General features: G+C 61.0%; 384 protein-coding genes, 10 tRNA genes, 6 rRNA genes and 4 pseudogenes (1 of these 404 only partly in view). 136 read left to right on the forward strand and 268 right to left on the reverse strand.

Going from position 1 to position 461373, the window contains the following annotated elements; genetic code table 11:
• Nucleotides 1-2 precede the first annotated feature (2 nt).
• Nucleotides 3-878 (forward strand): 3-methyl-2-oxobutanoate hydroxymethyltransferase, encoded by an 876-nt coding sequence (gene panB / locus CLU91_RS13835; RefSeq protein ID WP_198521330.1) that lies wholly within the window; start codon nt 3-5, stop codon nt 876-878.
• Nucleotides 879-989: 111 nt separating this feature from the next.
• On the opposite strand, the gene CLU91_RS13840 is transcribed toward panB, so the two are convergent.
• The 7 genes from CLU91_RS13840 to CLU91_RS13870 all read right to left on the reverse strand — a co-directional run bounded on the left by CLU91_RS13840 (nt 990) and on the right by CLU91_RS13870 (nt 9315).
• Complete coding sequence (locus tag CLU91_RS13840) at nt 990-2477, reverse strand: aldehyde dehydrogenase (RefSeq protein WP_100874625.1); 1488 nt, start codon at nt 2475-2477, stop codon at nt 990-992.
• Between the two features lie 35 nt (nt 2478-2512).
• Nucleotides 2513-3358: an ABC transporter permease gene (locus CLU91_RS13845; RefSeq protein ID WP_100874626.1), complete on the reverse strand. Its 846-nt coding sequence runs from the start codon at nt 3356-3358 to the stop codon at nt 2513-2515.
• The gene (locus CLU91_RS13850; RefSeq protein ID WP_100874627.1) at nt 3355-4284 is read right to left on the reverse strand and encodes an ABC transporter permease subunit; all 930 of its coding nucleotides are present in this window, start codon (nt 4282-4284) and stop codon (nt 3355-3357) included. Before CLU91_RS13850 ends, CLU91_RS13845 begins: the two co-directional genes overlap by 4 nt.
• 7 nt (nt 4285-4291) lie before the next feature.
• Nucleotides 4292-5440 (reverse strand): ABC transporter ATP-binding protein, encoded by a 1149-nt coding sequence (locus CLU91_RS13855; RefSeq protein WP_198521331.1) that lies wholly within the window; start codon nt 5438-5440, stop codon nt 4292-4294.
• Between the two features lie 196 nt (nt 5441-5636).
• Complete coding sequence (locus CLU91_RS13860) at nt 5637-7097, reverse strand: aspartate aminotransferase family protein (RefSeq protein WP_100874628.1); 1461 nt, start codon at nt 7095-7097, stop codon at nt 5637-5639.
• 12 nt (nt 7098-7109) lie between these two features.
• The gene (locus CLU91_RS13865) at nt 7110-8480 is read right to left on the reverse strand and encodes a glutamine synthetase family protein (protein ID WP_035822563.1); all 1371 of its coding nucleotides are present in this window, start codon (nt 8478-8480) and stop codon (nt 7110-7112) included.
• Nucleotides 8481-8547: 67 nt separating this feature from the next.
• Entirely contained in the window at nt 8548-9315 is a 768-nt protein-coding gene (locus CLU91_RS13870) for a gamma-glutamyl-gamma-aminobutyrate hydrolase family protein (protein WP_100874629.1), read from the reverse strand.
• A gap of 284 nt (nt 9316-9599) precedes the next feature.
• Here CLU91_RS13870 and CLU91_RS13875 point away from each other — a divergent pair, with 284 nt between their 5' ends.
• Nucleotides 9600-10745 carry an MFS transporter gene (locus CLU91_RS13875; protein ID WP_100874630.1) on the forward strand — a complete coding sequence of 382 codons (1146 nt, stop codon included), beginning with the start codon at nt 9600-9602 and terminating at the stop codon, nt 10743-10745.
• Between the two features lie 6 nt (nt 10746-10751).
• Here CLU91_RS13875 and CLU91_RS13880 read toward each other — a convergent pair whose 3' ends face one another.
• The 5 genes from CLU91_RS13880 to CLU91_RS13900 all read right to left on the reverse strand — a co-directional run bounded on the left by CLU91_RS13880 (nt 10752) and on the right by CLU91_RS13900 (nt 17179).
• Nucleotides 10752-11522 carry a hypothetical protein gene (locus CLU91_RS13880; RefSeq protein WP_100874631.1) on the reverse strand — a complete coding sequence of 257 codons (771 nt, stop codon included), beginning with the start codon at nt 11520-11522 and terminating at the stop codon, nt 10752-10754.
• On the reverse strand, nt 11519-12076 hold the full coding sequence (locus tag CLU91_RS13885; protein WP_232730742.1) for a sigma-70 family RNA polymerase sigma factor: 558 nt from the start codon (nt 12074-12076) through the stop codon (nt 11519-11521). Before CLU91_RS13885 ends, CLU91_RS13880 begins: the two co-directional genes overlap by 4 nt.
• A gap of 49 nt (nt 12077-12125) precedes the next feature.
• Nucleotides 12126-14018 carry a beta-propeller domain-containing protein gene (locus CLU91_RS13890; RefSeq protein WP_100874633.1) on the reverse strand — a complete coding sequence of 631 codons (1893 nt, stop codon included), beginning with the start codon at nt 14016-14018 and terminating at the stop codon, nt 12126-12128.
• 97 nt (nt 14019-14115) lie between these two features.
• Nucleotides 14116-14739 (reverse strand): trimeric intracellular cation channel family protein, encoded by a 624-nt coding sequence (locus tag CLU91_RS13895; RefSeq protein WP_035822575.1) that lies wholly within the window; start codon nt 14737-14739, stop codon nt 14116-14118.
• Between the two features lie 4 nt (nt 14740-14743).
• Nucleotides 14744-17179: a penicillin-binding protein 1A gene (locus CLU91_RS13900; protein ID WP_100874634.1), complete on the reverse strand. Its 2436-nt coding sequence runs from the start codon at nt 17177-17179 to the stop codon at nt 14744-14746.
• Between the two features lie 137 nt (nt 17180-17316).
• Between CLU91_RS13900 and CLU91_RS13905 the strand changes: the two genes are divergently transcribed.
• Nucleotides 17317-18210 carry an HTH-type transcriptional regulator ArgP gene (locus CLU91_RS13905; protein WP_198521473.1) on the forward strand — a complete coding sequence of 298 codons (894 nt, stop codon included), beginning with the start codon at nt 17317-17319 and terminating at the stop codon, nt 18208-18210.
• On the opposite strand, the gene CLU91_RS13910 is transcribed toward CLU91_RS13905, so the two are convergent.
• The 4 genes from CLU91_RS13910 to CLU91_RS13925 form a co-directional block, all read right to left on the reverse strand.
• Nucleotides 18211-19083, reverse strand: coding sequence for an ABC transporter permease (locus CLU91_RS13910; RefSeq protein WP_100874636.1), 873 nt, complete (start codon nt 19081-19083; stop codon nt 18211-18213).
• Nucleotides 19080-19925 (reverse strand): ABC transporter ATP-binding protein, encoded by an 846-nt coding sequence (locus CLU91_RS13915; RefSeq protein ID WP_100874637.1) that lies wholly within the window; start codon nt 19923-19925, stop codon nt 19080-19082. The genes CLU91_RS13910 and CLU91_RS13915 overlap by 4 nt, the downstream gene beginning before the upstream one ends.
• 1 nt (nt 19926) lies before the next feature.
• A complete protein-coding gene (locus CLU91_RS13920) occupies nt 19927-20883 on the reverse strand; it encodes an ABC transporter substrate-binding protein (protein WP_232730928.1) in 957 nt (318 codons plus the stop codon).
• 90 nt (nt 20884-20973) lie between these two features.
• On the reverse strand, nt 20974-21858 hold the full coding sequence (locus tag CLU91_RS13925; RefSeq protein ID WP_100874639.1) for a TauD/TfdA dioxygenase family protein: 885 nt from the start codon (nt 21856-21858) through the stop codon (nt 20974-20976).
• Nucleotides 21859-22069: 211 nt separating this feature from the next.
• Between CLU91_RS13925 and CLU91_RS13930 the strand changes: the two genes are divergently transcribed.
• Nucleotides 22070-22555: a tetratricopeptide repeat protein gene (locus CLU91_RS13930; RefSeq protein ID WP_100874640.1), complete on the forward strand. Its 486-nt coding sequence runs from the start codon at nt 22070-22072 to the stop codon at nt 22553-22555.
• A gap of 21 nt (nt 22556-22576) precedes the next feature.
• Here the strand turns inward: CLU91_RS13930 and can are convergent, their stop codons facing one another.
• The 7 genes from can to CLU91_RS13965 form a co-directional block, all read right to left on the reverse strand.
• Nucleotides 22577-23248, reverse strand: coding sequence for a carbonate dehydratase (gene can, locus CLU91_RS13935; RefSeq protein ID WP_100874641.1), 672 nt, complete (start codon nt 23246-23248; stop codon nt 22577-22579).
• Nucleotides 23249-23384: 136 nt separating this feature from the next.
• Nucleotides 23385-24518 carry a molecular chaperone DnaJ gene (gene dnaJ, locus CLU91_RS13940; protein WP_071075292.1) on the reverse strand — a complete coding sequence of 378 codons (1134 nt, stop codon included), beginning with the start codon at nt 24516-24518 and terminating at the stop codon, nt 23385-23387.
• A gap of 160 nt (nt 24519-24678) precedes the next feature.
• Nucleotides 24679-26622 carry a molecular chaperone DnaK gene (gene dnaK / locus CLU91_RS13945; protein WP_100874642.1) on the reverse strand — a complete coding sequence of 648 codons (1944 nt, stop codon included), beginning with the start codon at nt 26620-26622 and terminating at the stop codon, nt 24679-24681.
• Nucleotides 26623-26713: 91 nt separating this feature from the next.
• Nucleotides 26714-27235 carry a nucleotide exchange factor GrpE gene (grpE, locus tag CLU91_RS13950; RefSeq protein ID WP_071075290.1) on the reverse strand — a complete coding sequence of 174 codons (522 nt, stop codon included), beginning with the start codon at nt 27233-27235 and terminating at the stop codon, nt 26714-26716.
• Nucleotides 27236-27579: 344 nt separating this feature from the next.
• A complete protein-coding gene (gene hemH, locus CLU91_RS13955) occupies nt 27580-28689 on the reverse strand; it encodes a ferrochelatase (protein WP_100874643.1) in 1110 nt (369 codons plus the stop codon).
• 142 nt (nt 28690-28831) lie between these two features.
• A complete protein-coding gene (gene recN / locus CLU91_RS13960) occupies nt 28832-30499 on the reverse strand; it encodes a DNA repair protein RecN (RefSeq protein WP_100874644.1) in 1668 nt (555 codons plus the stop codon).
• Nucleotides 30500-30546: 47 nt separating this feature from the next.
• Nucleotides 30547-31518 (reverse strand): NAD kinase, encoded by a 972-nt coding sequence (locus tag CLU91_RS13965; protein ID WP_232730743.1) that lies wholly within the window; start codon nt 31516-31518, stop codon nt 30547-30549.
• Between the two features lie 261 nt (nt 31519-31779).
• Between CLU91_RS13965 and CLU91_RS13970 the strand changes: the two genes are divergently transcribed.
• The 3 genes from CLU91_RS13970 (at nt 31780) to gloA (ending at nt 33135) form a co-directional block, all read left to right on the forward strand.
• Nucleotides 31780-32046: a hypothetical protein gene (locus tag CLU91_RS13970; protein WP_100874645.1), complete on the forward strand. Its 267-nt coding sequence runs from the start codon at nt 31780-31782 to the stop codon at nt 32044-32046.
• A 144-nt stretch (nt 32047-32190) separates the two neighbouring features.
• On the forward strand, nt 32191-32613 hold the full coding sequence (locus tag CLU91_RS13975; protein ID WP_100874646.1) for an OsmC family protein: 423 nt from the start codon (nt 32191-32193) through the stop codon (nt 32611-32613).
• 114 nt (nt 32614-32727) lie between these two features.
• Entirely contained in the window at nt 32728-33135 is a 408-nt protein-coding gene (gene gloA / locus CLU91_RS13980; protein WP_100874647.1) for a lactoylglutathione lyase, read from the forward strand.
• Nucleotides 33136-33139: 4 nt separating this feature from the next.
• Here gloA and CLU91_RS13985 read toward each other — a convergent pair whose 3' ends face one another.
• The gene (locus CLU91_RS13985) at nt 33140-34045 is read right to left on the reverse strand and encodes a LysR substrate-binding domain-containing protein (RefSeq protein ID WP_100874648.1); all 906 of its coding nucleotides are present in this window, start codon (nt 34043-34045) and stop codon (nt 33140-33142) included.
• Between the two features lie 91 nt (nt 34046-34136).
• Here CLU91_RS13985 and CLU91_RS13990 point away from each other — a divergent pair, with 91 nt between their 5' ends.
• Nucleotides 34137-34604 (forward strand): DMT family transporter, encoded by a 468-nt coding sequence (locus tag CLU91_RS13990; protein ID WP_232730745.1) that lies wholly within the window; start codon nt 34137-34139, stop codon nt 34602-34604.
• Nucleotides 34605-34674: 70 nt separating this feature from the next.
• Here CLU91_RS13990 and CLU91_RS13995 read toward each other — a convergent pair whose 3' ends face one another.
• The 7 genes and pseudogenes from CLU91_RS13995 to CLU91_RS14025 all read right to left on the reverse strand — a co-directional run bounded on the left by CLU91_RS13995 (nt 34675) and on the right by CLU91_RS14025 (nt 42138).
• Entirely contained in the window at nt 34675-36015 is a 1341-nt protein-coding gene (locus CLU91_RS13995; protein ID WP_100874650.1) for a TolC family outer membrane protein, read from the reverse strand.
• 140 nt (nt 36016-36155) lie between these two features.
• A complete protein-coding gene (locus CLU91_RS14000; protein ID WP_100874651.1) occupies nt 36156-36479 on the reverse strand; it encodes a rhodanese-like domain-containing protein in 324 nt (107 codons plus the stop codon).
• Between the two features lie 13 nt (nt 36480-36492).
• Nucleotides 36493-37143, reverse strand: a complete 651-nt coding sequence (locus tag CLU91_RS14005) for a protein-L-isoaspartate O-methyltransferase family protein (RefSeq protein ID WP_100874652.1) — start codon at nt 37141-37143, stop codon at nt 36493-36495.
• A gap of 170 nt (nt 37144-37313) precedes the next feature.
• Nucleotides 37314-37964, reverse strand: a complete 651-nt coding sequence (locus CLU91_RS14010; protein ID WP_100874653.1) for a TetR/AcrR family transcriptional regulator — start codon at nt 37962-37964, stop codon at nt 37314-37316.
• 187 nt (nt 37965-38151) lie between these two features.
• Nucleotides 38152-40542 (reverse strand): ABC transporter permease, encoded by a 2391-nt coding sequence (locus tag CLU91_RS14015; protein ID WP_100874654.1) that lies wholly within the window; start codon nt 40540-40542, stop codon nt 38152-38154.
• Nucleotides 40539-40694 (reverse strand): annotated as a pseudogene (locus CLU91_RS28825) (ABC transporter ATP-binding protein); the annotation flags it as partial. The gene CLU91_RS14015 and the pseudogene CLU91_RS28825, both read right to left, overlap by 4 nt.
• Nucleotides 40695-40842: 148 nt before the next feature.
• On the reverse strand, nt 40843-42138 hold the full coding sequence (locus CLU91_RS14025; RefSeq protein WP_232730746.1) for an efflux RND transporter periplasmic adaptor subunit: 1296 nt from the start codon (nt 42136-42138) through the stop codon (nt 40843-40845).
• A 420-nt stretch (nt 42139-42558) separates the two neighbouring features.
• On the opposite strand from CLU91_RS14025, the gene CLU91_RS14030 reads away from it, so the two are divergent.
• Together CLU91_RS14030 and CLU91_RS14035 are read left to right on the forward strand one after the other, a co-directional pair.
• On the forward strand, nt 42559-43422 hold the full coding sequence (locus CLU91_RS14030) for a head GIN domain-containing protein (RefSeq protein ID WP_100874656.1): 864 nt from the start codon (nt 42559-42561) through the stop codon (nt 43420-43422).
• A gap of 69 nt (nt 43423-43491) precedes the next feature.
• Nucleotides 43492-43767, forward strand: a complete 276-nt coding sequence (locus CLU91_RS14035) for a YkgJ family cysteine cluster protein (RefSeq protein WP_100874657.1) — start codon at nt 43492-43494, stop codon at nt 43765-43767.
• A gap of 14 nt (nt 43768-43781) precedes the next feature.
• Here the strand turns inward: CLU91_RS14035 and CLU91_RS14040 are convergent, their stop codons facing one another.
• Entirely contained in the window at nt 43782-44030 is a 249-nt protein-coding gene (locus CLU91_RS14040) for a hypothetical protein (protein WP_157814695.1), read from the reverse strand.
• 146 nt (nt 44031-44176) lie between these two features.
• Here CLU91_RS14040 and CLU91_RS14045 point away from each other — a divergent pair, with 146 nt between their 5' ends.
• The 5 genes from CLU91_RS14045 (at nt 44177) to CLU91_RS14065 (ending at nt 49437) form a co-directional block, all read left to right on the forward strand.
• Entirely contained in the window at nt 44177-44947 is a 771-nt protein-coding gene (locus tag CLU91_RS14045; RefSeq protein ID WP_100874659.1) for a DeoR/GlpR family DNA-binding transcription regulator, read from the forward strand.
• 33 nt (nt 44948-44980) lie between these two features.
• A complete protein-coding gene (locus tag CLU91_RS14050) occupies nt 44981-46129 on the forward strand; it encodes an MFS transporter (RefSeq protein WP_100874660.1) in 1149 nt (382 codons plus the stop codon).
• A gap of 168 nt (nt 46130-46297) precedes the next feature.
• Nucleotides 46298-47143, forward strand: a complete 846-nt coding sequence (locus CLU91_RS14055; RefSeq protein WP_100874661.1) for an undecaprenyl-diphosphate phosphatase — start codon at nt 46298-46300, stop codon at nt 47141-47143.
• Between the two features lie 6 nt (nt 47144-47149).
• Nucleotides 47150-48973 (forward strand): DNA helicase RecQ, encoded by a 1824-nt coding sequence (gene recQ / locus CLU91_RS14060; RefSeq protein ID WP_100874662.1) that lies wholly within the window; start codon nt 47150-47152, stop codon nt 48971-48973.
• The gene (locus CLU91_RS14065; protein ID WP_100874663.1) at nt 48973-49437 is read left to right on the forward strand and encodes a hypothetical protein; all 465 of its coding nucleotides are present in this window, start codon (nt 48973-48975) and stop codon (nt 49435-49437) included. Before recQ ends, CLU91_RS14065 begins: the two co-directional genes overlap by 1 nt.
• A 34-nt stretch (nt 49438-49471) precedes the next feature.
• Here the strand turns inward: CLU91_RS14065 and CLU91_RS14070 are convergent, their stop codons facing one another.
• Complete coding sequence (locus CLU91_RS14070; protein WP_100874664.1) at nt 49472-52249, reverse strand: M16 family metallopeptidase; 2778 nt, start codon at nt 52247-52249, stop codon at nt 49472-49474.
• A 188-nt stretch (nt 52250-52437) separates the two neighbouring features.
• Between CLU91_RS14070 and CLU91_RS14075 the strand changes: the two genes are divergently transcribed.
• A complete protein-coding gene (locus tag CLU91_RS14075; protein ID WP_100874665.1) occupies nt 52438-53415 on the forward strand; it encodes a LysR family transcriptional regulator in 978 nt (325 codons plus the stop codon).
• Between the two features lie 161 nt (nt 53416-53576).
• Nucleotides 53577-54863 (forward strand): Glu/Leu/Phe/Val family dehydrogenase, encoded by a 1287-nt coding sequence (locus tag CLU91_RS14080; RefSeq protein WP_100874666.1) that lies wholly within the window; start codon nt 53577-53579, stop codon nt 54861-54863.
• 178 nt (nt 54864-55041) lie between these two features.
• Here CLU91_RS14080 and galE read toward each other — a convergent pair whose 3' ends face one another.
• From galE to CLU91_RS14110, 6 genes are all read right to left on the reverse strand, one after another.
• Nucleotides 55042-56061, reverse strand: coding sequence for a UDP-glucose 4-epimerase GalE (gene galE / locus CLU91_RS14085; RefSeq protein WP_100874667.1), 1020 nt, complete (start codon nt 56059-56061; stop codon nt 55042-55044).
• 146 nt (nt 56062-56207) lie between these two features.
• Nucleotides 56208-56888, reverse strand: a complete 681-nt coding sequence (gene trmB / locus CLU91_RS14090) for a tRNA (guanosine(46)-N7)-methyltransferase TrmB (RefSeq protein WP_100876736.1) — start codon at nt 56886-56888, stop codon at nt 56208-56210.
• Between the two features lie 247 nt (nt 56889-57135).
• Nucleotides 57136-58293, reverse strand: coding sequence for a Fic family protein (locus tag CLU91_RS14095; protein WP_100874668.1), 1158 nt, complete (start codon nt 58291-58293; stop codon nt 57136-57138).
• Nucleotides 58294-58625: 332 nt separating this feature from the next.
• A protein-coding gene (locus tag CLU91_RS14100) for an IS3 family transposase (RefSeq protein WP_232730747.1) occupies nt 58626-59806 on the reverse strand; the annotation gives its coding sequence in 2 pieces (ribosomal slippage) (nt 58626-59536 and nt 59536-59806; 1182 coding nt in all).
• Nucleotides 59807-60038: 232 nt separating this feature from the next.
• On the reverse strand, nt 60039-61703 hold the full coding sequence (gene ltrA, locus CLU91_RS14105) for a group II intron reverse transcriptase/maturase (protein ID WP_100874669.1): 1665 nt from the start codon (nt 61701-61703) through the stop codon (nt 60039-60041).
• A 17-nt stretch (nt 61704-61720) separates the two neighbouring features.
• Nucleotides 61721-61794: transfer RNA gene (locus CLU91_RS14110), tRNA-Gly, on the reverse strand.
• A 1101-nt stretch (nt 61795-62895) separates the two neighbouring features.
• Here CLU91_RS14110 and CLU91_RS14115 point away from each other — a divergent pair.
• The 10 genes and pseudogenes from CLU91_RS14115 (at nt 62896) to CLU91_RS14160 (ending at nt 71548) form a co-directional block, all read left to right on the forward strand.
• Nucleotides 62896-63162, forward strand: coding sequence for a hypothetical protein (locus CLU91_RS14115; RefSeq protein ID WP_100874670.1), 267 nt, complete (start codon nt 62896-62898; stop codon nt 63160-63162).
• Nucleotides 63163-63380: 218 nt separating this feature from the next.
• Nucleotides 63381-63821, forward strand: coding sequence for a diacylglycerol kinase (locus CLU91_RS14120; RefSeq protein WP_232730929.1), 441 nt, complete (start codon nt 63381-63383; stop codon nt 63819-63821).
• Between the two features lie 272 nt (nt 63822-64093).
• Nucleotides 64094-64462 (forward strand): sugar phosphate nucleotidyltransferase, encoded by a 369-nt coding sequence (locus CLU91_RS14125; RefSeq protein ID WP_100874672.1) that lies wholly within the window; start codon nt 64094-64096, stop codon nt 64460-64462.
• A gap of 99 nt (nt 64463-64561) precedes the next feature.
• On the forward strand, nt 64562-66025 hold the full coding sequence (gene wbaP, locus CLU91_RS14130; protein WP_100874673.1) for an undecaprenyl-phosphate galactose phosphotransferase WbaP: 1464 nt from the start codon (nt 64562-64564) through the stop codon (nt 66023-66025).
• Nucleotides 66026-66078: 53 nt separating this feature from the next.
• Nucleotides 66079-67158, forward strand: coding sequence for a dTDP-glucose 4,6-dehydratase (gene rfbB, locus CLU91_RS14135; protein WP_100874674.1), 1080 nt, complete (start codon nt 66079-66081; stop codon nt 67156-67158).
• Nucleotides 67158-68051 carry a glucose-1-phosphate thymidylyltransferase RfbA gene (rfbA, locus tag CLU91_RS14140; protein WP_100874675.1) on the forward strand — a complete coding sequence of 298 codons (894 nt, stop codon included), beginning with the start codon at nt 67158-67160 and terminating at the stop codon, nt 68049-68051. Before rfbB ends, rfbA begins: the two co-directional genes overlap by 1 nt.
• 23 nt (nt 68052-68074) lie before the next feature.
• Nucleotides 68075-68620 carry a dTDP-4-dehydrorhamnose 3,5-epimerase gene (gene rfbC / locus CLU91_RS14145; protein WP_100874676.1) on the forward strand — a complete coding sequence of 182 codons (546 nt, stop codon included), beginning with the start codon at nt 68075-68077 and terminating at the stop codon, nt 68618-68620.
• A gap of 28 nt (nt 68621-68648) precedes the next feature.
• Complete coding sequence (gene rfbD, locus CLU91_RS14150; RefSeq protein WP_269800637.1) at nt 68649-69533, forward strand: dTDP-4-dehydrorhamnose reductase; 885 nt, start codon at nt 68649-68651, stop codon at nt 69531-69533.
• 119 nt (nt 69534-69652) lie between these two features.
• A pseudogene (locus CLU91_RS14155) lies at nt 69653-69918 on the forward strand (transposase); the annotation flags it as partial.
• Between the two features lie 76 nt (nt 69919-69994).
• Nucleotides 69995-71548: pseudogene (locus CLU91_RS14160) on the forward strand (IS3 family transposase).
• Nucleotides 71549-71769: 221 nt separating this feature from the next.
• Here CLU91_RS14160 and CLU91_RS27880 read toward each other — a convergent pair.
• From CLU91_RS27880 to leuS, 33 genes are all read right to left on the reverse strand, one after another.
• Entirely contained in the window at nt 71770-72537 is a 768-nt protein-coding gene (locus CLU91_RS27880; RefSeq protein WP_157814696.1) for a hypothetical protein, read from the reverse strand.
• The gene (locus CLU91_RS14165; protein ID WP_100874678.1) at nt 72521-73534 is read right to left on the reverse strand and encodes an acyltransferase family protein; all 1014 of its coding nucleotides are present in this window, start codon (nt 73532-73534) and stop codon (nt 72521-72523) included. The genes CLU91_RS27880 and CLU91_RS14165 overlap by 17 nt, the downstream gene beginning before the upstream one ends.
• Before the next feature lie 15 nt (nt 73535-73549).
• A complete protein-coding gene (locus CLU91_RS14170; protein WP_100874679.1) occupies nt 73550-74320 on the reverse strand; it encodes a sialate O-acetylesterase in 771 nt (256 codons plus the stop codon).
• Nucleotides 74321-74702: 382 nt separating this feature from the next.
• Nucleotides 74703-75638 (reverse strand): glycosyltransferase family 2 protein, encoded by a 936-nt coding sequence (locus CLU91_RS14175; RefSeq protein WP_198521332.1) that lies wholly within the window; start codon nt 75636-75638, stop codon nt 74703-74705.
• A 516-nt stretch (nt 75639-76154) separates the two neighbouring features.
• Nucleotides 76155-77189 (reverse strand): EpsG family protein, encoded by a 1035-nt coding sequence (locus tag CLU91_RS14180; RefSeq protein ID WP_100874680.1) that lies wholly within the window; start codon nt 77187-77189, stop codon nt 76155-76157.
• A complete protein-coding gene (locus tag CLU91_RS27885; RefSeq protein WP_157814697.1) occupies nt 77190-78074 on the reverse strand; it encodes a glycosyltransferase family 2 protein in 885 nt (294 codons plus the stop codon).
• Nucleotides 78071-79177: a glycosyltransferase WbsX family protein gene (locus CLU91_RS14190; RefSeq protein ID WP_100874682.1), complete on the reverse strand. Its 1107-nt coding sequence runs from the start codon at nt 79175-79177 to the stop codon at nt 78071-78073. The genes CLU91_RS27885 and CLU91_RS14190 overlap by 4 nt, the downstream gene beginning before the upstream one ends.
• A gap of 342 nt (nt 79178-79519) precedes the next feature.
• Nucleotides 79520-80542, reverse strand: coding sequence for a glycosyltransferase family 2 protein (locus CLU91_RS14195; protein ID WP_157814698.1), 1023 nt, complete (start codon nt 80540-80542; stop codon nt 79520-79522).
• 675 nt (nt 80543-81217) lie between these two features.
• Entirely contained in the window at nt 81218-82579 is a 1362-nt protein-coding gene (locus tag CLU91_RS14200; protein WP_100874684.1) for a lipopolysaccharide biosynthesis protein, read from the reverse strand.
• A gap of 140 nt (nt 82580-82719) precedes the next feature.
• Nucleotides 82720-83769 (reverse strand): NAD-dependent epimerase/dehydratase family protein, encoded by a 1050-nt coding sequence (locus CLU91_RS14205; RefSeq protein ID WP_100874685.1) that lies wholly within the window; start codon nt 83767-83769, stop codon nt 82720-82722.
• On the reverse strand, nt 83766-84788 hold the full coding sequence (gene dmpG, locus CLU91_RS14210; protein WP_100874686.1) for a 4-hydroxy-2-oxovalerate aldolase: 1023 nt from the start codon (nt 84786-84788) through the stop codon (nt 83766-83768). The genes CLU91_RS14205 and dmpG overlap by 4 nt, the downstream gene beginning before the upstream one ends.
• Entirely contained in the window at nt 84781-85683 is a 903-nt protein-coding gene (locus CLU91_RS14215) for an acetaldehyde dehydrogenase (acetylating) (protein WP_100874687.1), read from the reverse strand. The genes dmpG and CLU91_RS14215 overlap by 8 nt, the downstream gene beginning before the upstream one ends.
• A gap of 77 nt (nt 85684-85760) precedes the next feature.
• On the reverse strand, nt 85761-86699 hold the full coding sequence (locus tag CLU91_RS14220; RefSeq protein ID WP_100874688.1) for an NAD-dependent epimerase/dehydratase family protein: 939 nt from the start codon (nt 86697-86699) through the stop codon (nt 85761-85763).
• Nucleotides 86696-88492 carry a thiamine pyrophosphate-binding protein gene (locus tag CLU91_RS14225; RefSeq protein WP_100874689.1) on the reverse strand — a complete coding sequence of 599 codons (1797 nt, stop codon included), beginning with the start codon at nt 88490-88492 and terminating at the stop codon, nt 86696-86698. Before CLU91_RS14225 ends, CLU91_RS14220 begins: the two co-directional genes overlap by 4 nt.
• Nucleotides 88489-89331 (reverse strand): HpcH/HpaI aldolase family protein, encoded by an 843-nt coding sequence (locus tag CLU91_RS14230; protein WP_100874690.1) that lies wholly within the window; start codon nt 89329-89331, stop codon nt 88489-88491. The genes CLU91_RS14225 and CLU91_RS14230 overlap by 4 nt, the downstream gene beginning before the upstream one ends.
• Before the next feature lie 12 nt (nt 89332-89343).
• Entirely contained in the window at nt 89344-90669 is a 1326-nt protein-coding gene (rfbH, locus tag CLU91_RS14235) for a lipopolysaccharide biosynthesis protein RfbH (RefSeq protein WP_100874691.1), read from the reverse strand.
• An 18-nt stretch (nt 90670-90687) separates the two neighbouring features.
• Nucleotides 90688-91755 carry a CDP-glucose 4,6-dehydratase gene (gene rfbG, locus CLU91_RS14240; protein WP_100874692.1) on the reverse strand — a complete coding sequence of 356 codons (1068 nt, stop codon included), beginning with the start codon at nt 91753-91755 and terminating at the stop codon, nt 90688-90690.
• Nucleotides 91755-92525: a glucose-1-phosphate cytidylyltransferase gene (gene rfbF / locus CLU91_RS14245; protein WP_100874693.1), complete on the reverse strand. Its 771-nt coding sequence runs from the start codon at nt 92523-92525 to the stop codon at nt 91755-91757. The genes rfbG and rfbF overlap by 1 nt, the downstream gene beginning before the upstream one ends.
• A 59-nt stretch (nt 92526-92584) precedes the next feature.
• Nucleotides 92585-93805: a Wzz/FepE/Etk N-terminal domain-containing protein gene (locus CLU91_RS14250; protein WP_100874694.1), complete on the reverse strand. Its 1221-nt coding sequence runs from the start codon at nt 93803-93805 to the stop codon at nt 92585-92587.
• Nucleotides 93806-93905: 100 nt separating this feature from the next.
• Nucleotides 93906-95666: an SLBB domain-containing protein gene (locus CLU91_RS14255; protein ID WP_198521333.1), complete on the reverse strand. Its 1761-nt coding sequence runs from the start codon at nt 95664-95666 to the stop codon at nt 93906-93908.
• Between the two features lie 172 nt (nt 95667-95838).
• Nucleotides 95839-98742 (reverse strand): YjbH domain-containing protein, encoded by a 2904-nt coding sequence (locus CLU91_RS14260; RefSeq protein ID WP_100874696.1) that lies wholly within the window; start codon nt 98740-98742, stop codon nt 95839-95841.
• Nucleotides 98743-99120: 378 nt separating this feature from the next.
• Nucleotides 99121-99825, reverse strand: a complete 705-nt coding sequence (locus tag CLU91_RS14265) for a DUF4197 domain-containing protein (protein WP_100874697.1) — start codon at nt 99823-99825, stop codon at nt 99121-99123.
• A 181-nt stretch (nt 99826-100006) separates the two neighbouring features.
• Nucleotides 100007-101530 (reverse strand): SEL1-like repeat protein, encoded by a 1524-nt coding sequence (locus CLU91_RS14270; protein WP_232730749.1) that lies wholly within the window; start codon nt 101528-101530, stop codon nt 100007-100009.
• A gap of 83 nt (nt 101531-101613) precedes the next feature.
• A complete protein-coding gene (locus tag CLU91_RS14275) occupies nt 101614-103818 on the reverse strand; it encodes an EAL domain-containing response regulator (RefSeq protein ID WP_100874698.1) in 2205 nt (734 codons plus the stop codon).
• A gap of 5 nt (nt 103819-103823) precedes the next feature.
• A complete protein-coding gene (locus tag CLU91_RS14280; RefSeq protein ID WP_232730750.1) occupies nt 103824-105977 on the reverse strand; it encodes an HDOD domain-containing protein in 2154 nt (717 codons plus the stop codon).
• A gap of 201 nt (nt 105978-106178) precedes the next feature.
• Nucleotides 106179-107459 (reverse strand): multidrug effflux MFS transporter, encoded by a 1281-nt coding sequence (locus CLU91_RS14285; protein WP_198521334.1) that lies wholly within the window; start codon nt 107457-107459, stop codon nt 106179-106181.
• Nucleotides 107460-107610: 151 nt separating this feature from the next.
• A complete protein-coding gene (locus CLU91_RS14290; protein WP_439098059.1) occupies nt 107611-108813 on the reverse strand; it encodes a THUMP domain-containing class I SAM-dependent RNA methyltransferase in 1203 nt (400 codons plus the stop codon).
• 149 nt (nt 108814-108962) lie between these two features.
• Nucleotides 108963-109580: a 2-hydroxychromene-2-carboxylate isomerase gene (locus tag CLU91_RS14295; protein WP_100874701.1), complete on the reverse strand. Its 618-nt coding sequence runs from the start codon at nt 109578-109580 to the stop codon at nt 108963-108965.
• Nucleotides 109581-109589: 9 nt separating this feature from the next.
• Entirely contained in the window at nt 109590-110027 is a 438-nt protein-coding gene (locus tag CLU91_RS14300) for a CopD family protein (RefSeq protein WP_100874702.1), read from the reverse strand.
• Between the two features lie 69 nt (nt 110028-110096).
• Complete coding sequence (locus tag CLU91_RS14305; protein WP_100874703.1) at nt 110097-111368, reverse strand: glutamate-5-semialdehyde dehydrogenase; 1272 nt, start codon at nt 111366-111368, stop codon at nt 110097-110099.
• 17 nt (nt 111369-111385) lie between these two features.
• A complete protein-coding gene (gene holA / locus CLU91_RS14310) occupies nt 111386-112402 on the reverse strand; it encodes a DNA polymerase III subunit delta (RefSeq protein ID WP_099761929.1) in 1017 nt (338 codons plus the stop codon).
• Between the two features lie 10 nt (nt 112403-112412).
• Nucleotides 112413-112985 (reverse strand): LPS-assembly lipoprotein LptE, encoded by a 573-nt coding sequence (locus CLU91_RS14315; protein WP_100874704.1) that lies wholly within the window; start codon nt 112983-112985, stop codon nt 112413-112415.
• A 2-nt stretch (nt 112986-112987) separates the two neighbouring features.
• Nucleotides 112988-115627 carry a leucine--tRNA ligase gene (gene leuS, locus CLU91_RS14320; protein WP_100876740.1) on the reverse strand — a complete coding sequence of 880 codons (2640 nt, stop codon included), beginning with the start codon at nt 115625-115627 and terminating at the stop codon, nt 112988-112990.
• 149 nt (nt 115628-115776) lie between these two features.
• On the opposite strand from leuS, the gene CLU91_RS14325 reads away from it, so the two are divergent.
• Nucleotides 115777-116565 carry a helix-turn-helix domain-containing protein gene (locus tag CLU91_RS14325; protein ID WP_232730751.1) on the forward strand — a complete coding sequence of 263 codons (789 nt, stop codon included), beginning with the start codon at nt 115777-115779 and terminating at the stop codon, nt 116563-116565.
• A gap of 77 nt (nt 116566-116642) precedes the next feature.
• Nucleotides 116643-117008, forward strand: a complete 366-nt coding sequence (locus tag CLU91_RS14330) for a VOC family protein (protein ID WP_100874705.1) — start codon at nt 116643-116645, stop codon at nt 117006-117008.
• Here the strand turns inward: CLU91_RS14330 and CLU91_RS14335 are convergent.
• Nucleotides 117005-117901: a LysR substrate-binding domain-containing protein gene (locus CLU91_RS14335; protein ID WP_198521335.1), complete on the reverse strand. Its 897-nt coding sequence runs from the start codon at nt 117899-117901 to the stop codon at nt 117005-117007. The two genes, CLU91_RS14330 and CLU91_RS14335, sit on opposite strands and share 4 nt — an antisense overlap.
• A gap of 160 nt (nt 117902-118061) precedes the next feature.
• Between CLU91_RS14335 and CLU91_RS14340 the strand changes: the two genes are divergently transcribed.
• Both CLU91_RS14340 and CLU91_RS14345 read left to right on the forward strand, forming a co-directional pair.
• On the forward strand, nt 118062-119243 hold the full coding sequence (locus CLU91_RS14340; protein WP_100874707.1) for an acyl-CoA dehydrogenase: 1182 nt from the start codon (nt 118062-118064) through the stop codon (nt 119241-119243).
• Nucleotides 119243-120490: a CaiB/BaiF CoA transferase family protein gene (locus tag CLU91_RS14345; protein WP_100874708.1), complete on the forward strand. Its 1248-nt coding sequence runs from the start codon at nt 119243-119245 to the stop codon at nt 120488-120490. Before CLU91_RS14340 ends, CLU91_RS14345 begins: the two co-directional genes overlap by 1 nt.
• Nucleotides 120491-120592: 102 nt before the next feature.
• Here CLU91_RS14345 and CLU91_RS14350 read toward each other — a convergent pair whose 3' ends face one another.
• Genes CLU91_RS14350 through CLU91_RS14360 form a run of 3 tightly spaced genes read right to left on the reverse strand, consistent with a single transcriptional unit; the run spans nt 120593 to nt 122374 of the window.
• Nucleotides 120593-120919, reverse strand: a complete 327-nt coding sequence (locus CLU91_RS14350) for a barstar family protein (RefSeq protein WP_100874709.1) — start codon at nt 120917-120919, stop codon at nt 120593-120595.
• 8 nt (nt 120920-120927) lie between these two features.
• On the reverse strand, nt 120928-121737 hold the full coding sequence (gene dapB, locus CLU91_RS14355) for a 4-hydroxy-tetrahydrodipicolinate reductase (protein WP_035822687.1): 810 nt from the start codon (nt 121735-121737) through the stop codon (nt 120928-120930).
• A 19-nt stretch (nt 121738-121756) separates the two neighbouring features.
• A complete protein-coding gene (locus tag CLU91_RS14360) occupies nt 121757-122374 on the reverse strand; it encodes an outer membrane protein assembly factor BamE (protein ID WP_100874710.1) in 618 nt (205 codons plus the stop codon).
• Between the two features lie 195 nt (nt 122375-122569).
• Here CLU91_RS14360 and fur point away from each other — a divergent pair, with 195 nt between their 5' ends.
• On the forward strand, nt 122570-123001 hold the full coding sequence (gene fur, locus CLU91_RS14365) for a ferric iron uptake transcriptional regulator (protein WP_099761922.1): 432 nt from the start codon (nt 122570-122572) through the stop codon (nt 122999-123001).
• Nucleotides 123002-123049: 48 nt separating this feature from the next.
• Here fur and hrcA read toward each other — a convergent pair whose 3' ends face one another.
• Both hrcA and CLU91_RS14375 read right to left on the reverse strand, forming a co-directional pair.
• Nucleotides 123050-124066, reverse strand: coding sequence for a heat-inducible transcriptional repressor HrcA (gene hrcA, locus CLU91_RS14370; protein WP_034745713.1), 1017 nt, complete (start codon nt 124064-124066; stop codon nt 123050-123052).
• Between the two features lie 114 nt (nt 124067-124180).
• On the reverse strand, nt 124181-124906 hold the full coding sequence (locus tag CLU91_RS14375; protein ID WP_198521336.1) for an HAD family hydrolase: 726 nt from the start codon (nt 124904-124906) through the stop codon (nt 124181-124183).
• 244 nt (nt 124907-125150) lie between these two features.
• Here CLU91_RS14375 and CLU91_RS14380 point away from each other — a divergent pair, with 244 nt between their 5' ends.
• Nucleotides 125151-125750: a hypothetical protein gene (locus tag CLU91_RS14380; RefSeq protein WP_100874711.1), complete on the forward strand. Its 600-nt coding sequence runs from the start codon at nt 125151-125153 to the stop codon at nt 125748-125750.
• 36 nt (nt 125751-125786) lie between these two features.
• Nucleotides 125787-126371, forward strand: a complete 585-nt coding sequence (locus CLU91_RS14385) for a hypothetical protein (protein ID WP_100874712.1) — start codon at nt 125787-125789, stop codon at nt 126369-126371.
• Between the two features lie 186 nt (nt 126372-126557).
• Here the strand turns inward: CLU91_RS14385 and mmsB are convergent, their stop codons facing one another.
• The 5 genes from mmsB to CLU91_RS14410 all read right to left on the reverse strand — a co-directional run bounded on the left by mmsB (nt 126558) and on the right by CLU91_RS14410 (nt 132163).
• Entirely contained in the window at nt 126558-127460 is a 903-nt protein-coding gene (gene mmsB, locus CLU91_RS14390) for a 3-hydroxyisobutyrate dehydrogenase (RefSeq protein ID WP_100874713.1), read from the reverse strand.
• Between the two features lie 119 nt (nt 127461-127579).
• Complete coding sequence (locus CLU91_RS14395; protein ID WP_100874714.1) at nt 127580-128710, reverse strand: enoyl-CoA hydratase/isomerase family protein; 1131 nt, start codon at nt 128708-128710, stop codon at nt 127580-127582.
• Nucleotides 128703-129488 carry an enoyl-CoA hydratase gene (locus CLU91_RS14400; protein WP_100874715.1) on the reverse strand — a complete coding sequence of 262 codons (786 nt, stop codon included), beginning with the start codon at nt 129486-129488 and terminating at the stop codon, nt 128703-128705. Before CLU91_RS14400 ends, CLU91_RS14395 begins: the two co-directional genes overlap by 8 nt.
• Entirely contained in the window at nt 129485-130645 is a 1161-nt protein-coding gene (locus CLU91_RS14405) for an acyl-CoA dehydrogenase family protein (RefSeq protein ID WP_100874716.1), read from the reverse strand. The genes CLU91_RS14400 and CLU91_RS14405 overlap by 4 nt, the downstream gene beginning before the upstream one ends.
• 9 nt (nt 130646-130654) lie before the next feature.
• A complete protein-coding gene (locus tag CLU91_RS14410) occupies nt 130655-132163 on the reverse strand; it encodes a CoA-acylating methylmalonate-semialdehyde dehydrogenase (RefSeq protein ID WP_100874717.1) in 1509 nt (502 codons plus the stop codon).
• Between the two features lie 157 nt (nt 132164-132320).
• Here CLU91_RS14410 and CLU91_RS14415 point away from each other — a divergent pair, with 157 nt between their 5' ends.
• Nucleotides 132321-133703: a short-chain fatty acyl-CoA regulator family protein gene (locus tag CLU91_RS14415; protein WP_100874718.1), complete on the forward strand. Its 1383-nt coding sequence runs from the start codon at nt 132321-132323 to the stop codon at nt 133701-133703.
• On the opposite strand, the gene CLU91_RS14420 is transcribed toward CLU91_RS14415, so the two are convergent.
• The 7 genes from CLU91_RS14420 to CLU91_RS14450 are packed head-to-tail and all read right to left on the reverse strand — an operon-like array spanning nt 133700 to nt 140627.
• Nucleotides 133700-134761, reverse strand: coding sequence for an adenosine deaminase family protein (locus tag CLU91_RS14420; protein WP_100874719.1), 1062 nt, complete (start codon nt 134759-134761; stop codon nt 133700-133702). The genes CLU91_RS14415 and CLU91_RS14420 overlap by 4 nt on opposite strands.
• Before the next feature lie 25 nt (nt 134762-134786).
• A complete protein-coding gene (locus CLU91_RS14425) occupies nt 134787-135731 on the reverse strand; it encodes a nucleoside hydrolase (protein ID WP_232730752.1) in 945 nt (314 codons plus the stop codon).
• An 18-nt stretch (nt 135732-135749) separates the two neighbouring features.
• The gene (locus tag CLU91_RS14430) at nt 135750-136781 is read right to left on the reverse strand and encodes an ABC transporter ATP-binding protein (protein WP_100874720.1); all 1032 of its coding nucleotides are present in this window, start codon (nt 136779-136781) and stop codon (nt 135750-135752) included.
• A 13-nt stretch (nt 136782-136794) separates the two neighbouring features.
• Nucleotides 136795-137574, reverse strand: a complete 780-nt coding sequence (locus tag CLU91_RS14435) for an ABC transporter permease (protein ID WP_035822719.1) — start codon at nt 137572-137574, stop codon at nt 136795-136797.
• Entirely contained in the window at nt 137571-138410 is an 840-nt protein-coding gene (locus CLU91_RS14440) for an ABC transporter permease (protein WP_100874721.1), read from the reverse strand. The genes CLU91_RS14435 and CLU91_RS14440 overlap by 4 nt, the downstream gene beginning before the upstream one ends.
• A 21-nt stretch (nt 138411-138431) precedes the next feature.
• Nucleotides 138432-139454 (reverse strand): ABC transporter substrate-binding protein, encoded by a 1023-nt coding sequence (locus CLU91_RS14445; RefSeq protein WP_232730753.1) that lies wholly within the window; start codon nt 139452-139454, stop codon nt 138432-138434.
• A 57-nt stretch (nt 139455-139511) separates the two neighbouring features.
• The gene (locus CLU91_RS14450; RefSeq protein ID WP_232730754.1) at nt 139512-140627 is read right to left on the reverse strand and encodes a porin; all 1116 of its coding nucleotides are present in this window, start codon (nt 140625-140627) and stop codon (nt 139512-139514) included.
• Between the two features lie 227 nt (nt 140628-140854).
• Between CLU91_RS14450 and CLU91_RS14455 the strand changes: the two genes are divergently transcribed.
• Nucleotides 140855-141772, forward strand: a complete 918-nt coding sequence (locus CLU91_RS14455) for a LysR family transcriptional regulator (protein ID WP_100874724.1) — start codon at nt 140855-140857, stop codon at nt 141770-141772.
• 1 nt (nt 141773) lies between these two features.
• Here the strand turns inward: CLU91_RS14455 and rsmA are convergent, their stop codons facing one another.
• From rsmA to CLU91_RS14475, 4 genes are all read right to left on the reverse strand, one after another.
• Nucleotides 141774-142553, reverse strand: coding sequence for a 16S rRNA (adenine(1518)-N(6)/adenine(1519)-N(6))-dimethyltransferase RsmA (rsmA, locus tag CLU91_RS14460; protein WP_100874725.1), 780 nt, complete (start codon nt 142551-142553; stop codon nt 141774-141776).
• A 51-nt stretch (nt 142554-142604) separates the two neighbouring features.
• Nucleotides 142605-143654 carry a 4-hydroxythreonine-4-phosphate dehydrogenase PdxA gene (gene pdxA / locus CLU91_RS14465; RefSeq protein WP_100874726.1) on the reverse strand — a complete coding sequence of 350 codons (1050 nt, stop codon included), beginning with the start codon at nt 143652-143654 and terminating at the stop codon, nt 142605-142607.
• A gap of 19 nt (nt 143655-143673) precedes the next feature.
• Nucleotides 143674-145083 carry a peptidylprolyl isomerase gene (locus CLU91_RS14470; protein WP_100874727.1) on the reverse strand — a complete coding sequence of 470 codons (1410 nt, stop codon included), beginning with the start codon at nt 145081-145083 and terminating at the stop codon, nt 143674-143676.
• An 88-nt stretch (nt 145084-145171) separates the two neighbouring features.
• A complete protein-coding gene (locus CLU91_RS14475) occupies nt 145172-147421 on the reverse strand; it encodes an LPS-assembly protein LptD (protein WP_100874728.1) in 2250 nt (749 codons plus the stop codon).
• A gap of 99 nt (nt 147422-147520) precedes the next feature.
• Here CLU91_RS14475 and CLU91_RS14480 point away from each other — a divergent pair, with 99 nt between their 5' ends.
• From CLU91_RS14480 to CLU91_RS14500, 5 genes are all read left to right on the forward strand, one after another.
• Entirely contained in the window at nt 147521-148588 is a 1068-nt protein-coding gene (locus CLU91_RS14480) for an aminoglycoside phosphotransferase family protein (RefSeq protein ID WP_100874729.1), read from the forward strand.
• Nucleotides 148589-148649: 61 nt separating this feature from the next.
• The gene (gene murU / locus CLU91_RS14485; RefSeq protein WP_100874730.1) at nt 148650-149369 is read left to right on the forward strand and encodes an N-acetylmuramate alpha-1-phosphate uridylyltransferase MurU; all 720 of its coding nucleotides are present in this window, start codon (nt 148650-148652) and stop codon (nt 149367-149369) included.
• Nucleotides 149369-150691, forward strand: a complete 1323-nt coding sequence (pepP, locus tag CLU91_RS14490; RefSeq protein WP_198521474.1) for a Xaa-Pro aminopeptidase — start codon at nt 149369-149371, stop codon at nt 150689-150691. The genes murU and pepP overlap by 1 nt, the downstream gene beginning before the upstream one ends.
• A 9-nt stretch (nt 150692-150700) precedes the next feature.
• Nucleotides 150701-151843 (forward strand): UbiH/UbiF/VisC/COQ6 family ubiquinone biosynthesis hydroxylase, encoded by a 1143-nt coding sequence (locus CLU91_RS14495; protein WP_100874732.1) that lies wholly within the window; start codon nt 150701-150703, stop codon nt 151841-151843.
• Nucleotides 151844-151958: 115 nt separating this feature from the next.
• Nucleotides 151959-152912, forward strand: coding sequence for a GGDEF domain-containing protein (locus CLU91_RS14500; protein WP_100874733.1), 954 nt, complete (start codon nt 151959-151961; stop codon nt 152910-152912).
• A gap of 48 nt (nt 152913-152960) precedes the next feature.
• Here CLU91_RS14500 and CLU91_RS14505 read toward each other — a convergent pair whose 3' ends face one another.
• The 3 genes from CLU91_RS14505 to CLU91_RS14515 are packed head-to-tail and all read right to left on the reverse strand — an operon-like array spanning nt 152961 to nt 155875.
• Entirely contained in the window at nt 152961-154415 is a 1455-nt protein-coding gene (locus CLU91_RS14505; protein WP_100874734.1) for an NAD(P)(+) transhydrogenase (Re/Si-specific) subunit beta, read from the reverse strand.
• Between the two features lie 8 nt (nt 154416-154423).
• Entirely contained in the window at nt 154424-154738 is a 315-nt protein-coding gene (locus CLU91_RS14510) for an NAD(P) transhydrogenase subunit alpha (protein WP_100874735.1), read from the reverse strand.
• A gap of 24 nt (nt 154739-154762) precedes the next feature.
• The gene (locus CLU91_RS14515; RefSeq protein WP_100874736.1) at nt 154763-155875 is read right to left on the reverse strand and encodes a Re/Si-specific NAD(P)(+) transhydrogenase subunit alpha; all 1113 of its coding nucleotides are present in this window, start codon (nt 155873-155875) and stop codon (nt 154763-154765) included.
• A 412-nt stretch (nt 155876-156287) separates the two neighbouring features.
• On the opposite strand from CLU91_RS14515, the gene CLU91_RS14520 reads away from it, so the two are divergent.
• On the forward strand, nt 156288-156767 hold the full coding sequence (locus tag CLU91_RS14520) for an NUDIX hydrolase (RefSeq protein ID WP_010401817.1): 480 nt from the start codon (nt 156288-156290) through the stop codon (nt 156765-156767).
• A 28-nt stretch (nt 156768-156795) separates the two neighbouring features.
• Nucleotides 156796-157917, forward strand: coding sequence for a tRNA 2-thiouridine(34) synthase MnmA (gene mnmA / locus CLU91_RS14525; protein ID WP_100874737.1), 1122 nt, complete (start codon nt 156796-156798; stop codon nt 157915-157917).
• Here mnmA and CLU91_RS14530 read toward each other — a convergent pair.
• The 3 genes from CLU91_RS14530 to CLU91_RS14540 all read right to left on the reverse strand — a co-directional run bounded on the left by CLU91_RS14530 (nt 157914) and on the right by CLU91_RS14540 (nt 160037).
• Nucleotides 157914-158324, reverse strand: a complete 411-nt coding sequence (locus tag CLU91_RS14530) for a response regulator (RefSeq protein ID WP_100876744.1) — start codon at nt 158322-158324, stop codon at nt 157914-157916. The genes mnmA and CLU91_RS14530 overlap by 4 nt on opposite strands.
• Before the next feature lie 38 nt (nt 158325-158362).
• Nucleotides 158363-159136, reverse strand: a complete 774-nt coding sequence (locus CLU91_RS14535) for a 5'-3' exonuclease (RefSeq protein WP_071075219.1) — start codon at nt 159134-159136, stop codon at nt 158363-158365.
• Between the two features lie 229 nt (nt 159137-159365).
• Nucleotides 159366-160037, reverse strand: a complete 672-nt coding sequence (locus CLU91_RS14540) for a glutathione S-transferase (RefSeq protein WP_100874738.1) — start codon at nt 160035-160037, stop codon at nt 159366-159368.
• A gap of 166 nt (nt 160038-160203) precedes the next feature.
• On the opposite strand from CLU91_RS14540, the gene CLU91_RS14545 reads away from it, so the two are divergent.
• From CLU91_RS14545 to nagZ, 4 genes are all read left to right on the forward strand, one after another.
• The gene (locus tag CLU91_RS14545; protein ID WP_100874739.1) at nt 160204-161256 is read left to right on the forward strand and encodes a YjgN family protein; all 1053 of its coding nucleotides are present in this window, start codon (nt 160204-160206) and stop codon (nt 161254-161256) included.
• 15 nt (nt 161257-161271) lie between these two features.
• A complete protein-coding gene (locus tag CLU91_RS14550) occupies nt 161272-162270 on the forward strand; it encodes a M48 family metallopeptidase (protein WP_232730756.1) in 999 nt (332 codons plus the stop codon).
• A 107-nt stretch (nt 162271-162377) separates the two neighbouring features.
• Nucleotides 162378-163988, forward strand: a complete 1611-nt coding sequence (locus tag CLU91_RS14555; protein ID WP_100874741.1) for an FMN-binding glutamate synthase family protein — start codon at nt 162378-162380, stop codon at nt 163986-163988.
• A gap of 181 nt (nt 163989-164169) precedes the next feature.
• Complete coding sequence (gene nagZ / locus CLU91_RS14560) at nt 164170-165711, forward strand: beta-N-acetylhexosaminidase (protein WP_100874742.1); 1542 nt, start codon at nt 164170-164172, stop codon at nt 165709-165711.
• A gap of 49 nt (nt 165712-165760) precedes the next feature.
• Here nagZ and CLU91_RS27890 read toward each other — a convergent pair whose 3' ends face one another.
• From CLU91_RS27890 to CLU91_RS14575, 4 genes are all read right to left on the reverse strand, one after another.
• Nucleotides 165761-165922: a hypothetical protein gene (locus CLU91_RS27890; RefSeq protein ID WP_157814699.1), complete on the reverse strand. Its 162-nt coding sequence runs from the start codon at nt 165920-165922 to the stop codon at nt 165761-165763.
• Nucleotides 165923-165986: 64 nt separating this feature from the next.
• Entirely contained in the window at nt 165987-166268 is a 282-nt protein-coding gene (locus CLU91_RS14565) for a hypothetical protein (protein ID WP_100874743.1), read from the reverse strand.
• A gap of 9 nt (nt 166269-166277) precedes the next feature.
• Entirely contained in the window at nt 166278-168179 is a 1902-nt protein-coding gene (feoB, locus tag CLU91_RS14570) for a ferrous iron transporter B (protein WP_100874744.1), read from the reverse strand.
• A 2-nt stretch (nt 168180-168181) separates the two neighbouring features.
• Nucleotides 168182-168466: a FeoA family protein gene (locus CLU91_RS14575; RefSeq protein ID WP_077408814.1), complete on the reverse strand. Its 285-nt coding sequence runs from the start codon at nt 168464-168466 to the stop codon at nt 168182-168184.
• Between the two features lie 405 nt (nt 168467-168871).
• On the opposite strand from CLU91_RS14575, the gene CLU91_RS14580 reads away from it, so the two are divergent.
• Nucleotides 168872-169087, forward strand: a complete 216-nt coding sequence (locus CLU91_RS14580; protein ID WP_034745611.1) for a (2Fe-2S)-binding protein — start codon at nt 168872-168874, stop codon at nt 169085-169087.
• 17 nt (nt 169088-169104) lie between these two features.
• Entirely contained in the window at nt 169105-169806 is a 702-nt protein-coding gene (locus tag CLU91_RS14585; RefSeq protein WP_100876745.1) for an energy transducer TonB, read from the forward strand.
• A 222-nt stretch (nt 169807-170028) separates the two neighbouring features.
• Here the strand turns inward: CLU91_RS14585 and CLU91_RS14590 are convergent, their stop codons facing one another.
• Nucleotides 170029-170709, reverse strand: a complete 681-nt coding sequence (locus CLU91_RS14590) for a Fe2+-dependent dioxygenase (protein WP_046684505.1) — start codon at nt 170707-170709, stop codon at nt 170029-170031.
• 399 nt (nt 170710-171108) lie between these two features.
• Between CLU91_RS14590 and bfr the strand changes: the two genes are divergently transcribed.
• Entirely contained in the window at nt 171109-171585 is a 477-nt protein-coding gene (gene bfr, locus CLU91_RS14595) for a bacterioferritin (RefSeq protein ID WP_100874745.1), read from the forward strand.
• 54 nt (nt 171586-171639) lie between these two features.
• Here the strand turns inward: bfr and CLU91_RS14600 are convergent, their stop codons facing one another.
• From CLU91_RS14600 to CLU91_RS14620, 5 genes are all read right to left on the reverse strand, one after another.
• Nucleotides 171640-172968 (reverse strand): MFS transporter, encoded by a 1329-nt coding sequence (locus tag CLU91_RS14600; RefSeq protein WP_100874746.1) that lies wholly within the window; start codon nt 172966-172968, stop codon nt 171640-171642.
• Nucleotides 172965-174827 (reverse strand): alpha-amylase family glycosyl hydrolase, encoded by a 1863-nt coding sequence (locus tag CLU91_RS14605; protein ID WP_232730757.1) that lies wholly within the window; start codon nt 174825-174827, stop codon nt 172965-172967. Before CLU91_RS14605 ends, CLU91_RS14600 begins: the two co-directional genes overlap by 4 nt.
• Before the next feature lie 14 nt (nt 174828-174841).
• Nucleotides 174842-177136, reverse strand: coding sequence for a TonB-dependent receptor (locus CLU91_RS14610; RefSeq protein WP_100874747.1), 2295 nt, complete (start codon nt 177134-177136; stop codon nt 174842-174844).
• Nucleotides 177137-177448: 312 nt separating this feature from the next.
• Entirely contained in the window at nt 177449-178477 is a 1029-nt protein-coding gene (locus CLU91_RS14615; protein WP_232730758.1) for a LacI family DNA-binding transcriptional regulator, read from the reverse strand.
• Between the two features lie 7 nt (nt 178478-178484).
• The gene (locus CLU91_RS14620) at nt 178485-179099 is read right to left on the reverse strand and encodes a glutathione S-transferase N-terminal domain-containing protein (RefSeq protein ID WP_100874748.1); all 615 of its coding nucleotides are present in this window, start codon (nt 179097-179099) and stop codon (nt 178485-178487) included.
• A gap of 277 nt (nt 179100-179376) precedes the next feature.
• Between CLU91_RS14620 and purB the strand changes: the two genes are divergently transcribed.
• From purB to CLU91_RS14650, 6 genes are all read left to right on the forward strand, one after another.
• Nucleotides 179377-180756, forward strand: coding sequence for an adenylosuccinate lyase (gene purB / locus CLU91_RS14625; protein ID WP_100874749.1), 1380 nt, complete (start codon nt 179377-179379; stop codon nt 180754-180756).
• 186 nt (nt 180757-180942) lie between these two features.
• A complete protein-coding gene (locus CLU91_RS14630) occupies nt 180943-181467 on the forward strand; it encodes a cytochrome b (RefSeq protein WP_092712036.1) in 525 nt (174 codons plus the stop codon).
• Between the two features lie 41 nt (nt 181468-181508).
• Entirely contained in the window at nt 181509-182063 is a 555-nt protein-coding gene (locus CLU91_RS14635) for a YceI family protein (protein ID WP_099403977.1), read from the forward strand.
• A gap of 38 nt (nt 182064-182101) precedes the next feature.
• Nucleotides 182102-182677: a YceI family protein gene (locus CLU91_RS14640; RefSeq protein ID WP_100874750.1), complete on the forward strand. Its 576-nt coding sequence runs from the start codon at nt 182102-182104 to the stop codon at nt 182675-182677.
• Nucleotides 182678-182842: 165 nt separating this feature from the next.
• Nucleotides 182843-183112: a GlsB/YeaQ/YmgE family stress response membrane protein gene (locus tag CLU91_RS14645; protein ID WP_076571892.1), complete on the forward strand. Its 270-nt coding sequence runs from the start codon at nt 182843-182845 to the stop codon at nt 183110-183112.
• A 304-nt stretch (nt 183113-183416) separates the two neighbouring features.
• Nucleotides 183417-185570 carry a S46 family peptidase gene (locus CLU91_RS14650; RefSeq protein WP_100874751.1) on the forward strand — a complete coding sequence of 718 codons (2154 nt, stop codon included), beginning with the start codon at nt 183417-183419 and terminating at the stop codon, nt 185568-185570.
• A gap of 29 nt (nt 185571-185599) precedes the next feature.
• On the opposite strand, the gene CLU91_RS14655 is transcribed toward CLU91_RS14650, so the two are convergent.
• Complete coding sequence (locus CLU91_RS14655) at nt 185600-186220, reverse strand: hypothetical protein (RefSeq protein ID WP_100874752.1); 621 nt, start codon at nt 186218-186220, stop codon at nt 185600-185602.
• 149 nt (nt 186221-186369) lie between these two features.
• On the opposite strand from CLU91_RS14655, the gene CLU91_RS14660 reads away from it, so the two are divergent.
• Together CLU91_RS14660 and CLU91_RS14665 are read left to right on the forward strand one after the other, a co-directional pair.
• A complete protein-coding gene (locus tag CLU91_RS14660) occupies nt 186370-188058 on the forward strand; it encodes a M14 family zinc carboxypeptidase (protein ID WP_100874753.1) in 1689 nt (562 codons plus the stop codon).
• 90 nt (nt 188059-188148) lie between these two features.
• The gene (locus tag CLU91_RS14665) at nt 188149-190299 is read left to right on the forward strand and encodes an FUSC family protein (RefSeq protein ID WP_100874754.1); all 2151 of its coding nucleotides are present in this window, start codon (nt 188149-188151) and stop codon (nt 190297-190299) included.
• An 11-nt stretch (nt 190300-190310) separates the two neighbouring features.
• Here the strand turns inward: CLU91_RS14665 and CLU91_RS14670 are convergent, their stop codons facing one another.
• From CLU91_RS14670 to CLU91_RS14695, 6 genes are all read right to left on the reverse strand, one after another.
• Entirely contained in the window at nt 190311-192257 is a 1947-nt protein-coding gene (locus CLU91_RS14670; RefSeq protein ID WP_232730759.1) for a S9 family peptidase, read from the reverse strand.
• 67 nt (nt 192258-192324) lie between these two features.
• Complete coding sequence (locus CLU91_RS14675; RefSeq protein WP_100874755.1) at nt 192325-193797, reverse strand: amino acid permease; 1473 nt, start codon at nt 193795-193797, stop codon at nt 192325-192327.
• Nucleotides 193798-194083: 286 nt separating this feature from the next.
• Nucleotides 194084-195514, reverse strand: a complete 1431-nt coding sequence (locus tag CLU91_RS14680; protein ID WP_100874756.1) for an amino acid permease — start codon at nt 195512-195514, stop codon at nt 194084-194086.
• 129 nt (nt 195515-195643) lie between these two features.
• Nucleotides 195644-196102, reverse strand: coding sequence for a RidA family protein (locus CLU91_RS14685; protein WP_070254760.1), 459 nt, complete (start codon nt 196100-196102; stop codon nt 195644-195646).
• Between the two features lie 254 nt (nt 196103-196356).
• Nucleotides 196357-197940, reverse strand: coding sequence for an ATP-binding cassette domain-containing protein (locus CLU91_RS14690; RefSeq protein WP_100874757.1), 1584 nt, complete (start codon nt 197938-197940; stop codon nt 196357-196359).
• A 153-nt stretch (nt 197941-198093) separates the two neighbouring features.
• Nucleotides 198094-199206, reverse strand: a complete 1113-nt coding sequence (locus tag CLU91_RS14695; RefSeq protein WP_100874758.1) for an NADH:flavin oxidoreductase/NADH oxidase — start codon at nt 199204-199206, stop codon at nt 198094-198096.
• 174 nt (nt 199207-199380) lie between these two features.
• Here CLU91_RS14695 and CLU91_RS14700 point away from each other — a divergent pair, with 174 nt between their 5' ends.
• Nucleotides 199381-199926, forward strand: coding sequence for a glycine zipper 2TM domain-containing protein (locus CLU91_RS14700; protein WP_100874759.1), 546 nt, complete (start codon nt 199381-199383; stop codon nt 199924-199926).
• On the opposite strand, the gene CLU91_RS14705 is transcribed toward CLU91_RS14700, so the two are convergent.
• The 10 genes from CLU91_RS14705 to CLU91_RS14750 form a co-directional block, all read right to left on the reverse strand.
• The gene (locus tag CLU91_RS14705; protein WP_100874760.1) at nt 199923-200432 is read right to left on the reverse strand and encodes a DUF1993 domain-containing protein; all 510 of its coding nucleotides are present in this window, start codon (nt 200430-200432) and stop codon (nt 199923-199925) included. The two genes, CLU91_RS14700 and CLU91_RS14705, sit on opposite strands and share 4 nt — an antisense overlap.
• A gap of 68 nt (nt 200433-200500) precedes the next feature.
• Complete coding sequence (locus tag CLU91_RS14710; protein ID WP_232730760.1) at nt 200501-201463, reverse strand: DUF2167 domain-containing protein; 963 nt, start codon at nt 201461-201463, stop codon at nt 200501-200503.
• 149 nt (nt 201464-201612) lie between these two features.
• Entirely contained in the window at nt 201613-202608 is a 996-nt protein-coding gene (locus CLU91_RS14715) for a succinylglutamate desuccinylase (protein WP_100874761.1), read from the reverse strand.
• Complete coding sequence (locus tag CLU91_RS14720; RefSeq protein ID WP_100874762.1) at nt 202608-207335, reverse strand: NAD-glutamate dehydrogenase domain-containing protein; 4728 nt, start codon at nt 207333-207335, stop codon at nt 202608-202610. The genes CLU91_RS14715 and CLU91_RS14720 overlap by 1 nt, the downstream gene beginning before the upstream one ends.
• Before the next feature lie 152 nt (nt 207336-207487).
• On the reverse strand, nt 207488-208828 hold the full coding sequence (gene astB, locus CLU91_RS14725) for an N-succinylarginine dihydrolase (RefSeq protein WP_100874763.1): 1341 nt from the start codon (nt 208826-208828) through the stop codon (nt 207488-207490).
• A gap of 22 nt (nt 208829-208850) precedes the next feature.
• On the reverse strand, nt 208851-210341 hold the full coding sequence (gene astD, locus CLU91_RS14730) for a succinylglutamate-semialdehyde dehydrogenase (RefSeq protein ID WP_100874764.1): 1491 nt from the start codon (nt 210339-210341) through the stop codon (nt 208851-208853).
• Complete coding sequence (gene astA / locus CLU91_RS14735) at nt 210334-211398, reverse strand: arginine N-succinyltransferase (protein WP_100874765.1); 1065 nt, start codon at nt 211396-211398, stop codon at nt 210334-210336. The genes astD and astA overlap by 8 nt, the downstream gene beginning before the upstream one ends.
• Before the next feature lie 13 nt (nt 211399-211411).
• Nucleotides 211412-212443: an arginine N-succinyltransferase gene (locus CLU91_RS14740; protein WP_100874766.1), complete on the reverse strand. Its 1032-nt coding sequence runs from the start codon at nt 212441-212443 to the stop codon at nt 211412-211414.
• Nucleotides 212444-212537: 94 nt separating this feature from the next.
• The gene (gene astC, locus CLU91_RS14745; protein WP_100874767.1) at nt 212538-213779 is read right to left on the reverse strand and encodes an acetylornithine/succinylornithine family transaminase; all 1242 of its coding nucleotides are present in this window, start codon (nt 213777-213779) and stop codon (nt 212538-212540) included.
• A 140-nt stretch (nt 213780-213919) separates the two neighbouring features.
• The gene (locus tag CLU91_RS14750) at nt 213920-214864 is read right to left on the reverse strand and encodes a GlxA family transcriptional regulator (RefSeq protein ID WP_100874768.1); all 945 of its coding nucleotides are present in this window, start codon (nt 214862-214864) and stop codon (nt 213920-213922) included.
• Between the two features lie 131 nt (nt 214865-214995).
• On the opposite strand from CLU91_RS14750, the gene CLU91_RS14755 reads away from it, so the two are divergent.
• The 3 genes from CLU91_RS14755 to CLU91_RS14765 all read left to right on the forward strand — a co-directional run bounded on the left by CLU91_RS14755 (nt 214996) and on the right by CLU91_RS14765 (nt 216763).
• On the forward strand, nt 214996-215430 hold the full coding sequence (locus CLU91_RS14755; RefSeq protein WP_198521337.1) for a MarR family winged helix-turn-helix transcriptional regulator: 435 nt from the start codon (nt 214996-214998) through the stop codon (nt 215428-215430).
• Nucleotides 215431-215475: 45 nt separating this feature from the next.
• Nucleotides 215476-215760 (forward strand): hypothetical protein, encoded by a 285-nt coding sequence (locus CLU91_RS14760; protein WP_034778933.1) that lies wholly within the window; start codon nt 215476-215478, stop codon nt 215758-215760.
• Nucleotides 215761-215917: 157 nt separating this feature from the next.
• Nucleotides 215918-216763, forward strand: coding sequence for an HDOD domain-containing protein (locus tag CLU91_RS14765; RefSeq protein ID WP_100874769.1), 846 nt, complete (start codon nt 215918-215920; stop codon nt 216761-216763).
• On the opposite strand, the gene CLU91_RS27895 is transcribed toward CLU91_RS14765, so the two are convergent.
• The 9 genes from CLU91_RS27895 to queA all read right to left on the reverse strand — a co-directional run bounded on the left by CLU91_RS27895 (nt 216760) and on the right by queA (nt 225140).
• A complete protein-coding gene (locus CLU91_RS27895; RefSeq protein ID WP_157814700.1) occupies nt 216760-216933 on the reverse strand; it encodes a hypothetical protein in 174 nt (57 codons plus the stop codon). The two genes, CLU91_RS14765 and CLU91_RS27895, sit on opposite strands and share 4 nt — an antisense overlap.
• Before the next feature lie 185 nt (nt 216934-217118).
• The gene (locus tag CLU91_RS14770) at nt 217119-217745 is read right to left on the reverse strand and encodes a glutathione S-transferase family protein (protein ID WP_100874770.1); all 627 of its coding nucleotides are present in this window, start codon (nt 217743-217745) and stop codon (nt 217119-217121) included.
• Between the two features lie 74 nt (nt 217746-217819).
• The gene (locus CLU91_RS14775; RefSeq protein WP_198521338.1) at nt 217820-218521 is read right to left on the reverse strand and encodes a helix-turn-helix transcriptional regulator; all 702 of its coding nucleotides are present in this window, start codon (nt 218519-218521) and stop codon (nt 217820-217822) included.
• Complete coding sequence (locus CLU91_RS14780) at nt 218518-219267, reverse strand: hypothetical protein (RefSeq protein WP_157814701.1); 750 nt, start codon at nt 219265-219267, stop codon at nt 218518-218520. The genes CLU91_RS14775 and CLU91_RS14780 overlap by 4 nt, the downstream gene beginning before the upstream one ends.
• 72 nt (nt 219268-219339) lie before the next feature.
• Nucleotides 219340-220362, reverse strand: a complete 1023-nt coding sequence (secF, locus tag CLU91_RS14785; protein ID WP_100874772.1) for a protein translocase subunit SecF — start codon at nt 220360-220362, stop codon at nt 219340-219342.
• Nucleotides 220363-220452: 90 nt separating this feature from the next.
• Complete coding sequence (gene secD / locus CLU91_RS14790) at nt 220453-222318, reverse strand: protein translocase subunit SecD (RefSeq protein WP_100874773.1); 1866 nt, start codon at nt 222316-222318, stop codon at nt 220453-220455.
• Between the two features lie 95 nt (nt 222319-222413).
• On the reverse strand, nt 222414-222746 hold the full coding sequence (gene yajC / locus CLU91_RS14795; protein ID WP_034745505.1) for a preprotein translocase subunit YajC: 333 nt from the start codon (nt 222744-222746) through the stop codon (nt 222414-222416).
• A 196-nt stretch (nt 222747-222942) separates the two neighbouring features.
• Nucleotides 222943-224082 carry a tRNA guanosine(34) transglycosylase Tgt gene (gene tgt / locus CLU91_RS14800; RefSeq protein ID WP_071075171.1) on the reverse strand — a complete coding sequence of 380 codons (1140 nt, stop codon included), beginning with the start codon at nt 224080-224082 and terminating at the stop codon, nt 222943-222945.
• 2 nt (nt 224083-224084) lie between these two features.
• The gene (queA, locus tag CLU91_RS14805) at nt 224085-225140 is read right to left on the reverse strand and encodes a tRNA preQ1(34) S-adenosylmethionine ribosyltransferase-isomerase QueA (protein WP_100874774.1); all 1056 of its coding nucleotides are present in this window, start codon (nt 225138-225140) and stop codon (nt 224085-224087) included.
• A 178-nt stretch (nt 225141-225318) separates the two neighbouring features.
• Between queA and recG the strand changes: the two genes are divergently transcribed.
• Complete coding sequence (gene recG / locus CLU91_RS14810; RefSeq protein WP_100874775.1) at nt 225319-227421, forward strand: ATP-dependent DNA helicase RecG; 2103 nt, start codon at nt 225319-225321, stop codon at nt 227419-227421.
• 126 nt (nt 227422-227547) lie between these two features.
• On the opposite strand, the gene CLU91_RS14815 is transcribed toward recG, so the two are convergent.
• The 15 genes from CLU91_RS14815 to CLU91_RS14880 form a co-directional block, all read right to left on the reverse strand.
• Complete coding sequence (locus tag CLU91_RS14815) at nt 227548-228039, reverse strand: REP-associated tyrosine transposase (RefSeq protein WP_100874776.1); 492 nt, start codon at nt 228037-228039, stop codon at nt 227548-227550.
• Nucleotides 228040-228252: 213 nt separating this feature from the next.
• Nucleotides 228253-228378: a hypothetical protein gene (locus CLU91_RS28710; RefSeq protein ID WP_255206293.1), complete on the reverse strand. Its 126-nt coding sequence runs from the start codon at nt 228376-228378 to the stop codon at nt 228253-228255.
• Entirely contained in the window at nt 228378-229592 is a 1215-nt protein-coding gene (locus CLU91_RS14820; RefSeq protein WP_100874777.1) for an MFS transporter, read from the reverse strand. Before CLU91_RS14820 ends, CLU91_RS28710 begins: the two co-directional genes overlap by 1 nt.
• A gap of 11 nt (nt 229593-229603) precedes the next feature.
• Complete coding sequence (locus tag CLU91_RS14825; RefSeq protein WP_100874778.1) at nt 229604-230593, reverse strand: Gfo/Idh/MocA family protein; 990 nt, start codon at nt 230591-230593, stop codon at nt 229604-229606.
• 1 nt (nt 230594) lies between these two features.
• Nucleotides 230595-231413 carry a DUF3025 domain-containing protein gene (locus tag CLU91_RS14830; protein ID WP_100874779.1) on the reverse strand — a complete coding sequence of 273 codons (819 nt, stop codon included), beginning with the start codon at nt 231411-231413 and terminating at the stop codon, nt 230595-230597.
• A 6-nt stretch (nt 231414-231419) separates the two neighbouring features.
• Nucleotides 231420-232484 (reverse strand): dihydroorotase, encoded by a 1065-nt coding sequence (gene pyrC / locus CLU91_RS14835; protein WP_100874780.1) that lies wholly within the window; start codon nt 232482-232484, stop codon nt 231420-231422.
• A gap of 119 nt (nt 232485-232603) precedes the next feature.
• Nucleotides 232604-234739 (reverse strand): dynamin family protein, encoded by a 2136-nt coding sequence (locus CLU91_RS14840; RefSeq protein WP_100874781.1) that lies wholly within the window; start codon nt 234737-234739, stop codon nt 232604-232606.
• A gap of 48 nt (nt 234740-234787) precedes the next feature.
• Nucleotides 234788-235603 carry a hypothetical protein gene (locus CLU91_RS14845; RefSeq protein ID WP_100874782.1) on the reverse strand — a complete coding sequence of 272 codons (816 nt, stop codon included), beginning with the start codon at nt 235601-235603 and terminating at the stop codon, nt 234788-234790.
• Nucleotides 235604-235627: 24 nt separating this feature from the next.
• The gene (locus tag CLU91_RS14850) at nt 235628-237124 is read right to left on the reverse strand and encodes a dynamin family protein (protein ID WP_100874783.1); all 1497 of its coding nucleotides are present in this window, start codon (nt 237122-237124) and stop codon (nt 235628-235630) included.
• A complete protein-coding gene (locus CLU91_RS14855; protein WP_157814702.1) occupies nt 237121-238791 on the reverse strand; it encodes a dynamin family protein in 1671 nt (556 codons plus the stop codon). The genes CLU91_RS14850 and CLU91_RS14855 overlap by 4 nt, the downstream gene beginning before the upstream one ends.
• A 186-nt stretch (nt 238792-238977) precedes the next feature.
• Nucleotides 238978-239703 (reverse strand): amino acid ABC transporter ATP-binding protein, encoded by a 726-nt coding sequence (locus CLU91_RS14860; RefSeq protein WP_100874785.1) that lies wholly within the window; start codon nt 239701-239703, stop codon nt 238978-238980.
• 19 nt (nt 239704-239722) lie between these two features.
• The gene (locus CLU91_RS14865; RefSeq protein WP_100874786.1) at nt 239723-240415 is read right to left on the reverse strand and encodes an amino acid ABC transporter permease; all 693 of its coding nucleotides are present in this window, start codon (nt 240413-240415) and stop codon (nt 239723-239725) included.
• A 1-nt stretch (nt 240416) separates the two neighbouring features.
• Nucleotides 240417-241166, reverse strand: a complete 750-nt coding sequence (locus tag CLU91_RS14870) for an amino acid ABC transporter permease (protein WP_100876752.1) — start codon at nt 241164-241166, stop codon at nt 240417-240419.
• A 98-nt stretch (nt 241167-241264) separates the two neighbouring features.
• Entirely contained in the window at nt 241265-242221 is a 957-nt protein-coding gene (locus tag CLU91_RS14875; RefSeq protein WP_100874787.1) for an amino acid ABC transporter substrate-binding protein, read from the reverse strand.
• A 195-nt stretch (nt 242222-242416) separates the two neighbouring features.
• Nucleotides 242417-244270, reverse strand: a complete 1854-nt coding sequence (locus CLU91_RS14880) for an ABCB family ABC transporter ATP-binding protein/permease (RefSeq protein ID WP_100876753.1) — start codon at nt 244268-244270, stop codon at nt 242417-242419.
• 136 nt (nt 244271-244406) lie between these two features.
• On the opposite strand from CLU91_RS14880, the gene CLU91_RS14885 reads away from it, so the two are divergent.
• Nucleotides 244407-244772 carry an acyl-CoA thioesterase gene (locus CLU91_RS14885; RefSeq protein ID WP_232730930.1) on the forward strand — a complete coding sequence of 122 codons (366 nt, stop codon included), beginning with the start codon at nt 244407-244409 and terminating at the stop codon, nt 244770-244772.
• Nucleotides 244773-244793: 21 nt separating this feature from the next.
• Nucleotides 244794-246386, forward strand: a complete 1593-nt coding sequence (locus tag CLU91_RS14890; RefSeq protein ID WP_100874789.1) for an alkaline phosphatase D family protein — start codon at nt 244794-244796, stop codon at nt 246384-246386.
• Here CLU91_RS14890 and CLU91_RS14895 read toward each other — a convergent pair.
• The gene (locus CLU91_RS14895) at nt 246383-247249 is read right to left on the reverse strand and encodes a LytTR family DNA-binding domain-containing protein (protein WP_100874790.1); all 867 of its coding nucleotides are present in this window, start codon (nt 247247-247249) and stop codon (nt 246383-246385) included. The two genes, CLU91_RS14890 and CLU91_RS14895, sit on opposite strands and share 4 nt — an antisense overlap.
• Nucleotides 247250-247407: 158 nt before the next feature.
• Between CLU91_RS14895 and CLU91_RS14900 the strand changes: the two genes are divergently transcribed.
• Nucleotides 247408-248607: an acyltransferase family protein gene (locus tag CLU91_RS14900; RefSeq protein ID WP_100874791.1), complete on the forward strand. Its 1200-nt coding sequence runs from the start codon at nt 247408-247410 to the stop codon at nt 248605-248607.
• Here CLU91_RS14900 and CLU91_RS14905 read toward each other — a convergent pair.
• The 4 genes from CLU91_RS14905 to CLU91_RS14920 all read right to left on the reverse strand — a co-directional run bounded on the left by CLU91_RS14905 (nt 248577) and on the right by CLU91_RS14920 (nt 255399).
• Entirely contained in the window at nt 248577-250259 is a 1683-nt protein-coding gene (locus CLU91_RS14905) for a long-chain-fatty-acid--CoA ligase (RefSeq protein ID WP_100874792.1), read from the reverse strand. The two genes, CLU91_RS14900 and CLU91_RS14905, sit on opposite strands and share 31 nt — an antisense overlap.
• A gap of 54 nt (nt 250260-250313) precedes the next feature.
• Nucleotides 250314-251996, reverse strand: coding sequence for a long-chain fatty acid--CoA ligase (locus CLU91_RS14910; protein ID WP_100874793.1), 1683 nt, complete (start codon nt 251994-251996; stop codon nt 250314-250316).
• Nucleotides 251997-252272: 276 nt separating this feature from the next.
• Nucleotides 252273-253322, reverse strand: a complete 1050-nt coding sequence (locus tag CLU91_RS14915) for an aminopeptidase (RefSeq protein WP_100874794.1) — start codon at nt 253320-253322, stop codon at nt 252273-252275.
• A 1-nt stretch (nt 253323) separates the two neighbouring features.
• Nucleotides 253324-255399: a molybdopterin-containing oxidoreductase family protein gene (locus tag CLU91_RS14920; protein ID WP_100874795.1), complete on the reverse strand. Its 2076-nt coding sequence runs from the start codon at nt 255397-255399 to the stop codon at nt 253324-253326.
• A 206-nt stretch (nt 255400-255605) separates the two neighbouring features.
• Here CLU91_RS14920 and CLU91_RS14925 point away from each other — a divergent pair, with 206 nt between their 5' ends.
• Nucleotides 255606-256799: a M20 aminoacylase family protein gene (locus CLU91_RS14925; protein ID WP_100874796.1), complete on the forward strand. Its 1194-nt coding sequence runs from the start codon at nt 255606-255608 to the stop codon at nt 256797-256799.
• Nucleotide 256800: 1 nt separating this feature from the next.
• Here the strand turns inward: CLU91_RS14925 and CLU91_RS14930 are convergent, their stop codons facing one another.
• Nucleotides 256801-257685, reverse strand: a complete 885-nt coding sequence (locus CLU91_RS14930) for an NAD(P)-dependent oxidoreductase (protein ID WP_269800653.1) — start codon at nt 257683-257685, stop codon at nt 256801-256803.
• A 101-nt stretch (nt 257686-257786) separates the two neighbouring features.
• Between CLU91_RS14930 and CLU91_RS14935 the strand changes: the two genes are divergently transcribed.
• Entirely contained in the window at nt 257787-258359 is a 573-nt protein-coding gene (locus CLU91_RS14935; RefSeq protein WP_232730762.1) for an acyloxyacyl hydrolase, read from the forward strand.
• Nucleotides 258360-258493: 134 nt separating this feature from the next.
• Here the strand turns inward: CLU91_RS14935 and rrf (CLU91_RS14940) are convergent.
• The 20 genes from rrf (CLU91_RS14940) to CLU91_RS15035 all read right to left on the reverse strand — a co-directional run bounded on the left by rrf (CLU91_RS14940) (nt 258494) and on the right by CLU91_RS15035 (nt 286425).
• A 5S ribosomal RNA gene (gene rrf, locus CLU91_RS14940) occupies nt 258494-258606 on the reverse strand.
• Nucleotides 258607-258744: 138 nt separating this feature from the next.
• A 23S ribosomal RNA gene (locus tag CLU91_RS14945) occupies nt 258745-261620 on the reverse strand.
• Nucleotides 261621-261862: 242 nt separating this feature from the next.
• A tRNA-Ala gene (locus CLU91_RS14950) sits at nt 261863-261938 on the reverse strand.
• Nucleotides 261939-261963: 25 nt separating this feature from the next.
• Nucleotides 261964-262040, reverse strand: a tRNA-Ile gene (locus CLU91_RS14955).
• Between the two features lie 79 nt (nt 262041-262119).
• Nucleotides 262120-263650, reverse strand: a 16S ribosomal RNA gene (locus tag CLU91_RS14960).
• Together the 16S, 23S and 5S rRNA genes with 2 tRNA genes alongside form the textbook arrangement of a ribosomal RNA operon.
• Nucleotides 263651-264060: 410 nt before the next feature.
• Nucleotides 264061-265257: a DUF3322 domain-containing protein gene (locus CLU91_RS14965; RefSeq protein ID WP_232730763.1), complete on the reverse strand. Its 1197-nt coding sequence runs from the start codon at nt 265255-265257 to the stop codon at nt 264061-264063.
• 5 nt (nt 265258-265262) lie between these two features.
• Nucleotides 265263-268661 (reverse strand): ATP-binding protein, encoded by a 3399-nt coding sequence (locus CLU91_RS14970; RefSeq protein WP_100874800.1) that lies wholly within the window; start codon nt 268659-268661, stop codon nt 265263-265265.
• On the reverse strand, nt 268658-269254 hold the full coding sequence (locus CLU91_RS14975) for a DUF4194 domain-containing protein (RefSeq protein WP_198521475.1): 597 nt from the start codon (nt 269252-269254) through the stop codon (nt 268658-268660). The genes CLU91_RS14970 and CLU91_RS14975 overlap by 4 nt, the downstream gene beginning before the upstream one ends.
• Nucleotides 269254-270690: a DUF3375 domain-containing protein gene (locus CLU91_RS14980; protein ID WP_100874802.1), complete on the reverse strand. Its 1437-nt coding sequence runs from the start codon at nt 270688-270690 to the stop codon at nt 269254-269256. Before CLU91_RS14980 ends, CLU91_RS14975 begins: the two co-directional genes overlap by 1 nt.
• 123 nt (nt 270691-270813) lie before the next feature.
• Nucleotides 270814-270926 (reverse strand): 5S ribosomal RNA (gene rrf, locus CLU91_RS14985).
• Nucleotides 270927-271064: 138 nt separating this feature from the next.
• Nucleotides 271065-273940 (reverse strand): 23S ribosomal RNA (locus tag CLU91_RS14990).
• Nucleotides 273941-274180: 240 nt separating this feature from the next.
• Nucleotides 274181-274256: transfer RNA gene (locus CLU91_RS14995), tRNA-Ala, on the reverse strand.
• Nucleotides 274257-274281: 25 nt separating this feature from the next.
• Nucleotides 274282-274358 (reverse strand) — tRNA-Ile (locus CLU91_RS15000).
• Between the two features lie 79 nt (nt 274359-274437).
• Nucleotides 274438-275968: ribosomal RNA gene (locus tag CLU91_RS15005) — 16S ribosomal RNA — on the reverse strand.
• 389 nt (nt 275969-276357) lie between these two features.
• The gene (locus tag CLU91_RS15010) at nt 276358-277122 is read right to left on the reverse strand and encodes a YfaP family protein (RefSeq protein ID WP_100874803.1); all 765 of its coding nucleotides are present in this window, start codon (nt 277120-277122) and stop codon (nt 276358-276360) included.
• 4 nt (nt 277123-277126) lie between these two features.
• On the reverse strand, nt 277127-277924 hold the full coding sequence (locus CLU91_RS15015; RefSeq protein ID WP_100874804.1) for a YfaP family protein: 798 nt from the start codon (nt 277922-277924) through the stop codon (nt 277127-277129).
• Nucleotides 277921-279603: a DUF2300 domain-containing protein gene (locus tag CLU91_RS15020; protein ID WP_100874805.1), complete on the reverse strand. Its 1683-nt coding sequence runs from the start codon at nt 279601-279603 to the stop codon at nt 277921-277923. Before CLU91_RS15020 ends, CLU91_RS15015 begins: the two co-directional genes overlap by 4 nt.
• On the reverse strand, nt 279603-284144 hold the full coding sequence (locus tag CLU91_RS15025; RefSeq protein WP_100874806.1) for an alpha-2-macroglobulin family protein: 4542 nt from the start codon (nt 284142-284144) through the stop codon (nt 279603-279605). Before CLU91_RS15025 ends, CLU91_RS15020 begins: the two co-directional genes overlap by 1 nt.
• Nucleotides 284141-284821, reverse strand: a complete 681-nt coding sequence (locus tag CLU91_RS15030) for a DUF1175 family protein (RefSeq protein ID WP_100874807.1) — start codon at nt 284819-284821, stop codon at nt 284141-284143. Before CLU91_RS15030 ends, CLU91_RS15025 begins: the two co-directional genes overlap by 4 nt.
• Nucleotides 284818-286425 (reverse strand): DUF2138 family protein, encoded by a 1608-nt coding sequence (locus CLU91_RS15035; RefSeq protein ID WP_157814703.1) that lies wholly within the window; start codon nt 286423-286425, stop codon nt 284818-284820. Before CLU91_RS15035 ends, CLU91_RS15030 begins: the two co-directional genes overlap by 4 nt.
• Nucleotides 286426-286561: 136 nt before the next feature.
• Between CLU91_RS15035 and CLU91_RS15040 the strand changes: the two genes are divergently transcribed.
• From CLU91_RS15040 to CLU91_RS15085, 10 genes are all read left to right on the forward strand, one after another.
• Nucleotides 286562-288070: a B12-binding domain-containing radical SAM protein gene (locus CLU91_RS15040; RefSeq protein ID WP_100874809.1), complete on the forward strand. Its 1509-nt coding sequence runs from the start codon at nt 286562-286564 to the stop codon at nt 288068-288070.
• Between the two features lie 57 nt (nt 288071-288127).
• A complete protein-coding gene (locus CLU91_RS15045; RefSeq protein WP_100874810.1) occupies nt 288128-289261 on the forward strand; it encodes an MlaE family ABC transporter permease in 1134 nt (377 codons plus the stop codon).
• Nucleotides 289261-290163 (forward strand): ABC transporter ATP-binding protein, encoded by a 903-nt coding sequence (locus CLU91_RS15050; protein ID WP_100874811.1) that lies wholly within the window; start codon nt 289261-289263, stop codon nt 290161-290163. Before CLU91_RS15045 ends, CLU91_RS15050 begins: the two co-directional genes overlap by 1 nt.
• Entirely contained in the window at nt 290163-291122 is a 960-nt protein-coding gene (locus tag CLU91_RS15055) for an MlaD family protein (protein WP_100874812.1), read from the forward strand. Before CLU91_RS15050 ends, CLU91_RS15055 begins: the two co-directional genes overlap by 1 nt.
• Nucleotides 291123-291134: 12 nt before the next feature.
• Nucleotides 291135-291749, forward strand: coding sequence for an ABC-type transport auxiliary lipoprotein family protein (locus CLU91_RS15060; RefSeq protein ID WP_100874813.1), 615 nt, complete (start codon nt 291135-291137; stop codon nt 291747-291749).
• Entirely contained in the window at nt 291746-292933 is a 1188-nt protein-coding gene (locus CLU91_RS15065; RefSeq protein WP_100874814.1) for a VanZ family protein, read from the forward strand. The genes CLU91_RS15060 and CLU91_RS15065 overlap by 4 nt, the downstream gene beginning before the upstream one ends.
• Before the next feature lie 40 nt (nt 292934-292973).
• Entirely contained in the window at nt 292974-293291 is a 318-nt protein-coding gene (locus tag CLU91_RS15070; RefSeq protein ID WP_034781335.1) for a (2Fe-2S) ferredoxin domain-containing protein, read from the forward strand.
• A gap of 35 nt (nt 293292-293326) precedes the next feature.
• Nucleotides 293327-293980 carry an alpha/beta hydrolase gene (locus CLU91_RS15075; RefSeq protein ID WP_100876754.1) on the forward strand — a complete coding sequence of 218 codons (654 nt, stop codon included), beginning with the start codon at nt 293327-293329 and terminating at the stop codon, nt 293978-293980.
• A gap of 112 nt (nt 293981-294092) precedes the next feature.
• The gene (locus CLU91_RS15080) at nt 294093-295238 is read left to right on the forward strand and encodes a D-alanyl-D-alanine carboxypeptidase family protein (protein ID WP_100874815.1); all 1146 of its coding nucleotides are present in this window, start codon (nt 294093-294095) and stop codon (nt 295236-295238) included.
• 148 nt (nt 295239-295386) lie between these two features.
• Nucleotides 295387-296313 (forward strand): aldo/keto reductase, encoded by a 927-nt coding sequence (locus CLU91_RS15085; RefSeq protein WP_100874816.1) that lies wholly within the window; start codon nt 295387-295389, stop codon nt 296311-296313.
• On the opposite strand, the gene pssA is transcribed toward CLU91_RS15085, so the two are convergent.
• A complete protein-coding gene (gene pssA, locus CLU91_RS15090) occupies nt 296310-297080 on the reverse strand; it encodes a CDP-diacylglycerol--serine O-phosphatidyltransferase (RefSeq protein WP_198521476.1) in 771 nt (256 codons plus the stop codon). The genes CLU91_RS15085 and pssA overlap by 4 nt on opposite strands.
• 238 nt (nt 297081-297318) lie before the next feature.
• Here pssA and CLU91_RS15095 point away from each other — a divergent pair, with 238 nt between their 5' ends.
• Both CLU91_RS15095 and CLU91_RS15100 read left to right on the forward strand, forming a co-directional pair.
• The gene (locus CLU91_RS15095; RefSeq protein ID WP_332870893.1) at nt 297319-298275 is read left to right on the forward strand and encodes a CAP domain-containing protein; all 957 of its coding nucleotides are present in this window, start codon (nt 297319-297321) and stop codon (nt 298273-298275) included.
• A 93-nt stretch (nt 298276-298368) separates the two neighbouring features.
• The gene (locus CLU91_RS15100) at nt 298369-299004 is read left to right on the forward strand and encodes an Hpt domain-containing protein (protein ID WP_071075110.1); all 636 of its coding nucleotides are present in this window, start codon (nt 298369-298371) and stop codon (nt 299002-299004) included.
• 18 nt (nt 299005-299022) lie between these two features.
• Here CLU91_RS15100 and CLU91_RS15105 read toward each other — a convergent pair whose 3' ends face one another.
• From CLU91_RS15105 to rpmH, 8 genes are all read right to left on the reverse strand, one after another.
• Entirely contained in the window at nt 299023-299223 is a 201-nt protein-coding gene (locus tag CLU91_RS15105; RefSeq protein WP_100874818.1) for a hypothetical protein, read from the reverse strand.
• 120 nt (nt 299224-299343) lie between these two features.
• Nucleotides 299344-299913 carry a hypothetical protein gene (locus CLU91_RS15110; RefSeq protein WP_100874819.1) on the reverse strand — a complete coding sequence of 190 codons (570 nt, stop codon included), beginning with the start codon at nt 299911-299913 and terminating at the stop codon, nt 299344-299346.
• Between the two features lie 188 nt (nt 299914-300101).
• Nucleotides 300102-300401, reverse strand: coding sequence for a hypothetical protein (locus CLU91_RS15115; RefSeq protein ID WP_100874820.1), 300 nt, complete (start codon nt 300399-300401; stop codon nt 300102-300104).
• Nucleotides 300402-300410: 9 nt separating this feature from the next.
• Nucleotides 300411-301790: a tRNA uridine-5-carboxymethylaminomethyl(34) synthesis GTPase MnmE gene (mnmE, locus tag CLU91_RS15120; protein ID WP_100874821.1), complete on the reverse strand. Its 1380-nt coding sequence runs from the start codon at nt 301788-301790 to the stop codon at nt 300411-300413.
• 62 nt (nt 301791-301852) lie between these two features.
• Nucleotides 301853-303589 carry a membrane protein insertase YidC gene (gene yidC / locus CLU91_RS15125; protein ID WP_100874822.1) on the reverse strand — a complete coding sequence of 579 codons (1737 nt, stop codon included), beginning with the start codon at nt 303587-303589 and terminating at the stop codon, nt 301853-301855.
• An 11-nt stretch (nt 303590-303600) separates the two neighbouring features.
• Nucleotides 303601-303861, reverse strand: coding sequence for a membrane protein insertion efficiency factor YidD (gene yidD / locus CLU91_RS15130; RefSeq protein WP_099380761.1), 261 nt, complete (start codon nt 303859-303861; stop codon nt 303601-303603).
• The gene (rnpA, locus tag CLU91_RS15135; protein WP_071650299.1) at nt 303858-304295 is read right to left on the reverse strand and encodes a ribonuclease P protein component; all 438 of its coding nucleotides are present in this window, start codon (nt 304293-304295) and stop codon (nt 303858-303860) included. The genes yidD and rnpA overlap by 4 nt, the downstream gene beginning before the upstream one ends.
• 23 nt (nt 304296-304318) lie before the next feature.
• Complete coding sequence (gene rpmH, locus CLU91_RS15140; RefSeq protein WP_010401996.1) at nt 304319-304453, reverse strand: 50S ribosomal protein L34; 135 nt, start codon at nt 304451-304453, stop codon at nt 304319-304321.
• Between the two features lie 513 nt (nt 304454-304966).
• Between rpmH and dnaA the strand changes: the two genes are divergently transcribed.
• The 9 genes from dnaA (at nt 304967) to CLU91_RS15180 (ending at nt 314594) form a co-directional block, all read left to right on the forward strand.
• Nucleotides 304967-306361: a chromosomal replication initiator protein DnaA gene (dnaA, locus tag CLU91_RS15145; RefSeq protein ID WP_034781304.1), complete on the forward strand. Its 1395-nt coding sequence runs from the start codon at nt 304967-304969 to the stop codon at nt 306359-306361.
• 149 nt (nt 306362-306510) lie between these two features.
• Nucleotides 306511-307617, forward strand: coding sequence for a DNA polymerase III subunit beta (gene dnaN / locus CLU91_RS15150; protein ID WP_034754341.1), 1107 nt, complete (start codon nt 306511-306513; stop codon nt 307615-307617).
• A gap of 144 nt (nt 307618-307761) precedes the next feature.
• Nucleotides 307762-310260 carry a DNA topoisomerase (ATP-hydrolyzing) subunit B gene (gyrB, locus tag CLU91_RS15155; RefSeq protein WP_100874823.1) on the forward strand — a complete coding sequence of 833 codons (2499 nt, stop codon included), beginning with the start codon at nt 307762-307764 and terminating at the stop codon, nt 310258-310260.
• 122 nt (nt 310261-310382) lie between these two features.
• Nucleotides 310383-310457, forward strand: a tRNA-Phe gene (locus tag CLU91_RS27900).
• 158 nt (nt 310458-310615) lie between these two features.
• The gene (locus CLU91_RS15160; protein ID WP_100874824.1) at nt 310616-310996 is read left to right on the forward strand and encodes a transposase; all 381 of its coding nucleotides are present in this window, start codon (nt 310616-310618) and stop codon (nt 310994-310996) included.
• The gene (tnpB, locus tag CLU91_RS15165) at nt 310993-311340 is read left to right on the forward strand and encodes an IS66 family insertion sequence element accessory protein TnpB (RefSeq protein WP_070346880.1); all 348 of its coding nucleotides are present in this window, start codon (nt 310993-310995) and stop codon (nt 311338-311340) included. Before CLU91_RS15160 ends, tnpB begins: the two co-directional genes overlap by 4 nt.
• A 29-nt stretch (nt 311341-311369) precedes the next feature.
• Complete coding sequence (gene tnpC / locus CLU91_RS15170; protein ID WP_100874825.1) at nt 311370-312914, forward strand: IS66 family transposase; 1545 nt, start codon at nt 311370-311372, stop codon at nt 312912-312914.
• A gap of 404 nt (nt 312915-313318) precedes the next feature.
• Nucleotides 313319-313570 (forward strand): helix-turn-helix domain-containing protein, encoded by a 252-nt coding sequence (locus CLU91_RS15175; protein ID WP_100876756.1) that lies wholly within the window; start codon nt 313319-313321, stop codon nt 313568-313570.
• On the forward strand, nt 313551-314594 hold the full coding sequence (locus CLU91_RS15180; RefSeq protein WP_100874826.1) for a restriction endonuclease: 1044 nt from the start codon (nt 313551-313553) through the stop codon (nt 314592-314594). The genes CLU91_RS15175 and CLU91_RS15180 overlap by 20 nt, the downstream gene beginning before the upstream one ends.
• Here CLU91_RS15180 and CLU91_RS15185 read toward each other — a convergent pair.
• Nucleotides 314568-316337: an Eco57I restriction-modification methylase domain-containing protein gene (locus CLU91_RS15185; RefSeq protein ID WP_100876757.1), complete on the reverse strand. Its 1770-nt coding sequence runs from the start codon at nt 316335-316337 to the stop codon at nt 314568-314570. The two genes, CLU91_RS15180 and CLU91_RS15185, sit on opposite strands and share 27 nt — an antisense overlap.
• 255 nt (nt 316338-316592) lie before the next feature.
• Between CLU91_RS15185 and CLU91_RS15190 the strand changes: the two genes are divergently transcribed.
• The 3 genes from CLU91_RS15190 to CLU91_RS15200 all read left to right on the forward strand — a co-directional run bounded on the left by CLU91_RS15190 (nt 316593) and on the right by CLU91_RS15200 (nt 320159).
• On the forward strand, nt 316593-317654 hold the full coding sequence (locus tag CLU91_RS15190) for a GGDEF domain-containing protein (protein WP_100874827.1): 1062 nt from the start codon (nt 316593-316595) through the stop codon (nt 317652-317654).
• A 283-nt stretch (nt 317655-317937) separates the two neighbouring features.
• Nucleotides 317938-318855, forward strand: a complete 918-nt coding sequence (locus tag CLU91_RS15195; RefSeq protein WP_157814705.1) for a hypothetical protein — start codon at nt 317938-317940, stop codon at nt 318853-318855.
• 161 nt (nt 318856-319016) lie between these two features.
• Nucleotides 319017-320159 (forward strand): AI-2E family transporter, encoded by a 1143-nt coding sequence (locus CLU91_RS15200; protein ID WP_100874829.1) that lies wholly within the window; start codon nt 319017-319019, stop codon nt 320157-320159.
• 22 nt (nt 320160-320181) lie between these two features.
• On the opposite strand, the gene CLU91_RS15205 is transcribed toward CLU91_RS15200, so the two are convergent.
• The 3 genes from CLU91_RS15205 to CLU91_RS15215 all read right to left on the reverse strand — a co-directional run bounded on the left by CLU91_RS15205 (nt 320182) and on the right by CLU91_RS15215 (nt 324187).
• Nucleotides 320182-321900, reverse strand: a complete 1719-nt coding sequence (locus tag CLU91_RS15205; RefSeq protein WP_100874830.1) for a methyl-accepting chemotaxis protein — start codon at nt 321898-321900, stop codon at nt 320182-320184.
• 417 nt (nt 321901-322317) lie between these two features.
• The gene (locus tag CLU91_RS15210; protein ID WP_157814706.1) at nt 322318-323232 is read right to left on the reverse strand and encodes a toxin-antitoxin system YwqK family antitoxin; all 915 of its coding nucleotides are present in this window, start codon (nt 323230-323232) and stop codon (nt 322318-322320) included.
• A gap of 40 nt (nt 323233-323272) precedes the next feature.
• Nucleotides 323273-324187, reverse strand: a complete 915-nt coding sequence (locus CLU91_RS15215) for a DMT family transporter (protein ID WP_100874832.1) — start codon at nt 324185-324187, stop codon at nt 323273-323275.
• Nucleotides 324188-324288: 101 nt separating this feature from the next.
• Between CLU91_RS15215 and CLU91_RS15220 the strand changes: the two genes are divergently transcribed.
• From CLU91_RS15220 to CLU91_RS15230, 3 genes are all read left to right on the forward strand, one after another.
• Nucleotides 324289-325077, forward strand: a complete 789-nt coding sequence (locus CLU91_RS15220) for an AraC family transcriptional regulator (protein ID WP_100874833.1) — start codon at nt 324289-324291, stop codon at nt 325075-325077.
• A 116-nt stretch (nt 325078-325193) separates the two neighbouring features.
• Nucleotides 325194-325793 carry a MarC family protein gene (locus CLU91_RS15225; RefSeq protein ID WP_100874834.1) on the forward strand — a complete coding sequence of 200 codons (600 nt, stop codon included), beginning with the start codon at nt 325194-325196 and terminating at the stop codon, nt 325791-325793.
• 33 nt (nt 325794-325826) lie between these two features.
• On the forward strand, nt 325827-326372 hold the full coding sequence (locus CLU91_RS15230) for a DinB family protein (RefSeq protein ID WP_100874835.1): 546 nt from the start codon (nt 325827-325829) through the stop codon (nt 326370-326372).
• Here the strand turns inward: CLU91_RS15230 and CLU91_RS15235 are convergent.
• Both CLU91_RS15235 and CLU91_RS15240 read right to left on the reverse strand, forming a co-directional pair.
• Entirely contained in the window at nt 326337-327518 is a 1182-nt protein-coding gene (locus CLU91_RS15235; protein WP_100874836.1) for an MFS transporter, read from the reverse strand. The two genes, CLU91_RS15230 and CLU91_RS15235, sit on opposite strands and share 36 nt — an antisense overlap.
• Nucleotides 327515-328702 (reverse strand): serine hydrolase domain-containing protein, encoded by a 1188-nt coding sequence (locus CLU91_RS15240; protein WP_100874837.1) that lies wholly within the window; start codon nt 328700-328702, stop codon nt 327515-327517. Before CLU91_RS15240 ends, CLU91_RS15235 begins: the two co-directional genes overlap by 4 nt.
• A 112-nt stretch (nt 328703-328814) precedes the next feature.
• Here CLU91_RS15240 and CLU91_RS15245 point away from each other — a divergent pair, with 112 nt between their 5' ends.
• Nucleotides 328815-329705, forward strand: a complete 891-nt coding sequence (locus tag CLU91_RS15245) for a LysR family transcriptional regulator (protein WP_100874838.1) — start codon at nt 328815-328817, stop codon at nt 329703-329705.
• A 207-nt stretch (nt 329706-329912) separates the two neighbouring features.
• Nucleotides 329913-331631, forward strand: coding sequence for a methyl-accepting chemotaxis protein (locus CLU91_RS15250; protein WP_100874839.1), 1719 nt, complete (start codon nt 329913-329915; stop codon nt 331629-331631).
• Here CLU91_RS15250 and CLU91_RS15255 read toward each other — a convergent pair.
• Genes CLU91_RS15255 through CLU91_RS15270 form a run of 4 tightly spaced genes read right to left on the reverse strand, consistent with a single transcriptional unit; the run spans nt 331628 to nt 336891 of the window.
• Nucleotides 331628-333709 (reverse strand): S9 family peptidase, encoded by a 2082-nt coding sequence (locus CLU91_RS15255; protein ID WP_157814707.1) that lies wholly within the window; start codon nt 333707-333709, stop codon nt 331628-331630. The two genes, CLU91_RS15250 and CLU91_RS15255, sit on opposite strands and share 4 nt — an antisense overlap.
• Nucleotides 333706-335535 carry a hypothetical protein gene (locus CLU91_RS15260; RefSeq protein ID WP_100874841.1) on the reverse strand — a complete coding sequence of 610 codons (1830 nt, stop codon included), beginning with the start codon at nt 335533-335535 and terminating at the stop codon, nt 333706-333708. Before CLU91_RS15260 ends, CLU91_RS15255 begins: the two co-directional genes overlap by 4 nt.
• Nucleotides 335536-335548: 13 nt before the next feature.
• A complete protein-coding gene (locus tag CLU91_RS15265) occupies nt 335549-336472 on the reverse strand; it encodes an ABC transporter ATP-binding protein (RefSeq protein ID WP_100874842.1) in 924 nt (307 codons plus the stop codon).
• Between the two features lie 8 nt (nt 336473-336480).
• Nucleotides 336481-336891, reverse strand: a complete 411-nt coding sequence (locus tag CLU91_RS15270) for a GntR family transcriptional regulator (protein WP_198521340.1) — start codon at nt 336889-336891, stop codon at nt 336481-336483.
• 214 nt (nt 336892-337105) lie between these two features.
• Between CLU91_RS15270 and CLU91_RS15275 the strand changes: the two genes are divergently transcribed.
• Complete coding sequence (locus tag CLU91_RS15275) at nt 337106-340444, forward strand: DEAD/DEAH box helicase (protein WP_232730764.1); 3339 nt, start codon at nt 337106-337108, stop codon at nt 340442-340444.
• A 115-nt stretch (nt 340445-340559) separates the two neighbouring features.
• Here the strand turns inward: CLU91_RS15275 and CLU91_RS15280 are convergent, their stop codons facing one another.
• Nucleotides 340560-341978, reverse strand: coding sequence for a heavy metal sensor histidine kinase (locus CLU91_RS15280; protein ID WP_100874845.1), 1419 nt, complete (start codon nt 341976-341978; stop codon nt 340560-340562).
• A complete protein-coding gene (locus tag CLU91_RS15285; RefSeq protein ID WP_100874846.1) occupies nt 341975-342685 on the reverse strand; it encodes a heavy metal response regulator transcription factor in 711 nt (236 codons plus the stop codon). Before CLU91_RS15285 ends, CLU91_RS15280 begins: the two co-directional genes overlap by 4 nt.
• A gap of 138 nt (nt 342686-342823) precedes the next feature.
• On the opposite strand from CLU91_RS15285, the gene CLU91_RS15290 reads away from it, so the two are divergent.
• Together CLU91_RS15290 and uraH are read left to right on the forward strand one after the other, a co-directional pair.
• A complete protein-coding gene (locus tag CLU91_RS15290) occupies nt 342824-343318 on the forward strand; it encodes a GlcG/HbpS family heme-binding protein (RefSeq protein ID WP_100874847.1) in 495 nt (164 codons plus the stop codon).
• An 11-nt stretch (nt 343319-343329) separates the two neighbouring features.
• Nucleotides 343330-343740: a hydroxyisourate hydrolase gene (uraH, locus tag CLU91_RS15295; protein ID WP_100874848.1), complete on the forward strand. Its 411-nt coding sequence runs from the start codon at nt 343330-343332 to the stop codon at nt 343738-343740.
• Between the two features lie 7 nt (nt 343741-343747).
• On the opposite strand, the gene CLU91_RS15300 is transcribed toward uraH, so the two are convergent.
• Nucleotides 343748-344446, reverse strand: coding sequence for a glutathione binding-like protein (locus CLU91_RS15300; protein ID WP_100874849.1), 699 nt, complete (start codon nt 344444-344446; stop codon nt 343748-343750).
• A 179-nt stretch (nt 344447-344625) separates the two neighbouring features.
• On the opposite strand from CLU91_RS15300, the gene CLU91_RS15305 reads away from it, so the two are divergent.
• On the forward strand, nt 344626-345051 hold the full coding sequence (locus CLU91_RS15305; protein WP_100874850.1) for a hypothetical protein: 426 nt from the start codon (nt 344626-344628) through the stop codon (nt 345049-345051).
• 1 nt (nt 345052) lies between these two features.
• Here the strand turns inward: CLU91_RS15305 and CLU91_RS15310 are convergent, their stop codons facing one another.
• Nucleotides 345053-346699 carry a methyl-accepting chemotaxis protein gene (locus CLU91_RS15310; RefSeq protein ID WP_100874851.1) on the reverse strand — a complete coding sequence of 549 codons (1647 nt, stop codon included), beginning with the start codon at nt 346697-346699 and terminating at the stop codon, nt 345053-345055.
• 324 nt (nt 346700-347023) lie between these two features.
• Here CLU91_RS15310 and CLU91_RS15315 point away from each other — a divergent pair, with 324 nt between their 5' ends.
• A complete protein-coding gene (locus CLU91_RS15315) occupies nt 347024-347389 on the forward strand; it encodes a hypothetical protein (protein WP_100874852.1) in 366 nt (121 codons plus the stop codon).
• Here CLU91_RS15315 and CLU91_RS15320 read toward each other — a convergent pair.
• A complete protein-coding gene (locus CLU91_RS15320; protein ID WP_100874853.1) occupies nt 347383-347817 on the reverse strand; it encodes a hypothetical protein in 435 nt (144 codons plus the stop codon). The two genes, CLU91_RS15315 and CLU91_RS15320, sit on opposite strands and share 7 nt — an antisense overlap.
• 193 nt (nt 347818-348010) lie before the next feature.
• Here CLU91_RS15320 and CLU91_RS15325 point away from each other — a divergent pair, with 193 nt between their 5' ends.
• Complete coding sequence (locus tag CLU91_RS15325) at nt 348011-348829, forward strand: AraC family transcriptional regulator (protein ID WP_442906605.1); 819 nt, start codon at nt 348011-348013, stop codon at nt 348827-348829.
• A 48-nt stretch (nt 348830-348877) separates the two neighbouring features.
• Here CLU91_RS15325 and folE read toward each other — a convergent pair whose 3' ends face one another.
• Nucleotides 348878-349444 carry a GTP cyclohydrolase I FolE gene (gene folE / locus CLU91_RS15330; RefSeq protein ID WP_035822985.1) on the reverse strand — a complete coding sequence of 189 codons (567 nt, stop codon included), beginning with the start codon at nt 349442-349444 and terminating at the stop codon, nt 348878-348880.
• 74 nt (nt 349445-349518) lie between these two features.
• The gene (nudC, locus tag CLU91_RS15335) at nt 349519-350355 is read right to left on the reverse strand and encodes an NAD(+) diphosphatase (RefSeq protein WP_100876759.1); all 837 of its coding nucleotides are present in this window, start codon (nt 350353-350355) and stop codon (nt 349519-349521) included.
• Between the two features lie 294 nt (nt 350356-350649).
• Between nudC and CLU91_RS15340 the strand changes: the two genes are divergently transcribed.
• The 5 genes from CLU91_RS15340 (at nt 350650) to CLU91_RS15360 (ending at nt 359140) form a co-directional block, all read left to right on the forward strand.
• Nucleotides 350650-352983 carry a catecholate siderophore receptor Fiu gene (locus CLU91_RS15340; protein WP_100874854.1) on the forward strand — a complete coding sequence of 778 codons (2334 nt, stop codon included), beginning with the start codon at nt 350650-350652 and terminating at the stop codon, nt 352981-352983.
• Nucleotides 352984-353357: 374 nt separating this feature from the next.
• Nucleotides 353358-354671: a dicarboxylate/amino acid:cation symporter gene (locus tag CLU91_RS15345; RefSeq protein ID WP_071075063.1), complete on the forward strand. Its 1314-nt coding sequence runs from the start codon at nt 353358-353360 to the stop codon at nt 354669-354671.
• Nucleotides 354672-354779: 108 nt separating this feature from the next.
• Nucleotides 354780-355775 (forward strand): porin, encoded by a 996-nt coding sequence (locus CLU91_RS15350; protein ID WP_100874855.1) that lies wholly within the window; start codon nt 354780-354782, stop codon nt 355773-355775.
• Nucleotides 355776-355896: 121 nt separating this feature from the next.
• A complete protein-coding gene (locus tag CLU91_RS15355; RefSeq protein WP_100874856.1) occupies nt 355897-357804 on the forward strand; it encodes a sensor histidine kinase in 1908 nt (635 codons plus the stop codon).
• The gene (locus CLU91_RS15360) at nt 357797-359140 is read left to right on the forward strand and encodes a sigma-54-dependent transcriptional regulator (protein ID WP_100874857.1); all 1344 of its coding nucleotides are present in this window, start codon (nt 357797-357799) and stop codon (nt 359138-359140) included. Before CLU91_RS15355 ends, CLU91_RS15360 begins: the two co-directional genes overlap by 8 nt.
• Here the strand turns inward: CLU91_RS15360 and CLU91_RS15365 are convergent.
• Nucleotides 359133-359879 carry a metallophosphoesterase family protein gene (locus tag CLU91_RS15365; protein WP_100874858.1) on the reverse strand — a complete coding sequence of 249 codons (747 nt, stop codon included), beginning with the start codon at nt 359877-359879 and terminating at the stop codon, nt 359133-359135. The two genes, CLU91_RS15360 and CLU91_RS15365, sit on opposite strands and share 8 nt — an antisense overlap.
• 227 nt (nt 359880-360106) lie before the next feature.
• On the opposite strand from CLU91_RS15365, the gene CLU91_RS15370 reads away from it, so the two are divergent.
• Nucleotides 360107-360955, forward strand: coding sequence for a hypothetical protein (locus CLU91_RS15370; protein WP_100874859.1), 849 nt, complete (start codon nt 360107-360109; stop codon nt 360953-360955).
• Nucleotides 360956-360961: 6 nt separating this feature from the next.
• On the opposite strand, the gene CLU91_RS15375 is transcribed toward CLU91_RS15370, so the two are convergent.
• The gene (locus CLU91_RS15375) at nt 360962-361471 is read right to left on the reverse strand and encodes a hypothetical protein (protein ID WP_100874860.1); all 510 of its coding nucleotides are present in this window, start codon (nt 361469-361471) and stop codon (nt 360962-360964) included.
• A 256-nt stretch (nt 361472-361727) separates the two neighbouring features.
• Between CLU91_RS15375 and CLU91_RS15380 the strand changes: the two genes are divergently transcribed.
• Together CLU91_RS15380 and CLU91_RS15385 are read left to right on the forward strand one after the other, a co-directional pair.
• A complete protein-coding gene (locus CLU91_RS15380; protein WP_100874861.1) occupies nt 361728-362618 on the forward strand; it encodes an ABC transporter ATP-binding protein in 891 nt (296 codons plus the stop codon).
• A 9-nt stretch (nt 362619-362627) separates the two neighbouring features.
• Nucleotides 362628-366209: an ABC transporter permease/M1 family aminopeptidase gene (locus tag CLU91_RS15385; protein ID WP_100874862.1), complete on the forward strand. Its 3582-nt coding sequence runs from the start codon at nt 362628-362630 to the stop codon at nt 366207-366209.
• 70 nt (nt 366210-366279) lie between these two features.
• On the opposite strand, the gene CLU91_RS15390 is transcribed toward CLU91_RS15385, so the two are convergent.
• The gene (locus tag CLU91_RS15390) at nt 366280-367059 is read right to left on the reverse strand and encodes an acetoin reductase (RefSeq protein WP_100874863.1); all 780 of its coding nucleotides are present in this window, start codon (nt 367057-367059) and stop codon (nt 366280-366282) included.
• A gap of 230 nt (nt 367060-367289) precedes the next feature.
• On the opposite strand from CLU91_RS15390, the gene CLU91_RS15395 reads away from it, so the two are divergent.
• The gene (locus tag CLU91_RS15395) at nt 367290-367706 is read left to right on the forward strand and encodes a DNA breaking-rejoining protein (RefSeq protein WP_100876760.1); all 417 of its coding nucleotides are present in this window, start codon (nt 367290-367292) and stop codon (nt 367704-367706) included.
• Here CLU91_RS15395 and CLU91_RS15400 read toward each other — a convergent pair.
• Both CLU91_RS15400 and ssb read right to left on the reverse strand, forming a co-directional pair.
• Nucleotides 367703-368185, reverse strand: a complete 483-nt coding sequence (locus CLU91_RS15400) for a DUF1203 domain-containing protein (RefSeq protein ID WP_100876761.1) — start codon at nt 368183-368185, stop codon at nt 367703-367705. The two genes, CLU91_RS15395 and CLU91_RS15400, sit on opposite strands and share 4 nt — an antisense overlap.
• A gap of 192 nt (nt 368186-368377) precedes the next feature.
• Complete coding sequence (gene ssb / locus CLU91_RS15405) at nt 368378-368893, reverse strand: single-stranded DNA-binding protein (RefSeq protein WP_034754418.1); 516 nt, start codon at nt 368891-368893, stop codon at nt 368378-368380.
• A gap of 381 nt (nt 368894-369274) precedes the next feature.
• On the opposite strand from ssb, the gene uvrA reads away from it, so the two are divergent.
• Nucleotides 369275-372124, forward strand: coding sequence for an excinuclease ABC subunit UvrA (uvrA, locus tag CLU91_RS15410; protein WP_100874864.1), 2850 nt, complete (start codon nt 369275-369277; stop codon nt 372122-372124).
• A 206-nt stretch (nt 372125-372330) separates the two neighbouring features.
• Here the strand turns inward: uvrA and CLU91_RS15415 are convergent, their stop codons facing one another.
• A complete protein-coding gene (locus CLU91_RS15415) occupies nt 372331-374202 on the reverse strand; it encodes a phosphoenolpyruvate carboxykinase (GTP) (RefSeq protein WP_100874865.1) in 1872 nt (623 codons plus the stop codon).
• Nucleotides 374203-374533: 331 nt separating this feature from the next.
• Here CLU91_RS15415 and CLU91_RS15420 point away from each other — a divergent pair, with 331 nt between their 5' ends.
• Entirely contained in the window at nt 374534-375547 is a 1014-nt protein-coding gene (locus tag CLU91_RS15420; protein WP_100874866.1) for a D-2-hydroxyacid dehydrogenase family protein, read from the forward strand.
• Here CLU91_RS15420 and CLU91_RS15425 read toward each other — a convergent pair.
• Complete coding sequence (locus CLU91_RS15425; protein ID WP_100874867.1) at nt 375535-376308, reverse strand: L-asparaginase; 774 nt, start codon at nt 376306-376308, stop codon at nt 375535-375537. The genes CLU91_RS15420 and CLU91_RS15425 overlap by 13 nt on opposite strands.
• A gap of 151 nt (nt 376309-376459) precedes the next feature.
• On the opposite strand from CLU91_RS15425, the gene CLU91_RS15430 reads away from it, so the two are divergent.
• Nucleotides 376460-376945, forward strand: a complete 486-nt coding sequence (locus CLU91_RS15430; protein ID WP_034754431.1) for an asparaginase domain-containing protein — start codon at nt 376460-376462, stop codon at nt 376943-376945.
• Nucleotides 376946-377023: 78 nt separating this feature from the next.
• On the opposite strand, the gene CLU91_RS15435 is transcribed toward CLU91_RS15430, so the two are convergent.
• Both CLU91_RS15435 and dinB read right to left on the reverse strand, forming a co-directional pair.
• Nucleotides 377024-377920 carry a recombination-associated protein RdgC gene (locus tag CLU91_RS15435; protein ID WP_100874868.1) on the reverse strand — a complete coding sequence of 299 codons (897 nt, stop codon included), beginning with the start codon at nt 377918-377920 and terminating at the stop codon, nt 377024-377026.
• A gap of 116 nt (nt 377921-378036) precedes the next feature.
• A complete protein-coding gene (gene dinB, locus CLU91_RS15440; protein WP_100874869.1) occupies nt 378037-379218 on the reverse strand; it encodes a DNA polymerase IV in 1182 nt (393 codons plus the stop codon).
• Between the two features lie 143 nt (nt 379219-379361).
• Between dinB and CLU91_RS15445 the strand changes: the two genes are divergently transcribed.
• From CLU91_RS15445 to CLU91_RS15495, 11 genes are all read left to right on the forward strand, one after another.
• On the forward strand, nt 379362-381527 hold the full coding sequence (locus tag CLU91_RS15445) for a S9 family peptidase (RefSeq protein ID WP_100876762.1): 2166 nt from the start codon (nt 379362-379364) through the stop codon (nt 381525-381527).
• A 99-nt stretch (nt 381528-381626) separates the two neighbouring features.
• A tRNA-Val gene (locus CLU91_RS15450) sits at nt 381627-381702 on the forward strand.
• Between the two features lie 54 nt (nt 381703-381756).
• Nucleotides 381757-381833, forward strand: a tRNA-Asp gene (locus CLU91_RS15455).
• A 216-nt stretch (nt 381834-382049) separates the two neighbouring features.
• Nucleotides 382050-382125, forward strand: a tRNA-Val gene (locus CLU91_RS15460).
• Between the two features lie 57 nt (nt 382126-382182).
• A tRNA-Asp gene (locus tag CLU91_RS15465) sits at nt 382183-382259 on the forward strand.
• 158 nt (nt 382260-382417) lie between these two features.
• On the forward strand, nt 382418-383521 hold the full coding sequence (locus CLU91_RS15470) for a hypothetical protein (RefSeq protein WP_232730766.1): 1104 nt from the start codon (nt 382418-382420) through the stop codon (nt 383519-383521).
• Complete coding sequence (locus tag CLU91_RS15475; RefSeq protein WP_100874870.1) at nt 383512-384138, forward strand: ATP-binding cassette domain-containing protein; 627 nt, start codon at nt 383512-383514, stop codon at nt 384136-384138. The genes CLU91_RS15470 and CLU91_RS15475 overlap by 10 nt, the downstream gene beginning before the upstream one ends.
• 129 nt (nt 384139-384267) lie before the next feature.
• A complete protein-coding gene (locus tag CLU91_RS15480) occupies nt 384268-384606 on the forward strand; it encodes a CzcE family metal-binding protein (RefSeq protein ID WP_157814708.1) in 339 nt (112 codons plus the stop codon).
• A gap of 130 nt (nt 384607-384736) precedes the next feature.
• Entirely contained in the window at nt 384737-385237 is a 501-nt protein-coding gene (locus CLU91_RS15485; protein ID WP_198521341.1) for a sigma-70 family RNA polymerase sigma factor, read from the forward strand.
• Nucleotides 385234-386259: a FecR family protein gene (locus CLU91_RS15490; protein WP_100874873.1), complete on the forward strand. Its 1026-nt coding sequence runs from the start codon at nt 385234-385236 to the stop codon at nt 386257-386259. The genes CLU91_RS15485 and CLU91_RS15490 overlap by 4 nt, the downstream gene beginning before the upstream one ends.
• A gap of 91 nt (nt 386260-386350) precedes the next feature.
• Entirely contained in the window at nt 386351-388816 is a 2466-nt protein-coding gene (locus tag CLU91_RS15495) for a TonB-dependent siderophore receptor (protein WP_100874874.1), read from the forward strand.
• A 66-nt stretch (nt 388817-388882) separates the two neighbouring features.
• On the opposite strand, the gene ahpF is transcribed toward CLU91_RS15495, so the two are convergent.
• From ahpF to CLU91_RS15600, 22 genes and pseudogenes are all read right to left on the reverse strand, one after another.
• Entirely contained in the window at nt 388883-390478 is a 1596-nt protein-coding gene (gene ahpF, locus CLU91_RS15500; RefSeq protein WP_100874875.1) for an alkyl hydroperoxide reductase subunit F, read from the reverse strand.
• 98 nt (nt 390479-390576) lie between these two features.
• Nucleotides 390577-391140, reverse strand: a complete 564-nt coding sequence (ahpC, locus tag CLU91_RS15505) for an alkyl hydroperoxide reductase subunit C (protein WP_034780873.1) — start codon at nt 391138-391140, stop codon at nt 390577-390579.
• 188 nt (nt 391141-391328) lie between these two features.
• Nucleotides 391329-391727 carry a DUF3597 domain-containing protein gene (locus tag CLU91_RS15510; protein WP_100874876.1) on the reverse strand — a complete coding sequence of 133 codons (399 nt, stop codon included), beginning with the start codon at nt 391725-391727 and terminating at the stop codon, nt 391329-391331.
• A 176-nt stretch (nt 391728-391903) separates the two neighbouring features.
• Entirely contained in the window at nt 391904-394711 is a 2808-nt protein-coding gene (locus CLU91_RS15515) for an EAL domain-containing protein (protein WP_232730767.1), read from the reverse strand.
• A 135-nt stretch (nt 394712-394846) separates the two neighbouring features.
• On the reverse strand, nt 394847-395239 hold the full coding sequence (gene rbsD / locus CLU91_RS15520; protein WP_035823039.1) for a D-ribose pyranase: 393 nt from the start codon (nt 395237-395239) through the stop codon (nt 394847-394849).
• A 4-nt stretch (nt 395240-395243) separates the two neighbouring features.
• A complete protein-coding gene (gene rbsK, locus CLU91_RS15525; protein WP_100874878.1) occupies nt 395244-396152 on the reverse strand; it encodes a ribokinase in 909 nt (302 codons plus the stop codon).
• A gap of 18 nt (nt 396153-396170) precedes the next feature.
• Nucleotides 396171-397211 carry a LacI family DNA-binding transcriptional regulator gene (locus tag CLU91_RS15530; protein WP_100874879.1) on the reverse strand — a complete coding sequence of 347 codons (1041 nt, stop codon included), beginning with the start codon at nt 397209-397211 and terminating at the stop codon, nt 396171-396173.
• Nucleotides 397212-397220: 9 nt separating this feature from the next.
• Nucleotides 397221-398192 (reverse strand): ABC transporter permease, encoded by a 972-nt coding sequence (locus CLU91_RS15535; protein ID WP_100874880.1) that lies wholly within the window; start codon nt 398190-398192, stop codon nt 397221-397223.
• Nucleotides 398193-398210: 18 nt separating this feature from the next.
• On the reverse strand, nt 398211-399761 hold the full coding sequence (locus CLU91_RS15540; protein ID WP_100874881.1) for a sugar ABC transporter ATP-binding protein: 1551 nt from the start codon (nt 399759-399761) through the stop codon (nt 398211-398213).
• 91 nt (nt 399762-399852) lie between these two features.
• Nucleotides 399853-400812, reverse strand: coding sequence for a sugar ABC transporter substrate-binding protein (locus tag CLU91_RS15545; RefSeq protein WP_100874882.1), 960 nt, complete (start codon nt 400810-400812; stop codon nt 399853-399855).
• 207 nt (nt 400813-401019) lie between these two features.
• A complete protein-coding gene (locus tag CLU91_RS15550; protein WP_100874883.1) occupies nt 401020-401901 on the reverse strand; it encodes an EamA family transporter in 882 nt (293 codons plus the stop codon).
• A gap of 161 nt (nt 401902-402062) precedes the next feature.
• Nucleotides 402063-403169 (reverse strand): zinc ribbon domain-containing protein, encoded by a 1107-nt coding sequence (locus tag CLU91_RS15555; RefSeq protein ID WP_100874884.1) that lies wholly within the window; start codon nt 403167-403169, stop codon nt 402063-402065.
• Between the two features lie 8 nt (nt 403170-403177).
• Entirely contained in the window at nt 403178-404305 is a 1128-nt protein-coding gene (locus CLU91_RS15560; RefSeq protein ID WP_100874885.1) for a zinc ribbon domain-containing protein, read from the reverse strand.
• 58 nt (nt 404306-404363) lie between these two features.
• Nucleotides 404364-405086, reverse strand: a complete 723-nt coding sequence (locus tag CLU91_RS15565) for a hypothetical protein (RefSeq protein WP_100874886.1) — start codon at nt 405084-405086, stop codon at nt 404364-404366.
• A gap of 47 nt (nt 405087-405133) precedes the next feature.
• The gene (locus CLU91_RS15570) at nt 405134-405856 is read right to left on the reverse strand and encodes a hypothetical protein (RefSeq protein WP_157814709.1); all 723 of its coding nucleotides are present in this window, start codon (nt 405854-405856) and stop codon (nt 405134-405136) included.
• A gap of 186 nt (nt 405857-406042) precedes the next feature.
• Nucleotides 406043-406150, reverse strand: a pseudogene (locus tag CLU91_RS28830) (zinc-ribbon domain-containing protein); the annotation flags it as partial.
• A 280-nt stretch (nt 406151-406430) separates the two neighbouring features.
• On the reverse strand, nt 406431-408692 hold the full coding sequence (locus CLU91_RS15575) for a YgiQ family radical SAM protein (protein WP_232730933.1): 2262 nt from the start codon (nt 408690-408692) through the stop codon (nt 406431-406433).
• Nucleotides 408693-408929: 237 nt separating this feature from the next.
• The gene (locus tag CLU91_RS15580) at nt 408930-409208 is read right to left on the reverse strand and encodes a DUF4404 family protein (protein ID WP_100874889.1); all 279 of its coding nucleotides are present in this window, start codon (nt 409206-409208) and stop codon (nt 408930-408932) included.
• Between the two features lie 12 nt (nt 409209-409220).
• Nucleotides 409221-409433 (reverse strand): VF530 family DNA-binding protein, encoded by a 213-nt coding sequence (locus CLU91_RS15585; RefSeq protein ID WP_070219603.1) that lies wholly within the window; start codon nt 409431-409433, stop codon nt 409221-409223.
• Between the two features lie 109 nt (nt 409434-409542).
• A complete protein-coding gene (locus tag CLU91_RS15590; protein ID WP_100876764.1) occupies nt 409543-411696 on the reverse strand; it encodes a M3 family metallopeptidase in 2154 nt (717 codons plus the stop codon).
• A 224-nt stretch (nt 411697-411920) separates the two neighbouring features.
• The gene (locus CLU91_RS15595; RefSeq protein ID WP_232730769.1) at nt 411921-414056 is read right to left on the reverse strand and encodes a M3 family metallopeptidase; all 2136 of its coding nucleotides are present in this window, start codon (nt 414054-414056) and stop codon (nt 411921-411923) included.
• A gap of 154 nt (nt 414057-414210) precedes the next feature.
• Nucleotides 414211-414429, reverse strand: coding sequence for a SlyX family protein (locus CLU91_RS15600; RefSeq protein ID WP_034753936.1), 219 nt, complete (start codon nt 414427-414429; stop codon nt 414211-414213).
• 161 nt (nt 414430-414590) lie between these two features.
• Between CLU91_RS15600 and CLU91_RS15605 the strand changes: the two genes are divergently transcribed.
• The gene (locus tag CLU91_RS15605) at nt 414591-414977 is read left to right on the forward strand and encodes a type II toxin-antitoxin system RelE/ParE family toxin (protein ID WP_198521342.1); all 387 of its coding nucleotides are present in this window, start codon (nt 414591-414593) and stop codon (nt 414975-414977) included.
• Entirely contained in the window at nt 414974-415330 is a 357-nt protein-coding gene (locus tag CLU91_RS15610) for an addiction module antidote protein (protein ID WP_100874891.1), read from the forward strand. The genes CLU91_RS15605 and CLU91_RS15610 overlap by 4 nt, the downstream gene beginning before the upstream one ends.
• A gap of 7 nt (nt 415331-415337) precedes the next feature.
• On the opposite strand, the gene CLU91_RS15615 is transcribed toward CLU91_RS15610, so the two are convergent.
• Nucleotides 415338-417398, reverse strand: coding sequence for a UvrD-helicase domain-containing protein (locus CLU91_RS15615; protein WP_100874892.1), 2061 nt, complete (start codon nt 417396-417398; stop codon nt 415338-415340).
• A 207-nt stretch (nt 417399-417605) separates the two neighbouring features.
• Here CLU91_RS15615 and CLU91_RS15620 point away from each other — a divergent pair, with 207 nt between their 5' ends.
• A complete protein-coding gene (locus CLU91_RS15620; RefSeq protein ID WP_100874893.1) occupies nt 417606-418091 on the forward strand; it encodes an SRPBCC family protein in 486 nt (161 codons plus the stop codon).
• A 9-nt stretch (nt 418092-418100) separates the two neighbouring features.
• Here CLU91_RS15620 and CLU91_RS15625 read toward each other — a convergent pair whose 3' ends face one another.
• Nucleotides 418101-419222 carry an HD-GYP domain-containing protein gene (locus CLU91_RS15625; RefSeq protein WP_232730770.1) on the reverse strand — a complete coding sequence of 374 codons (1122 nt, stop codon included), beginning with the start codon at nt 419220-419222 and terminating at the stop codon, nt 418101-418103.
• Between the two features lie 163 nt (nt 419223-419385).
• A complete protein-coding gene (locus CLU91_RS15630; RefSeq protein WP_100874894.1) occupies nt 419386-420834 on the reverse strand; it encodes a dihydrolipoyl dehydrogenase in 1449 nt (482 codons plus the stop codon).
• 128 nt (nt 420835-420962) lie between these two features.
• Between CLU91_RS15630 and CLU91_RS15635 the strand changes: the two genes are divergently transcribed.
• Entirely contained in the window at nt 420963-421853 is an 891-nt protein-coding gene (locus CLU91_RS15635; protein WP_100874895.1) for an ArgP/LysG family DNA-binding transcriptional regulator, read from the forward strand.
• Between the two features lies 1 nt (nt 421854).
• On the opposite strand, the gene CLU91_RS15640 is transcribed toward CLU91_RS15635, so the two are convergent.
• Nucleotides 421855-423915, reverse strand: coding sequence for a primosomal protein N' (locus CLU91_RS15640; protein WP_100874896.1), 2061 nt, complete (start codon nt 423913-423915; stop codon nt 421855-421857).
• 135 nt (nt 423916-424050) lie between these two features.
• Between CLU91_RS15640 and CLU91_RS28715 the strand changes: the two genes are divergently transcribed.
• Nucleotides 424051-424185, forward strand: a complete 135-nt coding sequence (locus tag CLU91_RS28715; RefSeq protein ID WP_269800640.1) for a hypothetical protein — start codon at nt 424051-424053, stop codon at nt 424183-424185.
• Between the two features lie 571 nt (nt 424186-424756).
• Here the strand turns inward: CLU91_RS28715 and hemE are convergent.
• Nucleotides 424757-425842, reverse strand: coding sequence for a uroporphyrinogen decarboxylase (gene hemE, locus CLU91_RS15645; protein ID WP_100874897.1), 1086 nt, complete (start codon nt 425840-425842; stop codon nt 424757-424759).
• A gap of 201 nt (nt 425843-426043) precedes the next feature.
• On the opposite strand from hemE, the gene CLU91_RS15650 reads away from it, so the two are divergent.
• The 5 genes from CLU91_RS15650 to CLU91_RS15670 all read left to right on the forward strand — a co-directional run bounded on the left by CLU91_RS15650 (nt 426044) and on the right by CLU91_RS15670 (nt 435298).
• Nucleotides 426044-427987, forward strand: coding sequence for a dipeptidyl-peptidase 5 (locus CLU91_RS15650; RefSeq protein ID WP_100874898.1), 1944 nt, complete (start codon nt 426044-426046; stop codon nt 427985-427987).
• A complete protein-coding gene (locus CLU91_RS15655; RefSeq protein ID WP_100874899.1) occupies nt 427984-432153 on the forward strand; it encodes a DEAD/DEAH box helicase in 4170 nt (1389 codons plus the stop codon). The genes CLU91_RS15650 and CLU91_RS15655 overlap by 4 nt, the downstream gene beginning before the upstream one ends.
• Before the next feature lie 55 nt (nt 432154-432208).
• Nucleotides 432209-432697 (forward strand): hypothetical protein, encoded by a 489-nt coding sequence (locus CLU91_RS15660; protein WP_100874900.1) that lies wholly within the window; start codon nt 432209-432211, stop codon nt 432695-432697.
• A gap of 140 nt (nt 432698-432837) precedes the next feature.
• On the forward strand, nt 432838-434697 hold the full coding sequence (locus tag CLU91_RS15665; RefSeq protein WP_100876767.1) for a DUF885 domain-containing protein: 1860 nt from the start codon (nt 432838-432840) through the stop codon (nt 434695-434697).
• Nucleotides 434698-434863: 166 nt separating this feature from the next.
• Nucleotides 434864-435298, forward strand: a complete 435-nt coding sequence (locus tag CLU91_RS15670; RefSeq protein WP_100874901.1) for a hypothetical protein — start codon at nt 434864-434866, stop codon at nt 435296-435298.
• An 83-nt stretch (nt 435299-435381) separates the two neighbouring features.
• Here CLU91_RS15670 and tatC read toward each other — a convergent pair whose 3' ends face one another.
• The 29 genes from tatC to CLU91_RS15815 all read right to left on the reverse strand — a co-directional run.
• Nucleotides 435382-436137 (reverse strand): twin-arginine translocase subunit TatC, encoded by a 756-nt coding sequence (tatC, locus tag CLU91_RS15675; protein WP_100874902.1) that lies wholly within the window; start codon nt 436135-436137, stop codon nt 435382-435384.
• Entirely contained in the window at nt 436134-436667 is a 534-nt protein-coding gene (tatB, locus tag CLU91_RS15680; protein ID WP_100874903.1) for a Sec-independent protein translocase protein TatB, read from the reverse strand. Before tatB ends, tatC begins: the two co-directional genes overlap by 4 nt.
• Nucleotides 436668-436715: 48 nt before the next feature.
• On the reverse strand, nt 436716-436952 hold the full coding sequence (tatA, locus tag CLU91_RS15685) for a Sec-independent protein translocase subunit TatA (RefSeq protein ID WP_100874904.1): 237 nt from the start codon (nt 436950-436952) through the stop codon (nt 436716-436718).
• A gap of 80 nt (nt 436953-437032) precedes the next feature.
• Nucleotides 437033-437404, reverse strand: coding sequence for a histidine triad nucleotide-binding protein (locus tag CLU91_RS15690; RefSeq protein ID WP_100874905.1), 372 nt, complete (start codon nt 437402-437404; stop codon nt 437033-437035).
• A gap of 15 nt (nt 437405-437419) precedes the next feature.
• Complete coding sequence (locus tag CLU91_RS15695) at nt 437420-437791, reverse strand: phosphoribosyl-ATP diphosphatase (RefSeq protein WP_034753849.1); 372 nt, start codon at nt 437789-437791, stop codon at nt 437420-437422.
• Nucleotides 437788-438225 carry a phosphoribosyl-AMP cyclohydrolase gene (hisI, locus tag CLU91_RS15700; protein WP_034753847.1) on the reverse strand — a complete coding sequence of 146 codons (438 nt, stop codon included), beginning with the start codon at nt 438223-438225 and terminating at the stop codon, nt 437788-437790. Before hisI ends, CLU91_RS15695 begins: the two co-directional genes overlap by 4 nt.
• Before the next feature lie 26 nt (nt 438226-438251).
• A complete protein-coding gene (hisF, locus tag CLU91_RS15705) occupies nt 438252-439013 on the reverse strand; it encodes an imidazole glycerol phosphate synthase subunit HisF (protein WP_071075125.1) in 762 nt (253 codons plus the stop codon).
• A gap of 59 nt (nt 439014-439072) precedes the next feature.
• On the reverse strand, nt 439073-439846 hold the full coding sequence (gene hisA, locus CLU91_RS15710; RefSeq protein WP_100874906.1) for a 1-(5-phosphoribosyl)-5-[(5-phosphoribosylamino)methylideneamino]imidazole-4-carboxamide isomerase: 774 nt from the start codon (nt 439844-439846) through the stop codon (nt 439073-439075).
• A gap of 55 nt (nt 439847-439901) precedes the next feature.
• Complete coding sequence (gene hisH / locus CLU91_RS15715; RefSeq protein ID WP_100874907.1) at nt 439902-440540, reverse strand: imidazole glycerol phosphate synthase subunit HisH; 639 nt, start codon at nt 440538-440540, stop codon at nt 439902-439904.
• A 38-nt stretch (nt 440541-440578) separates the two neighbouring features.
• Nucleotides 440579-441169, reverse strand: coding sequence for an imidazoleglycerol-phosphate dehydratase HisB (hisB, locus tag CLU91_RS15720; RefSeq protein ID WP_010402123.1), 591 nt, complete (start codon nt 441167-441169; stop codon nt 440579-440581).
• 19 nt (nt 441170-441188) lie between these two features.
• On the reverse strand, nt 441189-442283 hold the full coding sequence (gene hisC / locus CLU91_RS15725; RefSeq protein ID WP_100874908.1) for a histidinol-phosphate transaminase: 1095 nt from the start codon (nt 442281-442283) through the stop codon (nt 441189-441191).
• Between the two features lie 33 nt (nt 442284-442316).
• Nucleotides 442317-443252, reverse strand: coding sequence for a DNA-methyltransferase (locus tag CLU91_RS15730; protein ID WP_100874909.1), 936 nt, complete (start codon nt 443250-443252; stop codon nt 442317-442319).
• Nucleotides 443249-444574, reverse strand: a complete 1326-nt coding sequence (gene hisD, locus CLU91_RS15735) for a histidinol dehydrogenase (protein WP_100874910.1) — start codon at nt 444572-444574, stop codon at nt 443249-443251. The genes CLU91_RS15730 and hisD overlap by 4 nt, the downstream gene beginning before the upstream one ends.
• 24 nt (nt 444575-444598) lie before the next feature.
• Nucleotides 444599-445279, reverse strand: coding sequence for an ATP phosphoribosyltransferase (gene hisG / locus CLU91_RS15740; RefSeq protein WP_100874911.1), 681 nt, complete (start codon nt 445277-445279; stop codon nt 444599-444601).
• 20 nt (nt 445280-445299) lie between these two features.
• A complete protein-coding gene (gene murA, locus CLU91_RS15745; RefSeq protein WP_070257789.1) occupies nt 445300-446550 on the reverse strand; it encodes a UDP-N-acetylglucosamine 1-carboxyvinyltransferase in 1251 nt (416 codons plus the stop codon).
• Nucleotides 446551-446554: 4 nt separating this feature from the next.
• Entirely contained in the window at nt 446555-446791 is a 237-nt protein-coding gene (locus CLU91_RS15750; RefSeq protein WP_010402134.1) for a BolA family protein, read from the reverse strand.
• Between the two features lie 46 nt (nt 446792-446837).
• The gene (locus CLU91_RS15755; RefSeq protein ID WP_076569463.1) at nt 446838-447599 is read right to left on the reverse strand and encodes an ABC transporter permease; all 762 of its coding nucleotides are present in this window, start codon (nt 447597-447599) and stop codon (nt 446838-446840) included.
• Nucleotides 447596-448513 carry an ABC transporter ATP-binding protein gene (locus CLU91_RS15760; RefSeq protein ID WP_100874912.1) on the reverse strand — a complete coding sequence of 306 codons (918 nt, stop codon included), beginning with the start codon at nt 448511-448513 and terminating at the stop codon, nt 447596-447598. The genes CLU91_RS15755 and CLU91_RS15760 overlap by 4 nt, the downstream gene beginning before the upstream one ends.
• Before the next feature lie 211 nt (nt 448514-448724).
• Nucleotides 448725-449072, reverse strand: coding sequence for an STAS domain-containing protein (locus CLU91_RS15765; protein WP_034753819.1), 348 nt, complete (start codon nt 449070-449072; stop codon nt 448725-448727).
• 52 nt (nt 449073-449124) lie between these two features.
• A complete protein-coding gene (locus tag CLU91_RS15770; protein ID WP_100874913.1) occupies nt 449125-449760 on the reverse strand; it encodes an MlaC/ttg2D family ABC transporter substrate-binding protein in 636 nt (211 codons plus the stop codon).
• A 72-nt stretch (nt 449761-449832) separates the two neighbouring features.
• On the reverse strand, nt 449833-450717 hold the full coding sequence (locus CLU91_RS15775) for an MlaA family lipoprotein (protein WP_100874914.1): 885 nt from the start codon (nt 450715-450717) through the stop codon (nt 449833-449835).
• Entirely contained in the window at nt 450714-451184 is a 471-nt protein-coding gene (gene mlaD / locus CLU91_RS15780) for an outer membrane lipid asymmetry maintenance protein MlaD (protein ID WP_100874915.1), read from the reverse strand. The genes CLU91_RS15775 and mlaD overlap by 4 nt, the downstream gene beginning before the upstream one ends.
• A 79-nt stretch (nt 451185-451263) precedes the next feature.
• The gene (gene mlaE, locus CLU91_RS15785) at nt 451264-452049 is read right to left on the reverse strand and encodes a lipid asymmetry maintenance ABC transporter permease subunit MlaE (protein ID WP_100874916.1); all 786 of its coding nucleotides are present in this window, start codon (nt 452047-452049) and stop codon (nt 451264-451266) included.
• Complete coding sequence (locus CLU91_RS15790) at nt 452046-452855, reverse strand: ABC transporter ATP-binding protein (RefSeq protein WP_099764359.1); 810 nt, start codon at nt 452853-452855, stop codon at nt 452046-452048. The genes mlaE and CLU91_RS15790 overlap by 4 nt, the downstream gene beginning before the upstream one ends.
• 240 nt (nt 452856-453095) lie before the next feature.
• Complete coding sequence (locus CLU91_RS15795) at nt 453096-454559, reverse strand: glutamate synthase subunit beta (protein ID WP_100874917.1); 1464 nt, start codon at nt 454557-454559, stop codon at nt 453096-453098.
• 69 nt (nt 454560-454628) lie between these two features.
• Complete coding sequence (locus CLU91_RS15800; RefSeq protein WP_100874918.1) at nt 454629-459329, reverse strand: glutamate synthase-related protein; 4701 nt, start codon at nt 459327-459329, stop codon at nt 454629-454631.
• 194 nt (nt 459330-459523) lie between these two features.
• On the reverse strand, nt 459524-460231 hold the full coding sequence (locus tag CLU91_RS15805) for a transposase (RefSeq protein WP_100874919.1): 708 nt from the start codon (nt 460229-460231) through the stop codon (nt 459524-459526).
• A gap of 156 nt (nt 460232-460387) precedes the next feature.
• The gene (locus tag CLU91_RS15810) at nt 460388-461068 is read right to left on the reverse strand and encodes a response regulator transcription factor (protein WP_099761503.1); all 681 of its coding nucleotides are present in this window, start codon (nt 461066-461068) and stop codon (nt 460388-460390) included.
• A 137-nt stretch (nt 461069-461205) separates the two neighbouring features.
• Nucleotides 461206-461373: the final stretch of a PAS domain-containing sensor histidine kinase gene (locus CLU91_RS15815; protein WP_100874920.1), read on the reverse strand. The gene runs 960 nt beyond the window's last position; the window shows 168 of its 1128 coding nt (coding positions 961-1128); its start codon lies off the right edge, out of view; it ends in the stop codon at nt 461206-461208.

Consider the following 461373-nt stretch of genomic DNA (forward strand, 5'->3'; position numbering starts at 1 on the left):
CTATGTCCGCTTATTTGCAAGGAACAGATCTGGCCGCAAAAGACAAGGCTGCCACACCGGCGCCGGCGCCATCCAAGCCTGTCGCCAACAAGGCCGTGACCATCCATACCCTGGCCACGCTGCGCGCCGCCGGCGAAAAGATCACCATGCTGACCTGCTATGACGCCAGCTTCGCGTCGCTGATGGACCGCTGCGGCGTGGAAATCCTGCTGATCGGCGATTCGCTCGGCATGGTCTGCAATGGCCTCAACTCCACCCTGCCCGTCACCGTGGCCGAACTGGCTTACCACACGGCGTCCGTGGCGCGTGGCAGCAAGTCGGCCATGATCCTGTCCGACCTGCCGTTCGGCGCGTATGGCACGCCCGAGACAGCCTACGCGAATGCCGTGATCCTGATGCAGGCTGGCGCGCACATGATCAAGATCGAAGGCGGTGCCTGGCTGGCCGAGACCGTCCGCTTCCTCACCGAGCGCGGTATCCCCATCTGCGCCCACATCGGCCTGACGCCGCAATTCGTGCACCAGCTGGGCGGCTACAAGGTGCAGGGCAAGAGCACGGAAAGCGCTGCGGAATTGAAGAACGACGCGCTGGTGCTGCAAAACGCGGGCGCCGCCATCGTGCTGATGGAAGCGATGCCGTCGCAGCTGGGCAAGGAAGTGACGGACATGCTGACGATACCGACGATCGGCATCGGCGCCGGTCCCGACTGCTCGGGCCAGGTGCTCGTCATGCACGACATGCTGGGCGTGTTCCCAGGCCGCAAAGCGCGCTTCGTGCGCAACTTCATGGAAGGCGCGACCAGCATCGACGATGCCGTCACCGGCTACGTCAAAGCCGTCAAGGAAGGCAGCTTCCCGGCGCTGGAACACTGCTTCTGATGTAGTTTGTTTTATGTCGGCTTACGCGCTGCGCGCTAAGCCGACCTACGGCGGCAAAATCTGGGGTCAGACCCGGCGGGTCTGACCCCGGCTTCACGCCAACAATTCCCCCTACCCCACCTGTATCCAAGTCGTCTTCAATTCCGTGTACTTGTCCAGCGCATGCAATGACTTGTCGCGCCCGTTGCCTGACTGCTTGTAGCCGCCAAACGGCACGGTGATGTCGTCGCCATCGTATTGATTGACGTGCACGGTGCCGGCGCGCAGCGCGCGCGAGGTCTGGATGGCTTTGGTGATGTCGGACGTCCACACGGCCGCCTGCAAGCCGTACGGCGTGGCGTTGGCCTGTTGGATGGCTTCGGCGAGATCCGTAAAACCCAGCACCGACAGGACAGGCCCGAAAATCTCTTCGCGCGCGATCGTCATGGCAGCGTCCACGCCAAAGATGGTCGGCTGCACGTAATAGCCGCCCGTATCAAGGCGCACGGCCTCGCCGCCGCCCAGCAATTGCGCGCCTTCGTTCTTGCCGGCCGCGATGTAGCCCATCACGGTCTGCATCTGGGCGGCATCGACGATGGCGCCCATGACGGTGGCTTCGTCGAGCGGGTCGCCGGGCTGGAAGCGGGGCAGCATGGCCAGCGCCTTGGCGATAAATGCATCCTTGATCGATTCCTCCACGAACAGGCGCGAGGGCGCGTTGCAGCTTTCGCCCTGGTTGAAGAAGATGGAACCGATGGCGGCCGCCACGGCCTTGTCCAGATCCGGGCAATCGGCGCAGACGATGTTGGCGGACTTGCCGCCCAGCTCCGTCCACGCCCGTTTCAGGTTCGACTGTCCCGCCATCTGCACGATCAATTTTCCCGTGCGCGTGGAACCCGTAAAGCCGATGCAATCAACATCCATGTGCAGCGCCAGCGCGGCGCCGGCCTCCTTGCCGTAGCCGGGCAGCACGTTGAAGACGCCCGCCGGCACGCCCGCTTCGAGCGCGATGTCGGCCAGGCGCAAGGCCGTCAGCGGCGATTTTTCAGACGGTTTCAAGATCACGCTGTTGCCGGCCACGAGGGCGGGCGCGATCTTCCAGGCGGCCATGATCATCGGGTAATTCCACGGCACGATGGCGGCGACGACGCCGACCGGTTCGCGCGTGATCAGGGCCAGGCTGTTGGCGGGGGTCGGCGCGATTTCATCGTAGACCTTGTCGATCGCCTCGCCATACCAGCGCAGGCAATTGGCCGTGGCGCCCACGTCCACGCTCTGGCTGTATTTGATCGGTTTGCCCATGTCCAGGGTTTCCAGCAGGGCCAGTTCGGGACCGTATTGCTGCACCAGGTCGGCGAACTTGATCAATATCCGCTTGCGCTGCGCCGGCGACTTGCCTGCCCAGCGGCGGTCGTCGAAGGCGGCGCGGGCGGCCTGCACGGCCGCATCCACGTCGGCAGTGTCGCAGCGTGCCACCTGCCCCAGCAAGCGCCCGTCGATGGGCGACAGGTTATCGAAAGTCTGGCCAGATACGGCCACTGTCCGCTCGCCATTGATAACTGCGCGTCCATCGATCGCGAGCGCGGCGGCCCGTGCATGCCAGCTGGTGTTTTCCGTCATGGTCGTCTCCTGCAAGGTGAAAACGCCAGCTTACTCTAGTCTTCCAAATAGGCCGCAGACAGTTGCTTGCGACGTCTGCGGTCGGCGCGCGCCAGCATCACGGCATACGCGATCACGGCGATGGTCACCACCAGGATCGTCAGCGCCGCGATGGCATTCACGCGCGGATCGAGCCCCAGGCGCGCACGCGAGAAGATCACCAGCGGCATGGTCGTCGAACCGGGGCCGGACAGGAAAGCCGACAGCACCACGTCGTCCAGCGACAGGGTAAACGTCAGCAGCCAGGCGGACGCCAGCGCCTGCGTGATGTTCGGCAGAGTCACGAGGAAGAACACCTGGTGCGCGCGGCAGCCCAGGTCCATGGCCGCCTCGGCCAGCGATTTGCTCATCTCCTGCAGGCGCGACTGCACCACCACGGCCGCATACGCCATGCCCAGCAGGGTGTGGCCGAGCCAGATGGTCAGCACGCCCCGCTCGGGAAAACCGAAGACCTTTTGCATGGACACCAGCATCAGCAGCAAGGACAGGCCGATGATCACTTCCGGCATGACCAGCGGCGCGCTGACCATGGACGAGAACAAGGTACGGCCGCGGAAGCGCTGGTAATTGGTCAGCGCGAAGGCGGCAAACGTGCCGAGGATGACGGACGAGGTGGCCGACATGAAGGCGATTTTCAGCGACAAACCGAAGCCGGAAATGATCTCCGTATCGCTCATCAACTCGCTGTACCAGCGCAGCGAAAAGCCGCTCCACACCATGTCCTGGCGCGAGCTGTTGAACGAAAAGACGATCAGCACGATGATGGGCAGGTACAGGAACAGATAGCCGAGCGAAAGCCAGCCGCGGCCGAACCAGCGCTGCAGGAAAGTACGTCCGTTCATGTGCGCTCCTCCGCGTCTTGGTCCGTCTTGTATTTGTTAAAAATGGCCATCGGCACGAGGATCAGCAAGACCACCAGCACCGTCACCGACGACGCCATGGCCCAGTCGTTATTGGTGAAGTATTCATCCCACAGCACGCGGCCGATCATCAGGGTTTCCGGGCCACCCAGCAGCTCGGGAATCACGTATTCGCCCACGGACGGAATGAACACCAGCATGGCGCCGGCGATGATGCCCGACTTCGACAGGGGCACGGTGATGCGCCAGAACGCCTGCAAGGGCGTGGCACCCAGGTCGGCCGCCGCTTCCAGGAAACGCATGTCCATTTTGACCAGGTTCGCGTACAGGGGCAAAATCATGAACGGCAGGTAGGCGTACACCATGCCGACCACCAGCGAGAACGAGGTGTTCATCATGTGCAGCGGTTCCTGCACCACGCCCAGCGCGATCAGCAAGTCGTTGAGCAAGCCGTGGTTGGCCAGGATGCCCTTCCACGCATACACGCGCAGCAGGAACGAGGTCCAGAACGGCAGCATCACCAGCATCATCAGCACGGGACGGATCGACGGTTTCGCGCGCGCCATGAAGTAGGCGAACGGGTAGCCGATGAAGAGGCAGATGGCCGTGGTGATGGCCGCGTATTTCAATGAACTGAGGTAGGTGAGCAGATACAGTTCATCGGCGGCGATGAACAGGTAGTTGGCGATTTTCACCTTCAGCACGACGATGCCGTCGACGTACGACAACAAGCCGCCGAACGGGCTGCCCGCCGTATCCATGTCGGACAGGCTGATACGCAGCACGATCAGGAACGGCACCAGAAAGGCGGCCGCCAGGAACAGCGACGGCACGGCGATGACGGCGGTGCGGCCGGTAAGCCAGCGCAGGGTGACGAGCTTGCGCAGCGATTGCAGGAGGGACGTCATGATGGCCTCAGCTGGTCAGCACGACGATGTCGGCGCCATCCCACCACACCCACACGCGCTGTTCGCGCTCCAGGCGCGCAGCGTCGTGGCGGGCCGCGTTGGTGCGCGACACTTTCACCAGCGTGCCGCTGTCGAGGCGTACGTGGTAGCTGGTTTCATTGCCAAAGTATGCCATGGCGACGATCACGCCCTGGGCGCAGTTGTAGCCGTGTTCGGCCGGCGACGCGCGCTCTTCCAGGGTCGGGGACGCGATCTGGATGCCGATTTTTTCGGGGCGCACGGCCACCGAGACATCCATGCCAAGGTTGCCCGTGATGCCATGCGAAACATAGTGCTCGCCATCGGGCGTGGCGATGACCACGTGATCGGCTTCGTCCTGCGTGATGTGGCCGTCGAACAGGTTGACGCTGCCGATGAAGTCGGCCACGAAACGGCAGTTCGGCGTCTCGTAGATTTCACCGGGCGCGCCCACCTGCAGGATGCGCCCTTCGCTCATGACGGCGATGCGCGTGGCCATGCTCATGGCTTCGTCCTGGTCGTGCGTGACCATCACGCAGGTGACGCCCACCTGCTCGATGATGTTCACCAGCTCCATCTGCGTGCGTTCGCGCAGTTTTTTATCGAGCGCGCCCAGCGGCTCGTCAAGCAGCAGCAATTGCGGCCGCTTGGCCAGGCTGCGCGCCAGCGCCACGCGCTGCTGCTGCCCGCCCGACAACTGGTGCGGCTTGCGCTTCGCGTACTGGCCCAGCTGCACCAGCGCCAGCATCTGCTCGACCCGCGCCGCCACTTCCGCTTTCGGCAAGCCGTCGCGGCGCAGGCCGAAGGCGATGTTGTCCCACACGGACAGATGCGGGAACAGCGCGTACGACTGGAACATCATGTTGATGGGACGCTGGTGCGGCGGCACATCAACGATGCTGTTGCCTGCCAGGGCGATCCTGCCCGACGTCGGCGTCTCGAAGCCCGCCAGCATGCGCAGCAGGGTCGACTTGCCGCAACCTGAACTGCCGAGCAAGGCGAAGATCTCGCCCTTGTTGATCGTCACGGAAATATTATTGACGGCGCGCACGCCATCGAATTCCTTGACCAGCTGATCAATCAGCAAGAAAGGCGCTGGGGCGTCGCTGGCCGACGCGGCAGGTGTTGCTATCGTCATGTGTGGGTGGCTTCTGGGTAAGAGGGTGTCAAATGAAAAACTGGCCGCTACAAAGAGCGGCCAGGATGGAAGTTTAGCGGAACTGCCGCTTATCGGGTCTAAAAATTGTACAGATGTCGATAAAAACCCAACAGCTGAGACTGGGGTCGTACCCTCAGGGTACGACCCCGGCCCTTGCGTTTGGGTTCGACGATAGCTAAACCCACCCCTTCGCCTGTACATCCGCATACGTCTTGTCCAGGCACAGCCGTATCAAGCCCACCATTTCATCGATCTGCGCGCGCGTCATCACCAGCGGCGGGGCGACGATCATGCGCTCGCCCACGGCACGCATGATGACGCCATTGTCGAACATGTGGCCGCGGCAGATCATGCCCACGCCCTGGCCTTCGTCAAACAGCTCGTTCTCGTGCACGGTGGCGCCCTTCCTGCGCACCAGGTTCAGGCCAGCGACCAGGCCGCAGCTGTCCGCATAGCCGACCAACGGATGTTCGCCCAGGCTGGCAAAGCACTGCTGCAGGTACGGCCCCGTATCCTCGGCCACCTTGGCCACCAGCTGTTCCTCCTCGATGATGCGGATGTTTTCCAGCGCCGCCGCGCAGGCGACGGGGTGGCCGGAATACGTGAAACCGTGCGTGAATTCACCGCCCTGCTCGATCAATACCTTGGCGACCCTGTCGCCCACCAGCACGCCACCCAGCGGCACGTAGCCAGAAGTGACGCCCTTGGCAAAGGTGATCAGGTCGGGCTTGATGCCGAACAGTTCGGAGCCGAACCAGCGGCCCAGGCGGCCGAAGCCGCAGATGACTTCATCGGCGATCAGCAAGATGCCGTACTTGTCGCAGATGCGCTGGATCTCGGGCCAGTAGGTACTTGGAGGAATGATGACGCCGCCCGCGCCCTGCACCGGTTCGCCGATGAAGGCGGCCACCTTGTCGGCGCCGATTTCCAGGATTTTGTCTTCCAGCCAGCCAGCCGCCTTCAGGCCGAAGGCCTCGGGAGTCAATCCGTGCCCCGACTCCAGGTAATTGGGCTGGCCGATGTGCGCGATGCCCGGTATCGGCATGCAGCCCTGCGCATGCATGCCGTCCATGCCGCCCAGCGACGCTCCCGCCACCGTGCTGCCGTGATAGGCGTTGTGGCGGCTGATGATGGTATGGCGCTCCTTGTAGCCGAGGATATCCCAGTAGCGGCGCACCATGCGCAGATTCGTGTCGTTGCCTTCCGAGCCGGAACTGGTGAAGAACACGTGCTGGAACTGCGGCGGTGATATCTGCGCCAGCTTGGCGGCCAGCTGCGCGGCCGGCACGTTCGTCGTGCCAAAGAAGCTGTTATAGAACGGCAGCGTCTCCATCTGCCGGTACACGGCTTGCGAAATCGACGTGCGGCCGTAGCCCACGTTGACGCACCACAGACCCGACATGCCGTCGACGATTTTCTTGCCCAGGCTATCCCACAGATAGACGCCGTCGCCGCGCACCATCACGCGCGCGCCCTTGCTTGCCAGGTCCTGGAAATCGGTGAACGGATGCAGGTAGTGGGCCGAGTCCATCTGCTGGATGGCGTTTGTATCGTACACCTGCGGCGCCGCGTTTTTCTGCGCCACGGAGGATACAAAAGCGGCGCTGGGCGCCAGCGGATTGTTCGATGTGCTCATTGATATCCTTTCTTAAACGTGGAGCAGAAGATGCTCGCGCTCCCACGGGCTGATCACGGTCATGAATTCCTGGTGTTCCAGGTCCTTGATGGCCGCATACACGTCGATGAAGCGCTCGCCCAGCACCGTGCGCAGCTTGTCTTCCGCGCGCAGCAGTTGCAGGGCTTCGGGCAAGCCTTGCGGCAGTTCGAACTTCATGTCGTAGGCGCTGCCCACCATCATCGGCGTCGCTTCCAGCTGCTCCGTCATGCCAAGGTAGCCGCAGGCCAGGGTGACGGCCAGCGCCAGGTAGGGATTCGCGTCGGCGCCGATGATGCGGTTTTCCACGCGCCGGTCCTGCACGCCCGATTCAGGCACGCGAAAACCCACGGTGCGGTTGTCCAGGCCCCATTGAATATTGATCGGCGCGGCCGTGTGGCGCACGATGCGGCGGTAGGAATTCACGTAGGGCGCGACGATGGCCATGGCCGACGGCATGTAGCGCTGCAGTCCCGCGATGTAATGCTTGAAGATGGGCGCGGCCGAACCGTCCTCGTTGCTGAAGATGTTCAGGCCCGTCTTCGCATCGACGACGCTCTGGTGCACGTGCATGGCGGAACCCGGTTCGCCCGCCATGGGCTTGGCCATGAAGGTGGCGTACATATCGTGTTTCAAGGCCGCTTCGCGCAGAGTGCGCTTGAAGAAAAACACCTTGTCGGCCAGGCCCAGCGGGTCACCGTGCAGGAAGTTGATTTCCATCTGCCCCGCGCCGATTTCGTGGATCAGGGTGTCGACGTCAAGGTTCATCAGTTCGCAGTAATCGTAGATATCCTCGAACAGGGGATCGAACTCGTTGACGGCGTCGATGCTGTAGACCTGGCGGCTCGTCTCGGCCCGGCCGCTGCGCCCGATGGGCGGCTTCAGTGGCAAGTCCGGGTCCGTGTTTTTCGCCGTCAGGTAGAACTCCAGTTCCGGCGCCACCACGGGTTTCCAGCCCTTGTCCGCATACAGTTTCAGCACGCGCCGCAGCACGGAGCGCGGGGCAAAATCGACCAGCGCGCCATCGGCAAAATAGCAGTCGTGGATGACTTGCGCGGTGGGATCCGTGGCCCACGGCACCATGGTGATGGTGGTGGGGTCGGCCTTCAATATCATGTCGCGGTCGGTGCTGGAAATGGCGCGGTCATAGCCGCCATCGTCGACGGGGTAATTGCCCGTCACGGTCATGCCCAGTACCGCTTCCGGGATGCGCATGCCGCGCTCCTGGGTGAATTTCCCGCGCGGCAGGATCTTCCCGCGCGCCACGCCCGTCAAGTCGGGGACCAGGCATTCGATTTCCGTGACGCGCTTTTCATTGAGCCACAAATCCATATCCGTATAAGTGAAATTTTCGCGTATTGCCATGTTTCCCTCTCGTTGGTCTTGCGCTTTTCCTGATCAAGCGCCGCATGGTGGTGCTGCGGCGCACCTGTCATCCTGTTTTTCTGTGCTGCTGTTCCTGGTAGTCGCGGCACGCCTGGCCAAAGGCACCGAACAGCCGCATCGACTGCGGATTGTCTTCCACCTGCCATTCCGGGTGCCATTGCACGGCCAAGGTAAAACCGGCGGCGCTGGCCACCGTGTACGCTTCCACCAGGCCGTCGTCGGCCAGGGCGTCCACCAGCAAGCCATCGGCCAGCCGGGCGATGCCCTGGCCATGCAGGGAATTGACCATCATCTCGCTCTCGCCGCCCAAGAGGCGCGACAGCAGGCCGTCGGGCATCAGCTTGATGCGGTGCGCTGGCGCGTACTGGCGCGCCAGGGGATCGAGCACGTTCTCGCGGTGGTCCTGCATGCCCGGCACGGCATGCACGGCCTGGTGCAGGCTGCCGCCCAGGGCCACGTTGACTTCCTGGAAGCCGCGGCAAATGGCCAGCAAGGGCAGCTGGCGCGCCAGCGCGGCGCGGATCAGGGGCAAGGTGGTGGCGTCGCGCGCAGGGTCTTGCGGCAGGTCGGGGTGGAGAATTGCTTCGCCATACAGGCGGGCGTCGACGTTCGAGGCGGAACCGGTCAGCATGACGCCATCGGCGACGTTCAGCGCCGCTTCCAGGTCCGCGTCCGCGCCCAGGGCCGGCAGCAGCAGCGGCATGCAGCCGGCGCCGCGCAGCACGGCGTGCAGGTATTTTTCCTGCGCCATGTGCCAGGCGTGGCTGCCGAGCTGGCGCTGGCAGGCGGGAACGAGAACGATGGGACTGCGCATAGAGTGCTACCTCGCTGGCATGACGATCCAATGACAGCGCCATGACAGCGCTGCCGCTCGCTTCACTGTACAGCAGAGCCAGCAGAGGCGGCCACACGGATGGGAATGGCCAGCGGCGGCACACATCGCCTACACTACGGCTTTGCAATATTGCTCTTGATAAAATCATCATATGCCCGTCCGGCGCCAAACACCAGCGCCGCAGGCAAAGTCCCTACCTTTCCCATGCATCCACACCGTTTTCCAGCCTTTTCAAGCCCCTTTTTCACCCTGCGAGGGCAGCCATGAAGCACATGCCATGGCGCGACTTCTTCGCCCTCGTCGTCAGCATCGGCGTGGTCGGCCTGGGTCTGGGCGCCACCATGCCGCTCACCGCCTTGACCCTGCACCAGCGCGGCGTGGGCACGGACATCATCGGCATGATCACGGCCGTCAGCGCGCTCGGCATCCTGGCCGCCTCGCCATTCGTCTCGCGCTGGGTGGGGCGCTTCGGCGCGCGCGCCACCATGCTGGGCGCAGTGTGGGTGGCGTCGCTGGCGACGATCGCCATGCAGTGTACCGATCATCTGCTGGCGTGGAGCGTGCTGCGCTTCCTGTTCGGCGGCGCCATGGGCGTGTTGTTTACCATCGGCGAAGCATGGGTGAACCGGCTGGCGCCCGATAATTCGCGCGGCCGCGTGGTGGCCATGTACACCACCAGTTTTACGTTTTTCCAGCTGATCGGCCCTGCCCTCGTGGCGCTGTTCAACGACAAGATCAGCTGGAGCTTCGCCGCCTGCGGCCTGCTGTTTTTACTGGCCGTGCCGGGATTGATGCTGATCTCGAACAGCGGCCCGGAAAAGGAACCGGAAGAGCATGGCGTGAAGTGGACCCTGATCCTGCCGCGCATGCCGATGATCGTGCTCGGCGCCGCCTTCTTCGCCCTGTTCGATACGCTGGCATTGAGCTTGCTGCCCCTGTACGCGATGGAGCACGGCATCGGCACGGACCTGGCCCTGCTGTCGGCCACCGTGGTGCTGGTGGGCGACACGGGCCTGCAATTCGCACTGGGATGGATGGCCGACCGCTACGGCCGCGCCAGGGTGCACGCGGGCTGCGGCGTGGCCGTCTGCCTGCTGCTGCCGCTGCTGCCGTTTGCCGTCGGCACGCCGTGGCTGTGGTGGACCTTGCTGCTGTTGCTGGGCGCGGCGGCGGGCGGCATCTACATGCTGGCGCTGGTGGCCTGCGGCGAACGGTTTACGGGCCTGTCGCTGACCAGCGCCAGCGCCATCGTCAACGCCACCTGGGGCGTCACCAGCGGCGGCGGTCCCCTGTTGACGGGTGTCCTGATGCAATCGGTAGGCGTGAACGCCCTGCCAGCCGTGATGTGGGTGTGCTGCGCCATTTTCGTCGGCAGCGCCGTGTGGGAACGCAGGAAGGGGATCGTCTAGCGTTTTTTACTTACTCTCCAGCCGCTGCCGCAGTTCCTCGGCCACCGGATAATCGGGATACGCCTGCCGGAACGCCGTCCACTCCTCCTGCGCCAGCGTGCCTTCACCTGCCTTGAGCAGGGCGTCGATCTTCACCAGCCACACGCCAGCGTCGAGCCTGGCCGGTGGTGGCAGCGGCGCGGGCATGGCCAGCGCCCGCTGTGCCGGCGCCTGGCGCTGCAGGCTGGACTCGGCCTGTAGCACCGTTTTCTGCTCCATCGCCTCCCGCATTGCCGGGGGCGGTGGCGGGGCCGGTGGCGCCGGCGCGGATACTGACACGGGTGCTGGCGCCGGCTCGGCTTGCGCCGGCGGCCTCGGTGCCGCCTTGGCCATGGCGCGCGGTGCTGGCGCAGCTGCGGTCGATTCGGCAGCCTGCGGCACTGGCGCCGCTGCCGGCATCACCTCCTGCGTAACCGGTTCCCCCACCACAGGAAATTGCGCCGGCTTCGAGCCGAACCAGTCCACGCCGATCAGGTTCACCGTCAGCAGCACGGCGGCGGCCAGCCCCAGCGGAACGCGCCAGCGCTGCAGGTAGTCGGGCGATTTTTTGGCAGGCAGGGTGCGCAGAACGCCATCGGCGCTGTCGTTCGCAGCAATGGGTTTTGCCAATGCTTTTTCCGCGTCCGCCAGAATAGCCGCATCGAGCGCGCTGGAAGGCGCGGGCTGCGGCAGACTGGCCAGCAGTGCCTTCAATTCCTCGTCATGCAATTCGTCGTTATCTTGATCGTGCGTATTCATGCCTGTCCTCCCGCGCTGTCCAAGCCCGCGCGCAATTTCTGCATGGCGTAGCGCAGCCGGCTCTTGACGGTTTCCGCTTCCGCCCCCGTCACCACGGCGATCTCCTGGATGCTCATGCCGCTGAACTGCTGCAGCACCAGCGCTTCCTTCTGCTCCACCGGCAGCGCGGCGATGGCCGCATGCAGCAGCGCATGCTGCTGTTTCTGTTCCAGCGATTGCGGCGGCGATGCGCCCTCGTCCGCCAGTTCGCCCACGTCGTCGTGTTCCTGAACATCGCGCTGGCGCAGCAGGTCGATCAGGCGGTTGCGCGCGATCTGGTACAGATAGGTGCGGAATGCCGCTTGCGGCTGGTAGCCCATGCGCGCCGCGTGCAGGCTGGCCCACGCATCCTGCACGATCTCGTCAACCCACGCGCGGCGCGGCGAACGCCATGCCACGAAGCGGTACAGGCCCTGGCTATGGCGCCGGTACAATTCGCGAAACGACGGCAGGTCGCCGGCGCTGTAGCGCAGCATCAGCTCTTCATCCGTGGCAGTGAGTAATGTGTCGGGCATGCGAAGCAGTGTAGCCGAACTGCGCGGCAGCGACAATTCCCATGCTCCTTCAGCGTACAGTGGACGTAATGGGCGCATAGCTGATGCGGCGCACTTCGCGGATCTGTCCATCCCTGAGCGCCCCTTCCACCACTTCATAGCCGAGCAGGGCGAAGACGCGGCCCAGCAGGAACAATGGCCGCGCATTGCCATACCAGTCCACGCACGATGCGCGGCAGCCATCGTCCGCCGCTGATAATTGGACCGGCCGCGCGGCCAGCGCACCGAGCTCCGTCAATGTCAAACCATTGTTACGCAAGTAGAGCACGGAGGCGGCGGACTTGTTGAGGCCAGGCCGTTCGTCCGCGCCCAGGATGGGCAGGCCGATCACGCCCTCGCTGGCCGTGTGCGGCTTGTAGAAAAAGCCGTGGCTGCGCGACTCGCCCTGCGCCGCATCGGCGCGGATGTAGCGCGTGGCAATCGCCGCCTGCGCCCCCAGGCCGATGGTGCTGAAGTGCAGATCCTTGCCCTGCGCACCGATCACCACGGCGTCATTGCCCAGCGCTTCGATGCGCTCGACGCCATGCGGCAGGGACAAAGCTTGCACGCTGCCCGCATCGGCCCAGCGCACGGCATACAGGGGCTGGCGCGGCCAGGCCTGATCCGCCTGACGGCGTCCTGCATTGCCGGGATGGCCGTACAACAGATACGCGCCCACATAGCGATTCTGCAAGCCGTAGCCGCCGCCACCTGGCAGCGCCTTGTAGCTGCTGGCGGGCGCGCTATCGCGGCCATCGGAAAACGAGGCCAATGGCACGCGCAGCAAGGCCATGTCGCCGCGCCCGCGCGCGCCGTCCCACATGGCGTCGCCCTGGCCTTCGGCGCGCAGCAGCACGTTCAGGTGGCCATCGCCACTTTCCAGGAACGAGAACTGGTCGACGGGTGCGCCCGCCACTTTCAATGCGCTGGGCGCACTGCCATCGAGGGGAATGCGGAACACGCCCGAGTCGCGGCCGCGGCGCGTGGTCCACACGAAAACGGATTCGCCCGACACATAAAACACGCGCCCCTGCGGCCCCATCACGGCCGTCGCTTCGCAGCGCATGTCGCGCTGCGCCAGGTCGCACACGGTGACCGTGTGCAGGGTCAGGCCGAAGCCCGTTTCCGGTTCTTCATCGGTGCGGTAGATGCGCGTGGCCGGAGCGATGCGCTTGAAGTCGGACGGCACGGCGTCGGGGCGCCAGCGGCGCAGCGCGGGAAAGCTGCCGAACGGATCGCCGCGGCGCAGGTTCAGCGACAGGGGCGAGTAGAACACCAGTTTGCTGCCGACCAGGCGGCTCGCGTAATTACGCGAGGAATAATAATCGTTGGAGCGCAAATGATAGGTGGAGCGGTAGGCCAGCTTGCCGTCGGCGTTGATGTCGAACAGGCCGATCTCCGTGCCGCCGCGGCTGTAGCTGTAGCCGATCACCACCACCGTGTCGCCGTCGATCAGCATCTCGTCATACCAGCTGCCCGACGGGTCGCTGCCCGGTGCGAATGCGTCGAGCGAGGACACGGGCTGCAAGGCATTGCCACCCACCTGCACGGTGAACAGCTTGCCGCGCCGGAGCATCACCAGGTGCTTGCCATGCAGCTTGACGATGCCGCCTTCGTCCACGCCCGCCGTCTGCACATTGGTGACGGATTCCGCCGCTTCTGCCGATGCTGCCGGCGCGGATTTCGCCATCATCGGCGCGGGCGGGGCAGGCGGCGCCGACATGGACTGCGCCGTGGCGCGCTGCAGTTTCTGCTGCTCCTTCTGCAGTGCCGCCTGGCGCGCCTGCAACTGCTGCAGGTAGCTGCTCAAGGCTTGCTCGCTGGCGAACGGCGCCAGGGTTTTCCTGGGCGCCGTGTCGGCGGCGTGGCTGCCTGCCGACAGCAGCAGGGACAGTATCAATGTGATCTTGAGGGCGCTGGACATCGCTTCTTCTCCGGTTGGCTGGGGTGTCCAACATGAAACGCGGCAGCGCAGAAAAAGGGGTTAAACGCGCGTAAAAATATTCACGCAGCGTTTTACCTTATTCAAAACCCCGTATGCGGTCGCCATTGAAATTCGGCAGGCGCCATTCAAAATGCAGGGCCAGGAAGCGGAACAGGAAGCCGGCGCCGATGGATGCCAGCTGCGCCACCGAGCTGTCGACCTTGAAGTGCAGCAGGCCCACGTACAGGGCGCCCGTGAACAGGGCCACGGTGGCATACACTTCGCGCTGCAGCACGAGGGGAATCTGGTTGCACAGGATATCGCGCAGCAGGCCGCCGAAGACGCCCGTGATCATCCCTGCCAGCACGACGATGGCCGGATGCATCTTGGCCGACATGGCGATGTCGCAGCCGATCACGCAAAACGCCACCAGGCCCAGGCCGTCGACCAGCAAAAAGATGGCGCGCAAATGGTGCAAATAGCGCGCAACAAAGGCCGTGACGATGGCCGCGCCAATGGTAAACAGCAGGTATTCGGGATGCGCGATCCAGCCCAGCGGATAGTGCCCCAGCAGCACGTCGCGCACGGTGCCGCCGCCGAGCGCCGTGACGGTGCCGATCATGCAGATGCCGAACAAGTCCATGCCGCGCCGCATGCCCATGATGGCGCCGGACATCGCTTCGGCGACGATCGCCACCAGATAAATCGTATATAACAGCATGGTCTTACTCTTCCGAAAATGATTTGAGAATTTGTTCGCGTTCGCGCGCTTCGCTCAGGGTGCGCGCTTCATTCGTGCCCGTGCCGGAGCCGGAGCCGCCATCGCCAGCGTCACCGCGCGCCATGCGCGTATCCGCGCCGACGCTGCCGCAGCCGACGCTGCTGTGGATAAAGGCAAAGTTATCCTTCAGGCAGTCGCCGGCCAGGTATTCGGCATACACGTAATCGCCGTCGAGCAGGGCCAGGCCAGGCGGCTCGGCCAATACCTGTTCGCGGCGGCCCTGCACGGCCACCTGCATGTAGTCGCGCCAGACGGGCAGCGCCAACGTCCCCCCGGTGGCGTTGCCCAGGCTCTTGGGCTGGTCGTAGCCAAGCCACACGACGGAGACGAGCCCCGAGGAATAGCCGGCGAACCAGGCGTCGTAGGCGTTGTTCGACGTGCCCGTCTTGCCGGCCGCGTCGCCGCGTCCCAGCGCCAGCGCGCCGCGGCCCGTGCCGCTCTTGACGACGTCGCGCAGCATGCTGTCCATGACGTAGGCATTGCGCGTGGAGATCACTTGCGTGCCCGGTGCCGGCGCGTCCTTGGCACGTGGCGCCGCATCGCTGAACAGCACTTCTCCGCTGCGGCTGCGCACTTGCTTGATCAGTTTTGGCGGCATCTGCATGCCGCCATTGGCGAACACCGCATACGATTGCGCCAGCTGCAGCGGCGTGGCGCCGCCCGCGCCCAGCGCCAGCGGCAGGGAGACGGGATTGCGCGCGCCCTCGAAACCGAAGCGCGTGGCGTAGTGCTGCACGTAGCCGGGACCGGCCGCCTGCATCAGGCTCACGGCCACGAGGTTTTTCGAGCGCACGAGGCCGCGCCGCACGCTGATGAAGCCTTCATAGTTATTGCCGTAATTGCGCGGACGCCATGGCCGCGCGCCCGTTTCCTGCGGCAGCAGCAAACGCTGCGTGTCATCGACGGCCGTGCCGGGAAAATAGCCCTTTTCCAGCGCCGCCGAATACACGAAGGGCTTGAAGCTGGAGCCGGGCTGGCGGTAGGCCTGCATGGCGTGGTTGTAGTGGTTGCGGTAGAAATCGAAGCCGCCCGCCATGGCGACGATTTCGCCGCTGTGCGCCTCGACGGAAATGAGCGCGCCTTCCATCTCGGGCAGCTGGCTCACCAGCCAGCCCTTCTTGGCCGCGTCGTGCACTACGCGAATGACGCTGCCCGCGACGATGGCGCGTTTGCCATCCCAGGCCAGCTTGCCGCCCAGGCGTGCTTCCGAGGCGGTGACCACGATCTCGTCTCCATTGCGCAGCTGCGCCGTCACCTGGCGCTTGGCCGAAGTCTCGACCTTGCGCACGAGCGCGGCGCGCAAATCTCCGCTGTCCGGATAGGCGGCCAGCTGGCGCGCCACGCTGTCTGCGGAGGGGGCCAGACGCGCTTCCGGGCCACGGTAGCCGCGCCGCGCCTGCGCGTTCAACAGCCCATCGCGCAGCGACTTATCGGCCGCGATTTGCGGCGCCATGCGGATGGTCGTCGTCACGTCCAGGCCCATGCTGTAGGCGCCTTCGGGATAGCTTTGCAAGATCAGCTGGCGCGCTTCCTCGACCGCATACGCAGCCGCGTGCACGGAGCTGTTGCGGTCCTTGTTCAGGGCCAGTTTTTCCGCCACCGCCGCATCGTATTCCACTGGCGTGATGTAGCCCAGTTCGCGCATGCGCTGCAGGATGTAATGCTGGCGCACGGTGGCGCGCTGGGGATTGGCGACGGGGTTGTAGGCCGACGGCGCTTTCGGCAAGCCGGCCAGCATGGCCGCTTCGGCGATGCTGACTTCCGCCAGCGGTTTGTCGAAATAGATGTTCGAGGCGGCGGAAAAGCCGTAGGAGCGCTCGCCCAGGTAAATCTGGTTCATATACAGTTCCAGCAGCTTGTCCTTGCCGTAGTGCTGTTCCAGCTTGTAGGCGAGCAGCATCTCCGTCAGCTTGCGCTGCACGGTCTTTTCGCGCGACAGGAAAAAGTCGCGCGCCACCTGCATGGTGATGGTGCTGGCGCCCTGCGCGTGGTGGCCCGTGACGACGTTGGCCAGGGTAGCGCGCGTCAAGCCATAGAAGTCGACGGCGCCGTGTTCATAAAAGCGCGCATCCTCGATGGCCAGCAAAGCCTGGCGCATGCGCAGCGGGATGTCTTTCAAGGGCAGGAACTCGCGGCGCTCTTCGCCGTATTCGGCCAGCAGTTCGCCTTCGCTGGAAAAAATACGCAGCGGCAGCGCGGGCTTGTACTGGGCCAGGTGTTCGACGGCCGGCAAATCCTGCCATGCCTGGCGCAGCCACCAGCCGCCCGCCAGGGCTGCAGACAAGCCCAGGCCCAGGGTCAATCCCAGGCCGAATTTCAGATTGCGCGCCAGCTTCGACTGGGGCTTGCGGGTGCTGCTGTCGTTCGCTTGTGCTTCCATGGTGGTATTCCTTGCTGCCAGGAGGCCGCGCGCTGGCGCATGGCACTCCATCAAAGAGGCATTGTGCACCGCAACACACCCATCCTTATCAAAAGTAAGTATTATTTAGTATTGATAAATTTTTCTTATGCAAGGCAATCACCATGGATCTCAACCCCAAGCACACGGAAGCGTTTCGCGCCGTCGTCGAAACGGGCAGCTTCGAGCAGGCGGCGCTGCGGCTGCACCTGACGTCGCCGGCCATTTCCCAGCGGGTGCGGGCGCTGGAAAGCCAGCTGGGCAATGCGCTGATCGTGCGCAGCCGTCCCGCGCGCGCCACGCGCATGGGCCAGCGGCTGATGCAGTACCTGAAACGGGCCAAGCTACTGGAAGCGGACTTGCAGGCGGAACTGGCGGTGCAGCAGGATGCCCCGCTGACGCTGGTGCTGGCGCTGAACGCGGACTCGATGGGCACGTGGTTCTTCCCGGCCCTGTCGGAAGTGCTGATACGCGAAAGAGTGCTGCTGGACCTGACCGTGGAAGACCAGGACCACACGTATACCTTGCTGGAGACGGGCATGGCGATCGGCTGCATCAGCACGGAGGCCAAACCCATGCGCGGCTGCACGGCCGAGCCGCTGGGCGTGATGCGCTACTGGCTGGTGGCCACGCCCGCGTTCCGCCAGCAGTGGTTTGCGCACGGGCTGACGCGCAAGGCGGCGCGCACGGCGCCCGTCGTCGCCTACACGCGCAAGGACACCCTGCAATCGTCGTTCCTGCAGGACGCGCTGGGGCTGCCCGAAGGGGCCTACCCCTGCCATTACGTGCCGGGCGCCACCTCGCACTTCAACGCCATCCGCTACGGCCTCGGCTACGGCATGGTGCCCGAGTTGCTGCTGAAGGCGAACACGGATGGCGAGCTGGTGGAAATGCTCACGCCCAAGACCCCGGCCGACGTGGCCCTGTACTGGCACACGTGGAAGGTGCAGTCGCCGCGCATGGAGCAGCTGTCGCGGCAAATCATCGCGGCGGCGCGCAGCATGCTGAAATAGTTATCGTTGCATGCCCCAGCGTTTCAAGGTGACGCGTTCCAGAGTGCGAAAGCCGATGTTTTCCACGATTAAACCGATGACGATGACGGCCGCCAGGCCGGCAAACACCTTGTCCGTGTACAGCTCGTTGCGGTTCTGGAAGATGTACCAGCCCAGGCCGCCCTGCCCCGAGGTGGTGCCGAACACCAGCTCGGCCGCGATCAGGGTGCGCCAGGCGAATGCCCAGCCTATCTTCAAGCCCGAAACGATGGAGGGCAAGGCGCCCGGCACGAGAATGTGCAGCACCAGGCGCAAGCCGTTCAGCCCATAGTTGCGGCCCGCCATGCGCAGGGTCTCGGGCACGCCCTGGAAGCCCGCATACGTGTTCAGGGCCAGCGGCCACATCACGGAATGGACGATGACGAAGATCAGGCTGGCGCGTCCCAGGCCGAACCACAGCAGGGCCAGCGGCAGCAAGGCGATGGCCGGCAAGGGATTCAACATGGCCGTCAGGGTTTCCAGCAGGTCGCGCCCGATGCGGCTCGACACGGCCAGCAAAGTCAGCACGAAGGCGGCCAGCACGCCCACCGCATAGCCCTGCAGCAAGACGACGAGGGAGGCGGCCGTGCGCGTGAGCAATTCACCGCTGGCGATGCCGCCGATAAACGCCTGCGCCGTTTGCAAAAAACTGGGCAAGAGCAAATCGTTGTTTGTCCAGCGCGCCGCGCCTTCCCACAGCAGGGCCAGGCTGAGCAAGATGAAAGCCTTGCGCCACAGCGCGTGCTGGCTCACACGCTGCCAGCGCGACAGCGGCTGCTCGACGGTGACGCCAGCCGGCGGCGGCGCCGCATAGACGAATTCCTGGCGGATCGGCGGCTCCAGCAGCGCGCTCATACGGCCTCCCGGTGGGCACGCTCTGCTTGCGGGACGGGAGCGACTTCCTCATCGAACAGCAGGCCGTGGATGCGGCTGCTGGCAGCCTGGAATTCCGCGCTGCCCGCGCTGTGCAAGCCGAACTGATGGCTGTTGAGTTCGGCTCGCACGCGCCCCGGATGGGGCGACAGCAGCAAGATGCGGTTGCCCACGACCAGCGCTTCCTCGATCGAATGCGTGACGAAGACGAGGGTAAAGCGCAGCTCTTCCCACAATCGGCTCAGTTCTTCCTGCATCTTGCGCCGCGTCAAGGCATCAAGGGCGGCAAACGGCTCGTCCATCAGCAACACTTCCGGCTGCATGGCCAGCGCGCGGGCGATGGCCACCCGCTGCTTCATACCGCCCGACAAGGTATGCGGATGGGCATCTTCAAAGCCAGCCAGGCCCACCTTGGCGATCCAGTGATGGGCGCGCTCGCGGGCCGCCTGCTTGTCCAGGCGCTTGCTGGCAAGTAAAGGGAACATGACGTTTTCCAGCACGGTCTTCCATGGCGGCAACTGGTCGAATTCCTGGAACACGACGACACGGTCCGGCCCCGGTTGATGAATGGGCTGGCCCTGCATGGCGATGCTGCCCGCGCGCGGCGCGATGAAACCGGCCACGGCTTTCAGCAAGGACGACTTGCCGCAGCCCGATGGCCCCAGCAGCACGAAACGGTCGCCGCGAAAGACGTCGAAACTGACATCATGCGTGGCGCGCACGGTGCGCTGCTCGGTGCGGTATTCCAGGCTGACATGTTTGACGCTGAGCAAGGGCTGTAGCGCAACGGGAGGACGGACCAGATGAAAAGCGGGGGCGTTCATGTCAGCCTCCTTGTGTGATGGCAGGGTCGTCAAAGAAATAATCGCGCCAGCTGCCGGGCAAGTTGCGGATGGCGCTTACACGGTGCAGGAATTGCGCCAGGCCATAGGTGTTTTGCGGCGCGATCTTGAATTGCACTTGTGGATTGGCAAAGATTTTCAGCAGCAGATTGCGGTCCACCTTGCTTTTATTCACCTTGATGTAGATGTCGGCCGCACCTTGCGGGTTGCTGCTCGCATACTGCGCCGCTTCGGCCAGCGCGGCGATGAAGGCGCGATACGTCTTGGGATTGTCCTTGCGGTATTTTTCTGTCGCATACAGCAAGGTCGACGAGCTGGGCCCGCCTTGCACGTCATACGAGTTCAGGATGATGTGGGCATTCGGATTTTGCGCCAGTTCCTGCTCCTGGAACGGCGAATTGCCGAAGTGACCTGTCAACTCCGTGCCGCCGGCGATGATGGCGGCGGCCGCGTCCGGATGCGGCAGGGTTTGCGTGATTTTATCGAGCCGGGCAAATTCCTTGTCGCCCCACTGTTTCGCCACGGCCATTTGCAATATCCTTGCCTGGACGGAGACGGAGACGGCAGGCAAGGCGATGCGGTCCTTGTCCGTCAAGTCCGCCAGGGTTTTCACCTTGGGATTGTTGCTGACCAAATAGTAGGGAAAGTTGCCCAGCGACGCCACGCCGCGCACATTCTGCCGGCCTTTGGTGCGGTCCCATATCGTCAGCAGCGGCCCCAGCCCGGCCCCCGCGATATCGATATTGCCCGACAACAAAGCATCATTGATGGCCGGGCCGCCGGACAGGGTGATCCACTCGACTTTCACGTCGACGCCCTGCTGCTTGCCATGCTTTTCGATCAGCTTCTGTTCCTGCGCGATATTGAGCAGCAAGAAGGTGATGCCATGCTGGCCCGCGATGCGGATCTGCCCTTCGGCCCGGGCCATGGGCATGGCCATGCACAACACGGTGATGGTAGCGAGCAGGCGGCGGGTAAAGGTCAGGATCGGCAACATGGACACTCCTTGGGTCAACTACGGTCAAAAAAATCAGTACGGCGCATCGCCTTCAATCGTGGTGCGATACAGTTTGCGGCGCTGCTCGGGCGGGCAACCGGTCGCCAGGTGCATCAGGGAACGGTTGTCCCAGAACACCAGGTCGTGCGGTTGCCAGCGGTGCACGTACAGGTGCTCGGGGCGCACGCTGTGGGCAAACAGTTCCTCGAGCAGGGCGAGGCTTTCATCGTCGGGCAAGCCGACGATGCGCGTGGTGAAGTGTTCGCTGACGAACAGGGCGCGGCGTCCCGTTTCCGGATGCACGCGCACGACGGGATGGGTAACGGGTTGGACTTCATCGATCTGCGCCTGCGTCAGCGCGGGCCGCCATGGGTTGCGGCGGCGCAATTCCTCGTACTGGCTCAGGTAGCTGTGCTCGGCACGGGCGCCGCGCACGGCGTGGCGCAGCGCGGCCGGCAAGCTTTCCCAGGCCAGGTGCATGTTCGCAAACACGGTATCGCCGCCCTCGTCCGGCAACTCTTGCGCGTGCAACATGGAACCGAGGCTGGGCACTTCCTTGTACGACAAATCGGAATGCCAGAAATGGCCCGCGTCACCCAGGCCGATGGGCTGGCCGTTTTCAACGATGTTCGAGATGATCAGCACTTCCGGCTGCGTTGGCAGCTGGAACTGGCGCAGCACGTGGATTTGCAGTGGGCCGAAGCGGCGGCTGAAATCGACCTGCTGCTGCGGCGTGATGCGCTGGTCGCGGAACACCAGCACATGATGGTCGAGGTGGGCGTGGTGCAGGCGCTGGAAGTCGCCCAGCGACAGCGGCTGCGCCAGGTCCAGCCCCAGCACTTGCGCGCCGAGCGGCGCATCGAACGTCTCGATACGGAAATGGCTGGTGGAGTACTTGGGTTTCAGGACGGCCGACATGGGAGTTCGCCAAAAGTCTGGGGAAGTCCACTGTATGCCGGCCAGCCTTGCTTGCAAACGAAGCATTTACTATATGGATATGCGCGGCGCGTTGCGCCACGCTGCAACAGGCACTGTCACGCAATGGTGCAACAGCAGGGACTTTGCCCGGGAATGGGGTGAGCATGCAACTTGCTTACCTACCAATTCTCAACCATAGACCAGGATAGCCATGCCCACCTACGCCCTGCTGCTCGCCTTGCTGTTCCCTGCTTTCGCCCACGCGCAGGATAGCGAGGGTGAAAGCGATCTCAGCTACAAAGCCTATGTGCACAGCGACAAGCGCATCAAGTGTTTGTACGGCTATGCGGCCGACAAGACGGGCGACCATGTGGCCGCCGTCGCCATCTTTGAAGATTGCATCCGGCGCTGGAACGATGTGTATTCGATGATTTGGCTGGCCCAGTTGTATGAAACGGGCATCGGCGTACCGAAGGACTTGCAACAGGCGACGGCGCTGATGCGGCGCGGCGCGCATACGAACGATGAAGCGGCCTATGCGCGGCTGGCGCGCTATCACTATGGCGTGGCGCTGGCCGAAGGCCGGGGTACGCCGCAGGATATTGCCCAGGCCAAGACCTGGCTGCGCCGGGCGGCGCAAGAAGGTGTGCCGGAGGCGGCCGAGTATCTGGGCCGCCTGGAGGGCGCGGCACCTTAGCGCCGCGCCAGCATTGCTTGCTTACGCCGTTGCTTCGTAGCGGGCCAGGCGCGCCGCCATGCGCGGCGCCAGTTCGTGGCCAGCCGTGACGGTCACTTCCAGGTCGTTCAGCAAGCCATCCTTCAAGCCATAGACCCAGCCGTGCACGCTGAGTTCCTGGCCCCGTTCCCACGCATCTTGCACGACGGTGGTCTGGCATACGTTCAAGACTTGTTCCACCACGTTCAGTTCGCACAGGCGGTCGCCGCGCTGGCGGCTCGTCAGCACGTCGCCCAGATAGCGTTCGTGTTTCTGGCCCACGTCCTGCACGTGGCGCAGCCAGTTGTCGACCAGGCCGATGCGCGTGCCCGTCATGGCAGCGTGCACGCCCTTGCAGCCGTAATGGCCGACGATGATGACGTGTTTGACTTTCAGCACGTCCACGGCAAATTGCAGGACGGACAGGCAATTGAGGTCGGAATGCACGACCACATTGGCAATGTTCCGGTGCACAAACACGTCGCCAGGCGCCATGCCCAGCAGTTCGTTGGCGGGCACGCGGCTGTCGGAGCAGCCGATCCACAGGTATTCGGGCGACGTTTGCGCTTCCAGATTCTTGAAGAAGTTCGGGTCTTTCGCCACCATCGAGTCGGCCCAGCGGCGGTTACGCTGCAGCAGTTCCGCCAGGGCCATGCCATTTTTCGGTTCGGTCATATCGCTCCCATTGTGTACGTACGACTGCATTGGCGGCAGATCGCGCCCATAGGCCGGCGATGTGCGCACATTGTTCAGTCGTGATGAAAAAAACGCCGGGATGTTGAAGCATCCCGGCGCATGGTATTACGTGTGCTTATTCAAAAAAGTCCTTGACCTTGTCTTTCCAGGTCTTGCTTTGCGGACTGTGCTTGGCACCGCCCTCGGTGGTCGACTTTTCAAAGTCGCGCAGCAGGTCTTTCTGTTTTTCCGTCAGTTTCACGGGCGTTTCGATCGCCACGTGGCAGAACAGGTCGCCCGCGTAACCGGAGCGCACGCCTTTGATGCCCTTGCCTTTCAGCCGGAAGGTCTTGCCCGACTGGGTGCCTTCCGGGATCGTGAACGACACTTTGCCGTTCAGGGTAGGCACTTCGATTTCGCCGCCCAATGCCGCCTTGGTGAACGAGATCGGCATTTCGCAATGCAGGTCGTCGCCTTCGCGCTGGAATACGGCGTGCGGCTTGATGTGGATTTCCACATACAGGTCGCCCGACGGACCGCCATTCGTGCCCGGTTCGCCGTTGCCGGACGAACGGATACGCATGCCGTTGTCGATGCCGACTGGAATCTTCACTTCCAGCGTCTTGTTGCGCTTGATGCGTCCGGCGCCGCCGCACGGCGTGCAGGGGTCGGTGATGACCTTGCCGCTGCCATGGCATTTCGGGCAGGTTTGCTGGATGCTGAAGAAACCTTGCTGCATGCGCACCTGGCCGTGGCCACCGCAAGTACCGCAGGTGGTCGGCGACGTGCCCGGCTTGGCGCCGCTGCCGTGGCAAGTGTCGCACTTGTCCCAGCTCGGCACGCGGATGGTCGTGTCGAAGCCGTGTGCAGCTTGCTCCAGTGTAATTTCCAGGTTGTAGCGCAAGTCGGCGCCACGGTACACCTGTGGCCCCGCATTGCGGCTGCGTCCACCGCCACCGCCAAAGATGTCGCCGAAGATATCGCCGAAGCTGTCGGCAAAGCCGCCAGCACCGCCGCCGAAGCCGCCACCGCCGCCCATGTTCGGGTCCACGCCAGCGTGACCATAACGGTCATACGCTTCGCGCTTTTCCGGATTGGTCAGCATTTCGTAGGCTTCTTTGACTTCCTTAAACTTTTCTTCCGATTCTTTGCTATCCGGATTGCGGTCCGGATGGTATTTCATCGCCAGTTTACGGTAAGACTTTTTGATCTCTTCTTCCGAAGCATTTTTTGCGACACCGAGTGTCTCGTAAAAATCACGCTTTGCCATGTTGTCGGCACCTTGCAGTCTATCTACTGATGTAAAAATTACACGAAAAAGCCGAGTCGAGTGCTGCGCTAGGCAGCGACTCGGCTCGGCCGGTCTTCGCGGCTAATCCCGCGATGTAGCGTTCAGCCCGGCTGCCCCCAGTGCATGGGAGCGCAAGACATTACTTGCTGTCTTTGACTTCTTTGAAGTCAGCGTCAACAACATCGTCTTGCTTGGCGCCTGCGTCCGATGCGCCAGCGGCTTGCTGTGCACCTTCCGCGCCGCCGGCAGCTTGCTGCGCTTGCATGTCGGCATACATTTTCTCGCCCAGTTTCTGCGATGCGCTCGACAGTGCTTCCACCTTGGCGTCGATCTCAGCCTTGTCGCCCGCCTTGATGCTCGCTTCCAGGTCGGTGATCGCCGCTTCGATCTTCTCTTTCTCGCCCGCGTCCAGCTTGTCGCCGTATTCGGTCAAGGATTTCCGGGTCGAGTGTACCAGAGCATCGGCCTGGTTGCGCGACTCGGCCAATTCTTTGACCTTCTTGTCTTCTTCCGCGTTCAGCTCGGCATCCTTGACCATCTTCTGGATTTCAGCTTCGGTCAAGCCGGAATTGGCCTTGATCGTGATCTTGTTTTCCTTGCCGGTGGCCTTGTCTTTCGCGCCGACATGCAAGATGCCGTTGGCATCGATGTCGAAGGTCACTTCGATCTGCGGCGTGCCACGCGATGCTGGCGGGATGCCTTCCAGATTGAATTCGCCCAGACCCTTGTTGCCGGCGGCGATTTCGCGCTCACCCTGGAAGACCTTGATGGTCACCGCAGGCTGGTTGTCGTCGGCCGTCGAGAACACCTGGCTGAACTTGGTCGGAATCGTCGTGTTTTTGTGGATCATCTTGGTCATCACGCCGCCCAGGGTTTCGATACCCAGGGACAGAGGGGTGACGTCCAGCAACAGCAAATCCTTGCGTTCGCCCGACAGGACCGAACCTTGAATCGCTGCGCCCACGGCGACGGCTTCGTCCGGGTTCACGTCCTTGCGTGGATCCTTGCCGAAGAATTCCTTCACTTTTTCCTGCACCTTCGGCATACGCGTCATACCGCCGACCAGGATGATGTCATCGATGTCCGACACTTTCACGCCTGCATCTTTGATAGCGGTGCGGCATGGTTCCATCGTGGCCGTGATCAGCTCTTCCACCAGGGACTCCAGCTTGGCGCGGGTCATCTTCAGGTTCAAGTGGACCGGTGCGCCGTTCGCCATGGCGATGTACGGCTCGTTGATCTCCGTTTGCTGCGACGACGACAATTCGATCTTCGCGCGCTCGGCCGAAGCCTTGATGCGCTGCAGGGCGATCGGATCTTTTTTCAGGTCGATGCCGTTGATCTTCTTGAACTCGTCGATGATGTAATCGATGATGCGCTGGTCGAAGTCTTCGCCGCCCAGGAAGGTGTCGCCGTTGGTCGACAGCACTTCAAATTGTTTCTCGCCATCAACATCCGCGATTTCGATGATCGACACGTCGAACGTACCGCCACCCAAGTCATACACGGCGATTTTACGGTCGCCTTTTTCGGTCTTGTCCAGGCCGAACGCCAGCGCTGCCGCGGTTGGCTCGTTGATGATGCGCTTGACGTCCAGGCCAGCGATACGGCCGGCATCCTTGGTGGCTTGACGCTGCGAGTCGTTGAAGTACGCAGGCACGGTGATGACGGCTTCGGTAACTTCTTCACCGAGGTAGTCTTCTGCCGTTTTCTTCATCTTGCGCAGCACTTCAGCCGAAATTTGCGGCGGTGCCAGTTTTTTGTCGCGCACGCCGATCCATGCATCGCCGTTGTCGGCTTTCATGATTTGGTACGGCATCAGCGCGATGTCTTTTTGAACTTCTTTTTCGTCGAACTTGCGACCGATCAGACGCTTGACTGCGTACAGCGTGTTTTTCGGATTGGTCACGGCCTGGCGTTTCGCCGGCGCGCCAACGAGAATTTCGCCATCTTCTTGATAAGCAATAATCGACGGCGTCGTGCGTGCGCCTTCAGCGTTTTCGATTACCTTTGGTTGACCGTTTTCCATGATGGAAACGCAGGAATTCGTGGTTCCCAGATCGATACCGATAATTCTACCCATGATTTTTTTCCTTTTATTTGCTAGATTTCAGATGGTTCTTATATGTGGCAAAGCGGCATGGTTTCAAGGCTTGCTTGATGCCGCACTCTGATTATTTTGCTTGCGCGGTCGTGACAATGGCTGGACGCAGCAGGCGGTCCGCAATCATATAGCCCTTTTGCAGGACGGATACGATGGTATTGGCTTCCTGCTCCGCTGGCACCACGGCAACAGCCTGGTGTTTCATCGGATCGAGCTTTTCGCCCTGCACCGGCAATACTTCCACCAGGCGGTTGCGCTCGAACGCGGCGTTCAGTTGCTTCAGGGTCATCTCGACGCCTTCTTTCAGCGATTCGATGGTCGGTGCTTCCACCGTCAGCGCCGTTTCCAGGCTGTCTTTCACCGGCACCATGGCTTCGGCAAAGCTTTCCACTGCGAATTTATGCGCTTTAGCAACATCTTCCTGCGCACGGCGGCGAATATTTTCGCCATCGGCCTTGGCGCGCATGAAGGCATCATGCATCTCTGCAAGACGCGCTTCGGTACTCGCCAGCTGCTCTTCCAAAGTAGGCTCTGCGGGAGCCGCGGCGTCCGCTTGCGGATTAGGTACAGCTTGGTTTTCCTGATCTTGCATCTAGAAAGCTCCTACAATCAATGACTTAAATGAGTTAGTCTAATTATCTTTACAACACTAACGGGCAGATGGGGCTATATCCTATTGTTTCAAGGGGTATGCATGGCAAAACCAGATTTACACCGATCCATGTTACAGCTATTTACAAAACGCTACCCATTTCGGCCAGCGGTCCGTGCGCGCCCCCTTGATTTTCCAGGCTTCCCACCATAAAGCGGGCATTCTACCAGCCGCGCCGCCACCATCGCCACTGGCGACGTTGCTATCTGGATAGTACTTTTGTCGCGCCAGACATGACAAAGCCGCGCAAGCGCGGCTTTTGACTGTCAAAAAATTTACTATTTTTAATTCGCCGCGCCCAGCGCCAGCGCCGCCGTGCGCGCCTGCTCGCCCGCTTTCTTGTCCGCCTCGCGCTGCGCCGCCGTCTTCATCGTCGGCCAGCCGATCATGTGTTGTTCGGCAATTTCCGCCAGGCCAGCGATCCAGGCTGGCGTTTCGTTCAGGCAAGCGATGTAATGAAACTGCTGGCCGCCGGCCGTTTCGAAATCATGCTTCGCTTCCATGGCGATCTCTTCCAGCGTTTCCAGGCAATCACTGGTAAAACCCGGACACAGCAGATCGACGCGCTTGACGCCCTGTTGCGCCAGCGCCACCAGGGTGGGCGCCGTGTATGGCTGCAGCCACTCGGCCTTGCCGAAGCGCGACTGGAAGGTCACCACGTATTGCTCTTTAGTTAATTTCAACTTTTCCGCCAGCAGGCGCGCCGTTTTCAGGCATTGGCAGTGGTAGGGGTCGCCCAGCAGCAAGGTACGCTTGGGCACGCCATGAAAGCTCATCACCAGTTTTTCCGGACGGCCATGCGCTTCCCAATGGTTCAGCACGGAATCGCGCAAGGCGTCGATATACGTGTCGTGCTCATGGTATTGCTTAATAAAACGCAATTCCGGCACATTGCGCACCGTGGCGTAATGGGAAAACACGGCGTCGTAGATGGAACCCGTCGTCGTGCCAGAATATTGCGGATAGGCCGGCAGGATGGCGATGCGCTCGCAGCCTTCGCTTTTCAGCTGGGCCAGCACGTCGGGCAGGGAAGGCGAACCGTAGCGCATGGCCATGGCCACCGTCACGCCGTCATGACCCCGCTCGGCCAGCGCGCCGGCCAGCAATTTCGCCTGCTTTTGCGTATGCACTTTCAGGGGCGAGCCTTCGCGCGTCCAGATCGACGCGTATTTCTTGGCCGACTGGCCCGAGCGGAACGGCAAGATGATCAGATTCAGGATGAACCACCAGACGATGCGGGGAATCTCCACCACGCGCGGGTCCGACAAAAATTGTTTCAGGTAGCGCCGCACGGCCGACGAGGTCGGCGCATCGGGCGTGCCCAGGTTGACCAGCACCACGGCGCTGCGGTCGATATTGCCATGCGTGTACGGCGGTTCTGTTTGAAATGACATGAAAGCTCTTCGAAGGCGTTGGATGGATTAGGCAGTTATTATAGTTGCATTGACTACTGGGGTCAGACCCCCAATGCCGCTAACGTCAAGCTCAGCGCTAACGCATCCGGGGGTCTGACCCCGGTCTGCCCCCAGCCATGAATCAAATCGCGAGCAATTCACGTGCATGCTTGCGCGTGGTGGCCGTGATTTCCAGGCCGCCCAGCATGCGCGCCACTTCTTCCACGCGGGCCTTGGCGTCGAGCATGTCGATGCGCGAGGCCGTCTTGCCATTGTCCAGGGTGCTTTTTGCCACCTGGAAATGCTGATTCGCCTGGCTGGCCACTTGCGGCAAATGGGTCACGCACAGCACTTGCCGTCCCTGCCCCAGACGTTTCAGCAGCCGCCCGACGACTTCCGCGACGGCGCCGCCGATGCCGCTGTCGACTTCGTCAAAAATGAGGGTCGGCGTGGTGGTGGCGTGCGAGGTGATGACGGAAATGGCCAGCGCGATGCGCGCCAGTTCGCCGCCGGAAGCGACTTTCGCCAGGGAGCGCGGCGCCGTGCCCGCATGGCCGGCGACGAGGAATTCCACTTGTTCGAGGCCATGGGCGGCCGGCTCGCAAGGATGGAGGGCAATCTCGAAACTGCCGCCCGTCATGCTCAGTTCCTGCATGGCGCGCGTGACGGCTTGCCCCAGCTCCAGGGCGGCCGCGCGCCGCGTGTCTGATAACCGCTCGGCCACGCTACGGTACTCGGCCTCGACCTTCGCTTCCTGGCGCAGCAAGCCCTCGATGTCGGAAGCGTCCGCCAGATGCTGCAGCTTTTCCGACAGCCTGGCGTGTTCTTCCGGCAATTCTTCGGGTGTGACGCGGAATTTGCGGGCCGTGCTGTGCATGGCTTCCATGCGCGCGTCGAGCTGGTGCAGGCGTTCCGGGTCCAGTTCCACGCGGTCCAGGTAATTGTTCAGCGCGTACACGGATTCCTGCAATTGTATGCGCGACGATTCGATCAAGTCGACGATCGGCTGCAATTCCGCATCGACGGAGACCAGCTTGCCCAGCTTCTGGTTCAGGCCCGACAGTTGCGACACGATCGGATGGTCTTCCGACTCGGAAATCATCGACAACGCTTCCTGCGCCCCTTCCAGCAGGCTGGCAGCGTGCGACAGGCGGCTGTGCTCGTTCGTGATGTCCGTCCATTCACCGGGCTTGGCGGCGAGTTTTTCCAGTTCGCCCACTTGCCATTCCAGGCGTTCACGCTCGTACAGCACATTGGCGGCATTCGTTTCAAATTCTTCGCGCTGGCGCACGAGCGCACGCCAGCGCTTGTGCAGGGCCGCCACTTGCCGCGCATCCTGTTCCGCGCCCGCTTCGCGCGCCGTCGCCTGGCCATCGAGCAAGGCGCGCTGCGCCTCGCTTTTCAGCAGGGACTGGTGCGCGTGCTGGCCGTGGATATCGACCAGCATGTCACCGAGTTCGCGCAGCTGCGCGGCCGTGGCGGGGATGCCGTTGATGTACGCTTTCGAGCGGCCCGCATTGTCGATTACGCGGCGCAGCAGCGCGCCGCCATCGTCGTTGGCGAATTCATTGGCCACCAGCCAGGCTTGCGCCACGTCGCTGACGGAAAAATCGGCCGTGATGTCGGCCTTGGCCGCGCCTTCGCGCACCACGCTGGCGTCGCCGCGCCCGCCCAGCGCCAGGGTCAGCGCATCGATGAGGATGGACTTGCCGGCGCCCGTCTCGCCCGTCAGCACGCTGAAGCCGGCGGAAAATTCCAGTTCAATGGTATCGACAATGACAAAATCGCGAATGGACAGTGTATGGAGCATGGCTTCAGTGGTTAGGCGGCGCACCGCGGGTTAGCGAGGAGAAAAAATTAGCTGAGCTTGCCCTCGCCAGACGGGTACTCATTCCAGTGCAGTTTTTCACGCAGGGTGTTGTAGTAACTCCACCCTTCCGGATGCAGGAAGGTAATCGTGTGCGGCGAACGGCGGATGAGGATGCGGTCTTGCTGCACCAGGCTGGCAAAGGTCTGCATGTCGAAATTGACGCTGATATCGCGCCCGCGCACGATTTCCACGACGATCTGGCTGGAGTCGGGCAGGACGATGGGCCGGTTCGACAGCGCATGCGGGGCAATCGGCACGAGCACGATGCCGCCCAGGGTCGGGTGCAGCAGCGGGCCGCCGGCCGACAGCGAATACGCGGTCGAGCCCGTGGGCGTGGAAATGATCAGGCCATCGGAACGCTGGTTGTACATGAAGTGGCCATCGACCTCGACGCGCAATTCGGCCATGCCGGCACCGCCGCCGCGCGAAACGACGACATCGTTGACGGCCATGCCCACGTGGATCGACTCGCCGTCGCGCAGCACACTGCCTTCGAGCAAGGTGCGGCGTTCGGCCTTGAAGCGGCCGCCAAGAATTTGCGCCAGCACGGGCAGCATGCGCTCAAGCGGAATGTCGGTCATGAAGCCCAGACGCCCCTGATTGATACCGATCAAGGGCACGTCGAATGGCGCCAGCTGGCGCGCAATGCCCAGCATGGTGCCGTCACCGCCCATGACGATGGCGCAATCGGCGGCGGCGCCGATCTCGGCCGGCGACATGGCGCGCACGCCGGGAAACGCCAGGTTCAGGTGCGCGGCCGTTTCCGCCTCGAAGACCACCGTGTGGCCCAGCACTTGCAGGAAATCGACGATGCTTTTCACGGGCTCGGCAATGCCATCCGTATTCTGGCGCACGACGAGGGCGATGGTCTTGGCGCCCAGGTTGAAGCGCTCGCCCGGGGCTGGCAAGGTCGCGGCTGGCTGTTCGGCGCGTTGTTCGGCGTGTGTATCGACGGGCATAAGAGTCTCGGTAGTGAATTCGGTGGCAAACCGCCCCAGGCTGTCGCGTCGCACGCCGGCATCGCATGTACTGTATATATGCACAGTATAGTGCGGCTGCCGTGTACCCGCAAGGGGCGTTCTTGGTGTTGCATGCAGTGTAGCGCAGAAAAAGAATCGTCCATGCGTGCGCCAGCGCTCCCTGCAGGGGCAAATCCGCTTGCGCGCGGCCCAGGGCGGCGGGACACTGGCCTCACATCATTTTTACTGTCAGGAGGCCATATGGTTGCCCAGCATAGCGAACGCAAGATCAATACCGATGAAAAGGTCAAGAATGACGGCGTCGACCGTCTGCCGCACGAGCGCGACGAATCGCCCGATGCGCAAAACGTGCGCCCGCGCAAAATCATGCAGCAGGCGGCCAGCGACCTGGAACAGGGCCTGGTCGACACGGACCGCCACGCCCAGCCCGGCGTGGAAAAGGTCAAGCCGGCCGCGCCGCAACAGGCCCGCCCCGACACGCAACTGGAACCAAAGAAGGCACGCTGAGTCGAACTGTCAGGCCCGCGACTTTGCCGACTCCGCGCCGTGTAGGCATTGGCGCCGCACATGCGCCCCCTGTGTGGCGCAACGAACGGAAGGGCAAAGGAGGCTCGCGCATGATGGACACTCGAACCACGCAAGGAGTACATCATGAAAAAAACAGGATCAGCCGTCTGGAGTGGCGGCCTTAAAGATGGCAAAGGATTTATTTCCACCGAAAGCGGTGCGCTCGACAATGTGGCATACGGCTTCAACACGCGCTTTGAAGACGGTCCCGGCAGCAATCCGGAAGAGCTGATCGGCGCCGCGCATGCGGCCTGCTTCACCATGGCCCTGTCCGGCCAGCTGGGCGAGGCGGGCCTACGCGCCACAGCCCTGAAAACCACGGCCGACGTCAGCCTGGAAAAAATCGATGGCAGCTATGCCATCACGGCCGTCCACCTGACCCTGGTGGCCACCATTCCCGGCGCCACCGAAGAAACGTTCCAGGATGCGGCACTGCGCGCCAAGCTCGGCTGTCCAGTATCGAAGTTGCTGGCCACGGAAATTACCCTGGACGCCCGTCTGGAGTAATGCCGGCATGCCGTCCGCTGCTGCTCCATCACCGGGCGGCAGGGGCGGTCTCGGCAAGAAAGCCATAAACCGCATAAAATCCTGCCATTCCCCTATCACCATCAAGGATTTACGATGCGTATTTTGCACACCATGTTACGGGTCGGCGACCTGCAGCGCTCCATCGATTTTTACACCAGGGTCCTGGGCATGAAGTTGCTGCGCACCAGCGACAATCCTGAATACCAGTACACGCTGGCCTTCGTCGGCTATGGCTCGAACCCCGACCACGCGGAACTGGAACTGACGTATAACTATGGCACCACCAGCTACGAGCTGGGCACGGCCTATGGCCACATCGCCATCTCGGCCGACGACATCGTCGCCGCCTGCGACGCGGCACGCGCGAATGGCGGCAACGTCACGCGCGAACCGGGCCCCGTGAAAGGCGGCAACACGGTCATCGCCTTCATCACCGATCCGGACGGCTACAAGATCGAATTGATCGAGCGCAAGTTCGACGGCCAGGGCGGCGGCTTGTAATAGCTCAGCCTGGCTCGGCGGCCTGGGCAATGGCCGCGCGCAGCCAGGCGATGCCCGCATCGCCGTCCGTACGGCGGTGCCGTATCGCTTCAAACGCAAACGGCGCGATGGCAAACGGCGCAGCATACAGCGCCAGCCCTTGTGCCGCGCTGCCGCGCAAGGCGCGCCGCGCCACCGTCAACATCAAGTCCGTCCCCAGCACGACATCCGCTGCGACCGTCCAGTACGGCACGCGCACGGCGATGCGGCGCGCCTGGCCCAGCTGAGCCAGCGCCGCATCGACTTCGGCCGCCATGCCGCCTTCGCTGGATGCCACCAGCACATGGGGGCGCGCCAGATAGGTTTCCAGGCTCAACGTTTCACCGTCCGCCAGGCTGGCCGGATCGAGCGCGCACACGAACGTTTCCTCGAACAGGGTTTCTCGATGTAACTGCTCGGGCAGTTGCGGGAACACGCCCAGCGCCAGGTCGATCTCGCCATCCTGCACGCCGGCCACCACGGCTTGGCGGCTGGCGTAGCTGATGGCCAGGTCGATGCCGGGCGCTTCCACGCGCAAGCGGCGCAACAAGCGCGGCAAGAGCAAGGCCGCGCCGTAATCCGACATGGCCAGACGAAACATGCGCTGCGCCGTGGCTGCCTCGAAGACGGCGCCGCCGAGCACGGAACGCACGCTTTGCAGTGCTTCGGCCAGCGGCCGCGCCAGTTCCAGTGCGCGCGCCGTTGGCTGGAAGCCGCCCTTGCCGCGCAGCAGCAGCGGGTCGCCGAGCAAGTGGCGCAAGCGGGCCAGCGCATGGCTGACGGCAGGCTGGCTCATGTGCAAGCGTTCGGCCGCGCGCGACAAATGGCGCTCGCTGAGCAGCGCGTCCAGGATCACCAGCAAGTTCAAATCGACGGCGCGCAGATTATTCATTTGGTGCATGATTGACTGACAAAGTACGAATTGGATTTAATCATGACAGCATAATACGATGGTCCCATCAACTCAACTGTGGGAGTCACCGATGCATGCATGGATTACCGTATTTGCCCCGCTGGCCATGCTGGCCGGCGCCGTCGTCCCCTTCCAGGCGGGCGCGAATGCCGCACTGGGCCGCAACCTGGGCCACCCGCTGTGGGCCACCCTCGCCTCGCTGGCCGTCAGCGCCGTGCTCGCCTTGCTGGTGATGCTGCTCTGGCGAGTGCCGGCGCCCGATGTCGGCCTCGCCATGCGCGGACCGGGCTGGTCCTGGCTGGGCGGCGCGGCCGGCGTGTTTTATATTACGGCCGCGCTGATGCTGGCGCCGCGCATGGGCTCCGGTCCCTTCATGGCGGCCGTCATCGGCGGACAAATGCTGGCCGCACTGGCCATCGACCGCTACGGCTTGCTGGGCTTTGCCGTCAAACATATTTCTCCGCTGCATTGGGCCGGCGCGGGCCTGGTGGTGGCCGGCGTGATCCTCACACAAATAGCCAACAGCCGCACCGTGTGAAAACACGTCAAGACGAAAAAAAAACCAGCGCCGTTGCCGGTGCTGGTTTTCATTCAGAGCAAGATCCCGCTTACTTGTCGAGCAAGGCGTTGACGGGCATCAAGTCCGTTTCCTTCAGGGTGCCGGCCGCCGCCTTCAGGCGCAAGCCGTTCATGATGGTGTCGTAGCGCGCCTTCGACAGATCTTTTTGCGTCGAGAACAATTGTTTCTGTGCATTCAATACGTCAATATTGATGCGCACGCCCACTTGATAGCCGAGCTGGTTCGACTCCAGCGCCGACTTGCTCGACACTTCCGCCGCTTCCAGCGCCTTGACTTGCGCCAGGCCGCTGTTGACGCCGAGGAAAGCCTGGCGCGCGCCTTGCGAGGCCGTGCGGCGCGCCGTTTCCAGGTCGTTGCGGGCCTTGTTTTCCAGCGCGATCGATTCGCGCACCTTGCTGGTGACGGCAAAACCGCTGAAAATCGGGATGCTCCACTGCACGCCGATGGCGTTGTTGTTGTTGCCGTTGCCATTGCCGCCACCCGAGGTGTAGCTATGGCCCGTGTTGGCGATCAGGTCCAGGGTTGGATAGTGGCCGGCGCGGTTGCGGCCGATGTCACGCTTGGCCGATTCCACGTTGAACTGGGCCGTGACGACGCCGTAGTTCTGCTCTTCGGCAGACGACACCCATGGCTCGACCGCGGCCGGTTCCGGCGCGCTGATGACCACGCCCGTGCGCATCGGCGCCAGGCTCGTTGGCGCTTCGCCGATGATGGTTTGCAAGGCGCTGCGCTTGTTGGCCAGGTCATTGATGGCGGCAAATTCCTGCGCCACCACCAGGTCGTACGCCGCTTGCGCTTCGTGCGTGTCGGTAATCGTTTGCGTGCCCACTTCGAAGTTGCGCTTGGCCGATGCCAGTTGCTCCGTCGTGGCGACCTTTTGCGCCTGCGTCGCGCCCAGGTTGTCCTGCGCGCTGAGCACGTCGAAATACGCCTGCGCCACGCGCGTGATCAGGTCTTGCTGCACCTGTGCAAATTGCGCTTCCGCAATCGCTTGCGCCAGCTTGCTTTGCTGATAGGTTTCCCAACGGTCCCAGCGGAACAGCGGCTGCGCCAGAGTCAGGTTGTAGCTGTTCGTGCGCACGTTGACGGACGGCGAGGTGATCTTGTTGCCGCCATTGTTCTGGCTGATCTGTTCCTGATTGCCACGCGTATTGCTGCCCGACGCAGAGATTTGCGGCAGCAAGCCTGCCATCCCCTGCGGAACCCGCTCCATCCCGGCCGACAGGGCCGCGCGCGCGCTCGCATACTGCGCGTCATTGGCCAGCGCCTGCTGGTACACCTGGATGAGATCGGCCGCCTGTGCTTGCAACGAGCATGTCATCGAGACAAAGGCGCTGGTCATCAGCACGGCGATAAGGGGTTTCCGCATTGCATTTCTCCGTTGGAGTCGTCAAAAGTTGATGGAATCAAAAATCTGCTACCGCTTGCCTTGCGCCCGCCGGATCAGCGGGTACAGGCCTCCGCAGGCATGCGGGAAAACATGCCTGGGTGCATCTACTGCAAAATAACTTAGTATGTAGGCATCGCGCCGTCGACTTGCTGCGCCCAGGCATGCACGCCGCCCGTCAAATTACTGATCTTGCCAAAACCATTGCGTTCCAGGAAGGCCGCCACCTGCATGCTGCGCATGCCGTGATGGCAGATACAGACGATCTCGGCATCTTCATCGAGGTCATCGATGCGCGCAGGAATCGAATTCATCTGCATCAGCGTGGCACCATCGAGGTGGCACAAGTCGAACTCCCACTGTTCCCGCACGTCCAGCAACAGCGGACGCGGGCGGGAAGGGTCAGCCAGCCAGGCGGCCAGCTGCGGTGCACTCAAATGCTCCATCGAATCGGTCGCCTCAGAACTGGAAATGCGACGGTGCAACGGCTTGCAGCGGCGTGACATTGGTTTCAAACAGCTTGCGCGTGTCATAAGCCTTGTCCGAGCTGCGCGTGATCAGGTGCGCCGACATGATCGGCGCTTCGCCGATGATGGCCAGGATGCGGCCACCGACTTTGACTTGTTGCAACAGCGCTTCCGGCAACACGGCCAGGGCGCCGGACACGACGATCACGTCGTACGGTGCGCCCTTGCTCCAGCCCTGGGCGCCGTCGCCCAGTTCCACGGTGACGTTCGTCACGCCGTTGGCGGCCAGGTTCTGCTCGGCCAGGGTTTTCAATTGGGGAACGATTTCCACGCTCGTCACATGGCGTGCCTTGTGCGCCAGCAAAGCGGCCATGTAGCCGCTGCCGGTGCCGATCTCCAGCACATTTTCATGCTTTTTGACGGCTACGTCTTGCAAAATGCGCGCTTCCAGCTTCGGCGTCAACATGCATTCGCCGCCGCCCAGTGGAATTTCGGTATCGACGAAGGCCAGGTTTTTATAGGCGACCGGCACGAAATCTTCACGCTTGACCACGTTCAACAGCTCCAGCACGTCGATATCCAGTACGTCCCATGGACGGATCTGCTGTTCGATCATATTGAAGCGGGCTTGTTCGATATTCATCTTTGGACTCGGTAAGTGAAGTAATAATCCGCCATTTTATCGTTGAACTGGCTGAAAGCACATGTTAACCATAAAGGCGGGGAATGGAGGAAATTTGCGACGATCTGCAGATTTGGGGGGGCGAACCTTGGAAAAGGGGCAACTGAACGGTTATAGCCAGGCCCGGCGCATCAGCTTTTCCCGGGCGCCTCCACCTGCAGGCTGCGCAAGCTCATGTCGATAAACGCATCCATGTAGGCGAGCGGATCGATATTCTTGACCTCGCATGGCAAAAAGGAGTGCGTCCACATCATCAGCATGGTGACGGGCGCGCTGAGGATGGTGCTGACCAGAACGGGATCAACCTGGCGGAATTCGCCACGCTGCATGCCCCGTTCCAGCAGGCTGACGATCAGCGCATTGCCGCGCGTGACGACTTCTTCGTTGTAAAACTGCGCCAGTTCCGGGAAATTGTTCGCTTCGGCCAGCATCAGCTTGGTCAAGCCGGCCAGTTTCGTGGCGCCGAACTCTTCCCACCACTGCATCATCACCTTGCGCAACAACTCGGCGCTGCTGCTGTCCGAGGCGGCCATGCTGTCTTCCGCCTCGCCGATCGATTGCACGATATTGTCGCGCACCACGGCCTTGAACAGCTCTTGTTTATTCTCAAAGTACAGGTACAAAGTGCCTTTCGACACGCCTGCCCGCTTGGCCACATCCTCCAGACGCGTCGATGCGAAGCCCCGTTCGACAAACAGGTCGAGGGCGGCGGCGAGCAATTCCTGCGGACGGGCATCCTTGCGCCGCTCCCAGCGGGGCTTGGTATCAATCGGGGCTTGCATGTATCTTTCCAAGTAACTTACTTTTGAGTCATTAATAGTAGTCCTGTCTACCGCCGAGGTCAAGCGCGGGCCGCCGCCAGGCCCATCCTGCTGGCTGACGTGCACGCTCGCCATTGTAACGCGTCGCTGTGGCAAGGCGCCCATCGGCCGGGAGCGCCGAAGGCTGACGCCATGCCGCCAGCCCGCCTCAATCGCGCAAGGCTTGCGCCGGCGCCATGCGCATGGCCGACCAGGTGTGCCGCACGGTGGCCAGTAACGCCACCAGCATGGCCAGCAGCAATGCCGCCGCCAGCGGCCAGGCGCCCACCGGCGCGCGTTCGACAAAGCCGGCCAGGTAGCGCGCGATGCCCAGGGCCGCCAGCGGCAGGCCCAGTACGGCACCGGCAGCCAGCAGCAGCATGAACTCGCGCCCCACCAGGCGGGCGATGGCGGCGCGGCCCGCGCCATGCAACTTGCGCAGCACAATTTCGCGGCTGCGGCGCTGCACGCTGTAGGCCGACAGCACGTAGATGCCGAAGGCGGCGAGCAGCAGGGCGATCAGGCTGGCCAGGCCGAGCATGCGCGCCAGACGCAGATCCTCGGCATACATCTGCACCAACAGGCTTTGCGCCGTGCGCAGTTCCAGCATCCGCTGCGGAAAATAGCGCCGCCACAGCGGCTCGATGCGCGCATGGGCCGCTGCCACATCCTCATTGCTGCGCAGGGACAGTGCGCCGCCGTGGCGCAAATCGAACAGCATCGGCTGGGCCGCCTGGCGCATGTCCTGGAAACGGATCGGCGGCGCAATGCCGATAATCACCTGCCCGGCCGGCATCGCCTGTCCCACGGCGGCCTGCGGCGTGGGATAGCCCAGCGCCAGCGCCGCCGCCGCATTGAGTACCACCACCTGGCTGCCGATCCGGTCCTGCGCCGCATCGAACAAGCGCCCGTGCAAGGGCACGATGCGGTGCAGCGCAAACCAGCTTGGCGTCATGGGTTTGTATTCCAGGCGCACGTCGCGCCCGTCGCGCGTCCTGACGCTGCCAACGACCTTGCTGCCATCGCGCCCGACCGCTTCCGCGATGCCCGCCACGCCGTCGATGCCGGGCAGACGCGCCAGCGCCTCTTCGAAGGCGCGCGCCTGCGGGCTGTCTTCGCTCCCGGGCGGCAAATCCAGCACCAGCAAGCCATCCGGCGTGAAACCCGGCGAGGCGTGGCTGCCATACCAGGATTGCCAGCCGACCGCCAGGGTCGCGGCGCACAGCTCCATGGCGGCGCCGAACTGCAATACCGTCAGCACGCGGCGCAGCCACAGGCCAGTCGCTGTTTCGCTGTTGCCGCGGCCCGCCAGCGCGGGACCGGGCCACACGTGCAGCGCGCACCAGGCGGGATAGGCGCCAGCACACAAGCCCGTGAGCACGCCAAACAGCAAGGCGCCGGCGCAGCGCCAGGCGGTGAACATGTCGTCCAGCGGCCGCTGTACCAGCTCGGCGAAGAGCGGCAGCGCCAGCCAGGCCAGCAGCAAGCCCGCGGCGGCGGCCAGCAACGCCGTCAGCACCGACTCGGCCAGGAACTGCTGCACCAGGCGCGCCGCACCGGCGCCGAGCAGCTTGCGCACGCCAATTTCGCGCTGGCGGCGCAAGGTGCGCACGGTGGCCAGATTCACGTAATTGATGACGGCCAGGGCCAGTATCAGCAGCGCCAGCACGGCCAGTCCCGCCACGCTGGCGCGCTGCCCGTGGCGCGCCACAGCGCGGCTGTGGTACAGGTCCGCATCGAAATAAGCCTGCGCCAGCGGCAGCAGCGCGATGTCGGTGACGTTGCGCCCCGCAAGCGCGCGGCCCATGGATGCCCCGCGCACCTGCCGGTCTTGCGGCGAGTCGTTGAGCGCCTGCTGCAGCAGCGCCGCCAGCGCGCCGGGGTCTGCGCCGGGGCGCAGCTGCAGGTAGATGGCGCCGCGCCCCGTGCCGGCAAAAGCAGCCTCGCGCTGCGCCGCCGGCCAGGCACTGCTGAGCGTACCCACCAGTACTTCATACGGCACGCTGGTATTGCGCTGATGGTCCGGCAGGATGGCGCGCACCTTCAGCGTGACGCCGCCGATCTGCAGCAGCTGGCCCAGCGCGGATGCGTCGGTAAACAGCTTGCGCGCCGCCGTCTGCGTCAGCGCCACGGCATCGGGCTGCGCCAGCGCCGACCGCAGATCGCCCTGCAGCGCCGTGACGCCGAACAGACTGGCAAAATCCGCATCGACCGCTTGCACGTTCAGCGCATACGGGCGCTCGCCGCGCTGCACCGGCAAATCCAGTTGCTTGACGATGCTCGCCATGCCGACCGCGCCGCTGCGCTGCGCCACGTCGCGCAGCGACAGATAGGCAAAGTTCTGCCACTCGGGGCGGATGAACAGATTGATGCGCTGCTTGACCAGCAGCACGCGCTCGCGCTGCGGCACCTGGCTATCGTAACCCAGGCTGTAGCCGACAAAGCCCAGTAGCAAGAAGCAGGCAGCGAAACCCACCGCCAGCCCCAGGATGACGGCCGCCGAGGCGCCCCGCTGCTGCGCCAGCAGGCGCCAGCCAATGCGAAAATCGGCCGCCTTCATGCGGCTTGCAAGGCGTCGACCATGACGCGGCCATCCAGCAGATGCAGCGTGCGCGATGCCTGCGCCGCATGGTCGGGCGAGTGCGTCACCATCACCACCATCGTGTGCGCCGTATCGAGGTTGCCCGTCGGTTCATCGGCCAGCAAGACGGCCACGTTCTGGCCCTCGAAGCCGTATTCGCCATGACTGGGAATATCGAGCAATTCCAGGGCCGGGGTCTGGATATCGCCTGACTGATGCAGCTTGCTGACGCCAACTAGTTTGAGCATGGGTGCTACCTTTATGGACAATGAGGGGAATTTACCGGCTGATCTGCAATCTGGGGGAATTTCCATACGCCGCATAGGCCGACAGGATCACGCGCTCACCTGCCTGCAGCCCTTGCAGCACTTCGAGCTGGCTGTTGTTGCGCCGGCCGATGCGCACGGCGCGCCGCTGCGCCTGGCCGCCGGACGCATCGAGCACGTAGACCCAGGCGCCGCCGCTGTCGTTGATGAAGGCGCCGTTCGGCAGCAGCAGCGCGGCGGCCGGCTCGCCCAGGGTAATCTGCGCATCGAGGCTTTGCCCAGGATTGAGCACGGGCGGCTGGCCATGCGTAAACACCAGTTCCACCGTGAAGCGGCCCTCCTTGATCTGCGGATAAATCGTCTGCACGCGCAGCGCGTAATGTTGCCCAGCCTGGACGATGCTGGCTTGCCGCCCGGCCGCCATGCGGTTCAGGTAAAACTCGTCCACCCTGGCCGACAGCTTGTAGCGCACAGGGTCGTCGATGCGGCCCACATTCTTGCCCGTCGCGATAGACTCGCCCACCTGCAGCCGGAAGTCCGTCAGCCGGCCGGCGGACGGCGCGCGCACGGCCAGGGCGTCGACCGTGGCGCCGACCAGCAGCAAGCCGGAACTGAGGCCGGCGATGGACGCGCCAAGCTGGCTGGCCGCATCGCGGCGCACCATCGACTCCGCCTGCGCCGCCTGCTGTTCCTGCGCCAGCGCGCGCTGCTGCTGCAGCAGCGTGTCGGCCGACTCCTCCAGCGCCACGCTGGAAATGAAGCCCCGCGCCGCCAGCCTGACATTGCGCGCATGCTGCTTGCCACCCTGCTGCAGCGCGAACGCCAGGTCATCCAGGCGGCGCTGGTGCTCGCTGGCGCTGGCCTGCTGCGCCACGCGCAAATTGGACAAGTTGAAAATCTGCTGCGCATGTTCGGCCTTGCGGGCCAGCAGTTCCAGGTTACGCTGCGGATTGGAGATGCGGAACAGCAGCTGTCCCTTGCTCACCAGTGCGCCATCACTGGCAAGCACCTCTTCGATGCGGCCCGACTCGACCGAATCGAGGAGCACGGAATGCAGCGGCTCGGCGCTGGCGCGCACCACCACTTCATCGAGAAAAATACCGCGAGTGGCGGTACCGATGCGCAGTTCGGCGACAGGCACCTGCAAGCCGCGCGGCATCGCCCACCAGCCGGCCGCGGCCAGCGCGGCCAGCAACAGCATGCCCGCCAGGCCGGCAACGACAAGTTTGCGCCGGCTGCGCGGCACGCGCGTATCCATGGCGGCGCCGCTGGGCGGCAAATGGGGCATGGCAGATGGGGGAGAACGCATATGTATTTTCACGTCTTTCGCACAGGTATTCGCCACCTATCAGCAAGCAGCGTGCCAGCGGCAAGCGCCTCGCGGACATGCGCCACGCGACCGTTCGCCAAGCCGGGCGGCGCGGCGCCGTGTGCCCCAGTGTCCCGCAGTGTCCATTTCCGGACAGCGGCTGTTCGCAAGCGCACAGCGCCGGCCAACGAGCATGCCCGCGCGGCCGGCGCCGGCGCCTGTTTTCTGCTCAGCTTTTAAGCCGGACGGCACCGCGTCAGGTGCATGCACATGCAGTTCACGCCGCGTTTTACGCAGTTCGTCGCATTTCCCTTCAAGCTAACGTGTCACCTTGCTATCTTCTTATCGACAGCACGGCAACCGCGGCGCGGTAGCCGGCTTTTTCTTGTCCCGAACTAAAACAATGATAAAGGAAACACCATGCGTACCTTGCTGGCCCTGTGCTGTGCCGTTGCCCTTGGCGGTTGCGCCATCGTCATCAACCCCAACGATGGCGAAGTGCGCTATGCCGACGCGGGTGCCATCCAGGGCAACGAGCAAGTGAGCCGCGAGGTGCGCCAGATCAGCAGCTTGAGCGGACTCGATATCGACAACATGATGCGCATCCACATCAAGATCGACGTACGCGTCGGTCCCGCGCCATCGCTGGTGATCGAAACGGACAGCAACCTGCAGCCGCTGATCCACAGCGAGGTCAGCGGCAATACCTTGCGCATCTGGAGCGACGCGAACATTCGCAGCAGCAACGGCATCCACGTCATCTACACGACGCCGCAACTGAGCAAGATCAATATTTCCGGCACCGGCCGCCTGGTGGTCAATGGTTTCAATGGCGAAGACCTGAAGCTGGTGCAGCGCGGCTCAATGCAGAGCGATCTGTCGGGCAAGGCCGGCCACCTCAAAGTGGCCAGCCACGGCTCGGGCAGCATCAACGCGTCAGCGCTGAGCAGCGGCAATAGCGAGGCCGTCCTGAACGGTTCCGGCCGCATCAATATGGGCCCGGTAAACGGCGACACGGTCAAGCTGGCCGTCAACGGCTCGGGCAGCATCAGCGCCAGCGGCCGCGTACGGCGCCTGGACGCCAGCGTCAACGGTTCGGGCGATCTCAACCTGGCGTCGCTGAACAGCGACGTGGCCCAACTGTCCAGCAGTGGCTCCGGCGACATCGACGCCACCGTTCAGAATGACGTCAACGCCCGCGCCAGCGGTTCCGGCCGCATCACCGTGCATGGCGATCCGGCCCGCCGCACCCTGTCCGGCACGAGCGTCAGCGTGGTGCGCTAATCGCGCTCTGGCGAAGCGCGTGGGCCGGCTTGCTATACTGTCGGCCCCTGTCCCTTTTCACTCATCGCCATGCCGTCCCCCGCCGTTTCCCTGGCATGCCGCCCATCCTGCGGCGCCTGCTGCACCGCACCGTCCATCACCAGCCCGATTCCCGGCATGCCGGATGGAAAACCTGCGGGCGTGCGCTGCGTGCAACTGGCCGATGACAACCGCTGCAAGATCTTTGGCCAGCCGCAGCGGCCCGCGTTTTGCGGCGGCTTGCAGCCATCGGCCGACATGTGCGGCGATAGCCGCGAACATGCCATCCACTGGCTGGACGAGCTGGAACGGCTGACGGCACCCTGAACACCAGCAGTGCTTTAGTCCGCGGCGTTTGTCCGCACCAAGGCCCGCTCTTCGTCACGCAGGCGCTTGTATTCCATCAGCAAAAAAACCACCAGATAGGCCAGCAGCGCGAGCAGGGACGCACGCGCATCGCTCCAGTCCAGCGTGCCGTGGCGCTTCCAATGCAGTGCATTAAAAACGATCAGCATGCCCAGGACACCCCACCCACTGCGGCGCATCACGCGGCCCAGCAAGGTTGCCATTAACGATTTACTGGAGAACATGGTTTCCTTTGTTTGTTCCATTTTCCCCAACTGTACGCACTTCATATCCCTACGGCAATACCAGCACGCGCACAAAAGTCACCTTGACTCGGTTTGCACGTTTGCGTATATTTATGCGCATTCCTGCACGTTTTAGAAATAGACCCATGTCCGCCACCCTGCTCCTCAAACAACGCCACGCGCTGATCCAGCAACAATTGCACGCCGACGGCCGCGTGCTGGCGCTGGACCTGGCGCGCCAGCTCGATGTCTCTGAAGATACGATACGGCGCGACCTGCGCGAGATGGCGGCGGCCGGCCTGTGCCAGCGCGTGTATGGCGGTGCCCTGCCGCTGGCGCCCGACGGCGGCACCTTGATGCAGCGCAAGCAGGAAGCGCCCGAGCGCAAGGCGCGCCTGGCGCAGGCGGCCGTGTCGCTCGTGCGCGCCGGCCAGGTGCTGTTTTTTGATGCGGGCTCGACCAACCTGGCCATCGCCAGCGCCTTGCCGGAGTTAACGCTCACTGTCATCACCAACGCGCCAGCCATTGCCATGGCCCTGATGGAACGCCCGGAAATCGAGCTGATCATGGCTGGCGGCAGGGTCGACCGCCGCGCGGGCGCCAGCCTGGGACCGCAGGCGCTGCGCACGGTCGAGCGCATGCATCCCGACCTGTGTTTCCTCGGTGCTTGCGGCGCCGACGCGGACGCGGGCGTGACGGCATTCAACTATGACGAGGCCGAATTCAAGCGCAGCATCGCCGGCGCCAGCAAGGCCGTCGTCGTCGCCGTCACCAGCGACAAGCTGGGCACGGCCGCGCCTTTCGGCGTGCTGGCCACGGGCTTGCTGCAGCACCTGGTGCTGGAAGCCGATGCCGACGCGGCCCATGTGGCCGCCTTTCAACGGCTGGGCGTGCAAGTGTTGCGCGCCCGCGTCTGATTTTATCCACCCCGACTCTGGAAAAGCTCTCCCATGCATCTCACCGGTACCCTGCAACAACGCGCCACGCGCCTGGTCTTTTTTGCCGCCGGCCTCGGCATGGCCGCCTGGGCCCCGCTGGTTCCCTACGCCAAGTCGCGCCTGGGCCTCGATGAAGCCACGCTCGGCATTTTGCTGTTGTGCCTGGGCGCCGGTTCGCTGTGCGCGATGCCGTTTACGGGCATGCTCACGGCACGCTTCGGCTGCCGCAAGGTCATCGTCTGCGCCGGCCTGCTGCTGACCGCCATCCTGCCCGGCCTGGCGCTGGCCGCCACGCCGCTGCAACTGGGCCTGGTGCTGCTGGTGTTCGGCGCGGCCATGGGCACGTTTGACGTGGCCATCAACATCCAGGCCGTGATCATCGAAAAGGCCAACGGCGGCGCCATGATGTCAGGCTTTCATGCCTTGTTCAGCGTGGGCGGCTTTGCCGGTGCAGCCTGCATGGCCCTGCTGCTGTGGCTGGGCCTGACGCCGGCCTGGTCCTGCGTGGTGGTGATGCTGCTGCTGTGCGGCGTGCTGGGCGCGGCGCAAGGCCATCTGCTGCCGACCGCGTCCGCAACCGGCGAAAAGACGCCGCTGTTCGTCATGCCGCATGGCGCCGTCATTTTCATCGGCTTGCTGTGCTTTATCGTCTTCCTGGCCGAAGGCGCCATCCTCGACTGGAGCGCCCTGTTCCTCACCACCACGCGCGGCGTGGCAGAAGCCAAGGGCGGCCTCGGCTATGCCGCCTTCGCCATCGCCATGACGCTGGGCCGCTTCACGGGCGACAAGGTGGTCAGCCGCTTTGGCGGCAAGCGCGTGCTTACTTTCGGAGGCTTGTGCGCGGCCAGCGGCTTTTTCCTGGCCGTATTGGCGCCGCATGCGAGCCTGGCCATGGCAGGCTTCGTGCTGATCGGCCTGGGTGCGGCGAACATCGTGCCCATCCTGTTTACGGCGGCGGGCAACCAGCGCGCCATGCCGGCCAGCCTTGCCGTGGCGGCCATCACCACCATCGGCTATGCAGGCATCCTGGCCGGCCCGGCCGTGATCGGTTTCATCGCCCACGCCACCAGCCTCAATATCGCCTTCGCCATGCTGGGCGCCGCCCTGCTGCTGGTGGCGGCCAGCGCGCGCCTGGTGGCGCCGGCAAAACAGGCTTCCTGATCGTCCCCTCCGCCTGTCGGTCGGCGCTAAAAAAGCACCGTCCGACAGCGCCCAAATAAGGTCGGCAAGGCTCTGTCGTGGTAAGCTTCGACCCCGCGCACCTTGCTGGCGCCACGCGCTCACCCCATCCTGCCACTTATACCCGTACTTATACTCTTTTATACATCTATGGATCTCATTCTTGCGTTAAAAGCCATCATCATGGGGCTGGTCGAAGGTTTTACCGAATTCTTGCCGATTTCGTCCACGGGACATCTGATCCTGGCCGGCAGCCTGCTCGACTTTACCAAGGATGTCTCGAAAGAAGTCATGGATGTCTTCGAAATCGCCATCCAGGCCGGCGCCATCCTGGCCGTGTGCTGGGAATACCGCCAGCGCATCGGCAGTGTGCTGTCCACCTTCAGCACCGAGGTCAAATCGCGCAAGTTCGTGCTGAACGTGGCCATCGCCTTCATCCCGCTTGCCGGGATCGGACTGGCGATTGGCAAGATGATCAAGCATGCACTGTTCAAGCCCGTGCCCGTGGCCATGGCCTTCATCATCGGCGGCATCATCATCCTGCTGGTGGAGCGCCGCGCGCGCATCAATCCCGTCACCGTACGCGTCAACTCGGTCGATGAAATGACGCCGCTCGACGCCTTGAAAGTGGGCTGCGCGCAGGCGTTTGCACTGATTCCCGGCACCAGCCGTTCCGGCTCGACCATCATCGGCGGCATGCTGCTGGGCCTGTCGCGCAAGACGGCTACCGAATTCTCGTTCTTCCTGGCCATCCCGACGTTGCTGGCCGCCACCGCCTATTCTCTGTACAAAGCGCGCGACATCCTGTCGGCCACCGACGTGCCCCTGTTCGGCCTGGGCACCGTGGCCGCCTTCATCTCCGCCTTCCTGTGCGTGCGCTGGCTGCTGCGTTACATCAGCTCGCACGACTTCACGTTTTTTGCCTGGTACCGCATTGTGTTCGGCTTGCTGGTCCTGGCCAGCGCCCACTACGGCTGGGTTGTTTGGGCAGAATAAGGCACTATGAATCAAGATCTTGAGCAGCGCGCGCTGCACCTGCTGCAAACCGTTTTCGGCTATCCGGCCTTCCGCGGCCAGCAAGCCGATATCGTCGACCACGTCAGCCATGGCGGCGATGCGCTGGTGCTGATGCCCACGGGCGGCGGCAAGTCGCTGTGCTACCAGATTCCCGCGCTGCTGCGCGATGGCGTAGGCGTCGTCGTCTCGCCGCTGATCGCGCTGATGCAGGACCAGGTGGACGCTTTGGCCGAAGTCGGCGTGCGCGCCGCCTTCCTCAATTCCACGCAAACCTACGAAGAAGCGAGCCGCATCGAGCGCCTGGTGCGCACGGGCGGCATCGATGTCGTCTACGTGGCGCCCGAGCGCCTGATGACGCAGCGTTGCCTGGACCTGTTCCAGGCATCGAAGATCTCGCTGTTCGCCATCGACGAGGCGCACTGCGTGGCCCAGTGGGGCCATGACTTCCGTCCCGAATACATCAAGCTGTCGGTGCTGCACGAGCAGTTCCCGGACGTGCCGCGCATCGCGCTGACCGCCACGGCCGACCCGCAGACGCGCGCCGAAATCGCCCTGCGTCTGCAGCTGGAAGACGCGCGCCAGTTCGTCTCGTCCTTCGACCGCCCGAACATCCGCTACCAGATCGTGGAAAAGGCGAATGGCCGCAAGCAGCTGCTCGACTTCATCAACACGGAACACGCGGGCGACTGCGGCATCGTTTACTGCCTGTCGCGCAAGAAGGTCGAAGAGACGGCGGAATTTCTGAACCAGAGCGGCATCCGCGCCCTGCCCTATCACGCCGGCATGGAGTACGCCAAGCGCAGCGCCAACCAGGCGCGCTTCCTGCGCGAAGAAAACATCGTCATGGTCGCCACCATCGCCTTCGGCATGGGCATCGACAAGCCCGACGTGCGCTTCGTGGCGCATCTGGATCTGCCGAAAAGCATCGAGGGCTATTACCAGGAAACGGGACGCGCGGGCCGCGACGGCATGGCCGCCAACGCCTGGATGGCGTACGGCTTGCAGGACGTGGTGCTGCAGCGGCGCATGATCGACGAATCGGAAGCGGACGACACCTTCAAGCGCGTGCTGGGCGTGAAACTCGACGCCATGCTGGGCCTGTGTGAAACGCTCAGCTGCCGCCGCATGCGCTTGCTCGAATACTTCGGCGAACCGGCTTCGCCGTGCGGCAATTGCGACACGTGTCTGGTGCCACCCGTATCCTTCGACGGCACGGTGCCCGTGCAAAAACTGCTGTCGGCCATCTACCGCGTCGACCAGCGCTTCGCCGGCGGCCACGTGATCGACGTGCTGCGCGGCGTGGAATCGGAACGCATCAAGACCTGGCACCACGATTCGCTGTCGGTGTTTGGCATCGGCTCGGACCTGGGCGAAGCGGAATGGAAAGCGATCCTGCGCCAGGCCATCGCGCTGGGCCTCGTCTCGGTCGACCATGAACAATACAGTTCGCTGAAACTGACGGACGCCTCGCGCCCCGTGCTCAAGGGCGGCCAGAAGGTGCAGCTGCGCCAGTACCAGAAACCGGTGAAAACCAGCAAGCGCAGCACCAGCGTGGCGAAAGGCTATGTCGAGACGGATCTGTCGACCAGCGAGCAGGCGATCTTCGACAAGCTGCGCTGGTGGCGCGTGGAGACGGCGCGCACGCACAACGTGCCCGCCTACGTCATTTTTGTCGACGCCACCCTGCGCGAAATCGCCAAGGCCAAGCCCACCTCGCTGGAACAGATGCGCGGCGTGAGCGGCGTGGGCGAGAAAAAACTGGCCTCGTACGGCGACGAAATCGTCGCCATGATCCTGGAGATGATGTGATGGAAGCACTCTCGCCCGACCTGATCTATCAGGCCGTGAAAATCCTCGGCGCCCAGCCCGACGCCGACGACGCGGTGGAAGCGCAAGTCCGTGCCCTGGTGCAGGACGAGCTCACCGTGCGCCGCCTGGCTGACGTGGTACCGGAAGCCTTCGGCCTGGTGCTGGCGTCGCACCTTCCCGGCGCCGAAAACATGACCTTGCCCGACACCTTCTGCGCCCAGGACGAGGACGAGGAATGGGTGGAGTTCCCCCTGCGCCGCGAGCCGATCTTTGTCGTCGCCGCGGACATCGCCCAGCATACCTTCCACAACGGCCCGCGCGCGCTGATACAAAACCTGGCCGACCGCAGCTCCCTGCTGGCGGCCATCAACAAGGCCCTGAACGCGGGCGGCTCGCTCGACGGCACGACGCTGGGCCCGCCGTCCTTCTTTGGCCTGCCGGCATCTCTGTACCAGGCGGCATAATAAAAAACGGCGCCCACGGGCGCCGTTTCAACGATTATCGTGCCAGCGGCACGCCGTCGGCATCGAGTACCGTCACCTCGCCCCAGCCCAGTTCGCGCACGCCCGCCTCGATCTTGCGCAGGTCGCCGATGACCAGCCACACCAGCTCGTCGGGCCGCACGAACCTGGCGCCGGCACTTGCCAGCTGCGCTTCGTCGAGCGTCCGCATCCTGGCCGAATAAGCGGACCAGTACGTGTCAGGCAAACCCTGGTTAAGGCTCGTCAATGCCGCCGAATCGAGTGCTGCCAGGGTTTCAAAACGGCCAGCCAGGCGCGAGTTCATATTGCGCATGATGCTGTTGAACTCTTCGCCCTGCACCGGCCGCTCGCCCGCCACGCCGCGGATTTCCTTCGCCACTTCCTGCATCGCCTCGCGCGTCTTGTCCGTCTGGACTGGCGCCAGCACCATGAAGGCGCGCTGGCCGCGTGGACGCGTCAGCACGCCGCTGGTGCCGTAGCTCCAGTGCTTGTCCAGCCGCAGATTGCGGTTCAGGCGCGAGGTGGCCATGCCGCCGAAGTTCTGCATCAAGGGTTCCATCGCCAGGTCTTCCGGCTGTCCCGGCGGCAGCGACAGGTGCGCGGCGACAATGGTCGATTGCGGCGCGTCGGGTTTGTCGATCAGGAAGACGCGCTTGCCCGCCGTGCGGCCCGGTGCGGCCAGCGCCTTGGCCGGCGCGCTACCGCCCTTCCAGCTGCCGAACGACGCTTCCAGTGCCGGCATCAGCTGCGCCAGCGTGGTGTCGCCTGTGACGATAAGGGTGGCGCTGCCCGGCTTGAACCAGGTGGCGTGCCATTGCGCCACGTCGGCGCGCGTCAGGCCTTGCACGCTGTTGACATCGCCAGAAGCGGGCCGGCCATAGGCATTCTCCGTGCCATACAGGATAGCCGGCATGATGCGCATGGCCAGGCCGGTCGGCTGGGCCTTTTCCTGGCCGATCTGCGCCAGCCGGCGCTGCTTCTGCTGCGCGAACAGGTCCTCACCAAAGGCCGGCTGCAGGGCCGCGTCGGCCATCAGCGCCAGCGATGGCGCCAGGTTGCCCGCCGTCGATTGCAGTCGCAGCAGGGAGAGGTCGTCCAGCGAACTGCTGGACAGGCTGGCGCCCAGCGATTCAAGCGCGTCGGATAGCTGGAAGGTATTGCGCGTGCGCGTGCCCTTGTCGAGCAAATCCATGGCCAGCGACGCCGTGCCCGCCTTGGCGGCGCTATCCGAGGCGCTGCCCGCGTCGAGTGCCAGGGTCACGTTGACGATGGGCGCCGCGTGCCGCTGCAGCAGCACGACCTTCACGCCATTTTTCAGCTGCGCGCGCTCGATGGCGGGAAACGCCACGTCGGGCGGCGTGCCGAGGGCCGGCAAAAGCTTGCGGTCCAGCGTGGATTTTTCCACCGCCAGCTGCGCGAACGGTTTGACGGTCATGGTGTGGCTGTAGCCATTGAGCCAGGCCGCGCCGCTGCGCCGGACTTGCTCCGGCGTGGCATTGGCGACCGCTTCCAGCTTGTCCAGATACGCTTCCGGCGTGGCGCCGAACGTCGCGTTCTCCGACAGCAGGTTGGCCCGACGGCCGAGACGTTCGTTGCCACGCGCTACTCCCGCCAGTGCGCTCGTCTTGACGCGCGCCAGCTCCGCTGCCGTCGGTCCCTGCACCAGCAACTGCTGCAGCACGCTCTCCATCTCGCGCTCGGCATCGGCGGGCGAGACGCCCGGCTTGACCGTCACGATGATATTGAAGGTGCTGCCCAGCTCTCCTTCGTTGACGCCCGCCTGGACGGATGTCGCCAGGCTTTTGTCGTACACCAGGCGGCGCATCAGGCGCGAACTCTTCGACCCCGCAAGCACATCGGCCAGCAGCGACAGGCGCGCCACTTCGGGGTCGCTGACCGCCGGCGCATGGTAGCTGCGGTAGATGCGTGCCTGCGGCACGCGGTCTTCCATCTCGCTGCGGATATTGCTGTCCAGGCGCGGAATCCAGCTCTGCGTGCGCGGCAGCGGCGGGCCCGGCGGGATGGCGCCGAAATACTGCGTCACCAGCGCCAGAGCGCGCTCCGGCGTGATGTCGCCGGCCAGCGAAATGACGGCGTTGTTCGGGCCATAATAGGTGCGGTACCACTGCTTGATATCGTCCAGCGAAGCGGCATTCAAATCGTCCATGCTGCCGATCGTCGACCATGAATACGGGTGCGAATACGGATACATCTGCGCACTGATTTCTTGCCACACGCGGCCGTATGGCTGGTTCTCGCCCTGGCGCTTTTCATTCTGCACCACGCCGCGCTCGCGTTCGAGCATCTCCTTCGAGATGTAGTTACCCAGGTAACCCATGCGGTCCGATTCCAGGTACAGCGTACGCTCCAGCGCGGACACCGGCACGTCTTCATAAAAATTGGTGCGGTCGCCATCCGTTGTGCCGTTGCGGTTGCTGGCGCCCAGGTCGTCCATCGCCTCACGGAAGCCGTGCGGGTAATTTTCCGACCCGTTGAAGAAGAAGTGCTCGAACAGGTGGGCAAAGCCCGTCTTGCCGCGCTGTTCGTTGCGCGAACCCACGTGGTACCACAGGTTCACGGCCACCACGGGCACGCTGTGATCCTCATGCACGATCAGGGTCAGGCCGTTCTTGAGCACGAATTTCTGCTGCTTGAGGGCGTAAGTGCTGCGCTGGAACGGCACCTGGGCGGCCGGCGCCGCTGTCGCGGATGCAGCCGGCGTGGCGGCATGCAGGGGAACGACCATTTGCGCGGCGGCGGAAAGGGCCAGGGATATCAATAATTTCTGTTTCATTGCATTCCTGAAAAAAGAAAACTTCGCATGGGAAGATGCGGCGCAGCAGGCACCATGGCTGGCCGCAGCAGTGAAGTATTCTGCCAGATGTTTTAGATAGCAAAGAATTATTTATTGCATTTTAGAAATCTCGCCCGGCGGGCGCCTGCGCCCTTTGCATTTGCCCATAAAGGCGGTACGATCCTGCGATGGAAACCAAATGGCTGGAAGACTTCATCTCGCTCGCTGAAACGCATAATTTCAGCCGTTCCGCGGCCCTGCGCCACGTCACCCAGCCGGCCTTCTCGCGGCGCATCCAGTCGCTGGAAAACTGGCTCGGCATCGACCTGGTCGACCGCACCTCCTACCCCACGCGCTTGACGCCGGCCGGCGCCGTGTTCTACGAACAGGCGCTGGAAATGCTGGGACAAATCAATGGCGTGCGCGCCCTGTTGCGCGGCAAGCGCGCGGCCACGCAAACGAGCGTCGATTTCGCCGTGCCGCATACCCTGTCGCTGACCTTCATGCCGAAGTGGCTGACGGCGCTGGAAGACGGTTTTGCGCCGATCAACAGCCGTTTGATGGCGCTGAACGTGCACGATGCCGTGCTGCAGCTGGTCGACGGCGGCTGCGATCTGCTGCTGTGCTATCACCATCCGCGCCAGCCGGTGCAGCTGGACCCGGGCCGCTACGACATGCTGGTGATGGGCCGCGAAACCGTGCGCGCGTATGCGCGCTGCGGCCAGGACAAGGTGCCGGACTTCGTCCTGCCCGGCAGCGCCAAGGAGCCGCTACCCTTCCTCTCCTACACCAGCAACGCCTACCTGGGCCGCATGGTGGAACTGCTGGTGGCCGACGCCAAGGCACCGCTGTTCCTGGAAACCTGCTACGAAACGGACATGGCCGAAGGCCTCAAAATGATGGCGCTGGAAGGGCGCGGCATCGCCTTCCTGCCCGAATCGGCCGTCATGCGCGACGTCAAATACAAGCACCTTGCACGCGCCGATGGCGGCGCGCCAGGCTGGGAGATCGAGCTGGAAATCCGTTTATACCGCGAACGCCCGTCGGGCCTGCGTCCCGGAAAACCCATCGTCGAAAGCCTGTGGCAGTACCTGGTGCAGGCGCAGGATGGCAAGGCGCGCGGCGGCAAGCGCCGCAAACGCGCCAGCGAGACTGCGACATCCTGACTGGCAATCCTGGCAATACAACTATGCAATAAATGCATAACCGGATGCGCACAAAGCATTGGCCGGGGCATGAGGCTATCGCCTACGATGCGGTTCCGCTGCGCGCAGCTGCATTCGGCTGCGCCTCTAACGTATTCGTATTGTCCAGGAGCTTATCAAGCATGACCAGCAAGCACGCACTTCCTTCCTACCTCAATCCTGAAGACCTGGGCCCATGGGGCGTCTACCTCGAGCAGATCGACCGCGTTACGCCATACCTGGGCAACCTGTCGCGCTGGGTGGAAACGCTGAAGCGTCCTAAGCGCATCCTGACGGTCGACGTGCCTATCGAGCGCGATGACGGCACCATTGCCCACTACGAAGGCTACCGCGTGCAGCACAATCTGTCGCGCGGCCCGGGCAAGGGCGGCGTGCGCTTCCACCAGGACGTGACCCTGTCGGAAGTGATGGCCCTGTCGGCCTGGATGACGGTCAAGAATGCAGCGGTCAACGTGCCATACGGCGGCGCCAAGGGCGGTATCCGCGTCGATCCGAAGACCCTGTCGCGCAATGAACTGCAACGCCTGACCCGCCGCTACACGAGCGAAATCAGCATGATCATCGGACCGAACAAGGATATCCCGGCGCCGGACGTCAACACGAATGAACAAGTCATGGCGTGGATGATGGACAGCTACGCCATGATCGGCGGCAATATGTCGACCGGCGTGGTGACGGGCAAGCCAATCTCGCTGGGCGGCAGCCTGGGTCGCCGCGATGCGACGGGCCGCGGCGTGTTCGTCGTCGGTTGCGATGCGGCCGCCAAGGTCGGCATGTCGCTCGAAGGCGCGAAAGTCATCGTGCAAGGTTTCGGTAACGTGGGCGGCGTCGCTGCCCGCATGTTCGCGGAAGCCGGCTCGAAAATCGTCGCGGTACAAGACCACAAGACCACCGTGGTGCATGCTGGCGGCCTGAACATCCCGCAATTGCTGGCACACGTGGCCGAAGTGGGCAGCGTCGAAGGCTTCCCGGGCGCCGAGGCATTCGTGCCACGCGAAGATTTCTGGGGCATCGATTGCGACATCCTGATCCCGGCCGCGCTGGAACAGCAGATCACGGCTGAGCGCGCACAAGTCATCCGCGCCAAGATCATCCTGGAAGGCGCCAATGGCCCGACCCTGCCGGCAGCGGACGATATCCTGACCGACCGCGGCGTACTGATCGTGCCGGACGTGCTGGCCAACGCGGGCGGCGTGACCGTCAGCTACTTCGAGTGGGCGCAGAACTTCTCGAGCTTCTTCTGGACCGAAGAAGAAATCAACAGCCGCCTGACCCGCATCATGCGCGAAGCGTTCGATTCGGTATGGCAAGTGTCGCAAGAGAAGAAAGTGTCGATGCGTACCGCCACCTTCATCCTGGCGTGCACGCGTGTTCTGCAAGCGCGCGAAGTGCGCGGCCTCTACCCATAATGGCTGCCTGAGAAAAAGCCCAGGGCGTTGTTGCCCGCCCCTCGCCGTACTGGCGTACTGTCTTCGGGGCGGCGCCTAGCCCTGGGCATTTTTCAGGCGCCATTGGGTTGATGGCGCTCTAAAAAAATCCCGCCACACTTGCGTGTGAGCGGGATTTTTTATGGGCGTCGGATTTGCGTCAGGCTGAATAACCTTGCGGGTTCTGGTGCTGCCAGCGCCAGTGGTCGCGGCACATGTCGTCGATGTTTTTCTGCGCTTGCCAGCCCAGCAATTGCTTCGCCTTGTCGGCCGAGGCGTAGCAGCTGGCGATGTCGCCGGGGCGGCGCGGCACGATCTCGTAGGGGACTTTGCGGCCGCTGGCAGCCTCGAAGGCGCGCACGGTGTCGAGCACGCTGTAGCCGTGGCCCGTGCCCAGGTTGACGGTGAAGCCGCCCTCGGTGGAAAACAGGCGGTTCAGCGCGGCCACGTGGCCCAGCGCCAGGTCGACCACGTGGATGTAGTCGCGCACGCCCGTGCCATCGGGGGTATCGTAGTCGTTACCGAAGACGGCCAGGCGCTCGCGGCGGCCCACGGCCACCTGGGCGATGAAGGGCATCAGATTGTTCGGGATGCCGGCCGGATCTTCACCGATCAAGCCGCTGGCATGCGCCCCGACCGGATTAAAGTAGCGCAGCACGCCGACTTGCCACTGGGCGTCGGCATGCACGAGATCGGCCAGGATCTCTTCGACCATCAGCTTCGAGCGGCCGTACGGGTTGGTCACGGACAGGCGCGACGTTTCCAGGATCGGCAAGGCTTCCGGGTCGCCGTACACGGTGGCCGACGAGCTGAACACAAAACGCTTCACATTCGCCGCCGCCAGCACTTCCAGCAGCGCCACGGTGCCCGATACATTGTTATCCATATACATCAGTGGCTGCGCCACGGATTCGCCCACAGCCTTCAAGCCCGCGAAATGGATGACCGCATCGATGGCGTGCTCGCGCAAGATGGCGGCCATGGCGGTGCGGTCGCGCACGTCAGCCTCATAGAAAGGCACGCTTTTGCCGGCAATGCGCTCCACGCGCGCCATCGCTTCGCGCGCGCTATTGCACAGATTATCCACCGCGACCACATCAAAGCCGGCAGCGAGCAATTCGACGCACGTATGCGAGCCGATGAAACCGGATGCGCCGGTGACGAGTATTTTCTTGGACATAATATCAATCAATACAAAAAGATAAGGCTAGCGTAATTCCCCCGCCGTGCCTAGAGCGCACGCTGGCGCGCATGAAAAAAAGCCTGCGGCGTCGCCGCGGCAGGCTTGTTTTCGTGCAAACGGTACCGGCGGGCAAACCGCCAGGTTTAGTTCTTGATGAAGACCAGATCCCACACGCCATGGCCCAGTTTCAAGCCACGGTTTTCAAACTTGGTCAGCGGACGATACGCCGGCTGCGGCGCATAGCCATCGGCGCTATTGTGCAACTGCGGCTCGGCGCCCAGCACCTCGAGCATTTGCACTGCGTAATCTTCCCAATCGGTAGCGCAATGCAGATAGCCGCCCGGCGCCAGGCGATCGGTCAATTGCTTGACGAATGGCGACTGGATCAGGCGGCGCTTGTTGTGGCGCGCCTTGTGCCATGGATCGGGGAAAAACACGTGGATGCCGGCCAGCGAATTGGCAGGAATCATGTGCGTGAGCACTTCGACGGCGTCGTGCTGCAGCAGGCGCAGATTCGTCAGCGACTCTTCGCCGATCAGTTTCAACAGACTGCCGACACCGGGCGTATGCACTTCGACACCGATAAAATCCTTCTCCGGCATGGCCTTGGCGATATGCGCCGTCGTCGCCCCCATGCCAAAACCGATTTCCAGGATGACCGGCGCCTTGCGGCCGAACACCTGTTCGACGTCCAGCGGTTCCTTGGCGAAAGGCAACAGGAACTGCGGCCCCAAGGTCTCAAGCGCGCGCGCCTGCGCGACGGACAGCCGTCCCGCGCGGGTCACGAAGCTGCGGATGCGGTGTTCGGTCGGATCGTACATCATCGGCCGCGCCGGGCCGTTTGCTGGGGTATCAGAAGACATGGGAATGAAGAAATAAGTGGCCGCGCCGTATAAAAACAGGCGCCAGCGAAAAATGGAGCGGGTGAAGGGAATCGAACCCTCGTCGCTGGGAAGCTCGACAAGAAATTCAACAGCCATGCGGGCTTGCGGCCCGTTCTCAATCCGCAAAAGTGGCATTATAGCAGTGGCGTAAATTAGCATCCATGCAGGGATTACCTTACAAGCCTGCTTACGCAGGACCAAGCAAGGACGCGGATATGAACCCTTCGTTGGATAGCGCGTTGATGGCGCCGCGAAGCAGGTAGTTATTAGTAAAGCACATCGTGTACTGGCGTGCGCCAGGCTTGATCGGCTGTAGCATCTTCCCTTCCACCAGGCGTTTGATCTGGTAAGTGCGCTGAGCTGGATTCAGGCCTGGCATCACCTTGGCCAGGTCACCAGATTTTGCGATGCCCAACTTGACCACCTCAAGCAAAATCGCCTGTTCCTCATGCGTGATCAATTGCCGCTGGACAGAGTAAGCAAGCGCGGGGATCAGGATTTTTTCCTTCAAGAAAGTGTAGTCGGTCAGCCGGTCCACTTTTTGCAGTTCATCCAAGATGCCTTGCAAAACGTAGGTGCACCAGCGATCCAGGCTTTCATCCGTCCCCTTGTCGGCGCAAGAAAGCATCTCATAGTAGCGCTCACGGTCATTGCAAAAAACAGCAGTCGGGTTCAACACCCGTCCGCCTGTTTTGACATTGAAGCCATACTTGATCAGAAGTGCATAGGTCATCAAACGCACGACGCGCCCATTACCATTACTAAACGGGTGAATCCAGCCAAAGCGATGATGTGCCAACGCAACCTTGATCAAGGCATACTTGGGAGGATCATCTCGATTGATGAACCCCATCAGCTCTTCCATATAACCAGGTACAAGGACAGGATCTGGCGGAAGGTGGTCTGACTTCGCAATGCGGACCGCTCCCGTTCGATATGTGCCAGGCGTGCGGTCGCCCTCTCTCTCCAGGTCATGCACTGCCAGCGCGTGCAGCTCCCGGATGAAGTGTTCCGAGACCGCAGAATTCGGCGTAACCACATCCTCGATATATTGCATCGCTTTTTCGATGTTGGAGATCTCGCGCACCTGGTCGCTATCGTTCGTGCCCCCTTCCACCGAAGTCTCAACATAGTCTGCAAGAGTCGTATGGTTGCCCTCAATTCGCGCAGACCCGAGGCTTTCCAGCATGTGGAAAATATGCTTGAGCTGGAAGAAGGTGGACGCGGGCGTTGTGCCCCCAAGTTGCAATCGCCGCAAGTGTTCCAGTTCCGTTAGGACATCGACAAGCGGCGAGTCGAACGAGGGATTTAAAAGCTTCAGGTCAAAGTGGTGGAAGTCTGGCATAGCGATCCTGCTTTTCTTAAATAGCGCCGAGGATTAAGTTGAATTTTTAAGATAATACACCTAAAAATCATATACTTACGTGCCATCTCAGATTGTTACATGTGTAATAATCCAAAATCACAAGTCAACACATCTAAACTTTTAGGGGAGGATTGTAGCTTTTCGTGCAAGTTTTTCATGAACGGGCATACAAAAGCGGGGGGCTTTTCCCGGAAAAATTTTCTGATACAACAAATGAAATGAGTAGAATTTATTGCGTAAACGGCAACCTAGCCGTGGCCATGAAAAGCTCGCCTGAACGCCTTTTGTGGAGCAATCTTTGCTTGCGGTGGTCAAGTAATTTCGGACACAACGATAGGTTCACGTTCTGCCATTTTCTGTTCGTAGACAGAGGGTGGCAGATTGCCCAATGCTGAATTGATGCGCTTGCAGTTGTAGAAGCCGACGATGTAGTCGGTGATGTCGGCTTTGGCCTCGGCGTGGTTAGCGTATTGACGCTGCCAGACCCGTTCCATCTTGAGGTTCAAGAAGAAGCGTTCAGCGACGGCGTTGTCCCAGCAGTTACCTTTGCGGCTCATACTGCAGACGAAGCCGTGGCTGGCCAGTAGGTCCTGGTAAAGCTCGCTGGCATATTGACTGCCCCGGTCGGAATGGACGATCAATCCGGCTGCCGGCCGGCGCTGTTGGATGGCCATCGTCAACGCATCGCAGACCAGCTTGGCTGGCATGCTTGGCGCCATGGCCCAGCCCACCACTTTGCGCGCGTACAGATCCAGCACGGTTGCCAGATACAGCCAGCCGGCACCGGTACGGATGTACGTGATGTCGCTGACGTACGCCAGGTTCGGCGCGCTCGGATTGAACTGTCGGTTCAGCACGTTGGCGGCCACTGGCAGGTCGTGCTTACTGTCCGTCGTATGGACGAACTTGCGCTTCCAGACCGGCTTCAAAGCCTGCTGGCGCATCAAACTGCGCACCTTGTAGCGCCCGATGTCGAACCCTGCGCTGGCCATGGCAGTGACCAGTCGGCGGCTTCCGTAGCTCTGATGGCTTGCCATAAACGCGGCCCGCAGATGAACGCTCGCTTTGCACAAAACCGGTTTAGCAGAACGACGCTGCGCCTCGTAAAAGCCAGATCGGCTCACGTCCAGGATGCGACAGCTGTGCTGGACTGGGATGGCCTCCTTTTGCAGCTGGCGAATAAGCGTATGGGTCACTTCATTTCGCGGGCAAAGAAGGCCGAGGCCTTTTTTAAGATGGTGACGTCCTGCCGTAGCTGCTGATTTTCCAGCTCCAGTTGGCGGATTCTTTGCTGCTCGGCAGTGAGCGGCTTGCCGATGCCGGGTTGCCCGTTCTGCTCGGCACTGTACTGCTGCAGCCAGCGACGGATCGCGGTCTGGCCGATGCCCATGCTTTCGCTGACGTTCTGGACGCTCTGGCCCTGCTCATTGATCAGCCGGACCACTTCCAGTTTCAGGCTCGGCTCGAAGGTTCTACGTTTTCTTGTTGTCATGCTTTTTCCTCAGATGGTGGATTTTCCACCTATTGAGGTGTCCGGGCAAATTAAACCACTACAGCTTTGTGAAGCGGCGAAAACAGATTTACGCCGTTTCTCATTGGAGCGGGTGAAGGGAATCGAACCCTCGTCGTAAGGAGGGTAAGGAGCGCGCATCGCTGCGCACCCCTCCCCTAAGAACCGTACGTGCAAGTTCCCCTGCATACGGCTCAAGCAATCACGAAGCACCCTATTTATACATTGAGGTGCCGGCAGGACCGTGTGTTTCTCGTACATGGTGTTGCATATGGCAATTCGGATGAACTAACACCAAATTCGTCAGCTTGTCCGAACCTCGTTCCGATCGCTTGACTATATGGTGCAAGTGCCACCCTGTCTCGCGTGTGATCTTCTGGTCGCAGACGGGGCAGAGTCCTTCCTGCCACCACCACAACCACCGAAGCTTGCGCCGACCTTCGAGCATGCTGTCCATTCGCTTTGCAAGCCGCTTGGAAAAATACTCGTCAGACGCCGGGTCGTAAGGGTTCTCATCGCTTTTGATCTTGGCATGTTTTCGCTGCTTGTACTGTGCCAAAACCGGCAGCAATTTGTCCTTGTCGGCAAACCGCCAATCGCGTCCATGGAGTTGCTTGAAGTAGCGCTGCTTGATCCATCGCCTCCCCTTCTTCGGGTGACGACGAACCGCCCAACTCCACAAAGCCTCCCAGATTCTATGGTCGCATTTTACAAATGTCCGAGTTGCGTTTTGACTTCTGTGATAGTTGGCCCACCCCCGAATCACTGGCGTGAGCTTGTCGATCACTTCGGTTTGCGACGCAGCCTTTCTTGCGCCCAGAATGGCGCGGACTCTCTCCAGAAATGCCTTGCGATTCTTCTTCGAGGGCTGAACGATCACACTCTTGAAGTACCGCACATTCCAGCCAAGGAAATCAAATCCCTCGCTCACCTCGGTGATCTTGGTTTTTGATTCCGATAGAACAAGGCCTCTGACCGCCAGAAACTTCTCGACCAGTGGCTTGACCTTGTCTTGCAACAGCTCTCGCGAGCTGCCGGTAATGACAAAGTCGTCCGCGTAACGCACCAGATTGACTTTCGCCGCCCGAGCTTGCCGCACCGTAGAAAAAAGTGTCGTCAGCTCTTCTTGCAGTCCATCCAGCGCAATATTTGCCAACACCGGGGAAATGATGCCTCCCTGTGGCGTTCCTGTCTGGGTTGGAAAAAGCTTACCCATCTCAATAAACCCTGCTTTCAGCCACTGACCGAGCACGCCTTTGTCCATGCAGACATTGGCGAGCAACCATTCATGACTGATATTGTCGAAACAGCCCTTGATATCCCCTTCCAGCATCCACCGTGCGCAGTCATGGCCACTCAGCACATTTCGTACTTGGGCAATGGCATCTGCGGTAGAGCGCTCACGTCTGAAACCGTATGAATGAGGATCGCCGGTAGTCTCGGCAACAGGATCTAGCGCCAATAAGTGCAGCGCTTGCATAGCCCGGTCACGCATAGTGGGAATGCCCAGAGGACGTTTCTCACCATTCGATTTCGGGATGTAAATGCGACGCAATGGCAAGGGCTTGTATCTCTTGTTGCCGAGACCGACAACCGCCTGCCACTTTTCTTCCGGGGTACTCCAAAGTTGCTGATCCACTCCGGGAGTTCTACGGCCTTGATTCTCCGTTACCCGCCTCACAGCAAGCGCTTTCGCGCCTGAGGATTTGGTCAGAAGTCTCTGCAGGGAGCGCACATTCCGCCATTGCCCTGCTTTTGCTGCCTTCGCAATTCTAGTCTGCAGCCTCGCGACAATTTGATAAGCGCCTATCCACGGTATTTCGTGCCAGGTCTTCCAAACTGTAGAGGCGACATCACAATCGTATTGACTTGCGTCCATATCAACCTCCGGTTGAATGGAGCGGGTGAAGGGAATCGAACCCTCGTCGTCGGCTTGGGAAGCCGTTGCTCTACCATTGAGCTACACCCGCCCTGTTCCCAAAAAGGGATGGACGCACTATTCCCCTCACGGGGACAATGCGTTCCCCCGCTGGGTGCTCACTTACAGACCTGTCGTGCGACAGATCACCAAATGGAAGTCTGCACGCTTTCGCGTCGGGGCGATCTTTTCATCCCCTATTCCCACCATTACAGTGAGACATTCGCTTTTTCCATCATCCTCTACCTGCTGTGCCATCAAGTGACCTTGCGGTCACCCTTGTCTGCCATACAGGCCAGACGACATATCAGGCTTACCTCGTTCCGTACAAGCAACAGGATTGGGAAGGTTCTGCCTTTTCGCCGGTGATACCAATGTCAGCGTGTTTGCACCAAGCAAGCAAACAACCGATCACATCGAGTCTCTTACCGTTGCGTCCGACTCGTCAAGCTTGACGACGTTTAATAGCAGTTCACTTACGTTAACCATCCAACCCAGCCTAGCGCCTCATCTGGCCGCAACTGCCAAAATCATACCTTACCCCTCACGAGATAAAGCACACCCCGTAAGGTGGCTACATTGTCAGAGCGCTTAGCACCCCACCGTTACCAGTGACGCACCGCTCCTTGACTACGAGGGGCTGAACCCTCGGTCTTGCCGGCGATTGATACACCTCAAGACAATTGCTTGTACAGCCTTCGTCGCTACTTTACAACTCATTTTCCACCCCAATTGCCGAGTGGTGCACTGAATTTTCACACTCTTAAACGTGGTGTGAAGGCCTTGGCTAGCCTGTAGCGCGACTCGAGTCGCACGCTTGGGAAGCTTCTGCTCTACCATTGAGCTACACCCGCGAAGCCTGCATTTTACGCGGGATGGCAAGGACTTGGCAAACTTGTGGATCGCTTTCGCATTCACCAGGAATTCTGGCAATATTTCAGAAAAAACATAGGCTGTCGTGTTTGCGCGGAACCGTTTTTATTGATAAATAGCAACATTTCGGGCAACGAGACACCGTGAATGGTCTGGTATGCAGCTAAAATAGAACAAATTATTATCGGTTTGGACTGTGCAGCGCAGACTGGCCAGAGAAATGTTGCTACAATCGCGTGACAGTTTAGCATTCCCGCTGTTCAACCTAAAAGGATATCCCATGAAGAAAATTCTGATCGCTTCGGCAATCCTGTGCTTCGCTTCCGCACAAGCCATGGCTCAAACGACGGCACCAGTTGGTGGCGCACCTGTTCCAGCAGCAGCGGCACCAGCCGCTGGTGCCGCTGGCGCTGGCGCCGCTGCTGCCGGCACCATCGCCGGCCTGAGCACGAGCGCCCTGATCGCCATCGGCGCAGCAGTTGCCGTTGTGGCCGGTGCAGCAAGCTCGGACTCGACCACCACGCACACCACCCCAACCCACCATTAATACCTGGCTGCCCAGGCAGCGACAGGTAGGTCCATCCTGCAGCTTGATGTCGAGCCGAAAGGTGAAGGCCTGGTACCGCAATAGCTGATATACATCAAATATGTCAACTATTGCAATAAAAGCCCTTTTCATTTGAAAATGGGCTTTTTTGCTTTTTAGAAAATAACGAAGAGGCTGACGTCAGCTTTTCTGTGTTGACGGACGATGCAATATTGCGCATGCATAAATGCGGTATTCATTTATCCATTAAGAAATCCAGCTGCCATGTTCGTGAGATACACCATTCAAGCGCCTCGCGCACCATGAAGAACCAGCCCTTTTTCAAGCGCATGGGATTTGCCTTGAGCGGCATTGCCGCCGCCCTGCGTCTGGAATCGAGCTTTCGCTTGCAATGCATTGCCGCCCTCATGGTCGTGATCGTGCTCGCCTGGAGCAAGCCGGCAATGATCTGGTGGGCGCTGCTGCTACTCAACTGTGGCCTGGTGCTGGCAGCTGAACTGTTCAATACGGCGCTTGAACACATGATTGACCACCTGCATCCTGGCCTGCACCCCAGCATCAAGATCGCCAAGGATTGTGCCGCAGGGGCTGTGTTCATCCTCAGCATGAGTGCCGCCTGCATTTTTGTTGCTTTTTTGCTGGAAACGTTTTTCAGTTGAGTAGCCATAGCTGCCAAGCAAATTACAATGCATGGGGCGCCTAGGCACCTCGCTGTCCACGTCAACATTCGAGATGGCGAGAAGAAACACATAGATTCCTATAATTCATTAAAATAATGCCTTTTTAAAATATTTTATCTTTACCAATACTGATTTTCAGCACGCCTTGTGGCTTGCATGACAATTGCGTAAAACAATAATCGCTTTTTGCGAGCGACTAACGACTCAGTTCCCCTTTAGCGAAGCTGTTTTAATTTTGAATTGATGCGTAGATGAATACTCCCCTTGTACCAGTGATTCTTTGCGGTGGTTCCGGCACACGCTTGTGGCCCCTGTCGCGTGAAGGCTACCCCAAACAGTTCTTGCGTTTGTCCGGCGAGACCAGCATGTTGCAGCAGACGCTGCAACGGCTGGCTGGTATTGAGGCCTTGGCGCCGGCTTTGCTGGTATGTAATGAGTCGTCGCGTTTCATTGTCGCGGAACAGTTGCGTGAGATAGGCCTGAACGATGCCCGCATGGTGCTTGAACCGATGCGCCGCAATGCGGCACCGGCCATTGCCACGGCGGCGCTGCAAGCGATACAACAAGGTTACGGCCCAGTCAGGCAGTTATCTTGGAGAAGACGATATCGTCCGCTTTGAAGACCGCTACGGCCGTACCTGATCGAACACATACACAATATCCGCGCACGCGGCGTCGCAAGAATTCACACTGAAGTTTATAAGGTTTAGCCAGTCATCATGAAACCAATCGAAGGCATCTTTGTACAGGAAGTGAAATGGTATTGCAGCAGCAGGGCAGAAAAATACTTTCTCACCTTTGCCGATGCACTTGCCCTGTTCATGGCATTCTGGCTCGCTGGCAAATGGACCCTCGATACCAGCGACTTGAACAGCTTCGGGCTGGATAGCTCGCGCCTGCTCAGCTACAGCCTGCTATCCCTGGTCACTCTGGCGATCTTCAAGTTGAAGGGTCATCATGCCAAACGTCGTCCGTACTCAAATGAAATCAAGGAACTGCTGAAGGTCACCATGGTCATGGGCCTGATCGACGCGGCCCTGGTATTCCTCGACAAGCGCGACTCCTCGCGCGAAGCACTATTGGCCACCTGGCTGCTGGTGCCATGCTTTGTCTTGCTGCTGCGCGGCATCGTCAAGTACCTGCTGATGAAAGCGGGCGGCTGGATACGCCCCATGGTCATCATCGGCTGGGGTGACAATGCCTTGCAGACAGCGCGTGCCTTCGATGAGGAAGCGTTGATGGGCTATCGCTTGATTGCCTTCCTGATCCCCGAAGGCCAGGAGCGCTTCGAACATCACTACCTCAACCGCAACAAACAGTCCGTTCCCTGTATTTCGCTCGGTGATGATCCGGAAAAAACGCTCAAGATGCTGGGCGATCCACATGCGGTCGTCGCGCTGGAGCAAGGTGGCATTGACGCCTATCAGGGCATGATCCAGCAAGTCAGCCGTTGCGTTGCCAATATGCAGGTGGTACCAGCCGTACGCGGCCTGCCCCTGTATGGCATGGAGGTCAACCATTTCTTTACACATGAGGTGCTACTGCTGACAATGCGCAACAACCTGGCGCGACCAGGTTTGCAACTGATCAAGCGCTGCTTTGACCTGACGATGTCGATCGCCGTGATGATCGTCGGCGCTCCCATCCTGCTGTGGATCGCAGCCAAGGTGATGGCCTCTGGCCGCCCCATCTTCTATGGCCACAAACGCGTCGGCCAGAATGGCAAGCATTTCCTCTGCTATAAATTTCGCACCATGGCCGTGAATGCCGATGTGCTGTTGAAAGAGTTACTGGAACGAGACCCGGTCGCCCGTGCCGAATGGGACCGTGATTTCAAACTGAAAAACGACCCGCGCATCACCTCGATCGGCCACTTCTTGCGCAAGACCAGCCTGGATGAACTGCCACAGCTATGGAACGTACTGAAAGGCGAAATGAGCCTGGTAGGCCCACGTCCCGTGGTCGATGCCGAACTGGAACGCTATGGCACACAGCTAGACTATTACCTGGAAGCCAAACCCGGTGTCACGGGTCTATGGCAAGTGAGCGGCAGGAACGATGTCAGCTATGATACGCGCGTCTATCTCGACGCCTGGTATGTCAAGAATTGGTCTCTGTTCAGTGACATCGTCATTTTGCTGAAAACGGTCAAAGTCATCTTCAAGAAAGATGGCGCGTATTAACAAAAATACAGCCAAAAATTAAATAATTTGCAAGGCAAGAAAAGGATAAGAGCATGATTTTAGTTACCGGCGGCGCCGGCTTCATCGGTTCAAATTTTGTACGCGATTGGCTGGCGCTAAATGATGAGCCCATCATCAACCTCGATAAACTGACCTACGCAGGCAATCTCAGCAATCTGGCCAGCCTGGAACAAGACCCGCGGCATATCTTTGTGCGCGGCGATATTTGCGATACCGCGCATATCTCCCGCTTGCTGGCAGAGCACCAGCCGCGCGCCATCCTGCATTTTGCGGCGGAAAGCCATGTCGACCGCTCGATTCATAGCCCAGGTGAATTCATTTCGACCAACGTCAATGGCACTTTCAGCTTGCTCGAAGCCACGCGCGCCTATTGGTCCAGCCTGACGGGCGAGGCCAAGGATGGTTTCCGTTTCCTGCACGTCTCGACCGATGAAGTCTATGGCACACTGGGTCCGCAAGATCCGCCATTCACGGAAACGACGCCGTATGCGCCGAACAGCCCCTATTCGGCATCGAAAGCAGCCTCCGACCATCTGGTACGCGCGTATTTCCATACGTATGGCATGCCGGTGCTCACCACCAACTGCTCAAACAACTATGGTTCTTTCCATTTTCCGGAAAAACTGATTCCCCTCATCATCAGCAACGCCCGTGCCGGCAAGCCTTTACCTATCTATGGCGACGGCATGCAAGTGCGCGACTGGCTGTATGTGGGCGACCATTGCTCGGCGATTCGTCGCGTGCTGGAAGCGGGACGTCCGGGCGAGGTCTACAACGTGGGCGGCTGGAATGAAATGGCCAATCTGGAAGTTGTGCATACCCTGTGCGACATCCTCGATACGCTCGATCCGAAGGCTTCTGGCAGCTATCGCGAACAAATCACGTATGTGCAGGATCGCCCAGGCCATGACCGCCGCTACGCCATCGACGCGCGCAAGATCGAGCGCGAACTGGGCTGGAAGCCGGCAGAGACCTTCGCCACGGGCATACGCAAGACCGTCCAGTGGTACCTGGACAACCAGGCCTGGGTACGCGACGTGCAATCGGGCGACTACTTGAAGTGGGTAGAAAAAAACTATGCGGCACGCGATGCGGCAAAGGAAGCAATCTGATGAGCGCAGCGATCGAACGCAAAGGCATCATCCTGGCCGGTGGTTCAGGCACGCGCCTGTATCCCGTCACCATGGCCGTGTCGAAGCAGCTGCTGCCCGTGTATGACAAGCCGATGATTTACTATCCGCTGACCACCCTGATGCTGGCCGGCATACGCGATATCTTGATCATCTCTACGCCGCAAGACACGCCGCGGTTCCAGGAGTTGCTCGGTGATGGCAGCCAATGGGGCATCAAGCTCAGCTACGCCGTGCAGCCCACGCCTGACGGCCTGGCGCAAGCCTTCATCATTGGCCGTGAATTCGTCGGCGACGCGCCATCTGCGCTTATTTTAGGCGACAACATTTATTACGGTAACGACTTCGAATCGCAATTGCGTGAAGCCTCCGCACGCACCAGCGGCTCCACCGTCTTCGCCTACCATGTCACCGATCCGGAACGCTATGGCGTGGTCGACTTCGACGCACAGCGGCGCGCCGTCAGCATCGAAGAAAAACCGCTCAAGCCAAAATCGAACTACGCTGTCACCGGCCTGTATTTCTACGATAGCCAGGTGTGCGACATCGCCGCCGGCATCGCTCCGTCACCACGTGGCGAGCTGGAAATCACCGATGTCAACCGCATTTATCTGGAACGCGGCCAGCTGAACGTCGAACTGATGGGCCGCGGCATGGCCTGGCTCGATACCGGCACGCATGAATCGTTGCTGGAAGCGGGCCAATTCATCGCCACCATCGAGAACCGCCAAGGCTTAAAAGTTGCCTGCCCAGAAGAAATCGCCTACCGTCGCGGCTACATCGACGCCGCCAAACTCGAAGCATTGGCGCAACCCTTGAAAAAGAACGCCTACGGTCAATACCTGCTGCGCCTGCTCGAAGAAAAAATATACTAAAGCCTGAACGGCTCATCCATACCATGCAAATTCAAACCACAGCAATTCCGGACGTCCTGATCATCGAGCCTACTGTCTTTGGCGATGATCGCGGTTTTTTCTATGAGAGTTTTAACCAGAAACGCTTTACCGAACTGACTGGCATCACGCGCGATTTCGTGCAGGACAACCACTCCAAATCCGCCAAGGGCGTGTTGCGCGGCCTGCACTACCAAATCCAGCAGCCACAAGGCAAGCTGGTGCGCGTCACCGCTGGCGAAGTCTTCGACGTCGTCGTTGACCTGCGTAAAAGTTCGCCAACTTTCGGCAAGTGGACCGGCGTAGTCCTGTCGGCCGCCAACAAACGCCAGTTATGGATACCTGAAGGTTTCGCCCACGGCTTCGTGGTGACCAGCGAAAGCGCAGAGTTCCTGTACAAGACCACCGACTATTGGGCGCCGGAATTCGAACGCAGCATCCTGTGGAATGACCCGGCGATCGGCATCGACTGGCCGCTGGACGGCGAACCGTTACTGTCAGGCAAGGACAAAGTCGGCACATTGCTGGCCAATGCCGACGTCTTCGCCTGAGCACTGCAACACTGCCACTCCCCCCTTCATGGAAACAAATATGAGCCGTATCTTAATTACAGGAAAAAACGGCCAGGTCGGCTACGAACTGGAACGCAGCCTGCAAGGTCTGGGAGAGATCATCGCGCTAGACCGCAGCCAGATAGACCTGGCCGACCTGGACCAGGTGCGCGACGTAATCCGCCGCATCAAGCCGACCCTGATCGTCAATCCGGCCGCCTACACCGCTGTCGACAAGGCCGAGAGCGAGCCTGAACTGGCAATGCGCATCAACGGTGAAGCGCCGGGCGTGATGGCGGAGGAGGCGAAAAAACTGGGTGCCGCGATGATCCATTACAGCACCGACTACGTGTTTGATGGCTCGAAAGATGGGCCCTACGTCGAAACCGATCCGACCTGCCCGATCAATGTCTACGGCAGCAGCAAGCTGGCCGGGGAACAGGCGATCCAGGCCACAGGCATCCCGCACCTGATCTTGCGCACCAGCTGGGTCTATAGCACACATGGCAAGAACTTTCTGTTGACCATGCTGCGCCTGGCAAAGGAGCGCGAAGAACTAAGTATCGTATCCGATCAGTTCGGCGCACCGACGTGGAGTCGTACCATCGCCGATACCACGGCGCATATCGTGGCGCAAAGCCTGACGGCAAGCGACCAGCAAGCATGGTGGCAGGCACGCTCCGGTCTGTATCATTTGACGGCGCAAGGAAGGACCAGCTGGTTCGGTTTTACCGAAGCGATCATGGCCCATGCGTCAGTGGATAAGAAACCACGTTTGAATGCGATAGAGGCCAAAAACTATCCGGTGCCTGCGAAACGTCCCACCAATTCGGTGCTGTCCTCAAAACGCCTGATGGAAACTTTTTGTGGGCTACCACAGTGGCAAAGTACCTTGACATTGTGCCTAGGATAACTGATTAAAGCTGAATTTTTCGTCAAACGCATCTATAACTGTCAAGCCCTCCCCCGGTGTCAGAATGGTTGTCGCTCCGATAGGTTTAGTAAACTTGGGGGCGTTGACTGGAGCATGAATTGGCACGATACGGACAAGAATTTAAAGACAGGGCGGTGGCGAGACTGCTGCCGCCAGAGAGCGCATCGATCAAAGATGTGGCCAACGAAATCGGTGTGGGCGCGTCGACGTTGGAGCGCTGGTGTAGTGAGGCATTGTCCCAGCCAGGCCGCGAGCGAATCTGGACGGGGGCGGCGCGCTTCGATGCCGTGTTGGGCACAGCAGCGATGGACGAGGCAGCAAGAGCGCCTGGTGCCGCGCCAACGGAGTCTATCCACAAGAGCTGGCGGTATCCCCCGGTGTCAGAATGGTTGTCGCTCCGATAGGTTTGGTAAACTTGGGGGCGTTGACTGGAGCATGAATTGGCACGATATGGACAAGAATTTAAAGAGAGGGCGGTGGCGAGACTGCTGCCGCCAGAGAGCGCATCGATCAAAGATGTGGCCAACGAAATCGGTGTGGGCGCGTCGACGTTGGAGCGCTGGCGTAGTGAGGCATTGTCCCAGCCAGGCCGCGAGCGAATCTGGACGGGGGCGGCGCGCTTCGATGCCGTGTTGAGCACAGCAGCGATGGACGAGGCCAGCAAGAGCGCCTGGTGCCGCGCCAACGGCGTCTATCCGCAAGAGCTGGCGGTATGGCGCGAGAATGCGATGTCTGCCTTGTCCGGTGACGCGGTACCACGCACCAGCGCCCAGGAGGCGAAGCAGGACCGGCGCAAGATCAAGGAACTCGAGCGCGAGATCCGTCGCAAAGACAAGGCGCTTGCCGAGACCGCAACGCTGCTGGTGCTGTCAAAAAAAGTCGCGGCGATCTTCAACAGGGACATGGGCGAGGACGAATGATCGGCCTCGAAGATCGCCAACGCATAGCCCAGGATATCGGCAGGAGCAAGGCTGTACAAGGCCTGCGCGGTCGCTGGCATCGATGTGCGGACACTGTAACGCTGGCAGGTGGGTAACGGACTGGTCGCCGGCGACTTGCGGCCATTTGCGGTGCGCCCCACGCCTGCGCACGCGCTCAGCACCGACGAGCGCGCACAGGTGCTGCAGGTGGCCAACGAGGCCCGTTTCGCCGATGTCCCGCCGGCGCGGATCGTGCCCATTCTGGCCGATGAAGGTGTGTATGTTGCGAGCGAATCGACCTTCAGCCGCTTACTGCGCGCTGCTGGTCAAGCGACGTACCGGGGGCCCGCCAAAACGCCACGCAAGACACGCCCGCCCACGACCCATGTCGCCACAGCGCCGCGCCAGGTCTGGTGCTGGGACATGACTTACCTGCCCGCCAATATCGCCTGCCGCTGGTTCTACCTGTACCTGATTCTGGACCTGTACAGTCGTAAAATCGTTGGCTGGGAGGTTCATGGCGAGGACGATGCCGATCATGCCGCGCATCTAGTTCGCCGTACCGCGTTCGCCGAGGGGATTGCTGCCAACGCCAACAAGCCGGTGCTCCATGGCGACAATGGCGCCACGCTCAAGGCGACGACGGTGCTGGCGATGCTGCATTGGCTGGGGGTGAAGCCGTCGTACTCGCGGCCGCGCGTCAGTGACGACAATGCGTTCGCCGAGGCGTTGTTCCGCACTGCGAAGTATCGACCGGAGTTTCCTGCCGACGGCTTCACTGACCTCGACGCCGCACGGGCATGGACCATACGCTTCACCCACTGGTACAACTTTGAACACAAGCATAGCGGTATCCAGTACGTCAGCCCGGCACAGCGCCACGCCGGTGGCGATCATGCAATCTTGGAGGCGAGGCACGCAGTGTATCTGGCCGCTCGGCAGCGCAACCCGGCGCGCTGGTCGGGGAATACTCGCAACTGGACACCTGTAGGCCCGGTGACTCTCAACCCTGAACGAGACAGCGCTGTGGATCTGGCCGCCACCGTGGAAGGAGTAAGTCAAAAAGCTGCATGAGTCGGGCGACAACTACCTTGACATTCACCGGAGTGGTGCGGGCTTGGCTGTGAAGGGCTTGGCTCATGGCGCTGGTAGTTAGGTGCAGGATTCAACAGTGTACTCAAAAGCAACCTAGCTCTGAAAAATGGCAGGCTGCGAGTTGGAATATGATCACCCATATCTAAACAACTAGACCACAGCAATAGAACGACATCACATAATTATCCGGCCGCTTATCACTACTGTTTAAAATAATAAAGTAAAGATTCCTTCTGATATTTCTTGCTTGCACTATCTGCATCAGTCATCGCGCGAAACCAAAGTTGTGCCAACGCTTTCTGTCCAAGTTCATTGAAACTACATTGATCCGAACGATATACTGAACCAAGTGCACCAATCTCCGGCCCAGGAAATCGATTAATCAAAGGAGCCCATAGGGGGAAGGATACCTCCTGCTCTCCGGTTGCCCCTTCACAACTTACACTTAGCCCGATAATCCATTTGTCGATCTTAGTATTTAGACTTATCGACCTTATCACTCCCCGAACATCACTAATGTAGTTCGACTGAGGAAATTTGGCACCGATAAGTCTCCCCTGCCATAATGCATAATCGAATTTTATATTTTTTAAATTTGCAGTATCAAGGGCCAATTTCAACTTCTGATGGGCACGACCTCCCACAAGCCAATCACGTACATTTGTCCCTGCTTTACCGATTGGCATGAAAATCACACGATCTGCCATACGTAATTTGATCATTTCCTGCCCTAACGGAAGTAAAATATTACCTTCCATACAATCGGCCCAAAGAAATGGAGACTGTGCAGAAATTTCTCGTCCATTTAAGCCGATTTGATAAACTCCTTTTATTTCGCTAAATAAATCAACCTTACAGTTTTCTGGTGCACTTTCCTGTATTACCAATATATAAACATCCCGAGCATTTGCTGATCCAACTAGCAATAATAATACTGTTACAATAAAAAATTTAACAACCAATAACATAGCGGCTCCATTTCTTCAATATTCTCTTCGCAAAAAAAACGATAACAATAGAAACAAAAATAACGACGCCGATTTCTGAAAGTGCTTTCACAATTGGATCACAATAATTTATATTTTTTGACATTTTATTAAAAAATGAACTCATAAATCCATGAACAAAGAACAAGCCAAAACTAATTTTCGAAAAATATCCAAACACATTATTTTCACGGTCAAAAAACTGCTCAAATAAGAAAAATATCGCAACAAGTAAAGCTAGTTTGCCCAGCACGATATAATTCAACTTTCCAAAACCATTAAAGAAGCTGTTTGGCATACTTTCAAACCCAGGAAAAAAAATACCAAAGACGAAGAAAGAAAAAAATGCGATAGCGATAATTTTCTTCTTTGTCGATGTTTTTAATTTTTCTAGCAACACAGCATCTTTTGCAGCAACAATACCTAGTAAATAAAAACCAAAAAAATGCAAAAATGACAGCATCGCATTTGTGTTATATATCGGACGTGAAGAAAAAATACTAAAAATCAAACTAAAAACACTAACATAATATAAAAATTTCGACTTTGATAAAATTATAAAAATTGGAGTCAAAAGAAAAAATAATGTAATCATCGGAATAAACCACATAGGGCCGACGATAACGCCCCCAGACATCAATGACCAAAAAACATATTGTGACGGAGTCAAACCATAGAGAATATGCTGCGAAGAATATATTCCATATAATATTACAGGGATAGAAAGAATGATATATGGCAATAGTACATACTTTCCTTTTTTAACGACATAACTCCAATAGTTAAATTTATTTACTTCAAGATAATAAAAAAGGTATCCTGAAATAAATACAAACCAGGTTGTTGCATCTCCAACAATATAGTAAAAATAATCACCACCCATCCCGATTTTTTGAATCGACATAACATGAGATAGCATAACAAAAATTATTGCGACTCCACGAAAATTCTCCAGCGAATATCTAAACTTCGACCTCATATTATCTAATCTATCCTATTTAAGAGCAGCTTTTATTGAATCAAACCACATAGATGCCATTTTTTCTTGACCGAGATAATTTAAATGGCAATCATCAAACCTATATTCATTTCCTAGTAAATTATTATTCGGTCCAATATAGCGTTTTAATTCTGGCATATTCCCCATCATAATCTGTGCCAATTCGATATTACGATCATACGTAGTACCACAACGCGAATGCACAGCGATGATCCAACGATTAATTGAAATTTTACTATTCACATAATCAAGCATAGTTGTCAGTCGATCAGTATATACCATCTTATCCGTCCCGGCATTTGAAGAACCCTGATGCCACAAAGCCAAATCAAAGCTAACTCCCTGCTTCTGGATTAATGCTATTGCATTGTTCAGTTTACCAAATGCCGCCCCACCTCTCTGCCAGTCTTCCACTTTGGTTCCGCCCATACCAATTGGCATAAATATCACCTTGCGTGCAACACCGCTCTCGATTAATTTTTTTCCAAGAGGCATCCACATTGAACCGTTACCGCAATCGGCCCATTCAAATGGATCGCTGGCAGGTTTCACCGAGCCATCTTTAGCTATTTGAAAAACGTTCTCGACAGGACCATAAATATGCCCATTGCAATTCGACGATATCGACTGGCCGATGACAAGAATTCGTAGTTCCAATAATGGGTAAATGTCTACATGGGGCAGAGGAGCGGAAGGAGCATTGGATGTTCCGCCTCCGCATGCTGTAACTAGTAGGCCGGAAAATAACAGAAATAAATAATTCATCAGAAAAAACTTTTCTAAACTAAGGTTAGCTGCTGGTAAAACTCATCGTGTTTACGGATTAAATCGTCTAACTGATAAACTGGAGATATTTTAGTATCAATTTTTAAAATTCATATAGTTTCAAAATCGGCTATTAAAATGGCCGCGCAGTGAATACTTCCGAAAATGATCGTGATTAAATAATCATGGTATATTTTTCAGTACGAATTTATTACAAAGTTTGAGGAGATATCAATCCAACCGAGTTAAAACTTCCCTAAAGGTAAATTAATATCGTATGGACAATAATCCGTCACACCGTCCAATCACATTATTATCCAGAATGAACATCAGAAGTTATGGTCCAAGTAAGTATATAAGAACTAAAAAACAACTGACAAATTTACTTTCCCCAATATCTCCGGTGCATGCTTAAACGTTTTTTGAGGCTACGTGATAGCCTTTTTTCGCATGAGCCGAGTTTATATCCTACATACTTAAAAAAGTTTCTGATAATAGAATCAGGAATCAACCAAGGTGCATTCCTCAGCAGAAACTTAAGTTCAGAAAATACAAATTTCCTGCCTTCCCCCTCCGCGCGACCGAATGCTTTTAAAATCCACGATTCGCGTGAATGAAAGACGCCGATATCAAAACAACGACGAAAATCTTCGCGATAAGAATAATCGTGCGAATGATACACTTGTGCATTAGCGACATATCCGATTTTTTTATTGGCAATCAGTAATTTTGCTGCGACATAAGTATCTTCGCCAAAAATATTATCGTCTGGAAAGCCACCTACCATATTCAACATGATGCGCCGATATGCCGAAAAAGAATTTGATATGAAAGCCACTTTAATACCTAATTCACGAGCATTCGAAATACTACGTAATGTGGATCGATCGGGATAATTAAATATCCGTGCATGTGCACCTATATATCCCGCATTATGATGAGGCAATTGCCGTCCATACGTGGCAGAAACTTCAGGATCATAAAATGGCATAATTAATTCTTCTAATGCATTTGTATTTGACAAAAATGCGTCTTGAGTCATATATACAAGTATATCCATATTAGACAATAAACTCGCACCCATTTTCCTAGTAGTACCGTGATTAAAATCTTCACGTGAAATGACGATGACTTCACACCCTGCCATGCGAGAAAGTTCAGCAGTCGAATCGTCAGAGGAAGAGTCAATGATCAAAATACGTGCGGGCTTCAGAGTCTGTGCGAACATGTTTTTCAGCCATTCGCTCCACTCATGACCAGCATTCAAGGTAGGCACAATTACACCGACAGCCATGGTCGTAGTAATATTAATACTCATATTTTTCCAAACTAGGTGAACTTAATTACAAACTAATGTAATTAAAATAAAAAACTCACGTGAACTTAAGAAAAAGTCTACTCATACGAGCAAAATTTTTAATCAAACCTACTGGTCTCCAGTCACGATCGTTTTCGCAGGAATATTCCCCTTAATGACAGAATTCGAACCATGTAGTAATACATACACATTTTTAATCAAAAAATCTTAGTGAGTATACTTCCAATATTAGGAATCTTCAGAAATACATGTCCTATCTATCTTATTTGAGAAAATGTTAATTATTCAAGAAAAAATAATAAAATGTTATGCTTTTTACATAAAAATTCCCAAGCCCACAGCTATATGTGTATAACTGCACTCTGACATGTACCGATATCAAGATTCCAAGAAAAACGCGAATAAATTTCCCTATGTATTTTTGATAGTATTTGGTGAGAATAAAAAATCCTCAGGTTGAATCGATTAGAAAAATTAACTAGTTTTCCTACCAAAACTTTTTAAAATTATGAAAAATCAAAAAAAATCATATGGCGCAAATAACACATTACCTTCCGGTCCCACTAGAAATATTTGTCTCAAAAAGTTAACCACCCCCAAAATACCAATGAGTAACACTAGATATTTTGCCTTTATTGTTATATTTTCTCTTTCAATGGAACTAGAAACAGAAATTGCCAAAAGAAAAACAGCGATTTGAAGTAAGCGCAATCCTGACATGGAAAAATAAGAAATAACAAGAGACAACAACGCGAGCAATATGGAGATACAATAAAGATTAATGCCCCATCTTAATGGCACCTTTGAAATTCTTGCTATAAATATAATTGCAATGGTTTGCACTATAGGAAATAATCCAGAAAAAACAGATGGTCGTGAAATTTCTGAATAATCACTTGCTTTATATTGGAAATATTGAAATATAGCGATCAAACGGGGATCCATGACCACTATACCGATACCTAGCAATAGCAGCAGGATCCCACAGCCGGTAGATATCATTATAATCAGCATGCTGCTATGAATTAAGCCTGGAATTACCGCCATGAGCATACCTAATGTGGGTCGAACCTTTGGAATCAGCAATATGATTACAGATGTCAATGCGAAAGCCATGCCGTAACGCATACCATTAAACGTCGCGTCGACAAACAGAACTGGTAATAGCCCTACACCGAATAAAGGAATGCTCTTATCGATTTTGGCAGCACCAATAGAAAATAATATCCAACAAAAAAGGGCCTGAAACAATGCAAATGTCTGAAATTTTCCTCCGGAATTTTTAATAATCATCTGGATAAAATAAAAAATTGGATCCGTTGTCGATAATTCAAAAATCGAGGTAATACGAAAGGAATCAAAATTATCCCGATACATTTTTGTATCAGTTCCTGCATATCCTCGCAATGCCGCGAATATAAAAGTTGGAAAGAAAATTAATAAATTGACGAAAATTCGAGATTTTAAATCGAAGCGTTTATTAAAAAAAATGGGGATCAGCGGAAAAAATAGACACATACCATAGACTAATCCAGAAGCAACCGAGTCCATTTACCTCGCCCTCGATTGAATTTCATTGATATTGCGCGGTAGATGTGTAATTACATACCAGCTTATCATGCCAAATACCTTAAAAAAATGCAACGTCTTGATAAAATACTGTGCAGAACGTAGCTGACAACGCCGTACGGCCCCAAATTCCATCATGATCTCGGGAGCCACATATGTTCCCATTTTGCACATGGTCCAAGCCTTGGACCAGTGTTTTTCAACGGAATAACTGTTTTCTCCTGCGCCAGGGTAGAAATCCCAACCCACATGAATTGCCGACAATTTGGCCGAAGTCCGGCAAATATAATAATATGGTTTTTGTAAGGATTGATGACCGATGCGAAACTTGAAGTCAGATACGAAAAAATCGTCACGGTATAGCGCCATAGTAGTATCAACTCCAGCAATTATATTTGTACCGATCCTTTCTCCTTTTAGTAAGCGTAATTCTGCCTCATAGCTTTTCTGCAATTTCGGATTTTTTTTCAAATTTCCCAAATCTAAATTCAGTCCCAGTTTACCAATGCAACGATGCATATTCATCTGTTCAACCATCTTTTCCAACCAACATTCACTCCCCAAATCCGGTACGATGATATCTGCATCAGAGAAAGCGTAATATTTCGATTTTGGCCAAGATGAATGTTTTAATGCTAAATTAAAACCTCTAATCCAATTATTTTTCTTATTAAAAATAATTATCCCATTATACTTCGATTCAATATCAGAAAAAGCTGATATTAGTTCCGGAGATTTTGGCGATAAATTATCAATCACAAACAATACATAGGGATGCTTGGTAAATTTAGCAATACTTTCTACAGTCGCAAGTAGAACTTGAACCTGACTGTGGTGCAATAAAACAATGGGAATTGGAGTTTTCATTTTTCTACGCTCCCGGTCTTCAATGCTACCAAAATTTCCTTCAAATAGTTCCGGCCATTTTTTTGATCAGGCTCAACATAATTTCCTTCAGCCCATTCATTCCAGGATTTTAAAAATAGAAATTGTTCTTCCTTTTCACTTCCATAGCGTCTTACAGTATTATCAATAGCGACCTTTAGTACTTTTCCAAAAAGCACTGGCGTGGCATCGGTGAAGACAAGTCCACGACGCCCAGAGCGCGGTGTGTTATCCCAATTGGGAACCACAGAGTTATATGCTGGGAAAGAAAATCTGTTAAGATCTGGTACCATAGCATCTAGCGCATCAACATAACGAATCCTCTTCGGGCCTACATTCAATCCCGTGAGTTGCATTAATTTATGCTTAACTGCCTCAAACCATTGCATTTTACTAAATGAGTCGCGACCGGTAATATTGGTAATAACCCCCGCATCCACACCGCATTCCTGCACAGTTTTGAACTGGCCATTCGGGTTAGGAGACCAAGTACCAATAATGTACAAATCAGGGAAACCGTCTTCCTTGGCTAACTCGCGCAACCGTTCGATATATGGATTATTTTTTGGAATTAATCTTGGTTTGTACACATAAAATACTGGCCTACCTTTGTTCTTAATGTAGCGCGCATCCATAAAATACCGCCGCAATAACTGGTAATGACGCTCAACATCGCCTTCTGGATAAGTCTGTTCGATTAATACTTTTTTTGGAGAACCATGCCAGATTCCAGTCCAAGTTTCATTTGCCCATGCAAGACAAAATGGAAAATCTGGAGTATTTTCTTCTAGCATTTTTTCGCTTGGCGTTTCCAATAAGCGCTTACCGGCAAACCAATAGTGCCAATAACAGAACCCATATACCCCATGCTCCATAGCAAGCGCGGCTTGATCCTGGCGTGTCTTTTGGAGACGTAAATCGTAAAAACCTAGTTCACCTGGAAGGTTTGGTTGATGATGACCGCGGAACAATGGGCGCGCCTTGGCTACGTTATGCCATTCGGTGAACCCGGGCCCCCACCAATTACTATTTTCCTCAATAGGGTGATACTGTGGGAGATAAAAAGCTATAATTTTTACAGACATTTTTTAATTTTTAAAAAGATATATTCAAAACATTAATATGGAAAGATTTACGTGGCCGTTCAGTTCTGGTGAAGATATAAAAATTTATTTTGACTCAATGAGTTTCAATTCGGCAGAAGTTATATGGAAATGCAGGAAATTCTCATTTAATTAAAAAACATCATAACTTAGTATTTTTAAGCTTAAAATGCACCTAAGTCATTGATTCATGGACTAACTAGTAAAAATCCACTTTTAACAACACATATAAAAATTAACAATTTCTTAATTCTATTCATAGAAGACAATAGCAAGCTTTAAAATACAATCCAACTTATTTAATTAAAAAGATACATTAAATTACTAAATTAATTTACATATATATATGTATGATTTTGATAATATTCGCGTAATTTTTAAATATATTTTTGCAATTAAAATTTGTGAATTTATTATATTATAAATTAATAAAATAAAAAATAAATTGCTGCCATACTCTAACTTCAGCATTTTCGTAACTTTTTTATTATCGAAGACACCAAATTTCCCCATTGTATTTTTTCTCAAACCAAAAATCAGCAACGGAATGAAAGACCACAACATACTTTTTTTAAGAAATTTATTAATCTTTTTATTTTTAGTAATTTTTTCATCAATAATTTTATTATAATTAATTGAAAAAACATCTAATATTTCATAATTTCCACTATTGCCGGCCCTAGCTATCAACCAAATATCGTTCGCAATAAAAAAATTACTTCCGTTATTTAAAATTGTTAATTCCCATTCAAGCTGTGATAAAAATGATCCTAAAAATCTATTGTACTTTACACCACCTTCTTGGCTTCTATAAATGTCCATATTCATAACCCAAGAAGATATGAAAGTCAGAAAAATATTTGACTCTACAGCCAACTTGAAATTATTCACGGCAGTGAAACTTTTATCAAAAATCTTTTCCTCAGAAAAAGAAGTCAAGTCACCATCCACCCATTTTGCTGGCAAATAAATCATATCAGGGCGATTTTCCTTGATGAATTTAATTAATGCGGAAATTGCCCCGTTTTTTGGTAAATCATCGTCACCCATGATCCATGCATATTTACCAGCAGCAGCCTCACAGCAAAAAACAATATTTGCATCACCACCACAGTTAATGTCATTATTAACGACATTCAAGCCGGGAAAATTAGAAAGACTTCTCAAATATTCCATAGTCGTGTCAGTGGATGCATTATTGCAAACTAAAATCTCAATATCTTCTTCAGATATTTCAGCTTCTAATATTTGCTTTAAAATCGATTCGAGCAACAATTGCAAGCATTCAACTCTATTATAAGTCGGTATAGCTATCGTTAATAGTGGCGAATTTTTTTTTGTACTCATTACCATTGTTCCATTCTTTTAAATTTTCGAAAACCTCTTGCAAAAAACCCAGAACGCCAGGCCTTGAACACTAGTGATCGTGGCTGTCGACAATTTTTGTTATTGATGCAACCGAAGTCTCATATCAAGCCAATCTACATCATCGTTTCATTCGGTTCATGCACGTGTTCTGCTAATTTGGCTTGTGAAAATAGACAAATGCACGTAAGAACATCGCTTCGTGTGGAATCTGGCTCTACATCGAGAATCCACATAACCGTCTCAACGCAAGATCTATCGTGAGGCGCTCTATCAAGGCCCCGGACTCGGGCAGCCCCGGCACAATCTCACAACCTGGACGCAGCGCTCAGGCAATTTTCGATCAATTTCCAGCAATTTCCAGCAATTTCTACATTGACCACTCTTCGATCCGTATCTCGTCCAAGATGTCCGCCAGCTTTGCCAGTTTCTGTGCGAGCGCGCCAGATTGCTGTCTCATCAATTCCAACGTCAATTTGTATTGAAGCACTTTCCGAATTCGCATTCTCAATAAACACTACATAGTAGTCATGTGCAAGTCGTTGATACCTATCAGCCAATTTGTATTCGGCTAGCAATGGTCACCCTCTGCCTCATTTTGAATTTATTGCAGTCAAAAATTTTAGTTCGCCTGTCTAGTTTCACCAACTTTAAGAGTCACAAGGTTGCACTGATGCGTTTTATTGCCCATTGCCTTCGTTTTCTAAAAAAAATTGTCGTTCCTCCAATCAATCCAATTCCGAGCGCACTTATAGCATAAGCATATACCGCTCCAGCAACACCGTTATGAGGCACCCAAAGAAGTGCAAACAATGCAGTTGATATGCCTGTTATTATCGAAATCATCATAAATGGTTCCTCTTTATGAGCTCTTAAATATGCACCTTGTACTGAAACAACATGATTACCTAACGAAACGAATGCCAATATTAATAATAATGGCAATGGAAGGACTCGGGAAGAAAATGGTGATTTAATCTCCGAAAGATACAAAAAAATCAATCCAAGGCCGATTATTCCACTCAGCAAAAAACAAAATGACTGTAAAAATCCGCGTGCCACAAGCGCATCCAATTCTTTAGTTTTCCCACTAACAACCATTTTTCCATAAGTTGGTACTTTCGTCGAAATCCATGCCATCGCTGCCGCGTTCATAGCAGCTATAATTTGCAAACTCATTCCCATTTTTCCTGCCGCAATTGGACCATGGGTCGCAAATAGCAAAGGATTAAACAACTGAAAAATTAGATAGCCACTCATCCAACTAAGCGCAATTTTCCATTGAAAAGGCCAAATTTCATTGCGCCAATCCATTCCAGGACTATTTTTTGAATATCTTAAAATATCTATAAAAAATGATCGGTATTTATACCATATCCAAATACCACCAACTATAGTTAGCATTATACAATTCACAACAATAGCATAAATACCACCGCCATTCCACAGAACCAACCATGTAACGGTCACCGATGCTAATGATTGCAATAAACGAAGGACAGCAATATCTGATACTTTTCCACAACCTTCCAATATTGCGGCCGCAGCGGTAATAATTAAATTAATAGCCGTGAAGACAACCAAGATAGACCAAGGAATACTGGAATCGAACGAAGATTCCATTACGGCGGATGAATTAAAAAAATATACTCCAACAGGCAATAATATTAAAATAATCAGTAACGCAGCAATACCAAACCAAGTAATAGAAAAGTTTATTAAGGACTGTAGGCGCCGCTTAGATTGCGCATCACCTAGAACCGTTCCATTTTTTTGCCATATTAAATGCGCCATCTCATGGCTAGAAAATTGAATAATTACATAAGTAAGGCCCAATTCCACGAAAATTTGCAAAGCAATTAAACTATTGAATGTGTAATAGTATCCTTGCAATTCTGGCGAAAGAAAATGTGTCACCATAAATATGGTAACTAAACCAGCTGCCACAGACCAAAAACGCCCAAACAACGTAAAAAAAATTGCCTTATCAATCCCAAGCAATACCTTAATTCTATTCACTTATACTCCCGAAACCCAATGTAATATAATAAAAATAGAAGCCTGATTATTTTCTTGAAACCATCTTTAATTCCTCATATTTGATACAACTTCATTTATTTCCAAATAGAATTAGGCATTTTTGAATAGGATGCCCACTGCTACTTTCTTCCGAAATACCAGCTATATGTCTTATTAATCGAGTGTTCCAATGAGCAGGTTTGCGCAACACCAAGTTTTCTTTTCGTATTGGAAATATCAGGATATAAATCGTCGGAAGCTTGCTTCGTCGCAACGGGTTTTCCGATCACGCTTTTGGCTATCGGCGACATCAGGCCAGAAACCAGCTTGGCCAACTCGACATGTGCTATCGGTTGATCGCTGCCGAGATTATATATCTGCCCATCACCGCCATTTACAAGCGCGACCAGTGTCCACCAAGCTGCATCGCTGCCATACAAGTAGCTACGCCGGGCTGAACCATCACCGAGGATGCGGATGTCGGTGCCGCGTATGGCATCGAGCATAAAATTGTTGATCGCCCAAGGACGATCTAGTTCCTGGTATGGCCCGACAAAGGTAAAGGGACGTAGGGTGCTGACAGGCATGCGGAACTGGCTACGATATACGGAGCAAAGGCTTTCTGCAGCACGTTTGGCTTCACGATATACGGTATGCAGCTCACCAGCCTGCATGGGAAAACAGTCCGATTCCGCTAGAGCGCCAGCGCGATTTGGAGTACCGTTTACCAAGCAGGAGCTGACGTTGATCAGACGCTTCAGGCCTGATAACTTGGATGCCGCCTCTAAGGCATGGTCCATGCCATAGATAATAGTTTGGTGCACACGTAAAGGATCCGAGGCATGCACCCTGTTATCCGGGATACCGGCGGCATGCACCACATAATTGGTCCTGGCATCGAATAAAAAGGGAGAGCGCACATCTTGGGAAATCGTGTGAATATCGTTTCTCAGCGCCAGGTGAGGATATTTTTTTGTCCAGTCAGCGACGTTGCGGGCGTATAGATCTAAGGTAATTTCCAAGCCATACTCATCATTCAACGCAGCAACCGTTTCTGCGATCCAGGAGCCCAGAAAGCCGGTCCCACCGGTAATCGCAATATGCTGGTTTTTTAGTTGGTCACGCAAATCACCGCGCACGGATGCCGCTAAAAGACAATCACCGCGCAACTCTTGAAATTGTTCATTCATTGTCCCACCGCTTTCTTTTGAGTCGCCAGTTCTTGCGCCACTTCAAAAATCAGGCTTTCCTGTCCAGCCACGGCATTGCGCTTGCCCAGCGCAAAGAAGATATCGCGCGGATCGACACCGTATTCCTTGGCGGCCCGGTCAACCGGTTTGGCGAAGCCAGAAAACACACCAGCCAAGCCGCTGACGATACTTAGCGAAGAAATCGTCGGAATCACTTTAATGAATTCATCGGCCGCCAGACCGGCCGCATCGAGGATCTTGTACAGGTCGATACCGGTCGCAATGCCAAGGCGCTGGAATACCGCGATCAAGACTTCCAATTGGGCATTACCGGCGCCGGCGCCAAAGCCATAAATACTAGCGTCAATCATCGAGGCACCAGCATTGACTGCCGTCACCGAATTAATCACGCCCATACCCAGATTGTTATGGGCATGGAAGCCAACCGGGATGGATAGCGCATCGACCAGGCGCGAAATACGCTCGGTCACGTCGGATGGAAAATATGCTCCCGCCGAGTCCATGATAATCAAGCCTTCTGCTCCATATGATTCCATTTTCTTGGCTTCTTCCACCAGTACTTCAGGCGTGGCCATATGACTCATCATCAGTACGCCGAATACTTGCTTGCCGGCTTGGCGAACGTAGCCGATATGACGGTCGGTGGTGTCGGCTTCGGTGCAGTGCGAGGCGATGCGGAACACGTCAACACCAGCATCGATGGCCTTTACCAAATCTTTCTTGATAGTACAAAAACCTGGAATCGAATGGATGCCCAGCTTCGAGTCCTTCAGGTTTTCACGCGCCACCGTCAGCATGTCGATGTCACTCAATTTGGCTTCGCCAATCAGCATCGACGATGCACCAAGACCGTTGCCATGACCGACTTCAACGATAGGGACACCGGCGGCTTCAGCGGCACGGCAGTAATTGGCGACATTCTCTGCCGTCAGTTGGTGACGTACTGCGTGATTACCGTCACGCAAGGTCGGGTCAGTGATGAGAACTTTCTTAGTCATTATTTTGCTCCTTGCGCAATGAAATTTCGGCTACCTGTTCCGCAATGGCAATGGCAGCACAATTAATGATATCCAGATTTCCGGCGTACGGCGGCAGATAATCGCCGGCTCCCACCACCTTGATGGTAACAATGACGCGGTTACCATCAACGGTCGGATTGACGATCATTTTATAGCCGGGTACATAGGCATTGATTTTCTTGACCATCGCTTCGACCGAAATGCGGATTTTTTCGATATTTGGATTTTCGATCTGCGCATAAATCGTGGTTTGCATGTCGATCGGCGGACGCGCGGGGTTCAGGATCAAGATCGCCTTGCAGCGGGTAGCGCCCGAAAACTTTTGCAGCGCCTGCTCGGTCGCATCGATATATTCATCAAGATTATGGCGTGTGGCAGGTCCGGCGCTGCGCGAAGAAATACTGGAGGCAACTTCGATGTAAGCGATGTTCGGATGTACCTGGGCAATCGCGTTAGCGATAGGAATCGACGCCTGGCCGCCACAAGTGATCATGTTGATATTGCGTGCGCCACTGTCGAGGGTTTCTTTGGCATTGATGGCAGGGATACACAAGGCGCCAAGCTTTGCCGGAGTCATGTCGATAACCGTCTTTCCAAGCTTCTCGAGAATTGCCCAATGCTCGTGGTGCGCGTGCGCGGAAGTGGCGTCGAACACGATGTCGCAAATGTCCGGGTTTTGCACGATCGCATCGATACCGCGGTCAGAAATATGCACGCCAAGCTCGTTGGCTTTTTGCATGCCTGCCGAGTTGAAGTTACGGCCGGCAAACAAGGTACATTCGAGCCACTCGGAGCGCATGATCTTGACCATCAGGTCGGTGCCAATATTGCCGGTGCCGATAATACCGACCTTCACTTTGCTTTTCTGTGTCATTTCTTTCCGTTCAATTTGATCATCATGATCTATTTTTTAAATCGCAGGCCCTGTCCCTGTATGAGGGACGTTAGTCTCTAATGTGGATCTCGTCCGAGAATGCTGGCAGTTTCCTTCGTGATACAGTCGAGTGACGAATACGCTGGCAGGTAACCCAACTCGGCGGCTTGCCGGTTCAACGAATAGTAGTACGGCTTGGCGCCTGTGGCATTCACCATGGCGGAGGCGGCGCCGACAAATTCGTATTGCAAACCAAATTGCCGTTTCATCGCTTCAAGCAGAGCTGGCTTGTCGACAGGGGCGCGAGTATAACAGTCGATCGGGCCGTTGCGCCGCGGGCCATCCAGGATGCAGTTCACCAGTTGGTGAAAATCTTCCGGGTGCATGAAGTCGCGCACCATGTAGTCAGGAGATGTCTGCAGCACGGTATTCTCTCGGATCGCACGGACGATGTCCGTGATGAAAAATCGTGCCTCCATGTCCTGCGTGCGGCTGAAGCAGTTGAATACGCGGATATCGGTGATAGCCAGCTCCGGCTGGGCGCGGTGGCGGCATTCGGCATGCAGCTTGGCGACCGAGTAATACTCTTGCGGCGTCAGCGCGTTGATCGATATGACCGCCTGGGTCGCGGGCCCAGCCGGCTCCAGAAAGGTGCTGCCATAGGCCGCGCCGCTGGACAGGAAGATATAGCGTCGCTGCGGATGTTGTGCCAGGCCCGCCATCACCATATCGTCGTACTGCTGAGTAATGCTGAAGATCGATGCCCCCATCTTGGCGGCGCGCTGCGGATCGCCAACGCCGACGAAGTTGATCACGGCGTCATGCTCGTGCTGGCCATACGCCTCATAGAGATACAGCGCGCAGCGCTCGGCCAGGCCGAGCTGATCCAACCACCGTTGGGCCGGAGCCAGGTTACGCACATATAATTGCAAGCAAGTATCCTCCTGCCGACTCATCAAGCGTATCAGGTCTTTGGCAATCTGGCTGCTGGCACCAAGGATGGCTACGTACTTCATAGAGCGGCTGCCTGTTCCATTTCCCGTGCCTGGATTTCGGCCGGCAGGTGGGGAAACATGCTGTCGATGCTGCTCGAACGCATGCGTCCGTCCGGCAGCCTGACCGACACCACGGCCGGGATGATTTTCTGGTCGCGCGGAGCGACGATCTCGCACAGTACCGGACCGTCCATCGCCATCACCTGTAACAGCGTGGCCGCCAGGTCTTCCTCGCGGTCGCAGCGCACGAACGGCAGCGCATAGCTGGCCGCCATCGATTCCATACTCGGTATAAATACACCACTGCGGCTGTCAGCGCCGACATAGTGGGCGCCGAGAAAATCGCGCTGGGTATTGCGCATCGATACATAGCCGTCGTTATTGATGACGAACAGTTTCACGTTCAGCCCGAAATGGCTCATCGTCGACAGTTCGTGTACGTTGGTCATCAGGGAGCCATCGCCGGTGACGCAAACGGTCGGACCGGCGGCGCCCGTGGTGGCGGCGCCATTGGCCACCGGCAATGCGAAGCCCATGGCACCCATCGAGCCGGAAGAGATGAAGCGCTGGCCATTTTTGACGCGCAAGGCCTGGCCCATCACATAGAATGCCGAGCCCGCATCGGCAACTACGCAAGCATCGTCGGCCAGCATGCAGCTCAGTTCTTCGGCGAAATAGTAGAAATTGACGGCATCATTGTGCACATGCGCTTCAGCGCTGACCGGGTAGCGTTCTTTCCATGACTGGGTACAAGCACGCCATGCACTCCAGTCGGGCGCAGTCGTGCCGGCCGAAGCGGCCAGCAAGGCGTCAATGAATTCCAGGCTGCCCGCCTGGATTGCGTGACTGACGCCAACTTGCCCACGGGCGATCACGGCCGCGTCGAGTTCGACCTGGATCTTGACGGCGGACGGTGCAAACAGCTCGCTTTCCCAGCCGGTGGTCTGGCCATGCAGACTGCAGCCTATACTGAGGATGACATCAGCGCTCTGCACTGCGAAATTGCCGGCGCGATCGCCTTTCGGTCCCGGATGGCCGACAAACAGGGGGTGGTCGAAATACATCACATCTTTGCCCAGCTGGCTAGTGGCGACAGGAATGCCGAGTTGACCAGCCAATTGTTGCAATTGTGATACGGCATTGGCACAGCGCACGCCGTAGCCGGCTAGAATCAACGGCCGGCGCGCCCCCTGCAGCAAGGCTAACACTTCCGCCACGTTGGCATTTGATGGCGCCAGAGCCAAGGGCTCAGGCACATAACCTGGCAATTCGTCAGGTTCAATCAACGCACCCTGCACGTCCAGCGGCAAGTCCAGCAAAACAGGTCCAGGACGGCCCGATTGCGCCAGGTACAGCGCTTTTTCCAAGTGGTAGCGGATGGTCAAAGGATCCATGACAATCTGTGCGTACTTGGTCACCGAGGCAACGATAGGGACAATATCGACTTCAAACGTGCCGAACTGGCGCAGGCCGGCGATGCCGGAACCCTGGATGGTCTGGGTGCTTTTGCTTTGGCCGGTCAGGAACAGCAGCGGGGTGCTATCCTGCCACGCGCCAGCCAGACCTGTCAGAATATTTGTCGCGCCAGGGCCGCTGGTCGCATAGCACACGCCCAGTTCGCCGCTTCGGCGCGCGTAGCCGTCGGCCGCCATCGCGCTGGCTTGCTCGTGGTGATGGTGGATATAGCCGAGGCCGCCTTCGCGACCGAGAGTATCGACCAGGTGCATCATCATGCCACCATTGAGCAGGAAAACGTGTTTGACGCCTTGCTCCAGCAGGCGCGAGGCAATATAGTCAGCTACTCGAATTTTCATTTCGGGTCCATCATGTCGGGAGTATTGTTAAGCGCCAGGAATATACTGTGTTCCTGGTCAAAAGAAGTAACCGCACGCACCACGGCATCGCGGATGATCGAGGTATCAACCGCGTAGACCAGGAAGTTCGCGCCCAGCGCCAAAGCGGCGGCAATGTCTTGCTGGCTGCGCACCATCATGCCAGCGGCCTTGCCTGCGGCGCGGATACGCTGGATCGAGCTGTCGACTATGGCGGTAACGCGCGGATGGCGCGTATTGCCATCACAGCCAAGCGCCACCGCCAAGTCGTAAATGCCCATGTAGACCACGTCCAGTCCTGGCGTGGCGCAGATGGCATCGATATCGGCCAGCGCGCTTTCGCTTTCGATAATGACGCAAGTCAGTGAGAAATCATTACTCAACTTCCCAGAGCAGTTGTCCGGCGGATTCGCATACTGCGCCGCGCGGGTAAACGGATTGTAGCCGCGCGTGCCGCGCGGCGCATACTTGGCCATTCTGACGACGGTCTCGGCTTCGCCTGCATTGTTGACCTGCGGCGCGACAATGCCATGTGCGCCCAAGTCCAGCGCCCATTGCGCGGCCGACGGATTAACACCAGGTATGCGAACCAGTGGCACACCACCGGCCGCCTCGACCGCGCGGATGCAACCATCGAGACCGCTCACATCAAAAATCCCGTGCTCCATATCGAGGATGGCGAAGTCCATGCCACCAAGGGCAAAGATTTCCACCACCACCGGCGATGGTATGATGGACCACACACCTAGCACCGCCTGACCGGCAGCCAGCTTGGCTTTAAGCACATTGACGGCGGCGGATGGCTTTGCGGGTGTAGACATGGAGATACTTTCTTAGAAGTTAACGCCAAAAAACTCTTCGATCTTGCTGATCGAGAAGTCCATCATTTCCTTGGTCAAGCCGGGGAACACGCCAATCCACAGGGTATCGTGCATGATGCGGTCGGTGTTGGTCAGCTCGCCCGATACGCGGTAATTGCGACCGATCATGTATGGCTGGCGCGTCAAATTGCCAGCAAATAACAGACGCGTACCAATCTTGTTTTGATCGAGGAACGTCAGCAGGTTGACCCGGTCCACATTGGCCTCTGGGCGCAAGGTGATCGGGAAGCCGAACCAGGATGGATCCGAATTCGGTGTCGCCTCAGGCAAGATCAGGAACTCCTCGCAGCTTTTCAGGCCATCTTTCATATAAGCGAAGTTGTCTTTGCGTGCCTGTACAAAGCCAGCCGCGCGGTCCATCTGCGCCAAACCGCATGCCGCTTGCATGTCGGTGATCTTCAGGTTGTAGCCCAGGTGGCTGTAGGTGTACTTGTGGTCATAGCCTTCCGGCAGCGTACCCAGCTTGCAGCAGAAACGCTGACCGCAAGTATTGTCCTTGCCCGGTGCACAGTAGCAGTCGCGGCCCCAATCGCGGAACGATTCGGCAATCGCTTTCAGTTCCGGATTGTTGGTAAACACCGCGCCGCCCTCACCCATGGTGATGTGATGCGCAGGGTAGAAACTCATGGTGCCGATATCGCCGAAGGTACCGCACATCTGGCCGTTATACGTGGCGCCCAAGGCGTCACAGCAATCCTCCACCAGCCACAGATTGTACTTTTTGCACAGTGCGACGATGACTTCCAGGTTGAATGGATTGCCTAAGGTATGGGCCAGCATGATGGCCTTGGTCTTGTCGGTAATGGCCGCTTCGATTTTCGAAGCATCGATATTGTAGGTTCCCAGTTCGACATCGACGAACACAGGTACCGCACCATATTGCAAAATCGGATTGACGGTGGTTGGGAAGCCGGCTGCCACACCGATGACTTCGTCGCCAGGTTGAATCGCGCGCGCGCCCAGTTTTGGCGACGTCAGGGCGGAAAAAGCGACCAGGTTGGCGGACGAACCGGAATTCACCGTGATCAGGAATTCGACGCCAATGAACTTGGCGAGGCGTTTTTCAAACTCATCATTAAAGCGACCCGTCGTCAACCATGCGTCCAGCGACGCTTCGACCATCAGACCCATCTCAGGGGCGCCGACGACTTTGCCGGCCGGAGGAATCACGGTCACGCCAGGCTCGAATGGTTTCGGCACGCTGGCCAGCGCGCCATATTGGGCCACCAGGGCGGCGATCTGGTCGCGGATTTGTTGTTGGGTCAGTTGTTCGCTCATGATACAGCCTTCAATTTGTTAGGTATTTTGATATGTCGTGATTTGTGCCTGGCTTAGCTCGCGCATATCCAGGCCCTGGTCGAAGGCCTTGTGCCATTCAACGATTTTGGTGATCGTCTGGCCGATATCCCAACGCGGATGCCAGCCCAGTTGGCCACGCGCCTTGGAGCAATCGAGTTTCAGATAAGTCGCCTCATGCGGATGGTTCTGTCCGTCGAGCGACCAGGACGCTCCGGCGCCCCACTCTTGCGTCATGCGTTCGATGATCCATTCGACCGGTTTGGCATCGGTGTCATGTGGACCGAAGTTCCAGCCTTCGGCATGCACAGGACCTTCGGTGTACAGTTTCTCCGCCAGGGTCAAATAGCCGCTCAGCGGTTCGAGCACATGCTGCCATGGTCGGATCGAGTGCGGATTGCGTATCATCACCGGCTGGCCGGCACCAATGGCGCGCAGCATGTCGGGAATCAGTCTATCCATGGCCCAATCGCCGCCACCGATGACATTGCCGGCGCGGCCGCTGCCTAGTGCAATGCCATGTTCCGCATACTTCTCGGCATTAAAAAATGAACTGCGGTAGCCGGCCGTCACCAGTTCGGCGCAGCCCTTGCTGTTGCTATAGGGGTCGTAACCGCCCATCGCTTCGTTTTCGCGGTAGCCCCATGGCCATTCGCGGTTTTCATAGCATTTGTCGCTGGTAACATTGACCACCGAACGCACGCCAGGCGTGGCACGCACGGCTTCCAGCAGATTGACCACGCCCATCACGTTGGTAGCGTACGTCTCCACAGGATTTACATACGAATAGCGCACCAGTGGCTGGGCCGCCATATGGATCACGATTTCAGGCCGCGCTTGTGCCATGGCGCGCTTCAGCGCTTCACCATCGCGCACGTCGCCGATGATGGAAACCATGCCGCGCGCCACGCGCGCCACTTCAAACAGGCTGGGGGTGGTTGGCGCTTCCAGCGCATAACCGGTCACGTCGGCGCCCAACTGCTGCAGCCAAAGACTCAGCCAGCCGCCCTTGAAGCCCGTATGGCCGGTCAGGAAAACCCGTTTGCCTTGCCAGAATGCTGCGTCCATCAGCGCACCTTCCAGGGAGCTTTACCCGATTGCCACAGCTCTTCCAGGTGCACCTTGTCGCGCAAGGTATCCATCGGTTGCCAGAAGCCTCGGTGAAAAAAGGCATCCAGCTGACCTTCGGCGGCCAGGCGTTCCAGCGGCTGCTTTTCCCAGGTGGTGCTGTCGTCCGCGATGTAATCGATGACCTTTGGCGACAACACGAAATAGCCGCCGTTGATCCACGCGCCATCACCTTGCGGCTTTTCCTGGAAACTATTGATTTTCTGGCCGTCCAAGATCAGTGCCCCGAAACGGCCCGGAGGCTGAGTCGCGGTCAGGGTAGCCAGCTTGCCGTGCGCTTTGTGGAAGGCAATCGATTCGGTGATGTTGACATCACTGACGCCGTCGCCGTAGGTGAAACAGAACGCTTCTTCGCCTTCCAGATAGCGTTTGATGCGCTTCAAGCGGCCGCCAGTCATGGTTTCGTCACCGGTATCGACCAGCGTGACTTTCCACGGTTCGGCATTGCGCGCGTGAACTTCCATTTTATTATCCTGCATGTCGAACGTTACGTCCGAGGTATGCAGAAAATAATTAGCGAAGTATTCCTTGATGACATAGCCTTTGTAGCCGCAGCAGATAATGAAATCATTCACGCCATGCGCCGAATAACTTTTCATGATATGCCAAAGGATAGGCTTGCCGCCGATTTCAACCATCGGCTTCGGTTTTGTAGATGTTTCTTCGCTAATACGGGTACCCAGTCCACCCGCCAGGATAACAGCTTTCATTTTTTCTTTCCTTACTCTTCAAAGTGCAGCCTGGAAGCCAATCCAGGTACGGCCGTCAATTAATTATTCTTGCCTCTCCATGTATTCTTCAAAACGTTCCAACGATATTGGCTACCTTCATCTTGAGTAGACCGCAGGTATACGTCACGTGTTAACGCCAGGAACAATGCCAAGAATACACCTCCAATAAATCCAAGAAAAATAATAATAATTTTTTTTGGTTTTGATTTTTTTTCTGCAGGCACTGCATTGTCGAGAATTTGTATATTGGACGATTCTTTAGCCTCATCTATTTTAGCCAATTCATACTGCTTTGACAGCAATTCAAATATAGTTTCCTGATATTTAACATTGCGTAAGCTGCGTATATATTCGATACCCACTTCAGGAATTTTCCCGGTCGGCACCATAAAATCGCCATCCTTGGATAATTTTCCTGTTTTCAGCTTTTCAAGTTGTGCCTGATATCCCTGAATTTCTCCCTGCAAGCGCAGCAGATCCGGATTATTATTCGTTGCAAAACTACGCATCGCATTGAGTTGCACTTCTTTGGCGGCAATCGTCCCTTCCAATTGGGCAACATTACGGATAATCCCCTGGACTTGCCCGTCCAGTTGCAGCATGCCGGTACTCTCTTGAGTTTTACGCAGTGCAATTTCGGCATTCGCCAAGTCGTCCTTAACCGCTACTAACTGCTTCTCAAAAAATAAACGGCGCTGTGCGGCATCGGTGATCGCAAGTCCCTTAGTCAAATTCGACAACTCACTGACAAAGGCATTAGCCAGTTCTGCCGCAAATTTTGGATCTTTATCTTCAACCAGGACGGAAATAGTACCGGCTTTATCACTGGATGCGCTGGCGATTCCGTCCAATTTTTTTCGCGCCTCATCCAGCGTTTCTACCTCGAAGCGCGTTTTCAAATCAAAATGGCTTATCACCTTGTCTGCGATGGTCCGACTTTGCAACATGGCGACATATAAATCATTAGGATTCTTCAATCCTGCAATTCCTCCGGCGGCCCCAGCCAATCCGCCAAGTTGCCCCAGCATGGCAGAGACGCCTGAACTTTGCTGCTGAGGAGGTAGAATCACAGCGGTCGATGAAAACGTCGGTTTAATCAGAAATGCAGCAGCGATTGCCAAGCCCCCCGTAATCAGCGGCACCGTGAACAATATCTTTTTTTGCCGGGCAAGCGCCGTCAATATATCCAATAGATGAATTTCATCATTATTTTTATTCGCCAGCGCACTACGCTCACTATTTTTCAATTGCTCAGACATCTTCTTCTTTCAAGTATTAACCTATCGTATTTGAAATGCCAACAAGGTTTATCTTTCTTGCGTACCCCGTACACGGAACAACCAAGTGGCAGTAATAATTTTAATTTTTCAACACTTTCAAGCCAGCCGCACCCAAACCAAACTGATAAAAGATCGATGTCCATTCCTTCAAACTCTGCATAAACGTGCTGCGATCGATTTTCTCCGGTACCACCACGGTATCGCCAGGATTCAATGCCGTGCCGCCAATGCCGCTGAACCAGCCCATACTTTGTCCACTCTGCGCAGTACCATCGGCGCGTATCACGTACATCTCGGATTTATCCGCAGTGACGGTAATACCGCCAGCTTGCTGGACATAATCGTTGACCGTGCGCTGCGGGCGGTAGACAAAGGCGTTTTGCTGGAATACCGAGCCAAGCACATCCACCGTGCCTGGGCGGCGCGGGATCAGGATGGTATCGCCATCCTGCAAGGGCAGGTCGGGAAAGTTCTTGACTTGCGTCTCCACACCAGGCAGATCGAGCACGATGCGGCCCTCGGCCTTGATGCCGCGCAGTTTTTTCACAATGCTGCGCTGTTGCTCAATTTCTGCAGCCAGTTTAGCCGCGTTAGCCTCATCGGCTGAGGCGCCCATGCGCTGGGTGGCATTCGACTCTAGGTCGCGTTCGAAACGGTCCGCCACTTCATTCAACTTGGCTTGCTGGGCACGCCGTACCGATTCGCGGTTCAACTGGGTGGCGTACAGATAGCCGTTTTCATTTGGGCCTCCCACGCGGGCGATCAACTCGCGCAGGGTTTCGCCTTTCTTCAGCAGAAAGATGCCGCTCTGTTTAGCTTCGCCCGCCACGCGCACGTATTCATTCTGGATCTGGGCCTGCACCGGCACGGCGCCCGGCGCAAATACGCGCAGCACATCGGTCGGTTTCACGGGGATACTCGCCAGCTGGGTGCTGGTGACGGTTTTGTCGGCGATCAGTTCCACCACCGTCTTGTATTGATTGTCGACGTTCTTTTCAACGATCACTTGCTTCGTTTCCGCTGCGGAATCGAAGCCGCCGGCCCAGCTCAATACATCGGCCAGGCTGGCATTGCCTTTCAATTCAAAAATGGCGGGCTGCTTCACATTGCCCGTCAAAGCCACCAGGGGACCGACTTCCGGAATGTAAATCACGTCGCCGTCGCGCAGGGTCATGTCGCTGCTCTTGTCGCCTTTGGCCAGCATGTCGTACAAGTCGAAGGTGCTGACGGTTTGTGCGCCACGCTTCAATTGGATGTTGCGCATGCTACCCGTGGCGTCCGGGCCGCCCGAGGTGAACAGGGCGTTCAACAGCGTGCTCATGGCGCTCAGGGTATAGGTACCGGGACGCACGGCGTGGCCGACCACATACACTTGCACGGCGCGCGTCTGGGCGATGCTGGCCGTCAATTCAAAGTTGGTGTAAATCTTGCCGACGGCTTTCTTCAGGTAGCCCTGCAGATCCTTGTACTGCACGCCGCTGACCTTGACGGAGCCGACGCGCGGAATGAAGATCGCGCCGCTGCGGTCGACCGTGGCGCTGACGTCGATATCGACCATGCCCCAGCCGCGCACCTGCAGCTCGTCGCCCGTGCCGATGACATAATCTTGATTGACCTGCGCTGCATCAAACGGCGCAAAGGTGGATGGCACGTCGCTGAACAGGTCCTTGCCATAAATGGCCAGGTTTTGTCCTGTGACGCCTGCCGCATAGGCTTGAAACGGCCCCACTTCGGCGGCGGCACGCTTGGCCGGACGGCTGGCGGGCGGGTTCTGCGCCTGGCGCATTTCGCCACGGCTGCGAATGGCCGGCAGGCCGCTGCCCGTCTCCATCGATTGCATTTTGGGAGTGTCACTCGCTCCAAGGTCTTGTGCAACGGCAGAACCCATTCCCATCAGGCAAGCCGAGAAAATCAGGTGTTTAACGAACGGCGAGGAAGTACGAAGTTGCTTTTTCATGCTGGTCTTTGTCTGGATGAATGATGTTGTATGAATAAAGGGCCGCCTTGTGCGCTTAATACTTGCCCTGCCAGGTCACGCTGATTTCCTTCGGTCCCGGATTGATCGACAAACCCGATTTGCTCTGGTCGCGCTGCGCGTGCCACAGCCAGCTGCCCATGGCGTAGCCGACGATGCCGCCAGCGACCGTGTCGGACACCCAGTGCTTGCGGCCAAATACGCGGCCGGCTGAACCCACGGCAGCCACGCTGTACAGCCATGGCGCGTCGTATTCCTTGGCAAACGGCGTCACGGCGGCAAAGCCGATGGCGGCATGCGCGGAAGGGAAGGATGAATTCGAACGGGAACTGCCGCTGCCGACGCGGCTCCACGTTCCGAGGTCTTCCTCCGGACGGGCGCGGCCAAACGCATATTTGCCAGCCACCGCCACGCCCGTGGCCGCAGCAACCGATTGCAGGGAAATGAGTCCCGTGTTTTGCATGCGCTCATCGCCCAGGGCGAAGGCGGCCGCCGCCGCTCCCACTGCAGCGTATGGCATGGCCTTGCCCAGCTTGTCCCAGTGGCGGTAAACCTTGGAATCTTGATGTTTCTTCACGAAACGGTCGACGGGTTTGTCGCTGAGGGCTGATGCCAGCACCACGCCACCGACCACCGCCGTCGCCTTGAGCCATTCAGGGGCGCTCGGCGTAGCCGATGCGGATTGCTCCAGGCGCGCGCGCATGGCCGGCCATGGGCTGACAAACGGCCGGTCCGGCGGATTGACGGCAGGCAGATGCTGTTCGTCCGGGCGCTCGGCAAAGTTGCCCAAGCCATCGTAGCTGTGCATGTCGGCGCGCGGGCGCTCGAGCATGTCGTACAGGTCGCCCGGCGAGGCCACCATCTGCCCCACGTCGCGCGTCCATGGCGCGATGGCGAAGCCGGCCGTCGACTGCGTGTCCATCGGCAACATGCTGTTCAAGGGCAGGGACAGGAAGATGCCACGGTCCTGGTATGGCTTCGATGGCGTGCCGGGACTGGTGATATCGTTGCCATTCGTATGCGTGTACCAGGCGCCGACTTCGATGCCGGACTGGAAGCGGCGCTTGAATTCCACGCGCACGCCCGTGTCTTTCGCCAGGAAGCGGCCGGCGCGCGCCGTGACGGTAATGTCGTGCGGCAAGCGGTAATGCAGGGAGCCGATCGCCGTCACCGTCTTGTAGTCGCGCGAGTCGAGCAAGCCCTTGAAACCACGCTGCTGCAAGGCATCGACGGCCACGTCGGCCGCCCAGCGGCTATCCTTCGGCAGGTACAGCACCTGGCCGCCCACACCGCGGAACATGTCTTCATACAGGCCGGCCGACAGGCGGGTATACACGCGCTCGGCGGGATTGTCATATTTGTTCAGCAAGACACGGCTCAACGAAAAACGTCCGCCGCGCAAATATTCCGCCACATCCGTGCGCACATGCGGCAAATTGCTGTTCGATGGCTGCTTGACGCCCGACACCGTTTCCAGCAACTGCAGGCTGGCGGCGCTGTTCAGGTACAGGCCGTCACCGAGGCGGCGATCATAGTTGGCCACGGCCGAAATCGAATAGCGGAAGGCGCCGCTCGGATCATTGAAGAAGAAGCCCACCTTGGGCGCGATTTTGAAACGATTGGCTTCCCGGTCCAGCGATTTGATTTGCACCACGTCGCCATCGACGCCGACACCGACGGCCAGCTTGCCATCGTCCTTGAGGACATCGGCTGCCTTGACGGCTGCGGGCGCGGGCACTGCCGCTGCAACGACAGGCGCAGTGGGCGTAATGGCGAGAGCCGGTGCAGCGGCCACGACGGGCGCAGGCTTGTCGAGGAATTCTTTCAGCCAGCTTTGCTGCTCATCCCGGATGACATCACTTTTCTCCGGATAGCGCAGCAGCACGACGTCGAGGAAAGCCTTGCGGTCGATCTTGCCTGCCAAATAGTCGTTCAGTTTTGGCAAATCAAAGAATTCGTAGGTGGCGACCGGCTGGTCCAGCTTGGTGTACGTTATGCGCAGGGTCGTCACGCCCTTCGGCGTGAAGGCGACGGCCGTGCGCGCGGCACGACCAACGGCGCGGCCCATGTTCGAAATACGGCTGTTGGTCAGGCTCAGGCTGAGGGTATTGCCTTCCTGCTCGACACGGATATTCTTGTAGTCCTGCTTTACCAGCGCCTTCACCAGATCGGCGCCGTACACGGCGTCGCGGTGCCATTCTTCCTTGCTCGGCAGCGGCGGTGGATTCTTGTCGTCGACGAAATACGCTGGTTCGTACACCTTGGGAACGAACTCGCGCTCGCCAAACGGAATGCTGACATAGGCGTTCAGGCTGAACTGGTCGCGGCTGCGTGCCGCTTGCAGGGCAAGCCAGCCCCAGCGGTACTCCAGGCCCACGGAGGCGCCTTTGCGGCGCTTGCCGGCAGTCGTTTCTCTGGAGCGAAAGTCGCGCACGTAATTCGTTGCATCGTATTCGGCCACCACCGACCAGCGGGGCAGCGAGGCCGGGGTCCAGCGCGCGCCGGCAAACACGCCGTCCGGGCGTTTATGCGCATAGCCCAGGCTCGCTTCGATATTCTTGCTGGCGCCAAAAGTCTTGGTGGCAACCACGTATTGCCCCTTGAACAGCTCGGTACCGAACAGATCCGTCATGCCGACGGCGACCGATGGCATCCACTGCGTTTCCGTCCACAGGCGCAATTTGCCGTCGACGACTTTATCCTTGTAGCGGCCGTAGCCACTGCCATACTCACCGGGCACATTGGTAAAACCAGGTATGCCCGTGATCGACACATAACGTCCCGTCATTTGCAGGAACGGCAGGATATCCGACGTGACCCACAACTGACCGTACGGGCTGTCGTAGCTATAGCCGACGCTGAAGGTACCGTCCGTTTCCACCACGGCGCTGGGCATATTGATATACCCGGATTGACCACCGTGATTCGGCGTCGCGGCCATCGCCGAAGGCGCGCCAAGCACCAAGCAGCCACACCAGGTATATTTAATTGATTTTCTGAGTACGCTTAACAAATCCGGCTACCTAAAATATCCTGCACCTGGAATTCCTGACGATGTCTTCAGAAAATCAATGAGCTTGGGGGGCGTGAATAAAACGAAAAAAGGCCAACCGACGGGCATCTCGCAATACCACGTATCAGTTCGCCACTAAACTCGGCACTTCCGGGCAGTTGAGCGTTGCTTAAGCATGCCCCAGGAATGTATGTCGCGGAATTTTAACATTATTTTCTTGTAGCAAATGCTTAACTTGTTTCCCTTGCGCTACACCTGTCGGTGCGGCGCAAACGCCGCCTGCGGCTTCGCAGCACGCTTCTATACTCACTTCAAACTGCCAAATACCTTGCCGATAATCTTGCTGCCATACGCGAGCGGATTACTGCGGATGGCTTTCTCTTCCTCGCCTATCATCAGATACAGGCCGTCAAGCGCCCGGTCCGTGACATAGCCTTCCACCGTCGATTGTTGCTGCGGCACCAGTCCCGTCTTGCCGATCTGGCTCATGGTGCTGTTGTATTTGCCGGCCAGGCCGGAACGGTCGGTCACGGATTTCACGATGGGCAGGAATTTGACGGCCAGCGGCGCCGAGGTCTTCTGACGGAAGAAATCCGTGACAGAAGTATCGCCACCGGACAGGATATTTTTCGCATCGGTCACGCTCATCGACTTCACCGCATCGATCAGCAAGGGCTTGGCCATGGGCACGGCCGATTCGGCGGCACGGTTCATCGCTACCACCAGATCGTCCAGTTGCTGGCCGCGGCCCGTCATTTTCAGCAAAGGCTGGGCTTGCTCCAGGATGCCTGGCAGCTTGATTTTGACCTTGTCATTGTTCAGGAAACCATTCTCGACGCCCAGTTTCGATACGGCGGCAGCGGAACCGGCTTGCAGCGCCGCTTTCAAGCCATTGCTGGCATCCTGGTTGCTGAGGGCATCGAGGGGACTGGCGACGCCTGCGCCGGACGACAGCAGCGCCAGCACGCACAGGATAGCGGCCGGACGGCCAGGGAAAGGGTTCAGGCGCATGGTTTTCCTTTTCTAAAGACTATACAGACCACCTTCTGCTGGAACATTAGCACATCAAAACTGCAAATACTGCAGCAATTTGTTGTGTCCGGGGCAAACAAGGGGGGCCGCAGATGGCGGAGGGAAAGGACTATACAGCACCTGCTGTTGTATCCGCGCACGCTAACGCCGGCGGCGCAGCTCAGCCGGCTATCGCCTCCAGATGTTCGCGCACCCGCGCCAGATCTGTCTCGCGCATGCGCGCCGCTGTCTGGCGCAAGGATTTTTCCGCACCGGCCACGCCGGCCGCCACGGCCATCGACAGCCAGATATACGCCTGCTGCAAATCGAGCGGGCCACCCTGGCCGCTGGCCGCCATCAAGCCCAGGTTCATTTGCGCCCGTGCATGACCCTGGCGCGCGGCCAGCGCGTACCAGTCCCAGGCGGCAGCATAATCCTGCGGCACATCCTGGCCATTGTCGTGCCGCAGGCCCAGCGCAAACTGGGCCAGGCTGTGGCCCTGCGCGGCGGCGCGGCAATAGCAGACACAGGCCTGCTGGCTGTCTGGCGCCGGGCCATCGTCGCGGTCGTGCAAGACGCCCTGCATGTATTGCGCCGGCGCGTAATCCTGCTCGGCAGCGCGGCGATACCACTCCAGCGCCAGCGACAGATCCTGCGGCACGCCCTGGCCATGTTCATAACGCAGGCCCAGGTCGAACTGCGCCCGCACATGTCCCTGGTCGGCCGCCTTGCGGTACCAGAAGATGGCTTCCTGCGCGTCGGCAGGCATGCCCTGTCCATGCTCATGCAGCAGCCCCAGCTGATACTGCGCTGCGGGAAAACCCTGCGCGGCCGCCTGGCGATAGAACACCTGCGCGCGGGTATAGTCCTGCGCGCCATGTTCATGGTGCAGGCCCAGGTTGTGCTGGGCCGCCGCGTGCCCCTGCCCTGCCGCCTTCACGTACCACGCCAGCGCCGCCTGTTTATCGCAGGGCACGCCCTGGCCATTGTCATAGATCAGGCCCAGGTTGAACTGCGAACTGGCGTGGCCCTGCTCCGCCGCGCGCCGGTACCAGCTGATCGCCTGCCCGCTGTCCTGCGGCAGCACGTCGCCGTTTTCATAGCGCAGCGCCAGGTTGAACTGGGCCGGCGCATAGCCCTGCTCGGCCGCCTTGCGCATCCAGGCGCTCGCCTGCTGGCGGTCCTGCCGTACGCCCTGGCCATTGTCGTAGCGCAGGCCCAGGTTGAACTGGGCGCGCGCATAGCCCTGTTCGGCCGCCTTGCGATACCAGGCGACGGCTTGCACGAAATCCTGCGGCACGCCCTTGCCATTGTCATACATCATGCCCAGATTGTTTTGCGCGCCCGCGTCGCCCTGCTCGGCCGCGCGGCTGAACCACAGCATGGCTTGCCCGCTATCTTGCGCCAGCCCCTGCCCCTTGGCATACAGCCAGCCCAGGTTGTACTGCGCCGCCGCGTAACCCTGCTCGGCCGCCTGCCGGTACCAGTGCGCGGCCTGCACAAAATCCTGCGCTACGCCCTGCCCTTTCTGGCACATCACGCCCAGGTTGTATTGCGCCTGTTCGAGCCCCTGCGCGGCAGCCAGGCCATACCAGTGCAGCGCCAGCGCATAGCTTTGTTCGATACCCTGGCCGTTGAAATACATGAAGCCCAGGCCGTGCTGGGCATGCGCATTGCCCTTCTCGGCCAGGCCTTTCAGGCGCAAATAATCAGCTGTGTAATGCGCAGCTGTGTAATGCGCAACCGTGGAATGCGCGGCCGTGGAGCGGGGAGCGGCAGGCGGCACGGTCAAGCCTCGATGGCCAGCGTCTGCGACAGCGCGGGGGCGGCATCGGCGATCAGGCGGTTCTGCTCCTGCAGCACGCCGATGAAGCTGCCCAGCGAAATGGGCCGGTGGTACAGATAGCCCTGCATCGTGGTGCAGCCCTTGTCCTGCAGGTAGCGCGCCTGGCCTTCCGTTTCCACGCCCTCAGCGATCAGGTGCAGGCCCAGGCCGCGCGCAATCGAGATGATGGCGAGGATCACGGGATAGTGTCCGTGCTCGTCGTGGATTTCCTTCACAAACGACTGGTCGATCTTGATCGTGTGGATGGGGAAGCGGTGCAGGTACGACAGCGAGGAGTAGCCGGTGCCGAAATCGTCGATGGCGACCGACACGCCCAGCTGGCACAGCTTGTTCAACTGCTCGATCGCATATTGCGGATTGCGGATGCAGATGTTTTCCGTGATTTCCACTTCGATCTTTTCCGGCGCGATGCCGTAGCGCGTCAGCGCACCGCGCATCTTTTCGAAAAAGTCGCCCCGGTCCAGGTATTGCGGCGACAAATTGAGCGACAGGCGCACGGCTTCGCCGCCGGCCGCGTTCCACTGCACCAGGTCGCGGCACAGGGCGCCCAGCATCCAGTCCGAGATCGGCAGCATCAAGCCGTTTTCCTCGGCGAACGGCAAAAATTCGCCGGCCGTCAGCAAACCGCGCTGCGGGTGGTTCCAGCGCATCAGGCCTTCGGCGCCGACGATGCGGCCCGTCATCACGTCCACCTGCGGCTGGTAATACATCTCCAGCTGGTTCAGCTCCAGGGCCTTGCGCAGGCTTTGCTCGAGCGCGATCTTCTGGTGCGACACGTCAAGCATGGACTCGTGATAAAAACTGTGGCCGTTCTTGCCCAGCGCCTTGACCTGGTACATGGCGATGTCGGCATGGCGCAGCAGCTCGTCGATGGTCTCGCCGTCACCCGGATAGATGGCGATGCCGATCGAGGCCGAAATATGCACCTGGTTGCCATCGAGGTCGAAGGGCTGGTGCAGGCATTCGAGGAATTTGTCGGCGATCAGGCGCGCATCCTGGCGGTCGCGCAGTTCCGGCAGCACGATGGTGAATTCATCGCCGCCCTGGCGCGCCAGGGTATCGCCGCGGCGCAAACAATCCTTCAGGCGCAGCGCCACCTGCTGCAGCAATTCGTCGCCCTTCACGTGGCCCAGGGTATCGTTGACCAGTTTGAAGCGATCGAGGTCGATGAACATCACGGCCAGCTCCGTCAGCTTGCGCCGCGCCTGGATCACGGCCAGGCCCAGGCGATCCTTGAACAGCATGCGGTTCGGCAGGTCCGTCAGGATGTCGTGATAGGCCTGGTAAGAGATCACTTCCTCGGCCCGTTTGCGGTCAGTGATGTCGCGCGCCACGCCATACGTGCCGAAATATTCCTGCTTCCTGGCGTCGTGACCGAGGCCGTGCATGCCGATCGAATTGAGCGGAACCGTCATCAGCGTGTTGTTGAAGGTACGGTCGCTGCCGCTGCCGCTATGGCACTTCAGGCGCAATTCCACATTGCGCGAGGCGCGCTCGTCGAGGCGGCGCTCATTGAAGGCATACCGCGCCCGCTCCTGGTCTTCATCGTGCACGAGGATGGAATAATGGCTGCCGATCAGCTCTTCGCGGCTAAAGCCCAGCAACTGCTGCACCCGGTCGTTGATGAAGGTGATGCGGCCTTCGTGGTTCAGGGTATAGATGATGTCGGGCGAGCTGTCGACCAGGTAGCGGTACATCTTTTCCGAGTTTTCCAGCTGCAGCGCGATGCGCTCGTTTTCCAGCGCCAGCTTGCGCTTTTGCAGCGCGTTCTCCACCGTCTTGAGCAGCTCCTCGCGGCTGTAGGGCTTGCGCAGATAATCGTAGGCGCCGCGCTTCAGGGCGCCGATGGCCGCCTCGATGCCGACGTCGCCGCTCATGACGATGACGTCGCCCTCGATGCCGCGCCGGTTGATGTGGTCCATGATTTCATGGCCGCTCATGTCGGGCAGGCGCAAGTCGAGCAGGATCAGGTCGAAGCGCAGTTTCGACAACTGCGCCAGCGCCTCGCTGCCGCAGGTGGCCGTGTACAGCTGGTAGCCGCGGTCCTTCAGCAATTCGTGGAGGGAAGCGAGCAGGCGGGGCTCATCGTCGACCAGCAGGATGCGCGGGCTGTTTTCCAGGTCAAATGGAATGGCGGAGGAGTTCATGAACGTTACGAAGACAGGGCGGTATTGCCTGGCGCGGGCAGCGCGGCTGCAGCGCTCGCCGGCAAGGGAAGGGGCAGCAGAATTTCAAACGAGGTACCGGACTTGCTGCTGCGGCAGCCGATCACGCCATGCAGGCGCGTGACCAGGTCATGCACGATGGACAAGCCCAGGCCGTGATGCGCCCCTTCCTTGCTGCTGCGCACAGGGGAAAACAGATTGGCCAGCACTTCCGGCGCCAGGCCGGCGCCATTATCGCTGACGCACAGTTCCAGATACAGGCGGCGGTCGCGGTTGACGTGGCCACGGTTCGCCACTTCGATGCGCCCGCCATCGGGCAGGGCTTCGACGGCGTTTTTCAGCAGGTTGAGCAGGATTTGCTTGAGCATGCCGGCATCGGCCTCCACCTCGCATGGCGCCTCCTGCATGCGCGTGACCACTTCGATCTTCGGCGGCAGGAAGTCGGTGGCGCGGAACAATCGCAGCACGTCGTCGACCACGCGCGCGCAATCGGTCACGCCGCTGGCCACCACCGGCTGCAGATCGGCCAGGCCGCCGATCAACTGCCCGACCCTGTCGATCTCTTCGTTCAGGATGGCCATCTCGCTGCTGACCGGCTCCTGTTTCTCCAGCTTGTGATCGAGCACGCTCAGATAGTTCTTGATGATCGACAGCGGGTTATTCACTTCATGCACGACGCGGCGCGAGGCGGCACGGTATTCCTCGGCCACGTGATCGAGCTGGCGCCGCGCCTGGCCGCGCGCGCCGATGGCCGTTTCCAGCGCCGTGGCGGCCTGGTTGGCATACGCGCGCAGGAAACCGTCGCGCTTCTGGCAAGCGGCAATCTGCCACGCCGCCACGCCGCCGATCAGCACCCCAAGGCTGCGCTGGCCCGCCACCAAAGGCACGCAGACCAGGCTATCGGTACCAAGAATGCGGAACAGCTGCTCCTCGACGATGCCCAGCGCCGGCATGTCGCGTTTTAAAAAGGCCAGCTGGCACTCCAGCGCGGCGGCGGCCAGGGGCCCGCCCTTGGCCAGCGGGATCGAGAAGCCGGCCAGGCGCTGCTGATGTTCGCCCGCCGCCACGCCGACGAGCGCATGGCCGGTGGGGTTTTGCAGCAGGATGACGGCGGTGTCGAAATCGAACAGGATGCGCGCCGAGCGCGTGATGGCCTCCAACAGGCTGCTCTCGCCCTGCTGGCGGGCGAAGGTCTGGCCCACTTCGGATACCAGCACCATATTGCGCACTTCGTCGGACAGGCGCTGCTGCACCGGATCGACGGCTGGCGGCGCATACGCGGGCGGGGTGGCGATATCGTCCGCGCCGGCCAGGTCGATGCCCAGGTGCTGAGCCGTCTGCTGCACCTGGCGCGCGACGCTGCCGGCCAGGTTTTCCAGTTCCTCCAGCTCCAGCGCGCAGAATTGCGCCGCCTGCGCAATCGATTCCGCATCGTCGGCATGGCAGCACAGCAGGTGCGCCAGGCGCACGATGCGGATCAAGGGATGACTGGCCTCCAGGCGCGCCAGCGGCTCATGGTGATACAGCACGCTGTCGGCCAGGAAGGAATCGAGCTGCCAGCGCTCGATCAGCCAGGCGCCCGCTTCGGCATGCGTGATCTGCAAGGTGCGCTGCTCCACCGCGCACAGGGCGGCATCGTCGCGCGCCGTGAAATTGAATGCGTATTCCTTCGGCGCCGTGGCCAGCAAGGCCAGGCGGCCCACGTTGTGCAGCAAGCCCGCCAGATACGCTTCCTCGGCGTGCGGATAGGCCATGGCCTTGGCCAGCGCGCGCGCCATGACGGCGGCCGACAGCGAGCTTTTCCAGAAGGCGCGCAAATCCGTGCTGCCGGAATGGGGAAAGCTGTTAAAAGTCTGGAACACGGATTCGCTGATGACCAGGGTCTTGATCATGTCCGTGCCCAGCGACACGAGCGACTGTTCCAGGCTGACGACCTTGCCCTGGCGATGGTAGGCCGAGCTGTTGGCCACGCCCAGGATCTTGCTGCTCATGCCCGCATCCTTGGCGATCAGGGCGGCCAGCTCCGGCATGCCGGCATCGTCGGCCTGCAGGTGGGCGATCAGTTTGATGAGGATCTGCGGCATGGCCGGCAGGCGGGCAATCAGCAGGCGATTGCGAATATCTTGATCAGATTGTTGCATCGTATCAGGCATTGCCGGTTCGAAAAGGATGAGCGCTCAGCAGCAAAGCGCGGCCACGTCCAGAGCAATCCTCCACTCCTGTAGCCCAAAAACAAACTGCCTGAGAGGATGCCGGGGAAAAGTCATCTTATCATAGCATCCCATATTAATTGCAATATAGAAAATTAAGTTGAAATAAATCCAGCGTTCTGTAGTGGAAACTTATGCCTTGAAGGAACCCAGCAAACGGTGGCGGAAGCGCCGCGAAACCAGCCACATGGCCAGCGCCAGCGCTGTAAACGCCAGCTGGCCCGAGGCCAGCCACAGCACGGAACCGGACAGCAGGGGCGAGATCACGCCGGCCACCACGGCACCGAGCAAGGTGCTGGCGAACGACTGGCACGAGGCGACAGTGCCGCGGATATGCGGGAACAGGTCCAGCGCCAGCAGGGTCGCGCCCGGCCCCACCAGCGACATGCCGAAGGTGTAGAAGAACAGGGGCAGCACCGACCAGGGCAAGGATGGCGGCAGGAACAGGTGATACACGACGTTGACGCTGGCGGCGCACAGCAGGAAGGCAAAGCCGATGCCGATCTGGCGCGCGAACGTGACCCTGCCAGCGATGCGGTTGGCCGCCGCGGCACCCATGAAGATGCCGCTCACGCAGGGAATGAACAGCCAGGCGAATTGCGATGGCCCCAGGCCCAGCTGCTTGGGCAGCATTTCCGGCGCGGCCGTGATGAACAGGAACAGGCCCGCGAAATTGAGGGCGACGATGCCGGCCTTGATGTGGAACAGGGGCGAGCGCAGGATCTGGCCATAGCTCGACGCGAGAAAACGGGGATTGAAGGGCTGGCGCTTTTCCATCGGCAGGGTTTCGGGCAGGCGCCAGTAGCAGAACGCCAGCAGCACCACCGTGTACAAGGCGAGGAACAGGAAAATCGAGCGCCAGTCGAACCAGATGACGATCCAGCCGCCAAGAATCGGCGCCACGGCCGGGGCGATGGAAAAGATCATCGTCACCAGCGACAGCAACCGCGCCGCCGCCGCATCGGCATACAGGTCGCGGATGATGGCGCGGCTGATCACCACCCCGGCGCCGGCCGACACGCCCTGCAGGATGCGGAAGAACCACAGGTAGTGCACCGTGTGCGCCGAGGCGCAGCCGAGCGAGCCGATGGCAAACATCAGCAGCGATACCAGCACCACGTTGCGCCGGCCAAAGGTGTCCGAGATCGCGCCATGCCACAGCACCATGCCGGCAAAGGCCAGCATGTAGAACGTCAGCGACTGCTGCACTTCCAGCGGCGAGGCCTGCAGCGAACCCTGGATCGCGCCAAACGCGGGCAGATAGGTGTCGATCGACAAAGGCCCCAGCATCGACAAGCCCGCCAGCAGCATGGCCAGCGCACCGCGGCTCAGCGGCGCCATGTGGCTCGGGGTGGGAGGCGGAACGGGCGTGACCGGGTCGGGCGGCACACTTGCCGGAGGGATGGGAAACATGATGGATCCAGGGTGACACGTTCGGCTTTCTCAGCTGCCAAAATATCTGAGAAAACCGTAGCGAGCGGAAGTGAATTGTGGCCGAGAGCGCAACCGTACTTTAGTACGGTGAGCACCGCAGGCCGCAAGTCACGACGCGCAGTAGGTTTAATCAGATATTTTTGGGTTTGGCTTCTTCGCGGCGGTTGTAACCGGCGACCATGTCAAAGCGGAACAAGCGGCATTCCAGCGCGCCGTTGAAGAATGGCGTCTTGCGCGCTTCTTTCAGGCGCAGCAGCTTGGGCAAGCCCAGGTCGGCCGTGAAGAGGAACACGGTCCAGCCGGCGAAGCGCTGCTTCAGGGTCGTGCCCATGGCCGAATAGAAGGACGTCGACAGTTCATCTTCCGGGATGGTGCTGTCGCCGCGCACGCCGATACGCTCGCCGTACGGCGGGTTGGTCAGCATGATGCCCGGCACGTCGCTTGGCGGCTTGACTTCCTGTGCCTCGATCTGTTTCAGCGGTACGTCAAAACGCACGCCGGCGCAGCGCAGGTTATGGCGCGTCATGGCGACCATGTCGCCCGAGATGTCGCTGCCGAAAATCGTCGGTTCAGCCGGCAGCGGATTGACCTTGATGGCGTTTTTCATGGCATTCCACGGCGCCGGATCGAAGTCGTGGAAGTTTTCAAACGCGAACTGGCGCGAGGCGCCCGGAGGTATCCCCTGCAGCATCTGCGCCGCTTCGGCCAGGATGGTGCCGGAACCGCACATCGGGTCGAACAGCACCATGCCCGGCTTCCAGCCCGACACGCGCAGCAGGCCGGCGGCCAGGTTTTCGCGCAGCGGCGCGTCGCCCGTCTCTTCGCGCCAGCCGCGCTTGAACAGGGCTTCGCCCGAGGTGTCGAGATACACGGTGAACGTGTGCGCGTCGAGGAAGCCGACGATGCGCATGTCCGGCGTCTTGGTGTTGACCGATGGACGCTCGTTGAACTGGTCGCGGAAGCGGTCGCAGATCGCATCCTTGATTTTCAGGGTAGTGAACTCCAGGCTGCGCAGCGGTGATTTCACGGCCGTAACGTCGACGCGAATCGTGTGGTGCACGCCGAACCAGTCTTCCCAGGATTGCGCCAGGGTCAGGTCATAGATATCGTTTTCCGTCTTGTAGCCGGAATGGGCCATGCGCATCAGCACGCGCGAAGCGATGCGCGAATGCAGGTTGATGCGGTAGGAATCGAGCAGGTCGCCCGAGCAGTGTACGCCGCCCGGTACTTGGTTGTGGACCTTCATGGTCGCACTATCCTGGGCGATCTCGCCCAGTTCCTCGGCCAGCGCCGCTTCCATGCCGCGCGGGCATGGGCAAAAATATGAAGCCATGGTGTACCTTTTATCCGTTGAAAAACAATTAACTAAAAATCCTGCATATCACGTAGGTCGGCTTAGCCCGCCAGGGCGTAAGCCGACGTGCGCTGCCGACTGAGCTTGTCGGATTACGCGCGGGGCGCTAATCCGACCTACATCCTTTGTTATTTTGCGTCCAGCGCGCGCTCGACAAAATCGAGGCGGTCCTGGCCCCAGTACCCTTCGCCATCGACGATGTACCACGGCGAACCGAAGACGCTGGCGGCGGTGGCCGCTTCCGTGTTGGCGTCGTATTCGGCCTGCACGCTGGCCGTCTCCGACGTTTTCAGCAACTGGCGGCCATCAAAACCAGCGTCAAGCGCGATCTGCACCAGCGTTTCCTCGTCGCCGATGTTGCGCTCCTCGGCCCACAGGCCGCGCATGATGGCGTGCGCCAGGTTCAGCGACGCTTCCACGCCGTGCGCCAGGCGCGTGGCGATGATCAGCTTGGCCGAGGCTTCCGGCGACACGGGGAAGAACTTCGGCTGCAAGGTCAAGGGCACTTGCAAAAAGGCCGACCAGCGCGCCAGTTCGGCCAGACGATACGCCTGGCGCTGCGGCGCGCGCTTGGCCAGCGGCAAGCCGCCCGAGACGCTGAAAACCTTGCCCAGGTCGAAGGGGCGCACGTCGATCTGTGCACCCGTTTTCGCGGCGATGGCCATCAGGCGCGCGTGACCGAGGTAGGTCCATGGCGAGTGAGGCGCAAAAAAATACTGCACGACTTTGTTCTGGCTTGCACTCATCTCGACTCCTTAGAAAGGCTTGACCACGACCAGCACGACGACCGCCAGCAGCATCACCACCGGCACTTCATTAAACCAGCGGAACCAGGTGTGGCTGCGTTTGTTGACGCCATTTTCAAACTTGCGCAGGATGGCGCCGCACGCGTGGTGATAGCCGAGCAGCAGCACCACGAACGTCAGCTTGGCGTGCATCCAGCCCGGCATCTTCACGCGGCCTTCGCCGCCGCCGTACAGCATCCACATCAAGGCCAGCCCCAGCACCATGGCCGGCAGTGCCAGCAGCGACATGAAACGGTACAGCTTGCGCGCCATCAGCAGCAAACGCTCGGTGGCGACTGTTTCCGTCTCCATCGCCAGATTCACGAAGATGCGCGGCAAATAAAACAGGCCGGCGAACCACGATATGACGAAGATGATGTGGAAGGCTTTGGTCCAGAGAAAGAGCATGGGGTTCCCAGTGTCAGAGGTGGAGAAAAATGCGAGCGCGGGCCGCCTTGTGGGCAGCCCGCGAAGAGACTATTTGCGGACTTCGCCGTGGCCAAAGACCACGTACTTGAGCGAGGTCAGGCCTTCCAGTCCTACCGGGCCGCGCGCATGCAGCTTGTCGTTCGAGATGCCGATTTCGGCGCCCAGGCCATATTCAAAACCGTCGGCAAAACGCGTCGACGCGTTCACCATCACCGAGGCGGAATCGACTTCGCGCAGGAAGCGCAGCGCATCGCTGTAGTCTTCCGTGATGATCGATTCCGTGTGCTTCGATGAATACTGGTTGATGTGATCCATCGCTTCATCGATGCCGTCGACCACCTTCACCGACAGGATCGCCGCCAGGTATTCGGTGGACCAGTCTTCCTCGGTGGCGGGCACCAGGTGCGGGTAAGCAGCGGCGGCCAGGATCGCATGGCTTTCCGGATCGGCGCGCAGTTCCACCTGCTTGGTCAAATACAGTTCGGCCAGCTGCGGCAGCACGGTGGCGGCGACGGCGCGCGACACCAGCAAAGTTTCCATGGTGTTGCAGGTGCCGTAGCGGTGGCACTTCGCGTTGAAGCCGATATCGATCGCCTTTTTGAGATCGGCCTTGGCGTCGATGTAGACGTGGCAAATGCCGTCGAGGTGCTTGATCATCGGCACGGTGGCCTCTGCCATCAGGCGCGCGATCAAGCCCTTGCCGCCGCGCGGCACGATGACGTCCACATACTGCGGCATGGTGATCAGCGCGCCGACGGCGGCGCGGTCGGTGGTGTCGATCACTTGCACGGCATCGGCCGGCAAGCCTGCTCCCAGCAAGCCTTCCGCCACCAGCCTGGCCAGCGCGCGGTTGCAGTGGATCGCTTCCGAGCCGCCGCGCAGAATCGTCGCGTTGCCGCTCTTGATGCACAGGCCGGCCGCGTCCACCGTCACGTTCGGACGCGCTTCATAGATGATGCCGATGACGCCCAGCGGCACGCGCATCTGCCCCACCTGGATGCCCGTCGGGCGGAACTTCATGTTCGAGATTTCGCCGATCGGATCGGCCAGCGAGACGATTTGCGTCAAGCCTTCGACCATGGTGGCAATCGCCGCATCGGACAGGGTCAAACGGTCCAGCATGGCCGGCGCCAGGCCGGCGGCAGCGGCCGCATCGAGGTCGCGCTGGTTGGCCGCGCGCAGCAGGTCTGCATCGCGCACGATGGCGGCGGCGATCAGGCTCAAGGCGCGGTTGCGCGTGGCGCTGTCGGCACGCGCCATGGCGCGCGAAGCGGCGCGCGCGCGCGTGCCCACGTCCTGCATATATTCTGTGATGTCCATGCTCGTATCCATAAAAGTTAACCCTTGGCGATCTTCAGGCCCAGCTGCAGCATGGCGTCCCAGGCGTCGCCCGCGTAGCCCTTGGCGCGCAAGCCCTTGATCATCTTATCCACCTGCGCCGCCTGCTGCAGCGCCGCTTCCAGCACGGGCAGCGAAATGCGCCGCAGGGCCGGTTCCATCATCCGCTCGCGCGGTCCCCAGATGCGGTATTCCTTCAGCAGCGCGCCCAATGGGCGCCCTTGCGCCATGCCGGCCTTCAATTTTAACAGCGTGCGGATTTCCTCGGAAACGGCCCATAACACCAGCGGCAGCGCCTCGCCCTCGCCTTTCAAGCCTTCAAGCATGCGCACCAGGCGCGCCGGGTCGCCAGCCAGCATGGCTTCGGACAGCTTGAAGACATCATAGCGGGCCACGTTCAGCACCGCGTCCTGCACTTGTTCGTACGTCAGCTTGCCCGCGGCATGCAGCAAACCCAGTTTCTGGATCTCCTGGTGCGCCGCCAGCAAATTGCCTTCCACCCGCTCGGCGATGAAGTCGATGCTGGCCCGTTCGGCGCTTTGTCCCTGCGCGGCCAGGCGCTGCGATATCCAGGCCGGCAACTGCGCCCGTTCCACGTTTGGAATCTCGATATACACGGCCGCCTGCTGCAGGCTGGCGACCCAGGCCGCCTTCTGCGTGGCCCAGTCCAGCTTGGGCAGGGTGATGAGGGTCAGGTTGTCGGGACTGAGATTTTTCGCATAGCTTTGCAGCGCCGCGCCGCCATCCTTGCCCGGCTTGCCGGTGGGGATGCGCAGCTCGATCAGTTTTTTATCGCCGAACAGCGACAGCTCCTGGTTCGCCGCCAGCAGTTCGCCCCACTTGAAACTGCGCTCCACCGTCAGTACGTCGCGTTCGGAAAACCCTTGTGCGCGCGCCGCGCGGCGGATCTTGTCGGCCGCTTCCAGCGCCAGCAAGTGCTCGTCGCTGGTGATCACATACAGCTGCGCCAGCGGCTTGGCCACATGCCCGTCGAGCGCGTCTATCCGCAATTGCATGGCGACCCCGTTACTGCTGCGGGGCTGCCGGCGCGACCGACATGGCCGGCAGCACCGGCTTGATGGCGGCCAGGCGGCGCATGATCTGCTGCACCAGGTCGTTGCGCATGTCGCGGTACAGCGCCGCTTCTTCCGTTTCCTTGGCCAGCACCTGCGACTCGTCGAAGGTAATCGGACGCACCAGGATGATGGTGGTCGGTGCCAGCAACTGGTTGCCGGCCTTGTCCAGCACGCGGAAATTGATCGAATAGCCAAGTTGATACTCTTGTACGCGGCCATTTTTGTTCAGCGACAAAATGGTCTTGGTACGATTCCTCTCAGGGTCGTTGAGCACTTCAAGGACGGCGTCGGCGCCATCCTTGGTGCTCACCACCTCCGTGCTGCCGATGGCGCGGATATAGCGCTTCAGGCCGATCGCCAGCGGCGACGTGTCGGGCAAGCCGATGTACATCGTCGCGAACGGCAGCATGAAACTGCCGTTCGAACCGCGCAAATGAAAGCCGCAGGCCGACAGCAAAACAGTCAGGCCCAACGCCAGCACGGCACGGCGGCCCAACAGCGATACGTGAGAGGAAGTCGTCATGATTACACCACGATGCTGATTAACTTGCCTGGCACGACGATGATCTTCTTCGGCGTGGTCTCGACATACTTCTGCACACTTTCGCACGCCAGCGCAGCCGCTTCGATGCTGGCCTTGTCCGCATCCTTGGCCACCGTGATCGAGCCGCGCAGCTTGCCGTTCACCTGGATCATCATCTCGATCTCGGACTGTTCCAATGCGGCCGGGTCGACTTGCGGCCAGGCGACGTTGAGCAGGTCGCCGTGTACGCCAGCGTAACCGAGTTCCTGCCACAGCACGTGGGTGATGTGCGGCGCGACAGGATTGAGCAAACGCAGGAAGATGGAGAAGCCTTCGGCGATCAGCGCCTTCGACTGCGCGCTGTCGTCCAGCTTGGCCGATTCCAGCGTGTTGAGCATCTTCATGCAGGCGGACACGACGGTGTTGTACTGGATGCGCTTCAAGTCGTAATCGGCTTGCTGCAGCAGCTTGTGCAATTCACGGCGCAGGTTTTTCTGCGCGTCGCCCGTGGCAGGAGCGGCGCCGCCAGCCAGCGCAGCCTGGATCGTTGCCGACTGGGCGTAGCCGAAGTTCCACACGCGGCGCAGGAAGCGGTTCGCGCCTTCGACGCCGCTGCCTGACCATTCCAGCGTCTGTTCCGGCGGCGAGGCGAACATGGTAAACAGGCGGGCCGTGTCGGCGCCATATTGTTCGATCTGCGCTTGCGGGTCGATGCCGTTGTTCTTCGACTTCGACATTTTTTCCGTGCCGCCGATTTCCACCGGCTGGCCGTCGGCCACCAGGACGGCGCTTTGCGGACGGCCCTTGTCATCGAGCGACAGGCGCACGTCGTCCGGGTTGAACCAGGTGGTCTTGCCCACCGCGTCCTTGCGATAATATGTTTCGTTCAGCACCATGCCCTGCGTCAGCAGGTTGACGAATGGCTCGTCGAACTTGACCAGGCCGAAATCGCGCATGATCTTGGTCCAGAAGCGCGCGTACAGCAAGTGCATGACGGCGTGTTCGATGCCGCCGATGTACTGGTCCATCGGCATCCAGTAATCGTTGCGCGCGTCGACCATGGCGTCGTTCGAGCCTGGCGAGGTATAGCGCATGTAATACCACGACGAATCGACGAAGGTATCCATGGTGTCCGTCTCGCGGCGCGCCGGCTTGCCGCATTGCGGGCAGTCGCACTGCAAAAAGGCTTCATATTTGTTCAGCGGATTGCCCGTGCCGTCCGGCACGCAGTCTTCCGGCAGCACCACCGGCAAGTCTTTTTCCGGCACCGGCACCACGCCGCAGTCAAGGCAATGGATCATCGGGATAGGCGTGCCCCAGTAGCGCTGGCGCGAAATGCCCCAGTCGCGCAGGCGGAACGTGGTTTTCTTTTCGCCCAGGCCAAGTTCCGCCAGGTCGGCGGCCACCGCATCGACGGCGGACGCGAAATGCAGGCCGTCGTATTTGCCGGAGGCGACGCAGACGCCGTCCTTGCTGCCATACGATTCCTGCCAGGCGTCCGTCGAAAATTCCTGGCCCTTGACTTCGATCACTTGCTTGATCGGCAGATTGTATTTCTTGGCAAAACCGAAATCGCGTTCGTCGTGCGCTGGCACGCCCATCACGGCGCCATCGCCGTAGGTGATCAGGACGTAGTTGCCGACCCACACTTCCACTTGCGCGCCCGTCAACGGATGGGTGACGAACAGGCCGGTCGGCATGCCCTTCTTCTCCATCGTTGCCATGTCCGCTTCGATCACGGAACCGAGCTTGCATTCGGCGTTGAAGGCGGCCAGCGCAGGATTGCTTTGCGCGGCGTGGAGGGCCAGCGGGTGCTCGGCGGCCACGGCGCAGAAGGTCACGCCCATCACCGTGTCAGGACGCGTGGTAAACACATACAGCTTGCCGTCGCCGATCAGGGCGCCTTCGGCATCCGCGATGGTGTGCGGGAACGCGAAGCGCACGCCCGTCGACTTGCCGATCCAGTTGGTCTGCATGGTGCGCACGCGCTCGGGCCAGCCCGGCAGCTTGTCATCGACATACGCCAGCAATTCTTCCGCGTAGTCGGTGATGCGCGCGTAGTACATGGGGATTTCGCGCTTCTCGATCAGCGCGCCCGAACGCCAGCCGCGGCCATCGACGACTTGTTCGTTGGCCAGCACGGTCTGGTCGATCGGGTCCCAGTTCACGGTACCGGTCTTCTTGTAGATGATGCCTTTTTCCAGCATCTTGAGGAACATCCACTGGTTCCATTTGTAGTATTCAGGCTTGCAGGCCGTCATTTCGCGCGACCAGTCGATGGCCAGGCCCATCGATTCCATCTGCTGCTTCATGTGGGCGATGTTCGAATACGTCCATTGCGCGGGCGGCACATTGTTGGCCATGGCCGCGTTTTCCGCCGGCATGCCGAACGCATCCCAGCCCATCGGCATGAGCACGTTGTAGCCGTTCATGCGCAGGTAGCGGTACATCACATCATTGATCGTATAGTTGCGTACGTGACCCATGTGCAGCTTGCCCGAAGGGTAAGGCAGCATCGAGCAGGCAAAATACTTGCCTTTAGGGAAACGTGGGTCGTGTTCGACGGCTTTATAGGCGTCGATCGCCTTCCAGTGCGATTGGGCGGCTTGTTCGACGTCGGCGGGACTATATTTATCTTGCATGATGATGTGCGACCAGCGTGGCCCGGCCAATAGTGGATATGAACCGAGCATTATACTGGTTGTCGCCGCCCGATAGCGCGGCGCGCTGGCGGCCCGGGCCGGCATTTTTTGGCCGGCGCGCAATTCTGCTGTGTAATATATGCACAATCTTGTTTTTTGCCCCAACGCCGGCCATGATCGTCTACCAAGAATATCCGCCCATCCCCGCCCTGCGGCCCTGGCTCGATTGCGTCTGGACCTGCCGCGTGCAGACGGGCGCCACGCCCGTCACGCACCAGGTTTTGCCCGACAATTGCATCGACATCCTGTGCCAGGACCAGCAGGACGCCAGCTTTGCCGTCGGCATGATGACGGCGCCGATTGCCGTCGTCAGCCACGGCCTCGTGCAGACGGTGGCAGCCCGCTTCAAGCCGGGCGCGGCGGCGCGCTTCTTCCAGCTGCCCCTGTGCGAACTGAGCGATGGCCGCACGGGCTTGCAACAGCTGTGGGGCCGCGACTTGGCGGCACGCCTCGGCGACGCGCTATGGAGCGAACCCTTGAGCAATGCGCAAAAAGTTTCTGTTTTGCAAGATTGTCTGCTGCTGCGCCTGCGCACCGCGCCGCCACGGCGCCAGGCCGGTGCGGCCGACCACGCCATCGCGGCCATCGAACGCGCTTGCGGCCAGGTGCGCGTGGAGGGACTGGCCACGCAGCTGGGCGTGTCGCGCCAGCACCTGGCGCAGCAATTTCGCCAGCACGTCGGCATCAGCCCGAAGCTGTTTGCCCGCATCTGCCGCTTTCGCGCCGCCAGCGCCGGCATGCAACGCCTGGCGGGACAGCAGGACTGGGCGCAAGTCGCCTTGCAATATGGCTATTTCGACCAGTCGCACCTGATCCACGACTTCCAGGACTTCGCCCGCAGCTCGCCCGAGGCGTGGCTGGCGGGCCGGCGCACTTGAATACCTTCCATTTTTCCAATCACGCGCCGCGCGCCGGTGGCATGATGACGTGATTCTTCATTCACCAGGAGCAGAACATGATCAAGGGCTTACGCACCGTCACCTATCCCGTCCCCGACCTGGACCAGGGCAAGGCCTGGTACAGCCAGGTATTTAACACGGCGCCGTATTTCGACCAGCCGTTCTATGTCGGTTTTAATATCGGCGGCTTCGAACTTGGGCTGCTGCCGGGCGGCGAGCCAGGCACGCAAGGCAGCGTGACGTACTGGGGCGTGGACGGCATCGAGCAGGAAGTCGAGCGCATCGTGGCGCTGGGCGGCAGCCTGCACCATCCGATCACGGACGTGGGCGACGGCATCCGCACGGTGGAATTGCTCGACCCGTTCGGCAACCAGATCGGCCTGATCGACAATCCCCATTTCGACACCGGCAAAGTCGTCTAAGCGGCTTCACCTTGCAGCCAGACGCGGAACTGCTGCAAGGCCGTTTTTTCATGCGCCGTTTCGGGCGTGATCAGGTAATACGCGCGCTGGCCGCGCAGTGGGCGCTCGCAAACGATACGCAATTCGCCACGCGCCAGTTCCGCTTCGACCAGCATACGCGGCAGCAAGACCACGCCTTGCCCCTGCACGGCCGCCATGGCCAGCATGGAAAACAGTTCATAGCGGGCGCCGTAGCGTGCCTCCTCCCCATCGACCTGCATGGCGTCAAACCACTGGCGCCAGGCGCCGGGGCGCGTACTTTGCTGCAGCAAGGTCAGTTCCAATACATCGTGCGGCTGCCAGTCGCTGCGCGCCGCCAGCAGGCGCGGGCTGGCGACGGGTACGATTTCTTCATGCATGAGCAAGGTGGCGCGCGTGCCGGGCCAGCGCGCCAGCTGCTCGGGCGTGCCCGCGTACAGGGCGCCGTCGTATTCCGTATCGGCAAACATGAACGGTTTTGTATACGCATCGATATGCACGACGATGTCCGGGTGCCGCGCTGCCAGCGAGCCCAGGCGCGGCATCAGCCAGCGCGTGGCAAATGTGGGCACGGACGCGAGCTGCAATGCCCCGCCGCCGCCCTGGCGCGCCATGGTGTCGAGCGTGTCGCGCTCGAGGCCATCGAGGCGGGCTGCGATCTGGCGCGCATACGCGGCGCCGGCGCTGGTCAGCAGCACGCCATGGCGCGTGCGCTGGAACAGTTGCACGCCAAGAAAGTTTTCCAGAGATGATATCTGCCGCGAGACGGCGCTTTGCGTCAGCGACAGTTCGCGCGCCGCATGCGTGTAGCTCTGGTGGCGCGCGGCCGCCTCGAAACAGTTGAGCGCCTGCAGCATGGGGATTTTGCGTGACATGGGAGTATCGGGCCGGTGAAAGACCCTTAGTATGCCGCAAGATATGCGCAGCGCGCATGTCTGGGTGCGAAAAAATCGTTTGCGCAAGGCCAGGCAAAAATCTACCATGAGCCATATTCAATCTTGCGCCGATCACCGGCGCTCACCTGCGAGGCCTGTGATGAGCAAAACCGTATTCGACTGGAATTCCCCCCTGCTGCTGGAAGATCAACTGACGGGCGACGAACGCGCCGTGCTGGAAGCGGCGCGCGACTATTGCCAGGGCAGCCTGGTGCCCAGGGTCCTCGAATCGTTCCGCCATGGCCGCACGGACGCGGCCATCTTCCGCGAAATGGGAGAACTGGGCTTGCTGGGTACGACCATACCCGAAGAATACGGCGGCGCCGGCCTGAACTACGTCTGCTACGGCCTGGCCGCGCGCGAAGTCGAGCGCGTCGATTCGGGCTACCGCTCGATGATGAGCGTGCAATCGTCCTTGGTGATGGTGCCAATTAACGCCTTCGGCAACGAAGAAACGAAACAGAAATACCTGCCGAAACTGGCGACGGGCGAATTCATCGGCTGCTTCGGCCTGACGGAACCGAACCATGGCTCCGACCCTGGCAGCATGGTCACGCGCGCCCGCAAGGTGCCGGGCGGCTACAGCTTGTCGGGCGCGAAGATGTGGATCACCAACAGCCCGATCGCCGATGTGTTCGTCGTCTGGGCCAAGGACGATGAAGGCGCGATCCGCGGCTTCGTGCTGGAAAAAGGCTGGAAAGGCCTGTCGGCGCCGGAAATCCACGGCAAGGTCGGCTTGCGCACCAGCATCACCGGTGAAATCGTCATGGATGAAGTTTTTTGCCCGGAAGAAAACGCTTTCCCCGATGTGCGCGGCCTGAAAGGTCCATTTACCTGCCTGAACAGCGCCCGCTACGGCATCGCCTGGGGCGCGCTAGGCGCGGCGGAAGATTGCTATCTGAAGGCACGCCAGTACACGATGGACCGCCAGCAATTCGGCCGTCCATTGGCCGCGAACCAGCTGGTGCAAAAGAAACTGGCCGACATGCTGACGGAAATCACCATGGGCTTGCAAGGCTGCTTGCGCCTGGGCCGCATGAAGGATGAAGGTTCGCCCGCCGTGGAAATCACGTCCATCATGAAACGCAACAGCTGCGGCAAGGCGCTCGACATCGCCCGCATGGCGCGCGACATGATGGGCGGCAACGGCATTTCCGACGAGTTCGGCGTCATCCGCCACCTGGTCAACCTGGAAGTGGTCAACACCTATGAAGGCACGCACGATGTGCACGCGCTGATCATCGGCCGCGCCATCACCGGCATCGCCGCCTTCAGCAACTGATGGACGCCTTGGCTTCCACCCTGCGGCCCGCGCCTTTGACCGGCTTGCGCGTGCTCGACCTGTCGCGCGTGCTGGCCGGCCCGTGGGCCGGGCAAATGCTGGCCGACCTGGGTGCCGACGTGGTCAAGGTTGAACAGCCGGGCCGCGGCGACGACACGCGCTCCTGGGGTCCGCCGTACCTGAAAGACGAGGACGGCCGCGATACTGCCGAGGCGGCCTATTTCCAGTGCGCCAACCGCAACAAGCGCTCCTTGTGCATCGACCTGGCCGCCCCTGAAGGCCAGGCGCTGGTGCGCAAGCTGGCCGCCGAAGCGGACGTGCTGCTGGAAAATTTCAAGCTCGATGGCTTGAAGCAATATGGTTTAGACGCGGCCAGTTTGCTGGCACTCAACCCGCGCCTCGTGTACTGCTCGATCACGGGCTTCGGCCAGGATGGGCCGTACGCGGCGCGCGCCGGCTATGACTTTTTGATCCAGGGCATGGGCGGCTTGATGAGCATCACGGGCGTGCCCGATGGCCAGCCCGGCGCCGGGCCGCAAAAAGTGGGCGTGGCGCAGACGGACATCCTGACGGGCCTGTACGCCACCATCGCCGTGCAGGCGGCGCTGGCCGAACGCGCGCGCTCGGGCCTGGGCCAGCATATCGACCTGGCCTTGCTCGACGTGCAAGTGGCGGCGCTGGGCAACCAGGCGGCCAATTACCTGTGCGGCGGCAAGGTGCCGCAGCGCATGGGCAATGCGCACCCGAACATCGTGCCGTATCAGGATTTTCCTACGGCCGATGGCGACATGATTCTGGCGATCGGCAATGACGGGCAGTTTTCCCGCTTTTGCGCCGTCGCCGGCCACCCGGAATGGGCGCAGGATGAACGTTTCATGACCAATCCGCAGCGCGTGGCAAACCGGGCAATCCTGATCCCCCTGATGCGCCAGGCCACGGTCATGCGCACGACGGCCGAGTGGATCAGCGCCTTCGAGGCGCAAGCCGTGCCGTGCGGCCCCGTCAACCGCATCGACCAGGTCTTTGCCGACCCGCAAGTGGTGGCGCGTGGCTTGAAAGTGGAGATGCCGCATCCGACGGCGGGGACGGTGGCGCTGGTGGCCAATCCCGTGCGCCTCTCAAGCTCGCCAGTGCAGTACCGGCTGCCGCCGCCGCTGCTGGGCCAGCATACGCAGGAAGTGCTGCAGCAATGGCTGGGGTTGGACAGTGCGGAGATTGACGGCTTGCGCGAGCGCAAGGTGGTGTAAATGTTGGGTAGGTCGGATTAGCGCTTGCGCGTAATCCGACTTGCACAGCCAACAATGTGTCGGATTACGCGGCGCTACCGCTAATCCGACCTACGATTCTATTTACTTGAGTACCAGCTTCAACGCCGGCTTTTCGCCATAATCTTCATAGCGTTCATTGATGCCGGCGATACAGAACGTGATTTCTTCCAGTAAATCAGGCACTTGCGCCTTCATCGCTTCCGCATCCTGCACAACGATCTCGAGCACTTCGTTTGGTTTCAAACGGAACTGCGTCATGTTTTCGTCGTCGCGCAGATAACTGAGGCAATCGACCCAGGCATCCATGCTGTTGCCGTAGAACTCAGGGAAACCGAAGGCTGGCACGCATTGCGCGTGGAAGCTCGCTGCGTCAGTGATGTCTTTTCCATTCAGGATGGCAGTGGCCATGATCTTCCTCAGTTCTTCAGCGACAGCACATCCTGCATGTCGAACAGGCCGGTCGGCTTGTCGGCCAGGAAACGCGCGGCGCGCAGGGCGCCGTGGGCGTAGGTGACGCGGCTGCTCGATTTGTGGCTGATCTCGATGCGCTCGCCGATGCCGGCAAACAGCACCGTATGGTCGCCCACGATATCGCCGCCGCGGATGGTGGCAAAGCCGATGGTCGACGGATCGCGTTCGCCCGTCACGCCTTCGCGGCCGTACACGGCGCATTCCTTCAAGTCGCGGCCCAGGGCGCCGGCCACCACTTCACCCATTTGCAGGGCCGTGCCCGACGGCGCATCGACCTTGTGGCGGTGATGGGCTTCGATGATCTCGATGTCGTAGCCTTCGGACAGGCTTTTCGCGGCCAGTTCCAGCAGTTTCATGGTGACGTTCACGCCCACGCTCATGTTCGGCGCGAACATGATGGCCGTCTTTTCGGCGGCGGCGGCAATGGCGGCCTTGCCAGCGTCATCGAAACCGGTGGTGCCGATGATCATCTTGATGCCGTGCTCGGCGCAATACGCCAGGTGCTGCAAAGTGCCTTCGGGACGCGTGAAGTCGATCAGGTAATCGGCGCCGGCCAGGCCGGTAGCGAGGCTTGACTCGATCAGCACGCCGGCAGGTTTACCGAGAAAGGCGGCCGCATCCTGGCCGACGGATGGCGAACCAGCGCGGTCCAGCGCGCCAGCGAGAACAGCGTCAGGCGCGTTGCTGACGGCTTCGATCAGGATATGGCCCATGCGGCCACTGGCGCCAGCGATGGCGATTTTCAGTTCAGTCATTTTATTCTCTTACAGCAACTTATTTGGTGGGTTCGGCGGCAGGCGCCGTTGCAGGTGCAGGTGCAACGTCAGGCTTGCTCACAGGAATGGCTGGCGCGGCATCGGCTGGCACGGGCACGGCGCTCGGTGCCACGGGCGACGGCACGGCAGCGGCAGGCACGTCGGCCTTGGCGACCTTGGAGAACCGCGACGGACCGGCGATACGGTCGATGTATTCTTTCTCGGTCGGCAAGTTGCCGCCTTCGAAACGTTCAACTTTGCCATCCTTGCCGAAGTACACGACTACGCGGCTGCTGGTGGTTTCGCCACTGCCCCGTGCCAGGCGGAAGGGATAATCCCAGCGGTCGGCATGGAAGATATCGGTCAGCAGCGAGGTGCCGAGGACGAAACGCACCTGGTCGCGCGTCATGCCCACTTTCAACTGGGCCAGCATTTCTTCGGAGACAAAGTTGCCTTGTTGAATGTCAGGACGATACGGCGAGAAAAACCACATGAATTTTTGCAACGGCGTAATGGTCGTCGTTTGTGCGCCCTGCTCAGGGACCACTTCCTTGCCTTCTTTTTGAGCAGCTGCCGGCTTTTCGCCAAGGATGCCACGGCTGGCGCAGCCGGACATGGCCAGCGCGACACAGACCATGCCTGCCACGACTGGTGCTCGAAATGAAATACGGTGCCAGAGAGATGGCAATACAGCCGGTGTTACGCGCATAAATGACCTCAATTGGATGAACAAAACGCCAGGAGTGACCGGCCTGCCAAAAAATGCATATTTTGGCACTCCCCGACAAAACGCTATATGATAAAGCACCTGACCCACATACGAGCAACAAACATGAGTAACAATCCTAGTGATCTCAAGGCAAGCGGCCTGAAAGCCACCTTGCCACGCCTGAAGATACTCGATATCTTCCAGAGTAGCCCGGTACGCCACCTGACAGCGGAAGACGTGTATAAAATTCTGCTCGCCGACAATATGGATGTCGGTTTGGCAACTGTCTACCGTGTCCTGACGCAGTTTGAACAAGCAGGCTTGCTGAACCGCAACCATTTTGAAACCGGCAAGGCAATTTTCGAACTCAACGAAGGTTCGCACCACGACCACCTGGTGTGCCTCGACTGTGGCCGGGTCGAAGAATTCTTCGACGAAGAAATCGAAATCCGCCAGCAAAAAGTGGCCGAAGAGCGCGGCTTCAAGATCGCCGAACACGCGCTGGCCATCTACGGCAACTGCATCAAGACGGCTTGCCCGCATAAAACCGCCTGACCCACGCTTGCCGCTCCCACGGGGCGGCTGGTGCGTCAGGCAGTAAGATCAATGATGGCTGAGTGCGCTTGACAGCAACTTGGCCGTGATATCGACGATCGGGATGACGCGCTCGTAAGCCATGCGCGTCGGTCCGATCACTCCCAGCGTTCCCACAATCTTGCCGTTGACCTCATACGGCGCCGTCACCACGCTCATCTCATCCATCGGCACCAGGTTCGATTCGCCGCCGATGAAAATCTGCACGCCCGTCGCCTTGCTCGACACGTCGAGCAGCTGCATCAAGCCCGTTTTTTGCTCGAACATGTCGAACATCTGGCGCAGCGAATGCATGTTCGAGGACAGATCGCTCACGCTGAGCAAGTTGCGCTCGCCGGAAATCACCATGTCGTCGCTATGGTCGGCCATCGCTTCGCTGCCCGCTTCCACGGCAGCCTGCATCAGGCTGCCCATGTCGTCGCGCAACTGGCGCAGTTCGCCCTGCAGGCGCACGCGCACGGCGTCGAACGACAGGCCGCCATAATTCTGGTTGATGTAGTTGGCCGATTGCACCAGTTGCGCCGGCGTATAGTCGGCCTCCGTCAGCAATAAACGGTTCTGCACGTCGCCGCCGGGGGCAACGATGACGAGCAGGATGCGCTTTTCGGACAGGCGCAGGAATTCGATTTGCTGGAACACGGATTCGCGGCGCGGGCTGAGCACGACGCCGGCAAACTGCGATAGCGACGAGAGCATCTGCGCCGCATTGGCGATGGTTTTTTGCGGCTGCGGCGTCTGCAGGCGCATGCGCGACTCCACCAGGTGCTCGTCCAGATGCCGGACCGTCAGCAAGGTGTCGACAAAAATGCGGTAGCCGCGCGGCGTGGGGATGCGTCCGGCCGAGGTGTGCGGACTGGACACATAACCGAGTTCTTCCAGATCGGCCATGATGTTGCGGATCGTGGCCGGCGACAGGTCGAGGCCGGAAATTTTCGACAGGGCGCGCGAACCGACCGGCAGGCCGTCGGCGATATATCGCTCGACCAGGGCTTTCAGCAGTGTTTGGGCACGTGTATCGAGTTGCATGGTGTCTTATTAAAGCAAGTGTTTTTAGCAAGTATTTTTTAGGCAAGCGGCAATGAAAGCGGCCGAACGTGCAGCAACAGCGCCTATTATGCACGTTCGCCCGTCCGGCGGCGATCAATCTTCCAGTTGCTCCTGCAACCACAACAGCAATTCATCAAAGTTGGCGCAGATGGCGTCGGGCTGCACGCCGGCGGCCAGGTGGGCATCGCTGCCCTTGCGGTTCATCCACACGGCACGCATGCCCGCTCCCTGCGCTCCCGTCACATCGAAATACAGATCATCGCCGACATACACGGCTTCATGCGGCGCCACGTCCAGCGCGGCGCAAGCGGCCAGGAAGATGCTGGCGTCGGGTTTGGCCACGCCGAAATCGCTGGCGGCGATCGATACCTTGAAATGCTGCGCCAGGCCGATAATGTCAAGGTCTGCATTGCCATTCGAGATGGAGCCGAGCAGCATGCGCTGGCGCATCCAGGCCAGGCCAGGCAAGACGTCGTCATATGGCTGGACGCGGTTGCGCGCGGCCAGGAAGTGCACGATGGCCTGCTCGACCAGGGCGGGATCCTCGCCGGCAGCCTCGAAGGCCGACAGCAGGCCGGCGCGGCGCAACTCGATCAAATTGCCATGGAAATGCGGTTGCGCATTGAGCATGGCCAGGCGGTGCTGGCGCAGCACCTCGATGGAAAACTGCTGCGCCACCCTGGGCGCATGCGTGGCCAGCCAGTCGTGCAGCAGGGTTTCGGCGGCGGCAATCACGGGCGCGATGGGCCACAAGGTATCGTCGAGATCGAACAGGATGGCCTTGGGCGGCACGGCGGGTTTGACAGGGGCAAGGGACATGGGATTCACAGTGGGTGCCGCGCCACGATGCGCAGGCTGCATGTATTGTCGCACTGATCGCCGCTGCCGGCATGGCTGCGCCTGCGTGAAATGGGGCCGGGCCAGCGCTTCCCGGCGAAAAATTGTTACAGGGTGATACAAGGCAAGATCATTCGGCTTGCCAGATAGACTAAAATAGGCGCCATTCCAATGCGGCGCCAGCGTCCGCGTTGCGCTACCCAACCTGATTCGTTTTGGAGAATGTATGAAAAATTTGTACCTGCGCTCGATGCTGGCGGCGGCTTGCGCCGTCACACTGGCAGCTTGCGGCGGCAGCGGCGGCAACCTGTACCTGAGTGGCCAAGTGGCCAATCTGGCAAAAGATGGCCTGATTCTGCTGAATAATGGCGAAAGCTTGCCTGTTCCTGCGGGCCAGGCCTCCTTTGTTTTCACCAAGCTGATCAAGACCGATGACCGCTACGACATCACCATCGCGCAGCAGCCAAAAGGCGCCGTTTGCATCATTACCAACGGCAGCGGCAAGGCAACGAGCTATTCCGCGAGCACGGCCGTGGTGAGCTGCCAGACCAATACCTACGCGCTGAGCGGCAAGATTACGGGCCTGACCGCTGGCGGCTTGCGCCTGGTGATGGCCCCCAACGGCATCAGCCCACTGGCTGGTGCCGACTTCTACAAATTCGATTCGGTAGCTGACGGTGCCACATACGGCATTTCCATACTGACTCAGCCAACGGGCCTGACGTGCCGCTTCCAGGGTTCAAAGAGTGCCGACGCCAGCGATACGGTCGGCACGATGGGTTCTGCCGCCACGACCGCGGCCACACTTGACTGCACGCCGCAGTAATCCTTGCGATCCGTCACCTATTTTTTGGAGAAATACATGAAGTTATCCTGCTTGCGCCCACTCGCCGCGCTGCTGCTGACCCTGGGACTGGCCGCTTGCGGCGGCAAGGCCTCGTATGATGTCAGCGGCACCGTCAGCAACTTGAACAACAACGGCCTGATCCTGGCCAGCGGCGGGGAAGAGCTCCCGATTGCAGCCGGCCAGACCTCATTTAGCTTTAAAAAGCGCATCGACTATGGCAGCGACTACAACATCACCGTCAAGCAACAACCGGCCCATATGACTTGCGGCATCAGTGGTGGCTCCGGTTCGGCTGGCCATTACATCAACATCAGCGCCGCTGTTTCTTGTACACAAAACGCGTACAGCGTGGGCGGCACGATTTCCGGCCTGACGGTAGAAGGCTTGGTGCTGATTAACGGCAATGAAACAACCACGGTGGCCAAGGATGCCACGGCCTTTACCATGGCTAGCCCTGTTGCCGATGGCCGCAACTACAACATCACCGTCTCCCCCACCCAGCCGAAAGGCCTGTTGTGCGTCGTACAGCCAGGCACGGGCGTTGGCACCATGGGCGAAGCGAATGTGACGTCGGTGAAGATCGCCTGTAATCCGGTCTGAGTTGCAGGAACGGTAGCCGCCATGCGGCTACCTGAAAGAGATATCACGTAAATATATAATTGATATTCCAAAGATAAATTGGAGTTATATGTGGCGATGCAGCATAATGCATCTGTCTCCTCCAACTCTTCCAAGAATTGGATTTAGCCCGCTTTTACCAGCGGGCTTTTTTTTGCCCAAAATTCCTCAAATGGGTTTGTTCAAGCCCGGCTGCAGCATCTGCACGATGCTGGAGAAATCCTGCTGCGCATAGCCGGCTTGCGCATGCATCTGGTACAGCTGGCGCACCAGGCCGCCCAGTGGCGTAGGCGCGTTCGCCGACAGGGCCGACTGCTGCGCCAGGCCCAGGTCTTTCAGCATCAGCGCCGTGCCGAAGCCACCCGTGTAATTGCGCGACGCGGGCGTGCCGTCCATGACGCCTGGCCACGGGTTGTACACTTCCAGGGTCCAGTTGCGGCCCGAACTCTTGGCCATGATGTCGGACAGCACTTTCGGGTCCAGGCCATGCGCCACGCCCAGGTTCAGCGCTTCGGCCGTCCCCGCCATCAAGATCCCCAGCAGCATGTTGTTGCAAATCTTCGCCACCTGGCCCGCGCCCGCCTCGCCCGCATGGAAGATGTTCTTGCCCATCTTTTCCAGCAATGGACGCGCCTGCTGCAAGGCCGCTACGCTGCCACCGACGATGAAGGTCAGGGTGCCAGCCGCCGCGCCCGCCGTGCCGCCCGAGACGGGCGCATCGAGCATGGCAAAGCCGCGCTCGCTGGCTGCCTGCGCCACTTGCCGCGCCACATCAGCGGCGATGGTGCTGCAATCGATGAACAGGGCGCCGGGCTTGGCCGAATCGAGCACGCCGCCAGCTGCCAGGTACAGCTCCTGCACGTGCTTGTTGGCTGGCAGCATGGTGATGACGGCGTCAGCCGTCTGCACGGCCGCGCTGGCAGACGCGGCCGCCGTGGCGCCTGCTTCGACCAGCGACGCCACTGCCGCCGGCGCCAGGTCGAACACGGACACGTGAAAGCCGGCGGCCACCAGGTTGCGGGCCATCGGCGCGCCCATGTTGCCAAGGCCGATGAAAGCGATATGTTGCATGTATGTCTCCTGTAGCGCCTAAAAAAGCCCATGGCGTTGTTGCCTTGCCTCGTCGTACTAGTCGTACTGCCTTCGGCAAGGCGCCTAGCCCTGAGCATTTTTATGCACTACTTAAATGTTTAAATGGGTAAATCGGCCAGCGGATGCGTGCTCCACGGCGCCGCGAAATATTCATTGAGATACGTCTCGCTGACCTCGGCCAGGCTGGCCGGCTGCCATTGCGGCGCGTTGTCCTTGTCGATCAGCAAGGCGCGCACGCCTTCGCTGAAGTCTGCGTGGGCGCAACATTGCACGGCAACGATGAGTTCCAGCTGGAACACTTGCGCCAAACTCATGTGCCGCGTGCGGTCACGCATGGCCCATACCAGGGCGGCAGAAGTGGGCGCGCCCTTGTCCAGCGAGTGGGCCGCCTTTTGCAGCCAGGCCACGTCGCCGTCATAGGCGGCAATGGCGGCCACCACTTCGGGCAAGGTAGGCGCTTGCGTCAGCACGGCGATGGCGTCGAAGTTGGCGCGCACTTCCGAGACAGGCAGCATGGATGCCGGCGCCGAAAAGCCGCGCAGCAAACGGCCCAGCTGCTGGTGATTCGCCAGCGGACTGGCTTGCCATTGCGCCAGCGCCAGCGAGTCAAGCACCATGGCGCGCTCTTCCTGGTGCAGGAAATAATCACCGAGGCCCGTGAACAGGGCATCGGCCGCGTTCATCGGTGCGCCCGTCAAGCCCAGGAACAGGCCGCTGCGTCCCGGCATGCGGCCCAGGAACCAGCTGCCGCCCACGTCCGGAAACAGGCCGATGGTGATTTCCGGCATGGCGATGCGCGTGCTTTCCGTCACCACCTTGTGGCTGGCGCCCGCCATCAGCCCCAGCCCGCCGCCCATGACGATGCCGCCGCCCCACACCAGCAGCGGTTTTGCATACGTATGGATGCGGTGGTCGAGCCGGTATTCCTCGGCAAAGAAGGCCAACGCCTGCGGATTCGGCACGACGCCGGGCTGCTCGACCACGGCCGAACGCAGGCTGCGCACGTCGCCGCCCGCGCAAAAGGCCTTGTCGGTCGACGATTGCAGCACCACGCAGGCGATGGCAGCGTCACCGGCCCAGCGCACCAGCGCGCCATCGATGGCGCGTATCATGTCCAGCGTCAATGCATGCAAAGACTTCGGCGCGTCGAGGGTGATGACGCCCAGCTTCATGCCGCCGGGACAGTCACGTTCTTCTATCTTGACGGTCTCAACCAAGATTTCAGCCATTCTTCCACTCCGCCGGACGTTTTTCCAGGAACGCTTGCACGCCCTCTTTCTGGTCTTGCGTATCGAACAGGCCCAGGAACAGGGTGCGTTCGTCAGGCAGGGAATTGACCAATGGATGGCTGCGCGCGCCCTGGATCAGGGTCTTGCACGCCGTCACGCTGCTGGGGCTTTGGCGCGCCACCTTGGCGGCCAGGGCCAGCGCCGTGGCGGCAGCCTTGCCAGTTGGCACGACTTCCTCGACGAGGCCGATGGCCAGCGCCTTGGCCGCGTCGACGCGCTCGCCGCACAAAATCATGCGCTTGGCCCAGCCTTCGCCCACCAGCCACGGCAAATGCTGCGTGCCGCCCGCGCACGGCAGCAAGCCGACCGATGCTTCCGGCAAGGCCATCTGCGCGTGTTCTTCGGCGATACGGATGTCGCAGGCGAGCGCGCATTCGAGCCCGCCGCCCATGGCATAGCCATTGATGGCGGCGATGCTGACGCCGCGAAACGCGGACAGCGCTTCGAACGCTTCTCCAAACGCGGCGGCCATGGAAAACGCCGTGTCTTTATTGCCGTCAGCAAACACTTTCAGATCCGCGCCGGCCGAGAAGAACTTGGCGCCGCCGCCCGTGATCACGAGCGCGTAGACGTCCGGATCGGCATTCAGGTCGGCCACCAGCTGCGTCAGCCCGTTCAGGCTGGCCAGGGTCCACGTGTGGGCGGGCGGGTTGTCGAGGGTCACCAGGGCCGTGTGGCCACGGCGTTCCAGCAGTAAATTTGTATACACTTTGCTCATCGTAAGGTCTCCGTGGCGCCGTCTTTCAGAATCGCTCGCGCGACGATCAGGCGCATGATTTCATTCGTCCCTTCCAGGATTTGGTGCACGCGCGTGTCGCGCACGTGGCGCTCAAGCGGGTACTCGCGGATGTAGCCGTAGCCACCGTGCAATTGCAGCGCATCGTTGGCCACATTGAAACCCACATCCGTGGCGAAACGTTTGGCCATGGCGCAATACGCCGTGGCGTCCGGGCTTTCCTGGTCCAGTTTCCAGGCCGCCAGGCGCACCATCTGGCGCGCCGCCACCAGTTCCGTCAGCATGTCGGCCAGCTTGAATTGCAAGGCCTGGAATTGCGCCAGTTCGCGGCCGAACTGCGTGCGCTCCTTCATGTACGCTTGCGCCCGCGTCAGGGCCGCCTGCGCCGTGCCCACCGAGCACACGGCGATATTGATGCGCCCGCCGTCGATGCCCTTCATGGCAATGGCAAAGCCTTCGCCTTCCGCGCCCAGCAGGTTGGCCGCCGGCACTTTCACCTGGTCGAAGCTGATGATGCGCGTGGGCTGGCTGTTCCAGCCCATCTTTTCTTCTTTCTTGCCATACACGATGCCGGGCAAGTTGGCCGGCACGGCAAACGCGGAAATGCCGGCCGCGCCTTCGCCGCCGGTCCTCGCCATGACGATCAGCATATCCGTCTGGCCCGCGCCGGAAATGAAGGCCTTGGTGCCGTCGAGAACGTAAAAGTCGCCATCCCTGACGGCTTTGGTGCGCAAGGAAGCCGCGTCGGAACCCGATTGCGGTTCCGTCAGGCAATAGCTGGCCAGCTTCTGGCCAGCGGCCAGGGCCGGCACCCACTCGTCGCACAGGGCTTCCTGGCCCCAGCGCGACAGCATCCAGGTGGCCATGTTGTGAATCGTGATGTAGGCCGTGGTCGAGGTGCAGCCGCCGGCCAGCTCTTCAAACACGATGGCCGCATCCTGGCGCGAGAGGCCCAGGCCGCCCCAGCGCTGCGGCGTGTACAGGCCGCAAAAGCCCATCTCGCCCGCCTTGGCGATCGTTTCCACCGGAAAAATCGATTCCGCGTCCCAATGGGCCGCGTGCGGCGCCAGTTCCCCTTCGGCAAACGCGCGCGCCGCCTGCTGGAACTCGCGCTGCTCGTCGCTCAGTTCAAAGTCCATGCCAGCTCCTTATTTCAGGCTGATGGTGGTGTTGACCTTGCCCACCGAGGCCGCATCCGTGAACCAGCGCTGGGTAATCGTTTGCGTCTGCGTGTAGAACAGCACGACTTGCTTGCCGAACGGACCTAAATCGCCCAGCTTGGAGCCGCGCGAGCCCGTAAAGCTGAACAGGGGAACGGGCACGGGAATGGGCACGTTGATGCCGACCTGGCCCACGTCGATTTCTTCCTGGAAGTAGCGGGCGGCCGCGCCGCTTTGCGTAAACAGCGCCGTGCCGTTGCCGTTCGGATTCGCGTTGACCAAGGCAATCGCTTCGTCAAGCGTATCGACTTCGACGACGATCAAGACGGGGCCAAAGATTTCCTGGTCATACACGACCATGCCCGGTTTCACGCCAGACAGAATCGTCGGCCCGACGAAGTTGCCGTTCGGATAGCCATCGACCTTCACGTCGCGGCCATCGAGGGTCAGCACGGCGCCCTGTTCGATGCCCTTGGCGACGAGGCTGAACACGCGCTCTTTCGCCGCGCAGGAAATCACGGGGCCCAGGTCAGGATTGTCCTTGCCCGCGCCCACGGTCAGGGTTTGCGCCTTGGCCGACAATTCCGGCAGCCAGTCGCGCGCTTCGCCCACCAGCACGGCGACGGAGGCGGCCATGCAGCGCTGGCCTGCCGCGCCGAAGCCCGCACCCAGCAACTGGTTCAGGGTTTGTTCTTTATTGGCGTCCGGCAGCACGACGGCGTGGTTCTTGGCGCCCATCATGCATTGCGCGCGCTTGCCGTTCAGGCTGGCGCGCTGGTACACATGCGTGCCCACCTTGCTGGATCCCACGAACGAGATCGCCTTGATGTCCGGGTGGTCGCACAGGGCATTGACCACGTCTTCGCCGCCGTGTATCACGTTCAGCACGCCGGCCGGGATGCCCGCCTGCAAGGCCAGGCGCACGAGTTTTTCCGTCACGAGCGGGTCTTGCTCCGATGGTTTCAAGACAAACGTATTGCCGCAGGCAATTGCCATCGGGAACATCCACAGGGGGATCATGGCGGGGAAATTGAACGGCGTAATGCCGGCGCACACGCCCAGCGGCTGCATCACGCTGTAGGTATCGACGCCGCCGGCCACGTTTTGCGCGTATTCGCCCATTTGCAGCGTGCCGATGTTGGCCGCATGCTCGACCACTTCCAGGCCACGGAAGACATCGCCTTCCGCGTCGAGCAGGGTCTTGCCCTGTTCCATCGTCAGGGTGGCGGCCAGGTCGGCCATGTTTTCGCGGATCAGTTGCTGCAATTTCAGGAAAATGCGCGCGCGCGCGCCGATCGGCGTCTTGCGCCAGGTTTTGAAGGCGCGCTGGGCCGAGGCGATGGCCGCATTGACTTCGTCCGGCGTGGCGAACGGTACCTTGGCCAGGACTTCCTGCGTGGCCGGATTGACGACGTCGCGCCAGACGGTGGTGTTGGATTCAACCCACTCGCCGTTGATCAAGAGGGGAACGGTCGGAATTGCAGTTTGCGTGGTCACTCGGTGTCTCCTTGTGTGGGTATCAGTCTGTTTGCATTATTCGCACAATCGCCGCCGCGAACAAGGCGTGAAAATGCGAGATAATGCAAAGCTGAATCTGTCAATCTGCAAATGTTGTAAATTTGCAGATTCCACAAACCGGGGAAGAGGTACCGCGATGGCTAAGGTTTTCATGGGCGTGCGCCTGCAGCGGCTGCGCGAGGAACGGCGCATGACGCAGGTGGCGCTGGCCAAGTCCCTGGGCATTTCGCCCAGCTACCTGAACCAGATGGAACGCAACCAGCGCCCGCTGACGGTGCCGATTTTGCTGCGCATCGGCACGGTGCTGGGGGTCGATCCGCAAATCTTTTCCGAACACGACAGCGCCAGCCTCGTGGCCGACGTGCGCGACGTGTTCGGCGAATTGCCCGACGCGCCGCCCACCTCGATGGCGGAATTGAAAATGCTGGTGGAAAACATGCCGGAACTGGCGCGCTCGATCTTGCTCTTGCAGCGGCGCTACCGGGTGATGGCGGAGCGGGCCGATACCCTGGCCGCGCGCCTCGACGACGGCAGCCGCGGCGCCAGCTCGGCGGCCCCGTCCACGGACGAGGAAGTGCGCGAATACCTGAACCGGCGGCAAAATTACATCGATGAGCTGGACCGGGCGGCGGAGCTGGTGGCGGGTGAGTTCGATCCGCAGCTGCGTGCGCTCGACGCACTGCAAGGCCGCTTGCTGGAGCGCCACGGCATCGCAGTGCGCTTGTCCGATGGCGACGCGGGCATGGTGCGCAAGCACCGCTACGACGCCCAGCAACAGATATTGTGGCTGCCCGACACCCTGACGGGCGGCCAGCGCGCCTTCCAGATGGCGGCGCAAATCAGCCTGCTAGAACACAGCGACTTGATCGACGCTCTCGTGCTGGCGGCGGGGCTCTCCGGCGCGGCCGCGCAAACGGGCGCGCGCCTGGCGTTTTCGAATTATTTCGCGGGCGCCCTCTTGATGCCCTACCAGCGCTTCCTGCAGGCGGCGGAAACGCGCGCCTACGATATCGAGCGCCTGGCGCACCAGTTCGGCGTGGGTTTCGAAGCCGTCTGCCACCGCCTGAGCACCATGCAGCGCCCCGAGGCGGCGGGATTGCCGTTCTTCTTCGTGCGCGTCGACCGCGCAGGCAATGTATCAAAACGCCAGTCGGCGACGGACTTCCATTTTTCAAGAGTGGGCGGCACCTGCCCGCTGTGGATCGTCTACGACGCCTTCAGCCATCCGGGGCAGGTACTGACGCAGGTGGCCAGCATGCCGGACGGCTGCACCTATCTGTGGATCGCGCGCCAGGTCAGCACGGCGTCGCCGGGCTTCAGGGCTCCCGGTAAAACCTTTGCCGTGGCGCTGGGTTGCGACATCTCGCAGGCGCACCGGCTGATCTATTCGAAGGGACTCGATTTGCACGACCCGAGCAGCGCCACGCCGATCGGCACGGGCTGCAAGGTGTGCGAGCGCCAAAGCTGCCCGCAGCGGGCGTTTCCATCGCTGCTGGCCGTGCCGCCCGTGTCGGCTTAAGACTCGTCGACCACGCGGGCGCGCAGCGCGTCGAACTCGCGCGAAAATTGCGCGCGCCAGTCGCGCCGCGTGGACTCGTCGATCCAGGCCGCGTCGAGGCCATTGATCATGAAGCCGCGCATGTCATCGAGGCCGAAACCGAACTCGCGCATCATCATCCAGGCGCCCGTCGGCGTCACGTGGTGCAGGGTCGGATCGTCCGTGTTCGGATGCAGTTTCAGACCCAGCTTGGCCATGGCGCGGATCGGGTGGTCCAGGGCCCAGCGCTCGGGCGCCAGGGTGCGCAAATAATACGAATTGGTCGGCACCACGGTAAACACCAGGCCGCGTTCCACGCAGCGCTGCGCCAGGGCCGGGTTGTCAACAATCGTGTAGCCATGGTCGACACGGTCCACCTGCAACTCGTCAATGGCCGTCGCCACGTTCATCCACGGCATGCCGAATTCGCCCGCGTGCGCCGTGCACTTGAAGCCGGCTTCGCGCGCGGCGCGGTAGGCTTCGATGAAGAGTTCCGGCGGGCGGTCGTTTTCGCGGTAGTCGATGCCGATGCCGATCACTTCCGGCGCGCGGTGCGCCTTCATCCATTCCACCATCTGCACGGCTTCGGCGGGGGCCGCTTCGCGGTCGATGCTGGGGATCAGGCGGCCGATCACGCCGAAATCGCGCTGCGCATCGCGGATGGCGGCCACGATGGCGTCTTGCGCCGATTCGTAGCGGATGCCCGACACGCGCACGGTGCCTGTCGGGTTCCAGAAGAACTCCGCATAGCGCACGCCATGGCCATGCACGTCTTCCAGGTATTCGTAGGTGAGGCAATACAGGTCAGTCGGCGAGACGATCAGGTGTGCGTCGAGCGCGCGCAGCACGCGCAGCACGCCGACGGGCTTGTCGCCGCGCGTATAGAACGCATCGATTTCCTCGGGGCTGACGACATTGCCCGTCTTCGCGGCCAGCGCGCGGAAAGTCGCTTGCCGCACCGTGCCGAACAAATGGCAATGCAGCTCCACTTTCGGCATGGCGCGTAAAAACTGTTCGATGCTCAGGGGGGAATTAGACATGAAACTCGTTTCGTAGTGAAGTGGGTCAGACGAGAATGGCTGCCAGGCGGCGCATCAGGCGCTCGATGGCAGCCGGGCCATCGGCCAGCATCGCCACTTGCGTGTTGATGGGTGCGCGGCGCGGCACGCGGAATTCGCACACCGTCATGCCGCGCGTCAGTTCGCCCGTCAATTCGATGGCCACGTGGGCGCTCTGGAACTGGAACAGCTGCGGCGCTTCCAGGTACAGGGCCACCACCGGGTCGTACATCGGCATGGGCACGGAACCGTCGGCACTGCGGATGCGCACATACGCTTCCAGGTAGCCGGCCAGACGCTGCGCGCGCGGCGTGCCGATGGCGCGCAGCTGCCGCACTTCCGCATTCGTCACCAGCAGCTGGCGGCACAGGTTCAGGCCGAACATGCGCAGCGGGATGCCTGCCTGGAAGACTTGGGCGGCCGCTTCCGGGTCCGCATAGATATTGAATTCGGCCGCCGCCGTGTGGTTGCCCTGGTCGGTCGAGCCGCCCATCAAAATGATTTCGACGATTTTTTCCGCGATATCGGGCGCCTTAGCCAGCGCGGTTGCGATATTGGTCATCGGCGCAATCGCCATGATGGTGATCTGGCCGGGATGCTTGCGCACGGCGGCGATCAGCGCGTCGACGGCGTGGCCGGCAGCGTCCGTAGCCGCGCCGGGCGGCAGGATCTCGCCCGTCGTCGGCATGCCGCTGTCGCCGAGGATGCGCTGCGCCGTTTCGATGACGCCGGCCAGAGGTTCTTCGCAGCCGCGGTAGATCGGCACCGTCAAGCCGTCATGGGCCTTGATGCGCAAGGCGTTGTCGTAGGTGATGGCGACGGGCGCATTGCCCGCCACCACGCTCACGCCCAGCCACTCGATGTCGGGATTGCTGCCCAAGAGCAGCATCGTCAGCCAGTCGTCGAAGCCGGGGTCGGTATCGAGCCAGATCTTTTTCAAGGGTTTGTCCATGATGGTTTCCAGTCGAAGTCAGGCACCCAGCCACAGGGCGCTGTCGGCAGGCAGCACGAAGGAGACGGCCGTGCCTTCGCGCCAGGCGGCGCCGCCGGCCGCGCAAATGCCCTTGACCTGGCCCAGCGGGGTTTGCAGCAGGTATTCAACGGTGTCGCCGAGGAAGCCCCGTGCCAGCACGGTGCCGGGGTATTGGCCTGCAACGTCGTCGGCGGCGCAGACGCGCACCTTGTCCGGGCGCCAGCCCAGCACCGTGGTGCCGGCAGCGACGGGGGACGTGTACGGCAGGCTGGCGCCCGCGTGGTGCAGCGCACCGTCGCGGTAGTCGAACAGATTTTCAAAGCCCATGAAGTTGGCGACAAAGCGCGTCGACGGCGTATTGAAGACGGCTTCCGGCGCGGCCAGCTGCTCGATGCGCCCGCCGTTCATGACGACGATGCGGTCGGACAGGGCCAGCGCTTCTTCCTGGTCGTGCGTCACGTACAGCATGGTGATGCCCAGTTCGCGCTGGATGCGGCGCAGTTCGGCGCGCATCTGCACGCGCAGCTTGGCGTCCAGGTTCGACAGCGGCTCGTCGAGCAGCAACAGGGCCGGCTCGACGACAATGGCGCGCGCCAGCGCCACGCGCTGCTGCTGGCCACCGGACATCTGCGCCGGCAAACGCGTCTCGAACCCCGTCAGGCCCACGGCGGCGATCACGGCTTCCACCTTGGTTTTCAGCAGGGCCGGCGCGACCTTGCGCAGGCGCAAACCGAATGCGATGTTGTCGTACACATTCAGGTGCGGGAACAGCGCATACGACTGGAAGACCATGCCGATATTGCGTTTATTGGGCGCCAGCTTGCCGATTTCGCGGCCGTCCAAAATGATGCGGCCCGACTGCAGCGGCATCAGGCCGGCAATCGCGCGCATGGTGGTGGTCTTGCCGCAGCCGCTGGGGCCCAGCAGGGAAATCAGCTCGCCCTGCTCGACGTGCAAGTCCAGGTCTTTCACGGACGTCGTGTTCTTGGCGTAGCCGAGGTTCAGCTTGTGCAGTTCCAGATAACTCATCGTGTGTTGCCTCTTACATGTATTTAGAAATGCCCAGCACCTTCTCGGTCACCATCACGAAGGCCATGGTGAACAAGACCAGCAAGGTCGACAGGGCAGCGATCGACGGATCGAAGCTGTTTTCCATATGGCCCAGCATCTCGATGGGCAAGGTGCTGATGCCGGGACCCGTGAGGAACAGCGACACGGGCACCTGGTTGAACGAGGTGACGAAGGCGAGGAAGAAGGCGGCGATCACGGCGTTGCGGATATTCGGCAGCACGATCATGAAAAACGCCCGCAGGCGCGACGCGCCCAGCGTGATGGCGGCATCCTCGATATCCACGCGCAAATTGACCAGGCTGGCGTACACGACGCGCACCGAATACGGAATCAGCAGCGCGATATGGCCGATCAGCAGGCCCACGTAGACGGGCGCGTTAATCGTCAGCACCAGGTGGTGCAGCAAGCCCAGACCGACCAGGATGGCGGGAATGATCAGCGGCGACGTCAGGATTTGCCGGATGGCGCCGATGCCAGGCGGCGGCATGCGCGAAAACGCATATGCGACGGGTATGCCCAGCAGCAGCGCGATGACGGTGGCGATCAGGCCGATTTCCAGGCTGGTCTGGAAGGCGCGGCGGAACTCGGGCGCCGACCATACTTCCAGAATCCAGCGCAGCGAATACGACTCGGGCGGGAACGCCAGCGTTTCGCCGCCGGAAAAGCCGGCCAGCACGACGATGGCGAAAGGCCCCAGCAGGAACAAAAACACCAGCCACAGGACGGCACGTGAAAACAGGCTTTCTTTCATACGGAACTCCGGCTCGAGGAAATACGTTTAAGGCCGGCATTCACCAGCAGGGTCATGCAGACGAGGATGACGGCGATGACATTCGCCGCGCCGAAATCGCTTTCCACGCTGACCTTCTGGTACAGCAGCGTTTCCAGCATCAGCACCTTGGTGCCGCCCAGCAGGGCCGGCGTCACATAGGCCGTCACGCAACCCGTAAACACCAGGGTGCCGCCGACCACCAGGCCTTCCTGCGTCAGCGGCAGGGTGACCTTGCAAAACACTTGCCAGGGATTGGCGCCCAGGGTGGCCGCCGCCGGTTCCACGTCACGCGGCAGGTTTTCCAGCGCGCCGGCCAAGGACATCAGCATCAGCGGCAGCAGCAACTGCAGCAAGCCGACAAACACGGCGAACTCGCTGAACAGCAAACGCAGCGGCTCGTCCGTCAAACCCATGTTGACGAGCGCCGCGTTGAGGGCGCCGTTACGGCCCAGCAGCACGATCCACGCATAGGTACGCGCAATCGGCGAGACCATCAGCGGCAAGATCATCATGCCGACGACCAGCCCGCGCCACTTCGGCGATACGCGCGCCACGGCTTGCGCGGCCGGATAGCCGAGGATGATGGACGCCAGGGTCACCAGCGCGGCGATGCGCAGGGTGCGCCAAAAGATGGTGCGGTTGAATTCCTGCGAAAAGAAGTCGATGAAGCGGTCAACGCCCCACTGCATGCCGTCGCCGACGCGGAAGGCGTCGACCAGCAAGGCCAGCACGGGCAGCAGGAAGCAGACGACGATAAAGATCAGCGCCGGCAGGACCAGCAGCAGTCCCAGGCGCTTTTTTGGATCAGCAAACATGGTGTTTTCTCCTCGTCACCACTATTTGCTCATGGCCTTGTTCCACTGCGTCATCCAGTTGCTGCGCTGCTTGAGGATGGTTTCCGGCTTGACGAACTTCAGCGAATTGATCTGGTCGGCGCCATAGGTATTGAATTGCGCGGCCGCCACCGACAGGCGCACGTCCTTGTTGACGGGCGAGTCGACCAGGTTGGTCGCCAGCTGCGTCTGCACTTCCTTGGACAGCCAGAAATCCATCAGCTGGTAGGCCAGGTCCGCATTCTTCGAACCGGCGACGATGCCCATCACGTTAATGCCAGCTGCCTGGCCTTCGGCCGGGATGCTCCATTTCAGGGGCAGGCCCGTCTTGAGCATTTGCGACCACGTGAAGCGCGCCACGGGCGCGGCCCAGATTTCATCCTGGGCGAACAAGGCAGCCAGCTGCGCGCTGTTTTTCGAGAACGTGACGACGTTGCCCTTCATGCCGACGATCTTGGCAAAACCGGTGGCGTAGTCGTCCGTCTTGCCGCCCCAGGCCGCATCGGCCATGCGCAGCATCAACGGGCCCTGCGTGGTACTCACGTCGGGGAAGGCCACGCGGCCCTTCAGTTCGGGGCGCCACAGGTCCTTCCACGACGTCAGCGGGGCGATCTTGTCGCTGCGGTACACCAGTCCCACCGAGTACAAGGTATAGCCGACGGCAAAGTTGCCGCCGATGGGATTTTTCGCCACATCGTACAGCGCTTTGTAATTGCTCAGCCTGGCGTAATCCATGGGCTGGATCACGCCCTTTTGCGCCGCTTCGAGCATGCCGGAATCGGACAGCAGCACCAGGTCGATCACCGGATTCTTGGCGTGCACCACCAGCTTGGCGATGCGGTCCGCATTATTCCCCGTTTCCACCTTGATGTCGCACCCGCATTTGGCCTTGAACGGCTCGTACACATACTTCATGAACAAGGGCTGGGCAATCGGATAGGCCGAAATGACCAGCTCGCGTTTTTCCGCGTGGGCGGCGTTGGCCAGCAAGCCTAGGCTCAACGCCAACATGAGGTGCTTTTTCAAGATGCTTCCTTTCAGGGGACGGCGCTGCGGGACAGCGCCTGTAAAGATGTATCAGACTCAGAAATAATGTCGCATGCCGACGATCAGGACACTTTGCGTCTTGCCGGCCGAGGCGCCAAAGCCGAACACGCGCGCGAACGTCGCATCGCCGGCCGCTTTCTGGTAGCTCCAGGTGACGGCGACGTCGGTGCGCTTGGACAGGAAGTAATCGGCCTGGAAGTTGACCTGATGCCATTTCGGCGTCTTGTTGATCACGTCGTATTTACCGGTGGTATAGAAATACGAAGCGCCCAGGTTCAACGCTTCCGTCAGCTTGTGGTTCACGTTCAGGTCCACGTTTTGCAAGGTCAGATTGCTTTGATCCAGGTAGTGGTAGCGCACGTTGGTGTACAGCGCGCCAAACTTGGTCCTGCCCACATTATAAAAGCCTCCCGTGCCGGCGATGGCCTGGCTGTCCACGCCCGCGCCCTTGACGGCGCTCTTGTTGAAGATCAACAAGGAGCTGCCATAGTCATTGCCGATGGCGCCATTCGGCGCGTCCGGGCTGTTCGGACGATCCATCTTCGTATAGGCGACGGCCCAGCTGAAGGCATCGACCTTGTAGCCGGCGCCCATGCTGTAGACGCGGTTGCGGTTCGAGTCTTCCGGGTTTTCGCTGAAGCCGTACAAGCCCGTGAACGAAAGGTTGCTGATGTTCGGGCTGACATATTTGACGGCATTTTGCACGCGCAAGTTGTTGTAGCCATTGTCGTTGTCGCCGATATGCACGCCGTTACTGGCGATGACCACGGGGCCCAGCAAGTCCTTGACGGCTTCATACTGGCGCCCGAGGGTCAGGGTGCCCTTGTCGTTGCTGGACAAGCCCACATACGACTGGCGGCCGAACAGGCGGCCGCTTTGCGCAGCCGTGCCCGTCATGACGTTAAAACCGTTTTCCAGCACGAAGACGGCCTTGGTGCCGTCGCCCAGGTCTTCCTGGCCGCGGAAGCCGATGCGGGGATTCTGATTCGTGCCGCTCAGCGCATGCGTGCGGCTGCCCTTGCCCTCATCCGACACATAGCCGATACCGGCCGACAGCAAGCCATACACTTGCACGCTGCTTTGCGCCTGCGCCGCGCCGTGCGCCGCCAGCAAACCACCCACCACCATCGTTCCCGTCATCCATTTGTTCATCGCCGCCACCCTAAAAAGAATACACCCTGAGTTTTTTTGGAATTATTGTATTGATGCGTCCCTTGCCTGACGCGCCGCCGCACGTGCCGGCGCCGCATTCCAGGCGCTTCTCCTGAATATTGTTGCTTTCAAGACAAGTAAAGACCAGTCCAGAATATGGTAAATTGCGGGATAAGAAAATTTGTTTATTTTTATAAATCCATTACTTCTTCTAATAAGCAACGCCCATGCATGAACTGAGCAAGAAGATTTCCTTACGACATTTGCAAGCGTTTGCCACGCTAGCCCGGGTAAACAGCTTCAGCAAGGCTGCACAGGAATTGTGCGTAACCCAGCCGGCCCTCAGCGCGTCGATCAAGCTGCTGGAAAATCAACTGGGAAAAAAGTTGTTTAACCGCACAACCCACCAGTTGGAACTGACGCGCGAGGGCAAGCTGGCGCTCGATTACGCCACGCATTTATTGAATACGGCGAGCAATACTTTTGCCGATATCCAGCGCGCCATCGGCAGCGGCCGCCACCGCATCCGCATCGGCGCGATACCGTCCGCCATGGCGATGACGGCCGTGGTGGTGGCGCGCTACAGCGAGCGGCATGGCGATGAAGTGGAAATCGTCCTGTCGGACATGCCCAACGATGGCTTGCTGCACGCGCTGCATTCGGGCCAGCTGGACTTTTGCGTGGGCATCGAGGTACCCGGTTCCGTCTCGCTGGAAAGCGTGGGCCTGTTCGAAGACGAGCTGGTGCTGGTGACGGCGGGACGCCATGCGCTGGCGCCACTGAAGGAAGTGCGCTGGGAGCAATTGGCGGGCCAGGAAATCGTCGTGTTTACCAAGGGCAGCATCTGGGAGTTCGCCTCGAGCGCGCTGCGCCAGCATGGCTTGAGCCCGTCGAGCCTGTATCAGATGATACACAGCGAATCGCTGTACGGCGTGGTACGCGCCGGCATCGCCGTGGGCATCATGCCCAGCCTGTACACGACCTTCCTCAACGATGAAGACTTGCACGTGGCGCCGCTGCGCCAGCCCACCTGCAAGCGCAAGATCGCCTTGATGCGGCGCAACGAAATCAGCCGCAACCACCATGTCGATGATTGCTTTTCAGCGCTGCGGCAGGATTTGCAGCAGGTCGATCAGTGGTTTTAAGTTAAACCGGGGCTTTCAGCAAATTCGCCAAAGCAACATACTGCTCCAGGCCCACGGTTTCCGGACGCAGGGTCGGGTCGATGCCGGCCGCCTTGATCTGCTCTTCCGTAAACATGCCGGCCAGGCAGTTGCGGATCACCTTGCGGCGTTGCGAGAAGGCCTTCATGACGACCGCTTCCAGCGTCGCCTGGTCGCACGCCAGGCGCTCGGCCACGGGGATCATGCGCACGATGGCCGATTCCACCTTCGGCGGCGGATCGAAGGCCGTCGGCGGCACGATGAACATCAAGGTCATGTCGTAGCGCCATTGCAGCATCACGGACAGGCGGCCATACGCCTTGCTGCCCGGCTCGGCCACCATGCGTTCGACGACTTCCTTTTGCAACATGAAATGCTGGTCTTTCACCAGCGGCGCGAAGTCGGCCAGGTGGAACAGCAGCGGGCTGGAGATGTTGTATGGCAAGTTGCCCACGATGCGCAGCTTCTGGCCGGCCGGCACGGGGATTTGCGCGAAATCAAACTTCAGCGCGTCGCCCGAGTGGATCGTCAGCTTGGCCGGATTAAACGTCTTTTCCAGGCGCACGATCAGGTCGCGGTCCAGTTCCACCACATGCATGTGCTTCAGGTGGCGCAGCAACTGCTCCGTCATGGCGCCCAGGCCGGGACCGATCTCGACCATGGCATCATCCGGCTGCGGCCCGATGGCGGCCGTGATGTCGTCGAGGACGAAGCGGTCATGCAGGAAGTTCTGGCCAAAGCGTTTGCGGGCAACGTGTTTCATATTCTGTTTTTCTATTCTAGAGGCGGTGTAGCGGGGTAAGACCGGTGGGTATCAGGCGCGGGTGCTGGCGCGCAGCATATCGAGCGCCGTTTGCAACGCCTGCTCCATGCTGTGGCAATCGGCCAGGCCCAGCCCTTGCGCGGCCAGGTCCAGCGCCGTGCCATGGTCGACCGAGGTGCGGATCAACGGCAAGCCCAGCGTGATATTGATGCCGCGCCCGAAAGTCGCGTATTTCAGCACGGGCAAGCCCTGGTCGTGGTACATGGCCAGCACGCAATCGGCATCCATCAGGTATTTGTGCTGGAACAAGGTGTCGGCAGGGTACGGTCCGCGCGCATCGATGCCGCGCGCTTGCGCCGCGGCAATCGCGGGGGCGATGACATCGATTTCCTCGCGGCCCAGGTAACCACCCTCGCCCGCATGCGGGTTCAGGCCGGTCACGAGGATGCGTGGCGCGGCGATGCCGAATTTCTGTTGCAGGTCCGTCTGAATGATATCGAGGGTGACGGCCAGGCCGTCCACGGTGATGGCAGCGGACACGTCCTTCAAGGGCAGATGCGTGGTGGCCAGCGCCACGCGCAGGGTCGGTTCGCCATGGCCCGGTTCGCCGGCCAGCATCATCACCACTTGCGCTGTGTTGGTTTTTTCTGCCAGGTATTCCGTGTGACCGCTAAACGCCACGCCGGCGTCGTTGATCGTGCTCTTTTGCAAGGGCGCCGTGACCATGGCGCCAAACCAGCCGGCTGCTATGCCTTCCACCGCCGCGTCCAGGGTGGCGAGCACGGAACGCCCGTTTTCCTTGTCGAGCACGCCAGGGGTAACATTGTTGACAGTCGGGATATCGATCACGGCCAGGCGGCCGGGGCCGAAATGCGGCAGGCCGCTGTTGCGCACGGCTTGCAGAGACAGCGCCGCCAGGCGGATCTCCGGGTCGATCAGGCTGGCCGTCAGCGCCAGGAAGGCGGCGTCACCGAGCAAGATGCAGTTGACTTCATTGCGCATGGCCCAGGCCGCGCGTATGGAGATTTCCGGGCCGACACCGGCCGGTTCGCCACAGGTAATGGCGATGGCCGGGCGGCGTGATACAGGCAAGTTACTCATGCGCAAATAGTCGGCAGCATTACTGGTCGTCCGCGCGGAATTCGACGTAGGCACGGTCGCGCACTTCGCGCGCCCAGTTTTCCGTCGCTTCTTCCAGTTTGCGTTCGCGCAAGGCGTTGCGTGCGGCGCTGCGCTGCTTCTCTTTCGAGACGTCGTCGCTCTTGCGTTCGAGCACTTCGATCAGGTGGAAGCCAAAGCTCGATTCGATCGGCTCGCTCACCTGGCCCGGTTTCAGCGCGTTCATCGCCGTTTCAAATTCCGGCACGGTGTCGCCTGGATACAGCCAGCCCAGGTCGCCGCCCTTGGCGGCCGAACCGTCGTTCGAGAACAAGCGGGCCAGGTCTTCGAACTTGGCGGCCTTGTTATCGAGACGCTCTTTCAGTTCGGCCAATTTGCGCTTGGCTTCCGCGGCCGACAGGGTCGGCGTAATTTTCAGCAAGATATGGCGCGCATGCGTCTGCTGCACGGCAGCGACGGCTTGCGCTTCGGCCGCGCTGCGGCGATCCACCAGTTTCAAAATATGGAAACCGGTGTTGCTCTTGATGATGGGCGTGATCTGGCCCGGCTTCAGTTTCAGCAATTGCTCCGTGAACAGGGGCGGCACGCGGTCGCTATTGCGCCAGCCGATATCGCCGCCGCTCAGCGCATCGCTGGCGTCGGAATAGGTGGCGGCCATCTTGGCGAAATCGGCGCCCGTGCGCAGCTGGCGGCTGACTTCTTCGGCGCGCGCGCGGCGCGCGGCGATCTGTTCAGGGCTGGAGTTTTCCGGAATGCGCACGAGAATCTGCGCCAGGTTCAGCTCCACCTGTTCGCTGGCCGCCGCTTTTTCCGCTTCCAGGAAGTTATCCACTTCGGAATCGGAAATCTGGATCTTGGCGTCGACTTCATGCTCGCGCAAGCGCTGCATGATGATTTCATCGCGGATTTCTTCGCGGAAGGTCGCAAACGGCGTGCCTTCTTTTTCCATCTGGTTGCGCAGCTCTTGCACCGTCATCTTTTGCTGTTCAGCAATACGGCCAATCGCGCGGTCCAGGGTCAGGTCATCCACGCGCACGCCCATTTCCTTGGCCAGCTGCATTTGTGCGCGCTCAACGATCATGCGCTCCAGCAATTGGCGACGCAGGTCGGCGGGATCGGGCAAGGGAACATTCTGCGCCTTCATGCGCTGCTCCACGCTCTTGATGCGGGCCGCCACTTCATTGCGCGTAATCACATCGTCATTGACGACGACGGCGATGGAGTCGATGCTCTGTCCACTGCTCGAGGCCGGTGGAGTGAAGCCCTTGACCGGTGCTGGCGCAGCGGCAGCGGGCTTGCTCGCAGGCGCTGGTGCCGCCTGTTGCGCCCAGACACTACTGGTCGTGGCGCCGGAAATGGCGCACAACAAAACCGTTGCAATTTTGAGTTGGTGCATACTGGCATTACGCATAATGTGTAGAGCGCTCATGAGTTCAGGTGAATAAAAAAACCGGTTTGTGCCAGCGCCGGGAACACCGGCGGCGGCAACGGTGCCTATCTTAACGGAGTGGCTGGCTCAGTGCCTGGTAGCCAGGTATGGTTTTGGTAAATGTTTCCAGCCCATTCGTGCCCAGACCCAGGCCATTCGACAGCCCAGTCAGTTCCAGCTGGAAGAAAATCGGCGTCGATGCCTTGTTGGCCGAAGTCACGAAACGCTGCGCGCCCATGCGGAACACCCAGCAGTCGCCCTTGTATTCCAGACCGACCAGGCTTTCCAGCATGCGCCGGTCCAGCAGGGAGTAACTGATGCGTCCCACGCCATACAAGCGGTCCGTCAATGGCCATTGCGTCGACACTTCCGCATTGCGTATGCTGCCACGCTGAAAACGGTTACTAAAGTTCAATACTTTTTTGGCAGCTGGCTGATATTGCAAGGTGTACGTCGAGCTCATCAACTGGCGATCGCTGGGATTGTACTGCACCAGACTATCGACGGTCCAAGTCTCCGACACGCGGCCCGTTGCTGCCAGCAAGATATCCGAACGCGACTGGTTGACGGGCGTGGTCGAATTGAGCTGCACGCGCTGGTCGGCAAAGTAGAAACGCTGGCCGAAGGTCAGACGCATGCGCTCCGTGCCGTCCGACTGCAAGAAGCGCGAAACGACAGCGGCCGTGACCTGGTTGGCATCAGCGATACGGTCGCTTCCGACAAAACGGTTTTCCGTGAAGATCTGCGTCAGGTTGAACGTGCCGGCGGCCGTATCGAAATTCGGAAACTGCGACTGGTCGCGGTACGGCGTATAGACGTAGAACAGGCGCGGCTCCAGGGTTTGCGTACCGCCCTTGGCGCCAAACAGATTCGTGTCGCGTTCGAACACCAGGCCGCTGTCGACCGAAAAAGTGGGCACGGCGCGTGTAAACGACGTATCCGGAAACAGGGCCTTGGTCCTGGCATCGTTGTCGAGCTGATACGCGCTGGCATTGAGCATCAGCTTGGGCGTGATGAAGTAGCCAGGACGCACGATGGGGAAACTCACTTGCGGCACGACCACGAGGCGCGACCCTTGCACCAGCGTCGGGTGCGCGAAGCGCGTCGCTTCCGCGTCGAAGGTCCAGTCGAAACCGCCCCAGACGTCATATTTACCAGCGTGGAAGTTCACCGCCGGCAAACGGTCATACGGCCGCGTGACGGTCAGGCTGGGGTTGGTAACCGCATCGGGGTCTTGCAGCACCTGATAATTCTGCACGCGCGCCGTCAGGCTCCAGTCCTCGGTGCGGTAATCGGTGCGCAATTCGCGCAGCAACTGGCGCTCGGTGGCGGAGGCGACGTTTTTCGAAAAATCGTTCGGATAATTATTGTCCGATGCGTCGCGCAGATCCCAGCTGTAAGTCCAGTCCTTGGCCAGCGCCTGCTCGTGCTTGGACTTGATCATGTAGCGGTTGGTCTTGGTTTGCTTGTCATTAGGCAAGAACTCAACCGACGTTTCACCACTGTACAAGCCGGCATCGGTCTCGCCCATGTAGCGGCCCGTCGCACCGAGCTGGATGCCGCGCCGCTGTATGTAGCGCGGCAACAGCGTCAGGTCGCGGTTCGGCGCGATGTTCAGGTAATACGGCATCAGCAGCTCGAAACCGTTCTTCGAGGCAAAGCCCGGCGTGGGCGCCAGCCAACCCGAGCGGCGCGCGCCCGACAGCGAAAACGAGATGCCCGGCGTGCCCAGGATCGGCACGTCCTTGAAATAGATGATGGTCTTGCTGCCCGTACCCACGTCGCGGCCCGTATCGAGGTTCAAGGTGCTCGATTTCAGGTACCAGTCCGGATTCGGCCCTTCGCAGGTACTGTAGGTACCTTCGATAACATTGGCTTCGTCGGGGTTGATGAAGTCGACGCGCTCGGCCTTGCCCCGGCCGCCGCCCACTTCGAAGCGATACGTCGGGTTGAGCAGGAAACCCTTGCCGGTTTCCATGTTCAGCTTCAGGACGTCACCCGTGTAGTAATCGCCGAAGCGCCACATCTTGATATGGCCTTCGGCATCGAACTGATCTTCAACTTGTTTGTAACAAGCTGTATCGGCCGTCATTTTTGTGGTTTTTCCGCGCTCAATCACGACATTTTTATCGAGATTGATCTCCCTTTCGGGGCGCCCGTTCATGCTGTTCGCCGTCATGACGGTGGGCGCGTCGGGATCTTCCACATGCACCGGACGCGGTGCTTTCTGGGCGTGCACAGGCACCGTCGTGGCGGCGACGAGCGCGCTGATGGCGAAAGCCCAGCGCTGCGAAGGGGGGGAGGCCGAAAACCAGCTCATGAATTGGAAGGGGCAAGCACCATTGACAGGCGATTTTTTGATTTGAATCCCTTATTATATGGGAATACGCATCATCAACCCGATTCCACAGGCCGCTTAATGTCATTCTCTTCCAATTCCTCCACCGCGCCGGCCCAGGCCGACGCTCGCCTGACCCTGTTGAAAGCCTGGTTGACCTCGCTTAACCTCGTCGCACCCGACTCCGCCCGCCCCGCTTCCAGCGATGCCAGCTTCCGCCGCTACTACCGTCTTGATGTGCTGCCAGGCAACACAACATTGCCAGGAAGTACACTGATTGCCATGGATGCGCCGCCCGAGCGCGAAAACGTGCCCGCCTTTGTCAAGGTGGCCGGTTTGCTGAAAGGCGCCAGCGTGTCCGTGCCCGAGATCATCGCGCAAGACCTGGAGCATGGCTTCCTGCTGCTGTCCGACCTGGGCACGACCACCTATCTCGACGCCCTGAACCACGACAATGCCAGCGTGCTGTACGCAGAAGCGCTGGAATCGTTGATGAAAATCCAGCTGGCCAGCCAGCCCGACGTCTTGCCCGAATTCGACCGCGCCTTCATCCTGCGCGAAATGAATCTGTTCCCGGAATGGTTTATCGGCAAGCATCTGGGCGCCACCTTGACGGATGTGCAACAGACCCAGCTGGACAAGGTTTTCGAGGCCATCACGGCGAATATCTTGTCGCAGCAGCAAGTATTCATGCACCGCGACTACCATTCGCGCAATTTGATGCACATCAACGATGGTTCCATCCCCAATCCCGGCATCCTCGATTTCCAGGACGCCGTCTTCGGCCCCGTCACCTACGACATCGCCTCGCTGCTGCGCGACGCCTACATCCAGTGGGATGAAGAACTGGTGCTCGACTGGGTGATCCGCTACTGGCAGCGCGCCAAGCAGCTGGGCTTGCCAGTCAATCCCGACATCGACGCCTTCTACCGCGATTTCGAATTCACGGCCCTGCAGCGCCACCTGAAAATCCTCGGCCTGTTCGCGCGCCTGAACTACCGCGACGGCAAGGATCTGTACATGGGCGACCTGCCAACCGTGCTCGACTACGTGCGCAAGACCGCCAACCGCTATACGGAACTCAAGCCGCTGGTGCGCTTATTGGACGCCCTCGAAAACAAGACCCCGCAGGTCGGCTATACCTTCTAGGCACTTTCCCGCTGCGCGGCCTGACCGCGCAGCCGACTTACCGAATCAGAAAAGAATATCCATGAAAGCCATGATCTTTGCCGCAGGCCGCGGTGAACGGATGCGTCCGCTTACCGATACCTGTCCCAAACCGCTGCTGAAAGTGCGCGGCCGTCCGCTGATCGTCTGGCATGTGCTGAACCTGGTGCGCGCCGGCATCACCGACATCGTCATCAACCATTCGCACCTGGGCCACCTGATCGAGGAAACCCTGGGCGACGGCAGCGCGTACGGCGCGCGCATCGCGTATTCGCCCGAGACCACGCCGCTGGAAACGGCGGGCGGCATCGCCCAGGCGCGCCACTTGCTGGGCGAGGAGCCGTTCCTCGCCATTTCCGGCGACATCTATTGCCCCTATTTCGACTTCAAGCAAGTGCTCGACGTGCTGGCCGACAAGGATGTGCTGGGCACGCCGTACCCGGCCGACCAGCGCGACATCGCCTGGACTTACCTGGTGCCCAATCCCGACTTCCACCCGAAAGGCGACTTCGGCCTGACCTTGTTCGCGATCAACAATACGGACGACACCAAGTGGACCTTCGCCAACATCGGCGTGTACCGTCCCGAGATGTTCGACGGCATCACGCCGGGCAGCCACGCCAAGCTCGGCGATTTGCTGCGCAGCTACGCGGACCAGGGCCGCGTGGGCGGCGAAGTCTATCCTGGCGAGTGGACCAATGTGGGCACGCCAGCGCAGCTCGACGTACTCAACGGCGTCACGGCCAAGGCCAGCGCAACATGATGGCCAACTACGCGGCCCGGCGCGCGGCGCTGCTGGCGCAGATGCTGCCGGGCAGCGTGGCTGTCATTGCCACGGCGCCCGAAGTGCCGCGCAACAGCGATTGCGATTATCCGTACCGCCACGACAGCTATTTCTATTACCTCAGCGGCTTTACGGAACCCGACAGCGCCGTGGCCCTCGTGGCCGCCAGCGCCACAGCGCCCGCGCGCGCCATCCTGTTTTGCCGCGCCAAGAACACGGAGCGCGAAATCTGGGACGGTTTCCGCCATGGCCCCGAGGCGGCGCGCGCCAGCTTCGGTTTTGACAGCGCCTTCCCCATCGAGGAACTCGACGTGGAAATGACGCGCCTGCTGGGCGACGCCCCCGCCATCTACTATGCGCTGGGCGGCAGCCTCGATGCACAGGTCAAGGTCTGGCGGCACAACGTGCGGCAAAAGGCTCGCAGCGGCATCACGGCGCCCGCCATCGCGCATGACATCAACGGCATGCTCGACGCCATGCGCCTGCTGAAAGACACGGAAGAACAAGGCCTGATGCGCCGCGCGGCCTCCATTTCCAGCGCGGCCCACGTGCGCGCCATGCGCGCCACGCGGCCCGGCATGCACGAATACGCGCTGGAAGCGGAGCTGCTGTACGAATTCCGGCGCAGCGGCGCGCAGTTTCCCGCGTATTCCTCCATCGTCGCCGGCGGCGGCAACGCCTGCATCCTGCATTACAGCGCCAACAACGCCGTCCTGCAAGACGGCGAACTGGTATTGATCGACGCCGGCTGCGAACTCGATGGCTACGCCTCCGACATCACGCGCACGTATCCCGTCAACGGCCGCTTCAGCGGCCCGCAGCGGGCGCTGTATGAACTGGTGCTGGCGGCGCAACAGGCGTCGCTGGACATGCTGCGTCCCGGCTTGCCGCACAGCGCCATCCACGAGGCGGCCGTGCAGGTGCTGGCGCAGGGCATGCTGGACCTGGGTTTGCTGGACCGGCAGAAAAGCGGCAGCGTGCAGGACGTCGTCGCCGACAAGGCGTATATGCCCTTCTACATGCACGGCACCAGCCACTGGCTGGGCATGGACGTGCACGACGTGGGCGCCTACCGCGACACGAATGCTCCCGGCAAGCCGTGGCGCGCGCTCGAAGCGGGCATGGTGCTGACGGTGGAACCGGGCATCTATGTGCGCCCCGGCGCGGGCGTACCGGAGCAGTTCTGGCACACGGGCATCCGCATCGAAGACGATGTGCTGGTCACGCCGCAAGGCCATGAAGTCTTCAGCTCGGCGCCCAAGAGCGTCGCTGAAATCGAACAACTGATGTCACAGGATTAACGCCGCCGCATGCATACACCGTCCACTTTCGATCTCGCCATCTGCGGCGCCGGCCCCGTCGGCATGGCGCTGGCCGCCCTGCTGGTGCAGCGCGGCAGCCGCGCCGCCGGCATCGCCCTGCTCGACGCCAAATCCCTGGAACAAGCGAGGCGCGACCCGCGCACCATCGCCCTGTCGCACGGCAGCCGCCAGATTCTCGAGGAAGCGGGCGCCTGGCCCGTGGAGGCGACGCCGATCCACCAGATCCACGTCTCGCGCCGCGGCCAGTTCGGGCGCAGCCTGATGGACCGCAGCGAGCATGGCGTCGAGGCGCTCGGTTATGTGGCCCGTTACGGCGCCGTCGTCAGCGCGCTGGCCGACGTGTGCGAGCGCCTGGGCGTGGCCAGCCTGCGCCCGGCGCTGGTCACGGGCAGCGCGGAGGATGGCGATGGCGTCAGCGTGCAGATCGAGCAGGCGGGCGCCGCATCGAGCTTGCGCGCCAGCCTGCTGGTGCAAGCCGAGGGCGGCCTGTTCGGCCAGCAGCCGGAACGCGCCGTCAGCCGCGATTATGGCCAGAGCGCCATCATCGCCCATGTGCGCACAAGCAGCCCCATCGCCCACCGCGCCTATGAACGCTTCACCGACGAAGGGCCGCTGGCCCTGCTGCCGCAGGACGACGGCTACGCGCTGGTATGGTGCGTGCCGCCCACGCGCGCGGAACAACTAATGGCGCTGGACGACGCTGCCTTCCTGGCGCGCCTGGGCACTGCCTTCGGCAGCCGCCTGGGACGTTTTACCCACACGACGGCGCGCCTGGCCTATCCGCTGGGCCTGAACGCGCAGGCAGGCGGCACGGCGCGCACGGTCGCCATCGGCAATGCGGCGCAAACCCTGCACCCGGTGGCGGGGCAAGGCCTGAACCTGGGCTTGCGCGACGCCGCCGTGCTGGCCCGCGTGCTGGCGCAGGACAGCAGCCCGGCCGGACTGGAACGCTATGCGCAATTGCGCCAGGCCGACCGGGGGCTGACCGTGCGCGTGACCGACACCATGGCGCGCATTTTCACGGGCAGCGCTCCCACGCAGGGCTTGCTGGGCCTGTCGCTGGGCTTGCTGGACGTTTTCAGCCCGGCACGTAAAAGCCTGGCGGAACTGATGATGTACGGCCGCCGCTGAGTCTTGGCAATAAGGAAAGAGCTGGGGCAAAAAAGAAACAGGCGGGTGATCCGGCATGGAGTAAACGGCCCGCGGATGCGACAATGGCTGTCACCTGGCTTTTGGCGACCGTTCCATGACAGATGCATTGCCCGCAGCACCGCCTGCCGCTCTTCCCGAAGTACTCTTTTCCCGCCTGCTGGAAGACGCCCTCGACGCCGTCATCATCATCGACGAGCAGTGCCGCATCCGCTATATCAATGGCGCCATGCAAGCGCTGTCGGGCTATGCCAGCGGGGAATTGCTGGGCCAGACACTGAACGGCCTGCTGCCCGACACCGTCGGCGCGCAGCACGACAACCTCGTGATCAGCTACATCCGCAGCTCACGCAGCTCCAGCGTGCTGGGCAAGATACGCGAATTCGCCATTCGCCACCGCGACACGCAAATGATCCCCATCGAAATGAAGGCGCTGGACCTGGGCGTGGTCGACGGCACGCGCTATTTCGGCGCCTTTTTGCTCGATGTGCGCGAACGGCGCGAACTGGCGGCAAAAAACGCCAGCCTGCTGGCCCAGCTGGAACAGCAGGCGCTGTACGATGCGCTGACGTCGCTGCCCAACCGGCGCGCCTATGAAGCACAGGCCGAGCAGGCGATGGCGCGCGCGGCGCGCAGCGGTGCCGCCCTGAGCGTGGGCGTGGCCGACCTCGACCACTTTAAAAAGATCAACGACCGCTACGGCCATGCCGTGGGCGACGCCGTGCTGCGCACGGTGGCGCAGGCGCTGCGCGACACGGGACGCATCACCGACGTGGCGGCGCGCCTCGGTGGCGAGGAATTCGGCCTGCTCTTCCCGGACGCCAGCCTGCAGCAGGCACACCAGGTGGCCGAACGCATCCGCGCGGCCGTGGCAGCGGCGGTCACCGTGCTGCCCGACGGCGCCCCGTTGCACGTCACCATCAGCATCGGCGTGGCGTCGCTGGTGCAAGGCGCCAGCCTGGACGCGGCCATATCGGATGCCGACAAGGCCCTGTACGCGGCCAAGCATCAGGGACGCAATAAAGTCGTGGCGGCAGCGGCCGGCCAATAAAAACGGCCCGCGCAAGGCGGGCCGTCTTCAGTTGCGCAAGGCTTTGCCTTACTCGACTGCCTTGAGCATATCCTCGATCACCTTCTTGGCGTCGCCAAACACCATCATCGTGTTCGGCTGGTAGAACAGTTCATTGTCCAGGCCCGCATAGCCGGAAGCCATCGAGCGCTTGTTGACGATGATGCTCTTGGCCTTGTAGGCTTCCAGGATCGGCATGCCGGCGATCGGCGATGTCGGGTCTTTCGCCGCCGGGTTGACGACGTCGTTCGCGCCCAGCACCAGCACCACGTCCGTCTGGCCGAATTCGCCGTTGATGTCTTCCATCTCGAACACCTGGTCGTATGGCACCTCGGCCTCGGCCAGCAGCACGTTCATGTGGCCCGGCATGCGCCCTGCCACCGGGTGGATCGCATACTTGACGGTGATGCCCTTGTGCGTGAGCTTTTCCACCAGTTCCTTGAGCGAGTGCTGCGCGCGCGCCACGGCCAGGCCGTAGCCGGGCACGATGATGACGGTTTCCGCATTGCTCATGATGAAGGCGGCGTCGTCGGCCGACCCCGATTTCACGGGACGCTGTTCCTGCGCGCCGGCCACGCCTGCCGCCGGCGCAGCGCCGCCGAAGCCACCGAGGATGACGTTGAAGAACGAGCGGTTCATGGCCTTGCACATGATGTACGACAGGATCGCGCCGGAGGATCCAACGAGCGAGCCGGCGATGATCAGCATCGAGTTATTCAGCGAAAAACCGATACCGGCCGCAGCCCAGCCCGAATAACTGTTGAGCATAGACACCACCACCGGCATATCGGCGCCACCGATGGGAATGATGATCAGCACGCCCAGCGCAAAGGCGATGACGGTCATGATGATGAACGGCGTCCACGCCGGTTCGACGCCATCGGCGAAGCAGAACGCCAGGCCCAGGCCGACCATCACCAGCGCCAGCACCAGGTTGAGCATGTGCTGGCCCTTGAAGCTGACGGGCGCGCCCTGGAACAGGCGGAACTTGTATTTGCCCGACAGCTTGCCGAAAGCGATCACCGAACCGGAGAACGTGATGGCGCCGACGAAGGTGCCGATGAACAGTTCGAAGCGGTTACCGATGGGCAGCGCCTCGCCGTGCTTGGCGATATTGAAGGCCCACGGCTCCGACACGGCCGCCACGGCGATGCACACTGCGGCCAGGCCGATCAGCGAATGCATGGCCGCCACCAGTTCCGGCATCTTCGTCATTTCCACGGTTTTCGCCAGGTAGGCGCCGATGGCGCCGCCCGTGACGATGCCGATGATGACGAGGGTCAGGCCCATGCCGCCCGTTTGCTGCTCCTTCAGTTTCAGGATCAGCGCCACGGTGGTGACGGCGGCAATGGCCATGCCGCTCATGCCGAAGGCATTGCCGCGGCGCGCCGTCGATGGCGACGACAGGCCTTTCAGAGCCTGGATGAAGCACACCGAGGCGATCAGGTACATCATCGTCACCAGGTTCATGGTGACGAAGCTCATGGCGTGACTCATTCTTTTGCTCCTTGCTTGGCCTTCGGTTCTTTTTTACGGAACATCTCGAGCATGCGCTGCGTGACGAGGAAGCCGCCGAACACGTTGACGGCGGCCAGGGCCACGGCCACGGTGCCGGCCGCCTGCGCCAGCGGGCCTTGCGTCAGGCCGGCCGCCAGCATGGCGCCGACGATGATGATGGCGGAAATGGCATTGGTGACAGCCATCAGCGGCGTATGCAGCGCCGGCGTGACGGTCCAGACGACGTGGTAGCCGACATAAATGGCCAGCACGAAGATGATCAGGTTGGTGATGGTATGACTGATTTCCATGATGTTGTTCTCTCCGGCGCCGCGTTATTTTCTGAGGATGTCATTGCCTGCGCAAACCAGGCTGGCCTTGATGATTTCATCCTCGCGGTCGATCAGCAATTGATCGTCCTTGTCGATGATGAGCTTCAAGAAGTCCAGCACGTTGCGCGCGTACAGGGCCGAGGCGTCGGCCGCCACCAGGGTCGCCAGGTTCGGCTCGCCCACGATGTAGACGCCATGCTTGACCACGGTCTTGCCCAGTTCTGACAGCGGGCAGTTGCCGCCCTGCTCGACGGCCAGGTCGACGATGACGGAACCGGGTTTCATGGCTTTCACCGTTTCTTCGGAGATCAGCACGGGTGCGGCGCGGCCGGGAATCAGCGCGGTGGTGATGATGATGTCGGCCAGTTTCGCCCGTTCATGCACCAGTTCGGCCTGGCGGCGCATCCAGTCAGCCGGCATGGCGCGCGCATAGCCGCCCGCACCCTTGGCGATTTCCTTTTCTTCCTCGGTCAGGAAAGGCACGTCGAGGAACTTGGCGCCCAGCGACTCGACTTGTTCCTTGACGGGCGGGCGCACGTCGGAGGCCTCGATGACGGCGCCCAGGCGCTTGGCCGTGGCGATCGCCTGCAAACCCGCCACGCCCACGCCCATGATCAGCACGCGGGCAGCCTTGACGGTGCCGGCCGCCGTCATCAGCATCGGCATGAAGCGCTGGTAGGTATTCGCGGCCACCAGCACCGCCTTGTAGCCGGCGATGTTCGCCTGCGACGACAGCACGTCCATCGACTGCGCGCGCGTGATGCGCGGCACGGCTTCCAGCGCGAAGGCGGACAGGCCGGCCGTGGCCATGGCGGCGATATTGTCCGCGTCAAACGGGTTGAGCATGCCGACGAGCACCGTGCCGCTGGCCATCAGGGCCCGTTCACCGGCGTCCGGTGCGCGCACCTTGAGCACGATGGCGCAGCCATAGGCTTCCTGCGCGGTGCCGATCTGCGCGCCGGCGGCGGCATACGCCTCGTCGGGAATCGACGCTTGCAAGCCCGCTCCCGCCTGCACGATGATCTGATGCTTGGCTGCCAGCTTCTTGACTGTCTCGGGCGTGGCTGCCACCCGCGTTTCACCAGGCCGTGTTTCGGCCGGTATGCCTATCCTCATGATGCCTCCGCTAATTGATAAACTGACTAGAATCTAACACGGAAAGCAGCGCGTTAAACGTTTGTGAACCAGCAACTTTTAGTTGTACGACACTAATTTACCCGTAATACCAATCCTCGTTCCGCCATGCGGTATGGCGCCCGTATTGTGGGAAAGGTGTGTCAATCTCGCCACAGTCGAACAAGAATGCGCGCTTGTTTTGACCACCGGTAAAGCCTATATTAGCGGGCGTTTCCTGCCATCTTGCCGACTAAGCCCCCATGCTAGTGCGCTCCCCGGGAAAGACGTAAGTACCTCCCACCGCTATTTGCTAAAACGTTGTCATTTATCAATATCTCCGCGCAACAGAAGGCCGGGTTCAAACCGCGCGCGCAGAACAAGATAAAATGTCGGCTCTTTCAAGGATGGAATCATGCCGAGAATCTGGAAACCCTCTGTCACCGTTGCCGCCATCGTCGAACGCGACGGCCTGTTTTTACTGATTGAAGAAGAAACCAGCGAAGGCATCAAGCTCAACCAGCCGGCCGGTCATCTCGACCCGTTCGAGTCGCTGGAACAGGCGGTGATCCGCGAAACGCTGGAAGAAGCGGCCTACGATTTCATCCCCACGGCACTGGTCGGCATGTACATGTCGCGCTATCAGTCACTGCGCACGGGCGAAGACGTGACCTATCTGCGCTTCACCTTTTGCGGCACGGCCGGCGCCGAGCATGACCGCCCGCTGGACGAAGGCATCATCCGCACCTTGTGGATGACGCGCGACGAACTGGCGGCATGCCAGGAGCGCCACCGCAGCCCGCTGGTGCTGCAGTGCGTGGACGAATACCTGGCTGGCCGGCGCGCGCCGCTGGCCCTGCTGCACACGCATGCGTCCGTTTTCAATAGCGCGTAGCAATCATTTAAAGTAACTGGAAAGCAAGATGAGCAAGAAGAAAGTCGTTATCGGCATGTCGGGCGGGGTCGATTCCTCGGTCGCGGCATGGATGCTGAAGGAACAAGGCTATGAAGTCATCGGCCTGTTCATGAAAAACTGGGAAGATGACGACGATTCGGAATACTGCTCCACGCGCCAGGACTGGATCGACGCGGCCAGCGTGGCCGACGTCATCGGCGTCGACATCGAAGCCGTCAATTTCGCCTCCGAATACAAGGACCGCGTGTTCGCCGATTTTTTACGCGAATACCAGGCCGGCCGCACGCCGAACCCGGACGTGCTGTGCAACGCTGAAATCAAGTTCAAGGCTTTTCTCGACCACGCCATGACCCTGGGCGCCGACCTGATCGCCACCGGCCACTACGCGCGCGTGCGCCAGGCGCCCACTGATGCGGGCCGCTATGAACTGCTGAAAGCCGTCGACGCCAGCAAGGACCAAAGCTATTTCCTGCACCGGCTGAACCAGGCGCAATTGTCGAAAACCCTGTTTCCGCTCGGTGAGATCCCGAAGACGCAAGTGCGCCAGATCGCCGAACAGCTGGCGCTGCCGAACGCGCAAAAGAAGGATTCGACGGGCATCTGTTTTATCGGCGAGCGCCCGTTCCGCGAATTTTTGAACCGCTACCTGTCGTACAAGCCGGGCCCCATGAAGACGGCCGACGGCAAGACGGTGGGCGAACACGTGGGCCTGAGTTTTTATACCCTGGGCCAGCGCAAGGGCATCGGCATCGGCGGCGTGAAGTCGTACCAGAATGCGGACGGCAGCAGCGACGCCTGGTATGTGGCGCGCAAGGATATCGCCAACAACACCCTGTGGGTGGTGCAAGGGCATGATCACCCGTGGCTGCTGTCGCCGGCCTTGACGGCGGACCAGGCCAGCTGGGTCGCGGGCGTGGCGCCGCAGGCAGGCGCCCTGTCCGCCAAGACGCGCTACCGCCAGGCCGACGTGGCTTGCCAGCTGCTGCCGGAAGGAAATGAACACTTCAGCCTGGCGTTTGACCAGGCACAATGGGCCGTCACGCCGGGCCAGTCGGCCGTGCTGTACGACGGCGACGTGTGCCTCGGTGGCGGCATTATCGCCAGCGCGAGCGGCCTGGAAGGCGTCTAACTATTGCCTTGCGCGGCGGCAGCCAAGGCCTGCTGCTGCTTGCGCACCATGGCGATGACCGTATTGCGCACGGTTTTCAGGACCGTGTCGGCCATGAACGGTTTCACGATGAAGCCCGACACGCCCATGGCGTGGGCAGCCTGCAGCGAGGCGGCGTCGATGCCGCCCGAGACCATGAAAATGAGCGTCTTCGGGTACTGGGCGCGGATGGTTTGCACCACATTCGTGCCGTCTTCCACCTGCTCGCGCGCGATGCACACGAAATGCGGATGGTGCTTGACCAGCAGCGCCAGTCCCAGCGCGCTCGTATGCGTCTGCCCGCAGACATCGTAGCCGCCATCGATCAGGACCGTGTTCAGCAGGCCGCGCGCCACGGCGCTGCTATCGATCAGGACTGTTTTTAACATCATGATTACTTCCCTTGCTTGATTGTTCTTGCCTGGCTCTATTTTTCCCACACGAGCTTGTTCCAGGTCACGCCCAACGTGACATCTGTTTTGAGCGCAACTAACTTTCTTGAAAGATACAGTATTTCCCGCTCTTTTCGCAGGCTTTCGCCCAGCGCACCGGGCAAAATCCCCGCGCCAGCCATCACAGCGTCGATATTGCCGTAACCGCGCAACAGTTTCGCCCCCGTTTTCAGGCCGATCTTCGATACCCCGGGGATGCTGTCGGTGACGTCGCCCATCAGCGCCAGCAAGTCGGGCAGCAGTTCCGGCGGCACGCCGAACTTTTTCTCGACCCAGGCGCGGTCGTGCCAGATGCCCTTGAAATGGTCCCACACGAGCGCGCCGTGGGCGATCAGGCCATGCAAATCCTTGTCCGTGGTGGCGATGACGGCCGCGCCGCGCCCCTCGTGCAGCCAGCGCATGACGGCCGTGCCGATCACGTCGTCGGCCTCGACCTCGGGGATGCTGACCACGTGCATGCCGAAGCTGGCCAGGGTGGCGTAAAAGCCGGGCAAGGCGTCGCGCAGCACCTGCGGCATGGGCTGGCGCCCCTCGCGGTAACCGGCATACAGGGCATGGCGCCAGGTCGGGCCGCCAAAGTCGAAGGCCGGCAGGATGTGCGTCGGCTCGTGGTCGTTGATGAGGGTGCGGAACGACGACAGCGCATGGCGCAGCGCGATCTCCGCCTTCAGGTCGGAATCGGGTTCAGGACTGGCTTCGTAGACGCGGCGTACGATATTCAAGCCGTCGATAGCGAGGAGTCTGGCCATGCGGTAAGTGGATACTGATTGAATCGGGCATTTTACCGTATGGCGCCGGGGATATTCCCAGCATATTCCCCTTGGCAGGATTCACGCGGCCTCACAGCACCGAACAAAACCGTAGCGAGCGGAAGGGAGATGTGGCCGAGAAGCGCAACCGTACTCAGTACGGGGGCGCCGAGCCGGTGAGCATCGCAGGCCATATATACCGACGCGCAGTAGGTTTGGTTTGGTGCTCTCATTTGGCGAAATCGTAGGGGCCGCCACGTTCGAGCGCACGCTGGTAGGCGGGCCGCGCGTGGATGCGCTGCAGGAAGGCCGTCAGCTTCGGCAGGCGCTCGTCGAGTCCGCCGCGCATGGCGGCCGCTTCCAGCGGAAAGCTCATCTGGATGTCGGCCGCCGTGAATTCATTGCCGGCAAACCATTTGCTGTTCTCCAACTCCGCTTCCATATAGGCCAGCTGGCTGTGGATATTGGGCAGGATGAAGCTGCTCTTGACCTTGCTGGCGATGCCGCGCGCGATCGGTTTGACGAAAAACGGCATGGGCGACGATTCGACCTTGTCGAACACCAGCTTCATCAGCAGCGGCGGCATGGCCGAACCTTCCGCGAAATGCAGCCAGTAAGTCCAGCGCAGCTTCTCCGGCGTTGCCGCCGCCGGTATCAAACGGCCATTGCCGTAGCGCTCGACCAGATACTCGATGATGGCGCCCGATTCGGCAATCGTGTTGGCGCCATCGGTGATCACGGGCGACTTGCCCAGGGGATGGACGGCTTTCAGCGAGGCGGGCGCCAGCATGGTTTTCGGGTCGCGCTGGTAGCGCTTGACCTCATATTCCAGGCCCAGTTCCTCGAGCAGCCAGAGCACGCGCTGCGAGCGCGAATTGTTCAGATGGTGGACGACGATCATGGTGTTTCCCGTTAGGCGATGGTTGAGTTGCAGTATAGCCGGGACAGGAAAATCGCGGCGGCAGGGGCGGCACACCAAAAGAAATTGCGAAAAACAGCATTTTCAATTGATAACTTTTCAATCTTGCCTTATCTTGTTTTGTTTCCAATAAGTAAGGAAACCCTCCGTGGATTTCGATACAAACAACACCACGCCCCAGCGCGAAGCCATTACCTTCAGCGCCACCGGCAGCGAATACTTCCGTATCTGGATCGTCAACCTGCTACTGAGCATCGTCACCCTGGGCATTTATTCCGCCTGGGCCAAGGTGCGCCGCAACCGCTATTTCTATTCCAGCACCCACCTGGCTGGCAGCAGCTTCGAATACCATGGCAATGCCGTGGCCATCCTGAAAGGCCGCATCGCGGCCGTGGTATTGATCGGCGGCTACAACATCGCCTTCCAGATCTCGCCCGTCGTCGGCCTGGTCATGCTCGTGCTGATGATGGCCGTGCTGCCATGGCTGGTCTGGAAAAGCCTGCAATTCAAGCTGTACAACACCAGCTACCGCGGCATCCGCTTCGGCTTTGACGGCAGCGCCAGGCAAGCCTACAAATACTTCCTGTGGCTGCCCATCCTGAACACCTTCACGGCTGGCCTGATGACGCCGTTCCTGCACCAGCGCCTGAAGCGCTTCCAGCACACGCAGAGCCGCTTCGGCAGCAGCAATTTCAGCTTCGACGCCACGGTTGGCAGCTTCTACAAGACCTATTTGCTGTTCTTCGCCCTGCTGCTGGCCGGTTTCCTGGTGCTGATCTTTATCGTCTTCGCCAGCGTCTTCGCCGCCTTCGCCACCAGTGCCAATGACGCCACCAAGGCCAGCGGCATCTTTGGCGCCGTGGCCGCCCTGTATGCGTGGGCCTTTATCGTGCTGCCGCTGTTCCTGACCATGATCCAGAACCTGATCTGGAACCACACGCGCCTGCAGCAGCACCAGTTCCAGTCGCAGCTGACCTGGGGCCGCACCACCTTCATCATGCTGACCAACCTGCTCGGTATCGTCGTCACCCTGGGCCTGTTTTCGCCATTCGCCCACGTGCGCTGGCTGAAGTACCGCCTGGAAGCGACGTCGATGCTGGTGCACGGCAGCCTGGACGCTTTTGTCGCCGCCACCGGAGAACAAGTGTCGACCACCGGCGAAGGCATGGTCGACCTGCTGGACTTCGACCTGTCGATGTAAGCAATGAACGCCAACATGCAAGAAGACCACGCCGCGCTGGCCGCGCGCTATTTCGACGGCCAGACCTCGCGCCTGTACCACGTCACGCTCAGCGTGCGCGATGGCCAGGCCGTGCTGGCCGGCGACATCGAACGCAGCTGCCCGCTGGGCGAGCTGCACGTGTCCGAACGCAGCAGCCACGCCGTGCGCAAGGTCAGCTTTCCCGACGGCGCCTACCTGGAGATCGCCAACCAGGCGGCCTTCAGCGACATGCTGCATGACACGGGCCACCGCGACGGCTGGGTGGTGCGGCTGCAGCAAAGCTGGCGTGGCGCCCTGCTGGCCACGGTCGCCACCGTGCTGGCCCTGTGGCTCAGCTATCAGTACCTGCTGCCCGTGGTCGCGAAGGGGGTCGCGTATGCGATTCCCCAGTCCGTCGAGCGGCAACTGGGCCAGGGCGTGCTCGATTTCCTCGACCGCCACGTGTTTGCGCCAAGTCAACTTGATGCTGCGCGCCAGCAAGCCTTGCGCAGCCAGTTCGCCCGCCTGGCCACGCCCGGCGACAGCACGCCAGAGCACCGCATCGTGTTCCGCAAGAGCAAGATCGGTCCGAACGCGTTTGCCCTGCCGTCCGGCGACATCGTGCTGACCGATGAAATGATCGAGCTGCTGCCCGATGACCAGGCCATCATGGGCGTGCTGGCGCATGAGCTGGGCCATCTGCAGCAGCGCCACCTGACGCGCCGCCTGATCCAGACCTCGGCCGTGGGCGCCGGCGCGGCGCTGCTGTTCGGCGACGTGTCGACCGTGGTGGCGACCCTGCCGCCGCTGCTGCTGGACTTGAAGTATTCGCGCGACGTCGAGCGCGAGGCGGACGATTACGCGATCGCCATGCTGCGCCAGAACGGCATTGCCCTGGAACACCTGGCGCAAGTGTTCGTCGCCCTGGGCAAGCTGGACGAGGGCACGCCGTATCTGTCGAGCCATCCGGCCAGCACCGAACGGGTCACCCGCATCCGCTCAGCCGGGCATTAAGCTGCGAGCACGCGGCGTCCACCGGGCGCCGCGTTCTTTCCCACCAGCACGTTCCGCGAATCGAAGGTAGACTCGACAGTTACCAGTCTGACTTCACCGGAGTGCCCATGCACCTAGTACCATTTCGCTACCTGACCTTCATTGCGACGGCCGCCATCTTTGTCCTGTCCCTGTTTTACTACGATCACTACTGGCTGCCCGTGCTGGCCGGTGCGCTGACCCTGGTCGGCATCAGCGACCTGCTGCAAACGAAGCGCGCCCTGCGCCGCAACTACCCCATCCTCGCGCATTTCCGTTTTTTCTTCGAGAGCATCCGCCCCGAAATCCGCCAGTATTTCCTGGAAAGCGACAGCGAGGCGACGCCGTTCTCGCGCAGCCAGCGCAGCATCGTCTACCAGCGCGCCAAGGAGCAGACGGACAAGCGCCCGTTCGGCACCCAGCTCGACGTGTATGCAGCGGGCTATGAATGGATCAACCACTCCATCGCCCCCGCCAAGGTGACGGGCCACGATTTCCGCATCGAGATCGGCAACCATCCGGACTGCCCCCGTACCAAGCCGTATTCGGCCAGCGTCTTCAATATCTCGGCGATGAGCTTTGGCGCCCTGTCGGCCAATGCCATCCTGGCCCTGAACGGCGGCGCGCGCAGCGGCGGCTTCATGCACGACACGGGCGAAGGCAGCATCAGCCCCTACCACCGCGAAAACGGCGGCGACCTGGTGTGGGAAATCGGCTCCGGCTATTTCGGCTGCCGCAACCAGGATGGCACGTTTTCCGAAGAGCGCTTCATCGCCAACGCCAGCTCGGAACAGGTGAAAATGATCGAGCTGAAAATGTCGCAGGGCGCGAAACCGGGCCACGGCGGCGTGCTGCCCGGCCCCAAAGTCACCATCGAGATCGCCACCACGCGCGGCGTGATGGTGGGCGAGGATTGCGTCTCGCCGGCCGCGCACAGCGCCTTTTCCACGCCACTGGAAATGCTGCACTTTATCGACCGCCTGCGCACGCTGTCGGGCGGCAAGCCAACGGGCTTCAAGCTGGCCATAGGCCATCCGTGGGAGTTCTTCGCCATCGTGAAAGCCATGCTGGAAACGGGCATCACGCCCGACTTCATCGTCGTCGACGGCAGCGAAGGGGGCACGGGTGCAGCACCGCTGGAATTCACGGACCATGTGGGCACGCCGCTGCAGGAAGCGCTGGTGCTGGTGCATAACACCCTCGTGGGCGCCAACCTGCGCGCGAAGATCAAGATCGGCTGCTCGGGCAAGATCATCACGGCCTTCGACATCGCCCGCCTGCTGGCGCTGGGCGCCGACTGGTGCAATTCGGCGCGCGGCTTCATGTTCGCGCTGGGCTGCATCCAGTCGCAAAGCTGCCACACGGACCGCTGCCCCACGGGCGTGGCCACGCAAGACCCGCAGCGCCAGCGCGCGCTGGTGGTGTCCGACAAGATCGCCCGCGTGGCGCACTTCCACCAGAACACCATGAAGGCGCTGGCCGAACTGATCGCCGCCGCCGGCCTGGCGCACCCGCAGGAACTGCGCCCGCACCACCTGGTGCGGCGCATCTCGCCGAACCAGGTGAAACTGGCCTCGGCCCTGCTGCCCTTCCTGGAAGCGGGCCAGCTGCTCGACCCGAGCCAGCTGCCGCAGCTGCCGCCCGTGTTCGGCCTGTACTGGCCCAAGGCGCAATCGGCGTCGTTCCAGCGCCTCGATTGAGGCGGCCTTTGCGCAAGTGGAGCAATACCACTTAATAACCACTTGCGCAAATATCCAAATCCAATACAATACCAAAATAAGTACAAAACCAGGGCAGCTTTTCCGGTGAACGCCACGATGCGCCACCACGGTGCCAGAATACGTATGTCGTCGTCACAATCAATACCGGAGGAGTTGCAGCATGGAGCAGGGTTTGCGCGAAAAAGTAGGACAGTTGTTCATGGTGGGCTTCGACGCCCTGCAGGCGGACGAGCATATCAAGACCTTGATACGCGAAAAGAAGGTGGGCGGCGTGATCCTGTTCCGCCGCAACGTGCACACGCCCGCGCAAGTGTCGGCCCTGTGCCGCGAACTGCAGGAAATCAACGCGGAAGTGTCCGACATCCCGCTCTTGATCTCCATCGACCAGGAAGGCGGCATGGTGATGCGCATCGAGCAGGGCGTGACGCCAATTCCCGCGGCGATGGCTTTCCAGGCGGCCGGCTCGGTGGAAGACTGCGAGCGCATGAACCAGATCAGCGGCGATGAAATGCGCCAGCTGGGCATCAACCTGCTGCTCGCCCCCGTGCTGGACGTGAACAACAACCGCAACAACCCCGTCATCGGCGTGCGCGCGTATGGCGAGGATGCCGCCACCGTCATAGCCTACGGCATGGCCGCCATGCGCGGCCAGCACGCCAGCGGCATGGCCGTCACCGCCAAGCACTTCCCCGGCCACGGCGACACGGCCATCGACACGCATTACGCGATGGCCCTGGTGCCGCACGACAAGGAACGCCTGCGCGCCGTGGAACTGGCGCCGTTCCGCGCGGCCATTGCCGGCGGCGTGGACGCCATCATGACGGCGCACGTGGTTTTCCCCGCCTTCGAAGCCGATACCAGCGTGCCGGCCACCCTGTCGAAAGGCGTGCTGACGGACCTGCTGCGCGGTGAAATGCAATACCAGGGCGTGGTCATTACCGACTGCCTGGAAATGGCGGCGATTGCCGACGGCATCGGCATCGCCCAGGGCGCCATCGCCACCTTGCAGGCGGGCGCCGACATCGTCCTCATCTCGCACCGCGAAGCGCAGCAGACGGCGGCCATCGACGCCGTCATCGCCGCCGTGGAGCGCGGCGACATTGCGATTTCCCGCATCGACGCCGCTTGTGCGCGCGTGGCAGAACTCAAGCGCAAGCGCGCCGTGCGCGACTGGCGCGAACGCCCCGTCGCTCCGCCAGCGCTGATGCAGCCGGCCGCCATGGCCCTGTCGCAGCTGCTGCAAAAGGCGGCACTGCGCGTGCAGGGCGACTACCGCGCGCTCGACGCCAGCCTGCCCGTGACCCTGCTGACGGTGGAAGTGCGCTCGCGCAGCGAGATCGACGAAGTGGCGCTAGGCCGCAACAAGGAAGCGCGCAGCTCGATGCTGCCGGCGCTGCTCGAAGCGGGCCTGGACGTGCGCGAATATGCCTTGTCGGCCGAGGCGCTGGACGACGAAGTCAATGAAGCCATCGCCTTTGCGCAAGGCGCGCAACAGATCGTGCTGCAAACGTATAACGCCATGTTCGTCGACGGCCAGCGTCGCCTGGTCGAAGCGCTGCCGCAGGATAAACTGTGGCTGGTGGCGGGCCGTTTGCCGTATGACCTGGACCTGGCGCCCCACGCGCAAGGCCGCCTGGCCGCCTTCGGCTGCCGCCCGGCCGCGCTGGTGCCGGTGGTCGACAAGCTGGCGGGCAAGGCTTAGCCGCAGTAGTACCGACGTAAAAAAACCCGCATGCGCGGGTTTTTTTCATTCAGCTTGGCGCAACGGGCGGCAGCGCCGCCACCGCCAGCAAGGCAAACGGCCCGAGGAACAGGCCGATGCCGAACCAGAGTCCCCCGTGGCGGCCGCGCCGGCTGGCCAGCAGCCAGGTGGCGACCGCAAACAGAAACATGAAGATCAACAGTATCGCCATTGCCACTCCTTGCCATGCGGAAAGCCCAGTGTAGCCCACGGGCGGACCCGTGGCCAGACATACATCAATCCTGGCGCTGTACCTGCATCAGGATCACGCGCTTGCTGCTGCCGTCGGCCGGCGGCGTGGCGGACGGTGGCGGCGGGCTGTCGCAGGAGCCGCAGGAACCGCAGCCGCTGCCGCAACCGGGCGCCACCTTGAAGAAGGCCGACATCTTCGCCTCATCGAGGCCGCAGCGCACGAGGCCGCGCACGATGGCGCGGCGCACGCCCGCCGGCAGGTACTTGGTCGAAAAATGCAGCAGCGCGGCTGCGACGATCAAGGCGACGATCAGGGTTTGCCACATGCTTTTCTCCTAGGCGCCCAGCATCAGCGCGATGCGGTACGTGATGAACGAGGCGGCATACGCCAGGGCGAACATATAGCCGGCCATCAGCAGCGGATAGCGCCAGCCGCCCGTCTCGCGTTTCACCACGGAGAGGGTCGAGAGGCACTGCGGCGCGAACACATACCAGGCCAGCAAGGACAGCGCGGTGGCCATCGACCACGAATGGGCGATCAGCGGCTCCAGCGTGGTGGCCAGCGCGTCGCCCGTTTGCGACAGCGCATACACGGTGCCCAGGGCGCCGACGGCCACTTCGCGCGCCGCCATGCCCGGCACCAGCGCGATGCAGATCTGCCAGTTGAAACCGATGGGCGCAAAGATCACTTCCAGGCCGCGGCCCAGGATGCCGGCCAGGCTGTAGTAGATCGGCGGATGGATCGCGTTGTCCGGCGCGCCGGGGAAGGTGCTGAGGAACCACAGGATGATCATCAGGCTCAGGATGATGGTGCCGACGCGCGTGAGGAAGATCTTCGCGCGCTCCCACAGGCTGACGGCCAGGTTGCGCAGGTGCGGCCAGTGGTAGGCCGGCAGTTCCAGCATCAGCGGCTGATTGCCACGCACGCCCATGCTGCGCTTCATGACCCAGGCCACGGCCATGGCCGAGATGATGCCGGCAAAGTACAGCACGAACAGCACCAGGCCTTGCAGGCTCAGATAGCCCCATACCTGGCGCTCGGGGATGAAGGCGGCGATGATCAGCGCATACACGGGCAAACGCGCCGAACACGTCATCAGCGGCGCGATCATGATGGTGACCAGGCGGTCGCGCGGATTCTGGATGGTGCGCGCCGCCATCACGCCGGGAATGGCGCAGGCAAAGCTCGACAGCAGCGGAATGAAAGCGCGGCCCGACAAGCCCACGCCGCCCATCAGGCGGTCCAGCAAAAAGGCCGCGCGCGGCAGGTAGCCGCAGTCTTCCAGGCTCAGGATGAAGAAGAACAAAATCAGGATCTGCGGCAGGAACACCAGCACGCTGCCGACGCCGCCGATGATGCCTTCCACCAGCAAGCTTTTCAGGTGGCCGTCCGGCATGTTCGCCGTCAGCAGGGCGCCCAGGTGGCCCACGCCATCGGTGATCATTTCCATCGGCGTGGCGGCCCACGCAAATACGGCCTGGAAGATCAGGAACATCAGCACGGCCAGGATGATGGGGCCAAACACGGGGTGCAGCACCACGTCGTCGATCTTTTCCGTCAGGTTGCCCTTGTCGCTGGTGTCATTGCTGACGGCGGCCAGGATGCGGCGCACTTCGCGCTGCGTTTCCTCGACGCTGACGGCATCGATGGCCGCCAGCGGTTTCGCGTCCACCACCGGCAGCGGCAGCATGGCGTCGATGGCGTTCAGCAGGGCTTTTTCGCCGTCGTGCTGCACTGCGACGGTTTCCACCACGGGCATGCCCAGTTCCTGCGACAGCCTGGCCGTGTCGATCAGCATGCCGCGCTTGCGCGCCACGTCCGTCATGTTCAGCGCCAGCAGCATCGGCAAGCCCAGGCGTTTCACTTCCAGCACCAGGCGCAAGTTCAGGCGTAAATTGGTGGCGTCGACCACGCAGATAATGGCGTCCGGACGCGGGTCGCCGCGGCGCAGGCCGCCCACCACGTCGCGCGTGATGGCTTCATCGGGCGTGGTGGCCGACAGGCTGTAGGCGCCCGGCAGGTCGAGCAGGCGCACGGACGTGCCGGCGGGCGACGTGAAATGGCCTTCCTTGCGCTCGATGGTCACGCCGGCGTAGTTCGCCACTTTCTGGCGCGCGCCCGTCAAACGGTTGAACAGGGCGGTCTTGCCGCAGTTGGGATTGCCCAGCAAGGCAATTTGTGGCTGATGCGGCGGTTTGTGCACGCCCGCATCGACGATCGTTTCGACAGCACCCATGGTTATTCCGGTTGAAGCAGCGGTTGAATCGTGATCAGCGCCGCTTCGAAGCGGCGCAGTGCGAACGTGGCATTGCCGACCTTGATGGCCAGCGGATCGCCGCCGGGAATGCCGCGCTTGAGCATGCGGATGCGTTCACCGGGAACAAATCCCAGCTCCATCAAACGGCGGGCAAGATCAACGCCATCTTCCGTCTGTCCTGCCGTGTGGGGCGTGATATGCAACACCGTGCCGCTCTGGCCGACTGCCAGCGCGTCGAGCGTCATCATGGGTGGAACTAGAGTCATGAGCAAATTCCGTTCAAATTAAGAACACCAGGGACAGACTGCTGCGCGTGGCGCACGCCCTGATGTTGTGAGGTAAAACGCAACTGTTGCGCATTACCGACAAGCGGTCTTTCAAACTGTCCGGACGGCGACCGTCCGAGACAATACCAGCATTATAAACATGAATGCGAATAGTTTTTATTTAGCCCGGAGAGCCGCCCCTGCCAAGGGCTGCACCACTCGAAAAAACGACATATCGATGCCCCGCGCCAGGCCGCCAACTGCCGCACACTTGATCAAAATCACTTGCATTGTCCTGCACTTTGCGCGACAATGAAACGTAATGATAATGATTCTCATTAAAACACTAGCAACAATGCTTTCCAGCACTAGTGTCTGTTCATCCTCCAGCCAGAAGGTGTATCAATGATTGTATGTGTCTGCAACAACATATCTGATCGTGAAATCCGTCAAGCCGTCGATCTTGGCCTGTCCAGCATGGCCGAACTGCGCCGCGACCTGGGCGTGGCCACCTGCTGCGGCAAATGCCACACCTGCGCGCGGGAAGTACTGAACGATCACCTGAACGCCACCGTGGCGCTGCAAGAAACCGTATTGATGCGAGCTGTACTGACAAACTAAAGAAAGCGATGAATGCCATGACGATGATGCCCCCGCCCGTAACGGTGCAGGCCGTGCAGCAATTTGCCGACTTCGACAAGAAGCGCAACAAGTTCGCGCCGCTGATGGCCATCGTCGTCCTGCATCTCGCCGGCTTTTACGCCATCCAGAGCGGCTTGCTGAGCCGCGTCGTCACGGCGGCCATGCCGACCATTACCACCATCAGCATCATCGCCCCGCCGGCGCCGCCGAAACCGCCGGCACCGTCGGTGCCAAAAACCGTGGAATTGAGCGCGCCCGTGCCGCGCGCCGTGATCCCGCCGCTGCCGCTGATCGCCGTGGCGCCAAGCGAACCGACGATCACGCCGCCGCAGCCGACGCGCGCCGAAGCGGCCCCCGTGGCCACCGCCGCGCCGACGGCGCCATCGGCACCGTCGCCAACGCCGCCGGCACCATCGACGCCGCGCACCGTCAGCAGCGTCGAATACATCAAGGCGCCGCAACTGATCTACCCGAATCTGTCGCGCCGCCTGGGCGAAAGCGGCACCGTCGTGTTGCGCATCCTGATCAACGAAAAAGGCTTGCCCGAGCAAATCCTGATCCAGAAATCAACCGGCTACAACAACCTCGATGAAGCGGGCCGCCAGGCCGCCCAGCGCGCGCTGTTCAAGCCGATGATCGAGAACGGCAAGCCCGTGCCCGTGTACGTGCTCGTCCCACTGACCTTCCAGCTGAGCTAGCCTCCCGGCGGCCCTTGGGCCGCTGCCAGCCCGCAAGCACCGCACCCTGTGCCCTGCTTGCTTTTTTGCGCCCTGTTTTCTGTACCAGTCAAGCAACTGCTTGTTTCAGTCTGCCAGCCTATATCCCCGGGCCAGGCAGACTTTTTTTTGCCGGTGCATCACGCAGTATCGTAGGTCGGATTAGCGAGGCCAAAGGCCGCGCGTAATCCGACACCGCCACGATTACATCTCCGCCCACATCCGCAGCAAATTATGATAATGCCCCGTCAGTCCCACGGTGGCCGGCGAGTCGCCATGCTCCGCGCGCACGCTCTGGATGTTCTGATCGAGCTCGAACAGCATGCTGCGCTTCCAGTCCTCGCGCACCATGCTTTGCGTCCACAGGAAGGAGCAGATGCGCTCGCCGCTGGTGACGGGCAGCACCTGATGCACGCTGCTCGACGGATACACGATCACGTCGCCGGCCGGCAGTTTCACTTCATGCGTGCCGTAAGAATCGACCACCACCAGCTCGCCGCCTTCGTATTCATCCGGCTCGCTCAGGAAGACGGTCGACGAGACGTCGGCGCGCATCGACTGCATGCCGTTTTTCGGCGTGCGGATGGCCCCGTCGATATGCAGGCCATAGTGTTCGCCGCCCGCATAGCTGTTGAAGAACGGCGGCAGGATGCGCAGCGGCAGCACGGCGGCAAAGAACAGCGGATTGGCCATCAGCGCGCGGCTGACGATCTCGCCCAGCTCCAGCGCCAGCGGCGAACCTTCGGCCAGCTGGCGGTTGCGCTTGACCTGCGCGCCTTGCGCGCCGACGCTGGCGCGCCCGTCGACCCAGTCCGTTTGCGCCAGGCGCTGGCGGAACTGCGTGACCTGTTCCGGCGTCAGCACGCCGGGTATATGCAGCATCATCTTGCTATCCTTTTTCAGTAAATATCGCTGCCCGATTATCGCATCGCCGGCAGCGGCCAAGAAGACACAAAAGCAAGAACGGAGCAACATTTCCCGCCTTTTCGGCGCGGCCAAATTGCAGCATGAACGCGAATGAGAATGGCCTGCATTTTCCTTAACAAATAAAAAACGGAAAAATGGAGCAATCCATTTGAGAATGGGTTTTATTCGCACGATATTTGCGTTAAAAAGACGGAAAAATGCCGTTTATCGCCCGAAACCGTCCATATTTTGCGCTATCATGCGGGCATAGCGAGACCGGCAACCTGCACGCCACCAGGCAGCCCTGCGCCACCCGGCAGTGAGCGCCAGCAGCCTGCGGTTTCATCATCGAACGCGACACAGAACAAAGGAATTCCCATGAAGGGCGATAAAGAAGTCATCCGCATGCTCAACGCACAGCTCACCAACGAACTGTCGGCCATCAACCAGTACTTCCTGCATGCGCGCATGTACAAGCACTGGGGCCTGGAAAAGCTGGGCAAGAAGGAATACGAAGAATCGATCGGCGAAATGAAACACGCCGACAAGCTGATCGACCGCATCCTGATGCTCGACGGCCTGCCTAACCTGCAAGCGCTGCACAAGCTGCTGATCGGCGAGAACACGCCGGAAATGCTGGAATGCGACCTGAAGCTGGAACGCGCCGCGCACGCCACCGTCAAGGAAGGCATCGCCATCAGCGAAAAAGCGGGCGACTACGTCTCGCGCGACCTGTTCCTGATGATCCTGGAAGACACGGAAGAGCATATCGACTGGCTCGAAACGCAGATCGACCTGATCGCCAAAGTCGGCATTCAGAACTACCTGCAAAGCCAGATGTCGATTGAAGAGTAATCGTTTCGCAGCATCGTAAAAAAACCGGCTCAGCCGGTTTTTTTACGTCCATCCTCAAGTCTTTGTGGCCTGCGGCGGGCGCAGCTTGACGAACAGCACCGCCACCGCCGCGCACAGCAGCAGGGCGCCGGCCAGCCGGATGACGTTTTCCGGATTGCCGCCCAGCCAGCTGCGGTAATACAGGGGCAGAGTAAATATCTGGATGATCATCGGGATGACGATGAACATGTTGAAAATGCCCATGTAGACACCCGTGCGCGCGGGCGGAATGCAGCCGGCCAGCATGATGTAGGGATTGCCCATGATGCTGGCCCAGGCCAGGCCCACGCCCAGCATGGGCAGCAACAGCAGCGCCGGGCTGTGGATCAGCGGGATGCTCAGCATGCCGACACCTGCCGCGCACAGGCACACGCTGTGCATGCGCTTGGGGCCGAAACGGCGCGTGAACGGCACCAGCGCAAAGGCGGCGATAAAGGCGACGAAATTGTAGAAGGCGCCCACCTGCCCGTTCAACAGGCCCGCGTCGCGAAAGCCTTGCGACGCGGGGTCCGTCGTGTGAAACAGCGTGGCTGACAGCGACAGCGCGATGTACTGCCAGTAGCAGAACAGGGCGTACCACTGGAACAGGTTGACGAGGGCCAGCTGCTGCATCGTCGGCGGCATGTCGCGCAGGGCCGCGCCGATATCGGCCAGCGTGTGGCGCCAGCCAGGCGGACGGCTGCGGATGGCCGCCAGTTCGGCCGCCGTGAGCGGATTTTCGGGCGTCGTCTTCAGGGTCCACAGCACCGAGGCGAGCGAGAACACGGCGCCGATCAGGAAGGCGGCGATGACGATGTGCGGTATATGGCTGCCATTGACGGCATCCTTGTTCATGCCCAGCATGACCAGCAGCGATGGCGTCAGGTAGGCCAGCGTTTGCCCCAGCCCCGTAAACGCGCTTTGCGTGAGAAAACCCAGAGAATGCTGCTTCTTGTCGAGCTTGTCGCTGACGAAGGCGCGGTATGGCTCCATCGTCACATTGTTGGCCGCGTCGAGTATCCACAGCAGGCTGGCGGCCATCCACAGAGTTGGACTGAAGGGCATGGCCAGCAGGCCCAGGCTGCACAGGATGGCGCCGATCAGAAAGTAGGGCGTGCGGCGGCCCCAGCGTGTCACCGTGCGGTCGCTCATGGCGCCGATCAGCGGTTGCACGAGCAGCCCCGTCATGGGGCCGGCCAGCCACAGGTAGGGCAGGCTCGCCTCGTCGGCGCCCAGGTATTTGTAGATAGGGCTCATGCTGCTTTGCTGCAGGCCAAAGCTGAACTGGATGCCGAAAAATCCGACATTCATGTTGACGATCTGCCAGAACGACAGGTGTGGACGCTGCGCAGTGGCGCCGCTCATGACTGTTCCCTTTCCAGCCACAGCATATGCCAGGGCTGCAAGCCCACCGTGCCGGCCAGCACGCTGCCATCGAGGCTGTTGCGCCATTCGCCCGCAGGCAAAGTGAAACGCTGGCTGGCGCCGCTGAAATTGCTCAGGTTGAGAAACGCATCGCCGCGCAGCAGCGCCAGCACGGCCGGCGTGCCGGCGGGCAGCACGCTGCGCGGCGCGGCGGCGGCCAGGGCCGGCAAGCGCCTGCGCGCGTCGACCAGCTGGCGCAGCGCCAGGTACAGCCGGCCGCTGGCGCTCACGCCATCGTGGCGCCATGCCAGCAGGCTGTCGTCGAACGCGGGACGCTGCAGCCAGCGGCTGTCCATCGCCCGGTCGGCGCGCTGCGTGTAGCTGTGATCATTGGTCATGCCCAGTTCATCGCCCATGTACAGCACGGGCAAGGCGCCAAAGCTCAAGGCCAGGCCATGCAGCAGCAGCAGGCGCCGCAACGCGTATTCCTGCTCCTGCACCGTGGCGGCGCTTTGCAGGCCGGCCAGCGAGGCGGCCATGCCGTTGCTGCCATGCGCCTTGTCGGCACTGCTGCTCTGGAAGGCGGCGCCGCGCGCATAGCTGCCCGGTGCCCCCGCAAAGAAGCGCGCAATGCGCGCCAGGCGCGCCGGCCCGTCCTCACCGGCTTCATTGAGCAGCACGTTCCAGCCGATGTCGTCATGGCAGCGCACATAACTGAGCCAGCTGGCGGCCGGCGGCAGCGGCGGCGTGGCGGCGATCACCTGCTGCAGCAAGTCCGTGCTTTCCTCGGCCAGCGCGCCCCAGCCGGCGGCCATCAGGCTGCTGTGATAGGCGATATGGCATTCGGGCGCCGCATCGCTGCCAAAGTAGGCGGGCAGTTTGGGCGTGGGCACGATGGCTTCGGCCTTGAGCAGCACGCCCGGCGCGACGATGGCGGCAATCGCGCGCAACGCTTGCAGCAAGCTGTGGGCTTCGGGCTGGTTCATACAGTCCGTGCCTTCGCGCTTCCACAGGAAGGCCGTCGAATCGAGGCGGAATACCTCGATGCCCTTGTTGGCCAGACCCAGCATGGCGCCGGCCATGGCCGCGAAGACGGCCGGATTGGCGTAATTCAAATCCCACTGGTACGGGTAAAACGTGGTCCAGACCCAGCGATCAAGCTCCGGCACGAAGGTGAAATTGCCCGGTGCCGCCTGCGGGAAAACCTGGCCCACGGTGCGCTCGTAGCGGTCCGGCTGCACGCGGTCGGGATAGGTATGGAAAAAATCGCGCAGCAGCGGATCGCCGGCCTTGGCGCCCAGCGCCCACGCATGGTCGTCGGCCACGTGGTTGAGGATCAGGTCCGAGCACAGGCTGATGCCGGCCGCGCGCAGCTGCGCCGTCAGCGCCAGCAAGTCGGCATTGCTGCCCAGCGCGGGATCGACTTCCTCGAAGCTGGCGACGGCAAAGCCGCCATCGCTTTCACCGGCGCGCGCACGCAAAAACGGCAGCAAATGCAGATACGTCACGCCCAGTTCGCGCAGATGGGCAATGCGCGCCGCCACGCCCTGCAGGTTGCCGCCGAAGCGCTGCACATACGCGCTGTAACCGAGCATGGACTGGCTGGCAAACCAGTCCGGCTGCGCTGCGCGCTGCGCATCCTGGCGCAGCAGCTCCGGTGCGCGCGCCGCATACAGCCGCCCCACGCTTTCCATCAGGTCGCCCAGCCAGGGCAGGAAGTCCGGCCGCTGGCCATACAGGCTGCCCAGGCGGTCGAGCAAGACCGCCTCCTGGCGCGCATAGCGGCGCGCCGCATCGTCGCGCAAGTGCGTGGGGAGCGGCGCCAGCAGGCGCGCCAGGGGGCTGCGTATCGACATCATGAATCTATCCTTGCTTAAAATGCGTATTTCAGGCTGACCTTGACGGCGCGCCCCGTGATCGAGCGGGCCGCATGGCCATCGCCCTCGACTTCCGTATAGCCGATCTTGTTGAACAGATTATTCGCCGTCAGCGCCACCTGCATCTGCGGCGTGAGCTGGTAATTGACGAAGGCGTTGAGCACCTGGTAGGCGGGCAAGGTGATCGTGTGCGCATCGTCGCCCCACGACTTGCCCGTGCCGACCAGGCTGGCGCCCAAGGTGGCCGGTCCCCACTCATAGGTCGGCGCGATCTGGTACACGACACGCGCCTGGCGCCGCGGCGTATTGCCGATCAGCGCCACGTCGGCCGCCGCCGTGCCCGTGATCTCGGCATCCGTGAACGTCAGGCCGCCATTGATGCGGAAGTCGCCGGCGCTGTAAGCCGCTTCCAGCTCCACGCCCTTCGCTTCATAGCTGTTGGCCGTGCGCAGCTGGGTGGTCGCCTCGTAATTGCTTTCCTTGGTCTTGGCCTGGAACACGGTCACAAAAGTGCTCAGGGGGCCGCGCCGCCATTTCACGCCGCCTTCAAGCTGGCGCACGGTATTGATCGCCACGGGCACGCTGCCATCCAACGGCGTGCCGAACAGGATGCGGTCGGCATTGAAGGCCACGCCTTCGCTGACGCGGGCAAACACGGCCAGATTCGCTTGCAGCTTGTAGTTCGCGCCCAGCGAGTACGAGGTGTGGCCCAGCGTGTAATCGACCCGCTGCAGCGTCGATGGCAGATAGGCTTGCGCGCCGGTCGCCTGGTTGGCCGTGCCGCTGGCGTGCTGGCGGTCGCGCCGCAGGCCGCCGTCGAGGTTCAGGGCGCCGCTTTCCCAGGCCAGGTTCAGGTAGGGCGAGGTCGTGCGGTATTCCATGTCGACGGCGCGCGAGCAGCAGGCGCCGAAGGCCGGGCCGATGTAGCCGGGCGTGCCGCTGGCCGTTTGCAGCAGCGCGGGCCGGTCGCCCGTGGCCTGCATCAGGTATTCATTGAAGTTCCAGGTCAGGCCCAGCTTTTGCTGCGACAAATACAGGCCGGCCGTGGTGGTCAGCTTGCCGCTGTCGAGCACAAACGTCTTGGCCAGCTTGGTGTCGCTCAGGGTATTGCTGGCGTCGTCGATCGAGGTATTGAACACCACGGCGGAAAACGCGCGGCCCGTGTAGGGCTTGCCCTGATTCGGGCCGCTGGCAAACACATAGCTGCCGTCGCTGCCGTTATTCGATGGGAACACGCCCGTGAAGCGGCCGGAATTGTCGGCGTAGCGGAAGTTTTCGCTCACGCTCCAGCCCTGCCCCAGCTTGAACGACGCTTCCAGGCCCACGCTATCGCTTTTGACGTGCAAGCCGTCGTTGACGCGGGTGGCCACGCGCTGGTTATCCTTGTTCAGCACCGTGTCGGGCACCCAGTACGGCGAATAGAAGCTCGCCTTGCGCGGGTCGATGCCGGCGATTTCCGTGATGCGGCCATTGCGCACGCTGACGGGCACGGGCAGGGCCGTGGGCGACTGGTCGTCGAGGTGCTTGAACGACAGGCGCACGAAACCGCTGTCGAATTCATGCGTGACATTGCCGCGAATCTGGCCGCCCTTTTCGCTGTTGACGCCACTGTGGCGGATGCCTTCCCCCGTGCGCCAGGAGCCGCCGACGAAAAAGCGCGTGCGCTCCGAAACCGGCGCGCCGTAGTCGAAATCCACGCGCGTCTGGTCGTAGCCCAGGCCGCGGCTGATGGCCACACTGCCCCCCTGCTCCTTGCCATTCTTGCTGATGAAATTGATGATACCGCCCGGCGAGTTGGTGGCCAGGGTGGAGGCCGAACCGCCGCGCACCACTTCCAGGTGGTCGAGCGTGGAATCGATCTTGACGAAGCTGTCGGGCGTGGTGAAGTTGAAGTCGCCAAACTGCAGCACCGGCAAGCCATCTTCCTGGATCTGCACATAGCGCGCGCCGCCCGCGGAAATGGGCAGGCCGCGCACGGTGATGTTGGCATTGCCTTCGCCGCCCGAAGATTCGGCGCGCAAGCCCGGCACCGAGCGCAGGACTTCGGCGGCGCTGGTCGGCGCGTTGTGCAGGATGGTGTCGAGCTCCATGCTGCTGACGGAATTGCTCGATTTCATTTTCGACGTGCCGCCGGTGGTGCCCGTGACGACGATGCGTTCCAGGTTCAGGCCATCGGCGGGGGCGGCGCTGGTGGTATCGGCGGCCGATTGCGCATGGGCGGCACCCAGTTGCAGCATGGCCAGGGCGACGGCGGCGGCCATGCAGCCGCGTTGAGCAGTACGTGTCTTCATCTTGTCTCCAGTGTTGTATGCCGATACATCGAGGTATCCGCTTGTTATGAGTACTGGCCGCTGCATGCCGTGGCGCGCTGGCTGAGCCGGTACGTCATTATTGAACGAATAAGAATTTATTGCAATCGATTGCAATCGAGCGCTGCAACATGGATTTTATGTTGTTTTCAAGAGAATATTACGGGCCATGCAGAGTGAAAAAAGCAGGATGTGAGGCGAATGCAGCGTTTTTCATGCTGCGGCGCAGCATGAGAATGAACGGATAAATTGGAGTTTATTGCAATCGGTTGCAGACAAAAGACAACGCGCGCCTCAGCTGCCCGAGGCGCGTACGATCAGCTCGGTTGGCAATTGCCGCGATGGCGCGGGCGCGCCGTCGACCAGCGCCAGCAATGAAGCCACCAGCGCGCGTCCGGCGGCGCGGATCGGCTGGCGCACGGTGGTCAGCGGCGGGTGGAAATACGCGGCCAGTTCGATATCGTCGTAGCCGACCACGGCCACCTGTTCCGGCACGGCCACGCCGCGCGCGCGCAAGGCGTTGATGGCGCTCATGGCCAGCAAGTCGCTGCAGGCAAAGATGGCGTCGAACGGGATCTGGCGGTCCAGCAGTTCCTGCACGTCCGTCGCGCCGCCCTGCGGCAGGAAGGAGCCGGCCACGTACAGTTGCGGGTCCGGCGCCAGCCCCTGCGCGGCCAGCGCCTGCACATAACCGGCGTGGCGCTGCGCCACTTCGGGCAGCTTGGCGTCGCCAAAGAAGGCGATGCGCCGGCGCCCCGCCGCCAGCAAGTGTTCCGTGGCCAGCCTGCCGCCGGCGACGTTGTCGCCGCCGACGGTGCAATACAGCTGCTGCGGCAATTGCGCGCCCCACACGACGATGGGCACCTGGCGCGCGGCCAGCTGGTTCAGTTGTTCATGGTGGCGCCACTGGCCGATCAGGATGATGCCGATCACGCGGCCGCTATCGAAGGACTGGGCGGCCGCATCGAGCGTTTCGGCATCCACGCGCGAAATGAGCATGTCGAAACCCTGCTCCGTCAGCGCATCGGCCAGGCTGCCCAGCATGCTCAGAAAGAAAGGGTCGGACAGGTGCTGGCGCGTGGCCGCGTCATACGGCACCACCACGCCCACCGTGCGGTTCTGTTTCAGGCGCAGGTTTTGCGCGCCGATATTGATGGAATACTTGAGCGAACGGGCCAGCGCGATGACGCGCGCGCGCGTCTCTTCATTGACCAGCGAACTGCCGCTCAGCGCGCGCGACACGGTCGATGTGGACACACCGGCCAGACGCGCGATATCGGCCATCTGCAGGCGTTGCTGCGCTTTCGACTCGGGACCGGTCATCGTGCGCTCACTGCGGCACGGTGTCCTTGAACGACTGCCGCTCGGACAGTTTGTCGAACAAACGCGCCAGCGCCGGGTGATCCGCGCGCCAGTCGATTTCCGGGAAGCGGAAGCTGAGCCAGCCCAGCGCGCAGCCCACGGCCACGTCGGCCAGGGTGTAGTTCTTGCCGGCGCAATACGCGCTCTCGCCCAGGCGCGCTTCCAGTGCCGCCAGGCCCAGGGTGATTTTGTCGAGCTGGCGCGCGATCCACGCCGCGCTTTGCTGCTCCGGCGGACGCTGCGTGCGCTCCAGGCGCACCAGCACGCCAGCGTCGAGGATGCCGTCGGCCAGCGCTTCCCAGTTCTTGATATCGGCGCGCTCGCGGCCATTGCCGCCGGCCGGCAGCAGTTTACAGACGGGCGTGAGCGTGTCGAGGTATTCGACGATGACTTTCGAATCGATCAAGGTGCTGCCATCTTCCATCACCAGGCAGGGCACCTTGCCCAGGGGATTGGCCTGGGCGATGCGGGTTTCCGGCACCCACACGTTTTCCAGCTCGAAGACATAGTCGAGCTTTTTTTCCGCCAGCACGATACGGGCTTTGCGGACATACGGGCTGGCGAGGGAGCCGATCAGTTTCATAGGTACTTTAAGGTAAAGGGGCAGCAAGCAGTATAGCATCGGCGGCAGCGGTGTTTGGCAGCACGCGCCCGGCGCTCCCCGCAGTGTGGCAGGCATGCCGCATCGGGGCCAAATTCGGCCACATTGCGGTGCGCCGGCGCCCGACGGACGGCTGGCCAGCGGCCAGCGGTGGTAAAATCGCCCTTTACTGTGGCGCCGTCAGTGTTGCTGTATTGCAATAGACCTGCCCTCCCCGCGCGCCACACGCCAACCGTTTCTTTAACTTGCGTCCGCTCTCATGACTTCTACAACTCCGTATTCCACGCTGTCGGCCCTGTCTCCGCTCGATGGCCGCTACGCCAGCAAGACCGATCTGCTGCGCCCGATCCTGTCCGAAGCCGGTTTCATGCACCACCGCGTGAAAGTGGAAATCTCCTGGCTGCAAGCGCTGTCGCAAGCCGGTTTCGCTGAAATCAAGCCGTTCTCGGCGGAAGCGTGCGCCCTGCTCGACAAGATGGCGGCCGACTTCTCGGAAGCCGACGCGGCCCGCATCAAGGCCATCGAAGCGGTCACCAACCATGACGTCAAGGCGGTCGAATACTGGCTGAAGGAACAAGTGGCGGACGTGCCGGAACTGGTGGCGGCGTCGGAATTCATCCATTTCGCCTGCACCTCGGAAGACATCAACAACACCTCGCACGGTATGATGCTCAAAGCCGCGCGCGATGGCGTGATGCTGCCGGCATTGACCGGCCTGGTAGCCAAGCTGACGCAGATCGCGCACGACAACGCCGACGTGCCGATGCTGTCACGCACGCACGGGCAGACGGCCAGCCCGACCACCCTGGGCAAGGAAATGGCCAACGTCGTGGCCCGTTTGCAGCGCGCCGTGAAACGCATCGAACAAGTGGAAATCCTCGGCAAGATGAATGGCGCCGTCGGCAACTACAACGCCCACTTGTCCGCCTACCCGGGCTTCGACTGGCCGGCATTCTCGCAAGCCGTCATCGAACAGCGCCTGGGCCTGGTGTTCAATCCGTACACCATCCAGATCGAACCGCACGACTACATGGCCGAACTGTTCGACGCCTTCGCGCGCGCCAACACGATCTTGCTGGACCTGAACCGCGACATCTGGACGTATGTCTCGCTGGGCTACTTCAAGCAAAAGCTGAAAGCGGGCGAAATCGGTTCGTCGACCATGCCGCACAAGGTCAACCCGATCGACTTCGAAAACTCCGAAGGCAACCTGGGCTTGGCCAATGCCGTGCTGAAACACCTGTCGGAAAAACTGCCCGTCTCGCGCATGCAGCGCGACCTGACCGATTCGACCGTGCTGCGCAACATCGGCGTGGGCCTGGGCTACACCCTGCTGGCGTATGACAGCTGCCTGCGCGGCCTGAACAAGCTGGAAGTGAACCACGCGCGCCTGGCGCAAGACCTGGACGCGACGTGGGAAGTGCTGGCCGAGCCCGTACAAACCGTGATGCGCCGCTATGGCATCGAAAATCCGTACGAGCAGCTGAAAGAGCTGACGCGCGGCAAGGGCATCTCGAAAGAAGCGCTGCAAACCTTCGTCAACGGCCTGGCCATCCCGCAGGATGCCAAGGACGTGCTGTTGAGCATGACGCCGGGCAACTACATCGGTATCGCCGCGCAATTGGCCAAGGCAATCTAAGCCACAATCTGTACCCGGATCAGGCAGATCCACTCCCGCGGGGCGGCCAGCATACAAATGCTGCCCGCCCCGCGGTTTTTCCGGCAATCTTTCTTGTAGAATCGGCAGCACACAGCGCAATTTGCTTTTCTTTGGTATATTAGGCCGAATTAGTCCTAACACGTACTACATTCAAGAAAGCCTCCGATGCAACGCTACACCACCACCGCCATCATCCTGCACTGGCTGACCGCCCTGCTGATCATCAGCGCCTTCGTCATGGGCCTGGTCATGACGGACATTCCCGGCCTGACACCCACCAAGCTCAAATATTTCTCCTGGCACAAGTGGCTGGGCGTGACCGTGCTGGCCATCGCCGCCATCCGCCTGCTGTGGCGCAAGGCCAACGTGCCGCCGCCGCACCCGGCCAGCATGGTTGCCTGGCAAAAGAAGGCGGCCGACGCCATGCACGTGCTGCTGTACATCCTGATCTTCGCCGTGCCCGTTTCCGGCTACCTGTACACCCTGGCCGCCGGCGTGCCGGTGGTCTACCTGGGCCTGTTCCAGCTGCCCGTCATCATGGCGCCGAACCCGGAACTTAAGCCGCTCTTAAAAGAAATTCATTATGTTCTGAACATGACGATGGCCGCCGCCGTGGCCGCCCATGTGCTGGCGGCGCTGAAGCACCAGTTCATCGACCGCGATGGCGTCCTCAAGCGCATGTTGCCGTAACACCGACTTCCCTTGCTAACTGAAACTCCAGGAAAAATAAGATGAAAACCACCCAACGCCTCGTCCTCGCTTCCCTGCTGGGCCTGTCCGTGGCCGCCACCGCCGCCACCTTGCTGAAAGTCGATCCCGCCAAGACCAGCGTGTCGGCCGTGTTCAAGCAAATGAACGTGCCGGTGGAAGCGAAGTTCAAGAAATTCAATATTGCCATCGATTACAACCCGGCCACGCCGGACGCCTCGAAGGCGTCGGTGGAAATCGAGACGGCCAGCATCGATATCGGCGACCCCGAGTACAACAAGGAAGTGGCCAAGAAAGAATGGTTTAACGCTGCCCAGTTCCCGAAAGCCACTTTTGTGTCAAGCAGCATCAAGGCGGCCGGCGCGGGCAAGCTGACGGTTACCGGCAAGCTGAGCATCAAAGGCAAGACCACCGACGTCACCTTCCCCCTGGCGGTGAAAGCCGATGGCGGCAAATATGCATTTGACGGCGCCCTGCCGATCAAGCGCCTGACCTATAACATCGGCGAAGGCGAGTGGAAAGACACGAGCATGGTTGCAGACGAGGTTACCATTAAGTTTCATGTTTCTGCTCAGTAACGCCCAAAAATCTGTTGTTCAACTTAGTTAGGAATTCAATGAAATTGAAGCACTTGATGATCGCCGTGCTGGCAGCGGCCGGCGCGGGTTCGGCCATGGCCGCTACCGACACCTACAACCTCGACCCGACGCACACCTTCCCCAGCTTTGAAGCCGATCACATGGGCATGTCCGTGTGGCGCGGCAAGTTCAACAAGACCAAGGGAACCGTGACTTTGGACCGCGCCGCCAAGACGGGCAGCCTGGACCTCGTCATCGATGCCGATTCGATCGATTTCGGCCTCGACGCCATGAACACGCACGCGAAAAAGGCGGACATGTTCAATGTGGAAAAATTCCCGGCAATCACCTACAAGAGCAAGTCGTTCAAGTTCAACGGCGATCAGCTGGTGGAAGTCGATGGCGAACTGACCCTGCTGGGCGTGACCAAGCCCGTCAAATTGAACGTGAGCAAATTCAAGTGCATCATGCACCCGCGCTACAAGCGCGAAGTGTGCGGCGCCGATGCCAGCGCGGAATTCAAGCGCAGCGACTTTGGACTGAACTACGGCATGCCGGCGTTCTCGCCGGAAGTCAAACTGGCCATCCAGGTTGAAGCGATCAAGGCCGACTAAACACGGCCTTGCCGCATGACAAGCCCGCCTCGCTGCCCGCAGCCAAGCGGGCTTTTGCATGCACGACGCGAATCCGCTGGACTTTTCTATCGTGCGGCATCAGTATCACCTGGCATGATGTTTTTCTAGCATGACACTCCATTCACCCATCGCGCGGAGGACTACATGAATTTCATTATCTGGATCGTTATTGGCGGCGTCATCGGCTGGCTGGCCAGCATGGTCATGAAAACGAATGCGCAACAGGGCATCTTCCTCAATATCGTCGTCGGCATCGTCGGCGCCTTCCTGGGCGGCTGGCTGCTGGCGCCCCTGTTCGGCACGGGCACCATCAATAGCGACAACTTCAGCCTGTCTTCGCTGCTCGTTTCGTTCCTGGGCGCCGTGATTTTGCTGGGCATCGTGAATCTTTTGCGCCGCGGCAAAATACGTTAAACAGACGAATGGCAGCACATCAGCAAGTGGCCGGGCCGCGCAAGCGCCCGGCCATTTTTTATTGCCGTCACGACACGTATGGACAATACCACAGCCGCGGCATGGAAAAATGCGCGTTGGCGGCCGTCTCCCGCCCCTGAATGCCGAGAATAGTATTACTTTTACAAGCAACTACAAACATGCTGTCGGGAAAATGTGATTGACTAGTGCGAGTTCGATACGGATACTCTATGTCGCCCGCTGCACAATCAGCGGGTACTCCGCTGATTCCGACTTCCTTACAATGTAAAAGAACAGAACTCGAATGAAAAAATCTCTCATCGCGCTCGCCATCCTGAGCAACTTCGCACACGCCGACGAAGGCATGTGGATGCCCCAACAGCTGCCACAAGTAGCCAAGGAACTGAAAGCGGCCGGACTGAAACTCGATCCGACCACCCTGACCAAACTGACCGAGTTCCCGATGGGCGCCATCGTCAGCCTGGGCGGTTGCTCGGCCTCGTTCGTCTCGCCGCAAGGCCTGGTTGCCACCAACCACCATTGCGTCTACAACAGCGTGGCGGTCAATTCGACCAAAGAGCGCGATTTGCTGGCCAACGGTTTCCTGGCCAAGACCTTCGCTGAAGAATTGCCGGCCGCTCCGGGCAGCCGCATCTTCGTCACCTCGGCCGTGACGAATGTCAGCGACAAGATCATCACCGCCGACGTGGCCAAGCTGCAAGGCAAGGCACGCATCGACGCGATCGAGAAAAACCAGAAAAAACTGGTCGCCGAATGCGAAAAAGAAGCGGGTTTCCGCTGCACCGTGTCGGCCTACTATGGCGGCCTGGAGTTCTACCTGATCAAGCAACTGGAAATCCGCGATGTGCGCCTGGTGCACGCGCCTCCGGCGGGCGTCGGTAAATTCGGCGGCGACACCGACAACTGGATGTGGCCACGCCACACGGGCGACTACGGTTTCTACCGCGCCTATGTCAGCCGCGATGGCAAGGCTGCCGACTTCAGCAAGGACAACGTGCCTTACCAGCCAAAACACGTGCTGAAACTGGCCAAGGATGGCTTGAAAGAAGGCGATTTCGTGATGGTCCTGGGCTACCCTGGCCGCACCAACCGTCACCGCCTGCCATCGGAAGTGGCCTACACGTTTGACTGGAACTACCCGGCCTTCGTGAAAGCATCGGGCGAAACCCTGGCCATCATCGCGCGCGAAACCAAGGACAACAAGGATGTTGCCCTGAAATACGCAGGTCAAGTTGCTGGCGTCAACAATTACTACAAGAACCGCCAAGGCATGCTGGACTCGTACGCCGGCAGCGATTTCCTGGCGCGCAAGACGACGGAACACGACGCGCTGAAAGCGTGGGTCAACGCCACGCCAGCACGCAAGGCTGAATTTGCCGGCGATATCGAGCAAGTGGAAAAGCTGATCGCCGAGCGCGATGCCGACACCAAGCGCGACTTCTTCCTGGGCTACGCACAGCCACGCCTGCTCAATACGGCACGCAGCCTGTACCGCCTTGCGAACGAAAGCACCAAGGCCGATACGGAACGCAAGTCCGGCTACCAGACGCGCGATTTGCCGCGCCTGACCTCGGGCGTCACCTCGGTCGAGCGCACCTACGATGAAAAAGTCGACAAGGCGCTGGTACTGAACAGCCTGACCAAGTACGCCGCGCAACCGGCAGCACAGCGCCGCGCCAGCTTCGACGCCGCCATCGGCATCAAGGACGGCATGTCGCCAGCCGAGCTGTCCGCCGCCCTGGACAAACTGTATGCCGGCAGCAAACTGGCCGACAAGGAAGAACGCGCAGCATGGCTGAAACGCACGCCAGCCGAATTCCAGGCCAGCAAGGACAGCTTCATCCAGGCAGCCGTCGCCATGTATCCGGATTCGCTGAAAAACGAAGCGGAAGATGAAGAACTGGCAGGCAAGATCCAGCAAGCCTACGCCAACTACATGAAAGCCAAAATTGCCTTCATGAAGAGCAAAGGCCAAGCGGTCTATCCTGACGCCAACAGCACCCTGCGCGTCACGTTCGGCAAAGTGGCCGGCCGCGACCATGGCGCCGATGGCACCACCTGGACTGCCTTCACCACCGTCAATGGCGTCGCCGCCAAAGCCACGGGCCAGGGCGAATTCAATGCACCAGCGAAACAACTGGCCGCGATCAAAGCCAAGGACTTCGGTAAATTCGTCGATCCCAAGCTGAAAACCGTGCCGGTCGACTACCTGGCAACGTTGGATATCACCGGCGGCAACTCCGGTTCGGCTGCATTGAATTCCAAAGGCGAATTCATCGGCCTGGCCTTCGACGGCACCCTGGACTCGATCATTTCCGATTGGGACTATAACAAGGCCAATACCCGTTCGATCCAGGTCGACCTGCGCTACATGCTGTGGAACATGAAACACATCGACCACGCCGACAACCTGCTGAAAGAAATGGGCGCTGAATAACAAAAAGCAATAACCCGGCAACGGGCGCTTTAGCCTGAGCCACTCCTGCGGGAGTGGCTTTTTTTCGCCTGGCGTTTTACTTTGGTGAAACGGTAAGGCACTTCTTCCTCCTCGCCAAACACGTGTGCCCTGCCACTTCCCAGCGGCAACATCACCCTGCGTCCGTCCTGCAGCAGCAAGGCCAGGTCGGCACCGGGAAAGCGCTGCGCCAGCAGCGCATAGGTTGGCCGCGCTATGCTAGCGGCGGGAATCACGATGCGATAATCGGCCTCGCCAAAATCGAGCAGCAGCGCGGGAAGCGCATCCGGCCCCGGCAGCGCCGTGATGCGCAAGCGCGTGCCTGCCTTGACGAGCTCGAAGGCTGACCACAGGGGCAAGCTGCGCCGCGTGGCGCCGGCCTGCAGCCGCGGCGCCTGGTCCGCCTGCGCCGACGTCAGCAAGACGTCGGGCCGCTCCTCCGATATTGCCCCATCGACGGCCAGCAGCCAGCCCCGGTAGCGTATCAGCGCCCCATGCGCGCTAGCCGTCACTGACCCGCCCTGCGCCACGGGTTCCTTAGCAGCTGGCAAGCGCAACGGCGCCGCCTGAGCCGCCAGGCAAGCCCACCACACCAGTGCCGCCATCGCCATCGCGGTTGCCGTCTTCACCATGCCGTCTCCCTTGCGCGTGAAACGTATTCATAGCACAGGTACTGCAGCAAGCCCCTGCGGCGCCTCAAGGCGGCAGCGCCGGTGCTACAATTGGCCCCTAGCGGGCGTACTTACCCAGCGCGCCTTCCCCCTCCCAGACTCAGACCGCTATGCCACCAGACTTGCGCACGACCTACGAACTCGGTAACCACAACCAGACCACGACCTGGCTGGAATGCATCACCTTCTATCAAGATCTCGCCGCACGCTACCCGCAAGTGCTGCATTTCGAACAGATCGGCCTGTCCGACTCGGGCGTGCCCATCCACGCTGGCGTCGTCAGCGCGGACGGCGTATTCGACCGCGAACAGATCAAGCGCGCAGGGCGCACCGTGTTCTTCAACAACAACGGCATCCACCCGGGCGAACCGGAAGGCATCGACGCCTGCATGGCCATCGTGCGCGACCTGTGTACGCAGCCGGAGCGCCTGGCGGCGCTGGGCAGCACCGTGCTGCTGTTCATTCCGATCTACAACGTCGATGGCAGCCTGAACCGCGCCAACACGTCGCGCGTGAACCAGGATGGCCCGGAGCAATTCGGTTTCCGCGGCAATAGCCGCCACCTGGACCTGAACCGCGATTTCATCAAGTGCGACAGCCTGAATGCGCAAGTGTTCAACCGCCTGCTGGCCAGCTGGGATCCAGACGTGATGGTCGACACCCACACGTCGAACGGCGCCGACTACCCGTACACGATGACCCTGATCCACACGCAGACGGATAAGCTGGGCAATGGCCTCGGTCCCTTCCTGCAAGACACCATGCTGCCGCACATCTTTGCGGCAATGGAAAGCGCCGGCTGGCCCACCTGTCCGTACGTGAACCCCGTCAAGGACAGTCCCGACCACGGCATCGCCGAATTCCTCGAAGTGCCCCGTTTCTCGACCGGCTTTGCGGCCCTGCACCACGTCATCGGTTTCATGCCGGAAACGCATATGCTCAAACCATTTGCCGACCGCTACGCTTCCATGCGCGCCCTGCTCGACATCACGATGGCGTTCACGGTCAAACACGGCGAACAGATCAAGCAGCTGCGCGCGCAAGCCAAGGCGGCGGGACGCACGCAGGCTGCATGGCCGATCCACTGGGCCATGAACGAAGAGCAGCCGTCGACCTTCCCCTTCAAGGGTTACGCGGCGCAATACACGCCGAGTCTCCTCGGCGACTACCAGCGCCTGTCCTACGACCGCTCGCAGCCGTGGGAACGCGATATCAAGTATTACAACCGCTTCGATGCGGACGTCACCGTGGCCGCGCCGAAAGCCTATGTCGTGCCCCAGGCGTGGCGCGAAGTCATCGAGCGCCTGCGCTGGAACGGCGTCGAAATGAGCCCCATCACCGCCGAACAGACGCTAACGGCGCGCTACTACCACATCACAAACGTCGGCACTCGCGCCACGGCCTATGAAGGCCACATGTTCCACGACACGGTCGACGTGGAAGCGCGCACGGGCCAGTTCACCGTGCAGGCCGGCGATTATGTCGTGTCCCTGGAGCAGGACAACGCGCGCTACGCCGTGGAAACGCTGGAACCGCAAGCGCACGACAGTTTCTTCCGCTGGGGCTTCTTCAACAGCGTGCTGGAGAAGAAAGAAGCGTTCTCCGATTACGTGTTCGAAGACATGGCATCCGAATTGCTGCGCGACGAGCCTGTGCTGGCCGCCAAGTTTGCCGACTGGAAAGCAGCGAATCCAGCCTTGCTGAGCAATCAGGAAGCCGTGCTCGGCTTCATTTTTGCGCACTGCCAGCGCTTTGCCGAGCCGGAATGGCGGCGCTACCCGGTCATTGCCCTGATGTAAATCCGGGCTGCATCGACTGCAACATCCTGGCGCCGCATCGGAGACCCCGGTGCGGCGCCTCTTTCTGTGCCCTACCCACAAGGTAATCCCATGCACTACGCACTGAACCTGCGCACCTTTATTTACAGCCATTATTTTTACCTGGGCTTGCGCGTGGCCATCGGCCTGGTGGGCCTGGCTCTGCTGGTCCAGGAAATCAGCGACAGCGCCACCGCCATGACGGTATGCATCGGCGCCCTGTGCACGACCCTGATGGACATGCCCAGCCCGCTGCGCCACAAGTTCAACGAAATGCTCGCTTCCGTGCTGCTGTGCAGCGCCGTAACGCTCCTGATCAGCCTGTGCGGGCCCGTGCAGTGGCTGCTGATGACGGTGCTCGTGCTGGTCAGTTTCCTCGCCAGCATGATGGTGGTGTACGGCAAAAAATCCATGCCCTTGCAACTGGCCGCCCTGTTCATCATGACCATGTCGATGGAGCACCAGATGACGTGGCAACAATCGTTCCACCACGCAGGCCTGTTCATGCTGGGTGGCTTGATCTATCTGGCCTATGCCATGGCCATCGCCTGGGTCTTGCGCCACCGCATCAAACAGCAAGTGCTGGCCGAAGCCCTGTTCGAGCTGGCCGCCTACATCGACATCAAGGCCGATTTCTACGACACGCGTTTTAATCTGACCGAGCAATTCAACAAGCTGGTGCGCCACCAAAGCATCCTGGCCGACCGCCAGCAGGCGTCGCGCGATTTGATACTGCGCAGCCACAAGAACAGCAAGGACGCCATCGTCGTGCAAGTGCACGTGTGCATGCTCGATCTGTATGAACTGATACTCTCCACGCACACGGATTACGCGCTGCTGCGCCAGCACCTGGCCGACTCCGAGGTGCTCAAATCCTTGCATGACCTGGCCTACAAGGCGGCGCGCGATATCGAAGCCGTGGCCTACGCCGTCACGCGCAAGCGCGCCTCGTATGCGCAAATCAGTTATGACAAGGAATGGGCCGACATCGAAGGAGAAATTGCCCGCCTGCACGCTCAAGGCGACGCAGCGCAGGAAGCGCTGGCCACCCTGCGCGCGCAGCGCAACAAGATCCGCGCGATTCTGAAGATGATCGGCGAACTGCATCTGGCCACGCAAAAAGTCTACGACAACGTGCCGTTCTGGAGCGGCGCGGACATGGCGCCATTCCTGTCGCAGCAGAAATACGAACTGACCACCCTGCTGGCCAACTTGCGCGTGGACTCGCCCGTATTCCGCTTCGCCCTGCGCGTGTCGATGGCGATTTCCGTGGGCTTATTGATCGGCCACTGGCTGCCATACGCGGCCCACAGCTACTGGATCGTCTTGACCATCGTCATCATCCTGCGGCCCACCTTCAGCATGACGCGCCAGCGCCGCGCCGACCGCATCATCGGCACCATCATCGGCTGCGTGGTCACGGCCATCGTGATCCGCTTTGTGCACAGCAATATCGTGCTGATGGCCATATTATTTCTCTCCATCGTGGCCACGCCCACTTTTATTTATTTGCGCTACCGCTACACGGCCATCGCCGTGAGCCTGATGATCTTGCTGCAAATGCACCTGGTGGCGCCCAGCAATCCGAACCTCGTCAGCGAACGCCTGATCGACACGCTGATCGGCGCGGCGGTGGCCACCGTGTTCAGCTTTGTGCTGGCCAACTGGGAATACCAGAGCCTGCCACGCCTCGTGCGCCAGGTGCTCAACGTGAACCTCAGCTATATGCAAGCCAGCTTCGCGCTGCTGCAAGGAAAATGTTTCGATGATTTCGCCTACCGCATCGAGCGCAAGCGTTTGATGGACAGCTTGGCCGCGCTCAGCTCGGCACTCGTGCGCATGCTCGATGAGCCGGCCAGCAAGCAGCGGGCCGTGGAAGACATCAACCTGTTCATCGTGCAAAATTATTTATTGGTCGCCCACGTGGCGGCACTGCGCTCGATCCTGGGCCGCCATGCCAGCCAGCTGCCCGTCGCGCCCGTCAATGCCTTGCTTGGCCACAGCCATACGCAAGTGTGCCTGACCTTGTCGCGCGCGCTCGAACAGCTCGACGACAAGGCGGCCATCAGCGCGCCTCTGGCCGCCCTTGCAGCCCCGCCCGTCAGCGACGTGGCCTGGTCGGGCTGGCCGCTGGTCAAGCGACGCATCCGATTGTTGCAGGCAGATGCGGACAAGATCGTGGTGCATAGCGCCGCAATCGTGCATATCGTTTCGCCACGCTAAACCGCAGCGATTTATTTCAGATAGCGTTCAAACCAATCGATGGTGCGTTTCTGCAAGTCGCGCTGGTGCTCGGGCTTGCGGAAGGAATGGCCTTCACCGTCGTAGATGAACAGGCTGGACGGCACGCCCATGGCGCGCAAGCCGTGCCAGAATTCCAGCGACTGGGCGGCCGGCGTTTCCACGTCGCGCTCGCCCACGTAGATCAGGGTCGGCGTCTTGGCCGCCTTGATCGATTCGATCGGTGAGGCACGGCGGTAGACCTCGGGCTTGTCATACGCGGAAGCGCCAAAGAACGGGATCATCCACTGATTGATGCCGTTCTGGCCGTAATAACTGATCCAGTTCGACACGCCCGCGCCCGCCACGGCCGCCTTGAAGCGGTCGCTGTGCGTGACGCCCCACATGGTCATGAAGCCGCCATACGAATGGCCGATCAGGCCCAGGCGCTGGCCGTCGACGGGCGCCATTGTTTGCGCCGCATCGATACCGGCCAGAATGTCGCGCCAGTCGCCGCCGCCAAAGTCGGCCATGTTGGCGCGCGTAAAAGCCTGGCCCTGGCCAAAGCTGCCGCGCGGATTGGGCAGGAAGACGAAATAGCCTTTTTGCGTCAATTCGTGGATCAGCGTGCCCGCTCCCACGTAACGGGGCGAGGCCGCCGTGCCGGGGCCGCCATGGACGTTGACGATCATCGGATAGCGCTTGCCGGCCTCCACCGACAACGGTCCCAGCAGCCAGCCCTGCACCTTGTATTGCTCATTGCTCCAGCCCACGTTCTGCACCGCCAGTTGCGGCGCAAAGCCGTCATTGTCGCGCGTGATCTTTTTCAGCTGGCCCACCGGTCCCGCCACCAGGTAGGAAGCGTGCGTAAAATCTTCCTGTACGGCAGCCGCTTGCAAGCCATCGGCGCTGAACGACAGACGGCCATCGCTGCCGCTGCTGCTGATCTCACCGAGCAGCACAGGTTGGCTGGGGCCGGTCTGCGCATCGACGGGCACCAGCGCCAGCTGCGAATCGATCAGGGCCGTTGCCAGCAAGCCGGCGCCGCGCCAGACGACGCCATTGAAGGTGCCGCGGTAGTCCGGCGTGAGATTGCGCGGCGTGCCGCCGGCCAGCGGCACGGTATAAATATCGCCGCCGATGGAGCCGAAATCGCTCATCAGGCCGCCGATGAAGGCCACCGTCTTGCCATCGGGCGAAACGGAAGGCAGGTTCAGCTGCATGGCCGGCGACGCGATCACGCGCAGGGCGCCCGTGGCCGCATTGATATGGCTGAGCTTGGCGACCCACCAGTTGCTGTCGCCATTGCCCTGCGCGCTGGTGGCGACAAAGCCGCGGCCATCGGGCGTCCAGTTGTATTCATAGACATAGGTGTCGCCTGGTGACAGCAAACGCGGCTCGCCGCCGCTGGCCGCCACCACGACTATGCGCTGGGCATCGTCTTCGCTGCCCACTTCGCCCACCTGGCGCGCGCCTGCCTCGACGGCGCCGGCCAGCTTGCGCGCGCCCACCGTGGCGAGCAGGGCCAGCTGCTTGCCGTCCGGCGACCAGCGCGCCGTGCTGGCCACGCCCTTGATGCTGGTCAACATCCGCGCTGGCGCCTGCGACAAGGTGGCCAGGTACAGCTGCGCCGTGCCCGCCTTGGCGTCGTAGCCGATGAAGGCCAGTTGCCGGCCGTCAGGCGACCAGCTGGGCTTGTCGTAAGAACACACGGTGCATGGATCGAATTGCTGCACGATGGCGCCGTTGGCGGCGTCGCGCACGACGATCACCGCATGCGGGCGCTGCGGCTGTTCCGCCTTGCTCGACTCGATGGCGGCGATGTGCTGGCCATTGGCCGACAAGGCGACGGCGCGGTAATCGCGCAAGGCCGGCTCGCTTGCCGGAGCGGCCAGTACCGTTGTGCCCAGAAGACTGCTTGCCAGCAAGCCACAAGCGGCCAGATCAGTTATTTTCATCATGTAAATTCCGGTTAGAAATAAAAAAAACCGCCGGCAAGCGCGGCGGTTTTGGATGGAACAGACTGCATTAGCGGGCCTTCTTGCCCAGGTGCGAATGCCGCATGCTGTACAAGAAGTAAATGGCCACCGTCACCGCCATCCACACGCTGAACACGACAAACGTCGTATGCGGCAAATCGCGCATGATGTACAGGCAAGCCAGGATGCTCAGGCCGGGAATCACATACGGGCCGAACGGCACGCTGAAGCCTTCGATGCGGTTCGCACCCTGTTTGTGGCGCAGCACGGGCACGGCGATCGAGACCACCATGAAGGCCGTCAGGGTACCGATGCTGACCATGTCCCACAGGTAAGTCGCATCGATGGAACCGGCCACCACGGCCACCACGAGGCAGACGATGATGGTATTGCTGACCGGCACCAGGGTGCGCGGGTGGATTTTCTGGAACGATTTCGGAATCAAACCATCGCGGCTGACGGCAAACAGGATGCGCGTCTGGCCATAGATCGTCACCAGGGTGACGCTGAAGACGGAAATGACGGCGCCGGCCGACAGCACCAGCGCGGGCCAGGTCTTGCCCGTGACGTTTTGCAGGATCACCGCCAGGCCCGCTTCCTGGCCTTCGAACAATTTCGCCTGTTGCGCGCCGAGGGCAGCCACGGCCACCAGCAAGTAAAACACGGTGACGATGAGCAAGGCGCCGAGGATGCCGCGCGGCACATTGCGCGTGGGATTTTTCACTTCATCGCCTGCGGTGGCCACCGTATCGAGGCCGATGAAGGAGAAGAAGACGGTGCCGGCCGCGGCCGTGACGCCCGTCATGCCGGCAAAGCCCTTGCTATTGTCGGTATTGAAGAAGGGGAAGAAATTGTCGGCGTTAAAACCGGAAAACGCGATGACGATGAAAAACACGAGGATCGCCAGTTTGATGATGACCATGATGGCGTTCATCAGGGCCGATTCCTTGGCGCCACGCAGCAGCAAGAAGCCGCACATGCAGATCAAAAAGATCGGCGGCAGGTTGATGTGGCCGGCATGAAACTCCATGCCATGCGGGCCAGAAACGATCATCGGCGTGCGCAGCATCTCGGGAATGTGCCAGCCAAACGCGTTTTCCAGGAAGTTGTTCAGGTAGGACGACCAGCCGATGGCCACGGCACTGCCCGCCAAGCCGTATTCGAGCAGCAGACAGGCGGCCATGATGAAGGCAAGAAACTCCCCCACGGTGGCGTAGGCAAACGAATACGAGGAGCCGGAAGCGGGTATGCGGAACGACAATTCCGCATAACACAAGGCCGTCAGGCCGGCCGTGATGGCGGCGATCAGGAAAGACAGGACGACTGAGGGGCCCGCCTTGGGGACGGCTTCGACCATGGTAAAGAAAATGCCAGTGCCGATGGTGGCGCCGACGCCGATCATGGTGAGGGAAAACAGGCCGATGGAGCGGCTCAAGCCACTGCTGCTGAGGCCTTCACCATATTCGACCGTGGTATCGATCGGCTTGGTGCGGCAGAGTTTCTGGACCAGGGTTTGGCTCACTAATATTCCTTTATGAGGCACACATATTCGTATGACGGGTAAAAACAAATAGCGCTCCGGCCCTACCTGGCAAAAAACCGGAAAGATCGCGTCCATTTTCAAAACTAAGCGATTATAGGGCTTTCATCGGCTCAGCTAAACAGAACTTTGATGCATGGAAACAACGCCAGGCGTGCGCCGGCAAAGCCACGGGAGTGCTGGCGAAGAAGAAATTGCTTACATGAAAGAAAAAGCGCGCCGCTGCAGGAGCAGGGACGCGCTTTTGACTCAGCTCAACTACGCTGGCTTACTTCTTGACGTGTGGCGCATCGGCCTGCGGCCAGCCTGCCTCGTAGCCTTGCGGCACGTCGTCGCGGCGCTCTTTCGGCGCCAGGCCCAGCACGTAGTACAGCACCGTCAGCAGGATCAGCCAGGCTGGTCCGACCATCAGGGCGATGCGCGTATCGGGGAAATACGCCATCAGGCCGATCACCAGCGCCAGGAAAGCCAGCGAAATCCAGGAACCGTAGGGCGCGAACGGCATGCGGAAGGCCAGGTTCTTGATTTCCAGCGGCGTCAAGGTCTTGCGGAACTGAATTTGCGTGACCAGGATCACGCCCCAGGTCCAGACGGCGCCGAAGGTGGAAATCGAGGTGACCCAGATAAACACTTTTTCCGGCACCAGGTAGTTCAGCAGCACGCCCAGCAACAGCGCGAAGACGGACACCAGGATGGCGCGGCGCGGCACGCCGCTGGCCGTGGTTTCCGCAAACGCCTTCGGCGCCTGGCCTTGCAGCGCCAGGTTGTACAGCATGCGGCCTGTGCTGAAGATGCCGCCATTGCACGACGACAAGGCCGCCGTCAGCACGACGAAGTTGATGATGCCGGCGGCCGTCTTGATGCCCAGGCGTTCGAACGTCATCACGAAGGGGCTGCCGGTGGTGCCGATTTCATTCCATGGGTAGATCGACAGGATGACGAACAATGCGCCGACATAGAAAATCAGAATGCGCCAGAACACCGAATTGATGGCGTCCGGAATCGATTTCTTCGGGTTCGCCGCTTCGCCGGCCGTCAGGCCGATCATTTCCACGCCCAGATAGGCGAACATCACCATCTGCAGCGACATCAGCACGCCTTGCGCGCCATTCGGGAAGAAACCGCCATGCGTCCACAGGTTCGAGATGCCGACGGCCACGCCGCCGTTGCCCAGGCCGAAGACGATCATGCCCGTGCCGCCGACGATCATCAGGATGATGGTGACGACCTTGATCAGGGCAAACCAGAACTCGAACTCGCCGTAAGCTTTCACGGCCAGCAGGTTGATGGCGCCCATGGAACCCAAGGCCGCCAGGGCCCAGATCCAGCGCGGCACGTCGGGGAACCAGATGCCCATGTAGATGGCGACGGCGGTAATTTCCGCCACGCATGTGACGAGCCACAGGAACCAGTAGTTCCAGCCCGTCAGATAGCCTTGCAGGGGACCCAGGTAATCCTGGGCATAGCGGCTGAAAGAACCGGCCACGGGATTGTGCACGGCCATTTCACCCAGCGCGCGCATGATCATGAAGATGACCGCGCCACCGATGATGTACGACAGCATGATGCCGGGACCGGCCATCTTGATCGCGTTGCCCGAACCCAGAAACAGGCCCACGCCAATCGCGGCGCCCAGCGCCATCAGGCGGATTTGCCGCTCGCCCAGGCCGCGGTGCAAGCCTTGTTCATTCGTTTTCATTACGTGTCTCCGTTTTTTTCTTGAATACGCCGATCCCTCCACCCCAATGGCGGTTCCGCTCTTGCTGGAAAGGAGGAAACGGTGCGCCGGCGGCAAGCGCCGGCATGTTCATGTGGTCAGACCACTGCGTCAGGCCAGTTCGGCGATCAGCTCGATCTCGACGCAAGCGCCCAGCGGGATTTGCGCCACGCCGAAGGCGGAGCGCGCGTGCTTGCCGCTGTCGCCGAAGACTTCGACGAACAGTTCCGAGGCGCCATTGGTCACCAGGTGCTGTTCCGTGAATGTGGAGGTGGAATTGACCAGGCTCATGACCTTGACGATGCGCTTGACCTTGTTCAAGTCGCCGCCGCACGCGTCTTGCAAGGTGGCGATCAGTTCGATGGCGATGCCGCGCGCAGCGATCTTGCCTTCTTCCGTGGTGACATCCTTGCCCAGTTGACCGACCCAGACCTTGCCATCCTTCTTGGCCAGGTGGCCGGACAGGAAGACGGTGTTGCCCGTGCGGGCATGCATCACGTAGGCGGCAGCTGGGGCGGCAACGACTGGCAGTTCAATGTTGAGGGCTTTGAGTTTTTCGTAAAACGACATGCTATTTCTCCAAGAAAACAATATAAGCGAAACCAAAATTCATGCACGGCAGGGCACGGAGGATGACGCCCTGGCAGCGCGGTAGTGACCGACAACAGTGCCAGATTAAACGTCATCATATTGGTGAACGAGCAGTTTTAGTTCACAAATAGGCCCGGTTATTCAGTGGATTATACCGACAATCAAACAAAATTCAGCATTGGTTCATGAAGCATGCTCTACAGGCATCGAGCGTGACTTTTTTCATTAAATTGTCACTTTTGCAATGTCAAGCCCTCTGGGTCAAGGTTTATCGCCTGCAAAAATGCCTGGTCGTGCGAAACCACAAGTAGCGCGCCCCGATATTGCAGCAGCATCTGCTCCAGCGCCTGCAGGCTGGCCAGGTCCAGATGATTGTCGGGTTCATCGAGCAGCAGCAGTTGCGGCGGCGCCAGCGCATACAATTCGGCCGCCAGCGCCACCTTCATGCGCTCGCCGCCGCTGAGCAAACGGCTGGGCATGGTGGCGCGCGCGCCGGCAATGCCCAGCAGCGCCAGCCGCGTGCGCAAGTCCCCTTCCGCCAACGTGCTGTTGCGTTTTTGCACGCGCTGCACGGCGCTGCACTCGCCGTCTTGCAGTCCCGCATGCTGGTCCAGCCAGGCCACCCGCGCATGACAGCGCAGCTCGCCGCTGGCCGGTGTCAGCTGTCCGGCGATCACGCGCAGCAGGGTCGACTTGCCGCTGCCATTGTCACCCGTCACGGCCAGGCGGCGCGGCCCGCTGAGAAGCAGATCCAGCGCTTGCGCCTGGCCATAGGGCAAGACCAGATCGCGCAGCTCCAGGATCAGCTTGCCGTTCGGCACGGCACTGTCGGGCGCCAGCAACAGGCGCTCCATCTCGGGCGCGCAGCGGGCGCTGGCATCCGACACCCTTTGCTGGCGCGCCTGCTGCGCCTCTTGCGCGCGCAGGCGCAGCTTGCCCTGGCTATCCTGGCTTTTCTCCTTGCGCGCGTCGAGCAGCAGCTTGCTTTGATTGCCTTCGCGGCCGTCCCTTTCACCGCGTATCACCCGTTTCTGCTGGCGTTCGGCCTGCTGCTGCGCTTCGCGCTGTTCGCGTCTGGCGCCGGCCTTTTCCGCCTGCAGGGCGGCAACGTAGCCGGCCTGCTCCAGCGCGCGCTGCTGCGCATACATCGCGTAATTGCCGCCATAGCTGCGCAAGCCCTGCGGCGACAACTCGACGATTGCATCGACGTGCTGCAGCAAGCCGCGGTCATGGCTGACCAGCAGCAAGCCGCCGGGCCAGCGCGCCATCTGCGCCACCAGACGGGCGCGCTGCTGCGCATCGAGATGGTTGCTCGGTTCATCGAGCACCAGCCAGTCCGCCTGCGACAGCCAGGCGCCTTGCAGGGCGACGCGCTGGCGCTCGCCGCCGCTGAGGCGACTCGTCGGCGTGCCGGCGCCGACATGCGGCAGGCCGATCTCGTCGAGCGCCTGACGCAGGCGGGCGGGGGCATCCCAGCGCTCTCCCACCAGGGCGTAGTCGGCTTCATCGACGCTGCCTGCCGCGATGCGCGCCAGCGCCGCCAGCAAGCTGCTCACGCCAGCGAGCGCCGCCACGGTGGGATAGCGCTGCGGATCGAGTTCCTGCGCCACGTAATGGACGCTGCCGTCGCAGCGCACGGCGCCGGAAGACGGCTGCGCCCGGCCTGCCAGCAGGCGGGCCAGCACGCTCTTGCCCACGCCGTTATCGCCGACGAGGCCGATACGTTGCGGGGCAAAAGAAAATTGCAGATCGGAAAACAGGGCGCGGCCATCGGGCAGCACGAAGGAAAGACGGTCGAGTTGTAGTAATGCGGGCATGGATACTCCTTGAGCAAGGCTGGCGAACCCGTGCGGCGCAATGGCGCGCTGGCGGGAAGGGCGAGGCCGTGCACAGCACGGCAGTATCAATGGCGCATGTCGAAGCGTCCTGAAGAAATGGGGAAGAAGCGTCAGTGTAGCAGAGCAAGCTGGTCAGCGCTGGCCCAGGGTCGTGTCGCCGAACAGGTTCTTGAATTCGCGCGGCTGCGAGCGCCAGTACTGCGGCGGCGCCTGCACTTGCGCACCCAGCTGGGCTGCCGCATGCCAGGGCCAGCGCGGGTCGAACAGGATGGCGCGCGCCAGCGCCACCATGTCGGACTGGCCGTTGACGATGATGTCTTGCGCCTGCTGCGCCTCCGTGATCAAGCCCACGCTAATCGTAGGCAGGCCGCTGTCGCGCTTGATGCGCTCGGCAAACGCCACCTGGTAGCCGGGTCCCACGGGGATTTGCTGCTGCGGCGAAATCCCGCCGCTGGAGACGTGGATAAAGTCGGCGCCCAGCTGCTTGAGTTCCTGCGCGAAGCGCACGCTTTGCTCGATTTCCCAGCCGCCTTCGACCCAGTCGGTGGCGGAAATGCGTACGCCCACGGCCACCGAGTCAGGCACGGCGGCGCGCACGGCCTCAAGCACTTCCAGTGGAAAGCGCATGCGGTTTTCCAGGCTGCCGCCATACGCATCCGTGCGCTGATTCGACAGGGGCGACAAAAACTGGTGCAGCAGATAGCCGTGCGCCGCGTGCAGTTCGATGCCCTCGATACCGAGCGCATGCACGCGCTGGGCGGCCGCGACAAAGGCGCCCTTGATTTGCAACAAACCCATCTCATCGAGTGCGATCGGCACCGTTTCGCCCGGTGCGTGGGCGATGGCGGATGGCGCCACCGTTTGCCAGCCGCCCTCGGCCAGGTGCACGCAGGCACCGCCTTCCCAGGGCGCGCGGCTCGACGCCTTGCGTCCCGCGTGGCCCAGCTGCACCACCAGCGGAATCGGCGAGTGGCGGCGGATCGCCTGCACCACCTTGGCCAGCGCAGCCTGATTCGCGTCCGACCACAGGCCCAGGTCATCGGCCGAGATGCGTCCCTCGGGCGAGACGGCCGTCGCTTCCGTCATCAGCAAGCCCGCGCCGGACAGGGCCAGGTGGCCCAGGTGGATCATGTGCCAGTCGGTGGCGTTGCCGTTGTCAGCCGAGTACTGGCACATGGGCGCGATGGCGATGCGGTTGGCAACGTGCAAGGGGCCAAGGGCATATGGCGTGAATAGCTGGCTCATGGCGGACTTTCGGAAAAGGGGAAGCACCGATTCTACTGCGCTTTGAAAAGCGCGGCTTACACCTGCTTACGTTTGATACAGCGCAAGGGCTAGCCTTGGGCCGGCGCGGCCGCTAATGTGGACACATCAGCTGGACACATCAATAACACCCGCAGCACCACCCCAGGAGAACACATGAACACGACGACTACCGCCAGCCGCATCCACCCCTTGATGGCCGGCGCCGCCATTTCCGTGACGGTCCTGTGCCTGGTGGGCGCGGCGTCCATCACCGGTATCCTGCCCAATTCGCGGGCGAACGTGCCGGCCACGCCAGCCATTCCTGCCGACGTGGCGGCCTTGGCAGCACCTGTGGCCGCACCGGTTGCCGCGCCCGTCGTCGCACAAGCCGCCCCGGCACCGGCACCGGCGCCCGTCGTGCACAAGCGCGTCGTGCACCACACGCCAGTGGCGCAGGCGCGTCCTGCCTACAATGACAACAACGATGGCTACCGCGACACGGCCTACCGCGAACCCGTGCGCCAGCCGCAGCCAGTGCCTGCGCCGGCGCCAGCACAACCGAACTACGTGGGCATCGGCACGGGCGCCGTCATCGGCGGCTTGATCGGCAATCAAGTCGGTGGCGGCCGCGGCAAGGCGCTGGCAACGGTGGCCGGCGTGATCGGCGGCGGCATGCTGGGCAATGCGGTGCAGAACCAGGTGCAACAGCCACAACGTTAATCGTACGGTCCCAGATAGTCGAGCTTGCCCACGGCCACGCCATTGTTTCTCAGGATGGCGTGGACCATGGAGACGTGGAAATAGAAGTTCGGCAAGGCAAAGCTGAGCAGGTAATCGTCGCCCGAGAATGTTGTCCCCTCGTCCGTCCAGTTCAGCACGACTTCCTTCTGCGCGCTGCCCGCCATCTGGCCGGCGTTGACGCTGTCGATGTAGGCGATGGTGTTGGCGATGCGCTCCTGTAACTGCTCGAACGACGCTTCGTTATCCTCGAACTTCGGTGCCGGCACGCCGCTCAGGCGCTCGACCGACATCTTCGACGTATCGCTGGCGCGCTGCACCTGCGCCGTCAAGTCCAGCATGTCGGGCGCCAGTTGCGCGCCCAGTAAAATCTCGGGCACGATGCCGTCTTCCTCCACATGGGCCTGCGCTTTTTCCAGCAGGGCCGAGACGACCCGCAAGCCGCGGATGAAGACGGGAATGGTTGCCTGATACATGGACACGGACATGGCGGACTCCTGATAGTGAACGATAAGTCAGTGTACCCGAGGCGCCGCCTGCGGGTGCGCACACAGGCTTACTTGTCCAGATTCACCTTGCCATCCGGCGCATGGCTAGGCTGTTCCGCAGGTTCGGCCTGCGGCGCCGGCTTGTCCTTGCGCTTGCCGCTGAAGAACTTGACGATGGCCGCGCCGCCGCCCACGACGGCCAGGAGCAGCACTTTCTTGAAGGCCAGCAGCAGCGCCAGCAACTTGCCAAACAGGCCCAGCTTGCTGGCCACGCCGCCCGCCACCAGTGCCGCCAGGCCGTATTCAGCCACCTTGTCCGTCTTGCTGTCGAAATCCGTGTAGCGGTTACCGTCGGTAAATTCCGTGAACGCCGTCACTTGCTGCATTTCTTTCTTGATCGCTTCGATCTGTTGCATGCTGGCGATCGCGTTCAGGTTCAGCACGCCTTCGCGGCCCAGCACGCGCACGTTGTAGTTCAGCGAATGCTCGCCGCCATCGACCATCAGGTCCTTGGCCCAGTACAGCTTGTGCGTATCCTTGGCATAGCTGGGTTTTTCCGCCCAGCCCATCAAATGGATGCCGGGATAACCCTGCTTCTTGCGCTCCGCGTTATTGTCCAGCACGGATGCCTGCATATCCTTGAGCAATTCGTCATATTTGATGCTGTCCGCATCGTCATCCTTGATATGGCCTTCCTTTTCATACGTGACGATGACACCCCAGCTATCGCGCTCCAGCACGCTGGTCTTGGCGGGCACGATCATGCCCAGCGATACCATGCCCGGTGGATTGCCCCAGGCATCGACCAGCACGCGCTCGGCGTCCGTCGGCGACAAATAGCGGAAGTTGGCGGGCAAATCCAGGGTGGCGATGCCGCCCGGCAAAGTGATCTTGCCGCGTTGCAGGTGCAACTGGGCAAGGAATTGCTCGGCCGTCATTTCCGGTGCCGCTGCCTTCTCTTCAGCAGGGGCGGCAGCCGTCAGGCCGGAGAGGGTCAGGCACAGCAAGGCTGTCAGCAGGCGTTTCAACATGATCGGTCCAAAAAAAATTGCAAAGGGTAAATATTTTAAATCAATTGATTGCTTAATGGATAATTATTTCCGTGCAGCATTTTTTCCATAAAAAAAGCGCCAGGCGGGTTTCCCCGGCTGGCGCCTGCTGCTGTGTGAAGGCTGGACGATCAAGCCACGCGCACCACCATCAAACCGGCGCGCAAGCCCACCCGCACATCCGGGTTGGGAAACACCACCAGCTCTTCCGCGTGCTGCACCGTGTAGACGTGGTCGCCATCGCTGGCGATCACGGCGTGTTGCGGCAGCGACGTAAAATTCTGCGTGCTGCGATCAAACGCCATGCGGAATTCATCGCTGTGCTTGATGATTTCCTGCGCCACCTTGAACACGTGCGGCGCTGCCTTGACCGGCTGCGCAGGCAGGCCGCGCAGCAAGCCGTCCAGCGCCCGCGACACGTCGTCGAACAGGGACAAATCGTTCTGCCCCAGGGTGCCCACGCGGCCCAGTTCCACCGTGCTGGCGGCCGCACCGCAATGCTCGGCCGAATAATAACTATACGTGCCGGCCGACTGCGGGTTCATGATGATGGCGCCGATGGCCGCCTGGCCCAGCCAGGCTATCAGCTGCGCCTTGGCGTCGTCGGCCACCAGGTCCGGCACGATGGCAAACGTAGGGTACACGGACGGCCGGATGGCCGTGTGCAAATCCAGGTGCCAGCGCACGGGACCGGCCGCTGCAAAGAACGCTGTTGTCGCAGCGATCATTTCATCGGCGCGCGCGCTTTCCGCCGCTTGCGCCAGGCTGCCCCGCACGGGGCGGAACATGCGATTCAGGTCAGCGTCGATGAAACGCTTGCCGGCCCGGATCGCATCGACATTGCCCACGCAAACGAGCAGGTCGACGGCCAGTGCGGACGCATCGCGCGACAAGGCGTCGAGCAGATGCGCCAGCACTTCGATCGGCCCCGTTTCGTCGCCATGCACGCCCACCGAGACAGCCACGCTGGCGCGGTTCTCTCCCGGTTTGACCACTTGCAGCATGCCGGGCGCCGGCAAGGCCACCGTGAAACCGGCGTCCGAAAACAACCGGACCACGCCGCTGAAATCGGCCTGCGCCAGCGCCTGCACTACCGGTGTTACTACCTGGGTTACTTCTTGCGTCATTACACCGCCGCTTCCGCTGGGGTTTTCGCCGTGATTTTATTCACGGCTTCCGACAAGGTCCACACGTCCAGCATGGCTTGCTCCAGTTCCGTCGCCGCCACATAGGCCGACAGGCCCAGCGCGCCCGTCACCGCATCGACGGCCTGGCCCGCATTGCCTTGCTCGGCGCGTGCCAGCACCTGCGTCAGCAAACGCTGTTGCGTGCGGCGCAGCGCTTGCTGCGCGTAGTTGCGCAACTGCTCCTGCGACTTGCCTTGCGCGGCCAGCTTCAGGCCACGTTCCAGCGTGTCGATGCCTGCCTGGCTGCGCAGGGCCAGGCCCACTTGCAAAAAGGCCGCCAGGTCCATCGAAGCAGGACGCGGCACGGACAGGGCCGGGAACAGGAAGCCGGCGACGACTTCCAGCGCGTCGACCGCATCCCACGCCTGCACGAAGGCCGGCGTCAAGCCGGCTACCTGCGCCGCTTCCGACTTGATGCCAACGGCTTTGAGCAGTTCGCGCTTCGATTCCGCACCGAACAAACGCGTCAGTTCGGCCAGGCCGGCGCCACGCAATTGCTCGGCCGGCACCGACAAGACGCCGGCGATCATCGTTTGCTGCAGCACGCGCGTTTGCGCATCGACCTTGATCGACACGTCGCGTGGAATCGTCAAGGCATCCGCATCGAGCGCGTCGAACACGGGCGCCAGGTTCAGCGCCACCCAGGCCTGGCCCCAGGCCAGGATCACGCTTGATTCGTCCACGCCGTGTTCCGCCGCCAGGTTGCGGATCATCAGCGGGCCGCAGCGGTTGATCACTTCATTGGCCAGCACGGTCGCCAGAATGGCGTTGGCCAGCGGATGGTCGAGCGCCGAACGCGTTTCCACCAGCAAGGACGGGAAGTACGGTTTCAAGACCGGTTCGGCCCACGTTTCGTCCGTCAACGGCAGCGCGGAAAGGATGCGCTTGAAGCGGTTCTTCACGTTGGCGATCACCACCGCCAGTTCCGGCGTGGTCAGGCCACGGTTATCCAGCTTGCGGCGCGCCAGTTCGGCCACCGACGGCAGCTGCTCCAGCTCGCGCGACAGGGCACCCTCTTCTTCCAGGCTGGCGATCAGGGCGGCATAGCCATCCTGCACGGCGCTTTCGCCTTGCGCCTGCAACTCGCGCACCAGCAAATGCGTCTGCTGCGTGTTGTCGCGCAAGACCAGGCGCTCGACGTCGTCCGTCATCGCATACAGCTCGCGATTGCGTTCTTCTTCCGTCAGCTTACCCGCGTTGACTTCCACGTCCAGCCAGATTTTCACGTTCACTTCATGGTCCGAGCAATCCACGCCGGCCGAGTTGTCGATCGCGTCGGTGAAGATGCGGCCACCGGCCAGCGCGAACTCGATACGGCCCGCCTGCGTCGCACCCAAATTCCCCCCTTCGGCCACCACTTTCACGCGCAGCTCATTGCCGCTGACGCGGATGTGGTCATTTGCGCGGTCCTTCACTTGCGCGTGGCTCTCTGTCGACGCCTTGATGTAGGTGCCGATGCCGCCGTTGTAGAACAGGTCCACCGGGGATTTCAGGATGCGGTGCATCAGTTCTTCCGGCGCCAGCGCAGTTTCCGCGATATCGAGCGCGGCGCGGATTTGCGGCGACAGCTCGATCGTGCGGGCGGAGCGTGGATACACGCCACCGCCGGCCGAGATCAGCTCCTTGTTGTAGTCGTCCCACGAAGAGCGCGGCAAGGCGAACAGGCGCGCGCGTTCCTCGAACGAGACGGCGACGTCCGGTGTCGGGTCGAGGAAGATGTGGCGGTGGTCGAACGCGGCCACCAGTTTCAGCTGGCGCGACAGCAGTACGCCGTTGCCGAACACGTCGCCCGACATGTCGCCCACGCCGACCATGGTGATCGGGGTGGTATTGAGGTCGTGGTCCATTTCATAGAAGTGGCGCTTGACGGCTTCGAATGCGCCCTTGGCGGTGATGCCCAGTTTCTTGTGGTCGTAACCGTTCGAACCGCCCGAGGCGAACGCGTCGCCGAGCCAGAAACCGCGCTGCACGGCGATGCCGTTGGCGATGTCTGAGAACGTGGCCGTGCCCTTGTCGGCCGCCACCACCAGGTAAGGGTCGGCGTCATCGAAGCAGACGGTGTCGACTGGCGGGACGATATTGCCCAGCGAGCGGTTGTCCGTCACTTCCAGCAGGCTGGAAATGAACAGGCGGTAGACGGCTTCGCCTTCTGCCGCGATGGTTTCACGCACGGCGTCCTTCGGCATCATCTTGCAGACGAAACCGCCCTTCGCGCCGGCCGGCACGATGACGGCGTTCTTGACCATCTGCGCCTTGACGAGGCCCAAGACTTCGGTGCGGTAGTCTTCCATGCGGTCGGACCAGCGCAAGCCGCCGCGGGCGACGGGGCCGCCGCGCAGGTGCACGCCTTCAAAGCGGCGCGAGAAGACGAAAATCTCGCGGTAAGGACGCGGTTCCGGCACCAGCGCCAGGCTGCTGGTGTCGAACTTGAAGATGATCTTGTCGCCTTGTTGATTGTTCTGGAAGTAGCTGGTGCGCAGGGTGGCGGCCATCAGGTCGGCCAGCGCGCCGAGGATTTCCTCGGTATCGGCGTGGTTCACGGATGGCAGGCCAGCCTTGATGGCGGCAATGCTTTCCAGGGCTGCCGCGTGCTGCGCGCCGGACAGCGCTGGATCGAAGCGCTGCAGGAACGCTTCGACCAGGGCTTTGACCTGGGCCGGCTGCTTGCGCAGGCTTTCGGCGATGTAGCGCACCGAGAAGCGGCTGCCCGTCTGGCGCCAGTAGCTGGTGTAGGCGCGCACCAGCTGCACTTCGCGCGTCGACAAGCCGCCTTCGATGACGAGGCCATTCAGGCGGCCATCTTCGGCCGTGTCGTTGAACAGGGCGGCAAACAGTTCCTGCGCCACGGCGACGACGGATGGCTGCGCCAGTTTCGCCGCGCTGGCCGCATCGACCGTCAGGCTGGTGATGAAATAGCGCGTGCCGTCGGACAGCGACACCGAGTATGCCTGTTCACGGTCGATGGCCACGCCCGCATTGTGCAGCGCCGGCAGGATGGTCGACAGCGGCGGCACCTTGTTGGCCGAGTACAGGCGAATCGTGGTGACGGCGCCCGTCTCGATGCGCACGGCCACGTGCGCCGGATCGGTATTGCGCAGGATGGTGTCGAGGTCGCGGAAGGCGACGGCCGGCGCGGTGGCGGCCACGTAATCGAGCGGCAAAGTCGCGCAAAGTTTGCGCAGGCTGGTGCGCAGGGCCACGTCGGGCACGGCGTCGGCCACGGCGGCAAAGCCGTTATGCCAGCCATCGAGCACGCCAAGGAGCGGCTGTTCGATATCCGTTTCCAGATCCAGCGGATAGCGGGCGGCATGCGCGATCAGGTAGACGCGCGCCAGGGGGCCGTCGGCCACCAGGGTTTGCGTGCTGACGTGCGTGGCGCCGGAACTGGCTTGCAGGGCTTTCGCCAGGCTCGATGCCACGCTGGCGCTGTAACGCTCGCGCGGCAGGTAGACCAGCACGTTCAGGTGGCGCGCATACACGTCGCGGCGCGCGAAGACCTTGGTGCGCGGCTGCTTGTACAGCGAGACGACGGCGCCGCACACTTGCGCCAGCCAGTCGAGGTCCGCTTCCAGCGCTTCCGTGCGCGGCAAGGACTCAAGGATTTCGCGGAATTTCTCGGCGCGGAAGCCTTGCTGGCGCACGCCGGCCAGGCTCAGTACCTTGGCCACGCGGCCGCGCGCAAACGGCAGCGCCGCCAGCGGGGTGGAGTTGCCCGCGCGGGTAAACAAGCCGACGAAGCAATGCTCGCCCAGGATCGCGCCTTGCGCATCCATGTCGCGCACGCCGATGAAATCGAGCTGCTGGTCGCGGTGCAACGTGCCCGCCACGTCGGCCTTGACGATGGACAGCGCCGAGTCGCGCTTGGCCAGGGTGTCGAAGTCGCCGGGGATGTTCGCCAGGCAGGTGCCGTAGACCGGGTGCGCCGTATCCTGCAGCACGCCGACGCGGCTAGGAATGTCGCGTTCGAGTTCGCGCACGCCCGGCTTGACGCGGTAGTAGGCGTAACCGAATACTTCAAAGCCGCCGCTGCGCGCCCACTCCAGGAAGGCCGCCACTTCCGCGCCTTCTTCGCCATGCTGCGCTGCAGCCGTGGCGACGGTGGCCAGGCGCTCGCTCATGGCGGCAGCATCGCGGCGCACGATGGCCGCGTCACGCGCGACCATGTCGATGGCGGCGACCAGCGCAGCCAGGGCTTGCGGCTCCAGCTCTTCGTCGAGCAGCACCAGCACATACGATTCGAGCGGGTCGCCCGGCTGGCGCACCGCTTCGACGCTACCGTCAGCGGCGCGGCGCACGGGCAGCACGGTGTTCATCACGCCGCGCACGGCCAGGTGCTGGCGGCGCATGGCCATGACGATGGAGTCGACCAGGTAAGGCATGTCTTCGTTCAGGATCAGCAAGGCGCTCGCCATGCCGCCACGGCCATCCGCATAGCGCAGGGTGGCGATCTGGCAGCCGGTACCGGTGCGCTTGGCCGCTTGCGTAAAACCGTCGACCAGCACGGGCGCCAGGCTGTCGGGCGCGATATCGGCCAGGTCTTCGGCGTCGAGCGAGTCGAGCCATGCCTGCACCAGTTGTACGACAGGCGCTGCCGCCTTGTTCGCATTGCCAGCCGCGTTAATCAGCTCCAGCGTTTGTGTGCGCAAATCTTGTGGCGTGTGATTCATCTTGCATCTCCATTACGGTAATGTGAATGTCCAACGCTGTCGTTCGGGCTTGTGGCTGCGCGGCAGCGGTGTCAAGAGACGGGGGTCGCCCGTCCAATTCTGTCTGTGCTACGGATAGTTGTCTCGGATTTTTTCTGTGTTTTTTCTATCGCCTACAAGTCGTACAATCCAGGTAAGTTGAGGATGATCGTCAATTCTTCAAGCGCCGCATGCACTTCCAGCGCCAGCTGCGGGTCGGCCAGGTCGCCCGGCTCCAGATGGTCGCGGTAGTGTTTTTCCACCCACTGCACCAGCCGATGGTACAGCGTTTCCGTCATGATCACGCCCTGATGCATGGCGCGCGCCTCGGTTTGCGTCAGGGCCACGCGCAAACGCAGGCAGGCGGGCCCGCCGCCGTTGCGCATGCTCTGGCGCAGGTCGAAATGTATCAGTTCGTCAATCGGACCACCACTGGCCACCAGGCCTTCCAGGTAGCGCGACACGGCGCGGTTTTCCTGGCATTCCTGCGGTATCACCAGCGCCATCTTGCCGCCCTCTTTCGTCAGCAACTGGCTGTTGAACAGATAGCTGCTCACCGCATCCTGGATCGGCACCTGGCCCGTGTCCACGCGCAGCGCATCCAGTTGCGCGCCCGTGGCGGCGACGGCGCGATGCAGCTGCGACAAGCTTGCCTCTTCATCGGCAAACGCCTGCTCGTGATAGAACAGCACATTGCCATTGCCAACGGCGATGACGTCGTTATGGAACACGCCCTGGTCGATCACGTCCGGATTCTGCTGCACGTACACGGTGCGCTTCGCATCGAGGCCATGCAGGCGCGCCACGGCTTGCGACGCTTCCAGCGTCTGGCGCGCCGGGTAGCGCTTCGGCGACGGCGCGGAAGGATCGAACTCCACCCGGCCATACACGAACAACTCCACCGATGGCGCGCCGTGGCTGGCGCCCAGACGCGTGTGGTTGGCCGCGCCCTCGTCGCCAAAGGCGGGAGTGGACGGCAGCGCGTCGTGCACGGCGAAGTGCTTGTCGTCGCTGAAGATGGCGCGCAGGCTGCGCGCCGACTGCGCGTGCTCGAAGGCGCGGTGCAGCTTGTTGTTCAGGTTGGCGGCCGTGAAATGCACGCGGCCATCCTGCGTGTCGGCCGACGGGCTGACCGTGGCGGCGTTCGCCGTCCACATGGGCGAGGCGGAATACGCGCATGCCAGGATCACCGGCGATTCCTTGCACGCGCGCGCCAGCACCTCGGCATCCGTGCCCGTGAAACCGATGGAGCGCAGCAGGCGGAAATTGGGCCGGTCCTGCGGCGGCAGCAAGGCTTGCGCAAAGCCGCGCGCGGCCAGCGCGCGCATCTTGGCCAGGCCCTGCAAGGCGGCCTGCTTCGGATTCGAAGCGCTTTTCACATTGCTGAACGAGGCCACGTTGCCGAACGAGAGTCCCGCATAGTTATGCGATGGGCCGACCAGGCCGTCAAAGTTGTATTCGCGCGTGCTGTGCATGGGTATTCCTTATGAAACCTTCTTAAAAATTCAGGCCGGGCGACAGCTTGGCCGGCATTTCCAGCGCGCTGTTCTCGATCGAGGCGACCGGGTAGGCGCAATAGTCAGCCGCGTAATACGCGCTCGGACGGTGGTTGCCCGACTTGCCGATGCCGCCGAACGGCGCCGTGCTGGCCGCGCCCGTCGTCGGACGGTTCCAGTTGATGATGCCGGCGCGCGCGCGCGTCTGGAACGTTTGCCACAGGGCCGGATCGTCGGACAGCAGCGCCGCAGCCAGGCCGAATTCGGTGGCGTTGGCAACCTTCAGGGCCGCGTTGAAATCAGCCACGCGTATCACTTGCAGCAGAGGGCCGAACCATTCTTCGTCGGGAATGCCGACAGCATCAGTGACGTCGACGATGCCGGCCGTGACAAATCCCGCCTCGGGATTCAACTGGCGCATCTGCAGCAAGGTGGTGCCGCCCCTGGCGACCATGTCCGATTGCGCCTGCACCAGGCGCGCGGCCACGGCGCTCGAGACCACAGGGCCCATGAACGGCTGCGGCTGCGCGTCGGACGCGCCGATGCCCAGTTTCGCGGCCACTTCCACCAGGCGCGCAACGAAGGCAGAACCCGCTGCATTGTCCTGCACCACCAGGCGGCGCGCGCACGTGCAGCGCTGGCCGGCCGAGACAAAGGCGGAGAAGATCGCGTGGTGCACGGCCACGTCGACGTCCTTGACGTCCCACACCACTAAAGCGTTGTTGCCGCCCATTTCCAGCGCCAGCATCTTGCCCGGCTGGCCGCCGAACTGGCGGTGCAGGCTGATGCCCGTCTGGCAGGAACCCGTAAACAGCACGCCGTCGAGGTGGGCATTCGCGCCCAGGGCCACGCCCGTATCGCGCCCGCCGTTGACGAGGTTGACGACGCCATTGGGCAAGCCGGCCTGCTGCCATAGCTGCACGGTTTTGACGGCCGTGCGCGGCGCATATTCGCTGGGCTTGAAGACGATGGTGTTACCAGCGATCAGGGCCGGCACGATGTGGCCATTCGGCAGGTGGCCGGGGAAATTGTATGGGCCGAAAACGCCGAACACGCCATGCGGGCGGTGGCGCAGCACGGCGTCGCCATCGGCGATCTTGCTTTGCGTGATGCCCGTGCGCGCGTTGTACGACTGCACCGAGATATCGATCTTGTTGGCCATGGTGGCCACTTCCGTGCGCGACTCCCACAGCGGCTTGCCCACTTCTTCCGAGATCAGCAGCGCCAGCGCTTCCGCGTGTTCCTTCAGCAGTTCGCGAAAGCGCACGCAGATGGCGATGCGCTCGTCGACGGGCGTATCGGCCCACGCGTCAAAGGCGGCGCGGGCGGCCTGGCACGCCTGTTCGACTTCGTGTTCCGTCGCTTCCAGGCTGGCCCAGGTCTGCTTGCCGTTCGACGGATCGATGGTGAGCAGTTCACGGCCCGTGCCTGGCAGCCAGGCGCCGTTGATGAAGTTCGATGCTGCGGCAGATGGATTCAATACGTTAGACATGGGGATGCTTCCTCGGGTTGAGTGACAAGGTGCGCACGGTGTCGCCGTGATGGCAGCGCAGCAGATGCAGTTCATCGTCATCGAGCGCGATCTTGCCGCTGTGCGGATTGGCGCTGGTGACGATCATGCGGAAATCTTTCAGGTCGGTGTTCGACACCAGGTAAGGTTCGGCCTGGGCAAGGTCGCCGCACACTTCCGGCGCAGGCACTGGCACAGTCGCGGCGTCGAGCACGGCCGGCATGCTGTCGCGCATGGCGCGCAGTTCGGAGACGCGCGCCTGCAGCACGGGACCGGCGTCGAAAATGTCGACATAGCCTTCGAAGTGCAAGCCTTCCTGTTCCAGCAGGCGGCGCGCGGGCGCCGTGCTCAGATGCACCTTGCCGATGACTTCCTGCGCTTCATCGGGCAGGTAGGCCACGTACATGGGCTGGCGCGGCATCAGTTCGGCGATGAACGATTTTTTTCCCAGACTCGTCAAGTCGTCGACGTGGTGGAAATCCATCTTGAAGAAGTGGCGGCCCAGGCCTTCATAGAACGGCGAGCTGCCGTCCGGCGCCTGGTAGCCGCGCATTTCCGCGATCAGCTTTTCCGTAAACAGGTGCGGGAACTGGGCGATGAAGAGGAAGCGGCTTTTCGACAGCAGCTTGCCGTTGTTGCCGCTGCGGTAATCGGGGTGCAAAAACAGCGAGCACAGTTCCGTGCTGCCCGTCAGGTCGTTCGACAGGTACAGCGTTTCCATGCGCGTAAACACGTCGAGCTCGCGGCTGGAATGGACCAGGGTGCCGATGCGGTAGTTATAGAACGGCTCTTCCAGGCCCACGGCGCCCTTGATGGCGCACACGCCGGCAAGGCGGCCCGTGTCGGTATCCTCCATGACGAACATGTAGTCGCGCTTTTCGGGCGCGATGGTTTCGGCGAACGAGGCGCAGGCGATGGCCAGGCGGTCGCCCAGCATTTTCATGTCCGGCTTGAGGGTGGTCATGCCGGTGCCGACCTGGCTGGCCAGGCCATACAGGGCATCGAGATCATTGGCATTGATGGCGCGTACTACTAGCATAAAATTAACTCCCTTAGATACGCACGCAAATGACGCTGTCGCCTTCGGCCACGGCCAGCGCCTCGAGCAAGTCTGCCGGCAAGCCGACGCTGTCCTGCGCTTCGAGCGCATCGCAGGTAAAAGTCACGGCGCGGAAATTGCGTTCGGCGCCCGAAGCGACCGCATAGTGCACTTTCAGGCCCGTGCGGCTGGGCGTGACGCCCGCGACGACGCGGCGCGTGAGCGAGCCTGTAAACGAGCGCAGCGCATGCTTGTGCGCCTGCAGGATCGGACCGCCATCGAAGATGTCGATGTAATCGTCGGCTTCAAAGCCTTCTTCCGTCAGCAGATTAAATGCCAGTTCGCCGCTCGGATGGATCTGGCCCATGGCCGCCTGCGCGTCGCCGGGCAGCAGCGGCACGTAGACGGGGTAATGCGGCATCAGTTCAACGATCAGGGTGCGGTTGCGCGCGCCGCCGATGACTTTTTCGGCATCGAGGAAATCCATCTGGAAGAACTTGCGGCCCAGCGCATCCCAGAACGGCGACTGGCCGTTGGCGTCCGTGATGCCGGCCAGCGGCACGAAGAAGCGGTCGCCGAAGCGGTGCGGTGCCAGTACGGCAAACAGCAGCCGCGCGCGCGACAGCAAGGCCGCTTCCAGCCCCGCCTGCTCCATGTTGCGCACGTAAAAGCCGGACAGCTGCGAATACGCCGTCAGTTCGGAACACAGGGTCAGCGCATGCACGCTGTGGCTGATGTTCAGGTCGCGCGAGACTTGCTGGATGACGTCGTTGCGAAAGGAAAAATAGGTACCGTTCGAGCCGGCCGAGGCGAAGATGGCGGCCGTACCAAAAATGCTCTTGTCGGGCAGGGATTCAAGCACGAAGAGATACGACTCTTCGCTGGGGATGTCGACATGGGCGGCAAACGAGGCGATGGAGCGCTCGACGGAGGCGGCGATTTTTTCGCGCGTCTTCGGCAGGGTATGGACACCCGGCATGGTGACTGCGGCCAGCGCTTCGAGGGCTGCAATATCCGCAATTTCTACCGGACGGACAACATACATGGGTACTCCTTCAATGCTGGTAATGCCAGGGTAGAACCAAGCCGGCCCGCAGCAAAGCGGCGGGCCGGTGATCAAACAGGGAGCGAGGCTAGCCTCAGGCTTTCAGCATGCCGTCGATGGCGGCGCGCAGCAGACGGCCCGCTTCGGCAATCTGCTCGTCCGAGACGATCAGGGCCGGCGCCAGGCGCACCACGTCCATGCCGGCGATCAGCACCATCAAGCCTTGCGCTTCGGCCGCCTTCTGGATGTCTTTCGCGCGGCCTTTGTAAGCATCGCTGACGACCAGGCCCAGCAGCAAACCGCTGCCGCGCACGATGGAGAACACTTGCGGGTAATCCGTGATCAAGCCTTGCAGCATGGCGATGGTGTTGACGCTCGCTTCTTTCACGCGCGCCAGGAATGCCGGCGTGTTGATCGTCTCCAGCACGGTCAGGGCCACGGTGGCGGCCAGCGGGTTGCCGCCGTAGGTGGTGCCGTGGGTGCCGACGGCCAGGGTCTGCGCCAGTTCATTTGTGGTCAGCATGGCGCCGATCGGGTAGCCGTTGCCCAGCGCCTTGGCGGCCGTCAGGATGTCCGGCGTGACGCCGTAGCCCATGTAGGCGAACAAGGCGCCAGTGCGGCCCATGCCGCTCTGGACTTCGTCGAAAATCAACAGGGCGCCCGTCTTGTCGCACAGGGCGCGCAGCTCTTTGAGGAATTCAGGATTGCCCGGCACCACGCCGCCTTCGCCTTGTACCGGCTCGACGATCACGGCGCACACGTCATCGCCGATGGCGGCGCGCGCCGCTTCGATGTCGTTGTAGGCGATGTGGTCGATCGACGGCGGCAGCGGCTCGAAGCCTTCCGTGTACTTGGCCTGGCCGCCGACGGAGACCGTAAACAGGGTGCGGCCGTGGAAGGAGCTGAAGCACGAGATGATGCGCGACTTGTGCGCGCCGAACTTGGTGTGCGCATACTTGCGCGCCAGCTTCAGGGCCGCTTCGTTGGCTTCCGCGCCCGAGTTGCAGAAGAAGGCGCGGTCGGCAAAAGTAGCTTCCGTCAGGGCCAGCGCCAGGCGCAGCACAGGCTCGTTGGTGTAGCCGTTGCCCAAATGCCACAAATTATTGATTTGCTTGGTCAGCACGTCGACCAGCACAGGATGGCAGTGGCCCAGGCTGTTGACGGCGATGCCGGAGGTGAAATCGAGGTAATGCTTGCCGGTCTGGTCCCACAGATCCAGACCGGAACCGCGCACGGGCACCATGGCTGCAGGGGCGTAGGTAGGAACGAGGACCTGGTCAAAGGTTTCCCGGGTGACTGGACGAGCCGTTACGGTCGAATCAAGCTTGGCATTCATAGCATTTCCCCATCAATATGTTAGGTACTCCGCAGCTACGACAGCTACGTGTGTACTGCATTATAAAAAGCGGGATGCTAAAACTCTTTTGAATCTGCGACAAGGATTTTCACAATTCATCACAGCCGGGCTTGCTTGAATCAAGCGGGGGGCATGAGCTTGCGCTGCCGCTCTTCGCGGGGCGTATTGCCAAACAGGGTGCCAAACGCGGTGGAAAAGTGCGAACCGGAAGAAAAGCCGCACATCAGGCCCACTTGCACGATGGAATAATGCGTATCAAGCAACAATTGCCGCGAGCGCTGCAGGCGCAGCTCCAGGTAGTAGCGCGATGGCAGGCTGCCCAGGTATTGCTTGAACAGCCGTTCCAGCTGGCGCCGCGACAGGCCCACCAGGCTGGCGATATCATCGGTCGACAGCGGCTCCTCGATATTGGCTTCCATCAAGGTGACCGCTTCGGACAATTTCGGCTGCAGCACGCCGAAACGCGCCTGCAAGGCCACCCTCTGACGCTCTTCCTTGCCGCGCACCTTGTCCACGCACAGCGCTTCCTTGACGAGCGCCTGCACGTCGGCGCCAAAGATGGTCTCGATCAGCGTCAGCGAAAAGTCGATGCTGGCCGCGCCGCCGCAACAGGTGATGTGCGGGCCGTCGATGTCGAACAGATGCGGCGTCAAAATGGCCCGTTCCGCCTTCGCTTCCGCATCCGCGTACAGGGCCCACGGCAAGGCGATGCGCACGCCATCCATGACGCCCGCGTCGGCCAGCCACAGCACGGCCGCGCCCACGCCGCCCCAGAACGGCGCCGAACGGCAGCGCTCGATCACGGCCCGGCACAGCTCGGCGCGCAGCGGCGCCTGCGTTTCATCGGCAACCAGCAGCGCGATATGCCAGTTGCCGCCCTGCGCGGCCACCTGTTCCGGTGTGCGCACGTCCAGTCGCAGCGCGTCCGGCCCCAGCGCCCGCGCACACAGGCGCAGCGGCTGCACCAGGCCGGCCCAGGTGATCGACTCGGCATCGCCGGCATGCACCAGCAGCAAACGCAGCGGTTTGTCGAGGCCGATACGGGAAAGATTAGCGAAGGACATCGGCGAGGCGGACCAGGGACAAGGGCTGAGTTGCCCACATGATACCGGACTTCCGCCCCATCGAGACCCGCATGCAAGGGCGCATCCTGGCGCGGCGGAAAAAAGCGGGGCGGAAGGATATAATCCCCCCCATGGGTGAACGATATTTAAAAAGTATCCGGCTGCTGGCCGAATGCATGCAAGGCTTCGAGCGGTTTTCTGGCGACTTCGTGCGCCAGTACGGCTTGACGCATGCGCAATTCGACATCATCGCCACGCTCGGCAACACCTGTGGCATGTCCTACAAGGAACTGGGCCAGAAAACCCTGATTACCAAGGGTACCTTGACGGGCGTGGTGGAACGGCTGGAACAGAAGGGGCTGGTAATCCGCGAACGTTGTCCGCGCGACAAGCGTTCCTATTACGTGCGCCTGAGCTGCGAGGGGGAACAGGTGTTCCATGACGTGTTCCCCAAACTGACAAAACAGGGCCAGCGCCTGTTCGACGGCTATACCGAAGACGATTTCATGCGTTTGGAAACCATCCTGGCAAGCCTGAAACATGCCATCGCCAATGGCCACAGTTAATAATTCACCAAGCACAGACATTCAAACAAGACAAAGGAAACCAAGTTGAAAACCTCACTGCTCGAAGGCAAAAAGCCTGCTCATTTCGATAAACACATCATCGGCAACCTGCTGCTCAACGCCAGCACGCCGGAACTGGTACGCCAGGAAAAACTGATCATCGGCGTGCGCAACGAAGACGGCGAAATCTACCGCCTGATCGGCGCCACCAAGCACAACAGCTTCATGAATGCCGTCGAGGAACTCTTCGACCTGGGCTTGACGGATGAGCTGGAAGACAGCGACGAGCTGGTCGAAGGCTGCGACGCGATATTTAGTGAATCGTTGTAATAACGATTGACGATCGCTGTCGTTAAAAAAGGCATGCCACCGATATAGGCATGCCTTTTTCCGTTTACGGGGGTTTACTTGCCTTTTACTTGCTTGTTTGCGAAAAGATCACGGTTAAAAAGTTCCGTACGGAAATATTGCGAGTATAATTTTTTCAATGAACAGACTCGACGCCTTTAAAAGCATCGCCGCACAAGCCGCTCGTGGCGAGCTGACCTTTCCTGCCAATGTGAACGCTTCGCTCAAGCTGCAAGAGGCGCTGGCCGATCCCGACTGCCATATCGAGGCCGCCGCCAAGCTGGTGCAAGCCGACCCGCTGCTGGCCGCGCGCACGGTGGCCATCGCCAATTCCGTGGCGTTCAACCGTTCCGGCAACGAAATCACCAGCGTGCGCAATGCCGTGCAACGGCTCGGCGTGCGTACCCTGCAGTCGGTGGTAGCGTCGCTGATCGTGCGCCAGCTGGGCAGCACCATTACCGATCCCGTGCTGCAGGCGAAGGCCAGGCAGCTGTGGGAACATACGGCCCATGTGGCGGCCCTGTCGCAGGTACTGGCTCGCCGCGTCACCAGGGTAGACCCCGATACGGCCCTGTTTGCCGGCATCATGCATGAAGTGGGCGGCTTTTATCTGCTGTCGCGCGCAGCCGAATTCCCCGGCATCCTCGACGGCGAACCGCAGGACTGGGTCGAACATGGCGAACAAGCCATCGGCCATGGCGTATTGACCAAACTGAAGGTGCCGGAAGCGGTGATGGGCGCCATCGCGGCGCTGTGGGAAGGCTTGCGCGCCATCCCGCCCGAATCGCTGGGCGACACCTTGCTGCTGGCAAATGACCTGGCGCCCGTCTCGTCGCCGCTCAACGAAAGCCCGGCTGCCATCGCCGTGCGCGCCGCCCGCGCCGCCGGCAGCATCGATTGCGTGATCGGCGATGCGACCCTGTCGAGCATCATGGAAGAATCGGACGATGAAGTGCAGTCGCTGCTGAAGGTGCTCGTGCATTAATCCTGTTTTACCGGCACCGGCGGCATGATCGGCACGCCTGGCGCCGGCTTCGGCACGTCGACGATCAGCACATGCTTGTCCATGGCCTGCGTTCTCTGCTTCTGCTGGGCGACTTGCGTGGCGACCGCCCGGGTACTCAAGAGTGGCTTCGGATGGCGTGGCATGAACATGGCGTACCTGCTTGCAGTGGGAGACGCCCCATCTGTGCAGCGAAAATCAAATTATCAAGCTCCAGACAAAAAAAACCCGCTCGAAAGCGGGTAAAGTCCAAAGCTAGGGATGTCCTGAAAGAGACAGCCCTATCTTATGCGTGCCGCCGTGCCGGCTCCGTGCGCTGGCACACGTAGTGCGCAGATTATCCCGGCAGCAGCTGCACGTCCGTTTCCTGCCAGGCGCGCAGCTGCCGCACGCGGGCAAACCAGGCCTCGATGTGCTGGTACTGCGCCAGCGGCAGCCGCACGGCCTCGCTGTACATCAGCGGCGCGGCCACGGCGAAATCGGCCAGGGTCAAGGCATCGCCGCAAAGCCAGCTGCGCTGCGCCAGATGCGCGTCCAGCACCACGGCGCACTCATGCAAATCGCGCTCGCCGCGCGCCTCTTCCAGCGGGTCCGCCGGACCATTGCCCGTCATGCCCTTCCAGGCGCGTTCCCAGGCCAGCACGCTGATGGCCGGCGCGAAATGCTGCGCGGCCCAGAACAGCCAGCGGTTGACGTCGGCGCGCGCTTGCGGCGCCTGCGGATACATCGTCTGGCCCGGCACCTGCTCGGCCAGATATTGCATGATGGCGCACGATTCCCACAGCAGGAAATCGCCATCGGCCAGCACGGGCACCTTGCCGTTCGGGTTCAGTTCGGCCAGGCGGCGGCGGTCGTCAGCATTCATCAGGTCGACTTCGGCCAATTCCAGCGGCAGGCCAAGGTGGATCGCCGTCATCAGGGCACGGCGGGCATTCGAAGACATGGGGTGGTGGTACAGGCGCATGGTGGATGACTCCGGTGAGTGAAGAAGCCACCATCGTAGAACCAGTCACTGACAGTTTTTGTCAGGAGCGCATCTCACGATTCCGGGTCAATATCATGGGCCTTGCGCCAGGCATCGAGCAGCACATGGCGCCGCGTGGGATAGCGCTCCGCATGCTGCCGCACGTCGGCGATGCGGTCGATGCGGAAATGCCGGTAATCGCCGCGCAGCTCGCACCAGGCGGCCAGCAGGCGCTTGCCTTCAAAAAAGGCCAGGGCAAACGGCCACACCGTGCGCGAGGTGGCGCTGCCATGCTCATCCTGATAGGCGAGCGTAAGCTTCTGTTCATAGCGGATCGCCTCGCGCACGGGCTGCACGTAGCGGTCGGCAGGCTGCGTGCCATCGGCGGGACGGCCCAGCGGCACCCACAAGCTGGTCTCGGCCATGCTGTCGCGCAGGTCGCGCGGCGAGGCGGCCGCGATCTTCGCCAGGGCATTGCTGGCCGCCTGCGCCAGGCCCGCATCGCCCTGCCGGCGCACCCAGCGCGCGCCCAGCACCAGCGCCTCCAGTTCATCGGGTCCGAACATCAGCGGCGGCAAAAAGGCGCCGCGGCGCAGCACATAGCCGATGCCGGCCTCGCCCTGCAGGGGTGCGCCCAGTTCGGCCAGGGTCTGGATATCGCGGTAAATCGTGCGCTCCGATACCCCCAGCTGCTGCGCCAGCTGGGCCGCCGTGACGGGCACGCGCCTGGCGCGCATGGCGTCCATCAGCAGGAACAAACGGCCGCTGCGGCTCATGGACAAGCCTGCAAAGCCTGGTCGCCCATCACCAGGGCCGACAGGGCCGGCACGTACAGATAGCCGTCGGGCGCCAGGCGCGCCGCGCGCGTCCCCTCGTCCACGCCGGCGATGCCGTAGCAGCGCTGCAGGCGGGCGGCAGCCGGCCACCAGTAGACGACCGCCTCCTGGTCGGGGAAGCGCTGGCGCACGCCATCGGCTTGCGCAGCCACCTGCCGGAAATCGCGGTAGAAGGCGGGGGCGATGCCCAGCTCCGCGGCAAAGGCCGCTTCCAGCGCCGCCAACTGCGCCAGTCGCACGGCCAGCGCCGCTGTTTCACGCTCCAGCTCATCGGCCGGCACGCCCGCCTCGATCAGGCTGCGGCGCATGTGCTGCGGGCCTGCCTGCGCGCGCAGGAAGGCCGACTCCTGCAACGCCAGCACGGCGGTGTCTGGAATGCTTGTATGGTGCGTGGCCGGGAAAACGTACAGGGCGCAGCTGCCGGCACACACGGTGTCGATGGCGAGGCTCCATTGCCGCTGGCGCAAGTAGCGCCCCAGCAGCATGGCCGCCTGCGGGTCGCCGCCATCGCTATTGATGCGCAGCACGGTTGTCCCTGGCGTGGCCAGCTGCCGCAGCGTCTCCACGTCGCCCTCGGCGATGGCGCCGCGCAGGGCGATGGTATCGCTGCCTACGCGGCGCAATTCCGCGGCGCTGGCCAGCGCGCCGAGGCCCGCCATGAGGCCCATCACTATCAAACGCTTCATCGTCATCCGTTACAAAAAAAACGACCACCGCGCGGGTGATCGTTCTTGAATTCGTCATGCAACCAACTGCGCTTACACCACGGCGCCGTCGGTTTCGTCTTTTTCCTTGACCGGCTTGATCAAGTCTTCGCGCTTGACGCCCAGCCACATGGCGATCGAGGCCGCGACGAACACGGACGAGTAAATGCCGAAGCAAATACCGATGGTCAGCGCGAGTGCGAAATGGTGCAGGGTCTGGCCGCCGAAGACCAGCATCGACAGCACCATCATCTGGGTCGAACCGTGGGTGATGATGGTACGCGAAATGGTGCTGGTGATCGCGCTGTCGATCACTTCATGCACGGTCGCCTTGCGCTGCTTGCGGAAGTTTTCGCGGATACGGTCAAAGATCACCACCGATTCGTTGACGGAATAGCCGAGCACCGCCAGGATGGCCGCCAGTACCGTCAGCGAGAATTCCCATTCGAAGAAGGCGAAGAAGCCCAGGATGATCACCACGTCATGCAAGTTGGCGATAATGGCCGAAACGGCGTATTTCCACTCGAAGCGCACGGCCAGATATGCCATCACGCCCAAAATCACCACCACCAGCGCGTTCAGACCGTTCTGCGTCAATTCGTCGCCCACTTGCGGACCGACGAATTCAACCTTTTGCAGCACCAGCGCTTCATTACCGGCGGCGTCCAGGCAGGCGCTCTTGAGCACATGCTCGCCCTTGTCGGTGACGGTATCGATGCCCTTGGTCGTGCCTTGCTCGACCTTGCACAGGGTTTCGAACACGCGCTGCGAGGTATTCGCGGCAGTCACGCCCTTTTCCACCGGCAGGCGGATCATCACGTCGCGCGCCGTATCGAAGCTGGTCACGCCAGGCTCTTCGTAGCCCATCTTGATCAGGGTGCCGCGTATGCCTTCCAGGTTGGCCGCTTTCGGGTACTTTACCTCCAGCACGGTGCCGCCCTTGAATTCCACGGACAGGTGCAAGCCCTTGTGGAACAGGAAGAAGACGGCGGCAAGGAAGGTCACGGCCGAAATCACGTTGAAAATCAACGCATGGCGCATGAAGGGAATATCTTTTTTGATCCGGAAAAATTCCATGAAATCCTCTGAGTTCTATTCTGTGCGTCCGGCGCTTGTGCCGCCGGACGCGATCGCTGTTGTCGCTATTGGGTGAGTCGGGGCCGCCGCTTATTTGCTCGTGCCCGGCACCCACACCGTGCCGATCGACAAGGTCGTCAGCTTTTTCTTGCGGCCATACCAGAGGTTGACCACGCCGCGCGACACGAACACGGAGGAGAACATCGACGTCAGGATGCCCAGGCAATGCACGACGGCAAAGCCGCGCACGGGACCGCTGCCGAAGGCCAGCAATGCCAGGCCGACGATCAGGGTGGTCACGTTCGAGTCGAGAATCGTGGCCCATGCACGGTCGAAGCCGGCGGCGATCGCCGCTTGCGGCGTACTGCCGGCACGCAACTCTTCACGGATACGTTCATTGATCAGCACGTTGGCGTCAATCGCCATGCCCAGCGCCAGCGCGATCGCGGCGATACCTGGCAAGGTCAGCGTCACCTGGATCATGGACAGCAAGCCGACCAGCAGCAGCAGGTTGGTGGCCAGGGCCAGCACGCTGAAGGCGCCGAACAGCATGTAGTAGGCGATCATGAAGATGGCGATGGCGATGAAGCCATACATGGTCGAATGGAAGCCCTTGGCGATGTTTTCGGCGCCCAGTTGCGGTCCGATCGTGCGTTCCTCGATGACGGTCATCGGTGCGGACAAGGCGCCCGAGCGCAGCAGCAGCGCCAGTTCATTCGCGTTTTCCGCGCCGCCCATGCCCGTGATCTGGAAGCGCGAACCGAGTTCCTGCTGGATGGTCGCCACCGACAGCACTTCCGGCTTGCCCTTTTCAAACAGCACGATAGCCATGCGCTTGCCTACGCGATCGCGCGTCGCTTCGCGCATCTTGCGGCCGCCGTCGCCGTTCAGGTCGATCGACACGGCCGCTTGCTGGTTCTGGTCGAAGCTGGCCGTGGCGCTGGAGATATAGTCGCCCGTCAGGATCACGTCTTTCGACAGCACGACAGGGACGCCCTTGCCAACGGTAAACAATTCCGAGTTGAACGGGATGGCGCTCGACAGTTCGGTGTTGGGCACGATGCTTTCATCGACCAGGCGCACTTCCAGCGTCGCCGTGCGGCCGATGATGGCTTTCGCGCGGGCCACGTCCTGCACGCCAGGCAGTTGCACCACGATGCGGTCAGGACCCTGCTGCTGAATCAGCGGCTCGGCCACGCCCAGCTCGTTGACGCGCTTGGACAGGGTGGAGATATTCTGTTTCACGCCTTCGTCGATGGTCGCTTTCAGGGCGGCCGGTTTCAGGGTGATGTTCAGTTTCAGATCGCTGCCTTCGCCCGCATCGGCGAACGCCAGCTCCGTCATCTGGTCGGACAGGACATTTTTAGCTTTCACGCGCGTTTCCGCGTCACGGAAGTTGATTTGCACGCTGTCGCCCACGCGCTCGATGCCGGCGTGGCGGATATTCTTGTCGCGCAACACGCTACGCGCGGCGGACTGGACGCCCTGGACTTTCTTGTTCAGTACGGCTTTCGCATCGACCTGCATCAGGAAGTGCACGCCGCCGCGCAAGTCCAGGCCCAGGAACATGGGCAAGGCATGCAGCTTTTGCATCCACATCGGGGTGTTCGCTTGCAGGTTGACCGTCACGATGTACGCGGGGTCGCTGGCATCGGAATTGAGGTCCTTTTCCAGTACCAGTTTTGCCTTGAACTGGGTATCGGGATCGGCGAAACGCACGCGCACGGAGGCGAGGTTGCCAGCGCCATCCATGGTGACACCTTCCGACTTGACGTTTTCTTTCGTCAATATTTCCGCGACTTGCGTCATCAGTTCGCCCGTCACTTTGACGGTCGACTTGCCGCTGGTTACTTGCAGCGCCGGTGATTCACCGAAATAATTGGGTGCCGTATAGAGTGCGCCCAGCAATAAGGCGACGACGATGATGATGTATTTCCAGGCAGGATAGCGATTCATATTGATTCAGCGTTCAGTGTTGAGCGTCGGAGGCGTCGCGAGGGGCGGCGGATAGCCGCCCCGGTCATCATTGCCTAGGCAATGACAGCGAGGAATTACAGCGCCTTCAGGGTGCCTTTAGGCAGCAAGGTAGTGATGGAGCTCTTTTGCACCGTGATTTCGGTGCCGGTCGCCACTTCGATGGTGACGTAAGCGTCCACTACCTTGACAACACGGCCCAGCATGCCGCCAGCGGTGACGACTTCGTCACCCTTGGCCAGCGCGTCCATCATCGCCCGTTGTTCTTTGGCGCGTTTTTGCTGTGGGCGGATCATCAGGAAATACATGACCACGAACATCAATACCAGCGGCAAGAAGCTGGTCAGGTTGCCGCCGAGGCCCAGGGCGTCGGTTGGGGCTTGCGCATAAGCGTTGGAAATGAAAAACACGGTGACTCCAGTTCTAATCAGTTTGAAAAAATAGCGCTGTATTCTAGCATTGGCAATCCGCCAAGCCTCCAATTGCAGGCATGGCAGCTTCAAATGGGGCTAAAAAGGCATTATGCAATGCTTTATCGCCCCCGTCCAAGCACCAATACACAAAACTTCCAGCCCTGCTGCCGCCAGGGCGCAGGCTAAGCTTTTCTTAAGTTCCGCGTGCGCGTTCTGCGTGGAATTGCAGCGTAAACGCGTGGAAACGGTCTTCATCGAGCGCCTCGCGCATCTGGCGCATCAAGTCCAGGTAGTAATGCAGGTTGTGGATGGTATTGAGGCGCGCGCCGAGGATTTCCTTGGACCGGTGCAGATGGTGCAGATAGGCGCGCGAGAAATTGCGGCAGGCGTAGCAGCTGCAGGTCTCGTCGAGTGGCGCCTGGTCTTCCTTGTACTTGGCGTTCTTGATCTTGATGTCGCCAAAACGGGTGAACAGCCAGCCATTGCGGGCGTTACGCGTCGGCATGACGCAATCGAACATGTCGATGCCGTTCGAGACACCGGCCACCAGGTCTTCCGGCGTGCCCACGCCCATCAGGTAATGCGGCTTGTTGGCCGGCAGGCGCGGGCCCACGTGGGCCAGCATGCGCATCATGTCTTCCTTCGGCTCGCCGACGGACAGGCCGCCGATGGCGATGCCGGGGAAATCGATCTCTTCGAGCTTGGCCAAGGACTCGTCGCGCAGCATTTCGAACATGCCGCCCTGCACGATGCCGAACAGCGCGTTCGGGTTCTCGCCGCGGTGGAACTCGTCCTTCGAGCGCTGCGCCCAGCGCAAGGACATGCGCATGGACTTGGCCGCTTCCTCGATGGTGGCTGGACGGCCTTCAATCTCGTACGGCGTGCATTCGTCGAACTGCATGACGATATCGGAATTCAAGACGCGCTGCACCTGCATCGACACTTCCGGCGAGAGGAACAGTTTATCGCCGTTGATGGGCGAATTGAAATGCACGCCCTCTTCCGTAATCTTGCGCATGGCACCCAGCGAAAACACCTGGAAGCCGCCCGAATCCGTCAAAATCGGCTTATTCCAGCCCATGAAACCGTGCAAACCGCCGAATTTCTCCATGACGGTGTTGCCTGGACGCAACCACAAATGAAACGTGTTGCCCAGGATGATCTGCGCATCGATCTCGTTCAGTTCCAGCGGCGACATCGCCTTGACGGTGCCATAAGTGCCCACTGGCATGAAGATCGGCGTCTGCACTACGCCATGGTTGAGTTTCAAGGTGCCGCGGCGTGCCTTGGTCAGGCCGCTCGTGTCGGTCTTGAGTAGTGTAAATTCCAGCATGGTCAGTCTTTCACGGGAGTATCAAAGTTCAGCGCAGCGCGCGATTGCGTGGTCAGCAGCATCGCATCGCCATAGCTGAAGAAGCGGTAATTCTGCGCGATCGCATGCGCGTAGGCGCTGCGGATCGGCTCATAGCCGGCAAAGGCCGACACCAGCATCAGCAGGGTCGACTTCGGCAAATGGAAGTTGGTGATCAGCCGCGTCACCGTTTTAAACGCATAGCCGGGCGTGATGAACAGGGCCGTATCGGCGCTGCCCGCCACCAGCTGGCCGCTTTGCGAAGCCGATTCCAGCGCGCGCAAGCTGGTCGTGCCGACGGCGACCACGTCGCGCCCGGCCAACTGCGCGGCGCGCACGGCGTCGACGGTGTCCTGCGGCATGGTGTACCACTCGGTATGCATCTTGTGCTCGGCCAGCACTTCCGTGCGCACGGGCTGGAAGGTGCCGGCGCCCACGTGTAGGGTCACATAGGCAAAGTTGACGCCCTTGGCCTTCAACTGGTCGAGCAGGGCCTGGTCGAAATGCAGGCCCGCCGTCGGTGCGGCGACGGCGCCGGGCACCTTGTTGAACACGGTCTGGTAGCGCGTTTCGTCGAATTCGTCGGCATCGTGCTCGATGTAGGGCGGCAGCGGCAAGCGGCCATGCGCCTCGATCAGCTCGAACACGTCGGCCTCGAAGTGCAAGGTAAAGAACTCGCCGGCGCGCTGGCCCACCGTGACGTCGAAGGCGTCGGCCAGGCGGATGCGGCAGCCGGGCGGCGGCGACTTCGACGCGCGCACCTGGGCCAGCACGGTGCGCTCGTCGAGCACGCGCTCGACCAGCGCCTCGATCTTGCCGCCGCTTTCCTTGACGCCAAAGAAGCGCGCCTTGAGTACGCGCGTATCGTTCATCACCAGCAGGTCGCCCGCCTGCAACAGCCCGACGATGTCGGCAAAGCTGCGGTCGACCAGGGTATCGCCGTCCAGATGCAACAGGCGCGAGGCGCTGCGCTCGGCCAACGGAGTTTGCGCAATGTTTTCTTGCGGCAAATTAAAATCGAAATCGGAAAGCGAATACATGCGTTTTGCTTCAAAAGTACGTCAAAAATGATTAGGAGTGCGCAATGGAACATCTGGCACTATACTGTGCGCCTATACAGGCATTACAATAATCCGCCGCAACAATTTCCGACTGCGGTACGCACAGGGTGTGCCGGACAACCCTCTATTTTACGCTAGCGGCACCAAAACCTTGCATATGTCCGAACCCAAGCCCGATCTTCCTCCCGCAGCCAAGCCGGCCGCGAAGCCGAAAGCCGTCAAAAAAGTGGTCAGCACGGAAAGCCGGCTGGCCAAACTGGGCTTGCGCACGGATATGGACCTGGTGCTGCACTTGCCGATGCGCTACGAGGACGAGACCAAGGTCTACACCATACGCGACGCCTGCCTGCGCGGCGGCGAGTCGTGGCAGGTCGAGGGCGTCGTCACCAAATGCGAAGTCAATTTCAAGCCGCGCAAGCAGCTGCTGGTGACGATCGCCGACGAAACGGGCAATTTGCTGCTGCGTTTCATGAATTTCTATGGCAGCCAGGTCAAGCAACTGGCCGAAGGCACGCGCGTGCGTGCGCGCGCCGAACTCAAACACGGTTTTTTTGGCGCCGAGATGGTGCACCCGACGTATAAGGTGGTCAACGAAGGCGCGCCGCTGCCCACGGCGCTGACGCCCGTGTACCCGTCCGGCGAAGGCTTGTCGCAGCACGTGCTGCGGCGCGAGATCGCCGACGCCATGCGCCGCATCGACTGGCAAGACACCTTGCCCGACGAGCTGCTGCAGCAAATGCAGCTGTCGCCGTTCCGCGCCGCCGTGCACCTGCTGCACTATCCGCCGCAGGACATCGATGAAAGCGCGCTGATGGACCGCTCGCACCCGGCCTGGGTGCGCATGAAGTTCGATGAGCTGCTGGCGCAGCAACTGTCGCTCAAACGCGCCCAGCGCGCGCGCCGCTCAAAAGGCGCGGCGTCCCTGCCCATCGTCGGGACTTTATCGAATGCCTTCGGCGCCGCCCTGCCCTTCAAGCTGACGGGCGCGCAGGCGCGCGTGCTCGAAGAAATCCGCGCCGACCTGCACCAGCCGTATCCGATGCAGCGTCTGCTGCAGGGCGACGTCGGCAGCGGCAAGACGGTCGTCGCCGCCCTGTCCGCCACGCAGGCGATCGACAGCGGCTACCAGGCCGCGCTGATGGCGCCCACGGAGATCCTGGCCGAGCAGCACTTCCGCAAGATCGCCGCCTGGATGGAGCCGCTGGGCGTGAAGGTGGCGTGGCTGACGGGCAGCCTGAAGAAAAAAGAAAAGACGGCGGCGCTGGCCCTGATCGAATCGGGCGAAGCGCAACTGGTGATCGGCACGCATGCGCTGATCCAGGATAACGTGCTGTTCGCCAAACTGGGCCTGGTCATCGTCGACGAGCAGCACCGCTTCGGCGTGGGCCAGCGCCTGACCCTGCGCAACAAGGGCGACAGCGCGGCCGTGCCGCACCAGCTGATGATGTCAGCCACGCCGATCCCGCGCACCCTGGCCATGACCTATTACGCCGACCTGGAAGTGTCGGTGATCGACGAACTGCCACCGGGCCGCAGCCCCATCGTCACGCGCGCCATCGACCAGAACCGGCGCGACGAAGTCATCGCCCGCGTGTATGCGGCCGCGCTGGAAGGCCGGCAGGTGTACTGGGTCTGCCCGCTGATCGAGGAATCGGAAGCGCTGCAGCTGCAAACGGCCACCGACACCTACATGATGCTGGCCGAAGCCCTGCCCGCGCTGCAGGTGGGCCTCGTGCACGGCCGTTTGAAGCCGGCGGAAAAGCAGGCAGTGATGGATGCCTTCATCGCCGGCCAGATCCACGTGCTGGTGGCCACCACCGTCATCGAGGTGGGCGTCGACGTGCCGAACGCCTCGCTGATGGTGATCGAACACGCCGAGCGTTTTGGTTTGTCACAGCTGCACCAGCTGCGCGGCCGCGTGGGCCGCGGCACGGCGGCCAGCGTCTGCCTGCTGCTGTATCAGGGCCCGCTGGGCGGCGTGGCGCGCCAGCGTTTGATGACCATGCGCGAGACGACGGACGGTTTTGAAATCGCCCGCCGCGACCTGGAAATCCGCGGCCCCGGGGAATTCCTCGGCGCGCGCCAGTCCGGCCAGGCCATGCTGCGCTTCGCCGACCTGGAGACGGATCAATGGTTAGTAGATCAGGCACGCGACGTGGCGCACGATCTGCTGCATGCCACCACCGCGGCCGCGGCGGCCACCGTGGAAGCGCATCTGGCGCGCTGGCTGGGGGGAAAAGAGGAGTTTTTGAAGGTGTAGATCGGGTATTGCCTGCTTGCGGATGTTGTCGGATTACGGCCTCACGGCCTAATCCGACCTACGCAAAAAATACGCCGTGGTAGGTCGGATTAGCGTAGCGTAATCCGACAACATTGTTGACCCCGCCTACTCCCGCCCGACACCCGCCACATCCACACCATCCCCGCCCCAATCCGCAGCACACCATCCCTGCCTTGCATACCGGTGAAAACTGGAATACGGCCAATCGATGACTTTGTTCACAAGGTCATGCTTGACGGGGTTGTAGTGGATGTAATCGACGTGGTTTGCGAAGTCGCGCTCATCGCGCAAGACATGCTCCCAATACCGCTGCTGCCAGACATTTTCAAGATCGCAGCGCTTGCTGAACCACGCCTTGATCAAGCGCCAGCGCGTCATGAAATCGGCATCACTATCCGGCAAGGTCCAGATGCAGTGCAGATGGTCAGGCAGGATGACGATGGCATCGATAGCGAATGGCCGTTGATGCCGCACGGCGCGGAAAGCGTCGCGCAGCAAATCCACGGCAATGGCGGTGGCAAACACGGGCCGGCGATGAGCCGCCACCACCGTGAAGAAAAAGCTGCCGCCTGGCTGGGATGCGCGTCGGTATCGCATGGTTTCAAAGTATTGTCGGATTACGGCCTTCGGCCTAAGCGCCCTCGGTATTGTTTATTTTCGGGTGTTGTCGGATTACGGCCTTCGGCCTAATCCGACCTACGCGATGTACGCGATATACGCGGCAATAGGTCGGGTAGGTCGGATTAGCGTAGCGTAATCCGACTTCCAGCGTAATCCGACTTCACGCAAACCACCTTGCGCCCACGCAGCCTACATGCACATCCAGAAGCGGTTCGCCAGGTCGAGCATGAAGTCGGGCCGCAGATAGGCGAGGAAGACGAGGGCCAGCAGGGCGGCGCCGGCCAGGCGCCACAGCCATGTGCGCCAGCTGGCCATTATGCCGCCACCGCCACGCGCTTGACGGCGCGCTCGTCGATGGGCAAGTTGATCAGCGCGGCCAGCAAGCCCAGGCCGATGGTGATCATCCACACGATGTGGTAACTACCCTGGTGCTCGTACAGATAGCCGCCCAGCCAGGCACCGAGGAAACTGCCCACCTGGTGCGAGAAGAACACCATCCCGGCCAGCATCGACAAGTGCTTGACGCCGAAGATGCCGGCGATGATGCCGTTCGTCAGCGGCACGGTCGACAGCCACAGCACGCCCATGCCGGCGGCGAACAGGTACACGGACCACGCCGACAAGGGCGCCAGCAGGAACGCGGTGATGACCACGGCGCGCATCACGTAGATGGCCGACAGCAGGTAGCGCTTGGCGATCTTGCCACCGAGTTTGCCCGCATAGTAGGAGCCGACGATGTTGAACAGGCCGATCAGCGCCAGCGCCGTGACGGCGACGTTCGGGTTCATCAGGCCCTGATCCTTCAGGTAGGCCGGCAAGTGTACGCCGATGAAGACGAGCTGGAAACCGCAGACAAAATAGCCGGCCAGCAGCAGCCAGAACGAGCGGCTGGCGATGGCTTCGCTGAAGGCGGCACCCACGCTTTGCTGCGGGCCGCTGGCGTGCGAGACGGGCGGTTCGCGCAGGTAAAAGGCCATCGGGATCATCGCCAGCAGCACCAGTGCGGCCAGCACATAAAAGGCGTTTTGCCAGCCCACGGCGGAAATCAGCTGCTGCTCCACCGGCATCATCAGGAACTGGCCGAACGAGCCGGCCGCCGACGAAATGCCGAAAGCCCACGAGCGCTGCTCGGGCGGCGCGCTGCGGCCGATGATGCCGCTGATGGCGCCAAAGGCCGTGCAGGCCAGCGCCAGGCCGATGAAGATGCCGGAACCGACAATGAACAGGGTGGGCTGCGTCACGAGTGCCATCCACACCAGCCCCGCCATGTAACTGATGGCGCCGACGATGACGACGCGCATGGTGCCGAAACGGTCGGCCGCCATGCCGGCGAACGGGCCGAAGACGCCCCACATCAGGTTTTGCATGGCCAGCGCCAGCGAATACGTTTCACGCGTCCAGCCATGCGCTTGCGAGATCGGCTGCATCCAGAAGCCCAGGCCGTGGCGAACACCCATCGCCAGGGTCAGGACGACGCCGCTGGCGATGAGGACGGTTTTCAGGCTGGGGCGGGATGAGGACAATGTCATGGGGTTCCTGTTCACGCCTGGTCGGCTTGGTAGACGAGGCCGATCTGGCCGCGCATGGTATCAAGGTTGTGCATCAGCGCCACGCTGTCGGCGTGCGGCATGAGGGGACTTTCCAGCAGGCCGGCGCGGATGCAGCGCATCGCTTCGATGGCTTCATGCGCGTAGCCGTTGCCCAGATGCGGCATGGCGACGACGCGGCGCGCTCCATCCATCGTTTCGACGATCAGATGGTCCGGCTTGTAAAAACGGCTGGGCAGGCGAATGCGCCCCAGGCTGCCGGATATGGTCATTTCCGTCGGCGTCTGCGCGCGCAGGCTGCAGGCGCAGGACGAGGTGCCGCCGCCAGCGTGCAGCAGCGAGAACACCACCTGTTCGTCGACGCCGGTGGCGCCCATTTCGGCCAGCGCCTGCACCTGCGACACGGGGCCGAGGAAAAACGCCGCCATCGACAGCGGGTAGATGCCCACGTCAAGCAGCGCGCCGCCCCCCAGTTCCGGGTTGAACATGCGGTGCTCGGGCGGGAAATTGGCGACGAAACCGATATCGGCCTGCACTTGCCGCAGCACGCCGATCTCGCCGCTGGCGATGATACGCTGCGCTTCCTGCACGGCAGGCAGGAAACGGCTCCACATGGCTTCCATCAAAAACAGTTTTTTCTCGCGCGCCAGGCCGACCACGGCCTGCGCTTCGCGCGCATTCATGGTGAACGGTTTTTCGCACACGACGTGCTTGCCGGCGGCCAGGCACAGCAAGGCGTTTTCCGCATGCAGGGTGTGCGGCGTGGCGATGTAGATCACGTCCACGTCAGGATCCATGGCCAGCGCCTGGTAGGAGCCGTGGCAACGTTCGATGCCGAATTCGGCGCCGAAAGCCTGCGCGCCAGTCTCGCTGCGCGAAGCGACCGCCACCAGTTGCGCACCGGGCGCGTCGCGCAAGCCATTGGCCATCGCGCGGGCGATCTTGCCGGTGCCGAGGATGCCCCAGCGGACGGTGTTTTCCATGCTATTGATCTCTTTCTGCGCCTGCTGCCTTGCGCTTCGGGCGGAACACCGCCGCGTCATTGTAAAAATCGTCGTCCTGGTTCTCGCACCAGCCGGGTAGACCGAGCACGGGCAGCGGCGTGAAGTCCGCCGTGGTGAGGCCTTGCTGCGCCAGGTCTTGCGCCACGCGCTCGTCGAGCCAGGTGCGGCGTGCCGCATCATCGAGTGCGAAGTAGGCGTCGCCGGCGAAGATCACGCGCGTGTGCGCCGTGATGGCCTTGCGCGGCGCCACCAGTTTTTCCATCAGCGCGTGGCCGAACAGCCAGACTTCGGCGTCGCCGCCCGTGCCAAATTTCTCGCGCTGCGCAATGAATGCGCTGCGCCAGTCGTGCCCGCGCAGCGCCGCTTCCAGCGCGCGTCCGGCATCGCCGTCGCGCAGCACCAGCAAGGCGGAATTTTCATCGAAAATCGTCGCGCCGTCGCGCGCGGGACCGCGCGATTTGCCGACGCCGGACAAGGCGATCTGCGCCGCCTGCAAGGCGTTCAGCTGCCGCTTGATGCGGGGGAAGGTCAGCCACACGAGCGCGTTGAAAAAATCGTGCAGATTGTCGCGCGTGGGCACGCCGCCCGTCGCGCCGATGAACTCTTCGTAGGCCACGCCTTCGGGCAAGTCCGCTTGCGGCACGAAGGCCAGCGGCAGGCCGGTGGGGTTGCGCAAGTCCAGCGCGCGCGCCCGGCCGTTCAGCGCGACGATCACCGTGTCTCGCTGCAGGTCCAGCTGCCGTCGCGCCGGCAGCACCGTGGCAAACCAGGGGCGGGTCCAGTCTATCGATGGCAGCATGAACGCTTAGACCATTTTCCAGTTGATCTGTTCGCCCGCGTTGAGCGGAATCACATGGCTGTCGCCCAGCGGCAGCGACGCTGGCAAGGTCCAGCTTTCGCGTTTCAGGGTGATGGTGTCCGTGTTGCGCGGCACGCCGTAGAAGGCCGGGCCGTGGAAGCTGGCAAACGCTTCGAGTTTATCGAGCGCGCCGGCCCGTTCGAACGCTTCCGCATACATTTCCATCGCGTGCAGAGCCGTGTAGCAACCGGCGCAGCCGCAGGCCATTTCCTTGGCGCCCTGCGCGTGCGGCGCCGAGTCCGTCCCGAGGAAGAAGCGCTCGTCGCCGCTGGCGGCGGCCGTCATCAGGGCCAGGCGGTGCTCTTCGCGCTTCAGGATGGGCAGGCAATAGTAATGGGGGCGGATGCCGCCCTTGAAAATCTCGTTGCGGTTGTACAGCAGATGATGCGCCGTGATGGTGGCGGCGATCGGGCCTTCCGCTTCGGCCACGTACTGCGCCGCATCCTTGGTGGTGATGTGCTCGAATACAACGGAGAGGGCCGGGAAGGCGCTGCGCAGCGGGCGCATCACGCGCTCGATGAAGACGGCTTCGCGGTCGAAGATGTCGATTTCCGGGTCCGTCACTTCGCCGTGCACGAGGAAGGGCATGCCCACTTCCTGCATCACTTCGAGCACCTTGTAGCAATTCTTCAAGTCCGTCACGCCCAGGTCCGAATTCGTCGTCGCGCCGGCCGGATACAGCTTCACAGCCTGCACGATGCCGCTATCTTGCGCGCGGCGGATTTCGTCGGGCGAGGTGTTGTTCGTCAGGTACAGCACCATCAGCGGATCGAAGTTCACACCTTGCGGCACGGCGGCCAGGATGCGCTCGCGGTAGGCGCTGGCGTCCGCCGTGGTGGTGACGGGCGGCTTCAGGTTCGGCATGACGATGGCGCGGCCGAATTGGCGCGCGCTGTGCGGCAGCACGCTAGCCATGACGGCGCCGTCGCGCAGGTGCAGATGCCAGTCGTCAGGACGGGTGATGGTGATGGAAGATGGAACGGCGACTGGGGTGTGATCGGGTGTGGACATGGCGGCTGCTCTCAGGCGGTCATTGCGGATAACGCCATTTTACCAGTCGCGGGGCAGCCTTTGCAGGCCAGTCACCCGCCTGGGCGATAAGCAGTTTCAGGTGCCTGATCGCTTGATTGTCAGGCTTGAGTCTCAAGGGTGGCAAGCACGCCGGCCGCGAGCACGACAATCCTGGCGCCAATCGCGAGGTCATTTTCCTTGTCTGCAAACGCCTGCTGCAAGGACGACAACTCCTGCCGCAGATCCGCCACCATTTGCTGCTCCAGCGAGGCACGAACGCCATCGAGTTGCTGACACAACTGCGCTACGCCAAGCTCAAAAGCACTACCAATATCCTGGAAGACATCCTGCAAGGCTTGGGTCAGCGACGCCCTCAAGCGCGCCATGTGCTCGGGGTCACGTATTTCACCCTTGAAACGGCTACCGATACCGGCACCGATACCGCTGACCTCCAGTTGCAGCTCGGGTAACACCAGGCGCTCCATCGATGCTTGCAAGGTCCGGCGAAAGTGACCTGGATCGAATGCGGCATCATCGGTATCGAGGGCGCGCAACAATGCGCTGCGCAAGGCCGCCAGCAGTTCCCCGCGGTTGACGACGCGGGCGAAAGCGTGCTCGATATCGGCGGCGCTGGTGCGGCCATACGTCAACACTTGTTCCACAGCATCGGCCGCAGCCATATATGTATAGCTGCTGGTATAGCTGCGATAAACGGTCTCGGTATTGCCCCAGGAAAAGGGGTTATACCAGCGCGAGGTACTCACTTCATGCGATGAGGTATGGGTTTCCGTTCCCGATTTTTCTTTCAGGTTGGAAAACTCGGCCATGGCGCCTTTCAATTGCGCCAGCATGGTGTCTCTGGTGCGCCGTGCGGCCTGTGTATGCTTGTCAATTTCCTGTGTCAGGCAGGTGACGATATCGGCGATACGGTGCTCACAGGCCTGGCGCTGGCGCTCCAGGGTGGCAAGATCGCCTGTTTGCAGTTGCTGGGCCCGCCGTTGCACCGCATCCGTCAATTCACGCAAACACAGGCCGAGTTCACGCCGTGCGCGCGGCAAGACGTCCTGGCGCTGCTGCTCCAGCAGGTCGTGCTTGTCGAGCCGTGCCTGCTCATACACGGCCTTGAGCGCATCAAAGTTGGCCAGCCGGGCCCAGTCTTCGTTGCTGATGACTGCGCCATTCCAGCATTGCCTTGCCATCGCCTGCATCTGGCCATGCACATGATGCATGTTCTTGTTCCAGCGATGCTCGGGCCAACTGGCAAAACCATGCGCAAAGGTACTGGCAAAGACGGGCGCACGCAGGCCATGGAGCATGGCCGCCAGTTCGCCACGGCCTTGCGCCTGGCGTTCATTGGCAAGCTTGTCCATTGCCTGCGCCGCACGCCGCGACAGCCGCGACTTGATATTATCTTCGGTGGCGGCGAGCGAGCTGCGGTCATAACCATCATCGAGCAGCACGGAATCGTACTGCCCGGCGACCAGTACGATGCGCTTGACGCCTTTGCCTGGCAATTGCAGATGCAGCAGATCGGTATCGGACTGATCCAGGAACTGGCTGCAGCGGGACAGGAAAAACACCACGTCGCACTGCGCCATGTATTCCTTGGTCTTTTGCGTGCGGCTGATCACCGGATCATTCATGCCCGGCGTGTCGACAAGATCAAGCCCGCGCAGTTCCTCCATGGGCAGTTCAAGGCTGGTGGCCTTGACCAGGGCCGTATAGCGGCCGTTCTCGCCTGCGTAGTCATTGAGCGGCAGCTGTTCCGCATGCGTGGCGACCAGCCGCTCGCTGCCCTTGGCCAGGGTGGCGGCGATATCGACACCACTGTCGCGGGCCATGCTGACCAGTTCACGCGCGACCCTGGCGCCATCGTCTTGCGCCACGCCTGCCGCCATGTCAACGATACCTGCCCATTCCTGCGGGCTGTAGTACTCCACCGTCAGCACCGGCGCCGGGCCATGCGCGATGCGCGTCAGATTGGCCGTCTTCGGCGTGGCAGCCTCGGGCAGCACGGGGCGACCATCAAACAGCAAGGCATTCAGAAAGCTGCTTTTCCCCGCCTTGACCTGGCCGATGATGCCGATGCTTAAATGCTGCCGTGCCTCGTCGAAGCGTGTCATTTGCGTCAGGAAATCCTGGCGCTGTACGCCAAGCGCACTGATTTCGTGCTGAAAATGCGTGCTGCGCCAGGCTTCCAGCGCTGCGCACAGGCCGTTGAGCTGGCGCTCGAAATCCATCAATTGATGATTCATTCAATTCTTCCTGCGATGATAGGTATGGGAGAATACTGATGCGGCACCTTACGGTGCGACTGCGGGTATCCCCACGGCCTCGCGCCACACCGCATAGGCTGGCGGAAAAGGCAGGATCAGCGCGCCAGCCTTTCCGATCTCCAGAATCTCGGACTTTTTCAGCAGGATGCGGTGCAAGCAGCCAGCCTGCCTGCTACGCGTTTCTCCCACATAGGCATTTTTATCTTGAAGATTTTCAGCAGACGTGAGGATCAAATGTCGTTCACTCAGCATATCGCCAGGTTCAGCAAGTTGCTGCTCAACAACAAACGCGAAATCACTCCAGCCTCTGTTAGTTCCAGATGAAGTATTAACAACAGAAACCAAGCAGCTCCCAGGCAACGCCGTATCAAACGGCAGACCCAATATTTTCGATGCCCAGAAAGTCAGTACGAGCAATTCATCCTCGGGCAGCTGCAACAATTCGGCCAGCTCTGACAGCAAAGTCAGCTGCTGTTGCGACAGCGGGCCGTCCAGCCGGCACAGGACCAGGACGTCGAGCATGAAGCTGGACGCCAGTTGGTGCTGCTGGACCGCCTGCAAGAATTCGCGCAGGCTATCCCGGTTCAGATCGGCGGCCATCTGCCAGACGGTATTTCGCCGCTCAGCCAGCCCCAGCGAGGTCAGCAACATGTCGAACAAGCGGCCTTCCGTCTCGCTGATGGGTTGATCGGCCAACAGTGTCGCGGCCACGGCGCTGGCATGGCACAGGCGCGTATATTCATCGCAGGCAATTGCAAAATGCGGCGGCAAGGGAAACATTTCCACTTTGAGGGCATCGGTATCGCGCAGCAATCGCGGCAAGTCAAAATGATGGGAATTCATGATTTTTCCTGAGGGTGTAGCGTATTAAAAAGACAGGATGCGCACGCTGGCCGGGCGGCTTCCCTGGTGCAGCAAGCGCGCGGCATTGCTGGCTTCAGCAGCCGCCGAGTAAGGCTGCAGCAGTGGCAGGTAGCGCTGCGATGTACGCCGCAACAGCGACGGCCGCCGTGTCGCGTCAGCCGGACGGCTGAGCAAGGCAAGATGGCGGCGATGCACTTGCGATGCATGGCCCGGTGCATGCAATGCACGCAACAGCGACAGCAAGTCGAGCGGGGGAAGGCAGCCTTGTCCCGCACCGGCACCGGCCGGCACCGCCATGCCGCTGGCCTGCACCAGCGTATGCAAGTGAGCAAAGAAGCGCTGCTGGAACGCCTGCAGGTCCGCCGTCTGCCTGAGCGCCCATTCCAGCGCGAGCTGCATCTCGGCAAGCAGCTCGCCGGCATCGTGCTGCGCTTCCACCTCGGTGGACAAAGCCAGTATCCGCTTCATCAGGCCCAGCTGGCGGCGGCGCTGCTGTGCTTCATGCGCAAGGTAACGCTCATAACGAAAAAACTGGCTTTTGAAGCGCTCGGCAGGACCTATTGCCGGCAGCTCATCATTCCAGCGCTGCAATTGTTCGCGCACGGCTGACAAGGGATAAGCCTGACTGTCTCGCGTGGACACAGGCACCACGGCGAGCACCGCAATGCCGCGTGCCGATACGGCCTCGCCAATACCCTTCACGACCGCCGCCACGGACTGCGGGTCGCGCTTGTCGGCACGGCTGACGACAATCAGGCATGCCATCTCACGGGGCAGCGACGCCAGGAACACCAGGTCTTGTTCCGAGATGCCGCCAGCTTCGACCGACACGACCCAGATCACGGTCTGCGCCGCACTCAGTTGTGCGTGGGCGATCCTGGCATCGGTACGCGCCTTGAGGACGTTGCCATCGGGTTTGGAATAGCCAGGCACGTCGATCAGGGCCAGCGCAGGCCATGGAAATTCCGGTAGCGCATACAGGGCGCTTTGCAACATCGCCCCTGCATTGCTGCCGTACGCTTCCTGCTCACCATGCGTCAGGCTGAGAAACTCCGACTTGCTCAGTTCGACCTTCTGCAACAGGCGATTGAGCCCAAGAATCACGCTTTGCTGATGTCGCAACAGATAGGTCGGCAGCGCGGTGGTCGGGTCGACCTCGACGGCCAGCAATTGCTGGCCAAGCAGGGCGTTGATCAGGCTGGATTTGCCGGCGCTGAACGCACCACCGACGCCGACGGTCTTTTTCCCGGTCAGCATGGGAAAGCTGCACAATTGTTGTAACTGTCCCAACCCTTCTTCCAGTGCCGCGACGATCTGGCTGAAATCAGCCGGTGCACCATGCCGCGCCAGTTCCATCAAATCGTGCCGGACAAGCTGCTGCAGCGCATCGAACTCGTCATTGATGGCGGCCGCGCCTGCGGCGGCTGGCTCACCAGCGGTGACGCGGCATAACAGACGATATCGCGCTTCGATCTCGTCCGGAGACAACAGCACGCTCATGGCTGCTCGCAGGCGTCGATAATGGACTGGACCGCGTGGCGATCAATCTCATACTGCCGGCGCTTCTGCTGGAACGCCGTATCGCCTTGCGCCAGGTCGGCATCAAGCTTGGCCAGCGCTGCCTGGCGCTGGGCCAGTTGCTGTTCTGCTGCTGCAACAATACCGGCTTTGGCCTGCTGCACATGTGCCTGCAACGTCGTTTGCAAGGCGGTGCGCGCGGCCTGCTGTATTTGCGGGAAGACTTGGTTGAGCAGATGCATGCGGATTTCCTCATGACGCTGCGCTTGAGCAACTTCAGCCTTGCCGCGATTGGCAAAGATCCGCTGCAAGATGTCTATCAAACCCAGCAACAAGGGCTTGAGCACTTTTGCAACCGGAAACCGGCTGGCAAGCAAATCGATGGCTTGATCCGCCACCATGTGTATCATCGCGCGATCAATGCCCGCATCGCTGTCTTTCGCCACCGAAGCACCGCCAGGAATACGCAGGTCTATATCCAGTACGGCCGGCGTAAAATCGCCGACTCGGTCAAAATAGCGGCGCATGACAACATCAAATTCGGCCTGGATGCCACTGGTCATGCCCAGGCGGATGGCCTGGTCAATCTGCACGCTCACGTCACGACCAGCCAATGCGGCAACCGTCCATGCCTCAAGCTGCTCGTGCAAACGATTACGCACATGCAGGAGGATGGCTTCCAGGACGGCAGGCAAGCTGGCGTCGAGCTGTGCGGTTTCTTGCCCCAGCCGCGTTTCAAACAGTTTTATTTCCTCTGCAACACGCATCTTTTCGAGAACGATTTTTTCCCGGTCCAGATCTTCTCGATTGAGCAATACATCCAGATACTGGACCAATGGGCGCAGGCGGGCAACGAAGGGCCTGGTGACCGAATGCAGGAACAATGGCTCGGCCAACGCCTCGAGTTCCTGCAGCGCATCATCGAGCTCGCGCACCATATGCGTGCGCGCAGAAACTGTCACTACCCGCAAAGGTGCCCGTCCAGAAATGCCCTCAATCTCCCGGGCCACCTGGCGCGCCACCTCCTGCACATCGTCAGGCGATTTTTTATCGGCCTTGCTGATGACCGCGATCACCGGCATGTCGTGCAGCTGCAACTCCGCCAGGGCAGCACGGATACTTGCATGCAGACCACCTTCCTCCGCGCTGACCACGATGCAATAAGCCAGGCTGCGCTCGACGTAATCGTCGATGGCGCGTCCGTGCTGGCCATTGCCCGAGTCCCAGCCTGGCATGTCGACCAGTTTCAAATGGGGCAGCCGAGCCAAGGTATCGCATTCCACATGCAAGTCCAGCCAGGCGCCTGCCGGTGCCTGGCCAGCTTGCAGCTCCAATACCTGGCTGCGCGCCAATGGCCTGACTGTGTTATCAGGAAAACATAAGGTAAAGCTTTCCGGCTTGCCGTATGCGAGTTCCGCAGGAATTGATGTCTGCGGATCGACATTCGTCGACAGCAAGCTTTCCCCCATCAAGGCATTCAACAAGCTCGATTTTCCGCTACTGAACGCCCCCACGAAAGGTACACGCACCAGGAAATGGCGCGTTTGCTGTTCCACGCCGGCCAACCACTCTTGCGGCTGCTGATAAGTCTGGAGCAATTGCCTGATGGTAGGCAGTACCTCAAGAAGATGGATTTGCGGTGAAAACATGTAATGATCCCATTCAGATGAAATGAAAAAAGTAGCGCGGCATGGCGCGCACATTGAAATTTCTTCAATACAACTAATTTAACATGGGGATACGACAAGATGTGTCGCTGGAGACATATCTCCAGCGACGGACAGAAGAAACGCAGGTACGATCAGGGCCGCCGGTAGCGGACCTGGCTCAATCTGTTAGTGAATGATCTTGGCCAGGAAATCGCGCGCGCGGTCCGAGCGCGTGGTGTTGAAGAAGTCATCCTTGCTGCAATCTTCGATGATCTTACCCTGGTCCATGAAGACGATGCGGTTGGCCACGCGCCGGGCAAAGCCCATTTCATGGGTGACGACCATCATCGTCATGCCTTCCTGCGCCAGGCCCACCATCACGTCGAGCACTTCGTTGATCATTTCCGGATCGAGCGCCGAAGTGGGCTCGTCGAACAGCATGGCGATCGGGTCCATCGACAGCGCGCGGGCGATCGCCACGCGCTGCTGCTGGCCGCCCGACAGCTGGCCGGGGAATTTATCCTGCTGCGACAGCAGGCCCACGCGGTCCAGGTATTTCAAGCCCTTGGCATTGGCTTCGTCGGCGCTGCGGCCGAGCACCTTGATCTGGCCGATGGTCAGGTTTTCGCGGATCGACAGGTGCGGAAACAGCTCGAAATTCTGGAACACCATACCGATGCGCGCGCGCAGTTTCGACAGATTCGTTTTCGGATCGTTGACGCTGATGCCGTCGACGATGATCTGCCCCTGCTGTATCGGTTCGAGGCCGTTGACGGTCTTGATCAGGGTCGACTTGCCGGAGCCGGACGGGCCGCAAATGACCATCACGTCGCCCTTGGCGACCTTGGTGGTGCAGTCGGTCAGTACCTGGAACTGGCCATACCATTTGCTGACGTTATTGAGTTCGATCATCTTGTTCTTTCTTTTACGGTTAGCGAATGATGGCGACGCGTTTCTGCAGGCGTTTTACCAGGAACGACAAGGCATAGCACAGCACGAAATACACGACGGCGACAAACACATACATTTCCACCAGGCGGCCGTCGCGCTGCGCGATTTTCGAGGCGGCGCCGACGAAATCGGGGATCGACAGCACGTACACGAGCGACACGTCCTGGAACAGCACGATGGTCTGCGTCAGCAGCACGGGGATCATGTTGCGGAACGCTTGCGGCAGCACGATGCTGCCCATGGTCTGCCGGTAATTCATGCCCAGCGCCTGGCCGGCCCATACCTGGCCGCGGGGAATCGACTGTATGCCACTGCGCATGATCTCGCAATAGTAGGCCGCCTCGAACATGATGAAGGTGATCAGCGCGGAAGAAAACGCGCCCACTTTCACGGGTTCTTCCGCACCGATGATCCAGGCGGCAATATACGGCACCAGGAAGTAGAACCAGAAGATCACCAGCACCAGCGGGATCGAGCGTATCAGGTTGACGTAGCTCGACGCCACGCCCGAGATGAGGCGGTTGCTGGACAGGCGCATCAGCGCCAGCAGGGTGCCCAGCACGATGCCGCCCACCATGGCCAGCGCCGTCAGTTTCAGGGTGAACACCATGCCGGTCTGGAACAGGTAAACCCACGAGCGGGAGATGACATCGAAGTCGAAATTACCGAACATATCAATGTCCTCCTGTCTTGGCGCCGGCGACGATGAAGCCCGGAATGGCGACTTTTTTCTCGATCAGGTGCATCAGCACCACCACCAGCAGATTGACGACGACGTAGATGATGGTGGCGGCCGAAAACGCCTCGAATACCTGGAACGAGAATTCCTGGATGGCGCGCGCGCTGGCCGTCAGTTCGATCAGGCCGATGGTCAGCGCCACGGAACTGTTCTTGATGATGTTCAAAAATTCGCTGGTCAGCGGCGGCATGATGACGCGCGCGGCCATCGGCAGCAAAATGAAGCGGTAGGTTTGCGGCAGGGTCAGCCCCAGCGCCGTGCCGGCCAGTTTCTGCCCGCGCGGCAGCGCCTCGATACCGGTCGTGACCTGCACGGCCACGCGCGAGGAAGTAAAGAATCCCAGGCACAGCACGGCCGTGACGAACGGCGCATTCGGCAGCGACTTGACCCAGGCGCCCAGGTCGGGCGGCAGCAGTTCCGGCATGACGAAATACCAGAGGAACATCTGCACCAGCAGCGGTACGTTGCGGAACAATTCCACATACGCATTGGCCACGCCCACCAGCCATTTATTCGGCAGGGTACGGACGGTGCCGATCACCAGGCCCAGGATCAGGGCCATGATCCAGGCCGCACCGGCCGTGGCCAAGGTCCATATCAGGCCGGACCACAGGGTGTCCATATACGTGCCCACGCCATCGGGAGAAATCTCCCAGAAAATGCGCCAATTCCAGTTGTAATTCATGATCATCCTTCGCATGCAGCCCGAGGAGAGCGGCCAGCCGGCCACCCGCCCCGCAAATAAAACGGGAGGCTTGCGCCCCCCGATTTGTTACGCAATCTTTACTTTTTCCGCTTGTCCGACGTCTTCTGCGCTTCCGGTACGGCCGCATAGGCCGCCGGGTCACCGGAGTCGGTCGGGTTGGCAAACACGGCCTTCAATTGCGGCGGCATGGGGAATTTCAGGTTGATGTTTTTCGGCGGGATCGGCGAGGTAAACCATTTCGCGTAAATGCGGTTGATGTCGTCGCTCTTGTACAGGCGGATCAAGGCATCGTCGACCACTTTCTTGAAGGCCGGGTCGCCCTTGCGCAGCATGATGCCGTATGGCTCGACCGACAGCGCTTCCTTGGTGATTTCGTAGTCGTTCGGGTTTTTCGAGCTGGCCACTTGCGACGCCAGCAAAATGTCGTCGTTGGCTTCAGCCACCGCGCGGCCCGTTTCCAGCATCAGGAACGATTCAGGATGATCCTTGCCGACGGCGATATTCATGCCCAGGTTCTTTTCCTTGTTCAGGATCGTCATCTGCTTGATGGTCGACGTACCGGCCGTGGCGACCAGGGTCTTGCCGCGCAAGTCTTCCAGGGTCTTGATGTTCGAGGATTTTTTCGCCAGCACGCGGTTGCCGATGACGAACATGGTCGGGGCGAACGCCACCTGCTGCTGGCGCTCCAGGTTGTTCGTCGTCGAGCCGCATTCGAGGTCGATGGTGCCGTTGGCCATCAGCGGGATGCGGTTGGCCGAGGTGACGGGGCTCATCACCACTTTCAGTTCGGTCAGGCCCAGGTGCTTTTGCAGGGCCGTGACGACTTTCATGCACAGGTCGATCGAATAACCCTGGTATTGCTGCTTGTCATCGAGGTAGGAGAAGGGCACGGAGCCGTCGCGCACGCCGAGGGTGACGGAACCGGCTTTCTTGATCTTGGCCAAGGTGCCGGTCAATTCCTGAGCCTGGACTGGCGACATGCTGCTGATGACACCGACGCTGAGTAGCGTGGCGATGATTTTGGTCAATTTCATAAATTCTCCTGGGCGGACAAACCGGATGGACTCCGAACGAAACAACTGTGGTGCAGACGCCACCAATGGAATTAATTTTATTTCATTTTCAGCGCCGGACCAGCCGTTTTCTGCGATTGCCATCAAATAGGCGCTGTACGCGCGCCCGAATCAGCGCGGCTGTAGCATTTTTCCTACTGATTTCCCATTCCCGATTTATTTTGCCGGCGCCAGCCCCGCCAGGGCATCGTCCTCTTCCTCAGCATCGTCAGTATTGGCCTGCTGGCGTTGCCACATCTGCGCGTACAAACCGTCAAGCACCAGCAATTGCGGATGCGTGCCCCGCTCGACGATGCGGCCATGGTCGAGCACCAGGATTTGCTGGGCGTCGGCCACCGTCGACAGCCGGTGCGCAATCACCAGCGTGGTGCGGTTTTTCGCGATGTCCTTCAGCTGCGACTGGATCGCCTGCTCGGCCTTCGAATCGAGCGCCGACGTCGCTTCGTCGAAGATCAATATCGCCGGGTCTTTCAGCAGGGTGCGGGCAATGGCCACGCGCTGCTTTTCGCCCCCCGACAGCTTCAAGCCCCGCTCGCCCACCATGGAGTTGTAGCCATCTGGCAAGCTTTCGATAAAGTCATGGATCGATGCCGCTTTGGCCGCCGCCACGATGGCCTCCTTGCTGGCGCCTGGCTTGCCGTAGGCGATGTTGTATTCGATGGTGTCGTTGAACAGCACCGTGTCCTGCGGCACGATGCCGATGGCCGCGCGCAAGGAATCCTGCGTGATGCCGCGCAAGTCCTGGCCATCGATGGTGATGCCGCCGCCATCGACTTCATAAAAACGGAACAGCAAGCGCGACAGGGTCGACTTGCCCGAGCCGCTGTGGCCCACCACGGCCGTCGTGGTGCCGGCCGGAATCTGGAAATCCACGTCGAACAGGATTTGCCGCTTGGCTTCATAGCTGAAATCCACGTGCTCGAAACGCACGGCCGCGCCACGCGTGACGAGCGGCCTGGCCTCCGGCGTGTCGGCGATTTCGCGGTTTTCGTTCAGCAAGGAAAACAGGCGCTCCATGTCGGCCAGGCTTTGCTTGATTTCGCGGTAAATGACGCCCAGGAAATTGAGGGGGATATACAGCTGGATCATGAAGGCATTCACCAGCACCAGGTCGCCCAGGGTCATCGTGCCGGCGATCACGCCGACGGTGGCACGCCAGAGAATTAATGTCACGGCCGTGGCGATGATCAGGGACTGGCCTGTGTTCAGCAGCGACAGCGAGGTCTGCGATTTCACGGCCGCCGATTCATAGCGCTGCAAGCCTTCGTCGTAGCGCTTTGCCTCGTAATCCTCGTTGCCGAAATATTTCACGGTTTCATAGTTGATCAGCGAATCGATGGCCTTGGTATTGGCTTTGGAATCGAGGTCGTTCATGGTGCGGCGGAAATGCGTGCGCCAGTTCGTCACCAAGACGGTAAACGCGATGTACGACACCAGCGCCACCGCCGTGATCACGGTAAACCAGATGTCGTAATGCAAGACCAGATAGCCGAGCACCAGGGTGATTTCCACCAGCGTCGGCAAGATGTTGAACAGGGTATAGGAAATGAGCGAGCCGACACTGCGCGTGCCCCGTTCGATATCGCGCGTCATGCCGCCCGTCTGGCGGTTCAGGTGAAAACGCAGCGACAAGGCATGCAGGTGGCGGAACACTTGCAGGGCGATGGTGCGCACGGCCCGCTGCGTGACCCGGGCAAACAGGAATTCGCGCAGTTCTGTGAACAAGGTGGTCGACAGGCGCAGCAAGCCATACGCCACCAGCAAGCCGACGGGCAGCACCAGCAGCGCTTGCGGATGGGCCGCCGTGATCGTCATGGCGTCGACGAGTTTTTTCAGGATCAGGGGCACGCCAACGTTGGCCAGCTTGGCGCCCACCAGGCATAGCAGCGCCAGCAATACTCTCCATTTGTAGACCCAGAGATACGGCAACAAGGTCTTGATGGTGGCGAAATCGCTGTGGTTGGCGGAGGCTGGCGAGCGGGGCGGAGGGGGAGTCTGGGAACGGCGCATGGCGAATGTCGGCTTTTTATGGTTCAATCGGGGCAATTGTAGCCTTTCATGAGAATAAAAGATGAGCACCTCCCCCGACCGTCCCGATAACTGCCTCGCCTCCGGCCTGCCCGCCGGAAAAATGCCGGAATTGCGCATGATGCCCGCGCCGTCCGACGCCAATGTGTACGGCGACGTCTTCGGCGGCTGGATCATGGCGCAGGTCGATATCGCCGGTTCCCTGCCGGCCACGCGGCGCGCCAACGGCCGCGTTGCCACCATCGCCGTCAACTCCTTCATCTTCAAAAACCCCGTCTTCGTCGGCGATTTGCTCTCCTTCTACGCCGACATCGTCAAGGTAGGCAATACCTCGATCACCGTCAATGTCGAGGTATATGCCGAGCGCAACCGCCTGCAGGCGTGCATCGTGAAAGTCACGGAAGCAACCCTGATCTATGTGGCGACGGACTCCGACCGCAAGCCGCGCAAGGTGCCGCCGATCGAGACCTTATTGTCGTCTTGATTGTCGCAATAATTCCACACCATGGATAGCCAGCGCCGCATCTTCCTGCAAAGCGCTGCGCGCATCACCGCGCTGGCCGCGGCCGGCAGCGTGCTGTCCGGTTCCAGCGCGAGCGCCGCCACGCGCATGAATGGCAACGGCTATCCGTTTGCGCTCGGTGTCGCTTCCGGCTCGCCCTTGCCGGATGCGGTGGTGCTGTGGACGCGCATCTGCTACGACCCGCTGCAGGCAGCCGCCACGCCCGCCGTCGCCCTGACAGTGCGCTGGGAACTAGCCGAAGACGAGGCGTTCCGGCGCATCGCCGCCAAGGGCCAGGCCACGGCCATGCCGACCCTGGCGCACAGCGTGCACGTCGACGTGGGCGGCCTCGCGCCCGGGCGCTGGTACTGGTACCGTTTTATCTTTGGCGACGCCGTCAGCCCCGTGGGCCGCACGCGCACGGCGCCCGCCGCCGACAGCCTGCCCACCTCGCTGAAGCTGGCCGTCGCTTCGTGCCAGCACTGGGAATTCGGCGCCTATGCGGCGCACCGGCATATCGCCGCGGCCGCGCCCGACCTGGTGGCTTTCCTCGGCGACTACATTTATGAATGGGGACCGTACCAGCTGCAGCATCCAAGCCGGGCCATGCGCACGCACGAAAGTTTTACGTTGGACGAGTACCGCGCCCGCTATGCGCAATACAAGAGCGACCAGGATTTGCAGGGCGCGCACCTGGCCGCGCCGTGGATCGTCACCTGGGATGACCATGAAGTGGCCAACGATTACGGCAACGACCGCGACGAATTGCTCACGCCCACCTTTTTGCAGCGCCGCGCGGCCGCCTACCAGGCGTTTTATGAACACATGCCGCTGCGCCTGCTGCCGCTGGGGCGACGCGGCTTTGTCGACATGCGCATCTACCAGCGCTATGACTGGGGCCGGCTGGCGCGCTTCCACGTGCTCGATGACCGGCAGTACCGCGCCTATCACGCGTGCGCCAGGCCGGGCCGCGGCGGCTCCAATTCCGTCACCACGCGCCACTGTCCCGACTTGCGCAAACCCGGCCGCACCATGCTGGGCGAGGAACAGCAGCGCTGGCTGCAAGCCGGCCTTGACGACTCCCCGGCGCGCTGGAATATCCTCGCCCAGCAAACCCTGATGGCGCAATCGAGCCAGGTGCCGATTGTGCGACCCGGCGATGAACGCATCTGGACCGATGGCTGGGACGGTTACCCGATGGCGCGCCAGCACCTGCTCGACGCCTTGCAAAGCAGCAAGGCCAGCAACCCGCTGGTGCTGTCGGGCGACGTGCATACCTTTTATGCCACGGAACTGAGCCGCAACGCCATGCGCCCCACCGGCAAGAACAATCCCGTGCTGGCCACCGAATTTTGCGGCACCTCCATCACATCAAGTTCCCGCCCGCAGGCGCGCACCGAGCAGTACGTGGCGATGAACCCGCACATCCGCTACGGACGCAGCGACAAGCGCGGCTATATGTTGATGGAAATCACGCCAGAGAAAACGACGACCCTGTTCCAGGGCCTGGAGAATGTGCGCGACAGCGCATCGGGCATCGCGACACTGGCCCGCTTTGTCGTGCACGATGGCAAGGCTGGCGTGCAACGCATCTAGCACATGCTTTTCAAGGCATCGCGGTAGCGCCGGCTGACGGGCACTTCACCGCCCGTGGACAGCACGGCGCGCGCATCGCCCGATTCCAGCGGCACGATGCTCTGTACAAATGCAAGGTTGACGATATAGCTGCGGTGCACGCGCACGTAGCGATTACCATCCAGGCGGCGCTCGATGGCGGCCATGGTCGAGCGCAGCGGGTAATCGTGGCCACGCACGTGCAAATTGACATAATTACCCCAGGCCTGTATCCATTCAATGTCGCCGGCGGGCAGCAAAAAATCCTTGCCCAGCTTGCGCACCAGGAAGCGCTCCGGCTGCTGCACCGGTTCCACGGCCGGGCCTTCATCAGGTTCGCCCAGCAGGGTCGCCTCGCCTTGCCAGCGCATCAGCAGTAGCTGGTAAAAGCCCGTGAACAATAAGATAGAGAAGTAAGTACGCACATCCTTGACGTATTCGTATGGCAATTCACGCCACCAGTTACCGAAATCGTAATCGCTGCCGGCGCTCCAGTAGGCCAGCTTGCGCAAGGCTACCATGGCCAGCACATGCACGAGGCTGTAGACGAGCGAGGCGGCCAGGTGCCAGCGCAGGTTCTGGCGCTGGAACACCAGGTGCAGCGGCCGCAACTGGTTGGCCAGGATCACCAGTGGTACCAGCGCCAGCAACACCAGGTTGCTGCTCCACTCCCACACGGCCACTTCCCAAAAAGGCGTAGCGAGCCCGGCACGCTGGCGGTCGGTCCAGCTGATCCAGCAGTTGAGCGACGTTTGCAGCAGATATAGGACGATCCAGAAAGCTGGTTCGGCGATCTGGCGCCAGCGTTGATATCGTTGCAACAAATCGGTGGAAGACAGGCGCATGGTGTCGGACGGTGGATGAGTTGCATGATTGTAAGGTCCCAAAGCCGTCCCAGCATCACCGCTCGTCACAAACAGCCCGCAATTGGTCACTTTTCGCTGGTTCACCCCGCGCGGCATGCCTATGCTGGGGCCTTCCCTGACCAACGGATCTCGCGACCATGATCACCAATTCTCGCCGTTACGATATCGATGCCTTGCGCTTTCTTGTCTTCAGCCTGCTGATCGTCTACCACACGGCCATGCTGTACCTGGACGGTGCCGCCTTCCACATGAAGAGCAGCTACCTGACGGAAACGTTGAACTATCCCATGGTCTTTATCAACCGTTGGCGCATGGAAATCGTGTTCCTCATTTCCGGCGTGTCCTGCGCCATGATGACGCAAACGTCCAGGCGGGCCTTCCTGTGGCGCAGGGTCAAGCGCCTGTTGCTGCCCCTGCTGTTTGGCGTGCTCGTGGTGATACCCGTGCAGCCGTATTGCGAAGGCGTCACGAACGGCCTGGTCGAACCTGGCTATGGACAATTCCTGCTGGATTACTTTGGCGGCCATGCCTGGCCAGCTGGCGCATTTACGGGCTGGAAGACCAGTTTTACCTGGAATCATCTGTGGTATCTCGTGTATTTGTTGCTGTACACCATCGTGCTGGTGGCGCTCCAGCCGCTGCTGGCCAAGGCAAGGCCGCTGTTTACGGGGTTGCGCGGCTGGCGCCTGTTGATCCTGCCAGCCCTGCCGGCGCTGGCGGCAACGGCCTTCCTGAAACTGCGCTATCCGGAAAACCACGCGCTGGTGAAGGACTGGTACGCGCACGCCATCTATTTCACCCTGTATCTGTATGGCTGGTGGCTGGGCAATGACAAGGGAGTGTGGCAAGAGCTGGCGCGCTTGCGCTGGCATGCGCTGCTGCTGGCGCCCTGCGCGTTTGCCGTGTACATGGCGTTCGACCAGATGTATTCGGAGAACCTGCTGACCTGGGCCTCGTTCGGCTCCTGGCCCATGCGCAACCTGTATATGTGGCTGGCCATCTGCGCCATTCTGGGCTGGTCGCATACGCTATTGAACCGCCCTTTTGCCTGGCTGCCATGGGCGCGCCAGGCCGTCTTTCCTTGGTACATATTGCACCAGAGCGCGATCGTGCTGCTGGCGTATTGGCTCGTGCCCCTGAAGCTTGGGCCAGTGGCGGAACCGCTGCTGGTACTGGCCGGCACGGTGGCGATCTGCTGGCTGGGAACCTCGCTGCTGATCAGCAAGGTGAACTGGCTGCGGCCCTGCTTCGGCTTGCCCGCCCGCCCAGGCCGAAACCTGGCGGCGGACACGGCCTTGGCTGCGAATCAGGCAACCTTCTTTTCATCGCGCAATTGACGGCGCAAGATCTTGCCGACGTTGGTTTTCGGCAATTCATCGCGGAACTCGATGTATTTCGGTTTCTTGTAGGCCGTCAATTCATGCTTGCAATGCTCACGGATCTGCTCCACCGTCAGGTTCGGATCCTTGCGCACGACAAACACTTTCACGGCTTCGCCCGCGTTGGCGTCCGGCACGCCGATGCACGCGCATTCCAGCACGCCCGGGCACGATGAAACCACGTCTTCCACTTCGTTCGGATACACGTTGAAGCCGGAGACGATGATCATGTCTTTCTTGCGGTCCACGATCTTCACGTAGCCGCGCTCGTCCATGACGCCCACGTCGCCCGTCTTGAAGTAGCCGTCGGCCGTCATCGACTTGGCCGTTTCATCGGGACGCTGCCAGTAGCCGGCCATCACTTGCGGGCCGCGCACGGCGATTTCACCCGGTTCGCCCAGCGGCACTTCCACGCCGTCGTCGTTCAGGATCGCCACTTCCGTCGACGGGAAAGGCAAGCCGATGGTGCCCGTAAATTCCGTGATGTCGACACGGTTGCCCGTCACCACGGGCGACGTTTCCGACATGCCATAGCCTTCGATCAGCGGGCAGCCCGTCAGTTTCAGCCAGCGCTCGGCCACGTTGCGCTGCAGGGCCATGCCGCCGCCATTGCACACCTTGTAGCTGGAGAAATCGAGCTTGGCAAACTCGGCATTGTTCAGCAGCGCGTTGTACAGGGTATTGACGGCCGGGAAAACGACGATCTTGTGCTTGCTCAATTCCTTGACGAAACCGGGAATGTCGCGCGGGTTCGGGATCAGCACGCTCATGCCGCCCAGGCGCATGCCCATCAGGGCGCTGACCGTCAGCGAATAGATGTGATACAGGGGCAAGGCGCACATGAATCCCATCGAGGTGGCGCGCATTTCAGGCGTCATCACGGGCGACATCCACGCCTCGTTTTGCAATACGTTGGCGATCACGTTACGGTGCAACAACATCGCGCCCTTCGACACGCCCGTCGTGCCACCCGTGTATTGCAGGAAGACGATATCGTCATGCCCCTGCTGCACGGGCTGCAAGGTCAGGCGCGCACCTTCGGCCAGCATCTTGTTGAAACTGATGGCGCCCGGCAAGGAAAACGCAGGCACCATTTTCTTGATCTTGCGCACGACGAAGTTGACGATCGTGCCTTTCAGTCCACCCAGCAAGTCGCCCATGGTGGCGACGATCACATGCTTGACCTGGGTATGCGGCAACACCTGCTCCACCGTGGTGGCGAAGTTTTCCAGCACGATGATCGCTGCACTGCCCGAATCGATCAGCTGGTGCTGCAATTCACGCGGTGTGTACAGCGGGTTGACGTTCACCACCGTATAGCCGGCGCGCAAAATCGCCGCCATCGCCACCGGATATTGCAGCACGTTCGGCAGCATGATCGCCACGCGCGCACCCGGTTGCAGGCCCTTGCTTTGCAGCCAGGCACCCATCTGCCGCGACAGTTGGTCGAGCTCACGGTAGGTCATGAATTTATCCATGCACACGAAAGCGTTACGGTCCGCATATTTCTGGAACGACTCTTCCAGCAAATGTGTCACGGAACGGTATTGCGTGCAGTCTATCTCTGCGGGAACGCTGTCCGGGTATGACTTCAACCAAATCTTGTCCATCTCGCCTCATCTTTATCTGTAAAAGGGATGCGCCTCCTGGCGCATCCACATTGTTTATGCTGCTATCGTTTTCTCGTCACGCAGGGCGCGACGCAAAATCTTGCCGACGTTGGTTTTCGGCAGTTCATCGCGGAACTCGATGTATTTCGGCCGCTTGTAGCCCGTGAATTGTTCCTTGCAATACGCGGCCAGCACTGCCTGGGTCAGGTTCGGGTCCTTGCGCACGACAAACACTTTCACGGCTTCACCCGAATGCTCATCAGGCACGCCCACGCAGGCGCACTCAAGCACGCCCGGATGGGCGGCGATGACGGCTTCGACTTCGTTCGGATACACGTTGAAGCCGGAGACGAGGATCATGTCTTTCTTGCGATCCACGATTTTCACGTAGCCGCGCTCATCCATGATGCCCACGTCGCCCGACTTGAAATAGCCGTCGGCCGTCATGACCTTGGCCGTTTCATCGGGACGGTTCCAGTAGCCGCTCATCACTTGCGGGCCACGGATGGCGATTTCGCCCGTCTGGCCCAACGGCACTTCCTTGCCGTCATCGTCGAGAATCGCGATCTCGGTCGACGGAATCGGCAAGCCGATGGTGCCTGAAAACGCCGTGCTGTCGGCACGGTTGCAGGTGGCGACGGGCGACGTTTCCGACAGGCCATAACCCTCGATGATGGACACGCCCGTCGCTTGCAGCCACTTGTCATTGACGGCTTGCTGCACCGCCATGCCGCCGCCATTGGCGATCTTCAAGCCCGAGAAATCGAGCTTGGCGAAGTCCGGGTGATTCACCAGCGCGTTATACAGGGTATTGACCGCCGGCAACAAATTGAACTTGTACTTGCCCAGCTCCTTGATCAGGCCCGGGATATCGCGCGGATTCGGGATCAGGATATTCAGCGCGCCCACGCGCGTGCCCCACATGGCGCACGCCGTCAGGGCAAAGATATGGTACAGCGGCAAGGCGCAGACAACGATCATCTGTTCCTTGCTGTTCTGGTCGAGCGCCGCGCCCGACCACGCTTCGCTCTGCAGCACATTGGCGATCACATTGCGGTGGCTCAAGGTCGCGCCTTTCGACACGCCCGTGGTGCCGCCCGTGTATTGCAGGAAAGCAGGGTCATTGATGCTCAGCTCGACGGGCGTGAGTTTCATGCGGCTGCCCAGCGCCAGCGCCTGCTTGAAACGCATGGCGTTCGGCAAGGAATACGCGGGCACCATCTTCTTGACGTTGCGCACGACAAAATTGACGAGCATGCCTTTCAAACCGCCCAGCATCTCGCCCATGCTGGCGACGACGATGTGCTTGATGGCCGTCTTGCTCAATACTTGTTCGAGTGTATGGGCGAAGTTTTCCAGCACGATGATGGCTTCGCTGCCCGAATCGTTGAGCTGGTGCTCGAGTTCGCGCGGCGTGTACAGCGGGTTGACGTTGACCACCGTGTAGCCGGCGCGCAGCACGGCGGCAATGGCCACCGGATACTGCAGCACGTTCGGCATCATCAGGGCAACTCTGGCGCCCTTCTTCAGGCCACGGCTTTGCAGCCAGGCACCGAGCTGGCGCGAATAGGTGTCGAGCTCGGCATAGGTGAGAAATTTGTCCATGCAGACATAGGCATTGCGGTCCGCATATTTTTGAAACGCTTCTTCCAGCACATGCACCAGCGAACGATATTGATCCGGATCGATGTCGGCGGGAACGCCGGGAGGATACGACTTCAGCCAAATTTTTTCCATCCTGTGCCTCTTGTCTCGAATAATCGTGGGGGAGCCGGCGCAGCCTGCCGGCGCGGATCATTGCTGCGGATTCTGTCGTCCTGCAGTCAGTTTGAGCATTCTGACGAGCAATTGCTCTATGCTACTAATGCGATGCTATCGGGCGCCGCGCTTCCATGCAAGCGCTTTCAACAGTATTCGAGCAGCAACTCTAGGAGCATTTTGTGCTGCACTGCAGCATGATAAATACACTGTTACCGAATCGCTTACCTCGCCGTACGGGACAATCTTTACGGGTCAGGGGCTGGACAATTGTTCCAGCGCATGCCTGCGCTCAGGCTGCTTGATCTGGGCCATTGTGTGCACTGCAGCATAAAAAGCACGAAAGTTCTTTTTTTCTTCCAGCAATTTTTTGAAGGCAGGCAAAAATTCATTGTAGGTCGACACGGAAGCCAGGTGCGCATTGCTCAATGGCTGCTCGAACCAGCGGTCGTAACCGGCAAAACCGCCCCAGTTTTTCTTCAGCACCTGGTAGGCGTCTTGCAGTGCCGTAAATACTTGCGCCTTGCGCGCGCGCTTCTCGGCATCGCTGGCGTCACTGGCATACACGGCTTCCAGCCTCCCCCGGTATGTCAGCAGCAAGGCCAGGAAATCCTGGCGCCGCCCTGCGTACTGGGCGTATGAGGCGCGCATCGCGTCATTGCCTTCGCGCGCCAGCCAGCGCTGCACGCCCGCCTCTTCCACGGCGCTGGCGAACGATTCGTTGAAGGCCGAATCGCCGGGCACGTACACCACCTGGTGCGCCAGCTCATGGAAGATCAGGCGCGCCAGTTCCGCATCGTTGTAATTGATAAAGGTCGACAGCAGGGGATCATCGAACCAGCCCAGGGTGGAATACGCGGGCACGCCGCCCACCTGCACGTCGTAATGCTGGGCGCGCAACTCGTCGGCATACGCGAGCGCCTCTTCCTTGCTGTAATAGCCACGATAGCTGACGCAGCCGGCGATGGGGAAACACCATTGCAGCGGCTGCAGCGACAGTTCCGGCGTGGCCACCACGTTCCATAGCACGAACGGGCGCCGCAGGGCGGCGTAGTTCTTGTAGCTGCCATTGTCCGGTAAATCCAGCTCGCTGACGGCAAAGCGGCGAATTTGCTGCGCCCTGGCCAGGCGCACTTTCAGGCGCGGCTCGGTGGCCGGGTCCCCGAGCCAGTCACCGATGGGCCGCGCGCCCGACCACAGCGCATACTGCCCCTGCGCCGCCTGCGTGTAGTAGCGCAGCTGCGTGCAACCGCCCAGCAGCAGACACACCGTGCCGACAAGCAAGCAGGCCGGCCAGCGCAGCATGTCAGGCAACCTTTTCCACTTCGACCAGCGTATCGTAGAAGGTCGGTGCGCGGCCCATGTCCGTCAGGCGCTGGCTCGTCACTTCATTGGCGTTCTTGCCATCGCTGGCGAGTTTCTTCCACCACACGGACAAGCCCACCACCAGGCCGCGTCTCGCCTTGTCGGTGACCCTGGCCTTGGCAACAAAGCTGCCACGGTCATTGAAGATGCGCACCATGTCGCCGGCGGCGATACCGCGTGCGGCGCCATCGTCGGGATGGATATCGAGGTGCGGCTCGCCTTCGGCCGCGCGCAGGCTTTTCACGTTGACGAACGTAGAATTGAGGAAATTGCGCGCCGGCGGGGAAATCATGGCCAGCGGGAAACGCGCCGCCAATGCGGGATTGCTGGCTTGCGATTCGTGCGGCGCGATATACGTCGGCAAGGGATCGAGTCCCGCCTGCGCCATCGCCTCCGAGTAAAACTCGCACTTGCCCGATGGCGTGGGGAAACCGCCTTCGGCAAATGGCGCCTCGGGCATGGCCAGCTTTTGCCAGCCCGTGCGTTTCAGCGATTCCCAGTCGAAATGCACGGCGCGCGCATCCGTCGCATCGAAGGCCTTGGCCGCCAAGGCATCGTCGCTTTCCTGGAAGCACGGATCATCAAAGCCCATGTATTGGGCCAGCAAACGGAAGATTTCCGTATTCGCCTTCGCTTCGCCCAGCGGCGCCACGGCCGCATTGTTCGCCATCATGTACAGGTGGCCGTAGGTGGAGTGCGCATCGACATGTTCGAGCTGCGTGGTGGCGGGCAGCACGATGTCGGCGTAATCGACGGTGTCCGTCTGGAAATGTTCGAGCACGACTGTAAACAAGTCTTCGCGGGCAAAGCCCTGCGCCACTTTCGAGGAATCGGGCGCCACGGCCAGCGGGTTCGAGTTGTAGACGATCACGGCTTCCACTTGCGGGCCAAACTCGGGCGAGCTGGTTTTCAGCAGATCGTCGCCGATGGTGCTCATGTTGATGGTGCGCGGCGTGCCTTTCAATAAGTCGGGGCGCTGCAGGGCCTTGCGGTTGACGGGGAAAGAACCCGAGCTCGACAGCTGCATGCCGCCCGCTGGATGGCGCCAGGCGCCCGTCAGGGCCGGCAGGCAGGCGATATTGCGCACCGCCATGCCGCCGCCATGCACGCGCTGTACGCCGTAGTTGGTACGGATGGCGGCGCCTTCGCCAGAGCGGCATGCCTGGCCGTACAGGCGCGCCAGGTCCAGCACTTCCGTGGCCGTGATGCCGCACACCTCGGCCACGCGTTCGGGCGGCCATGCCAGGGCCCGTTGTTTCAGTTCCGCATAGCCGATGGTGTACTGCGCGATATAGTCATGGTCGAGCAAATCTTCCGTGATCAGCACATGCATCAAGCCCAGCGCCAGGGCCGCATCGGTACCCGGCAGCAAGGCGATGTGCTGGTGGCATTTTTCGGCCGTCAGCGAGCGATACGGGTCGATGGCGATCAGGGTGGCGCCGTTGCGCTTGGCCTCTTGCGCGCGCATCCAGAAGTGCAGGTTCGAGGCGATCGGGTTGCCGCCCCAGATGATGATCAATTTCGCGTTCTGGAACTGCTCCATGTCCGTGCCGATGCTGGCGCCCACCGTGTAGCGGTAGCCCGTGGCGCCGGCCGAGGCGCAGATGGTGCGGTCCAGCAGGGACGCGCCGATCTGATTGAAAAAGCGCGAGGACATCGATTCGCCCTGCACCAGGCCCATGGTGCCGCAGTAGCTGTACGGCAAGATGGCCTGCGGATCGCGCGCGGCGATCGGTTTCAAACGGGCCGCGATGGTCTGCAGAGCTTCTTCCCAGCTGATGCGCTCGAACTTGCCTTCGCCCTTCTTGCCCACGCGGCGCAGCGGATGCAGCAGCCGGTCCGCATGGTAGGTGCGCTCCGTGAAGCGCGACACCTTCGTGCACAGCACGCCAGCCGTGGTCGGGTGGTCGGGATCACCCTTGACGGCGGTGGCCACGCCATCGGTCACGGTGACCAGCAAGGCGCAGGTATCGGGGCAGTCGAGCGGGCAGGCGGCGCGCACTTGGGTGGTGGTCATGGGGCAATCCAAAAACGTTGGGGGAAGGCGATACTGTAAACCATTCCGCGCGCTTGCTGTTGGCGCCGTGGTAAGCACGGCCGTGCGCTGGATTTACCCTGCAAACAAGGGCTACAATGCACTATTAGCCGAGCCTGTTTTTGATCAAGCAAGCGCGGTCCGGCGCGCCATACATTGCTGCGTGCCAGCATCCACAGGAGAGTCCCATGAAACTAGTTGATCCGATCTTGGCGTTTCAATCCGAGCTGCAAGGTATCCGCCGCGACCTGCACGCGCACCCCGAGCTGTGCTACGAAGAACAGCGCACCTCGGACGTGGTCGCCGCCAAACTGACGCAATGGGGCATTCCCGTGGTACGCGGCCTGGGCCGCACCGGCGTGGTCGGCATCATCCAGCATGGCACCTCAACACGCGCCATCGGCCTGCGCGCCGACATGGATGCCTTGCCGATGCAGGAAATGAATACTTTCGAGCATGCCTCGCGCCACCCGGGCAAGATGCACGCCTGCGGCCACGACGGCCACACGGCCATGCTGCTCGGTGCCGCCCATTACCTGGCGCAGCACCGCAACTTCGATGGCACCGTTTACCTCGTCTTTCAGCCAGCCGAGGAAGGCGGCGCCGGCGCGCGCGAAATGATAGCAGACGGCTTGTTTACGCGTTTTCCCATGGATGCCATCTACGGCATGCACAACTGGCCAGGCGCCGAAACGGGCACCCTGAGCGTGGTGGAAGGGCCGATGATGGCGTCGAGCAATGAATTCCACGTCACCGTCAAAGGCAAGGGCGCGCACGCGGCCCAGCCCCACAAGGGCATCGATCCCGTGATGGTCGCCGTGCAAATCGCGCAAAGCTGGCAAACAGTGATCACACGCAACAAGAGTCCGCTCGATACGGCCGTGCTGTCGATCACGCAAATCCACGCGGGCAGCGCCACCAATGTGATTCCCGATGACGCCAGCCTGGTCGGCACCGTGCGCACTTTTACCACGCCCGTGCTGGACCTGATCGAAGAGCGCATGCGTGACATCGCCATGCACACGGCCGCCGCCTTTGGCGCGGAAGTCGATTTCCATTTCAAGCGCAACTATCCGCCGCTGGTCAACCACGCGAAAGAAACGGCGTTTGCCGTCGAAGTCATGAAAAGCGTGGTCGGTGCGGACAAGGTCAACGCGAATGTCGAGCCGACCATGGGCGCGGAAGATTTTTCTTTCTTCCTGCAGGAAAAGGCTGGCTGCTACATCTTCATCGGCAATGGCGATGGCGAGCACCGCGATGGCGGCCACGGCCTGGGGCCATGCGTCTTGCACAATGGCAGCTACGACTTCAACGACCAATTACTGCCGATCGGTGCCAGTTTCTGGGTCAGGCTGGCCGAAGCGAGCCTGCCCATCACGTAAATCAACTGAGCTTGTCCGGACCGGTGCCCAGGCGCTGGTCCGGATTCAACGCTTCCAGGGCCAGCAAGGCGGCCGAGTGATCGGCCGTCGGGTACGTTTCAGCAATGGTTTCGTAGCGCTGCGTCACCAGTTGCGTCACCGGCAAAGTGACGTGGGCCGCCTCGGCTGCAGCGAGGATGTTGTGCATATCCTTGATCTGGCTCTTCACCTGGCCACCAGCAACAAAGTTACGTTCCAGCATGCGCTGGCCATGCACCTCCAAAATCTTGCTCTCAGCAAAACCGCCGCGGATCGCTGCCCGTACGGCGGCGGCATCCGCGCCAGCCGCCTGGGCCAGCAACAGCGCTTCAGCCACGATGGTCAAGGTAGCACCGACGATCAGCTGATTGCACAGCTTGGCGACCTGGCCACTGCCTGGCGGGCCCACCAGGGTCGGGCGCCCCATGGCCGCCAGGATAGTTTGCACGCGCGCGTAATCGCTGGTGCTGGCGCCGGCCATGATGGCCAGGGTGCCCGCCTGCGCGCCTGCGACGCCGCCCGACACGGGCGCATCGATGAAGGCATGGTCTGCCGCCTGCAAGGTGGCATGAAATTGCCGGGCTTCCGATTGTTGGGTGGAACTCATATCGATCCACAGCGCACCTGCGGACAGGGCCGGCAGCGCCTCTTGCAATACCTGCGCCACGATGGGACCGGCTTCCAGCATCGAGATGACCACGTCCGCGCCACTGACCGCCTCAGCTATGGAAACGGCCGGTTGCGCCCCTGCCGCACGCAGCACTTGGGCCTTGCTGTGCGTGCGATTCCAAATTGTGACAGAATATCCAGCGCGTAGCAGGCACCGGACCATCGGATCCCCCATCAGACCGATACCGAGAAATGCGATTTTTGTAGAGAATGTCAATTGAACCCCTGAGATTAACAAGTGGCGAGAGCGGCATCAAAGCAAGGTGCCTGTACAACAATAGCCTATCGGCCAATTTTACGATGAAAGCCTCTATGTTCTTCAAGAAGAATCTCCTCAAATCCATCGCCGCCGTTGCCGCGCTGATGGCGGCCAACGCCGGCTTTGCCGCCGACGACAAACTGATCGACTCCGTCTACGGCGAATATGCCAAGGGCGTGAAGGTACAAATGGTACGCGCTGGCGTGACCTCGAACTGGGATAAGGCCTGGTTTGTATCGAATGGTACGCAGTTGAGCGGTTACTGGGATGCCAGCATCGGCGGCTGGGATGGCAAGAGCTATCGCAACGTCCCTGGCCAGCATCAAAAACTGTGGGATCTGGGCTTTACTCCCGTGTTCCGCTTTGAAAACACAAACAAGCTGGGCTTCTATGCAGAAGGCGGCATTGGCGTACACATGCTGTCCAAGCTGTACGATAACGACGATAACCGCCTGTCGACCCACTTCCAGTTCGGCGACCATATCGGCGTCGGCTACGTGTTCAATAACAAATGGGAAGTCGCTGCGAAGATCCAGCATTTCTCGAATGGCGGCTACAAGAAGCCTAACAGCGGCGTCAACTTCATGAACGTCAAAGTGGCTTATCACTTTTAATGCAGGTGATACATGACAAAAGCAGCGCATAGCGCTGCTTTTTTTACACCTGTACGCTGTAAAACCTGCCAAATCAGCAGACGAAAAAAAACCCGACCATTGCTGATCGGGTTTTTCTCTACTGCGTATAACAAGCCTGACGATAACCTACTTTCACACTGGTTGCAGCACTATCATCGGCGCAAAGTTGTTTCACGGTCCTGTTCGGGATGGGAAGGGGTGGGACCAACTTGCTATGGTCATCAGGCATAACTTGTACTGGCATTTGTCCTCAATGGAGCGACAAAGCCTGAATCTGGAAGAAGCAAAGATTGGGGTAATGACTGGTAGTATCAACAAACACGCAACGTTGTACCGTCTTATCCTCTGTACCTGCTAAGGTTATAGGGACAAGCCGTACGGGCAATTAGTACTGGTTAGCTTAATGCATTACTGCACTTCCACACCCAGCCTATCAACGTCCTGGTCTCGAACGACCCTTCAAAGAGCTCAAGGCTCTGGGAAATCTCATCTCAAGGCAAGTTTCCCGCTTAGATGCTTTCAGCGGTTATCTCTTCCGTATTTAGCTACCCGGCAATGCCACTGGCGTGACAACCGGTACACCAGAGATACGTCCACTCCGGTCCTCTCGTACTAGGAGCAGCCCCCTTCAAATTTCCAACGCCCACGGCAGATAGGGACCAAACTGTCTCACGACGTTTTAAACCCAGCTCACGTACCACTTTAAATGGCGAACAGCCATACCCTTGGGACCGGCTACAGCCCCAGGATGTGATGAGCCGACATCGAGGTGCCAAACTCCCCCGTCGATATGAACTCTTGGGAGGAATCAGCCTGTTATCCCCAGAGTACCTTTTATCCGTTGAGCGATGGCCCTTCCATACAGAACCACCGGATCACTATGTCCTACTTTCGTACCTGCTCGACTTGTCAGTCTCGCAGTTAAGCACGCTTATGCCATTGCACTATCAACACGATGTCCGACCGTATCTAGCGTACCTTCGAACTCCTCCGTTACACTTTAGGAGGAGACCGCCCCAGTCAAACTGCCTACCATGCACTGTCCCCGATCCGGATAACGGACCAAGGTTAGAACCTCAAACAAACCAGGGTGGTATTTCAAGGTTGGCTCCACGAGAACTAGCGTCCCCGCTTCAAAGCCTCCCACCTATCCTACACAGATTGGTTCAAAGTCCAATGCAAAGCTACAGTAAAGGTTCATGGGGTCTTTCCGTCTAGCCGCGGGTAGATTGCATCATCACAAACATTTCAACTTCGCTGAGTCTCGGGAGGAGACAGTGTGGCCATCGTTACGCCATTCGTGCAGGTCGGAACTTACCCGACAAGGAATTTCGCTACCTTAGGACCGTTATAGTTACGGCCGCCGTTTACTGGGACTTCAATCAAGAGCTTGCACCCCATCATTTAATCTTCCAGCACCGGGCAGGCGTCACACCCTATACGTCCACTTTCGTGTTTGCAGAGTGCTGTGTTTTTATTAAACAGTCGCAGCCACCAGTTTATTGCAACCCTTTCACCCTCATGGAGTAAACCAATCAAGCTACCGGGGCGTACCTTTTCCCGAAGTTACGGTACCAATTTGCCGAGTTCCTTCTCCCGAGTTCTCTCAAGCGCCTTAGAATACTCATCTCGCCCACCTGTGTCGGTTTGCGGTACGGTCTCGTATGACTGAAGCTTAGAGGCTTTTCTTGGAACCACTTCCGATTGCTTCGTGCACAAGTGCACTCGTCTCAACCCCTTGAATTCCGCGCCCGGATTTGCCTAAGCGCCTTCTATGAGCCAAAAACCAACTATTCCAACAGTTGGACAACCTTCCGCGATCCGTCCCCCCATCGCATCATACGACGGTGCAGGAATATTAACCTGCTTCCCATCAGCTACGCATCTCTGCCTCGCCTTAGGGGCCGACTCACCCTGCTCCGATGAACGTTGAACAGGAAACCTTGGGCTTACGGCGTGGAGGCTTTTCACCCCCATTATCGCTACTCATGTCAGCATTCGCACTTCTGATACCTCCAGCATCCTTTACAAGACACCTTCGCAGGCTTACAGAACGCTCTCCTACCATATATATTGCTATATATCCGCAGCTTCGGTGACTGGCTTAGCCCCGTTACATCTTCCGCGCAGGACGACTCGATCAGTGAGCTATTACGCTTTCTTTAAATGATGGCTGCTTCTAAGCCAACATCCTGACTGTTTTAGCCTTCCCACTTCGTTTTCCACTTAGCCAATCTTTGGGACCTTAGCTGGCGGTCTGGGTTGTTTCCCTCTTGACGCCGGACGTTAGCACCCGACGTCTGTCTCCCAAGCTCGCACTCATCGGTATTCGGAGTTTGCAATGGTTTGGTAAGTCGCAATGACCCCCTAGCCATAACAGTGCTCTACCCCCGATGGTGATACTTGAGGCACTACCTAAATAGTTTTCGGAGAGAACCAGCTATTTCCAAGTTTGTTTAGCCTTTCACCCCTACCCACAGCTCATCCCCTAATTTTTCAACATTAGTGGGTTCGGACCTCCAGGGCGTGTTACCGCACCTTCATCCTGGCCATGAGTAGATCACTTGGTTTCGGGTCTACACCCAGCGACTGATCGCCCTATTCGGACTCGATTTCTCTACGGCTTCCCTATATGGTTAACCTTGCCACTGAATGTAAGTCGCTGACCCATTATACAAAAGGTACGCAGTCACGGAACAAGTCCGCTCCTACTGTTTGTATGCACACGGTTTCAGGATCTATTTCACTCCCCTTCCGGGGTTCTTTTCGCCTTTCCCTCACGGTACTGGTTCACTATCGGTCGATTACGAGTATTTAGCCTTGGAGGATGGTCCCCCCATATTCAGACAGGATGTCACGTGTCCCGCCCTACTTGTCGTACGCTTAGTATCACCGGTCCGATTTCACATACGGGGCTATCACCCACTATGGCTCCTATTTCCAGAGGATTCTGTTATCGGTCCGACTATCACGTACAGGCTCCTCCCATTTCGCTCGCCGCTACTTTGGGAATCTCGGTTGATTTCTTTTCCTGCAGCTACTTAGATGTTTCAGTTCGCCGCGTTCGCCTTGCATACCTATGTATTCAGTATGCAATACCCTAAAAGGGTGGGTTGCCCCATTCGGAAATCTGCGGATCAAAGTGTGTTTGCTCACTCCCCGCAGCTTATCGCAAGCTACTACGTCCTTCATCGCCTGTAATCGCCAAGGCATCCACCATGTGCACTTATTCGCTTGTCCCTATAACGTTAGCCTCTCATCATTTGCATGAGGAAAGAGCGCTACAGGGATAAGAAAGTACAACGTTGTTGCTTGTTTGTTGATACATACAATCATTACCCATCGATTCGCTTTTTACGGCAAACCGATCAATAAATAATCTTTACTTCTTCCAGATTGTTAAAGAACATACAGCACTTGATCTCGAAAAGACCAAACCTAAATCCCGGTGCACTATCTGCACTGATTTACGTTTGAACTTTTGGTGGAGGATGACGGGATCGAACCGACGACCCCCTGCTTGCAAAGCAGGTGCTCTCCCAGCTGAGCTAATCCCCCTAGGGTATTTCCAGACTACAGAAACTGGTAGGGCTGGTTGGACTCGAACCAACGACCCCCGCGTTATCAACACGGTGCTCTAACCAGCTGAGCTACAGCCCCAAATGCTGTTCTTTATATTAACAGCCGATAAGTGTGAACATTTGATGTGTGAATCATTGCTGATTCGTGCAAACTCTAGAAAGGAGGTGATCCAGCCGCACCTTCCGATACGGCTACCTTGTTACGACTTCACCCCAGTCACGAATCCTACCGTGGTAAGCGCCCTCCTTACGGTTAAGCTACCTACTTCTGGTAAAACCCGCTCCCATGGTGTGACGGGCGGTGTGTACAAGACCCGGGAACGTATTCACCGCGACATGCTGATCCGCGATTACTAGCGATTCCAACTTCATGCAGTCGAGTTGCAGACTACAATCCGGACTACGATACACTTTCTGCGATTAGCTCCCCCTCGCGGGTTGGCGGCGCTCTGTATGTACCATTGTATGACGTGTGAAGCCCTACCCATAAGGGCCATGAGGACTTGACGTCATCCCCACCTTCCTCCGGTTTGTCACCGGCAGTCTCATTAGAGTGCCCTTTCGTAGCAACTAATGACAAGGGTTGCGCTCGTTGCGGGACTTAACCCAACATCTCACGACACGAGCTGACGACAGCCATGCAGCACCTGTGTACTGGCTCTCTTTCGAGCACTCCCCAATCTCTCGGGGATTCCAGCCATGTCAAGGGTAGGTAAGGTTTTTCGCGTTGCATCGAATTAATCCACATCATCCACCGCTTGTGCGGGTCCCCGTCAATTCCTTTGAGTTTTAATCTTGCGACCGTACTCCCCAGGCGGTCTACTTCACGCGTTAGCTGCGTTACCAAGTCAATTAAGACCCGACAACTAGTAGACATCGTTTAGGGCGTGGACTACCAGGGTATCTAATCCTGTTTGCTCCCCACGCTTTCGTGCATGAGCGTCAATCTTGACCCAGGGGGCTGCCTTCGCCATCGGTGTTCCTCCACATATCTACGCATTTCACTGCTACACGTGGAATTCTACCCCCCTCTGCCAGATTCTAGCCTTGCAGTCTCCAATGCAATTCCCAGGTTGAGCCCGGGGATTTCACATCAGACTTACAAAACCGCCTGCGCACGCTTTACGCCCAGTAATTCCGATTAACGCTTGCACCCTACGTATTACCGCGGCTGCTGGCACGTAGTTAGCCGGTGCTTATTCTTCAGGTACCGTCATTAGCAAGAGATATTAGCTCTCACCGTTTCTTCCCTGACAAAAGAGCTTTACAACCCGAAGGCCTTCTTCACTCACGCGGCATTGCTGGATCAGGCTTTCGCCCATTGTCCAAAATTCCCCACTGCTGCCTCCCGTAGGAGTCTGGACCGTGTCTCAGTTCCAGTGTGGCTGGTCGTCCTCTCAGACCAGCTACTGATCGATGCCTTGGTAGGCTTTTACCCTACCAACTAGCTAATCAGATATCGGCCGCTCCACGAGCATGAGGTCTTGCGATCCCCCACTTTCATCCTTAGATCGTATGCGGTATTAGCGTAACTTTCGCTACGTTATCCCCCACTCTAGGGTACGTTCCGATATATTACTCACCCGTTCGCCACTCGCCACCAGAGCAAGCTCCGTGCTGCCGTTCGACTTGCATGTGTAAGGCATGCCGCCAGCGTTCAATCTGAGCCAGGATCAAACTCTTCAGTTTAATCTCTGTTTAATGTCATTTCTGACAGGTCGGACAGTATCACTACCATCCAAATCTTTTGCATTGCAAAAGATTTGCTCACTCAAAAAACTGACAGGCCACTACTTTCGTAGCGCCTATTTCATTATTTCTTGTGAACATTTGATATTTTAAGTTTTACGCTGCTTGCGCAGCGCTGCACTTACATCAAATGCCCACACTTATCGACTGTTAATTGTTAAAGAACTGTATTCGGTGCTACTTTCGCGCTATCGACAAAGCGTTGTGTTTGTCAGCTGCGAAGAAGGAAGAGTATGAAGCGTTTGCAGCATTTCGTCAACCTTCTTTTTTACCCACTTCACTCAGCATTTGCATGCATCGTTCAGCGAGGGGGCGAATTATAGCCCTGCCCCGCGATAGTGGCAAGGCTTTCAGCCAAGATTTTGTATCGCCGCCCTGACCCAGCGAAAACCCAGTCTTTCCTGCTCCATACGCAGGCATTCGCCCAAAGCATGTTCGTGCAGTATTTTAAACAGGGCCAGTTCCTCATGCGTCAAACGGGTCAGATTACCACCGTGGCGTTTATGCGGCTCTTCACTCCCCCACAGCAAGCGGTGCGCTTCCAGCGTCGCGATGTCCATCAGCATGGAGCGCGCTTGTGGCAAGTATGCACGCAAGCGATCCAGGATGGCAAAGCCGTGCGTATCGATATCGCCCCAGTAAATTACTTCCTTGTCAGCCAACCAGGGCACATCACCGAGGCGTTCGACACTATAACCGCCGCCGAAAATCACCATGCTGTCTTCAACCTCCGGAAACGCCAGGCCATTGATTTCATTCTCGGTAATAAAGACGCGTTTTACATTGACATGCAAGGCAGCGAACTGCGCTACCGGCACGCTCAGGTCAGACAAGCCAGCGATATAATGGCGCGGATCGAGCAGGCGAAAACGTATCACTACCGGTTTGCTCAATAATCCATAACGCGTTTCAAATTGGCGCGCCCCGACGGCCTGCGCGTCGATCGCCTCGGGCAGCATTAGCTGATCCAGTAATTCCGCCAGCAAGGCCTTGCGCGTTTCGATGAATTTTCCGCCCACCCCAGCGATGTCGAGTTCGCGCAAGTAAAGCTGCGGACGTGGATGCGCCACAAACCATTGCAGGATCAGCACGATGCGTTCCCATGCAGGCGCGTGCTCGAGCAACAGCATCGGACGGCGCGCGATCCAGCCGGCCAAAGCAGGAAACGCCTGCAGCGTCAGCGTCAGCAATTGCTCGAAACGCCGCTTCTCCGCCATTTTTCCGATCAGCCGCAAGGCGTCGCCCTCTTCGTCCACGACCACGCCAGCCGGCATGCGATTACGCCCCAACTGGCGATGATTGATATCACGCCATTCGATGGTGTAGCCGTAGCCCTTGTGACTCTTGCTGCCTTCATCAAGTTGGCGTATCCAGCGCCGCACTTCATCGAATTGCTCGCCCAGTTGCGCCGAGGCAGGCTGGCGCAGATTGAGAGGCAAGGGAAACAGCGCGCTCTGACTGACATGCGCCGCCAGCAGGCGACCGCTGTCCCACTGGCGCAGTAACTGCATACGAATGTCGGCCGGCGTGGTCCAGTTGGTGCTCATGGCGCTCATGCGCTGCGGGCCTGGCGCTCGGCCTGGTATTGCTCAATGCTCAGGCAACGCAACATTGATTGCCGGCCCTCTTCGCTATGCACGAAGCCCAGGCCGGCAACATAGGGTTCGATGATATGAATCTTCTGCAAGGGCGTGACGATCAGCAATTGCAGATTCATACGCTTGAACAGTTCCAATCCATATCGCGCGGATTCATCCGAACCGCGGCCGAACGCCTCATCAATCACGACAAAACGGAAGGAGCGTGAACGCACGACGCCCCACTCCAGGCCGAATTGGTATGCCAGGCTGGCGGCCAGCACGGTATAGGCCAGCTTTTCCTTCTGTCCACCGGACTTGCCACCTGCGTCAGTGTAATGTTCGTGCTCGCGATCATCTTCACGCCAGCGCTCGGAGGCAGAAAACACAAACCAGTTGCGCACATCGGTCACCTTGCGCGTCCAGCGCTTGTCCACCTCGGCGCTCCCGCTGCGGCCACGGAAGCGCTCGATAATCGTTTTGACCTGCATAAATTTGGCTTCCGTATATTCTTCATCGCTCGATCCCGTCAGCGCTCCTTCGGTGCAGGCACGCAAGTCGACCTGGAAATCGCGCAGGTCAGCGTCCAGGTTGGGCTCGGCCTCCAGCGCGATATAGCGGTTGGGGTTGTAATCGATATCGTGCAGCGAGCGGTTGATGATATCGATACGTTCGCGTATGGTTTCCCGTTCGCGCTTGAGCTGTGATTGAAAGCCAGCAATTTCGCGTATCGTGTTTTCATTGAGCAATTCCTTGAAGCGCTGCGCAAAGCGTGGCAAGTCATCGGCCTGCAGTGCCGCCAGCATCTTGCCAAACTCGCCGGCGGCATTGATGCTGACATCGACTTCACGCGTATCGAGCGGCCACGCCGTGACGTAATCACTCATGGCGTTGATGATACGATCGCGCAAACTGGCGATTTTCTTGCTGTCAGCATCGATACGCGCCTGCAAGAAAGTGCGCATGTCTTTTTCACGGTTGTCGCACGACTCCACCGTCAGTTTGTGTTCGCCCAGCGCTTCCCACTGTAGCCGCTGCAGCAAGGGAAAATACAGCTCACGCGCGTGCGACGGCGTGGCGTCCAGCAACTGTAGGCAATCGCCCAAGTGAGCGCTGGCCTGCTCCTGGCGTTCGCTGAGCCTGGCATGCTCGGTGGTGTGGCGGCTGATGTCGTCATCCGTTTTGGCTTGCGCTTGCGTCAACGCCTCAAGCTGACCCTGCAGCTCTTGCAGCAGATCGGACGCCGCTTCCAGTGCCTCTTTTTCACGCAGTAATTGTTCGATCGCCAGCAGCAAGGGTTTCCAGTCCAGTTCGCCGAAATGCTGGAACACCGCCAGTTGCTGCCAGTGACCCAGGCGGTCCTGATGCGTTTTGACATCAATGCCCAGTGCACTGATGCGTGCACGATGGGCGGTGATGCGCAATGACAAATCACGCGCCTGCTTTTCCAGCGCCGCGATCTTGGCCTGGTTGGTCCAGCCCAGCACATAACGGGTGCGGTCTTGCAACGGATGACGGTCATCCTTTTCATGGCGCTCGCCACCCGCCTTGATCTGGCCGTTGCGCGTGATGGCCAATTTTTCACGTTGGAATTGCTGCAGCGATTCACAGCATGCGTAGTCGAACCGCCGCGCCAGTTCACCGGCTATCCATGGATAAAACGCCGAATCAGGCTTGATGGACAGCTTGCGCACCAGGGAGTCCGGATGCAGCGGCCGTGCTTCCGGTACATTGACCGCGCGTACCCGAAAATACACCAGGCGCGCTCCAAGATGGCTGCGGTCCACCCATGCCGCCACCGCCGCATAATGGGCTTCCGGCACCAGCAGCGCCAGGCCGAAATTGTGCAGCAAACGTTCGGCCGCGCCCTCCCACTCGCCCGCATCGTCGCGTACCTGGATCAACTCGCCAACAAAGGGCAGCTCATCACCATCGAGATCAAGCGCGCCGCACAGCAAGTCACGCAGTTTCAGCATCTGGCCTGGAATATTCGAGCGGCGCTGGCGCAACGATGCGAGCTCCGCCGATAACTCGCCATGGCTGGCCCCCAGTTCGCGCACCATGACACCCGCCTCTGTCAGGCTGTTCTGGCACTCGTCGCGCTGCGCGACGCATTGCGCCTGGCCACTGTCGATGGCACGCAGATTGGCGCTGAAGCCTTCGTCATCGGCCGCACCAGGCAAACCCAGCGCTTGCGCCAATTGCTCGTAGAGCGCTGCGCGCCGCGCACGCTCATCCTTCAGTGTTTGCCGGCGCGCGATCTCGGCGTCGATCTGCGCCAGGCGATTGCCGCCGTTGGCGGAAATGGCTTCCCGTATTTCATCGCGGCGCAGGCCTTGTTCGCCGCGTTGCTGTTGCAGCCGCTGCAGGCGCGTGGCGGTTTTTTCCAGTTCCAGCACCAGTTGTTTCAGGCGGCTTTCCAACAGCTCACTTTTCAAGGCAGCGAACCACGGCCGCAGCGCTTCGCGGCAGCCGCGCAACTGTTCATCCTGCTGCTGCAAGCTGGCGTGGCGTGCGCAATCGGCAGTGAGCGGCAGCAATTGCTCGATCTGTTGTTTTGCCTTGAGTACAGCTTCGTGCGCCCGATGCAGATCATCGAAATGGGCAATCAGGGCGGCAATCCGCTCTTCGACAGGAAATGCTTCGAGCATGTGCTCACGTACGAAGTCGGTCAGGTTGCCGACCGATTTCATCGACACCGTCTGGTGAAACAACTCCATCGCCTGTTCATTGCCGATGCCGAAACGGCGGCGGAAATCGGCACCATACGGTGGAAAACTGTCGTACAGGGTTATACCCTTGCTGGCGCGCAGGCGCTTGCGCAACTGGGTGATATCGCTACCGAAGCCGGCGAACTGATCCGCGATCGACAAGGCGCTGTCCGCCACCACATAAAAACGCTCGGGCTGGCCGCGCGCATCCTTGAGCCAGAAGACCTGCGCCAGAGTCACAGTCTGGTCGTAGCCTTCGTTATAAAACACGCCAAGGATCACGGCATAGGTATTCTGGTCGCGCAAGGTCACCGCGCGCGCCGTACTACCCGTGTCACCGCGTTCTGATTTGTAATGGCCGAGCACATAGGTACGCAGGCTGCGCTCATGCGCGTCGGCACCGGCGGCTTTGTTATAGGAAATCTTTTGAGCGGGAACCAGCAAGGTGGTAATCGCGTCGACCAGCGTCGATTTGCCCGAACCGATGTCGCCGGTCAGCAGCAGATTGTCGCCGCCCGGATGCAGTTTCCACACGCGCGCATGAAAGGTCCCCCAATTCAGGACTTCGAAGTGATGCAGCCGGAAGCCCGCACGTTCAAGTAGCGCCGGCTCCGCAAAATCTAATTGGGAACTTACGCCGTCCTCATGATCCCGCGCCGTCATTCCGCCTCCTCCGACAGTCCCGCACCATGACTGCCGTAATCGTTCAGGCGTTGTTCAAAATCGCTAAGCCATTGCGCGTCGACAAAGGCCTTCAAAATGCGCCGCACTTCAAATTGCTGATCCTGTCCACGCAAACGATACAGGAAGCCCAGTTCGACCACTTTATTCAAATGCGTCTCCATGCGGTCAAACAAACGCGCTTCATTGGCGGTATCGGGCAGGAAAAGGCGCAATTGTTCGGCGATCTGCTCACGGCTGACAATTAAACGCGTGTCGCCAGCATGGCTATCGAACTCCGCCAGCTTTTTACGCAACAGCACCAGGATCAAACTGACCGGATAACTGAGCTGGCGCCGAGGCACCAGACGCGGTAGTACGACTTCCCCTTCCGGCGTGGCACGCTGGCGCAGATAAGCATAGCCCTCGGCTTCGTCGAGTATCAGTTCCAGGCCGATTTGCTGGCAATAATCGCGCACGCGCGCTTGCAACAGCAGCAGTGGTTGCCATAAGGCGACATCGTTTTCCTGGTACAACACGCCTTGCATCAAGGCGATCAGGATCTGGCTGTAATGGGTTTCGCTGGAAGAATTCATCATGCACTGAAAATAAGAAGAGGCACTGTGGCAAGCCGCGCACGACCCTGCGCATCGCTCCAGTGTATCGTTTCTTCTTGCGTATCGTCGATCACGCTTGGCAACTCCTGCGTCGCCAGGCTCAGATAAGTGGCCAGTTCCGCCAGGCCTTGCTCGAGCGGGTATTCGGCGATCAGCGTGCCGAGCGACACTTGCTTGCGCTGCTGTAGCGCGCGCCGGATATTCGACGCCAGTTTCAGGCGGTCGACATGGAACTGCTCGAACAAGGCATCCGACGGCACCGGTTCGGCGGCCTCATCGAGCACGCCATGCAAAATGACGGGTTTGAAGGGCGGCGTAAACAAGGTGCGATCCATTGGCGCCAGTATATTCGGCGCGGCGGCATCGATCTCGATAAAAGCGGCATGCTCGACCACCGCGCGCGCATCGAGCGCCTTTTTTTCTATGTCGCGTATCAACTGCATGATGCGGCGGTTTTCCAGCCAGGCCTGATCGTCGAGATAGCGTCGCAACTGTTCCGACAAACGGGCCACCGTACGCTGCGTCACTTCGCCCGCCTCCAGCCAGTCATAATGAATACGCAGCAAGCGGCCATCAGGGGCCAGTTCGCGTACCGGATCGAGCGCCATTACCGCATTCAACAACGCCGTCAATTCATCCTGGCGAGATGGCGACATCAACAAATCCCAAAAGGCGCGAAAACTCTTGCCTTCATCGGAATCGGCGATCACATCGCGCTTGCCGAAAATTTCCTGCAGCAATTCGCCCTTGCTGCCTTCCCAGGCGGCGATACGTTCACGCACCGACCGATCCAGGCTGCGAAAATTATGTTCGACGGCACGAAAATCGGACAATAGCTCGCGTGCAGTGGACGACATTTGCAGGAAGCGTTCGCGTACTTGACCAGGCTCCATCATATCGAGTCGTCCTTGGGCGATCTGTGCGATTTCTGCATCGATGGCTGCCTTGCGTTTCTGAAGCTCGGCGATGCGGGTACGGGGATTCAATTCCGTGCCGTCGAGAATCTGCCGCAATAAGTCGAACACTGTCATCAGGCGCGATTCGGTGCCGATGAATTGGCGTTGTTCCAGGCCAAGCAGCCATGCGATCGCCTGTTCTGTCGGCGAGGTCAAATCATAGTGCGGTTCATCCTGCCCGCTTGGATAATATTTGCGTAGCCAGCCTCGTTCATCGGAAGCCCAATCGTCCAGATACGCTGTCGCGCTTTTGGGAAACAACACCTCGCCAGCCAGTTCATGCAGATGATACAAATGATCGTCCAGATGCGATGCCAGTTGCTGGCGTGCGATGGTACGGATATTGGGAGCAATAAAATGACGGTGCAGGAAACTGGCGATCATCGGTGCATGATCAGCGGCGAGCAAACGCCAGGCCGGATGGTTGCGGCGCTGGGCAGAAAGTTGTTGATAGTCCATCTGTACGCATTTTGAGTCTATTGCGTACTGTAGCACCGATCAATGTCTCAGCTCTTGATAAATCGCCAGACGAAAAAAAACCCGACCATTGCTGATCGGGTTTTTCTCTACTGCGTATAACAAGCCTGACGATAACCTACTTTCACACTGGTTGCAGCACTATCATCGGCGCAAAGTTGTTTCACGGTCCTGTTCGGGATGGGAAGGGGTGGGACCAACTTGCTATGGTCATCAGGCATAACTTGTACTGGCATTTGTCCTCAATGGAGCGACAAAGCCTGAATCTGGAAGAAGCAAAGATTGGGGTAATGACTGGTAGTATCAACAAACACGCAACGTTGTACCGTCTTATCCTCTGTACCTGCTAAGGTTATAGGGACAAGCCGTACGGGCAATTAGTACTGGTTAGCTTAATACATTACTGCACTTCCACACCCAGCCTATCAACGTCCTGGTCTCGAACGACCCTTCAAAGAGCTCAAGGCTCTGGGAAATCTCATCTCAAGGCAAGTTTCCCGCTTAGATGCTTTCAGCGGTTATCTCTTCCGTATTTAGCTACCCGGCAATGCCACTGGCGTGACAACCGGTACACCAGAGATACGTCCACTCCGGTCCTCTCGTACTAGGAGCAGCCCCCTTCAAATTTCCAACGCCCACGGCAGATAGGGACCAAACTGTCTCACGACGTTTTAAACCCAGCTCACGTACCACTTTAAATGGCGAACAGCCATACCCTTGGGACCGGCTACAGCCCCAGGATGTGATGAGCCGACATCGAGGTGCCAAACTCCCCCGTCGATATGAACTCTTGGGAGGAATCAGCCTGTTATCCCCAGAGTACCTTTTATCCGTTGAGCGATGGCCCTTCCATACAGAACCACCGGATCACTATGTCCTACTTTCGTACCTGCTCGACTTGTCAGTCTCGCAGTTAAGCACGCTTATGCCATTGCACTATCAACACGATGTCCGACCGTATCTAGCGTACCTTCGAACTCCTCCGTTACACTTTAGGAGGAGACCGCCCCAGTCAAACTGCCTACCATGCACTGTCCCCGATCCGGATAACGGACCAAGGTTAGAACCTCAAACAAACCAGGGTGGTATTTCAAGGTTGGCTCCACGAGAACTAGCGTCCCCGCTTCAAAGCCTCCCACCTATCCTACACAGATTGGTTCAAAGTCCAATGCAAAGCTACAGTAAAGGTTCATGGGGTCTTTCCGTCTAGCCGCGGGTAGATTGCATCATCACAAACATTTCAACTTCGCTGAGTCTCGGGAGGAGACAGTGTGGCCATCGTTACGCCATTCGTGCAGGTCGGAACTTACCCGACAAGGAATTTCGCTACCTTAGGACCGTTATAGTTACGGCCGCCGTTTACTGGGACTTCAATCAAGAGCTTGCACCCCATCATTTAATCTTCCAGCACCGGGCAGGCGTCACACCCTATACGTCCACTTTCGTGTTTGCAGAGTGCTGTGTTTTTATTAAACAGTCGCAGCCACCAGTTTATTGCAACCCTTTCACCCTCATGGAGTAAACCAATCAAGCTACCGGGGCGTACCTTTTCCCGAAGTTACGGTACCAATTTGCCGAGTTCCTTCTCCCGAGTTCTCTCAAGCGCCTTAGAATACTCATCTCGCCCACCTGTGTCGGTTTGCGGTACGGTCTCGTATGACTGAAGCTTAGAGGCTTTTCTTGGAACCACTTCCGATTGCTTCGTGAACAAGTTCACTCGTCTCAACCCCTTGAATTCCGCACCCGGATTTGCCTAAGTGCCTTCTATGAGCCAAAAACCAACTATTCCAACAGTTGGACAACCTTCCGCGATCCGTCCCCCCATCGCATCATACGACGGTGCAGGAATATTAACCTGCTTCCCATCAGCTACGCATCTCTGCCTCGCCTTAGGGGCCGACTCACCCTGCTCCGATGAACGTTGAACAGGAAACCTTGGGCTTACGGCGTGGAGGCTTTTCACCCCCATTATCGCTACTCATGTCAGCATTCGCACTTCTGATACCTCCAGCATCCTTTACAAGACACCTTCGCAGGCTTACAGAACGCTCTCCTACCATATCCAATAAAGGATATCCGCAGCTTCGGTGACTGGCTTAGCCCCGTTACATCTTCCGCGCAGGACGACTCGATCAGTGAGCTATTACGCTTTCTTTAAATGATGGCTGCTTCTAAGCCAACATCCTGACTGTTTTAGCCTTCCCACTTCGTTTTCCACTTAGCCAATCTTTGGGACCTTAGCTGGCGGTCTGGGTTGTTTCCCTCTTGACGCCGGACGTTAGCACCCGACGTCTGTCTCCCAAGCTCGCACTCATCGGTATTCGGAGTTTGCAATGGTTTGGTAAGTCGCAATGACCCCCTAGCCATAACAGTGCTCTACCCCCGATGGTGATACTTGAGGCACTACCTAAATAGTTTTCGGAGAGAACCAGCTATTTCCAAGTTTGTTTAGCCTTTCACCCCTACCCACAGCTCATCCCCTAATTTTTCAACATTAGTGGGTTCGGACCTCCAGGGCGTGTTACCGCACCTTCATCCTGGCCATGAGTAGATCACTTGGTTTCGGGTCTACACCCAGCGACTGATCGCCCTATTCGGACTCGATTTCTCTACGGCTTCCCTATGCGGTTAACCTTGCCACTGAATGTAAGTCGCTGACCCATTATACAAAAGGTACGCAGTCACGGAACAAGTCCGCTCCTACTGTTTGTATGCACACGGTTTCAGGATCTATTTCACTCCCCTTCCGGGGTTCTTTTCGCCTTTCCCTCACGGTACTGGTTCACTATCGGTCGATTACGAGTATTTAGCCTTGGAGGATGGTCCCCCCATATTCAGACAGGATGTCACGTGTCCCGCCCTACTTGTCGTACGCTTAGTATCACCGGTCCGATTTCACATACGGGGCTATCACCCACTATGGCTCCTATTTCCAGAGGATTCTGTTATCGGTCCGACTATCACGTACAGGCTCTTCCCATTTCGCTCGCCGCTACTTTGGGAATCTCGGTTGATTTCTTTTCCTGCAGCTACTTAGATGTTTCAGTTCGCCGCGTTCGCCTTGCATACCTATGTATTCAGTATGCAATACCCTAAAAGGGTGGGTTGCCCCATTCGGAAATCTGCGGATCAAAGTGTGTTTGCTCACTCCCCGCAGCTTATCGCAAGCTACTACGTCCTTCATCGCCTGTAATCGCCAAGGCATCCACCATGTGCACTTATTCGCTTGTCCCTATAACGTTAGCCTCTGATAATCGAAACTATCAAAGAGCGCTACAGGGATAAGAAAGTACAACGTTGTTGCTTGTTTGTTGATACATACAATCATTACCCATCGATTCGCTTTTTACGGCAAACCGATCAATAAATAATCTTTACTTCTTCCAGATTGTTAAAGAACATACAGCACTTGGTCTCGAAAAGACCAAACCTAAATTCAATCACCGATGTGATCAACTTACGTTTGAACTTTTGGTGGAGGATGACGGGATCGAACCGACGACCCCCTGCTTGCAAAGCAGGTGCTCTCCCAGCTGAGCTAATCCCCCTAGGGTATTTCCAGACTACAGAAACTGGTAGGGCTGGTTGGACTCGAACCAACGACCCCCGCGTTATCAACACGGTGCTCTAACCAGCTGAGCTACAGCCCCAAATGCTGTTCTTTATATTAACAGCCGATAAGTGTGAACATTTGATGCGTGAATCATTACTGATTCGTGCAAACTCTAGAAAGGAGGTGATCCAGCCGCACCTTCCGATACGGCTACCTTGTTACGACTTCACCCCAGTCACGAATCCTACCGTGGTAAGCGCCCTCCTTACGGTTAAGCTACCTACTTCTGGTAAAACCCGCTCCCATGGTGTGACGGGCGGTGTGTACAAGACCCGGGAACGTATTCACCGCGACATGCTGATCCGCGATTACTAGCGATTCCAACTTCATGCAGTCGAGTTGCAGACTACAATCCGGACTACGATACACTTTCTGCGATTAGCTCCCCCTCGCGGGTTGGCGGCGCTCTGTATGTACCATTGTATGACGTGTGAAGCCCTACCCATAAGGGCCATGAGGACTTGACGTCATCCCCACCTTCCTCCGGTTTGTCACCGGCAGTCTCATTAGAGTGCCCTTTCGTAGCAACTAATGACAAGGGTTGCGCTCGTTGCGGGACTTAACCCAACATCTCACGACACGAGCTGACGACAGCCATGCAGCACCTGTGTACTGGTTCTCTTTCGAGCACTCCTCAATCTCTCAAGGATTCCAGCCATGTCAAGGGTAGGTAAGGTTTTTCGCGTTGCATCGAATTAATCCACATCATCCACCGCTTGTGCGGGTCCCCGTCAATTCCTTTGAGTTTTAATCTTGCGACCGTACTCCCCAGGCGGTCTACTTCACGCGTTAGCTGCGTTACCAAGTCAATTAAGACCCGACAACTAGTAGACATCGTTTAGGGCGTGGACTACCAGGGTATCTAATCCTGTTTGCTCCCCACGCTTTCGTGCATGAGCGTCAATCTTGACCCAGGGGGCTGCCTTCGCCATCGGTGTTCCTCCACATATCTACGCATTTCACTGCTACACGTGGAATTCTACCCCCCTCTGCCAGATTCTAGCCTTGCAGTCTCCAATGCAATTCCCAGGTTGAGCCCGGGGATTTCACATCAGACTTACAAAACCGCCTGCGCACGCTTTACGCCCAGTAATTCCGATTAACGCTTGCACCCTACGTATTACCGCGGCTGCTGGCACGTAGTTAGCCGGTGCTTATTCTTCAGGTACCGTCATTAGCAAAAGATATTAGCTCTCACCGTTTCTTCCCTGACAAAAGAGCTTTACAACCCGAAGGCCTTCTTCACTCACGCGGCATTGCTGGATCAGGCTTTCGCCCATTGTCCAAAATTCCCCACTGCTGCCTCCCGTAGGAGTCTGGACCGTGTCTCAGTTCCAGTGTGGCTGGTCGTCCTCTCAGACCAGCTACTGATCGATGCCTTGGTAGGCTTTTACCCTACCAACTAGCTAATCAGATATCGGCCGCTCCACGAGCATGAGGTCTTGCGATCCCCCACTTTCATCCTTAGATCGTATGCGGTATTAGCGTAACTTTCGCTACGTTATCCCCCACTCTAGGGTACGTTCCGATATATTACTCACCCGTTCGCCACTCGCCACCAGAGCAAGCTCCGTGCTGCCGTTCGACTTGCATGTGTAAGGCATGCCGCCAGCGTTCAATCTGAGCCAGGATCAAACTCTTCAGTTTAATCTCTGTTACTTTGCCCTTTTACAGGCACCATCATTGCTGATGGGTCGCTCACTCAAAAAACTGACAGGCTACTTCCGAAGAAGTATCCTATTTCATTATTTCTTGTGAACATTTGATATTTTAAGTTAGACGCCAATCCGAAGATCGACGCTGCACTTACATCAAATGCCCACACTTATCGACTGTTAATTGTTAAAGAACTGTATTCGGTACTGCTTTCGCGTTATCGACAAAGCGTTGTGTTTGTCAGCTGCGAAGAAGGAAGAGTATGAAGCATTTCACTACATCCGTCAACTCCTTCTTTTCTCGTCTCACTCGGCATTTGCATGCGTCGTTCAGCGAGGGGGCGAATTATAGCCAAGGTGCCGCGGCTCCGCAAGGGCCATTTATGGCAACACGAATGACTTCACCAGGGTCAGCTCGCCGGCGGCCCGCATCGGCACCTGGAAGCTCTGCAGCTTTTCACGCGGCGTGCCTTCGTTGGTAATGACCGATATGCGGGCGACGGTCAGCATGGCGGTATTCTCGCCGCTGCCGTAGTAATTCACATAGACGTGATAATTGCCCTTCACGGGCGCGGCGCTGGAAAAGATTTCCGGGCCATAACCGGTGGTTACGTCCACATCCAGCGCGCCACCATCTTTCAAGACGCGATTGCCGTACCAGGCGTGGCCACCGTCCGGCGTGACCACATGCATATCGAGGTCGGTGCCGGCGCTGTCCCAGGACAGCACGATGCGCAAGCGCGCCTGCGTCTTGCCCTGGTAGCTGTCGACGAACTGGGTGCGCGCGCGGCTCCTGCCATCGGGCGAGCGCACCTCCACACTATTGGAGCCGCTGCCGAAGCCATAGGGACGGCCGTAGCTGCCATCCTCACCCACTTCCATCGGCATTGCCACGCCGTTGACGACCAACGTGGCGGGCTTGCCCTTGACGGCGCCGGCGATGCGCCCCCGTATCTGCGCCGTCTCGGCCTGGCCCGGCTGCAGGTTGACCGACGCGGCGGGGTAGTTGACCGCTTGCGTGTATTCCTCCTGCGCGCCGGCCGAATTACGCCAGCCGCCCTTCGGCGCATCGATGGTGACCTGGGCCTGCGCCCACAATGGCAGCAGCAACAGGGAGCACAAAGGGTAAAGAGGTAGTGTCTTCATCGTCTCAATACTTGAAAGTCTTGACCAGCGTAAGTTCGCCGATACCGCGCAAGGGCACGACAAACTCCTCGCGCCGCTCGCGCGCGGTGTTTTCGTTGAATACCAGCGTAATGCGGCTGGTAATGATGGGCCGCTGGCGCGTGTTCTCGTCGAAGTGATAGCCGTCACCGCTGAAATTGCCCCAGTAATTGATCCATACTTGGTACAGCCCGCGCATCGGTGACGTCATCATGAAATTTTCCGGTCCTGGGCCGTCGACGGTATCGGCATCGAGCCCACCACCGTTGCTCAGGGTCGGGTTTGACCAGAATGCATGCTGACCATCGGGCGTGACCACATGCAGGTCGACCTCGGCCTGACTGTCGTCCCAGGCCGCGATAATCCGGATCATGGGCTGCGGCCGGCTGCGGTCCGCCTCATAAAACTGCACGCGCTTGACCGGCTTGCCGTCGGGCGAACGAATCTCGATGCTGTTCGAGCCGGAACCGAAAGAATAGGCGCGCGCGTAGCGGCCATCATCGTCCGTGTACAGCGGCGTCGGATTGCCATTGACCACCAGCTTGTGGACAGTCCGGTTTTTTCCCGCCTTCTCAAGCTCGCCGCGTATCATGCGCCGGCCACTCTGCGCGCCACGATCGATCAGCGAGTAGGGATAATTGACCGCCAGCGCATCGGACTTGTCCGTCAATCCCGCGCGGTTCCAGCCGCCAACGGGGGCGGTCATGCTCTTGTCGGCGGCCTGCACACAAGGCCCGGCCAAGGCCAGCACAGCTGCGCCCGCGATCGGGACGAATACATTCATATCGCCTCCAGGTTAAGGTCGACGAGCCGGCGGGCCAGCCGCTCGACATATTCTTCGTCCTGGCCGCGCGGATGGTTGCGCAGGCCAAGGTGCAGGTATTCATGGGCCAGGGTGATGCGGTCTTCGCGCGTGGCCAGCGGCCGCATGTAGATACGGTTGCGCGACTGCTCCGAATACGGCGCGCCGCTCTGCAAGGCGCAAACCAGCGGCGCTTGCGGCGGCGCCTCGTAGCCGGCCTCGCGCAGCAGCACGCGCTGCCAGCGCGGCACGGAGCGCGCCAGCCAATCCTCGTTCTGCGCCAGGCGCCGGCAACGCGCGCCGGTATTGCCAAAGGTGCTCAGCGCGCCGCCAGGATAGGCCGTCGCCAGCAATTCATCATAGTGCTTGCCTTGTTTCGCCTGGCGCACCGCCTCGCTCCACGCCATGGTCCCCTCGGACGCCTGGTGGCTGTGATAGCGCACGGTGACGCCGTCGACGATCAGCTGGTCGGTCCAGCGCGCAATCGCCAGCGCCGCCGGCGTGGCCGGGCTGGGACTGACGCGCTGGGTCGCGCTGCTGTCGGCGATCTGCTGGCAGCCCGCCACCGTCACCGCGTTCTGCTGCAAATACGTGCGCGCAGCGATTGCCAGCGCCTTGGCCGCTTCCGGCTCGCCAGTACCCGCTTCGCGATCGAGCACGCGCGCCACATATTCATTGACGCCGAAGCGACCGCGCAATTGCGGACGGCCGCCCTTCTCTTGCAGCAGCATCAGCTCACCGCTGCTGCGCAAGGCGAGGTTCTGGCCATTGTCGAATTGCACATGGTAGCGGCCATTCAGCGGACCGGCCACTGCCACGCCACGCTCGCCGCGCACGGCGCGAATCGGATAGCGCTTGAAGTAATCGACCACCACACAGCCGCCATCGTCGGCCGCGCCCACTTTCGGCAAGCTGGCGGCCAGCCTGGGCGCCCACTGCTCAAAGACATTGCTGCTGCCGCCCGCGCCGCCAAACCAGATCGGCGTGCCGTCGGCCAGCCAGCCGGCAGCGCCGCCGATGCGTTCGTCCGCCCGGCGCTGCTCGTGCCAGGAATACGTTTTGACGCGCAGCTGGCTGCCGAACCAGCGTGCCGTACCGGCGCCGCGTCCATCGAGCACCACGCGCAGCAGCGCCGCTTCCGCGTCCACGCGGCTGGCGGCCGGTATGCTGTCGAGCGCGCGCAGCAGGCTGTCCAGGCGCACCAGGCGCTTTGGTGCCAGCTGCGCGGGGTCGGACAGCCAGGCAAAGTCGCCTGCCGGTGCGCTACCCAGGCGGCCGGTCCAGTATGTGCGCCACGGGGTGGCCGTGATCATCAGCCGCTTGGGCGAGAAAAAAGGGCCGCACGATTGCGCCAGCGCCGCGTCGTGGCCGATGCTCTGGCCCGCATCGCAGCAATACACTTCTTCCGGATCGCGGCCGCCACAGCGGTAATCAGGCATCGCCACCTTGTTATCACTCGCGTACACATACACGAAGAGCTTCCACAGGCTGGCCAGCGGCACTTGCCGCGCGCCGTCAAACGGTGGCGGCGCTGTGCCGCCCTGGCGCAGCTGCCGCACTTCGATTTTTCCGTCACGCCACCAGGCCACATCCAGCGAGGCCGAAAAAGCGGGCGTCGCCAGCAGCGTGGCAAGCATCAAGGCCGGACGTGCAAAGTCCATCACTCGACCTTCAACGCGCGCGTGGTCTTGCCGCCGCCTTCGAAGGCTTTCTGCTCCGGCTGATACATGCGGTAAAAGCGCGCCGGCGGCAGCACGTAACTGCCCTTCTGCGCGAAGCGAATCAGATGGCGCACGGTCACCTCGCCGGCCAAAGGCTCGACCGGCACGGCATAGCCGTCGCGGCGCTCCGTGTGGCGCGCGCGTTCCAGCGCGGCCGGCTTGTCGCCCGCCATGACCATGCCCCAGGTGGTCGATTCAACCATGGCGCCCGGCGGCAGCGCCACTTCCAGCAAGCCAAAACGGTGCTGCGCGCCCGGTGCCGCTTTCAAGGTAATTTCATCGAGGTACAGCGCGTCCGTGCTGAGCGCTTCGCCCGGCTTGACCTGCTCCGTCGTGTAGCCGCCCTTGCCCGCCTTCATGCGCAGGATGCGACGTTCGACGGCGACCGGCAAGGTCTGCGCCTCGGCCGCGTGACTGTCATACTGCAGCACGGCCACCGTGCCGGCCGGCGCCGCGGTCGATGCAGCGAGACGCAGTTTGTCAGGCAAGCCCTTGGCGTCAAGCCAGCGCCAGACCGGCTGGCCACTGCGGCTGTCGCGTTTTTGCCAGGCGCCGTCCAGCGCAACGACGGGTCCCTTGCCAAACGATACGCCGCCCAGCTTCTTTTGCACCCACATTAACGTCATCGCGCGGTCCAGGGTCGGCATCTCGGCGCGCACGCCGGCCAGCACCGCGTCGGCCTGGGTAGCCGGCACTTCGCCGGCCAGCATCAGCAAGGCCTGCGCCACCGGCGCTTTCGAGTCGCGCAAGACTTGCCAGGCGCTGGGCACTTGCAGCTGCAACCCATGCGGCAATTCGATGCCATTTTCTCTGGCGACCAGCGCCACCAGAGCCAGCGCCATCGCTTGCGCCTCGCGGTCAGAGGCACCGCCCAGCAGCAGGCTGCCGCTGTCGCCCGCCTGGCGCGGCTTGCCGCCCAGGACGGCGATGGCGCTGTCGTCCACCAGGCCCGCCGCCAGGGTCTGCGTCGGTAACCCCATCTCGCGCGCCATCCACAGCACCAGCGCGCGGTCGCCCATCGCATCCTTCAAGCCATGTTCGCTGTAGACGGCCAGCAGCTTGTTCCAGTGCTCGGGCGGCAACTCGATGCGCAGCGCGCGCGCAGCGTACCAGTCCGCGTAATAGGCGTAGGCCGTCATCAGAGCATTGCCGGCAGTGGCATTACCCCACCAGCCGAAGACGGCGTTCGGACCGGCCATGGAGACCAGGCGCAGGCGCTGCGCGGTCAATGTGGCCTGCAAGCGCTCACCCGCCGCGCCGGCGTCCGGCCCCAGGCTTTGCGTGGCCAGCGCCAGCGGAATCAAACGGCTCGCCGTCTGCTCCACACAGCCATATGGATAGTCGATCAGATCGTCGGCAATGCGCGCGAACTGGCTGGCCGCGCCTTGCGCGAACGAGACGCGGATATTGCGCGCATCCGCCGGCAGCTTGAGGGGAATCTCACCGGTGGCGCCATCGAGCGGCAGCACCAAGGAGCGCGGACTGCTCCAGGCCGCGGGCAGGGTTTGCATGACCGTGTCCAAGGCGTCGACCAGTTTGCCATTCTGTTTCAGCTCCAGGCGCAGCGGTCCGGTAGCGCCAGCAGCGAGCGGGAATTCAACGTAATTGACACCCGGTTTGGCAGACAGTTTTTCCGTCTTCGGCTGCGCTGCGCCAGAGAGAACGACGTCGAGCGCCTGCTCCTTGCCCGTCTGGTTGAATACGGCCACCGAAGCACGCGGCGCATCGCCGGCGCGCATCCAGTCGGGCGCCGTCCACTTGGCATAGAAGTTTTTATCGGAACGCAGATAGGCGGTGCGCTGGCCGACGCGCCCTTGCTCATCCATCGCGCGGCCCGTGATCCTCCAGCGGGTCAGCGCATCGGGCATGGTGAAACTCACGCGCGCATTGCCATTCGCGTCGGTTTTGAGCGATGGCGCCCAGTAGGCCGTGTCGATATTGTCGCGGCGCGGACGTTCCAGCACCTTGACGCCACGCTCGTTGTAATTGTGGCGTGCCGGTGCGCCGGCCGTGCGGCCCTGCGCCATATCGTAGCTGATGAAGGACAGGCTGGCCGTGGTGCGCACGTTGTTGCGGCGCGGGTGATAGAAGAAGTCGCCGATGTCCGGCGCGATTTCCGGCTGCAGCACATAGATCATTTCATCGACCACGCCCAGCGCCACCATCGTGCTCAAAGGCTTGCCATCGAGCGTCGCCTTCACATCGAGCGTCACCTTCTCGCCAGGCTGGTAGACCTCCTTGTCGCTCTTGAACTGCAGCGCGATGCGCGGCTCGATCACTTGCAAGCCGGCGTTCTCGAAGACGAAGTCGCCATTGCGCGTGTACGCCACCGAGAACGTCATGTTCGGGCCATGCTCTTCTTTTACCGGGATGCGCACTCGCCACTGGCGCGGCGCCACCTGCTTCGCCTGGTACCAATCGGCGGCGCCGGCCATCAGGCCATGGTGTTCCACCTTGTCGCGTTCTAACGTGAACAGCGCCTGCTCGACCTTGTCGGAAAACGTGATCAAGGCTTCGGCCGTGTCGCCCGGACGATAGCGGGCGCGGTCCAGCACGATCTCGATGCTGCCCGGCGTCGTCTGCACGCCATCGCCCGACACCCAGTGGCTGGCGGCGGCCAGCAGGTTGCCGCGCTCGTCGCGCAGCGCCAGCTGATACGAGCCCGAGGCGGGGAACGTCACATCCCAGCCCTTGGCGTTGGGGTCGAACGCGCCGTCGGTCTTGCTCTGTTTTTCCAGCTGCACCATTTCCCAGCGCACGGGCTTGGCCGCGCCCTGGCCGTCGGCCAGCAAGTCAAAATGCACGTTTTGTCCCGGATCGGAAAACTGGCGCGTGGCCTTCAACTGGTAGCTGCTGCTGGATCGTTCTATCATCAACTCGCGCGTCGCCTTGACGCGGTAAGCCGCGCCATCGGTCGCCAGCACGGTCAGGATGTAGCGCGAAGGATCGGCGGCGGGTGGCAAGCTGAAGTCCACATTGCCGCTGCCGTCGCTCGTCACTTCCTCGGTCTTTAACGCCACCGGGAACAGGCCGCTGTAACGCAGTTCGCCTTCAACCATGGTGTTTTGCTGGCTGCGCAGCGACAAGGTCATCTTCGCGTTTTTCACCGGTTTGCCATCGGGGTAGCGCAGCGCGATGCTGCCCTTGACGGCCTCGCCCGTCTTGAATTCCGGCTTCGAGGGCTGGACGTTGATTTCAAAGTGCGGCTTGACGTATTCGGCCACGCGGAAGGCCGCGCCATACGCGCCATCCTTGTAATTGAAGCGCAGCTCATAGCCGCCGGCGGTCGCTTCCGTGGGCAGGCGGAAGCGCGTGTCGGCGCCCGTGTCGCCGGACAGCTGCAGCGTTTGCGTCAGCAGCGGCGTGCCGTTCGGATTGAGCACGCTCAAGCTGATCGGCGCAGCGGCGGCTGCCTGCGAGTTGCGCGCGGAGGTGAATTCGCGGCCCAAAAACTTGACATTGACTTCATCGCCAGGCCGGTACAGGGGCCGGTCGGTCACCGCATAAATCTTGGTGTTATAGATTTCGCTGTCATAGTAAAAATTCTCGGACACGAACACGCCACCGTCGCGGTCCTGGCCCAGCACATACGTATGTTCCGGGCTGCCGCGCTCGAGCGAGGCGACGCCGTCGGCACCCGTGGTGGCCGACTGCAGCACGCCCGTGCCATCGGTCCACGCCACATTGGCGCCAGCCACGGCGGCGCTGTTGTCGCGCCGCGCCGTCCACACCAGCATCTGGCCGGACGAGACCTTGGTGACAGCCACCGTGTCCGACACGAATACCAGCGTGGTGGCACGGTGCTCGCCGATGATCGCTTCGATCAGGTACAGGCCCGGCTTGCGTTTGCCCAGCGGGATCATCACGTTGCCCGCACCGGCGACGATGAAGTCGCTGCTGGAACCATCGAGCTTGACGCCTTTCGGCGGTGCGATGGCCTTGGCTTGCCAGATCGGATAGCGGAAGCTGTCGACCAGTTCCATGCCCTTGATCGGCTTGTACTGCGGATGGTTGGCGAATACGGTGCGCCGGCGAATCGCGTCGTTCGTCGCCAGCTGCGGCTGCTCTTTCGTGACGGCCAGGCGCGCCTCGCCGGAAAACAGCTTGCGCCAGGCCAGGCGCGACTGCTTCCACCAGCGATCCCACAAAAAGCTCAAGGTGTTGGCCAGGCCTTCGCCCTGGTAATTGCCCTCCACCTGGATGCGGTGCAGATTGCGCTGTTTTTTCAGGAATTCCATCGCTTCGGGCACGCGATAGACGACGATGTCGGCGCCCGAATACGCTTCCAGGTTCATGCGCCCCATGTCGCGGCCCGGCACTTCCAGGCGCACGCGCGCTTCATCCAGACTGCCGTAGCTGGCATCCGACAGCAGGAAGAACGGCTCGCCCTTGAAGGTGCTGTAGTTGCTTGGTTCGCGTTCCTGCGCCGAGGCGCTGCCCAGCATGAGCAGCGCGAGAAGGCCCATAAATAGCAGCCTCATGATAAAAACGCCAGCCGGAACACGCCGGCGAAATTGGGATTGTTGACCACAGGTTGCCACCGCGTGTCCTTCCAGCTCGTGAGTTCTTTGATATCGACGGTCCGCAGACCATTGTCGTCGGGGGTGACGGTGCCGGTGTGGTAGGCGATGCGCGCCCCCATCCAGACCATCAAATGCTGTTCGTCGCCCTGGTCAAAAAACAGCAGGTCGCCGGGCAGCGCCTGACTGATTTCGCGGGCGATGAAACGGCTGTTGTGCTGCACCAGCGCCAGCGCCGTGACGAAGTGGCCGACATTGCCGCCTGTCTGCACCCAGCGGTTGCGCAAGGCGGCCTGGGCCGCGCTCAGTTCCAGCTCGGGCGGCAGGCGCCGGTCGCTGGCAATGCCGTTCGCATGCAGCCACTTCGCGTCATGCACGGTAAGCGCTTCGTTGACGGCAAAGCGCACCAGGCCGGCGCAATCGCGGTGCGTCCAGCGCGGCGACGGCCCCCGTTCGATCTGCGCATTGACGATGCGCAGCATCCAGGCCTGGAAGGCGCGGCTCTGCGCCTGCGACAGCTGCACTTGCGGATCTGCGGCCGCGCGCAGGGCCCAGGCGGGGATCGCCACGGTGGCGGCGCAAGCCGCCAGCGATCGCAAGGCGGCACGGCGTCCATGCCGCCCATGCCACAGCGTCATCGCGCGGCCTCCTGCCATTCCAGCGTTTCCCACGACGTGCCGCTGGCTGGCTGCCGCTTGAGCACCATGCGCAGCGGCGGATATTTTTTCAAGGCGTTCAGGCGCGGCACCAGGTGTTCGTTGGCGGCTGCGCGCAGTACCGGTTCATTATTCGCCGGCAGGGTGTCGAAGGCTTCCAGCTGGATCAGCCGGGCCAGCGATGCCGGCGCGATCAGGCCGATCGTGCGCGCGCCATCGGGCAGCAGGTCGCTGGCGGCAGGCGCTTGCTTGCGGCGCACGGCCAGCACCTGGTCCACCAGCTTGCCATCGGTGGAAAAGACAACGGTATTGCCGGCCACGGCCAGCGCCGGCGTGGACTGGCCCAGCGCCGTGGCGACGCTGCGCTCCCAGCGAACGGCGCCATCTTTACCTGTCGTTTTGCGCACGGGGTCCTTGCCGCCGATGGCCGCCTCGAACAGGCTGCCATAGACCGCGTCATCACCGGCCTGCGCACTGCGCGTGGCGACAAACACCGGTGTATGCAGGCGCGAGTTACCGTACCAGCAGGCGGCGGCCGGCCCTTGCAAGTGTTCGGCCAGCGGCGCCACGGGCGCGGAGGTCTTGCTGCCCAGGCGCTTCAACACAGGCTGCAGCGCGGCCCAGTCCACCGGCACGCTGAAGCAGGCGCTCGGGTTGTGCGGCAGCTGCGGCCACAGGGCGCTGCTGTCGTAGCCGCCGTTTTTCAGTTTATCGGCATTGAGCAGCACCTTCGATTGCCAGGCGCCGTGTTGAAAATCGAAGCGCAGCGCCTCTAAGGCGCCAAACAAGGGCTGGTAGCCGAACGACAGGAAATCGGCCTTGACGGCGATGCTGTGGCCCTCGGGCGCAGCGCCGTCGAGATGGAACTGCGGATGAAAAACGTTTTGCTTGGCCGGCTCTGGCGCCAGCAGGCTGGCCACGGTTTTCTCGGCCGTGCCATCGCCATGCTTGCCATCGCTGCCGCCATACAGCATGCCGGGATGGGACAGGATGACCAGGCGCTGGCCGTGCGCGGCAAACAGCAAGGTGCGCTGGTAGGCATAGTTCAGCGCGTAGACGGGCACGCTGTCGCCATCGACGCGCAAGCTGCCGGCCACGCGCATCTGCGTATCCTTCAAGGCGATCTTGCCCGCTTCTTCCAGCAAGCGCGTGAGCTGGCTGCGCGACACGGCAATGGCAAAGTGCTTGAGCGAGCCATCGGCATCGCGCCACAAGGCCACTTCCGCCGGCTGGTCCAGCACCATGCGCAGCAGCTGGTCGCCCCAGCCCAGTTCATGCTCATAGGCGATGCGGCGCAAACTGCCCTTGAGGCCCAGCCGGTCTTCGCTTTGCTCGTAATAGAACAGGAAATCCTCACGCAGCACGTCGCGCGCCAGCGGCACCGTCAGCAGGTCGCGCGGCAGGGTCGACAGGCTTTTCGTGCGGACCAGCGCATCGGGCCGGGATAGATCGAGCTTCAGGCCGTTGACCGGCCCCATCGCACCCCAGCCAAACGCGCGGTAGCCGATCAGCGCGGCGGCCACCACGGCCACGCCAGCAAGCGCCCCGAGCAGGACTTTTTTAGTGAGTACTTTTTTCGCCAGCACCGTGTATCCCCTGTTGCCCTGCCGAAGCATTGCCAAGTTAGTAATTATTGACAAATGGTAACATGACATTTGTGGCCGCAGCGCACAGCTGACGCGACAGCGTAAAATAGCGGTTTCGCCGTTTTCATCGCCTCCCATGACCATCCTGCTTTCCACCCTGAACGCCCGCTACACCCACGCCTCGCTGGGATTGCGCTATCTGCTGGCCAATATGGGGCCGCTGCAGGCGCAGACGCGGCTGCAGGAATTCGTCATCGGCACGAAAACCACGGAACTGGTCGAGCGCATCCTCGTCAACAAGCCGCGCATCATCGGTTTTGGCGTATATATCTGGAACGTCGAGGAAACGACGAAACTGGTGGCCATGCTCAAGCGCGTGGCGCCCGAGGTCATCATCGTGCTGGGCGGGCCGGAAGTGTCGCACGAGGCGGGCGAGCAGGAAATCGTCAAGCTGGCCGATTACCTGATCACGGGCTGGGGCGACGTCACCTTCCCCAGGCTGTGCGGCGAGATCCTCAACGGGCCGAAGCCGCTGATGAAGATCCACGCGGGCGTGCAAGCGCCGCTGGCGGAACTGCAGCTGCCCTACTCCTTGTATACAGACGATGATATCCGCCACCGCACGATTTACGTGGAAGCGTCGCGCGGCTGCCCGTTCAAGTGCGAGTTTTGCCTGTCGGCGCTGGACAAGACGGCCTGGCCCTTCGCGCTGGAGAACTTCCTGGCCGAGATGGAATCGCTGCATGCGCGCGGCGCGCGCCTGTTCAAGTTCGTCGACCGCACGTTTAATCTGAACATCAAGACCAGCCTGAAGATCATGCAGTTCTTTCTGGACAAGATCGAGGCGAATCCGGACGATCCGATCTATGCCCACTTCGAACTGGTGCCAGACCACTTGCCCGACGCCTTGAAAGAAGGCATCAGCAAGTTCCCGCCCGGCGCGCTGCAATTCGAGATCGGCATCCAGAGCTTCAATCCGGACGTGCAATCGCTGGTCAGCCGCAAGCAGGACAATCAAAAGGCGGCCGACAACATCCGCTGGCTGTGCGAAGAATCGAACGCCCACTTGCACGTGGACTTGATCGCCGGCTTGCCGGGCGAGGATGAAGCGAGTTTCGCGGCCGGCTTCAACAAGCTGGTGGCCTTGAAACCGCATGAAATCCAGTTCGGCATATTAAAACGGCTGCGCGGCACGCCCATCATCCGCCACACGGAAAACTATGGCATGGTGTTCGACCCGCACCCGCCGTACACCATCCTGGCGAATAAACAGCTCGATTTCATGAGCATGCAGCGCCTCGTACGCTTCGCCCGCTACTGGGACCTGGTGGCCAACTCGGGCCGCTTCGCCAATACGGTGCAATGGATGCTGGGCGATGCGCCGTTTGAAAACTTCATGGACTTTTCGAACTGGCTCTACGCCCATACGGACGCCACCCACCGCATCGCCATGGAGCGCCTGGCCAAGCTGGTGGCGCAATGGCTGCAGACGCGCGGCATGAGCGCGGTCGAGGCCAACGCCCTCGTGGCCAGCGACTATGCGGGTGGCGCGCAAGCGGCAAACCACGCCAAAACCAGCGACCAGCCGAAGGCGCGCCTGGAGGCGGCGATACCGCAGCGGCAGGCGCGCCACCTGGCTTCCTGAAAGCGTGACGATTGAACAGCGGTGGCGGTCTGCGCCATTCTCCCTTAAACTGGCACGATGCCGACTGTACAATCGCCGAAACTGACCCTCTCCCAGACCAGCTCCCAACAGGGAGCCCTTGTCACTGCCAGCGGCACCTGGCAGGTGCACGCGCTGGCGCATGACAATGCCATCAAGGCCATCGATGCCCAGCTCAAGCCCTTGCAGGGCGACACCAAGGCGCAATGGGACCTGTCGGCCATCGACAGCATGGACCATATCGGCGCCCAGCTGTTCTGGAATGCCTGGGGCAAGCAGCGCCCGGCGCAGCTGACGCTGGCGCCGTCGCAGGAAGAGTTTTTCCGGCGCATCGAAGAAACGGGGCCGCTGACAACGCCGCCCTCGCGCGCCAACCGCCTCACGCCCGTGATGAAGCTGGGCATGGCCATCCTGCTGTTTTTCGAGCATTTGAAGGGCTTTATTGCCTTGGTCGGCCAGGTCACGCAGGATATCGGCCGCTTCGCGCGCCACCCGATGCGCGGACCGTGGCGTGAAATTTCCGCCAATATCTTCCATGCGGGCTTCCAGGCGCTGGGCATCACGGCCCTGGTCGGCTTTCTGATCGGCGTGGTGCTGTCCTATCTGTCGGCGCAGCAGCTGCGCGCCTTTGGCGGCGATATCTATCTGGTCAACCTGCTGGGCATGAGCGTCATCCGCGAACTGGGGCCGTTATTGGCGGCCATCCTGGTGGCTGGCCGCTCGGGTTCGTCCATCACGGCCCAGCTGGGCGTCATGCGCGTCACGGAAGAGCTCGACGCCATGCTGGTGATGGGCATTTCGCACGGTTTCCGCCTGATCATGCCGAAAGTGCTGGCCCTGGCCATTTCCATGCCCCTGCTCGTCATCTGGACGGATACGGCCGCGCTGATCGGCGGCATGGTGGCGGCCAAGGTGGAACTGAATCTGTCGGCGCGCTATTTCATCCAAAAGCTGCCGGACGCCGTGCCGCTGGCCAACTACATGATCGGCCTGGGCAAGGGCGTGATTTTCGGCATGCTGATCGCGCTCGTTTCGTGCCACTTCGGCCTGCGCATCAAGGCCAACACGGAAAGCCTGGGGCACGGCACCACCACCGCCGTCGTCACGGCCATCACCGTAGTGATCCTGGCCGACGCCGTGTTCGCCATCGTCTTCAATGGAGTGGGATATTGATGGCGGACAACGATAACGCTTGCAAGGTGAGCGAGGGCACCGAGGGCCGCTTCAACCTGCACGGCAGCGCGCCCGTGGTGGAAATCACCAATCTGTGGACCAAGTTCGGCCGCACCGTCGTGCACCAGGACTTGAACCTGGAAATCGAACGGGGAGAGATCCTGTCCATCGTGGGCGGCTCCGGCACGGGCAAGACGGTGTTGCTGCGCCAGATGCTGGGCCTGGAACATCCGGCGCGCGGCTGCGTCAAAGTGTTTGGCGAAGATATCAACAAGGCAAGTTCTGACCAGTTGCAGCAATTGCGCAACCACTGGGGCATGCTGTTCCAGCAAGGCGCCCTGTATTCGGCCCTGACCGTGTTCGACAACGTGGCGCAACCGATGCGCGAATTGCGCGTGCTGCCCGAGGCGCTGGTACACGACGCGGTACTGTTAAAAATGAACATGGTGGGACTGGGCCCGGAACATGCGCTGAAAATGCCATCGGACTTGTCAGGCGGCATGATCAAGCGCGTGGCCCTGGCGCGCGCCCTGGCGCTGGAACCGAAGCTGTTGTTCCTCGACGAACCGACGGCGGGCCTGGACCCGGACCTGTCGGAAAGTTTTGTTGCCCTGATCCAGTCGCTGCACCGCGAGCTGGGCTTGACGGTGGTGATGGTCACGCATGACCTCGACACTTTGTTCGCCCTGTCCACGCGCATCGCCGTGCTGGCGGAAAAACACGTGATCGCCATCGGCCCCACGCGCGAGGTGATCGAAGTCGACCACCCATTCATCAAGCAATTTTTCCTCGGCGACCGCGGCAAGCGCGCACTGGCCGTCCTCGATGAAAAACAGGCGGCGGCAGGCAAGGCGGCGCAGCCAGGCGACGATGCCGGCACAGACAAGAAAGCGGAGAAGTAATGGAAAACAGATCACATGCCCTGATGACGGGATTTTTTACACTCACCCTGCTGGTGGCCGCGATTCTGTTCGGCGTCTGGTTCAACCGCGACCGAGTGGAGCGCGTCCCCTACCTGCTCGCCACCACCCTGTCCGTACCGGGCCTGAACCCGCAGGCGACCGTGCGCTACCGGGGCCTGGAAGTGGGCAAGGTCGACGCCATCGATTTCGACACGCAAAAGGCGGGGCAAATCCTCGTGCACATCAGCGTGGCGCCCGATACCCCCGTCACCAATACCACTTTTGCCACCCTCGGCTACCAGGGCGTGACGGGCATCGCCTATATCCAGCTCGACGACGAACACGTGGGTTCCAAACTGCTGGGCACCAGCAAGGACAAGCCCTCGCTGATTCCCCTGCGCGCGGGCTTGCTCGACCAGCTGGAAAAGCGGGGCAAGCGCATCCTCGACCAGGCCGAGCAAATCACCAACAAGGTCAACAATCTGCTCAGCCCCGACAACCAGGCCGCCATGCTGGGCGCCTTCACGGAAGTGGGCAAGGCGGCAAAAGCCTTCGGCGCCATTCCACAGCAGCTGGAGCCCACCCTGACGCAATTGCCGCAACTGACGGAACAGACGCGGCAAACCTTGACGGCCGTCAGCACGGCCAGCAAGAACGTGTCGGACTTGACGGCCACGTGGAAAAAGCTGGGCAACGACATCCAGGCACCGGGCGGCGTGCTCGACAAGGTCAATGGCACGGTCGACCGGGTCGGCACTTCCGTGGAAACGGTGGCCAATGGCGTATCGCTGGAAGTCTTGCCACAGGTAATCGAGCTGAGCGGCGAAGCGCGTTCCTCGATGCGCGCCCTGAAAACCACCATGAGCACGCTCAATGAACAGCCGCAGAGCATCTTGTTCGGCGCCCCAGACATCCCGCCCGGCCCGGGCGAGCCCGGTTTTTCGGCACCGGGCAAATAAGGAGAACACCGCATGCCTATCCCACGCCATCTCAGCGCACTGATCCTGGCCGCCGCCTTCCTGCTGGGCGGCTGCGCCAGCCGCGGCCCCGTGCCCACGTTTTACGATTTCGGCCCGGCCGCGCCGCTGGCGGCCGTGCAACCGGCGGCGCCAGCCGTGCCCGTGCTGGTGATCGCCGACGCCAACGGTCCATCCTGGCTCGACAGCCAGCGCATGTATTACCGTCTGCTGTACGCCGACGCGCAGCAGTCGCGCCCGTACGCCTACAACCGCTGGAACACGCCGCCGCTGCAGCTATTAAGCCAGCGCCTGAAAACGCGCGTGGCGCAAAGCGGCGTGAAAGTGCTGTCAACCACGGATGCGGCCGCCGGCATGCCCCTGCTGCGCATCGACGTCGATGATTTCTCGCAAAACTTTGATACGCAGACGCACAGCAGCGGCCATGTGTCGCTGCGCGCCTCGGTCTTTCGCGGCCACCGCCTGATCGACCAGAAAACCTTCAGCCGCAGCGGACCGGCCGGCAGCGCCGACGCGCAAGGGGGCGCGCAGGCGCTGGCGGCGGCCTCGGATGCCATCGCCGCCGACCTGCTGACCTGGCTGGGCACGCTGAATATCCCGAAAGAATGACCGACCCCGCATCCCCAGCCAGCCCGGCGGCGCCGCTGCCGCCCGTCCGTTCCTCGCCCGTGTCGCGCGCGACCCTGCTCGCCTACGTCTTCCTGATCGTGTACGCCAGCTGGTTCCCATTCACGGGCTGGCACAGCAATGGCCTGTCGCCGCTGACTTTCCTGGAAAACACGCGCATGCCCCGTTACTGGACGGGCTTCGACGTGGGCATCAACGTCGTCGGCTACATCCCGCTGGGCGCGCTGATCGTGTATTCGCTGTTTCCAAGAATCACGGGTTTCTTTGCCGTCATCGTTGCCAGCCTGTGCGGTATGCTGATTTCGGGCAGCATGGAAGCCGTGCAAACCTATTTGCCCAGCCGCGTCTCGTCGAACCTGGACTTTTATACGAATGCGGCCGGCTGCTGCATCGGTTCCCTCATCGGCGCCCTGACGGCGCGCAAGCTGCTTGATCACAGCCATTTGTACCGCTTGCGCCAGCGCTGGTTTGCCCAGCACGCCAGCCAGGGCCTGGTACTGGTGGCGCTGTGGCCGCTGGCGCAGATCTATCCGCAAGGCTATCTGTTCGGCCTGGGCCAGTTGCTGCCCATCCTGTCGGACTGGGCCTCCAGCCTGATGGGCATGGACATCGACCTGGCCACGTATCTGCGTCCCGACGTGGTCTTAACGGTAGAGCAATATTGGCTTTCGGAAACCATCATCACGGCCTGCGGCATGACGGGCGCCGTGCTCACATTGCTGTGCCTGCTGCGCCGCGCCGCGCCGCGTGCCATCCTGATGCTGGCCCTCATCGCCGCCGCCTTGATCGTGCGTTCGATGGCCAGCGCGCTGCTGTTTTCGCCGCAAAACGCCTTCGTCTGGATCACGCCGGGCGCCCAGGGCGGCTTTTTGATCGGCCTGATCATGCTGGGCGGCCTGGCGTTCGCGCCGCATGTGGCGCAGCGCCGCATCGCGGCCGCCACCTTGCTGCTGAGCCTGGTGATGGTAAATACGACGCCGATCAACCCGTACTTCATGTCCACCTTGCAAGGCTGGGTACAAGGCAAGTTCCTGAACTTCAATGGCGCGGCGCAATTTCTCGCCTTGCTGTGGCCCTTCATGGCCCTGTGGTTCCTGTGCCTGCCCTCGCACCGCCTGAACCGGCAGGATGACGCGCAGCGCCAGCGTCGCGAAGACCACCCATAAGCGTTATCATGGCGCATTGATGATTCAGCAGGAGCATAGTATGAGCGACGCACCGTATTTTGAACGCCACGTTTTTTTCTGCATGAACAAACGTGAAGACGGCCGCAACAGTTGCGGCGACCATGGCGCGGAAGCGGCGCAAAAGCATTGCAAGCGCCGCATCAAGGAACTCGACATGAATGGCGCGGGCAAGATCCGCATCAACCAGGCCGGCTGCATGGACCGCTGCGAGGAAGGCCCGCTGCTGGTCATCTATCCGGAAGCGACCTGGTACACCTATGTCGACACCAGCGATATCGACGAGATCATCGATACGCACCTGGTGGGCGGCAAGATCGTCGAACGCCTGAAGATTTAATGCCAATTTAAGAGATAGCCACCAGTATGAGCATCATGAACAGAAACTCGGAAAAATTTACCCTCGCCGGCCATGCAGGCAGCATGGAAGGCTTGCTCGATTTCCCGGCAGACACCCCGCGCGGCATCGCCCTCGTTGCCCATCCGCATCCGCTGTACGGCGGCACGATGGATAACAAGGTCACGCAAACCCTGGCGCGCGCGTTTGTCGCCCTCGGTTACGTGGTGGCGCGCATCAACTTCCGCGGCGTCGGCGCCTCGGAAGGCGTACACGACCATGGCGCGGGCGAGACGGACGACATGCAGTTGCTGTATCAACACATGGTCGGCCTGTACCCGGGCTTGCCCGTAGCCTTGTCCGGTTTCTCGTTCGGCACCTTCGTGCAGTCGAAACTGCAGGAACGCCTGGCCGCGGCCGGCACGCCCGTCGAGCGCTTGGCGCTGATCGGCAGCGCGGCCGGCAAATGGGCCATGGCCGACATTCCGGCCGACACCATCTTGATCCACGGCGAACTGGACGACACGATCCCCCTGTCCGCCGTCTTCGACTGGGCCCGTCCACAAGACATACCCGTGATCGTGATCCCCGGCGCCGACCACTTTTTCCACCGCAAGCTCAATCACATCAAGAACCTCGTGATTGCGCTGTGGCATGGTGACAAACCCGCAATAGCAGCAGATGATCATTGAAGTGTGGGCTTACTAGCGCCTCCACGGCTATAATTGATCCGTTTTTCCACGCGGCCATGCAAGCAGCAACAGCATGGCCCTCAGCCTTCATCTTTTTCGCAGACCAGCCTCCATGAAAAAACTCTTAGCGGCACTGGCCTCCAGTGTACTTTTCCTATCCGCCGCCTTCGCCCAGAGCGTTCCAGCCCCGACCATCGCCGCCAAGTCCTGGCTGTTGCTTGACGCTACCAGTGGCCAGATCATTGCTTCGCAAGATCCGGACGCGCGCATCGAACCGGCGTCGTTGACCAAAATCATGACGGCTTACCTGACGTTTGCCGCCATCCGCGAAAAGAAACTGGCGCTGGATCAAAAAGTGAATGTCTCGGTGCGCGCCTGGAAAGTCGATTCGAGCAGCTCGAAGATGTTCATCGACCCGGCCACCCCCGTGTCGATCGACGACTTGCTGCACGGCCTGATGATTCAATCGGGTAACGACGCCGCCGTGGCGCTGGCGGAAGCCGTTGCCGGCGATGAAGGCACGTTCGTCGTCCTGATGAACCGCGAAGCGCAGCGCATGGGCCTGAAAAACACGCGTTTTGCCAATCCGCATGGCTTGCCTAGCCCCGATAACTATTCCACGGCGCAAGACTTGTCCGTGCTGGCCAAGCGCGTGATCGCCGATTATCCGGAATTCTACAAAATCGATTCCGTGAAAAGCTTTACGTACAACAAGATCACCCAGCCTAACCGCAACCGCCTGCTGTGGCTGGACCCGACCGTCGATGGCATGAAGACGGGCCACACGGAAGCGGCCGGCTATTGCATGATCGCCTCGGCACGCCGTCCGGGCGGCACCGGCGAGCGCCGTCTGATTTCCGTGGTGCTGGGCACCTCGTCGGACCAGGCCCGCACGCAGGAAAGCCAGAAGCTGCTGAACTGGGGCTTCCAGAACTTCGATACGGTCAAGCTGTACTCGAAAGGCCAGGCCGTGGCCACGCCGGAAGTGTGGAAGGGCTCGAAAGGCACCGTGAAAATCGGTTTCGCCCACGACGTGCTCGTCACCGTACCAAAAGGCATGGCTGCCAAGATGAAACCGGTGCTGGAACGCAAGGACCCGCTGGTCGCGCCTCTGGCTGAAAACGCGCCTGTCGGCAAACTGAAAATGATGGTTGATGACAAGGTTCTGCTGGAACTGCCTGTCGTGGCGCTGGAAACCATCAACCAGGCCACGATCTTCGGCCGCGCCTGGGATTCGATGCGCCTGTGGATGAAATAAGTCTTTAGCGTTTTCCCATAAAAAATGCCCGCAGCTGCTGCGGGCATTTTTTTCGTCCGTCTCGCCGCCGCTGTCTCCGCAGCATGCTGTAGCGTAGCTGGCTATAATCGTGGCGTATCCCTTCACGCCACCATCAGAAAGCCAGCCCATGAGCCATGCAATTCCCGCCAGCCTGCAAGCACCGCGCAGCCGTTTGAGTGCCAACGGCCCCGAACTGTCGCGCATCGTCGCCGGCATGTGGCGCATCGGCGAGTGGAATATGTCGGCGCAGCAGCGCCTGGCCTTCATCGAGCAATGCTTGGCGCTGGGCGTATCGAGTTTCGACCATGCCGATATCTATGGCGACTACAGCGCCGAAGGCTTGTTCGGCGAAGCGCTGGCCTTGCAGCCGGGCTTGCGCGACAAGATGGAGCTGGTCAGCAAATGCGGCATCAAGCTGCTCTCGCCACACCGCCCAGGTCATGCCATCCAGCATTACGACACGAGCGCGGCGCACATCACCAGTTCCGTGGAGCAGACCTTGCGCCAGCTGCACACGGACCGCCTGGACTTGCTGCTGATCCACCGTCCCGACCCGCTGATGGATTTCGACGAGATCGCCGGCGCGTTCACCCAGCTCAAGCAAGCGGGCAAGGTGCTGCACTTTGGCGTGTCGAATTTCAGCCGCCACCAGTTCGAATGCCTGCACCGGCGCTTCCCGCTGGTGACGAACCAGGTGGAGTTTTCGCCGCTGCACGTGGCGCCCCTGTTCGACGAAACCTTCGACGGCTTGCAGGATGTGGGCGTGGCGCCGATGATCTGGTCGCCGCTGGCGGGCGGCCGTCTGTTCCAGGGGGGTGATGCGAATGTGGAGAACTTGCGCAATGTCATCAAGCAGATCGCGGATCAACTGCAGCGGCCGTTTGCCAGCGTGGTGTTTGCGTGGATCATGCAGCTGCCATGCCGGCCCCTGCCGCTGACGGGCACGGGCCGCATCGAGGCCGTCGGCGTGGCCGTGGAAGGCACGCAGTTCACGCTCAGCCGCAGCGACTGGTTCGCCATCCTGCGCGCCGCACGCGGGCACGAGGTGGCTTAGTCTATTTCATCCGGGTCGTTGAAAACCTGGGGAAGCGCAATACCGCGCCAGCCCAGATACCACGCCAGGTTCAGCAGCAGCGTGGCGCCGATGTAGACGGCGAAGAACAGCGCGAAGAAGCTCGTTTTCAGCCACACGAGCAGGGCGATGGCAAGGATCAGCACCAGCACCGCGGCCAGGCTTTTCTTTTGCTTGGAGCTGGGAAAACGCAAGGTCGACACCATCAGGCTGCCCACGCCGACGAGCAGCAACATCAGCAGATAGCTGTGCAGCATGGAATCGATGGGCGCCGGCCAGGCCACCACCACGGCCGCCACGCAGGCGGCCCCGGCAGTGATCGGCATGCCGACAAAATACAGCGGGTCGGTGCGCCCCACATTCACATTGAAACGCGCCAGGCGCATGGCGCCGCAGGCAACAAAGAAAAAGCTGGCCATGCCGCCAAAGCGCAGCAGCAGCGGATCGTGCACGCCCATCTGCACAAAACCATAGCAGTACAACAAGACGGCCGGGGCACAGCCGAAATTCATCACGTCGGCGATGGAATCGAGCTGCACGCCGAACTGGGAACTGGTGTTCGTCAGGCGCGCCACATAGCCGTCGAGCGCGTCAAACACGCCGGCCAGCACCAGCAGCGCCGCCGCCAGGCGGTAGGCATCCGCGTCGCCCACCCGGGCGTTATCGACGGCAATGACGATGCTGGCAAAGCCGCAGGCTATCGACAGCAAAGTCACCATGCTGGGCAAGGCGTATTTGGCGCGCTGCAGGCGCGACTTGGGCAAGGTGTTCAAATTATGGGCAATCAAAGTAGCGGGAATGAGGCAATGCAGCGGCAAACGCTGCGCTGCACTCATTCTACCCTGCGCAGCTGCGGTAGCGTCCGCGCACGAGCGCGCGACATATCTTTTCATGGATGCGCTACTGCAGATCAAAATGCCTTAAAATCGATTCAGCGGGCAGCACGCCGGCCCCCACCTCTGTCCGCCCACCTATACAGGAGTCAACTTGATTGTCTCGTCACTGCGTTGGAAACGCTGGATACCCGCCCTGCTGAGCGCAGCCCTGTTGAGCGCCTGTGGCGGAGGCGGCAGCGACAGCAGCAATGTTGCGCAAAACACTTCGACCCCGGCCGGGCAGCTGGCACAGGAAGCGGGCGCTCCCGCCGTCAGCAACAATATTGCCACCGATGGTTTCAACTGGTTCAACTACCGGCGCAGCCAGATCGGCCTGGCGCCACTGGTGCGCAATCAGCTGATCGACAACGCGGCGCTCGGCCACTCCAACTATCTGAACAGCAATAATGTGGTGGTGCACAATCAAGTTAAAGGCAAACCCGGCTTTACCGGAGAAACACTGTATGACCGCCTGAGCGCGTCAAACTATGGCGTCACGTCCGTCTGGGGCGAAGTCATCGCGGGCGTGGCGACCAACTCCGGTTTCTACATGGCGGAAAACCTGATCACGGCCGTGTATCACCGCTTCCTCGTCTTTGAACCGATCTTCAAGGAAGGCGGCGCCGGGGCGGCCGTCAACAACAGCGGCTACGCCTATTTCACCACCGACCTGGCCGGCAATAGCCGCTACGGCCCCGGTTTGCCGGCCGGACAGATCGTCAGCTACCCGTTCAACGGACAGGTCAAGGTCGCCACCAGCTTTTCCAGCGATGAGGAAGAGCCCGATCCCGTGCCGAACCAGAACGTGGTCGGCTACCCGATCAGTGTCCATGCGAATTTCGACGCCACCCTCAGCGTGACGGCATTCACCGTGCGCCAGCACGGCGCCAGCGCGGATCTGGCGGTACGCCTGCTCAGCAAGCAGACCGATGCCATCAATACATCGCGCTCGGTGGCCGCCATCATCCCGCTGGCCCCGCTGCTGGCGGCCACGACCTATGACGTGAGTTTCATCGGCAAAGTCAATGGCGCGGACGTCGCGCGCAGCTGGTCATTCAGCACGCGCTAGCGTGGCAAGCGGGCGCAGTGTCGAGCACGACAGGATGTAAAATAGCGGTTCCTGCTTTACGACAGTGTCACGTTTTGGGGCTCTCTGCACAGCATGCTGAAACCACACGCCACTTGCGATGATGATGCCGCCGTTGCGGCATCCGACATGGTCCGTATTCTCGACGTCGAGAACGGACTGGGCCGCATTATGGGCGACCGCATCCTGTACCTGAAGATCTTGCGCCGCTTCCTGCACGACCATGGCACCACGCCGTGCCAGATCCGCGCCGAATTCGACACGGGCAACTATGCTTCCGCGCGCCTGAAAGCGCATACCCTGAAAGGCGCCGCCGGCATGATCGGTGCGCGCCACGTGCACGGCCTGGCGACAACCCTGGAGTCGGCACTGCGCGCGCAGGCGCCCGACCTGGCGCAGCAAATGCTGCAGCTGGAACTGGCGCAGGATCAATTGCTGGGCGCCGTCAGCAGCATGCTGGGCACGCCGGAGACCACCCACACGGCGGCGCAGGACGTGGCACCCGACCCGGCCGCGCCGGCCATCCAGCTGCTGCTGGCGCGCCTGGCCAGCCATCTGCGCGAAGGCGACGGCGCGGCCATCGACATCCTGGAAAACTCGGCCAGCCTGCTGGCCGCCAGCCTGGGCGTGCACGTCTACCAGGAAGTGGCGGCCGCTGCGCACGAATTCGATTTCGATGGCGCGCTGGCGGCGCTGCTGCGGCGGCGCTAGCGCTCAGCCCGCTACCGCTTAGCTGCTGTACTGCGCCTCTTCCGCATACGCCACGCCACAACTCTTGCAACAGAAACGGCGCACGGCATCGAGCGGCTTGTCGCAATACCAACACGCGCCTTTCGGCGGCAAGGAGGCGATCAATTCCGGCATGGCGGGCAGTGGTCGCGCCACTACCTCACCCTCGCATTCCACGACATCCGGCTGTTTGCTGTCCATGGCGCTTCCTTTCCTAGCGGCACTTCAAGGCCGCTCAGCAAGATTACGTCATTAAAGTTGATACGGTATGAGCATGCTCAATAGACCGCGCTCCCGTGGTATCCATGGCAGCAAATGGCGCTATTCGCGGCGAGGCTGGGTTTGCACACTCGGCCCCACAAGATCGGCCCGTTCCATGCAGTAAGGCTCCCACTCTGTCTCCTGCCGCATGACGAAAGTCATATTGGCAAGACGCGCACCGTGCGCCTGGATGGCTTCCTTGCGCTGGGGTGTATTGACAAGCAAGGCCATCACTTGAGCTACCTTGTTTTCATCCTCGGGGACCAGCTCGCCAAGGCCAGCCAGGCATTCACTGCTGCGTATCGCCATCGAATGCGCATGTGACGATTCCCTGGGTGTGGTGGCCAGAATAGCCGCCTGGCTGCTGATGGCAACATTTGCCATGCCCCGCAGCAGCCGGGCATCTCGCGAAAAATGCCGCAGCAGAAACAACTCGACATCATCGCGCACGCCATTATCATTGCTATCAATACCGGCAAGCGTTTGTTTGCCAGCAGCACCAGGATCAGGCGGTAGCACAGTGTCGATCGTCAATTGCAAAGGGGCGGCAGCCAAAACCGCGCCAGGAGAAACAAGCGCCAATGCGAAAAGAATAATAGCGGTGCTACGCGGGAATGAAGGATATGTCATAGGAACTCCTGGTTGGGAATTCCGACTATAAAACCGTCACACGGCAAGCTATTGCTGTTCCGCAATCAATATGAATTTGCTTGCGGATACAGAGCCGGCTGAAACCACATCCCATGAATCATCAGGCGAAAATTCACCCGTGGCGCTCGACAGTTGCACCTGCGCCAGGCGCAAAACACCGCTGATGCTTATTTCCGAAAGCTCCTGACGGCATCATTCGCATGCTCGTCTATAATTTTTTGCCACTTCGGCTGTCCAGCATACTTGGCAGACAGCCGTTTCCACTGCTTCTGCGCCTGGCCGCACGATTGCTCGACGGCCTGCGTGATCTCGCGCTGGCGCGCCTTGTCGTTGTCATCCCATTCGCCGGCAAAGTGCTCGCACATCTGGGCGTTCTCGACGAACCGGGCCACGTCGCGCGGCAACTTTTCCTGGGCGCCAGCCAGCATAGGCAGGCAGCCCAGCATGAAAGCGAGCACAAGCTTCATCGAACCTCCTTATTTGCCGATACAGAAACGGCTGAAGATCACGCCCAGCAGATCGTCAGGCGAAAACTCGCCCGTGATGCTCGACAGCTGCACCTGCGCCAGGCGCAGCTCTTCGGCGAACAGGTCCAGCGACTGGTCATCCTGCGCCGCGTGCGCGGCGGCGATGTCGAGGTGCTTGCCGGCCGATTTCAAGGCAATCAAATGGCGTTCGCGCGCCAGGTACAGCGATTCGCCCGTCTGCTGCCAGCCCGCGATGCGCAACAGCTCGGCGCGCAGCAAGTCGATGCCGATGTGCTCGTGCGCCGACAGATACACGTGCGTGGCGTCCGGCAAGCTGTCCACGCCGGGCTTGTGGCCGGACAGGTCAATCTTGTTCCACACGCGCACCACGGGCACGCCTTCGGGGAAGGCGGCGACGATGCTTTCATCGGCCAGCGTGGGACCATGGTCGGCGTCGAGCAGGTGCAAAATCACGTCGGCCTTGCCGATTTCGCCCCAGGTGCGTTCGATGCCGATGCGCTCGACGACATCGATGGTGTCGCCCGCGCTGCGGATGCCGGCCGTATCGATGATGTTGAGTGGAATGCCTTCGATCTGGATGGTTTCGCTGACCTTGTCGCGCGTGGTGCCAGCGATCGGCGTGACGATCGCCACGTCGGCGCCGGCCAGCGCGTTCAGCAGCGACGATTTGCCCACGTTCGGCTGGCCCGCCAGCACGACATTCAAGCCTTCGCGCAGCAGCGCGCCCTGCGCCGCCTGCGCAAACACTTTATTGAGCGCTTCGATGACGGCTTTCAACTGGCCGCGCGCATTCGATTTTTCCAGGAAATCGATTTCTTCTTCCGGGAAGTCCAGCGTCGCCTCGACCAGCATGCGTAAGCCCGTCACCTGCTCCACCAGCGCGTGGATGGTGTTCGAGAACGCGCCCGACAGCGATTGCGAAGCGGACTTGGCGGCCGCTTCCGTGGACGCGTCGATCAGGTCGGCCACGGCTTCGGCTTGCGCCAGATCGAGCTTGTCATTGAGAAAAGCGCGGCGCGTGAATTCGCCCGGCTCGGCCAGGCGCAAGCCGTTGTCCTTGCCCGCTTCGAGCACGCGCGCCAGCAGCAGTTGCAACACGATGGGGCCGCCGTGGCCCTGCAATTCCAGCACGTCTTCGCCCGTGTACGACTGCGGGCCCTTGAAGTGGATGGCGATGCCCTGGTCGATGATGCTGCCGTCGGCTTCCGTGAACGGCAGATAGGTGGCGTGGCGCGGTTTGAGTTGCTGCGCGCCGAACAGGGCCGTCATCAGCGGAGCGAGGTTTTTGCCGGAGGCGCGTACCACGCCGATGCCGCCGCGTCCGGGTGCGGTGGCGATGGCGGCGATAGGGGAAGAGTCGAGTTTCATGGGGGATATTGTAGATTAAAAAAAAGCCCGCGCGAGGCGGGCTTTCTGTTCGCTGGCCGGAATTACTTGGCGGCAGGCGCGTATTTCTTGGTGATCACCCATTGCTGGCCGATCGACAGGACGTTGTTGACGACCCAGTAGAGTACCAAGCCCGACGGGAAGAAGAAGAACATCACCGAGAATGCCAGTGGCATGAACAGCATCATCTTCGCTTGCATCGGATCGGCCGGGGCCGGGTTCAGCTTGGTCGTGATGTACATCGAGATCGCGTACAGCACGGGCAGGATGCACCATGGGTCATGCTGGGCCAGGTCGGTGATCCAGCCGATCCATGGCGCGCCACGGATTTCCACGGACGCGTTCAGTACCCAATACAGCGCGATAAAGACGGGCATCTGGATCAGGATCGGCAGGCAGCCGCCCAGCGGATTGATCTTTTCCGTCTTGTACAGCTCCATCGTGGCCTGGTTCATCTTTTGCGGATCGCCTTTGTAGCGCTCGCGGATCGCTTGCATCTTCGGCGTGACCAGTTTCATCTTGGCCATGCTGCGGTAGCCGGCGGCCGACAGGGGGAAGAACGCCAGCTTGATCAGGATCGTGAAGGCGATGATGGTCCAGCCCCAGTTGCCCAGCACGCTGTGGATGTGTTCCATGACCCAGAAGATCGGCTTGGCGATGATGGTCAGCCAGCCGTAATCCTTGACCAGTTCCAGGCCAGGCGATACCGATTCCAGCAGGTGCGCGATTTGCGGACCCGAGTACAGCTTGCTGTCCATGCTGGCCGTGGCGCCTGGCGCCAGGGTAGGCAATGGCAGCACGTTGCCGATGGCGTACAGGTTCGGGCCGACCTTCTTGGTGAAGATGTCGCGCTTGGCGTTTTCAGGCGGAACAAAGGCGGAAACGAAGAAATGTTGCGAAATCGCAAACCAGCCGCCATTCGCCGTGGCCGGATGCAGGCCCTTCATGGCGTTGTCGTTGCCCTTTTTCTCGTCTTCCATGGCCGCTTTTTCGATTTTCTCGAACGTCAGCTTCTGGTACTTGTCTTGCGGCGTGTACAGGGTCGGGCCCGTGAAGCTGCTGTTGAAGAACGAATCGCCGACCGGCTTGTTGCCGTCATGCGTCAGTTGCAGATACAGCTGTGGCGTGACGGGTGCCGCGCCCACGTTGGCCACGTCGTGGCGCACGTCGATGACGTAGTCGCCGCGCTTGAACGTAAACGTCTTGGTCAGCTTGACGCCGCCTTCGACCGCTTCCATCACCAGTTGCACTTGCTTGCCGTCACCGATGGTGCGCACGCCAGGCTGCACGGTGAAAGCGCTCGCATGGGTAGGGAACGGACCGCCGACCAGGCCCGATTGCGCCAGGTAGGTGTGGTTCGCGCCTTCGTCGAACAGCACTTCGTTTTGCTTGCCTTCGTCAGGCTGGCACCATTTGAACAGGCCGAAGCAGCCGCCGAACCAGCCCGGATTGCCTGCGCCCTTGAACTTCAGCAATTCCAGACGCTTGACCTGGCCGCCCAGGGTGTCGATATCGACCTTGATGACGTCGGTGGTGATGGTAATCACTTCGCGCTTGAACGCGGCGGGATCGACAGCATCACCCGGCAGGGCAGGCACGCCTGCCGCAGCCGAGGCAGCCAGAGCAGCCGTCTTGGCAGGGGTCGCAGGCGCCTTGGCGGTTTGTTCCGTGTTCGCGGAGAACATCGACGGCTTGCCGTTCGAGATCATCCATTCGTTCCAGAGAATTACCAGCGAGACGGAAAACACGATCCACAGGATGGTACGTTTATTGATATCCATTAGGGTATTTGTCAGGAGTGGTTGCAACCGCAAGCGGTCGTTGAAGATTGTTTAGCGTCGGCCGGCGGCACCGGGTCGACGCCCCCTTCATTCCAGGGGTGGCAACGGCACAGCCGCTTGGCAGCCAGCAGGCTGCCCTTGGCAGTACCGTGCACGCGCAGCGCTTCCATCGCGTAATGCGAACAACTCGGATAGAAACGGCAATTCTGTCCCAGCATGGGGCTGATCAGCAACTGATAAGCGCGCAGCAGGAACAGCAGCAGGGTTTTCATGGCGCGGATGGTGGTGGCGCAGCAACAGAGCGGGCCTGGGCGGCGATTTGCGCCGCGAACAGGCGGCTCAATTCTTCACGCAGCTCGGCTTTGAGCTTGCTCGTGGTGGCCGGGCCATCCTTGCTGTTGACGGCGCGCGACAAACGCACCACGCAGTCGACCGGCGGCATCGCGCTGTTGCGAAACAGCTCGCGCGTGACGCGCTTGATCGTGTTGCGGGTCGCCGCGCGTGGCGCGAAACGCTTCGCCACAACGACGCCCAGCCGCGCATGCGGCAATTGATTGTGTCGGGTGTACAGCACAAAATGCGCTGTTTTTTGCGAAGGGCGCAAACGAAAAACGGATGAAAATTCATCCGTTTTAACGATACGCCGAAAGCGCGCGAAGTCGTGTGAACCTTCGCGTTGATTGCCGACTGGAGTACAGCTAGCCACGCGATCAGCTGTCAACGACAAGCCTAGACGGCCAGACGTTTGCGGCCCTTTGCGCGACGTGCGTTGAGCACATCACGGCCACCACGGGTAGCCATACGAGCGCGGAAGCCGTGCGTACGCTTGCGGCGAACGACGGAAGGTTGGTAAGTACGTTTCATGTTGGTCTCGCTAAAAACAAAAAAAATGCAAAATCGGGTCTGACGTCCCGTCAGTTTTTGGTGCCAATGACAATCGCGCACTTATGCCAAGGCACAAGCTGGCCAATCTCATCGCCCGCTTAATCCACGCTTAGTCCATATTGTCGTTCCAAATGAATAAACACGGAATACGGGCGGGGAACCCTGAATTATTCAGCATATGCCCCCCTCTTGTCAAGGATTGCCGTGATCGCCCGGAAATTTTCGCGCCGGGCCCCATCCGCCGGCACGCCCCCGCCACAGGCCGCGCCAGCACTGCCTGCAACGGGATAACCGGGGGATAAGTCGCCTCTTATACACACGGCGCCCCACCCCGCCACAGAAAAATAACAGTCGTGCCTGTGGATAACTTTGGCAGTCGGGAGTAGAATAGCGCGTTACGTGTGGCGAGCCCTCGCGCGACGCCGGCCTTGCAACACGGTGAACGCAGGGCAGAATCGATACGCCCTCCCACACCTTTTCACATAGACATACATGGATAATTTCTGGCAGGCCTGTTCCGCGCAGTTGGAACTGGAGCTGACACCGCAACAATTCAGTGCGTGGATCAAACCGCTTATCCCTCTCGATTACGAAGAGGGCAAGCTGCGCATTGCTGCGCCCAATCGCTTCAAGCTCGATTGGGTCAAGACCCAGTTCGCCAGCCGCATCACTGCGCTGGCCATACAGTACTTCGAAGCGCCCACGGAAGTGCAGTTCGTGCTCGACCCGCGCCTGGCCCTGCCGAAGAAACCCGTCACCGCCAGCACCCCGGCCAGCGATCCGAATGGCGGCGCGCCCAGCGCGCGCGCCGCGGAACCGCAGCCCAGCGTGCCGGAACTGAGCATCGGCGCCGCGCCGCGCCGCGAGCAGAGCCGCATCAACACCGACCTGACCTTCGACAGCTTCGTGACGGGCAAGGCCAACCAGCTGGCGCGCGCCGCCGCCATCCAGGTGGCGAACAATCCGGGCGTGTCGTATAACCCGCTGTTCTTCTACGGCGGCGTCGGCCTCGGTAAAACCCACTTGATCCACGCCATCGGCAACCAGGTGATGGCCGACAATCCGGGTGCAAAGATCCGCTACATCCACGCAGAACAGTACGTTCGCGACGTAGTGACCGCTTACCAGCGCAAGGGTTTCGACGATTTCAAGCATTACTATCACTCGCTCGACATGCTGCTGATCGATGATATCCAGTTCTTTGGCGGCAAGAGCCGCACGCAGGAAGAGTTTTTCTATGCGTTCGAGGCATTAATTGCCGCTAAGAAACAGATCATCATCACCTCGGATACCTATCCGAAGGAAATCACGGGCATGGACGACCGGTTGATCTCGCGCTTCGACTCGGGCCTGACGGTGGCCATCGAGCCGCCGGAACTGGAAATGCGCGTGGCGATTCTGTTGAAAAAAGCCAAGCAGGAAGGCGTGACCTTCTCCGACGACGTGGCTTTCTTTGTCGCCAAGCACTTGCGCTCGAACGTGCGCGAGCTCGAAGGCGCACTGCGCAAAATTCTGGCGTACTCGCGTTTCCATGGCAAAGACATCACCATCGATATCGTCAAGGAAGCCCTGAAGGACTTGCTGTCGGTGCAAAACCGCCAGATTTCCGTGGAAAACATCCAGAAAACGGTGGCCGACTTCTTCAATATCAAGGTTGCCGACATGTATTCCAAGCGCCGGCCCGCGAATATCGCCCGGCCGCGCCAGATCGCCATGTACCTGGCCAAGGAATTGACACAGAAGAGCCTGCCGGAAATCGGCGAGCTGTTCGGCGGCCGCGACCACACCACGGTGCTGCATGCCGTGCGCAAGATCGCGCTGGACCGCACCAAGAACCCGGAATGCAACCACGAATTGCATGTGCTGGAGCAAACGTTGAAGGGCTAGGCACAACTTGGCAAGACTGGCTCAAAACGTGCTTTACCCTTATCATCTGGGAGGGCGCCGCAGCCGGTCTGTCGGGGCTCCCTATGGCAACAATTGTTAAATTAATACGTTAAACATCGTACTGTTCAACCTATACATTGAGGATAAATATGCAATTGGTCAAAACCACCCGAGATACCCTTCTCCGGCCACTGCAGATCGTGAGCGGTATTGTCGAGCGTCGGCACACTATGCCGATTCTGGCCAATATCCTCATCCGCAAAGACGGTGAAAATGTCTCCTTCCTGTCGACCGACACCGAAGTGCAGATCACCACGCACGCGGAAATCGGTTCCGGCGCGGACGTGACCGGCACCACCGTGGCCGCGCGCAAGCTGCTGGACATTTTGCGCGCCCTGCCCGAATCGGGCGACGTCACGATGACCCTGCTGAACAAGCGCCTGACCGTGCAAACGGGCAAGTCGCGCTTCGCCCTGCAAACCCTGGCGGCGGAAGAGTTTCCAACCGTGCAACAGGCGGAAAGCTACAACGCGTCCGTCACCCTGCCGCAAAAAACGCTGAAGCACCTATTCAACATGGTGCATTTCTCGATGGCGCAGCAAGACATCCGCTACTACCTGAACGGCTTGCTGCTGGTTCTGGATGGCAATAATGTCATCGCCGTGGCCACCGACGGCCACCGCCTGGCGTTTTGCCAGGTGGCCACCGAGCAGACGTTTGCGCGCCAGGAAGTGATTATTCCGCGCAAGACCATCATCGAACTGCAGCGCCTGCTGGAAGAGAACGATGAACCGGTGCAGCTGGACATCGCCGCCAACCAGGTGAAACTGACCTTCGCCGACATCGAGCTGATCTCGAAGCTGGTGGAAGGCAAGTTCCCCGACTACACGCGCGTGATTCCAAAAGGTTACAAAAACGACTTCACCATCGGCCGCGATGAACTGCTGCGCTCGCTGCAACGTGCCGCCATCATGACCAGCGACAAGTTCAAGGGCGTGCGCTGCATCATCACCCCAGGCAGCATGAAGATCAGCTCGACCAATGCGGACCAGGAAGAAGCCGTCGAAGAGCTGGAAATCGACTACGGCGGCGACTCCGTCGACATCGGCTTCAACGTGACGTATCTGCTGGACGTGCTGAACAACCTGAAATGCGAATACGTCAACATCGCGCTCGGCGATTCGAACTCGTCCGCCCTGATCTCCATCCCGGACAATGCCGACTTCAAGTACGTCGTCATGCCGATGCGGATATAAAAATAGGGGTCGGACCCTTTGGGTCCGACCCCGGCAGTTGCTGTTGGGGTTAAAGCAATCACGCAACCCAAACCCCAATGAGAAGCTGGGGTCAGACCCAGAGGGTCTGACCCCTACCGCAATAGTTAATTGAGAAAGCAGTCCATGTCCGAGAATCCACAAGACACCCCGATCCAGGCCAAAACGGAAGAATACGGCGCCTCCTCCATCCAGATCCTGGAAGGCCTGGAAGCCGTACGCAAACGCCCGGGCATGTACATTGGCGACACCTCGGACGGCACCGGCTTGCACCATCTGGTATTCGAAGTGCTGGACAACTCCATCGATGAATCGCTGGCCGGCCACTGCACCGACATCAACGTCACCATCCACAGCGACAATTCGATCTCGATCACCGACAATGGCCGCGGCGTGCCGACCGGCCTGAAAATGGACGACAAGCACGATCCGAAGCGTTCGGCGGCCGAAATCGTCATGACCGAGCTGCACGCGGGCGGCAAGTTCGACCAGAACTCCTATAAAGTATCGGGCGGCTTGCACGGCGTGGGCGTATCTTGCGTCAATGGCCTGTCGAAATTGCTGAAACTGACCATCCGCCGCGATGGCAAAGTGCATCACATGGAATTCGTGCGCGGCGTGCCGCAAGACCGCCAGATCGTCATGGTGGGTGACATCGCCACCTCGCCGATCAAGGTCATCGGCGAGACGGACAAGCGCGGCACCGACGTGCATTTCTGGGCCGACGAAGAAATTTTCACGCATGTGGAATTCCACTACGAAATCCTGGCCAAGCGCATCCGCGAACTGTCCTTCCTGAACAATGGCGTCAAGATCAAATTGTCCGACCAGCGCACGGGCAAGGAAGAGATCTTCGCCTTCGAAGGCGGCACGCGCGGTTTCGTCGAGTACATCAACAAGGCCAAGTCGGTCTTGCACCCGACCATTTTCCAGGCCACGGGCGAGCGCCTGTCCGACCAGGGCACGAACATCTCGGTCGACGTGTCGATGCAGTGGAACGATGCCTACAACGAACAGGTGCTGTGCTTTACAAATAACATCCCGCAACGCGACGGCGGCACCCACCTGACGGGCTTGCGCGCGGCCATGACGCGCGTGATCAACAAATACATCGATGAACACGAGTTCGCCAAAAAGGCGAAAGTGGAAATCAGCGGCGACGACATGCGCGAAGGCCTGACCTGCGTGCTGTCGGTCAAAGTGCCGGAACCGAAATTCTCGTCGCAGACGAAAGACAAGCTGGTGTCGTCGGAAGTGCGCGGCCCCGTCGAAGAGATCGTCGCCAAGACCCTGGCCGATTACCTGCAAGAAAAACCGAACGACGCCAAGATCATTTGCGGCAAGATCGTCGAAGCGGCGCGCGCCCGTGAAGCAGCCCGCAAGGCCCGCGATTTGACGCGCCGCAAAGGCATCATGGATGGCCTGGGCCTGTCGGCCAAGCTGGCCGACTGCCAGGAAAAAGACCCCGCCCTGTGCGAACTGTACATCGTCGAGGGTGACTCGGCAGGTGGCTCGGCAAAACAGGGGCGCGACCGCAAGTTCCAGGCGATTCTGCCGCTGCGCGGTAAAGTCTTGAACGTGGAAAAAGCCCGTTTCGAAAAAATGCTGTCGTCCGAGCAGATCACCACCCTGATCGCCACGCTCGGCACCTCGATCGGACCGGACGAATTCAACGTCGAGAAACTGCGCTACCACCGCATCATCATCATGACCGATGCGGACGTCGACGGCGCCCACATCCGTACCCTGCTGCTGACCCTGTTCTACCGCCAGATGCCGCAACTGGTCGAGCGCGGCCACATCTACATCGCGCAACCGCCGCTGTACAAAGTCAAAGCGGGCCGCGACGAGCGCTATCTGAAAGATGACGCCGAAGAAGCGAGCTACATGATGACGGTGGCGCTGAACACGGCCGTGCTGGTGCCGCGCACCGGCGCGGAAGGCATTTCCGGCGAAACATTGACGGAACTGGTGCGCAAGTTCAACCTGTCGAACACCATCATGACGCGTCTGACGCGCGTCATTGACCGCGCCGCCCTGACGGCCATCATGACGGGCGTGCAGCTGGACCTGTCGACGCTGGACCTGGCGGAAACCTCCGCCCTGGCCCTGCAGACGGCCATCAACGACAGCGCCGTGCGCGTGCACGTGCGTTCCGACGATTTGTCGGAAAAACACATGCTGCGCGTCGAGCGCATGCACCACGGCAACATCAAAGTGACGGCCATCGACGCCGACTTCGTGCAAGGCCCGGACTACGCCGTGCTGGCCAACGGCGCCGCCACCTTCGAAGGCCTGATCGGCGAAGGCGCGTTTGTCCGCCGCGGCGAAGGCGAGCGCATGAAGGAAATCGCCGTGGTCGACTTCCACCAAGCCATGCAATGGCTGCGTGACGAAGCCGAACGCACCGTCTCGAAACAGCGCTACAAAGGTCTGGGCGAAATGAACCCGGATCAACTGTGGGAAACGACGATGGACCCAACCGTACGCCGCTTGTTGAAAGTGCAGATCGAAGACGCCATTGCGGCGGATCAGATCTTTACTACGCTGATGGGTGATGACGTGGAACCACGCCGCGCGTTCATTGAGAATAATGCGCTGCGGGCGGGGAATATTGACGTGTAAGCCAGCTTTCCGGACATAGGGCGCCAAAGTATGTGTAACTGGCGCTACAATTTTGCGACTAAAAACCGCTAGTTTGTGCAACTGGCCTATTGTTTTCGCTAAGCTGAATACAAAATCCCTGCAGTCTTAGCCAGTAACTGATGACACGAGGATTGAAAATCCTTGTGTCGGTGGTTCGATTCCGCCCCGGGCCACCAAGGACATCGTTCACGCAACGCCCACTCATGCAAGTGGGCGTTGTCGTTTCCGGTACACGTAGTCCGTAAGCGTCCGCCCACCGCCGTCTACCCTTGGGTACCGCACGATGCCATGATTGAATTTGGGGCACAAATGGATTGTGTCCACAAATTTATTTATGGACACAATAATTCAATCAGTTACAACCAGGGCGAAACGCGGGCCGTATCGCCGTCACAGCGATGAATTCAAGCGTGCCGCGGTGGCACGTACGCAGGTCGATGGCGCCTCCGTTTCGCTGATCGCCCGTGAGCTCAAGATCAAGACCAATCAGTTGTTCAGTTGGCGCAAGCGTTTCGGTGACGAGGCGCTTGCCGGCGGCAATGCGTCAAGCCAGCTGGTGGCCGTCACAGTGCTCGACACCCTGCCAGCAAGTGCACCGGTCGCCAGCGTCCCGCCCGGCGTGATCGTGCTCAGCGTGGGCCAGGCCCAGCTGCGCCTGGAGGGCCAGGTCGATGCGGCGACGCTGACACTGTTGCTGGCGCGGCTACTGCCATGATCGGCTTGCCAGCAGGCACGAAGATATGGCTGGCCGCCGGCGTCACCGACATGCGTGCAGGTATGAACGGGCTGGCCGTCAAGGTGCAGGCGGCGCTGGCCGAAGACCCGTTCAGCGGCCACGTGTTCGTGTTTCGAGGGCGGCGCGGCGACATGCTCAAGGTGCTATGGTGGAGTGGTGATGGCCTGTGCCTGCTGTCCAAGCGGCTTGAGCGCGGGCGCTTCGTCTGGCCGCAGGCCGCCGATGGCAGTGTCGCACTGACGCAGGCACAGCTGTCGATGCTGCTCGAAGGCATAGACTGGCGTCGGCCAGAGCGCACCTGGCGCCCGACAGCGGCCTTGTAAACGTCGCGTACCTCGCGTAAACTCGGTCCATGTTCAACCCTGCCGACCTGCCCAACGACATCGATGCCCTGAAGGCATTGCTGTGGGCGCGTGAGGTCGAAGTGGCGGGCTTGAAAGCGCAGTTGAATACCCGCGCCGCCGAGATCGAGCATCTGAAACTGCAAATTGCTAAGCTGCGACGTATGCAATTCGGCCGCAAGTCCGAAAAACTCGACCACCAGATCGAACAACTGGAGTTGCAGCTTGAAGACTTGCAGGCCGACGACGCCGAGGCCGAACGGGAGATGCCGGCAGCGGACCAGGCGCCGCGCAAACGGGCGGCACGCAAGCCTTTGCCCGAGCATCTGCCGCGTGATGAACAGCGCTACCTGCCTCCCGATGAAGCCTGCCCGTCCTGCGGCGGCAAGCTGCATCAACTGGGCGAGGACGTGGCCGAGCAACTCGAGTTCGTACCGGCCAGCTTCCGCGTGATCCGTCACGTGCGCCCGAAACTGGCCTGCGGCTGCTGCGACGCCATCGTGCAGGCGCCTGCCCCAAGCCGGCCAATTGCGCGCGGTATCGCCGGTCCGGGCCTGCTGGCGCATGTGCTGGTTGCCAAGTTCGCGGATCACCTGCCGTTGTATCGGCAGTCGGTGATCTACGCCCGCGAAGGTGTCGAGCTGGACCGGCCCCTGCTGGCCAGCTGGGTCGGCGCTGCCAGCGCGCTGCTGCGCCCGCTGGTCGATGCCATCCGTCAACACGTACTGGCTAGCACTAAATTGCATGCCGATGACACGCCGGTACCAGTGCTCGCGCCTGGCAACGGCAAAACCAAAACCGGGCGGCTGTGGACCTACGTGTGTGATGATCGACCAGCTGGCGACAACACGCCGCCGGCGGTGTGGTTCGCCTACTCGCCGGATCGCAAGGGCATCCACCCGCAAAGCCACCTGACCCAGTTCAAGGGCGTGCTGCAAGCCGATGCCTACGCCGGCTTCAACGCGCTGTACGAAAGCGGCGATATCCACGAGGCAGCCTGCTGGGCGCACGCGCGGCGCAAGTTCCACGACCTGCATGCAGCACGGCCATCGCCGCTGACAACCGAAGCGCTGCGGCGCATCGCCGAGCTGTATCGGATTGAAGCAGAAATCCGTGGCAAACCGCCGGACCAGCGCAAGTCAGTGCGGCAGACAGAAGCATGCCCCTTGCTCGATGACCTGGAGCGCTGGCTGCGCACGTCTTTGGAAAAGCTGTCCCGCAAGTCGGACACGGCAGCGGCCATCCTGTATGCCCTAAACCTGTGGTCGGCCCTGACGCGCTACTGCGACAACGGCGCCATCGAGATCGATAACTCGGCAGCCGAACGGGCGCTGCGCGGTATCGCCATCGGCCGGCGCAACTACCTGTTCGCCGGCGCCGACAGCGGTGGCGAGCGCGCTGCTTCCATCTACTCGCTGATCGGCACCGCCAAGCTGGGCGGTGTTGACCCCGAGGCTTGGCTGCGCCATGTACTGGCAAATATCGCAGAGCATCCGGTCAACCGGGTTGGCGACTTCCTGCCCTGGAACTGTGCCGCACAGCTCCCCTCAGCCTAAACAACACGCCGCTTCCCAGCGGTGTGATGCCATCATCTAGCAAATCAACATCCGGCTCAAGACGGCGCTGGCTTTACGCTTACCGTAGTCCTCGTGTCCGGTCTATTTCCGATCCGCCTGGCCTGGAGACTACCCTCCTTCTGTATGATCGTCCCGACCCCATCGTGCGAAGGCAAACCTTCAGCTTGGTCGAAATCATTCGCGTCGAAAAAATATTGGCCAAGCGGACTCGTAATCAAAATCTGGACTACTGAAAAGTCCAAACCCAAATCCTCGCCCTGAAAAGCCGGTCACGCTCGGATATGGCATCTGTTAATGAACTCGATTGAATTTCGCTACTCATAGTCTGTAGCATCAAAGTCATCCGTCGGAAACAATGTAGCTTCCCATTAACTGTTCCGATGATGCTAAGAACCCCAAGCTCTTCCATACGCGCAACGCTTGCAAAAAACGTTCGATCTTTTCGAAAAGATCACGGGTTATCGCAGGAGGAGTTGGCGGATCTTTGTCAGCTGCACCGTACATATATTGGATCGGTAGAGCGCGAAGAGCGAAACGTTTCACTCAGCACACTTGAGGTCCTTGCCGGGGCTCTCGGGGTTAGCGTCCCGGAACTGCTAACCCCAAGAGCGGAGCATGAGCGAGACACCCTTTGACTACAAAAACGCCATTCAGTCGTCTGGATACGACATATATTCCCCGATCGAGGTAGGAGACGCCAATTATTGGATCCCAACTTTGAACTTGGAGGCCCTACTCAATCAAGGATTAATTGGGCTCGATCTGGCCGGCCTTCCTTTACGAACTCGTTCGAAGGTCGTGAAAACTGCGGTCTGCGACGCGCTTGGGTACTACGCACCCCAATCGTTCAAAAAAACTCAACCTCGATTTATCGGTCAGCAACTAGATACGTACACTCAAAAATCGAACAATCTTCAGATCTGGAATGAAGAGTTATCTCCAACGCGGCGCTACGCGATCATCCAAATTTCGGACCAAGATATCGTGTTGAAAGTGAAGGTCGTGAACGGACAGGAGTTGGCCCTGCTAGATACAACGGGCACGATAACCACCAAATACCAGGCGGGCATTACGCTGGGCACTAATACTCACGAATTGATTTCAGCTTCTGACACACCCGAACTAATCCCGTATGTGCAAGCGGGCGTAACGCTCACGCAAGCAACTAGCCCGGTTGATGAGCCAGTCGTGGGTGGGTTAATGCCGATTCAAGAAATTCATGATCGACTTTCGAAGCTGGTCGGCCTGTCATTTCCCGACCCAGGGGTGGATCAGGAACGCAACCGAGGCGCGGCGCTTCACAGCATGATCTGCCAATGCCTTGGGTACAGTCGTTATGAAGACAAAGGACAATTTCCCGACATTAGACATCAGTTGCTCGAAGTGAAATTGCAAACGTCGCCCACAATTGATTTAGGCCTCGTGCTCCCTAACAGTGAGGATCGTCTCGACATTAGGCAACTAGGTGGCCTTCATCCTCGGCATTGCGACACGCGATACGCGATTTTCTACGCGCGAACGGATGGTCGCCAAGTGATGCTTACACATTTAATCATTACTACAGGGGCTGACTTTTTTACGCGATTTCGTCGGTTTGAAGGCAAGATCACAAATGGAAAAATTCAAATTCCACTACCCCGGAATTTTTTCACGATCTAATCCAAACACACGCCAAACAAGCCCATCGAGGTCGACTGCAAGTTGGTCGGCCTCAACGGATGGCGTCTTCGAATGAATTAATTTTGCTAAGGCGACAATTTCCTTCGATTCATCACGCTCGGGATCTGGCAGCGGGAACAATTCCACATATTGCGTAATGAATCGTCGACGCCCCGCATAAAGCTTATTGTTAAATCGGTGATCGTAAAACGTTTCGATGAACGTCGAATTCCCTACTGCAATCGCCAGCCACAATAGGTCCTGCTCGTTCTCATTGTCGCACTGTAGCCAATAACATTCTCCGTTAACGATACCTCCGTCAGTATCGATCCAAAAAATCGGCTTGTCCGAAATGTCGGGGAAGACTATCTTTGGCAATGGCCATGCTGCAGGATCTTGGGGCACCCATAGCTCATACCATTTTCGGCCGGCGTCAATAAGGTAAGTACGCGCCTCCAAGGTCGCCCTGTGCGCCTCCAAATAGCGCGCCGCACCAGGGTAGAGCGACAAATCGACTGCGGCGCGGCCACTTCCCGCCACCTCATGAGGGTAAAGGATCTCCTTGATGTGCGCAGCCTTCGCGGGTATTGCGGCCTTGAAACGGCGCGCGCATTTTCGCGTAATCAACGGTCGCAGGAGTTCTGGTCGACCACCAGGAAGGTCATCCCAGTCGCTACGAACAAAAACCTTGTCTGCCGTCGACTTGACTCCAACGCGGATTTTTCCAATCCGTCGAAAAGTATCCCAAGTATTGCCCTCAACAGTGCCCAGCCAATTGTCTGTAGAAAGTGTAGCAACCCGCCAAATACCTTCTGGGTCACCACCATTGTCAAGCACCCCGTGACGCACACGAAAACGCCTTCCGTCTGCTATTGAGATCACTGTGTCATCATCCGCGCTTAAGGCTGCAAGCGCATCTTTTGCCTCAGAATTGGCTACATCTTTGGTCTCATAAATTGAGGAGTAAAAAATCCCGTCAGTATGCGGATTTTGGATGTCACGAGTGCCTCGTGCGATCAGCACTGACGGCAAAACCGCAGCGTCGAAAAGCTTAGTGTCGCCAAGGTCCCATGCATGCAGTATCTGGAAGCGTGAAAGCATGGCGCGTCGTACGGCCTGACCCGATCGAGTGGTCATAAAACGATTTGATGTGATGACACCGGCCACGCCGTCTTCCGCCAACACTTGGGAAATACCAAGCAAGAATGGGTAGTAGAGATCAACCCTCCCAGTCAGACCAAAATTTTGGGCAAGCTGTTGTGCCTGCTGAGCCCCAATAATCTGGGTCCGCACGTAAGGTGGATTTGCTATCACCAGGTTGAAAGGCTCTTGCACTTCAGCAGCGGACAACAAGTCTCCACCACCTTGCAAATTAAGAACGTGAACGAGAAAATCCTTCTGCTCCAGGCTCACGTCCACCGCAGGGAAATCCCTCCGAAGGCGTCGAGAAGCAATTTCAATAGCTACTGGGTCGGTGTCGTAGCCAACGACCTCGATCCGCCTCTTGATTGCTTCCGGCAAGCGTGCAATTAAAGCATCCAGTAACGCCCCGTCTCCACACGCCGGATCAAGGATGCGGATCTTTCCGTTCTCAGGAAACTTTGCCACTTGAACCATTTGGTTAGCGACAAAGGCAGCGAATTCCAAGGGCGTATAGGTTGCACCGGAGGATTTTTGTTGATGAACTTCACTGTAACGTGGGCGAAGTGCCGTATCGGCGTCGAAATTAAGTTGGCTACTCATAGGCTTCATTTTACCCGAAACCTCAACTGCCGGGAACCGAACTTCGTGCCCGCACACCCCCAAGGACCGCACTTCCTTCATAATGTGGCGGCGACAGGACACTGGTCGCCAATTTCCTGGCCCATCTCCCCACTGCCCCCCAGAAACCATTACACTAGTTCCTGAGCGCAACTACTTTTGTACGCGCGCCATGTCGCCTGCCGTTGCCGGGAGGCGTCTCTGCCGCAAGGCTTGTTGTCTGCCTGGACAAATGCAATGTTCTCTTCGCGCAGCCTGTCTCCTGCCTTCTATTACCTGTTCTTTTCAGGAGAACGGGAGCAGCAGCAGCGCTTTTTCAAGGAACTGCATTTCATTTCAATAGCGATCCTGACGTTTGGCCTGGCTTGCTGGCTGGTCACGTTCAGCCTGGCCTTGTCGCGCGCTTCGCTCGATCATGCGCAGGCGGCGCTGGGCGTGACGGGTATGCTGGTGGGGCTGCTGCTGACCGTCTATGCCAAGTCGCTGCAGGCCATCATCGTCAGCGGCAGCATCAGCGTGCTGTTCATCGCTTTCGGCTTTCGCGTGCTGATATTGGGCACGGAAGACCCCGCTTTTTGGGTGTTGCCGCTGGGCGTGATGATCACCCTGACGACGGCCCCCATCTTCAGCGGCATCGCGTATTACCTGGGCGTCTCGCTGGGCGTGTGGGTCATCGTGGGGCTGGGGCAGTTTCCCGTGCATGCGGGCCAGGCCGACCAGCATTGGCCCGTGCTGGCTGTCACCATCAGCGTGATCATCGGCCTGGCGCTGAATATCTATTTTCTCGTCTTGCGCATCCATAACTACCGCTCCCAGCGCGAACTGGCGACGATGGCCTACAAGGATGGCTTGACCGGGCTCAACAATCGACGCATGTTTACACAAAGCGCCCGCATCCTGCAGCGTACGGCGCACACACCAGCGTATTTTTTAATGATCGACATCGACGACTTCAAGCAAATCAACGACGTGTACGGCCATGACGTGGGCGACGAGGTGCTGAAAAAGATCGCCGACGTCATCGCGGGGCTGTGTGGCGAACACCTGTGCGGCCGCCTGGGCGGCGAGGAATTCGCCATCATTTACCTGGGCGAAAAGAACGCGGCCTGCGCCTTTGCCGCGCAACTGGTCGACAGCGTCGAGGCGGCTTTCGTGCCGGAACGCAAGGTGTCCGTCAGCATCGGCATGGCGGAAATGCTCAAGGAAACGGACTTGTCGCACAGCTACCGGCGTGCCGATGAATCCTTGTACCAGGCCAAGAAAAGCGGCAAGAACCGCTACGTGCTCAACGCCGCCTGAACATCGCCGTTGGGCGTCGCGTCGAGCAGCGCCAGCCCTTCTCTCCCATGCGCAATTTCCTGGCCGCGCCGATACGCAAGTGGAGCACGTACTTGTGCAAGAACTCGGTCACGACTTCATCGTCGACGGGGATACTGCAGGATATGGTGATCTTGGCCATGGCAACGAGGGCAGTGATTCAATAGCCAGGCTTAGCAGAAGGCGTTTCATTCCTGGAATGCTAAGATCGCGGCCCGCACATGCCGGCAAGCGGATTGGCATGGCGTCTCGACAAGGATGGCCATTGAACACCCCAGGAAAATTCACTCTGCGCATGCTGTCGCTGTGCGCCGCCCTGTGCCTGCCGCTTTCCAGCATGGCGCAAGCCATTTCTGCCGAGGATGCCGCCTTCGTGGCCGCCACCGTGCCCGTGCCGTCGCCGCCGCTGCGCCTGAGCGCGCATCCCGAGATCCGCGCCGACGTCTTCAGGCTGCTCGGCTATGCACGCGGCAGCTATACGCAGGACAACACCCTGATCGCGCGCCAAGTGCTCGACGGCATGCAGTCACTCGATGACATCACGCGCACCATGCTGCCCGACGGGCGCTCGGTGCTGGCCTCCATCGATGCCGGCACGCACGGTGCATGGCGCGCCGCCATGCTGTTCGATCCGCAACGCAAGCTGTTGGCGCTGGGCCTCGTCAATGGCCATTGTGCCCCCGCCTGCCTGCCGTCCACGCACGCCGTGCTGACCCTGTTCCTGCCACCAGGCGCAGAGGACGAGATGGCCGCGCCGCTAGAGGTGTGGGCGCGGCAGCGGCCACCGATGCTGGCACAGGCTGCGCCGGAGCAGCGGCAAAGCATTGCTGCGGTGGAATACATCACCACCCGCCCCGGCCAGCCCGGCTGGGCGCCGAGCGACTTGCCGCCCGGCTTTCCCGCCAGCTTGCTGCCCCTGCTGCTGCCGAATGCGGAACTGGACAGCAGTTCCAGCGGCGACGACGCCATGCCCGATGCCAGCATCACCCTGCGCAGCTATGCCGATTTCCACTGGGTGCTCAACACCTACGCCAGGCTGGCCAAGGGTGCGCAAGTGCAGGGCCATGACGACAAGGTCGTGTTGACGGGCAACGATGCCAGCGGCCGCTACACGGTGACCTTGCGCGAGCCGGACAAGGAAAACGGCGTGTTGATCACCGTGGCCAGTTGGCGGGAAAAATAAACGCAAGAGCAGGGAAAGCATTGCCATTACGCACAAGAGCATGGCATTTTGGCATTTTGCGGTATGATTTCCGGCCGTGCGGCGCGGCCCGATCCCTGCCTTGCCCACCCTGCCCTTCAAGCCTGCCTCGCTTGCGTCGCCTCCTGCCCTAAGGAATTCAAATGTTCGGTTTTAACTTGCGCGTTGCCAAGATGGTGTGGACGGCGTTCCTCATCGCCTTCTTGTTATTTCTCACCTACAAGGTCTCGTCGACCCTGATCGTCGTGGTTTTTGCCATTTTCTTCAGCTACCTCGTGTATCCGCTGATCGGTCTGCTGGAACGCCATGGGCCGAAACGCTTGCCGCGCACGGCCAATATCGGCATCGTCTTCCTGGTGGTGATCTTGCTGGTGGCGATACTGGGCTCCATTTTCGGCGCGCGCATCGAGGAAGAGGCGATCAAGCTCAGCGATCAATTGCCGACACTGCTTAAAGGCAATAATTTTGCCGAGCGCATCCCGTTGCCGGAATTCATGGAACCGTTGCGCGCGCGCCTGCTGTCGTTCATGCAGACACAGCTGAGCAGCGGTACGGGACAAGCCATGCCGCTGGCGAAGGAACTGGGCTTGACCGTCATGCATGCGGCCAGCAACCTGATCTATCTGGTGCTGGTGCCCGTGCTGAGCTTTTTGCTGATCAAGGAAGGGCCGGATATGCGCGACGGCTTGCTGTCCCTGCTGAACCGACCGAACAAGAAGCTCTGGGGCGCCATCATCGATGACCTCGACATCCTGCTGTCGCGCTATGTGCGCGCCCTGCTGCTGTTGTCGATCGCCACCTTTGTGTCCTACAGCATCGCCTTTTCCCTGATGGGCGTGCCGTACAGCCTGCTGCTGGCGGGCGCCGCAGCCTTGCTGGAATTCATCCCGTTTGCCGGCCCGCTGGCAGCGGCCATCATCGCCGTGGTCGTGGCCGGTTTCAGCGGCTACGATCACGTGTTCTGGCTGATCGGCTTTATCGCGGCCTACCGTTTGTTCCAGGATTACGTGGTCAACCCGTATTTGATGAGCGAAGGCGTGGAAGTGAGCCCGCTGATGGTGATCGTCGGCTTGCTGGCCGGCGACCAGCTGGGGGGCGTGGTGGGCATCTTCCTGTCCGTGCCCGTGATGGCGGCCATCAAGATCGTCTTCGTGCGCGCGCGGGCGGCCTTGCAGGCGCGCCATGATGCGCTGGAGAAAGCGGAACAGGCGGCAGAGGAAGCGCGCGCCCAGGCCTTGGCCGAGGCGGCGCGATTGCAGGAACAGGGCAGCAAGGTGGCCCTGTAAGCGCAGTAACTTAAGCCGTCACTTAAAACTCTTCCCACTCGCCGCTGTTGTCGGCGGCCGGTTTGGCTGGACGCGGCTTGGCGGCGGCAACCGATGCCGGCGCCAGGCGCACTGCCGGGCGCTTCAAGGCCGTGCTGGCGGCGGCCACGACAGGCTTGCGCAAGGCAGGCTTGGCGGGAGCCGGGCCGCTGTGGGCGGCGTCGAGTTTGAAGATGCTGACCATCTCGGCCAGCGCCGCGGCCTGCTCCTGCATCGATTCCGAAGCGGCTGCCGCTTCTTCCACCAGTGCCGCATTCTGTTGCGTCACAGTATCCATTTCCGCCACGGCTTGATTGATCTGGCCGATGCCCAGTTCCTGCTCGCGGCCGGCGGCGCTGATTTCGCCCATGATGTCCGTCACGCGGCGGATGCTGGAGACGATTTCGTCCATCGTCGTGCCCGTCTGGCTGACCAGCGCGCTGCCGGCGCCCACGTTCTGCACCGACGCTTCGATCAGCATCTTGATGTCCTTGGCGGCACTGGCCGAGCGGTGCGCCAGGTTGCGCACTTCCGTGGCGACGACGGCAAAGCCACGGCCCTGCTCGCCCGCGCGCGCCGCTTCCACGGCCGCGTTCAGGGCCAAAATATTCGTCTGGAAGGCGATGCCATCGATCACGCCGATGATGTCGGCGATCTTTTTCGACGATTCGCTGATGGTGCCCATGGTATCGACCACTTGCGCCACCAGCGCGCCGCCCTTGACGGCCACGTCCGATGCGGACACGGCCAGCTGGTTCGCCTGGCGCGCATTGTCGGAATTCTGCTTGACGGTCGAGGTCAGTTCTTCCAGCGAGGAGGCCGTTTCTTCCAGGCTCGACGCTTGCTGCTCCGTGCGGCTCGACAAGTCCAGGTTGCCCGAGGCGATTTCATTGCTGGCCGTGGCGATGGCACCGCTGCCGTCGCGCACGCCGCGCACGGTGGTCGACAGGCGCTCCTGCATTTTCTGCAAGCCCGTCAGCAAGGCACCCATTTCATCGTTGCGCGTGATGACGATGTCATTGGCCAGGTTGCCGTCGGAAATGGCGCCGAAATGGCGCAGGGCCTGGTCCAGCGGGTTAAAGATGGCGCGCAGCAGCAAGATGCTGGAAATAATGGTCAGCAAGGCGCCGACGATCATGCCGATGATGGCCATGGTCACCTGGGTGCGGAAGCTGGACTGGCTTTCCGCATACATCGCGGCGGCCGAGGTAGCCTGGTATTGCGTCAAGGTTTCAGCGGCCTGGTCCAGGGTGCGGTACAGCGGCGTCAGACCCGCCATCATCAAACTGTCCGCTTGTGCGACGTTGCCTTCACGCAAAGCCTTGCTCATGACCAGCAAGCCGTTGCTCATGTAATCGCTGCGCTTCTTGTCCATGTCGTCGGACAGGCGCTTTTCGTCGGTGCTTTGCGGCAAGCCCAAGTACACCTTCCACGACTTGTTGGACGCTTCCATGAATTGTTCGGCACGCGCCAGGGTATCCTTGGCATCGGGCGCTTCGGGGTGCACCATCACGCGGTCCATCGTGAAGCGGGCGCGGCCCAGCGCGATTTGCGATTCGCCGATCGCTTGCGTCGACGCCAGCTGGTTGCTGTAGACCTCGTTGAGGCTGTTGTTGGCCGATTTCAGGCTGATGATACTCATCACGCCCAGTAAGGCGATCAGCAAGCCCAGCACACTCATGGTGGCGATCAGGCGCATTTTTATTGTTATATTCGACAGCATGCAGTTTCCTTGGTAAGGGCGCAACCCTGCCTGTGCAGGCCGGACGAGGTAGCGGCAAACGCCAGTTGGGCGGGTCACGTGAATTGTTCAGGACAGATCGATATGGCGTGTGCGGCGGCAGGGGGGAAGGCGGCCCGCGCATATCGTGAGTAGTGCAAGACAGGACAACGAGGTCGAGGTTTCCTGTACTTTTAATTTCCTGACTGCAAGATACAGGGAAAGATTACCAGTAGCAACATCCAACATGGATTTTCACGATTTGTAACAAGTGGATGATGTTTTTTGCGCAAAAACGGGCATTCCGCAATCGTGCGCGGTCGCGTGGGAATGCCAGGTATGTTAATGGAAGGTTTCCGCAATGAGCTTGCCGTCGAGCATGGTCAGCATTTGCCGGCCAACGTCCGGCATCGCCTTCTTTCACTGCCCCTGTTTCACGTCGTCGACATACAAGCCGCCACCGCCAGGTTCGACCCATTGGCCCTGCTTCTTGCCATTCACATAGTTGCCCTGCCATTGCACCACGCCATCGACACGGCGCTCGCTGGGACCGTTCAAGCGGTCTTTCACAAACGTGTCGTAACCGGTGAAGCTGTGCATGTCCGCTGCGCGCCATTCCTCCACGCCCGGGCTCACTTCCCAACGGCCCGTGCGCTGGCCCCGCTGCATCATGCCCGTGGTGGTTTCATCGCCGCTTGCATACGTCCATGGCCCTTCAGCCTTGTCATCGACGAAGGCGCCGGACGAGCGGATCGTGTTCGGCTCTTCATAGTGCCATACGCCCGTGCGCTTGCCCTGCGCATACCGACCACGGGCAAACACGCTGCCCACGCAGCAATTCACATCGTATTCAATGAACAGTCCATCCTGGCTGGCGGCAAAGCGCTGCGGCTGCGTTTCCCAGGTGATCCACTTGACGTGATAGCCGGGCGCGCGCCCGCCTTCCCAGCCCTTGCCCAACAGATAGGTCACCGTGAGGAAATGGCCATCCTTCTCATCGAAGGTTTTTTTATAGGCAAACGCGGGCGCATCGGCCGGTTTTCCCGGTAGTAACTCACCGTCGATATTGAAATAGCCGACCAGCGTGCCATGCGCATGCTCGATGGCGTCGAACTCGGCCACGCCCGTGGGTGCGTAGGCTATGCTGTGGTCGATCAGCGGCACATGGGCCAGCGCCGTGCGCACCTGCGCCTCGTCCATGGTTTTCGCGCCGCGTTCGACGGTGCTGGCGGTGGCCATCAGCTTACCCTCGTAAAACCGCGCCGCCTGCGCTGGCGCCAAGGTGCCCAGCGCCAGCAGCGCCGCCATCGTGCTCATCCCAAATGTTTTCCGCATGCCAGCTCCACTGCCCAAAAGCGCCATTATGCATGGCCATTCAGGCAAGACCGGACACGCCAGGACGCCGACGCCACAGGGGCCGCTGCACCGTCTGCGCCAGCAGCACGCCCAGCAGCGAGATGCCGCCGCCGACCAGGTGATATATATGCATGCTTTCGTGCAGCCAGACGATGGCCAGCAAGGCCGTCAGCAGGGGCAGCAGGTTGACGTAGATGCTGCAACGATTCGGCCCCAGCAGTTTGACGCCTTCGATCCACAGATAGGACAACACGATGGACGAACCGATGCCCGCATAGCCGATCAGCGGCAAGGTAGTGGCATCGAGCCTGGCGCTGCCGGGCGGCAAGCACAGGAAGAACGGCAGCATGCACGCCAGGGCGGCCAGCGCCTGGCAATAAATGGCTTGCCAGACGGGAATGGACAGACGCCAGCGGCGCAGCAGCACGCCGTACAGGGCAAAGCTCAGGCAGGCCAGCAGCATCAGCGCGTCGCCCGCATGCACGCCCTGCTGCAACAGCGCCAGCATATCGCCGCGCCCGACCAGATACAGCAAGCCGCCAAACGACAGTACGCCGCCGGCCGCCATGCCGACCGTCAGGCGCTCGCCCAGCAGCAACACGCTGAGCAGGGCCGTCATCAGCGGCGCCAGCGCCGTGACGATGGCCATGTTCGTCGCCGTGGTGCTTTCCGCGGCGCGGTAGGACAAACTCTGGAACAACGCCATCGACATCAGGCCGCACAGCGCCAACTGCCACCACTGGCGCCGGATGGCGGCGCGGTTGCGCCACAGGGGACGGGCGATAAACGGCGTCATCACCAGCAAGACCAGCACCAGGCGATAAAAAGTGATGGCCGTGGGGGCGATGCTGGATGCGGCCAGCTTCGAGACGACGACATTGCCGGCCCACAGCAGCATGGCCAGAAACGGATACAGATAGGCGCGCACAGGCATGCGTAACTCCATAAATCATTGCGGGGAACCATCATGCCGCAGGCGCGCCGCGCTTTCTCACGCTAAGATGTCCGAACCTATCGCAAAACTGACCTTATTTGATGGATTGTTCCTCTCCGGCCTTTCAGGAATTGCTGCCCGTCACGGCGCGCGCCATGGCGCTGGCCGTCGACTATGCGCATGGCCACGTGATTTCCGCGCACCGCCACACGCATGCGCAATTGCTGTACGCCATCGAAGGCGTGATGACCATCGAGGCGCAGGGCGGGCGCTGGGTGGTGCCGCCCACGCGCGGCGTGTGGCTGCAGCCCGGCATCGCGCACCGGGTGCGCATGAGCGGCGCGGTGAAAATGCGCACGGTGTTCGTCAACTGCGCCAATTCTCCATTGCTGCCTAGCCACAGCTGCGTGCTCGACATCAGCCCCCTGCTGCGGCAATTGATCGTGGCAGCCGTCGACATCGCGCCCGATTTCACGCAAGGCAGCCGCGACTGGCATCTGCTGCAGCTGCTGTTGCACGAGTTGGACAGCCTGCCCGTGCTGCCCCTGCATCTGCCATTACCTGCCGATGCGCGCCTGCGCGGCATTTGCGCGCGGCTGATGGCACAACCGGGAGAGCAAGTGACGGTGGCGCACTGGGCGCAGGAACTGGCGATCACCGAGCGCAGCCTGCACCGGCTGTTCCAGAAACAGACGGGCATGCGCTTTGGCCAGTGGCGCCAGCAGGCCCGTTTGCTGCGGGCGCTGGAACAGTTGGCGCACGGCAGCAAGGTCATCGACGTGGCCATGGACAACGGCTACACCAGCCAGAGTGCGTTTACGGCCATGTTCAAGAAACACTTCGGCACCACGCCCACCGCGTTTTACCAGGCAAAAGTCATCGCCGCGTAAAAAAAATGCTGCTATGCATCAATAATCATGGGCGATAGCCGCCGCTCTTGTTATCATCGCAAGCCTTATCGCACCGCGCCCATCCTGGCAGCGGTGTTGACCTCATTCATACCACCATGACACAGAATTTCTTCCAGACATTTATCCTGCTCTTGCTCGTCACCGATCCGTTCGGCAACGTTTCCCTGTTCGTCAATGCCCTGAAACGGGTACCCATCGAGCGGCGCTGGAAAGTCGTGGTGCGCGAGTGCATGATCGCCTTCGGCATCTTGCTGCTGTTCATGTTCTTCGGCCGCCATTTCCTGAACGCCTTGCAATTGTCGGAAGTGGCGCTGCGCATCGGCGGCGGCGTGATCCTGTTCCTGATCGCCATGCGCATGGTGTTTCCACAACCGAACGCGGGCAATAGCGACCACGAGATGGGCGGCGAACCGTTCATCGTGCCGCTGGCCATCCCCGCGCTGGCAGGCCCGTCGGCCCTGGCCACCGTGCTGCTGTTTTCCTCGCATGAAGTCAATGAAGTGATCGCCCACGTGGCGGGGCTGACGGCCGTGGCCGTCGTCTGGCTGGCCGTGTTCCTGTGCGCTGAACGCTTGCAGCGGGCGCTCGGTCCAAGGGTCATGACGGCGTTCGAGCGCCTGATGGGCTTGATCCTGACGGCGATGGCCATTGAAATGCTGCTGGCCGGCATACGCGCGTTTTTGAAGTCCGTATAAAATAGCCTTTCATTCATTCACGGAGGTTGATCCATGAGCCGTTGCGCCCACATTTGCCTGATGGCCGATTACAACCAGTGGATGAATGCCAAGGTCTACGCGGCGGCGGCCAGCCTGCCGCCCGGCGAGCTGCAGCGCGAGCGGGGCGCCTTTTTCGGCTCCCTGCTGGCCACCCTGAACCACGTGATGGTGGGCGACACGCTGTGGATGCAGCGCTATGCGAAACACCCGGCCGGCTTCCCCTTGCTCGACCCCATCCGCGCCATCACCCCGCCCGCCTCGCTCACGCACCCGCTGTTCGCGGCCGACGATTTTGCCGCCATGCACGCGCACCGGCAATGGCTGGACCAGCTCATCGTAGCCTGGGCCGCCTCCATCCGCGAAGAAGACCTCGACCATTTGCTCGATTACCGCAACAGCAAGGGGCCGAACCGGCGCGAATTCTTCAGCCTGCTCATGCATTTCTTCAATCACCAGACGCATCACCGGGGCCAGGCCAGCACCCTGTTGTCGCAAGCGGGCGTAGATATCGGCGACACGGATTTACTGTTTCGCATCCCCAACCATATCGAAGACTGACGACGGGCGGTACAGCCACGCTTTCACGGCAATCGCCGCCAGCGCCAAGGCTCCCAGCAGCGCGCCGCAGGCCAGCGCCCCCTGCATGCCATAGTGCTCGATGGCCATGCCGCTGGCCAGCGCGCCCAGCGTCACGCCCAGGTTGATGGCGGCGATATACACGCCGATGGCGAACGCGGGCGCCTCGCGCGCTTCGCTGCTGAGCCACACTTGCGTGACGATCAAGCCGCTCGTATGCGCGGCGCCCCAGAACAACAGCACCACGGCCAGCGCCGGCCAGCCGATACCGCTGCCCGCATGCCGGTACAGCAGCCAGTACGCCAGGCCCAGCAGCACAGGTTGCAGCAGCACCGTGCGCAGCACGTGCGTGCCCAGCTGGCGCCCCGCAAACAGATTGCCGGCCACGCCACCGATACCAAACACCACCAGCGCCAGCCCCGTCTGGCGCGCCGACAAGCCCGCTTCCTGCTGCAGATACGCGGCCGCATACGCATACACGGCAAACATGGCGGCAAACACCAGCACGGCGGCGGCAATGGTCAGCCACAGGGCCGGTTTGCGCAGCACGGCCAGCTGGCGGCCATATGCCATCGGCGCCTCGCGCGGCGTGTCCGGCAAGAACAGGTATAAGCCCAGCGCCGCCAGGGCATTGACGAGCGCGCAGGCAAGGAACGATGCCTCGTAGCCATACTGCGCAGCGATCCAGGTGGTGAGCGGGATGCCCAGCACCATGCCCATGCTGGTGCCCGTGAACGCATGCGCGCCGGCCCGCGCCGATTGCTGCGGCGGATACAGGGCGGCGGCCGCCACCATGGCCAGCGAGAAATACACGGGGTGGAACAGGGCCGGCACCACGCGCAGCGCCAGCAGCAGCCCGAAGCGCGGTGCATACGCCGAGGCCACGCTGGCCAGCGCGAACACCAGCAGCGAGACGATCAGCACGGGTTTGCGGCGCCAGCGCGTGGCCAGCAGCACGAGGAAGGGTCCGCCCACGGCGATCACCAGCGCGAACAGGCTCACCAATGAGCCCGCCTGCGCGGCCGTCACGCCGTAGCGCTGCATAATCATCGGCAAGATGCCGACCACGCCAAACTCGATGCAATACACGCCGAACAGGCCCAGCGCGAGGAAGACGATGGGCTTCATTGCCCTTGCTCCACGCCATATCCATATACTGCCTGGCACAGTTGCGTGACGAATGGCCCCGCCATGCCCTCCAATGCCGTATTCGTGAACGCCACCACGGACAATTCCTGCGCCGGGTCGACAAACCACGAATGGCCATACGTGCCGCCCATGCGCCAGCTGCCTGTGGATTCCGGCGTGGCGGCCAGTTGCGGATCGGTCAATACGGTAAAACCCAGGCCGAAGCCACGACCGGGCCAGAACGGCAAGTCGAAGTCACCGGTCTGGTTTTCCCCCAGCTGGCGTGCCAGCGCCGGCGGCAGCAGCGGTGCGCCGCCCAGGCGCAAGGTTTCCAGCAAGCGCATGAAGTCGGGCGCCGAGCCGACCATGCCGGCACCGCCCGATGGATAAGCGTGCGCATCGCGGGCGCGTGCCGGAGATAAGGTAAAACCTGCCATGCCGTCGAGAAACGGCAGATAGTCTTCCCCCGCATCAAGCAAACGCCGCGGCTGCAATTCTCCCGCTACGCGGTCCGCATACGCGACGGCCAGGCGCGCCGGGTCGCTCGCCACAAAGCCCGTGTCGCGCATGGCCAGCGGCGCCGTCACCAGCAGTGCCACGGCTTGCGCCAACGGCAAATCAGTCACCGCTTCGATCACGGCGCCCAGCACGTCGGTGGCGATCGAGTATGCCCAGCGCTCGCCCGGCGCATACGCCAGCGGCACCGTGGCCAGGCGGCGTAGATTGTCTGCCAGGGTCATGCGGGAGGCATCCATGCCGTCGGACACGCCCGCCTGCGCATACGCGCCGCCCGGCGGCTGGAAGAAACCATAGTCGAGCCCTGCCGTATGCGTGAGCAAATGCCGCACGGTGATGGCCGCCACCACGCCGTCCGGCTGGCGCGGTGCAAAATACGGCAGCCAGCGCCTTACCAGGTCGTCCAGGCCCAGGCGTCCCTGCCCCACCAGCGCCAGCGCAGCCGTGGAAACGATGGGTTTGCTGACGGAGGCCAGGCGAAAGACGGCATCCTCGCGCATGGGCGTGCCCGCTTCGCGGTCCAGGTGGCCGGCCGCGCGGCGATACACGTCCTGGCCACGCTGGCGCACCAGCACCACGGCGCCCACCAGGCGCTGCTGCTGCAACACGACGTCCAGCAAGGGATCGATGCGGGCGGACAAGGCCGCAGGAGAAAAGTTGTACATCATGGCTCAGCCTTTCAAATGGTCAGGCTGCCAAGGTAAGCCAGGCGCGATCAAAGAAAAACAGGCTATAGTTTCTGTCTGTGCGGACGTTGGCATCCGCAATAAAGGCTAAAAAATGGACAACCTGGCGGGATTCACGGCCTTCGTGCAGGCGGCGGAAACGCGCAGTTTTGTCGCGGCGGGCAGGGTGCTCGGTATTTCCGCCTCAGCCGTGGGTAAAAGCATCGCGCGGCTGGAAGAGCGTCTCGGCGTGCGCCTGTTTCAGCGCAGCACGCGCAGCATTGCGCTCACCAGCGAGGGCACCGTGTTCCTCGAACGCTGCCGGCGCATCCTGGGCGAGATCGAAGCGGCCGAGCTGGAGTTATCGAACAGCAAGAGCGCGCCCCGAGGCCGGCTGCGCGTCAGCCTGCCGCAGGTGGGCAGCTTGCTCAATCCCGTGCTGGCCGCGTTCGCGCGCGCCTATCCGCTGGTGGAGCTCGACCTCGATTTCAGCGACCGCCGGGTCGACGTGATCGAGGAAGGCTACGACGCCGTCGTGCGCGCGGGAGAAAGCGCCGACAGCCGCCTGATGAGCCGCCAGCTGGGCCAGTTCCAGCTGCAGCTGGTGGCCGCCCCCGCCTACCTGGCGCGGCATGGTACGCCCCTGCTTCCCGCCGAGCTGGCGCAGCATACTTGTTTGCTGTACAAATTTCCCAGCAGCGGCAAGATCGAAGCCTGGCCACTGCCCGAGTGGCCGGCCCTGCACGCGGCGGGCTTGCCGGCGCGACTGAACTGCAACAATGTGCAGACCCTGCTGCACTTTGCCGAAAGCGGCCTGGGCATCGCCGCCCTGCCCGACTTTGCCGTGCGCGCAGCGCTCGCGGCGGGCCGCTTGCAGCCGGTGCTGGACGCGCACCGCCAGCACGACGGCGCCTTTCGCATCCTGTGGCCCAGCAGCCGCCACCTGACGCCGAAACTGCGCGCCTTCATCGATTTCCTCGCCATCCACGTGTTTCCGAAAAGCTGAGTCCCCATCCAGCGCCGCGCTCGTTGTTTCCACACGACAACCTAATTAATTTGCTACTAATTTTTAAATTTTTCGGGGATTTGATACAAGTTTCTGTATTGCAGTGCGGAATTTTGAGGAACAATTACAGGCTGGTCGCTCTTACGTATAAACCCGTAGCCCTGGCTGGTCGACGTTTTCCCTCACTTCCGCATCACGAAAGCAATCATGTCACTCACACAATTCAAAATCGGCACCCGGCTCGGCATCGGATTTGCTGTCGTCCTCGGCCTGCTGGTGGCAGTCTTGCTCGTCGGCCTGTATTCCATGGGCCAACTGAGCGCACGCACGCACGACATCGTGGCCGACAAGAACGTCAAGATGGCGGCCGCCAATACCATGAGCGACAACGTGCGCAACATTACCCTGGCGATCACGAGCATTGTGGTGGCGCCGACGGAAGCGCTGGTGCAGGCGGAACTGGCCAAGATCGGCGAGTCGCGCAAGAAATACGGCGCCGCCAAGGAAACCTTGCAAAAGAAAATCTCGACGGACAAGGAAACGGCGCTGATGGCCGAACTCGATGCCGCCCTGAAATCGGGCGCGCCGCTGAACAACAAGGTCATCGAGCTGCGCAATGCGGGCCAGACGGAAGAGGCGATCGCCTTTTTGACGCAGCAGGCGGCCCCGAGCCTGAAGATCGTGCTGGGCGCGCTCGACAGCCTGGTCGCGTATGAAGCACAGCAGGCGGCGCAGGCGGCGACCGATGCCGAAACGCTGAGCGCCAGCGCGCGCACCTACATGATTATCCTGGGCAGCGTGGCCGTGCTGCTGGGCGCTTTTGTTGCCTGGATCATCACGCGCTCGATCACCCAGCCCATCAATGCGGCCGTCAGCGTGGCCGAAACCGTGGCTTCGGGCGACTTGTCGTCGCACATCGTCGTCAATTCCAGCGATGAAACGGGCCGCCTGCTGGGCGCGCTGAAAGCCATGAACACCAGCTTGCTGGGCGTGGTGGCGCAAGTGCGCCATGGCACGGAGGCGATTTCCACGGCGTCGAGCGAAATTGCCGCCGGCAACCTCGACCTGTCTTCCCGCACGGAAGAGCAAGCCAGTTCGCTGGAAGAAACGGCGTCGGCCATGGAAGAACTGACCTCGACCGTGAAGCAGAACGCGGACAATGCGCGCCAGGCCAACCAGCTGGCGAAAAGCGCGTCGGAAGTGGCCGTGCGCGGCGGCAGCATCGTCTCGCAAGTGGTCGACACCATGGGCACCATCAACGCCTCGTCGAAGAAAATCGTCGACATCATCGGCGTCATCGACGGCATCGCCTTCCAGACGAATATTTTGGCTCTGAACGCGGCCGTGGAAGCGGCGCGCGCGGGCGAGCAGGGACGCGGCTTCGCCGTGGTGGCAACGGAAGTGCGTAATCTTGCCCAAAGATCGGCTGGCGCAGCAAAGGAAATCAAGGAATTGATCGCCGCCTCGGTCGCCAACGTGGACACGGGTTCGCGCCTCGTCAATGAAGCGGGCCAGACCATGGGCGACATCGTCGACAGCATCGTGCGCGTGACCGACATCATGGGAGAAATCACCTCCGCCACGCACGAGCAAACGATCGGCATCGAGCAGATCAACATGGCCATCGCGCAGATGGATGAAGTGACGCAGCAAAACGCGGCCCTGGTGGAAGAAGCGGCAGCCGCCTCGCAAAGCATGCAGGAACAGGCGGGCGAACTGGCGCATGTGGTGGGCTTCTTCAAGACAGGCAACCATGTCGCCAGCGCAGCCAGGCTGACGCCTGTGCGCGCAGCACCGGCAGCGGCAGCGGCAGCGCCCGCCATCGCACGCCCCGCAGCCAGGCCCGCCCCCGTGCGCAAGGCCGTCGCGGCCGCGCCGGCACGCCGCAGCAATGCTGGCGCCGAAAGCGAATGGGAAGAGTTTTAAGGGGTACGCCCCGCACCCGGCACGGAGGACAAGGCTGGCAAAGCCTGGTTCGCCTTGAGCGTTTGCCGCAAGTAGGTGTCCAGTTGCGCTCCCGGCGCAGCTGGCGCCGGACCGCCAAGATGCTGGTGCAGCAATTGTTCCAGCAGATACACCGCAGCCTGGCGATACAAAGGTAGGCGCGGATTGTGCCCTTCCTCCGGATCGACCAGCAGGCTGACGGGCTTGCCGGCCAGCTGTAAACGGGCCACATAATCGGTCACCGAGGCGATCTGCACCGTGCTGTCCCTGGCGCCAGCCATGATCAGCAGCGGCTTGCCGACCTGGTCCGTGTGGCGTACGGGGGCGGCAGCCCCCAGCGCCTGCATGGCGGCGCCATCGTGCAAGTCCACGCCCAGATCCTGCAAGCGCAGCGGCAATGCCGGGTCGCCGCCCGGCGCGCTGGCGATGAAGCGCAGGGTGCGCGCGAAGTCCGGCGACGGCGCGATGGCCATGCCGAACTGAAACAGCCTGGGCGTGTGAGTCAGCGCCAGCAAGGTCGCATAGCCGCCAAAGGAATGGCCGGCGATGGCCAGGCGTTGCCGGTCGCCCACTCCCTGACGCAGCAGCCAGTGCACGCCATCGACGATGTCGGCCTGCACGCGCCCGTTGCCCAGGTCGCCTCCGGCCGCCGTCATGTAATGCAGGCCATAACCGATGGAGGCGCGGAAATTCGGCTGGAACACGGCGACACCGCGGTTCGCCAGCAATTGCACCAGTGGCGCGTAAGCGGGGTTGACCCGTTCCCACGGCCCGCCATGGACCAGGGTCAGCAGCGGCAGCGACGCAGCCACCTTTCCGGGTGGCAAGGTCAAATATCCATGCACGAGCACACCATCCGACGCGCGGTAATGGATGGCGCTGGTCTGCGCCAGCTGGCCTGGCGGCAAAGGCTGGCCAGCCGCGCGCTGCGTCGGCAGGATTTCACGCGTGCTGCTGCGGGCACTGTCGTACAGCCAGTAGCGGTCGTGGTGCAGGCGCGAGCCGCTCTCGGTCAGCAACAGTGTCGCCCCGCCGCGCGCCGCTTCGATGAAGACGCCGCCGTGGCCGAATTGCCGGTCGATATCGGCCACGGCGCGGCGCGCCAATTGTGTCAGCCCGGCATGGTGGAGCATGGGCGATTCGAACAGGGCAAACAGCGGCGTGCGCTGATCCGTATCGCTGATCACCCGGCGGATATCGGCCAGGCTGGCGCGGTCGGCATGCACGACGCGACGGGTGCCTTGCGCCAGATCAATCTCGACCAGGACGCTGCGGTCGCCATGCTGCGCCATGAGCATGCTCAGCCGGGAAGCATCCGGCGCGGCAGCGACCAGCGTGCACTCGTCGACGCGCTGGCAACGCAGCACCTCTTGCCAGCCTGCGGCCTGGCGACGCCGGACGCTGCGCCTGCCGTCGCCAGCGATGGTCATGGCAAAGCCCAGCCGGCCCGTGGCGTCCAGCAGAAAGCCGGAAAGCTGTTCGCCCTGGTACAACAGCTCGCGCCGGCCTTGCATGTCCAGGCGCTCCAAGCGATAGGCGCCGCTGGCCGCATGGTGGCTTGCCATCAGCACATGGCGCGCGTGCGCGGCGTCCGCAGGAAACAAGCGATGCTCGGCCCTGCCGTCGAAGGCCGCCAGCTTGTAGCTGCTGCCGTCGGCAACGGATACCACCGACGCGCCGTCCGGCATGGCCAGGAACAGCGTGCTGCTGTCGCCAGACCAGAACAAGGCCACGGGCCCGGGCAAGGCCAGCAGGCGCCTGCTCACGTGCGTGCGGGTATCGAGCACATGCAGGCTGGCGTTTGCCCCCTCGCCATCGAGATACGCGACCGACGCGCCGTCCGGCGACAGGCGCAGCGCATGCAGATGCGGACGACGCTCGAAGGCGTCGCTGGGAATGCGCGGCGCAGGCGGCAGCGCGGCATTGCCTGCCAACAATGGCGCCAAGGTCAAGGTTGCCGTCACGGCAGCGGGTGCCGCCAGGGCCTGTGCCAGCATCAAGCCAGCCGCCAGGGTCAGGACGGCGCGCCGAAGACGGTGCCGGCGGCCCGGGCCCATCATGTGGCCAACGCAGCGGCAAGCGGGCGCGCCTGCGGTACTGGCGAGCGCGGATGCAGGATCAGCAGCGTCAGCAGGCATGGCGGCCCCAGCAGCGCACAGGCCAGCAGCCAGGCGCGCGGCACACCGCCCGCCTGCCGCCGCCAGTACCACGCGCCCATGACGCTGAGTAAAGCGGCCAGCAGCGCGGCGCTCCAGACGGCAGCCGGACGCGAGGCATGCCGGGCATGGTCGTCCATCCGATCGGGCACCGTGCCATCGGCATACAGTCGCTGCGGCAGATTGACGAGCGCATGCAGCACGGGTGAGAGCCACCAGTCCGCGTGTTCGAACAGCAGGGGGAAATCGTGGCCGATGGCGCGCGTGGCGACTGGCTGCGCGCGGCCGCTGGCATCGATGAACAGCAACGCTTGCGTACTGCCTGGCACGCCTGACTGCATGGCGCGCCCCCCCGTGATGGACACCAGCGTACCGTCGAGCAATGGCGCGAGATCAACACGCTCCAGGTTGCTCAACGGAACAGACAATGGCAGGCGGAACACTTCCGTATCGGCAGCACCGCGCGTCTCCGCCGCGGCAGGCGCATAGGCGAGCAGGTGGCCGTTGCTGAGCACATACACGCGTTCGCCGATTTTCTTCGGTGCCGCCACCGCTTGCTCGCCGGCTGGCAGGCGCGCCTGCAGCCGCAGCGCATGGCCAGCCGGTTCGAATGCCAGCACCATGTTACCGGTAAGTACACTTCCGGCAAGTACGGGTACGCCGGGAAACGCCTGCAAGTCGCCCAGGCCATGCAGCCCCAGCTGATTGACGAGCGCGCCCGTGCGCATGTCGTGCACGTCGAAACGCATGCTGCCGTGATTGAAGGTCAGGCGCTGCTGCAGATCGGTCAGCTCGGCTTGCGGTGGTACGTTCTGGTTCGACAATTGCTGTCGCACGGCATGGCGCGTGAGCGTCGCTTGCAAGGTCCCCACTTCGAGCATGGGCAACTGGCGCCGCCACAGCGGCGCGCGCTCATCCTGGGCGCCGGCCAGGCCGGCCAGCATCAGGCGGCGGCCATCGGCGCGGCTCACGTCCGCGTAGCCGCCGGCCGGCGGCATGGCCATCGTCTGTGGATGCTGGCCCAGACCGACCTGGGCGATGTGAAAGAGCGCCAACGTACCCCACAGCAACAGACAATACATGCCCACCACCAGGGGCACCGCCTGCGCCAGCGTGGCGGCGCGGCCGCCGGCGAGCGGCATGCGGCTGGGCGTGAAACTGGCGTGCACGTTCCACATCAACAACGCTGCACAAGGCAGCGTCGCCAGCAGCAAGCTGAGCGCGCTGGCCGCGTGCATCAGCATCAGATAGGGCAGCAGAACCAGCAGGAAGGCACAGCGCAGGCGGCTCGTCATGATGGCGGCGCCGCACAACCAGGCGATCAGCGTCATCATCGCCAGGTAAGGCACGGCCAGGTAGTGGCGCAGGTCGACCGTGCGCGGCGACAGGAAATCCGTGCCCAGCACGGTCAGCAGCAGCGGCAGGCCGATGGCCACGGCGATCAGCGTGGCCGAGGCCAGCATCAAGCTTCCCAGGATGGCGCCGGGCGCCAGCGGCCGGTGCAGCAGCCACAGCCAGCGGCTGGGCTGGCGATAGCTGCCGATCTGATGCAGCGCAAGGCCCAGGCCTGCCAGCATGCACACGGCCAGGATGACCAGTTGCATGGGCCAGCCTTGCTGGAAAATGCTGCCCAGGCGGGCCAGGAACAGTTGCAGCAGTACATGGACAGCCGCAAAGATCAGGGTGGCCCGCAGGTAGCGGCGGCATTCGTTCAGGTACAGGTCGCGCATGAAGAAAACTTTCTCAGGCCGCGTGCAGCGCGGGGTTAGCAGAGGAAATATGGCCGCGCGCCAGCAAGGCATTGATGGCGCGGTCCAGGCTGACGGGCATGTTGTGCACGCTGCGCGCACCCAGCAGGCGCAGGCGCGCGGCAAATTCCGGCCCTTGGTCCAGCACCATAAAGTGGCTCAGGCCATCGATATATTCGGTATGCAAGATGCCGGGCAGCACGCTCGTATCGGGTGGCAGGAAGGGAAATTCGGCCACCCACAGCAGTACCCGCTCGCACAGCACGTCTGGCGCGCAAGCCTGCAACAAACGCCCGCGTTCGAGAATGATCAGCTGGTCGGCCACGCGCTCGATTTCTTCCATCTGGTGCGAGCAATAGATAATGGTCATGCCATCGCTATAGCTGCTTTCCATCATGGCCCCCAGGAACAGGCGCTTGGCCACCACATCGAGGCCCAGCGTGGGTTCGTCGAGGATCAGCAGTTCGGGACTTTGCGCCAGCGCCAGCGCCAGGTTCACGCCAGCACGTTCGCCACGCGACAGCTGCGCGATGCGCTGGCCTGGCAGTACATTGAAGTTGCGCAACACACTGCCATAGCGTGCCTCATTCCAGCCCGGATACAGGCGCCGTTGCATGGCCGTCAGTTCAGCGATCGTCAGCCACAGGGGCAAGGTGTGCTCCTCGTTGACATAGCCGATGCGTCCACGCAAGTCCGGCGTCAACCGGGCGCAGTCACAGCCGAGGATACGGGCGCTGCCTCCGGTCGCCGCCTCGAAGCCCAGCAGCACGCGGAACAGCGAGGACTTGCCGGCGCCATTCGCGCCGACGATGGCATGGATGCCACCGCGCGCCACGCTCAGGCTCAACTGGTCGAGTGCATGCTTGTCCTTGAAGCGCAAGGACAACTTGTCGGTCTGCAAGATGGGTTCAGTCATCATCGGCGCTCTCAGGCCGTCTTCTTCGGAAGGCACAAGGCCAGTTCGCCCGCGACGCGTTCCAGCACCACGCCGGCGGGATAGTCGAGCGCGATGACGTCGCCGACGAAGCGGGTCAAGGCCTCGTCCAGACGCCGCGCGCGTTCCTCATCGGACAGGCGCTGGCGCGGCGCGGCCACGAACAAGCCCAGGCCGGCGCGCGCATCGAGCCAGCCCTCCGCCGTCAGTTCGCTGTAGGCCTTGGCGACCGTGTTCGGATTAATACCCAGCTGCAAGGCCAGGCCGCGGACACTGGGCAAGTTCGCGCCCAGCGTCAACTCGCCGCTGGCGATCAGGCGCCGTACGCCGTCAACGATCTGGCGGTGGATGGGACGCGGATCGCCTGTAGCGATCTGTAGCATCAAGGGACTGCGACGGTGCATGGCATGACTCCACTGTACTATTACAGACAGTACAGTAACAGCGAAAATGCCAAGCTGTCAACGATAAAGAGACGTGGGAAGTTGCCGGCCAGCTTCATTCCAGCGACAGGCCAACTTTTTTTTGCGGCAAAGCCCGCGCAATAGGCGAAAGTGCAAAACACGCGCCGCGCATACGCTTTACAATCCTCGCTCGCTTTACAAAATATTGGTCATCATGAATCAGGCAGAACAGCAGCGCCTCCTGGCTATCCTGGAGTATTGGCACAAGATCGAATTCTTTATCCCGTTTGACCTGAATCAAATCACGGACGTTGAAGACCAGTCCACCGTGCGTCTCCTGCACCGCGAACAGCTGGCGCAATTGCCGCCGCAGTTCGCCACGCAATGGCAAGTGCCTTCCGACCGCGAGATCGACGGCTTCTCGCTGTTCCTCGGCGTGTTCGACAAGGCCGAAATCAACAAGGCTTGTCCGCCGGCCAACGGCCCGGAAAACATGGCCGAAACAGAAAAAACAGAGCTGCTGGGACGCTCGTGCTTTGCCCGCCTGAACCTCAATGCGCTGGGCGAGCCGCAGTTCGACCCCGTCTCCGTGTCGACGTTGCCGTGGGCGCTGGGCCGCGCCCGCACGCCGGACTGGTCGGGCCTGAGCCTGGACGCCTTCAGCGACAGCCAGCTGGCGCTGCAAGACAGCTTGCGCAATTTCGCGGCCAGCCGCGCCGCGCAGGCAGTGACGGACGAGGCGGGCAATGTCTCATCGCCCCTGTCCGGCATGGAAATCGCGGCCCTGGCCGACCTGCTGCGCGACTGGGCCGGCTTCCACCCGTCCGCCGGCCAGCCGCTGGCCGTGCTGGAATTACGCACGCGCAAGAAACGCGCCGCCGTGGCGGAAACCGAGCTGGCTGAAGCCAGCCGGAACCGCAGCCTGGACTTCGGCGACACGGTGGAACCAAGCGTCGACATTCTCAACAGTTTTTACCTCGACGACCTGGAACAGATCATCCGCGCAGTGCGCGGCGGCAAGCTGCCCGCCACCGTCGCCGCCTATCTGACGCCGCTGGCGCAGGATGAGCGCATAGACCTGTACAGCCCGGCAGGACGCCAGGCGCTGGCCGCCATGCTCAATCCGGCGAACATGAACCGGGGACACTGGCTGGAAGACGCCAGCTACGCCATGAGCCTGATGCAGCAGTTCGCCATCCATGGCGCGCGCACGGGCTTGAGCGAGCGCGGCATCTTTTCCGTCAACGGCCCGCCCGGCACGGGCAAGACGACCTTGCTGCGCGAATTGTTCGCCGACAACATCGTGCGCCGCGCCAGCGTGCTGTCCTGCCTGGACCGCGCCGGCGATGCCTTCATCGGCAAGGTCGCCGTCGCCTTCGAAGGCGTGCGCGACCCGATCACCATCGCCCGCTTGCGCCCGGAACTGACGGGCTTTGAAATGGTCGTCGCCTCGTCGAACAATGCGGCGGTAGAAAACATTTCCGGCGACTTGCCGAAACCGAAACAGCTGGGCAAGGAATGGGCGCGCACGCGCTATTTTGAAAGCGTGGCGCGCCGGGTCGTGGCCGACGGCAATGGCGCCAACCGCGCCCTGGCCGAACCAGAGGCGCCATGGGGCCTGATGTCCTGTGCGCTGGGCAATAGCGCCAACCGCCGCCGCTTCGTCAGCAATTTCTATGACGACGACTGGGACAAGAGCACGGCGCGCAAGACGCCGAACGCACAGAATATCCGCCAATGGCTGGCCAGCTACCAGGGCGTCAGCTTCGCCCAGGCGGCGCGCGAGTTTCGCGAGACGGAACACGTGGTGGAAAAAGCCCTGGCCGAGCACGCGCAATATGCTGCCCTGTGGCAAGCCGTGGGCACGTGCACGGAAGCCGATTTTATCCAGGCCAGCCAGCAGGCACTGATTGCTGCCGAACAAGAAATGGATGCGGCGAATGGCGCCCTGTCCGGCGCGCTGGCGCAGCAGGACACCCTGCTCGCCAGCAAGAAGGAATTGCTGGAAGAGGAACGCCTGGTGGCGCTGACGCAGCCGGGCTTTTTTGCCCGCCTGTTCGGAACAAAACCGGCGCGCGCCTACAAGGACGCCGTGATCGCCAATGCCGAAGCGCAGCGCCAGGCCGCGCGCGACGTGTCCGCCATCAAGCTGCTGCTGAAAGGCGAGCTGGAGCCGCGCTGCGAGCGCGCCCGCAACAGCCTGCACATCGCCCTGCGCACCGCGCAATCGCGCCAGCGCGAATGGGATGACAGCACGGAACTGCTGCGCCGCGCGCGCATGCGTTTCCCCACCATCATCGCCCCGGCCACCCTGGACGAGCTGGACGGCGACGCCCTGCAAATTGGCGGCCTGTGGCACGAACCGGCGCTGGCGCGCCTGCGCTCGCGCCTGTTCGCCAAGGCCCTGGCCCTGCATGAAGCGTGGCTGGCCGAAGTGGCGAAGAAAGGCGGACCCGGCTTTGGCGGCAACTTGCTGGCCGTGTCGAAATTGCTGAAAAACAAGCGCGCCTATGACCAGTCGCACATCGCCATGGTCTGGCACAGCCTGTTCATGGTGGTGCCCGTCGTGTCGACCACGTTCGCCTCGTTCGCGCGCCAGTTCCAGGGCATGGGCCCCGAATCGCTGGGCTGGCTGTTCATCGATGAAGCAGGCCAGGCCGTGCCGCAAGCGGCGCTGGGCAGCCTGTGGCGCGCAAAACGTGCTGTCGTCGTGGGCGACCCGCTGCAGATCGAACCCGTGTTCACAGTGCCTGGCCGCCTCGTGCAAACCTTGTCCGCGCTGTCGCCGCACACGCAGGATGGCAGCTATGCGCCTACAAGCGTTTCCGTGCAGACGCTGGCGGACAAGGCCAACCGTTATGGCGCAGTCGTCGGCGCCGGCAGCGCCCAGCCGCTGTGGATAGGCAGCCCCCTGCGCGTGCACCGCCGCTGCGTGGAACCGATGTTTTCGCTGGCCAACAGCATCGCCTATGAAGACAAGATGGTCTACGGTTTGAGCGAACGCACGCCGCCGGACGCCGCGCGCGGCCTGACGCGTGGCCCCAGCCGCTGGATCGACGCCGTCGGTGCCGTCAGCTACAAGCAGGTGGTGCCGGTGCAACTCGATTTCGTGCTCGAAGTGCTGCTAAAACTGTACCGCCGCGACGGCAAGCTGCCCGACATGTATGTGATTACGCCGTTCAAGGCCGTGCGCAACGAATTGCGCTCGCGCATCGTCGACATGGACTGGGACCGCCGCCTCGGCTACGGCAAGGCACCGACGGCGCGCGAATTGCGCCAGTGGAGCAATCAGATGGTGGGTACCGTACATACCTTCCAGGGCAAGGAACAAAGCGTGGTGATGCTGGTCCTTGGCGCCGACGACAGCACGGCCGGTGCGGCGCAATGGGCTGCCGCCACGCCGAACCTGCTCAACGTGGCCCTCACGCGCGCGCAGCACTATGTGTACATTGTCGGCAACCCGCTGCTGTGGGGCCAATTGCCGCATTTCGCACCCGCGTGTGCGCAGTTGCCGCATACGGGCATGCATGAGTTTTTGGTGGAGATGGGTTGACAGCCCCATGACCATGCTTTACGGCGTAGGTCGGATTAGGTGGGGCCGCCGAGGTCCGCAGGACCGTAATCCGACAATATGGTTGGCGCGTGATGTCGGATTACGCGCTTGCGCGCTAATCCGACCTACGGTCCTCGAGCGGAAACACTAAAGTGAACGTCGTGGCGGCCGCATCGGACGCGACTGTCGCGCTGCCACCGTGCAATTGCATGATGGCCGTAACGATGGCCAGGCCCAGGCCTGTGGAGGCGGCCGAGTCGCTGCGGGCCGGGTCGGCGCGGTAGAAACGCTCGAACAAATGGGGCAAGTGGCGCGCGGGGATGGCGGGGCCGAGGTTGCTCACGCTCAGTTCCACGCCCTCCTTCGTCGCATGCGAACGTAACAGTATCGTGCTGCCCGGCGCCGCGTGCCGGATCGCGTTCGACAGCAGATTGCCCAGCGCGCGGCGCAGCAGTTGCGGCTCGGCCATCACCGTGCCGCTGCCGTGGCAAGCCAGCGCCAGCTCGCGCTCTTCGGCCAGGCCTTCAAAGAAATCGGCCAGCCTTAAAAACTCGTCCTGCACGGGCAAGACTTGCTTGACGAGCACCATTTCATCCTGCTGCGCACGCGCCAAAAACAGCATGCTGTCGATCATGCGCGACAGCCGTTCCAGCTCTTCCACATTCGACGACACCAGTTGTTCATACTCGTGCGCGCTGCGCGGGCGGGCCAGCATCACTTGGCTTTGCCCCAGCAGATTGGTGACGGGCGTGCGGAATTCATGCGCCAGGTCGGCGGAAAATTGGGACAGCCGCGCATAGCCTTCCTGCAAGCGCGCCAGCATGGCGTTCAGGGCCTGTATCAGAGGCAGTAATTCCGTGGGCGCGCCGCGCGCATCGAGCTGCTGCTCCAGCTTGCCCGGCCGCACGAGGGCCGCGTGCGCGGCGATATTGCGCAGCGGCCGCAATCCCCGCAACAGCATCAGGCTCGCCAACAGGGCCGCCACCAGCGCGCTGACGGCGACAGACACAACGATTTGCCAGCGGTAGGCGGCGAACATGGCCGTGCGGTCGCCGTAGACCCTGGCGACGGAAATATCGACCATCTGTGCGGGCTCGCCGATGCGCGCGCTGGCCGCCACCACGCGTGCGGGATAGCCGTCGCGGCTGGTCCAGCTGACGATGTCGCTGTTTGTCACGGTCGCATCGACGGCCACGGGAACAGCATGCGCCACCGTCTCGCCATGCGGATTGACATCGATCAAACGCGTGCCATCGGCGCGCACGATGCGCACCAGCGAGTTTTCTTGCCCGCTCATGGTGTCGCGGAAATACTGGGGCCGCTCGCGGATGATGTCGAGGGTGCCCGCATTGCCGAGCAATTGCTGGATTTGCCGCAGTTTGCCCAGCAATAAAATATCGTCGCGGCGCTCGATTTCCGCCACAAAAGAGAGGTACAAATGCATGCCCAGCCCGGCCGACACGAGCGCCACGATCAGCACGAAGACGAGCGTGACGCGCAGGGTCAGCGAGCGGCGCAGTTGCGTCAGCTTCATTGCGCGGCGCCGCTGTCTGGAGCACTCGGCGCGCGCAGTTCGCAGACATAGCCCATGCCCCGCAAAGTATGGATCAGCTTGGGTTCGAACGGATCGTCGAGCTTGCTGCGCAGGCGGCGGATGGCCGCGTCGATGACGTTGGTGTCGCTCTCGAAATTGATGTCCCACACTTGCGAAGCGATAATCGAGCGCGACAAGACCTCGCCCTGGCGCCGCGCCAATAAATGCAGCAAGCCGAATTCCTTGGCCGTCAGGGTGATGCGCTGGCCTTGCCGGCTGACCTTGCGTTTCATCACGTCGATTTCCATGTCGCCGATGCGGATGACGTCGTCTTCGCGCGGCGGCCCGCGCCGCAGCAGGGTGCGGATACGCGCCACCAGCTCGGCAAACGCGAACGGTTTCACCAGGTAATCGTCGGCGCCCAGTTCCAGCCCTTTCACGCGGTCCTGCACTTCGTCGCGCGCCGTGAGGAAAATCACGGGCACGTCCGCGCCGCCTTCCTGCAGCCGCAGCGCGCGCAAGACTTGCCAGCCGTCCATGATGGGCAGCATCACGTCGAGCACGATGAGATCGGGTGACTCCGTACTCGCCATGTGCAGGCCGTCGCGGCCATTGCGCGCCAGGCTCACCGTAAAGCCGGACTCGGCCAGGCCGCGCAGCAGATAGTCGCCCGTCTTTGGTTCGTCTTCGATTACCAGGATGCGCATGGCCACTTTCTAAAAGAATATAAAACCATTTTACGCCGCGTGCGGACTGCCGCGGATGATAAAAATGTCATGCGGCGATCATCTTCTCGTAGGGCAAGCCTGGCCATACTGGCGTCACTTTATTCAACGGACCGCCCCATGAAAACCCTGTTACTCGGCAGTACCCTGCTGTGCCTGCTGGCCAGTCCCGCCCACGCTCAATTGCGCAAGGTCGATGATCTTTCTCTGGTAGCGGCCAACAAGCTGGCCGATGCGGCCATGGCCGCCTGCCAGGCGCAAGGACGGCACATCGTCGTCACTGTACTGGACCGTGGCGGCAATGTCGTGACCGTGCAGCGCGCCGATGGCGTCGGGCCGCACAACACGGATGCCAGCCGGCGCAAGGCCTACACGGCCCTGTCGACGAAAAACGATACGCAGGCGCTGGCCGTGGCCGCGCGCGGCAATCCCGACATGGCCAATTTGACGACCTTGCCGGAACTGTTGCTGCTGGGCGGCGGCCTGCCCTTGCGCGCCAGGGGCGAAGTGGTCGGCGCCATCGGCGTGGCCGGTGGCGGTGGCGCCCTGCAAGACCGGGCCTGTGCCCATGCCGCCCTGGCGGCCGTTCCCGAACTCGATTCCCCCACCCTTTGAAAGACGCAACGATGACCTATTTGAAAAAAATCACTGCCGCCCTGGCCTTCGCCAGCCTGTCGGGCATGGCCCTGGCCGCCGCCAATCCCTTGAGCGTGCACATCCTCGACTTGCAGAGCGGCCAGCCGACGGCGGGCGTGACGGTGACCCTGGAGCAAAAGAAGGACAATGACTGGAAACAATTGAGTAGTGGCGTGACGAATGCGCAGGGGCGCATCGCGGCCATGTATCCGGTGGATGCGCCCATGCAGGCGGGTGATTACCGCATCGTGTTTAAAACAGGCGAACACTATGCGCGGCTGAAACAGGAAACTTTTTTCCCGGAAATCCCCGTGCAATTTCACGTGGAAAAAACCGAGCAGCACTATCACATTCCCTTGCTGCTCAGCCCTTTCGGCTTTTCCACGTATCGCGGTAACTGACCGTTGATCAGGCTAGCGTCTTTGCCGTCTGCCCGAACAGCACGCTTTTCGCGTCGCCGCTGACGGTGGGCTGCACATTGATTTCCGCCGCGCGCGCATACGCGCGCACGGTGGCGGGACGGGCGGCAATGGCCGCGAACCAGCGCGCCAGGTGCGGGAAATCTTCCAGCTTCTGGCGCTGGCGTGCGTGCGGCACGATCCACGGGTAGATCGCCATGTCGGCGATGGAATAGCTGTCACCGGCCACGAATGCGCGGTCCGCCAGACGCTTGTTCAGCACGCCATACAGGCGGTTCGTTTCATTGACATAGCGCGTAATGGCGTACTCGATCGGTTCGGGCGCGTATTGCACGAAATGGTGGTTTTGCCCGGCCATGGGGCCCAGGCCGCCCATTTGCCAGAACAGCCATTGCATGACTTCGGCACGTCCCCGCACGTCCGCTGGCAGGAATTGCCCGCTTTTCTCGGCCAGGTATTGCAAAATCGCGCCCGACTCGAACAGCGATAGCGGCGCGCCGCCATCTTCCGGCGCCTGGTCGACGATGGCGGGGATGCGGTTGTTGGGCGCGATGGCAAGAAACTCGGGCTTGAACTGCTCGCCCTTGCCGATGTGCACGGGGATGATGTTGTAGGGGATGCCCGCTTCTTCCAGGAACATCGTCACTTTGTGCCCGTTGGGCGTGGTCCAGTAATACAGGTCGATCATCGTCGTCTTTCAGCTCGTTGGCATGGGGAGGGCGTAACTATTGTCGCGCCGCAACTGGTGTGCATGGATATAATGCCACGTAAGCGAAAAACAAGACGGCGCCCAGGCAGCGCAAGCGCCCACTCTCGCCGCAAGAATTGAACGCCGCCATTCCCGAGAACCATCAAAGAAAGCCGACCATGCGCAAACTCCTGATCGTCACGCTGTCCGTCCTGCTGTCAGGCTGTGTCCAGGACTTCGCCATCTATATGTTCGACGGCCAGGACCATTCCCTGACCGTGCGCCGCCAGCAACGTTATTTTTGGCAAGATAGCGTGGAAGTGCAGCTGATGGCCACCAATTTGCCGCAATGCCAGCGCCTGCATACCCTGTCGACGGATGCACCAGCCGACATCACCGTCGAGCTGTTTGCGGCCGGCGATGGCCTGTGGAATATCCGCATGGGCAAGCAGCTGTGGCAGGCGGAAACGAACACCTGCAATGAGCTGACGGAAATGGAAAACGACCCGAAAGCCGACCTGGGCCAACCGGTCGGGCAATTCGTGGTCGTCGATGACAAGCTGGAATTCGAGCCGGCACCGCCAGCGGCGGCGCCGGCCCAGTAAATCAGCGCGCCGCCAGGCTGCGCAGCGGCTTTTTCGCCACGGCGCGTGGCGCGCCAGCCGAACTGCCCGCCAGACGCGACGATGTTCCCGGCTCCTGCGCCGACAGTTTGAAGCGCGTCACCAGTTGCGCCAGCACGGCCGCCTGATCCTGCATGCTGGACGCCGCTGCCGCCGCCTCTTCCACCAGTGCCGCGTTTTGCTGCGTCACGCTATCCATTTCCGTGATCGCCTGGTTGACGTGGCCGATGCCCGTGCTTTGTTCGTGCGAGGCGGCCGTGATGTCGGCCATGATGTCGGTCACGCGCGACACGCTGGCCACCACCTGATCCATGGTCGTGCCCGCCTGTGCGACGAGGGCGCTGCCGGCCGCGATGCTGTCGACGGAAGCGCCGATCAGTTCCTTGATTTCCTTCGCCGCGCCGGCCGAGCGCTGCGCCAGGTTGCGCACTTCCGACGCCACCACGGCAAAGCCGCGGCCCTGCTCGCCTGCGCGTGCCGCTTCCACGGCCGCATTCAAGGCCAGGATATTCGTCTGGAAGGCGATGCCATCGATGACGCCGATGATGTCGACGATCTTGCGCGACGAAGCGTTGATGGTGTCCATGGTGCCGATCACTTGCGCCACCACGGCGCCGCCCTGGCGTGCCACGGCGGAAGCGGACTGCGCCAGTTCATTCGCCTGCACGGCATTGCCCGCGTTTTGCGTCACGGTCGAGGTCAATTCCTCCATCGAGGCCGCCGTTTCTTCCAGCGAACTGGCTTGCATTTCCGTGCGTGCCGACAAGTCCATATTGCCGCTGGCAATCTCGCTCGATGCCGTGGCGATCGTCTCGGCACTGTGGCGTATCTCGCTGATCGCGTCGACCAGGTTGGCCTGCATGGTTTTCATCGCGTACAACACGCTGTGGCGGTCGTTGGCATGCGTGCGCACGTTGCCGCTCAGGTCGTTATTCGCGATCTGGGCAGCCACGTCGGCCGCATATTCGGGATCGCCACCCAGCGCATGGCGCAGGCTGCGGTTGATCGCCACGACGACGGCGGCCAGCAAGCCGCACACCAGCAACAGTACGCCCAGCGAGGTGACCAGCGACTGGCGGAAGGCCGCGTCGATATCGTCCATGTACACGCCCACCACGATGGTCCAGCTCCACGGCTTGTAGGCCACCACGCGGCTCATCTTCGGTTCGGCGTTCTTCTGGCCGGGACGGGGGAAATAATAGTGGACGAAGCCCTTGCCCGCATCGCTCTTGCCGACGGCAACGATGTCGCGGTACAAATAGGTGCCGTTGGCATCCTTGAAATCCGACATGTTCTTGCCGTTGGTTTGCGGCGCGGCGGGATTCATCAAGACGACGGCATCGAGGTTGATGATGGACAAATAACCGGTCTCGCCAAAGCGCATGCTCTTGATGACGGCGGTGGCCTGCTTCTGCGCTTCTTCCTGCGTCAGGGCGCCGCTGGCGGCCAGGTCGCCGAACATTTTGACGGCGCCCAGGCCCAGATCGGCGGCATTGCTCAGGTCGGCGCTGCGCTCTTCGATGCGGATCTTGCGAATTTCCAGCGCGTTATAGACAAAAATAACGGTGATGCATAACAGGCTGCAAATCAGGGGGATCCATAACTTCTGCTGGAACGTCAATTTCTTCATGCTGTGTCTCCAACTCTCTATTGTGCGGCGAAGGGGCGTGGCCTGCTTCCAGCTCTGCAGGCCAGGAATGCGGCGGCGACGGTGCTCTGGCGGCACCGTTCAGACGTCTTCAGCATACGCTCGAACGACCGATATTTACAATGCCGGAAGGCAATGATTTTTGCCTGGTGTTGTTAATGCGTTGAGACAATTGATGAGAATTGATGCTGCATAGCGGCAAAAAAGCCTGCAGACAGGCGCAGGCAAGGAAGGCGGGGGTGGCGTGCGTGTGTCAAAATGCACGCCGTATACTTGACGAATCACGATGAATCACGAAAGCACAGCATGACCAAGAATGAAGCCATGAAACGCATCAACGACCGCCTGGGCAAACCCACCCTGACGGACAAGAACACGCATTTTGCCAGCGTCGCCAGCTATGGCACGGACGAAGGCTGGTGGCTGAAGATCCCTTTTCTCACCTTCAAGCAGGAATTGCATTTCATCCTCAACAATGAGAAAACGAAAAGCTTCCAGCACCTGAAGATCGGCGCCAACCAGATCCTCAGCCCCGGCATGCGGTTCCGCAGCACGGCCGGGGCAGCCGACGCCTTCATGTCGGCCTCGGCGCCGAAACGCCTGGTCGACTTGCTCGACGGCGGCAGCAAGTACAACTTCACCAAGCATTTTATTAACGACTATCGTTACTGATGCGCGGCCGTGCTGCCGTCGCCTGGCGGCAGTTGCGGCGGCAGCCACGCCCTGAGCAAATGCTGCGCGATGTCGAGCGCGTCGTCGCGGCTGGTGCCGAAATGCAGGGGATAACCCCAGAACTTGCCGAACATGACGGCGAAGGCCTTGCCGGCCAGGCGTTTGGCGGCGCTCGGTTCGACCAGCACCATGCCCTGGATATACGCGCGGATGGCCGCCTTGTTTTGCTTCATCCAGAGTGAAGCACGCTTGCGCTCTTCCTGCGGGTGTTCGTGTCCCTCCTCGTCAAAGCCTTCTTCGCTGAGGATGACAAATGCCTGGCGGCGCGCCAGCAAGGCGTCAAACTGGGCAAACAGGATATCGGGCTGGACAGGTGCTGCCTCGCGGCGCATCCAGACGAGGGGAAAAGTGGATAGATCAAGCTGCATGGTGATGACTCCTTCAAGGGTTGCCGTTCCTCCTTACCTTCATCAGAACACTGGCGGCGGCGGTTGCCGTTGAAGCGGGGTTGCGGATGCCCATACGATACCGTTGGCGGCATCGCGCGTCATTGCATAAAATAGCCACAATATTGTTCAATCCAGCCAAAGTATTCCCATGCCCTATCCCCTCTTGCCCAACATGCTGATGGCCCAGCTGGGCCTGGACGCCTCGGCCTCCCTCATCGATTTCGACGTCGATGGCGTGCTGCGTCCCTTGCTGGCCGTGGGCCTGGCCAGCGTACCCGAGGAGGCGGAACATGCGCCGCACCAGCACCGCAAGGGGCAGTTGCTGTATGCCACGCGGGGCGTGATTCATTGCGAAGTAGAAAGCGGCGTGTGGATCGTGCCGCCGCAGTGCGCCGTGTGGATACCGGGCGGCCTGATGCATTCGGTGCAGGGCGTGGGCGAGGCGCAATGTTATTGCCTGTTTGTCGAGCCGGCCATGGCGCCGGCCTTGCCCACCGTTTGCTGCACCGTGGCCGTCTCGCCATTGCTGCGCGAACTGATCGCCAAGGCGGCCGGCTTTCCCACCCTGAGCGCGCTGCACGGCGCGCAGGAACGCCTGGTGGCCACCCTGCTCGATGAGCTGGCGGCCGCGCCCGTGGAAGACTTGCATTTGCCGATACCGCGCGATGCGCGCCTGCGCCGCCTGGCCGCCCTGCTGCTGGCGCAGCCGGCCGATAAAAGCACGCTGGCCGAATGGGCCAGGCGCATCGGCATGAGCGAGCGCAGCATGACCCGCCAGTCATTGGCGGAAATGGGCATGAGCGTGGGCCGCTGGCGCCGGCAATTGCACGTCATCCTTGCCTTGCAAGGGCTGGCGCAAGGGCGCAGCGTGAAAGCCGTGGCACTCGAACTCGGCTATGAAAACACCAGCGGTTTCGTCACCATGTTCCGCAAGGCGGTGGGCAAGCCGCCAGCGCGCTATCTGGCGCAACGGGAGTCCGGAAGAATATAAAAAAAAGGCGGCATCAGCCGCCTTCGTCCTGCATCATCGCCGAAATAATCAAACTTCGCGCGCGAGGGCCAAAAATTCCGTGCGCAGCGCCAGGTTCGGCTGCATCTCGCCCAGCATCGCCGAGGTGATGGTTTCTTCGCCCGGCGTGCGGATGCCGCGGCTTTCCATGCACAGGTGACGGCAGCGTACGACCACGCCCACCGATTTCGGTTCCAGCACTTCCATCAGGGCATTGGCGATCTGCATCGTCATGCGTTCCTGCACTTGCAGGCGCTTGGAGAAGCAATCGACCAGACGCGTCAGTTTCGACAGGCCGACGATCTTGCCGTTGGGCACATAACCGATGGTGGCCTTGCCAAAGAACGGCGCCAGGTGGTGCTCGCAATGGCTGTAGACGGGGATGCCGCGCACGACGATCAGCTCGTTGTACTGTTCCGCGCCATCTTCAAACGCTTTCAGCAAGTCCACCGGGTCCTGGCCATAGCCGGACGTCCAGTGCTTCCACGCCTTGGCCACGCGCGCCGGCGTTTCCAGCAAGCCAGGACGCTGCGGATCTTCACCAAAGCTGCTGATCAGCCGGCGCCAGTCGTTTTCGGAGAATTCTTCTTGAGACATGCTACACCACCCTAAAATTTTCAATTGCCGCCAGTATATAGAAAATGCGGCAAGCTGCCCGGGCAGTCCCCGCTTTACGACACTGCCGGTGGGCGGTGCGCGCCCACCAGCAGCGCGGAAATCGACACGCTGGAACTGGCTTCCGGCCAAGCATCGCCGGGGCCGAACCAGCGCGCCTCGGCGATCTCGTTCTCGTCGAGGCGAATCTCGCCGTCGAGGTAATCAGCCGTAAACGCGATCATCAGCGAATGGGGAAACGGCCAGGACTGGCTCATGAAGTACTGCAGATTGTGCACGCGCAAGCCCACCTCTTCCATCACTTCGCGGTGCACGGCTTCCTCGATCGATTCGCCCGCTTCCAGGAAACCGGCCAGCGGACTGAAGCGCTGCGATGGCGAATGCTTGTGCATGGCCAGCAGCACGGAATCGCCCTTGCGTATCAGCACCATCATGGCCGGCGAGATGCGCGGATACGCCAGCATGCCGCAGACGGCGCAGCTAAAACAGCGTTCGCCGCGCGTGCGCTGCATGGGCGTGGCGCACACGCCGCAATGGCGGTGCGTGCGCGCCCACTCGGCCAGCTGCACGGCGCGGCTGGCCAAGCCCAGGAAAGCGTCGTCGACAGCATTGAACAGCGAGCGCATACCGTGCCAGGCCAGGCCGGCGCCGACGGGCAGCTCCTCGTCGACCCAGACCGTCTGGCAATAGCGGTCTTGCCACAAACCTACGGGTTGTGCGCGGCTCAGGTCGATATCGAGCGCAGCCACCTCGGCCGCCGTCGGCAAGGTCAGCCCGGGCGAGCGCAACAATAAACGCCCGCGGTGAAAGACAAACGTCAGCGTCCCGGTGGCGGCCGGGGCCGGTTCAGGCGCATCGATCAGGGGGACAAAGGCATCGGGAGTGTGCAACATGCTGGGAAGAAATTTGTAAAGGTTGCTCATCATACTCCCGCCAGCGGACGCTTGCGCGCATAGCAGCGGCCGGTCCGCAAAGCAAGCATTCATGCACCATGACAGTGTTTTTTTTGCGGCACGCCCAATCCGTTGCGTAAACGATACTGATAACGATTCTCATTTACGAAATAGCGCCCATTTATTACAATACCGCCTATTCCGTCTCCATCGCCAGCCACTTGCCCGCGTGCCCAAGCACAGCGGCGCAGAGCCAGCCAGGAACCACTACCCTGACCTTATCGAGAGAGCAAGATGGCAATCAAGAGCCGCAAACACGCCGCAACCCGTTTCAACCAGCACATCGGCGCCGCCCTGGCCGTGATGCTGCTGCCCGTCGCCGCCCAGGCGGCCGACCCGGCCGGCCAAAGCGCCCCGGCATCGCAGCAAACCCTGAACGAAATCAAGGTCGTGGGCTCCAAGGAAAATGATTTCAAGGCCGAAAAAGCCTCGTCGCCGAAATACACGGAAGAGCTGGTCAATACGCCGCAAACCATCGTCGTGATCAAGAAGGAATTGATCGAACAGCAAGGCGCGCTGACCCTGACGGACGCACTGCGCAACACGCCAGGCGTCGGCACCTTCTTCCTCGGTGAAAACGGCAACACGAACACGGGCGACGCCGTCTACATGCGCGGTTTCGATTCGTCCGGCAGCATCTATGTCGATGGCGTGCGCGACGTGGGCTCCATCTCGCGCGACGTCTTCAACATCGAACAAATCGACGTATTGAAGGGCCCGGCGGGCACGGACAGCGGCCGCGGCTCGCCCACCGGTTCGATCAACCTGGTCAGCAAAACGGCGACCATGGAAAACAAGTTCAATTCGCTGCTGACGGCGGGCAGCGGCAAGCAGAAACGCGCCACGGCCGACTGGAACCGCGTCCTCGACAGCGATACCGGCACGGCCTTGCGCCTGAATCTGATGACGCAGGACAGCGGCAACCCGGCGCGCGATGAAGTCACCAACAAGCGCTGGGCCTTCGCGCCCACCGTTACCTTCGGCATCGGCAAACCGACGCGCATCACGGCCAGCTACCTGCACGTGGACCAAAACAACGTGCCCGACGGCGGCGTGCCGACCATCGGCCTGCCTGGCTACTCGACGCCGGACGTTGCCACGAAGGAGCAACCGATCATCCGTACCTTCCTGAACGGCGCCGCCAGGGTCGACACGAAGAATTTCTACGGCTCCACTGCGGACTACGACAAGGTCAAGGCCGACATGGGCACCTTGCGCATCGACCATGATTTCTCGCCCAACGTACAGTTCCAGAACACCACGCGCTACGGCAAGACCCAGCAGGACTACCTGCTGACGGCCTTCATGGGCAGCCAGCCCAACCTGAAGACACCGGTCCCGACCGATCCGTCGACCTGGACCATGGCGCGCTCGCTGCGCACCGTGAAGGATCAGGAAAACACGATTCTGACCAACCAGACCGTGGTCAGCGCACAGTTCGACACGGGCGTGCTGAAGCACTCCGTGGTGGCCGGCGCCGAGTTCACCAGCGAAAAGCAGACCAACTACAGCTATGTGCCTGCCAGCCTGGGTACCTTGCCGGATGCCAATCTGTACCATCCGAATCCGCGCGACACCGTCACCGGCCACAATCCCGTGCGCAGCGGTGCTTTCAGCGAAGGCGAAGTCAACACGCAAAGCCTGTATGTGTTCGATACCGTCAAGTTTGGCGACAAATGGATCTTCAACGGCGGCGTGCGCTTTGACCATTTCAACACCAGCTATGACGCCGTCACCCTGCAAACGGCCGTCAAGGCGCCAGCGGTACAGCCATTGCCAGTGGGCACGCCAATTCCTGCTCACGTCACCCTGAACGACACCTTCGCCAACGGCAAGATCTCGGCCATGTACAAGCCGACGCCGGACAGCAGCGTGTACGCCTTGCTGGCCACGTCGAAGGCGCCGCCGGGCACCAACTTCGTGCTGAGCACGGGCGCGAGCAGCGCGCAAAACCCGAACTATGACCCACAGGAAACCATCACCAAGGAAATCGGCACCAAGTGGGATTTCCTGAAGCAAAAAGTGTCGCTGTCGGCCGCCGTCTACCAGACCACCGTCAAGAATGAATTGGAACAAGATCCGGTGATCCCGACCATTTATTACCAGACCGGCAAGAAGCGCGTGGAAGGCATCGAAATCGGCGTGGTGGGCGAGATCATGCCGAACTGGCTGGTCAGCGCCGGCTACACCCGCATGAATACCAAGGTCGAGTCGAACAAGGTCTTCACGGCCAGCGGCGAGAAGAGCCTCACCTACACGCCAAAACAGGCGTTCACCAGCTGGACCTCGTACACGCTGCCGTTTGGCCTGAAGATTGGCGGCGGCGCGCGTTACGTGGGTGAAATGTTGCGCGGCACCGATGGCGCCGTCGGCACGCCGGCACGCGTGGATGCCTACTGGGTCTTCGACGCCATGGCGACCTATACCGTCAACAAAAACCTCGACTTGCAGTTGAACGCCTACAACCTGGCCGACAAGACCTATGTGGCGGCCATCAACAAGTCCGGCTTCCGCTACACTCCGGGCCAGCCCCGTTCGTTCAGCCTGACGGCAAATATCAAGTTCTAAACACGCAGCGCGCCATATCAAGCCCCTCTACGGAGGGGCTTTTTTATTGTCCTGATAATCTTGTCTTTTTACCGCACCACCACCCTGCCGCGACTAGCGTATGAAAAGTCATACAGCGATGGCCCGTCGCGTCCAATATTTCGCGCAAGCACGCCAAATTGCGACATCTAAGCAACAAAAAAGCTTCCTCAAATCAACAACTTAAGAAGTTAGGTCGCAAATGTCCATTTCAGGCATATCCTTTGCTATGTACAGGTTTTGCTGCAAATAATCGCTGGCACGCAAGGGCTTGTTTTTGAGAAATACTGACTCCAAGCTTGAGTTGCTCGCTATCAATAATCCGCTCACAGCGGCGTTTCACCGGAGGAGTCAAAATGAAAAAGAAACGGCCATTAACCCTGTACATCCTGATTGCCATGATCCTCGGCATTGCCGTCGGTTATGGATGCAACACCGCCTTCCCTGATGCCAAGCTCAGCGCTCAGATCGCTGGCAATATTTCCATCGTCACCGACGTCTTCCTGCGCCTGATCAAAATGATCATCGCGCTGCTGGTGTTTTCCACCCTGACGGTCGGCATCGCCCACATGGGCGACGGCAAGACGGCCGGACGCATCGGCTTGAAAGCCATGTGCTGGTTCGTGGTTGCCTCGCTGGTCTCGCTGGCGCTGGGCATGGTGCTGTCGAACCTGATGCAGCTGGGTACCAACCTGGGACTGCCACTGCCGGACGTACACGCGTCGACCAATTTGAAAACGGCCGCCTTCACCTTGAAAGATTTCTTCACGCACCTGGTGCCGAAATCGCCGATCGAGGCCATGGCCAACAATGAAATCCTGCAAGTGCTGGTGTTCTCGATCTTCTTCGGCGGCGCACTGGCCGGCCTGGGCGAATCGGGCAAGACCCTGACGGCCGTCGTCGACCAGCTGGCACAAGTCATGCTGCGCATCACCGGCACCATCATGAACCTGGCCCCGCTGGCCGTGTTCGCTGCCATGGCCTCCGTCATCACCACCCACGGCCTGGGCGTGCTGATCACGTTTGCCAAGTTCATGGGCGGCTTCTACCTGGGCCTGCTGTGCCTGTGGGCACTGCTGATCGGCGCCGGCTTTGTCGTCATCGGTCCGCGCATCTTCAAACTCGTCGGCCTGATCCGCGAACCATTCCTGCTGGCATTCTCGACGGCCAGCTCGGAAGCGGCGTATCCAAAACTGCTGACGGCGCTCGACCAGTTCGGCGTGGACCGCAAGATTTCCAGTTTTGTGTTGCCAATGGGCTACTCCTTCAACCTCGATGGCTCGATGATGTATTGCACCTTTGCCGTGCTGTTCATTGCACAAGCTTACGGTATCGACCTGTCGATCGGCACGCAGATCACCATGCTGCTGCTGCTGATGCTGACCTCGAAAGGCATGGCCGGCGTGCCGCGCGCCTCGCTGGTGGTGATTGCCGCGACCCTGAACCAGTTCAATATCCCGGAAGCGGGCTTGCTGCTGCTGATGGGCGTTGACCAATTCCTCGACATGGGTCGCTCGGCCACCAACGCGGTCGGCAATGCCGTCGCCACGGCCGTCGTCGCCAAGTGGGAAGGTGGCCTGGCCACCGAGGAAGAAGCCGCTGCGGCCAACGCCGCCAACCAGAACACGGAAAGCCATTGGGGCGAAGCTGACCACGCTAGCAAAGCCTGATAGCGCCATGGCCCGCCACAAGCGGGCCATTTATTTGTTGTCCATGTTGAGTAACAAGCAGTCAGGTAGTGCGATCAGTAGTCATTCCAACTTATTAGAGAGATTTTCATGAAAAAAGTCCTGTTTACCCTGCTGACCCTCGGCGCAGCCTCCACCGGCGCCATGGCCCAATCGAGCGTGACCATGTATGGCGTGGCTGACGCCGGCCTGGTGTTCGACAAGGATGCGGCTGGAGACCGCCTGAACCGCGTCGCCTCCGGCGTCGCCTCGGGCTCGCGCATCGGCTTCAAGGGCAAGGAAGACCTGGGTGCTGGCCTGGCCGCCATTTTCGTGCTGGAAAGTGGTTTTAACATCGATACCGGCACCTCGGGCCAGGGCGGCCGGCTGTTCGGCCGCCAGTCGTACGTCGGCCTGACCGGCAGCGCCGGCGCCGTCACCCTGGGCCGCCAATACACACCGTACTACCTGGCCCTGCGCGACGTGGCCGATCCGTTCGTCATCGGCCTGGCCGGCACGGCGTCGAACATTATGTCGACGACGAATTACCGCGTCGATAATGTGGTGCAATACAGCACGCCGACCTGGAGCAAGCTTTCGGCCGACCTGGCGTATGGCTTTGGCGAAGTGGCCGGCGACAATGCGAAAAGCCGCAGCATGGGCGGCGCCGTGCACTACATCGACGGTCCGCTGAACGTGACCCTGACGCACCACCGCCAGGAAAATCCGCTGGCGATCCTTCATACGCGCAACACCCTGCTGGCCACGCGCTACGACTTTGGCGTGCTGCAAGGCAACTTCGGCTACGCCGACAACCGCGCCCTGAACAACAGCAAGAGCAATGACATCCTCGTTGGCTTCAGCGCCCCGTTCGGCGCCACCAAGCTGGTCGCGTCGTACATCCGCCACAACGACAAGAGCATTGCCAACCGTGACGCCCAGCAGTGGGCCATCGGCGCGTTCTACGCGCTGTCCAAGCGCAGCGACCTGTACACAGGTTACGGCCACATCACGAACAAGAACGGCGCTCCCTACAAGGTTGGCAATGCCACCGACGATGGCACCGGCACCAGCGGCTTTAACCTGGGCATGCGCCACACGTTCTAAGGACGTTGAACTGTCCGTGACATAAAAGCGTGAGCCGCCGGATGCATATCCGGCGGCTTTTTCTTTTTACGCAATATTTAAATGCGATACTGTGGGTTCTTGCAAGTTGGCAGCTGATTTTATGAATAGCAGTAGTAAACCCTCCCTTTCCTGGCGCCAGCGCCTGTCGCAACGCTCGGGCCGTGAAACGCTGGCCTGGGGCGTCGTGCTGGCCGCCTGTCTGGCCACCGTCTGGCTCGTGTATTTCTGGACGGAACGCATCGCCATCGGCAAGCTGCAGGCCAGCGGCGCGCAGCGCCTGGAAGTGTATGTCAGCAGCCTGGAAAATGCGCTGGAGAAATACGACTTCCTGCCCAAGACGCTGGAACTGAACCGCGACGTCATCCGCCTGCTGCAGCACCCGGAAGATCCGGTGCTGGTCGATACGGTCAACCATTACCTCGAACAGATGAATGCCCAGGCGAAATCGTCGACCATTTTCATCAGCAACCTCGACGGCAACACGCGGGCCGCCAGCAATTGGCAGCAGCCCGACAGCTTTATTGGCGACAATATCTCGTTCCGCCCCTACGCCCAGGACGCGCTGCGCGGCACGCCGGGCCGCTTCTATGGCGTGGGCACGACGCGGCTCGAACCCGGTTACTTCTTTGCCCATGGCATCTACCAGAATGGCCACATGCTGGGCCTGGCAACGGTGAAGGTGAACCTGGAAACCCTGGAAAAACGCTGGGTGCAAGGGGCCGACAAGGTCATGCTGGCCGACGAGCACGGCGTGATCTTTCTCAGTTCCATGGCGGACTGGAAATACAAGACCCTGGCGCCGCTGTCGCCCGCGATCGTCGAAGAACTCAACCGCACGCGCCAGTACTATTCGAAGCAGCTGGCAGCCATTCCTTTCGTCTCGGACCGCCAGCTGGGCAATGGCGCCCGCGTGATCAGCGTGCGCGAGCAGGAACACGCCGACACGCCACCGAAGATCAGCTCCAGCGTCATGACGCAGATCAAGCTCAAGTCACCGCAAGGCTGGACTTTTATCTACCTGTCCGACCTGGCGCAAGCGAAGGCCAGCGCGCGCGCGGCGGCCGCCTTCTCTTGCGTGCTGCTGGGCTTTTTCATGCTGCTGTTTTTTTACCTGCGCCAGCGCCGCGCGGCCGTGGCACAAAAATTGCGCGCCCGCGAAGACTTGCAACATGCCTACGACAACCTGGAAGCCATGGTCGAGGAACGCACCTCGGAACTCAATGCCATGACGCAAAGCCTGAGCCAGGAAATCGAGGTGCGCAGCAAGGCCGAGCAAAAGCTGCACATCACGCAAAACGAATTGTTTCAAGCCGGTAAGATGGCCGTGCTGGGGCAGATGTCGGCCAGCATCACGCATGAACTGAACCAGCCGCTGACGGCGCTGCGCACCATGTCCGACAATGCCGTCATCCTGCTCGAGCGCGGACGGCTCGACGACGCGCGGCGCAACCTGGCGAAGATCTCGCAAATTGCAGCCAGGATGGGGACCATTACGGGTCAATTGAAGATTTTTGCGCGCAAATCGACGACCAGCCTGACCTCTGTCTCGATCCCCACGGCGATCAGCAATGCGCTGTTCCTGGTCGAGCGCCGGCTGCAGGTGGAAAATGTGCGTTTTACTTTGCAACTGCCACCCGAAGACATCTTCGCCATGTGCGAAAGCAACCGCCTGGAGCAAGTGCTGGTGAACCTGTACGCCAATGCGCTCGACGCCATGAACGGCAGCGACGTGCGCAGCCTGCGCGTGGCCGTCGAATGCACGCCCGAGCACGTGCTGATCCATGTGGCCGACACGGGGCCGGGCCTGTCGACGGAAGTGTACGAACACCTGTTCGAGCCGTTCTTCACGACCAAGCCGCAGGGATTGGGACTGGGCCTGGGCCTGGCCATTTCCGAACAGATCACGCGCCAGTTCGGCGGCGTGCTGCGCGCCGAGAACGCCCCCGGCGGCGGCGCCATCTTCACCATCGAACTACAGATTGCAACGCAGGAGGAAAAACATGTTTGACGGCTTGAAGGTCTTGCTGGTCGAAGACGACCCCACCGTACGCGAAGGCAGCGAGCAGGCACTGCAGCTGGCCGGCCTGGACGTGCTGGCCTTCCACTCGGCCGAACTGGCCTATAAACTGCTGACGCCCGATTTCCCCGGCATCGTCGTCAGCGACGTGCGCCTGCCCGGCATGAGCGGCCTGGAATTGCTGCAAGCGGTCAAGACGCTCGATGCCAACCTGCCCGTGATCCTCGTCACGGGCCACGGCGACATCACCATGGCCGTGCACGCCATGCGCACGGGCGCCTACGATTTCATCGAAAAACCGTATTCATCCGACCAGCTGGTCGACGTCATCCTGCGCGCGCTGGAAACGCGGCGCCTGATGCTGGAAGTACACAGCCTGCGCCGCCAGCTGGAAGACGGCGGCGGCATCGAATCTCGTTTGCTGGGAAATTCTGCGGCAATGCGCGACATACGGCGCTTGATACTCGACGTTGCCGACGAACCGGCGGACGTGCTGATCTATGGCGACACGGGCACGGGCAAGGAAATGGTGGCCCGCTGCTTGCACGACTTCAGCCACCGCCGCAAGCACAACTTCGTCGCCGTCAACTGCGGCGCGATTCCCGAAAGCATATTTGAAAGCGAAGTCTTCGGTCACGAACCGGGCGCATTCACGGGCGCGGCCAAGCGGCAGGTGGGCAAGATCGAACACGCGGACCAGGGCACTTTTTTCCTCGATGAAATCGAATCGCTGCCCCTGTCCCTGCAAGTCAAATTGCTGCGCGTGCTGCAGGAACGCTATATCGAACGCCTCGGCTCGAACGTGCCCACGCCCGTCGATGTGCGCGTCATCGCGGCGGCCAAGCTGGACCTGGAAGACTTGTCGCAGCAGCAGAAATTCCGCAGCGACCTATACTACCGTTTGAATTTGATCGTGCTGCATTTGCCGCCCTTGCGCGAACGGCGCGAAGATATTCCCATCCTGTTCGAGCACTTCGTGCTGGCCGCGGCCGCCCGCTACAACCGCGCCGCGCCCGTGGTCTCCAGCGCACAGATGCGCAACCTGATGGCCCATTCCTGGCCCGGCAATGTGCGCGAACTGCGCAACATCGCCGACCGCTTCGTGCTCGGCATCGCCGGCGGCGCTTCGAGCCTGCTAGCGGGCAGCCAGGCCAGCCCATTGTCGCTGGCGGAGCAGGTGAACGGCTTCGAACGCGCACTGATCGAACAGGAACTGCGTACATATTCCGGCAACGTCAGCGAAGTGAGCACGGTGCTGGGATTACCGAAACAGACCTTGTATCACAAGATGCAAAAGTACAACCTGGTGGCGGAAGAGTTCAGGTAAGCACGCCGACACGGCCCGTGCGCAGTGGCACGACCCAATCGGGCCGGCCGTTCGCCAGCGCCAGCCGTGCCGCCTTTTCCCAATCATATTCCACGGCGTGCAACTGCGCCGTCCAGCGGCCATCGGCTTCCTGTTCCACGATGGCATAGCGCGCATGCGGCGTGCCGTTTTCCATCACGTGCGGATAAGCATGGTCGTCGTCGTAGGCTTGCAAGCCCACGCTGCCCGGGTTGACGATCAGCCGCCCATCGGCCAGGCGTACCTGGCGCGGCATGTGGGTATGGCCGCACAGAATCAGCGCCGCGTCCGTCTCGCCCGCCCGTTCGGCCACCTCCTGCGGCGTAGCGGCGCGGCTGCCTTGCGGCGTAACGCTGTCGAGAAAGTAGACGAGGTCGCTGGCGGGCGTGCCATGCACGAGCAGCACGTCGTGACGCAGACGCAAGGTGGCGGGCAGCGCCGCAATCCAGTCCAGTTGTTCCGGCAGCAGTTGCGCGCGCGCATAGGCGTCGGACACGCCCATGCGGGCAGGGTCGCCCAGCAGCTGGCGTTCGTGGTTGCCGCGGATGGTGGGCAAGCCGAGCCCCATCAGGCGCGCCGCCGTGGCGCGCGGCAGCAGATGGCCCGAGACGATATCGCCGAGATTGACGGTCACGTCCACGCCACGCCGGGCGATGTCGGCCAGCACGGCGTCCAGCGCATCGAGGTTGCCGTGGATATCGGAAATGGCGGCGATTTTCATGCGGTGTCTCCTCTTCTTGCACACCATTCTGCCCGCGTCCTGCGTTGCAGGCAATGCCGGTGTGGGTACCGGCTGTTACACACGGTAGGACAAATCCGACGGACAGTTGCGCCGTGCGGCTACGTGATCTAAATGTAACAGTTGCTACCATTTCCTCATCGCACTGTTGCCCAGCGTGGGCCGCCCAAGCGTCGCGACAGTTTCACTTTATTTTGAGGAGTTGCCCCATGTCTGCCATGTCCGTGTTCACCCGCCTGTCCCCACCACGCCCGCACCACCTTGCCTTGCGCGGCGCCATGATGCTGGGTGTGCTGGGTATTGCCACGGCGGCCGCCACGGCGCGGGCCGAACCGTCGCCCACGCTGGACCGCGTCAGCATTTCGGTGGGCGCGTTTTCCGCCGATCCGCGCATCAATATCGGCGCCGACACGCAATTTGGCCGCATCGATGCGCCCGAATCGAATCCCAAGCATACGACCATCCCGCGCATCAAGGCGGACTTGCTGATCGGCGACCGCCACGGCCTGGCATTCGACTACTACCGCTACGACAAATCCTACACGCCAAGCCTGACGGGCGAGACCATCATCAATGGCCAGCCCGTCACGGGCACGGCCACGGCGAATGCGGATCTGAAGCTGGACCTGGCCAAGCTGGCCTATAAATGGTGGCTGGGCAGCGGCAACGACACCTTCGGCATCGGCTTGGGCGCCGCCTACTACCATGCCAACCTGAACGGCACGGCCACCGGCGTCGTCAATGGTGAAACGGCCACGGCGCGCGATTCCATCAGCGAGCACGCGTTTGCGCCGCTGCTGGAAGTGGGCTGGCGCCACGCCTTCACGCCAGACTTGCGCATGTATGCGGAAGCGTCGGGCATCAAGAAAAATGGCGGGCGCATCAATGGCCACATCTACGGCGGCAATATCGGCGTGGAATGGTTTCCGTTCAAGAACATCGGTTTCGTGGCCGATTACGGCATCTCGAAAATCAAGCTGCACCGCGACAGCGAACGCGATGCCGACCTGAACATTCGCCTGACGGGACCGTCGGCGTATGTGAAGGTCCGCTTCTAAACCGCCTCAGGCCGCCGGTTTCAGCAGGTATAGCTGAAACTGCGGCAAGTCCGCATCGTCGTACGCCTCGACACTGGCAAACGGCAGGCGCGCAAACGCCTGCTGCCAGAAGGCGCAGGCAGCGGCATCGGCGCGAAACATCGCCACCAGCCATGTCTGACCGCTGTCGAGCAGCACCCTGCGCACCACTTCCAGCGCCACGCCGCGGCGCCGGTATTGCTTCAGGATGAAAAAGTCGCTGAACTCCTGCACCGGCAACCCACCCGCCATGCCAGGCTCCGTAACGAAAAAGCCCGCCAGTTCGCCATCGACCTCGATCCAGCTGGCCGTGTGACCGGCTGCATGCACATACGATGCCAGCCCCGCATCGCACACGTCGTAGCGGCCATCGGCCAGCAGCGCCTCACCGCTCCAGGCGGCATTGTCATAACAGTACAGTTGAAACAGCCGCGCCAGTGCCGCCTCTTCACCCGGGGCAATGGCGCGCAAGGCGATGATCTTGTCTGTGGCATGCATGGAAAGCTTTCCTCCGCGGTAGTGTCGATCCAGTGCGCGAGCTTATCACCGTCACTCATCCCCGCCAGGGGCATTTCATGCCCGTCTTTCCACCTCCGGTCGCAAAAAGATTACTTTTTTTCCAATTGCTTATATATTATTGCCTTTAAGTAACATCCGCCATCGCGGCTGACAGAAAACAAGGGCGATCCCCTTGCACAGACCGGCAGACATGCATCTGCCGGCTTTCATACCCAAGCTCTGGAGAGTGCTGCACATGCTATCGATCAAACAGCTGAACAAAACGTATGCCAATGGCGTCAAGGCCATCAATGATGTCAGCCTGGAAATTCCCAACGGAATGTTCGGCTTGCTGGGACCGAATGGCGCAGGCAAGTCCTCGCTGATGCGTACCATTGCCACCTTGCAAGATCCAGACAGCGGCAGCATCCATTTCGATGGCCTCGATGTGCTCAAGGACAAGGCCGGCCTGCGCCGCCAGCTCGGCTATCTGCCGCAGGATTTCGGCGTGTATCCGAAGGTCAGCGCGGAAACTCTGCTCAACCACTTTGCCGTCTTGAAAGGTTTGACGGAAAAGGGTCCGCGCAAGGAAGCCGTGGAAGCCTTGCTGCAGCAAACCAATCTGTGGGAAGCGCGCAAGCGCAAGCTGGGCACGTATTCGGGCGGCATGCGCCAGCGCTTCGGCATCGCCCAGGCACTGCTGGGCGCACCGCGCCTGGTGATCGTCGACGAACCGACGGCGGGCCTGGACCCGGACGAACGCAACCGCTTCCTGAACCTGCTGGCGAAGATCGGTGAGCAAGTGGTGGTGATTCTGTCGACGCACATCGTCGACGATGTGACGGACTTGTGCCCGCGCATGGCCATGATCGTCAAGGGACAGGTGCTGGTACAGGGCGAACCACAGGCGGCCATCGACACCCTGCACAACAAGGTATGGCGCCGCAGTGTCACGACGGAAGAACTGGCGCAGTACCAGCAAACCCTGAACGTGCTGTCGACGCGCCTGGTGGGCGGCAAGCCGCAAATCAATGTATATGCCGACAGCCAGCCCGACAGCGGCTTCGTGCAGATCGCCGCCGATCTGGAAGACGTGTACTTCCTGCACGTGCGCAGCGCTGCCCGCAGCGGCGCTGCCGCAGCGTAAGGGGCCGCCATGTGGAAGGAATTTTTCAAGTTTGACCTCGTCTACCAGCTGAAACAGCCGCTGCTGTGGATCTTTGCCGTCATCCTGGCCTTGCTGGCCTTTGGCGCCAGCAGCAGCGATTCGATCCAGATCGGCGGCGCCATCGGCAACATCAACCGCAATGCGCCCACCGTGGTGGCGCAGCTGCTAACGATGTTCAGCCTGCTGTCGATGTTGCTCATCACCATCTTCATCGCCGGCGCCGTGTTGCGCGACAGCGAGGTGGGCATGGCCGACATGCTGTTCGCCACGCCCATGCGCAAGTGGGACTATCTGTTCGGCCGCTTCGCCGCCGGCTTTGTCGCCTGCCTGATCATCTTCCTCTGCATCGCCTTCGGCATCATGCTCGGCCCCCTCATGCCCTGGGTCGATGCACAGCGCGTGGGCGCGTTCTCGCTGCAGGCTTATGCGTGGAGCTTCGGCGTGATGGTGATCCCGAACCTGCTCTTCATCGGCGCCCTGCTGATGCTGCTGGCGGCCACCACGCGTTCGATGTTGCTCGTCTACGTGGGCGTGCTGGGCTTTTTCGTGCTGTGGGGCATGGCCGGCGCCTTTACGCGCGACATCAACAACGAATGGGTCGCCGTTCTGCTGGACCCGTTCGGCATGCGCGCCTTCGGCCGCATGACGCGCTACTTCACGTCGGCCGAAGCGAATGCGGGCCTGCCGCCGTTTTCCGGCTTCCTGCTGGCCAACCGCTTGCTGTGGCTGGGTATCACGGCAGTGTTGTTCGCCGCTACCGTGGTCCTGTTCAAGCCGCAGCGCACGGGGACGGGAAAACGCCTGTTCGGCAAGCACAAGGCCGAGGCCGCCGCACCGGCCGTGACGGCGCCGCTGCACCTGCCGCGCAGCGTCCCCACCTTTACCGCCGCGACAGCCTGGCGCCAGTGGTGGCAAATCCTGCGCTTCGACGCCGTCGGCGTGTTCAAGAGCGTGCCCTTCCTCGTCATGCTGCTGTTTGCCGTGATCAACCTGATCACGGGCGCCAATGTCGGCAAGAACATGTATGGCACGGCCGTGTATCCGATGACGCATTTGCTGTTGCAACAGATTAACAACAGCTTCAGCTTCATGTTGATCATCATCGTCACCTTTTACGCCGGTGAACTGATCTTCAAGGAACGCCAGGTCAGGATCGCCGACGTCAGCGACGCCATGCCCGTGCCCAACTGGGTCCCCCTGCTGGCCAAATGCACGGCCCTGGTCGGCGTCATCGCCGGCTATCTGCTGGTGGGCATCATCGCGGCCATCGGTTTCCAGCTCTACAAGGGCGGCGCGCCCGTGGAACTGGGGCTGTACCTGAAAGGCACCCTGCTGGGCGCCCTCTTTTTCGTGCTGATGGCCTTGTGCGCCCTCACCCTGCAAGTGCTGTCGAATAACAAGTTCATCGGCTACCTGCTGGTGATCCTGCTGATGGTGGCGCAAATGGTACTGGGCATGCTGCACCTGGAACACAATCTGTACGCCTTCGGCGGCACGCCGGCCATCAAGTATTCGGACATGAATGGCTATGGCCACTTCCTGGCTGGCTGGTCCTGGTTTGCGCTGTACTGGAGCCTGTTTACCGTGGCGCTCGTCATGCTGGCCCGTGCGTTCTGGGTGCGCGGCCTGTCCGCCGACTGGCGTGCGCGCGTGCGCCTGCCCCGCCAGCGCCTGCAAGGCCGCGCCGGCGCCGCCCTGGCCGTGGTCGTGCTGTGCTGGGCAGGCACGGGCGGCTGGATCTTCTACAACACGAACGTGCTGAACAAGTACGAGACGTCGGACATCGGCATGGACAAGCAGGCCCGCTACGAGAAATTGTACAAGCAATACAAGGACTTGCCGCAGCTGAAGATCACCGACGTCCAGGCCGATGTGGATATTTATCCTGAGCAACGCAAGGTGTTGATCAAGGGCCACTACGTGCTGCAAAACAAGACGCAGCAGCCGCTCGACACCCTGCGCATCCAGCTCAACCCGGACCTGGAAACGCACTGGTTGAACTTGCCTGAGCACAAGGTCGTGCTCGATGACAAGGAACTCGGTTTCAGCATCCTCAAGCTGGCCCAGCCTCTGGCGCCGGGCGCCACCCTGCCGCTGGACTTCACGGTAGCCGTCACGCACCAGGGTTTCACCAACGACGGCGCGCCGGACCAGGTCAACCTGAACGGCAGCTTCTTCAACAACCAGGCCTTCTTCCCCCACTTCGGCTATGCGAAGGAAATGGAGTTGACGAACCGCAATGAGCGGCGCAAACGGGGCCTGGGCGAACCGCAGCGCATGGCCAAGCTGGAAGACACCTCCGCGTATGGCAATACGGTGCTGGGCGGCGATGCCGACTGGATCCATTTCGACACCACGGTGTCCACCAGCGGCGAGCAGATCGCGCTGGCGCCTGGTTACCTGCAGGCAAGCTGGGAAAAGGATGGCCGCCGCTATTACCGCTACAAGATGGACCAGCCGATGCTGCCGTTCTTTGCCTACCTGTCGGCGCGCTGGGAGGTCAAGAAGGGCGACTGGCATGGCGTGCCGATCGAGATCTATTTCGACAAGAAACACGGCTACAACACGGACCGCATGATCACGTCCGTGCAAAAGTCGCTCGATTACTACAGCACCCAGTTCACGCCCTACCAGCACAAGCAGGTGCGCATCCTGGAGTTTCCCGGCTACCAGAGCTTCGCGCAGTCGTTTGCCAATACGATTCCGTATTCGGAAGGCATCGGCTTCATCGCCGACCTGCGCGACAAGGATGACATCGACTACGTGTTCTACGTCACGGCGCATGAAATGGCGCACCAGTGGTGGGGCCACCAGGTGATCGGCGCCAACGTGCAGGGCGCCACCATGCTGATGGAATCGCTGTCGCAGTACTCGGCGCTGATGGTGATGGAAAAGGAATATGGCCGCGAAAAAATGCGCCGCTTCCTGCGCTATGAACTGGACCGCTACCTGAGCGGGCGCGGCGGCGAAGCCATCGAGGAACAGCCGCTGGCACGCGTGGAAGGACAGCAATACATCCACTACAACAAAGGCAGCCTGGTGTTTTACCGCCTGCGCGACGAGCTCGGCGAGGAAGCCCTGAACCGTGCCCTGAAACGCTATCTGCAGGACAAGGGCTACCAGCAGGCGCCGTTCACCACGTCGTCGGAATTGCTGGCCTACATCCGCGCCGAAGCGCCACCAAACAAGCAGGCGCTGATCACGGACTTGTTCGAGAAGATCGTCTTCTACGACAACAGGGTGACGCAAGCGTCGGCCGTGCAGCGCAAGGATGGCCAGTGGGATGTCACCATGCAGCTGCACCTGGCCAAGCTCGAATCCGACGGCAAGGGCAAGGAAAGCGCGCGCGCCTATGACGAGCCGGTGGAAATCGCCATCTTCGCGCGCGCCCCTGGCGCCAAGGAAAAGGATGAAAAAGTCCTGTTCACGGACAAGCGCATGGTGTCGGGCAGCGACCCGGTCATCACCATCACCGTGAAAGACAAACCGTTCGAAGTGGGTGTTGATCCGTACAACAAGATGATCGACCGCGTCCCGCGCGATAACCGCAAGGAAGTCAGTGTGAACTAACGCTTGATGTTACGCAAACAGGCCACGCCGTCACCGACAGCGTGGCCTGTTTTTTTTCTGCTGTGAGCGGCTAGCGGTACACGAGTCCACCATCGATCAGCGGCGCCTGGCCCGTCATGTAGTCCGAGTCCGGCCCCGCCAGGAAGGAGACGAGCCCGGCCACGTCGTCCGGCGTCTCGGCACGTCCCAGCGCGATGCCGTCAACGTATTTCTTGTACGTCGCGCCCAGCTCGGCGCCAGTCAGCTCGGCCATGCGCTTGTCGATCTCGACCCACATGTCAGTGCCGACGACGCCAGGGCAATACGCGTTGACGGTGATGCCGTCGGCCGCCAGTTCCTTGGCCGCCGCCTGTGTCAGCGCGCGCACGGCAAACTTGGTGGCCGAGTACACGCCCAGCAAGGCAAAACCGTCATGCCCGGCAATGGAGCAGGCATTGATGATCTTGCCCTTCTGCTGGCGCTTCTTGAAGGTCTTGGCGGCCGCCTGGATGCCCCAGAGCGTCCCTTGCACATTGATGCGCATGATGCGGTCGACTTCTTCCGGCGTGACGTCGAGCAAGGGCTGCACTTGCGCGATGCCGGCATTGTTGACGATGATGTCGAAGCCACCGAGCTCCCTCTCGGCAAACGCCACCGCTTCGGTCACCTGACCGAGCTGCGACACGTCGGCAATGAAGGTGACGGCGCGGCGCCCCAGCGCGCGCACTTCGGCGGCGGCCGTGTCCAGCTTGTCCTGGTTCAAATCCACCAGCGCGATATCGGCGCCATCCTTGGCCAGGCGCAAGGCGATGGCCTTGCCGATACCTTGCGCGGCCCCCGTGACCAGCGCGACTTTTCCGGAAATACCCATGTTGCGTTCCTTTCAGAGTAGTGAGAAGAGACGCTTCAGCCTACCTGAATTTCGTCTTTTTCCGCGTCTTGAAACGTGCGCGCCCGGAAAAAGCGCGCAGGTCAAGAAAGGAAGAAAAAGCCACCGGCATACGCTATACGAGCGCTGCCGTACTGGCCAATCGCGGCATCTGGCGTAACATGGTCAGCATCGTCGGCGAGCGCGCTGGCACCACTTCAAGGGAAGTTCCCATGCCGCATCGTCATCTGCCCCTCCGCGCCAGCCTGCTGCTGGCGGCCCTCGTTTTCACCACGCCCGCCTGGAGCAGCGACCCGGTCCACAAGGAAAACGTCGAACTGACGGCAGGCAAAACCGCGCACAGCGTGAAAGGCAAGATCAAGGGCTACGCCACGGCCGAATACACGGTCAGTGGCAAGGCTGGCCAGACCCTCAGCGTCAAGCTCAAGACCAATCAGCCATCGAATTACTTCAACATCCGCCAACCAGGCCAGGATGAAGCCCTGTTCATCGGTTCATCCAGCGGCAACAACTACCAGGCGAAACTGCCGGCCGATGGCGAGTACACGGTGCAGGTGTATTTGATGCGCAACGCGGCGCGTAGGAATGCGGTGGCGGCATACACGCTCGATATCGGCTTGCGCGATTAAACAAGGGAGCTGCCAACACGGTCGATGCGGCCCGCGTAACAGCCCCGCTTGGCATTATGAACATGAATATAACTGACGTCCGCATTGGCAAATAATTGTGCAATGAGGGCTTCCACGGCGGTGCCGTCCACCACGTCGGCATCGAGCATCATGCCGTCGGCAGCATAGGCGCGCAGCGACAACAGGCGCCGCCGCATCGATTCCGGCACCTGGTTGACGGCATCGTACGCTTGCGTGGCGCCCTCGCGGACAAAAATGGCGTGGCAAGCCCGGTAAGGTGTCATGGCGGGCTGGCAGACATGGTTCAACAACAGCACGGTCTCACCCAGTTCGGCATCCACCAGCGTTACACGGTCAGGAAATCCGGGGTGTTGGTCGACCACCTGGCGCCGCATGCCGAGCGCCGTTAACTCGGCATCGGACAAGGAAAAAAAGGGCAGAAAAGGTTCGGGCGACAGCCCCGTAATGCGAAAATCCATGCTGTTCTCCGGCGTCGTCAAAACCACCATCAGACCAGCATTGGGACAGCGCCACCATCCGCTTCTTGCTATGGAATGTGAGAATGCGTCACGGATCGCCATCTAGCGCCCGTGCGCATAAAAAAAGCCTGCTTCACGGAGGAAGCAGGCTCTTATCGACAGGGTCTGACGGCAGACGTCAGAATGGCGTGCTTAGAACGGGATGTCGTCATCCATATCTGAGAAGTTCGGGGCTGGCTTCGGTGCCGGGCGTGGTGCCGGGGCCGGCGCTGGACGCGGGGCTGGTGCCTGGCGCGGGGCCGGGGCGTCGTAGCCGCCGCCACCGCCACCACCGTAGCTGTCATCGCCACCGCCGGCGTCGCCGCCCATGCCGGAGCGGCCGCCCAGCATTTGCATCTGTTCCGCGATGATGTCGGTTGCGTACTTCTCGACGCCGTCCTTGTCCGTGTATTTACGGGTTTGCAGACGGCCTTCGACGTAGACGGACGAGCCTTTTTTCAGATACTGGCCGACGATTTCCGCCAGGCGGCCGAAGAACGAGATACGGTGCCACTCTGTCAATTCTTTTTGTTCGCCCGTGTTGCGGTCCTTCGATTTGTACGAAGTGGCCACGGCGATGTTGGCGATCGCGTCGCCGCTAGGCATGTAGCGGATTTCCGGGTCACGGCCCAGATTGCCGACGATGATGACTTTGTTGACTGATGCCATGAATAACTCCTGATGAACTGCAGCGGGAGCCGGTGTCCCGCGCGGTAGTTTAGTGTACTAAACGAGGATTATAAGCGACCACGCGGCGCAAAGCACCCGCTTTCTGGCGGACGCCCTCTCGCGTGCGGCAGCACGTTTTTTTCACGGCAGGTGAAAACAAGAAACTTGAATACTGGTATTATATACAGTGTTTAAACGTCTGCACGCATCTGTATCAAACTTTGTCAGGGCACGTTCGCCTGGCGGCGCAATCCGCCCGTGGATGCCTCAGGCATGCAGAGCAAAACCCGGCTATAGTTACAGGTTGACCCGTTGTGGCCTCTCATCCGCACCCTGGCCCGATGCGCCGGCCGCACCACTCACTGAAAGCAAGGCAATCACATGGAACAGATCCGCATTCGCGGCGCTCGCACGCATAACCTCAAGAATATCAATCTCGATTTGCCGCGCAATAAGCTGATCGTGATTACCGGCCTGTCCGGCTCCGGCAAGTCTTCACTGGCCTTCGACACCCTGTACGCGGAAGGCCAGCGCCGCTATGTCGAGTCGCTGTCGGCCTACGCACGCCAGTTCCTGCAATTGATGGAAAAACCCGACGTCGACTTGATCGAGGGCCTGTCGCCCGCCATCTCCATCGAACAGAAGGCAACCTCGCACAACCCGCGCTCGACAGTGGGCACCGTGACGGAAATCCACGATTATCTGCGCCTGCTGTATGCGCGCGTGGGCACGCCCTACTGCCCCGACCATCCGGAAAACGCGCTGGCGGCCCAGTCCGTGTCGCAAATGGTCGACGCCGTACTGGCCATGCCGGAAGACACCAAGCTGATGATCCTGGCGCCCGTCGTCGCGAATCGCAAGGGCGAACACGTCGACCTGTTCGAGCAGATGCAGGCGCAGGGCTTCGTGCGTTTTCGCGTGCAGAGCGGCACGCATGCGGCCAAGATCTATGAAGTCGATGACCTGCCGAAACTGAAGAAAACGGAAAAACACACGATCGACGTCGTCATCGACCGGGTCAAGGTGAACCAGGACATCAAGCAGCGCCTGGCGGAAAGTTTCGAGACGGCCCTGCGCCTGGCCGATGGCCGCGCCATTGCCTACGAAATGGATACCGCGCAGGAACACGTGTACTCCAACAAGTTCGCCTGCAATGTGTGTGGCTATTCCCTGCAGGAACTGGAGCCGCGTCTGTTCTCGTTCAATAACCCCATGGGTGCCTGCCCGGAATGCGACGGCCTGGGACACATTGAATTCTTTGACCCGAAACGCATCGTCGCGTTCCCGAATCTGTCGCTGGCGTCGGGCGCCGTCAAGGGCTGGGACCGCCGCAACCAGTTTTACTTCCAGATGCTGACAAACCTGGCCGCCTACTATGAGTTCGACCTGGACATGCCGTTCGAGCAACTGGCACTGAATGCCCAGCAAGCCGTGCTGTACGGTTCCGGCAAACAGGTGATTCCATTCAGCTATGTAAACGAGCGGGGCCGCACCGTCATCAAGGAACACACGTTCGAAGGCGTGGTCAACAATCTGCAGCGCCGCTACCGCGAGACGGATTCGATGGCCGTCAAGGAAGAGCTGGCCAAGTTCATCAATGAAAAATGCTGCCCCTCATGCGATGGCGCGCGCCTGCGCGTGGAAGCGCGCTTCGTCAAGGTCGGCACGGGCAAGCAGCAGCGCGCCATCTATGAAGTGGCGGGAAAACCGCTGCGTGAGACGCTGGAATTTTTTGAAAAACTGAAACTGACGGGCGCCAAGAAAGAGATCGCCGACAGGGTTGTGAAAGAAATCATTTCGCGCCTGAAGTTCCTCAACAATGTGGGCCTCGATTACCTGTCGCTGGACCGCAGCGCGGACACGCTGTCGGGCGGCGAAGCACAGCGCATCCGCCTCGCGTCGCAGATCGGCTCCGGTTTGACGGGCGTCATGTATGTGCTCGACGAACCGTCGATCGGCTTGCATCAGCGCGATAATGACCGCCTGATCGAAACCTTGAAACACTTGCGCGACATCGGCAACAGCGTACTGGTGGTCGAGCACGATGAAGACGCGATCCGCACGGCCGACTACATCGTCGACATGGGCATCGGCGCGGGCGTGCACGGCGGCGAAATCATCGCAGAAGGCACCCTGCAAGATATTCTCAAGAACAAGAAGTCGCTGACGGCGCAATACCTGAACGGCAAGCTGAAAATCGCCGTGCCGGCCAAGCGCCACGCCAGCAATCCGGAAAAGCAGCTGGTCATTACTGGCGCGACGGGCAACAACCTGAAAAAGGTGTCGCTGAGCTTGCCGGTAGGCTTGATGACGTGCGTGACGGGCGTATCCGGCTCCGGCAAATCGTCGCTGGTCAACGATACTTTATATCCGGCCCTGTCGCGCCATTTGTATGGTTCGCAGACGGAACCGGCGCCGCACGACTCGATCAGCGGCCTGGAGCACTTCGACAAGGTCATTTCCGTCGACCAGGCGCCGATCGGCCGCACGCCGCGCTCGAACCCGGCCACCTACACGGGCTTATTTACGCCGATCCGCGACTTGTTCTCCACCGTGCCAACGGCCAAGGAACGCGGCTACAGCGCGGGCCGCTTCTCGTTCAACGTGAAGGGCGGACGCTGCGAAGCGTGCCAGGGCGATGGCGTGATCAAGGTCGAGATGCATTTCTTGCCCGACGTCTACGTGCCATGCGACGTGTGCCACGGCAAGCGCTACAACCGCGAAACCCTGGAAGTGCAATACAAGGGCAAGAACATCACGGAAGTGCTGGGCATGACGGTGGAAGAGGCGCATGAGTTCTTCAAGCCCGTGCCACTGATCGCGCGCAAGCTGCAAACCCTGCTCGACGTGGGCCTCGGCTACATCAAGCTGGGCCAGAGCGCCACCACCCTGTCCGGCGGCGAGGCGCAGCGCGTGAAACTGTCGCTGGAATTGTCGAAGCGCGACACGGGCCGCACCCTGTACATCCTCGATGAACCGACGACGGGCTTGCACTTCCACGACATCGATTTGTTATTAAAAGTCATCCATCGCCTGCGCGACCAGGGCAACACTTTGGTGATCATCGAGCACAACCTCGACGTCATCAAGACGGCCGACTGGATCGTCGACCTGGGCCCGGAAGGCGGGGCCGGTGGCGGGCAGATCATCGCCTCGGGCACGCCGGAAGACGTGGCGCTGAACCCGGCCAGCGTGACGGGCAAGTACCTGGGGCCGCTGCTCAAGCAATAAGGACGGCAGCGCAATAAAAAACGGCGCGGATTGCTCATGCAATCCGCGCCGTTTCTCTTTTTGCTAGCACCCCAGTCATTGCCGGCGTGTCATTTATCGCACGCCAGTCTTTGCCAGCGTGTTTCTCCCCCACTACAACTCTCAACACCTGACAAGCTACTGCGCGGCGCGCTACGCTTGTCAGATGCCGCTTTACGCTAACTTAGTTATGCACTCAGCCGCTTTTCCAGCGCAGCCTTGTGATCTGTCAATTCTTGCGGCAGATGATACGCGAGTTTTTCAAACAGTTCCGTATGCAATTTCAATTCGTCGCGCCACGCCGCCTTGTCGATCGATGTGATGGTGTCGAACTGTTCTTGCGTGAAGGGCAAGCCATCCCAGTTCAGGTCGCCATACTGCGGCGTCGTGCCGAACAGGTTTTCCACGCCGCCCGCCGTGCCTTCGATACGCTCGAGCATCCACTTCAGCACGCGCATATTGTCGCCAAAGCCAGGCCAGACGAACTTGCCTGCCTCGTCCGTGCGGAACCAGTTGACGCAGTAGATCTTCGGCAGGGCCGCCGGGTTGACCTTGCCCACCTTGACGCCCATGTCCAGCCAGTGCTGGAAGTAATCGCTCATGTTATAGCCGATAAACGGCAACATGGCAAATGGATCGCGGCGCACGACGCCCATCTGGCCCACGGCAGCGGCCGTCGTTTCGGAACCCATGGTGGCAGCCATGTAGACGCCTTCGACCCAGTTGCGCGCTTCGGTGACCAGCGGCACGGTGGTCGAGCGGCGGCCGCCGAAGATGAAGGCCGAGATCGGCACACCGGCCGGATCGTCCCAGGCGGCGTCGATCACAGGGTTTTGCGTGGCAGCAACAGTGAAGCGCGCGTTCGGGTGCGCCGCCTTGGTGCCGGACGCTGGCGTCCAGTCCTTGCCCTGCCAGTCGATCAAGTGGCTAGGTGCTTCTTTCGTCAAGCCTTCCCACCAGACGTCGCCGTCGTCCGTCAGCGCCACGTTGGTGAAGATCGTGTTGTCGCGCATGGACGCCATGCAGTTGTAATTGGTTTTTTCGTTGGTGCCCGGCGCCACGCCGAAATAACCGGCTTCCGGATTGATCGCATATAAACGGCCATCGGCACCGGGCTTGATCCAGGCGATATCGTCGCCGATGGTGGTCACTTTCCAGCCATTGAAACTTGCTGGCGGGATCAGCATGGCGAAGTTGGTCTTGCCGCAAGCCGATGGAAACGCTGCCGCGACGTAATGCTTCTTGCCTTCCGGCGATTCGACACCGAGGATCAGCATGTGTTCGGCCAGCCAGCCCGGGTTGTTGTCGGCCGCTTGTGCTTCCTGGTAGCCCATGTTCGAGGCGATGCGCAGGGCAAAACATTTCTTGCCCAGCAAGGCGTTGCCGCCGTAGCCCGAACCGAAGGACCAGATTTCGCGCGTTTCAGGGAAATGCACGATGTACTTGGTGCTGTTGCACGGCCATTTCACGTCTTGCTGGCCGGCAGCCAGCGGCGCGCCCACGCTGTGCACGCACGGCACGAACTCGCCATCGGTACCGAGCACGTCGTACACGGCGCGGCCCATGCGGGTCATGACCTTCATGTTCACGGCGACGTAAGGCGAATCGGACAGTTCCACGCCGATGTGCGCGATCGGCGAACCCAGCGGGCCCATCGAGAAGGGCACGACGTACATGGTACGGCCGCGCATGCAGCCGTCGAACAGGCCGTTCAGGGTGTGGCGCATTTCGCCAGGCTCGGTCCAGTTATTCGTCGGGCCGGCCGCTTCTTTCGTTGCCGAGCAGATATACGTGCGGTCTTCGACGCGGGCCACGTCGCTCGGGTCCGAGCAGGCCAGGTAGGAATTCGGGCGCTTGTCGGCATTCAGTTTTTTCATGGTGCCGCTGGCAACCATTTCAGCACACAGGCGCTCGTACTCTTCCTGCGAGCCGTCGCACCAGTAGATGCGGTCCGGCTTGGTCAGCGCGGCAATGTCGGCCACCCAGTTGATCAGTTTCTGTTGTTTAATATAAGCTGGGACGTTGAGTGCGGCGACGCCACCCATGACGGGCTGATTCATATTACCTCCAATACCAATAAAAGAAATTCTGGTCATTCCGGCAAGACAGGCAGCATCGTTGAGAGGTGGCTGCGGCTCACTGCGGACGGCGTCTTCACGCGGGCAGGGCTCTGGTGTTGTCGTTTACCTGGATCATGCGCCCAGGCTGCGGGAACGGTTTGCGCTATAACTATACTCAGGAAGCTTCAAAAGTGCCGGCGATTGTACACCCGCCAATCAGCTATTCTCGCAAAAATGTAGGAGAATAGCTTGACTAATGTAGTAGGCTATTCAGCATTTCCCGTATCCTGTTATTTCCCTACCAAATCCTCACTAAAATCGGCCATCCACCATGAAAATTGCCATACTCGATGATTACCAGGATGCCGTGCGCGGCCTCGATTGTTTCCCCTTGCTCGATGGCCACGAGGTCAAAGTGTTCAGCAATACGGCGCGGGGACTGGGCCAGCTGGCCATCCGCCTGGCGCCGTTCGACGCGCTGGTGCTGATCCGCGAACGCAGCAGTTTCAACCGCGCCTTGCTGGCGAAACTGCCGAATTTGAAACTGATTTCGCAAACGGGCAAGGTCAGCGGCCACATCGATGTGGCGGCCGCCACGGAGCTGGGCATCGCCATCGCCGAAGGTATAGGCTCGCCCACGGCGCCGGCCGAACTGACGTGGGCGCTGATCATGGCGGCGCAGCGCAAGATAGTGCCGTATGCGCAACATTTACAGGAAGGGCTGTGGCAGACGTCATCCATCGAGCCGGCGCGCAACACGCTCGGTACGGTGCTCAAGGGGCGCACCCTGGCGATCTGGGGCTACGGCAAGATCGGTCAATTGATCGCCGGCTATGGCCGCGCCTTCGGCATGACCATCCTCGTGTGGGGCAGCGAAGCGAGCCGCGCGGCGGCCGTGGCGGCCGGCGATACGGCGGCGGCATCGCGCGAGGCCTTCTTCGAGCAGGCCGACGTATTGACCTTGCACCTGCGCCTGTCCGACACGACGCGCGGGCTGGTCACAAGCGACGACCTGGCGCGCATGAAGCCGACGTCGCTGTTCGTCAACACCAGCCGCGCCGAACTGGTCGCCGATGGCGCGCTGGAAGCGGCGCTGTCACAAGGGCGCCCGGGCGCCGCCGCGCTGGACGTGTTTACGGACGAGCCGCTACCGCCCGGCTCGCCATTGTTGCGGCTGCCAAACGTGCTGGCCACGCCACACCTGGGCTACGTCGAGCGTGACAGCTATGAGCTGTATTTCCGCTACGCCTTGCAAAACATCGTCGATTTTGCGCAGGGTCAATGCACGCGCCTGCTCAATCCCGGGGTGTTGCAGCATGCGCGGCAAGCCCCTCAGGAGCGCTGAAACCCCTTGAGAAGGTCAGGCTCGCCCGTGATGCGGATGGCAGGCGCGGGCAGCACGTGCCGGCCGCGCCACAGGCCGGCCCAGCCGGGTGGCCAGGCGATGTCCGGCCCACGGTATGGCGCCACGCCGGCGCGCACGGCCACGACCGGCACGGGCGGCATGTCGGGCAAGGGCTCGCCTGGCGTGCGCTGCATGTCCAGGCTGTACATATAGTGGGGTAACAGAGCGTCGCAGACGCGGCCGAACCAGTCGCTATGGTCGTCGTCACGTCCCAGCGCCTGCGCCAGGCCCTGCGGGTCGAAACGGGCCAGGGCGTCGATCAGCTCGCCAGTGGTGGCGCCGGGCGTATCGCCCCAGCCCATCACGGGGTTGACGTTGTAATCGGCGCCCGAACCGTACCAGCCTTCGCGCCAGGGCCGCTGCATCCAGTCGCGCGGCCCCGTAAACAAATGCCAGCGCCAGTGCAGGCCGGACGGCTTGGGCCAGGAATACAGATACAGTTTTTGATAGCCGGCCTGGTGCAGCTCGCGCACCATGGCCATCAGGCGCGCATGCGGCATGCGGTCGGGCGGCGCGCGGCGAAACAGGATCGCTTCGCCATCGGCAAACTGCACGTCGTCTGTCGACAGGTTCAGGTCCAGGGTGCGCGCTTCGCTGCCGAAACGGGCGGCGATCCAGCCCGTCAGCAGATTGACGGACGTGATGACGCCATAGCCGCGGTGGCGGTGAAAAATGACGGTGCCGGGAGCGAGCGCTTTCATACGGAGTCGGGGTGGCAGACAAACAAAGAAACCAGTGTACTCACAGATGGCCAAATTTTCCAGTTGCGATCCGCCGCGGCCCACCATTCACGCAAGGCACACAATCCACGCTATCATGCGCGTCATTCTCCACTGACATCGTGACCACATCATGACTTTGCGCATACTCGCCACCGGCGGCACTTTCGACAAACACTACAACGAATTGAACGGTACCCTGGGCTTTTCCGACAGTCATTTGCCGGCAGCGATTGCCCGCGCGCGCATGACGGCACCCGTGGCCCTGGAGCAACTGCCCCTGCTCGATTCGCTCGACATGCAGGATGCGGACCGCCAGCGCGTGCTGGCCTCATGCCGCGCGGCGCACGAGAAAGCCATCGTCATCATCCACGGCACCGACACCATGCGCGAGACGGCGCAAGTGCTGGGCGCGGCGAACCTGCAGCAAACGGTGATTTTGACGGGCGCCATGATTCCCTACGAAATCGACAACTCCGATGCCCTGTTCAACCTGGGCTTTGCTTGCGGCGTGGCGCAAACCTTGCCAGCGGGCGTGTACGTGGCCATGAATGGCCAGATCTTCGCCTGGGACAATGTGCAAAAGAACCGCGCCGCCGGCGTGTTCCAGCCTTTGTAAGCCGCTGCCAGGACAGGGCTAACAGTACAGGCGAAAAAAAGGAGCCGCAGCTCCTTTTCCGTACCGATATATCTGCGTTTATGCAGTCGCTTCGCCGCCCAATGCTTCGACCACATCGGCCATCAGCTTGGAGAGCTCGCCCGTCATCAGCATCACGTCGCCGTCGAAACGCTCGTCGTCGTTCTTCGTGCTCGATTCCGTTTCCTTGATCACGTCCAGCGGCTTGACGCTCTTGATGGCCAAGGACTCCGTCAGCACAAACGAGATCTTGTCGTTCCACGTCATGGCCAGGCGCGTGCACTGCTTGCCGGCCGCGATGTGGCGACGCACGTCGTCCGCTTCCAGGGTGTGGCGCACGTAGCGCACGGTGGCCTTGCTTTCGCCCGTGGCGCGCAATTCCGTGTCCATGTCGACCGTGAAGCCGGCAGGCGCATCGTCGGCCTGCAGCCATTCCGTCATCACCGCCACGGGCGAACGCTGCACGCGCAAGCTTTCCAGCGGCAGTTTATCCACGGCCTTCAACAACAGCTTGATGACTTCATCGGCTTTCGCCGGGCTGGCGGCATCGACCACCAGCCAGCCATTGACGGGGTCGATCCACGTCCAGACGTTGCTGCGGATGCTGAAGGCGCGCGGCAGCAGCTCGTCGGCCACGCGTTCCTTCAATTCCTTCATGGCTTTTTTACCGGGTGCAAAGCCTTGCGCTTCTTCCATCTCGGCAGCGCGGGCCTTGGCCACCTGGTTGATGACGGTCGCTGGCAACAGTTTCTTTTCCGTGCCCAGCAAGATCAGCATCTGCTTGTTGACCACGTGGACCAGGCCACCGTTCGGGCGTGGCGTATCCCAGCCCTGGCGCATCAGATCCATGCTGGTCGCCGGCGTAAATTTGTTCGAGGACAAGGCCTCTTCCAGTTGTTCTGGCGTATAAGCCCATGGTGCGGGCAGGCGGTAAATCTGAAGATTCTTGAACCACATAGTTTTTGTCTTCCGTTTGTTTCAGTAGTGCCAGGGGAACGCCATTCTACACTTTCGACGTAAAAATGCCGTCAAAAGCGCGGTCCGGCGCGGTATGTATCTTGCAGGAAACGCCGCTAGAGGCGGGGAAACAGCTCCGCCTGGGCTGGCGCCTGCCGCATCACCACGGCCGGATCGGACAAGGCCGAGATGCGCACGCCCAGCAGGCGGATTTTCTTTTCAAATGGCACGCGTCGCAGGCAGTCGCGGCTGGCGCGCAGGATGGCGGCGGCGTCTGCCGTGGCGCTGGGCAGGGTGATGTCGCGCGTGACGGTGCTGAAATCCTCGAAGCGCAGCTTGATGCCCACCGTGCGCCCCGCCAGCGATTGTTTATCGAGGTCGCCCGCCACGCGCGTGCACAGGCTTTCCAGCTTTTCCGACAGGGTGGCGCGGTCGCGCACCACCTGCAAGTCGCGCTCGAACGTCGTCTCGCGGCTGACGGACTTGGTTTCCCTGCTCGTCTGCACGGGCCGCTCGTCGATGCCCAGCGCCGCCTGGCGCAGCCAGCCCGTGTACAGGTCGCCAAATTGCGTGCGCAGCATGGCCATGTCGGCCCGCGCCAGCTCGCCGATGGTATTGACACCCAGCGCTTCCAGCTTGGCCGTCGCCTTCGGGCCGATGCCATTGATCTTTTTTGCAGGCAAAGGCCAGACCCTGGTTTCGACATCCTCGGGCGACAAGATGGTGAGTCCGTCGGGCTTTTCCAGGTCGGAACAGATTTTTGCCAGCAATTTGTTGGGCGCCAGGCCGACCGAACACGACAGGCCCGTCGCCTCGAACACGGCCGCCTTCAGGCGCGCCGCCATGGCCGGCGCCTGCTCGCCATATTCGGTGAGGTCGACATAGATTTCATCGATGCCCACGTTCTGGATGATGGGGCACAACTGGGCCACGGCTTGCTTGAAGCGGGCCGAATACTCGCGGTAAGCCTCGAAATCGGCCGGCAGCAGGATGCTGTCGGGCGCCAGTTTCGCCGCTTTCATGATGCCCATGGCGGAAAACACGCCAAACGCGCGCGCCGCGTAGGTCGAGGTGGTGACGACGCCGCGCCCCACGTAGTCGCGCATGCGCGCAAACTGCCGCGTGCCGTCCCTCTGCAGCACCGGTTGCTGCAAGCGCCCGCCGCCGATGACGACGGCTTCGCCGCACAGTTCCGGATATTTCAACAGTTCCACGGAAGCAAAGAAGGCGTCCATGTCCAGGTGGGCTATCCAGCGGCGGGCGGGTGGCTCGGGTAGGGGGGAGGCAGATGTGGTCAAGGACACCTCGCGGCAGCGATACTGTAGTTATATACAGTATCGCTGGAAATGTCCGCGGATGCAAGTTGAAACGCACGCGCACGGCGGTTGCTTTTCTCAATGGCAAGATTACAATCCTGACACAACTATTCAAAGGAGTCGCCTTGTCCATCACCCATCACGCTGCGCGCCGCCGGTCCGCCTGGTTATCCATCCTGCCGGCCCTGCTGTTGTGCACCCTGGCGCCATCCGCGCTGGCCGACACCACCACCGTTGCCACGCCCACCGCGCCGGTCGCCGCCAGGACGGCCTGGCAGGAAACGCGCCACGGCACGGTCGTCACGGACGACTACCGCTGGCTGCAAAAGAAAACCGATCCTGCCGTGATCGACTACCTGAATGCGGAAAACGCCTACACGGCCGCCGTCACGGCCCCGATCCAGCCGCTGGCCGACAAGGTCTACGCCGAGATCAAGGGACGCATGCAGGAAGTGGACCTGTCCGTGCCTGCGCGCCAAGGCAATTTCTACTATTACACGCGCACGGAAGCGGGCAAGCAATACCCGCTTCACTGCCGCCGCCCTGTCGGCGCACATGGCGCCTACGATGCGCAGGCAGCGGAGGAAATCCTGCTGGACCAGAATCAACTGGCCGAAGGCCACAAATTCTTTGCCGTGCGCGCGTTTGCCATCAGCCCGAATGAGCAATTGCTGGCCTACACCACCGACACGACGGGTTTCCGCCAGTACGAACTGCATGTGAAGGATTTGAAGACGGGCAAGTTGCTGGGCGATACCATGCCCCGCGTGACGTCCCTGGCCTGGGCGGCGGACAATACCACCCTGATGCTGGCGCAGGAAGACGCCACCACCAAGCGTTCGGACCGCTTGTTCCGCCTGGCCCTGGGCGGCACGCAGCAGCAGGTGTACCACGAGCCGGTGGAACAATTCGCTATCGGCGTGAGCCGCACGCGCGATCATCGCTACTTTATGCTCACCGCGCGCAGCACGGATACCAGTGAAGTGCTGCTGCTGCCAACGAGCAAGCCGCAAGGCAGCTTCCAGTCCGTGCTGAAGCGCGAAAAAGGCCACCGCTACGGCATCGAACACCGCGACGGCCAGCTGTTTATTCTGACCAACAAGGACGCGAAGAATTTCCGCGTCGTCAGCGCGCCGGTGGCTGCCCCGCAGCAAAAGAACTGGAAACCGGTGGTGCCGCACAACAAGGATGCCGTGATCCAGTCCATCGACGTGTTCCAGGGCTACCTGGTGGTGATGGAAAAGGCGCGTGCCCTGAACCGCGCGCGCATCCTTGACTTTGCGCACAAGAACTGGAAGACGGTGCAGTTCGACGACCCCGTCTACCTGGCCACGGCGGCCGGCACGCCAGAATTTACCGCCACGCAATTTCGCATGTCCTACCAGTCTCCCGTCACGCCGCCCACCGTCATCGACGTCAGCATGCAGGACGGCAAGCGCACGGTGCTGAAACAGCAGGAAATCGTCGGCGGCTTTGACGGCAGCCGCTACACCACGCAGCGCCTGTGGGTGAAAGCGCGCGATGGCGTGCAAGTGCCGCTGTGGATCGTCTACAAGAAAGGCGTGAAGCTCGACGGTTCCGCGCCGCTGCTGCTGTACTCGTATGGCTCGTATGGCATCTCGACGGAAGCCAGCTTTGCCATCAGCCGCATCAGCCTGCTGGAGCGGGGCGTCATCTATGCCCAAGCGCATATCCGCGGCGGCACCGACATGGGCGAAGCGTGGCATGAAGACGGCATGCTGATGAAGAAGAAAAACACCTTCAATGACTTCATCGACAGCGCCGACTACCTGGTGCGCGAAAAATGGACCAGCCCGAACCGCCTGATCATCCAGGGTGGCAGCGCCGGCGGCCTCCTGATGGGTGCCGTCGTCAACATGCGCCCCGAGCTGTTCCACGCCGTACACGCGGCCGTGCCGTTCGTCGACGTGATGAATACCATGATGGATGCCAGCCTGCCCCTGACGACGGGCGAATACCTGGAATGGGGCGACCCGAACCAGAAGGCGGCCTACGACTACATGCTCAGCTACTCGCCCTACGACAACATTGCGCGCAAGAATTACCCGGCCATGCTGGTGACGACGGGCCTGAACGACAGCCAGGTCATGTACTGGGAACCGGCCAAGTATGTGGCCAAGCTGCGCGCGCATAAAACGGACGGCAATCCCCTGCTGCTGAAAACGAATATGGGCGCCGGCCACGGCGGCGCTTCGGGCCGCTACAACGCGATTGCCGAGAACGCCTTCAATATGGCGTGGATGCTGTCGCAGTGGAATATCACGGAGTAAAGTGAAAAAAGCGCTTGCAGAACGATTTTAGCCATCCTATAATAGCGCCTCTTCCAGACGTGGTGACAAACGTCGGGATGGTTTTCTGAGACAAGCAACGGGTGCTTAGCTCAGTTGGTAGAGCGGCGCCCTTACAAGGCGTAGGTCGGGAGTTCGAGCCTCTCAGCACCCACCAAATCAGAAAACTGTCCAGTGCTTCATGGATCAGCAACACAGATCATACGAGCTTGGAGTGGTAGTTCAGTTGGTTAGAATACCGGCCTGTCACGTCGGGGGTCGCGGGTTCGAGTCCCGTCCGCTCCGCCAATAAAAGAAAAGCCCTTTGGTTCCCAGAACCGAAGGGCTTTTCCCATTTCAGCAGCCAAAAACACGTCAGTACCCCCTCGCCTGAACATTTTTGCGTTTTTCAGCAAAAAAATGCTTTTATCCCATAAGAATAGTTGCACAAGCACCAAAGCGCCCCCTATAATAGTGCCTCTTCCAGACGTGGTGACAAACGTCGGGATAGTTTTCTGGGTATGCGGGTGCTTAGCTCAGTTGGTAGAGCGGCGCCCTTACAAGGCGTAGGTCGGGAGTTCGAGCCTCTCAGCACCCACCACCAATACAGAAAATTATCCAGTGCTTCATGGATCAGCAACACAGATCATACGAGCTTGGAGTGGTAGTTCAGTTGGTTAGAATACCGGCCTGTCACGTCGGGGGTCGCGGGTTCGAGTCCCGTCCGCTCCGCCAATAAAAGAAAAGCCCTTTGGTTCTCTGAACCGAAGGGCTTTTCCCATTGTGGGGTCAGACCCACAACACCGCCAACGTCAAGCTCAACGCTAACTTGTCCTGGGGTCTGACCCCGGCTGTTAGAATCAGCGCTACCCTGACTCCGCAGCTCCTGCCTGATGCGCCTGCCACACAGTCTTTCCCCCTATCTTGCCCTGCGCTTGCGCCTGGCCCATCATGCTTTGCTGCAATTTGCCGCCAGCCTGACGAGTTCCATGGAGATCTTCTTTTTCCTGGCCGGTCCCGTCCTGCTGGGTCTGCTCAGCGTCATCGCCCTGCCCGGTTTTCTCGCCGTGAGCCTGCCCTGGCCTGCCGCTTTGGGTCTGCTGGGTGCGCAAGTGCTGCTGACGTGCCTGCCCGCCTGGCTGCTGCGCAAGCGATTGTTGCCGGCCAATACCGCCGCCTGGCTGCGCCAGCTGCCCTTGCCGCCGCGTTTGCGCTGGCAAGCCGATATCGCCGTGGCCGGCCTGCTGATGCTGCCGCTGGGCGTCGCCTATGCCGTCTCGGCCAGCATCTGGCTGGCGCAGTCGCCACCCTGGCTGCGTCCGGTCGCCGCGCCCGGTATTGCCGCCACCATCGCCGTCTGGCTGCTGACCTGGCTGTTGACGACGCTGATCGTGGCGCAGCGCCTGCGCGCGCCACGCCCCGCCCAAGCGGCGCGCCCGTCAACGATGACGGCATACGTGCCGCAACGCCACCGCTGGCGCAGTATATTCCTGTGGCGCCGGTTGTTCTGGCTGCCGTTCTGGCGCAATGAAAACGTGATCGGCATCCAGCAAAGCGTGCTGCTGGCCACGGCCGGCGCCAGCATGCTGGCCTGGCTGCTGCGCGCACCGCTCGTGCCCGCGCCGCTGCTGGGTTTGCTGGCCAGCGCCAGCCTGATCATTGTGACGGACCGCGGCGACAAGGCCGTGCGCGAGCAGATCGCCGTGCTGCGCCCCGTGCTGAACGCCTGGCCCCTGGCCAGCGGCAACCTCATCCGCCTGGCCTGCACGGCCAGCCTGCTGCCGCCGTTTGCCGTGCTGCTGGCGGGTGCGGTCTTGCTGTACGCCATCGATCCCGCCGCCTTGCAGCAGCGCGTGACCACGGTCTACGCCATCACGGCCAGTGCGGCCCTGCTGGCCATCGTCGGCCTGCCCCGCCTCACGGCGCGCGGCCGCGTCGCCCTCGTCGTTTTCTCCATCCTTGCCTTGAGCGCCATCGGAAGCGAATTATGGAATTGAATGCCACCTCTCCCGTGCTGCACATCGAGCACCTCGATTTTCACTTCCCCACGCACAGCGTATTCCAGAGATTCAATCTGCAATGCGGCCCCGGCATCACCTGGCTGCGCGGCGCGAACGGGGCCGGCAAGACGACCTTGCTGAAGCTGGCGGGCGGCGCCCTGCTGCCCGCGCGCGGCGCCATCCGCCTCGATGACGTCGACAGCGGCTTCATGCCGCTGGCCTACCGCGCGCAAGCGTTCTATTGCGGCGGCGACGCCCCCGCCCTGCCCTGGCTGCAAGTACATGAATTTCTCGACCTGCACCTGGCCCTGTACCCTGGCAGTGACCAGTCCCTGCTGAACGACGAGCTGAGCGCGTTTTCCTTGCTGCAGACCTTGCAGCAAAGCATCACCGCCCTCTCCTTGGGCCAGCACAAAAAGCTGCAACTGGCGCTGGCCCTGGCCTTGCCCGTGCGCCTGCTGCTGATCGATGAACCGTTCAATGGCCTCGACGCATCCGCCATGGCGTACTTGCGCCAGCGCCTGTCCGACCCGTCCCGCCTGGCGCGCCAGTGCATCGTACTGACCAGCCATCTGGCGCCGGACGTGCCCCTGGCGGCGACGGTGCAATTGTGAAATAGGCCTTTGCAGATCCGACAAGAAACGCTTAGGATGCCGTGTTGCAAAAACCGGCGATCCCGGTGCAGCCACTACGACAACACGGCGCGGTTATTCACTGCGCCGGGCTTATTCTTGGAGATTAATATGTTGAACACCCACCGCCGCGCCCTGGCCATCCTGTGCGCCACCCTTGCCACCTCGGCCATCGCGGCCGGCCCCACGGGCACGGCCGCCGACTATGGCCGCAGCGCCCCGCACACGACCGCCCAGCGCAGCATCGAGTTGCAGCCCGACACGCGCCACATCAACGTCACGCGCGGCGAAACCGTCACCATCGCGCGCGCCGGCCAGCGTTTTACGTGGCACGTGCAAACTTTTAACCATCAAACGAAATTCGCCCTGAGCGAGATCGCGCCACAGGACATGCCCGTCGATGGAGTGCAGGTGTATGTGGCCGCCAATCCACAGTACGCGGGCAGCTGAGCTTCAGCATAAACACCACAGCACGCAAGCGCGGCATCGACAGCGGCGTTGGGGCACTGCTACAATGAGAATCGTTATCATTTACGGCATGTTAGCAACGCCGTCCCGCCCTTCCTGCCGACTGTCTCCCGTGGTTGCACGCTATTACCGAGAACTGCTGAATTTTTGCCTGCGCAACCTGAAGGACCGGGCGGCGGCGGCTGACGTAGTGCAGGAAAGCTATGCCCGCTTCCTCAGCATGCAGCGCGCGGGACAAGCCATCGCCGAGCCGCGCGCCCTGCTGCACCAGACGGCGCGCCGCCTGCTGATCGACGGCCACCGGCGCGCCGCCGTGCGCGACCACGACGAGCTCGACACCTTGCTGGAAACGCAGCAGCCAGCCGCGCCCGCGCATGCCCAGCCCGAAGCAATCTATGCCTACGAAGAATATGCCACAGCCATCGCGCGCGCCATCGCAGCCTTGCCACCGCGCTGCCGTGAAGCCTTCATCCTGAACCGTTTCGATGGCCTGTCGCACCAGCAAGTGGCGGAGCAGATGGGTATTTCGCGCAATATGGTGGCGCAGCACATCATGCGCGGCGTGCTCGCCTGCAGGGCCGTGGAGGAGCGCATCAAGGGGACGCAGCCATGAGACCATCAGATCGCCACGACAGCGCCGCCTTCCTCGCGCAACAGCCCGCGCTGGACGTGCAGGCCGCCGACTGGCTGGTGCGCCGCCAGGATGGCCTCGATGAGCGCGAGGAAGCGGCCTTCCAGCAATGGCTCGCCGCCAGCACGGCGCATGCGGCCGCCTACGCGCAGCTGGCCAGCGTGTGGGATGGACTCGACGCGCTGCCGGACGCCACCATCGCGCGTTTGCGTCCCGTCCCCGCCAGCAAGACGGCGCCATCGCTGCCCCGCTTTTCCTGGCTGACGCAACTGTGCCAGCCCGTGCGCCTGGCTGGCGCCGCCGTCGTGTGCGCCGTGCTGGCGGGCGGCTGGCAATACTGGCTGCATCAGCCCGTCTACAGCGCCAGCTTTGCCAGCGTGCGCGGCGAACAATTGACGGTGGAATTGCCCGATGGCAGCATCTTGCGCCTGGACACGGCCACGCGCGTCGACGTCACCCTGTACCGCCAGCGCCGCGAAGTGCGCCTGCCGGAAGGCCAGGCCCTGTTGACGGTCGCGCCCGACAAGACGCGCCCGTTCGAGGTGCTGGCCGGTCCCGTGCGCGTCACCGTGCTGGGCACACGCTTTAGCGTGCGCCATACGCATAGCGGTCTGTACGGCGATGGCGCCAGCGTGCAAGTGGAACACGGCATCGTGCGCGTGGCGGGCAGCGGCGCGCCGCTGCTGCTGACGGCGGGCCAGGCCGTGCGCAGCGATGCGGCGGGCACGCTGGAAGCGTTGACGAATGCCACGCCCGAAGACGCGATGCTGTGGCGTGAAGGCCGCGCGCATTTCAACAACACGCCCTTGCGCGTAGCCCTGGCCGAGTTCGAGCGCTATGGCCCGACGCACTTGCGCCTGGCCGATGCAGCCGTAGGCGAACTGCGCCTGAACGGCAGTTTCAAACTGCGCGAAGTGGCATCCTTCCGCCGCGCCCTGCCGCAAGTGCTGCCCCTGCGCCTGCGCGAAGAAGGCGGCAGTACCGTCATCACGGCTGCGCCATAAATTTTTTGCGATTGACCTCAACTGTTTGGCGGCTCGTGCGTCTTCATTGGTAATGATTCGTATTTATATTTACTTTTGGAGAATAGCCTCGATGTCTTGCCCGCGTACCGTTTCCCCGTTCCACTTCGCTCCCCTCACTCTGGCCCTCGCCCTGGCCGCCATTGGCGCCGCGCCCTCGCTGCATGCCCAGGCCTTGACCACGGAAGCCGTCGTCACGGTCGCCGTGCCGGCGCAGGCGCTGGGCACGGCCTTGAATACCCTGGCGCGCCAGGCGGGATTGCAATTGATGGTGCATCCCGACTTGGTGGCCGGCAAGCACGCCCCCGCCGTGACCGGGCAATTGTCCGCGCGCCAGGCGCTCGAACGCTTGCTGGCCGGCACTGGCCTGGTGGCGCAAATGGACGGCAACGACGTGATCATCCGCGCGGGGAGCATTGCCGCGCCGGAAAAGACCATGGCGCCCGTCACCGTCAGCGCGGCGCAGGAACGTGACGGCACCACGGAAGGCAGCGCTTCCTACACCACCGCATCGATGCAGACGGCCACGCGCCTGCCCCTGTCGATCCGCGAAACGCCGCAGTCCGTCAGCGTCGTCACGCGCCAGCAGATGGACGAGCAAAACATCGTGCAGCAGGAAGACCTCGTCAAGCGCACCACGGGCCTGACGTTCGTGCAATATGGCCCGTCCGGCAGCGATACCAACGGCTTTTTTGCGCGTGGCGCCAGCGTGCAAAACATGCAGGTCGACGGCGTGGCGCGCCTGTTTACGGATTACGTGGGCATTTTCCAGACGAATGACATGGTGATCTATGACCGCGCCGAAGTGGTGCGCGGGGCCACCGGCCTGATGAACGGCATCGGCACGCCGGGCGCCACCATCAACCTGGTGCGCAAGCGTCCCACGGCCACGGCACAAGCGAGCCTCAAGCTGACGGGCGGCACCTGGGATTACCGCCGCGGCGAAGCCGATATTGCCGGTCCCGTCAACGAAGCACGCACAGTGCGCGCGCGCCTGGTGGCGGCCGTGCAGGAAAACCAGTCGCAAGTCGACTATGAAAAGGAAAAGCGCAAAGTCCTGTACGGCATCATCGAGGCGGACCTGGCGCCCAATACCCTGGCGACCCTCGGCTTTGCCTGGCAAGACTACCAGGCCCAAGGTGTGGGCCGCTCGGGCCGCCCCTTCTTCTACAAGGACGGCACGCGCACGCACTGGCAACGTTCCGATTCCTCGGGCGCGCGCTGGGCATCCGCCGACCGTGAAAACCGCAGCTACTTTGCCAGCCTGGAACATCAGTTCGGCAACGGCTGGCGCGCCAAGGCCACGCTGACGCGCGACAGCAGCGATTACACGGAAGTGCCGGGCTGGACCGATGAATTCGGCATCGACAAGGCCACAGGTACAGGCGTGGGGCTGTGGTCGGCCCTGTGGGCAGGCAAACCCGTGCAAGATACCCTGGACGTCTACGCGAATGGCCCCGTCGACCTGTTCGGCCGCCGCCACGAGTTGGTGCTGGGCGCCACCAGTTCGCGCACGCGCAACGATACGCAAGGCCACGGCCGCTGGTCCTTCCCCGGCTGGAGCAACGTCATCGAGAATATTTTCACATGGGATGGCAATACGCCTGTGAAGCCGAACAATCCGCCCAACAGCGACATCCACTCCACCGAGCGCACCAACAGCGTCTACGCCACGGCACGCATCAAGGCGACCGACACCCTGGCACTGGTGCTCGGTTCGCGCGTCACCAGCTGGAAGCGTTCACAGTCGGAAACGCCGTTCGACAGCAAGATCACGGACCGCAGCAGCCGCCAGGAAACGGGCGAATTCACGCCGTACGCCGGCGTCGTCTACGACGTCAGCCGCGACTGGTCCGTGTATGGCAGCTACACGAATATCTTCCAGCCGCAAAACAACAAGGGCGCCGATGGCAGCTACCTCGATCCCCTGCTGGGCAACAGCTACGAAGCTGGCGTGAAAGGCGCGCTGCTGGACAAGCGTCTCAACGTCACGGCCGCCCTGTACAAGACCAAGCAAGACAATTTTGCCGTGTCGATCCCCGGCGCCTTTGCGCCCGACGGTTCGCAAGCCTACCGCGCCGCCACGGGCACGACCAGCCGCGGCCTGGAACTGGAAGTGGCGGGCCAGCTGGCCACCAACTGGCAAGGCACGGCCGGTTTTGCACGCAACATGAGCGCCGACTCCGACGGCAAGCAACTCAATACGGAAGTGCCGCAAAGCACCTTCAAGGTCTTCACCAGCTATCGCTTGCCAGAGTTGGGCGGCGCCGGCGCGGGCGGCCTGAACGTGGGCGGTGGCGTGCGCTGGCAAAACCATACGCGCTCCGACATGTCCTACCTGGCCCTGCCGGGCGACCCCATCATCCGCCAGGGCAGTTATGTGCTGGCCGATGCCATGCTGCAATACGCGTTCAGCAAGACCGTCAGCGTGTCCGTGAATGTGAATAACCTGTTCGACAAGCACTACCAGGTCAATTCGAATTCCTCGTATTACGGCGAAGGGCGCAACGTGCGCGTGGGCCTGGCGTTCAAGCTGTAATTTTCATCGGCGTAAAAAAACCGGAAGCGCCTTGCGGCGTTTCCGGTTTTTTTGCGGCGGGACAGCTTAGGCCGTCAATGCTTCTTTCGCTGCCGACTCTTCCACCACTTCCTCGTCATCCGAGCGGATCAGGTGGTCAAAGGCGGACAGGGCTGCCTTGGCGCCTTCGCCGGTGGCGATGATGATCTGCTTGTACGGCACCGTGGTGACGTCGCCGGCCGCAAACACGCCGGGGATCGAGGTCTGGCCGCGGGCATCGACTTCGATTTCACCGTGGCGCGACAGTGCCACCGTGCCTTTGAGCCACTCCGTGTTCGGCACCAGGCCGATTTGCACGAAGACGCCTTCCAGCTCGACCTTTTTCGACTCGCCGCCGACCCGGTCCGTATAGCTCAGGCCATTGACGATCTTGCCGTCGCCGTGGATCTCGGTCGTTTGCGCCGACGTGATCACGGTCACGTTAGGCAGGCTGTGCAGCTTGCGTTGCAGCACCGCATCGGCACGCAATTCCGCGCCGAACTCGATCAGGGTCACGTGTTTCACGAGACCGGCCAGGTCGATCGCCGCTTCCACACCCGAGTTGCCGCCGCCGATCACGGCCACGCGCTTGCCCTTGAACAGCGGGCCATCGCAGTGCGGGCAGTAGGCGACACCGTGGTTGCGGTATTCCTTCTCGCCCGGCACGTTGATTTCGCGCCAGCGGGCGCCGGTGGCCAGGATCACGGTCTTGGCTTTCAGGATGGCGCCATTCGCCGTTTCAATCTGCACCAACTTGCCCGGCGTCAGTTTCGCGGCGCGCTGGGTGTTCATGATGTCGACGTCGTATTCCTTGACGTGCTGTTCCAGCGCCATGGCGAACTTCGGACCATCGGTTTCCTTGACGGAAATAAAGTTTTCGATGGCAAGGGTGTCGAGCACCTGGCCGCCGAAACGCTCGGCCAGCACGCCCGTCTTGATGCCTTTGCGGGCCGCGTAGATGGCCGCTGCCGCGCCGGCAGGGCCGCCGCCGACGATCAGCACGTCAAACACGTCTTTCTTGTTCAGTGCTTCCGCCTGGCGGGCGCCGGCATTGGTGTCGAGCTTGGCGAGGATTTCCTCGACATTCGTGCGTCCCTGGCCAAAGTGCTGGCCATTGAGGAACATCATCGGCACGGCCATGATTTGCCGCTCTTCCACTTCTTTCGGGAACACGCCGCCATCGATGGTGGTGACCTTGATGCGCGGGTTGATCACGGCCATGGCATTCAAGGCCTGCACCACTTCCGGGCAGTTATGGCAGGAGAGCGAAATAAACGTTTCAAACTCGTAATCGCCGTCGAGGTTGCGGATCTGCTCGATCACGGCGTCGTCGAACTTGATGGTGTGGCCGCCCACTTGCAGCAGCGCCAGCACCAAGGAGGTAAATTCGTGGCCCAGCGGTACACCGGCGAAACGCACGCCGATGTCGGAGCCGGTACGGTTGATGCTGAACGACGGGGCGCGTACGCCAGCGTCAAGGCGCTCGACCAGCGTGATCTTGTCGCTCAACAGGACTATTTCCTGGAGCAATTCCTTCATCTCGCGGGCTTTTGCGCTGTCATCGAGAGAAGCGACCAGCTCAAGCGGATACACCACTTTTTCCAGGTAGGATTTCAGTTGGGTTTTGAGGGTGGCATCTAACATGATTATTTCTTCCTTTACAAATATTTAGGCGTATGCCGGGCCGGACGCCCGGTCCGGCATCGCGGTAACTACTTGTTTGCTACGTGTTGCATCGAGACTTAGATCTTGCCAACCAGGTCCAGCGATGGGGTCAGGGTTGCTGCGCCTTCCGTCCATTTGGCTGGGCACACTTCGCCTGGGTGAGCGGCAACGTATTGAGCTGCCTTAACTTTGCGCAACAGTTCCGATGCGTCACGGCCGATGCCGTTGTCATGCACTTCCAGCACTTTGATGAAGCCGTCTGGATTGATGACGAAGGTACCGCGCAGTGCCATGCCTTCTTCTTCGATCATGACTTCGAAATTGCGCGACAGGGTACCGGTTGGGTCGCCGATCAGTGCGTATTGCACTTTCTTGATCGCGTCCGAGGTGTCGTGCCATGCTTTGTGCGCGAAGTGCGAATCGGTCGAGATGCCGTAGACATCGACGCCCAGCTTCTGGAACTCGGCGTGGTGATCGGCCAGGTCTTCCAGTTCGGTTGGGCAAACGAAGGTGAAGTCGGCTGGGTAGAACACGAATACCGACCACTTGCCTTTCAGCGACGCTTCCGTCAGGTCGACGAATTTGCCATTGTGGAATGCGGTTGCCTTGAATGGTTTAACTTGGGTATTGATGAGCGACATAATCATTTCCTCTCGTGTGGTGAATCAGTAAGACTCTAGTGTAAGGGGTTTTAACCCATATGCAAAATTGATTGTCACAATAGTTTCAATTGGTTTTAACTATCATGGCATCATGGGAACTCCATGATAGGCAGTTCCCACGGGATTGAACAGCGACAAAAAGGATTCCCCTTCCTGCCGCCGGGTCGTTAATTTTTGAGTTCTTCCGGTACTTTGCCGCCGTTTTCCGCCAGCTTGATCATCACCTGGCGATGCAGCCAGATATTCATGCTGGCCGAATCGTTGGTGTCGCCCGTGAAGTGCAGCTCTTGCGCCAGTTCCTTGCGCGAGGCCAGGCTGCTGTCGAGTTGAAGCAATTTCATCAGGTCGACGATGGACGTGCGCCAATTGAGTTTTTCCGCGTTCTTGCTGGCCAGCTCGACCAGCACCACTTCCACGTCCACCACGGGCGCGGCAGCCGCTGGCGCAGCAGGTGCTGCCGCCGGTGCTGCGGCAGGTGCTATCGTGGCGGCGGCCGGCGTGGCTGCCGGTGCGGCGTCGGACGCATGGTGGAAGATTTTGTTGTAGATATTGCTGAAAATGCCCATGAGGTCACCTCGAGTTGAGTGAATGGAAGAAGGTTTGCCTGCGCGCCCGGTTCATGACGCGAACCGGTGACAGCTGGAGCCGGGCGCAGGCGCCAGCCCATCGAGTATAAGCCCGTTCAAGCCGGGAGCCCCGTCCCGCAGGCTTGCGACAAATCTGGTGGCAGGGTATGCCTGTTTCAAGGGTGCAAGGGCTGCTGCGCACGCAGCAGCGCATCGAATGCGTCGATGGCCAGCGGCGGCGCAAACAGCTCGCCTTGCGCAAAATCGCAGCCGATTTCCAGCAGCCGCGCGCGCTGCTCTTCGGTCTCCACCCCTTCGGCGATGACTTGCAAACCCAGCTTGTGCGCCATGGTGACGATGGCTTCGCACAACACCAGTTCGCTGGCGCCGGGCGCCAGCTTGCGCACCAGCACGCCGTCGAGCTTAAGGTAGTCGATGCCGCACTGCTGCAATTGCGTCAGCGAGGCGGGGCCGCTGCCGAAGTCATCGAGGGCAATCTGCAAGCCTGCCTCGCGCAAATACTGCAGCCGCTGCGCCATGCCGCTTCCTGCGCCGGTCCCCAGCAGCGCATCTTCGCGCACGTCGAGCACAATGGCCGAGGCCGGCACATTGAGCGCCAGCAGCTGGCGCAGCCAGGTGCCGGGCGCCTCCACTTCGCGCTGCAATTCCAGCGGCGACTGGTTCAGGCACAGTTGCAGCCCCGGCAAGCCGATGACGTGACCTTGCGCGCGCCAGCGCAGCAACTGCGCGACCGCCGTGCGCAGCACCCAGTCGCCGATGTCGACGATCAGGCCGCTGCTTTCGGCCAGCGCCAGGAAATCCGGCGGGCACACGATGCCCCGCTGCGGATGCTGCCAGCGCAGCAAGGCTTCCGCCTTGGCAAGCTTGCCGCTGTGCAGTTCGACGATGGGCTGGTAATACAGCTGCATCTGCTGTTCGCGCAGGGCCGTGCGCAAGTCCGCCGCCAGGCGCATGCGGTTGACGGCCGCCACCTGCATGGCGGGCGTAAAATAACTGTAGCGGTTGCGCCCCGCCCCTTTCGACACATACATGGCCTGGTCCGCCTGCTTGAGCAAGTCCTCGATCGTGCCCGCGTCATCGGGATACAGGGTGATACCGATCGAGGCCGAGACAAACGCCTGCTCCTGCCCCAGCAGGAACGGCGCCAGCAAGCCGTCGAGTATCTGCCGCGCGATGCGGTCGACTTGCTGCAGATCATCGAGGTCGGACAGGATCACCGTGAATTCATCGCCGCCCAGGCGCGCCACCGTATCCGTCTCGCGCACGCCCACGCGAATGCGCCGCGCCGCCTCGATCAGCAGGATATCGCCCTGGTGGTGGCCGAGGGTATCGTTGACTTCCTTGAAATGGTCGAGGTCGATGAACAGGATGGCCACGCGGCTCGTATCGCGGCGGCCTTGCGCCAGCGCTTGGCGCAGGCGCTCGTGGAACATGCGGCGATTCGGCAATTGCGTCAGGGTATCGAAATTGGCTTGCTGCCAGATCAGCGCTTCCGTTTGCCGCTTGTCCGTCACGTCTTCCAGCATGCACAGGTGGTGCGGTCCACCATGGCGCGCCGTGGCGATGGCCGTCACCGACGCATCGACCCACACCACGCCGCCATCGGGACGCACGATGCGCTTGGCGTGGCGGAAACCCGGCATGCGCTGCGCCAGCAGCTGCGCCACATGTGCCTGCTCACCGGCCACGTCGTCGGGATGGCTGATCTCCATCCAGCTCGACCGCTTCATCTGCTCCAGGCTGCGCCCGGCGATGGCCAGATAGCGCGGATTGATATCAAGAAACTGTCCGCTCACGGTATCGATCAGGGCGATGCCCATCGGTGCTTCCTCAAACATGGTGCGAAAGCGCAATTCCCCCTGGCGGATGGTTTCTTCCGTGCGGCGGCGCTCGCGCGCCAGATTACTGAAGTGAAAGGCAGCCGAGACGGCCAGCAAGCTGCCCGCCACGCCCAGCGACAGGTACAGCCAGCCCAGGTCGGCGCCCGGCACGGGGTGATACAAAAAGCCCTGGTAGGCGCGGCTGTCCGTGGCATTGCGCGGCAGCACGCCCATGGCGGCATAGGTGTCGGCGATATGCTGCCAGCGCTGGGGATTCATGTAGCCAGGTTCCACCAGCACGGGCTGCAGCAGCAATTCCATCTGCTGCGCCTCGTACAGCAGATGATCGCGGTCGTGGCGCTGGCTGTATTTGACGTGGATCACATCCGCCATTTCCTCGCGGTGCGCCATCGCGTATTGCCAGCCGCGCAGGCTGGCCGCGCGGAACGCTTTCACGCGCTCGGGATGCCGGCGCAGTTCGTACTCGCTGGTAAACAGGTTGTCGCCGTAGAAATCGATGCCGGCCGTGCGCGGCGTGAATTGATAATAGGGAAAGCCCGCCCGGTCCAGGTAATCCGGTTCGTTGGTGGAATACGCGGCTATCGCGTCGACCTTGCCATTGATAAAATCCTCGATCCGGTAGCTGGGCGGCAAATGGCGCATCTGCTGTGGCGCGACGCCCATTTTTTGCAGAAACAGCGACACTTCATCGGAGGCAAGGGCCACATCGCCGGCCGCACCGATCATCACGGGCGCCCCCACGAGCTTGCGCACATCGGGCGCGCCGCCATGCTGGCGCATCAGCAGCACGCTGGGCGAATGCTGGAACACCACGGCCAGCACCACCACGGGCTTGCCGGCCAGGCGGCTGAGCAGCAAGGTGCTGTTACCCACGCCATATTCGGCCTGGCCCGTCAGCACGGCGGCCTCGGCAGGCGGCACGCCGCTGCCTTCGACCAATGTCACCTCCAGCCCCGCGTCGCGGTAGTAACCTTGCTCGATGGCCGCGTAATAGCCGGCAAACTGGAACTGGTGCGTGAAATTGAGCTGCAGGGAGACGGCTTCCAGCGCCCGGGCGGGCATGGCCAGGCCCAGCAGCAGGAAGAAACAGCAGCGGAAAGCGTCGGGTGCTTTCATCGGCATGGCGCAACACCACAGGAAGCTGCCAAGCTGGCAGGGGTGAGGCTATTGTAGCCGCCCCTTTTGCCGATGGATAATTATTTCACTAGGGACAATAATGTTGATGTTTTTGGCCAAACAATCTGGCCTTTGTTTGCGCTAGAACACGACGCCAGCCACCAAAATGATGTTGGCATACGGACTGCACTCCCCCGTACGCACAATGGCGCGCGCACCCTTGCTCAATTGCTTGAACTCCTCGTGCGTCACCTGGCGCGCATCGGGCAAGGCCAGGGCCGCCACCTGCGCCGCCATGGCCGGATTATGCTGCGGCAACTCGCTGGCGAGCAAATGGTATTCCACCTGCATTTCGCTCAGCACCGTGTTCACGGTATCGATGAAGCCGGGGATACCGCGCGTCAGGGCCAGGTCGATCAGGGGCACCCCCGGCTGCGAGGGCAAGCCCGCGTCGCCGATGACGAGCATGTCGCCATGGCCGAGCGAGGCGATCAGTTGCGACAGTGCGATATTGAGCAGCGGTGATTTTTTCATGGGTTCAGAACAGCTCGTGCAAGTGGGGGATCGAGGTTTGCGCGCCGGGCTTGGTGACGCTCCAGGCGGCCGCGCGCTGGCCTTGGCCAATCGCTTCCGCCTCATCCATGCCGGACGCCAGGCCCGCCACAAAGCCGCCGATGAAGGTGTCGCCGGCGGCCGTCGTGTCGACGGCTTGCACGGCTTCGGCCGGAAACGTGAAATCACCGCCATACAGGGCCGCGTGCACGCCCTTGGAGCCCAAGGTAATGATGACGTTGTCGCTGCCCAGCTTTTGCAGCGCGGCGGCCAGCGCCGCGGCGTCCGCGCCATCCGGGCTGACGCCGGCCAGCATGGCCGCTTCGATTTCATTCGGAATCAGGTAGTCGACCAGCTCCAGCACGCCTTGCGGCAGGCTGGCCGCCGGGGCCGGGTTCAGCACCACGGTCTTGCCCAGCGAACGGGCCAGTTTGATCGCATGCACGACGGTGGCCATCGGCGTTTCCAGTTGCAGCACGACGATGTCGGCCTGCTCGATCAGCTCTTTTGCCGCGTCGATGTGCGCGGGGCTCAATAAATCGTTGGCGCCGCCCGCGATCACGATGCTGTTCTGGCCATTGTCGTCGACGAGGATCGAGGCGATGCCGGACGCGATACCGGGCAAGGTCGTGATGTGGCTGTCGATGATGCCGTCGCCCACGAGCGCCGCGCGCAAGGTCGCGCCAAAGGCATCGTCGCCCACGCAGCCGACCATGGCCACTTGCTGGGCGCCCGCCACTTTGCCGCTCAGGCGCGCGCAAGCCACGGCCTGGTTGGCGCCCTTGCCGCCCGGAATGGTTCGAAACGCGCCGCCCGTCAGGGTTTCGCCGGGGAGGGGCATGCGCGGCACGCGCAAGACCAGGTCCATATTGATGCTGCCGATAACCACGATCATGATGTCATTCCCATCAGTTCAGTTGCAGGTGAAGAAAAAGGTGCTGGAAAAAGGTGCTGGCGCGGGCGCCGCGCTGGAGCCGCGCACGTGCAGTTCCGGGGCGATGCTGCGCTGCTGGCGCGGCAAGGCGGGGTCGGCGATGCGCGCCAGCAGGCAGGCAGCCGTGATGTGGCCCAGCTCGCGCGTGTTTTGCGCCACGCTGCTCAAGGCCGGATGCACGAAGCTGGCCAGGTCGATATCGTCGAAGCCGACGACGGCCAGGTCCACGGGCACGGCAATGCCGCGCTCGGCGGCGGCGCGCAAGGCGCCAAAGGCCATCAAGTCATTGCAGCAGAACAGGGCGTCGGGGCGCTCGCTCTTGGGCAGCGCCAGCAAGTCCAGCGCCGCCGCATAGCCGCCCGCGCTCGTAAAATCGCTATGGCGGCACAGCGTATCGGCCAGGACTACGCCCGCGTCCGCCATGGCGCTGCGCACGCCGGCGATGCGCTCATTGGAAATGCTCACTTCGCGCGGGCCGGCGATGCAGGCGAGACGCCGGCGTCCCAGGCCCAGCAAATGGCGCGCAGCCAAGGCACCGCCGGCGCGGTTGTCGACGGCCACGGCATCGATGGACAGGTCGCTGGGCGCGCGGTCGAGCAGCACGGCCGGCACCTTCATCTTGCGCAGCAATTCGCCGTCGCTGTCGGCCAGCGCGGACAGGATCAAGCCGTCGCAGCGCTTGGTCAAGAGCACGTTCAGGTAATCGCGCTGCTTGACGGGGTCGTCATCGGAATTGCACAGAATCACGCTGTAGCCGGCCGCGTAGCAGCTGTCCTCGATGCCGCGCGCCACTTCCGAGAAATATGGATTCGTATTATTCGGAATGATCAGGCCGATGGTGCCCGTGCTGCGGCTGCGCAGGGAACGTGCCAGCGCGCTGGGCACGTAATGCAATTGTTCCACGGCCGCCAGCACGGCGCGGCGCGCCGCGTCGCTGACGGGGCGGGTATTGTTGAGGACGTGCGACACGGTGGTGAACGACACTCCCGCCGCCTGCGCCACTTGTTTGATGGTTGCCATGGGCCAGTATTATGAACGCTCGCCGCGGCGGCGGTAGGTATCGAGCACCACGGCCGCGACGATCACCAGGCCCGTGACGATGCGTTTCACGGGTTCGGACACGCCCACTTGCGCCAGGCCCGCTTCCAGCACGGAAATGATCAATACGCCGATAAAGGTGCTGATGACGGAACCGCGACCGCCCATCAGGCTCGTGCCGCCGATCACAACGGCGGCGATCACTTGCAATTCCATGCCCACGCCGCCGTTCGGGTCGGCCGCTTCCAGGCGCGACACCTGGAACAGCGCGCCCACGCCGGCGAGGAAACCCATCAAGGCAAACACCAGCACTTTTGACGGTTTTGTATTGATGCCCGACAAACGCACGGCTTCTTCATTCGTGCCGATGCCGATCCAGTGGCGTCCCAGCACCGTGCGCGTGAGCACCAAATGGCCGATGACGACGATGGCGATGGCGGCGATGAAAGCGGGCGACAGGCCGAAGGCGATCGGCGAGCTGATGCCATCCACGGCGCTGCCGATGTATTCCGTGCGCGAGTTCGTCACCTGATACGCCATGCCGCGCGCCATTTCCAGCACGCCCAGGGACACGATGAACGAGGGTATGCGCCAGCCGACGGAAATCAAGCCCGTCGTCGCGCCGCACAGGGCGGCAACGAACATGCCCAGCAAGGCCGCGCTCCACACGGGCCAGCCCCAGTGCACGACAGCCAGCGACAGCACGGAAGCGGCCAGCGCCATGACGGAGCCGACCGATAAGTCGATGCCGCCGATGATCAACACAAAAGTCATGCCGACCGCCATCACGACCAGGGTCGGGATATTGTTCGACAGGGTGCTGAGGGTGGCGAGCGTAAAGAAATTTTCGCTGGCAAACGAGAACAGCACGCACATGGCGACCAGGGCGCCGATCAGGCCCGCATAGTTTTTCAGGTCGGCCAGGCTGCGCTGCAGATACGATGGGGAAGAGGTAGTGGTCATGGGAATCTTTCCGGCGGATCAGGCCGCAGCTGGAGTGGAAGTGGGGGTCAAATAGCCGGAGAAGGCGGCCGACAGCAGCGCATCCTGGCTCCAGGCGCCGCGCTCGAAGGTGTCGACGATGCTGCCGGCGCTCATGACGGCGATGCGGTCGCAGATCAGCATCAGTTCGCGCAAGTCGCTCGATACAATGACGAGGCCCTTGCCCTGGCGCGCCTGTTCAGCCAGCACCTGATAAATATCAAACTTGGCGCCGATATCGATGCCGCGCGTGGGCTCGTCGAACAGCATCACAGGGCAATCGCGGTACAGCCAGCGGGCGATCACGACCTTTTGCTGGTTGCCGCCGGACAGCTCGGCCACCGTTTGCGCGCTGTTGCGCGAGCGGATGCCGAGGCGCTCGATGTAATCGTCGGCCACCGTCGCTTCGGCCGCATCGTTGAGCCAGCCTGCGCCACTGACGGAGTCGAGCGAGGCCAGGGTCGTGTTGACGGCGATGGACTGGCGCAACAATAAACCTTGGCCCTTGCGGTCTTCCGTGATCATGGCGATACCGGCTTTCACGGCTGCCTGCGGCGAAGTCAGAGCGGCCGGCGTTTCACTGTCGCCGAGGAACACCTCGCCGGCATCGGCACGGTCGGCGCCGAAGATCAGGCGCAGCAATTCCGTGCGGCCCGAGCCGATCAGGCCGGCGATGCCGAGGATTTCGCCGGCGCGCAAGTCGAACGAGGTCGGGTTGACGACCTTGCCGCGCGCCAGTCCCCGCACGCGCAGCAGCGGCGCGCCGATGGTGCGCCCGCTCAGGTCCACCGCATCGTCGGCCGAGCGGCCCACCATCAGGCTGACCAGGTCGGCTGCGGAATGGCCCGCGATGTCGTCGTCGCACACGAGCTGGCCATCGCGCAGCACGGCGATGCGGTCGGCCACGCGCTTGAGTTCTTCCAGGCGGTGGGAAATATAGATGATGCACACGCCTTCGGCTTTCAGGCGCTCAATTTGCAGGAACAGCAATTCCACTTCGCGGTGCGTCAGCATGGCCGTCGGCTCATCTAACACCAGCAAGCGGCAGGCACCGATCAAATTGCGCGCGATTTCGATCATTTGCTGGTGGCCGATACCGAGTTCGCCCACGAGGGTCCACGGATCGAGGCCACCCAGGCCTACTTTTTCCATCTGTTCGCGCGCGTCGCGTTCGAGGCGCGTACGGTCGATGAAGCCGAAACGCTGCGGCAGATTTTTCAGGTACAGGTTTTCCGCGATCGACAGGGTGGGGATCAGATTGAGTTCCTGCATCACCATGCGGATGCCCAGCGCCTCGGCGGCGCCGCGCGAAACGGGCTGGTAAGGCTTGCCGTCAAGCAGCATCGTGCCCGTCGTGGCTTGCTCCAGGCCGCAGATGATCTTCGACAGGGTGCTTTTACCGGCACCGTTTTCGCCCGTCAGCGCCAGCACCTGGCCAGGGGCGAAGCGCAAGCCCACGCCGCCCAGCACGGGGCCGACATAGGACTTGCCGATGTTATCAAGTGTTAACAGGGGAATGGCGGCTGACGCCGGGGGTATGTCGATGGGCATGATAAAACTCCGCGGTAGTGGCGGCGGGGCCAGCGGCGCCTGCTCGGTGAGCAAGCGCCGCCGGCCCCGGCGGGATCAAACGATCAGGCGATCAGGACTTGGCGCCTTTGGCAACCAGTTCGACCTTGGTTTCGATGACGCCACCGAGCTCGGCCTGTTTCTTCTTCTGCGCCAGGGCTTTCAGCACGGTCTCGATGCCGAACACGGCTTGCTGCGAACCGAACTGGTCGGCGGTAGCCAGCACACGGCCATCGGCCAGCATCGGCTTGATGGCGTTGATGTTGTCGTAGCCGACGACCAGCACTTTGCCCGTTTTTCCGGCCGCCTTGATGGCGGAAATGGCGCCGATGGCCATGTTGTCGTTACCGCACAGCAAAGCCTTGATATTCGGGTTGGCGTTCAGCATGGCGGCCGCGACCGTATTGGCAGGGGCGATTTCCCACTGGCCCGACTGTACGCTGACGACCTTGGCGCCGGCCGCGTTCATGGCGTCCTGGAAGCCCAGGGTGCGCTGCTGCGCGTTGTAGGTGGTCGACACGCCTTCGATGATGCCGACCGGATCGCCCTTCTTGATCTGCTTGGCCAGGAAGTCGCCGACGACCTTGGCGCCCTTGCGGTTGTCAGGGCCGACGAACGGCACGCTGATGCCCTTCTCTTTCAGGGCGCCTTCGTCGAGCTTGTTGTCGATATTGACGACGATGATGCCCGCGTCGATGGCTTTCTTCAGCACCGGCACCAGCGCTTTCGAGTCGGCCGGCGCGATCACCAGCGCGTTGACGCGCGAAACGATCATTTGCTCGACCAGCTTGATCTGGCTCGACGTATCCGTCTCATCCTTGATGCCGTTCGACAGCAAGTCGTACTTGGCGGCATTGGCCTTCTGATGCGCCTTGGCGCCATTTTCCATGGTCAGGAAAAATTCATTGGCGAGCGACTTCATCACCAATGCGACCTTCGGTTTGGCAGGTGTCTGCGCCATCGCCGGCACGGCGGGCAAGGCACACACGAGGACAGCGGCGGCAATCATTTTCAGGCGAATACGGGATGTCATGAGCGTCTCCAGAGTTGTTGGTCAAGCACGTGTACTGCATGCTTTTATGGAATTTCATTACGCGCAAACGTTTGCGCGCAGCGAATAGTGCCTCAATGCCCTATTACAGTGCAAGCAAAACTGTATGTGCGGTGCAGCAAAAAGGCAGCGCCCAGAGGGAAACATCCAGGCTGATGCGATCAGCCTGGCGAGGGGACATGCGTGGATTCAGGACTTTGTTGCGGGACGGGCGCTGGCCCATTGCACGGCCAGCACGCTGGCCAGCACCAGCAGCAAGCCCAGCATCGACCAGCCCGTCATGGCCTGGCCCAGCAATGCCCAACCCAGCACGACGGCCATCAGGGGACTGAGCAAGCCCAGCGAGGACACGGCCACGGGCGACAGGCGGCTGATGCCGCGGAACCACAAGGCGTACGCCAGCAGGGCGCCGGCCAGGCACAGGTAGGCATAGGCCAGCACTTGCTGCAGGGATAATGCCGGCAGCGGTGCATCGGCCAGCCAGGCGACGGGCGCCAGCATCAGGCCGCCGAGCAGCAATTGCCAGCCCGTCAGCGCCAGCACGGGCAAGTCCGGCTTCCAGCGCCGCGTCAGATAGGTGCCGGCCGCCATGCAAGCCGTGCCGCCCAGCGCGGCGGCGATGCCGACGGGTTCCCACACCGTGCGCGGCGACAACAATAAAACGCCCATGCCAGCCACGCCCAGCACGCTGGCCAGCAAGGCCAACCGGGCCGGACGGCGCCCTTCCACGCCCCAGGCCAGACCCATCACCAAGAGCGGCTGGATGGCGCCCACCACGGCCGCCAGGCCGCCCGGCAAACGGTAGGCGGCGACGAACAGCAGCGCCTGGAACACGCCGATATTCAGTGCGGAAAGCATCAGCACGCGCATCCAGTCACGCCGCGCGGGCAGCCGCCGCATGACCAGCAGCAACAGCAAGCCGGCCGGCAACACGCGGATCAGGGCCGCCGTGAAGGGCCGGTCGGGCGGCAGCAGTTCGGACGTGACGATATACGTGGAACCCCAGATCAGGGGCGCCAGCGCCGTGAGCAGAATGTCGCCCCAGGCGGGACGGGCAGCGGAGGCAGGCATCAACTATCTCGACATTAAGATAAAAATTCAGTGTGGGTGCAAACTATCTTGATGTCAAGGTAAATGGGCGTGCACACCGCTGCCTGCGGACGTAAAAAAGCCCGGCATGGCCGGGCTCGGGGAAGCAGATCAGGCGGCAAGCTGCGCCGCCTGACAGATGCTCAATTGCGCACGCGCCGCAGCGTCGTCACCCGCACGCCGCCCATGCTGATCTGCGCCGTGCTGCCATCGTCGCTGACGATAATATCCATGGCCGCTTCGCCCGCGCCTTCCGGCGCGATCGTCACGGTATTGCCCTTGGTGGTGAAGGTGGCCTTGGTCGAGGTCCCGTTATTGATCACGCTGTCACTGGTAAATTCCAGGACGTTGCCCATCGCCGCCTGCCATTTTCCCACCGCCGGATGGCCGCCAAAGCGGAACGCGCTTTTCAGCTTGTCCAGCATGCCCGCGCCCTGCACGGCCGACGCTTTGCCGATCACACCGCTCATGGCCGCCTGGCTCATCTGCGTTTCGTCGATGACTTGCCACTGCTTGTCGACCAGCGCCAGCGGCAACCGCACTTGCAGGTCACCGTCCGGCAAGCGCTCCAGGATCAGTGCGCGGTCCGCCGACTTGGCGAACCACGCTGCCTCATCGGTCAGCGTCAGGGTGGCCTTGGCCATCGCCACGTGCTGTGCGCCCAGGTCGCGCACCTGGTCGTAGCCGCTGACCTTGGCCACTTTCACGCCCTTGGCCACGCACAGCTTGTCGCCGCGCAAGGCCGCCTTGCCCGGCGCGGCCAGCGCGTAGACGAATTGTGATTGCGCAATCCAGCCACCGCTGCTTTGTTCCACGGGTGCGGCGTACAGCCCGCTACGCACGAGGATATCCAGCCATTGCCGAGTGGAACTGTCGTACGAGGCCACGCGGATTTCTTCCTTTTGGTACGGCAAGTTGGTGAGGCACAGCAATTTGTCGCGCGCCGCCTCGTCGGCCGCCAGATGGGCATCGATGGCGCGGCTGAAACTGCCGGCCGAGGCCGCCTCTGGCGCCAGCAGCCACGCCAGCGCGCCACCGGCCACGATGACCACCGCCAGCACGCCGCCGGCGATCATGACGTGGCGCCGCTTCACGCCGGACAGCGCCGGCGTCGCGGCAGCTGCAGCTGCAGCTGCCGGTACAGATGCGGGCGCGGGCGCCGGTGCGGCGTTGACAGCCTTGCCGCATTCATCGCAAAAGCGCGCGCCCGGGGCATGGGCCGTGCCGCATTTGGTGCAGAAGTGAGCCATGGTGTGCCTTACTTGAGTTTATGCGCGCATTCACCGCAGAACACGTCATCGGACGCGACCGGTGCCTTGCAATTCGGGCAAGCCGGCGCAGCGGCTGGAGCGGCTGGAGTGGCTGGAGCGGCCGGAGCGGCCGGAGCCGTCGCCTGCTCGGCCAGGGCGCGCGCACGTTCACGCGCTTCCTCGGCCTTTTTCTTGACCACCGCCAAGCCATCGTTCAGGCTCGCTTCCGAGGCGCTGAAATCGACATTGCGCGTGGCGTTCAGGTAAATGATGCACACGCCCTTGGTGAAGATCAGGCCAGGCACAACGGCCGCGGCCGCCATCAGCAAGCCGCCGCCGAGGCCGGCAGCGATGATATAGCCGGAACCGCTGCCGCCACCCAGACCCGAGGCCAGCGCGTACATATTCATCTGGTCGCCCAGACCCAGGATGCCAGCCGACATGCCCGTGGTCAGCGACACGCCCGTGCCCAGCACGCCAAAGATCAGCAGCGCGGTAAACGACGTGATCAGGAACAGCAGCACTTCCAGCAGGATCACCGACACCAGTTTGGTGCGCACGATCAGGTTCAGGCGGGCAATGATCTGGAACACGCTGGCGCCCGACCAGGCGGCAGGGCCGGCCAGTGGCAGCATCACGTAGAACAGCGCAAACACCAGCACGCCCAGCACGATGGCCGACAAGGGGAAGACCACCGCGTACAGCACGGGGCCCAGCACGGGGATTTTGCAGACGAACAAGATGATGGCGATGGCGATCATGGCCGCCAGCACGATCAAAAATTCCAGGAAGACGACGGCGATCAGGCGGTGGCTGGTGTACAGCGAGACGAGCACGGCATCAACCAGGCTCATGCCTGGCTGGCCCTGCGCATCGCGCATCAGCAGGATGCCCACGGCGTTGGAACCGTAAAACATCACGAGGAAGGCCATCAAGCCGCCCAGGAAGACCAGCAGTGCGCTGCTCATGCTGCCGGCGAGCATGATCAGCAGGCCACCGACGAGCACGGCACCGATGAAGGTCAGGGCCAGCAAGGCAATCGCGCGGAAATTTTTGATGGCGTCGGTCGCTTCGATCAGCGATCCCACGGCGGAGGAAAAGGGAAACGGTTTATGTTCTTCTGTGGAAATTGTCATGTCTAGCCTGAAAGGGGAAAATCGGGATGGGGCGGCCAGTCTGGCCGCCCCGTGGTAGTTAGTAGGCCAGCGCCAGTTGCAGCTCGCCCGCAGGCGCCTGGCGCTGGACGATCTGCAGTTTGACGTCCTGGCCGCCGACACGCTTGCTATTCAGGTACAAGGCGGTACGCACGGGGTAAATACCCTGCGGCACGCCTTCTGGCATGGGGATCGAAAAGCCGCCCTTGTAGGCGCCGCTGCCGTTATTGCTGCTGACCACCTTGCGCACAGTTTTGATCAGATCGCCATTCGGCTTGTACAGGCTCAATTCTTCTTCCACCAGCGGGTTCGGATCGCGCGTGCCGGCCGCCACTTCGATATACGAATTGGTCTGCGCCTTCTGGCCCGGACGCACGGAAGATGGCGTAAAGCCCGTCTCGTATTTCACCAGGGTCGACTGCTCGGGCAGCTTGCCCTTGTTGGCCACCTTGTAGTCGGCCTGCACTTGCTGCGCCGTCTTGACTTGCTGGCTTTGATAATTCAGGGCCACGCAGGCGAGCGCGCCCAGGCTGGCGCCCAGTGCCGCGCCGCGCACGGTGTTGTTGCCACCGCCCAGCAAGCCGCCCACGACGGCGCCGATGCCGGCCAGCATGGCCGTATTGCATTCACCGCTGGCCGCTTCCGTGCCTGCGGTAGTGGTGCCGGTGGCGCCAGGGCCACCGGGCGCGGCGCAGCCGGCCAGCATCGAGGACACGACCAGCAGCGCTACCATGGGCTTGGCAATTTGTTTCAAGTTTTTCACGTTATTCTCCGAAAGAATCAAAATAGGGGGAAGGCAAGCAGCGCGGCTTACTCGATCTGGATTTGCGACAGCGCCTTGTCTTGCGCTTCTTTCGCCTTGCGCTTGATGTCCTGCGCAGGGCGGTTGCCCTTGTCCATGCGCAACACGGCATTCGCGTTGGCAATGGCACAGTCGTATTTGCGCTGGCTCATGCAGTGGCTCGCTTCCGACAGGCTGTCCGTGATCACGCTTTCCAGGCCCGTCGTCTGTTTGACAGGCGCCGGTGGCGGGGTCACCTTGACGGGCTTGGCCGGTTTTTCCACGACAGGGGCTGGGGCCGGTGCTGGAGCCGGAGCCGGCTCGGGTGCCGGAGCAGGCGCTGCCGCTGGCTCAGGCTCCGGTTCGGCAGCAGGTGTCGCGGCAAGGTCGCCCGCCGTGCCGCCATCGAGCGCAGCGTCATCGATGGCCAGCGGCTGCTCGGCGGCAGCCGGCGCGTCATCGGCAGGAACAGTCGGTGCGGGGATTGGCGCGGGCGCGGAAGGCTTGCCTGACAGGTAATAGTACCCCCCTGCCGCAGCCACGACCACCACCGCCGCGACGGCAGCGGCGATCAGTTTCATGCGCTTGCCGCCGGCCGGGCTGTCGGATGGCGTTTCCGCTACGCTGGCGGCTGCGGGAGCAGGTTCTGGCACCGGTGCTGGGACAGGATCGGCACGGCGCTTTTCCAGCACGGGCGGTGGCGCAGGTGGCGCGACCGGTTCCGCCACCGGTACCGGGGCAGGCTCAGGCACGGACACGGGCTCAATGACAGGTTCAATGACAGGTTCAATGACGGGCGCAATCACCGGCGCAATCACCGGTTCTGGCAGAGGCGGTGGCACCGCTGCGGCCACCGGCGCCACGGCAAAGCTGAACGCGCACTTCGGGCAGAACCGGGCGTCCGGCTTGCAGTCATGGCCGCACTGGCCGCAGGATTTTCCCGGTACCGGGGCGGCATCGCTGGCGGCAACGGCGAACGTCGTGCCGCAGGAAGAACAGAATTTGGCGCCCGTTTTATTCTCGGCCAGGCAGGAAAGGCATTTCAATTGGCATCTCTTTTCATCTAAACGCTGTGAGCCGCGTACGCTGGCGATTGCCAGAATGGCAGTATTGTTGACGTACGGCTAAATGTTCAACGAGTATATTTTCAAATACCAAGTTGCCACAAGGGAAAATTGCCTTTTGCTCTATTCAATTTTTAAATATTGGTAAAAACCCTGCCGCCACGGCGTGCTGCGCCCCATGTTGGTGCGCAGACGACAAAAAACCCGGCAACGCAGTGTGCGTTGCCGGGCTTCAGCCGATGCCGGGAACAGTGACGCTAGCTTACTTGCGTCCCCCCCGTGCCGGTGCGGCATGGCCGCCCTTGGCGGGCGGCTTGCTGCCACGGCCCATCGGCACGGCGGCCGGCTTGGCCTTCGTCTTGATGGTCGACAAGATCGACGGACGCACTTTCGATTCGACGGCTGTCGCCTTTGGCGCGGCGGCCGTGCCGCCCAGGGCGATGCGGTTCTTGCCCGGCGTGACCTTGAACTTGTCCGGCGTGCCGGCGCCATGCGTCTGGCGGCTGCGTTCGCCTGCGGCCAGGCCGCCCGACTCGGACGAGGTCCAGGCTGGGATCAAATGCTTGTCGCCATTGCCGATCAAGTCGCCACGGCCCATGTTGACCAGCGCTTCGCGCAAAATCGGCCAATTGGCCGGGTCCTGGTAGCGCAGGAAAGCCTTGTGCGTGCGGCGGATCTTGCCGCTGCGCGCCGTTTCCACCACTTCCGAGTCTGCCGTGACCTTGCGCAAAGGATTCTTGCGCGTGTGGTACATGGTCGTGGCCATGGCCATCGGCGTGGGCATGAAGGTTTGCACCTGGTCCAGCTTGAAATTGTTTTTCTTCAGCCACAGGGCCAGGTTCAGCATGTCCACATCCGTCGTGCCCGGATGGGCGGCGATGAAGTAGGGGATCAGGTATTGCTTCTTGCCCGCTTCCAGCGAGAAACGGTCGAACATTTCCTTGAACTCGTCATACGCGCCGATGCCGGGCTTCATCATCTTCGACAAAGTGCCCTCTTCCGTGTGCTCGGGCGCAATTTTCAAGAGGCCGCCGACGTGGTGCGTCACCAGTTCCTTCACGTATTCGGGCGAACGCACGGCCAGGTCGTAGCGCAAGCCCGAGCTGATCAGCACTTTCTTGATGCCCGGAATGGCGCGCGCCTTGCGGTACAGCGAGATGAGCTTGCTGTGGTCCGTGCCCAGGTTGACGCAGATGGACGGGTACACGCAGGACAAGCGGCGGCACGACACTTCGATCTCTTTGTCCTTGCAAGCGAGGCGATACATATTCGCCGTCGGGCCACCCATATCGGAAATGGTGCCCGTAAAACCTTTGGTTTTATCGCGGATATGCTCGATTTCACGCAGGATCGACGGTTCCGAGCGGCTCTGGATGATGCGGCCTTCGTGTTCCGTGATCGAGCAGAAAGTACAGCCGCCGAAGCAGCCGCGCATGATGTTGACGGAAAAGCGGATCATTTCCCAAGCGGGAATATGCGCCTTGCCATAGCTCGGGTGCGGGGCGCGCGCGTAATTCATGTCGTACACGCCATCCATCTCATCCATGGCCAGCGGCAGCGGCGGCGGGTTGAGCCACACGTCGCGTTCGCCGTGCGCCTGCACCATGGCGCGCGCGTTGCCGGGATTCGATTCCAGGTGGAACACGCGCGAGGCGTGCGCATACATGACGGGGTCATCCTTGACGACGTCGTAGGCGGGCAGGCGCACGACCGTCTTGTCGTGCTTTTCCTTGGCCATGGCCAGGCGCTCTTCGCGGCTCATGATGCGGATCGGCTTGATGACTTCGGCTGATTTCGACGCATTTTCCGTGGCGCAGGCGGTCTTGTCTTCCTGCACCATCTCGTACGGGCTGTAGTGCGGATCGACCTTGCCGGGCACGTCGACGCGGGTGGAATTGTGCACGCCCCAGTCGTCGCCGGGCAGCCAGCCGGATGGCACCATGAAGGCCGTGCCGCGCAAGTCGCGGATATCCTTGATGTGTTCGCCGGCGGCCAGACGGTGCGTCAGGTCGACCAGCGCCCGCTCGGCATTGCCGAAGATCAGCAAATCGGCCTTGGAATCGGGCAAGACGGAACGGCGGACCTTGTCCGACCAGTAATCGTAATGGGCGATGCGGCGCAGCGACGCTTCGATGCTGCCGATGACGATGGGCACGTCGGGATACGCTTCGCGCGCGCGCTGGGCGTACACGGTGACGGCGCGGTCCGGGCGTTTATTCGGTTCCGCGTTCGCCGTGTAGGCGTCGTCGGAGCGGATCTTGCGGTCGGCCGTGTACTGGTTGACCATGGAATCCATGTTGCCGGCAGTAATGCCGTAGTACAAACGCGGCTTGCCGAGGATGCGGAAGGCGTCGGCCGACAGCCAGTCGGGCTGGCTGATGATGCCGACTCTGTAACCTTGCGCTTCAAGCAGACGGCCCACTAAAGCCATGCCGAAACTCGGATGGTCGATGTAGGCGTCGCCCGTGACGAGGATGACGTCGCACTGGTCCCAGCCCAGCGCGTCCATCTCGGCACGCGACATCGGCAGGAAAGGCGCCACGGCAGCGCGGGCAGACCGCTTGGGAACGGTCGCAAATAAATTGGTAGGGGAGCTCATAGGGTACGGATTGTACCGGAATTGGCCATTTCCAACCTGACGGCCTGCTTTTTACTGTTGGATTTCAGTACAAAAAACGTTTATTTTTCAACTACTTGGGAGAAACGGTCCCTTGGGGTCAGACCCGCCGGGTCTGACCCCAGATGTTGCTTTAGGGTTAAATTAAATACCCATATTAGCTAAAATCTCACCCAACTCCCGCAACGCCGGCTCCAGTTTCGGATGCTTGACGGCGAACTTGGCCGACAATTCCTGGCTGCGCTCGGCCAGGCCATAGGTGGTCGACTCTTCGTCCTGTTCCTGCGCGGCGCGCTTTTCCAGCAGCAGCTGAATATCACCATTGAGCTTTTGCAGCAAACCATGCGTTTCTTCATCCACAGGATCGCCAGATGCGATGGTCGATTGCAGCTGTTGCAGCGATTCCTTGAGTTTGCTATCCATATCTTTTTCCTGTCAGTCAGTAAATTGCGTGTCCAGGAACAATTGTTCCACCTTGCTCCTGGCCCACGGGGTCTTGCGCAAAAACTTCAGGCTCGACTTGATGCTGGGATCGCTGATGAAGCAATTGATATCGATGTGCTTGGCCAGGCCGTCCCAACCGTAGTGGGCGTGCAGGCGCGTCACGATACCTTCCAGGGTAATGCCATTCAAATCTTGCTGACTCATATACTCTTTCGACTGCCTACTTATTGACATCTTACTCAATTCTACGCCGCCGGCACAGAAAGCTTGCGTGCGCCAGGTCAACGCAACGCAAGCTTCTGATGAGGACGTCTTACTTGGTGTTCAAACCGCGGCGCTCCAGCAGCGGTTCGACGGTGGCGTCGCGGCCGCGGAAGTCGCGGAACAGTTGCAGCGCATCGACGCTGCCGCCGCGCGACAGCAACTTGCTGCGGAACCAGTCGCCATTCTTGCGCGTCAGGCCGCCGTTTTCCTTGAACCAGTTGACCGATTCCGCATCCAGTTTTTCCGACCACAGGTAGGCATAGTAGGCCGCCGAGTAGCCGCCCGAGAAGCTGTGCGAGAAGTAACTGGTGCGGTAGCGCGGCGGCACGGGCGCGTAATCGACACCGGCATCCTTCAACGATGCCGCTTCAAAGGCTAGCACGTCGGTCGGGATCTGGCTCGGCGCCAGCTGGTGCCAGCGCTGGTCCAGCAGGGCCGCCGACAGGTATTCCGTCGTCATGAAACCCTGGTTGAATTTCTTCGCCGCCGTGACCTTGTCGAGCAATTCCTGCGGCATGGCCGCGCCGCTCTGGTAGTGCTTGGCGTAGTTTTGCAGCACTTCCGGCCAGACGGCCCACATTTCATTGACTTGCGATGGATACTCGACGAAGTCGCTCGGCACGCTGGTGCCGGCAAAGCGCGGGTATTTCACGTTCGAAAACATGCCGTGCAGCGCATGGCCGAATTCGTGGAACATGGTCGTCACTTCATCGAACGTCAATAGCGTCGGCTGACCGGCCGGTGGCTTCGGAATATTCAACTGGTTGGCCACCACCGGATGCGTGCCCATCAGCATTGACTGCGACACGTATTCATTCATCCACGCGCCGCCGTGCTTGTTGCCGCGCGCATAGAAGTCGGCAATGAACAGGGCCAGCGGCTTGCCATTGGCGTCCGTCACGTCGTAGACGCGCACGTCCGGGTTGTACACCGGCAAATCTTTACGCTCCTTGAAGCTGATGCCATACAACTTGTTGGCGGCAAAGAACACGCCGTTGTTCAACACGCTGTTGAGTTCCAGATACGGTTTCAGCTCGTTTTCATCGAAGTTGAAACGTTGCTTGCGCAGCTTGTCCGTGTAGATGGCCCAGTCGGCCGCTGCCACCTGGAAACCACCTTTTTCCGCATCGACCACTTGCTGCAGGTCGGCCGCTTCGCGGCGCGCATTCGCGACGGCTGGTTTCGCCAATTCCGACAGCAAAGTGTTGACGGCCGTGGTCGTCTTGGCCGTCTGGTCTTCCAGCGAGTATGCGGCGTAGTTGGCGTAACCGAGCAGGGTGGCCCGCTCGGCGCGCAGTTTCGCCAGCTTCAAGACGATGGCGCGGTTGTCGAACTCGCCACCCTGGCTGCCCCGGTTCAAGGAGGCATCCATCAAACGCTGGCGCGTCTTGCGATCCGTCAATACGGCCAGCGGCGGCTGGCCGCTGGTATTCACCAGAGCAATGACGAACTTGCCCGTCAAGCCGCGTTCCTTGGCGGCAGCAGCAGCCGTATCGATATCGCTGTCCGTCATGCCGGCCAGCTCAAGACGCGTGTCGACGACGATGCTTTTGGCATTCGTTTCCTTCAGCACGTTTTGCGCGAAGGCCGTTTCCAGGCCCGCCTGCTCGGCGTTGTAGGCTTTCAGTTTTTCCTTGTCCGCATCGGACAGCTTGGCGCCAGCGCGCACGAAATCCGTGTGATAACGTTCCAGCAAGCGCAGGGATTCGGCATCGAGGCCCAGCTTGTCGCGCTTGGCGTACAGGGTGTCGATGCGGGTAAACAATTTCGGATTCAGGGTGATGGCGTCGCCATGCGCGGCCAGTTTCGGCGACACGTCCACTTCCACCGCTTCGAGCACGCTGTTCGTGTTGGTCGACGTCATGTTGCTGAAGATGCTCTGTACCCGGTGCAGCAGCTGTCCCGTGCGCTCGAGGGCCACGATGGTGTTCTCGAACGTGGGCGCCTGGCGGTTGCTGGCAATCGCGTTGACTTCGGCCAACTGGCGTTTCATGCCTTCGGCAAACGCCGGCGCGTAATGCGCGTCCTTGATCAGGCCGAACTGCGGCATCTGGAATGGCAGCGGGCTCACTTTCAACAGGGGGTTCTGGGCGCTGACGGCAGTGGCGGGCGCGGATTTTGCGGTGGCGGCAGCCATGGCGGATGGGGCGGCGTGGGCCAGCATGACGCTGGCGGCGATGACGAGCAGTTGTGGACGGATCATGACATCTTTCAGGAAGCGCGGGAAGAACCGCGATCGGTCGCGGGCCAGTGGCAGATCATAGCAGCCTGTCACACAGGCGTCATCCAACATGGGCGATCCTGTGGTGCATCACGCCAAATGCATGGTTTACCACGGCATACAATCAACATCGCCAAATAAAAATGGCTGCCAATCGCTTGGCAGCCATTTTCATGCACCCGGCTTTGACGCCGGAATCAGACGATTTACTTGCCGTTCAGGCCACGGCGTTGCAGCAGCGGCTCGATCTTCGCATCGCGGCCGCGGAAGTTGCGATAGATGTCGAGCGCATCGGCGCTGCCGCCGCGCGACAGCAGTTTATTGCGGAACCAGTCGCCGTTCTTGCGCGTCAGGCCGCCGTTTTCCTTGAACCACTCGACCGTGTCGGCATCGAGCTTTTCCGACCACAGATAGGCGTAGTAGCCGGCCGAATAGCCACCCGCGAACGCGTGCGAGAAATACGTGGTGCGGTAGCGCGGCGGCGCCGGGGCGAAATCGACGCCGGCCTCCGCCAAGGCGGTTTTTTCAAACGCCAGCACGTCGGTCGGGATCTGTGCCGGGGTCAGCTGGTGCCAGCGCTGGTCCAGCAGGGCCGATGCCAGGTATTCCGTGGTCTTGTAGCCCTGGTTGAAATTGTCGGCCGCCGTCACTTTCGCCAGCAGTTCGGCCGGGATAGCCGCGCCCGTCTGATAGTGCCTGGCGTAGTTTTGCAGCACTTCCGGCCACAGCGCCCACATTTCATTGACTTGCGACGGGTATTCGACGAAGTCGCGCGGCACGCTGGTGCCGGCAAAGCGCGGGTATTTCACGTTCGAGAACATGCCGTGCAGCGCATGGCCGAATTCGTGGAACATGGTGTTGACTTCATCAAACGTCATCAGGGTCGGCTGGCCCGCTTCCGGCTTTGGAATGTTGAGGTTATTCGCAATCACCGGCTTGCGGTTCAGCAAGGTCGACTGGCCCACGTAGGCATTCGCCCAGGCGCCGCCGCGCTTGTTGCTGCGCGCGTAAGGGTCGAGCGTAAAGATGGCCAGCTGCGTGCCGTCTTCATTGAAGACGTCGTACACCAGCATGTCGGCCGTGTAGACGGGCAAGTCGGTGCGCTGCTTGAAGGTGAGGCCGTACAATTTACCGGCGGCAAAGAACACGCCACGGGTCAGCACGCTGTGCATTTCAAAGTACGGTTTCAATTGCGTTTCATCGAAGTTGTAGCGTTCGGCGCGCACCTTGTCGCTATAGAAGGCCCAGTCGGCGGCGCCCACCTTGAAGCCGCCTTTGCCTGCATCGATGACCTTCTGGATATCGTCCGCTTCACGCCGGGCATTGACGACGGCCGGCTTCGCCAATTCGCCCAACAGGGCGTTCACGGCGGTAGTGTCGTGCGCCGTCTGGTCTTCCAGCGAATACGCCGCGTAGTTCGGGTAGCCCATCAGCGCGGCACGTTCGGCGCGCAGTTTCGCCAGTTCCAGCACTTCGGCGGTATTGTCGAACTCGCCGCCACGGCTGCCGCGCGCTTGCGAAGCGGCCATGATGCGTTCGCGCACAGCGCGGTTGGTCAGCAGCGACAGCGGCGCCTGGCCCGTCGTGTTGACGAGGGCGATCACGTATTTGCCATCGAGGCCGCGCTTCTTGGCCAGGCCGGCGGCCACTTCGATGGCGGCCGGCGACAGGCCGTCGAGCTCTTCGCGCGTATCGACGACGACGGCCGAGGCGTTCAATTCCTTCAGCACATTTTGCGCGAACTTGGTCGACAGAGCGGCCAGTTGGCCGTTGTAGGCGCGCAGCTTTTGCTTGTCCGCCGCCGACAGCTTGGCGCCCGCGCGTACGAAGTCCGTGTGATAGCGTTCCAGCAGGCGTTTCGATTCAGCATCGAGGCCCAGCTTGTCGCGCTTGGCGTACAGGCTGTCGATGCGCTTGAACAATTTGTCGTTGAGCATGACCGCGTCGCTGTGGGCGGCCATTTTCGGCGCCAGTTCGCGTTCCAGGCCCTGGATCGTCTCATTCGTATTCGAGCCGGACATCACGGAAAACACGGTGCGCACGCGGCTCAGCAGCTGGCCCGAGCGTTCCATGGCGACGATGGTGTTGTCGAACGTGGCTGGCTTCGTGTTATTCGCAATCGTATTGATTTCCGCCAGGTTGGCGGCCATGCCTGCCGTAAAGGCCGGAGCGTAGTCGGCGTCCTGCACCTTGTCGAATGGCGGATAGTGGAAGGGCAAGCTGCTCGCTTGCGCAAACGGGTTCGAAGCGGGCAGCGCTGCGGCCGCGGTAGCGGCAAAAGCGGCGGCGGCTGGTGCCAGCATCAGGCTGGCGGCGATGACGAGCATAGTTGGACGGGTCATGTCTTCTTTCAAGAAACGCAAGAGAGCCGCGATTGTGTCGCGGGCCAGCCTGAAATAATAACAGCCTGACACACTTGCGTCACCAGCAACGACTGACCTTAGCGGGTGACCGGGTAATGAATGGTTTTCATGCGTCCGGCACCACAATGACGATTCAATAATGCGGCGGACGCTCGTTGACCAGTCCGCCATTCGCCTGCTGCGCCCCGTCGCGCACGTGTTCGCCCAGCTTGTGCAGCATCGCTTCGAGCTGGTCGATGCGCTTGCCCTGCTGGTACACCATCTGGTTCAGCGACTCGACCAGGTCTTCCTGCTGCGCCAGCTTGATTTCGATATCGACGAAACGTACTTCCATCTGTTCTGCATTGTCCATGGTGCTCACGGTGACTCCTGACTGAAAGCGGCATTCTACCGCCGTCACGGCGTGAGCCAGCACAAACCTCGTCCATTCCCCATCGGCCAGGCGGCGATTTCTGCCTATTCTTCCCTTATGGCTGAATCAAATCGCTTGACGAATGAGAACAAACGATTACAATGGACGTATCCACTTTGCCTGACCTGATCGACACGCGCAAGACGGCTGAATACCGGCGCTGGGAAGACTCGCTGCACGACGTGGCGGCCGCCGCCATCGATGCGCGCATCAAGCATTTGCAGCACGCTAAAAAGGGCGACTGGCGGCCGGTGGGTGAAGGCGTGTGCGAGCTGCGTTTTTTACAGACAGGACCGGGCTGGCGCGTGTATTTTCACGAAACGAATCTGGGCACCCTGATCTTGCTGCTGTTGGGTGGCGACAAATCGAGCCAGCAACGCGATATCAAGCACGCGCAAGCAATTCTGAAAACATTGAAGGCCCAACAAGCGGCCATCCGGAAGCAAAAAGCAGCGGCAGGCCCATCGACAGGAGCACGAAAAAAATGAACGACCATACTGACGCTGACGGCTTTGACCTCGACGATCTGGAAGCATTAGGCCTGAGCAAATTTGATCCAACGCAACATCTGACCAGCAAGGCCGCCGTGGCCGCCTATATGAGCGAAATCGTCGCCACCGGCAACGCCGAATTGTTCCAGTCGGCCATGAACGACGTGGTGCGTGCCTATGGCATGGGCAAGGTGGCGGCGCGGGCCGACATCACGCGTGAAGGCGCCTATAAAGCCTTGCGCGAAGGCAGCAAGCCACGCTTCGAAACCATTTTGAAGATGCTCGATGCGCTGGGCATGCAGCTGGCCATCGTGCCGAAAACCACGCCCGACGGTGCCGTGGAAGCGTAAACGCCGCTTAGCCCTTCGGCGCGGCCAATAACGCCTTCATGCGCGCCAGACGTTCTTTCGGCGAAATGATTTCCGACTCGGTCGGCACGGCGTCGCCCACGTCAAGTTGCATTTCCTTGATGAAACGCGACGGGTCACAATGGACTTGCTCGCCGGCCCGCTTGCGCTTCTTGCACCAGGTGACGTGCAAAGTGCGCTGAGCGCGCGTAATGCCCACATACATCAGGCGGCGCTCTTCCTGGATGCGCGCGGCGATGGTTTCGGCCGGCGCGTCAGGGTCGCCCTTGTGCGGCAAGATGCCCTCCTCCACACCGACCAGAAACACGTGCGGAAATTCCAGACCTTTCGACGCGTGCAGGGTGGACATGCGCACGGCGTCCTGCTCCTCGTCCTTGCCTTCGAGCATGGTCATCAGGGCCACCATCTGCGTCAGTTCCAGCACGTTCTTTTCTTCGCCATCGCGGTCCTTGCCGCCCCGGCCCCGTTCCTTGAGCCAGTTGACGAATTCCAGCACGTTCTGCCACTTGCTTTGCGCTTGCCGTTCCTCGAAGGCATCGTACAGATACGATTCGTAGTGGATTTCCTTCATCATGTCATCGAGCACTTCGGCCGCGTTGTCGCCGCTGCCGGCCGCGCCCGGACGGCTGGCGCGCGATTCGAGGTCGTTGATGAAGTTGCAGAAATCGCGCAGCGGGCCCAGTTGGCGGTCCGTCAGCTTGGCCTCGATACCACCTTTAAAAACGGCCTGGAACAGCGAGCACTGCCACTGCCCCGAGAATGCGCCCAGCACTTCCAGCGTCGACTGGCCCACGCCACGGCGCGGCGTCGTCACGGCGCGGATGAAGGCCGGATCGTCGTCTTCGTTGGCCAGCAGGCGCAGGTAGCTGATGATGTCCTTGATCTCGGCCTTGTCAAAAAAGCTCTGGCCGCCCGAGATCGTGTATGGGATGCGCTCCTTGCGCAGACACTGTTCGATGATGCGCGCCTGGTGGTTGCCCCGGTACAAAATCGCATAATCGGAAAACTTGTTCTTGCGCTCAAAATGGTCGGCCGAGATCATGATGGCGACCTGCTCCGCCTCCTGCTCGTCCGTCTGCATGCCCAGCACCTTGATCGGCTCGCCCAGGCCATGTTCCGACCACAGCGACTTTTCAAACAGTTTCGGGTTGTTGCCGATGACGGCATTGGCCGCGTTGAGCACGCGCATGGTGGAGCGGTAATTCTGCTCCAGTTTGATCACGCGCAGATCGGGGAAGTCCGTTTCCAGCGTTTTTAAATTTTCCACGGTGGCGCCGCGCCAGGCATAGATCGCCTGGTCGTCGTCGCCCACGGCCGTAAACATCGGCTTCTTGCCGATGCCCGTCACCATCAATTTGACCAGTTCGTACTGGCAGGTATTCGTGTCCTGGTACTCGTCGACGAGCAGGTAGCGCAGACGGCGCTGCCACTTGTCGCGCACGGGACCGTTGTTGCGGAACAGTTCCACGGGCAAGCGGATCAAATCGTCGAAATCGACGGCCTGGTAAGCGGACAGCGTCGCCACATAGCTGCGGTAGATGCGCGCCGCGTTCGCCTCATCTTCATCCTTGGCTTGCGCCAGCGCCATATCCGGGTCGATCAGGCCGTTTTTCCACAGAGACATGGCGTTCTGGATGCCACGAATGACCTGTTTATCGGTGGTAATGGCGAGGTCTTGCACGAGGGAAAAACAGTCGTCGCTGTCCATGATGGAAAAGCGATCCTTGAGTCCGACGCCATTGGCTTCCTGGCGCAGGATTTTCACGCCCAGCGAATGGAAAGTCGACACCGTCAGCTGCTTGGCCTGGCGCGGCTGTTTCAGCAGCTTGGCGATGCGCTCCTGCATTTCCAGCGCCGCCTTGTTGGTGAAGGTCAGCGCGGCGATGGTGCGCGGGTCGTAGCCCCGGTCTTCGATCAGATGGGCGATCTTTTGCGTGATCACGCGCGTCTTGCCCGAACCGGCGCCCGCCAGCACCAGGCAAGGCCCGTCGAGGTAGGTAACCGCTTCGCTTTGGGGCGCATTCAGACCGAACTGTGGTGCTTTGGACATCAGGGTATTTCCGCAGGGAACAGCAGCCCATTGTAACAGCGTCGCGTGGGCTATTTGCATGGCGGGCCATGCCTGAAAAACAGGCATTGGCATTGATATATCGCCATATGCCGCCATCTTGGCCGATTCAATGCGTGCGGCGATGCCATGCCTGGAGTACCATTCCGCCTATATCGCCCGCGCGCGCCCTTACCGAATGGCAGTCCCATGAAATTTGAACACCTGATTGAAATCAACGATCCGCTGAACCCGCTGATCGACACCTTGAGCCTGGAACAAGTCTGGCGCGGCCTGGTCTTGCGTGCCGAGTCGCCGAAGCTGTTCGTGCCGCACCTCGATGAATGCCAGATCAGCGAGCGCAGCGATGCCGGTTTCGCGCGCAGCCTGCGCTATGGCGAGCTGGTCATCAACGACAGGGTGGTGCTGATCCCGCAACTGCAGGTGCGCTACGAAGTGCCGGCGCAACAGGACATCAGCGCGTCCTCGCTCGTGATGACCATCGAAATGCCCGATGAAGCGAGCCTGTGGGTGCGCTTCCAGTACGACGACGGCCACGACGCGGCCACCGATGCGGCCAACGCCCTGTACGACGACTTCCGCCGCTCCGCCTACAAGGAGTCCGACATCGACACCGTGCGCATCATGCGCGAGCTGGCGCTCGAGGGACGGCTCGATGCGGGCCTGCTGAATTAAACTCGTGCATTAAATTCGTGCGCTGCTGCCCCACAGCTGATCGGGCCTAAACTGCAGCCCCGCCTGCTCCGCGCTGAGCACTTCGCGAATCGCGTGCAAGTCCACGCGCGTATCGCGCCGCAGCGGCACGTCCAGGCGCGCGCCACGCGGGCCGACCAGCGATTGCACGTGGGGCGTGGTGGCATTCAAGCCCTTGCGCGTGACGACGCCGATTTCTCCATTGAGCAGTTTGACGAAGGTGCCGACCGGATAGATGCCCAGCTCGCGCACCAGCAGCGAGGCCAGCGGCGCATCCAGCGTGGCCTTGTCGGCCATCAGCATTTCACGCAGGGCCACGTTCGGCAGCAGGGGCTGGCGGTAGCTGCGCCTTGACACTCGCGCGCAATAGCGGTCAGCCAGCATGATCAGGCGCGCGCCGATGCCGATCGCCTCGCCTTGCGTGCCCAGCGGATAGCCGCTGCCATCGATATTTTCATGGTGCTGCAGCACGGCTTGCAGCCAGACGGCGTCCGTCACGCCCGCCGCGCGCAGCAAGTCGACACCGGCTTGCGGATGGGCGCGGATATAGGCGCGCTCCTGCGCGTCCAGCGGGCCCGCTTTGTGCTGAAAATCCGCATGGCGTTCCAGCATGCCCACATTCATGCTCAACGCAGCGAGCACCACGCTGCGCACGATGGCATCGTCGAGTTTCAGTGCGCGCGCCAGCAGGGCCGTGATGACGGCAGTGTCGACGCTGTGCCGCACGGCAAAGTCCCCCGCGCCCTGGTTGTGCAGGATGCAGGCCAGCGCCACGTCGGCGTCCAGTGCCACGGCCTCTTCCACCAGCTGCGCCAGCGGCACCAAGGACGCGTGGCTGCCCGCCTGACCGGCGGCAATGAAGGGCAAGACGAGGGCCAGCCCCGCCGTGACGAGGTTCAGCATGCGCAGCGCCGACGGCGCTTCCGTGGCCGTGCGCGGCAGGTCGGCACTGGTATCGGCGATGACGCCGCGCGCCAACAGCAATGCGATCTGGTTCTCGCTGCTGACGACATGGCCCAGCCTGGCCAGCAAGCTGCCTGTTTCGCCATGCACGTCCCAGGGCAGGGCCACGCCCAAGGCGAGCTCTCCCGCGTAAATGCGCCGAATTTTCACATCGTCTCCGTCATCGCTAGCCGCTACCCTTTTTACCATCAGGAAGTCGTGGGCATGAACCAATTGAAATATTTTTTGCTTTTAATCAATATTTCAATGTGGCAGCGATGATCGCGCAATCATGTGCGCTTGTCTACAAAATTGTTTAAATATAAAAACTGCATCAGACGCCAGGCGAGCAATCGGCACAGCCGGGCGCGTGTTCCGGGTCTTTTTCCAGGTGCAGCGCCAGCTCGCGCAAGGCCGTGCGCACGCCTTCCTCGATGACGGGGTGGTAGAACGGCATGTCGAGCATGGCCGGCACCGTCAGCTGCGCCTGGCATGCCCAGGCCAGCAAGTGGCCCAGGTGTTCCGCCCGTGGGCCGATCAGTTCGGCACCGAGAAAACGCTTGCTGCCGAACTCCGCATACACGCGCAGCAAGCCCTGGTTTTGCAGCATCACGCGGCTGCGGCCCTGGTTGCCAAACGACACGGCGCCGACGGCAAAGCGGCCCGCGTGGCTCACGCACAGTTGCTGGTACGTGGCGCCCACGGTGGCGATCTGCGGTTCCGTAAAGGCGATCGCCAGCGGCGTGCGGCGCAAGCCCGGTTTAACGTCAGGAAAGCGCGCCGCGTTCTCCCCGGCGATGCGGCCCTCGTCGGCCGCTTCGGGCAGCAGCGGCAAGGCATTGTCGGCATCGCCGGCGATGAAGATGGCGCTCTTGCCGCATTGCATGGTGTGCGGGTCATGCAGGGGAATGCCGTGGCGGTCGAGCTCGATTTGCGCCGTCTCCAGGCCAATGTGATCCACATTCGGACGGCGGCCGATGGCGGCCAGCACATACTCGAATTGCTCGGTTTTTTCCTGGCCCGCGTCATCACGGCTGGTCAGCACGATGCCATTGCCGTCCGGCGTTTTTGCCATGTGCGCGATCTGGGTCATGAAACGGATATCGAGTTCGCGCGCCAGCACGGCATCGGCCTCGCGCAGCACCAGCGGGTCCGTCAGCTGTGCGACTTTATTGCCGCGCGCAAACAGGGTCACGCGCACGCCCAGCCGCGCCAGCGCCTGGCCCAGCTCCAGGCCGATGACGCCGCTGCCGACCACGGCGACTGACTTGGGCAAGTCCGTCCATTCGAACACGGCGTCGCTGGTGATGACGCGCTCGCCCGCCGCCCGCCACTCGGGCGGCACGATGGGCGTGGAGCCGGTGGCGATCACCACGCTGGCAGCTTCAACGATGGTGTGTTCATCGACCTGCAATGTGCCGGGGGAAATAAAACGCGCATGGCCGCGCAGTTTTTCCTCGTCGGCGATGGCGTTGACGCCGTCGAGCACGAAGCCGACAAAACGGTCGCGCTCGCTGCGCACCCTGGCCATCACTTGCCGGCCATCGATGCGCACGGGGCCAGGATGCACGCCAAAAGCGGGCGCGGCGGCCACCGCATGGGCCGCCTCGGCCGCCGCGATCAAGAGTTTGCTGGGCATGCAGCCGACTCTGGCGCAGGTCGTGCCGTACGGTCCGCTTTCGATCATCAGCACGCGCTTGCCCTGCATGCGCGCCGCCTTGTGCGCCGTCATGCCGGCCGTGCCGCTGCCGATCACGGCCACATCCACTTGTAGTGTTTTCATCGTGCTATCCATCCACTGAGGTTGCTCACAGCGTTCGATACTACCCGTTTGCCGAAAATAAGGTTTTACTTTGCAGCAATATATGTATTAGTATAACTAATCATTTTCAAAATTTATAAGCCAAGCTAATGGGATCACTCGATTATCGCGCGCTGGCCGTGCTGGACGCCGTGGCCAGCCATGGCAGTTTCGACAAGGCCGCCCTGGCGCTGGGCATCACCCAGTCGGCCGTCTCGCAGCGCATCAAGGCGCTGGAAGACGCCAGCGGGCGCTTGCTGATCATCCGTGGCCAGCCAGCCGTGCCGACGGGACTGGGCCAGCGCCTGATCGTACATCACCGCAACGTCAAGCTGATGGAAGCGTCGCTCGACATCGACCTGGGCAACAGCGTCAGCATGCCGGAAATCGCCATCGCCATCGATGCCGACAGCCTGGCCACGTGGTTCCCCGACACCTTGTCCGCACTGCTGGCGCCGCCGCGCTGCCAGCTCGACGTGCGCCTGGCCGACAGCGACAGCGCCTTGCAGATGGTGCGCAACGGCTCCGTGTTCGGCTGCGTGGCGGCCGAATCCGGCACAGCACTGGACGCGGCAGCGGCCACCAGCGTCACGCCGCTGGGCATGCTGCGCTATGTCTGCGTAGCCACGCCCGTGTTTGCGGGCCACTGGTTCGGCGATGGTTTTATTGCCGAAGCGGTGCAGCTGGCGCCGGCCGTCGTGGGCCAGCACGGCTTGCTGGCGCGTTTCCTTGCTGAACAACTCAATCTGCGCGAAGCGTTTCCGCACCACACCTTACCGGTGGAAGCGGCGCGCCGCGCCTGCGTGTTCGATGGCCTGGCCTACGGCCTGATGCCGCAGCGCCTGGCCGCGCAGGCGCTGGCAACAGACCGTCTCGTGGATCTGATGCCGGGCAGCACCCTGGATGTGCCGCTGAGCTGGCATGCGTGGACGCTGGATACGCCGTTTACCAAGCTGCTGTCCGAGCAGATCGTCAAATCCGCCCGCGATTATCTGCAGTAGTTTAAATATCGAGCGGGTCCACTTCCAGCGACCATTTCACGCGCGTCTTCATGGCGCGCAGCTCACTTAACCATTCTTTTAAAAACGCTTGCAGCGCGGGCCGCGAGGCAGACTCCAGCAACAGCTGGGCGCGGTCCACGTTGTAGACGCGCGTCATGCTCATGGGAATCGGGTCATTGATGGTCACTTGCGGGTGTTCCATGCATTCCTTGGCCGCCTGCAGGAATTCGATGGCCGTCGCCAGCTCGGGCGCCTCGGCGCGCAGCAGGGCCTGGAACAGATACGGCGGCAACGCCGCCTGCGCCCGCTCTTCCAGCAAGGTGGTGGCGAAATTGTCGTAATCGTGGTGGACGACGGCGTCGTACAGCGGATGGCGCGCATAGCGCGTCTGGATCAGCACCTCACTGACGCTGCCGCCTTCCGTCTGCGCGGCCCGCCCGGCCCGGCCCGCCACCTGCATCAGCTGGGCGAACAGCCGTTCGCTGGCGCGGTAATCCTGCGAAAACAGGGCCGTGTCCGGATTCAAGATGCCGACCAGGGTCAGCTTTTTGAAATCGTGGCCCTTGGCCACCATCTGCGTGCCGATCAGAATATCGACTTCGCCCCGGTGCACGGTGTCGAACGCTTCCTGCGCGCTGCCCTTCTTGCGCGTGGAATCGGCATCGATGCGCAAAATCCGAGCCTCGGGAAACAATTGCTGTAACCCCTCTTCCACGCGCTGCGTGCCGCGTCCCAGCGGCTGCAAATCGACGTTGCCGCAGGTGGGGCAATGGCGGGGAATGCGCAATTCCAGGCTGCAATGGTGGCAGCGCAGCCGGTGTTCGGGCTTGTGCAGCACCATGAACGAGGTGCAGCGCGTGCAATTGCTGATCCAGCCGCACGATTCGCAGCAGATGACGGGCGAATAGCCGCGCCGGTTCAAAAACAGCAGCGACTGCTCACCGCGCTCCATGCGCAGCTTTAATGCCGCTACCAGATGCGATGTCAGGCCATCTTTCGGCTTGTCGCGCTCCATGTCGAGGATCTTGACGCGAGGCAGCACCGCATTTTTCACCGCCCGTTCACGCAACTCCAGCTTGCGGTAGCGCCCCGTCTGCGCGTGGTGCCAGCTTTCCAGCGAGGGCGTGGCCGAACCGAGCACGATGGGAATCTGCAATTGCCAGGCGCGCCACACGGCCAGGTCGCGCGCCGAATAGCGCAAGCCTTCCTGTTGCTTGTAGGAAGGATCGTGTTCCTCGTCGATGACGATGAGCTTGAGCTTGGGCAACGACGCCAGGATGGCCAGCCGCGTGCCGAGCACGATGCGCGCCTGGCCCTGGTGGGCGGCCAGCCAGTGCAGCATGCGTTCGCCTTCGGACAGGCTGCTGTGCAGGGTGGCCAGCATGACGCCGGGAAAGCGCGCGCGGATATTGCCTTCCAGCTGGGGTGTCAGGTTAATTTCCGGCACCAGGATCAGGATTTGCGCATCGTCCTCGCGCGCCAGCACCTGGGCGCACGCCTGCAGATACACTTCCGTCTTGCCGCTGCCCGTCACGCCGTACAGCAGGGTCGGCTTGAAACCCCGGGCGCCGCCGATGGCGTCCGCCGCTTCCTGCTGGGCGGCATTCAGGGCCGGCATGTTCAGCGGCGTGCCATCGTGGGCATCGGCCAGCTTGGCCAGCTTCTTGATGGCGCGGTCGAGCGCCACGGTGGTCAGCACGCGCAGATTCTTCGGCAAACCCGGCAGCGCCACCTCGCCCAGCGGTCGCTGGTAGTAATCGGCGGTAAAGGCGGCCAGCGCCAGCCACTGCTCCGACAAGGGCGCCAGCTGGCTGCGCACGGCCAGCACGTCCTTCAGTTTCGCGGCAGGCACGTCGGTACTGTCGGACACACCGACGATCAGCCCCATCACTTCGCGCCGGCCGAACGGCACCAGCGCCAGTTGCCCCACTTGCGGCAGCGGTGCGGCAGCATCCGCGCCGGCGTCCGCCACCGCCGCGTTCCAGCGGTAGTCGAACAGGGCGTTCAGGGGCGTGTCGAGCGCGATTTTCAGGATGCACGACGTCAAAATGCACTGCGACATGGGGGGTGGGCCTATCTTATAAAAAAGCGCGCGGCAGGATCCATCGCGCGGCGGGAGGTCAGGCATCAAGCCAGCGGGCCATGATACTTGTTTCGTCCGTCAAACGCCTAACAGCAGGCAGGACAGCGTGTCATCATGCCTGAAGAAAATTCTGTGGATAACTTTGTGGACAAAGCAAAATTAACTTTCATAAAAATGTGGACAGAAAATTTTGATCGCCGTCAAGAGGGGCGCGCAAGAAAAATTAACTATTTAAAATCAATGACTTAAAAATTGATCTCCGGAAGGCGATAAATCCGTGGGGCATTTCCGCCGCTGTGCATAACTGAACCATTTCTGATTTTTTTTGTACAGGAATAAGCACCGTTTTGATGCATGCCCTGCGCAAAAATCTCCACCATCGGCGGCAAAGTTGACAATTGCCGGGCAAGCGTTCGGTTTTACCCGGCGGGCGGCGAAACATTGTTGAATGATCATGCAGTGCAACATCCACTTCAGGTGAAACCTGAACATCGACGCTAAGTATCGGTTAACAAAATACTTTTCAATTTTATCCACAGAATCTGTTGATAACTTTGTGGACAATGAAGGAATAAGGCTGGTAACCGGAAGAACAACCTTATCAATTGCAACAAAGTCCGCCGGGCAAGGCGTTTTTTATTTCTTAATAATCAAACACTTGCAGAGTATCCCCGGGCATGGCTTTTCGACTGCCTCTTATTTCCGCAGCAAAAAAAATTGTGCATAAGTCGGTATTTCTTGCTAAGGCGCAGCAAAGAAAAAGGCAGGCTTCCGCTGGAAAGCCTGCCTCTCTGCCCCTGTGCCAGGGCAATGCGCTTGCTTACTGGCCGCTGCGCATGGCGCGGCTCATGCTGTGCACGGCTTCCACCATGGCTGCCACCGATTCCGGCGGCGTGAACTGGGAAATGCCATGGCCCAGGTTGAATACGTGGCCCGTGCCTGCCGATGGCGCGCCAAAGGCGTTGAGCACTTTCGCCACTTCGGCGCGGATCTGATCCGGGCTGGCGAACAGGATGGCCGGGTCGAGGTTGCCTTGCAAGCCCACTTTATGGCCCACCAGCTGGCGCGCGCGCGTCAGGTTGACGGTCCAGTCCAGGCCCACGGCATCGGCGCCGATGTCGGCGATCTGCTCGATCCACTGGCCGCCGCCCTTGGTAAACACGATGGCGGGAATCTTCACGCCATCCTTGTCGCGTTTCAGCTGCGACACCACTTGCTGCATGTAGGCCAGCGAGAATTCCTGGTAGGCGCCATCGGCCAGCGCACCACCCCACGAATCGAAAATCATCACGGCTTGCGCGCCGGCATCGATTTGCGCATTCAGGTATTGCGCCACGGAAGTGGCGTTAATCGCCAGGATGTGGTGCATCAGGTCCGGGCGGTTGTACAGCATCTTCTTGATGGTATGGAACTCTTTCGAGCCGCCGCCTTCCACCATGTAGCACGCCAGGGTCCACGGGCTGCCGGAAAAACCGATCAGCGGCACGCGGCCATTGAGTTCCGTGCGGATCTGCGTGACGGCCTTGAAAACGTAGTCGAGCGACTCCAGGTCCGGCACTTGCAAGGCCTTCACGTCCTGTTCCGTGCGCAGCGGACGCTCGAACTTCGGCCCTTCGCCATCGGCGAAATACAGGCCCAGACCCATGGCGTCCGGCACCGTCAGGATGTCGGAAAACAAAATCGCCGCGTCGAGCGGGAAGCGCTCCAGAGGCTGCAAGGTCACTTCGGTGGCGTAATCGGGATTCTTTGCCAGGCCCAGGAAGGAGCCGGCCCGCTCGCGCGTGGCGCGGTATTCGGGCAGGTAGCGGCCCGCCTGGCGCATCAGCCAGACAGGGGTGTGCTCGGTCGGCTGGCGCAGCAGGGCGCGCAGGAAAGTGTCATTCTGGAGCGGAGCAAATTGTGGCATGGAAGGCAATCAATAGCTGGGAGAAGCGGTATTATCGCATCCAATCACCGCCAAATCATTGATTCCGGTGCCGCTTTGCAGCATTTGCCACGCACAGCGATGACTTTCGTTGTGCCGGCCCTTCCTTTATGATGATGCACGCCGCCGCGCTGCCTGACGCCGCCTGGAGGCCCCCTCTATTCACCACGACACGGAGCCCGCATGACCTCGACCGCATCCAGCACCCCTTATGGCATCTGGCCATCGCCGATCAGCGCGGCCATCGTCGCCGCTGGCGCCTCGCCGCTGACGCAGCTGGCCCTGGGCGGGGCGGATGGCGCCGATGTATTCTGGCTGGCCGGACGCGCCAGCGAGGCTGGCCGCAACACCCTGCTGCGCCAGCGCGGCGCGCGGGTCGATGAACTGACGCCGGCGCCGTTCAATGTGCGCACCCGCGTGCACGAATACGGCGGCGGCGCATATGCCGTGGCCGGCGATACCGTGTATTTCTCGCATTTCGCCGACAATTGCCTGTACCGCGTGGCCGGCGACGCCGCGCCCGAAGCGTTCACCACGGGCGGCAACACGCGCCACGCGGACTTCGTCGTCGATGCAGCCCGTGCCCGCCTGATCGCCGTGCGCGAGCAGCATCCGGCAGAAGGCCACGCGCATCCGGAAAACAGCCTGGCCGCCGTCGGCTTCGACGGGCGTGAAACGGTGCTGGCGCGCGGCCACGACTTTTATGCGGCGCCGCGACTGTCGCCGGACGGCAGCCAGCTGGCCTGGATCAGCTGGGACCACCCGCGCCTGCCGTGGCAAGGCACGGAACTGTGGCTGGCCGACGTGCAGGCCGACGGCAGCCTCGGTTCGCCGCGCCTGATCGCCGGCGGCGCGCGCGAGTCGATTTGCCAGCCGGAATGGTCGCCGAACGGCTTGCTGCACTTCGTTTCCGACAGCAGCGGCTGGTGGAATTTGTACCGCCTGCACGGCGGCGAGATCGAGGCGCTGTGCCCGATGGAAGCGGAATTTGCTACGCCGCACTGGACCTTTGGCGCCAGCATGTACGGATTCCTTTCCGACGACGAGATCGTCTGCACGTATATCCAGGCCGGCATCAGCTACCTGGCGCAATTGAACGTGGCGGCGGCGAAACTGGAGCCGATACCGCACCCGTACCAGGAAATCCGTGAACTGCGCGTGGGCCCCGGCTTCGTCGCGCTGCTGGGCGGCAGCCCGACTATTGCGCTGGAACTGGCGCGCATCGATTTGTCTAACCATGAACTGGAAGTGCTGGCGCAATCGATCGCACAATTGCCCGCGCTCGCTTACCTGTCCGTGCCGCGCAGCTTGAGTTTTAGCAGCAGCAATGGCCGCACGGCCCACGCCTTCTTTTATGCGCCCACGAATGGCGACGTGCAGGCGCCGGCAGGAACATTGCCACCCGTCATCGTCATCAGCCATGGCGGCCCCACCAGCATGGCCAGCAATACCTTGAAACTGGCGACGCAGTACTGGACCAGCCGCGGCATCGGCGTGCTTGACGTCAACTATGGCGGCAGCAGCGGTTTCGGCCGTGAATATCGCGACGCGCTGCGCGGGCAATGGGGCATCGTCGACGTGGAAGACTGCATCGCCGGCGCCCGTTACCTGGCCGCCAACGGCCTGGCCGACCCCGAGCGCCTGATCGTGCGCGGCGGCAGCGCGGGCGGCCTGACGACCCTGTGCGCATTGACCTTCCACGACGTCTTCAAGGCCGGCGCCAGCTACTATGGCGTGTCCGACCTGAAGGGACTGGACGACGATTCGCACAAATTCGAATCGCGCTACACCGATTACCTGATCGCTTCGCAGCCGCAGGCCGAAGCGCTGTACCTTGAGCGCTCGCCCATCCACCACACGGATAAACTGTCGCGCCCGATGATCTTCTTCCAGGGACTTGATGACAAGGTCGTGCCGCCGCAGCAGTCGCAGCTGATGGTCGACGCCCTGCAGGCGCGCGGCGTACCCGTCGCGTATGTGCCGCTCGAAGGCGAGGGACACGGCTTCCGCAAGGCGGAAAACATCGTGCGCACGCTGGACGCGGAACTGTATTTCTACCAGCGCGTGTTCGGCCTGCCCGTGGCGGCCGGCGAGCCGCCCGTGCATATCGTTAATCTGCCCGCATGAGTGAAGACCATTTGCTGGACGAGTTCGCCGCACTGGAGCAGCATGAACGGATGATCCTGGCCTTGCTGGCCATCGCGGGCGAACCGGTAGGCAAGCATGCCGTGTATGAACACTTGCAGCGCGCCAATATCGTGGAACCCGATGGCACGCCGTTTGCCCTGCTCACCGTCACGGGCATGCTGCAGCGGCTGACGCGGCATGCGCTGGCGTCCGAGGTGGTGGGACGCGGCTATGCCTGCGAAGCGAAGCTGCGCTGGCCCGCCATGCGCGCGGCCATCGAGCACCTGGCGTTCCGCGACCTGTGCCAAGCCATCGAAACCATCAATCCCGTGCGCCGCAACTGGGATGGCTATGTGGAATTGCGCAGCTACCGGCAAGGCGTGGCGCGCCTGCGCATCGCCCTGTTGCGCAATGACGAGGTGCGCCAGGTGGCCGCCATCCTGGCCGCCTGCATGGCCTGCTATGAAGCGCAGCAGCTGCATCCGCTGATCGAGATTTTCGGCCGCCCGTTCGAGCCGGATATGCTGTCTTTCGTCATGCCGCAACTGCAGGATGACATCCTCGCCGTGCTGCTGGGCAACGCCCCCCGTGAACCAGGCACGGCGCACGCCATCCGCACGTACGCGCGCGCCCATCATGCGCGCCAGGCGGCCGCCGGCGACCATATCGGCGCCGCCCTGCCGCTGGCCCTGGCCGAGGATGCCCTGCTGTGCGGCGAACTCGACGCCGCCGCGCGCTACCTGGCAGGCCAGCAGGGGCCGCAGGCGCTGTTTGTCGACAGCAGCATCGCCCTATTGCGCGGCGAACATGCGCACGCCGTGGCAGGCTTTGAAACAGCCCTGAAAGGACTGCGCAAGGAAGCGGGCAAGCGCAAGCTGTGCTTTACGGGCATCGGCGGCCATTTGTACGTGCTGGCCCTGCTGCGCGGCAACGATGCCAAGCTGCTGAAAAGCGCGGAAACCTATCTCGATATCGCGCTGCATGCGCAACCGAACCACGACAGCATCGTCTACCAGCAATTGAATACCTTGCGCCTGGTGCGCGCCGGCGTGCAGCTGGCGGAAAGCATTCCCACGCGCAGCTGGGAAACGGGACTGCAGGCGCAGCTGTTCCAGGCCTTGCTGTACTACTGGCTGGCCCTGCCGCAATTGAGCGAGCGCAAGGACCAGCTGCGAGCGCTGGTGCAGCAAGCGGACGCGGCTGGCTATGATTTGATCGCGGCGCAGGCGGCCGGCTTGCTGGGCTTGATGGGCGAGCCGCAGCAGGAGCGCTACGCCACGGCCAAGCGGGCGCAACATGGCTTGACGGACATGGCGCCGTGGTTCGAGCGCCAGGAAGCGTGGCAGCGCCAGCTGAGCGCGCTCATCAACCTGCAGCAGAACGCGCCCGCCGAAGCCATCGGCAGCGTCTCGCGCCTCGTCTGGCTGGTGGCGTTCGACCCGCGTTTCGGCCTGACGGCCGTGGAAGTGCGCGAGCAGAAACGCGATGCACGGGGCGGCTGGAGCAAGGGCCGCGCCATGGGCCTCAAACGCCTGGCAGAAGAAGCGGGCGACATCGATTTCCTCACGCCGCAAGACGCCCGCGCGGCCGGCAGCATCGCGCCGTTCAAGCAATACTATTCGTCGGCACCGCGCTATGAAATCGAGCTGGACAAGGCCGCCATCTTGCTGGTGGGCCACCCGCTCGTGTTCTGGCTCGACCATCCTGACACGAGAGTGGAACTGATCGCCGGCGCGCCGGAGCTCCTGATCAAGTCGCACGAGGGCCAGCTGTGGCTGGGCATGCAGCCGCCCTTGCCCGACAATGGCGGCAACGTCGTGGTGCAGCGCGAAACGCCGACGCGCTTGCGCGTGGTACACATCCTCGACGAGCACCGGCGCATCGGCGCCATCGTGGGCCTGGGCCTGTCCGTGCCCCTGCATGCGGAAAAACAGGTGATGCAGGCGATCGGCGCCATCTCCTCCATGGTCACCGTGCAATCGGATATCGGCGGTGGCGGCGGCGACGCGGAAGCGATCACGGCCGACCACCGCCTGCACGTGCATTTGCTGCCCTACCAGCAAGGCCTGAAAATGCAAATTTTAGTGCGCCCGCTGCTCGACAACGGCGCCTATTACGCGCCCGGCAGCGGCGCCGAAAGCGTGTTTGCCGATGTGGCAGGCCGCGCCGTGCAAGCGCGGCGCGACCTGAACGCCGAGCGCGAAGCGCAGCGCCAGCTGATCGGACGCTGCCTGGTGCTGGAAGAGGCGCAAGAAGAGCATGGCGAATGGCTGCTGGGCCAGCCTGCGCTGGGCTTGCAGCTGCTGGTCGAGCTGCAGGCGCTCGATCCCGCCAGCATGGTATTGGCATGGCCCGAGGGCGAAACCATGCGCGTGTCGAGACGCATCGACAGCGGCCAGATGCGCCTGAACATCAAGAGCGAAAAAGACTGGTTTGCCGCCAGCGGCGAAGTGCAGATCGACGAAGACAAGGTGATGGATTTGCGCGCCCTGCTCGACTTGATGCAGAACAATAAAAGTCGCTTCGTGGCCTTGGGCGACAACCAGTTCCTCGCGCTCAGCGACGAATTGCACCGCCGGCTGTCCGAGCTGGCCGCGTATGGCGAGACGCATGCCGATGGCGTGCACATCCACCCGCTGGCCGCCTTCGCGCTGGAAGAGCTGGCCAACGATGCGGGCGGCGTCAAGGCCGACAAATTGTGGCGCGAACACTTGCTGCGCCTGCGCGCCCTCGACGACTATCAACCGCAACTGCCCAGCACCTTGCAGGCGGACTTGCGAGACTACCAGCTGGCCGGCTACGCATGGCTGGCACGCCTGGCGCACTGGGGCGTGGGCGCCTGCCTGGCCGACGACATGGGACTCGGCAAGACCTTGCAGGCGCTGGCGCTGATCCTGGCGCGCGCGCCCAACGGCCCCACCCTGGTTGTCGCGCCCACGTCCGTGTGCATGAACTGGATCAGCGAAGCGCAGCGCTTCGCGCCCACCTTGAAGGTCAAGCTGTTCGGCAGCGGCGACCGCGCCGACATGCTCGAAACCTTGCAGCCGTTCGACGTGGTGGTGGCCAGCTACGGCTTGCTGCAGCAGGAAGCGGCGCTGTTTGCCGGCGTGCACTGGCATACGATCGTGCTCGACGAAGCGCAAGCGATCAAGAACGGCGCCACCAAGCGCTCGCAAGCCGTGATGGCCTTGCAAGGCGATTTCCGCATGGTGGCCAGCGGCACGCCGCTGGAAAACCACCTGGGCGAATTGTGGAATCTGTTCCGTTTTATTAACCCGGGCTTGCTGGGCACCCTGGACCAGTTTAATTTGCGCTTTGCGGGACCGATCGAAAAGGATCAAGATAAACGGGCGGCGGCCGGCGCGCGCCTGCGCTTGCGCCGCCTGATCGCACCGTTCATCTTGCGCAGGACAAAAACGCAAGTGCTGTCGGAATTGCCATCGCGCACGGAAATCGTGCTGGAAGTGGAACTGTCGCCGCAGGAAACGGCGCTGTACGAATCCTTGCGCCGCGAAGCGCTGGAAAAGCTGGCCATGGTGGAAGGGCCGGCGTCGAAGAAGGCGATCCAGATCCTGGCCGAGATCATGAAGCTGCGCCGCGCCTGCTGCAATCCGCAGCTGGTGGCGCCGGAACTGGGCCTGGCCAGCAGCAAGCTGGCGGCGTTCGCCGAGCTGCTGTCGGGCTTGCTGGAAAACCGCCACAAGGTGCTCGTCTTCAGCCAGTTCGTCGACCATCTAACCCTGATCCGCCAGCACTTGGAACAGCATGGCGTCAGTTACCAGTATCTCGACGGCAGCACGCCGATGCAGGAGCGCAAGCGCCGCGTCGATGCCTTCCAGGCGGGCGACGGCGACGTCTTCCTGATCAGCCTGAAGGCGGGCGGCATGGGCATCAATCTGACGGCGGCCGATTACGTGATCCACATGGACCCGTGGTGGAACCCGGCCGTGGAAGACCAGGCCTCGGACCGCGCCCACCGCATGGGGCAATTGCGCCCTGTCACCATTTACCGGCTGGTGGCCAAGCACACGATCGAGGAAGGCATCGTCGAATTGCACCAGCACAAACGCGACCTGGCCGACAGTTTATTGGAAGGCAGCGACGCGGCCGCGCGCATGTCGGCCAATGACATGCTGGGCATGCTCCAAGAGGGGTTGAAAAAATGAACGGCAAATCCGTGTTCCATGCGATGATCCATTTTCCCTGTTGCTTTCCCACGCCATGACCGACTACATCGCCACCAGCGCCGGCCAGCGCGCCACCTTTTTGTGCGGCAAATCCTGGACCGCCTATGTCAGCACTTTCGTCATTGCCGTGCTGCTGTTCTTTGCCGCCCTGCCGCTGGCCTTCAAGTACAACGCGCGTGCCGCCTTCGTGGTGCTGATCGGCTCAGCCCTGATCGTCGGCTACCGCCTGCTGACCATCCGCAGCTATCAGCTGTACATTGATGAGGCGGGCGTGTGGCTGTCCTCCGGCATCTTGCCGTGGAAAAAGAAACTCATGGGCGTCAAATGGCGCGACATGGATGAAGCCGTCTACGAAACCAATTTCTGGAGCTGGCTGTTCCAGTCCTACACCGTGCGCGTCGGTCAGCGCTACACGCAAGACATCGAAATCCACGCCACCGGCATGGCGCGCGGCAAGGATGCCGTGGCGGCCATCAATGCACGTCAGCAGGAGCTGCTGCACGGCAGCGCCATCGTCGTCTAGCGCCGCGGAGGCAATTAGTGCTAATCTTTGGCCGCCCAGGCAAGCAAGGCCAACCTTTCAATAGTTGTTTGTTACTTATATTATCAGTTTATTATTTTCTGATGAAGGCAAACGACAAAATATTCAAGAGATAAACTATGCTGATAAAAAATAAAGTTGCGCTCACCGCATTGATGCTGGCCTTTACCCTGACACCAGCCAGCGCCGCCAAGAAGCCGCAGAAGAATGGCAAGGCCAGTACCAGCAGCAGCAAGAAGAAAACCGTCGCCAGGAAAGCGGCCGTCGTCACGGCCGCCACGGCAGCCACGGTCGCCGCCGTCGCCAGCGAGAACAGCAGCGACCGCTCCATGAATAACCTCAGCGGCCAGTTCCTCACGGCCCTGTGGCGCCTGGACCCGGAAAGCGCGATTTCGGTCGGCAAGTACGATGGCGCCGCCAACCTGAGCATTCCCGACGCGGCCAGCCGCCAGAAGCAACTGGCCTTCATCGAAGAATGGCTGGGCAAGTTCGGCAAGCTGAATGCGAGCAAAATGTCGGATAAGCAACGTACCGACCTGGCCTTGCTGACGAATAAACTGCAATCGGACCGCTGGTATCTGACCACTTTCCGCGAATTCGAATGGAATCCCGCCCAGTACAACGTGGCCGGTTCCATCGACTTCATCCTGAACACGGAATACGCGGCCCAGCCGCAGCGCCTGCGCACCTTGCTCAAGCGCATCGCCACCGTGCCGCAATACTATGCGGCCGCGCGCGCCAGCATCGTCAACCCCACGCGCGAACACACGCAGCTGGCCATCGCCCAGAGCGCCGGCGTGCTCAGCGTGCTTGACGACCTGAACAAGACGGCACAGGCATCCATCCTGACGCCGCTCGAAAAACAGCTGTACAACGCGCGCATCGCCGCGGCCCGCTCGGCCGTGCAAGGCTATGCGGCCTGGCTGACGGAGCAGGATGCGGCGCTGGCGCAGAACGGCAACGCGCGCTCCTTCCGCATCGGCAAGGAGCTGTATGAGCAGAAATTTGCCTACGATATCCAGGCCAGCGTGAGCGCCGAGCAGATGTACCAGAAAGCCCTGGCCGCGCGCGAAAAGCTGCTCGAGCACATGGATAGCCTGTCCGACGAACTGTGGGTGAAAACCATGGGCGCCACGGCCAAGCCGGCCGACCGCACGGCGAAGATCGGCATGGTGATCGACAAGCTGTCGAGCAATCACGTGGCGCCCGCCGATTTCGTGCCGGAAATCCGCCGCCAGATTCCCGAGCTGCAGGCATGGGTCACCAGCCACAACCTGCTGACGATGGATCCGAAAAAGCCCCTGGTCGTGCGTGAAACGCCCGCTTACCAGCGCGGCGTGGCTGGCGCCAGCATCGAGGCGCCCGGCCCCTACCGTCCGCAAGACCGCACCTATTACAACGTGACGCCGCTCGACGGCGAAACGGCGGAGCAGGCGGAAAGCAGCTTGCGCGAGTACAACCACTGGATCTTGCAGATCCTGAACATCCACGAAGCCATTCCCGGCCACTACACGCAGCTCGTGTATGCCAACAAGTCGCCGTCGCTGGTCAAGTCCATCTTCGGCAATGGCGCCATGATCGAAGGCTGGGCCGTGTATGGCGAGCGCATGATGCTTGAATCGGGCTATGGCAACAATGCGCCGGAAATGTGGCTGATGTACTCGAAGTGGAACTTGCGCAGCGTCACCAACACCATCCTCGACTACAGCGTGCACGTGCAGGGCATGACGCAGGAGCAGGCGCTGGACCTGCTGACGCGCCAGGCCTTCCAGACCAAGCGTGAAGCGACGGAAAAATGGCGCCGCGTGCAGCTGAGCTCGGTGCAACTGACCAGCTATTTCAGCGGCTACAGCGAAATCATGGACTTGCGCGAACAGCGCAAGCAAGCGCTGGGCAGCAAATTCGTGCTGAAAGATTTCCACGAGCAATTCCTCAGCTACGGCAGCGCCCCCGTGAAAGTCATCAAGGAACTGATGAATTAAGCGGTACGCATCCTCACCTTGCAAAGGGCGCCGCGGCGCTGCATGGGTTTGCGCCACCGCAAACCTCCGGCGTGCCGCTCCATTAAGCTGACGGGAAGGCAAGCGCCACCGCACTCCTCACTGGCAATTGCCGATTTTCCTGCTAGGCTGGATATCAGGAGCGTCCATGCATATGCCCATCCAGTTCGACACCCTCGATTACGCCAAACGCCTCGCCTCGGCCGGCGTGCCCACGCAGCAGGCGGAAGCCCATGCCATGGCACTGGGCGAAGTACTGGGCTCGGCTGTCGTCGTGCATGGCGAACTGGCGGCGCTGGAACGCAATCTGCTAGGCGAAATCAAGCTGGTGGCGCAACAGGTCGATACCAAGGTGGGCGCCCTGGAATTGAAGATCGATGCGCTGGAGCTCAGACTCGATACCCGGATAGATGCGCTGGAGCACAAATTCGATACCAAATTTGATGCCTTCGAACACACATTCGACGCCCGCCTGGAACGTCTGGACTTGCGCCATGGCGCGGACATGAAACACGTCTATTGGATGATGAGCACCCTGATCCTGCTCAACCTGGGCATACTCAGCAAACTGATGCTGCAGTGAGCGCGTACTAACTTTCTCAACAATAAAAAAGCCGCTGCTCCCGAAAGAGGTCAGCGGCTTTTGTCTGCGCCTGTGGCTGGCGTCTAGGACGCTTCTTCCGGCGCCTGGGTTGCCTTGACGAAGATGGGCGCCACCAGCAGGCCCAGTTCGAACAACAGGCACATGGGGATGGCCAGCGAGAACTGGCTGACCACGTCCGGCGGCGTGACGATGGCGGCAATCACGAAGGCGCCGACGATGATGTAGGGACGCACTTCCTTGAGTTTCGCGATGGACACGAGCCCCATGCGCACGAGGATCACCACCACCACGGGCACTTCGAAGGTGGCGCCAAAGGCCAGGCACATCGACATGACGAAATCGAGGTAGTTTTCGATATCGGGCGTGACCGCAATCGACGATGGCGAAAAGTCGCTGATGAAGTGGAAGACGCGGCCAAACACAAAGAAATAGCAGAAGGCCACGCCGGCCATGAACAACAGGGAAGACGAGATGACCAGCGGCGCGATCAGGCGTTTTTCATGCGTGTACAGGCCGGGCGCGATAAACGCCCACATCTGGTACAGCACCCAGGGTAAGGCGACGATGAAGGCGATCACCAGGGTCACTTTCATCGGCACCAGGAACGGCGAGATGACGCCGGTGGCGATCATTTTCGAGCCGGCCGGCAGCGAGGCGATCATCGGCGCGGCAATAAAATCGTAGATCTGCGAGGGACCGGGCCAATAGAACAGCACGGCGCAGACGACGGCGATGCCGATCGAGGCCTTGACCAGGCGGTTGCGCAGCTCGACCAGATGCGAGATAAAAGTTTCTTCCACCGGGGATTTGCTACTCATGAGTAAAAGGAGGAGGAACTGGCGCGCGGACGGAAGCGCGCCACGCGGGCGGCGGCCGATTGCACGTGCTGCTTGCCGCCATGGCGCTGCTTGTACCAGCCAGGGATGGCGGAATTGCGCACCAGCTTCTTGCGGCGGAATTCGCGCGCCTTGCGGGCCAGGTCATCGTTGGTGGCGCGCAGCATGGCTTCATGGGCATCGTGATGCCCCTCATACGAACTGGAATCGCCGCGCCAGGCGTTTTCCACCTCGGCCAGGTTGCCGGAAATCGAGTTTTCCACGCCATGCATGGATTTCTCCACGCTTTGCTTGACGGAATGGGCCGCATCCTGCACTTCCTTCTGCAGGTTTTTCAGCTCTTCCATTTCGATTTCGCGCGAGACTTCGGATTTCACCTGGTTCAGGTAGCGTTGCGCGCGGCCATACAGGGTACCGGCCATGCGCGCCACTCTCGGCAACTTTTCAGGACCGATGACTATCAACGCAACCACGCCGATGATGGCGATTTTAGAGAGACCGAGATCGATCATAAGCGGACAAGGCCTGTTACCGGACGAGGCAAGCGCCCCGCCACGCTATCAGAACTTGCTTTTCTCTTTCGTCTCGACGTCGATGGTGCTTTTGTCGGCCACTTGCGATGGCGCAGCAGGAGGGGTATTGGCTGCCGGGACGTCATCGTCGCCCTTGACACCATCCTTGAAGCCTTTGACGGCCTTGCCGATATCACCGCCGATATTGCCCAGTTTCTTGGTGCCGAAGACCAGCATCACAATGACCAGAACGATCACCCAGTGCCAAATACTCAATGAACCCATCACATTCTCCTTGCGGGACGGTGCCCGAATAGCGTCGACCAATGCCGGTAGTATACACGTGAACCCGGCGCGCAGCGAAATCAGTGTTGACCGCGCCAGGGACGGGGACCGCCGTACACATGCATGTGCAGGTGATACACCTCTTGCCCGCCGTTCGGGCCGCTGTTGATCATGGTCTTGAAGCCGCCGGCAGGCGTGCCATCGGCCTCATACGTGACGGCGCAGCCGAACTCGGCAGCAAGTTTCGGCGCCAGGCGCAGCAGCTTGCCCAGCATGTCCGCATGGCTATCGTCGCAATCGGACAGGCTGGCCACGTGGCGCTTCGGGATCAGCAGCAGATGCACGGGGGCGGCCGGGTTGATGTCCTTGAAGGCCAGCAAGTCCTCGTCTTCATACACGATGGACGAAGGAATTTGCTTTGCAGCAATTTTGCAAAAAATACAGTTATCCACGCACGCTCCAGTAGGTCAGTGTTTGTCGGTTTCGCCGGCGTCGCGCAATTCATCCTTGCGCGCCGCCTTTTCTTCCAGGCCGGACAGGCCTTCGCGGCGCGCCAGCTCGTCGAGCACCTGCTGCGGCGTCAGGTCGAACTGCGCCAGCATCACCAGCGAGTGAAACCACAGGTCGGCGCATTCGTACAGAACCTTCGACGGGTCGTTGTCGCGGCGCGCATCCTTGGCGGCCATCACCGTTTCCGTCGCTTCTTCGCCGATTTTTTTCAAAATCGCATCATCGCCCTTGGCAAACAGGCGCGCGACATACGAGGTGGCGGGGTCGCCGCCATTGGCCAGCTTGCGCGATTCGATCACGGCGGCCAGGCGCTTCAGGGTTTCACTCATTTGCTCTTGCTTTCCGCGTAAATCGTCTCAGGGTCTTTCAGCACGGGGTCGGTGACTTGCCATTCGCCCGTTTTTTCGTCGCCTTCGAATTTCTGGAAGAAGCACGAATGGCGGCCCGTATGGCAGGCGATGCCGCCAGCCTGCTCGATTTTCAGCAAGACCACGTCTTCATCGCAATCGAGGCGGATTTCCAGCACCTTTTGCGTATGGCCCGACTCTTCGCCCTTGTGCCACAGTTTCTTGCGCGAACGGCTCCAGTACACGGCTTCGCCCAGCTCCACCGTGCGCGCCAGCGCGTCGCGGTTCATCCAGGCGAACATCAGCACGTCATTGCTGCCCGCTTCCTGCGCGATCACGGGCACCAGGCCGTGCTCGTCCCATTTGACCTTTTTCAGCCACTTGGCATTGCTTGCTACGATGGTTCCGTTTTGCATGTTCTATATCCTGGGTACTATTTTGTTTACGCCAGACGCATGGGAATGCCCTGCTGCGCCATGAAACGCTTGGCTTCCTGCACCGTGTGCTGGCCATAGTGGAAGATGCTGGCGGCCAGCACGGCGTCCGCGCGGCCCACCTTGATGCCGTCGACCAGGTCTTGCAAGCCGCCCACGCCGCCCGAGGCGATGACGGGGATGCTGACGGCGTCCGACACCCCGCGCGTCAGGCCCAGGTCGAAGCCCACCTTGGTGCCATCGCGGTCCATGCTGGTGAGCAAGATTTCGCCGGCGCCCAGGCTTTCCATTTTACGCGCCCATGCGAACGCGTCCAGACCCGTGGCCGTGCGTCCGCCATGGGTAAACACTTCCCACTTGCCGGGCGACACCTGCTTGGCGTCGATGGCGACGACGATGCATTGCGAGCCGTGCTTTTGCGACGCCTCAAACACCAGCTGCGGATTCGTCACGGCCGAGGTGTTGATGCTGACCTTGTCGGCGCCCGCGTTGAGCAGCCGGCGCACGTCTTCCACCACGCGCACGCCGCCACCCACGGTGAGCGGAATGAACACTTGCGAGGCGACGGCTTCGATGATGTCGAAGATCAGGCCGCGGTTGTCGCTGGACGCGGTAATGTCGAGGAAAGTGATTTCATCGGCGCCCTGCTCGTCATAGCGGCGGGCGATTTCCACGGGATCGCCAGCGTCGCGCAATTGCGTGAAGTTGACGCCTTTGACGACGCGGCCATTGGTCACGTCGAGGCAGGGGATGATACGTTTTGCAAGCATGATGGGTTCCAGATTGTCGCCAGGCCGGGCATGCACGCGCACACCCCGGCCGGGCAGGCTTAAACGGCGGCGTCGGTCAGTGCGTCGGCGCGTTCCTGCGCCTGCGCCAGGTCGATCGTGCCTTCATAGATGGAACGGCCGCAGATCACGCCTTCGATGCCTTCGGCCTGAACCGCGCACAGTGCTTCCACGTCGCCGATATTGTGCAGGCCGCCCGAAGCGATGACGGGGATCTTGACGGCTTGCGCCAGCTTGACGGTGGCGTCGATATTGATGCCGCCCATCATGCCGTCGCGGCCGATGTCCGTGTAAATGATCGATTCGACGCCGTAGGCTTCGAATTTTTTTGCCAGGTCGATCACTTCGTGGCCCGACATCTTGCTCCAGCCATCAGTTGCCACTTTGCCATCTTTCGCATCGAGGCCGACGATGATGTGGCCCGGGAAGGCGCTGCAGGCGTCGTGCAGGAAGCCGGGGCTTTTCACGGCCGCCGTGCCGATGATGATGTAGGTGATGCCGGCGTCGAGGTAACGCTCGATGGTGTCGAGGTCACGGATGCCGCCGCCCAGCTGCACGGGGATTTCCTCGATGTCGTTTTCTACGGCGAAATCCTGCACCGCTTTCAGGATGGCTTTCACGGCGCCTTCGTTCTTCGGCTTGCCGGCAAAAGCACCGTTCAGGTCGACCAGGTGCAGCCGGCGCGCGCCTTGCTTGAGCCAATGGAGGGCCATATCGGCCGGGTCTTCGGAAAATACGGTGGCAAGTTCCATATCGCCTTGTTTCAGGCGTACGCAGTGACCGTCTTTCAGGTCGATGGCGGGAATAAGCAGCATGGTCAGTGTGATTTAAAAGTGAGTGAGGGGCGGAAAAAAAGCCGGAGAGCTAACGTTAAGGTTGCCAGTGAACGAAGTTCTTGTACAGCTGCAAGCCAGCGGCAGCACTTTTTTCAGGGTGAAACTGTGTCGCGAAAATATTATCACGGGCGACGGCGCAAGCGAACGGCGCACCATAGACAGTCTCGCCCACCGTGTGCGCCGCCTCTTGAGGTTGAGCAAAATAGCTGTGCACAAAGTAGAAATACGCATTGTCGGCAATGCCATCCCACATCGCATGGGACGCCGTTTGCCGCACTTGGTTCCAGCCCATTTGCGGCACCTTGAAGCGCGAGCCGTCTTCCTGCACCTGGCCGTCGAGCTGGAAGCGCACGACTTTGCCTGGCAACAAGCCCAGACCGGCCGCGTCGCCCTCTTCGCTGCCGTCGAACAGCATCTGCTCGCCGATGCACACGCCCAGCACGGGCTTGCTGTCGGCGGCGCGCAGCAGCGCCTCCAATACGCCCGATTCGCGCAGGCTGCGCATGCAGTCGGGCATGGCGCCCTGGCCCGGCAAGACGATGCGGTCGGCGCTGTCGATGTCGGCAGCAAGGCCGGAGATGCGCACGTCGGCTTCCGGCGCCACGGCACGCAGCGCCTGCGCCACCGAGCGCAGGTTGCCCATGCCGTAATCCACCACCACAATTTTATTCATGTTTGATCCCGGAATCTACAATATAGCGAGAGCGGCGCTTACAGGCTGCCCTTGGTCGATGGAATGATGCCGGCCGCGCGCTCGTCGAGCTCGGCAGCCATGCGCAGCGCGCGGCCAAAGGCCTTGAACACGGTTTCGCATTGATGGTGGGCATTCGTGCCGCGCAGGTTATCGATATGCAAGGTCACGCCCGCATGGTTGACGAAGCCGCGGAAAAATTCCAGCGTCAGGTCGACGTCGAAGCCGGCGATCATGGCGCGCGTAAACGGGATGTGGTATTCGATGCCTGGGCGGCCCGAGAAATCGAGCACCACGCGCGACAGCGCCTCGTCCAGCGGCACGTACGCATGGCCATAGCGGCGGATGCCCTTCTTGTCGCCGATGGCCTTGGCCACGGCCATGCCCAGCGTGATACCCACATCTTCCACCGTATGGTGGTTGTCGATATGCACGTCGCCCGTCGCTTCGATATCGAGGTCGATCAAGCCGTGGCGGGCGATCTGGTCCAGCATATGGTCGAGGAAGGGCACGCCAGTGTTCAGCTTTTGCTGGCCCGTGCCATCGAGGTTGAGGGCGACGCGAACTTGCGTCTCATTGGTGTTGCGCGTAATTTCTGCGGTGCGGTTCATGGGAGGCTCTGGCGGTAGGCTAAACGAGGGATGCCTTGAAGGCATCGTAAAAAAGGGAATTTTCTTCCGGGGTGCTGACGCTGATGCGCAGGCAATTGGCCAACGCAGCATGCATTTTACTCATATTTTTAATTAAAACCCGGCGGGCAAGCAGTTTTGCACAAACATCGTCGGAATCGGCCACACGAATCAGAAGAAAATTTGCCTTCGAGGGGAATACCGTCACGCCGGGCAACTCTGCCAGGCGCAGCGCCAATGCATCGCGCGCGCTGTTGAGCAGGTCCGCCTGGGCATTCAACACGTCGATGTGATCGAGCGCGAATTCGGCCGCCGCCTGCGTCAACACATTGACGTTGTACGGCGGACGCACTTTCTCGAATTGCGCCAGCAGGGCCGGCGCGGCCGACATGTAACCGAGACGGATGCCGGCCAGGCCCAGTTTCGACACGGTGCGCATCACCACCAGGTTTTCATATTCGGGCAAACGGCCCATGAAGCTGTGCTGCGCGAACGGCTCATACGCTTCGTCGACGACGGCGATGCCCGTCTTGCCCAGGGCGGCGAGGATGCGCTCGATGTCGGCAGTGGCAAACAGGTTGCCCGTCGGGTTGTTCGGATAGGCGAGGAAGACCAGCGCCGGGCGGTGCTGTTCAATCGCCGCCAGCATGGCCGGCATGTCCAGGCTGAAGTCCGGGTTCAACGGCACGCCGACGAAATCCATGCCGGCAAACTGCGCCGAGCGCGCATACATGACGAAGGCGGGAACGGGCGCCAGCAGCACGGCGCGCTGGCCCGGCTCCTGGTGCGCGCAGGCCATGGCCAGGATGGAAATGAGTTCATCGGAGCCGTTGCCCAGCATGACGTCGTAGCCGGCGGGCACGCCCAACTTGGCGCAGATGGCCGCTTGCAGGCTGGCGTACGACGGCGGATAGCGGTTCAGCACCACGCCGGCCAGGCGCGCGCCCAGTTCCTCGCGCAGCTGCGGCGGCAGCGGATACGGGTTTTCCATCGCATCGAGTTTGATGTAACCGCTGGCATCGGCTACCTGGTAGCTGTTGATGGCGCGCACATCGGAGCGCACGGTATTGCTGATTAACTGATCGAGGAAAGACATGCTGCAAACACTCCTGATGAAATTAAATGGAGACTAAATGACGACGTCTTCCGGCACGCTAGCGCTGCGCGCCTTGCGGGCCGGCGCTTTTTTCGCGGCGGGCGGCTTTTTCACGGCAGCCGGTTTTTTGGCAGCCGCCGGCTTCTTCGCCGCCTTGGCGGCCTTCGGCGCGGGAGCCGCCGGTGCGGCCAGCTCCTGCGTCAATGCCGCCAGCCGTTGTTCGATGATGGCGCAATAATCGGGGTTCAGTTCAAAGCCGACGAAATCGCGCCCGCAGCGCTTGGCCGCCAGCGCCGTGGTGCCGCTGCCCATGAACAGGTCGAGCACCACGCCGCCGGGCGGGCACGAAGCCTTCACCATGCGCTCGATGATTTCCAGCGGCTTTTGCGTCGGGTGGTCGGCCCGTTCCGGGTGTTCCTTGTGCAGGCGCGAGACGCTCCACAAGTCTTTCGGGTTGTAGCCCACTTCCAGCCATTTCGCGCCGATGAAAATCGAGCGCGAACGGGCTTTCTTGGTGGCCGCGTCGTAGGCGATGCGCACCGCGTCAAGGTCGAAGTAGTAATCCTTGCGCTTGACGAAGAAGCCGATGGTGTCGTGCACCGATGAAAAGCTGCGCACGCTGCCGCCCATGGACGGCACGCGGCGGTCCCAGATGATTTCATTCATCATCGCCATGCGCTGTTTCAGCATGACGAAGATCTCCGGCGAATAGCGCCAGGTCAAGAAGATGTACAGGCTGCCGTTGGCTTTGAGCTTGGGCAGCGCCGCATCGATCCACGCCTCCGTCCAGCGCAGGTAGTCGGCCACCGACTGCTGGTCCGAGGCGTTGCCGTAATCCTTGCCCAGGTTGTACGGCGGATCCGTCAGGATCAGGTCCACCGAGCCATCGGGAATGCGCGCCAGCCCCGCCAGCGCATCTTCGCAATAGACCCGGTTGACCCAGTCCGGCTGCTCCGCCAACTTCGTCATGGCTGCGGCTTCAGGCGCAGTTCGGCACTGCGCGCGTGCGCCTGCAAGCCTTCGCCATACGCCAGCGTGGCGGCGACACGGCCCAGGGTTTGCGCGCCCGCTTCGCTGACGTGAATGATGGACGAGCGCTTCTGGAAGTCGTACACGCCCAGCGGCGACGAGAAACGCGCCGTGCGCGAGGTCGGCAGCACGTGATTGGGACCGCAGCAATAGTCGCCCAGCGATTCGGACGAGAAGCGGCCCAGGAACATGGCGCCCGCGTGGCGGATCTGCTCGGCCCACTGCTGCGGGTTATCCGCCGAAATTTCCAGGTGCTCGGCCGCGATGCTGTTGGCGATCTCGCACGCCTCTTCCATGCTGCGCACCTTGATCAGCGCGCCCCTGTCCTGCAGCGAAGTGCTGATGGTGGCCTGGCGCGGCATCGTCGGCAGCAGCCTGGCGATGCTCTCTTCGACTTTGGCGATGTAAGCGGCGTCCGGGCACAGCAAAATGGCCTGCGCCAGTTCGTCGTGCTCAGCCTGCGAAAACAGGTCCATCGCGACCCAGTCCGGGTCCGTCGTGCCGTCGCACAGCACCAGGATTTCGGATGGCCCGGCAATCATGTCGATGCCGACGATGCCGAACACGCGGCGCTTGGCGGCCGCCACATAGGCGTTGCCGGGGCCGACGATTTTATCGACTGCGGTGATGCTCTGTGTTCCATACGCCAGTGCCCCGACGGCTTGCGCGCCGCCGATGGTGATCACGCGCGTCACGCCGGCAATCGCGGCGGCGGCCAGCACCATCTGGTTTTTCACGCCATCGGGCGTCGGCACCACCATGATGATTTCGCCCACGCCCGCCACGTGCGCGGGAATGGCGTTCATCAGCACGGACGACGGATACGCTGCCTTGCCGCCCGGGACGTAGATGCCGACCCGGTCCAGCGGCGTGATCTTCTGGCCCAGCACCGTGCCATCGGGCTCGGTGTAGCTAAAACCGCGCAATTCCTCGCGCTGGCGTTCGTGGAAGGCGCGGATGCGCTGCGCGGCGATCTGCAGCGCTTCGCGCTGGGCCGACGGCAAGCCATTCAGGGCTGCCTGCAATTCGGCTTGCGAAATATCGAAGGCCGCCATTTCCGCCGCGCCGCCATGCGGGATGCGGTCGAAACGGTTGGTGTATTCCAGTACGGCGGCGTCGCCGCGCGTTTTCACGTCGGCCAGGATTTTTGCGACCGACGTTTCAATCGCCGCATCGGTGCCTGCCTCGAACGCCAGCAAGGTGTCGAGCGATTGTTGGAAACCATCCTGGCTTGAATCGAGCTTGCGTATCTGTATCGGCATAATCGGCTTTCTGCTACTGAGTGTCTAGGCTTGCGAAGTAGTTTGCGAAGCGCGTTCAAACGCCTCGATGATCGGCTGCAAGCGCTCGCGCTTGAGCTTGAGCGCTGCCTGGTTGACCACCAGGCGCGACGAAATTTCCATGATGTGCTCGACCTCGACGAGGTTGTTCGCGCGCAGGGTGCTGCCCGTGCTGACCAGGTCGACGATGGCGTCCGACAAGCCGACCAAAGGCGCCAGCTCCATCGAGCCATACAGCTTGATCAGGTCGACGTGCACGCCCTTGGCGGCGAAATGCTCGCGCGCCGTGTGCACGAACTTGGTGGCCACGCGCAGGCGCGCGCCCTGGTGCACGGCCTTTTCATAGTCAAAACCGGCCTGCACCGCCACCGACATGCGGCAAGAAGCGATATTCAGGTCGATCGGCTGGTACAGGCCTTCGCCGCCGTGTTCCAGCAGCACGTCCTTGCCCGCCACGCCGAAATCGGCCGCGCCGTACTGCACGTAGGTCGGCACGTCGCTGGCGCGCACGATGATGACGCGCACGTTCGGATCGTTGGTGGCCAAAATCAGCTTGCGCGAGGTCTCCGGGTTTTCCAGCACCTTGATGCCGGCCGCTTCCAGCAGCGGCATGGTGTCCTCAAAAATGCGGCCCTTCGACAGCGCCAGAATCAGCTGGGAGCTGTCACCGTTGTTCGATCCGTTCATGCTCGTTCCTTTTCTTGTTTTTACTTGATGCGCACGATGTTCGCGCCCACTGCCGACAACTTCACTTCCATGCGGTCGTAGCCGCGGTCGAGGTGATAGATGCGGTCGATCAGCGTTTCGCCATCGGCCGCCAGGGCCGCGATCACCAGCGAGGCCGAGGCGCGCAGGTCGGTCGCCATCACGGGTGCGCCGCGCAGCTGCTTGACGCCGGCGATGATGGCCGTGTTGCCCTCGATGGTGATGTCGGCGCCCAGGCGGTTCATTTCCTGCACGTGCATGAAGCGGTTCTCGAAAATCGTCTCGGTGACGCGGCTGGCACCATTGGCGATGGTGTTCACCGCCATGAACTGCGCCTGCATGTCGGTCGGGAAGCCCGGGTATTCCGTGGTGCGGAAGCTGACGGGGTTCGGGCGGGCCGACATCTCGGCGCGGATCCAGTCGGCGCCGAAGGTCATCGTCAGGCCCATGGCGCGCAGCTTGTCGAGCGCCGCGTCGAGGATATCGGTGCGCACGTTGCGCAGGGTGATGTCGCCGCCGGTGGCCGCCACGGCGCACAGGAAGGTGCCCGTCTCGATACGGTCGGCGATCACCGCGTGCGAGGCGCCGTGCAAGGCGTCCACGCCCTGGATCACCAGGCGGCTGGTGCCGATGCCGTCGATCTTCGCGCCCATGGCCACCAGCAGGTGCGCCAGGTCGGTCACTTCCGGTTCGCAGGCGGCGTTTTCCAGGATGGTTTCGCCTTCGGCCAGGGTCGCGGCCATCAGCAGGTTCTCGGTGCCGGTGACGGTGATCATGTCGGTGACGATGCGCGCGCCTTTGAGCTTGGCGCACTTGGCGTAGATGTAGCCCGCCTCAATGCGGATCTCGGCGCCCAGCGCCTCTAAACCCTTGATGTGCTGGTCGACGGGGCGCGAACCGATGGCGCAGCCGCCCGGCAGCGACACCTTCGCTTCGCCGAAGCGCGCCAGCATGGGGCCGAGCACCAGGATCGAGGCACGCATGGTTTTCACCAGTTCATATGGCGCTTCCAGGGTGTCGATGGCGCTGCCGTTGAGGACCACGCGGTCGCCATCCTGCTGCACTTTCAGGCCCGTCTGGCCCAGCAGTTTGAGCATGGTGGCCACGTCGTGCAAGTGCGGCACGTTGGTCAGGTCCAGGTCGCCCGCGGTCAGCAGGCCGGCGCACAGGATCGGCAGAGCGGCGTTTTTCGCGCCGGAGATGGCGATGTCGCCGTTCAGGCGGTTGCCGCCGTTGATGAGGAGCTTGTCCATGTGCTTATCCTTGGAATTCTTCAGGTGTCAGGGTTTTCATCGACAGCGCGTGGATCTCTTCGCGCATGCGGTCGCCCAGCGCCGCATAGACGATCTGGTGGCGGGCGATCAAACGCTTGCCGGCAAACGCGGGCGAGACGATCACGGCCTGGAAGTGCTGGCCATCGCCCTCCACTTCGAGGTGCGTGCATTCGAGGCCGGCCGACAGGTAGCCGTGGATCAGTTCTGGAGTGGTGGTCACGATAAGTCCTTGATATTGAATAAGGTAGTAATGGAATGTGCCGCAATCAGTGGCGTAATCTGTAACCGCTTTTCAGCAGGCGGATCGAGGCCAGCGCCAGGATCACGAGGAAGCCGGCGACGATGGAAAGACTGAGCCACGGGCTGACGTCGGACGTGCCGAAGAAGCCGTAGCGGAAGCCGTCAATCATGTAAAAGAAGGGGTTCAAATGCGATACCGTCTGCCAGAACGCGGGCAGCGAGTGGATCGAATAGAACACGCCCGACAAAAAGGTGGCCGGCATGATCAGGAAGTTCTGGAAGGCGGCCAGCTGGTCGAATTTTTCGGCCCAGATGCCGGCGATCAGGCCCATGGTGCCCAGCATCGCGGCGCCCAGGAAGGCGAAGATGACGATCCACAGCGGCGCGACGAACGACAGGTCGGCGAACCAGCAGGTGATGGCAAACACGCCAAAGCCCACGGCCAGGCCGCGCGCGACGGAAGCGAGTACATACGCCGAGAAGATTTCCCAGTGCGACAGGGGCGTGAGCAGCACGAATACCAGGTTGCCCGTGATCTTCGACTGGATCAGCGAGGACGAGGAATTGGCAAACGCGTTTTGCAGCACGCTCATCATCACCAGGCCGGGAATCAGAAAGGCCGTGTAGCTGACGCCGGGGCTCGGCTCCACGCGGCCGTCCAACACATGGCCGAACACCAGCAGGTACAGCATCGACGTGAGCACGGGCGCGGCCACGGTTTGCGTCGCCACTTTCCAGAAGCGCAGCGTTTCTTTGTAGACGAGGGTGCGAAATCCTGTCGAAATCATACGGTACCTTTATCCATGATCTGCAAGAAGATATCTTCCAGGTCGGCTTGTTGCAATTGCATTTCGTCGATCTCGACGCCCGCTTCACGCAGGCGGGCGAGGATTTTTTCGACTTCGCTGTATTCGTTGACGCGCAGGCTGAACTTGTTCGGCGCCTGCTGTTCTTCCGGGTGCAGCACCAGGTGCTGCAGGTCGGCCGGCAGGCTGCCGTGTTTCAGGTGCAGTTGCAGTTGCGAGCCGGCGATGCGGCGGATCAGGGCCGACATGGTATCGAGCGCCACCACCTTGCCGGTTTTCAGCATGGCCACGCGCTGGCACATGGCTTGCGCCTCTTCCAGGTAGTGGGTGGTCAGCACGACCGTGTGGCCGCCTTCGCGGTTCAGGCGCGAGATGAACTTCCACAGCGTCTGGCGCAGTTCCACGTCGACGCCGGCAGTCGGTTCATCGAGCACGATGACGGGCGGCTTGTGCACCAGCGCCTGCGCCACGAGCACGCGGCGCTTCATGCCGCCGGACAGCGCGCGCATATTCGTGTCGGCCTTGCCGGTGAGGTCGAGGTTTTCCATGACCTCGTCGATCCACTTGTCGTTGTTCGGCAGGCCAAAGTAACCGGATTGCAGACGCAGGGTTTCGCGCACGGTGAAAAACGGGTCGAACACCAGTTCCTGCGGCACCACGCCCAGGTTGCGGCGCGCGTTGCGGAAGTCCTTGACGACGTCGTGGCCATGGATCTTGACGGTGCCCGCGTCGGGGCGTATCAGGCCGGCGATGATGGATATGAGGGTGGTCTTGCCGGCGCCATTCGGGCCGAGCAGGCCGAAAAATTCACCTTCCTCGATGGCCAGCGACACGCCGCCCAGCGCCTTGAGCGATTTATAGCTCTTTTCTACATTCGTGATTTGAATTGCGGTCATGTGCTTGTTTCAAGTGTAATGCGTCTGTTGTGATGCGCCAGTTGCCGGAGACATCCAGGCCGGCTGGCCGGTGCAGGGCGCCCCCTTCAGACGAGGGCGGCGCAACAGTCAATTATAGTTGGAAAATTCGTGGAACACTTGGAGATCAATCCGGCGGCGCTGCTGGCCTGCCGGCTTGAAAGCTACTGCTGATGCGGGGAGTGGGACAGGATCAATGATGATGCAGGTCGGACGGGCTGCGTTCGGCGTGGCCGCCGGCGCTGGCGCAGTCGTCGGCCGTCAACGTGCTCGACACGAGCGAGCAGACGCCATACAGCTTGGTGAGGTTCTTCAGGTTGTTCGGCAGGTTTTTCAGCTCCAGCACGGCGCCCGCATCCTGCGCGGCGCGCTGCCACGTCAGCATGACGGACACGGCGGCCGAATCGACGGCCTTGACGTTGCGCAAGTCGAACTTGGTCTGACCCGAGCGGATGGCGTCCAGACCCTGCTCCAATGCCGAGGTGGCATTGTGCACGGTCAGGGAAGTCAGGGACTGCAAGGTGTCGAGAGAGTCGGGCATGGCGTCGGGCTGCGCTGGTCTGGAGCTGGTTCAGGAGCTATATGATAGCCGATTATTTGGCTTTGACGGTCGGACGGCTGGCCAGGGCCTTGTTTTTTGCCTGCAAGGTCTTGATCAGGCCATCGATGCCGCCCTTGCTGATCTCGCTGGCGAAGCTGCTTTTGTACGTTTCCACCAGCCACGCGCCCAGCACGTTGATGTCATAGATCTTCCAGCCGGACGGGGTTTTCGCCACGCGGTAGTTCAGGGGCACGGGTTCGCCGCGCGCCACGTTGACTTGCGAGCGCACTTCCACTTCCGTGTCGCTCGGGTCGGCGCGCATCGGCTTGAATTCCACGGTTTCGTTCTTGATCTGCGACAGGGCGCCCGAATACGTGTAGATCAGCAAGGTGCGAAATTCCGCGGACAGCTGCTTTTGCTGGTCCGGCGTGGCATCGCGCCAGAAGCGGCCGGCGGCCAGGGCCGTCATGCGCTGGAAATCCACGTACGGCAAGATCTTGCTTTCCACCAATTCGGTGACGCGCTTGATATCGCCCGCCTGGATCGCCTTGTCGGCCTTGGCCGTGTCGATCACGTCCTGGCTGATGCGTTTGACCAATACGTCCGGCGCTTCCGTCGCGGGGGCAGCCTGGGCGGCGGTGGCAAAGGCGATGGTCGCCATCGCCAGCAATTGTTTCATCAATTTCATGGTTCTACCTTTCATGGTGTTGCTATGCACCGGCTGGCGTTGATCGCAGCCGTGGTGTTTCTGTACCGGAGTTTACTCCTGGAGCCTGGCCTCGGCGGCCACGGTATTGCTACCAGATGTTACGAGGTCCGCCGGCGCAACGTCGGTCGCGGCGGTCGCTGGTGGGGCTTCCACAGGGGCCGCCTGCGGTTTCGCATCGTACTCCGGCGCATAATCGCTGCTGTCGTTTTTTGGCACTTTACGGTCGCGGCGGTCCGTATCGCCATCGAACACCTTGCTTTCGCGCGCCTGCAGGAAGCCGTCGCGGATGAACTCATAGCGGTCCAGCGCGGCCGCTTCCATCAGGTTGGTCGCGTCGAGCAGCGCGGCGCGCTTGTCGACGATGCGCGTCACCGTACCGATATTGCGCACCGAGACAGGGTCCTTGTAGCGCCATGGGTCGCCCGTGACATCGAGCGGCAGGGCCACCGTGTCACGCACGGTCGACGGGCCCAGCAGCGGCAGCATCACGTACGGACCAGGCTGGATGCCATACCAGCCCAGGGTCTGGCCAAAGTCTTCGTTATGCTTCGGAATGCCCGCCTGCGAGGCGATGTCGATCAGGCCAAAGATGCCGAAAGTCGAGTTCATGCTGACGCGCACGACGTCTTGCAAGCCCGCCTCACCCTTGCCTTGCAGCAAATTGTTCACGGCGCTCCACACATCGGACAAGTTGCCGAAGAAGTTGCCCACGCCCGTTTGCACGAACGATGGCGTGACTTTCTTGTAGGCCGTGGCGACCGGTTTCAGGGCCACCTGGTCGACGGTGTCGTTGAACTTGAACATGGCGCGGTTATACCCTTCCAGCGGGTCGCGCGGATTGGTGCCGGTGGCGCAAGCGCTCACGCTGGCGGCGATGGCCAGGGCCAGGCCGATACGCGCCAGGCTGCCTTGGGATTGTTTGGTCGACTCGCTCATTTGCTGTCCTTTCCTTCCGCTGCCTTGCTGTAGATGAACTGATTGATCAGGTCTTCCAGCACTGTGGCCGATTGAGTACGGGCAATCTTATCGCCCTCTGCCAGGTTCGCCAGATCGCCGCCTGCTTCCAGGCCGATATACTGCTCACCCAGCAAACCGGCCGTCAAAATCTTGGCCGAGCTGTCTTTCGGAAATTTGTAGCCATCTTCGATGTCGAGTTTCACCAGCGCCTGGTAGGTCTTGTCGTCAAAGCGGATCTCCGCCACGCGCCCCACCACCACGCCAGCGCCCTTGACGGGCGCCTGCGGCTTGAGACCGCCAATATTGTCGAACTTGGCACTAATGGTATACGTCTTGCTGAAAGACAGCGAGCTCATATTGCCGGCCTTGAGCGCCAGAAACATCAATGCCGCCACACCCAGCAAGACGAACAAGCCAACCCAGACATCTATAGATTTACGTTGCATAAACAATCCTAAATAATTTTTACTTGCTGCCGCCTGCGCAACATCCTGCCCAGGCCAGCTGTTGTTGGCTGATCCGCAATTACTTGCTAAACATCAACGCCGTCATCATGAAATCGAGCCACCACACCATCAACGACGAAATCACCACCGTGCGCGTGGTGGCGCCGGAGACATCTTCCGGCGTCGGCTGTGCCTGATACCCCTGGAACAGCGCGATGAACGTCACCGCGATGCCGAAGACCATGCTTTTCACATAGGTACCATTGGCGATATCTTTCCAGATATTCACGCCGCCCTGCATCTGCGACCAGAACGAGCCTTCATCAACGCCGATCAGCACGACGCCCACCAGGTAGCTCCCGATGACGCCGACGGCCGTGAAGATGCCGCCGAGGATAGGCATGGCGATCACGCCGGCCCAGAAGCGGGGCGCCAGCACGCGCTGGATCGGATTGACGGCCATCATTTCCATGGCCGACAATTGCTCACCCGCCTTCATCAGGCCGATTTCCGCCGTCAGCGAGGTGCCGGCGCGGCCCGCGAACAGCAGCGCCGTAACGACCGGACCCAGTTCACGCATCAAGGACAACGCCACCAACTGCCCCAGCGATTGCGTCGCGCCAAAGGTGCTCAGCGTGTAATAACCTTGCAAACCCAGCACCATGCCGACGAACAGGCCGGACACGGCGATGATCAGCACCGACCGGCTGCCGATGTAAAACAATTGCTCGACGAGCAAGTGCGGACGGCGCCACAGGCCCCCCGAAGAGGCGATGATGAGGAAGAACGAACGCACGGCAAAGCCGAGGTCTTGTACCGACCGCCGCAACCATGCTCCGATCGCCGCCAGGAAACGCGCGATCATCGGCCTGCTCCCGCGTGCAAGCCCAGGTCGTCGGCCAGCGACTTGCCCGGATAGTGGAACGGTACGGGGCCATCGGCCTCGGCATTGACGAACTGCTTGACGTACGGATGCGTCGACACGGCCATCTGGGCCGGCGTGCCGTGCGCCACGATCTTGCCCGATGATAGAAAATACACATAATCAGCGATGGCGAAACACTCCTTCACGTCGTGCGATACCAGGATAGACGTGGAACCCAGCGCATCGTTCAGATTGCGGATCAAATTGGCCGTCACCCCCATGGAAATCGGGTCGAGGCCGGCGAACGGCTCGTCGTACATGATCAGTTCGGGGTCGAGCGCGATGGCGCGCGCCAACGCGACGCGGCGGCCCATGCCGCCCGAGATCTCGGCCGGCTTCAATTGCGCCGCATTGCGCAGCCCCACGGCGTGCAGTTTCATCAGCACCAGAGTGCGGATCAGCTCTTCATTCAGATCCGTGTGTTCGCGCAGGGGGAACGCCACGTTCTCGAACGCCGTCAAGTCCGTAAACAGGGCGCCGTGCTGGAACAGCATGCCCATCTTGCGGCGCATTTGATATAACTCGTCGGTTTTGAGCGTATGCACGATCTGGCCGTCGATATTCACGGAGCCGGAACTGGGGCGCAGCTGGCCGCCGATCAGGCGCAATACGGTCGTCTTGCCACTGCCGGAGCCACCCATGACGGCCACAACTTTTCCACGTGGGAAATCCATTTGAAGGCCCGATAAAATCGAACGTTCTCCATAGGCAAAGTGTAAATCACGGATCTCAACAAGATTTGGCACGACGAAGCTCACTATTTTAATGGCGTATTGTAGTGCAGAAACGCCAACCTCTGCTGAGACACCCCCTCGCACGGCCCGGGACAGGGGGAGAATACAACACTAATGAATCGAAAGTCAGATATTTTATTGTAAAAAACGCGAGCCTGCACATGCGCCGCCCCCACAAACGGCGGCATGACGAAAAGAACAAGGGCCACGACGCATCGCGCGCCGTGGCCCTGGCTTGATCCAGCTCAAATCTTAGCGTGGCAGCAGCGATGATCCCATCAGGAACTCATCGACGGCGCGCGCACACTGGCGCCCTTCGCGGATGGCCCAGACCACCAGCGACTGGCCACGGCGCATGTCGCCGGCGGCAAAGACTTTCGACACCGAGGTCTGGTAGCAGCCGGCGCCATCCGTTGTCGCCTTGACGTTGCCGCGCGCATCCGTATCGACACCGAACGCTTGCAGCACTTGTTGCACTGGCGAAACAAAACCCATGGCCAGGAAGACCAGGTCCGCTTTCATTTCGAATTCCGAGTTCGGCACTTCGCTCATCTTGCCGTCTTTCCATTCGACTCGGCAGGCGATCAGCTTTTCCACCTTGCCACCCTTGCCTTCGAAACGCTTGGTGGCCACGGCCCAGTCGCGCTCGCAGCCTTCCTCGTGCGAGGACGAGGTGCGCAGCTTGGTCGGCCAGTACGGCCAGACCAGCGGCTTGTTTTCCTGTTCCGGCGGCTGCGGCATCAGTTCGAACTGGGCCACCGAGGCGGCGCCATGGCGGTTCGAGGTGCCCACGCAGTCGGACCCCGTGTCGCCGCCGCCGATCACCACCACATGCTTGCCCGTCGCCTTGATCTGGTCCTTGAGCTTGTCGCCCGCGTTGACCTTGTTTTGCAGCGGCAGGAAATCCATGGCGAAGTGCACGCCTTTCAGTTCGCGGCCCGGCACGGGCAAGTCGCGCGGCTGCTCGGCGCCGCCGGCCATGATGACGGCGTCAAATTCTTTTTCCAGGTCTTCCGGGAAAATGGTTTCCTTGGCCCAGTTGTTCACATGGGCAGGGAAATCCTTGCCCACCAGGACGCTGGTGCGGAAGACCACGCCTTCGGCTTCCATTTGTTTCACGCGCAAGTCGATGTGCGATTTTTCCATCTTGAAGTCGGGGATGCCATAACGCAACAAACCACCGACCCGGTCGCTCTTTTCAAACACGGTGACGGCATGGCCGGCGCGCGCCAGCTGCTGCGCCGCCGCCAGGCCGGCAGGGCCGGAACCGACGATGGCCACTTTCTTGCCGGTGCTAAAACCTGCCGGCTGCGGCGTGACCCAGCCGTGCTCCCAGCCCATGTCGATGATTTTATGCTCGATCGACTTGATGCCGACCGGATCTTCGTGGATGCCCAGGGTGCAGGCCGATTCGCACGGCGCCGGGCAGATGCGGCCCGTAAATTCCGGGAAGTTGTTGGTCGAATGCAAGACGTCGAGCGCTTCGCGGTAGTTACCGCGGTACACCAGATCATTCCAGTCAGGAATGATGTTATTCACGGGGCAACCCGTGGTGCAGAAGGGAATGCCGCAATCCATGCAGCGCGCGCCTTGCACGGTCGCTTGCGCGTCCGACAGGTGCAAGACAAATTCCTTGTAGTTCTTCAGGCGCGCGGCAGGCTCCAGATAGTGCTCGTCCTGGCGCTTGAATTCCATGAAGCCGGTAATTTTACCCACGATAGTTCCTTTGTATTTTTAGCTGGCGGGAGCGGCGTGGCCGCTCCCTTCACATTCATCTCGGCTGGCTCAGGCGGCGACGGCTTGGACTTCCATGGCGGCGTCAGCTGCCATTTCAATCAGCGCGCGCTTGTATTCGTTCGGGAACACCTTCACGAACTTGCCGCGCGCCGCGGCCCAGTCGTCCAGCAGGACGCGGGCGCGGGTACTGCCCGTGTGCTTGAAGTGACGTTCGATCAGGCGCTTGAGGATGACCTCGTCGGCTTCCGGTACGCCATCGCGGTGCTGCGTATGCCAGGCGTCGCGGTCAAGGTGCTGTTCCGCTGCCGACACGACCTTGTCAAGGCTGACCATGGCCGTGTTGCATTTGCTGGCAAAGTCACCCAGCGGGTCATACACATAGGCGATGCCGCCCGACATGCCGGCCGCAAAGTTGCGTCCCGTGTTGCCCAGCACCACGACGGTGCCGCCCGTCATGTATTCGCAGCCATGGTCGCCCAGGCCCTCGACCACCGTGGTGGCGCCCGAGTTGCGCACGGCAAAGCGTTCACCGGCCACGCCATTGAAGAAGGCTTCGCCGGCAATGGCGCCGTACAGCACCGTGTTGCCGATGATGATGTTGTCCACGGCCCAGCCGCGGAACTCGGTATTGGGCCGCACGATGATGCGCCCGCCCGACAAGCCTTTACCCACGTAATCGTTGCCCTCGCCCACCAGGTCGATCGTGATGCCGTGCGCCAGGAAGGCGCAGGCCGACTGGCCCGCCGTGCCTTGCAATTGAATGTGGATGGTGTCGTCCGGCAAGCCGGCGTGGCCATATTTCTTCGCCACTTCGCCGGACAGCATGGTGCCCACCGTGCGGTTCAGGTTGCGCACGGGCGAAATGAAGGAGACGCGTTCGCCCTTTTCCAGCGCCGCGCGCGCTTGCGCGATCAGCTTGTGGTCCAGTGCTTTCTCCAGCGCATGGTCCTGGAATTCCACATGGCGGCAGGCTTGGCCATCCAGTGTTTCCGGCTTGTAGAAGATGGCCGAGAAGTCCAGGCCTTGCGCCTTCCAGTGCGAAATCGCCTTCGATTTGTCGAGCAAGTCGACGCGGCCGATCAATTCGTCATACGTGCGGATGCCCAGCTGCGCCATCAATTGACGGGCTTCCTCGGCCACGAAGAAGAAGTAATTGACGACATACTCGGGCTTGCCGGAGAACTTGGCGCGCAGCACCGGGTCTTGCGTGGCCACGCCCACCGGGCAGGTATTCAAATGGCATTTGCGCATCATGATGCAGCCTTCGACCACCAGCGGCGCCGTGGCGAAACCGATTTCGTCGGCACCCAGCAGGGCGGCGATGACCACGTCGCGGCCCGTCTTCATCTGGCCATCGGCCTGCACGCGGATGCGGCTGCGCAAGCCGTTCAAGACCAGCGTTTGTTGCGTTTCTGCCAGGCCCAGCTCCCATGGCGTGCCCGCATGTTTCACGGACGACAATGGCGAGGCGCCCGTGCCGCCGTCGTGGCCGGCGACCACCACGTGGTCGGCTTTGGCCTTGGTGACGCCGGCGGCCACCGTGCCGATACCCACTTCCGACACCAGTTTCACGGAAATAGAAGCGCGCGGATTGGCATTCTTCAAGTCATGGATCAGCTGCGCCAGGTCTTCGATCGAATAGATATCGTGGTGCGGCGGCGGCGAAATCAGGCCCACGCCCGGCACGGAAAAGCGCAGGCTGGCGATGTATTCCGACACTTTATGGCCTGGCAACTGGCCGCCTTCGCCCGGTTTCGCGCCTTGCGCCATCTTGATCTGGATCTGGTCGGCCGAGTTCAGGTAGGCAGCCGTGACGCCGAAACGTCCCGACGCCACCTGCTTGATGCGCGAGCGCATGGAATCGCCTTCCTGCAGCGGAATATCGACGACGATCTGCTCGGCACCCACGACGGAGGCCATGGTGTCGCCCTGGCGGATCGGGATGCCCTTCAATTCCTGCGTGTAGCGGTTCGGATCTTCGCCGCCCTCGCCCGTGTTCGACTTGCCGCCGATGCGGTTCATGGCCACTGCCAGGGTCGCGTGCGCTTCCGTGCTGATCGAGCCGAGCGACATCGCGCCCGTAGCAAAACGCTTGACGATTTCCTTGGCCGGTTCCACTTCGTCGAGCGGGATCGCCTTGGTCGGGTCGAGCTTGAACTCGAACAGGCCGCGCAGGGTCAGGTGGCGACGGCTCTGGTCGTTGATGATTTGCGCATATTCCTTATAGCTGGAGAAATTGTTGCTGCGCGTGGAGTGCTGCAGCTTTGCAATCGCATCCGGCGTCCACATATGGTCTTCGCCGCGCACGCGGAAGGCGTATTCGCCACCCGCGTCGAGCTTGTCCGCCAGCACGGGATCGTTGCCGAAGGCCAGCGCATGCAGGCGCAGCGCTTCTTCCGCCACTTCAAACACGCCGATGCCTTCCACGTTCGACGCCGTGCCCTTGAAGTATTTGTCGACCAGCGACTTGTTCAAGCCGATGGCTTCGAAGATTTGCGCGCCGCAGTACGACATATACGTCGAAATACCCATCTTCGACATGACCTTCATCAAGCCTTTGCCCACCGCCTTGGTGTAATTGTAGATGGCTTTCTCGCCCGACAGGTCACCGGGCAAGCCATGCGCCATCTCGGCCAGGGTTTCCATGGCCAGATACGGGTGGACGGCTTCCGCGCCATAGCCAGCGAGCAGGGCAAAGTGGTGCGTTTCGCGGGCCGAGCCCGTTTCCACGACGAGGCCGGTGGAGGCGCGCAAGCCCTTGCTTACCAGGTGCTGGTGCACGGTCGAGGTCGCCAGCAGCGCGGGGATCGCCACCTGGTCGGCGCAAATGGCGCGGTCCGAGACGATCAGGATGTTGTGGCCGGATTTCACGGCGTCGACGGCTTCCGCGCACAGCGAGGCCAGGCATGCTTCCACGCCTTCCTTGCCCCAGGCCAGCGGGTAGCAGATATCGAGTTCATACGACTTGAACTTGCCGCCCGTGTGGGCGCTGATGTTGCGCAAACGGGCCATGTCGTCAAAGCCCAGCACGGGCTGCGCCACTTCCAGGCGCATCGGCGGGTTGACGTTGTTGGTGTCGAGCAAGTTCGGTTTCGGACCGATGAAGGACACGAGCGACATCACCATCGCTTCGCGGATCGGGTCGATCGGCGGATTCGTCACTTGCGCGAACAACTGCTTGAAGTAGTTATACAGCGGTTTCAACTTGTTCGACATGACGGCCAGCGGCGAGTCATTGCCCATCGAGCCCGTCGCCTCTTCGCCGGCCACGGCCATCGGCGCCATGAGGAATTTCAAGTCTTCCTGCGTGTAGCCGAACGCCTGCTGGCGGTCCAGCAAGGATGGCTGGGCTTTTTCGCCGTGCGCGCGGTCCTGTTTCGCTTGTCCTTCGGCCAGCTTGATCTCGTCGAGCTTGATGCGCACCGAGTTGATCCACGCTTTATAGGGCTTGGCGTTGGCGTAAGTGTTTTTCAATTCCTGGTCGTCGATGATGCGGCCCGCTTCCAGGTCGATCAGGAACATTTTGCCAGGCTGCAAGCGCCATTTCTGGATGATTTTCGACTCGGGAATCGGCAGCACGCCCGATTCCGACGCCATCACCACCAGGTCGTCGTCCGTGACGATGTAGCGGGCCGGACGCAAGCCATTGCGGTCCAGCGTGCCGCCGATGTGGCGGCCATCCGTAAACGCCATGGCGGCGGGGCCATCCCACGGTTCCATCATGGCCGCGTGGTATTCATAGAAGGCGCGGCGGTTGTCATCCATCGTCGTGTGGTTTTCCCACGCTTCCGGGATCATCATCATCATCGCCTGGGCGATCGGATAACCGGCCATCAACAGCAGTTCCAGCGCATTGTCGAAACACGCCGTGTCGGACTGGCCTTCATAGATCAGCGGAAAGAGTTTCTGCAGGTCGTCGCCCAGCACGGCCGACTTCATCACGCCTTCGCGCGCGCGCATCCAGTTGAAGTTGCCTTTGACCGTGTTGATCTCACCATTGTGCGCGATCAAACGGTACGGGTGGGCCAGCGGCCATTCGGGGAAAGTATTCGTCGAGAAACGCTGGTGCACGAGGGCCAGGGCCGAGATGCAGCGCGCATCCTGCAAGTCCTTGTAATACACGCCGACCTGGTCAGCCAGCAGCAAGCCCTTGTACACAATCGTGCGCGCCGACATCGACGGCACGAAGAATTCCTTGCCGTGCAGCAGTTTCAATGCCTGGATGGCGTGGCCCGACGATTTGCGGATCACATACAGTTTGCGCTCGAGCGCGTCGGTGACCATGATGTCCGGGCCGCGGCCGATGAAGATCTGGCGAATGACGGGCTCTTTGGCGCGCACGGTGGGCGACATCGGCATGTCCGTATCGATCGGCACGTTGCGCCAGCCCAGCACGACCTGGCCCTCGATGCGCACGGCGCGTTCGATTTCCTGTTCGCAAGCGATGCGCGACGCGTGTTCCTTTGGCAGGAAGACCATGCCCACGCCGTATTCGCCAGGCGGCGGCAATTCCACGCCCTGCTTGGCCATTTCTTCGCGGTAATACTGGTCGGGAATCTGGATCAGGATGCCGGCACCATCGCCCATCAGCGCATCGGCGCCCACGGCGCCCCGGTGATCGAGGTTTTTCAGTATCAGCAAACCCTGTTCGACGATCGAATGGGTCTTGTTGCCCTTGATATGGGCGACGAAACCGACGCCGCAGGCATCGTGTTCATTGGCTGGGTCGTACAGGCCTTGCGCTTTCATGGGCTTCTCCGCTGCATATGAGTATCGAAAACCTAGAGTAGTGCAACGCAACAAAAAACTCAACTACAACAATTAGGGTCGGAGTCGGATTAAATTTGATTCTGCCGCTCTAAAAATTTAATAGGGACATAGTCGAAGCAATTTCAATAAAAGCGCGGAAAGGAACCATTTTTTGTTTTAAATGCGAATGCTTTTTAATTCGCGGCCGCGTCAGCCACGATTTTTCGAGGGCGGCCCCGCTTGGCTGGCAGCACTTGGCGCTGCATTTTCTGCTCCAGCGCCTGCTTGAAAGCGTCGGAACCCAGCGGCCAGCCCTTCAATACAGCCTCTTCCACCACTTTCACCTGGCTGCTGCCCAGTCCCTGCTCGAACAGGCGCCGATACGCGGCCTCGCGGTCGAACGGCGTATTGCCCAGCGCCCAGTACAGCGCGTGGTCGGTGATGACGGGGTCGGGTCGCACACCGGCATGGTGGGCATAGCTCGACCACGTATGGTCGAGCGCCTGGGCCGCCAGGCCCGTTTGCACGGGCACGCATTCCAGGTAACGGCAGCAAGTGAGGAAAAAATTGTCGGCATCGATGACGGCCGTTTTGTAGCGTCCCTGCCACAAAGCACCTTCGCGGCCATATTTTTGGTTGAAATACGGCACGTAATAGCGTCCCAGCCACTGCATCAGCTGCCCCAGCCCCGTCGCATCGCTGGGCGTGGCTAGCAAATGTAGCTGATCAGGCAACAAAACGTAGGCGTGAATGGCCACCTTGAACATTTTCGCGCCCGTTTTCAGCCAGGAGAGGAATTGGGCGTAATCAAACGCATCCTGGAACACGGGCTGGCGGTTGCTGCCGCGCTGGATCACGTAATGGGGCAGTGCAGGAATGATGAGGCGGGGCAAACGGGCCATGGGGAAAGTCGCAAAATGAAGGCTAAGGCCTTGATTTTACACACTCTGAGGTAGCTGGAGCGACTCTGACCCTGTTTTATTGAAAATACGCGGGAAAATGATGGACTCTGTCCCTTTTATGCAGCCACCACGCTTGCGGGTGGCTGGCATCGGGGATCAGGACAGATTAAAACTGGCCGACAGGCTGTAACCCTCGCCATACGCACTGCGCAGCGGCAAGTCCTGGCCCAGGCCCGTCTTGGCTTTCTTGCGCAGCCGGTACACGAGCATGTCGACGCGGCGGCCCGCATCGGGATCTTCGCCGCCCATGCCGGCCACGATGACGTCGCGCGGCACGGGGCGGGTATTGATGGTCAGCAAATGCAGGAAGTTGAATTCTTTTTCCGTCAGGGCAATCACGGCGCCCATCAGTTCAAGTTGGCGAGCGCTTACTTTCAGGGTCCACTTGCCCGGCTCGGGCACGGGGTCTTGCGGCCCGACGCGGCGGTCGAGCGCCTCGATGTGGGCGGCCAGTTCGGGAAACTTGATCGGCTTGGTCAGATAATGGTCGGCGCCCAGGCGCAAACCGAGGATGCGGCTGTCGAAAGCGACACGCCCCGTCAGCACCAGCACGCCAATTTGCGGATACAGCTGGCGCATGCGGGGGATGACGTTGAAGCCGTCTTCGTCGGGCAAGCCCAGGTCCAGCACCACCACGCCGACATTGCCATGGCTCAACGCCGTCCACATCCCGCCAGCGGAGCTGGTGATATGGACTTCATGTTCGAGCTCAACGAGAAACTCCGCCATGTCTTCGGCGTACTCCAGATTGTCTTCGACGATCAGTATTTTCGTCATTGCAACGCCATTCTTCCATTAGTGAGCTACCGTGGGCAAACCATGCCATTCACTTCTACACCATGATGGACGGCACAATAGGTTTACGTCAAGGAATTATCACGGTTGCCTTCAGCGGAAGCAAGGCTTTTCCTTGTCTAGACAGGAAGCGGCAACCAAATGCGGAAAAGCGCCCCGCCTTCGGGCAGATTATGCCCTTGCAAACTCCCCCCATGCACCTCGACAACGGCGCGCGCCATGTACAAGCCCAGGCCAGCACCGGGATGCGTGGCATGGCTTCCACGGCTGCCTTTCTCGAACAGCTG

The organism is Janthinobacterium sp. 64 (genome assembly GCF_002813325.1).
Taxonomy (GTDB): Bacteria; Pseudomonadota; Gammaproteobacteria; order Burkholderiales; family Burkholderiaceae_D; genus Janthinobacterium.

What these genes read in the sequence shown, in the direction of transcription:
- dnaN (WP_034754341.1), top strand. Translation starts at nt 306,511, where the DNA reads ATGCAATTGGTCAAAACCACCCGAGATACCCTTCTCCGGCCACTGCAG.
- CLU91_RS14845 (WP_100874782.1), bottom strand. Translation starts at nt 235,603, where the DNA reads ATGAATTCCCATCATTTTGACTTGCCGCGATTGCTGCGCGATACCGAT.
- CLU91_RS13885 (WP_232730742.1), bottom strand. Translation starts at nt 12,076, where the DNA reads ATGCCCGACACATTACTCACTGCCACGGATGAAGAGCTGATGCTGCGC.
- CLU91_RS27890 (WP_157814699.1), bottom strand. Translation starts at nt 165,922, where the DNA reads ATGGCGATACTGTTGATCTTCATGTTTCTGTTTGCGGTCGCCACCTGG.
- leuS (WP_100876740.1), bottom strand. Translation starts at nt 115,627, where the DNA reads ATGCAAGATAAATATAGTCCCGCCGACGTCGAACAAGCCGCCCAATCG.
- galE (WP_100874667.1), bottom strand. Translation starts at nt 56,061, where the DNA reads ATGTCCAAGAAAATACTCGTCACCGGCGCATCCGGTTTCATCGGCTCG.
- gloA (WP_100874647.1), top strand. Translation starts at nt 32,728, where the DNA reads ATGCGTATTTTGCACACCATGTTACGGGTCGGCGACCTGCAGCGCTCC.
- CLU91_RS15650 (WP_100874898.1), top strand. Translation starts at nt 426,044, where the DNA reads ATGACCTCGACCGCATCCAGCACCCCTTATGGCATCTGGCCATCGCCG.
- CLU91_RS15215 (WP_100874832.1), bottom strand. Translation starts at nt 324,187, where the DNA reads ATGCCTGTGCGCGCCTATCTGTATCCGTTTCTGGCCATGCTGCTGTGG.
- CLU91_RS13910 (WP_100874636.1), bottom strand. Translation starts at nt 19,083, where the DNA reads ATGAGCGCGCTGCTGGAGCCGCCGATCCGCCAGGAATTCGTCTATGCG.
- recN (WP_100874644.1), bottom strand. Translation starts at nt 30,499, where the DNA reads ATGCTCCATACACTGTCCATTCGCGATTTTGTCATTGTCGATACCATT.
- rbsK (WP_100874878.1), bottom strand. Translation starts at nt 396,152, where the DNA reads ATGATCGTGGTTATCGGCAGCATCAATATGGACCTGGTCTTGCGCGTG.
- CLU91_RS15385 (WP_100874862.1), top strand. Translation starts at nt 362,628, where the DNA reads ATGTGGAAGGAATTTTTCAAGTTTGACCTCGTCTACCAGCTGAAACAG.
- CLU91_RS15280 (WP_100874845.1), bottom strand. Translation starts at nt 341,978, where the DNA reads ATGAAGCTGACGCAACTGCGCCGCTCGCTGACCCTGCGCGTCACGCTC.
- CLU91_RS14775 (WP_198521338.1), bottom strand. Translation starts at nt 218,521, where the DNA reads ATGAGCCGCAGCGGCCGTTTGTTCCTGCTGATGGACGCCATGCGCGCC.
- CLU91_RS15305 (WP_100874850.1), top strand. Translation starts at nt 344,626, where the DNA reads ATGCGCAAACTCCTGATCGTCACGCTGTCCGTCCTGCTGTCAGGCTGT.
- CLU91_RS14780 (WP_157814701.1), bottom strand. Translation starts at nt 219,267, where the DNA reads ATGAAGCGTTTGATAGTGATGGGCCTCATGGCGGGCCTCGGCGCGCTG.
- CLU91_RS14440 (WP_100874721.1), bottom strand. Translation starts at nt 138,410, where the DNA reads ATGTTTGCTGATCCAAAAAAGCGCCTGGGACTGCTGCTGGTCCTGCCG.
- CLU91_RS15480 (WP_157814708.1), top strand. Translation starts at nt 384,268, where the DNA reads ATGTTGAACACCCACCGCCGCGCCCTGGCCATCCTGTGCGCCACCCTT.
- CLU91_RS14290 (WP_439098059.1), bottom strand. Translation starts at nt 108,813, where the DNA reads ATGGCTTCATATTTTTGCCCATGCCCGCGCGGCATGGAAGCGGCGCTG.
- dnaK (WP_100874642.1), bottom strand. Translation starts at nt 26,622, where the DNA reads ATGGGTAGAATTATCGGTATCGATCTGGGAACCACGAATTCCTGCGTT.
- CLU91_RS15010 (WP_100874803.1), bottom strand. Translation starts at nt 277,122, where the DNA reads ATGAAGACACTACCTCTTTACCCTTTGTGCTCCCTGTTGCTGCTGCCA.
- CLU91_RS15340 (WP_100874854.1), top strand. Translation starts at nt 350,650, where the DNA reads ATGGCAATCAAGAGCCGCAAACACGCCGCAACCCGTTTCAACCAGCAC.
- CLU91_RS14480 (WP_100874729.1), top strand. Translation starts at nt 147,521, where the DNA reads ATGTCATTCTCTTCCAATTCCTCCACCGCGCCGGCCCAGGCCGACGCT.
- CLU91_RS15265 (WP_100874842.1), bottom strand. Translation starts at nt 336,472, where the DNA reads ATGATGACTGAACCCATCTTGCAGACCGACAAGTTGTCCTTGCGCTTC.
- CLU91_RS13870 (WP_100874629.1), bottom strand. Translation starts at nt 9,315, where the DNA reads ATGCGCAGTCCCATCGTTCTCGTTCCCGCCTGCCAGCGCCAGCTCGGC.
- CLU91_RS15015 (WP_100874804.1), bottom strand. Translation starts at nt 277,924, where the DNA reads ATGAATGTATTCGTCCCGATCGCGGGCGCAGCTGTGCTGGCCTTGGCC.
- uraH (WP_100874848.1), top strand. Translation starts at nt 343,330, where the DNA reads ATGACCTATTTGAAAAAAATCACTGCCGCCCTGGCCTTCGCCAGCCTG.
- CLU91_RS14580 (WP_034745611.1), top strand. Translation starts at nt 168,872, where the DNA reads ATGATTGTATGTGTCTGCAACAACATATCTGATCGTGAAATCCGTCAA.
- CLU91_RS14690 (WP_100874757.1), bottom strand. Translation starts at nt 197,940, where the DNA reads ATGCCCGCATTACTACAACTCGACCGTCTTTCCTTCGTGCTGCCCGAT.
- mnmA (WP_100874737.1), top strand. Translation starts at nt 156,796, where the DNA reads ATGAGCAAGAAGAAAGTCGTTATCGGCATGTCGGGCGGGGTCGATTCC.
- CLU91_RS15225 (WP_100874834.1), top strand. Translation starts at nt 325,194, where the DNA reads ATGACACAGAATTTCTTCCAGACATTTATCCTGCTCTTGCTCGTCACC.
- CLU91_RS14500 (WP_100874733.1), top strand. Translation starts at nt 151,959, where the DNA reads ATGACAGATGCATTGCCCGCAGCACCGCCTGCCGCTCTTCCCGAAGTA.
- CLU91_RS15495 (WP_100874874.1), top strand. Translation starts at nt 386,351, where the DNA reads ATGTCTTGCCCGCGTACCGTTTCCCCGTTCCACTTCGCTCCCCTCACT.
- purB (WP_100874749.1), top strand. Translation starts at nt 179,377, where the DNA reads ATGACTTCTACAACTCCGTATTCCACGCTGTCGGCCCTGTCTCCGCTC.
- CLU91_RS14925 (WP_100874796.1), top strand. Translation starts at nt 255,606, where the DNA reads ATGAAACTAGTTGATCCGATCTTGGCGTTTCAATCCGAGCTGCAAGGT.
- trmB (WP_100876736.1), bottom strand. Translation starts at nt 56,888, where the DNA reads ATGATGTACGATCCGACCGAACACCGCATCCGCAGCTTCGTGACCCGC.
- CLU91_RS13995 (WP_100874650.1), bottom strand. Translation starts at nt 36,015, where the DNA reads ATGCGGAAACCCCTTATCGCCGTGCTGATGACCAGCGCCTTTGTCTCG.
- CLU91_RS15110 (WP_100874819.1), bottom strand. Translation starts at nt 299,913, where the DNA reads ATGACATATCCTTCATTCCCGCGTAGCACCGCTATTATTCTTTTCGCA.
- CLU91_RS14825 (WP_100874778.1), bottom strand. Translation starts at nt 230,593, where the DNA reads ATGGAAAACACCGTCCGCTGGGGCATCCTCGGCACCGGCAAGATCGCC.
- CLU91_RS14640 (WP_100874750.1), top strand. Translation starts at nt 182,102, where the DNA reads ATGAAATTGAAGCACTTGATGATCGCCGTGCTGGCAGCGGCCGGCGCG.
- CLU91_RS28710 (WP_255206293.1), bottom strand. Translation starts at nt 228,378, where the DNA reads ATGGCCAGCTGGCGCACATGGCTGTGGCGCCTGGCCGGCGCCGCCCTG.
- tnpC (WP_100874825.1), top strand. Translation starts at nt 311,370, where the DNA reads ATGTTCAACCCTGCCGACCTGCCCAACGACATCGATGCCCTGAAGGCA.
- CLU91_RS15555 (WP_100874884.1), bottom strand. Translation starts at nt 403,169, where the DNA reads ATGGCTCACTTCTGCACCAAATGCGGCACGGCCCATGCCCCGGGCGCG.
- CLU91_RS14670 (WP_232730759.1), bottom strand. Translation starts at nt 192,257, where the DNA reads ATGATGAAAATAACTGATCTGGCCGCTTGTGGCTTGCTGGCAAGCAGT.
- CLU91_RS14575 (WP_077408814.1), bottom strand. Translation starts at nt 168,466, where the DNA reads ATGACTCTAGTTCCACCCATGATGACGCTCGACGCGCTGGCAGTCGGC.
- wbaP (WP_100874673.1), top strand. Translation starts at nt 64,562, where the DNA reads ATGAAACCAATCGAAGGCATCTTTGTACAGGAAGTGAAATGGTATTGC.
- CLU91_RS15640 (WP_100874896.1), bottom strand. Translation starts at nt 423,915, where the DNA reads ATGTCGCAGTGCATTTTGACGTCGTGCATCCTGAAAATCGCGCTCGAC.
- CLU91_RS15635 (WP_100874895.1), top strand. Translation starts at nt 420,963, where the DNA reads ATGGGATCACTCGATTATCGCGCGCTGGCCGTGCTGGACGCCGTGGCC.
- hisF (WP_071075125.1), bottom strand. Translation starts at nt 439,013, where the DNA reads ATGCTTGCAAAACGTATCATCCCCTGCCTCGACGTGACCAATGGCCGC.
- CLU91_RS14685 (WP_070254760.1), bottom strand. Translation starts at nt 196,102, where the DNA reads ATGTCGTTTTACGAAAAACTCAAAGCCCTCAACATTGAACTGCCAGTC.
- CLU91_RS14510 (WP_100874735.1), bottom strand. Translation starts at nt 154,738, where the DNA reads ATGGAAATCAGTCATACCATCACCAACCTGATCATCTTCGTGCTGGCC.
- CLU91_RS14850 (WP_100874783.1), bottom strand. Translation starts at nt 237,124, where the DNA reads ATGAGCGTGCTGTTGTCTCCGGACGAGATCGAAGCGCGATATCGTCTG.
- CLU91_RS14080 (WP_100874666.1), top strand. Translation starts at nt 53,577, where the DNA reads ATGACCAGCAAGCACGCACTTCCTTCCTACCTCAATCCTGAAGACCTG.
- CLU91_RS14610 (WP_100874747.1), bottom strand. Translation starts at nt 177,136, where the DNA reads ATGAAGACACGTACTGCTCAACGCGGCTGCATGGCCGCCGCCGTCGCC.
- CLU91_RS15810 (WP_099761503.1), bottom strand. Translation starts at nt 461,068, where the DNA reads ATGACGAAAATACTGATCGTCGAAGACAATCTGGAGTACGCCGAAGAC.
- CLU91_RS14040 (WP_157814695.1), bottom strand. Translation starts at nt 44,030, where the DNA reads ATGTTCTCCAGTAAATCGTTAATGGCAACCTTGCTGGGCCGCGTGATG.
- CLU91_RS15670 (WP_100874901.1), top strand. Translation starts at nt 434,864, where the DNA reads ATGCATATGCCCATCCAGTTCGACACCCTCGATTACGCCAAACGCCTC.
- CLU91_RS15400 (WP_100876761.1), bottom strand. Translation starts at nt 368,185, where the DNA reads ATGGATTTTCGCATTACGGGGCTGTCGCCCGAACCTTTTCTGCCCTTT.
- CLU91_RS15285 (WP_100874846.1), bottom strand. Translation starts at nt 342,685, where the DNA reads ATGCGCATCCTGGTAATCGAAGACGAACCAAAGACGGGCGACTATCTG.
- CLU91_RS14715 (WP_100874761.1), bottom strand. Translation starts at nt 202,608, where the DNA reads ATGACGCAAGAAGTAACCCAGGTAGTAACACCGGTAGTGCAGGCGCTG.
- CLU91_RS14220 (WP_100874688.1), bottom strand. Translation starts at nt 86,699, where the DNA reads ATGAAGTACGTAGCCATCCTTGGTGCCAGCAGCCAGATTGCCAAAGAC.
- CLU91_RS27895 (WP_157814700.1), bottom strand. Translation starts at nt 216,933, where the DNA reads ATGTTCATGCCACGCCATCCGAAGCCACTCTTGAGTACCCGGGCGGTC.
- CLU91_RS15760 (WP_100874912.1), bottom strand. Translation starts at nt 448,513, where the DNA reads ATGACCGCAATTCAAATCACGAATGTAGAAAAGAGCTATAAATCGCTC.
- pepP (WP_198521474.1), top strand. Translation starts at nt 149,369, where the DNA reads ATGGCCAACTACGCGGCCCGGCGCGCGGCGCTGCTGGCGCAGATGCTG.
- CLU91_RS15030 (WP_100874807.1), bottom strand. Translation starts at nt 284,821, where the DNA reads ATGACGCTGTGGCATGGGCGGCATGGACGCCGTGCCGCCTTGCGATCG.
- CLU91_RS15620 (WP_100874893.1), top strand. Translation starts at nt 417,606, where the DNA reads ATGAAATTTGAACACCTGATTGAAATCAACGATCCGCTGAACCCGCTG.
- CLU91_RS15070 (WP_034781335.1), top strand. Translation starts at nt 292,974, where the DNA reads ATGAGCGACGCACCGTATTTTGAACGCCACGTTTTTTTCTGCATGAAC.
- CLU91_RS14280 (WP_232730750.1), bottom strand. Translation starts at nt 105,977, where the DNA reads ATGCAACAATCTGATCAAGATATTCGCAATCGCCTGCTGATTGCCCGC.
- CLU91_RS14765 (WP_100874769.1), top strand. Translation starts at nt 215,918, where the DNA reads ATGAACAGACTCGACGCCTTTAAAAGCATCGCCGCACAAGCCGCTCGT.
- CLU91_RS14890 (WP_100874789.1), top strand. Translation starts at nt 244,794, where the DNA reads ATGGATAGCCAGCGCCGCATCTTCCTGCAAAGCGCTGCGCGCATCACC.
- CLU91_RS15350 (WP_100874855.1), top strand. Translation starts at nt 354,780, where the DNA reads ATGAAAAAAGTCCTGTTTACCCTGCTGACCCTCGGCGCAGCCTCCACC.
- CLU91_RS13975 (WP_100874646.1), top strand. Translation starts at nt 32,191, where the DNA reads ATGAAAAAAACAGGATCAGCCGTCTGGAGTGGCGGCCTTAAAGATGGC.
- CLU91_RS14000 (WP_100874651.1), bottom strand. Translation starts at nt 36,479, where the DNA reads ATGGAGCATTTGAGTGCACCGCAGCTGGCCGCCTGGCTGGCTGACCCT.
- CLU91_RS15590 (WP_100876764.1), bottom strand. Translation starts at nt 411,696, where the DNA reads ATGATCCGTCCACAACTGCTCGTCATCGCCGCCAGCGTCATGCTGGCC.
- CLU91_RS15325 (WP_442906605.1), top strand. Translation starts at nt 348,011, where the DNA reads ATGCTGATGGCCCAGCTGGGCCTGGACGCCTCGGCCTCCCTCATCGAT.
- CLU91_RS15115 (WP_100874820.1), bottom strand. Translation starts at nt 300,401, where the DNA reads ATGAAGCTTGTGCTCGCTTTCATGCTGGGCTGCCTGCCTATGCTGGCT.
- CLU91_RS14860 (WP_100874785.1), bottom strand. Translation starts at nt 239,703, where the DNA reads ATGATCGAACTCAATAACGTCAGCAAATGGTATGGCCAGTTCCAGGTA.
- CLU91_RS14195 (WP_157814698.1), bottom strand. Translation starts at nt 80,542, where the DNA reads ATGAGTACAAAAAAAAATTCGCCACTATTAACGATAGCTATACCGACT.
- CLU91_RS15470 (WP_232730766.1), top strand. Translation starts at nt 382,418, where the DNA reads ATGCGCCTGCCACACAGTCTTTCCCCCTATCTTGCCCTGCGCTTGCGC.
- CLU91_RS15770 (WP_100874913.1), bottom strand. Translation starts at nt 449,760, where the DNA reads ATGAAATTGATGAAACAATTGCTGGCGATGGCGACCATCGCCTTTGCC.
- CLU91_RS14430 (WP_100874720.1), bottom strand. Translation starts at nt 136,781, where the DNA reads ATGAGTTATCTGGAACTGCACAAGCTGAACCTCGGCTACGCCAAGAAC.
- CLU91_RS14215 (WP_100874687.1), bottom strand. Translation starts at nt 85,683, where the DNA reads ATGACACAGAAAAGCAAAGTGAAGGTCGGTATTATCGGCACCGGCAAT.
- CLU91_RS14055 (WP_100874661.1), top strand. Translation starts at nt 46,298, where the DNA reads ATGGATCTCATTCTTGCGTTAAAAGCCATCATCATGGGGCTGGTCGAA.
- CLU91_RS15260 (WP_100874841.1), bottom strand. Translation starts at nt 335,535, where the DNA reads ATGCGCGACCTGTACCTGAACGAATGCCGCCGCTACCTGCGGGCCACC.
- recG (WP_100874775.1), top strand. Translation starts at nt 225,319, where the DNA reads ATGTCCGAACCCAAGCCCGATCTTCCTCCCGCAGCCAAGCCGGCCGCG.
- CLU91_RS14910 (WP_100874793.1), bottom strand. Translation starts at nt 251,996, where the DNA reads ATGGAAAAAATTTGGCTGAAGTCGTATCCTCCCGGCGTTCCCGCCGAC.
- CLU91_RS14015 (WP_100874654.1), bottom strand. Translation starts at nt 40,542, where the DNA reads ATGAAGGCGGCCGATTTTCGCATTGGCTGGCGCCTGCTGGCGCAGCAG.
- CLU91_RS15205 (WP_100874830.1), bottom strand. Translation starts at nt 321,900, where the DNA reads ATGCTGTCGAATATAACAATAAAAATGCGCCTGATCGCCACCATGAGT.
- CLU91_RS14750 (WP_100874768.1), bottom strand. Translation starts at nt 214,864, where the DNA reads ATGTCCTTCGCTAATCTTTCCCGTATCGGCCTCGACAAACCGCTGCGT.
- CLU91_RS15660 (WP_100874900.1), top strand. Translation starts at nt 432,209, where the DNA reads ATGACCGACTACATCGCCACCAGCGCCGGCCAGCGCGCCACCTTTTTG.
- CLU91_RS14345 (WP_100874708.1), top strand. Translation starts at nt 119,243, where the DNA reads ATGGACGCCTTGGCTTCCACCCTGCGGCCCGCGCCTTTGACCGGCTTG.
- CLU91_RS15290 (WP_100874847.1), top strand. Translation starts at nt 342,824, where the DNA reads ATGAAAACCCTGTTACTCGGCAGTACCCTGCTGTGCCTGCTGGCCAGT.
- CLU91_RS15560 (WP_100874885.1), bottom strand. Translation starts at nt 404,305, where the DNA reads ATGACAATTTCCACAGAAGAACATAAACCGTTTCCCTTTTCCTCCGCC.
- CLU91_RS14680 (WP_100874756.1), bottom strand. Translation starts at nt 195,514, where the DNA reads ATGAAAACGAATGAACAAGGCTTGCACCGCGGCCTGGGCGAGCGGCAA.
- CLU91_RS14305 (WP_100874703.1), bottom strand. Translation starts at nt 111,368, where the DNA reads ATGGACATCACAGAATATATGCAGGACGTGGGCACGCGCGCGCGCGCC.
- rfbD (WP_269800637.1), top strand. Translation starts at nt 68,649, where the DNA reads ATGGAAACAAATATGAGCCGTATCTTAATTACAGGAAAAAACGGCCAG.
- CLU91_RS15050 (WP_100874811.1), top strand. Translation starts at nt 289,261, where the DNA reads ATGGCGGACAACGATAACGCTTGCAAGGTGAGCGAGGGCACCGAGGGC.
- CLU91_RS15080 (WP_100874815.1), top strand. Translation starts at nt 294,093, where the DNA reads ATGAAAAAACTCTTAGCGGCACTGGCCTCCAGTGTACTTTTCCTATCC.
- CLU91_RS15655 (WP_100874899.1), top strand. Translation starts at nt 427,984, where the DNA reads ATGAGTGAAGACCATTTGCTGGACGAGTTCGCCGCACTGGAGCAGCAT.
- CLU91_RS14660 (WP_100874753.1), top strand. Translation starts at nt 186,370, where the DNA reads ATGCCACCAGACTTGCGCACGACCTACGAACTCGGTAACCACAACCAG.
- ahpC (WP_034780873.1), bottom strand. Translation starts at nt 391,140, where the DNA reads ATGTCGCTCATCAATACCCAAGTTAAACCATTCAAGGCAACCGCATTC.
- CLU91_RS15380 (WP_100874861.1), top strand. Translation starts at nt 361,728, where the DNA reads ATGCTATCGATCAAACAGCTGAACAAAACGTATGCCAATGGCGTCAAG.
- CLU91_RS14650 (WP_100874751.1), top strand. Translation starts at nt 183,417, where the DNA reads ATGAAAAAATCTCTCATCGCGCTCGCCATCCTGAGCAACTTCGCACAC.
- CLU91_RS13875 (WP_100874630.1), top strand. Translation starts at nt 9,600, where the DNA reads ATGAAGCACATGCCATGGCGCGACTTCTTCGCCCTCGTCGTCAGCATC.
- CLU91_RS14190 (WP_100874682.1), bottom strand. Translation starts at nt 79,177, where the DNA reads ATGTCTGTAAAAATTATAGCTTTTTATCTCCCACAGTATCACCCTATT.
- CLU91_RS13890 (WP_100874633.1), bottom strand. Translation starts at nt 14,018, where the DNA reads ATGTCCAGCGCCCTCAAGATCACATTGATACTGTCCCTGCTGCTGTCG.
- CLU91_RS14175 (WP_198521332.1), bottom strand. Translation starts at nt 75,638, where the DNA reads ATGAGTATTAATATTACTACGACCATGGCTGTCGGTGTAATTGTGCCT.
- CLU91_RS14045 (WP_100874659.1), top strand. Translation starts at nt 44,177, where the DNA reads ATGTCCGCCACCCTGCTCCTCAAACAACGCCACGCGCTGATCCAGCAA.
- yidC (WP_100874822.1), bottom strand. Translation starts at nt 303,589, where the DNA reads ATGGATATCAATAAACGTACCATCCTGTGGATCGTGTTTTCCGTCTCG.
- CLU91_RS14350 (WP_100874709.1), bottom strand. Translation starts at nt 120,919, where the DNA reads ATGGCCACTGCCATCCTGAATGGAAAAGACATCACTGACGCAGCGAGC.
- CLU91_RS15310 (WP_100874851.1), bottom strand. Translation starts at nt 346,699, where the DNA reads ATGAAGAAATTGACGTTCCAGCAGAAGTTATGGATCCCCCTGATTTGC.
- queA (WP_100874774.1), bottom strand. Translation starts at nt 225,140, where the DNA reads ATGTATTCGCTTTCCGATTTCGATTTTAATTTGCCGCAAGAAAACATT.
- nudC (WP_100876759.1), bottom strand. Translation starts at nt 350,355, where the DNA reads ATGTTGCACACTCCCGATGCCTTTGTCCCCCTGATCGATGCGCCTGAA.
- CLU91_RS15040 (WP_100874809.1), top strand. Translation starts at nt 286,562, where the DNA reads ATGACCATCCTGCTTTCCACCCTGAACGCCCGCTACACCCACGCCTCG.
- CLU91_RS14705 (WP_100874760.1), bottom strand. Translation starts at nt 200,432, where the DNA reads ATGTCCGTGTCCATGTATCAGGCAACCATTCCCGTCTTCATCCGCGGC.
- CLU91_RS14050 (WP_100874660.1), top strand. Translation starts at nt 44,981, where the DNA reads ATGCATCTCACCGGTACCCTGCAACAACGCGCCACGCGCCTGGTCTTT.
- CLU91_RS15600 (WP_034753936.1), bottom strand. Translation starts at nt 414,429, where the DNA reads ATGGACAATGCAGAACAGATGGAAGTACGTTTCGTCGATATCGAAATC.
- CLU91_RS14260 (WP_100874696.1), bottom strand. Translation starts at nt 98,742, where the DNA reads ATGGCCGCGACGCCGAATCACGGTGGTCAATCCGGGTATATCAATATG.
- CLU91_RS15065 (WP_100874814.1), top strand. Translation starts at nt 291,746, where the DNA reads ATGACCGACCCCGCATCCCCAGCCAGCCCGGCGGCGCCGCTGCCGCCC.
- CLU91_RS14005 (WP_100874652.1), bottom strand. Translation starts at nt 37,143, where the DNA reads ATGAATATCGAACAAGCCCGCTTCAATATGATCGAACAGCAGATCCGT.
- CLU91_RS15615 (WP_100874892.1), bottom strand. Translation starts at nt 417,398, where the DNA reads ATGTCCAAAGCACCACAGTTCGGTCTGAATGCGCCCCAAAGCGAAGCG.
- hisI (WP_034753847.1), bottom strand. Translation starts at nt 438,225, where the DNA reads ATGCAAAACGGAACCATCGTAGCAAGCAATGCCAAGTGGCTGAAAAAG.
- ssb (WP_034754418.1), bottom strand. Translation starts at nt 368,893, where the DNA reads ATGGCATCAGTCAACAAAGTCATCATCGTCGGCAATCTGGGCCGTGAC.
- hisA (WP_100874906.1), bottom strand. Translation starts at nt 439,846, where the DNA reads ATGCTGCTTATTCCCGCCATCGACCTGAAAGACGGTCACTGCGTACGC.
- CLU91_RS15535 (WP_100874880.1), bottom strand. Translation starts at nt 398,192, where the DNA reads ATGACCACTACCTCTTCCCCATCGTATCTGCAGCGCAGCCTGGCCGAC.
- tatB (WP_100874903.1), bottom strand. Translation starts at nt 436,667, where the DNA reads ATGATCGATCTCGGTCTCTCTAAAATCGCCATCATCGGCGTGGTTGCG.
- CLU91_RS15360 (WP_100874857.1), top strand. Translation starts at nt 357,797, where the DNA reads ATGTTTGACGGCTTGAAGGTCTTGCTGGTCGAAGACGACCCCACCGTA.
- CLU91_RS13970 (WP_100874645.1), top strand. Translation starts at nt 31,780, where the DNA reads ATGGTTGCCCAGCATAGCGAACGCAAGATCAATACCGATGAAAAGGTC.
- CLU91_RS15755 (WP_076569463.1), bottom strand. Translation starts at nt 447,599, where the DNA reads ATGATTTCGACAGGATTTCGCACCCTCGTCTACAAAGAAACGCTGCGC.
- CLU91_RS14755 (WP_198521337.1), top strand. Translation starts at nt 214,996, where the DNA reads ATGGGTGAACGATATTTAAAAAGTATCCGGCTGCTGGCCGAATGCATG.
- CLU91_RS15060 (WP_100874813.1), top strand. Translation starts at nt 291,135, where the DNA reads ATGCCTATCCCACGCCATCTCAGCGCACTGATCCTGGCCGCCGCCTTC.
- feoB (WP_100874744.1), bottom strand. Translation starts at nt 168,179, where the DNA reads ATGGGTGCTGTCGAAACGATCGTCGATGCGGGCGTGCACAAACCGCCG.
- CLU91_RS15230 (WP_100874835.1), top strand. Translation starts at nt 325,827, where the DNA reads ATGAGCCGTTGCGCCCACATTTGCCTGATGGCCGATTACAACCAGTGG.
- CLU91_RS15605 (WP_198521342.1), top strand. Translation starts at nt 414,591, where the DNA reads ATGGACGTATCCACTTTGCCTGACCTGATCGACACGCGCAAGACGGCT.
- CLU91_RS14205 (WP_100874685.1), bottom strand. Translation starts at nt 83,769, where the DNA reads ATGAATGAACAATTTCAAGAGTTGCGCGGTGATTGTCTTTTAGCGGCA.
- CLU91_RS14075 (WP_100874665.1), top strand. Translation starts at nt 52,438, where the DNA reads ATGGAAACCAAATGGCTGGAAGACTTCATCTCGCTCGCTGAAACGCAT.
- CLU91_RS14330 (WP_100874705.1), top strand. Translation starts at nt 116,643, where the DNA reads ATGATCAAGGGCTTACGCACCGTCACCTATCCCGTCCCCGACCTGGAC.
- CLU91_RS14285 (WP_198521334.1), bottom strand. Translation starts at nt 107,459, where the DNA reads ATGTTTCCCATCCCTCCGGCAAGTGTGCCGCCCGACCCGGTCACGCCC.
- CLU91_RS14420 (WP_100874719.1), bottom strand. Translation starts at nt 134,761, where the DNA reads ATGTCTAATTCCCCCCTGAGCATCGAACAGTTTTTACGCGCCATGCCG.
- CLU91_RS14385 (WP_100874712.1), top strand. Translation starts at nt 125,787, where the DNA reads ATGAAGTTATCCTGCTTGCGCCCACTCGCCGCGCTGCTGCTGACCCTG.
- CLU91_RS15300 (WP_100874849.1), bottom strand. Translation starts at nt 344,446, where the DNA reads ATGATCGACCTGTATTACTGGACCACGCCCAACGGGCACAAAGTGACG.
- CLU91_RS15235 (WP_100874836.1), bottom strand. Translation starts at nt 327,518, where the DNA reads ATGAAGCCCATCGTCTTCCTCGCGCTGGGCCTGTTCGGCGTGTATTGC.
- CLU91_RS13860 (WP_100874628.1), bottom strand. Translation starts at nt 7,097, where the DNA reads ATGAGCACATCGAACAATCCGCTGGCGCCCAGCGCCGCTTTTGTATCC.
- CLU91_RS15370 (WP_100874859.1), top strand. Translation starts at nt 360,107, where the DNA reads ATGTCTGCCATGTCCGTGTTCACCCGCCTGTCCCCACCACGCCCGCAC.
- CLU91_RS14070 (WP_100874664.1), bottom strand. Translation starts at nt 52,249, where the DNA reads ATGAAACAGAAATTATTGATATCCCTGGCCCTTTCCGCCGCCGCGCAA.
- CLU91_RS14095 (WP_100874668.1), bottom strand. Translation starts at nt 58,293, where the DNA reads ATGCCAGACTTCCACCACTTTGACCTGAAGCTTTTAAATCCCTCGTTC.
- CLU91_RS14165 (WP_100874678.1), bottom strand. Translation starts at nt 73,534, where the DNA reads ATGAGGTCGAAGTTTAGATATTCGCTGGAGAATTTTCGTGGAGTCGCA.
- hisD (WP_100874910.1), bottom strand. Translation starts at nt 444,574, where the DNA reads ATGCCGATACAGATACGCAAGCTCGATTCAAGCCAGGATGGTTTCCAA.
- astD (WP_100874764.1), bottom strand. Translation starts at nt 210,341, where the DNA reads ATGTCTAACGTATTGAATCCATCTGCCGCAGCATCGAACTTCATCAAC.
- CLU91_RS15055 (WP_100874812.1), top strand. Translation starts at nt 290,163, where the DNA reads ATGGAAAACAGATCACATGCCCTGATGACGGGATTTTTTACACTCACC.
- ahpF (WP_100874875.1), bottom strand. Translation starts at nt 390,478, where the DNA reads ATGTTAGATGCCACCCTCAAAACCCAACTGAAATCCTACCTGGAAAAA.
- CLU91_RS15775 (WP_100874914.1), bottom strand. Translation starts at nt 450,717, where the DNA reads ATGAGCGAGTCGACCAAACAATCCCAAGGCAGCCTGGCGCGTATCGGC.
- CLU91_RS13840 (WP_100874625.1), bottom strand. Translation starts at nt 2,477, where the DNA reads ATGACGGAAAACACCAGCTGGCATGCACGGGCCGCCGCGCTCGCGATC.
- CLU91_RS13895 (WP_035822575.1), bottom strand. Translation starts at nt 14,739, where the DNA reads ATGCTGTTATATACGATTTATCTGGTGGCGATCGTCGCCGAAGCGATG.
- hisB (WP_010402123.1), bottom strand. Translation starts at nt 441,169, where the DNA reads ATGAACCGCACCGCAGAAATTACGCGCAACACCAATGAGACGCAAGTT.
- CLU91_RS14180 (WP_100874680.1), bottom strand. Translation starts at nt 77,189, where the DNA reads ATGGACTCGGTTGCTTCTGGATTAGTCTATGGTATGTGTCTATTTTTT.
- CLU91_RS14450 (WP_232730754.1), bottom strand. Translation starts at nt 140,627, where the DNA reads ATGAACAAATGGATGACGGGAACGATGGTGGTGGGTGGTTTGCTGGCG.
- CLU91_RS14425 (WP_232730752.1), bottom strand. Translation starts at nt 135,731, where the DNA reads ATGGACAAACCCTTGAAAAAGATCTGGCTCGATACCGACCCCGGCTTC.
- CLU91_RS15240 (WP_100874837.1), bottom strand. Translation starts at nt 328,702, where the DNA reads ATGATGTACAACTTTTCTCCTGCGGCCTTGTCCGCCCGCATCGATCCC.
- CLU91_RS14900 (WP_100874791.1), top strand. Translation starts at nt 247,408, where the DNA reads ATGATCACCAATTCTCGCCGTTACGATATCGATGCCTTGCGCTTTCTT.
- CLU91_RS14905 (WP_100874792.1), bottom strand. Translation starts at nt 250,259, where the DNA reads ATGGACAAGATTTGGTTGAAGTCATACCCGGACAGCGTTCCCGCAGAG.
- CLU91_RS14895 (WP_100874790.1), bottom strand. Translation starts at nt 247,249, where the DNA reads ATGCGCCTGTCTTCCACCGATTTGTTGCAACGATATCAACGCTGGCGC.
- CLU91_RS13850 (WP_100874627.1), bottom strand. Translation starts at nt 4,284, where the DNA reads ATGACGTCCCTCCTGCAATCGCTGCGCAAGCTCGTCACCCTGCGCTGG.
- rfbB (WP_100874674.1), top strand. Translation starts at nt 66,079, where the DNA reads ATGATTTTAGTTACCGGCGGCGCCGGCTTCATCGGTTCAAATTTTGTA.
- CLU91_RS14395 (WP_100874714.1), bottom strand. Translation starts at nt 128,710, where the DNA reads ATGGCTGAAATCTTGGTTGAGACCGTCAAGATAGAAGAACGTGACTGT.
- tatA (WP_100874904.1), bottom strand. Translation starts at nt 436,952, where the DNA reads ATGGGTTCATTGAGTATTTGGCACTGGGTGATCGTTCTGGTCATTGTG.
- murA (WP_070257789.1), bottom strand. Translation starts at nt 446,550, where the DNA reads ATGGACAAGCTCCTCATCAACGGCGGCAACCGCCTGAACGGCGACATC.
- secF (WP_100874772.1), bottom strand. Translation starts at nt 220,362, where the DNA reads ATGGAATTTTTCCGGATCAAAAAAGATATTCCCTTCATGCGCCATGCG.
- CLU91_RS13845 (WP_100874626.1), bottom strand. Translation starts at nt 3,358, where the DNA reads ATGAACGGACGTACTTTCCTGCAGCGCTGGTTCGGCCGCGGCTGGCTT.
- CLU91_RS15105 (WP_100874818.1), bottom strand. Translation starts at nt 299,223, where the DNA reads ATGGACAGCAAACAGCCGGATGTCGTGGAATGCGAGGGTGAGGTAGTG.
- CLU91_RS15545 (WP_100874882.1), bottom strand. Translation starts at nt 400,812, where the DNA reads ATGACATCCCGTATTCGCCTGAAAATGATTGCCGCCGCTGTCCTCGTG.
- uvrA (WP_100874864.1), top strand. Translation starts at nt 369,275, where the DNA reads ATGGAACAGATCCGCATTCGCGGCGCTCGCACGCATAACCTCAAGAAT.
- astA (WP_100874765.1), bottom strand. Translation starts at nt 211,398, where the DNA reads ATGCTAGTAGTACGCGCCATCAATGCCAATGATCTCGATGCCCTGTAT.
- astB (WP_100874763.1), bottom strand. Translation starts at nt 208,828, where the DNA reads ATGCACAGCACGCGCGAATACAACTTTGACGGCCTGGTCGGCCCATCG.
- CLU91_RS14615 (WP_232730758.1), bottom strand. Translation starts at nt 178,477, where the DNA reads ATGACCGGTCCCGAGTCGAAAGCGCAGCAACGCCTGCAGATGGCCGAT.
- CLU91_RS14115 (WP_100874670.1), top strand. Translation starts at nt 62,896, where the DNA reads ATGAAGAAAATTCTGATCGCTTCGGCAATCCTGTGCTTCGCTTCCGCA.
- CLU91_RS14375 (WP_198521336.1), bottom strand. Translation starts at nt 124,906, where the DNA reads ATGTCCCTTGCCCCTGTCAAACCCGCCGTGCCGCCCAAGGCCATCCTG.
- recQ (WP_100874662.1), top strand. Translation starts at nt 47,150, where the DNA reads ATGAATCAAGATCTTGAGCAGCGCGCGCTGCACCTGCTGCAAACCGTT.
- CLU91_RS15250 (WP_100874839.1), top strand. Translation starts at nt 329,913, where the DNA reads ATGTCACTCACACAATTCAAAATCGGCACCCGGCTCGGCATCGGATTT.
- CLU91_RS15200 (WP_100874829.1), top strand. Translation starts at nt 319,017, where the DNA reads ATGTTCGGTTTTAACTTGCGCGTTGCCAAGATGGTGTGGACGGCGTTC.
- CLU91_RS15630 (WP_100874894.1), bottom strand. Translation starts at nt 420,834, where the DNA reads ATGAAAACACTACAAGTGGATGTGGCCGTGATCGGCAGCGGCACGGCC.
- CLU91_RS15020 (WP_100874805.1), bottom strand. Translation starts at nt 279,603, where the DNA reads ATGGACTTTGCACGTCCGGCCTTGATGCTTGCCACGCTGCTGGCGACG.
- CLU91_RS14935 (WP_232730762.1), top strand. Translation starts at nt 257,787, where the DNA reads ATGAAAGCCTCTATGTTCTTCAAGAAGAATCTCCTCAAATCCATCGCC.
- CLU91_RS13920 (WP_232730928.1), bottom strand. Translation starts at nt 20,883, where the DNA reads ATGGCCATGCCCATGGCCCGGGCCGAAGGGCAGATCCGCATCGCGGGC.
- CLU91_RS14505 (WP_100874734.1), bottom strand. Translation starts at nt 154,415, where the DNA reads ATGAGCTTCGTCACCATGAACCTGGTGACGATGATGTACCTGATCGCC.
- mlaE (WP_100874916.1), bottom strand. Translation starts at nt 452,049, where the DNA reads ATGATCGCGCGTTTCCTGGCGGCGATCGGAGCATGGTTGCGGCGGTCG.
- CLU91_RS14630 (WP_092712036.1), top strand. Translation starts at nt 180,943, where the DNA reads ATGCAACGCTACACCACCACCGCCATCATCCTGCACTGGCTGACCGCC.
- CLU91_RS27885 (WP_157814697.1), bottom strand. Translation starts at nt 78,074, where the DNA reads ATGAAAACTCCAATTCCCATTGTTTTATTGCACCACAGTCAGGTTCAA.
- CLU91_RS15515 (WP_232730767.1), bottom strand. Translation starts at nt 394,711, where the DNA reads ATGCCGATGAAAGCACCCGACGCTTTCCGCTGCTGTTTCTTCCTGCTG.
- CLU91_RS13915 (WP_100874637.1), bottom strand. Translation starts at nt 19,925, where the DNA reads ATGAACGCCCCCGCTTTTCATCTGGTCCGTCCTCCCGTTGCGCTACAG.
- CLU91_RS14295 (WP_100874701.1), bottom strand. Translation starts at nt 109,580, where the DNA reads ATGAGTGCAAGCCAGAACAAAGTCGTGCAGTATTTTTTTGCGCCTCAC.
- mlaD (WP_100874915.1), bottom strand. Translation starts at nt 451,184, where the DNA reads ATGCAACGTAAATCTATAGATGTCTGGGTTGGCTTGTTCGTCTTGCTG.
- CLU91_RS14840 (WP_100874781.1), bottom strand. Translation starts at nt 234,739, where the DNA reads ATGAATCATCAATTGATGGATTTCGAGCGCCAGCTCAACGGCCTGTGC.
- CLU91_RS15085 (WP_100874816.1), top strand. Translation starts at nt 295,387, where the DNA reads ATGAGCCATGCAATTCCCGCCAGCCTGCAAGCACCGCGCAGCCGTTTG.
- rbsD (WP_035823039.1), bottom strand. Translation starts at nt 395,239, where the DNA reads ATGAAAAAATCACCGCTGCTCAATATCGCACTGTCGCAACTGATCGCC.
- CLU91_RS14360 (WP_100874710.1), bottom strand. Translation starts at nt 122,374, where the DNA reads ATGGTCTGTGTCGCGCTGGCCATGTCCGGCTGCGCCAGCCGTGGCATC.
- CLU91_RS14695 (WP_100874758.1), bottom strand. Translation starts at nt 199,206, where the DNA reads ATGAGCCAGCTATTCACGCCATATGCCCTTGGCCCCTTGCACGTTGCC.
- CLU91_RS14455 (WP_100874724.1), top strand. Translation starts at nt 140,855, where the DNA reads ATGCATGAACTGAGCAAGAAGATTTCCTTACGACATTTGCAAGCGTTT.
- CLU91_RS15435 (WP_100874868.1), bottom strand. Translation starts at nt 377,920, where the DNA reads ATGTGGTTCAAGAATCTTCAGATTTACCGCCTGCCCGCACCATGGGCT.
- CLU91_RS14605 (WP_232730757.1), bottom strand. Translation starts at nt 174,827, where the DNA reads ATGATGTCGATACGCAGCCCCCTGGCGCGCCTGCTGGCGCCGCTCCCC.
- CLU91_RS14170 (WP_100874679.1), bottom strand. Translation starts at nt 74,320, where the DNA reads ATGAATTATTTATTTCTGTTATTTTCCGGCCTACTAGTTACAGCATGC.
- nagZ (WP_100874742.1), top strand. Translation starts at nt 164,170, where the DNA reads ATGGAGCAGGGTTTGCGCGAAAAAGTAGGACAGTTGTTCATGGTGGGC.
- CLU91_RS14965 (WP_232730763.1), bottom strand. Translation starts at nt 265,257, where the DNA reads ATGAGCACCAACTGGACCACGCCGGCCGACATTCGTATGCAGTTACTG.
- panB (WP_198521330.1), top strand. Translation starts at nt 3, where the DNA reads ATGTCCGCTTATTTGCAAGGAACAGATCTGGCCGCAAAAGACAAGGCT.
- CLU91_RS14585 (WP_100876745.1), top strand. Translation starts at nt 169,105, where the DNA reads ATGACGATGATGCCCCCGCCCGTAACGGTGCAGGCCGTGCAGCAATTT.
- hrcA (WP_034745713.1), bottom strand. Translation starts at nt 124,066, where the DNA reads ATGCAACTCGATACACGTGCCCAAACACTGCTGAAAGCCCTGGTCGAG.
- CLU91_RS14700 (WP_100874759.1), top strand. Translation starts at nt 199,381, where the DNA reads ATGAACACGACGACTACCGCCAGCCGCATCCACCCCTTGATGGCCGGC.
- CLU91_RS15365 (WP_100874858.1), bottom strand. Translation starts at nt 359,879, where the DNA reads ATGAAAATCGCCGCCATTTCCGATATCCACGGCAACCTCGATGCGCTG.
- CLU91_RS13865 (WP_035822563.1), bottom strand. Translation starts at nt 8,480, where the DNA reads ATGGCAATACGCGAAAATTTCACTTATACGGATATGGATTTGTGGCTC.
- dnaA (WP_034781304.1), top strand. Translation starts at nt 304,967, where the DNA reads ATGGATAATTTCTGGCAGGCCTGTTCCGCGCAGTTGGAACTGGAGCTG.
- pyrC (WP_100874780.1), bottom strand. Translation starts at nt 232,484, where the DNA reads ATGTCCACACCCGATCACACCCCAGTCGCCGTTCCATCTTCCATCACC.
- CLU91_RS14400 (WP_100874715.1), bottom strand. Translation starts at nt 129,488, where the DNA reads ATGAGCAAAGTGTATACAAATTTACTGCTGGAACGCCGTGGCCACACG.
- CLU91_RS15375 (WP_100874860.1), bottom strand. Translation starts at nt 361,471, where the DNA reads ATGCATGCCACAGACAAGATCATCGCCTTGCGCGCCATTGCCCCGGGT.
- CLU91_RS15185 (WP_100876757.1), bottom strand. Translation starts at nt 316,337, where the DNA reads ATGAGTAGCCAACTTAATTTCGACGCCGATACGGCACTTCGCCCACGT.
- CLU91_RS14655 (WP_100874752.1), bottom strand. Translation starts at nt 186,220, where the DNA reads ATGGTGAAGACGGCAACCGCGATGGCGATGGCGGCACTGGTGTGGTGG.
- CLU91_RS14710 (WP_232730760.1), bottom strand. Translation starts at nt 201,463, where the DNA reads ATGTTGAAACGCCTGCTGACAGCCTTGCTGTGCCTGACCCTCTCCGGC.
- CLU91_RS15490 (WP_100874873.1), top strand. Translation starts at nt 385,234, where the DNA reads ATGAGACCATCAGATCGCCACGACAGCGCCGCCTTCCTCGCGCAACAG.
- CLU91_RS15160 (WP_100874824.1), top strand. Translation starts at nt 310,616, where the DNA reads ATGGACACAATAATTCAATCAGTTACAACCAGGGCGAAACGCGGGCCG.
- CLU91_RS13880 (WP_100874631.1), bottom strand. Translation starts at nt 11,522, where the DNA reads ATGAATACGCACGATCAAGATAACGACGAATTGCATGACGAGGAATTG.
- bfr (WP_100874745.1), top strand. Translation starts at nt 171,109, where the DNA reads ATGAAGGGCGATAAAGAAGTCATCCGCATGCTCAACGCACAGCTCACC.
- murU (WP_100874730.1), top strand. Translation starts at nt 148,650, where the DNA reads ATGAAAGCCATGATCTTTGCCGCAGGCCGCGGTGAACGGATGCGTCCG.
- CLU91_RS15415 (WP_100874865.1), bottom strand. Translation starts at nt 374,202, where the DNA reads ATGAATCAGCCCGTCATGGGTGGCGTCGCCGCACTCAACGTCCCAGCT.
- CLU91_RS13990 (WP_232730745.1), top strand. Translation starts at nt 34,137, where the DNA reads ATGCATGCATGGATTACCGTATTTGCCCCGCTGGCCATGCTGGCCGGC.
- CLU91_RS14980 (WP_100874802.1), bottom strand. Translation starts at nt 270,690, where the DNA reads ATGGACTATCAACAACTTTCTGCCCAGCGCCGCAACCATCCGGCCTGG.
- CLU91_RS15270 (WP_198521340.1), bottom strand. Translation starts at nt 336,891, where the DNA reads ATGCACCGTCGCAGTCCCTTGATGCTACAGATCGCTACAGGCGATCCG.
- CLU91_RS14035 (WP_100874657.1), top strand. Translation starts at nt 43,492, where the DNA reads ATGCCGTCCCCCGCCGTTTCCCTGGCATGCCGCCCATCCTGCGGCGCC.
- CLU91_RS14265 (WP_100874697.1), bottom strand. Translation starts at nt 99,825, where the DNA reads ATGCGCCTGAACCCTTTCCCTGGCCGTCCGGCCGCTATCCTGTGCGTG.
- CLU91_RS14540 (WP_100874738.1), bottom strand. Translation starts at nt 160,037, where the DNA reads ATGATCGTCGTCCACCATCTGAACAATTCGCGCTCGCAGCGCGTGCTC.
- CLU91_RS15420 (WP_100874866.1), top strand. Translation starts at nt 374,534, where the DNA reads ATGAAAATTGCCATACTCGATGATTACCAGGATGCCGTGCGCGGCCTC.
- CLU91_RS15800 (WP_100874918.1), bottom strand. Translation starts at nt 459,329, where the DNA reads ATGAAAGCGCAAGGCCTGTACGACCCAGCCAATGAACACGATGCCTGC.
- CLU91_RS15180 (WP_100874826.1), top strand. Translation starts at nt 313,551, where the DNA reads ATGAGCGAGACACCCTTTGACTACAAAAACGCCATTCAGTCGTCTGGA.
- CLU91_RS14880 (WP_100876753.1), bottom strand. Translation starts at nt 244,270, where the DNA reads ATGCGCCGTTCCCAGACTCCCCCTCCGCCCCGCTCGCCAGCCTCCGCC.
- CLU91_RS15585 (WP_070219603.1), bottom strand. Translation starts at nt 409,433, where the DNA reads ATGAGTCAGCAAGATTTGAATGGCATTACCCTGGAAGGTATCGTGACG.
- CLU91_RS14550 (WP_232730756.1), top strand. Translation starts at nt 161,272, where the DNA reads ATGCAAGAAGACCACGCCGCGCTGGCCGCGCGCTATTTCGACGGCCAG.
- CLU91_RS14435 (WP_035822719.1), bottom strand. Translation starts at nt 137,574, where the DNA reads ATGAAAGAAAGCCTGTTTTCACGTGCCGTCCTGTGGCTGGTGTTTTTG.
- CLU91_RS14010 (WP_100874653.1), bottom strand. Translation starts at nt 37,964, where the DNA reads ATGCAAGCCCCGATTGATACCAAGCCCCGCTGGGAGCGGCGCAAGGAT.
- CLU91_RS14495 (WP_100874732.1), top strand. Translation starts at nt 150,701, where the DNA reads ATGCATACACCGTCCACTTTCGATCTCGCCATCTGCGGCGCCGGCCCC.
- tgt (WP_071075171.1), bottom strand. Translation starts at nt 224,082, where the DNA reads ATGCTGGAATTTACACTACTCAAGACCGACACGAGCGGCCTGACCAAG.
- CLU91_RS14635 (WP_099403977.1), top strand. Translation starts at nt 181,509, where the DNA reads ATGAAAACCACCCAACGCCTCGTCCTCGCTTCCCTGCTGGGCCTGTCC.
- CLU91_RS14870 (WP_100876752.1), bottom strand. Translation starts at nt 241,166, where the DNA reads ATGAATTACAACTGGAATTGGCGCATTTTCTGGGAGATTTCTCCCGAT.
- CLU91_RS14230 (WP_100874690.1), bottom strand. Translation starts at nt 89,331, where the DNA reads ATGTCTACACCCGCAAAGCCATCCGCCGCCGTCAATGTGCTTAAAGCC.
- ltrA (WP_100874669.1), bottom strand. Translation starts at nt 61,703, where the DNA reads ATGGACGCAAGTCAATACGATTGTGATGTCGCCTCTACAGTTTGGAAG.
- CLU91_RS14970 (WP_100874800.1), bottom strand. Translation starts at nt 268,661, where the DNA reads ATGACGGCGCGGGATCATGAGGACGGCGTAAGTTCCCAATTAGATTTT.
- grpE (WP_071075290.1), bottom strand. Translation starts at nt 27,235, where the DNA reads ATGCAAGATCAGGAAAACCAAGCTGTACCTAATCCGCAAGCGGACGCC.
- CLU91_RS14340 (WP_100874707.1), top strand. Translation starts at nt 118,062, where the DNA reads ATGAGCAAAACCGTATTCGACTGGAATTCCCCCCTGCTGCTGGAAGAT.
- hisH (WP_100874907.1), bottom strand. Translation starts at nt 440,540, where the DNA reads ATGAATAAAATTGTGGTGGTGGATTACGGCATGGGCAACCTGCGCTCG.
- CLU91_RS14415 (WP_100874718.1), top strand. Translation starts at nt 132,321, where the DNA reads ATGGCTAAGGTTTTCATGGGCGTGCGCCTGCAGCGGCTGCGCGAGGAA.
- CLU91_RS14885 (WP_232730930.1), top strand. Translation starts at nt 244,407, where the DNA reads ATGATGCCCGCGCCGTCCGACGCCAATGTGTACGGCGACGTCTTCGGC.
- CLU91_RS14025 (WP_232730746.1), bottom strand. Translation starts at nt 42,138, where the DNA reads ATGCGTTCTCCCCCATCTGCCATGCCCCATTTGCCGCCCAGCGGCGCC.
- CLU91_RS15025 (WP_100874806.1), bottom strand. Translation starts at nt 284,144, where the DNA reads ATGAGGCTGCTATTTATGGGCCTTCTCGCGCTGCTCATGCTGGGCAGC.
- CLU91_RS14030 (WP_100874656.1), top strand. Translation starts at nt 42,559, where the DNA reads ATGCGTACCTTGCTGGCCCTGTGCTGTGCCGTTGCCCTTGGCGGTTGC.
- CLU91_RS14915 (WP_100874794.1), bottom strand. Translation starts at nt 253,322, where the DNA reads ATGCTGCGCTGGCCGGCCTGCTTGCTTGTCGGCACGGTGTGTCTGCTG.
- CLU91_RS14300 (WP_100874702.1), bottom strand. Translation starts at nt 110,027, where the DNA reads ATGCTCTTTCTCTGGACCAAAGCCTTCCACATCATCTTCGTCATATCG.
- rfbG (WP_100874692.1), bottom strand. Translation starts at nt 91,755, where the DNA reads ATGGACGCAGCATTCTGGCAAGGCAAACGGGTTTTCCTGACCGGCCAT.
- CLU91_RS15575 (WP_232730933.1), bottom strand. Translation starts at nt 408,692, where the DNA reads ATGTCGCGTGCCGAGATGGACGCGCTGGGCTGGGACCAGTGCGACGTC.
- CLU91_RS14865 (WP_100874786.1), bottom strand. Translation starts at nt 240,415, where the DNA reads ATGTTCGGTAATTTCGACTTCGATGTCATCTCCCGCTCGTGGGTTTAC.
- folE (WP_035822985.1), bottom strand. Translation starts at nt 349,444, where the DNA reads ATGTCTCAAGAAGAATTCTCCGAAAACGACTGGCGCCGGCTGATCAGC.
- CLU91_RS14250 (WP_100874694.1), bottom strand. Translation starts at nt 93,805, where the DNA reads ATGTCTGAGCAATTGAAAAATAGTGAGCGTAGTGCGCTGGCGAATAAA.
- CLU91_RS28715 (WP_269800640.1), top strand. Translation starts at nt 424,051, where the DNA reads ATGCCTGAAGAAAATTCTGTGGATAACTTTGTGGACAAAGCAAAATTA.
- CLU91_RS14335 (WP_198521335.1), bottom strand. Translation starts at nt 117,901, where the DNA reads ATGTCACGCAAAATCCCCATGCTGCAGGCGCTCAACTGTTTCGAGGCG.
- CLU91_RS14555 (WP_100874741.1), top strand. Translation starts at nt 162,378, where the DNA reads ATGCACCTAGTACCATTTCGCTACCTGACCTTCATTGCGACGGCCGCC.
- CLU91_RS14875 (WP_100874787.1), bottom strand. Translation starts at nt 242,221, where the DNA reads ATGAAATTGACCAAAATCATCGCCACGCTACTCAGCGTCGGTGTCATC.
- CLU91_RS14530 (WP_100876744.1), bottom strand. Translation starts at nt 158,324, where the DNA reads ATGTTAAAAACAGTCCTGATCGATAGCAGCGCCGTGGCGCGCGGCCTG.
- CLU91_RS15045 (WP_100874810.1), top strand. Translation starts at nt 288,128, where the DNA reads ATGCCGACTGTACAATCGCCGAAACTGACCCTCTCCCAGACCAGCTCC.
- CLU91_RS13985 (WP_100874648.1), bottom strand. Translation starts at nt 34,045, where the DNA reads ATGAATAATCTGCGCGCCGTCGATTTGAACTTGCTGGTGATCCTGGAC.
- rfbA (WP_100874675.1), top strand. Translation starts at nt 67,158, where the DNA reads ATGAGCGCAGCGATCGAACGCAAAGGCATCATCCTGGCCGGTGGTTCA.
- fur (WP_099761922.1), top strand. Translation starts at nt 122,570, where the DNA reads ATGAGTAACAATCCTAGTGATCTCAAGGCAAGCGGCCTGAAAGCCACC.
- CLU91_RS15510 (WP_100874876.1), bottom strand. Translation starts at nt 391,727, where the DNA reads ATGGGCATTTTCAGCAATATCTACAACAAAATCTTCCACCATGCGTCC.
- CLU91_RS15730 (WP_100874909.1), bottom strand. Translation starts at nt 443,252, where the DNA reads ATGACGAAGTTGGCGGAGCAGCCGGACTGGGTCAACCGGGTCTATTGC.
- dmpG (WP_100874686.1), bottom strand. Translation starts at nt 84,788, where the DNA reads ATGACTAAGAAAGTTCTCATCACTGACCCGACCTTGCGTGACGGTAAT.
- CLU91_RS15315 (WP_100874852.1), top strand. Translation starts at nt 347,024, where the DNA reads ATGACCAAGAATGAAGCCATGAAACGCATCAACGACCGCCTGGGCAAA.
- rsmA (WP_100874725.1), bottom strand. Translation starts at nt 142,553, where the DNA reads ATGAAACACGTTGCCCGCAAACGCTTTGGCCAGAACTTCCTGCATGAC.
- CLU91_RS15175 (WP_100876756.1), top strand. Translation starts at nt 313,319, where the DNA reads ATGCTAAGAACCCCAAGCTCTTCCATACGCGCAACGCTTGCAAAAAAC.
- hisG (WP_100874911.1), bottom strand. Translation starts at nt 445,279, where the DNA reads ATGAACGGATCGAACAACGGTGACAGCTCCCAGCTGATTCTGGCGCTG.
- CLU91_RS14225 (WP_100874689.1), bottom strand. Translation starts at nt 88,492, where the DNA reads ATGAAAATTCGAGTAGCTGACTATATTGCCTCGCGCCTGCTGGAGCAA.
- CLU91_RS14645 (WP_076571892.1), top strand. Translation starts at nt 182,843, where the DNA reads ATGAATTTCATTATCTGGATCGTTATTGGCGGCGTCATCGGCTGGCTG.
- rfbC (WP_100874676.1), top strand. Translation starts at nt 68,075, where the DNA reads ATGCAAATTCAAACCACAGCAATTCCGGACGTCCTGATCATCGAGCCT.
- CLU91_RS15595 (WP_232730769.1), bottom strand. Translation starts at nt 414,056, where the DNA reads ATGACCCGTCCAACTATGCTCGTCATCGCCGCCAGCCTGATGCTGGCA.
- CLU91_RS27880 (WP_157814696.1), bottom strand. Translation starts at nt 72,537, where the DNA reads ATGTTATTGGTTGTTAAATTTTTTATTGTAACAGTATTATTATTGCTA.
- CLU91_RS14470 (WP_100874727.1), bottom strand. Translation starts at nt 145,083, where the DNA reads ATGCGTAATGCCAGTATGCACCAACTCAAAATTGCAACGGTTTTGTTG.
- yidD (WP_099380761.1), bottom strand. Translation starts at nt 303,861, where the DNA reads ATGAAAACCCTGCTGCTGTTCCTGCTGCGCGCTTATCAGTTGCTGATC.
- gyrB (WP_100874823.1), top strand. Translation starts at nt 307,762, where the DNA reads ATGTCCGAGAATCCACAAGACACCCCGATCCAGGCCAAAACGGAAGAA.
- CLU91_RS14535 (WP_071075219.1), bottom strand. Translation starts at nt 159,136, where the DNA reads ATGGCCAGACTCCTCGCTATCGACGGCTTGAATATCGTACGCCGCGTC.
- CLU91_RS15345 (WP_071075063.1), top strand. Translation starts at nt 353,358, where the DNA reads ATGAAAAAGAAACGGCCATTAACCCTGTACATCCTGATTGCCATGATC.
- CLU91_RS14820 (WP_100874777.1), bottom strand. Translation starts at nt 229,592, where the DNA reads ATGACATTGTCCTCATCCCGCCCCAGCCTGAAAACCGTCCTCATCGCC.
- CLU91_RS15475 (WP_100874870.1), top strand. Translation starts at nt 383,512, where the DNA reads ATGGAATTGAATGCCACCTCTCCCGTGCTGCACATCGAGCACCTCGAT.
- dapB (WP_035822687.1), bottom strand. Translation starts at nt 121,737, where the DNA reads ATGACTGAACTGAAAATCGCCATCGCTGGCGCCAGTGGCCGCATGGGC.
- CLU91_RS15220 (WP_100874833.1), top strand. Translation starts at nt 324,289, where the DNA reads ATGGATTGTTCCTCTCCGGCCTTTCAGGAATTGCTGCCCGTCACGGCG.
- CLU91_RS13930 (WP_100874640.1), top strand. Translation starts at nt 22,070, where the DNA reads ATGCCCACCTACGCCCTGCTGCTCGCCTTGCTGTTCCCTGCTTTCGCC.
- CLU91_RS15355 (WP_100874856.1), top strand. Translation starts at nt 355,897, where the DNA reads ATGAATAGCAGTAGTAAACCCTCCCTTTCCTGGCGCCAGCGCCTGTCG.
- CLU91_RS13900 (WP_100874634.1), bottom strand. Translation starts at nt 17,179, where the DNA reads ATGGAAGCACAAGCGAACGACAGCAGCACCCGCAAGCCCCAGTCGAAG.
- CLU91_RS14565 (WP_100874743.1), bottom strand. Translation starts at nt 166,268, where the DNA reads ATGTGGCAAACCCTGATCGTCGCCTTGATCGTCGCAGCCGCGCTGCTG.
- CLU91_RS14815 (WP_100874776.1), bottom strand. Translation starts at nt 228,039, where the DNA reads ATGCGATACCGACGCGCATCCCAGCCAGGCGGCAGCTTTTTCTTCACG.
- can (WP_100874641.1), bottom strand. Translation starts at nt 23,248, where the DNA reads ATGACCGAACCGAAAAATGGCATGGCCCTGGCGGAACTGCTGCAGCGT.
- CLU91_RS15430 (WP_034754431.1), top strand. Translation starts at nt 376,460, where the DNA reads ATGACTTTGCGCATACTCGCCACCGGCGGCACTTTCGACAAACACTAC.
- CLU91_RS15275 (WP_232730764.1), top strand. Translation starts at nt 337,106, where the DNA reads ATGAATCAGGCAGAACAGCAGCGCCTCCTGGCTATCCTGGAGTATTGG.
- CLU91_RS14475 (WP_100874728.1), bottom strand. Translation starts at nt 147,421, where the DNA reads ATGAGCTGGTTTTCGGCCTCCCCCCCTTCGCAGCGCTGGGCTTTCGCC.
- astC (WP_100874767.1), bottom strand. Translation starts at nt 213,779, where the DNA reads ATGAATGCCAAGCTTGATTCGACCGTAACGGCTCGTCCAGTCACCCGG.
- tatC (WP_100874902.1), bottom strand. Translation starts at nt 436,137, where the DNA reads ATGAGTAGCAAATCCCCGGTGGAAGAAACTTTTATCTCGCATCTGGTC.
- CLU91_RS13855 (WP_198521331.1), bottom strand. Translation starts at nt 5,440, where the DNA reads ATGACGATAGCAACACCTGCCGCGTCGGCCAGCGACGCCCCAGCGCCT.
- dnaJ (WP_071075292.1), bottom strand. Translation starts at nt 24,518, where the DNA reads ATGGCAAAGCGTGATTTTTACGAGACACTCGGTGTCGCAAAAAATGCT.
- CLU91_RS14620 (WP_100874748.1), bottom strand. Translation starts at nt 179,099, where the DNA reads ATGAAACTGATCGGCTCCCTCGCCAGCCCGTATGTCCGCAAAGCCCGT.
- hemE (WP_100874897.1), bottom strand. Translation starts at nt 425,842, where the DNA reads ATGCCACAATTTGCTCCGCTCCAGAATGACACTTTCCTGCGCGCCCTG.
- CLU91_RS14120 (WP_232730929.1), top strand. Translation starts at nt 63,381, where the DNA reads ATGCATAAATGCGGTATTCATTTATCCATTAAGAAATCCAGCTGCCAT.
- rpmH (WP_010401996.1), bottom strand. Translation starts at nt 304,453, where the DNA reads ATGAAACGTACTTACCAACCTTCCGTCGTTCGCCGCAAGCGTACGCAC.
- CLU91_RS15805 (WP_100874919.1), bottom strand. Translation starts at nt 460,231, where the DNA reads ATGGCCCGTTTGCCCCGCCTCATCATTCCTGCACTGCCCCATTACGTG.
- CLU91_RS14590 (WP_046684505.1), bottom strand. Translation starts at nt 170,709, where the DNA reads ATGATGCTGCATATACCCGGCGTGCTGACGCCGGAACAGGTCACGCAG.
- mnmE (WP_100874821.1), bottom strand. Translation starts at nt 301,790, where the DNA reads ATGAAACTCGACTCTTCCCCTATCGCCGCCATCGCCACCGCACCCGGA.
- CLU91_RS14125 (WP_100874672.1), top strand. Translation starts at nt 64,094, where the DNA reads ATGAATACTCCCCTTGTACCAGTGATTCTTTGCGGTGGTTCCGGCACA.
- hemH (WP_100874643.1), bottom strand. Translation starts at nt 28,689, where the DNA reads ATGTCATTTCAAACAGAACCGCCGTACACGCATGGCAATATCGACCGC.
- CLU91_RS15395 (WP_100876760.1), top strand. Translation starts at nt 367,290, where the DNA reads ATGCCGCATCGTCATCTGCCCCTCCGCGCCAGCCTGCTGCTGGCGGCC.
- CLU91_RS15100 (WP_071075110.1), top strand. Translation starts at nt 298,369, where the DNA reads ATGCTGAAACCACACGCCACTTGCGATGATGATGCCGCCGTTGCGGCA.
- CLU91_RS14720 (WP_100874762.1), bottom strand. Translation starts at nt 207,335, where the DNA reads ATGAATCACACGCCACAAGATTTGCGCACACAAACGCTGGAGCTGATT.
- CLU91_RS14770 (WP_100874770.1), bottom strand. Translation starts at nt 217,745, where the DNA reads ATGCGCCTGTACCACCACCCCATGTCTTCGAATGCCCGCCGTGCCCTG.
- rfbH (WP_100874691.1), bottom strand. Translation starts at nt 90,669, where the DNA reads ATGAGCGAACAACTGACCCAACAACAAATCCGCGACCAGATCGCCGCC.
- CLU91_RS15695 (WP_034753849.1), bottom strand. Translation starts at nt 437,791, where the DNA reads ATGAGTGAAACCCTGAAGCGCCTGGCCGCCGTGATCGAATCGCGCAAG.
- CLU91_RS15075 (WP_100876754.1), top strand. Translation starts at nt 293,327, where the DNA reads ATGAACAGAAACTCGGAAAAATTTACCCTCGCCGGCCATGCAGGCAGC.
- CLU91_RS14855 (WP_157814702.1), bottom strand. Translation starts at nt 238,791, where the DNA reads ATGTTTTCACCGCAAATCCATCTTCTTGAGGTACTGCCTACCATCAGG.
- CLU91_RS15425 (WP_100874867.1), bottom strand. Translation starts at nt 376,308, where the DNA reads ATGAAAGCGCTCGCTCCCGGCACCGTCATTTTTCACCGCCACCGCGGC.
- CLU91_RS14065 (WP_100874663.1), top strand. Translation starts at nt 48,973, where the DNA reads ATGGAAGCACTCTCGCCCGACCTGATCTATCAGGCCGTGAAAATCCTC.
- CLU91_RS14830 (WP_100874779.1), bottom strand. Translation starts at nt 231,413, where the DNA reads ATGCTGCCATCGATAGACTGGACCCGCCCCTGGTTTGCCACGGTGCTG.
- holA (WP_099761929.1), bottom strand. Translation starts at nt 112,402, where the DNA reads ATGCAATTGCGGATAGACGCGCTCGACGGGCATGTGGCCAAGCCGCTG.
- secD (WP_100874773.1), bottom strand. Translation starts at nt 222,318, where the DNA reads ATGAATCGCTATCCTGCCTGGAAATACATCATCATCGTCGTCGCCTTA.
- CLU91_RS14515 (WP_100874736.1), bottom strand. Translation starts at nt 155,875, where the DNA reads ATGAGGATAGGCATACCGGCCGAAACACGGCCTGGTGAAACGCGGGTG.
- CLU91_RS14665 (WP_100874754.1), top strand. Translation starts at nt 188,149, where the DNA reads ATGCACTACGCACTGAACCTGCGCACCTTTATTTACAGCCATTATTTT.
- CLU91_RS14975 (WP_198521475.1), bottom strand. Translation starts at nt 269,254, where the DNA reads ATGAATTCTTCCAGCGAAACCCATTACAGCCAGATCCTGATCGCCTTG.
- CLU91_RS13965 (WP_232730743.1), bottom strand. Translation starts at nt 31,518, where the DNA reads ATGCCCGTCGATACACACGCCGAACAACGCGCCGAACAGCCAGCCGCG.
- CLU91_RS15580 (WP_100874889.1), bottom strand. Translation starts at nt 409,208, where the DNA reads ATGGATAGCAAACTCAAGGAATCGCTGCAACAGCTGCAATCGACCATC.
- CLU91_RS14520 (WP_010401817.1), top strand. Translation starts at nt 156,288, where the DNA reads ATGCCGAGAATCTGGAAACCCTCTGTCACCGTTGCCGCCATCGTCGAA.
- CLU91_RS15550 (WP_100874883.1), bottom strand. Translation starts at nt 401,901, where the DNA reads ATGCCTGCCTCCGCTGCCCGTCCCGCCTGGGGCGACATTCTGCTCACG.
- CLU91_RS15540 (WP_100874881.1), bottom strand. Translation starts at nt 399,761, where the DNA reads ATGCCCATCGACATACCCCCGGCGTCAGCCGCCATTCCCCTGTTAACA.
- CLU91_RS15610 (WP_100874891.1), top strand. Translation starts at nt 414,974, where the DNA reads ATGAACGACCATACTGACGCTGACGGCTTTGACCTCGACGATCTGGAA.
- CLU91_RS15530 (WP_100874879.1), bottom strand. Translation starts at nt 397,211, where the DNA reads ATGGCAACCATCAAACAAGTGGCGCAGGCGGCGGGAGTGTCGTTCACC.
- CLU91_RS14600 (WP_100874746.1), bottom strand. Translation starts at nt 172,968, where the DNA reads ATGAGCGGCGCCACTGCGCAGCGTCCACACCTGTCGTTCTGGCAGATC.
- CLU91_RS13925 (WP_100874639.1), bottom strand. Translation starts at nt 21,858, where the DNA reads ATGTCGGCCGTCCTGAAACCCAAGTACTCCACCAGCCATTTCCGTATC.
- CLU91_RS15320 (WP_100874853.1), bottom strand. Translation starts at nt 347,817, where the DNA reads ATGCAGCTTGATCTATCCACTTTTCCCCTCGTCTGGATGCGCCGCGAG.
- CLU91_RS15390 (WP_100874863.1), bottom strand. Translation starts at nt 367,059, where the DNA reads ATGGGTATTTCCGGAAAAGTCGCGCTGGTCACGGGGGCCGCGCAAGGT.
- pdxA (WP_100874726.1), bottom strand. Translation starts at nt 143,654, where the DNA reads ATGAGTAACTTGCCTGTATCACGCCGCCCGGCCATCGCCATTACCTGT.
- tnpB (WP_070346880.1), top strand. Translation starts at nt 310,993, where the DNA reads ATGATCGGCTTGCCAGCAGGCACGAAGATATGGCTGGCCGCCGGCGTC.
- CLU91_RS14920 (WP_100874795.1), bottom strand. Translation starts at nt 255,399, where the DNA reads ATGACCACCACCCAAGTGCGCGCCGCCTGCCCGCTCGACTGCCCCGAT.
- CLU91_RS14255 (WP_198521333.1), bottom strand. Translation starts at nt 95,666, where the DNA reads ATGCAATCGATGGAGACGGGCAGCGGCCTGCCGGCCATTCGCAGCCGT.
- CLU91_RS15765 (WP_034753819.1), bottom strand. Translation starts at nt 449,072, where the DNA reads ATGCCCGACTCTCTCGACACCTTGCAGTCCCTGACTTCCCTGACCGTG.
- CLU91_RS15255 (WP_157814707.1), bottom strand. Translation starts at nt 333,709, where the DNA reads ATGATGGGCCCGGGCCGCCGGCACCGTCTTCGGCGCGCCGTCCTGACC.
- CLU91_RS14405 (WP_100874716.1), bottom strand. Translation starts at nt 130,645, where the DNA reads ATGGACTTTGAACTGAGCGACGAGCAGCGCGAGTTCCAGCAGGCGGCG.
- CLU91_RS15245 (WP_100874838.1), top strand. Translation starts at nt 328,815, where the DNA reads ATGGACAACCTGGCGGGATTCACGGCCTTCGTGCAGGCGGCGGAAACG.
- CLU91_RS14315 (WP_100874704.1), bottom strand. Translation starts at nt 112,985, where the DNA reads ATGACGACTTCCTCTCACGTATCGCTGTTGGGCCGCCGTGCCGTGCTG.
- CLU91_RS14380 (WP_100874711.1), top strand. Translation starts at nt 125,151, where the DNA reads ATGAAAAATTTGTACCTGCGCTCGATGCTGGCGGCGGCTTGCGCCGTC.
- rfbF (WP_100874693.1), bottom strand. Translation starts at nt 92,525, where the DNA reads ATGAAAGCTGTTATCCTGGCGGGTGGACTGGGTACCCGTATTAGCGAA.
- mmsB (WP_100874713.1), bottom strand. Translation starts at nt 127,460, where the DNA reads ATGCAACATATCGCTTTCATCGGCCTTGGCAACATGGGCGCGCCGATG.
- CLU91_RS15210 (WP_157814706.1), bottom strand. Translation starts at nt 323,232, where the DNA reads ATGCGGAAAACATTTGGGATGAGCACGATGGCGGCGCTGCTGGCGCTG.
- CLU91_RS14275 (WP_100874698.1), bottom strand. Translation starts at nt 103,818, where the DNA reads ATGAACTCCTCCGCCATTCCATTTGACCTGGAAAACAGCCCGCGCATC.
- CLU91_RS15190 (WP_100874827.1), top strand. Translation starts at nt 316,593, where the DNA reads ATGTTCTCTTCGCGCAGCCTGTCTCCTGCCTTCTATTACCTGTTCTTT.
- hisC (WP_100874908.1), bottom strand. Translation starts at nt 442,283, where the DNA reads ATGTCTTTCCTCGATCAGTTAATCAGCAATACCGTGCGCTCCGATGTG.
- CLU91_RS14740 (WP_100874766.1), bottom strand. Translation starts at nt 212,443, where the DNA reads ATGTATGTTGTCCGTCCGGTAGAAATTGCGGATATTGCAGCCCTCGAA.